The organism is Terribacillus sp. FSL K6-0262, from assembly GCF_037977385.1.
In the GTDB taxonomy this organism is placed as follows: Bacteria; Bacillota; Bacilli; order Bacillales; family Amphibacillaceae; genus Terribacillus.
The window spans coordinates 1441797-1903169 of record NZ_CP150277.1; the positions used below are offsets into that span (position 1 = coordinate 1441797).

The 461373-nt window shown below is 46.9% G+C and carries 445 protein-coding genes, 26 tRNA genes, 18 rRNA genes, 1 other RNA gene, 4 pseudogenes and 4 other annotated features (2 of these 498 running past the window's edge); of the genes and pseudogenes, 200 read left to right on the plus strand and 294 right to left on the minus strand.

Going from position 1 to position 461373, the window contains the following annotated elements; all coding sequences use genetic code 11:
• Nucleotides 1-1565 carry the 5' portion of a LamG-like jellyroll fold domain-containing protein gene (locus MHI54_RS07450; protein ID WP_340082800.1) on the minus strand. It extends 781 nt beyond the left edge of the window, so 1565 of the gene's 2346 nt are visible here — the first part of the coding sequence; its start codon is at nt 1563-1565; the stop codon falls past the left edge of the window.
• A gap of 308 nt (nt 1566-1873) precedes the next feature.
• Between MHI54_RS07450 and MHI54_RS07455 the strand changes: the two genes are divergently transcribed.
• Complete coding sequence (locus MHI54_RS07455) at nt 1874-2119, plus strand: hypothetical protein (protein ID WP_095216268.1); 246 nt, start codon at nt 1874-1876, stop codon at nt 2117-2119.
• Between the two features lie 106 nt (nt 2120-2225).
• Here MHI54_RS07455 and MHI54_RS07460 read toward each other — a convergent pair whose 3' ends face one another.
• The 7 genes and pseudogenes from MHI54_RS07460 to MHI54_RS07490 all read right to left on the minus strand — a co-directional run bounded on the left by MHI54_RS07460 (nt 2226) and on the right by MHI54_RS07490 (nt 8918).
• Nucleotides 2226-3323: an ABC transporter permease gene (locus tag MHI54_RS07460; protein ID WP_095216267.1), complete on the minus strand. Its 1098-nt coding sequence runs from the start codon at nt 3321-3323 to the stop codon at nt 2226-2228.
• Nucleotides 3320-4591, minus strand: a complete 1272-nt coding sequence (locus tag MHI54_RS07465) for an ABC transporter permease (protein ID WP_340082801.1) — start codon at nt 4589-4591, stop codon at nt 3320-3322. The genes MHI54_RS07460 and MHI54_RS07465 overlap by 4 nt, the downstream gene beginning before the upstream one ends.
• 8 nt (nt 4592-4599) lie before the next feature.
• The gene (locus MHI54_RS07470; RefSeq protein ID WP_095216265.1) at nt 4600-5532 is read right to left on the minus strand and encodes an ABC transporter ATP-binding protein; all 933 of its coding nucleotides are present in this window, start codon (nt 5530-5532) and stop codon (nt 4600-4602) included.
• Nucleotides 5533-5641: 109 nt separating this feature from the next.
• On the minus strand, nt 5642-6274 hold the full coding sequence (locus MHI54_RS07475) for a response regulator transcription factor (protein ID WP_340082802.1): 633 nt from the start codon (nt 6272-6274) through the stop codon (nt 5642-5644).
• Nucleotides 6267-7058, minus strand: coding sequence for a histidine kinase (locus MHI54_RS07480; RefSeq protein WP_340082932.1), 792 nt, complete (start codon nt 7056-7058; stop codon nt 6267-6269). Before MHI54_RS07480 ends, MHI54_RS07475 begins: the two co-directional genes overlap by 8 nt.
• Nucleotides 7059-7624: 566 nt before the next feature.
• A complete protein-coding gene (locus MHI54_RS07485; protein ID WP_095216262.1) occupies nt 7625-8041 on the minus strand; it encodes a MerR family transcriptional regulator in 417 nt (138 codons plus the stop codon).
• A 140-nt stretch (nt 8042-8181) separates the two neighbouring features.
• Nucleotides 8182-8918: pseudogene (locus MHI54_RS07490) on the minus strand (SDR family NAD(P)-dependent oxidoreductase).
• 548 nt (nt 8919-9466) lie between these two features.
• On the opposite strand from MHI54_RS07490, the gene MHI54_RS07495 reads away from it, so the two are divergent.
• Both MHI54_RS07495 and MHI54_RS07500 read left to right on the plus strand, forming a co-directional pair.
• A complete protein-coding gene (locus MHI54_RS07495; RefSeq protein WP_095216328.1) occupies nt 9467-9835 on the plus strand; it encodes a metalloregulator ArsR/SmtB family transcription factor in 369 nt (122 codons plus the stop codon).
• A gap of 31 nt (nt 9836-9866) precedes the next feature.
• The gene (locus MHI54_RS07500; protein WP_340082803.1) at nt 9867-11963 is read left to right on the plus strand and encodes a heavy metal translocating P-type ATPase; all 2097 of its coding nucleotides are present in this window, start codon (nt 9867-9869) and stop codon (nt 11961-11963) included.
• A 278-nt stretch (nt 11964-12241) separates the two neighbouring features.
• Here the strand turns inward: MHI54_RS07500 and glmS are convergent, their stop codons facing one another.
• From glmS to sigW, 6 genes are all read right to left on the minus strand, one after another.
• A complete protein-coding gene (gene glmS, locus MHI54_RS07505; protein ID WP_095216261.1) occupies nt 12242-14044 on the minus strand; it encodes a glutamine--fructose-6-phosphate transaminase (isomerizing) in 1803 nt (600 codons plus the stop codon).
• 407 nt (nt 14045-14451) lie between these two features.
• The gene (gene glmM, locus MHI54_RS07510; RefSeq protein WP_095216260.1) at nt 14452-15801 is read right to left on the minus strand and encodes a phosphoglucosamine mutase; all 1350 of its coding nucleotides are present in this window, start codon (nt 15799-15801) and stop codon (nt 14452-14454) included.
• A gap of 26 nt (nt 15802-15827) precedes the next feature.
• Nucleotides 15828-17114, minus strand: a complete 1287-nt coding sequence (locus MHI54_RS07515) for a CdaR family protein (RefSeq protein ID WP_095216259.1) — start codon at nt 17112-17114, stop codon at nt 15828-15830.
• The gene (gene cdaA, locus MHI54_RS07520) at nt 17107-17931 is read right to left on the minus strand and encodes a diadenylate cyclase CdaA (RefSeq protein ID WP_095216258.1); all 825 of its coding nucleotides are present in this window, start codon (nt 17929-17931) and stop codon (nt 17107-17109) included. The genes MHI54_RS07515 and cdaA overlap by 8 nt, the downstream gene beginning before the upstream one ends.
• A gap of 198 nt (nt 17932-18129) precedes the next feature.
• Nucleotides 18130-18747 carry an anti-sigma factor gene (locus MHI54_RS07525; protein WP_095216257.1) on the minus strand — a complete coding sequence of 206 codons (618 nt, stop codon included), beginning with the start codon at nt 18745-18747 and terminating at the stop codon, nt 18130-18132.
• A gap of 13 nt (nt 18748-18760) precedes the next feature.
• A complete protein-coding gene (gene sigW, locus MHI54_RS07530; protein ID WP_095216256.1) occupies nt 18761-19324 on the minus strand; it encodes an RNA polymerase sigma factor SigW in 564 nt (187 codons plus the stop codon).
• 205 nt (nt 19325-19529) lie between these two features.
• On the opposite strand from sigW, the gene MHI54_RS07535 reads away from it, so the two are divergent.
• Nucleotides 19530-19691, plus strand: coding sequence for an aspartyl-phosphate phosphatase Spo0E family protein (locus tag MHI54_RS07535; protein ID WP_340082806.1), 162 nt, complete (start codon nt 19530-19532; stop codon nt 19689-19691).
• Between the two features lie 77 nt (nt 19692-19768).
• Here the strand turns inward: MHI54_RS07535 and MHI54_RS07540 are convergent, their stop codons facing one another.
• The 13 genes from MHI54_RS07540 to MHI54_RS07600 all read right to left on the minus strand — a co-directional run bounded on the left by MHI54_RS07540 (nt 19769) and on the right by MHI54_RS07600 (nt 23890).
• The gene (locus MHI54_RS07540) at nt 19769-20260 is read right to left on the minus strand and encodes a hypothetical protein (protein ID WP_340082807.1); all 492 of its coding nucleotides are present in this window, start codon (nt 20258-20260) and stop codon (nt 19769-19771) included.
• A gap of 57 nt (nt 20261-20317) precedes the next feature.
• Nucleotides 20318-21541, minus strand: coding sequence for an MFS transporter (locus tag MHI54_RS07545; RefSeq protein ID WP_095216253.1), 1224 nt, complete (start codon nt 21539-21541; stop codon nt 20318-20320).
• A 120-nt stretch (nt 21542-21661) separates the two neighbouring features.
• The gene (locus MHI54_RS07550) at nt 21662-22426 is read right to left on the minus strand and encodes a cytochrome c oxidase assembly protein (RefSeq protein ID WP_095216252.1); all 765 of its coding nucleotides are present in this window, start codon (nt 22424-22426) and stop codon (nt 21662-21664) included.
• A complete protein-coding gene (locus MHI54_RS07555) occupies nt 22419-22874 on the minus strand; it encodes a DUF2243 domain-containing protein (RefSeq protein WP_095216251.1) in 456 nt (151 codons plus the stop codon). The genes MHI54_RS07550 and MHI54_RS07555 overlap by 8 nt, the downstream gene beginning before the upstream one ends.
• A 124-nt stretch (nt 22875-22998) precedes the next feature.
• Nucleotides 22999-23071 (minus strand) — tRNA-Ala (locus MHI54_RS07560).
• Between the two features lie 3 nt (nt 23072-23074).
• Nucleotides 23075-23149 (minus strand) — tRNA-Gly (locus MHI54_RS07565).
• Nucleotides 23150-23170: 21 nt separating this feature from the next.
• Nucleotides 23171-23252, minus strand: a tRNA-Leu gene (locus tag MHI54_RS07570).
• A gap of 35 nt (nt 23253-23287) precedes the next feature.
• Nucleotides 23288-23360 (minus strand) — tRNA-Lys (locus MHI54_RS07575).
• A 28-nt stretch (nt 23361-23388) separates the two neighbouring features.
• Nucleotides 23389-23462, minus strand: a tRNA-Gln gene (locus tag MHI54_RS07580).
• A 4-nt stretch (nt 23463-23466) separates the two neighbouring features.
• Nucleotides 23467-23552: transfer RNA gene (locus MHI54_RS07585), tRNA-Tyr, on the minus strand.
• Nucleotides 23553-23560: 8 nt separating this feature from the next.
• Nucleotides 23561-23636 (minus strand) — tRNA-Thr (locus MHI54_RS07590).
• A 99-nt stretch (nt 23637-23735) separates the two neighbouring features.
• Nucleotides 23736-23811, minus strand: a tRNA-Val gene (locus MHI54_RS07595).
• Between the two features lie 7 nt (nt 23812-23818).
• Nucleotides 23819-23890 (minus strand) — tRNA-Glu (locus tag MHI54_RS07600).
• 328 nt (nt 23891-24218) lie between these two features.
• Between MHI54_RS07600 and MHI54_RS07605 the strand changes: the two genes are divergently transcribed.
• Entirely contained in the window at nt 24219-25607 is a 1389-nt protein-coding gene (locus tag MHI54_RS07605; RefSeq protein WP_095217190.1) for an NAD-dependent succinate-semialdehyde dehydrogenase, read from the plus strand.
• Between the two features lie 171 nt (nt 25608-25778).
• Nucleotides 25779-26249, plus strand: a complete 471-nt coding sequence (tnpA, locus tag MHI54_RS07610) for an IS200/IS605 family transposase (protein ID WP_093727170.1) — start codon at nt 25779-25781, stop codon at nt 26247-26249.
• A 131-nt stretch (nt 26250-26380) separates the two neighbouring features.
• On the opposite strand, the gene MHI54_RS07615 is transcribed toward tnpA, so the two are convergent.
• Nucleotides 26381-27796 (minus strand): PLP-dependent aminotransferase family protein, encoded by a 1416-nt coding sequence (locus MHI54_RS07615; protein WP_340082809.1) that lies wholly within the window; start codon nt 27794-27796, stop codon nt 26381-26383.
• A gap of 100 nt (nt 27797-27896) precedes the next feature.
• Between MHI54_RS07615 and gabT the strand changes: the two genes are divergently transcribed.
• The 3 genes from gabT to MHI54_RS07630 are packed head-to-tail and all read left to right on the plus strand — an operon-like array spanning nt 27897 to nt 31986.
• Nucleotides 27897-29204: a 4-aminobutyrate--2-oxoglutarate transaminase gene (gene gabT, locus MHI54_RS07620; RefSeq protein ID WP_340082810.1), complete on the plus strand. Its 1308-nt coding sequence runs from the start codon at nt 27897-27899 to the stop codon at nt 29202-29204.
• Between the two features lie 12 nt (nt 29205-29216).
• Nucleotides 29217-30617, plus strand: a complete 1401-nt coding sequence (locus MHI54_RS07625; RefSeq protein ID WP_340082811.1) for an APC family permease — start codon at nt 29217-29219, stop codon at nt 30615-30617.
• Complete coding sequence (locus MHI54_RS07630) at nt 30601-31986, plus strand: NAD-dependent succinate-semialdehyde dehydrogenase (protein WP_340082812.1); 1386 nt, start codon at nt 30601-30603, stop codon at nt 31984-31986. Before MHI54_RS07625 ends, MHI54_RS07630 begins: the two co-directional genes overlap by 17 nt.
• A 34-nt stretch (nt 31987-32020) precedes the next feature.
• Here the strand turns inward: MHI54_RS07630 and MHI54_RS07635 are convergent, their stop codons facing one another.
• A complete protein-coding gene (locus MHI54_RS07635; RefSeq protein ID WP_095217191.1) occupies nt 32021-36340 on the minus strand; it encodes a S8 family serine peptidase in 4320 nt (1439 codons plus the stop codon).
• A 694-nt stretch (nt 36341-37034) separates the two neighbouring features.
• Here MHI54_RS07635 and MHI54_RS07640 point away from each other — a divergent pair.
• Entirely contained in the window at nt 37035-38231 is a 1197-nt protein-coding gene (locus MHI54_RS07640; protein WP_340082813.1) for a glycerate kinase, read from the plus strand.
• Nucleotides 38209-39657 (plus strand): SLC13 family permease, encoded by a 1449-nt coding sequence (locus MHI54_RS07645; RefSeq protein WP_233135177.1) that lies wholly within the window; start codon nt 38209-38211, stop codon nt 39655-39657. Before MHI54_RS07640 ends, MHI54_RS07645 begins: the two co-directional genes overlap by 23 nt.
• A gap of 34 nt (nt 39658-39691) precedes the next feature.
• Here the strand turns inward: MHI54_RS07645 and MHI54_RS07650 are convergent, their stop codons facing one another.
• The 5 genes from MHI54_RS07650 to MHI54_RS07670 form a co-directional block, all read right to left on the minus strand.
• Nucleotides 39692-40408: a YebC/PmpR family DNA-binding transcriptional regulator gene (locus MHI54_RS07650; protein WP_095217194.1), complete on the minus strand. Its 717-nt coding sequence runs from the start codon at nt 40406-40408 to the stop codon at nt 39692-39694.
• Nucleotides 40409-40539: 131 nt separating this feature from the next.
• The gene (locus tag MHI54_RS07655) at nt 40540-40752 is read right to left on the minus strand and encodes a hypothetical protein (protein WP_095217195.1); all 213 of its coding nucleotides are present in this window, start codon (nt 40750-40752) and stop codon (nt 40540-40542) included.
• Nucleotides 40739-41227, minus strand: coding sequence for a GNAT family N-acetyltransferase (locus MHI54_RS07660; protein ID WP_095217196.1), 489 nt, complete (start codon nt 41225-41227; stop codon nt 40739-40741). The genes MHI54_RS07655 and MHI54_RS07660 overlap by 14 nt, the downstream gene beginning before the upstream one ends.
• A complete protein-coding gene (locus tag MHI54_RS07665) occupies nt 41221-42477 on the minus strand; it encodes an NAD(P)-binding domain-containing protein (protein ID WP_095217197.1) in 1257 nt (418 codons plus the stop codon). The genes MHI54_RS07660 and MHI54_RS07665 overlap by 7 nt, the downstream gene beginning before the upstream one ends.
• Before the next feature lie 15 nt (nt 42478-42492).
• Nucleotides 42493-42813: a metalloregulator ArsR/SmtB family transcription factor gene (locus tag MHI54_RS07670; RefSeq protein WP_095217198.1), complete on the minus strand. Its 321-nt coding sequence runs from the start codon at nt 42811-42813 to the stop codon at nt 42493-42495.
• 129 nt (nt 42814-42942) lie between these two features.
• Between MHI54_RS07670 and MHI54_RS07675 the strand changes: the two genes are divergently transcribed.
• The 4 genes from MHI54_RS07675 (at nt 42943) to MHI54_RS07690 (ending at nt 46740) form a co-directional block, all read left to right on the plus strand.
• Entirely contained in the window at nt 42943-43287 is a 345-nt protein-coding gene (locus tag MHI54_RS07675; RefSeq protein WP_095217199.1) for a metalloregulator ArsR/SmtB family transcription factor, read from the plus strand.
• Between the two features lie 19 nt (nt 43288-43306).
• Nucleotides 43307-44605, plus strand: coding sequence for an arsenic transporter (locus MHI54_RS07680; RefSeq protein ID WP_095217200.1), 1299 nt, complete (start codon nt 43307-43309; stop codon nt 44603-44605).
• Between the two features lie 12 nt (nt 44606-44617).
• Nucleotides 44618-46255 (plus strand): FAD-dependent oxidoreductase, encoded by a 1638-nt coding sequence (locus MHI54_RS07685; RefSeq protein WP_095217201.1) that lies wholly within the window; start codon nt 44618-44620, stop codon nt 46253-46255.
• A gap of 152 nt (nt 46256-46407) precedes the next feature.
• Nucleotides 46408-46740 (plus strand): MmcQ/YjbR family DNA-binding protein, encoded by a 333-nt coding sequence (locus MHI54_RS07690; RefSeq protein WP_095217202.1) that lies wholly within the window; start codon nt 46408-46410, stop codon nt 46738-46740.
• A 529-nt stretch (nt 46741-47269) separates the two neighbouring features.
• Here MHI54_RS07690 and MHI54_RS07695 read toward each other — a convergent pair.
• Both MHI54_RS07695 and MHI54_RS07700 read right to left on the minus strand, forming a co-directional pair.
• Nucleotides 47270-48001, minus strand: a complete 732-nt coding sequence (locus MHI54_RS07695; RefSeq protein ID WP_095217203.1) for an SDR family oxidoreductase — start codon at nt 47999-48001, stop codon at nt 47270-47272.
• 42 nt (nt 48002-48043) lie between these two features.
• Entirely contained in the window at nt 48044-48292 is a 249-nt protein-coding gene (locus MHI54_RS07700) for an Atu4866 domain-containing protein (protein WP_095217204.1), read from the minus strand.
• Between the two features lie 128 nt (nt 48293-48420).
• Here MHI54_RS07700 and MHI54_RS07705 point away from each other — a divergent pair, with 128 nt between their 5' ends.
• Nucleotides 48421-49332, plus strand: coding sequence for an AraC family transcriptional regulator (locus MHI54_RS07705; protein ID WP_095217205.1), 912 nt, complete (start codon nt 48421-48423; stop codon nt 49330-49332).
• 224 nt (nt 49333-49556) lie between these two features.
• On the opposite strand, the gene MHI54_RS07710 is transcribed toward MHI54_RS07705, so the two are convergent.
• The 10 genes from MHI54_RS07710 to MHI54_RS07755 form a co-directional block, all read right to left on the minus strand.
• Nucleotides 49557-49629 (minus strand) — tRNA-Thr (locus MHI54_RS07710).
• 2 nt (nt 49630-49631) lie between these two features.
• Nucleotides 49632-49706 (minus strand) — tRNA-Asn (locus tag MHI54_RS07715).
• A 31-nt stretch (nt 49707-49737) separates the two neighbouring features.
• Nucleotides 49738-49850: ribosomal RNA gene (rrf, locus tag MHI54_RS07720) — 5S ribosomal RNA — on the minus strand.
• Between the two features lie 259 nt (nt 49851-50109).
• Nucleotides 50110-53034: ribosomal RNA gene (locus MHI54_RS07725) — 23S ribosomal RNA — on the minus strand.
• A 301-nt stretch (nt 53035-53335) separates the two neighbouring features.
• A 16S ribosomal RNA gene (locus tag MHI54_RS07730) occupies nt 53336-54897 on the minus strand.
• 291 nt (nt 54898-55188) lie between these two features.
• A 5S ribosomal RNA gene (gene rrf / locus MHI54_RS07735) occupies nt 55189-55301 on the minus strand.
• A gap of 259 nt (nt 55302-55560) precedes the next feature.
• A 23S ribosomal RNA gene (locus tag MHI54_RS07740) occupies nt 55561-58485 on the minus strand.
• 102 nt (nt 58486-58587) lie between these two features.
• Nucleotides 58588-58663, minus strand: a tRNA-Ala gene (locus tag MHI54_RS07745).
• A gap of 14 nt (nt 58664-58677) precedes the next feature.
• Nucleotides 58678-58754, minus strand: a tRNA-Ile gene (locus MHI54_RS07750).
• Nucleotides 58755-58852: 98 nt separating this feature from the next.
• Nucleotides 58853-60414: ribosomal RNA gene (locus tag MHI54_RS07755) — 16S ribosomal RNA — on the minus strand.
• The 16S, 23S and 5S rRNA genes sit together here with 4 tRNA genes alongside, the layout of an rRNA operon.
• A 1115-nt stretch (nt 60415-61529) precedes the next feature.
• On the opposite strand from MHI54_RS07755, the gene pdaB reads away from it, so the two are divergent.
• Together pdaB and gerD are read left to right on the plus strand one after the other, a co-directional pair.
• A complete protein-coding gene (gene pdaB, locus MHI54_RS07760; RefSeq protein ID WP_340082816.1) occupies nt 61530-62291 on the plus strand; it encodes a polysaccharide deacetylase family sporulation protein PdaB in 762 nt (253 codons plus the stop codon).
• Nucleotides 62292-62357: 66 nt separating this feature from the next.
• Nucleotides 62358-62930, plus strand: coding sequence for a spore germination lipoprotein GerD (gene gerD / locus MHI54_RS07765; protein ID WP_095216591.1), 573 nt, complete (start codon nt 62358-62360; stop codon nt 62928-62930).
• Nucleotides 62931-63044: 114 nt separating this feature from the next.
• Here gerD and MHI54_RS07770 read toward each other — a convergent pair whose 3' ends face one another.
• On the minus strand, nt 63045-64106 hold the full coding sequence (locus MHI54_RS07770; RefSeq protein WP_095216590.1) for an Mrp/NBP35 family ATP-binding protein: 1062 nt from the start codon (nt 64104-64106) through the stop codon (nt 63045-63047).
• A gap of 100 nt (nt 64107-64206) precedes the next feature.
• Complete coding sequence (gene cwlD, locus MHI54_RS07775) at nt 64207-64929, minus strand: N-acetylmuramoyl-L-alanine amidase CwlD (protein WP_095216589.1); 723 nt, start codon at nt 64927-64929, stop codon at nt 64207-64209.
• Between the two features lie 143 nt (nt 64930-65072).
• Here cwlD and MHI54_RS07780 point away from each other — a divergent pair, with 143 nt between their 5' ends.
• The 4 genes from MHI54_RS07780 to MHI54_RS07795 are packed head-to-tail and all read left to right on the plus strand — an operon-like array spanning nt 65073 to nt 66378.
• The gene (locus MHI54_RS07780) at nt 65073-65285 is read left to right on the plus strand and encodes a hypothetical protein (RefSeq protein ID WP_095216588.1); all 213 of its coding nucleotides are present in this window, start codon (nt 65073-65075) and stop codon (nt 65283-65285) included.
• Nucleotides 65286-65305: 20 nt separating this feature from the next.
• Complete coding sequence (locus tag MHI54_RS07785; RefSeq protein ID WP_095216596.1) at nt 65306-65737, plus strand: NUDIX hydrolase; 432 nt, start codon at nt 65306-65308, stop codon at nt 65735-65737.
• A gap of 12 nt (nt 65738-65749) precedes the next feature.
• Nucleotides 65750-65932, plus strand: coding sequence for a hypothetical protein (locus MHI54_RS07790; protein WP_095216587.1), 183 nt, complete (start codon nt 65750-65752; stop codon nt 65930-65932).
• Nucleotides 65933-65943: 11 nt separating this feature from the next.
• Nucleotides 65944-66378, plus strand: coding sequence for a VOC family protein (locus MHI54_RS07795; protein WP_340082820.1), 435 nt, complete (start codon nt 65944-65946; stop codon nt 66376-66378).
• A 34-nt stretch (nt 66379-66412) separates the two neighbouring features.
• On the opposite strand, the gene MHI54_RS07800 is transcribed toward MHI54_RS07795, so the two are convergent.
• On the minus strand, nt 66413-67282 hold the full coding sequence (locus tag MHI54_RS07800) for a cation diffusion facilitator family transporter (RefSeq protein ID WP_095216595.1): 870 nt from the start codon (nt 67280-67282) through the stop codon (nt 66413-66415).
• Between the two features lie 230 nt (nt 67283-67512).
• Here MHI54_RS07800 and MHI54_RS07805 point away from each other — a divergent pair, with 230 nt between their 5' ends.
• The 3 genes from MHI54_RS07805 (at nt 67513) to MHI54_RS07815 (ending at nt 68319) form a co-directional block, all read left to right on the plus strand.
• The gene (locus MHI54_RS07805) at nt 67513-67713 is read left to right on the plus strand and encodes a hypothetical protein (RefSeq protein ID WP_095216585.1); all 201 of its coding nucleotides are present in this window, start codon (nt 67513-67515) and stop codon (nt 67711-67713) included.
• A gap of 85 nt (nt 67714-67798) precedes the next feature.
• Nucleotides 67799-67960, plus strand: coding sequence for a hypothetical protein (locus tag MHI54_RS07810; RefSeq protein ID WP_158221563.1), 162 nt, complete (start codon nt 67799-67801; stop codon nt 67958-67960).
• Nucleotides 67961-68037: 77 nt separating this feature from the next.
• Nucleotides 68038-68319: a hypothetical protein gene (locus MHI54_RS07815; protein ID WP_095216584.1), complete on the plus strand. Its 282-nt coding sequence runs from the start codon at nt 68038-68040 to the stop codon at nt 68317-68319.
• A 30-nt stretch (nt 68320-68349) separates the two neighbouring features.
• On the opposite strand, the gene MHI54_RS07820 is transcribed toward MHI54_RS07815, so the two are convergent.
• The gene (locus MHI54_RS07820) at nt 68350-68892 is read right to left on the minus strand and encodes an ATP-binding protein (protein ID WP_095216583.1); all 543 of its coding nucleotides are present in this window, start codon (nt 68890-68892) and stop codon (nt 68350-68352) included.
• Between the two features lie 600 nt (nt 68893-69492).
• Here MHI54_RS07820 and MHI54_RS07825 point away from each other — a divergent pair.
• Nucleotides 69493-69993, plus strand: a complete 501-nt coding sequence (locus MHI54_RS07825) for an HAD family hydrolase (protein WP_340082824.1) — start codon at nt 69493-69495, stop codon at nt 69991-69993.
• A gap of 57 nt (nt 69994-70050) precedes the next feature.
• Here MHI54_RS07825 and MHI54_RS07830 read toward each other — a convergent pair whose 3' ends face one another.
• The 3 genes from MHI54_RS07830 to MHI54_RS07840 form a co-directional block, all read right to left on the minus strand.
• Nucleotides 70051-70353 carry a hypothetical protein gene (locus MHI54_RS07830; protein ID WP_095216581.1) on the minus strand — a complete coding sequence of 101 codons (303 nt, stop codon included), beginning with the start codon at nt 70351-70353 and terminating at the stop codon, nt 70051-70053.
• Between the two features lie 100 nt (nt 70354-70453).
• Nucleotides 70454-71263, minus strand: a complete 810-nt coding sequence (locus tag MHI54_RS07835; RefSeq protein WP_340082827.1) for a glycerophosphodiester phosphodiesterase family protein — start codon at nt 71261-71263, stop codon at nt 70454-70456.
• Between the two features lie 76 nt (nt 71264-71339).
• Nucleotides 71340-71870 (minus strand): hypothetical protein, encoded by a 531-nt coding sequence (locus tag MHI54_RS07840; RefSeq protein WP_340082829.1) that lies wholly within the window; start codon nt 71868-71870, stop codon nt 71340-71342.
• Nucleotides 71871-71930: 60 nt separating this feature from the next.
• Here MHI54_RS07840 and MHI54_RS07845 point away from each other — a divergent pair, with 60 nt between their 5' ends.
• Nucleotides 71931-72233, plus strand: a complete 303-nt coding sequence (locus MHI54_RS07845; protein WP_095216578.1) for a hypothetical protein — start codon at nt 71931-71933, stop codon at nt 72231-72233.
• Nucleotides 72234-72259: 26 nt separating this feature from the next.
• On the opposite strand, the pseudogene MHI54_RS07850 reads toward MHI54_RS07845, so the two are convergent.
• The 3 genes and pseudogenes from MHI54_RS07850 to MHI54_RS07860 all read right to left on the minus strand — a co-directional run bounded on the left by MHI54_RS07850 (nt 72260) and on the right by MHI54_RS07860 (nt 75046).
• A pseudogene (locus MHI54_RS07850) lies at nt 72260-72789 on the minus strand (dihydrofolate reductase family protein).
• Nucleotides 72790-73300: 511 nt separating this feature from the next.
• The gene (locus tag MHI54_RS07855; protein WP_340082830.1) at nt 73301-73705 is read right to left on the minus strand and encodes a VOC family protein; all 405 of its coding nucleotides are present in this window, start codon (nt 73703-73705) and stop codon (nt 73301-73303) included.
• 393 nt (nt 73706-74098) lie between these two features.
• On the minus strand, nt 74099-75046 hold the full coding sequence (locus MHI54_RS07860) for a YafY family protein (RefSeq protein WP_340082831.1): 948 nt from the start codon (nt 75044-75046) through the stop codon (nt 74099-74101).
• A gap of 405 nt (nt 75047-75451) precedes the next feature.
• Between MHI54_RS07860 and MHI54_RS07865 the strand changes: the two are divergent.
• Nucleotides 75452-75666, plus strand: a pseudogene (locus MHI54_RS07865) (site-specific integrase); the annotation flags it as partial.
• Nucleotides 75667-75725: 59 nt separating this feature from the next.
• Here the strand turns inward: MHI54_RS07865 and rpsI are convergent.
• The 95 genes from rpsI to spoIIE form a co-directional block, all read right to left on the minus strand.
• Complete coding sequence (gene rpsI / locus MHI54_RS07870) at nt 75726-76118, minus strand: 30S ribosomal protein S9 (protein ID WP_095216575.1); 393 nt, start codon at nt 76116-76118, stop codon at nt 75726-75728.
• A gap of 20 nt (nt 76119-76138) precedes the next feature.
• Nucleotides 76139-76576, minus strand: coding sequence for a 50S ribosomal protein L13 (gene rplM, locus MHI54_RS07875; RefSeq protein ID WP_095216574.1), 438 nt, complete (start codon nt 76574-76576; stop codon nt 76139-76141).
• A gap of 169 nt (nt 76577-76745) precedes the next feature.
• Complete coding sequence (truA, locus tag MHI54_RS07880; protein ID WP_340082836.1) at nt 76746-77489, minus strand: tRNA pseudouridine(38-40) synthase TruA; 744 nt, start codon at nt 77487-77489, stop codon at nt 76746-76748.
• An 11-nt stretch (nt 77490-77500) separates the two neighbouring features.
• Complete coding sequence (locus MHI54_RS07885) at nt 77501-78304, minus strand: energy-coupling factor transporter transmembrane protein EcfT (protein ID WP_340082837.1); 804 nt, start codon at nt 78302-78304, stop codon at nt 77501-77503.
• Nucleotides 78301-79164, minus strand: coding sequence for an energy-coupling factor ABC transporter ATP-binding protein (locus MHI54_RS07890; protein ID WP_340082838.1), 864 nt, complete (start codon nt 79162-79164; stop codon nt 78301-78303). Before MHI54_RS07890 ends, MHI54_RS07885 begins: the two co-directional genes overlap by 4 nt.
• Nucleotides 79140-79973: an energy-coupling factor ABC transporter ATP-binding protein gene (locus tag MHI54_RS07895; protein ID WP_340082839.1), complete on the minus strand. Its 834-nt coding sequence runs from the start codon at nt 79971-79973 to the stop codon at nt 79140-79142. The genes MHI54_RS07890 and MHI54_RS07895 overlap by 25 nt, the downstream gene beginning before the upstream one ends.
• A gap of 203 nt (nt 79974-80176) precedes the next feature.
• A complete protein-coding gene (rplQ, locus tag MHI54_RS07900) occupies nt 80177-80530 on the minus strand; it encodes a 50S ribosomal protein L17 (RefSeq protein WP_093728558.1) in 354 nt (117 codons plus the stop codon).
• A 46-nt stretch (nt 80531-80576) separates the two neighbouring features.
• Entirely contained in the window at nt 80577-81521 is a 945-nt protein-coding gene (locus MHI54_RS07905) for a DNA-directed RNA polymerase subunit alpha (RefSeq protein ID WP_093728559.1), read from the minus strand.
• A 186-nt stretch (nt 81522-81707) separates the two neighbouring features.
• The gene (rpsK, locus tag MHI54_RS07910; protein ID WP_095216570.1) at nt 81708-82097 is read right to left on the minus strand and encodes a 30S ribosomal protein S11; all 390 of its coding nucleotides are present in this window, start codon (nt 82095-82097) and stop codon (nt 81708-81710) included.
• Between the two features lie 21 nt (nt 82098-82118).
• Complete coding sequence (gene rpsM, locus MHI54_RS07915) at nt 82119-82484, minus strand: 30S ribosomal protein S13 (RefSeq protein ID WP_095216569.1); 366 nt, start codon at nt 82482-82484, stop codon at nt 82119-82121.
• Between the two features lie 22 nt (nt 82485-82506).
• Entirely contained in the window at nt 82507-82620 is a 114-nt protein-coding gene (gene rpmJ, locus MHI54_RS07920) for a 50S ribosomal protein L36 (protein WP_003156543.1), read from the minus strand.
• 35 nt (nt 82621-82655) lie between these two features.
• Nucleotides 82656-82874, minus strand: coding sequence for a translation initiation factor IF-1 (infA, locus tag MHI54_RS07925; RefSeq protein ID WP_038565240.1), 219 nt, complete (start codon nt 82872-82874; stop codon nt 82656-82658).
• Between the two features lie 4 nt (nt 82875-82878).
• Nucleotides 82879-83187 (minus strand): KOW domain-containing RNA-binding protein, encoded by a 309-nt coding sequence (locus MHI54_RS07930; protein ID WP_095216593.1) that lies wholly within the window; start codon nt 83185-83187, stop codon nt 82879-82881.
• A gap of 384 nt (nt 83188-83571) precedes the next feature.
• Entirely contained in the window at nt 83572-84222 is a 651-nt protein-coding gene (locus tag MHI54_RS07935; RefSeq protein ID WP_095216568.1) for an adenylate kinase, read from the minus strand.
• A 39-nt stretch (nt 84223-84261) separates the two neighbouring features.
• The gene (gene secY, locus MHI54_RS07940) at nt 84262-85551 is read right to left on the minus strand and encodes a preprotein translocase subunit SecY (protein ID WP_095216567.1); all 1290 of its coding nucleotides are present in this window, start codon (nt 85549-85551) and stop codon (nt 84262-84264) included.
• Nucleotides 85551-85991 (minus strand): 50S ribosomal protein L15, encoded by a 441-nt coding sequence (gene rplO / locus MHI54_RS07945; RefSeq protein ID WP_093728565.1) that lies wholly within the window; start codon nt 85989-85991, stop codon nt 85551-85553. The genes secY and rplO overlap by 1 nt, the downstream gene beginning before the upstream one ends.
• A 30-nt stretch (nt 85992-86021) precedes the next feature.
• Entirely contained in the window at nt 86022-86204 is a 183-nt protein-coding gene (rpmD, locus tag MHI54_RS07950; RefSeq protein ID WP_095216566.1) for a 50S ribosomal protein L30, read from the minus strand.
• A gap of 13 nt (nt 86205-86217) precedes the next feature.
• Nucleotides 86218-86721 (minus strand): 30S ribosomal protein S5, encoded by a 504-nt coding sequence (gene rpsE, locus MHI54_RS07955; RefSeq protein ID WP_038565226.1) that lies wholly within the window; start codon nt 86719-86721, stop codon nt 86218-86220.
• Nucleotides 86722-86742: 21 nt separating this feature from the next.
• Nucleotides 86743-87105, minus strand: coding sequence for a 50S ribosomal protein L18 (gene rplR / locus MHI54_RS07960; protein WP_095216565.1), 363 nt, complete (start codon nt 87103-87105; stop codon nt 86743-86745).
• Between the two features lie 32 nt (nt 87106-87137).
• Nucleotides 87138-87674 (minus strand): 50S ribosomal protein L6, encoded by a 537-nt coding sequence (gene rplF / locus MHI54_RS07965; protein ID WP_095216564.1) that lies wholly within the window; start codon nt 87672-87674, stop codon nt 87138-87140.
• A 29-nt stretch (nt 87675-87703) separates the two neighbouring features.
• Nucleotides 87704-88102 carry a 30S ribosomal protein S8 gene (gene rpsH / locus MHI54_RS07970; RefSeq protein WP_038565217.1) on the minus strand — a complete coding sequence of 133 codons (399 nt, stop codon included), beginning with the start codon at nt 88100-88102 and terminating at the stop codon, nt 87704-87706.
• 31 nt (nt 88103-88133) lie between these two features.
• Nucleotides 88134-88319, minus strand: a complete 186-nt coding sequence (rpsN, locus tag MHI54_RS07975) for a 30S ribosomal protein S14 (protein ID WP_077304134.1) — start codon at nt 88317-88319, stop codon at nt 88134-88136.
• Between the two features lie 21 nt (nt 88320-88340).
• The gene (rplE, locus tag MHI54_RS07980) at nt 88341-88880 is read right to left on the minus strand and encodes a 50S ribosomal protein L5 (protein ID WP_095216563.1); all 540 of its coding nucleotides are present in this window, start codon (nt 88878-88880) and stop codon (nt 88341-88343) included.
• 25 nt (nt 88881-88905) lie between these two features.
• Nucleotides 88906-89217 carry a 50S ribosomal protein L24 gene (gene rplX / locus MHI54_RS07985; RefSeq protein ID WP_095216562.1) on the minus strand — a complete coding sequence of 104 codons (312 nt, stop codon included), beginning with the start codon at nt 89215-89217 and terminating at the stop codon, nt 88906-88908.
• A gap of 35 nt (nt 89218-89252) precedes the next feature.
• A complete protein-coding gene (rplN, locus tag MHI54_RS07990) occupies nt 89253-89621 on the minus strand; it encodes a 50S ribosomal protein L14 (RefSeq protein WP_095216561.1) in 369 nt (122 codons plus the stop codon).
• A gap of 43 nt (nt 89622-89664) precedes the next feature.
• Nucleotides 89665-89928, minus strand: a complete 264-nt coding sequence (gene rpsQ / locus MHI54_RS07995; protein WP_093728573.1) for a 30S ribosomal protein S17 — start codon at nt 89926-89928, stop codon at nt 89665-89667.
• A 22-nt stretch (nt 89929-89950) separates the two neighbouring features.
• A complete protein-coding gene (rpmC, locus tag MHI54_RS08000; RefSeq protein WP_038565198.1) occupies nt 89951-90151 on the minus strand; it encodes a 50S ribosomal protein L29 in 201 nt (66 codons plus the stop codon).
• Nucleotides 90141-90575, minus strand: coding sequence for a 50S ribosomal protein L16 (gene rplP / locus MHI54_RS08005; RefSeq protein WP_093728574.1), 435 nt, complete (start codon nt 90573-90575; stop codon nt 90141-90143). Before rplP ends, rpmC begins: the two co-directional genes overlap by 11 nt.
• Nucleotides 90576-90593: 18 nt before the next feature.
• On the minus strand, nt 90594-91235 hold the full coding sequence (rpsC, locus tag MHI54_RS08010; protein ID WP_095216560.1) for a 30S ribosomal protein S3: 642 nt from the start codon (nt 91233-91235) through the stop codon (nt 90594-90596).
• 3 nt (nt 91236-91238) lie between these two features.
• A complete protein-coding gene (rplV, locus tag MHI54_RS08015) occupies nt 91239-91580 on the minus strand; it encodes a 50S ribosomal protein L22 (RefSeq protein ID WP_093728576.1) in 342 nt (113 codons plus the stop codon).
• A gap of 18 nt (nt 91581-91598) precedes the next feature.
• Nucleotides 91599-91877: a 30S ribosomal protein S19 gene (rpsS, locus tag MHI54_RS08020; RefSeq protein ID WP_095216559.1), complete on the minus strand. Its 279-nt coding sequence runs from the start codon at nt 91875-91877 to the stop codon at nt 91599-91601.
• Nucleotides 91878-91934: 57 nt separating this feature from the next.
• Nucleotides 91935-92765, minus strand: a complete 831-nt coding sequence (gene rplB, locus MHI54_RS08025; RefSeq protein ID WP_095216558.1) for a 50S ribosomal protein L2 — start codon at nt 92763-92765, stop codon at nt 91935-91937.
• A 28-nt stretch (nt 92766-92793) separates the two neighbouring features.
• Nucleotides 92794-93084 carry a 50S ribosomal protein L23 gene (gene rplW, locus MHI54_RS08030; RefSeq protein WP_095216557.1) on the minus strand — a complete coding sequence of 97 codons (291 nt, stop codon included), beginning with the start codon at nt 93082-93084 and terminating at the stop codon, nt 92794-92796.
• A complete protein-coding gene (rplD, locus tag MHI54_RS08035) occupies nt 93084-93707 on the minus strand; it encodes a 50S ribosomal protein L4 (RefSeq protein WP_095216556.1) in 624 nt (207 codons plus the stop codon). Before rplD ends, rplW begins: the two co-directional genes overlap by 1 nt.
• A gap of 26 nt (nt 93708-93733) precedes the next feature.
• Nucleotides 93734-94363 carry a 50S ribosomal protein L3 gene (gene rplC / locus MHI54_RS08040; protein ID WP_095216555.1) on the minus strand — a complete coding sequence of 210 codons (630 nt, stop codon included), beginning with the start codon at nt 94361-94363 and terminating at the stop codon, nt 93734-93736.
• Nucleotides 94364-94390: 27 nt separating this feature from the next.
• A complete protein-coding gene (gene rpsJ, locus MHI54_RS08045; RefSeq protein ID WP_038565171.1) occupies nt 94391-94699 on the minus strand; it encodes a 30S ribosomal protein S10 in 309 nt (102 codons plus the stop codon).
• 367 nt (nt 94700-95066) lie between these two features.
• Nucleotides 95067-96257: an elongation factor Tu gene (gene tuf / locus MHI54_RS08050; RefSeq protein ID WP_340082851.1), complete on the minus strand. Its 1191-nt coding sequence runs from the start codon at nt 96255-96257 to the stop codon at nt 95067-95069.
• Between the two features lie 128 nt (nt 96258-96385).
• The gene (fusA, locus tag MHI54_RS08055; RefSeq protein ID WP_095216553.1) at nt 96386-98464 is read right to left on the minus strand and encodes an elongation factor G; all 2079 of its coding nucleotides are present in this window, start codon (nt 98462-98464) and stop codon (nt 96386-96388) included.
• Nucleotides 98465-98503: 39 nt separating this feature from the next.
• A complete protein-coding gene (gene rpsG, locus MHI54_RS08060) occupies nt 98504-98974 on the minus strand; it encodes a 30S ribosomal protein S7 (RefSeq protein ID WP_093728583.1) in 471 nt (156 codons plus the stop codon).
• A 41-nt stretch (nt 98975-99015) separates the two neighbouring features.
• The gene (rpsL, locus tag MHI54_RS08065; protein ID WP_038565163.1) at nt 99016-99429 is read right to left on the minus strand and encodes a 30S ribosomal protein S12; all 414 of its coding nucleotides are present in this window, start codon (nt 99427-99429) and stop codon (nt 99016-99018) included.
• A 108-nt stretch (nt 99430-99537) separates the two neighbouring features.
• Nucleotides 99538-99789 (minus strand): 50S ribosomal protein L7ae-like protein, encoded by a 252-nt coding sequence (locus tag MHI54_RS08070; protein ID WP_340082854.1) that lies wholly within the window; start codon nt 99787-99789, stop codon nt 99538-99540.
• Nucleotides 99790-99931: 142 nt separating this feature from the next.
• On the minus strand, nt 99932-103543 hold the full coding sequence (gene rpoC, locus MHI54_RS08075; protein ID WP_095216551.1) for a DNA-directed RNA polymerase subunit beta': 3612 nt from the start codon (nt 103541-103543) through the stop codon (nt 99932-99934).
• Between the two features lie 57 nt (nt 103544-103600).
• Complete coding sequence (gene rpoB, locus MHI54_RS08080; RefSeq protein ID WP_095216550.1) at nt 103601-107140, minus strand: DNA-directed RNA polymerase subunit beta; 3540 nt, start codon at nt 107138-107140, stop codon at nt 103601-103603.
• Between the two features lie 627 nt (nt 107141-107767).
• Nucleotides 107768-108370 carry a class I SAM-dependent methyltransferase gene (locus MHI54_RS08085; protein ID WP_340082855.1) on the minus strand — a complete coding sequence of 201 codons (603 nt, stop codon included), beginning with the start codon at nt 108368-108370 and terminating at the stop codon, nt 107768-107770.
• Nucleotides 108371-108472: 102 nt separating this feature from the next.
• The gene (gene rplL / locus MHI54_RS08090; RefSeq protein WP_095216548.1) at nt 108473-108835 is read right to left on the minus strand and encodes a 50S ribosomal protein L7/L12; all 363 of its coding nucleotides are present in this window, start codon (nt 108833-108835) and stop codon (nt 108473-108475) included.
• Between the two features lie 52 nt (nt 108836-108887).
• Nucleotides 108888-109388, minus strand: a complete 501-nt coding sequence (rplJ, locus tag MHI54_RS08095) for a 50S ribosomal protein L10 (protein WP_093728589.1) — start codon at nt 109386-109388, stop codon at nt 108888-108890.
• Between the two features lie 40 nt (nt 109389-109428).
• Nucleotides 109429-109573 (minus strand) — a sequence feature (ribosomal protein L10 leader region).
• A gap of 49 nt (nt 109574-109622) precedes the next feature.
• Nucleotides 109623-110315 (minus strand): 50S ribosomal protein L1, encoded by a 693-nt coding sequence (gene rplA, locus MHI54_RS08100; protein WP_095216547.1) that lies wholly within the window; start codon nt 110313-110315, stop codon nt 109623-109625.
• Nucleotides 110316-110477: 162 nt separating this feature from the next.
• Nucleotides 110478-110903, minus strand: coding sequence for a 50S ribosomal protein L11 (gene rplK / locus MHI54_RS08105; RefSeq protein WP_143594503.1), 426 nt, complete (start codon nt 110901-110903; stop codon nt 110478-110480).
• A gap of 166 nt (nt 110904-111069) precedes the next feature.
• Nucleotides 111070-111603, minus strand: a complete 534-nt coding sequence (gene nusG / locus MHI54_RS08110; protein WP_095216545.1) for a transcription termination/antitermination protein NusG — start codon at nt 111601-111603, stop codon at nt 111070-111072.
• A 151-nt stretch (nt 111604-111754) separates the two neighbouring features.
• Complete coding sequence (gene secE, locus MHI54_RS08115) at nt 111755-111931, minus strand: preprotein translocase subunit SecE (RefSeq protein ID WP_038565135.1); 177 nt, start codon at nt 111929-111931, stop codon at nt 111755-111757.
• Nucleotides 111932-111969: 38 nt separating this feature from the next.
• Entirely contained in the window at nt 111970-112116 is a 147-nt protein-coding gene (gene rpmG, locus MHI54_RS08120; RefSeq protein ID WP_095216543.1) for a 50S ribosomal protein L33, read from the minus strand.
• Nucleotides 112117-112186: 70 nt separating this feature from the next.
• A complete protein-coding gene (gene sigH / locus MHI54_RS08125) occupies nt 112187-112837 on the minus strand; it encodes an RNA polymerase sporulation sigma factor SigH (RefSeq protein ID WP_340082859.1) in 651 nt (216 codons plus the stop codon).
• A gap of 86 nt (nt 112838-112923) precedes the next feature.
• Nucleotides 112924-113433, minus strand: coding sequence for an NYN domain-containing protein (locus MHI54_RS08130; protein WP_095216542.1), 510 nt, complete (start codon nt 113431-113433; stop codon nt 112924-112926).
• Between the two features lie 2 nt (nt 113434-113435).
• Entirely contained in the window at nt 113436-114179 is a 744-nt protein-coding gene (gene rlmB, locus MHI54_RS08135; protein ID WP_095216541.1) for a 23S rRNA (guanosine(2251)-2'-O)-methyltransferase RlmB, read from the minus strand.
• Entirely contained in the window at nt 114169-114573 is a 405-nt protein-coding gene (locus MHI54_RS08140) for a Mini-ribonuclease 3 (protein WP_095216540.1), read from the minus strand. Before MHI54_RS08140 ends, rlmB begins: the two co-directional genes overlap by 11 nt.
• 3 nt (nt 114574-114576) lie before the next feature.
• Nucleotides 114577-115977 carry a cysteine--tRNA ligase gene (gene cysS, locus MHI54_RS08145; RefSeq protein ID WP_340082862.1) on the minus strand — a complete coding sequence of 467 codons (1401 nt, stop codon included), beginning with the start codon at nt 115975-115977 and terminating at the stop codon, nt 114577-114579.
• Nucleotides 115958-116680, minus strand: a complete 723-nt coding sequence (gene cysE, locus MHI54_RS08150) for a serine O-acetyltransferase (protein ID WP_340082864.1) — start codon at nt 116678-116680, stop codon at nt 115958-115960. The genes cysS and cysE overlap by 20 nt, the downstream gene beginning before the upstream one ends.
• A gap of 2 nt (nt 116681-116682) precedes the next feature.
• Nucleotides 116683-116901: a binding site (T-box leader), on the minus strand.
• 43 nt (nt 116902-116944) lie between these two features.
• A complete protein-coding gene (gltX, locus tag MHI54_RS08155) occupies nt 116945-118414 on the minus strand; it encodes a glutamate--tRNA ligase (protein WP_095216537.1) in 1470 nt (489 codons plus the stop codon).
• Nucleotides 118415-118438: 24 nt separating this feature from the next.
• Nucleotides 118439-118915 carry a 2-C-methyl-D-erythritol 2,4-cyclodiphosphate synthase gene (ispF, locus tag MHI54_RS08160; RefSeq protein WP_095216536.1) on the minus strand — a complete coding sequence of 159 codons (477 nt, stop codon included), beginning with the start codon at nt 118913-118915 and terminating at the stop codon, nt 118439-118441.
• Between the two features lie 14 nt (nt 118916-118929).
• The gene (gene ispD / locus MHI54_RS08165) at nt 118930-119607 is read right to left on the minus strand and encodes a 2-C-methyl-D-erythritol 4-phosphate cytidylyltransferase (RefSeq protein WP_095216535.1); all 678 of its coding nucleotides are present in this window, start codon (nt 119605-119607) and stop codon (nt 118930-118932) included.
• 94 nt (nt 119608-119701) lie between these two features.
• Nucleotides 119702-120811, minus strand: coding sequence for a PIN/TRAM domain-containing protein (locus MHI54_RS08170; protein WP_095216534.1), 1110 nt, complete (start codon nt 120809-120811; stop codon nt 119702-119704).
• Nucleotides 120812-120984: 173 nt separating this feature from the next.
• Nucleotides 120985-122358, minus strand: a complete 1374-nt coding sequence (radA, locus tag MHI54_RS08175) for a DNA repair protein RadA (protein ID WP_095216533.1) — start codon at nt 122356-122358, stop codon at nt 120985-120987.
• Nucleotides 122359-122497: 139 nt separating this feature from the next.
• A complete protein-coding gene (gene clpC, locus MHI54_RS08180; protein WP_095216532.1) occupies nt 122498-124927 on the minus strand; it encodes an ATP-dependent protease ATP-binding subunit ClpC in 2430 nt (809 codons plus the stop codon).
• Between the two features lie 20 nt (nt 124928-124947).
• Nucleotides 124948-126015 carry a protein arginine kinase gene (locus tag MHI54_RS08185; RefSeq protein WP_095216531.1) on the minus strand — a complete coding sequence of 356 codons (1068 nt, stop codon included), beginning with the start codon at nt 126013-126015 and terminating at the stop codon, nt 124948-124950.
• The gene (locus MHI54_RS08190; protein ID WP_095216530.1) at nt 126015-126551 is read right to left on the minus strand and encodes a UvrB/UvrC motif-containing protein; all 537 of its coding nucleotides are present in this window, start codon (nt 126549-126551) and stop codon (nt 126015-126017) included. The genes MHI54_RS08185 and MHI54_RS08190 overlap by 1 nt, the downstream gene beginning before the upstream one ends.
• 20 nt (nt 126552-126571) lie before the next feature.
• On the minus strand, nt 126572-127033 hold the full coding sequence (locus tag MHI54_RS08195) for a CtsR family transcriptional regulator (RefSeq protein WP_095216529.1): 462 nt from the start codon (nt 127031-127033) through the stop codon (nt 126572-126574).
• Nucleotides 127034-127161: 128 nt separating this feature from the next.
• A complete protein-coding gene (locus MHI54_RS08200; protein ID WP_340082869.1) occupies nt 127162-127857 on the minus strand; it encodes an MgtC/SapB family protein in 696 nt (231 codons plus the stop codon).
• Nucleotides 127858-128008: 151 nt separating this feature from the next.
• Nucleotides 128009-128121, minus strand: a 5S ribosomal RNA gene (gene rrf, locus MHI54_RS08205).
• 259 nt (nt 128122-128380) lie between these two features.
• A 23S ribosomal RNA gene (locus MHI54_RS08210) occupies nt 128381-131305 on the minus strand.
• Nucleotides 131306-131606: 301 nt separating this feature from the next.
• A 16S ribosomal RNA gene (locus MHI54_RS08215) occupies nt 131607-133168 on the minus strand.
• Nucleotides 133169-133262: 94 nt separating this feature from the next.
• Nucleotides 133263-133338, minus strand: a tRNA-Ala gene (locus tag MHI54_RS08220).
• Between the two features lie 15 nt (nt 133339-133353).
• Nucleotides 133354-133430, minus strand: a tRNA-Pro gene (locus MHI54_RS08225).
• 3 nt (nt 133431-133433) lie between these two features.
• Nucleotides 133434-133510: transfer RNA gene (locus MHI54_RS08230), tRNA-Arg, on the minus strand.
• A 10-nt stretch (nt 133511-133520) separates the two neighbouring features.
• Nucleotides 133521-133605, minus strand: a tRNA-Leu gene (locus tag MHI54_RS08235).
• 27 nt (nt 133606-133632) lie between these two features.
• A tRNA-Gly gene (locus tag MHI54_RS08240) sits at nt 133633-133707 on the minus strand.
• A gap of 12 nt (nt 133708-133719) precedes the next feature.
• Nucleotides 133720-133805, minus strand: a tRNA-Leu gene (locus MHI54_RS08245).
• A 33-nt stretch (nt 133806-133838) separates the two neighbouring features.
• Nucleotides 133839-133914 (minus strand) — tRNA-Lys (locus MHI54_RS08250).
• A gap of 5 nt (nt 133915-133919) precedes the next feature.
• Nucleotides 133920-133995, minus strand: a tRNA-Thr gene (locus MHI54_RS08255).
• Nucleotides 133996-133999: 4 nt separating this feature from the next.
• Nucleotides 134000-134075: transfer RNA gene (locus tag MHI54_RS08260), tRNA-Val, on the minus strand.
• 13 nt (nt 134076-134088) lie between these two features.
• Nucleotides 134089-134201, minus strand: a 5S ribosomal RNA gene (gene rrf / locus MHI54_RS08265).
• A gap of 245 nt (nt 134202-134446) precedes the next feature.
• Nucleotides 134447-137371, minus strand: a 23S ribosomal RNA gene (locus MHI54_RS08270).
• Nucleotides 137372-137672: 301 nt separating this feature from the next.
• Nucleotides 137673-139234, minus strand: a 16S ribosomal RNA gene (locus MHI54_RS08275).
• A 374-nt stretch (nt 139235-139608) separates the two neighbouring features.
• On the minus strand, nt 139609-141108 hold the full coding sequence (gene lysS / locus MHI54_RS08280; RefSeq protein ID WP_198946070.1) for a lysine--tRNA ligase: 1500 nt from the start codon (nt 141106-141108) through the stop codon (nt 139609-139611).
• A 149-nt stretch (nt 141109-141257) separates the two neighbouring features.
• Nucleotides 141258-142247 carry a tRNA dihydrouridine synthase DusB gene (gene dusB / locus MHI54_RS08285; RefSeq protein WP_095217256.1) on the minus strand — a complete coding sequence of 330 codons (990 nt, stop codon included), beginning with the start codon at nt 142245-142247 and terminating at the stop codon, nt 141258-141260.
• Between the two features lie 26 nt (nt 142248-142273).
• Nucleotides 142274-142771 (minus strand): 2-amino-4-hydroxy-6-hydroxymethyldihydropteridine diphosphokinase, encoded by a 498-nt coding sequence (gene folK / locus MHI54_RS08290; RefSeq protein ID WP_340082872.1) that lies wholly within the window; start codon nt 142769-142771, stop codon nt 142274-142276.
• Nucleotides 142768-143130 carry a dihydroneopterin aldolase gene (gene folB, locus MHI54_RS08295; protein WP_095217254.1) on the minus strand — a complete coding sequence of 121 codons (363 nt, stop codon included), beginning with the start codon at nt 143128-143130 and terminating at the stop codon, nt 142768-142770. Before folB ends, folK begins: the two co-directional genes overlap by 4 nt.
• The gene (gene folP / locus MHI54_RS08300) at nt 143130-143948 is read right to left on the minus strand and encodes a dihydropteroate synthase (RefSeq protein WP_340082873.1); all 819 of its coding nucleotides are present in this window, start codon (nt 143946-143948) and stop codon (nt 143130-143132) included. The genes folB and folP overlap by 1 nt, the downstream gene beginning before the upstream one ends.
• 95 nt (nt 143949-144043) lie before the next feature.
• Nucleotides 144044-144970 (minus strand): cysteine synthase A, encoded by a 927-nt coding sequence (gene cysK / locus MHI54_RS08305; protein WP_095217258.1) that lies wholly within the window; start codon nt 144968-144970, stop codon nt 144044-144046.
• 82 nt (nt 144971-145052) lie between these two features.
• Nucleotides 145053-145922: an Hsp33 family molecular chaperone HslO gene (hslO, locus tag MHI54_RS08310; RefSeq protein WP_095217252.1), complete on the minus strand. Its 870-nt coding sequence runs from the start codon at nt 145920-145922 to the stop codon at nt 145053-145055.
• A 153-nt stretch (nt 145923-146075) separates the two neighbouring features.
• Nucleotides 146076-148124, minus strand: a complete 2049-nt coding sequence (gene ftsH / locus MHI54_RS08315) for an ATP-dependent zinc metalloprotease FtsH (RefSeq protein ID WP_095217251.1) — start codon at nt 148122-148124, stop codon at nt 146076-146078.
• A gap of 116 nt (nt 148125-148240) precedes the next feature.
• Nucleotides 148241-148792 carry a hypoxanthine phosphoribosyltransferase gene (gene hpt / locus MHI54_RS08320; protein WP_095217250.1) on the minus strand — a complete coding sequence of 184 codons (552 nt, stop codon included), beginning with the start codon at nt 148790-148792 and terminating at the stop codon, nt 148241-148243.
• On the minus strand, nt 148785-150203 hold the full coding sequence (gene tilS / locus MHI54_RS08325) for a tRNA lysidine(34) synthetase TilS (protein WP_095217249.1): 1419 nt from the start codon (nt 150201-150203) through the stop codon (nt 148785-148787). Before tilS ends, hpt begins: the two co-directional genes overlap by 8 nt.
• A 63-nt stretch (nt 150204-150266) precedes the next feature.
• Nucleotides 150267-151181, minus strand: coding sequence for a protein kinase (locus tag MHI54_RS08330; RefSeq protein ID WP_095217248.1), 915 nt, complete (start codon nt 151179-151181; stop codon nt 150267-150269).
• Nucleotides 151162-151902, minus strand: a complete 741-nt coding sequence (locus MHI54_RS08335; RefSeq protein WP_095217247.1) for a hypothetical protein — start codon at nt 151900-151902, stop codon at nt 151162-151164. The genes MHI54_RS08330 and MHI54_RS08335 overlap by 20 nt, the downstream gene beginning before the upstream one ends.
• A 64-nt stretch (nt 151903-151966) precedes the next feature.
• Nucleotides 151967-154426 carry a stage II sporulation protein E gene (gene spoIIE, locus MHI54_RS08340; RefSeq protein ID WP_340082878.1) on the minus strand — a complete coding sequence of 820 codons (2460 nt, stop codon included), beginning with the start codon at nt 154424-154426 and terminating at the stop codon, nt 151967-151969.
• A 390-nt stretch (nt 154427-154816) separates the two neighbouring features.
• Here spoIIE and MHI54_RS08345 point away from each other — a divergent pair, with 390 nt between their 5' ends.
• Both MHI54_RS08345 and MHI54_RS08350 read left to right on the plus strand, forming a co-directional pair.
• Nucleotides 154817-155263 (plus strand): MarR family transcriptional regulator, encoded by a 447-nt coding sequence (locus MHI54_RS08345; RefSeq protein WP_158221593.1) that lies wholly within the window; start codon nt 154817-154819, stop codon nt 155261-155263.
• A complete protein-coding gene (locus MHI54_RS08350) occupies nt 155260-156762 on the plus strand; it encodes a DHA2 family efflux MFS transporter permease subunit (protein ID WP_095217244.1) in 1503 nt (500 codons plus the stop codon). Before MHI54_RS08345 ends, MHI54_RS08350 begins: the two co-directional genes overlap by 4 nt.
• 34 nt (nt 156763-156796) lie before the next feature.
• On the opposite strand, the gene MHI54_RS08355 is transcribed toward MHI54_RS08350, so the two are convergent.
• The gene (locus MHI54_RS08355; protein WP_340082934.1) at nt 156797-157372 is read right to left on the minus strand and encodes a histidine phosphatase family protein; all 576 of its coding nucleotides are present in this window, start codon (nt 157370-157372) and stop codon (nt 156797-156799) included.
• Between the two features lie 130 nt (nt 157373-157502).
• Between MHI54_RS08355 and MHI54_RS08360 the strand changes: the two genes are divergently transcribed.
• Nucleotides 157503-157576 (plus strand) — tRNA-Met (locus MHI54_RS08360).
• A 132-nt stretch (nt 157577-157708) separates the two neighbouring features.
• On the opposite strand, the gene MHI54_RS08365 is transcribed toward MHI54_RS08360, so the two are convergent.
• From MHI54_RS08365 to metG, 24 genes are all read right to left on the minus strand, one after another.
• The gene (locus MHI54_RS08365; RefSeq protein WP_093728742.1) at nt 157709-158122 is read right to left on the minus strand and encodes a S1 domain-containing RNA-binding protein; all 414 of its coding nucleotides are present in this window, start codon (nt 158120-158122) and stop codon (nt 157709-157711) included.
• Nucleotides 158123-158196: 74 nt separating this feature from the next.
• On the minus strand, nt 158197-158577 hold the full coding sequence (locus MHI54_RS08370; protein WP_095217166.1) for a septum formation initiator family protein: 381 nt from the start codon (nt 158575-158577) through the stop codon (nt 158197-158199).
• A gap of 7 nt (nt 158578-158584) precedes the next feature.
• Nucleotides 158585-159184, minus strand: coding sequence for a spore cortex biosynthesis protein YabQ (yabQ, locus tag MHI54_RS08375; protein WP_095217165.1), 600 nt, complete (start codon nt 159182-159184; stop codon nt 158585-158587).
• Nucleotides 159181-159465 (minus strand): sporulation protein YabP, encoded by a 285-nt coding sequence (gene yabP / locus MHI54_RS08380; protein WP_093728739.1) that lies wholly within the window; start codon nt 159463-159465, stop codon nt 159181-159183. Before yabP ends, yabQ begins: the two co-directional genes overlap by 4 nt.
• 61 nt (nt 159466-159526) lie before the next feature.
• Nucleotides 159527-159784, minus strand: a complete 258-nt coding sequence (locus tag MHI54_RS08385; protein ID WP_095217164.1) for an RNA-binding S4 domain-containing protein — start codon at nt 159782-159784, stop codon at nt 159527-159529.
• A gap of 1 nt (nt 159785) precedes the next feature.
• Nucleotides 159786-161102, minus strand: coding sequence for a MazG family protein (locus tag MHI54_RS08390; protein WP_095217163.1), 1317 nt, complete (start codon nt 161100-161102; stop codon nt 159786-159788).
• A complete protein-coding gene (locus MHI54_RS08395; protein WP_340082882.1) occupies nt 161099-162679 on the minus strand; it encodes a polysaccharide biosynthesis protein in 1581 nt (526 codons plus the stop codon). Before MHI54_RS08395 ends, MHI54_RS08390 begins: the two co-directional genes overlap by 4 nt.
• A gap of 232 nt (nt 162680-162911) precedes the next feature.
• Nucleotides 162912-163448 (minus strand): stage V sporulation protein T, encoded by a 537-nt coding sequence (gene spoVT / locus MHI54_RS08400; protein WP_095217161.1) that lies wholly within the window; start codon nt 163446-163448, stop codon nt 162912-162914.
• A gap of 154 nt (nt 163449-163602) precedes the next feature.
• Nucleotides 163603-167133 carry a transcription-repair coupling factor gene (mfd, locus tag MHI54_RS08405; RefSeq protein WP_340082883.1) on the minus strand — a complete coding sequence of 1177 codons (3531 nt, stop codon included), beginning with the start codon at nt 167131-167133 and terminating at the stop codon, nt 163603-163605.
• 90 nt (nt 167134-167223) lie between these two features.
• Entirely contained in the window at nt 167224-167451 is a 228-nt protein-coding gene (locus MHI54_RS08410) for an anti-sigma-F factor Fin (RefSeq protein ID WP_158221589.1), read from the minus strand.
• Between the two features lie 87 nt (nt 167452-167538).
• Nucleotides 167539-168099, minus strand: a complete 561-nt coding sequence (pth, locus tag MHI54_RS08415; protein WP_095217158.1) for an aminoacyl-tRNA hydrolase — start codon at nt 168097-168099, stop codon at nt 167539-167541.
• 412 nt (nt 168100-168511) lie between these two features.
• Nucleotides 168512-169147, minus strand: coding sequence for a 50S ribosomal protein L25/general stress protein Ctc (locus MHI54_RS08420; protein WP_095217156.1), 636 nt, complete (start codon nt 169145-169147; stop codon nt 168512-168514).
• 72 nt (nt 169148-169219) lie between these two features.
• Nucleotides 169220-170167: a ribose-phosphate diphosphokinase gene (locus MHI54_RS08425; RefSeq protein ID WP_095217155.1), complete on the minus strand. Its 948-nt coding sequence runs from the start codon at nt 170165-170167 to the stop codon at nt 169220-169222.
• A 19-nt stretch (nt 170168-170186) separates the two neighbouring features.
• Nucleotides 170187-171548 carry a bifunctional UDP-N-acetylglucosamine diphosphorylase/glucosamine-1-phosphate N-acetyltransferase GlmU gene (gene glmU, locus MHI54_RS08430; RefSeq protein ID WP_095217154.1) on the minus strand — a complete coding sequence of 454 codons (1362 nt, stop codon included), beginning with the start codon at nt 171546-171548 and terminating at the stop codon, nt 170187-170189.
• Nucleotides 171549-171761: 213 nt separating this feature from the next.
• A complete protein-coding gene (spoVG, locus tag MHI54_RS08435) occupies nt 171762-172058 on the minus strand; it encodes a septation regulator SpoVG (RefSeq protein ID WP_038562451.1) in 297 nt (98 codons plus the stop codon).
• A 121-nt stretch (nt 172059-172179) separates the two neighbouring features.
• Nucleotides 172180-172992, minus strand: coding sequence for a pur operon repressor (gene purR / locus MHI54_RS08440; protein WP_095217153.1), 813 nt, complete (start codon nt 172990-172992; stop codon nt 172180-172182).
• A 54-nt stretch (nt 172993-173046) separates the two neighbouring features.
• On the minus strand, nt 173047-173916 hold the full coding sequence (gene ispE / locus MHI54_RS08445) for a 4-(cytidine 5'-diphospho)-2-C-methyl-D-erythritol kinase (RefSeq protein ID WP_095217152.1): 870 nt from the start codon (nt 173914-173916) through the stop codon (nt 173047-173049).
• A 115-nt stretch (nt 173917-174031) separates the two neighbouring features.
• Nucleotides 174032-174208: a small, acid-soluble spore protein, alpha/beta type gene (locus tag MHI54_RS08450; protein ID WP_038562461.1), complete on the minus strand. Its 177-nt coding sequence runs from the start codon at nt 174206-174208 to the stop codon at nt 174032-174034.
• Between the two features lie 132 nt (nt 174209-174340).
• Nucleotides 174341-174601, minus strand: a complete 261-nt coding sequence (locus tag MHI54_RS08455; RefSeq protein ID WP_038562465.1) for a Veg family protein — start codon at nt 174599-174601, stop codon at nt 174341-174343.
• 183 nt (nt 174602-174784) lie between these two features.
• Nucleotides 174785-175663: a sporulation peptidase YabG gene (gene yabG / locus MHI54_RS08460; RefSeq protein WP_095217169.1), complete on the minus strand. Its 879-nt coding sequence runs from the start codon at nt 175661-175663 to the stop codon at nt 174785-174787.
• A 60-nt stretch (nt 175664-175723) separates the two neighbouring features.
• Nucleotides 175724-176599 (minus strand): 16S rRNA (adenine(1518)-N(6)/adenine(1519)-N(6))-dimethyltransferase RsmA, encoded by an 876-nt coding sequence (gene rsmA / locus MHI54_RS08465; protein WP_095217151.1) that lies wholly within the window; start codon nt 176597-176599, stop codon nt 175724-175726.
• The gene (rnmV, locus tag MHI54_RS08470) at nt 176589-177152 is read right to left on the minus strand and encodes a ribonuclease M5 (protein WP_095217150.1); all 564 of its coding nucleotides are present in this window, start codon (nt 177150-177152) and stop codon (nt 176589-176591) included. Before rnmV ends, rsmA begins: the two co-directional genes overlap by 11 nt.
• A gap of 10 nt (nt 177153-177162) precedes the next feature.
• Nucleotides 177163-177933: a TatD family hydrolase gene (locus MHI54_RS08475; protein ID WP_095217149.1), complete on the minus strand. Its 771-nt coding sequence runs from the start codon at nt 177931-177933 to the stop codon at nt 177163-177165.
• Nucleotides 177934-178004: 71 nt separating this feature from the next.
• The gene (metG, locus tag MHI54_RS08480; RefSeq protein ID WP_095217148.1) at nt 178005-179963 is read right to left on the minus strand and encodes a methionine--tRNA ligase; all 1959 of its coding nucleotides are present in this window, start codon (nt 179961-179963) and stop codon (nt 178005-178007) included.
• 460 nt (nt 179964-180423) lie between these two features.
• On the opposite strand from metG, the gene MHI54_RS08485 reads away from it, so the two are divergent.
• Nucleotides 180424-180702: an AbrB/MazE/SpoVT family DNA-binding domain-containing protein gene (locus tag MHI54_RS08485; RefSeq protein ID WP_095217147.1), complete on the plus strand. Its 279-nt coding sequence runs from the start codon at nt 180424-180426 to the stop codon at nt 180700-180702.
• A gap of 38 nt (nt 180703-180740) precedes the next feature.
• On the opposite strand, the gene rsmI is transcribed toward MHI54_RS08485, so the two are convergent.
• The 11 genes from rsmI to MHI54_RS08540 all read right to left on the minus strand — a co-directional run bounded on the left by rsmI (nt 180741) and on the right by MHI54_RS08540 (nt 188018).
• Nucleotides 180741-181616 carry a 16S rRNA (cytidine(1402)-2'-O)-methyltransferase gene (rsmI, locus tag MHI54_RS08490; RefSeq protein ID WP_095217146.1) on the minus strand — a complete coding sequence of 292 codons (876 nt, stop codon included), beginning with the start codon at nt 181614-181616 and terminating at the stop codon, nt 180741-180743.
• Nucleotides 181594-181878 carry a GIY-YIG nuclease family protein gene (locus MHI54_RS08495; protein WP_095217145.1) on the minus strand — a complete coding sequence of 95 codons (285 nt, stop codon included), beginning with the start codon at nt 181876-181878 and terminating at the stop codon, nt 181594-181596. Before MHI54_RS08495 ends, rsmI begins: the two co-directional genes overlap by 23 nt.
• On the minus strand, nt 181865-182608 hold the full coding sequence (locus MHI54_RS08500) for a tRNA1(Val) (adenine(37)-N6)-methyltransferase (RefSeq protein WP_198946066.1): 744 nt from the start codon (nt 182606-182608) through the stop codon (nt 181865-181867). Before MHI54_RS08500 ends, MHI54_RS08495 begins: the two co-directional genes overlap by 14 nt.
• A 73-nt stretch (nt 182609-182681) precedes the next feature.
• Nucleotides 182682-183032: a DNA replication initiation control protein YabA gene (gene yabA, locus MHI54_RS08505; RefSeq protein WP_095217143.1), complete on the minus strand. Its 351-nt coding sequence runs from the start codon at nt 183030-183032 to the stop codon at nt 182682-182684.
• 15 nt (nt 183033-183047) lie between these two features.
• Nucleotides 183048-183872, minus strand: a complete 825-nt coding sequence (locus MHI54_RS08510; RefSeq protein WP_095217142.1) for a stage 0 sporulation family protein — start codon at nt 183870-183872, stop codon at nt 183048-183050.
• A gap of 8 nt (nt 183873-183880) precedes the next feature.
• A complete protein-coding gene (holB, locus tag MHI54_RS08515; protein WP_095217141.1) occupies nt 183881-184867 on the minus strand; it encodes a DNA polymerase III subunit delta' in 987 nt (328 codons plus the stop codon).
• A 24-nt stretch (nt 184868-184891) separates the two neighbouring features.
• Nucleotides 184892-185329: a YaaR family protein gene (locus tag MHI54_RS08520; protein ID WP_340082890.1), complete on the minus strand. Its 438-nt coding sequence runs from the start codon at nt 185327-185329 to the stop codon at nt 184892-184894.
• A gap of 18 nt (nt 185330-185347) precedes the next feature.
• Entirely contained in the window at nt 185348-185677 is a 330-nt protein-coding gene (locus MHI54_RS08525) for a cyclic-di-AMP receptor (RefSeq protein WP_093728709.1), read from the minus strand.
• Nucleotides 185678-185704: 27 nt separating this feature from the next.
• Nucleotides 185705-186349, minus strand: coding sequence for a dTMP kinase (gene tmk, locus MHI54_RS08530; protein WP_340082891.1), 645 nt, complete (start codon nt 186347-186349; stop codon nt 185705-185707).
• Entirely contained in the window at nt 186346-187767 is a 1422-nt protein-coding gene (locus MHI54_RS08535; protein WP_340082892.1) for an aminotransferase class I/II-fold pyridoxal phosphate-dependent enzyme, read from the minus strand. The genes tmk and MHI54_RS08535 overlap by 4 nt, the downstream gene beginning before the upstream one ends.
• 71 nt (nt 187768-187838) lie before the next feature.
• Nucleotides 187839-188018, minus strand: coding sequence for a sigma factor G inhibitor Gin (locus tag MHI54_RS08540; protein WP_095217167.1), 180 nt, complete (start codon nt 188016-188018; stop codon nt 187839-187841).
• Between the two features lie 317 nt (nt 188019-188335).
• Here MHI54_RS08540 and MHI54_RS08545 point away from each other — a divergent pair, with 317 nt between their 5' ends.
• Genes MHI54_RS08545 through MHI54_RS08555 form a run of 3 tightly spaced genes read left to right on the plus strand, consistent with a single transcriptional unit; the run spans nt 188336 to nt 189285 of the window.
• Nucleotides 188336-188896, plus strand: coding sequence for a sigma-70 family RNA polymerase sigma factor (locus tag MHI54_RS08545; protein WP_095217138.1), 561 nt, complete (start codon nt 188336-188338; stop codon nt 188894-188896).
• Nucleotides 188893-189045, plus strand: coding sequence for a YvrJ family protein (locus MHI54_RS08550; RefSeq protein ID WP_095217137.1), 153 nt, complete (start codon nt 188893-188895; stop codon nt 189043-189045). Before MHI54_RS08545 ends, MHI54_RS08550 begins: the two co-directional genes overlap by 4 nt.
• Complete coding sequence (locus tag MHI54_RS08555; RefSeq protein ID WP_095217136.1) at nt 189046-189285, plus strand: helix-turn-helix domain-containing protein; 240 nt, start codon at nt 189046-189048, stop codon at nt 189283-189285.
• Nucleotides 189286-189324: 39 nt separating this feature from the next.
• Here the strand turns inward: MHI54_RS08555 and rrf (MHI54_RS08560) are convergent.
• The 13 genes from rrf (MHI54_RS08560) to tadA form a co-directional block, all read right to left on the minus strand.
• A 5S ribosomal RNA gene (gene rrf, locus MHI54_RS08560) occupies nt 189325-189437 on the minus strand.
• A 259-nt stretch (nt 189438-189696) separates the two neighbouring features.
• A 23S ribosomal RNA gene (locus tag MHI54_RS08565) occupies nt 189697-192621 on the minus strand.
• A gap of 178 nt (nt 192622-192799) precedes the next feature.
• Nucleotides 192800-194361: ribosomal RNA gene (locus MHI54_RS08570) — 16S ribosomal RNA — on the minus strand.
• 292 nt (nt 194362-194653) lie between these two features.
• A 5S ribosomal RNA gene (gene rrf / locus MHI54_RS08575) occupies nt 194654-194766 on the minus strand.
• A gap of 259 nt (nt 194767-195025) precedes the next feature.
• Nucleotides 195026-197950, minus strand: a 23S ribosomal RNA gene (locus MHI54_RS08580).
• 178 nt (nt 197951-198128) lie between these two features.
• A 16S ribosomal RNA gene (locus MHI54_RS08585) occupies nt 198129-199690 on the minus strand.
• A 235-nt stretch (nt 199691-199925) separates the two neighbouring features.
• On the minus strand, nt 199926-200186 hold the full coding sequence (locus tag MHI54_RS08590; protein ID WP_095215682.1) for a pro-sigmaK processing inhibitor BofA family protein: 261 nt from the start codon (nt 200184-200186) through the stop codon (nt 199926-199928).
• A gap of 73 nt (nt 200187-200259) precedes the next feature.
• Nucleotides 200260-200475 (minus strand): YaaL family protein, encoded by a 216-nt coding sequence (locus tag MHI54_RS08595; RefSeq protein ID WP_095215683.1) that lies wholly within the window; start codon nt 200473-200475, stop codon nt 200260-200262.
• Nucleotides 200476-200488: 13 nt separating this feature from the next.
• On the minus strand, nt 200489-201085 hold the full coding sequence (gene recR, locus MHI54_RS08600) for a recombination mediator RecR (protein ID WP_095215684.1): 597 nt from the start codon (nt 201083-201085) through the stop codon (nt 200489-200491).
• A gap of 15 nt (nt 201086-201100) precedes the next feature.
• Nucleotides 201101-201418, minus strand: a complete 318-nt coding sequence (locus MHI54_RS08605) for a YbaB/EbfC family nucleoid-associated protein (protein ID WP_095215685.1) — start codon at nt 201416-201418, stop codon at nt 201101-201103.
• 26 nt (nt 201419-201444) lie between these two features.
• The gene (gene dnaX / locus MHI54_RS08610; RefSeq protein ID WP_095215686.1) at nt 201445-203121 is read right to left on the minus strand and encodes a DNA polymerase III subunit gamma/tau; all 1677 of its coding nucleotides are present in this window, start codon (nt 203119-203121) and stop codon (nt 201445-201447) included.
• 119 nt (nt 203122-203240) lie between these two features.
• An RNA gene (ffs, locus tag MHI54_RS08615) (signal recognition particle sRNA large type) lies at nt 203241-203506 on the minus strand.
• Between the two features lie 68 nt (nt 203507-203574).
• On the minus strand, nt 203575-204054 hold the full coding sequence (tadA, locus tag MHI54_RS08620; protein WP_095215687.1) for a tRNA adenosine(34) deaminase TadA: 480 nt from the start codon (nt 204052-204054) through the stop codon (nt 203575-203577).
• Nucleotides 204055-204153: 99 nt separating this feature from the next.
• Here tadA and MHI54_RS08625 point away from each other — a divergent pair, with 99 nt between their 5' ends.
• Both MHI54_RS08625 and MHI54_RS08630 read left to right on the plus strand, forming a co-directional pair.
• Nucleotides 204154-204678, plus strand: a complete 525-nt coding sequence (locus MHI54_RS08625; RefSeq protein WP_095215688.1) for an isochorismatase family cysteine hydrolase — start codon at nt 204154-204156, stop codon at nt 204676-204678.
• 60 nt (nt 204679-204738) lie between these two features.
• Complete coding sequence (locus MHI54_RS08630; protein WP_233134958.1) at nt 204739-206025, plus strand: glycoside hydrolase family 18 protein; 1287 nt, start codon at nt 204739-204741, stop codon at nt 206023-206025.
• A 25-nt stretch (nt 206026-206050) separates the two neighbouring features.
• Here the strand turns inward: MHI54_RS08630 and MHI54_RS08635 are convergent, their stop codons facing one another.
• From MHI54_RS08635 to aldA, 4 genes are all read right to left on the minus strand, one after another.
• The gene (locus tag MHI54_RS08635) at nt 206051-206770 is read right to left on the minus strand and encodes a DUF3891 family protein (protein ID WP_158221515.1); all 720 of its coding nucleotides are present in this window, start codon (nt 206768-206770) and stop codon (nt 206051-206053) included.
• A gap of 54 nt (nt 206771-206824) precedes the next feature.
• On the minus strand, nt 206825-207337 hold the full coding sequence (locus MHI54_RS08640) for a type 1 glutamine amidotransferase domain-containing protein (protein ID WP_340082893.1): 513 nt from the start codon (nt 207335-207337) through the stop codon (nt 206825-206827).
• Nucleotides 207338-207404: 67 nt separating this feature from the next.
• Nucleotides 207405-209108, minus strand: a complete 1704-nt coding sequence (gene acsA, locus MHI54_RS08645; protein WP_095215692.1) for an acetate--CoA ligase — start codon at nt 209106-209108, stop codon at nt 207405-207407.
• 170 nt (nt 209109-209278) lie between these two features.
• Nucleotides 209279-210721 (minus strand): aldehyde dehydrogenase, encoded by a 1443-nt coding sequence (gene aldA, locus MHI54_RS08650; RefSeq protein WP_095215699.1) that lies wholly within the window; start codon nt 210719-210721, stop codon nt 209279-209281.
• A 248-nt stretch (nt 210722-210969) separates the two neighbouring features.
• Here aldA and MHI54_RS08655 point away from each other — a divergent pair, with 248 nt between their 5' ends.
• Nucleotides 210970-211161 carry a CsbD family protein gene (locus tag MHI54_RS08655; protein WP_095215693.1) on the plus strand — a complete coding sequence of 64 codons (192 nt, stop codon included), beginning with the start codon at nt 210970-210972 and terminating at the stop codon, nt 211159-211161.
• Nucleotides 211162-211323: 162 nt separating this feature from the next.
• Here MHI54_RS08655 and MHI54_RS08660 read toward each other — a convergent pair whose 3' ends face one another.
• The gene (locus MHI54_RS08660) at nt 211324-212079 is read right to left on the minus strand and encodes an N-acetylmuramoyl-L-alanine amidase (protein ID WP_095215694.1); all 756 of its coding nucleotides are present in this window, start codon (nt 212077-212079) and stop codon (nt 211324-211326) included.
• A 274-nt stretch (nt 212080-212353) separates the two neighbouring features.
• Between MHI54_RS08660 and MHI54_RS08665 the strand changes: the two genes are divergently transcribed.
• Genes MHI54_RS08665 through MHI54_RS08680 form a run of 4 tightly spaced genes read left to right on the plus strand, consistent with a single transcriptional unit; the run spans nt 212354 to nt 216257 of the window.
• Nucleotides 212354-213751 (plus strand): spore germination protein, encoded by a 1398-nt coding sequence (locus MHI54_RS08665; protein ID WP_233134959.1) that lies wholly within the window; start codon nt 212354-212356, stop codon nt 213749-213751.
• Nucleotides 213752-213766: 15 nt separating this feature from the next.
• Entirely contained in the window at nt 213767-214855 is a 1089-nt protein-coding gene (locus MHI54_RS08670) for a GerAB/ArcD/ProY family transporter (protein WP_340082895.1), read from the plus strand.
• Complete coding sequence (locus MHI54_RS08675) at nt 214852-216096, plus strand: Ger(x)C family spore germination protein (protein WP_095215696.1); 1245 nt, start codon at nt 214852-214854, stop codon at nt 216094-216096. Before MHI54_RS08670 ends, MHI54_RS08675 begins: the two co-directional genes overlap by 4 nt.
• A complete protein-coding gene (locus MHI54_RS08680) occupies nt 216096-216257 on the plus strand; it encodes a hypothetical protein (RefSeq protein WP_158221516.1) in 162 nt (53 codons plus the stop codon). The genes MHI54_RS08675 and MHI54_RS08680 overlap by 1 nt, the downstream gene beginning before the upstream one ends.
• Nucleotides 216258-216304: 47 nt before the next feature.
• On the opposite strand, the gene MHI54_RS08685 is transcribed toward MHI54_RS08680, so the two are convergent.
• Nucleotides 216305-216377, minus strand: a tRNA-Arg gene (locus MHI54_RS08685).
• Between the two features lie 151 nt (nt 216378-216528).
• On the opposite strand from MHI54_RS08685, the gene MHI54_RS08690 reads away from it, so the two are divergent.
• Nucleotides 216529-217170, plus strand: coding sequence for a deoxynucleoside kinase (locus tag MHI54_RS08690; protein WP_340082897.1), 642 nt, complete (start codon nt 216529-216531; stop codon nt 217168-217170).
• Nucleotides 217167-217850 (plus strand): deoxynucleoside kinase, encoded by a 684-nt coding sequence (locus MHI54_RS08695; RefSeq protein WP_095215698.1) that lies wholly within the window; start codon nt 217167-217169, stop codon nt 217848-217850. The genes MHI54_RS08690 and MHI54_RS08695 overlap by 4 nt, the downstream gene beginning before the upstream one ends.
• Nucleotides 217851-217893: 43 nt before the next feature.
• Here the strand turns inward: MHI54_RS08695 and proC (MHI54_RS08700) are convergent, their stop codons facing one another.
• The 10 genes from proC (MHI54_RS08700) to guaB form a co-directional block, all read right to left on the minus strand.
• Entirely contained in the window at nt 217894-218715 is an 822-nt protein-coding gene (gene proC / locus MHI54_RS08700; protein WP_233134962.1) for a pyrroline-5-carboxylate reductase, read from the minus strand.
• Between the two features lie 137 nt (nt 218716-218852).
• Nucleotides 218853-218945 (minus strand) — tRNA-Ser (locus tag MHI54_RS08705).
• Nucleotides 218946-219003: 58 nt separating this feature from the next.
• Nucleotides 219004-219099, minus strand: a tRNA-Ser gene (locus MHI54_RS08710).
• A gap of 60 nt (nt 219100-219159) precedes the next feature.
• Nucleotides 219160-220434 (minus strand): serine--tRNA ligase, encoded by a 1275-nt coding sequence (serS, locus tag MHI54_RS08715; protein ID WP_095215701.1) that lies wholly within the window; start codon nt 220432-220434, stop codon nt 219160-219162.
• A gap of 48 nt (nt 220435-220482) precedes the next feature.
• Nucleotides 220483-220684: a binding site (T-box leader), on the minus strand.
• A 256-nt stretch (nt 220685-220940) separates the two neighbouring features.
• Nucleotides 220941-222269 (minus strand): serine hydrolase, encoded by a 1329-nt coding sequence (locus MHI54_RS08720; protein WP_233134964.1) that lies wholly within the window; start codon nt 222267-222269, stop codon nt 220941-220943.
• A 106-nt stretch (nt 222270-222375) separates the two neighbouring features.
• A complete protein-coding gene (locus MHI54_RS08725; protein ID WP_340082898.1) occupies nt 222376-223056 on the minus strand; it encodes a uracil-DNA glycosylase in 681 nt (226 codons plus the stop codon).
• Between the two features lie 86 nt (nt 223057-223142).
• Entirely contained in the window at nt 223143-225236 is a 2094-nt protein-coding gene (locus MHI54_RS08730; RefSeq protein ID WP_340082899.1) for a TRAP transporter permease, read from the minus strand.
• The gene (locus MHI54_RS08735) at nt 225233-225748 is read right to left on the minus strand and encodes a DUF1850 domain-containing protein (protein WP_340082900.1); all 516 of its coding nucleotides are present in this window, start codon (nt 225746-225748) and stop codon (nt 225233-225235) included. The genes MHI54_RS08730 and MHI54_RS08735 overlap by 4 nt, the downstream gene beginning before the upstream one ends.
• A 66-nt stretch (nt 225749-225814) precedes the next feature.
• Entirely contained in the window at nt 225815-226822 is a 1008-nt protein-coding gene (locus MHI54_RS08740) for a TAXI family TRAP transporter solute-binding subunit (protein ID WP_340082901.1), read from the minus strand.
• 164 nt (nt 226823-226986) lie between these two features.
• Complete coding sequence (gene guaB / locus MHI54_RS08745) at nt 226987-228462, minus strand: IMP dehydrogenase (protein WP_095215706.1); 1476 nt, start codon at nt 228460-228462, stop codon at nt 226987-226989.
• 135 nt (nt 228463-228597) lie between these two features.
• On the opposite strand from guaB, the gene MHI54_RS08750 reads away from it, so the two are divergent.
• On the plus strand, nt 228598-229554 hold the full coding sequence (locus MHI54_RS08750) for a YaaC family protein (protein WP_340082903.1): 957 nt from the start codon (nt 228598-228600) through the stop codon (nt 229552-229554).
• A gap of 10 nt (nt 229555-229564) precedes the next feature.
• On the opposite strand, the gene MHI54_RS08755 is transcribed toward MHI54_RS08750, so the two are convergent.
• From MHI54_RS08755 to dnaA, 8 genes are all read right to left on the minus strand, one after another.
• Nucleotides 229565-230644 carry an HD domain-containing phosphohydrolase gene (locus tag MHI54_RS08755; RefSeq protein WP_340082905.1) on the minus strand — a complete coding sequence of 360 codons (1080 nt, stop codon included), beginning with the start codon at nt 230642-230644 and terminating at the stop codon, nt 229565-229567.
• Between the two features lie 73 nt (nt 230645-230717).
• Entirely contained in the window at nt 230718-233234 is a 2517-nt protein-coding gene (gene gyrA, locus MHI54_RS08760) for a DNA gyrase subunit A (protein ID WP_340082906.1), read from the minus strand.
• A gap of 43 nt (nt 233235-233277) precedes the next feature.
• Nucleotides 233278-235188: a DNA topoisomerase (ATP-hydrolyzing) subunit B gene (gene gyrB / locus MHI54_RS08765; RefSeq protein ID WP_233134983.1), complete on the minus strand. Its 1911-nt coding sequence runs from the start codon at nt 235186-235188 to the stop codon at nt 233278-233280.
• 37 nt (nt 235189-235225) lie between these two features.
• Nucleotides 235226-235471, minus strand: a complete 246-nt coding sequence (locus tag MHI54_RS08770) for an extracellular matrix/biofilm biosynthesis regulator RemA family protein (protein ID WP_340081294.1) — start codon at nt 235469-235471, stop codon at nt 235226-235228.
• Nucleotides 235471-236595 (minus strand): DNA replication/repair protein RecF, encoded by a 1125-nt coding sequence (gene recF, locus MHI54_RS08775; RefSeq protein WP_095215711.1) that lies wholly within the window; start codon nt 236593-236595, stop codon nt 235471-235473. Before recF ends, MHI54_RS08770 begins: the two co-directional genes overlap by 1 nt.
• 31 nt (nt 236596-236626) lie before the next feature.
• The gene (gene yaaA / locus MHI54_RS08780; protein WP_095215712.1) at nt 236627-236848 is read right to left on the minus strand and encodes a S4 domain-containing protein YaaA; all 222 of its coding nucleotides are present in this window, start codon (nt 236846-236848) and stop codon (nt 236627-236629) included.
• Nucleotides 236849-237006: 158 nt separating this feature from the next.
• Nucleotides 237007-238149 (minus strand): DNA polymerase III subunit beta, encoded by a 1143-nt coding sequence (gene dnaN, locus MHI54_RS08785; protein WP_095215713.1) that lies wholly within the window; start codon nt 238147-238149, stop codon nt 237007-237009.
• A gap of 188 nt (nt 238150-238337) precedes the next feature.
• Nucleotides 238338-239687, minus strand: a complete 1350-nt coding sequence (dnaA, locus tag MHI54_RS08790) for a chromosomal replication initiator protein DnaA (protein ID WP_095215714.1) — start codon at nt 239685-239687, stop codon at nt 238338-238340.
• Nucleotides 239688-240297: 610 nt separating this feature from the next.
• Here dnaA and rpmH point away from each other — a divergent pair.
• From rpmH to MHI54_RS08840, 10 genes are all read left to right on the plus strand, one after another.
• Nucleotides 240298-240432, plus strand: coding sequence for a 50S ribosomal protein L34 (gene rpmH / locus MHI54_RS08795; RefSeq protein WP_093726343.1), 135 nt, complete (start codon nt 240298-240300; stop codon nt 240430-240432).
• Nucleotides 240433-240631: 199 nt separating this feature from the next.
• The gene (gene rnpA, locus MHI54_RS08800; RefSeq protein ID WP_095215716.1) at nt 240632-241003 is read left to right on the plus strand and encodes a ribonuclease P protein component; all 372 of its coding nucleotides are present in this window, start codon (nt 240632-240634) and stop codon (nt 241001-241003) included.
• A gap of 37 nt (nt 241004-241040) precedes the next feature.
• Nucleotides 241041-241817, plus strand: a complete 777-nt coding sequence (spoIIIJ, locus tag MHI54_RS08805; RefSeq protein ID WP_095215842.1) for a YidC family membrane integrase SpoIIIJ — start codon at nt 241041-241043, stop codon at nt 241815-241817.
• On the plus strand, nt 241817-242458 hold the full coding sequence (gene jag / locus MHI54_RS08810) for an RNA-binding cell elongation regulator Jag/EloR (protein ID WP_095215717.1): 642 nt from the start codon (nt 241817-241819) through the stop codon (nt 242456-242458). Before spoIIIJ ends, jag begins: the two co-directional genes overlap by 1 nt.
• 193 nt (nt 242459-242651) lie before the next feature.
• A complete protein-coding gene (gene mnmE, locus MHI54_RS08815) occupies nt 242652-244028 on the plus strand; it encodes a tRNA uridine-5-carboxymethylaminomethyl(34) synthesis GTPase MnmE (protein WP_095215718.1) in 1377 nt (458 codons plus the stop codon).
• 17 nt (nt 244029-244045) lie between these two features.
• Entirely contained in the window at nt 244046-245932 is a 1887-nt protein-coding gene (gene mnmG / locus MHI54_RS08820; protein ID WP_095215719.1) for a tRNA uridine-5-carboxymethylaminomethyl(34) synthesis enzyme MnmG, read from the plus strand.
• A gap of 21 nt (nt 245933-245953) precedes the next feature.
• Entirely contained in the window at nt 245954-246670 is a 717-nt protein-coding gene (gene rsmG / locus MHI54_RS08825) for a 16S rRNA (guanine(527)-N(7))-methyltransferase RsmG (protein WP_095215720.1), read from the plus strand.
• A 218-nt stretch (nt 246671-246888) separates the two neighbouring features.
• The gene (noc, locus tag MHI54_RS08830; protein ID WP_095215721.1) at nt 246889-247740 is read left to right on the plus strand and encodes a nucleoid occlusion protein; all 852 of its coding nucleotides are present in this window, start codon (nt 246889-246891) and stop codon (nt 247738-247740) included.
• Between the two features lie 146 nt (nt 247741-247886).
• On the plus strand, nt 247887-248669 hold the full coding sequence (locus MHI54_RS08835) for an AAA family ATPase (protein ID WP_340081296.1): 783 nt from the start codon (nt 247887-247889) through the stop codon (nt 248667-248669).
• On the plus strand, nt 248641-249480 hold the full coding sequence (locus tag MHI54_RS08840; protein WP_095215723.1) for a ParB/RepB/Spo0J family partition protein: 840 nt from the start codon (nt 248641-248643) through the stop codon (nt 249478-249480). The genes MHI54_RS08835 and MHI54_RS08840 overlap by 29 nt, the downstream gene beginning before the upstream one ends.
• Nucleotides 249481-249538: 58 nt before the next feature.
• Here the strand turns inward: MHI54_RS08840 and yyaC are convergent, their stop codons facing one another.
• On the minus strand, nt 249539-250132 hold the full coding sequence (gene yyaC / locus MHI54_RS08845) for a spore protease YyaC (protein WP_095215724.1): 594 nt from the start codon (nt 250130-250132) through the stop codon (nt 249539-249541).
• An 86-nt stretch (nt 250133-250218) separates the two neighbouring features.
• Between yyaC and MHI54_RS08850 the strand changes: the two genes are divergently transcribed.
• From MHI54_RS08850 to MHI54_RS08885, 8 genes are all read left to right on the plus strand, one after another.
• On the plus strand, nt 250219-251232 hold the full coding sequence (locus MHI54_RS08850) for a hypothetical protein (protein ID WP_340081297.1): 1014 nt from the start codon (nt 250219-250221) through the stop codon (nt 251230-251232).
• Nucleotides 251233-251287: 55 nt separating this feature from the next.
• Nucleotides 251288-252208, plus strand: coding sequence for a mechanosensitive ion channel family protein (locus MHI54_RS08855; RefSeq protein ID WP_095215726.1), 921 nt, complete (start codon nt 251288-251290; stop codon nt 252206-252208).
• Complete coding sequence (locus tag MHI54_RS08860) at nt 252201-252407, plus strand: DUF951 domain-containing protein (RefSeq protein ID WP_095215727.1); 207 nt, start codon at nt 252201-252203, stop codon at nt 252405-252407. The genes MHI54_RS08855 and MHI54_RS08860 overlap by 8 nt, the downstream gene beginning before the upstream one ends.
• Before the next feature lie 331 nt (nt 252408-252738).
• A complete protein-coding gene (ychF, locus tag MHI54_RS08865; protein ID WP_095215728.1) occupies nt 252739-253839 on the plus strand; it encodes a redox-regulated ATPase YchF in 1101 nt (366 codons plus the stop codon).
• Nucleotides 253840-253994: 155 nt separating this feature from the next.
• A complete protein-coding gene (rpsF, locus tag MHI54_RS08870; protein WP_095215729.1) occupies nt 253995-254285 on the plus strand; it encodes a 30S ribosomal protein S6 in 291 nt (96 codons plus the stop codon).
• Between the two features lie 12 nt (nt 254286-254297).
• On the plus strand, nt 254298-254792 hold the full coding sequence (gene ssb, locus MHI54_RS08875; RefSeq protein ID WP_095215730.1) for a single-stranded DNA-binding protein: 495 nt from the start codon (nt 254298-254300) through the stop codon (nt 254790-254792).
• A gap of 20 nt (nt 254793-254812) precedes the next feature.
• Complete coding sequence (gene rpsR, locus MHI54_RS08880) at nt 254813-255043, plus strand: 30S ribosomal protein S18 (protein WP_095215731.1); 231 nt, start codon at nt 254813-254815, stop codon at nt 255041-255043.
• Nucleotides 255044-255268: 225 nt separating this feature from the next.
• A complete protein-coding gene (locus MHI54_RS08885; RefSeq protein ID WP_095215732.1) occupies nt 255269-256699 on the plus strand; it encodes an MDR family MFS transporter in 1431 nt (476 codons plus the stop codon).
• Nucleotides 256700-256728: 29 nt separating this feature from the next.
• Here the strand turns inward: MHI54_RS08885 and MHI54_RS08890 are convergent, their stop codons facing one another.
• Nucleotides 256729-257448, minus strand: coding sequence for an NAD-dependent protein deacylase (locus tag MHI54_RS08890; RefSeq protein WP_095215733.1), 720 nt, complete (start codon nt 257446-257448; stop codon nt 256729-256731).
• 486 nt (nt 257449-257934) lie between these two features.
• Here MHI54_RS08890 and MHI54_RS08895 point away from each other — a divergent pair, with 486 nt between their 5' ends.
• Together MHI54_RS08895 and serA are read left to right on the plus strand one after the other, a co-directional pair.
• On the plus strand, nt 257935-259092 hold the full coding sequence (locus MHI54_RS08895) for an alanine--glyoxylate aminotransferase family protein (RefSeq protein WP_095215734.1): 1158 nt from the start codon (nt 257935-257937) through the stop codon (nt 259090-259092).
• A 4-nt stretch (nt 259093-259096) separates the two neighbouring features.
• Nucleotides 259097-260680 carry a phosphoglycerate dehydrogenase gene (gene serA, locus MHI54_RS08900; RefSeq protein WP_095215843.1) on the plus strand — a complete coding sequence of 528 codons (1584 nt, stop codon included), beginning with the start codon at nt 259097-259099 and terminating at the stop codon, nt 260678-260680.
• A gap of 33 nt (nt 260681-260713) precedes the next feature.
• Here the strand turns inward: serA and MHI54_RS08905 are convergent, their stop codons facing one another.
• Nucleotides 260714-262030, minus strand: a complete 1317-nt coding sequence (locus MHI54_RS08905) for an amino acid permease (protein WP_095215735.1) — start codon at nt 262028-262030, stop codon at nt 260714-260716.
• Nucleotides 262031-262242: 212 nt separating this feature from the next.
• Nucleotides 262243-263058 carry a histidinol-phosphatase gene (locus tag MHI54_RS08910; RefSeq protein ID WP_340081298.1) on the minus strand — a complete coding sequence of 272 codons (816 nt, stop codon included), beginning with the start codon at nt 263056-263058 and terminating at the stop codon, nt 262243-262245.
• Nucleotides 263059-263821: 763 nt separating this feature from the next.
• Here MHI54_RS08910 and MHI54_RS08915 point away from each other — a divergent pair.
• From MHI54_RS08915 to MHI54_RS08990, 16 genes are all read left to right on the plus strand, one after another.
• Entirely contained in the window at nt 263822-264760 is a 939-nt protein-coding gene (locus MHI54_RS08915) for a YybS family protein (protein WP_340081299.1), read from the plus strand.
• Nucleotides 264761-264796: 36 nt separating this feature from the next.
• Nucleotides 264797-266764 carry a DHH family phosphoesterase gene (locus MHI54_RS08920; RefSeq protein WP_095215738.1) on the plus strand — a complete coding sequence of 656 codons (1968 nt, stop codon included), beginning with the start codon at nt 264797-264799 and terminating at the stop codon, nt 266762-266764.
• Complete coding sequence (rplI, locus tag MHI54_RS08925) at nt 266761-267207, plus strand: 50S ribosomal protein L9 (RefSeq protein ID WP_095215739.1); 447 nt, start codon at nt 266761-266763, stop codon at nt 267205-267207. The genes MHI54_RS08920 and rplI overlap by 4 nt, the downstream gene beginning before the upstream one ends.
• 104 nt (nt 267208-267311) lie before the next feature.
• Nucleotides 267312-268676: a replicative DNA helicase gene (dnaB, locus tag MHI54_RS08930; protein WP_095215740.1), complete on the plus strand. Its 1365-nt coding sequence runs from the start codon at nt 267312-267314 to the stop codon at nt 268674-268676.
• Between the two features lie 151 nt (nt 268677-268827).
• On the plus strand, nt 268828-270117 hold the full coding sequence (locus tag MHI54_RS08935; protein WP_340081300.1) for an adenylosuccinate synthase: 1290 nt from the start codon (nt 268828-268830) through the stop codon (nt 270115-270117).
• 180 nt (nt 270118-270297) lie between these two features.
• A complete protein-coding gene (gene yycF, locus MHI54_RS08940) occupies nt 270298-271002 on the plus strand; it encodes a response regulator YycF (RefSeq protein WP_340081301.1) in 705 nt (234 codons plus the stop codon).
• A 5-nt stretch (nt 271003-271007) separates the two neighbouring features.
• Nucleotides 271008-272861 carry a cell wall metabolism sensor histidine kinase WalK gene (walK, locus tag MHI54_RS08945; RefSeq protein ID WP_095215742.1) on the plus strand — a complete coding sequence of 618 codons (1854 nt, stop codon included), beginning with the start codon at nt 271008-271010 and terminating at the stop codon, nt 272859-272861.
• Nucleotides 272858-274153 carry a two-component system activity regulator YycH gene (gene yycH, locus MHI54_RS08950; RefSeq protein ID WP_095215743.1) on the plus strand — a complete coding sequence of 432 codons (1296 nt, stop codon included), beginning with the start codon at nt 272858-272860 and terminating at the stop codon, nt 274151-274153. The genes walK and yycH overlap by 4 nt, the downstream gene beginning before the upstream one ends.
• Nucleotides 274153-275004 (plus strand): two-component system regulatory protein YycI, encoded by an 852-nt coding sequence (yycI, locus tag MHI54_RS08955; RefSeq protein WP_095215744.1) that lies wholly within the window; start codon nt 274153-274155, stop codon nt 275002-275004. Before yycH ends, yycI begins: the two co-directional genes overlap by 1 nt.
• Nucleotides 275005-275017: 13 nt before the next feature.
• Nucleotides 275018-275815, plus strand: coding sequence for an MBL fold metallo-hydrolase (locus tag MHI54_RS08960; protein ID WP_340081303.1), 798 nt, complete (start codon nt 275018-275020; stop codon nt 275813-275815).
• Nucleotides 275816-275871: 56 nt separating this feature from the next.
• Nucleotides 275872-277080, plus strand: a complete 1209-nt coding sequence (locus MHI54_RS08965) for a trypsin-like peptidase domain-containing protein (RefSeq protein WP_095215746.1) — start codon at nt 275872-275874, stop codon at nt 277078-277080.
• A gap of 368 nt (nt 277081-277448) precedes the next feature.
• Entirely contained in the window at nt 277449-279764 is a 2316-nt protein-coding gene (locus MHI54_RS08970; RefSeq protein ID WP_340081304.1) for a YhgE/Pip domain-containing protein, read from the plus strand.
• A gap of 21 nt (nt 279765-279785) precedes the next feature.
• Nucleotides 279786-280343: a TetR/AcrR family transcriptional regulator gene (locus MHI54_RS08975; RefSeq protein ID WP_095215748.1), complete on the plus strand. Its 558-nt coding sequence runs from the start codon at nt 279786-279788 to the stop codon at nt 280341-280343.
• 171 nt (nt 280344-280514) lie between these two features.
• Nucleotides 280515-281468, plus strand: a complete 954-nt coding sequence (gene manA / locus MHI54_RS08980) for a mannose-6-phosphate isomerase, class I (RefSeq protein ID WP_095215749.1) — start codon at nt 280515-280517, stop codon at nt 281466-281468.
• Nucleotides 281469-281602: 134 nt separating this feature from the next.
• On the plus strand, nt 281603-283627 hold the full coding sequence (locus tag MHI54_RS08985; RefSeq protein ID WP_095215750.1) for a penicillin-binding transpeptidase domain-containing protein: 2025 nt from the start codon (nt 281603-281605) through the stop codon (nt 283625-283627).
• Between the two features lie 89 nt (nt 283628-283716).
• Nucleotides 283717-283983, plus strand: a complete 267-nt coding sequence (locus MHI54_RS08990; protein ID WP_095215751.1) for a hypothetical protein — start codon at nt 283717-283719, stop codon at nt 283981-283983.
• A 19-nt stretch (nt 283984-284002) separates the two neighbouring features.
• Here MHI54_RS08990 and MHI54_RS08995 read toward each other — a convergent pair whose 3' ends face one another.
• Complete coding sequence (locus tag MHI54_RS08995; RefSeq protein ID WP_233134970.1) at nt 284003-285469, minus strand: amino acid permease; 1467 nt, start codon at nt 285467-285469, stop codon at nt 284003-284005.
• Between the two features lie 325 nt (nt 285470-285794).
• A complete protein-coding gene (locus tag MHI54_RS09000; RefSeq protein ID WP_095215752.1) occupies nt 285795-287216 on the minus strand; it encodes an amidase family protein in 1422 nt (473 codons plus the stop codon).
• 471 nt (nt 287217-287687) lie between these two features.
• Here MHI54_RS09000 and MHI54_RS09005 point away from each other — a divergent pair, with 471 nt between their 5' ends.
• Nucleotides 287688-289049 (plus strand): amino acid permease, encoded by a 1362-nt coding sequence (locus MHI54_RS09005; RefSeq protein ID WP_340081305.1) that lies wholly within the window; start codon nt 287688-287690, stop codon nt 289047-289049.
• Nucleotides 289050-289085: 36 nt separating this feature from the next.
• Here MHI54_RS09005 and MHI54_RS09010 read toward each other — a convergent pair whose 3' ends face one another.
• Both MHI54_RS09010 and MHI54_RS09015 read right to left on the minus strand, forming a co-directional pair.
• Nucleotides 289086-289763, minus strand: a complete 678-nt coding sequence (locus MHI54_RS09010) for an ABC transporter ATP-binding protein (RefSeq protein WP_095215754.1) — start codon at nt 289761-289763, stop codon at nt 289086-289088.
• A 15-nt stretch (nt 289764-289778) separates the two neighbouring features.
• On the minus strand, nt 289779-291257 hold the full coding sequence (locus MHI54_RS09015; protein ID WP_340081307.1) for an ABC transporter permease: 1479 nt from the start codon (nt 291255-291257) through the stop codon (nt 289779-289781).
• Nucleotides 291258-291460: 203 nt separating this feature from the next.
• On the opposite strand from MHI54_RS09015, the gene MHI54_RS09020 reads away from it, so the two are divergent.
• On the plus strand, nt 291461-292138 hold the full coding sequence (locus tag MHI54_RS09020) for a response regulator transcription factor (protein ID WP_198946037.1): 678 nt from the start codon (nt 291461-291463) through the stop codon (nt 292136-292138).
• A complete protein-coding gene (locus MHI54_RS09025) occupies nt 292135-293565 on the plus strand; it encodes an ATP-binding protein (RefSeq protein WP_340081308.1) in 1431 nt (476 codons plus the stop codon). Before MHI54_RS09020 ends, MHI54_RS09025 begins: the two co-directional genes overlap by 4 nt.
• A gap of 25 nt (nt 293566-293590) precedes the next feature.
• Here MHI54_RS09025 and MHI54_RS09030 read toward each other — a convergent pair whose 3' ends face one another.
• The 3 genes from MHI54_RS09030 to MHI54_RS09040 form a co-directional block, all read right to left on the minus strand.
• Complete coding sequence (locus tag MHI54_RS09030; RefSeq protein ID WP_340081309.1) at nt 293591-296026, minus strand: immune inhibitor A domain-containing protein; 2436 nt, start codon at nt 296024-296026, stop codon at nt 293591-293593.
• Nucleotides 296027-296512: 486 nt separating this feature from the next.
• Nucleotides 296513-296974, minus strand: a complete 462-nt coding sequence (locus MHI54_RS09035; protein WP_233134973.1) for an 8-oxo-dGTP diphosphatase — start codon at nt 296972-296974, stop codon at nt 296513-296515.
• A gap of 1 nt (nt 296975) precedes the next feature.
• On the minus strand, nt 296976-297335 hold the full coding sequence (locus MHI54_RS09040) for a Lin0512 family protein (protein ID WP_095215760.1): 360 nt from the start codon (nt 297333-297335) through the stop codon (nt 296976-296978).
• 113 nt (nt 297336-297448) lie between these two features.
• On the opposite strand from MHI54_RS09040, the gene MHI54_RS09045 reads away from it, so the two are divergent.
• A complete protein-coding gene (locus tag MHI54_RS09045; RefSeq protein WP_340081311.1) occupies nt 297449-297901 on the plus strand; it encodes an NUDIX hydrolase in 453 nt (150 codons plus the stop codon).
• 63 nt (nt 297902-297964) lie between these two features.
• Here the strand turns inward: MHI54_RS09045 and MHI54_RS09050 are convergent, their stop codons facing one another.
• Entirely contained in the window at nt 297965-298966 is a 1002-nt protein-coding gene (locus MHI54_RS09050) for a LacI family DNA-binding transcriptional regulator (RefSeq protein WP_095215761.1), read from the minus strand.
• 179 nt (nt 298967-299145) lie between these two features.
• Here MHI54_RS09050 and MHI54_RS09055 point away from each other — a divergent pair, with 179 nt between their 5' ends.
• Complete coding sequence (locus MHI54_RS09055) at nt 299146-300471, plus strand: 6-phospho-beta-glucosidase (protein ID WP_095215762.1); 1326 nt, start codon at nt 299146-299148, stop codon at nt 300469-300471.
• 48 nt (nt 300472-300519) lie between these two features.
• On the opposite strand, the gene MHI54_RS09060 is transcribed toward MHI54_RS09055, so the two are convergent.
• A complete protein-coding gene (locus MHI54_RS09060; RefSeq protein ID WP_340081312.1) occupies nt 300520-301500 on the minus strand; it encodes a LacI family DNA-binding transcriptional regulator in 981 nt (326 codons plus the stop codon).
• Between the two features lie 106 nt (nt 301501-301606).
• Between MHI54_RS09060 and MHI54_RS09065 the strand changes: the two genes are divergently transcribed.
• A complete protein-coding gene (locus MHI54_RS09065; protein ID WP_340081313.1) occupies nt 301607-302434 on the plus strand; it encodes an HAD-IIB family hydrolase in 828 nt (275 codons plus the stop codon).
• A gap of 492 nt (nt 302435-302926) precedes the next feature.
• Entirely contained in the window at nt 302927-304183 is a 1257-nt protein-coding gene (locus MHI54_RS09070; RefSeq protein WP_095215765.1) for a DNA polymerase IV, read from the plus strand.
• A 1-nt stretch (nt 304184) separates the two neighbouring features.
• Here MHI54_RS09070 and MHI54_RS09075 read toward each other — a convergent pair whose 3' ends face one another.
• The 3 genes from MHI54_RS09075 to MHI54_RS09085 form a co-directional block, all read right to left on the minus strand.
• Nucleotides 304185-305504 carry an MATE family efflux transporter gene (locus MHI54_RS09075; RefSeq protein WP_095215766.1) on the minus strand — a complete coding sequence of 440 codons (1320 nt, stop codon included), beginning with the start codon at nt 305502-305504 and terminating at the stop codon, nt 304185-304187.
• 127 nt (nt 305505-305631) lie between these two features.
• A complete protein-coding gene (locus MHI54_RS09080) occupies nt 305632-306108 on the minus strand; it encodes a FixH family protein (protein ID WP_158221522.1) in 477 nt (158 codons plus the stop codon).
• Between the two features lie 16 nt (nt 306109-306124).
• Nucleotides 306125-307501 (minus strand): PepSY domain-containing protein, encoded by a 1377-nt coding sequence (locus MHI54_RS09085; RefSeq protein WP_095215768.1) that lies wholly within the window; start codon nt 307499-307501, stop codon nt 306125-306127.
• 315 nt (nt 307502-307816) lie between these two features.
• Between MHI54_RS09085 and proC (MHI54_RS09090) the strand changes: the two genes are divergently transcribed.
• The 8 genes from proC (MHI54_RS09090) (at nt 307817) to MHI54_RS09125 (ending at nt 315743) form a co-directional block, all read left to right on the plus strand.
• The gene (gene proC, locus MHI54_RS09090) at nt 307817-308638 is read left to right on the plus strand and encodes a pyrroline-5-carboxylate reductase (protein WP_095215769.1); all 822 of its coding nucleotides are present in this window, start codon (nt 307817-307819) and stop codon (nt 308636-308638) included.
• Between the two features lie 53 nt (nt 308639-308691).
• On the plus strand, nt 308692-309786 hold the full coding sequence (gene proB / locus MHI54_RS09095; protein WP_340081315.1) for a glutamate 5-kinase: 1095 nt from the start codon (nt 308692-308694) through the stop codon (nt 309784-309786).
• 16 nt (nt 309787-309802) lie between these two features.
• Complete coding sequence (locus tag MHI54_RS09100) at nt 309803-311065, plus strand: glutamate-5-semialdehyde dehydrogenase (protein WP_095215771.1); 1263 nt, start codon at nt 309803-309805, stop codon at nt 311063-311065.
• Nucleotides 311066-311289: 224 nt separating this feature from the next.
• On the plus strand, nt 311290-312237 hold the full coding sequence (locus MHI54_RS09105; RefSeq protein ID WP_340081316.1) for an iron-hydroxamate ABC transporter substrate-binding protein: 948 nt from the start codon (nt 311290-311292) through the stop codon (nt 312235-312237).
• Nucleotides 312238-312311: 74 nt separating this feature from the next.
• Nucleotides 312312-313256, plus strand: coding sequence for an iron ABC transporter permease (locus MHI54_RS09110; protein ID WP_340082936.1), 945 nt, complete (start codon nt 312312-312314; stop codon nt 313254-313256).
• Nucleotides 313246-314283, plus strand: coding sequence for an iron ABC transporter permease (locus tag MHI54_RS09115; RefSeq protein WP_340081317.1), 1038 nt, complete (start codon nt 313246-313248; stop codon nt 314281-314283). Before MHI54_RS09110 ends, MHI54_RS09115 begins: the two co-directional genes overlap by 11 nt.
• Nucleotides 314284-315030: an alpha/beta hydrolase-fold protein gene (locus MHI54_RS09120; protein ID WP_233134975.1), complete on the plus strand. Its 747-nt coding sequence runs from the start codon at nt 314284-314286 to the stop codon at nt 315028-315030.
• A gap of 71 nt (nt 315031-315101) precedes the next feature.
• A complete protein-coding gene (locus tag MHI54_RS09125; RefSeq protein ID WP_340081318.1) occupies nt 315102-315743 on the plus strand; it encodes a FusB/FusC family EF-G-binding protein in 642 nt (213 codons plus the stop codon).
• 42 nt (nt 315744-315785) lie between these two features.
• Here the strand turns inward: MHI54_RS09125 and MHI54_RS09130 are convergent, their stop codons facing one another.
• Nucleotides 315786-316457, minus strand: coding sequence for a hypothetical protein (locus MHI54_RS09130; protein WP_340081319.1), 672 nt, complete (start codon nt 316455-316457; stop codon nt 315786-315788).
• Between the two features lie 334 nt (nt 316458-316791).
• Between MHI54_RS09130 and MHI54_RS09135 the strand changes: the two genes are divergently transcribed.
• From MHI54_RS09135 to MHI54_RS09145, 3 genes are all read left to right on the plus strand, one after another.
• Nucleotides 316792-317178 (plus strand): PH domain-containing protein, encoded by a 387-nt coding sequence (locus MHI54_RS09135; RefSeq protein WP_095215778.1) that lies wholly within the window; start codon nt 316792-316794, stop codon nt 317176-317178.
• A gap of 455 nt (nt 317179-317633) precedes the next feature.
• Nucleotides 317634-318287: a DUF3298 and DUF4163 domain-containing protein gene (locus tag MHI54_RS09140; RefSeq protein WP_095215779.1), complete on the plus strand. Its 654-nt coding sequence runs from the start codon at nt 317634-317636 to the stop codon at nt 318285-318287.
• 83 nt (nt 318288-318370) lie between these two features.
• Nucleotides 318371-319336: a Gfo/Idh/MocA family oxidoreductase gene (locus MHI54_RS09145; RefSeq protein ID WP_340081322.1), complete on the plus strand. Its 966-nt coding sequence runs from the start codon at nt 318371-318373 to the stop codon at nt 319334-319336.
• Nucleotides 319337-319372: 36 nt separating this feature from the next.
• Here the strand turns inward: MHI54_RS09145 and MHI54_RS09150 are convergent, their stop codons facing one another.
• Genes MHI54_RS09150 through MHI54_RS09170 form a run of 5 tightly spaced genes read right to left on the minus strand, consistent with a single transcriptional unit; the run spans nt 319373 to nt 323482 of the window.
• Nucleotides 319373-320029, minus strand: a complete 657-nt coding sequence (locus MHI54_RS09150; RefSeq protein ID WP_095215781.1) for an ABC transporter permease — start codon at nt 320027-320029, stop codon at nt 319373-319375.
• 15 nt (nt 320030-320044) lie between these two features.
• Nucleotides 320045-320962, minus strand: a complete 918-nt coding sequence (locus tag MHI54_RS09155) for an osmoprotectant ABC transporter substrate-binding protein (RefSeq protein ID WP_340081323.1) — start codon at nt 320960-320962, stop codon at nt 320045-320047.
• A gap of 18 nt (nt 320963-320980) precedes the next feature.
• The gene (locus MHI54_RS09160; protein WP_340081324.1) at nt 320981-321634 is read right to left on the minus strand and encodes an ABC transporter permease; all 654 of its coding nucleotides are present in this window, start codon (nt 321632-321634) and stop codon (nt 320981-320983) included.
• A gap of 18 nt (nt 321635-321652) precedes the next feature.
• Entirely contained in the window at nt 321653-322783 is a 1131-nt protein-coding gene (locus tag MHI54_RS09165; RefSeq protein WP_340081325.1) for a betaine/proline/choline family ABC transporter ATP-binding protein, read from the minus strand.
• 15 nt (nt 322784-322798) lie between these two features.
• Entirely contained in the window at nt 322799-323482 is a 684-nt protein-coding gene (locus tag MHI54_RS09170) for a TetR/AcrR family transcriptional regulator (RefSeq protein ID WP_095215785.1), read from the minus strand.
• Between the two features lie 163 nt (nt 323483-323645).
• Here MHI54_RS09170 and MHI54_RS09175 point away from each other — a divergent pair, with 163 nt between their 5' ends.
• The 8 genes from MHI54_RS09175 to pbp4b all read left to right on the plus strand — a co-directional run bounded on the left by MHI54_RS09175 (nt 323646) and on the right by pbp4b (nt 330152).
• Nucleotides 323646-325694, plus strand: coding sequence for a CocE/NonD family hydrolase (locus MHI54_RS09175; protein ID WP_198946039.1), 2049 nt, complete (start codon nt 323646-323648; stop codon nt 325692-325694).
• A gap of 435 nt (nt 325695-326129) precedes the next feature.
• Nucleotides 326130-326291, plus strand: coding sequence for a hypothetical protein (locus tag MHI54_RS09180; protein ID WP_340081327.1), 162 nt, complete (start codon nt 326130-326132; stop codon nt 326289-326291).
• A gap of 119 nt (nt 326292-326410) precedes the next feature.
• Entirely contained in the window at nt 326411-326554 is a 144-nt protein-coding gene (locus MHI54_RS09185; protein WP_158221524.1) for a hypothetical protein, read from the plus strand.
• A 308-nt stretch (nt 326555-326862) separates the two neighbouring features.
• Nucleotides 326863-327192, plus strand: a complete 330-nt coding sequence (locus MHI54_RS09190; RefSeq protein WP_095215848.1) for a PadR family transcriptional regulator — start codon at nt 326863-326865, stop codon at nt 327190-327192.
• Entirely contained in the window at nt 327189-327938 is a 750-nt protein-coding gene (locus tag MHI54_RS09195; protein WP_095215787.1) for a hypothetical protein, read from the plus strand. Before MHI54_RS09190 ends, MHI54_RS09195 begins: the two co-directional genes overlap by 4 nt.
• Nucleotides 327939-328037: 99 nt before the next feature.
• Nucleotides 328038-328232 carry a helix-turn-helix transcriptional regulator gene (locus tag MHI54_RS09200; RefSeq protein ID WP_095215788.1) on the plus strand — a complete coding sequence of 65 codons (195 nt, stop codon included), beginning with the start codon at nt 328038-328040 and terminating at the stop codon, nt 328230-328232.
• Entirely contained in the window at nt 328233-328700 is a 468-nt protein-coding gene (locus MHI54_RS09205; RefSeq protein WP_095215789.1) for a hypothetical protein, read from the plus strand.
• A gap of 159 nt (nt 328701-328859) precedes the next feature.
• A complete protein-coding gene (gene pbp4b / locus MHI54_RS09210; protein WP_340082937.1) occupies nt 328860-330152 on the plus strand; it encodes a penicillin binding protein PBP4B in 1293 nt (430 codons plus the stop codon).
• Between the two features lie 24 nt (nt 330153-330176).
• Here pbp4b and MHI54_RS09215 read toward each other — a convergent pair whose 3' ends face one another.
• The gene (locus MHI54_RS09215) at nt 330177-330770 is read right to left on the minus strand and encodes a C39 family peptidase (RefSeq protein ID WP_340081328.1); all 594 of its coding nucleotides are present in this window, start codon (nt 330768-330770) and stop codon (nt 330177-330179) included.
• Between the two features lie 180 nt (nt 330771-330950).
• Here MHI54_RS09215 and MHI54_RS09220 point away from each other — a divergent pair, with 180 nt between their 5' ends.
• Complete coding sequence (locus MHI54_RS09220) at nt 330951-331043, plus strand: putative holin-like toxin (protein ID WP_340081329.1); 93 nt, start codon at nt 330951-330953, stop codon at nt 331041-331043.
• 144 nt (nt 331044-331187) lie between these two features.
• Here the strand turns inward: MHI54_RS09220 and MHI54_RS09225 are convergent, their stop codons facing one another.
• Nucleotides 331188-331907: a winged helix-turn-helix domain-containing protein gene (locus MHI54_RS09225; RefSeq protein ID WP_340082938.1), complete on the minus strand. Its 720-nt coding sequence runs from the start codon at nt 331905-331907 to the stop codon at nt 331188-331190.
• Between the two features lie 94 nt (nt 331908-332001).
• Here MHI54_RS09225 and MHI54_RS09230 point away from each other — a divergent pair, with 94 nt between their 5' ends.
• Nucleotides 332002-332595: a flavin reductase family protein gene (locus MHI54_RS09230; protein WP_340081330.1), complete on the plus strand. Its 594-nt coding sequence runs from the start codon at nt 332002-332004 to the stop codon at nt 332593-332595.
• 36 nt (nt 332596-332631) lie between these two features.
• Here the strand turns inward: MHI54_RS09230 and MHI54_RS09235 are convergent, their stop codons facing one another.
• Together MHI54_RS09235 and MHI54_RS09240 are read right to left on the minus strand one after the other, a co-directional pair.
• Entirely contained in the window at nt 332632-333309 is a 678-nt protein-coding gene (locus tag MHI54_RS09235; protein WP_095215793.1) for an HAD family phosphatase, read from the minus strand.
• Between the two features lie 12 nt (nt 333310-333321).
• Entirely contained in the window at nt 333322-334086 is a 765-nt protein-coding gene (locus MHI54_RS09240; RefSeq protein WP_095215794.1) for a DeoR/GlpR family DNA-binding transcription regulator, read from the minus strand.
• 224 nt (nt 334087-334310) lie between these two features.
• Between MHI54_RS09240 and lacG the strand changes: the two genes are divergently transcribed.
• The 4 genes from lacG to MHI54_RS09260 all read left to right on the plus strand — a co-directional run bounded on the left by lacG (nt 334311) and on the right by MHI54_RS09260 (nt 339466).
• Nucleotides 334311-335711 carry a 6-phospho-beta-galactosidase gene (gene lacG, locus MHI54_RS09245; protein ID WP_095215795.1) on the plus strand — a complete coding sequence of 467 codons (1401 nt, stop codon included), beginning with the start codon at nt 334311-334313 and terminating at the stop codon, nt 335709-335711.
• 73 nt (nt 335712-335784) lie between these two features.
• Entirely contained in the window at nt 335785-336099 is a 315-nt protein-coding gene (locus MHI54_RS09250) for a PTS lactose/cellobiose transporter subunit IIA (protein WP_095215796.1), read from the plus strand.
• A gap of 15 nt (nt 336100-336114) precedes the next feature.
• Nucleotides 336115-337812, plus strand: a complete 1698-nt coding sequence (locus MHI54_RS09255; RefSeq protein WP_095215797.1) for a PTS lactose transporter subunit IIBC — start codon at nt 336115-336117, stop codon at nt 337810-337812.
• A 16-nt stretch (nt 337813-337828) separates the two neighbouring features.
• A complete protein-coding gene (locus tag MHI54_RS09260) occupies nt 337829-339466 on the plus strand; it encodes a glycosyl hydrolase 53 family protein (RefSeq protein WP_198946040.1) in 1638 nt (545 codons plus the stop codon).
• Nucleotides 339467-339504: 38 nt separating this feature from the next.
• On the opposite strand, the gene MHI54_RS09265 is transcribed toward MHI54_RS09260, so the two are convergent.
• A complete protein-coding gene (locus MHI54_RS09265; RefSeq protein ID WP_095215798.1) occupies nt 339505-340017 on the minus strand; it encodes a hypothetical protein in 513 nt (170 codons plus the stop codon).
• Nucleotides 340018-340153: 136 nt separating this feature from the next.
• Between MHI54_RS09265 and MHI54_RS09270 the strand changes: the two genes are divergently transcribed.
• The 11 genes from MHI54_RS09270 (at nt 340154) to MHI54_RS09320 (ending at nt 352261) form a co-directional block, all read left to right on the plus strand.
• Entirely contained in the window at nt 340154-340843 is a 690-nt protein-coding gene (locus tag MHI54_RS09270; protein WP_095215799.1) for a response regulator transcription factor, read from the plus strand.
• On the plus strand, nt 340840-341841 hold the full coding sequence (locus MHI54_RS09275) for a sensor histidine kinase (RefSeq protein WP_340081331.1): 1002 nt from the start codon (nt 340840-340842) through the stop codon (nt 341839-341841). The genes MHI54_RS09270 and MHI54_RS09275 overlap by 4 nt, the downstream gene beginning before the upstream one ends.
• A 105-nt stretch (nt 341842-341946) precedes the next feature.
• Entirely contained in the window at nt 341947-342708 is a 762-nt protein-coding gene (locus MHI54_RS09280) for an ABC transporter ATP-binding protein (protein ID WP_340081332.1), read from the plus strand.
• The gene (locus MHI54_RS09285) at nt 342698-344644 is read left to right on the plus strand and encodes an ABC transporter permease (RefSeq protein ID WP_340081333.1); all 1947 of its coding nucleotides are present in this window, start codon (nt 342698-342700) and stop codon (nt 344642-344644) included. The genes MHI54_RS09280 and MHI54_RS09285 overlap by 11 nt, the downstream gene beginning before the upstream one ends.
• 40 nt (nt 344645-344684) lie before the next feature.
• The gene (locus MHI54_RS09290; protein WP_340081334.1) at nt 344685-346610 is read left to right on the plus strand and encodes an ABC transporter permease; all 1926 of its coding nucleotides are present in this window, start codon (nt 344685-344687) and stop codon (nt 346608-346610) included.
• Between the two features lie 106 nt (nt 346611-346716).
• Nucleotides 346717-347286 carry a YdhK family protein gene (locus MHI54_RS09295; RefSeq protein WP_340081335.1) on the plus strand — a complete coding sequence of 190 codons (570 nt, stop codon included), beginning with the start codon at nt 346717-346719 and terminating at the stop codon, nt 347284-347286.
• Between the two features lie 115 nt (nt 347287-347401).
• The gene (gene nikA, locus MHI54_RS09300; RefSeq protein ID WP_095215806.1) at nt 347402-348931 is read left to right on the plus strand and encodes a nickel ABC transporter substrate-binding protein; all 1530 of its coding nucleotides are present in this window, start codon (nt 347402-347404) and stop codon (nt 348929-348931) included.
• Nucleotides 348931-349875, plus strand: a complete 945-nt coding sequence (nikB, locus tag MHI54_RS09305; RefSeq protein ID WP_095215807.1) for a nickel ABC transporter permease — start codon at nt 348931-348933, stop codon at nt 349873-349875. The genes nikA and nikB overlap by 1 nt, the downstream gene beginning before the upstream one ends.
• Nucleotides 349876-350718 carry a nickel transporter permease gene (nikC, locus tag MHI54_RS09310; RefSeq protein ID WP_095215808.1) on the plus strand — a complete coding sequence of 281 codons (843 nt, stop codon included), beginning with the start codon at nt 349876-349878 and terminating at the stop codon, nt 350716-350718.
• Entirely contained in the window at nt 350715-351500 is a 786-nt protein-coding gene (locus tag MHI54_RS09315) for an ABC transporter ATP-binding protein (RefSeq protein ID WP_095215809.1), read from the plus strand. Before nikC ends, MHI54_RS09315 begins: the two co-directional genes overlap by 4 nt.
• Complete coding sequence (locus tag MHI54_RS09320; RefSeq protein ID WP_340081337.1) at nt 351497-352261, plus strand: dipeptide/oligopeptide/nickel ABC transporter ATP-binding protein; 765 nt, start codon at nt 351497-351499, stop codon at nt 352259-352261. Before MHI54_RS09315 ends, MHI54_RS09320 begins: the two co-directional genes overlap by 4 nt.
• A 29-nt stretch (nt 352262-352290) precedes the next feature.
• On the opposite strand, the gene thrS is transcribed toward MHI54_RS09320, so the two are convergent.
• The 3 genes from thrS to MHI54_RS09335 form a co-directional block, all read right to left on the minus strand.
• A complete protein-coding gene (gene thrS / locus MHI54_RS09325) occupies nt 352291-353577 on the minus strand; it encodes a threonine--tRNA ligase (RefSeq protein WP_340081338.1) in 1287 nt (428 codons plus the stop codon).
• Between the two features lie 208 nt (nt 353578-353785).
• Nucleotides 353786-354002, minus strand: a binding site (T-box leader).
• Nucleotides 354003-354593: 591 nt separating this feature from the next.
• Complete coding sequence (locus MHI54_RS09330) at nt 354594-356090, minus strand: PH domain-containing protein (protein ID WP_158221525.1); 1497 nt, start codon at nt 356088-356090, stop codon at nt 354594-354596.
• On the minus strand, nt 356083-356610 hold the full coding sequence (locus tag MHI54_RS09335; RefSeq protein ID WP_095215813.1) for a PH domain-containing protein: 528 nt from the start codon (nt 356608-356610) through the stop codon (nt 356083-356085). Before MHI54_RS09335 ends, MHI54_RS09330 begins: the two co-directional genes overlap by 8 nt.
• 255 nt (nt 356611-356865) lie before the next feature.
• Between MHI54_RS09335 and MHI54_RS09340 the strand changes: the two genes are divergently transcribed.
• Entirely contained in the window at nt 356866-357012 is a 147-nt protein-coding gene (locus tag MHI54_RS09340; RefSeq protein WP_095215814.1) for an aureocin A53 family class IId bacteriocin, read from the plus strand.
• Nucleotides 357013-357534: 522 nt separating this feature from the next.
• Here MHI54_RS09340 and MHI54_RS09345 read toward each other — a convergent pair.
• The gene (locus MHI54_RS09345; protein ID WP_095215816.1) at nt 357535-357834 is read right to left on the minus strand and encodes a DUF2089 family protein; all 300 of its coding nucleotides are present in this window, start codon (nt 357832-357834) and stop codon (nt 357535-357537) included.
• 197 nt (nt 357835-358031) lie between these two features.
• On the opposite strand from MHI54_RS09345, the gene MHI54_RS09350 reads away from it, so the two are divergent.
• Both MHI54_RS09350 and MHI54_RS09355 read left to right on the plus strand, forming a co-directional pair.
• On the plus strand, nt 358032-358721 hold the full coding sequence (locus tag MHI54_RS09350; RefSeq protein WP_095215817.1) for a hypothetical protein: 690 nt from the start codon (nt 358032-358034) through the stop codon (nt 358719-358721).
• Nucleotides 358721-359671 (plus strand): ABC transporter ATP-binding protein, encoded by a 951-nt coding sequence (locus tag MHI54_RS09355; protein ID WP_095215818.1) that lies wholly within the window; start codon nt 358721-358723, stop codon nt 359669-359671. The genes MHI54_RS09350 and MHI54_RS09355 overlap by 1 nt, the downstream gene beginning before the upstream one ends.
• Nucleotides 359672-359946: 275 nt before the next feature.
• On the opposite strand, the gene MHI54_RS09360 is transcribed toward MHI54_RS09355, so the two are convergent.
• Nucleotides 359947-360567: a GntR family transcriptional regulator gene (locus MHI54_RS09360; protein WP_095215819.1), complete on the minus strand. Its 621-nt coding sequence runs from the start codon at nt 360565-360567 to the stop codon at nt 359947-359949.
• Between the two features lie 165 nt (nt 360568-360732).
• On the opposite strand from MHI54_RS09360, the gene garR reads away from it, so the two are divergent.
• The 7 genes from garR (at nt 360733) to MHI54_RS09395 (ending at nt 367335) form a co-directional block, all read left to right on the plus strand.
• Nucleotides 360733-361677 carry a 2-hydroxy-3-oxopropionate reductase gene (gene garR, locus MHI54_RS09365; RefSeq protein WP_255374708.1) on the plus strand — a complete coding sequence of 315 codons (945 nt, stop codon included), beginning with the start codon at nt 360733-360735 and terminating at the stop codon, nt 361675-361677.
• Between the two features lie 55 nt (nt 361678-361732).
• Nucleotides 361733-363115 (plus strand): four-carbon acid sugar kinase family protein, encoded by a 1383-nt coding sequence (locus MHI54_RS09370; protein ID WP_340082940.1) that lies wholly within the window; start codon nt 361733-361735, stop codon nt 363113-363115.
• A 60-nt stretch (nt 363116-363175) separates the two neighbouring features.
• Nucleotides 363176-364492 carry a gluconate:H+ symporter gene (locus MHI54_RS09375; protein ID WP_095215821.1) on the plus strand — a complete coding sequence of 439 codons (1317 nt, stop codon included), beginning with the start codon at nt 363176-363178 and terminating at the stop codon, nt 364490-364492.
• A gap of 23 nt (nt 364493-364515) precedes the next feature.
• Complete coding sequence (locus tag MHI54_RS09380) at nt 364516-365355, plus strand: class II fructose-bisphosphate aldolase (protein WP_095215822.1); 840 nt, start codon at nt 364516-364518, stop codon at nt 365353-365355.
• A 174-nt stretch (nt 365356-365529) separates the two neighbouring features.
• Complete coding sequence (locus MHI54_RS09385) at nt 365530-365988, plus strand: hypothetical protein (RefSeq protein ID WP_095215823.1); 459 nt, start codon at nt 365530-365532, stop codon at nt 365986-365988.
• A gap of 43 nt (nt 365989-366031) precedes the next feature.
• Nucleotides 366032-366547, plus strand: coding sequence for a GNAT family N-acetyltransferase (locus MHI54_RS09390; protein WP_340081340.1), 516 nt, complete (start codon nt 366032-366034; stop codon nt 366545-366547).
• Nucleotides 366544-367335 (plus strand): HAD family hydrolase, encoded by a 792-nt coding sequence (locus MHI54_RS09395; RefSeq protein ID WP_340081341.1) that lies wholly within the window; start codon nt 366544-366546, stop codon nt 367333-367335. The genes MHI54_RS09390 and MHI54_RS09395 overlap by 4 nt, the downstream gene beginning before the upstream one ends.
• Nucleotides 367336-367375: 40 nt before the next feature.
• Here MHI54_RS09395 and MHI54_RS09400 read toward each other — a convergent pair whose 3' ends face one another.
• Both MHI54_RS09400 and MHI54_RS09405 read right to left on the minus strand, forming a co-directional pair.
• Nucleotides 367376-368383: an iron ABC transporter permease gene (locus MHI54_RS09400; protein WP_095215826.1), complete on the minus strand. Its 1008-nt coding sequence runs from the start codon at nt 368381-368383 to the stop codon at nt 367376-367378.
• Nucleotides 368380-369381 carry an iron ABC transporter permease gene (locus MHI54_RS09405; protein WP_198946041.1) on the minus strand — a complete coding sequence of 334 codons (1002 nt, stop codon included), beginning with the start codon at nt 369379-369381 and terminating at the stop codon, nt 368380-368382. Before MHI54_RS09405 ends, MHI54_RS09400 begins: the two co-directional genes overlap by 4 nt.
• A 111-nt stretch (nt 369382-369492) precedes the next feature.
• Here MHI54_RS09405 and MHI54_RS09410 point away from each other — a divergent pair, with 111 nt between their 5' ends.
• Both MHI54_RS09410 and MHI54_RS09415 read left to right on the plus strand, forming a co-directional pair.
• Complete coding sequence (locus MHI54_RS09410) at nt 369493-370461, plus strand: ABC transporter substrate-binding protein (protein ID WP_233134981.1); 969 nt, start codon at nt 369493-369495, stop codon at nt 370459-370461.
• A 180-nt stretch (nt 370462-370641) separates the two neighbouring features.
• Complete coding sequence (locus MHI54_RS09415; protein ID WP_095215828.1) at nt 370642-371223, plus strand: YjgB family protein; 582 nt, start codon at nt 370642-370644, stop codon at nt 371221-371223.
• Nucleotides 371224-371255: 32 nt separating this feature from the next.
• Here MHI54_RS09415 and MHI54_RS09420 read toward each other — a convergent pair whose 3' ends face one another.
• Nucleotides 371256-371588: a hypothetical protein gene (locus MHI54_RS09420; protein WP_095215829.1), complete on the minus strand. Its 333-nt coding sequence runs from the start codon at nt 371586-371588 to the stop codon at nt 371256-371258.
• 81 nt (nt 371589-371669) lie between these two features.
• Between MHI54_RS09420 and MHI54_RS09425 the strand changes: the two genes are divergently transcribed.
• Nucleotides 371670-372416: an SDR family oxidoreductase gene (locus MHI54_RS09425; RefSeq protein ID WP_095215830.1), complete on the plus strand. Its 747-nt coding sequence runs from the start codon at nt 371670-371672 to the stop codon at nt 372414-372416.
• A gap of 74 nt (nt 372417-372490) precedes the next feature.
• Here MHI54_RS09425 and MHI54_RS09430 read toward each other — a convergent pair whose 3' ends face one another.
• Together MHI54_RS09430 and MHI54_RS09435 are read right to left on the minus strand one after the other, a co-directional pair.
• A complete protein-coding gene (locus tag MHI54_RS09430) occupies nt 372491-373132 on the minus strand; it encodes a DedA family protein (RefSeq protein WP_095215831.1) in 642 nt (213 codons plus the stop codon).
• A 17-nt stretch (nt 373133-373149) separates the two neighbouring features.
• Nucleotides 373150-373761: a helix-turn-helix domain-containing protein gene (locus MHI54_RS09435; protein WP_340081343.1), complete on the minus strand. Its 612-nt coding sequence runs from the start codon at nt 373759-373761 to the stop codon at nt 373150-373152.
• 116 nt (nt 373762-373877) lie between these two features.
• On the opposite strand from MHI54_RS09435, the gene MHI54_RS09440 reads away from it, so the two are divergent.
• Complete coding sequence (locus tag MHI54_RS09440) at nt 373878-374522, plus strand: YoaK family protein (protein ID WP_095215833.1); 645 nt, start codon at nt 373878-373880, stop codon at nt 374520-374522.
• 32 nt (nt 374523-374554) lie between these two features.
• On the opposite strand, the gene MHI54_RS09445 is transcribed toward MHI54_RS09440, so the two are convergent.
• Entirely contained in the window at nt 374555-375487 is a 933-nt protein-coding gene (locus MHI54_RS09445) for an LCP family protein (RefSeq protein ID WP_095215834.1), read from the minus strand.
• A 155-nt stretch (nt 375488-375642) separates the two neighbouring features.
• Between MHI54_RS09445 and MHI54_RS09450 the strand changes: the two genes are divergently transcribed.
• The 7 genes from MHI54_RS09450 to MHI54_RS09480 all read left to right on the plus strand — a co-directional run bounded on the left by MHI54_RS09450 (nt 375643) and on the right by MHI54_RS09480 (nt 382106).
• The gene (locus MHI54_RS09450; RefSeq protein ID WP_340081344.1) at nt 375643-375795 is read left to right on the plus strand and encodes a hypothetical protein; all 153 of its coding nucleotides are present in this window, start codon (nt 375643-375645) and stop codon (nt 375793-375795) included.
• A gap of 211 nt (nt 375796-376006) precedes the next feature.
• Nucleotides 376007-376801 carry a hypothetical protein gene (locus tag MHI54_RS09455; protein ID WP_095215835.1) on the plus strand — a complete coding sequence of 265 codons (795 nt, stop codon included), beginning with the start codon at nt 376007-376009 and terminating at the stop codon, nt 376799-376801.
• 1 nt (nt 376802) lies between these two features.
• Entirely contained in the window at nt 376803-377198 is a 396-nt protein-coding gene (locus MHI54_RS09460; protein ID WP_095215836.1) for a thiol-disulfide oxidoreductase DCC family protein, read from the plus strand.
• Nucleotides 377199-377311: 113 nt separating this feature from the next.
• Nucleotides 377312-378721, plus strand: a complete 1410-nt coding sequence (locus tag MHI54_RS09465; RefSeq protein ID WP_340081345.1) for a right-handed parallel beta-helix repeat-containing protein — start codon at nt 377312-377314, stop codon at nt 378719-378721.
• A 194-nt stretch (nt 378722-378915) separates the two neighbouring features.
• A complete protein-coding gene (locus MHI54_RS09470) occupies nt 378916-381189 on the plus strand; it encodes a DUF5689 domain-containing protein (RefSeq protein WP_340081346.1) in 2274 nt (757 codons plus the stop codon).
• Nucleotides 381190-381463: 274 nt separating this feature from the next.
• Entirely contained in the window at nt 381464-381841 is a 378-nt protein-coding gene (locus MHI54_RS09475) for a glucose starvation-inducible protein B (protein ID WP_340081347.1), read from the plus strand.
• 151 nt (nt 381842-381992) lie between these two features.
• Complete coding sequence (locus MHI54_RS09480) at nt 381993-382106, plus strand: YjcZ family sporulation protein (RefSeq protein ID WP_095217001.1); 114 nt, start codon at nt 381993-381995, stop codon at nt 382104-382106.
• Nucleotides 382107-382145: 39 nt separating this feature from the next.
• Here the strand turns inward: MHI54_RS09480 and MHI54_RS09485 are convergent, their stop codons facing one another.
• Both MHI54_RS09485 and MHI54_RS09490 read right to left on the minus strand, forming a co-directional pair.
• Nucleotides 382146-382589: a YrvL family regulatory protein gene (locus MHI54_RS09485; protein ID WP_233135147.1), complete on the minus strand. Its 444-nt coding sequence runs from the start codon at nt 382587-382589 to the stop codon at nt 382146-382148.
• 63 nt (nt 382590-382652) lie between these two features.
• Nucleotides 382653-383171: a GNAT family N-acetyltransferase gene (locus MHI54_RS09490; protein ID WP_095216999.1), complete on the minus strand. Its 519-nt coding sequence runs from the start codon at nt 383169-383171 to the stop codon at nt 382653-382655.
• A 136-nt stretch (nt 383172-383307) separates the two neighbouring features.
• Here MHI54_RS09490 and MHI54_RS09495 point away from each other — a divergent pair, with 136 nt between their 5' ends.
• From MHI54_RS09495 to MHI54_RS09535, 9 genes are all read left to right on the plus strand, one after another.
• A complete protein-coding gene (locus MHI54_RS09495; RefSeq protein WP_095216998.1) occupies nt 383308-383514 on the plus strand; it encodes a hypothetical protein in 207 nt (68 codons plus the stop codon).
• A 140-nt stretch (nt 383515-383654) separates the two neighbouring features.
• Nucleotides 383655-384740: a DNA alkylation repair protein gene (locus tag MHI54_RS09500; protein WP_095216997.1), complete on the plus strand. Its 1086-nt coding sequence runs from the start codon at nt 383655-383657 to the stop codon at nt 384738-384740.
• Nucleotides 384741-384757: 17 nt separating this feature from the next.
• The gene (locus MHI54_RS09505) at nt 384758-385342 is read left to right on the plus strand and encodes a TIGR00730 family Rossman fold protein (protein ID WP_095217008.1); all 585 of its coding nucleotides are present in this window, start codon (nt 384758-384760) and stop codon (nt 385340-385342) included.
• Nucleotides 385343-385453: 111 nt separating this feature from the next.
• Nucleotides 385454-386341: an AraC family transcriptional regulator gene (locus MHI54_RS09510; protein ID WP_095216996.1), complete on the plus strand. Its 888-nt coding sequence runs from the start codon at nt 385454-385456 to the stop codon at nt 386339-386341.
• A 1-nt stretch (nt 386342) separates the two neighbouring features.
• A complete protein-coding gene (locus MHI54_RS09515) occupies nt 386343-386915 on the plus strand; it encodes a hypothetical protein (protein WP_340081349.1) in 573 nt (190 codons plus the stop codon).
• 101 nt (nt 386916-387016) lie between these two features.
• Nucleotides 387017-387142, plus strand: coding sequence for a hypothetical protein (locus tag MHI54_RS09520; protein WP_340081350.1), 126 nt, complete (start codon nt 387017-387019; stop codon nt 387140-387142).
• Between the two features lie 69 nt (nt 387143-387211).
• Nucleotides 387212-387700, plus strand: coding sequence for a YbaK/EbsC family protein (locus MHI54_RS09525; RefSeq protein WP_095216994.1), 489 nt, complete (start codon nt 387212-387214; stop codon nt 387698-387700).
• Nucleotides 387701-387809: 109 nt separating this feature from the next.
• Nucleotides 387810-388337, plus strand: coding sequence for a signal peptidase I (lepB, locus tag MHI54_RS09530; protein WP_095216993.1), 528 nt, complete (start codon nt 387810-387812; stop codon nt 388335-388337).
• Nucleotide 388338: 1 nt separating this feature from the next.
• Nucleotides 388339-388650, plus strand: coding sequence for a CHY zinc finger protein (locus MHI54_RS09535; protein WP_340081352.1), 312 nt, complete (start codon nt 388339-388341; stop codon nt 388648-388650).
• A 158-nt stretch (nt 388651-388808) separates the two neighbouring features.
• Here the strand turns inward: MHI54_RS09535 and MHI54_RS09540 are convergent, their stop codons facing one another.
• On the minus strand, nt 388809-389975 hold the full coding sequence (locus MHI54_RS09540; RefSeq protein ID WP_340081354.1) for a cation:proton antiporter: 1167 nt from the start codon (nt 389973-389975) through the stop codon (nt 388809-388811).
• Between the two features lie 289 nt (nt 389976-390264).
• On the opposite strand from MHI54_RS09540, the gene MHI54_RS09545 reads away from it, so the two are divergent.
• Nucleotides 390265-390816 (plus strand): GNAT family protein, encoded by a 552-nt coding sequence (locus tag MHI54_RS09545; protein ID WP_340081355.1) that lies wholly within the window; start codon nt 390265-390267, stop codon nt 390814-390816.
• A 26-nt stretch (nt 390817-390842) separates the two neighbouring features.
• On the opposite strand, the gene MHI54_RS09550 is transcribed toward MHI54_RS09545, so the two are convergent.
• The 3 genes from MHI54_RS09550 to MHI54_RS09560 form a co-directional block, all read right to left on the minus strand.
• Nucleotides 390843-392075: an OFA family MFS transporter gene (locus MHI54_RS09550; protein WP_095216989.1), complete on the minus strand. Its 1233-nt coding sequence runs from the start codon at nt 392073-392075 to the stop codon at nt 390843-390845.
• A gap of 110 nt (nt 392076-392185) precedes the next feature.
• Nucleotides 392186-392917 (minus strand): LytTR family DNA-binding domain-containing protein, encoded by a 732-nt coding sequence (locus tag MHI54_RS09555; RefSeq protein ID WP_340081356.1) that lies wholly within the window; start codon nt 392915-392917, stop codon nt 392186-392188.
• Nucleotides 392918-392919: 2 nt separating this feature from the next.
• Complete coding sequence (locus tag MHI54_RS09560) at nt 392920-394584, minus strand: sensor histidine kinase (protein ID WP_340081357.1); 1665 nt, start codon at nt 394582-394584, stop codon at nt 392920-392922.
• Nucleotides 394585-394900: 316 nt separating this feature from the next.
• Here MHI54_RS09560 and kduI point away from each other — a divergent pair, with 316 nt between their 5' ends.
• The 4 genes from kduI (at nt 394901) to MHI54_RS09580 (ending at nt 398753) form a co-directional block, all read left to right on the plus strand.
• On the plus strand, nt 394901-395731 hold the full coding sequence (gene kduI, locus MHI54_RS09565; protein WP_340081358.1) for a 5-dehydro-4-deoxy-D-glucuronate isomerase: 831 nt from the start codon (nt 394901-394903) through the stop codon (nt 395729-395731).
• 12 nt (nt 395732-395743) lie between these two features.
• Nucleotides 395744-396520 (plus strand): 2-dehydro-3-deoxy-D-gluconate 5-dehydrogenase KduD, encoded by a 777-nt coding sequence (gene kduD, locus MHI54_RS09570; RefSeq protein ID WP_095216987.1) that lies wholly within the window; start codon nt 395744-395746, stop codon nt 396518-396520.
• Nucleotides 396521-396733: 213 nt separating this feature from the next.
• Nucleotides 396734-397744, plus strand: a complete 1011-nt coding sequence (gene kdgT, locus MHI54_RS09575) for a 2-keto-3-deoxygluconate transporter (protein WP_095216986.1) — start codon at nt 396734-396736, stop codon at nt 397742-397744.
• A gap of 58 nt (nt 397745-397802) precedes the next feature.
• Entirely contained in the window at nt 397803-398753 is a 951-nt protein-coding gene (locus tag MHI54_RS09580; RefSeq protein WP_095216985.1) for a sugar kinase, read from the plus strand.
• A gap of 32 nt (nt 398754-398785) precedes the next feature.
• Here MHI54_RS09580 and MHI54_RS09585 read toward each other — a convergent pair whose 3' ends face one another.
• Complete coding sequence (locus tag MHI54_RS09585) at nt 398786-399547, minus strand: IclR family transcriptional regulator (RefSeq protein WP_095216984.1); 762 nt, start codon at nt 399545-399547, stop codon at nt 398786-398788.
• A gap of 97 nt (nt 399548-399644) precedes the next feature.
• Between MHI54_RS09585 and MHI54_RS09590 the strand changes: the two genes are divergently transcribed.
• Entirely contained in the window at nt 399645-400304 is a 660-nt protein-coding gene (locus tag MHI54_RS09590) for a bifunctional 4-hydroxy-2-oxoglutarate aldolase/2-dehydro-3-deoxy-phosphogluconate aldolase (protein ID WP_095216983.1), read from the plus strand.
• A 56-nt stretch (nt 400305-400360) separates the two neighbouring features.
• The gene (locus MHI54_RS09595) at nt 400361-400579 is read left to right on the plus strand and encodes a hypothetical protein (protein ID WP_095216982.1); all 219 of its coding nucleotides are present in this window, start codon (nt 400361-400363) and stop codon (nt 400577-400579) included.
• Nucleotides 400580-400642: 63 nt separating this feature from the next.
• Here MHI54_RS09595 and MHI54_RS09600 read toward each other — a convergent pair whose 3' ends face one another.
• Together MHI54_RS09600 and thiW are read right to left on the minus strand one after the other, a co-directional pair.
• Nucleotides 400643-401692 carry a hypothetical protein gene (locus MHI54_RS09600; protein WP_340081360.1) on the minus strand — a complete coding sequence of 350 codons (1050 nt, stop codon included), beginning with the start codon at nt 401690-401692 and terminating at the stop codon, nt 400643-400645.
• Nucleotides 401693-402068: 376 nt separating this feature from the next.
• Nucleotides 402069-402563, minus strand: a complete 495-nt coding sequence (thiW, locus tag MHI54_RS09605; RefSeq protein WP_340081361.1) for an energy coupling factor transporter S component ThiW — start codon at nt 402561-402563, stop codon at nt 402069-402071.
• A 201-nt stretch (nt 402564-402764) separates the two neighbouring features.
• On the opposite strand from thiW, the gene MHI54_RS09610 reads away from it, so the two are divergent.
• Nucleotides 402765-403238 (plus strand): hypothetical protein, encoded by a 474-nt coding sequence (locus MHI54_RS09610; protein ID WP_340081362.1) that lies wholly within the window; start codon nt 402765-402767, stop codon nt 403236-403238.
• A 287-nt stretch (nt 403239-403525) separates the two neighbouring features.
• On the opposite strand, the gene MHI54_RS09615 is transcribed toward MHI54_RS09610, so the two are convergent.
• A complete protein-coding gene (locus MHI54_RS09615; protein WP_095217004.1) occupies nt 403526-403969 on the minus strand; it encodes a MarR family transcriptional regulator in 444 nt (147 codons plus the stop codon).
• A gap of 28 nt (nt 403970-403997) precedes the next feature.
• Nucleotides 403998-405209, minus strand: a complete 1212-nt coding sequence (locus MHI54_RS09620; RefSeq protein WP_340081363.1) for an MFS transporter — start codon at nt 405207-405209, stop codon at nt 403998-404000.
• A gap of 111 nt (nt 405210-405320) precedes the next feature.
• On the opposite strand from MHI54_RS09620, the gene MHI54_RS09625 reads away from it, so the two are divergent.
• The 3 genes from MHI54_RS09625 (at nt 405321) to MHI54_RS09635 (ending at nt 407432) form a co-directional block, all read left to right on the plus strand.
• Nucleotides 405321-405638: an NUDIX hydrolase gene (locus MHI54_RS09625; protein WP_233135145.1), complete on the plus strand. Its 318-nt coding sequence runs from the start codon at nt 405321-405323 to the stop codon at nt 405636-405638.
• 319 nt (nt 405639-405957) lie between these two features.
• On the plus strand, nt 405958-406407 hold the full coding sequence (locus MHI54_RS09630; RefSeq protein WP_095216978.1) for a flavodoxin: 450 nt from the start codon (nt 405958-405960) through the stop codon (nt 406405-406407).
• Nucleotides 406395-407432 carry a ribonucleotide-diphosphate reductase subunit beta gene (locus tag MHI54_RS09635; protein WP_095216977.1) on the plus strand — a complete coding sequence of 346 codons (1038 nt, stop codon included), beginning with the start codon at nt 406395-406397 and terminating at the stop codon, nt 407430-407432. The genes MHI54_RS09630 and MHI54_RS09635 overlap by 13 nt, the downstream gene beginning before the upstream one ends.
• 21 nt (nt 407433-407453) lie before the next feature.
• Here the strand turns inward: MHI54_RS09635 and MHI54_RS09640 are convergent, their stop codons facing one another.
• Nucleotides 407454-408311 carry a PRD domain-containing protein gene (locus MHI54_RS09640; protein ID WP_340081365.1) on the minus strand — a complete coding sequence of 286 codons (858 nt, stop codon included), beginning with the start codon at nt 408309-408311 and terminating at the stop codon, nt 407454-407456.
• A gap of 56 nt (nt 408312-408367) precedes the next feature.
• Here MHI54_RS09640 and MHI54_RS09645 point away from each other — a divergent pair, with 56 nt between their 5' ends.
• The 7 genes from MHI54_RS09645 to menC all read left to right on the plus strand — a co-directional run bounded on the left by MHI54_RS09645 (nt 408368) and on the right by menC (nt 413292).
• The gene (locus tag MHI54_RS09645) at nt 408368-408559 is read left to right on the plus strand and encodes a hypothetical protein (RefSeq protein ID WP_095216975.1); all 192 of its coding nucleotides are present in this window, start codon (nt 408368-408370) and stop codon (nt 408557-408559) included.
• A gap of 178 nt (nt 408560-408737) precedes the next feature.
• Nucleotides 408738-409274 carry a TetR/AcrR family transcriptional regulator gene (locus tag MHI54_RS09650; protein WP_158221579.1) on the plus strand — a complete coding sequence of 179 codons (537 nt, stop codon included), beginning with the start codon at nt 408738-408740 and terminating at the stop codon, nt 409272-409274.
• Complete coding sequence (locus MHI54_RS09655) at nt 409271-409591, plus strand: multidrug efflux SMR transporter (RefSeq protein WP_095216973.1); 321 nt, start codon at nt 409271-409273, stop codon at nt 409589-409591. Before MHI54_RS09650 ends, MHI54_RS09655 begins: the two co-directional genes overlap by 4 nt.
• A 13-nt stretch (nt 409592-409604) precedes the next feature.
• Nucleotides 409605-409955, plus strand: coding sequence for a multidrug efflux SMR transporter (locus MHI54_RS09660; RefSeq protein ID WP_095216972.1), 351 nt, complete (start codon nt 409605-409607; stop codon nt 409953-409955).
• Between the two features lie 217 nt (nt 409956-410172).
• Nucleotides 410173-410841: a GntR family transcriptional regulator gene (locus MHI54_RS09665; protein ID WP_255374716.1), complete on the plus strand. Its 669-nt coding sequence runs from the start codon at nt 410173-410175 to the stop codon at nt 410839-410841.
• A 54-nt stretch (nt 410842-410895) separates the two neighbouring features.
• Nucleotides 410896-412143, plus strand: a complete 1248-nt coding sequence (locus tag MHI54_RS09670) for an MFS transporter (protein ID WP_095216971.1) — start codon at nt 410896-410898, stop codon at nt 412141-412143.
• A gap of 21 nt (nt 412144-412164) precedes the next feature.
• Nucleotides 412165-413292 (plus strand): o-succinylbenzoate synthase, encoded by a 1128-nt coding sequence (gene menC / locus MHI54_RS09675; RefSeq protein WP_095216970.1) that lies wholly within the window; start codon nt 412165-412167, stop codon nt 413290-413292.
• 51 nt (nt 413293-413343) lie between these two features.
• Here menC and MHI54_RS09680 read toward each other — a convergent pair whose 3' ends face one another.
• The 3 genes from MHI54_RS09680 to MHI54_RS09690 are packed head-to-tail and all read right to left on the minus strand — an operon-like array spanning nt 413344 to nt 416306.
• The gene (locus MHI54_RS09680) at nt 413344-414348 is read right to left on the minus strand and encodes an iron ABC transporter permease (protein WP_095216969.1); all 1005 of its coding nucleotides are present in this window, start codon (nt 414346-414348) and stop codon (nt 413344-413346) included.
• Nucleotides 414345-415340: an iron ABC transporter permease gene (locus MHI54_RS09685; RefSeq protein ID WP_095216968.1), complete on the minus strand. Its 996-nt coding sequence runs from the start codon at nt 415338-415340 to the stop codon at nt 414345-414347. Before MHI54_RS09685 ends, MHI54_RS09680 begins: the two co-directional genes overlap by 4 nt.
• A 42-nt stretch (nt 415341-415382) precedes the next feature.
• Complete coding sequence (locus MHI54_RS09690) at nt 415383-416306, minus strand: iron-hydroxamate ABC transporter substrate-binding protein (protein WP_340081366.1); 924 nt, start codon at nt 416304-416306, stop codon at nt 415383-415385.
• Between the two features lie 209 nt (nt 416307-416515).
• On the opposite strand from MHI54_RS09690, the gene MHI54_RS09695 reads away from it, so the two are divergent.
• The gene (locus MHI54_RS09695) at nt 416516-417562 is read left to right on the plus strand and encodes an NAD(P)/FAD-dependent oxidoreductase (protein WP_095216966.1); all 1047 of its coding nucleotides are present in this window, start codon (nt 416516-416518) and stop codon (nt 417560-417562) included.
• Between the two features lie 112 nt (nt 417563-417674).
• Here MHI54_RS09695 and MHI54_RS09700 read toward each other — a convergent pair whose 3' ends face one another.
• Nucleotides 417675-418733 (minus strand): tartrate dehydrogenase, encoded by a 1059-nt coding sequence (locus tag MHI54_RS09700; protein ID WP_340081367.1) that lies wholly within the window; start codon nt 418731-418733, stop codon nt 417675-417677.
• A 397-nt stretch (nt 418734-419130) separates the two neighbouring features.
• Here MHI54_RS09700 and MHI54_RS09705 point away from each other — a divergent pair, with 397 nt between their 5' ends.
• Nucleotides 419131-420447 (plus strand): hemolysin family protein, encoded by a 1317-nt coding sequence (locus MHI54_RS09705; RefSeq protein WP_095216964.1) that lies wholly within the window; start codon nt 419131-419133, stop codon nt 420445-420447.
• Nucleotides 420448-420767: 320 nt separating this feature from the next.
• On the opposite strand, the gene MHI54_RS09710 is transcribed toward MHI54_RS09705, so the two are convergent.
• On the minus strand, nt 420768-422297 hold the full coding sequence (locus tag MHI54_RS09710; protein ID WP_095216963.1) for an MDR family MFS transporter: 1530 nt from the start codon (nt 422295-422297) through the stop codon (nt 420768-420770).
• Nucleotides 422294-423181: a TetR/AcrR family transcriptional regulator gene (locus tag MHI54_RS09715; RefSeq protein WP_095216962.1), complete on the minus strand. Its 888-nt coding sequence runs from the start codon at nt 423179-423181 to the stop codon at nt 422294-422296. The genes MHI54_RS09710 and MHI54_RS09715 overlap by 4 nt, the downstream gene beginning before the upstream one ends.
• Nucleotides 423182-423497: 316 nt before the next feature.
• Between MHI54_RS09715 and MHI54_RS09720 the strand changes: the two genes are divergently transcribed.
• From MHI54_RS09720 to MHI54_RS09735, 4 genes are all read left to right on the plus strand, one after another.
• Nucleotides 423498-424265 carry a DeoR/GlpR family DNA-binding transcription regulator gene (locus MHI54_RS09720; protein ID WP_340081368.1) on the plus strand — a complete coding sequence of 256 codons (768 nt, stop codon included), beginning with the start codon at nt 423498-423500 and terminating at the stop codon, nt 424263-424265.
• A complete protein-coding gene (locus MHI54_RS09725) occupies nt 424265-425551 on the plus strand; it encodes a four-carbon acid sugar kinase family protein (protein ID WP_095216960.1) in 1287 nt (428 codons plus the stop codon). Before MHI54_RS09720 ends, MHI54_RS09725 begins: the two co-directional genes overlap by 1 nt.
• Before the next feature lie 14 nt (nt 425552-425565).
• Nucleotides 425566-426576, plus strand: coding sequence for a 4-hydroxythreonine-4-phosphate dehydrogenase PdxA (gene pdxA, locus MHI54_RS09730; protein ID WP_340081369.1), 1011 nt, complete (start codon nt 425566-425568; stop codon nt 426574-426576).
• 97 nt (nt 426577-426673) lie between these two features.
• A complete protein-coding gene (locus tag MHI54_RS09735; RefSeq protein ID WP_340081370.1) occupies nt 426674-428020 on the plus strand; it encodes a gluconate:H+ symporter in 1347 nt (448 codons plus the stop codon).
• Nucleotides 428021-428063: 43 nt separating this feature from the next.
• Here MHI54_RS09735 and MHI54_RS09740 read toward each other — a convergent pair whose 3' ends face one another.
• Nucleotides 428064-428876 carry a TSUP family transporter gene (locus MHI54_RS09740; protein WP_340081371.1) on the minus strand — a complete coding sequence of 271 codons (813 nt, stop codon included), beginning with the start codon at nt 428874-428876 and terminating at the stop codon, nt 428064-428066.
• A gap of 177 nt (nt 428877-429053) precedes the next feature.
• On the opposite strand from MHI54_RS09740, the gene ftsW reads away from it, so the two are divergent.
• Both ftsW and MHI54_RS09750 read left to right on the plus strand, forming a co-directional pair.
• Complete coding sequence (gene ftsW, locus MHI54_RS09745; RefSeq protein ID WP_340081372.1) at nt 429054-430193, plus strand: putative lipid II flippase FtsW; 1140 nt, start codon at nt 429054-429056, stop codon at nt 430191-430193.
• 2 nt (nt 430194-430195) lie between these two features.
• Nucleotides 430196-431368: an FtsW/RodA/SpoVE family cell cycle protein gene (locus MHI54_RS09750; RefSeq protein WP_340081373.1), complete on the plus strand. Its 1173-nt coding sequence runs from the start codon at nt 430196-430198 to the stop codon at nt 431366-431368.
• Nucleotides 431369-431418: 50 nt separating this feature from the next.
• Here MHI54_RS09750 and MHI54_RS09755 read toward each other — a convergent pair whose 3' ends face one another.
• Together MHI54_RS09755 and MHI54_RS09760 are read right to left on the minus strand one after the other, a co-directional pair.
• A complete protein-coding gene (locus MHI54_RS09755; RefSeq protein ID WP_340081374.1) occupies nt 431419-432162 on the minus strand; it encodes an SDR family NAD(P)-dependent oxidoreductase in 744 nt (247 codons plus the stop codon).
• A 425-nt stretch (nt 432163-432587) separates the two neighbouring features.
• Nucleotides 432588-432800, minus strand: coding sequence for a hypothetical protein (locus MHI54_RS09760; RefSeq protein ID WP_095217059.1), 213 nt, complete (start codon nt 432798-432800; stop codon nt 432588-432590).
• A 223-nt stretch (nt 432801-433023) separates the two neighbouring features.
• Here MHI54_RS09760 and MHI54_RS09765 point away from each other — a divergent pair, with 223 nt between their 5' ends.
• Nucleotides 433024-433509 (plus strand): tetratricopeptide repeat protein, encoded by a 486-nt coding sequence (locus tag MHI54_RS09765; protein ID WP_340081376.1) that lies wholly within the window; start codon nt 433024-433026, stop codon nt 433507-433509.
• Between the two features lie 357 nt (nt 433510-433866).
• Here MHI54_RS09765 and MHI54_RS09770 read toward each other — a convergent pair whose 3' ends face one another.
• Complete coding sequence (locus tag MHI54_RS09770; RefSeq protein ID WP_095217061.1) at nt 433867-434604, minus strand: SDR family NAD(P)-dependent oxidoreductase; 738 nt, start codon at nt 434602-434604, stop codon at nt 433867-433869.
• Between the two features lie 146 nt (nt 434605-434750).
• Here MHI54_RS09770 and MHI54_RS09775 point away from each other — a divergent pair, with 146 nt between their 5' ends.
• Nucleotides 434751-435353, plus strand: coding sequence for a TetR/AcrR family transcriptional regulator (locus MHI54_RS09775; RefSeq protein WP_340081377.1), 603 nt, complete (start codon nt 434751-434753; stop codon nt 435351-435353).
• Between the two features lie 42 nt (nt 435354-435395).
• Here MHI54_RS09775 and MHI54_RS09780 read toward each other — a convergent pair whose 3' ends face one another.
• A complete protein-coding gene (locus tag MHI54_RS09780) occupies nt 435396-436811 on the minus strand; it encodes an MFS transporter (RefSeq protein ID WP_095217063.1) in 1416 nt (471 codons plus the stop codon).
• A 642-nt stretch (nt 436812-437453) separates the two neighbouring features.
• On the opposite strand from MHI54_RS09780, the gene MHI54_RS09785 reads away from it, so the two are divergent.
• Nucleotides 437454-437879: a MaoC family dehydratase gene (locus MHI54_RS09785; protein ID WP_340081378.1), complete on the plus strand. Its 426-nt coding sequence runs from the start codon at nt 437454-437456 to the stop codon at nt 437877-437879.
• Nucleotides 437880-437914: 35 nt separating this feature from the next.
• On the opposite strand, the gene MHI54_RS09790 is transcribed toward MHI54_RS09785, so the two are convergent.
• The 3 genes from MHI54_RS09790 to MHI54_RS09800 form a co-directional block, all read right to left on the minus strand.
• Nucleotides 437915-438073, minus strand: coding sequence for a hypothetical protein (locus tag MHI54_RS09790; protein ID WP_340081379.1), 159 nt, complete (start codon nt 438071-438073; stop codon nt 437915-437917).
• Nucleotides 438074-438163: 90 nt separating this feature from the next.
• Nucleotides 438164-438382, minus strand: a complete 219-nt coding sequence (locus tag MHI54_RS09795) for a GNAT family protein (RefSeq protein WP_158221584.1) — start codon at nt 438380-438382, stop codon at nt 438164-438166.
• 91 nt (nt 438383-438473) lie between these two features.
• Nucleotides 438474-439538, minus strand: a complete 1065-nt coding sequence (locus MHI54_RS09800; RefSeq protein WP_340081380.1) for a hypothetical protein — start codon at nt 439536-439538, stop codon at nt 438474-438476.
• Between the two features lie 317 nt (nt 439539-439855).
• Between MHI54_RS09800 and MHI54_RS09805 the strand changes: the two genes are divergently transcribed.
• Nucleotides 439856-440269, plus strand: a complete 414-nt coding sequence (locus tag MHI54_RS09805; RefSeq protein ID WP_095217068.1) for a YbaN family protein — start codon at nt 439856-439858, stop codon at nt 440267-440269.
• A 50-nt stretch (nt 440270-440319) separates the two neighbouring features.
• On the opposite strand, the gene MHI54_RS09810 is transcribed toward MHI54_RS09805, so the two are convergent.
• On the minus strand, nt 440320-440703 hold the full coding sequence (locus MHI54_RS09810) for a VOC family protein (protein ID WP_340081381.1): 384 nt from the start codon (nt 440701-440703) through the stop codon (nt 440320-440322).
• A gap of 436 nt (nt 440704-441139) precedes the next feature.
• Here MHI54_RS09810 and MHI54_RS09815 point away from each other — a divergent pair, with 436 nt between their 5' ends.
• The 6 genes and pseudogenes from MHI54_RS09815 to MHI54_RS09840 all read left to right on the plus strand — a co-directional run.
• Nucleotides 441140-441556: a MarR family transcriptional regulator gene (locus tag MHI54_RS09815; RefSeq protein WP_233135158.1), complete on the plus strand. Its 417-nt coding sequence runs from the start codon at nt 441140-441142 to the stop codon at nt 441554-441556.
• Nucleotides 441541-441879 (plus strand): DUF3147 family protein, encoded by a 339-nt coding sequence (locus tag MHI54_RS09820; protein ID WP_095217071.1) that lies wholly within the window; start codon nt 441541-441543, stop codon nt 441877-441879. The genes MHI54_RS09815 and MHI54_RS09820 overlap by 16 nt, the downstream gene beginning before the upstream one ends.
• A gap of 575 nt (nt 441880-442454) precedes the next feature.
• A complete protein-coding gene (locus MHI54_RS09825; RefSeq protein ID WP_340081383.1) occupies nt 442455-443390 on the plus strand; it encodes a ring-cleaving dioxygenase in 936 nt (311 codons plus the stop codon).
• Nucleotides 443391-443549: 159 nt separating this feature from the next.
• Nucleotides 443550-444161: an NAD(P)H:quinone oxidoreductase gene (wrbA, locus tag MHI54_RS09830; protein ID WP_095217095.1), complete on the plus strand. Its 612-nt coding sequence runs from the start codon at nt 443550-443552 to the stop codon at nt 444159-444161.
• A gap of 828 nt (nt 444162-444989) precedes the next feature.
• Nucleotides 444990-446210 (plus strand): glycosyltransferase family 2 protein, encoded by a 1221-nt coding sequence (locus MHI54_RS09835; protein WP_340081384.1) that lies wholly within the window; start codon nt 444990-444992, stop codon nt 446208-446210.
• Nucleotides 446211-446504: 294 nt separating this feature from the next.
• A pseudogene (locus MHI54_RS09840) lies at nt 446505-446999 on the plus strand (PTS transporter subunit EIIB); the annotation flags it as partial.
• A 61-nt stretch (nt 447000-447060) separates the two neighbouring features.
• On the opposite strand, the gene MHI54_RS09845 reads toward MHI54_RS09840, so the two are convergent.
• Entirely contained in the window at nt 447061-447204 is a 144-nt protein-coding gene (locus MHI54_RS09845) for a hypothetical protein (protein WP_158221585.1), read from the minus strand.
• 12 nt (nt 447205-447216) lie between these two features.
• On the minus strand, nt 447217-448269 hold the full coding sequence (locus MHI54_RS09850) for a tetratricopeptide repeat protein (protein ID WP_095217075.1): 1053 nt from the start codon (nt 448267-448269) through the stop codon (nt 447217-447219).
• Nucleotides 448270-448918: 649 nt separating this feature from the next.
• Here MHI54_RS09850 and MHI54_RS09855 point away from each other — a divergent pair.
• Together MHI54_RS09855 and MHI54_RS09860 are read left to right on the plus strand one after the other, a co-directional pair.
• Nucleotides 448919-450022 carry a hypothetical protein gene (locus tag MHI54_RS09855; RefSeq protein ID WP_340081385.1) on the plus strand — a complete coding sequence of 368 codons (1104 nt, stop codon included), beginning with the start codon at nt 448919-448921 and terminating at the stop codon, nt 450020-450022.
• A gap of 23 nt (nt 450023-450045) precedes the next feature.
• Nucleotides 450046-450678, plus strand: a complete 633-nt coding sequence (locus MHI54_RS09860; RefSeq protein ID WP_340081386.1) for a copper homeostasis protein CutC — start codon at nt 450046-450048, stop codon at nt 450676-450678.
• Nucleotides 450679-450746: 68 nt separating this feature from the next.
• Here MHI54_RS09860 and MHI54_RS09865 read toward each other — a convergent pair whose 3' ends face one another.
• The 3 genes from MHI54_RS09865 to MHI54_RS09875 form a co-directional block, all read right to left on the minus strand.
• Complete coding sequence (locus tag MHI54_RS09865; RefSeq protein ID WP_340081387.1) at nt 450747-451343, minus strand: pyroglutamyl-peptidase I; 597 nt, start codon at nt 451341-451343, stop codon at nt 450747-450749.
• A gap of 13 nt (nt 451344-451356) precedes the next feature.
• Nucleotides 451357-453345, minus strand: coding sequence for a S9 family peptidase (locus MHI54_RS09870; protein ID WP_340081388.1), 1989 nt, complete (start codon nt 453343-453345; stop codon nt 451357-451359).
• A gap of 112 nt (nt 453346-453457) precedes the next feature.
• Nucleotides 453458-454585 (minus strand): amidohydrolase, encoded by a 1128-nt coding sequence (locus tag MHI54_RS09875; protein WP_095217078.1) that lies wholly within the window; start codon nt 454583-454585, stop codon nt 453458-453460.
• A 188-nt stretch (nt 454586-454773) separates the two neighbouring features.
• On the opposite strand from MHI54_RS09875, the gene MHI54_RS09880 reads away from it, so the two are divergent.
• From MHI54_RS09880 to MHI54_RS09915, 8 genes are all read left to right on the plus strand, one after another.
• Nucleotides 454774-455220, plus strand: a complete 447-nt coding sequence (locus tag MHI54_RS09880; protein ID WP_095217079.1) for an Lrp/AsnC family transcriptional regulator — start codon at nt 454774-454776, stop codon at nt 455218-455220.
• A 15-nt stretch (nt 455221-455235) separates the two neighbouring features.
• A complete protein-coding gene (locus MHI54_RS09885) occupies nt 455236-456294 on the plus strand; it encodes a M42 family metallopeptidase (protein WP_095217080.1) in 1059 nt (352 codons plus the stop codon).
• 71 nt (nt 456295-456365) lie between these two features.
• Nucleotides 456366-457214, plus strand: coding sequence for a M55 family metallopeptidase (locus MHI54_RS09890; protein ID WP_340081390.1), 849 nt, complete (start codon nt 456366-456368; stop codon nt 457212-457214).
• Between the two features lie 37 nt (nt 457215-457251).
• Nucleotides 457252-458178, plus strand: a complete 927-nt coding sequence (locus MHI54_RS09895; RefSeq protein WP_095217082.1) for an ABC transporter permease — start codon at nt 457252-457254, stop codon at nt 458176-458178.
• Nucleotides 458179-459123: an ABC transporter permease gene (locus MHI54_RS09900; protein ID WP_095217083.1), complete on the plus strand. Its 945-nt coding sequence runs from the start codon at nt 458179-458181 to the stop codon at nt 459121-459123. It begins immediately after the preceding gene.
• Nucleotides 459124-459134: 11 nt separating this feature from the next.
• Nucleotides 459135-460145: an ABC transporter ATP-binding protein gene (locus MHI54_RS09905; protein WP_340082941.1), complete on the plus strand. Its 1011-nt coding sequence runs from the start codon at nt 459135-459137 to the stop codon at nt 460143-460145.
• A 2-nt stretch (nt 460146-460147) separates the two neighbouring features.
• Nucleotides 460148-461104, plus strand: a complete 957-nt coding sequence (locus tag MHI54_RS09910; RefSeq protein WP_095217085.1) for an ABC transporter ATP-binding protein — start codon at nt 460148-460150, stop codon at nt 461102-461104.
• Between the two features lie 19 nt (nt 461105-461123).
• Nucleotides 461124-461373 carry the 5' end (the start) of a peptide ABC transporter substrate-binding protein gene (locus tag MHI54_RS09915; RefSeq protein WP_340081392.1) on the plus strand. The gene runs 1358 nt beyond the window's last position, so the window shows 250 of its 1608 coding nt (coding positions 1-250); it begins with the start codon at nt 461124-461126; its stop codon lies beyond the right edge, outside the window.

Genomic DNA, 461373 nt, shown 5'->3' on the forward strand with positions numbered 1-461373 from the left:
GTACCTTCTGTTGGCAGCTCTATATTTTGATATAGATCATCACTTTTCGAGATAGTAAGATCCTTTTTCACTGCTGCAACAACTTCTTTATCTTTCATATCCTCCATTCGATTACCCCAGATCGCGACACCTTTGTCGGATAAAGCGGTGAACGTCGTATCATATTCTTGTGCTGCTTCATCCCACTGTTTCAAGAAGAATCCATTATACTCCTCGCCATCAATTGTCAGAGTGATTTCATTATCTTTTCCGTGCTTCCACTTTCCTTCTACAGCACCTTCGACTTTTCCGCTCTCTTTCAGGGTAATTTGTTCAGAAGTTTTCACATCAGCAGAAATATCTTTTCCGTGGTTCACATATTGATAGTCACCAGCCATGTCCTTTCGTTTGATCTTCGCTTCTTTTTCATTCGTATTACGAGATGGAGCTACGACTGGCCAGCCTTTATCGTTCATATGCATCTGATGGACCCGCACCTCATGCTCCTCACCGCGCTCAGGGAAACGAGAATGGAAGATTAGGTAATGGTTCTTTGTCTCCTCCTCATAAAAAGCGGTATTATGTCCTGGTGACACATAGCCAATACCTGGTTCCTCCCCGGGATCACCGACTTTCTTTTCAAACAAATGATTCCCAAGCAGCTTCACCCCATAAGGCTCGATCGACTTGTCATCAAACAGCGGCAGATTCGGATCCGCCTTCACGTCGATCATGTCATTTCCTTCTGCGTCATAAAACGGTCCATCCGGTGTCTTGGAACGCACAACTCGGATATTGTAGCCTCCCACAGCATCCAGCCCGCCAAAGGAGAGGAACATATAATAATAATCCGTTTCCGGACTGTACATCATCGCCGGTCCTTCAATCCGGCTGTGGTTGCCGCCCATCAGCTTCTTCCCATACCCCTGGCCTGGAAGCGGCTTGCCTGTCTTTTCATCCATCTCCATAATGAAAATACCGCCAGAGTATGAGCCATATACCATCCACAGCTTACCATCCTCATCATAGAACACATCCGGATCCACCACATTCGGATGCTTTGTCGCATCATAAATCGTGCCATCCTCACTCGGCTCATCCCACATACCCGACTTCAGGATGATCCCGGTATCCTTATAAGGTCCCTCAATATCGTCCGCCACTGCCACACCCATCGCAGACCGCGGCGAATCCCCCTTGCACGCATTGTAATACATATAAAACTTCCCATCAGCCAGCTGAATCACATCAGCTGCCCAAAGTGTATCCGTCTGGGCCCATTCCAACGTCTCCTTGAGTTCTTCCGTGACATTAGGTATGAGCTTATTGCCATCACGGACACCGGAGTCCACCAATTCCCATTTCATGAGGTCGTTTGTTTTCGCTGCAGCTAAATGGGAACCGAAGACATAGTATAGGTCATCTGCTTCGATGAAAGACGGATCGTGCACGGAGACATTTTCAAAAACAGGTGTCTTACCCTGACTCCCTTTTTCCTTTGCCGCCGTATCTGCACCTGGCCAAGCAGGTATCAGTAAGACTGCAGACAGCATGGACGTAACAAGTAATCGTTTGTTAGCTTTCATCGCTTTCCTCCTCCACAATTGATAACGCTTACATATTGCTGGTTTAAGATTAGGAGGAATATGACAAGTTGTCAATAAGTATAATATACCTGTTTCTTAAATAGATTTTTTATTATCCGCCTTTCTAAAAGGACACGTACGGTATTTTATATTATCACTATAAACATATACGTATAAATATATTTCTGCACATTGTAAGTTGAATGACCGCCGGGATAATGCAGCACCTGCTGGTGATACGATATCATTCAAGGAGAGCGGGATGTTTATGAACGGACAAAACGGATTCCTGGGAGGAATTGCGTGTCATGGCAGATGAAATGACCAATGAGGATCGAAATGTAAAATGGACAAACTTCTCCATCTATAGTGAGCGCATCAATAAAGCTGCGATCCTGCCAGATACTGTTGGTGCAATAACTCCTTTATACCCCTGGATGCGTAACGGGTTGCCAGACTGCTCGTCAGATACAAAGCTCAGCGCTGCAGATGCGATTCGCGCTGCCACTTATATAGTTTCGAATTGGCGATGGTATGATTACAAAAGCAGTTGAGATTCGTTTATTGGTTAGTATCTTACATAGCTTAATCAAATGATATGTTGAGCAACGAAAGAGCCTCGATGCGTAATCGAGGCTCTTTCGTTGCTTAAGCAATTCCCTAACTGCTCCTGCGCTCCACAAGATTAATCCCTACTCCCATCGCCACTACACCAATCAGCAGCATATATAACAGAGACATTACGACATCCTGCAGACCAGCACCATAAAAAACTACCGCCATGATGGCTTCCATTGCATGCACCAATGGGAATAAATCCGCTATGAACAATAACACTGGATTCGTGATCGTTCCCGGCATCATATAGACACCGCTGACAAGCGGAATCAGCGGGATGACGGACGGATAGATGGCATAAAATTGCTCCGGCGTCCTGACAAAACCGGTAATCAGCATGGCAATGCTTATCATACCGAATGCAAAGCACGCAGCAATGAGGAAGAGCAGCCATAGGCTATCTCCGACATCGTAACGCAAGACATATTTAAATACGATCAGCACGACAATTATTTGAAGCATCGTAATCAAAAAGCTGTATAACAAATACCCGCTGTACATACTCGTTTTCTTCATTGGTGATAAGATCATCCGATCCCAAATACCAGTAACCTTATCCTGTGTCACATTGTTGACCTTGAACCCAAGGATGAACATGGAGATCAAGAAAGTAAAGGCAAACAGCAGCTGCGTACGGATGTTGTACGTAGGAATCTGTTCGTTATCCAACCCCTGCGCTTCCATCTGAAGTGGCGGATCGGCCAAATATTCCTCCATTTCATCCCGTATATCCCTTCCTTCTTGTGACTCCATTGCACTGATCTGTGCTTCTTGCCGGAATACTTTATCAACATGCTGTTCAACAAAGGAAACACTCGGCATTCTATTGGAGATCAACAGTCTGTAATCATTCTCCATGACCTTCACTGCCACATCGATATTCCCCTTCTTGATGTCTTCACGTGCTTCTTCCGATTCCACTACTTCAAATTCGTAGGAGTCATCCGTGTTTAACAACGCTTCCCACTTTTTCTCGATCTCTGCAGCATTTGCTTCTTCACTGAAAATGGCAACCGTGGTCCGAGACTGGATTCCGCCGCCAAATAAAAGGGTGGCGACAATACTTCCTGCAATCAATAATAGAATGAGCAGCGGATTTCGTTTATCCTTTGAAAATTGCACCCATAATACGTTTTTCATTGCGCTTTCCCCCTTTTCGGAAACAAAGCCAAGCCAATGAAAGTGAATAAGACGAAAAAGCCGATCATAAACACGCTTGGCTGGATGATGGAGGACAGATCCTCAAATTGGATCCACTCTGTCAGCATGGTCAGGAATAAACCGTTCGGGGTCCATTCTCCAATATGCTGCAGCCATTCCGGCAGCAAATAGATGGGAACAAATCCTCCTCCAAGCGTACCGCAGAGCAGCGTAATCAACATAAAGACGCCATTTGCAGCATCAACACTGGCCACACGCAATAAAATCGCCGTATAAATAGCCGCTAAGCCGGATAGCACCAAAGCAAGCAAGACAATCATCACGATGATGCCGACCCAAAAGGACATCGCACGATCCGGAAATACACCAAGGATAAAGTGGGAGACAATCAATACAAATATAATCTGCAGCAAAACCAGACAAATCGTGGATACCATTTTGCCGATCAGAAACCGTATTGGATGGCTATTCGTCAGTAAAATCCGATTGAATACGCGATTCCTGATTTCCACTCCTGTTTTCATTGCTACCGTCGCTACGACGAATAAGGCAAATAGTGCTCCTATCGCTATCGTAAAGTACTGTGTCATCGTGAAGTCATACTCTGTGCCAATATCCTCGAAGCCGCCTGCAGGAAGCACAGCCTCTATTCCTGCGCCCCCTGTTATGTCCTGTATCGCCAATTGATTATTCCATTGATCGATGAATCCTTGGATAAGCTGCTGCATCGCACTGCTGGCTGTCGTCTCTTCTTCCATTTTATAAATCAGTGATTTTGTCGGGGATTCTCCTGTGAAGCTTGCATACATGCTATCTGCGGTAATCCCCTGGGGTATGATCAGCATTGCATCCAAGTCGCCCTCTTTGACCTTCTCGGCTGCTTCCTTTTCCTCCAGATGATGAACCGTCACCCATTCCTTTACATCTTCACTTTGCAGATAATCCGATAGCAGTTGAACAGGCTGTATCTCGCCTGCAGCATCCACGGCCGCATTTGCCTCCTGCTCTTCAAAGGCAGCATCACCAACCAATCTTTCCTTCAGCTGCTCCATTGCTTCCGTCTCATTATCCTGATTGACCACGCCCAGCTGTAAATCCATTGACACCTCATCATCACTATCAAATAACCCAGAAAAAGCAAAGTTCAGCACCACGACCAAAACAATAGGAAGCAGCAGGACCGTAAGCAGCTCTTTCCAGTCCCGTAAAAATATCAGCAAATCCTTCTTTATAAAACTCCGCATCATGCCACCCCTCAATCTCTCAGCGTACGTCCGGTTAAATGAAGGAATACATCTTCCAAGCTAGGCGTTTCCGTATGGAAATTAATCAATTGGATGTGATGCTGTTCCGCAAGATGGACGAGTTTGCTGATCAAGCCGCTTCCCTTTGCCGCTATGATTTTCAGCTGCAATTCAGACACCTCAATCTTTTGAACACCTTCAATTGTCTTTACTTGCCCTGCAAAGGCTTCATCCAGCTTATTTAACTCCACTTTTATCTTATCCTCGGTCGACAGGATGCTGAGCAATTCCTCTTTTGTTCCTGCCGCGATGATTTTGCCATGATCCATGATGTATAAGCGATCGCAGAGCTGCTCCACTTCCTCCATATAATGACTCGTATAGAGAATGGTCGTTCCATCTTGCTGGTTCAGGGCGCGAACGGCTTCCAGGATATGATTCCTCGATTGCGGATCGATGCCGACTGTCGGTTCATCCAGGATCAGGATCTGCGGCCGGTGCAATAACGCCGCTGCTATATTAAGCCTGCGTTTCATCCCGCCGGAGTAGGTCTTGACCAAATCTTTTTTGCGATCTTCCAAGCCGACGAACTCCAAAGCCTGCTGGATAGCCTTCGCTAATTCCTTGCCTCTCAATTTATAGATCGAGCCAAAAAACTTCAGGTTCTCATAAGCGGAGAGCTCCTGATACAGCGCCAATTCCTGTGGTACCACCCCTGATACACTTCTGATTTCACCTGGTTTATCAATCGCGTTCACACCGTTCAGCGTTATCCTGCCGCTTGTCGGTTTGACCAAAGTGGAGATCATGGAAATCGTCGTGGACTTTCCGGCTCCATTCGGACCAAGCAATCCAACTGACTCCCCATCAGCCAAATATAAGTTCAGATCCTGAACGACCTTCTTCCCCTTGAAGGACTTGCTTAAGTTGATGGTTTCAAGCATCTGTCTGCCCCCTTTATTGTTGTTACTTGCATCATAAATAAAAAAGACCAAAGCCACTACTGACTATGGTCATTCCGCGATTGGGCACTTATTACTTTCGTCACTTTTTCTATACAAGGCGATGACGAATCGCATATATGGCTAATTGCGTCCGATTCCTTAGCTCCAATTTGTCTAAAATATGACTCGTTTGATTCTTGACCGTCCCTACCGACAAGCCTAGTCGTTCGGCCACTTCCTTATTATTCAATCCCTCACCGATACACTTCAATATCGCCCTTTCCCTCGGGGTCAGCGTCGGGTCAATTTGTCTTTCTTCCTGGTTTTGCAATAAGATCGGCATCACCTTTGAAGCAACCTGATCCTCCAAGGATAGACCGCCGCTCAAGGCGCTTTTAATGGAACGAATGAGCGATGCTGTATCCCCGTTTTTCAGCATATAACCGTTCACTCCCAGCTTTAAGGCGCTCAATACATACTCATTGTCATCAAAGGTGGTAAGCATGAGAATCTTAATATATGGGAAGCGGGAGCGGAGGATTTTCGCCGCTTCAATGCCATCCATCACAGGCATCCGAATATCCAAAATGGCCACATCGAAAAGCTGCTTTTCACATAAGCTGACGGCTTCTTTTCCATTATCCGCTTCCCCGGTCACGCTGATTTCTTCATCCGTTTCAATCATCGCCTTTAAGCCCTGCCGCACCATCACTTGATCTTCTGCCAGCAAAATCTTAATCATCCGACCCGCCCCAGTCTGCTAATCTTATCGTGCCCCTCACCAAAAATCGGTGCTTATCATGATCGATCTCAAGCGTTCCGCCTACTTTTTCCAAGCGTTCCCGCATCCCCTTCAAACCATAACCTTCCTGAAAGCAGCCATCATGCGTTAAAGCATTGATCACCTCAAACCGAAAAATACTGCCCCCAGGAGATTCGAATATCACTTGCGCCTCTCTTGTAGAACTATGCTTCATAATATTCGTCAATGCCTCCTGCACAGCACGATAAATCGCAAATGACTGCTCCCCCGTCAAAGGAGCCGCAAACGCCCCATGCCTTACCGAAAAATTGATCTTCATGAAACTCTCTATCTCTAATTTCCGTATCAGCCGAATCACACCCTGCAATCCGCCCACTTCTCTCTGCTTGAACGACCGCACCGCCTGCCGCGTTTCCTCCAGGCTTTGTTCCGCCAGCTCTTTCAGCTTCCCGACCGTCTCCCTATCCTTCTCAGCCGCCGTCAAACGGAACGCCTCAAACTGAAACAGCAGCGCCGTCAATTTGTGCCCGACCGAATCATGGATCTCATGGCCGATCAGCATGCGCTCATCCTGCCTTGCCTGCTGCTCCTCTATGACAAGCTGCCTTTTCATTCTTCGGTATTCTTCAAGCAAGGCTTCATTGCTCAGTCGAGCTTCTTTTTCTCGTTTATGTATGATTTGATGATAAAGTAAAGCAGCTACTAGTAAAAGGTAATAGAGCGCGCACCACACTAATTGTGATGGAGAGAGTGAGAATTTCATCAAGATCAGCGCCGCACATACAAGCTGCACAGTAATTACTATAAAACTTTTAGTTCGGGATAAATAAAAGACGGCTTCTGCCATTATCAAAGATTGGGTGAGGAGTGCAAATGAACTGAACTCCATTTTAAAAGGGTAGAAGATGAGGACTGTCAATAAAGCTTGGACGCAGAATAATATTGTTTGTTTCGATTGTTTCTCTGTAAAAAGCGGCAGTATGAATAATATAATAAAGAAAATACTCATACTCGCCATTTGTAATGCACTTAAATCTAAGATAGATTCCGAAAAAGCCAGCGTCCAAACAACGCAGTAAATTGCCAGCCATATAAAATATGTTTTCCTCATTAAGTGCACTTCTCCCTTGTAAAAAATACCGTACGTTTGTTTCTGTATGATACCTTCTTAGCATCAGTGTATATCTACAAAGCTTGAAGTTTTTCATTTATAGGCGCCTTGGGTGGAGCGTCTGGTGCTGCGATACCCTTTTAGAATAAGCCTTCCCATAACGACCGACCAACTCACCATTCCTTAATCGTTCCTGGTTACTAATTAGAGGCTAAACATTACTCGTCAGGGTTACAATTGACATTACTAAGATCAGGATTCAATAGGGTCTCCTTATAATGCTCCATTTTATAATCAATGATTTTTTGAATTTCGTTTAATTCCTTGATTTCATTCCCGATTCTTTTCCTTTGCTCTTCCAAAATGGAAACTCTTTTTTGAATTGTACCTGGTCCTTCATTAGAAAGATCAAGATAACGTTTTATTTCCTCCAACTTCATTCCTGTCGTTTTCAGCCTTGTCAAAAATATCATACCCTCCAGCTGTTCTTTACTGTAAATCCTGTGGCCATTAGGTTTACGTTCAGCGTATGGAAGCAAACCGATTTGCTCATAGTAACGAATCGTAGGTTTTGGCAGACCGGAGAATTCAGACGCCTGATCTATAGACATATAAGCCTCGGACATCTTTTTCATTTTTACCCTCCAATTTCTTTTTGGCAAGACGATGGTTTCCCATAAGGCATGGAATATTGCCAGTGGCAGATCAGTGACCCGATCCACTCACTGGCAACTCTATCATTATCATGATATTACTTATTCCTGCTTGAGCTTCTTCATACCTTTTTAATATAAGGATAAAAAGAATCCTTTAATTTAAATTGGTTCGTCTCATCCACTATCCCTATCACTTTATCACTGTCGTATAAATCAAGCATAAATTGAGCTACTTCTTCTGGTGTACGGGAATGAGGAAAATCACTTATCCCCCTCCCCATTGCCCGATAGGAAAATTCCCGGTTACAGCGGGAGCCAATACTTTAGCCTTCATATTTTCCCCTTTGCCCTGTAACTCACTAGCCACCCCCTCCGTAAAGGCACTTACATAGAACTTTGTGGCACAATAGGTGACAAAGTTATCCACAATTGTGTACCCAGCGTCGGATGATACATTGATTAATTGTGTCCCTTCCTTGGATGAATAATCTCTTACAAACAAAGTTGATAAAATCGTCATTGCTACGTTATTTAATAGCAGCATGTTTTCCACTTTTGACAAGTCTTGTTCGGCTACTGGGGAAAAATCCCCAAATCCCGCATTGTTAATCCACGTTTCCAAGTCATATTTTTTCGTACGCTCATATAAATCATGAGCCTGCTTGGTATCGGATAAATCTGCAGGAAGGACAACAACATCAATTTTAGGATTGATTTCAGCTATGGTTGATTTCAAATCCTCTAATCGTTGTTTTCTCCTGGCGACAAGAATGAGATTCTTGCCTCTTTTGGCGAAGGCTAAAGCAGATTCATAGCCGATTCCGGAACTTGCTCCTGTAATTACTACGTACATGATATACCCCTCCTGATACTTGATTAATGTTTCAAAGTAACCGTAACACTTCAAGTAAGCTTTAACTCAATAGATCAGGAGGGATTTTTTCTAAGAAAATGATCAAGAACCTCTTCATCAGAAGTACCGCCTCGGAAAATCGTATGAAACAGAAGGCTGGTCCATAAATTACGCCATAGATTCTTATCCAGCTGTTTCCCGTACAAGAACAGACTTCAAAGCAATCAATTACTGAAGCGTAAAAGCTGGCTGCGTTTGACTATTGATGATGAAATGGGAAGATCAGCGCAGCCTTCATTGGAGAGTCTCGCTTTTTTGATAATAAAAAGTCGATGCCTTTGCAGGTATCATTAGCTTTTCCTTCCCCCAATAAACTTTCTAACCAACTAGATTCATCGATATATCAGAATAAATCCATTATATAGCAATTAGAGACTAATCAGAGCGAATAATCAGAAAATACCCCTTAACATTCAAATGCCCACTTGAATAAAATAGGAAATTGGATACAATATATTCAAGGGAATATTTGAATGAATGGAGTGATTAATCTGAGTAAGAAAGATACCTGTGAGGTTTATTGTTATGACAAACAAAAGGTCAGCCGTATTCAAGAAGACCTGAAGACAGTCGATATCCTCCATGCGGCTCAAATGTTAAAAGCTATTGCTGACGAAAACCGAGCTAAAATCACTTATATATTGGGTCAAGATGATGAACTTTGCGTTTGTGATATCGCTAATGTGTTGGGTATTACTGTTGCCAATGCTTCCCATCATTTGAGAACCCTTCATAAGCAAGGGATTGTCAAATATAGAAAAGAAGGCAAGTTGGCTTTCTATTCCTTAGACGATGATCATATCAAACAAATTATGGATATAGCTCTTGTTCATCAAAACGAGGTGAAGGTCGGTGTCTAAAGGGAATATTGGATCATCCGAGGAAGAGGCAATGAAAGCATACCGTGTACAAGGACTCTCTTGCTCCAATTGTGCAGCTAAATTTGAACGCAACGTCAAAGAGCTGCCAGGTGTTCAAGATGCAAAAATAAACTTTGGTGCGGCAAAAATCTACGTTAACGGTGATACAACAGTTGAGGATTTAGAGAAGGCCGGAGCTTTTGAGAACCTGAAGATCCGGGAAGAGAGAGAAAAGAAAATTGAACGCCCTCCTTTTTGGAAACAAAAAGAAAACATCAGCGTTTATATTTCAGCTTTGCTCGTCCTATTAAGTTGGGGCTTGCGTACGCAATACAGCGAAGAACATATTATACCGACAGTTGGTTATGCAGCAGCTATTTTAATTGGTGGATATTCCCTCTTTATAAAAGGGGTTAAGAATTTAAGCCGATTAAACTTTGATATGAACACGCTTATGACCATCGCAATTATAGGCGCTGCCATACTTGGAGAATGGGGCGAAGGTGCAACGGTCGTCATCCTATTTGCTATCAGTGAAGCCCTGGAACGATACTCTATGGATAAAGCTCGGCAATCCATCGAGTCATTAATGGACATCGCACCTGATGAAGCATTCGTACGTCGAAACGGTAAAGAGCTTGTGATTCGTGTGGAAGATATACAAATCGGCGATACGATGATCGTCAAACCAGGACAAAAGTTAGCGATGGACGGCATCGTTACAAAAGGTATCTCAACGCTTAACCAAGCCGCAATTACTGGCGAAAGTATCCCGGTGACGAAAACTGTTGAAGATGAGGTATTTGCAGGGACCCTGAACGAGGAAGGTCTGCTTGAAGTCAAAGTAACCAAAAGAGTGGAAGATACCACCCTTTCGAAAATCATACATCTTGTGGAAGAAGCCCAGGCAGAAAGGGCTCCTTCTCAAGCTTTCGTTGATAAGTTCGCAAAGCACTATACACCAGCAATCGTAATCATCGCACTTCTAATTGCCATCATCCCACCTCTTCTGTTCAGTGCAGACTGGAGTGAATGGGTCTATGAAGGCTTGGCAGTACTAGTAGTCGGATGCCCATGTGCCTTGGTTGTTTCGACGCCTATTGCTATCGTTACTGCTATCGGCAATGCAGCAAGAAAAGGTGTATTGATTAAAGGCGGCATACATTTAGAAGAGGCTGGAGCCTTAAAAGCTATAGCCTTTGATAAGACAGGAACATTAACCAAAGGTATACCAACTGTCACAAATATAGTGACCTTTGGCGGTAAAGAAGTTGAGTTATTAGCTATGACAGCAGCAATTGAAAATGGATCGAAGCATCCCCTTGCCACTTCGATTGTGAGAGAAGCTGAAAAAAAGGATATAAATTTCGGCTCCATTCAAGTCGATAATTTTCAATCCATTACTGGTAAAGGTGTAAAAGCCGTTGTTAACAACGAGATTTATTATGCAGGAAGTCCTGCTCTCTTTAAAGAATTGCATCAGACAATCGAGAAGCGTATTGATATCCAAATTAAGAAGCTGCAAACTGAAGGAAAGACAGTGATGATCTTAGGAACAGCAAATGAAATCCAGATGTTAATTGCTGTAGCAGACGAAATAAGAGAGTCGTCAAAAGAAGTTATCAGAAGCTTAAATAACCTTGGTATTAATACCGTGATGCTTACTGGCGATAATCAGGAGACCGCCAACACGATAGGAAAGCAAGTTGGCGTAACCAGCATTGAAGCAAATCTGCTACCAGAGGGTAAGCTGAATTTCATTAAGAGGCTTCGTAACGCTCACAACAGTGTGGCTATGGTAGGTGATGGCGTAAACGATGCACCCGCATTAGCTGCTTCTACAATCGGGGTGGCAATGGGCAGTGCAGGGACGGATACTGCGCTTGAGACCGCTGATATAGCTTTAATGTCCGATGATTTAAATAAGCTGCCATACACCATTAATTTAAGTCGAAAAGCATTACAGATTATTAAGCAGAACATCACGTTCTCACTAGCCATCAAGCTCTTGGCATTATTATTAGTGGTTCCTGGATGGTTGACGCTTTGGATAGCTATATTTGCTGATATGGGTGCTACATTACTTGTTACGTTAAACAGCTTAAGATTATTAAGAGTTAAAGAATAAGGGGGCAGAACCCCCTTTTCTTCCGCTTCTTATATTCATATATGCACTTATGGAAGGATACATATGCAATATGGCACTTGTTCGAATTTTAGATGTACCCCAAACTGATATTAAATATTAACTGCCTTAAAACACTTGAGAAATCATCGTATGACGAAATTACTTCTCCTACAGGAAACCCCCATACTTTAATCGTATGGGGGTTTCTTCAGTGTATGATTTGCTACACAGTTATTTAGTTACGCTTTAAGGTTACTCAACATTAAAGGTACAGTCTTTTATTCCACCGTAACACTTTTAGCCAAGTTACGCGGCTTATCAACATCTGCACCGCGCTGCACTGCTGCATAGTATGCAAGCAGCTGCAATGGCACGACACTTACAAGCGGAGTCAATAGCTCATGCACTGCCGGGATGACGAAGGCGTCATCGTCGTGCTCCAGGCCTTTCATGCTGATGAGCAATGTGTTGGCACCGCGTGCGTTCACTTCCTGGACGTTACCGCGGATGGAGTGGTTCAGGGAGCTTTGTGTCGATAGTGCGATGACTGGTGTGCCTTCTTCGATCAAGGCGATGGTACCGTGTTTCAGTTCTCCTCCAGCGAAGCCTTCTGCTTGGATGTAGGAGATTTCTTTTAGTTTCAGTGATCCTTCGACGCAGACGAAGTAATCGACGCCGCGGCCGATGAAGAATGCGTTGCGGGATACACTTAGGTAGCTTTGTGCTAGTGTTTCGAATGTTTCTTTTTGGTCTGTCAGTACTTCCATTGCGTTCGCAACGATGGCAAGCTCCTGGAGCGGGTTGAAATCGAGTGCGATTTCTTTGCCTTTTGCTGCATCGACCGCAAGCAATAGCATAACTGCCATCTGTGCAGTATATGCTTTAGTAGAGGCTACTGCAATCTCCGGGCCAGCGTATAGCGGCAATGTGAAGTCTGCTTCACGAGAAAGGGTGGATCCTGGCACGTTCGTGATTGTAAGTGCTGGGTGTCCGAGTTCTTTGATTTTCACCAATACGGCTCTGCTGTCGGCAGTTTCGCCGGATTGGGAAAGGAATATGAATAATGGCTTTTCGGATAGAAGCGGCATGTTGTAAGAGAATTCACTTGCGATATGCACTTCCACCGGGATTTTAGCCAGGTTTTCGATGAATTGTTTTCCGACTAGTCCAGCGTTGTAGCTTGTTCCTGCTGCCACGATATAGATACGGTCTGCGTTCATCATCGCATTGCGGATGGCAGGGTCCATTTTGATCTGTTCCGCTTCATCCTGGTAGTGCTGGATGATTTTGCGGATGACGAATGGCTGCTCGTCAGTTTCTTTCAGCATGAAGTGATCGTATGTGCCTTTTTCTGTATCGGCTGCATCGATTTCCGTTTTGAAGGAATCGCGTTCTACTTTTGTACCGTCAAGCAGCTGGATTTCCACGCTGTCACGGCGAACGATGACGATCTCTTTGTCACGGATCTCTTTGTACGTATCTGTTTCGCGAAGTGTTGCCATCGCATCACTTGCTACGACGTTGAAGCCTTCGCCGATACCTACAAGCAATGGGCTTTTGTTTTTCGCTACATAGATCGTTTCTTTATCGTCTGCATCAATCATTGCAAGGGCATAGGAACCAGTGAGCAAGCTGACCGCTTTGCGGAATGCCGCTGCTGTATCCTGTGTCTCTTCATACATTTTCTCTACAAGCTGTACAACGATTTCTGTATCTGTATCACTTTTCAATGTTACATCAGAAAGATACTCTCTGCGGATCTCTACATAGTTCTCGATTACACCGTTATGCACGATGGTGAATTTGCCAGAAGCACTCTGGTGCGGGTGCGCATTATCTTCGTTCGGTGCACCATGTGTCGCCCAGCGTGTGTGACCGATTCCCATTGTGGATGAAACGCTGTGATCCACTTTTTCACGCAATGCAGCAATGCGGCCTTTCACCTTGAAAAGGTTCACGCCTTGCTCGTTTTCGATTGCGATACCAGCTGAATCGTATCCGCGATACTCCAGCTTCTCGAGTCCGTTAAGCAATACTTCCTTCGTATCATTCTGTCCGATATAACCTACAATTCCACACATGTCGTTGTTGTCCTCCTCAAGACTTGGAAGGGGCAAACGAACGGCCTGCGCTATGAAGCTTGGGGCGTTGATTGCCCCTTTCTCGTTTATCTATTTTTCACATCTTGTTTTGTCCTTATCCAAAGAGTCGCCTCTTTGCTTTCGGCCATAAACATGACGACTGAGATGTGTGCAATCGGGAGGCATCCGCCGAATACTTCGATAAACCTCCACCTCGTCAACTTATCCCACCGCTCGGGCTAAGTCCTGGCGCTTTTATGTTATTGTTATCTCTACCCTCGCTTTCCTGCTTGAATGACATAACTCCTTCATTTTACATGAAGGAAATCCAGTTGGTCAATTCTTTCTTATTACGTAAATAACGTATGCGGCGGGAGCATGTTCTGTTCCCGCCGCATATGCTGGTCTTACTTCGTTCCCAATACTTGTTCGATGACTGCCACCACTTTATCTGCATACTTCTCGCAGTCCTCTTTCGTCGGCGCTTCCACCATCACCCGTACAAGCGACTCGGTGCCGGATGGACGTACAAGGACGCGGCCTTGGTCTCCTAACTCCTGCTCCACTTCTGCAATGGAATCGAGGATTTGCTGGTTGACAAGCGCCTCCTGCTTATCGGTCACCGGCACGTTTTTCAGGATCTGCGGGAAGATCTCCACTTCACCTGCAAGCTCGGAAAGCTTTTTGCCCGTTTCCTTCATGACATTGATCAGCTGCAATGCTGCAAGCATCCCGTCGCCAGTCGTCATATAATCAAGGAAGATGATATGGCCGGATTGCTCACCGCCAAGATTGAAATCGCCGCGGCGCATTTCTTCCATCACATATCTGTCGCCGACAGCCGTCTTATTGCTCTTGATATCCTGCTTATCCAAAGCGCGGTAGAAACCGATATTGCTCATGACCGTGGAAACGACTGTGTTATGACGCAGACGACCATGATCATTCAGGAATTTGGCACAGATGTACATGATTTTGTCACCATCCACGATCTGGCCTTTTTCATCGACAGCAATCAATCTGTCGCCATCACCATCGAAGGCAAGTCCGACATCAGCCTCCTTCTCCAGAAGGAAATCACGCAATGTTTCCGGGTGTGTGGAACCGACATTTTTATTGATGTTCAATCCGTCAGGAGATGAACCGATCGAAGAGATATCCGCTTCCAGATCGGCAAACAAGTGCGTCGCAATGGAAGAAGTCGCTCCATGGGCACAGTCGATCGCGATATGAAGTCCTTCGAAATCATTATCGATTGTCCCTTTCAAGTATTGGATATACTTCTGACCGCCTTCGAAATAGTCATTGATCTGACCAAGATCGGCGCCGGATGGACGCGGCAGATCATCTGTTTCGGCATCGATCAGCTGCTCGATCTCATTCTCCTGTTCATCCGAAAGCTTGAAGCCGTCCGGACCGAAGAACTTGATCCCGTTATCCTGAACAGGGTTATGGGATGCAGAAATCATGATACCCGCGGCTGCTCCCATGTTCTTCGTAAGGTAAGCGACTCCCGGTGTGGAAATGACACCGAGGCGCATGACCTCGGCACCGATGGAAAGAAGACCTGCCACAAGGGCCCCTTCAAGCATTTCGCCGGAAATACGTGTATCGCGGCCGATCATCACTTTCGGTCGGTCCTCATTATCCTTTGTCAGTACATAACCGCCATATCTGCCTAACTTGAACGCAAGCTCCGGGGTGAGCTCCTTATTCGCAATCCCCCTGACGCCATCCGTTCCAAAATATTTTCCCATTGTTACCTCTCCTTCATGGCTCACAGTCACTGTGTTTGTGTATCTGTATTCGTATCTGCCTCTTCATTCGTTTCAGCTTCTGTCGCTTGGACAGTTATCGCTGCTTCTTCCTGACTCGGAGTCAGCTCTATGTTATCAGGTCCTGTCACTTCGATAGGAACCGTCTGCTCTCCTTCTTCCAGGCCGCTGCCGTCGATCGTCGCCTTGATATCGTCAGCCGAAAGGCCTTCGATCTCCGATTGCGCTCCGCTCGCTGTCACATCGAGCTGTTCATTTTGAGGGTCGCTGAAAGTGGCTTCCAATCCATCCGGAAGATTCTCGACCGCAATCGGGACGTTCTCGATCGTCGTCTCGCTTGTTTCTTCCAGCTCGACATCGACTTTCACTTTCTCTTCACTGGCCGACCTGACATCTTCCGGAAGCTGCAAGTCAGCATCGATCTTTTGATTCTCCGTTATCTTCGACAAATCGATTTCCTCGGTGCTGATGGAATCAATGCCATCCAATGTATCCTGAGGTGCATAGATCGTGACTTCCTTCGTCTCCGGCGACAGCGATGCAACGGATACATCATCCGGAGCCTTCCCTTTCGTCTTCACTTCCACCGGGACTGTCTTGCTCGGATTGCTTACCTCCACCGAGACCTCGACTGTTTCCGGCTGTACATTCACACTAAGCTCATTGCCCTGTGCATCATACACTTTCACAGGTGCTTCTTTGCTGTTAATATCGCTATCGACGTCGGTCATATCCACATAAGCACGCACACTGGCAATCTGGTCGATGACCTCCTGTGTACTTACGATTGAAACCGTTTGAGGTTCCACTGTGGAACTATCTACTTGGAAACCTGCTGCCATTTGATCTTCATTGGTATAGCCTACGTTGACATTAAATTGCTGTGAAGCTTTTTCTTGGATTGTCACCTCGACGCTTGCCGGCTGCATATACACCTGAAGATTGTCCGAAACATTTTCATAATGCAGCTTCACTGTATGCGTTCCGGTATCAAGATCCCTCAAATCGACATAGGCTTCGTAGTTTTTCTGCTGAACGGCAGCCGTTACATCGCTTGCCGGACCGACAAGCTGCATGGATACATATTCCGGGACACCGCTGACGACATATTTGGAGTCATCGATGCGGATGCTGACAGGTGCATCGACTGTGTTCGTTTCATCCGAACTCGTGATCGGGACCTCCCCCGCACGGTTGTTCACATCCGATTCAGCACTCACATAGGCATAGAGAAGGACAGCAAATACCAGAGACAAAACGCGCAAGGTCCATGGACTCTTCAACCATTTATCCATTCTTACCCCTCCATCTTCTTACCTTGGAACCGGAAGCCGGTACGCTGACTTCCTTGACGAGGATCTCTTTCAGCGCATCAGGCGTGATATCACGGAACAATTCTCCATTCTTTGTACAGGAGATTGCACCCGTCTCCTCGGAAACGACAATCGTCAGCGCGTCCGTCACTTCGCTGATCCCCATGGCAGCCCGGTGACGTGTGCCCAGTTCCTTGGAAATGAAAGGACTTTCGGATAAAGGCAGGTAGCAGGCTGCCGCTGCGATCTGGTTGTCTTTTAAAATGACTGCCCCGTCATGCAAAGGTGTATTCGGTACGAAGATATTCGTGAGCAGTTCGAATGTCAGGTGACCATTCACCGGAATTCCCGTCTCGATATAATCTCCCATGCCAGTTTCGCGCTCCAGCGTGATCAGCGCGCCGATCCGGCGCTTCGCCATATAGTTACAGGACTTCACGATTGCTTCGATATTCTTTTTCGTCTGTTCTTCTTCCGATCCCTTATTCCGGGAGAAGAAGCTGCCTCGGCCGAGCTGCTCCAAGGCACGTCTGATTTCCGGCTGGAACAGGACGACGATGGCCACGAACCCCCAGGTGATGGCCTGCGAGCTCAAGAAAGCGAGCATCGGGAAATCGAGTATCTGCTCACTGCTCAAAAAAGCAATGATGACAACGATGAAAATCCCCTTCAGCAGCTGAATCGCTTTTGTTCCCCTTATGAGCATCAAAACTTTATAAAAGATGAACCATACCGCCGCAATGTCCACGATGATCCGCAGTATGGATAAAATGGAAAGTTCACTTAATCCCCCAAACATGGATACACGTCCTTTTATATATGAATAGCTCGAATTTCTTCGTACATTATAGCACAGTTCCCCTATTGCAGTCGCTTCCGAACAAGGGGCGTGTCTTACCCTTACTGTCCCCTGTTATCTTACCGCAATACAGGCTTGTGCCGCCAATGATCCTTGGACAAAAAAAAGAGCCCTATTACAAGCAGCTCTATAACCTTATCAAAACGAGAAAAATTCTTTGACATGATACCATGCCCAGCCGAATATCCGGTCGATTTCCTGATATTCACCTGTTATATTATCAGCGGAGGCCATATTCACTTTAGAACCGGGATCATCAACGAGATCACCATTTATGATCGTGACATTGCCATCCACTTCCCCCCTGATATCCAAATCGCCATTTTCAACGACAAGGTCCCCCTTGACCGTGACGTCTTCCGGTACGATGACGAGATCATTCTCTACAATCAAACCCTCTTGCTTCGATACACTGACACTGCCATCACTATTCCAAGCAGAAATGATGCTTGTGAACATGAAAAGGAAGAACACTGCAGCTGCCGTGATGACAGGGTGCGCACGGAACCATCTCATGTAGCCGACACGCTTCTTCTCCTTCGGCAGATTCGCCATGACACTGGCAGTGAAGCCGGCCGGTGCACTCAATTCATAAGCGGCCCCGCTAAGCAGGCTCTCCGTCTGCTTGAGCTCCCGATAATGCTGATTACAGTCAGGACAGGACTTCAAATGGTCCCTGAGCTGCTGCGCTTCTTCCTCCGAAGCATCTCCGTCCAGATACCGATGCATAAGCGCAAGGCTTTCTTCGCAATTCATGTGTTACCCCCCTTTATACGTGGCGCAGTTTTTTCCTTAGCAGCTCCCTGCCACGGTGGATTCGCGTCTTCACTGTCCCAAGCGGCAGATCAAGTATTTCGCCGATCTCCGCCAATGACAAATCATCCAGGAACCGCAGTACGATGACACTGCGGTATTTAGGCGGCAGGGACAAAATCTCCTTATGGATATAGCTTTGCAGCTCCATGCTCTCGACCTCTTGCTCAGGCAATGCTTGGTCAGCAGCGAGCTGCGAGTACATATCCAATCCATCAGTCCCCTTCACCTCGGCATCAAGATGAAAATCCGGCTTCTTTTTACGCAGACGGTCGATACTCAGATTCGTTGCAATCCGGTAAAGCCATGTGGAGAATTTCCGGTTTTCGTCAAAAGAATGGATGTTGGTGTAAGCGCGGATAAACGCCTCCTGGGCGATATCCTGCGCTTCATGACTGTCTCCGACCATTCGGTATACGATATGGTACACCTTGTTCTGGTAAAAGGAAACAATTTCTTCGAAGGCAGCATGATCACCCTTCTTGACGTTTTTTATATGATATTTTATGATGTTCTCCATGAAAATCCTCCCGCCTAACTGCGGCTTCTTAGTAACGAACGACGTTCCGAAAAGGTTTCACTTTCACAAAAATATCTTTTTTTATAAACCTTAAGTATGCCAGCAACAGTTTTTTCTTTTTTGTATTTTTCAAAATTGACGTTTTAAATAAGATTAGACAGGGTAATTATAACGACAAATAGTATATCAGATTTTGGAGGTAAAAATGATTACAATAGACAATCTTTTGGAAAAAATCGAACAGACCCGCAGCCACATGCTAAGTTTGTCCACCAACTTGCCGCTCACTTCCGATGCAGTCATCACTGCCAGTGTACAGCTCGATCATTTGCTGAATGAGTACGAAAAACAAATCAGGGACAGATAGCTATCATTAACAGCCCGCAGAGGAAGCTGTTATTTTTTTGCACAAAAAAAGCACGTACACAGTGTACGCACTTTCCTTCAATGGCGATCTTCCGCCCAGGTTCCCTGTTTGATAAAATAAGCCTTCACATCATCATGAAAGCCGACACTGACCTCCAGCGGGAATGCTTCTCCTCCGGCACGCTTGAAGCAGTCACTGAACCAGGCAATCATCACCTGCTCATCCGCCTTCTGCACTGCATCTTCCTGCAGTTCACGGAAAGCCTCGAATGAATCGGCAGCATCATCAGGCAGTTCGAAATATGGAATCTCCTCTGCCACTTCTTCACTTCCGCCTGCGTATTTATCGCCCATTTCATCATAATAACGTTCATTGCCATCAGCATCGAGCGCATAATACATGATCGTCAGCTCGAAAGCCATCGGCTCCTTGAACATACGAAAAGCGATTTTCTTCACTTCCGGCAGGAACGGCAGCTGGAAAATATGCTTCAATTCGCTTATCATGTCCTCCGAATGCTTCTCCAGGCAGACACTGACTGTCTCGGTATAATCTTGTATGGAAAACAAAGCGTTACCTCCTTCTTACTCTTGCTCTACTTTACCACACGGCACGGAAATCGCGCATCAAGCAAGTGTCTTGCCCTTCGTCTCCTCACCAAGCACCCAGACAGCGGCGACAGCAATGAGGACCGTCACACAGAATAAAAGAAAGACAGTGCTCACAGATAACCCAAAAGTTCCGCGGTACCCAATCAGCAGCGGACCTAGGATTCCGCCGATTCTGCCGGCAGTAGCCGCGATTCCGGAACCAGTCGCACGGATGGCCGTAGGATACTGTTCCGGCGTATACGCATAAAGAATCCCGTAGGCCCCCAGATTGAAGAACGAAAGCAGCATGCCTGCCGTGAGCAGCATCGCAGCCGATTCTGCATTCCCGAACAGTACAGCACTGATGGCAGTACCGATAAGATAAATGATCAGGATCGGCTTGCGTCCCACCTTCTCAATCAGCCAGGCTGCAGAGAAGTACCCCGGCAGCTGCGCCAGTGTCATGATCAGAACATACTCGAAGCTGCGGACCATATCGAATCCTTTTGCAACCATGACACTCGGGAGCCAAAGGAACATGCCATAATAGCTGAGCATGATGCAGAACCAGACGATCCAGAGCATGATGCTGCGCTTTGCAAATCCTTTTGCGAGCAGCTGCCGGATACCATCCATGACGGATGTTTTTTGCTTCAGCTTCGTATAAGATGGCGAATCCGGCAAATTCCTGCGAAGGAATACCGCGAACAGCGCCGGGATGGCTGTCAGCACAAGCGCCACCCGCCAGCCATAAGCTGGTATGACGAAATAAGAGATGATTGCTGCAAGCAGCCAGCCGACCGCCCAAAAACTCTCCAGCAATACAACCATGCGCCCGCGCCTTTGAGGGGCTACCGATTCTGAAACCAATGTCGATGCCACCGGCAGCTCACCTCCAAGACCTGCACCGATTAAAAAGCGCAGCACGACAAAGATAAGATAGGAAGTTGCCAATGCAGATAAGCCGCTGGCAATGGAGAATACCAAAATCGTCATCATGAATACCGTGCGCCGGCCGACCCTGTCCGCCATGATTCCGAATACAAATGCGCCCACGGCCATCCCAATGCTGTTAATACTCCCGATCCAGCCTGCCTGCTGCGCTGATAATCCCCAATCCAACGTCAGCGCTGTAATGATAAAAGATAAGATACCAACATCCATTGCATCAAATAACCAGCCCGTACCGACAATACCAAGCAGCTTTCGCTCGGAAATCCGTTTTGCTGCCCTTTGATGATCAGTTACTGTCCTTTCCATCCCAACACCTCTATAGACTCTTTATTTAACACCATAAGTTTACATGTGTCTTGACACTTTGTAAATCGATTATAGGGATAATTTGCTGAAAGTTCCGCCAAACAATACAAAAAAGCCGCTTCATTCAGCAGCTTCTTTTCCAGATAGGGGCCTACCAGGGGCTGTCGCACGATACCATTGCCAGCACAAAAGTATGATTAACATCAGATCGACAAAATCTCCGCCATAATACATCAGCATCGCTCCAGATTGCGCCTCAGCAGCACCCACAGCAGACGGAGGATTTGCGTAAAGGTATTTGGACAAGATGCCGTGCCCCGCAAGCGCAAAAATAAACACAACCATACGATATACATGACTCTTGCGATAGGACACAGGCTCTGTATAGAGCATCGCTAGCGTAAATAAATAACCAGCCGCAAAAACATGGAAGTGTACCAATAGCGATACCCAGCTCACCTGATGCATATGATGGTATAACGGCGTGGTGTAAAGCAGCCATAGCCCGCCTATATTCAATACTGCAGCTGTGACAGGATGAACCAGGAAGCGGGCGTATCCACTTCGAAATAGACGCATCACAGATCGTGCTCCTTTTTGAGGCAAAGCGCGTAAAAGCAGGGTAATCGGGCGGGATAAGATGACGAGCAGCGGCGCAAGCATACCAAGCAGCAAGTGCCCCGCCATATGAAAAACGAAGCTGTGATGCGCGTGCATTCCGATTGGACCGGCGAATGCCTGCACACCAGTCGCAACACCACCCGCAAACAAGAGAAGGCGGCGGATCGGCCAAGACTTGAATCTCTTAACCGCACTCCGCATTGCCGCCAGATAAATCAGGATAGCCAGGAATGCAAGGCTGATGAAAAATGCATCATTATGCATGCCTTCCCCTCCCAGAGCGACAGATAAGTATGATGCCAGCAGCCAACAGTATGATAGCTATTCCATTCCAGACCAAGTCATAATACAAAAGATTTTCTACCCCATAGCGGATTTGATGAATACGCAGCAATTTATGCTGGATGATGCCGTCATATAGCTGAAAAAAACCGCCGCCCAGGAGTACCGCACCCCACCAGCGAATTGGCACCATGCTTTTGCGCCTGCGCAAATCTGCCAATAAAAACAAACCGCCAACCGTGGCAAACCAGCTGAACGCATGAAAGAAGCCATCCGAAATCAGCCCCCATTCAGAAGTCGAAAGGTCATAAAAATGATGCCAATGCAGCAGCTGATGAAAGACAGCTTCATCAACAAAAGCAGCCAAGCCGAAGCCGAATAAGATTCCTGAAAAGATATTCCGTCCGTTAGATACAGTCCGATCCTCCATATCCACCCTCCTGTCAGTCAGCCTTTTACATTTTTCCCGACAGACGGCAGAATAAACAAAAAAGCACAGGAGAGACTCCTGTGCCGAATTAAAAAAAGCCATCCGAATGGATGGCTATCATGAGTGGAGCCTAGCGGGATCGAACCGCTGACCTCCTGCGTGCAAAGCAGGCGCTCTCCCAGCTGAGCTAAGGCCCCATATGGAGCGGAAGACGGGATTCGAACCCGCGACCCCCACCTTGGCAAGGTGGTGTTCTACCACTGAACTACTTCCGCCCAGCAGTATGGTAATGATGATGCGGGTGGAGGGACTTGAACCCCCACGCCATACGGCACTAGATCCTAAGTCTAGCGTGTCTGCCAATTCCACCACACCCGCGCAATAGAAACAGTTACTGGAACTGATCTATAAAGTGAGCCATGAAGGACTCGAACCTTCGACCCTCTGATTAAAAGTCAGATGCTCTACCAACTGAGCTAATGGCTCAAAAACATTCTATTGAAAAGAAAGTAAATGGCTGGGCTAGCTGGATTCGAACCAACGATCACGGGACCAAAACCCGTTGCCTTACCGCTTGGCTATAGCCCAATGATGGTGGAGGGAGTAGGACTCGAACCTACGAACCCGATGGGAGCGGATTTACAGTCCGCCGCGTTTGGCCAACTTCGCTATCCCTCCATCATAGGTGGTGCCGGCCAGAGGACTTGAACCCCCAACCTACTGATTACAAGTCAGTTGCTCTACCAATTGAGCTAGACCGGCAAGTTATTTAATTTTGTTGACCTCAACCGTCACGAATGATATCTTATCACCTATCGCTTGGTTTGTCAACACTTTTTTTGATGTTTTTCATCAAGCAAGTGGTGGAGGATGACGGGCTCGAACCGCCGACCCTCTGCTTGTAAGGCAGATGCTCTCCCAGCTGAGCTAATCCTCCGACTTGATGACCCGTACGGGATTCGAACCCGTGTTACCGCCGTGAAAGGGCGGTGTCTTAACCGCTTGACCAACGGGCCAGGTTGTCCTTTTCTTCGTTACGTTTTTCGTAACTCGAAACTGACAAGAGTTATTATATACAGGAACGCAACAGTTTGTAAAGCTACTTTTTCAAATTCTTTTTATTCAGATAATTAACCCGAATCAATCCTCCTTCCCTATCCTCTGAAACCCCCGTCATATCCACGTTTCCAAGCATTTTAATTATCTCTTCCATTCTTGCATATTTTCCTTTCAAAACAGGAATATAAACATGGACACTAAAAAACTTGAGCAGTTTTTTTGTCTGATTCAAAATTTCCTTGATAAGCTTTTCCTATGAAATAAATAAGAAAAGGGGCATTCGACATGACAGATACATTCGATGTAACCAACCCAGCCACAGGTGAAGTGATCGAAAAAGTAGCGATTGATTCAAAAGAAGCAATCAATGAAAAAATCGAAAAGATACATCAGGCTTTCCAAGCCTGGTCCAAAACTTCTGCAGCAGAACGCAGTAAGCTTCTTCGGGCCTGGCACGACAAGATGATTGAAAACAAAGCCGAACTTGCTGCGCTCATGACAGCCGAAAACGGCAAGCCGCTGAAGGAATCAGAAGGTGAAGTTTTATATGCCGCTGGTTATATCGAATGGTTCGCCGAAGAAGCCAAGCGTGTCTACGGCCGCACCATCCCTGCTTCCACAACGGATAAGCGCATGCTCGTCACCCGCGAAGCAGTAGGCCCGGTCGCAGCGATCACACCTTGGAACTTCCCGGCAGCGATGATCACAAGAAAAGCAGCACCAGCATTGGCTGCGGGGTGCACATTCATCATCAAACCAGCACCGGATACCCCGCTGACAGCTATCCGCCTGGTCGAACTGGCATATGAGGCCGGTATTCCGGAGGACGTCATTCAATATGTGAATGCCGATGGCGAAATGGTCGGCAAGATTTTCACCGATCATCCCCACATCCGGAAGATTTCCTTCACGGGATCTACTCCTGTCGGCAAACTGCTCATCAAACAAAGCGCCGATAGCGTGAAGCATGTCTCCATGGAGCTCGGCGGACACGCACCGCTTATCGTCGATGAATACGCAGATATCGACCGGGCTGTGACACATGCCCTGGCTTCCAAATTCCGCAACGCCGGCCAGACATGCGTCTGCGCCAACAGACTGCTCGTCCATGAATCCATCAAGGACGAATTCACAGCAGCATTCACAAAAGCAGTATCCGAAATGAAAGTCGGACAAGGCACAGAGGAAGGCGTGGCAATCGGCCCAGTCATCAACAAAAAAGGCTTTGATAAGATCGTTGCCCAAATCGATGATGCCAAATCCAAAGGTGCTAAAGTCCTCACTGGCGGCACCTATAACGCCGATGCAGAAAAAGGCTACTTCTTCGTCAACCCAACTGTCCTTGATCAAGTAACGGATGACATGGACATCATGCACGAAGAAACATTCGGACCGGTGGCTCCGATCACGACTTACACCGACATCGACGAAGCTATCCGCATCGCAAATGACACACCATATGGCTTGGCAGCCTATTTCTTCACGGAAAATTACCGCCGCGGGCTGTATATCGCCGAAAACCTGAAATATGGTATCATCGGCTGGAATGATGGCGGTCCATCCGCCGTTCAAGCTCCATTCGGCGGCATGAAGGAAAGCGGCGTCGGCCGCGAAGGCGGAATCGAAGGAATCGAGCCTTATTTGGAAACAAAATATATCTCCATCGGTATATGAAAGAAGGACCCGTCAGCGACGGGTCCTTTCTTGTTATATGTATTAGAAAACCCCTGGCTATGCCGGGGGTTCCAGAAAGCTTCAAGCGTGGTAATAAAAAAACCTCACTTCATGGTAGGATAAAGTTGGTTTCCCGACCACTTTATCTCGCCATAGAAGGAGGAGTGCCCTATGAAGGACATGAACAGTTTAGCACATACAACATGGAATTGTAAGTATCACGTAGTATTTGCGCCAAAGTACAGAAGGCAGGTTATTTACGGAAAATACAAAAAGAGTATCGGACAAATTATTAGGGATTTATGTGAACGGAAAGGTGTGATTATCCATGAAGCAAATGCTTGTCCGGATCACATTCATATGTTGATAAGTATCCCGCCGAAATTAAGTGTGTCACAATTTATGGGATACTTAAAAGGGAAAAGTAGTTTAATGATATTCGATCGTCATGCCAATTTAAAATATAGATATGGAAATCGAAAATTTTGGTGTCGAGGATTCTATGTTGATACAGTCGGGAGAAATAAGAAACAAATACAAGAATATATTAGGAATCAGCTAAAAGAGGACTATATGGGCGATCAATTGACATTATTCGAAGAGTACGATCCATTTACAGGAGAAAAAAATCGGAAGAAATAAAGAAATTCTTTAGAATTGGTGAGTAGATGTGGTGCAAGAGGGAACCCATTCAGCGGGCCTTTGAGGCCTAGGCCGGTAACAAAGGCTTTTAGCCGCAGAACAAACCACCAGTTCACACTGGTGGTTTTGATTCATTCAAAAACCGCTTCATACAGTAGTTCTACAGCTTCATCCATCTCAGTTGTACGCATGCTGGCAAAGCCGAGGATAAGCGTCGGTATCCGAGGCGGTTCTGATTGATTATAAAAACGGCTGATTCCATAAAGTAAGTATCCCCTCTCTTCTGCCCTCCTTTTTATCTCCTCCTCCGTACGTTCCACATGAAAGGAAACCAAAAAGTGCAATCCTGACTTCTCTCCTTTGACGGAAATAGTGTCACCGAATTTCGCCTTCAGCTTCTCTATCAGCATAGCTCGCCGAACTCGATATAATTTTGTCGTTTTCTTAATATGCTTCTGGTATTCCCCAGTTTCAATAAATGCCTGCAGTGTAAGCTGTGTTATGGTACTGCAGGAGGACATCAAAAAATGCAATGTTTTCTTATAAACCTCCAGGAGTGGTATAGGTAACACCATATAGCTCATTCTTAAACCCGGTAAGAGAGATTTGGAGAAAGAGCCCATATATATAACACGTGATGCACCATCCATTCCCTGCAATGATGGAATGGAGTCTGCGTCATATTTATACTCACTATCATAATCATCCTCAACAATATAACGATCCGGCGCGGAATTCGCCCAATTAAGCAGCTGGATCCGACGGGATATCGGCATGATTGCTCCCGTTGGGAATTGGTGGGAAGGCGTGGTGAGCAGAACATTGGCCCCGCTCGCTTCCAATGCATCGATCCGGATACCCTTTCGATCTATTTTCAGACTGGAGACAACCCTTCCTTCACTCTTCAACAGGTGATACATGCGCTGATAGCCAGGCTCCTCCAGCCCATATATCGTTTCCTTGGGCAAAAGTTTTGTTAATTGTCGGGTCAGCAGCTGCGTTCCAGAGCCTAGCACAATCTGTTCGGGATAACAGCGCACCCCTCGCGATTGAGAAAGGAATTGAGCTATCGTCTTCCGCACACTATATAATCCTTGAGGGTCGACATATTCCTCCAATAGCTTCTTATTCTTCCGTAACGCCTGTTGTTCGCACCATAGCCACTTATCCAACGGAAACACATTTATATCTGCACTCATATGGGAAAAAGACTTCCTCACTTCCCGCTTTTCATCCGCTTCCAGCAGATCAGAGGGAATATCAGAAATATGATTTTCTGGCTGTACGTAAAAAGAATCCAGTTCCTCCACAAAAAAACCTTGCCTTTCACGTGTGTAAAGATAGCCTTCTGCCACGAGCTGTTGATATGCAGCATTCACCGAATTCAAGCTTATCCGCAAATTGGCTGCCAGTTCCCTTTTAGAAGGGAGTTTATCATGCGGTAAATAACGCCGCTCCAATATGGCTTGTTTCATTTGCTGATAAATTTGCTGATATAGGAAAGCTTCATTCCGTTCTCTGTCCAGCTGCATGATGTATAAACTCATACGCCCCTCCTCTGATACTATAAAAAACTTCAGTTTGGTACTTTTTATTATACAGAAAAAGTTTGAAAATATTAAAAATAACAAAAAAGGAAGTGAAACAATGGCAACTTTAGCAAATGAGACTTTGTTGCTTCAGCAAAAACGAGATAAATACGTAGCCAGAGGCGTTAGTAATGGAAATAAATCCATCGCAGCCAAAGGTGAGGGAGCACTTCTTTTTGATCAGGATGGACGACGTTTCATTGACTTCGCAGGTGCAATTGGAACAATGAATGTCGGACACAGCCATCCAAAAGTAGTGGAAGCACTCAAGAAGCAAGCGGAAGCATTTGTTCATCCAGGGTTCAATGTCATTATGTATGCCTCCTATATCGAACTAGCCGAAAAACTATGTAGCCTGACTCCTGGTTCCTTTGATAAGAAAGCTATCTTCCTTAATTCAGGGGCCGAAGCTGTCGAAAATGCCGTAAAGATCGCACGGAAATATACAGGAAGACAAGCGGTCGTAACTTTTAACCGGGGTTTCCATGGACGCACGAATCTTGCCATGAGTATGACGAGCAAAGTAAAACCATATAAATTCGGGTTCGGTCCATTTGCTCCGGAAGTTTACCAAGCTCCTTACCCATACAGCTACCAACGTCCGAAAGATATGACAGAAGCTGCATATGAAGATTTCATCATCGAGCAATTCCAAGACTTCTTCATATCCCAGGTTGCTCCGGAAACCGTCGCATGTGTTGTGATGGAACCCGTACAAGGAGAAGGAGGCTTCATTATACCGTCCAAGCGCTTCGTACAGTTTGTAGCATCATTCTGTAACGAACATGGCATTGTCTTCGTAGCCGATGAAATCCAAACTGGCTTTGCCCGGACAGGCAAATATTTTGCAATTGAGCATTTTGAAGTTGTCCCTGATTTGATTACTGTCTCTAAATCGCTTGGAGCTGGCGTTCCGATCAGCGGTGTGGTCGGCAGGGCCGAGATGCTGGATGCATCAAATCCAGGTGAATTGGGCGGTACTTACGCCGGCAGTCCCCTCGGGTGTGTCGCAGCACTTGCCGTACTGGAAATCATCGAGTCTGAAAAACTAAATGAAAAGGCGGAGCATATCGGCAAGACTATTGAACAAGCCGCAAATCGCTGGCAAGAACGCTATGAATCTATCGGTGATATAAGACGCCTAGGGGCGATGGTTGCAATTGAATTTGTCAAAGACAGACAATCGAAACTCCCGGATAAAGCATTGGCGTCCAAGATTGCAGCGTATGCAAACGAACATGGTCTCCTTCTTCTTACCGCTGGTATTAACGGAAACGTCGTTCGCTTCCTTAGTCCGCTCGTCATTACGGATGAAGAGCTGAAAGAAGGGCTGGAAATCATCGAACAAGCATTGGAATCCATTTAAAGGAGGGTCTCTATGGCCAAACAGCAATTAAGGAAGACTATGTCGAAGTCGGATGTCATTTTTCTAGCCGTAGGAGCCATGCTCGGATGGGGATGGGTTGTACTATCCGGTGATTGGATTCTCGGAGCCGGATTTCTTGGCAGTATCATTGCCTTTGTAGTTGGAGGATTGCTTATTTGCCTCATCGGTTTGACATATGCGGAATTATCTTCTTCCATGCCTGAAACGGGCGGCGGTTTGGTATTCGTAAATCGTGCTTTTGGTAGGAAGATGGGGTTTGGTGCAGCTTGGGCCGTTCTTGCTGGATATGTGACAGTCATCACGTTTGAAGCTGTCGCATTGCCGACCGTCATCGATTATATCGTACCGATGAATCATGTCGGGTATCTTTGGACAATGAATGATTGGCCCGTTTATCTTACATGGGTATTGATTGGTTCAGGCGGAGCACTTATTTTGACACTCCTTAACTATATCGGGGCAAAGCCAGCAGCTATCTTTCAGTCCGTCTTCACAATCCTCATGATTGCTACAGCCGTCCTGCTTTTGTTTGGTGCCTCTTTCAACGGGAGCACAGCAAATTTACAGCCTCTTTTCACAGATGGCGCAGCAGGCGTCATCACTGTTCTGGTCATGGTGCCATTCCTGTTCGTAGGTTTTGATGTCGTGCCGCAGGTCGCGGAAGAAATCAATGCACCAGCCAAAACTATTTCACGTATACTGATGATTTCCATTGTTTGTGCCGTATTATTCTATTTATTGATTGTGTACGGTGTTTCTGCCGCACTTTCCCAGGAGCAGCTGGAGAATTCAAGTCTTGCAACCGCAGATGCGATGACAAGCCTCTTTGGCAGCCAAGCATTCGGTACTATATTGGTTGTCGGAGGTGTAGCAGGCATCATCACCAGCTGGAATGCATTTATCATTGGAGCCAGCCGGATCTTGTACGCAATGGCAGAGAGAAAAATGATTCCATCATGGTTCATGTATATCCATCCTAAATACGGAACACCAACAAATTCGATTCTATTCCTTGGTGCACTTGCATTCTTGGCACCGTTACTCGGCCGCCCCGCATTGGTCTGGATCGTGAATGCCGGCGGAGTCGGCATGATTGCCGGCTATGTCCTCGTGGCACTAGCTTTTCTTCGATTGCGCAAAATCGAGCCCGAGCTGAATAGGCCGTATAAAATCAAGTACTGGCGCACAATCGGTTGGGGGGCTGTCATCATGAGCATCGTATTCCTGACCTTCTACCTGCCAGGAATGCCGGCCGCACTCGTATGGCCTTACGAATGGGTCATGCTGATTGGCTGGATAGTAATCGGTCTCAGTCTATACAGGATAACAAACCGTAAATTAGCAGCTGTATCCACTCGGGAAAGGAGTATCGCAAATGACAAACGTGCTTAATGTATACAACCCAGGAACCGGTGACTATATAGCTTCTGTTGAAATGGATACCTTTGAAGCAATCGAGGAAAAAATCACTGCCTCGCACATAGCCTTCCTTAGCTGGTCGAAAACGAGCGCTATAGAAAGAAGCTCTTTGTTACGGAAATGGCATGCATTGATACTGACAAACAAGACTGAGCTCGCAGCCTTGATCACTGCAGAGAATGGCAAACCTCTGAAAGAAGCTCAAGGTGAAGTTTTATATGCCGCTGGCTATATCGAATGGTTCGCCGAAGAAGCCAAGCGCGTTTACGGCCGCACCATCCCTGCCTCCACCACCGACAAGCGTATGCTCGTCACCCGCGAAGCAGTAGGCCCGGTCGCAGCGATCACACCTTGGAACTTCCCGGCAGCGATGATCACAAGAAAAGCAGCACCAGCATTGGCTGCGGGGTGCACATTCATCATCAAACCAGCACCGGATACCCCGCTGACAGCTATCCGCCTGGTCGAACTGGCATATGAGGCCGGTATTCCGGAGGACGTCATTCAATATGTGAATGCCGATGGCGAAATGGTCGGCAAGATTTTCACCGATCATCCCCACATCCGGAAGATTTCCTTCACGGGATCTACTCCTGTCGGCAAACTGCTCATCAAACAAAGCGCCGATAGCGTGAAGCATGTCTCCATGGAGCTCGGCGGACACGCACCGCTTATCGTCGATGAGTACGCAGATATCAAGCGGGCAGTCGAACAAGCAGTAGCATCCAAGTTCCGCAATGCCGGACAAACATGTGTCTGCGCCAATCGACTACTTGTCCATGCTGCTATAAAAGAGGAATTCCTCCATCGCTTCACTCAAGCTGTCTCACAATTAAGAGTTGGTGTAGGAAGCAAAGATGTGAATATTGGACCAATCATCAATAAAAAAGGATTCGAAAAAATAGTCGCTCAACTTGAGGACGCCAAGAAAAAAGGAGCCTCCGTCCGTACAGGCGGTTCTTATGACCAAGATGATGAAAAAGGATACTACTTTGTACAACCTACCGTCCTTGATCAAGTGACGACGGACATGGACATCATGCATGAAGAAACATTCGGTCCGGTGGCTCCGATCACGACTTACACCGACATCGACGAAGCTATCCGCATCGCAAATGACACGCCATATGGCTTGGCAGCCTATTTCTTCACGGAAAATTACCGCCGCGGGCTGTATATCGCCGAAAACCTGAAATATGGTATCATCGGCTGGAATGATGGCGGTCCATCCGCCGTTCAAGCTCCATTCGGCGGCATGAAGGAAAGCGGTGTCGGCCGCGAAGGCGGAATCGAAGGAATCGAGCCTTATTTGGAAACAAAATATATCTCCATCGGTATATGAAAGAAGGACCCGTCAGCGACGGGTCCTTTCTTGTTCATTCTACAAATATCTTTCCAGCAGCAGTCGCATCGGTTTCATTCCCGAATGCATCTGTCGCTTTGACGACGACATCCGCTCCATCAAGCTTCACCGATGATGTCGCTGTCCAATAACCTACATACAAACCCTCTTCCGTTTCCCTCATTGGAAGCTCTGTTGCCTGGGATGCGGTGCGGAAATTCGTCAGCGGCGCCTTTAAGTAGAAGGTCGCATCCTCCAAGCCCGGTTCCGATTCAAAGGAAATGACAACTGTTTCGCCGGCCTGCAGATCTGTATCCTGTTCCGGTTTGACATTTTCCAATGCAGGAGCAGTATAGTCTGCTTCCAGCTCGATGACTTTCGTTACCTTATTTCCGGCCTCATCCGCTGCGGCTACTTTTATCTCATTGACACCTTCATCCAATAGAATGCGCTTGGAGAAAGCCCCGTCATCATCCACATCAGCATTCTCACCGTTGATCGTCAGCTTTTTCAAATAGTCATCAGATGCCGTACCCGTTACGGTCACGGTTTCCTTATTCGTTTTGCTGCCGTCCTCCGGCGCTGTAATCATCAGTTCCGGTTTTGTTTGATCCCGGATGACTGTTACAGCTTCAGATGGCGCAGTACTGCCATTTTCCAGCTTCGTCACAGCTGTCAGACTGTTTTCTCCTTCCGCCAGCTCCACTTCCGCGGCAAAGGCTCCTTCTTCGGATGCTTCCACTGAAGCGGCAGCTTCGCCGTTATTGCTGATTTCGACTGTTCCGCCAGGCGATGCAGTTCCTTCCACTGTCACCCTACTCTCTTTTGTGACTGTATCAGAGGCAGGCGACGTGATGACAGGGGACTGCGCCTCGTAATCAACAAGTGCCCGGATCATGTAGTTGCCATCCTCTTCCGGCACCAGGCTCCATTCCCCGCCTACATTCTGCCAGCTGCGGCCGGAAAATTCCCCATCTTCATCCGTTGCCAAAGCAGGTGTATTCGGATTCGGATCGGTTTGGATATAGAGAATATAGAAATCAGAATCGACTACAATGCCTTCCCCGGCCAAATCAATCTGCGTCCATTCTCCGTTTCGGAGAGCTTCCCCTGAAATCGGTCCGGCGAGCTTCTTGCCTGGTGCGCCATCTTCACCGGAATCATCATAGATTTCCACGGCAAAATTCGTGCCGCCCGGTGTCGGGAAGGTATCATCCCAGAACCGGAACAGTCCGCCTGTTACCAGGGCAGATGATTGTCCTTCCGCCAGCGTGAATTTTACGGCCCATCCATTTCCGGCATCATAAAAGGCATGTGCATTCTCGGCAGTGCCGTCATCATAACCGATTTCCCCGGCAAAGCCGATGAACGGCTCCAGCTCGACATTTTGTTCTGTTGCTTCCTCCGCAGTGACCGTCACTTCCAGTTCAGATCCCTTGAAGGAAGGGGCTGTAATTCTAAGGGTATATGTTCCTTCATAGGCAGTCAGCGTATACGTACCGTTGTCATCGGTCTGGGCCGGCTCGACGGCTGCATCTTCGACTACATATACGTTAGCGCCAGCTATCGGTTCACCTGTTTGTGCATTTGTGACCGTACCCGTCACCGTGCCCTCCGCAATCGGATCGAGCGTGAAGTTTTGGGTTACCGCCGTGCCTTCGGTCACAGTCACTGGTGCTGTATTGGAATGGAAGCCATAAGCAGCTGCTTCCAGCGTCACATCCCCTGCGGCTTGCAGTAAGCGATAGCTGCCGTCTGCCGGATCAGTTTGTACGCTTCGCCCGGTTTCCTGCACCGTCACCGTTGCATCGACCGGCAAGGCGCTTGGGCTGATTTCAGATGGGTCTGACTGTCCATCCGGCAATGATGGACCTTGGACATTCCGAATCGGGGTTGGCGCCAGCTTTTTCGCATGTACCGCCTTCTTGCTCTTTGCACTCTCCTTTGTCTGCTTATCCTCTTTCACCTTTTTTGTATCTTTCATGATGGAAGCAGAGCTGTTTGACGTATCTGAAATGGCTACATCATCGATATACCAGCCTTGTTTACCGATGCTGCCGTCCGTCTCCAAATGGAAGCCGACATAAACTGTCTGACCGGCATAATCACTTAAATCAATCTGTTCAGCAGACCAGGCGCCATTGGCCCCATTATACGAACCTACCTGCTCCCAATTTTCTTTGTCCGTCGATACGACAACATGACCATAATCGTATCGGCTTTCCAAGTCGAACCATGTCTGGAACTGCAAATATGCTTCACCGTCTTCCGGAACTGCTACAGGCGGTGCGAGCAGGGTCGCATCGGCATTGTTTGCATAAGCGCCTGTGCCATATACATTTTCACCAGATGCTGCCGCTTCAGGTCCTGCAGCCGGTGCTCCCCATTCCCATGAATTTTGATCACCGAATGATGTCCAGCCTGTCGGCTCCTCTTCAAAATCCTGGGTATAGCCAACTGACAGCGGGGCAAGCAGCTCCACCTCATACGTATCTGTCTCTGTTGTATTGCCGCCAAAATCGGTTACGACAAATTTATAGGCAAGCGTCTCACCAGCCGTTGCTTCCGCTGGCAGGACCGCCTGATACGTACCGCTGGCTGCATTTCCCTCTGCAAGCGTCGCTTCGATCGACTGCCATTCCCCTTCGTCTTGCTGATATTCAAGCGTCACTGTGTCTGCACTGATATTATCCGTCACTTCCGCTGAGAGCGGCGTGGCGACGCCCTGATACAACTCAGAAACTGCTTCATGCACAATCACAGCCGGCTCCCGATCTTCGCCATCCTGATACACATTCCCGTTGATTTCGCCGACACCAGTGGCGATGGTGGATGCAGCCAAATATGCATTGACGATGCCATGGCCGAAGCCTTCATTGATTTCATCAGGATATTCGCTGCTTGTCTGTCGATCAGCTGTATCATAGAGAATCGTTTCTATCTCGTCGACTGTCAGCGAACTATCCGCCTGCAGCAGCAGCGCAATGACGCCGCTCACATGCGGAGCGGCCATCGAAGTTCCGCTGAAGGAGGCACTGTATCCGCTGCCGCTTACCGAGGAATAAACACTCACGCCGGGAGCAGCAATATCTGGTTTTATTTCTCCCTCATAAGGAGAAGGACCGCGTGAGGAGAAGCTCGCCAAGCCATCTTCACTATCCGTTGCAGCGACAGAGATCGACTCTGGATAGTTGGAAGGTGCAGACACTGTCGCGTCTCCATCTCCATCATTACCGGCCGAGAACACTGGGACGATACCGGCATTCCGCCATGTCTGGACAACTTCGCGATACCATTCATCAAGTCCCGGACCGCCGCCCCAAGAGTTATTGACGATATCCGGTGCCTGCTCTGGATGCGGAGTGCCTTCTTCATCCTTTGGCGCAAGCATCCATTCAGCCGCATCCAGCAGGATGGCATCCGTTGTCTGCCCTTGCCCGGTATCCGGATGGAAAGCTTTTACCGCAATCCATTTGGCTCCCGGTGCAACGCCGATATCAGCGGATCCATCCGGAGCTGCACCGACAGCCGTACCGATCGTATGTGTCCCATGATCCAAGTCATCATACGGCACAGCTTCTCCGTCGACTGCATCATACCAGTTGAACTCATGCGAGACATTATCCGGGTCAGCCGCATCATAGCCGCGGTACTTTTCCAAAAGTGCCGGATGGTCATACTGCACCCCAGTATCCAACCCGCCGATGACGACACCCGATCCATCCAGTCCCATTTCCTGCCATACTGCAGGCGCTCCGACTCTTTCCACCCCCCACGCTTCGACTTCCTCAGCCAGAGCAGCTGCCTTTTTCTCCTCTGCCTTCGTTGGCTCAAGGATTTTACGCTCTCTGTCAGGCAGGATCTTCTCCACTTCCTCCGAAGCAGCCAGCTCCTCCATCACATCTTTGGAGCTCGTCACTTTCAGCGCATTGACGATATAGTAAGAATCATAGTCTTTCACGACACCTTTATCTTTCGCCTGCTTCAAGTAATCAAGCAAATTCGCTTGCGTTGCATCAGCTGTCGCACGCAAATCACTGACAACAGCCGAATTCTGGATACGCTTCGCTTCCTTGGCAGACAAACTGGCTGATTGTTTCTTCGCCTTCTCGACAGCAGTCTCTGCCGCCTTCTTCGTATCCGCCTGATCCTTCAGCTTCACCAGGTACGTCACCTGCCCATCCGCCTTGAACTGTGACGTAACATCCTTGTCCACCTTCGCTGCTACACCCTCACTCGCTTTCACAGAAGTTCGCTCAGAAGACTGTGCTCGTGAAGCTGTAGGAGAAAGCAACGACAAGAGAAAGACACCGATCGCCAAAATACTGAGCCACTTCGTCATCCTTTTGTGCATCTTCCCACACTCTCCTTTTTCTTGTTCTTGATATGGTCCTGCCCGCTAGCCTTCCATCTCCGCACGTTAAATGACAGATTATGTAATATCGCTCAGATGTTATAGCTAGATTACGAGAATCTGTCGTTTTCGGGAAGAGAGTCGCGGTAAAACAGGAGCATATATGCAGAAAGGATAGATTCCTGCGGGACAATAGTAACAATTTTCTGTAAATTATCCGCGTAAATCTATCATATCTTAGCAAGCACAACTTTCGATCGCCTTCGAAAGCCCTCGGATTATGCTGAAATGCTGAGCCTCCTCAGCAGCAAATCTCACGACATCTGGGCAGGAAATGGCCTTTTATAACCAGTAAACGGCACAACATCTTTTATCCCTATACCTAATTGGGAAATTCATCAAATGGGAAGCTATTTAGCCCTGGCACTATCCAAACTTCCATCGGCATTTCCATCATGAACCTTTCCACCTGCAAAATCCAAAAATATTTGTATGGGAACATGCCTATAGTCACAGCTATGCCACGAGGACAGGAAGTGCATGTTGGAACGCAATCCATCCAGCTGTCATTATTGCCAGCCTCCATTATCTGAAAATTCATCAATCTCTCATCTGTCCTTAATGCACCTCACAGGGAATACTCCAATTTCGCAGCTATGATAGCAGTATCAAAAAATAAACGGAGGATAAAGACATGAAAGTTATCATGATTCCATCAGGTTTTAAGGAATGCCTTGATGCGGAGGAAGTAGCAGTGGCAATGGGTGCCGGAGCAAAAAGATTCGAACCGTTCATCCAAACAGAGATGCTGCCAATGATAGATGGCGGAGAAGGCTTTGCAAAAGCAATCGTTAAGATAAAGGATGGGGAATTGATCCATAAAACCGTCACCGGTCCTGTCTGGCAGAAGATCGATAGCCATTATGGCGTCTTCCAGGAGGGAAATGAACGAATTGCCGTCATCGAAATGGCTGCTGCGGCGGGATTGAAGCTGGTTCCAAAAAACGTCAGGAATCCGCTGCATACGACTACCTATGGTGTCGGGGAGCTGATTCTCGATGCATTGGACAGACAAGTGAATAAGATTATAATCGGCTGCGGTGATTCCGGCACGTCGGACGGCGGGGCAGGCATGGCCCAGGCGCTTGGTGTTCGATTCCTGGATGCTAAGCAGCATATCATTGATGTCAAATCTGTCACCGACATTTTGAAAGCGGTAACAATCGATGTATCTCATGTAGACTCCCGGCTGAAGGACATCCCTATAGACGCTGCATGCAACTGGAAGAATATCTTGTGCGGAGAACGCGGGGTGGCGCGGATTTTCGGTCCCCAAAAAGGAGCCGCTCCCCATCAAGTCCATATCCTGTCTGCAGCCTTGGATCATTATGCTGACTTGATTCAAGCTGTCACGGGCATGAACGTCCGCTATGCGCCAGGAAGCGGAGCCTCAGGCGGTTTGGGCGCTGGATTGATGGCTTTTACAGGTGCCAGGCTTCATCCGCGCTTTGATTTGATCAAGCATTACATTCAAATGGAAGAAAAGATAGCGAATGCCGATCTCGTCATCACCGGCGAAGGAAGTTTGGATTTTCAGACACCTGACGGTAAGATTCCATGCGAAGTCGCAAGAATTGCCAAAAAGTATAATATACCTGTCATAGCCATCACCGGCACCATCGGACGCGGAGCCGAGAGCAATTATGAGGCCGGCATCGATGCGTACGTGAGTATTATCCAAAATCCTGTCACATTAGATAAAGCGATTGCTAAAGCCCCTCGATGGATTGAGGATAGCGTGGAATGTATCTTGCGGCAAATCACCATCGGGGTACGATTGGCAAATCAAGATAAGAGGACCCTGCCTTATGGAACAAATCAATCCATATAGGAGAAGTGAGAGAAAAACGTCCAAGCATCCAGTAAAATCATCTGCCAGAATACGCATCATTTGTTTCATGCATGCTTTCTTCCTCCTTCTGGTGGCTTTGACAAATCTGGATTATCCTGCGAAAGTATCGCTATTTGCCTTCTTATCCGCTATGACTCTCTGGATCGGCACAAAGATTCCAGCGGGATTTGTCGCAATTTCACTCCTATCGTTCATCATAATCATGAAGGCTGGGGATACAGAGCTGCTTTATCATGCCTTCAGTGAAGATGTGGTATGGCTGATGTTTGGAGCTTTCATCATTGGGGAGGCCATCAAGGAATCGGGACTTGCCGCACGGTTCAGCTGTGCCATTTTATCTCGTGCAAAAAGTAAACATTCCATTATAAAAGCCTATACATTAGCTTTAGGGCTGACGGCACTATTCATCCCTTCCACTTCCGGAAGGGCTGCCCTCTCCTTCCCTGTCATCAAGCAGCTGGCGCGCCACTTCTCCAGCAAGGAAAGGCAGTTTCTTGCCATCTTGACACCTGTGATCATTTTGATGAGTACATCCGCAACATTGATTGGAGCTGGCTCGCATATAATCGGAGTCGGCTTGCTGGAAAGCACGACTGGCCAGTCCATCTCCTTCCTTCAATGGCTGGTATGGGGAATTCCATTTACCGCTGTGATCACCATGGTGACGACGTTTATCGTAAGATTGCTTTTATGGCCTAAGCGGAGCCTTATAAGCGATGCCATACCGCAAGCTGGATCCGACGAAGAGGATATGGATCATCATGTATCACCAAATGAAAAAAAGACAGCGATACTGATTGCCGCCCTGATCCTCGGATGGATTTCAGAAAATATCCATGGATATGATACCGCGTTCGTTACCATCGTGGGCTCTCTATTATTCATGACTCCCCGTTATGGAATAATCAGCTGGCAGCAGGGGATAAAAGCCGTTTCATGGAATTTGCTTCTTTTTGTTGCAGCAGCCGCTGCCCTCGGCCACATCCTCATGGATACAGGGGTCATAGATTGGATGGAAAAAGAAATCATGCACAGCCTGCATTTGTTTACGGATGCCTCGGATTGGGCAAATGTCCTGATACTCTCCATCGTGACTGTTACAAGTCATTTATATATCACGTCCCACACGACACGCGCCATCGTATGTATACCGAGCCTGATCATTTTCGGGCAAGCAATTGGCGGAGACCTTGATTCCATTGTCTTCCTGAGTTTAATAGGAATGAATTATTGTGTGACATTCCCTGTCAGTTCCAAAGCTTTGCTTCTTTTTTATGAAGAAGGCGATATCGCATATGATGCACACGATTTACTGAAAATCAGCATCGTCCTGATGCCGGTATATATATTGGTGATACTTCTGTTTTATTTCACTTATTGGAATTGGACAGGATTATCGATATAAAAAAGCAGTGCCATGGCGGCACTGCTTTTCCTATTCAACCTAAATCGACATTATGATAAACCTGCTGTACATCCTCCAAGTCTTCCAGGGCATCGATCAATTTCTCGAACTGCTCCTGGCTTTCCGGATCCAAAGTGACATCATTCTGGGCCAGCATCGTAAGCTCCGCTACTGTGAACTCTTCGATACCAGCTTGCTTAAGTGCTTCCTGTACAACATGGAACTGATCCGGCTCTGCATAAACGATGACCGCATCGTCTTCTTCGATGATGTCCCGTGCATCAACATCGGCTTCCATCAGGATTTCCAATACTTCGTCAGAGGATTTGCCTTCGATACCGATGACGGCCGTTGCATCGAACATGTAGGCAACGGATCCGCTGACCCCCATGTTGCCGCCGTTCTTACCAAATGCAGCACGAACTTCCGGAGCAGTGCGGTTCACATTGTTTGTCAACGCGTCGACAATGATCATGGAGCCATTCGGTCCGAAGCCTTCATAGCGCATCTCGTCGTAGTTCTCGTCGCCGCCGCCCTTTGCCTTCTCGATTGCACGCTCGATGATAGCCTTCGGTACGTTATACGTCTTCGCGCGCTCCAAGACGAATTTCAGCGTCTGGTTGGCATCGGGATCGGGCTCACCTTGTTTGGCAGCCACATAAATCTCACGGCCGAACTTCGCATAAATCCGGCTGGTATTGGCATCCTTCGAAGCTTTCTTCTCTTTGATATTGTTCCATTTACGTCCCATTTATGAACACTCTCTTTCAATCTATTTTAAAACTGTGTGTGAAATAATGATTGCCATCATTATTATAACGCAAAAAGCTCTGGACTAAAACTGGGGCACTTTAGGTCCATTACGAAGAAAAGCGGGAACCCTCATAAGGATACCCGCTTTTGGCTGAACCGTTCATATGCAGCTTCGAATGCCTGGTAGCTAGCTGAACCAAGTTTTGTTTCATCCCTATCGAACAGCCTGTCAAAAACGATATCATACGCTTCCGTTGTGCTGCATTGCCTCACATTGGAAACAAGCTCCAAATAGGATACAAAGTATTCCGTGCTCAATTTACTGCCTTTATTCAGGATCATAAGGCACCCTCCTCTCCAACAGCATGACATCCCGCCATTTCCCATGCAGCTTTCCGATTCGCTTGCGGATACCGACCTCCCGGAAGCCAAAGCCCTTATGGAGCGCCAGGCTTGCTGCATTCTCCGGGAAAATACCTGATTGCACTGTCCATATGCCCTGTCCATCGCATATTTCCAGCAGTCCCTTCATAAGCTTTTTGCCCGCCCCGCAGCCTTGATAAGCTGGATGGATATAAATGCTGAGATCCACTACTCCGCGATATACTTCCCTGCCCGAATATGGGGACAGGGCTGCCCATCCGATGACGCCCCCATCTTTCTCCGCTACCAATCTACCATACGGCAGTTTCGATCGATCCCACTTTACCCAATCGGGAGCCTTTGTTTCAAATGTGGCATTGCCGCCATCCATACCTGTCTGATAGATTTGCTTGACAGCCGGCCAGTCTTGCGGATCCATCACCCGTATCAGCATGTGCCGCAGCCTGCCTGTACAGCTGGACGTTCCACGGAGCAGACACCCGTTTCCGGGAGCAGAAGCTTCACTTGCTCCGCTGCTTCCTTATCATCCGCCAGCCTGGCAGCAATGGAACGTACTTGTTCATATCCGGTTGCCAGCAGGAAGGTCGGTGCCCTTCCATAACTTTTCACGCCCGCGATATAAAAATTCGGCTCTGGCTGCCGCAGTTCCTTTTCCCCATGCGGTCTTACGGTTCCGCAGCTGTGCACATTGGGATCGATCAATGGTGCCAAAGCTGGCGTGCTCTCAATCGCAGGATCAATTTGATATCGGATTTCCCTCAAAAAGCTGAAATCAGGTCGAGCACCGGTATTTACATATATTTCATCGACTTCCTCGACCGCTCTCCCAGACATACAGGTTATCCTAAGCCGTCCATGCTGATTGCTTATCTTATCTGTAAGGAAGCCTGCTTCCATGTTTATAGCACCACTGTTAACCAAGCTCTCCGCTTGCATTCCCAAGGCACCTCGGGCAGCCAGCTGATCTCTTTCCTTGCCTCCATACACTGCATCAGGGCTCTTGCGCCGGATCACCCAAGTAATAGCTGTATCAGGGTGGACTTGCTTCACCTGGGCAAGTTCAGTCAATGTCTGCAAAGCAGAATGACCGCTGCCGATCACAGCTATATGCTTATTCTTTAAAGCATCCATATCCTCAGCCGCAGAAGGAATGACAGTATGTACCTGAAGCTCCTCCTGCCATACACCATCTGCTGAAGGTGGATTCGGGTTATGCCATGTCCCGCTTGCATCGATGACAGCACTTGCACGGTATGCTGCCGTTTTGTCATTCAGCTTGGCATAGATAAGGAAGGGCAGCTTTTCCCTGCCGGAAGTTTTCAGCTTATCCACTCCCTCTCTTGTCACTGCCACTACTTCCGCACCATAAATGACATGGGGAGCGATTTCTTTTAACGCAGCCAGTGGTTTCAGATAACGATCAATCACTTCTCCCCCTGTAGGCAGCTGGGTCTTATCAGGCATCAGCCAACCATCATCCTCAAGCAGCTCCTTCGCTGCTTGGTCAACGTTGAATTCCCATGGCGAGAATAAACGGACATGCTTCCATTGCTTAATAGCCGCCCCTGCTGTATCGCCTTTCTCCAGGATCAGAAAAGGTACCTCATACTTCACAAGATGTGCAGCGGCGGCCAGGCCCACCGGACCGCTTCCGATGATAACGACAGGCAAATCGTTCCCCATAAGATCTCCTCCTTCTTATTTACGGCAAGCTTTCTCCGCCGGCTGTTTCGGTCCCCTTAAGAGGCAGCATAATTCTTCGGACAGAACATGATTCAAGTTGGAATGATCCAAGCCATAGTAATTCCACGTCCCGCGCTTTTCCTTTGTTATCAGACCAGCATCCAGCAGGATTTTGATGTGATAAGACAACTTGGATTGGGCCATATCCAGAGCCTCCGTCAAATCGCAGACACAGACGGCCTTCTCTGGCGTTTGCGCCAGTACATGCAGCAGCTCCAGGCGTTTGCTATCCGCAAGGGCTTTGAACACACGCTCATAATCCTGCCATTTTTTCATCGTCGCATCTCCTTGCATCAATTTTTCTTGATATATCCATCATAGATCAAGTTTTTTTGATTTTCAAGTATATAACGATTGCCTTATATAATAAATTATTTATATACTAGCTTGGGAAGGAGGATTAAGATGACAGCTACAATTGCTTTATCGACTGAAAAGCTTACGGAAACTTTGAAAATTCTTCACGATCCGACGCGATTGCTGTTAATGAAACTGCTGATGGAAAAAACATACTGTGTCTGTGAACTGGTAGGCATGTTCGAGGTCAGCCAGCCGGCAATCAGCCAGCACCTGCGTAAGTATAAAAAAGCAGGTCTTGTATGCGAAGAAAAGCGCGGACAATGGCGGTACTATCGCTTTGATGAGACTTGTGAGCAGCGTGATCTGGTGGAGCAAATCATCGGGCAGCTGGATGAAAATGATGAGCAGCTCATAAAACTAAGAACCAAAGCAGAAGCTATCACTTGTTAAATAGGGAGTTATGTTACACATGTTGACAACCGTTCTAGCCTGTATCATCTTTCTGATCACTCTTATTTTAATTATATGGCAGCCAAAGAACCTGAATATAGGATGGTCTGCCTGTGGCGGAGCTGTACTGGCCTTACTCGTTGGCGTGGTCGATATTTCCGACGTATGGGAAGTGACCACCATCGTATGGAATGCTACCTTGGCATTTGTCGCCATTATATTGATTTCACTTATACTTGATTCCATCGGATTCTTCGAATGGGCTGCTCTCCATATGGCTGCTGCAGCCAAAGGACACGGTGTGAAAATGTTTGTATACGTCTGTTTGTTAGGCGCTGTTGTATCCGCCTTTTTCGCAAATGACGGGGCAGCCTTGATCCTGACACCGATTGTACTGGCAATGGTACGGGCTCTACGCTTTGATGAAACACTTGTATTTCCATTCATCATTGCGAGCGGGTTCATCGCCGATACAACGTCATTGCCTTTGATTGTAAGTAACTTGGTGAACATCGTTTCCGCCGATTTCTTCGGCATCACTTTCTTGGAATATGCCTCTCGCATGATCATTCCAAATTTGATCTCACTGGCGGCAAGTATACTTGTACTTTATTTATTCTTCCGCAAACGCATCCCTTCGTCCTATGAAGTGAGCGATGTAAAACAGCCGTCTTCGGCTATTAAAGACCGAAAAATGTTTAAACTATCCTGGTACGTACTTGCTTTATTGGTGATTGGCTATTTGATTTGTGAATTCTTCCATATCCCTGTTTCTTTCGTGGCCGGGGCAATTGCGATCTTCTTCCTGCTGATAGCACGCCGCAGCCCAGCCGTCGAAACAAGGAGCGTCGTAAAAGGCGCGCCGTGGAATATCGTCTTCTTCTCTATCGGCATGTACGTCGTCGTTTATGGATTGCGTAATGCCGGATTGACGGATATACTCGCCGATGTCATTCAATATGCAGCAAACCAAGGCATGTTCATCGGTACGATCGGTATGGGCTTTATCGCGGCCATCCTGTCTTCCGTTATGAATAATATGCCGACAGTCATGATCGATGCCATCGCCATATCCCATACATCCACTTCAGGGGCAATAAGGGAAGCCCTCATTTATGCCAATGTAGTCGGTTCGGATCTGGGCCCGAAAATCACACCGATCGGCTCACTGGCAACCTTATTATGGCTCCACGTCCTTTCACAGAAAGGCGTAAGGATATCATGGGGCACTTATTTCAAAACGGGCATCATACTTACGATACCAACACTGTTCCTGACACTGACCGGACTTTGCGTTTGGTTGGCCATCATCCATTAAAGGAGAGATACAATGAAAATACGCATCATTGGTTCAGTAGCCGCCGGCACATCAGTCGCTGCAAAAGCACGCCGTAACAATGAGGAAGCTGATATCCGTATCTATGACAGAGATTATGACATATCCTATAGCGTCTGCGGCATCCCTTATTTTATAGGCGATGAAGTGGAGGATCTGGAGACACTGAATCCTCGCGATCCAGCCTGGTTCAAAAAACGATACAATGTCGATATCCAGACAAGACACGAAGTCGTGGACATCGACCATGATTCGAAGACATTATCCATTAAAAACTTAGAAACAGATGAAGCTGTGACAGACACATATGATGTTCTCATTTTCGCCACGGGAGCCAGTCCAGTGACACCTAGCATAGAAGGCACAGAGCTGGAGCATGTCTTCCACGTTCGTACGATCAAGAATGCCGGCGCGATCGATCAGTTCATCGCATCCCGCCAGCCAAAAACAGCTACCATCATCGGCGCTGGCTACATCGGATTGGAAATGGCCGAACAGCTCACCCGCTTAGGAATCGAAGTGACCATCCTTCAGCGCAGCAATCAGGTGATGAAGCATATGGACAAAGATATAGCAGATCGCATAGCAGACACATTGGAAGCTCATGGGGTGAATCTGCTGCTTGGCCAAGAAGCGGTCCGCATTACTGATAAAGAGATCGTCACCTCCAGCGGAGAAACAATACCATCTGACATTGTCTTCCTGGCTGCAGGCGTCAAACCAAATACAGCTTTGGCCGAAAAAATCGGTGTCCGAATAGGAGAAACCGGGGCGATTGCAGTCAATGAAAAGATGCAGACCAATCTGCCGGACGTATACGCAGTCGGCGATGTGGCAGAGAGCTTCTCTGTCATTACGGGTAAGCCGCTCTATCGACCGCTTGGATCGACAGCGAATAAGATGGGACGCATCGCGGGTGATGTCATTACCGGAGGAGATTCCGCTCACCGCGGTATCCTCGGCACCGGGATTGTCCGTGTATTCGAACTTGCAGTCGGACAGACCGGCTTGAACGAGAAAGAGGCTCTTGCCCAAGGATACGATATAGAGACCTTGCATAATATCAAGCCGGCACGCGCAGCTTATCTCGGCGGCAAAGAGATAATCATCAAAGCAATAGCCGACCGGGCAACCGGCCGTTTACTCGGTGTCCAGGCTATAGGAGAAGAAGGCGTGGATAAGCGCATCGATGTCTTTGTTACTGCAATGACCTTCGGAGCCAAAGCAGAAGACCTATTCCACCTGGATCTTGCCTATGCACCGCCGTTCAGTACGACAAAGGATCCAGTCATGTACACCGGCATGGCACTTGATAATGCCATCAAGAAGCAGAATAAGCTGCTCACACCAAAAGAACTGCAGCAAAGGTTAGAAAAAGGAGAGTCCTTCCAGATCATCGATACACGGGCCAAAACCCAATATGAAGCCTCCCACGTGCCAGAAGCAGTCAGCATTCCTTTAGCTGAACTCCGTGAAAAAGCAAAAGAACTCGATCCAAAGAAACCTACCCTCTGCTACTGCAACAGCGGTGTGACAGGCAATGCCGCCCAAAACGTATTGCGGAATCTGGGGTTTGACGAAGTATATAATCTTTCCGGCGGAAATAAGAATTATCAGAAGTACCGGAAATAATCAAAAGCCGCATACGCTTGTATGCGGCTTTTCCCTTCCTGAATATCAAAGCTTACTTTTTAAGTTTAAAGGGCGAATTTGCTAAAATATTATATGTGGGAAATCTGCCAAGAGGGAAAAGGATAATTATATGCATGAGGAGCTGATTCTCTATGAAGAGCAGGCAAGAAGCTATTGATTATTGTAAGCAATATAAAGATGTATATGAAGATCAGCCATTCAAAGATGATAATTGGACACTGATGAGACATAAAGATAATGATAAAACATTTGCTTGGATATTCGAAAGAGAGAACAAGATTTGGATCAATGTAAAAAATGAAATTGGTGTGAACGAGCAGCTGCGTGATGAATACAAATCCATAATACCCGCTTATCATTTAAATAAAGAACATTGGAACTCCATCATATTGGACGGCACTGTCCCTGTGGAAGAGATTCATGATCTAATCAGCACCAGTTATGATATGACGAAGAATAAGTAGAATTTGCAATAAATGAGGTGGTCGCTTTTTTATATAATCTGCTGCCAATTACTTTGATCGTCATCGAAATCCGGGGTACCAAATTAATCCCATCCTTTATTCAAAGAGTCCTACATTTGTTCAAAAATTGTATGGCAGGCATTTTATTACGTTACAAGAGCTAAAAAAGTAAGGAAGACTCACTTGGTTCACCCGTATCTACTACCATCATTATTCTGTTACGGCTACCAGTCATACCTAGTGAAAAAAGAATTTCCAGTGTACCTATTTAAAACATGACACCACAGATATGTATAGTTAATATAACAGTATAATAAAGAAGTAGCCGACCTACATTCAATGAACTGTAACCTTAGAATGGACAGCGGATGTACAGAACCATATAAAAACGAACAGATATAATAATGGCTCTTAACCTGAGGAGGGCCGAGTTCACTCAGCCCTTTTTTAATCAGTTCTTGTAACTATCAATATTAGTTTCTAATGCCAATTAACATTCTTCTACTTCATGATATAAAATCCGACCTCCTTATCGTGATAGAGTAGGCCTTACAATTAATTCACTTACATCCACCTCTAACGGCTGCGATATTGCATAAAGAATTGCTTGTGCAATAGCAGAAGCAGGAAGCGCTAGTCTTCGATACTCGATCATAGCCTCACTCGCCTGTTCATCGGTAATATGATCAGCTAATTCAGATTCCGTTACACCCGGTGCAATTACAGTTGCTCGAACATTATTCGTTGCTTCCTGCCGCAAACCTTCTGTGATAGCACGGACAGCATACTTGGTTGCGCAATAAACTGCTGCAGTCGGGGTAACCTCATACGCGCCTATCGAAGCTATATTGACGATATGTCCGCCATTCTGCTCTTTCATTATCGGCAACACAGCTCCAATACCATGCAGAACTCCACGGATATTTACATCGATCATACGATTCCATTCAGCGATTTTCAGGGATTCCAATTTAGATAAGGGCATTACACCTGCATTATTTACGATGACATCGATTTTTCCGTATGCTTCGATTATTTCTTGTACGGTATGCTGCATTTGTTCAAAGTCTGTAACATCCAGTTGTTTATAATCTGCACTATATCCTTTTTGGAGAAGAGTGGATACGAGTGTTTCTAACTTATCTGTTCTCCGCGCTGCTGCTATTGCCACGGCGCCATTTTGAGCTAATAACTCAACAGTTGCTGCTCCGATGCCGCTGCTTCCTCCGGTGACAAGAACAACTTTATTCTTTATACTCATCCTTGTATCATCCTCTTTTTATTAATTTACTATGGGGAATCCTTATCCATTATCACGATGCAGGACCATTCCTGCATGATATAGTATCCCGTTTTGAAAATCTCCATCAGCTGTGAATCCTGTATCATCATGATATTCAATATGATCACCTGTTATTTGATAATTACCTGTATAAGCGCATTCGACATCACCACGAGCTTCAATATAGCGTCCTTCGGGCAGCAGCTCATGCCTGATATATCGATCTTTAGTAACCCATAGACCAACGTAAGTATCATTATTCTTTTTCATATCATCAGCTCCTTTTCTGTTCTACTATTAGTATCAGCGAAAATTAACATGGAGCGGTAGCCGGCATCTCTTTAATTCTTGCCCTATCCTCCAATAACCAAAAAGCTATATAAAAGGAGGGATTATCCATGCCGCCAAAAGAACAGTTGCAATCAAAAGGAGAGGAACTTACAGATCTAGTCTCAAAATTTGCTGCCAAGGAAGGTACGAATCTAACATCTATCCCCGGGTTGGAACTCATTCGTTCAGCCAAACCACTGGAGCCTGTACATACAATGCATGAACCTGCTTTATGCATTGTTCTGCAAGGAAGAAAAGGGATCTCTATCATTGGAGAGGACTTCTTTTACGGAAAAGGAGATTACTTAGTCGTAACTGTCGATTTGCCTGTTATCGGGGAAATTCTAGAAGCAAGTGCGATGGAGCCTTATTTATGTCTTCGATTGAATTTTAACATGATGCAGATTGCAGAGGTTTCAAAAGAGTATAAGCAACATAGTACCAATAAAGATGTTTCAGAGCGAGGAATATTTGTAGAACAGACAGATGAAGTTATTCTGGATGCGGTTAGCAGACTCGTGAAACTGCTTCATACCCCTGAGGATACAGAAATACTTGCACCTCTCATCATTAAGGAGATTCTATACCGCATTATGCAAGGAAAACATGGGGACACAGTAAAAAAACTTGTTGCCAAGGGAAGTAAATTATCTGAAGTAGCAATTGTTCTGGATTACTTAAAGGAAAATTTTTCTCGAGAAATAAGGATAGATGAACTAGCTAAAAAAGTATGCCTTAGCCCATCAGCTTTATATCATCATTTTAAACAAGTTACAACCATGACTCCGATTCAATACCAGAGAGCATTACGTCTTCATGAGGCAAGGCGGTTGATTATTGGAAAAGATATGAAGATTGCTGATGCTGCCTTCCAAGTTGGCTATGAAAGCCCATCTTATTTTAACAGGGAATACAGGAAAATGTTTGGCAAGCCACCCGGGAAAGATCGTAAAGAAAATCTAAATTTATATAATGTCTAGCCCAAATTAAAAAGTCGCATACAAATTGTATGCGACTTCTGTTGTTGTACTCTATAATATCAATGATCTAATAGAATGATGGTTTATAACTGCGAGAGTGCTACATGGAAAACAAAAATAAAAAGAAAATCGAGTTCAATGCTCTGTCACTGTATGTCCTTTTGTTATTTCTATAAACTAAGAAAAGTATTAGAGAATGTTCTCTAATACTTTTCTTCTTTCTAAGCTTCCTAGCGGACTTGAACCGCTGACCCCCACCTTACCATGGTGGTGCTCTACCGACTGAGCTAAGGAAGCAATGGCTCCACAGGCAGGATTCGAACCTGCGACCGATCGGTTAACAGCCGATAGCTCTACCACTGAGCTACTGTGGAATAATATCAATTATGTATACAAAAAAGAACTGCCTGGCAGTGTCCTACTCTCACGGGGCGAACCCAACTACCATCGGCGCTGAAGAGCTTAACTGCTGTGTTCGGCATGGGAACAGGTGTGACCTCTTCGCTATTACCACCAGACAATTCAAGAATTCATATGGAATGAACCCTCAAAACTAGATAAGAAACATTCATGCTGTACATCTCATGCGTGCCAAGCACCGGAGTGCTTGGTCTTTGGCGTTGACTTACTAAGGGATCTGGCGCTGCGGCTAGATCCAGCTCCAAGGGCCAGAAACTATGGCCTAAGCGATAAATCCCTTCGTGAAGAAGTACACTCCACTACGGGCTTTCTCGCTTATTCCTACGTTTCTAAACGGCCTTTTCCGCTTTTCGTTTTTTAGTTAAGTCCTCGATCGATTAGTATTCGTCAGCTGCACGTGTCACCACGCTTCCACCTCGAACCTATCTACCTCATCGTCTCTGAGGGATCTTACTCATTTAAAATGATGGGAAGTCTCATCTTGAGGGGGGCTTCATGCTTAGATGCTTTCAGCACTTATCCCTTCCGCACGTAGCTACCCAGCTGTGCTCCTGGCGGAACAACTGGTGCACCAGCGGTGCGTCCATCCCGGTCCTCTCGTACTAAGGACAGCTCCTCTCAAACTTCCAACGCCCACGACGGATAGGGACCGAACTGTCTCACGACGTTCTGAACCCAGCTCGCGTACCGCTTTAATGGGCGAACAGCCCAACCCTTGGGACCGACTACAGCCCCAGGATGCGATGAGCCGACATCGAGGTGCCAAACCTCCCCGTCGATGTGGACTCTTGGGGGAGATAAGCCTGTTATCCCCGGGGTAGCTTTTATCCGTTGAGCGACGGCCCTTCCATACGGCACCGCCGGATCACTAAGCCCGACTTTCGTCCCTGCTCGACTTGTAGGTCTCGCAGTCAAGCTCCCTTCTGCCTTTGCACGCTACGAATGATTTCCAACCATTCTGAGGGAACCTTTGGGCGCCTCCGTTACTCTTTGGGAGGCGACCGCCCCAGTCAAACTGCCCACCTGACACTGTCTCCGAACCGGATGACGGTTCTGGGTTAGAATGTCAATACAGCCAGGGTGGTATCCCACGGATGCCTCCGCCGAAGCTGGCGCTCCGGTTTCCAAGGCTCCCACCTATCCTGTACAAGCTGTACCAACATTCCATATCAGGCTACAGTAAAGCTCCACGGGGTCTTTCCGTCCTGTCGCGGGTAATGCGCATCTTCACGCATAGTATAATTTCACCGGGTCTCTCGTTGAGACAGTGCCCAAGTCGTTGCACCTTTCGTGCGGGTCGGAACTTACCCGACAAGGAATTTCGCTACCTTAGGACCGTTATAGTTACGGCCGCCGTTTACTGGGGCTTCGGTTCACAGCTTCGGGACGAAGTCCCTAACCATTCCCCTTAACCTTCCAGCACCGGGCAGGTGTCAGCCCCTATACTTCGCCTTACGGCTTTGCAGAGACCTGTGTTTTTGCTAAACAGTCGCTTGGGCCTTTTCACTGCGGCTTCTCCTAAAAAGAAGCACCCCTTCTCCCGAAGTTACGGGGTCATTTTGCCGAGTTCCTTAACGAGAGTTCTCCCGATCATCTTCGGTTACTCACCGTGCCTACCTGTGTCGGTTTGCGGTACGGGCACCTATTTCCTCACTAGAGGCTTTTCTTGGCAGTGTGAAATCAGGAACTTCGGTACTAAATTTCCCTCCCCATAACCGCCTGGAATCATGTTGAGTGGATTTGCCTGCTCAACTTCCTCACGGCTTGGACGCGCATGACCAGCAGCGCGCTTTCCTTATCCTCCTGCGTCCCCCCATCGTTCAAGCGGATTTAGGTGGTACAGGAATATCAACCTGTTATCCATCGCCTACGCCTTTCGGCCTCGGCTTAGGCCCCGACTAACCCTGAGCGGACGAGCCTTCCTCAGGAAACCTTGGGCTTTCGATGAAAGAGATTCTCACTCTTTTTTCGCTACTCATACCGGCATTCTCACTTCTAAGCGCTCCAGCCGTCCTCACGATCGACCTTCACAGCCCTTAGAACGCTCTCCTACCACTGACATCGTAGATGTCAATCCGCAGCTTCGGTGGTGTGTTTAGCCCCGGTATATTTTCGGCGCAGCGTCACTCGACCAGTGAGCTATTACGCACTCTTTCAATGATGGCTGCTTCTAAGCCAACATCCTGGTTGTCTAAGCAACGCCACATCCTTTTCCACTTAACACACACTTTGGGACCTTAGCTGGCGGTCTGGGCTGTTTCCCTTTCGACCATGAACCTTATCACCCATGGTCTGACTCCCAAAGTAGATTGATTGGCATTCGGAGTTTGACTGAATTCGGTAACCCGATGAGGGCCCCTAGTCCAATCAGTGCTCTACCTCCAACCATCATCCTTTGAGGCTAGCCCTAAAGCTATTTCGGAGAGAACCAGCTATCTCCGTGTTCGATTGGCATTTCACCCCTACCCACACCTCATCCCCGCACTTTTCAACGTGCGTGGGTTCGGGCCTCCAGTCAGTGTTACCTGACCTTCACCCTGGACATGGGTAGATCACACGGTTTCGGGTCTACGACCACCTACTATGTCGCCCTATTCAGACTCGCTTTCGCTGCGGCTCCGTCTTTTCAACTTAACCTTGCAGGGGATCGTAACTCGCCGGTCCATTCTACAAAAGGTACGCCGTCACCCATTAACGGGCTTCGACTACTTGTAGGCACACGGTTTCAGGTTCTATTTCACTCCCCTTCCGGGGTGCTTTTCACCTTTCCCTCACGGTACTGGTTCACTATCGGTCACTAGGGAGTATTTAGCCTTGGGAGATGGTCCTCCCGGATTCCGACGGAATTTCACGTGTTCCGCCGTACTCAGGATACACTCCGGAGGAAACCACATTTCAAGTACAGGGCTCTTACCTTCTATGGCGGGCCATTCCAAGCCGCTTCGTCTACATGGTTTCTTTGTAACTCCAAAGGAGTGTCCTACAACCCCAGAAGGCAAGCCTTCTGGTTTGGGCTGATTCCGTTTCGCTCGCCGCTACTTGGGAAATCGCATTTGCTTTCTCTTCCTCCGGGTAATGAGATGTTTCAGTTCCCCGGGTCTGCCTCGCATCACCTATGTATTCAGTAATGCGTACTATCCAATAACGGATAGCGGGTTCCCCCATTCGGAAATCTCCGGATCAAAGCTTACTTACAGCTCCCCGAAGCATATCGGTGTTAGTCCCGTCCTTCATCGGCTCCTAGTGCCAAGGCATCCACCGTGCGCCCTTCTTCACTTAACTAATAACGCATGATGCATTAAATCGCGACAATATATATTGTCTTGCTTTAAAGTTTGATGTTCTGGCATGTTGTTTCTTATCTAGTTTTCAAGGTTCACAAGAGAGATTGATCTCTCAAAACTGAACAAACAACCCAATTACGTGTCTACTACGAAGTAGTAGTTCCAATGTCCAGGTTCAGCTCCTAAAAGCTAGCGTATAGTTCATCTCGTTTCCTGACTCCAAAACCCGGAGTCTGTAACCGATCTGATCTATCCGTACGCTTTTGAACAGTCGCTTCACCTTTTCCAATTATCCTTAGAAAGGAGGTGATCCAGCCGCACCTTCCGATACGGCTACCTTGTTACGACTTCACCCCAATCATTGATCCCACCTTCGGCGGCTGGCTCCAAAAGGTTACCTCACCGACTTCGGGTGTTACCAACTCTCGTGGTGTGACGGGCGGTGTGTACAAGGCCCGGGAACGTATTCACCGCGGCATGCTGATCCGCGATTACTAGCGATTCCGGCTTCATGCAGGCGAGTTGCAGCCTGCAATCCGAACTGAGAATGGTTTTATGGGATTTGCTTAGCCTCGCGGCTTCGCTGCCCTTTGTACCATCCATTGTAGCACGTGTGTAGCCCAGGTCATAAGGGGCATGATGATTTGACGTCATCCCCACCTTCCTCCGGTTTGTCACCGGCAGTCACTCTAGAGTGCCCAACTGAATGCTGGCAACTAGAATCAAGGGTTGCGCTCGTTGCGGGACTTAACCCAACATCTCACGACACGAGCTGACGACAACCATGCACCACCTGTCACGCTGTCCCCGAAGGGAACGCCTTGTCTCCAAGGTTGTCAGCGGATGTCAAGACCTGGTAAGGTTCTTCGCGTTGCTTCGAATTAAACCACATGCTCCACCGCTTGTGCGGGCCCCCGTCAATTCTTTTGAGTTTCAGCCTTGCGGCCGTACTCCCCAGGCGGAGTGCTTAATGCGTTAACTTCAGCACTAAGGGGCGGAAACCCCCTAACACCTAGCACTCATCGTTTACGGCGTGGACTACCAGGGTATCTAATCCTGTTTGCTCCCCACGCTTTCGCGCCTCAGCGTCAGTTACAGACCAGAGAGTCGCCTTCGCCACTGGTGTTCCTCCACATATCTACGCATTTCACCGCTACACGTGGAATTCCACTCTCCTCTTCTGCACTCAAGTTCCCCAGTTTCCAATGACCCTCCACAGTTAAGCTGTGGGCTTTCACATCAGACTTAAGAAACCGCCTACGCGCCCTTTACGCCCAATAATTCCGGACAACGCTTGCCCCCTACGTATTACCGCGGCTGCTGGCACGTAGTTAGCCGGGGCTTTCTGGTCAGGTACCGTCAAGGTACAAGCAGTTACTCTTGTACTTGTTCTTCCCTGACAACAGAGCTTTACGACCCGAAGGCCTTCATCGCTCACGCGGCGTTGCTCCGTCAGACTTTCGTCCATTGCGGAAGATTCCCTACTGCTGCCTCCCGTAGGAGTCTGGGCCGTGTCTCAGTCCCAGTGTGGCCGATCACCCTCTCAGGTCGGCTATGCATCGTCGCCTTGGTGGGCCGTTACCCCACCAACTAGCTAATGCACCGCGGGCCCATCTGTAAGTGACAGCCGAAACCGTCTTTCCATTTCCGATCAGGAGAAAGGAAATACTATCCGGTATTAGCCCCGGTTTCCCGGAGTTATCCCAGTCTTACAGGCAGGTTGCCCACGTGTTACTCACCCGTCCGCCGCTCATTCCGCCAGATTCACCCCGAAGGGGTCATCTGGTTTCCTGCGCTCGACTTGCATGTATTAGGCACGCCGCCAGCGTTCGTCCTGAGCCAAGATCAAACTCTCCATGAAAGTGTTGATGCATTGCTCGTCAGAGCTGACGTTGATCTTACGATCATGTCGTTTAGTTCGTAATTGGTTGTTTTGTTCAGTTTTCAAAGATCAATTTCGTTCTGCCGCTCACTTGGCGACTAGAACATCATATCATGTTTCAACTCTCGTTGTCAACATGTTTTTTTGTTTACGCTGCTTCCTTATGAAGCAGCTTGAATAATATATCATGTTTCATAACATAATACAATACTCTATTTAAGGAAAATAAAAGACTCCTTCGCTGCAAAAGCAGTTGGAGTCCTCAACCTTGCCTGGCAGTGTCCTACTCTCACGGGGCGAACCCAACTACCATCGGCGCTGAAGAGCTTAACTGCTGTGTTCGGCATGGGAACAGGTGTGACCTCTTCGCTATTACCACCAGACAATTCAAGAATTCATATGGAATGAACCCTCAAAACTAGATAAGAAACATTCATGCTGTACATCTCATGCGTGCCAAGCACCGGAGTGCTTGGTCTTTGGCGTTGACTTACTAAGGGATCTGGCGCTGCGGCTAGATCCAGCTCCAAGGGCCAGAAACTATGGCCTAAGCGATAAATCCCTTCGTGAAGAAGTACACTCCACTACGGGCTTTCTCGCTTATTCCTACGTTTCTAAACGGCCTTTTCCGCTTTTCGTTTTTTAGTTAAGTCCTCGATCGATTAGTATTCGTCAGCTGCACGTGTCACCACGCTTCCACCTCGAACCTATCTACCTCATCGTCTCTGAGGGATCTTACTCATTTAAAATGATGGGAAGTCTCATCTTGAGGGGGGCTTCATGCTTAGATGCTTTCAGCACTTATCCCTTCCGCACGTAGCTACCCAGCTGTGCTCCTGGCGGAACAACTGGTGCACCAGCGGTGCGTCCATCCCGGTCCTCTCGTACTAAGGACAGCTCCTCTCAAACTTCCAACGCCCACGACGGATAGGGACCGAACTGTCTCACGACGTTCTGAACCCAGCTCGCGTACCGCTTTAATGGGCGAACAGCCCAACCCTTGGGACCGACTACAGCCCCAGGATGCGATGAGCCGACATCGAGGTGCCAAACCTCCCCGTCGATGTGGACTCTTGGGGGAGATAAGCCTGTTATCCCCGGGGTAGCTTTTATCCGTTGAGCGACGGCCCTTCCATACGGCACCGCCGGATCACTAAGCCCGACTTTCGTCCCTGCTCGACTTGTAGGTCTCGCAGTCAAGCTCCCTTCTGCCTTTGCACGCTACGAATGATTTCCAACCATTCTGAGGGAACCTTTGGGCGCCTCCGTTACTCTTTGGGAGGCGACCGCCCCAGTCAAACTGCCCACCTGACACTGTCTCCGAACCGGATGACGGTTCTGGGTTAGAATGTCAATACAGCCAGGGTGGTATCCCACGGATGCCTCCGCCGAAGCTGGCGCTCCGGTTTCCAAGGCTCCCACCTATCCTGTACAAGCTGTACCAACATTCCATATCAGGCTACAGTAAAGCTCCACGGGGTCTTTCCGTCCTGTCGCGGGTAATGCGCATCTTCACGCATAGTATAATTTCACCGGGTCTCTCGTTGAGACAGTGCCCAAGTCGTTGCACCTTTCGTGCGGGTCGGAACTTACCCGACAAGGAATTTCGCTACCTTAGGACCGTTATAGTTACGGCCGCCGTTTACTGGGGCTTCGGTTCACAGCTTCGGGACGAAGTCCCTAACCATTCCCCTTAACCTTCCAGCACCGGGCAGGTGTCAGCCCCTATACTTCGCCTTACGGCTTTGCAGAGACCTGTGTTTTTGCTAAACAGTCGCTTGGGCCTTTTCACTGCGGCTTCTCCTAAAAAGAAGCACCCCTTCTCCCGAAGTTACGGGGTCATTTTGCCGAGTTCCTTAACGAGAGTTCTCCCGATCATCTTCGGTTACTCACCGTGCCTACCTGTGTCGGTTTGCGGTACGGGCACCTATTTCCTCACTAGAGGCTTTTCTTGGCAGTGTGAAATCAGGAACTTCGGTACTAAATTTCCCTCCCCATAACCGCCTGGAATCATGTTGAGTGGATTTGCCTGCTCAACTTCCTCACGGCTTGGACGCGCATGACCAGCAGCGCGCTTTCCTTATCCTCCTGCGTCCCCCCATCGTTCAAGCGGATTTAGGTGGTACAGGAATATCAACCTGTTATCCATCGCCTACGCCTTTCGGCCTCGGCTTAGGCCCCGACTAACCCTGAGCGGACGAGCCTTCCTCAGGAAACCTTGGGCTTTCGATGAAAGAGATTCTCACTCTTTTTTCGCTACTCATACCGGCATTCTCACTTCTAAGCGCTCCAGCCGTCCTCACGATCGACCTTCACAGCCCTTAGAACGCTCTCCTACCACTGACATCGTAGATGTCAATCCGCAGCTTCGGTGGTGTGTTTAGCCCCGGTATATTTTCGGCGCAGCGTCACTCGACCAGTGAGCTATTACGCACTCTTTCAATGATGGCTGCTTCTAAGCCAACATCCTGGTTGTCTAAGCAACGCCACATCCTTTTCCACTTAACACACACTTTGGGACCTTAGCTGGCGGTCTGGGCTGTTTCCCTTTCGACCATGAACCTTATCACCCATGGTCTGACTCCCAAAGTAGATTGATTGGCATTCGGAGTTTGACTGAATTCGGTAACCCGATGAGGGCCCCTAGTCCAATCAGTGCTCTACCTCCAACCATCATCCTTTGAGGCTAGCCCTAAAGCTATTTCGGAGAGAACCAGCTATCTCCGTGTTCGATTGGCATTTCACCCCTACCCACACCTCATCCCCGCACTTTTCAACGTGCGTGGGTTCGGGCCTCCAGTCAGTGTTACCTGACCTTCACCCTGGACATGGGTAGATCACACGGTTTCGGGTCTACGACCACCTACTATGTCGCCCTATTCAGACTCGCTTTCGCTGCGGCTCCGTCTTTTCAACTTAACCTTGCAGGGGATCGTAACTCGCCGGTCCATTCTACAAAAGGTACGCCGTCACCCATTAACGGGCTTCGACTACTTGTAGGCACACGGTTTCAGGTTCTATTTCACTCCCCTTCCGGGGTGCTTTTCACCTTTCCCTCACGGTACTGGTTCACTATCGGTCACTAGGGAGTATTTAGCCTTGGGAGATGGTCCTCCCGGATTCCGACGGAATTTCACGTGTTCCGCCGTACTCAGGATACACTCCGGAGGAAACCACATTTCAAGTACAGGGCTCTTACCTTCTATGGCGGGCCATTCCAAGCCGCTTCGTCTACATGGTTTCTTTGTAACTCCAAAGGAGTGTCCTACAACCCCAGAAGGCAAGCCTTCTGGTTTGGGCTGATTCCGTTTCGCTCGCCGCTACTTGGGAAATCGCATTTGCTTTCTCTTCCTCCGGGTAATGAGATGTTTCAGTTCCCCGGGTCTGCCTCGCATCACCTATGTATTCAGTAATGCGTACTATCCAATAACGGATAGCGGGTTCCCCCATTCGGAAATCTCCGGATCAAAGCTTACTTACAGCTCCCCGAAGCATATCGGTGTTAGTCCCGTCCTTCATCGGCTCCTAGTGCCAAGGCATCCACCGTGCGCCCTTCTTCACTTAACTAATAACGCATGATGCATTAAATCGCGACAATATATATTGTCTTGCTTTAAAGTTTGATGTTCTGGCATGTTGTTTCTTATCTAGTTTTCAAGGTTCACATAATGGTGGAGCCTAGCGGGATCGAACCGCTGACCTCCTGCGTGCAAAGCAGGCGCTCTCCCAGCTGAGCTAAGGCCCCGAATAAAAAATAGATGGTGGGCCTAAGTGGACTCGAACCACCGACCTCACGCTTATCAGGCGTGCGCTCTAACCAGCTGAGCTATAGGCCCATCTATAAGGATATGCAGTTTACAGCTTGATCCTTCAAAACTGAACAAACAACCCAATTACGTGTCTACTACGAAGTAGTAGTTCCAATTATCCTTAGAAAGGAGGTGATCCAGCCGCACCTTCCGATACGGCTACCTTGTTACGACTTCACCCCAATCATTGATCCCACCTTCGGCGGCTGGCTCCAAAAGGTTACCTCACCGACTTCGGGTGTTACCAACTCTCGTGGTGTGACGGGCGGTGTGTACAAGGCCCGGGAACGTATTCACCGCGGCATGCTGATCCGCGATTACTAGCGATTCCGGCTTCATGCAGGCGAGTTGCAGCCTGCAATCCGAACTGAGAATGGTTTTATGGGATTTGCTTAGCCTCGCGGCTTCGCTGCCCTTTGTACCATCCATTGTAGCACGTGTGTAGCCCAGGTCATAAGGGGCATGATGATTTGACGTCATCCCCACCTTCCTCCGGTTTGTCACCGGCAGTCACTCTAGAGTGCCCAACTGAATGCTGGCAACTAGAATCAAGGGTTGCGCTCGTTGCGGGACTTAACCCAACATCTCACGACACGAGCTGACGACAACCATGCACCACCTGTCACGCTGTCCCCGAAGGGAACGCCTTGTCTCCAAGGTTGTCAGCGGATGTCAAGACCTGGTAAGGTTCTTCGCGTTGCTTCGAATTAAACCACATGCTCCACCGCTTGTGCGGGCCCCCGTCAATTCTTTTGAGTTTCAGCCTTGCGGCCGTACTCCCCAGGCGGAGTGCTTAATGCGTTAACTTCAGCACTAAGGGGCGGAAACCCCCTAACACCTAGCACTCATCGTTTACGGCGTGGACTACCAGGGTATCTAATCCTGTTTGCTCCCCACGCTTTCGCGCCTCAGCGTCAGTTACAGACCAGAGAGTCGCCTTCGCCACTGGTGTTCCTCCACATATCTACGCATTTCACCGCTACACGTGGAATTCCACTCTCCTCTTCTGCACTCAAGTTCCCCAGTTTCCAATGACCCTCCACAGTTAAGCTGTGGGCTTTCACATCAGACTTAAGAAACCGCCTACGCGCCCTTTACGCCCAATAATTCCGGACAACGCTTGCCCCCTACGTATTACCGCGGCTGCTGGCACGTAGTTAGCCGGGGCTTTCTGGTCAGGTACCGTCAAGGTACAAGCAGTTACTCTTGTACTTGTTCTTCCCTGACAACAGAGCTTTACGACCCGAAGGCCTTCATCGCTCACGCGGCGTTGCTCCGTCAGACTTTCGTCCATTGCGGAAGATTCCCTACTGCTGCCTCCCGTAGGAGTCTGGGCCGTGTCTCAGTCCCAGTGTGGCCGATCACCCTCTCAGGTCGGCTATGCATCGTCGCCTTGGTGGGCCGTTACCCCACCAACTAGCTAATGCACCGCGGGCCCATCTGTAAGTGACAGCCGAAACCGTCTTTCCATTTCCGATCAGGAGAAAGGAAATACTATCCGGTATTAGCCCCGGTTTCCCGGAGTTATCCCAGTCTTACAGGCAGGTTGCCCACGTGTTACTCACCCGTCCGCCGCTCATTCCGCCAGATTCACCCCGAAGGGGTCATCTGGTTTCCTGCGCTCGACTTGCATGTATTAGGCACGCCGCCAGCGTTCGTCCTGAGCCAAGATCAAACTCTCCATGAAAGTGTTGATGCATTGCTCGTCAGAGCTGACGTTGATCTTACGATCATGTCGTTTAGTTCGTAATTGGTTGTTTTGTTCAGTTTTCAAGAATCAAGTTGTTGTCGCTCGTTTCAGCGACTAGAACATCTTATCATGTCTCAATTGTTTTTGTCAACAACTTTTTTAAAAAACTTGATAATCTGTCCGGCACGTTTTTTTGTCTTACCTTAGCGCCGTTTAACAGTATACGACCTATTTCGATATGAGTCAACAGCTTTTTTCTATTAATTTTCAAAAGCCGCCGAGAGGCCCTTGTATGGAGCTATCTGACTATAGAAGGGAAACGCCATCCATGGGCCAGCATCAGTCCATTTTAACATAAAGGAAAGCTCCGCATCCAACGGAGCTTTCCTACTTTTCCTCTATTCCTATCACAGGTGGCTTTGATGATTTCCTTCAGATGACAGTAAATCCTGCAGTCAATGTCTGGAGAGTCTTCTTCATTGAGCATGTAAACGCCATTGTCATTCCCGCATTCCAATGGAGAAAGAAACGATTACTGCCGCACCTATCAACACCCCGCAAACGAGCACATTCTGCAGCGTACACCCAGAGGATATCCCCCTCGTTTCTGTTTCATTCATGAGGCTGTCCCTTCTCCACACCCGAGAGCGTATGCCGTGAGAAGTCATCCAATGGCTGTGCTTCCCATCAATCAAGTTGCAGGGGCTTCTTTCAAACATGACATCTTACTGATTCCGAAGTCATAACAGAGAGCGCAGCTGCTAAGATTACTCCCCCTAATGCCACCAGCAGGGTGCCGACCTCTGCACCGGGTGCTTTTCTTTGCTTTTCAGTTCATTATAGCTGCCTGCTTCCAGCCTTCACTTCTTCCTCCGTCAATCCGTCTTAAGAGGTCCAAGAGCATGTAGACTTCTTTTGCATCCATTCGATCGGCCTCCATTCGCTCCGATCCGCTTGCTCTCCTATTGGTGTCCCCCAGCTGACCGAAATAGAATCATTTTTTGTAAAAATATTGTCCTTTCTATGTAACAGTTGCAGACAAGCATCATGTTCGGGGACAGGCATGCATAGAATGGAACTACATTACGGGAGCAGCGAAGGGAATGATATGCATGCAGCACTTTTATGTATTCCGTTTCAACAAATGGAAAAGATGGGCATTCGTCGTTGCAGCAGCAATGTTCACGGCACTGATCATCTGGATGGAGACGAGCAGTTCATTATCCGTCTTTTCCTCAAAGGAAAAACCAGCAGCCCTGACTCAAGGAAGCAAGGATGAGCCTAATATTGCCCTCACCTTCAATATAAGCTGGGGAGATACGCAAGCCATCCCTATACTGGATGAATTGAAAGAACAGAATGTGAAAGCAACCTTCTTTGTCAGCGGCGAATGGGCAGAGCGACATCCGCAAATCGTCGATCGCATCGTCGAAGATAAGCATGAACTCGGAATGATGGGATACCGTTACAAGAGCTATATCGAACAAGAGCCTGCCCAAATAAGAAAGGATCTATCCTACGCTAAAGAGATATTCCGGAAACTCGGTCACGAGGATATCGAATTAGTCCGTGCGCCAACAGGAGATTTCACAACAGAGATTATTCAATTGTCCGAGACGCTCGGCTTGAAGGTGATCCAATACAGTGTGAATCCGCAGGACTGGCGCAATCCGGGCACGCAGCTCATCGTCGATGAAGTCATGGAGGAAGCAAGCAATGGCGATATCATCCAGCTGCATGCTTCCGACTCCGTCAAACAGACCGAAAAGGCCCTGGAAACCATCCTTCCGGCACTGAAGAATAAAGGCTATCATTATGTGACAGTCAGCGAATTGATTGCCGGGGGATCCCCGGAGCTGAAAGAAGTGAATTGATGCATAAACATGGCTCCTTCTGCGCAAAGTAAGTGTACTTACTAAAAGTGGAAGGAGCACGTGATTATGTTTGTACGGTTAGTGCCGATCCTGATATTATCCCTATTCGTGCTTGCTTCATGCACAGGCGGGCAAGCCGCCGAAAGCAGCCAGCCGGATTATGATACGACCAAGCAGATGGTCGCCGATATATTGAAGACGGATGAAGGCAAGAAAGCCATTTCGGAAGTGATGTCTGATGAGACGATGCAGGATTTGGTTTCGCTGGATGCCAGCAAAGTGGAAGATGCCATCAATAAATCATGGACCTCGGAAGAAGGACAGAAATTCTGGAAAGAACGCTTCGAGGATCCGGAATTTGTAGCTGCTTTCGCGAAAAATATCGGACCTGAGCAGAAGAAGCTTGTCAAAGATTTGATGAATGATTCCGATTTCCAAAAGCAGCTCCTGCAGCTCCTGCAGGATCCGAAGGTACAGGAGCAAATGCTGAATGTGATGAAAAGCCAGGAATTCCGAAAAGAACTGGAAAAGACAATCCAAGAGTCCGCTGAAACACCTATGTTTGAACAGAAGCTGATGCAAACCGTCCAAAAAGCATTGGAAGAAGCCCAGTCAAAACAGAAAGAAGAAGCAAAATGACGGAAACCACCTCTGCTATAGCAAGTGTAAATACGAGGCTACAGCACTCCTGCTTCAAGGTTGTATTACAAAAGCCAAATAAAAAGCTGAGAGCAAATACTCTCAGCTTTTTGGTCATTGCATATATTTTTCCAGGATCGCTCTTGCCAAGTCATCATACGCATCTCCAAGCGGATGATCCTCCTGGTAGACAGCCGGTGCAAAGACGCCTTCTTCTTTATAAGGCTGCGCCAGAGGCAAGCGGCCGATCACTTCCGTATCAAGTGCATCTGCAAGCTTGTCCCCGCCTCCTTGGCCGAATACATATTCTTTCTCACCTGTGGCCTGCACTTCGTAATATGCCATGTTTTCCACGACGCCGAGGATTTCATGCTCGGTTCGGATAGCCATCTGCCCGGCACGCGCCGCGACGAAGGCTGCATTAGGATGCGGTGTAGTGACGATGATCTCCTTGGAGGATGGCAGCATCGTATGAATATCCAAGGCCACATCCCCTGTCCCCGGAGGAAGATCGACAAGCAAGTAGTCCAAATCATCGCCCCATTGCACTTCCTTGAAGAAGCTTGTCAGCATTTTTCCAAGCATTGGGCCGCGCCAGATGACCGGACCATTGTCCTCGACGAAGAAGCCCATGGAAATGACTTTCACGCCAAAACGCTCCACTGGTGTGATTTTGTCATCGACTACTTCCGGGCGCTTCTCGATACCCATCATTTCCGGCACACTGAAGCCGTATATATCCGCATCGATGATACCGACCTTGAAGCCGATTCGGGCCAGTGCCACTGCCAAGTTGACCGTGACGGTTGATTTACCGACACCGCCTTTACCGCTGGCAATGTTGATGAATTTCGTTTTCGTATCTTTATCCAGCAATGACTTCTGCTTGCCGGAGGATTGGGTTTGGCTATAGCGGTCCACGATTTCCTGCGGAAGCTGATCGAAACGCAGACCCACCGTGGCTGCCCCTGCACTTTTCAGGACATTGACAACCTCCTGCTGCAGCTGCATCTGTTCAGCTGTATTCGTCTTGCCAACCAAAATCTTCACGCTGACATGACGTTTCTCTTCCTTGATCCGGATATCTGCGATGGCGCCGGTTTCACCCAGCGTCGTATGTAGAAAAGGATCTTCGATATCATTCAAAAGCTCCCGTACTTTTTCTTCTGTCACCATGTGAACGCCCCCTACCTAGCTTGTTCCGGAAAACGGTTTCCAGACTGCTTTTACCGCTAGTATAACACATCTTTAAGACTGCTAGGCAAGCGGCGCTCGGTCATTCATCCTCCGGTATCTTCTCTGTCGTGTAACGGAGAATGCCTTCATAAATACTGAAGGCCATTCTATCCTGGTACGATGTATCCTTCAAGAGCTCCAACTCCTGCGGATTCGACATGAATCCGATCTCGACAAGCGCTCCTGTAGGTTCCGCATGTTTCAGAAGATACATCGTATTCAAGGCCAGCGGTACTCGTTTCGTATTTTCCAGATTGCGCTTGATTTCATCCTGGATAAAAGTAGCCAACGCTTTACTGCCTTCCCTGTTTTCATTATAAAACGTCTGGGCTCCTGACCATCTCGTAGAAAGCAATGCATTTGTATGGATGCTGATATAAAAGTCTGCTTCCTTTTCTTCGATAAAGGCTACCCGATTCCGGATATCCTCTGATTTACGATTGGAGAGTCCTTTTGTATCTTCATCTGCCAAATCCGCATCGTCTTCCCTGGTCAGATAGACAAGCGCCCCTGCTTGCTGCAAATAATCCCGGAGCATTTTGGAGACGGCTAACGTAATTCCTGCCTCCTGTGTGCCATCTGCACCTTCCGCCCCGCCATCCACACCGCCATGACCCGGATCGATTACGATCGTCTTCCCGGCTAATGGCAAAGACCAGGAATGGGAAGATTCTTCTGTGGTGACGATTTTCGGTACATAGTACGCGAGCAGCATGATAAACAACGCTGATGCCATGGCTCCTGCAATCCATCTTCTTGTCATTCGTACTTCCTCCCATACCGCGCATTTGTACACTATATGGGACAACCATTCCGGATATACGCTCTTCTTTTGGAAATTATGCCGGCACTGGTATAATGAAGCTAGCAATAAATCAACAAGTATGACAGAAAAGGACGTACAACATGAAATTCGATAATCAGACGAAACGCTTGTATTTGAATGTCGGGATCTATATCGTGCTGGGCGGACTGAGTGCTTTACTCTATTTGCTCCATGACAACCTGGTCATTGTGGGTATCTGCTTGCTCGTCAGCTACCTGATCAGTTACGGCATCTCCAATTCGCTTTTCCCCCGCACAAAAGATACCATCTACCCGAAGGATGAAAGGAAGTAGTTAGGTTGGCAAACTATATCATGGATCTGCGTGAAGTGGTGGGCAGCCGGCCGCTGGTCATGGCTGGCGCCGGTGTGATCGTCCGGAATGAGTTCGGCGAGCTGCTCCTGCAGCTGAGATCGGATACGAAGGATTGGGGGCTTCCGGGCGGGGCTCTGGAGCTGGGAGAGTCATTGGAGGATACAGCCAGGCGCGAGCTTTTCGAGGAGACGGGTCTTCGTGCAGAACGCTTCGGTTTCCTGCGTGTATGTTCCGGGCCCGAGTTCTATGCCAAGTACCCGAATGGGGATGAAGTATACAATGTCATTTCTGTTTATGAGGCCTACGACATTTCAGGAGAATTCACCATGCTTGATGGGGAAAGCCTTGATTTGCGGTATTTCCCTCTAGATGACCTGCCAGAACTCAATCACATCACGCAAAAAATGCTTTCAGGCTTACTCATTCCATAAAGGGGCACGAACATGACAAGAAAAACCTGGATGTACTTATTCATCATGCTGAGCGGTTTTGCAATGGGCATCTATAACAACTTCACCAATACAGGAACGCTGATGCTCATGACGGTGCTCCTTGCGGCTGCAGTAATCATGATTCTCTTCAACATAAGCATATGGCTCAGGAACCGGGGACAAAAAAAACGATAGGAGTGTTCGCATTGAACCAGATCAATTTGATTTGTTTAGGTGTCAAAGATATGCAAGCTTCACTCGCATTTTACCGTGATGGCTTGGATTTTGAGACAAGCGTAAAGGAAAACTCACCGAATATCGTCTTTTTCAACAATAGGGGAACGAAGCTTGAACTCTTCCCGCTTGAAGAATTGCAGAAGGATATCAATGCAGATAATCCGCCTCAAGCTGCTCCCGGCTTCCCCGGCTTTACACTGGCCTACAATGCAAAAACTGCACAAGAAGTGGATTATGTGATTGACAAAGCTGCCCGTGCAGGTGCCACGATCGTCAAGCAGCCGCAGCGTGTCGATTGGGGCGGCTACAGCGGTTATTTCACCGATCCCGACGGCTATTATTGGGAAGTGGCATTCAGCGAGCATTGGAAGTTCGACGAACATAATATGCTGATCATCGAGTAAGCAAAAAGCCAGAAGCTTGTACGCTTCTGGCTTTTTATTGCGGTTCTACGTGGACATTGACCCAATATACCCCGTGCTCCCGTTTCAGGGTCTTCTCGACTGTCGTTGCCACATCATGGGCTTTTCGGATATCCAGTGTGGAATTGACCAAAATCTCGGTATCGACGATGGCATTATTGCCATAGCTTCTGGCCTTCATTGTCTTGATGCCTTTTACCCCTTGAATCTGCATAATGGTTTCTGTATATGCAGCCATCAGTGTTTCATCGAATCCATCGGTAAGCTGGTGGGAAGAGGATGTGAAAATATCCCAAGCAGTCTTACATATGATCAAGCCAACGATGATTGCTGCCAGCGGATCCAGCCAAGGCAAACCAAGCTGGGAGCCGACGATGCCGACCACTGTACCCACGCTCACAAGGGCATCGGACAAATTATCCTTTGCTGCCGCCTTAACAGATTGACTGTTTATTTTTGATCCGAGCCGCATATTATATCGATACACGAAGAGCATGACGATGGCCCCGAATACGCCTGTCCAAGCGGCGAGCATATCCGGCGCCTCATTGGAACCATCAAATATATTCAATACAGCTGTATACAGCACTTGCAGACCGACTGTCATCATGATGAAGGAAGCAATAAGACTTGCGACCGTCTCCGCTTTCCAGTGACCATACGGATGATCTGCATCCGGCGGTTTCCGCGCCAGCTTGAGTCCGATCAGCACAGCAACGGAAGCCACGATATCCGTAGCATTATTCAAACCATCCGCTCGCAAAGCAGCAGACCCACTAATGAATCCGATAATCAATTTTAAACAGGACAAGACGAGATAAGCACCGATACTGATATAGACTCCGCGCTCTCCCATCTTCAACTCCTTGTATTTTTCATTTTCCAACGCCTCGTCAGCCCTTTCATTCCAGTTCCATCATCATATCAGCCGACCAACGGGTGGGTCTATAGCAACGTTTTTTCAAACTGCCATATGAATAGCCGACAGCTAATAGTTTTTCCCTGAGCAAAAGAACAGATAATTCCTAAAAGCACAGCTAATCAAACGATTGATCAAAAAAAGGCACCATCCGCCCATCGATGCATAAGCTAGCGTGAGGAAGGAGCGATGATCAGTTGAATAACAATATCAGCATTGTCGAAGAGGAAAGATATGAATTCATCGCCACGGTGATATCCTATATAGGCCTGGCCTTATCCCTGATCGGCGCAACGATCGCCCTTTACATTTCATATGTATCTTATAAAAGATCTGTCAGCAACGCTGTATCTGGGAACGGCGGCATTGCAGGAATTACATCAACCGTCATTGCATAAGCATGAAGCTGCCTCTTGTTTGCTACAATGTAACGGGGGCACTTTTTATTAAGAATACGAAAGACAAGCCTAAGGAGGATGAAGTATGAAGGAAGACTTGGAACAACGCATCCGTTTGCTTGAGCTCGAGATAGAGAAAATGAAAGAGGAAAACAAACGACCCCAGCATACCTGGATATGGGCCTTCGTTCCAATTCTTGCATTGCTTATTCCGATAGCTGCCATCCTTCGCGATACATTCAATTAAAAAACGCTCATTAGGCAGCTGTCCTGCGCCTTCCGCTCTTTGCCCTCATACACTGGCACAGAAAGGAAGGTGTTTTCATGCAAGATCAAAACCATACGCTTGTTCCATATCAAGCTGACGAACAAGTTCCATATTCCTATCCGGTCTATACGGATGAATACCGCCGCCGGCCTGGTTTTGGATTTGGCTACGGCCGTCCTGGGTTCGGTTATGGCGCTCCATTCCTTGGCGGTGTCATTGGCGGGCTGATCGGCAGCAGTTTGCTTTATCCGCCTTATTATTACCGCCCCCGGCCTTACCCATACTACCCTTATCCATACCCGTATTACACATATCCTTACTACGGATATGGATATTAATCTATCAGAGAGGGAGGACACTCCCTCTTTTTAATTTTTTATTGTACTTAGAATTTTGTTGATGATATTTAAAACGTCATTTTCATCCCTTATGACAAATTGATGGTCTGCCTCATCTGCCGAGGGCTCCCCTGCTTCATCCATCTGCCTGTCCAGGATCTGCCCGAATCCGGAAACAGTCCGAAGCATGGCCGTGTCCCGATTTCCATCAGCTATCCGCCTTCTCAGCGTGGTTTCCGGCAAGTCAAAATAAACGATGATGCTGGTAAATCCCTGATTCCGGTAATAATCCAGAAGTTTTGTCCGAGAAGTGCGATTAAGATTGGCATTGCTGATTATCAAATGTGCATCTGTCTTCTTTACCGCGTAATCGATTATAGTTTGTGTGATTGCATATTTCAGATCATTTGGACCAGACTGCGGGAGCAGCTCCTGATAGTGATTCCGTAAAAAAAGTGCATGGACATCTTGATCAATAACAACAGCATTCCTCAAGTCTTTTTTTAATTCCTTTGCAAATGTTGTCTTTCCGCTATGAGTTTTTCCAACTGTCATAATGACGAATCTTTCCATACATATCCTCCAATCCATAATTTGGGTCTATATGGTATATTTAGTTTATCAGAGAGGAAAAAGACATGAAACGATTCCTTCTTTACTTCATTCCTGCTTGCTACATATCTGGGTCTATGCGGCCAAGGTCTTGCATACTGGATGCAGGAGCATGTGTATGATACATGGCTTATCTATTATGTGACGGATTTTTGTATAATAAGTATCATCTTGTATCTAATAGCTATGCTTCTCTTAATATTATTCACACGTAAACAGAAAGGCGATGCACCAACTTACGTGATTTCAATGCTGTTCATAGCTGGACCAGTGTCCCTACGGTCTTTTTTTTGCAACCATCATGTGGTGGGGATAAAAAGATGCAGCAGCTTTTTATAGATTTTGATTTTTACACCTAGCTTTCAAGATCTTGCCCATCTTTGTCCTTTGATCAGAAGCAGAGAGCGTCTTCCCCGCCTCATACTTGCATGAAGCGGTCGGCTCGGACCTGCGGTAAAGTAATATTATCAGCTAACCAAGGCATTTACACGGAAGAGGGCATATAGGGTATTGAAAGTATTTAAGCGTTATTGACTAAACACCTTAAAGGGGAATAAACAGATGACGAAACAATACAACCAAGTGAAAGAATTCCATCTGGCATTCGATCATTTGCACAATGATAAACCTACTCCCATGAGCGAAGAGACAGCACTGAAACGTGCAGTATGGTCAGGGGAAGAATTGATCGAATTGCTATACGCCACTGCAGGTGGTAACATCCCTGAGTTCGAAAAGCTCTATGAACGATTCCTGGCCGGCTTGGAGAAAGCCAAATCTAAAATGAGTGCGGAGCAAAAGCCAGTGGAAGATATTCTTGTTGCCCAAGCAGATGCACTGATCGATGAGGCATATTTTAATAATGGTTCCTTCGCCATTCTAGGGGTTGAGCCAGAGCCACTGTTTGATATTGTACATCAAGCCAATATGGGCAAGCTGCACAACGGTGTTGCTAAGTATCGGGAAAGTGACGGGAAAGTACTCAAACCGAAAAACTGGGAAAGGGATTTTGCTCCTGAAAAAAGATTGAAAGCTGAAATCGAGCGTCAAGCGAATACATAAGCTAAGATTATCATTCGGTTCCGCTAAAGGAGGCATACCACCATTGGTATGCCTCCTTCAATAACCGCTGCCCCTGCGGCTCATTTTCACAAATGCGGCGATGAGCATCAAGGCTCCAGGCAAGAGGAAGTATAATAGCACGCCATAGATACCGACTGCTGCAGCTGCAATCAGCAGGACTCCAGCGAGCACTGGTTTGCGCTCAATCAGGATGGCGCCGATAATACCCAGAATGCCAGCTGCAATTCCGAGCAGCCCGAAGTTGCCCACTGTATACGAATCGTCGATCAAAGTGAAAAACATGGCTAGGAGTGAAGCGATGATACCAAATATGCCTCCTGCCGTTGCGACTGTTTTCATAGAAAAGTCTCCCTTCATTTGCTGCATGATATTTCTATATCACCCCGGCACGAAGCTAAACATCTCCACGCAAAAAAGGGAATAAATCACTATCCATGATCTATTCCTTCAACTCATTCATCAAATATGCCGGATCATCGGAAAAGATACCATCCACTTCGTATTGGAGCATCTCCTTTGTCCACTCTCTTTCGTCACCTCGGTAATAAGCATGGATCTCCAATTCATGCTGCTGAATCAAGTCTACTGTCGCTTCGTCCAAGATCCCGGCATAAATGCCGACACCAATTGCCGTTCCGCTTAATGCTTGAAGATCCTTTTCATCGAGCCGCTCGACATCTTTCTTCTTCAGCAGCTGTACAAGCGTAAGCTGCGGATCCAGTTCATGCAAGGTGCGAATGCTGTCTTTACTGAACGACTGCAGGAGGACTTGATCCCTGGGGATAGCATACTGCCCCAGCAATTGCAGTAATTCTTCCTCCATGACAAGCTCTCCTGCTTCATCCTCCCTCGTTTCGATATAATAATGCACTTCACTGCCATACCAATCCAAAATTTCTCCCAAGGTAGGTACCGTTTGCCCTTCCCCGGCGTCGAGTGACTTTATCTCCTCCAAGGTCAGCTCCTCGACCAAGCCCTTGCCATCTGTCGTCCTATCGACCGTTTCATCATGCATGGCAACCAGTTCACCATCCGCTGTCCTGCGCAAATCGATCTCGATATAGTCTGCTCCATCCATCAGCGCCTGATCATAAGCAGAAAATGTATGCTCGGGCTGGACGGCCGAAGCTCCGCGATGTGCGATGATCAATGGATCATGATCCGTAACGCCGGAAGCTTCCGTTTGAATCGAGGAACAGCCAGTCAGAAGCAGCAGACCCGCCAATAAGAATGTAATAGATTGTCTCATACTGCTAACTTAATGGAGCACGATACGAATTACCATGCAGGCAGTGTTAAGATTGAAAACACGGGCCGACTGCAATTTACATTGTCTTTATATTAGGATGATATGTATCGATGAATGGATGGAATCTGCTGCATATTTCCCTTAACTCCCATTGATCCGTCATAACCAAATCCAACACATCGGCGCTGATATATAACACACGATCTTTTGTATGGAACATAAGCTTGGAACACTTTCTGCCTTGGGCGGTTTGTTTGCATAGGGCGTACACAGCGTCTGCGGCAATGTCTTTAACCGTCATGGCCATGTATTTAGTTCCTTCCTCGCCTGTCAGGTGAGTTTTCTTCCAATTGGAAATTCTGACAGCATCCTTCAAGTGCTGCTTCTCCCAAATTCGTGTCGAACCTATATAATAACCAATAATGCCTGTCATAGATATGTGTGAATGTACAGGAAAGATAGAATGAACAAACTCCCGAAGAATAGGCAGATACGAATTATTCTCGAAATCGGAAGTCAACAGCCGCAGCCGATGGGAAGCAGGCGTTTGGAAATAGATCGTAGTATCAATATGGAAAAAATCCAGTTGTTCGATTGAAAAGCTCATCTAGAACTCCTTGCCTTTTAAATGAATTATGTTATGTTGCCAGTAAAAGGAGGGAATTTCATGACCGCATCCGAATGGCTGCTGGCACAAGGTCTATCTTTAAGAGATATCGATTTCATTGAAACGATGATTGTAAATCAGGCTGTCTACGAACAAGGAGGATTGAATCAAGAACAGTTAGTGACACTCATGCTCCGGCAATTCCCGCACCATACATATCGCGTCTATCCAATCATGACCATGACTGATTTCAGCAAGCTGCTGGTAATGAACAACCTTTCCGTCAATGGTCGGGAAATCATCAGCCGTTTTCGTAATCAGGGCTTATGTACGGCACTCTGTATCCGTATGCTCGAAGGATGAGTGATATCTTTTCGTTGATAGGCAAATTATGATTTTTTCACCTCGTAGTGCAGTTCCACAAATTGGTTGAATGTCCTCGTCTGTTTTAAATTAAGGCTAGCCTGGTACTCTCCTTCTTTGAACAAAGGTATCCCACTGCCATGAAGTACAGGTGCTAGTGTAAGAATCAATTCATCGACTAACTGCTCTTTCATAAATGCAGAGAGAAGCTCCCCGCCGCCAACAATCCACATACTTTTTCCTCTTGCTGTTTCAGCTGATTGGTAAAGGATACAATATCCCCATGGACAAACTGTACATGTTCCGTACTTTTTTTCATCGGTTCGCGTAAAGACATAACAAGCTTTATTCTGATAGGGAACGTCTTCTGCATGGTCCATTATCCAATCATATGTCCGCTTCCCCACCAACACCGTATCCACCGTTTCATAGAATTCTGTATAGCCGTTATCCCCTTCACCTTCCACAGAATAGAGCCAATCCAGAAATCCTCCTTGGTTGCCATATAACCATCCAGACTTGTGGCAAAGAATAGTACAAGCTTACGTTCGGACATAACAGAACCCACCATATTTCTTTTTTCCAGTGTATCAAAGCACCACATAAATCGATAGACAAAAAAAGACCCCCACCCAATCAGTTGAGAGTCTTTCGTCTGTATCCCCTAACGTTTTGAGAAATATATAGATAATTTACAAGTGAATTGATTACATCATAATCCATTTATATCAATGTTTCTTGAAATTAAAATGACATATGAACCAAAGTGATTGATGTTAGTTGAATACATTATCAACTTACTTTCCAGAATTCTGGGCGCGTTGTTTATGCCACACTCGCCCCGTTGATTAAGGACTTGAGGGGATACGCCAACGATTCCTGTTTTTTCGGGCGATTTTAATCCAGTAGATAATACTTGAAAAGCTTCTTATTGGATCATTGTCATACCGGGAAAGACGATATTATCACTGGAGAAAAATTATCGGCACATTCGGGCCAAAATGGCCATATATTTTACGAATCGCTGCTACCCCCTAAATCGAGGCCTCACTAACTTTAACTGACCGTCAACGCCTACCGCTGAACCGTTTGATTGCTTCCTCGGTAACCGGCTCGAAGAGGTTAACGAGGTTGCCGTCGGGATCACGGAACAGCACAGAACGATTCCCCCACGGCATCGTGGTCGGTTCCTTTACCCAATCATCCACAAACAGCTTCAAGCGCGCGTATTCGACTTCGACATCATCAACGCGGAATTCGATGATAACAGTCTGATTGTTGGCCACCACTACGCAACCAGCACCGAATAGTTGTGCCGTCTGAGAGTGACCGATTGCCAGGGTGCATGGTGGCGTAACGAGTTCGGCAAAAACTGGCGCTGGGCGCTCTGCCGAAACACCCATGACTTTCTCATAGAACTCTACGAGACGATCCACGTCGTCGGTAATGATGCGTACAGAAGCGAAATTCACAAGATATCATCCTTCCTATAATAAATGTTACAATACGGTCCATATCATTTTGGGCCAGAACCAGCGAAACTTCCGCAAAGGAGCCATAGTAAATAGGTGACAAAAGTTCCAAGAAAGATCAGTATCGAAACAATTCACTTCATGCTGTAAGGGAAACCACTAAAATCAATGATGTTCATTTCCAACTTTCCCCTTTCCTCAAAGAGCCCATTAGAAGGCCGGAATTAGTCAGAAACTAGACCATCTGGTCCAACAACCATCCTTCCACGCCTGGTTGCGGCTCAATTAATCCAAAGTGTACCGCACTCGATGCAAGACATACTTCACATTTTTCTCCTACTCCTTTACGTTTACTTACTCCGATTATAAAAAAACGCTACTGACAACAGTATGTCAGTAGCGTTTTAATATTTTTTTGGCTTCCTCGCGAATCCGGTTTTGGAATGATTCTGGCTCCAATACAATCACATCGGCTCCCCATCCAAGCACCCATTGCAGCAATTCGTCCAGTTGACGAACGCGTAAGACCACATGCAATCCATCTTGATGCTCTTCTATATCCTCCATGTAATGATAGTTCGATTCCTTCACCTTATCTGCGATGTCATGGTTAAATCGAAGGCGAACTTGTAAGCACCGATCATCCAGAAGGGTGTACTCCCCTAAGTTAAAATTCGAAGGTAGTTCGAATCGTTCTTCCAGATCGATAAGTTCCGTCATGCGGGACAAACGGAAATGGCGAATCTCTTGGCGCAGGTAACATCGGGCCACGAGCATCCACGATCCTTGAACGAGCACCAATCCATAGGGAGCAACAGTACGAACACTATGACGATTCCCCTCGGAATCTGCAAGTCTTTTTGCATAATGAAAGCTGATCTTTCGCTCGTCTAATATTGCTTGACGAATCTTTTCTAGATATTCTTTTTCTTTTGACGGAGCGACCTGTTTATCGGAGATGAGCAAACGCACAGCCTTACGTACACGAGACGTTTCATTGCGAACGCTCTCTGTTAGAACGGCCTCGATTTTGCAGCGAGCGGCTTGAGCCCTGACACGATAATCATCATCAAATCGTTGTTCGATAAAGTCCGTTCCAATCAGCAAGCTCACGGCTTCTGGTACCGTGAAACTGATCGGCGGCACGAAATAACCTTCCATCAAGGAATATCCTGTACCAGGTGCTCCTATGATCGGTACGCCTGCTTCACTCAGCGCCTGAATGTCGCGGTAGATGGTCCGCACGCTAGTTTCAAATAAGGTCGCCAAATCTTCGGCCCGTACAACTTCTTTGCGTTGCAGTTCCAGTACGATGGCTAACAAACGGTCTGTTTTATTCATTGGTTGCCCCCTTGAATGCTTATTGCACAATAAACATACCACATCTTAAATGGAAAAGATGATTTAGGGAATCTGGAGTTGTTTGAGCATGGATGTGTATTAGCATCTATGCCGGAATCTCTACTAAATAAGGGCAAGGTTTCTGTTGGCAATTGATTGATTAAGGCAGTTCTTAATGAGGATCCATACAACCACGATAAAATCTTCATCGAAAGTCACTTTGTTTAATTTGTTAATGGAGCTGGTAACAAGGCTAGTATTATAAAAGAGGAGCATCGTATCGGGCGCAAGTTTTCCTACACAAACAGGGCAAACATAAAAGCTTTCTAAAACTTTTCCTGCAAAGAATGAAGCACAGCTCTGGGGACTTTAAGCAATCCGAACCATTAGCCGAACTATTAACGGATTATAACAATATTTCACGGTTTAAGGAATACGCACGCATCATTCTTATATGCTCAAGACATTGATATTGCATATATATCCAAACGATTAGGACATATAAACATGCAAAATAAACATGCAAACCAACACAAAATAATTATCTGGAATCAATCACACAAAAAAAGCACCAGCAAGATGCTGATGCTTTAAATCTGTTGAGTTCTCTATCCAGTTGATAATGTGAACCAACTTGAACCAAAGATCTCTTGTAAACGTTGATGCAATAAGGAATTGATTAACGTTTTGAGAACTGCGGCGCGCGACGTGCACCTTTAAGACCGTATTTCTTACGTTCTTTCATACGTGCATCACGAGTCAGGAAGCCGGCTTTTTTAAGTGTTCCGCGGTATTCTGGGTCCGCTTCAAGAAGCGCACGGGAGATACCGTGACGGATCGCACCTGCTTGTCCTGTGAATCCACCACCACTTACGTTAACAAGAACGTCGTAGTTGCCAGCAGTTTCTGTTGCAACTAGCGGTTGGTTGATGATCGTACGAAGTGTTTCGTATGGGAAGTAATCTTCCGCACTACGGTTGTTTACTGTTACTTGACCTGTGCCTGGTACTAGACGTACGCGGGCAGTAGAGCTTTTACGGCGACCGGTGCCGTAGTATTGTACTTGTGCCACTATCGTTTACCTCCTTTTTATTATCCGCGAAGTGTGTATACTTCTGGTTGTTGTGCTTGGTGTTTGTGCTCAGCGCCACGGTATACGTGAAGCTTTTTGATCATTTTACGTGCAAGTGGTCCCTTTGGAAGCATGCCTTTGATAGCAAGCTCAAGCATTTGCTCAGGGTATTTTGTACGCATTTCGTCAGCTGTGCGCTGTTTCAAACCACCTGGGTGGTTAGAGTGACGGTAGTAGATCTTGTCAGCTAGTTTGTTACCAGTAAGTTGGATTTTCTCAGCGTTGATGATGATTACGTTATCACCAGTGTCGGCATGTGGAGTGTAAGTTGGTTTGTGCTTACCGCGAAGGATAGCAGCAACTTCACTTGCAAGACGACCAAGTGTTTGGCCTTCTGCATCCACAACAAGCCATTTGCGTTCGATATTGCTTTCGTTCGCCATGAATGTTGTACGCATGTCAGTTCCTCCATTTTTCGATTGAATCGTTCATTTATTATTCTACACAATTAGTCTTCCGGGGCTAATCGTGGTATAGAAATAAAATGCCATAAACCATAGTATATCATCACAGACCCACATGTCAAGGGCATGTAACGCCCGAATGCGTTGTTTTACAAAAAAGTTCTCAGTAGTCCACTTTCCACAGGCACAATCCGCTCGCAGCAGCGGTTTTGCCTGCCTCGTGCCGATCCTTCGATGCAAGGATCCTAGCCATGTCTTCGGGCTCCTTGCGCCCGTTTCCGATGTCGATCAGTGTACCTGCCAAGATACGCACCATATTATAGAGAAAACCGCTGCCCGTAAACGTAAAGACAAGCATATCGTCTTGCTTTTCGCATACTGCTTCATAGATGGTCCTGATTTTATCCCCTTTGACGCCTGTCCTGGCGGAGCAAAAAGCACTGAAATCATGTGTTCCTTCGATTGCTTTGATTGCCTGCTGTATCCTGCCGGTCTCCAGCTGATAGGGTACATGATGCACATAATGGCGCTTGAACACATCCTGCTCAGGTGCATTATGGACAAAGTACTTGTACTGCTTCCGCTTCACGCTGTAGCGCGCATGGAATCCTTCCTCCGCTGCGGTTATATCCGTTATCCTGACATCATCCGGCAGCAGCGTATTGAGCGCCTTGCGCCAATTATAGTCTCCCATCCGGATTTCCGTATCAAAATGGATGACCTGCCCCCTGGCATGCACGCCTGCGTCCGTACGGCCCGATGCCTGGATCCTGATTGGATACCCCTTATGGATTTTCATAAGCGCCTTCTCCAGCTCACCTTGTACCGTACGGTTTTTCTCCTGGACCTGGAAGCCGGAAAAATGCGTGCCGTCATAGCTGACCGTCGCCTTCATTCGTTGCTTCATCTTCGTAACTCCTAACTATGATCTCTTGTTATCAAGGCTGCAGCAACCACCACGATGAAGATGACAAGTGCCGCAACATCCCGTTTCATCACGCGCAGTTCCCGAAGCTTCGTCCGTCCTTCCCCGCCGCGATAGCCCCTGGCCTCCATTGCCATAGCAAGCTCCTCCGCCCGCTTAAATGCACTGACGAACAAAGGCACCAATAGCGGGATGACCGCCCGTACACGCTCCCTGAATGGTCCTGTACGGAAATCCACGCCCCTGGAGGCTTGAGCATTGGAGATCTTTTCGGTTTCCTGCAGCAAAGTCGGGATGAAGCGCAAGGAAATGGACATCATCAGTGCCAGTTCATGCACCGGGAACTTGAATCGGCGCAGCGGTCCAAGCAAGGATTCGACTCCATCCGTGATTTCAATCGGCGTTGTCGTCAGCGTAAGCAGGGATGTCAAAAGGATAAGCAAAAAGAAGCGCAGTGAAATGACAGCTCCTTGCTCCAGCGCTCCGCTATAAATCGGCAGCCCGAATACATGCACTAATACAGTTCCTTCCTTCGTGACGAATAAGTGCAGGATGAACGTAAAGACAATCAAAAACCATACCGGTGTCAGCCCTTTGGCAATGAATCGCCATGGCACCTTCGTCAGAAGCGTCCCTCCAACCGCAAATACCGTGAAAAGAGCGTAACTAATGATATTATTGGCAAAGAAAATGAAAATCACATAAAAGAAGATGATCAGCATCTTGATCCGAGGATCCATACGGTGAACGATGCTATTGGTCGGGACATACTGACCGACAATCAATAGGTTATTCATGTAGGATCACCTGCCAAATCCGCCAGCTGCTTCGCGAGCCTGTCGATATCCTCCCCTTCATAAACAACCGTTTCACCGAAGCGTTCGGACGCTTTCTGAAGGAATTGAAATACCTCCGGCACATCAAGCTGCACTTGCTGAAGGGCCTGCCGCTTCCGGAATACTTCAACAGGAGGTCCTTCCATATACTTTTCCCCTTTATCGAGTACAAGCATATGATCTGCATATCTCAATGCATCCTCCATGCTGTGCGTCACCAATATCGTCGTCAGCTGCTGTTCCTTATGAAGCCGCTGGAACATGTCCATGATTTCCCGCTGTCCGCGCGGGTCCAGACCTGCTGTAGGCTCATCCAAAACGAGCACACGCGGCCGGATGGCAAGCACACCAGCAATCGCCACACGGCGCATCTGACCGCCGCTCAGCTCGAAGGGGGATCTGCTTAGCAAGGATAAATCCAGCCCTACTGCTGCTGCACTTTCTTCCACCCGCTTCTTGATCTCGTTGTCCGGTACTCCGAAGTTGCGAGGCCCAAAGGCGATATCCTTCTCGACTGTCTCCTCAAATAGCTGATGCTCCGGATATTGGAATACGACCCCCACTTGCTTACGGAGCTCCTTGGCCTGCTTGGGCTTCTTATTCGGCTCCAGCGTATGCTCCCCGATCCGCACGCTTCCGCTGGTAGGTCTGACGAGTCCGTTCAAGTGCTGCAGAAGGGTGGATTTGCCGCTGCCAGTGTGTCCGACGATGGCAGTGAAGCTTCCGGCAGGCAGATGGAAGGATAAATTTTTCAGTGCCTTATGCTCAAACGGGGAGTTGGCCTGATATGTGTAATCTACTTGTTCAAATGTAATGTCCATAATGCATCCAACAACTCCTCGTGATCAATCGGCTGCTCAGACAGGGTGATGCCCTGTCTTTCCAAAGCATGGGCAAGCTGGGTGACAAACGGCACATCCAAGCCAATCTGCTGCAATTCCGTCTGCCTTTTCACTAATTCCCTTGGTACAGTAGCCGTCCATATTTCCCCTTCGTTCATCACCAGCACACGATGCGCCTGCATCACTTCATTCAAGTCATGGGTGATCGTGATCAAGCCAAGCTGCTGTTCCGCTTGCACACGATGAACGGTATCCAGTATCTCCTTCCTCCCGAGAGGATCAAGCATCGCGGTAGCTTCGTCCAGGATGATGACGCTTGGCGAGATAGCCAATACACCAGCAATCGCCACCCGCTGCTTTTGTCCGCCCGATAAACGATAGGGTTCATGCAGCAAGTAATCCTGCATCCGCACTTGCTCCAGGGAAGAAGTGATTCGATCCATCATCTCGGAACGAGGCACGCCGCGATTCTCCAAACCAAAAGCCACATCATCCCGCACTGTCGTACCGACGAATTGATTATCCGGGTTCTGGAACACCATACCCACCTGGCGCCTTATCTCCCAAATATTCTCTTCTTTCAGCGGTATTCCGTTGATGAGGATTTCCCCCTCGGTCGGAAATAGCAGCCCATTCATCAGCTTGGCAATCGTCGATTTACCTGAACCATTATGTCCGATGATCGCCAGCCATTCCCCCGCTTCCACCTGGAAACTGATATTGCGAAGTACATAAGGCTGGTCCTCCTCATAGCGGAAAGAAACATTCTTGAATTCAATCGCGTACATGCTTTCGTGCTCCTTCGTCATTACCCGACTATTTCCGGGGAAATACTTAAACGTGTCTGTCCGTTCCTGTCATTTCTATAGCTAGTATAAAGAATCCAGACAAAAAAGAAAAGCAAGCCCATCGCTGGCGCTTGCTTTATCCGCAAAAGAAAAAGGGCCGGAATACACCTCGTGGTAGAGATTTTCCTGCCCTTGTTATTGCCTTATACTAGTTCAATGATTGCCATAGCCGCACCGTCACCACGACGCTGTCCAAGTTTCAACACGCGTGTGTAACCTCCTTGACGTTCTTCATAACGTCCGGCAATATCGCTGAATAGTTTTTGTACTGCGTCTTGGTTCTCATCCGCTTTAGTACCGTATAGGAAAGCTGCAGCTTGACGACGAGCGTGAAGATCTCCACGTTTGCCAAGAGTGATCATTTTTTCTACTACAGAACGAAGCTCTTTCGCTTTCGCCTCCGTTGTTTCCAATCTCTCGTGAACGATAAGATCAGTTGCAAGGTTGCGCAAAAGCGCCATACGAGCATCAGTAGTACGTCCTAACTTTCTAGCCATAGGTTATCCCTCCCTTTCCTGGTGTCAAATGCTCCGTCAGACGGGATCAGTCTTCTTTACGAAGACCAAGTCCTAAATCGATTAGTTTCTTTTTGACTTCTTCTAATGATTTACGTCCTAGGTTACGCACTTTCATCATATCTTCTTCAGATTTATTAGCAAGCTCTTGTACTGTGTTGATACCAGCACGTTTCAGACAGTTGTAAGAACGGACAGACAGGTCCAGTTCCTCGATTGTCATCTCAAGAACTTTCTCTTTTTGGTCTTCTTCTTTTTCCACCATGATTTCGGCATTCTGTGCTTCATCTGTAAGACCTACGAAGATGTTCAAATGCTCCGTATAGATCTTCGCACCAAGAGAAACTGCCTCTTCAGGTCGGATACTGCCGTCGGTATATACATCCAACGTCAGCTTATCGAAGTTAGCCAGCTGGCCAACGCGTGTGTTCTCCACTTGATACGTCACTTTTGAAACCGGCGTAAAGATGGAATCGATCGGAATGACACCAATCGGCTGATCTTCATGTTTATTCTGATCAGCTGGACGGTAGCCGCGGCCGCGTTCAGCCGTAAGCTTCATATGGAAATGAGCATTCTTGCCCAATGTCGCAATATGAAGATCCGGATTCAGCACTTCCACATCACTATCGAATGTGATGTCAGCAGCAGTTACTTTCCCTTCACCTTGTACATCGATCTCCAATGTTTTTTCTTCATCGGAGTAGATTTTGAGAGCCAGTTTTTTCAAGTTCAAAATGATGGTAGTCACGTCTTCTACTACGCCTTCAATCGTAGAGAATTCATGGAGCACGCCATCAATTTGAATGGATGTTACAGCAGCGCCAGGAAGTGAGGATAATAGGATACGACGCAAGGAGTTTCCTAGTGTAGTACCATATCCACGCTCAAGCGGTTCTACAACGAACTTTCCAAATGTAGCATCATCGCTGATCTCAACCGTTTCAATCTTTGGTTTTTCAATTTCGATCATTTATAAAGCCCTCCTTTAAAACGTCGAAACCCCGGTTAGAATTGCTCCTAACCGAAATTCCCCATATTGCGGTTCCCGTTTCTGCATCTTGACGATACGGTTCTTACTGTATGACCTGATCGCTTTTAAGCTATCATAACCCATTATAGACAGGGATACAAATTCTATACAGCAAGCAGGAAAAACTTATACGCGACGACGTTTTGGCGGACGGCAGCCGTTATGCGGAACTGGAGTGACGTCGCGGATCGCAGTTACTTCAAGACCTGCAGCCTGAAGGGAACGGATCGCAGCCTCACGGCCAGCACCTGGGCCTTTGACTGTTACTTCCAAAGTCTTCATACCGTTTTCGATAGAACCTTTGGCAGCTGCTTCAGCAGCCATTTGTGCAGCGAATGGAGTAGATTTACGGGAACCTTTGAAACCAAGGGAACCTGAGCTGCTCCAGCTGATTACGTTACCTTGAACATCAGTAATCGTAACAATAGTATTGTTGAAAGTAGAACGGATGTGAGCGATACCGGATTCGATATTCTTTTTCACACGACGTTTACGAGTTTGTTGTTTACGAGCCATGTTAGTTGTTTACCTCCTTACTTATTTTTTCTTGTTAGCGATTGTACGGCGTGGGCCTTTACGAGTACGGGAGTTGTTCTTCGTTTTCTGACCACGAACCGGCAAGCCGCGACGGTGGCGAAGGCCACGATAAGAACCGATCTCGATCAAGCGTTTGATGTTAAGGGATACTTCACGGCGAAGATCACCTTCAGTAGTGTAGCCGTCGATTGCCTGACGGATTCTGGATAGTTCGTCTTCTGTAAGATCACGAACGCGTGTATCTTCAGAAACACCAGCTTCTTTTAGTACGTTTTGCGCTGTAGTTTTACCAATACCATAGATGTATGTTAGGGAAATAACTACGCGTTTGTCACGTGGAATATCAATACCTGCTATACGTGCCATTAGCTACGTGCACCTCCTTGTATTATCCTTGTTTTTGCTTATGCTTAGGATTTTCACAGATTACCATTACTTTGCCTTTACGACGAATGACTTTGCATTTTTCGCAAATCGGCTTTACAGATGGTCTTACCTTCATCATCTATTCCTCCTTTAGTATCGGAGCTAGTCAAATTATTTATAACGGTACGTAATACGTCCTTTAGTCAAGTCGTAAGGGGAAAGCTCTACCGTTACTTTATCTCCAGGAAGAATTCGAATGAAGTGCATACGAATTTTACCGGAAACATGTGCTAAAACGGTGTGGCCATTCTCTAACTCCACCTTGAATTGCGCATTCGGCAATGTATCGGTGACAGTTCCTTCTACTTCAATTGCATCATCTTTCGCCATCGGTCTATCTCCCTTCTTCAAATCTCTTCACGGTATGATTGACATAAGTAGATATCGCAAATCGCAGTTTACCATTGGTTACGCGACCAGCTTCTAGAAGGCTGCGGCGAACTTCCGGGGATACATAAGGCAGCAATTCCACGTGGCGCAAAGCCTTGCGCTTAGGTGAATCGAACCTGCGCTTCTCTCCGTCAGCAAGCAACACAAAACGACTGTCAATTATTCGAATGACAATCGCAAGCTTACCTGCTTCTCGCCCATGTACGATACGAACAACCTGACCGATCCGTGGACTTGCATCCGTTTCGCTCAACATGATCACCTTCACTTTAGCTTGATGGAAGCTGTGCGTAAGTAAGTTAGCATTATATGCTGCAAACAAGGAGCATATTCTACCACTTTTCTTTCTGGAAGTCCAGATTAGAAAAGCTGCATGTCAGGGAATCTATATTAAGTCCACAAATTGAATCACAATTTGTTTCATGATTGTTCATATTCAGCCTTGTCAATTAGCGTCAGGATATCAGTAAGGCTCGGTTCCGATGATGGAAGCTTGAACGAATCGCATATCGCAGATCGTTTCAACTCTACCACGAGGTCTATTATACTCTATCAAGGGACAGAATGCATCCTTACGCTGTATGAAGCCTAAAGTGCGATTCCATCCGTACAAAAGAGTATAGTTTGCACACCTGTATCAGCGAAGATTCTGCAAGCGCTGATCGATGTCGTGGAAGACCTGATCGATTGCTTGGTCACCGTTCACTGTTACAAGATAGCCCTTATCGTTGTAGAAGTCCAATATCGGCTTTTGCTGGTCGATATTGACTTCTAAACGTTTTTTCACCGTTTCCGGCTTATCGTCGTCTCGCTGGATCAGCGCAGTACCATCCTTGTCACAAACCCCTTCTTCTTTCGGAGGATTGAAAACGGTATGATACGTAGTGCCGCATGTCGGACAAACCCATCTGCCAGATAAACGCTCCACCAATTTCTCCTGCGGAACCTCTACATGTAAGACGTAATCTACATTAGCATTCAATTCGTCCAGCAATGCGTCAAGCGCCTCGGCCTGAGCAAGCGTACGAGGAAAACCGTCAAGTAAAAATCCGTTATTGGTGTCATCCTTGCCCAAACGGTCACGGACTATACCAATCGTTACTTCATCCGGAACTAGTTTCCCCTGGTCCATGTAAGCCTTCGCTTCACGGCCAAGCTCCGTTCCTTCTTTAATTGCAGCTCGGAACATATCTCCTGTTGAGATATGAGGGATGCTGTATTTATCAACAATCTTATCTGCCTGAGTCCCTTTGCCGGCACCCGGCAGACCCATAAGAATCAAGTTCAACGAAATTCCCCTCGCTCTCGTCTGTTTGTAGACTGTTCTCTATTTCATGAAGCCTTTATAATGACGCTTCACCAACTGACTTTCTAACTGTTTCATCGTTTGCAACGCTACCCCTACCACGATCAGCAGGCTCGTTCCTCCGATTTGGACAGAAGTCGGCAAGTTGGCAATAGAGCCTAATATGATAGGCAATACAGCTACAGCAGCCAAGAAGAGAGACCCAACGAAGGTTAAACGATACATCACACTGGTGAGGTACGTTTCCGTGCTTTTCCCTGGGCGTATACCCGGGATGTAGCCACCTTGCTTGTTTAAGTTCTCTGCCATTTGTTCCGGATTGACCTGGACAAATGTGTAGAAATAACTAAATGCAAGAATCAGGACTACATAGATGACCATCCCAATTGGTTGCGTATAATCGAATACGTTCTCGATCGTAGTTGCTACGTTCCCTTCAAAGAAACTCGCGATTGTACGCGGAGCATAAATAAAGGAAACCGCGAAAATTACAGGAATTACTCCAGCAGCGTTGACTTTGATCGGCAAGTGGGTGGACTGACCGCCTACTTGAGCACGATTGGAAGTGCGCTTCGAATACTGGATTGGAATTTTACGAAGTGCTTGCGTGATATAAATCACACCAACAATTACGGCAATGATCACGATAGCGATGATTGCAACGATCACGACATTCAGGAATAGATCATCGCCCGGATTGCTGAAATACTGTTCCCAAAGCTGGTTCAAACCATTCGGGATCGCAGCAGCGATACCGGCGAAGATGATAATGGAAATACCATTGCCTACACCATGAGCTGTGATCTGTTCTCCTAACCACATCAAGAATGCTGTTCCCGCAGTCAACACAATTGCAATGACAGCGAATTTGTAGAAACTAGGATCGGATATCAGCATGCCGCCGGACATCTGGTTGAAGCCGATGGACATACCGACCGCCTGTATTAACGCCAGCACGATAGTGGCATAACGCGTCACCTGTGCCAACTTACGACGACCCATCTCCCCTTGCTTCTTCCACTCACTGAATGTCGGAACGACATCCATTTGCAGAAGCTGCATGATGATTGAGGCAGTGATGTACGGCATGATACCCATCGCAAGGATGGAGAAGTTCTGCAATGCACCGCCGCCAAAAGTATTCAGGAATCCGAATACGTTCTGCTGGTTCATGAAATCGATCGCGGAACGATCGGTGAAAGGAACCGGTATGAACGTACCGATCCTGAAGACGATCAACATAAGCAATGTGAAGATGATTTTATTTCGTATATCTTTTACACGCATAAAATTGGAGATTGTACGAAACATTAGATCACCTCTGTTTGACCGCCCGCTGCCTCGATAGCTTCTTTAGCAGAAGATGAGAACTTGTGAGCTTTAACAGTAAGTTTCTTTTCAAGTTTCCCGTTTCCAAGCACTTTGATACCGGCTCTCAATTTGCTTACAACTCCGCTTTCAAGTAGAAGCTCTGGAGTTACCTCTGTACCCTCTTCGAAACGATTAAGGGTTTCAAGGTTAACAATTGAGTACTCAGTACGGTGGATGTTTGTGAATCCACGTTTAGGAAGACGTTGGAATAGTGGCATTTGGCCACCTTCGAAACCTAGACGTACACCGCCGCCAGAACGTGCTTTTTGTCCTTTATGTCCACGGCCGGATGTTTTACCGTTACCAGAAGACATACCGCGACCTACACGATTGCGAGTTTTACGTGTTCCTTCTGCTGACTTCAATTCATGAAGTTTCATACTGGCACCTCCTCTTTTACATTAAAATCATTATACTTCTTTGACTGATACTAGATGTGAAACTCTGTTGATCATACCGCGAACAGTTGGATTGTCTTCCAAAACAACTGTCTGGCGGATTTTTCTAAGACCTAGAGCAGCAACAGTCTTGCGCTGTTTTTCAAGTCTTCCGATCGTACTGCGTGTGAGGGTGATTTCCAATTTGTTAGCCATGTGCTTTCCCTCCTTATCCTAACAGTTCTTCTACAGACTTTCCACGAAGTTTCGCAACTTCTTCTGCACGTTTCAATCTGCTAAGTCCGTTAAGTGTTGCACGAACCATGTTGATTGGTGTGTTGGAACCAAGTGATTTGGAAAGGATATCTCCGATACCACCAAGTTCAAGCACCGCACGTACAGGTCCACCGGCGATAACTCCAGTACCTTCTGCAGCTGGCTTCATCAAGATGTTGCCTGCGCCGAATTCACCGATGATTTCATGTGGAATAGTTGTGCCAACGATAGGTATAGTGATTAGATTTTTCTTCGCGTCTTCGATAGCTTTACGGATCGCTTCTGGTACTTCTTGTGCTTTACCAGTACCGAAACCTACATGGCCGTTTTTGTCACCTACTACTACAAGAGCAGCAAAGCGGAAACGACGACCACCTTTTACTACTTTAGCAACACGGTTAACCGTTACTACGCGTTCTTCAAGATCAAGTTTGTTCGGGTCAATTGTTGTACGCAAGTTATGTCCCTCCTTTTTCGATTAGAATTGAAGACCAGCTTCACGAGCTGCTTCTGCCAATGCTTTTACACGTCCGTGGTAAAGATATCCTCCACGGTCAAATACGATAGTTGTTATGCCAGCTTCTTTCGCGCGGTTAGCAACTGCTTCTCCGACCTTTTGAGCTGCTTCCACATTGCTAGTGGCTTCCAGGTTAAGGCTAGCATCCTTAGTTGAAGCACTTGCAAGTGTTTTACCTGTTGTATCATCGATCAACTGTGCGTAGATGTGCTTGTTGGAACGGTAAACGTTCAAACGAGGACGCTCAGATGTTCCTGAAATGCTTTTACGAACACGATTGTGTCTTCTCTTACGCAATTCGTTTTTTGCAGGTTTTGTAATCATTCAGGTCACTCCTTTCTGGTTTAACGAAAACCTTATTTCGCTGTTTTACCTTCTTTACGACGTACGTATTCGCCTTCGTAACGGATTCCTTTACCTTTGTAAGGCTCTGGAGGACGGATTGCACGGATGTTGGCAGCTACTGCTCCAACTGCTTCCTTATCGATACCTTTAACAACTACACGAGTGTTGGAAGGAACTTCGATTTCAATTCCATCACGGTTTTCAACTTCAACTGGATGAGAGTAACCAGCGTTGATCACGACTTTGTTGCCTTGCTTTGTAGCACGGTAACCTACACCGATGATTTCAAGAGCTTTCTCATAACCAGTGTGTACGCCTTGAACCATGTTACCGATTACGGCACGAGTAGTACCGTGAAGAGCACGGTGCTCTTTACTGTCAGATGGGCGTTCAACAGTAAGAACGTTCTCTTCGATTTTGATCACCATATCTTGGCTGAATGTACGAGTCAATTCCCCTTTGGGACCTTTGACAGTCACAGTGTTGTTATCGTTTTTGATTTCAACGCCTGCAGGGATTTCTAAAACCTTTTTACCTACGCGGGACATATGTGCACCTCCTTACTAATTGTTGGGAATTACCAAACGTATGCTAGCACTTCGCCGCCGACAGCTTGCTCACGTGCTTCTTTATCAGACAATACGCCTTTGGAAGTTGAAACTACTGCAATACCAAGTCCGTTAAGGACACGTGGGATTTCAGTGGATTTCGCGTAAACACGAAGACCAGGTTTACTGATACGTTTGATACCAGTGATAACACGCTCGTCGTTTTTACCATATTTCAAAAAGATGCGTAGTACACCTTGTTTGTCATCTTCTACGAATTCGTAATCACGAATAAAGCCTTCACGTTTAAGGATATCAGCAACATCCTTTTTCAACTTGGAAGCAGGAAGCTCCAGTTTTTCATGACGAACAGTATTTGCATTACGAATACGAGTTAGCATATCTGCGATAGGATCTGTCATAACCATTAATCATTACCTCCTTCCCTGATTTAGGGGATTACCAGCTTGCTTTTTTAACGCCAGGAATTTGACCTTTATAGGCTAGTTCGCGGAAACAAATACGGCATAGCTTGAATTTACGTAGTACAGAGTGTGGACGTCCGCAACGTTCGCAGCGTGTGTACTCTTGCACTTTGAATTTCTGTGGGCGCTGTTGTTTCGCGATCATAGATTTTTTAGCCACAATATTCCCTCCTTTTTACCTTTATTTTTGGAAAGGCATGCCTAGCTGAGTAAGTAGCTCGCGAGCTTCTTCGTCAGTGTTGGCTGTAGTTACGATAACGATGTCCATTCCACGTACTTTGCTTACTTTATCGTAATTGATTTCTGGGAAGATTAGCTGTTCTTTAACACCTAGCGTATAGTTTCCACGACCGTCAAACGCTTTGTTTGAGATCCCACGGAAGTCACGTACACGTGGAAGGGAAACTGCGATTAGCTTTTGAAGGAATTCGTACATACGCTCACCGCGCAATGTAACTTTCGCTCCGATTGGCATACCTTCACGAAGACGGAAGCCAGCGATGGATTTCTTCGCTTTCGTAATGATTGGCTGCTGACCAGCTAGCAAAGCCAATTCCTCTACTGCAGAATCTAGTGCTTTTGAGTTTTGAACGGCGTCACCGACACCCATATTAACAACGATCTTTTCGATCTTTGGTACTTGCATAACAGATTTGTAGCTGAATTTTTCCATTAGGGATGGAGAAATTTCGCTTTGATATCTTTGTTTCAATTCATTCATCGAGTAGCCCTCCTTTCAGAAGAAATTATTTATCGATAGCTTGACCGGATTTCTTAGCGATACGGACTTTTTTGCCGTCTTTCACTTCGTAGCCTACGCGAGTCGGCTCTCCAGTTTTAGGATCGATCAGCATTACGTTAGATGCGTGAATGGCTGCTTCGATTTCGAGGATTCCGCCTTGCGGGTTATCCTGGGAAGGTTTAGCGTGTTTTTTGACGATGTTTACGCCTTCGACAAGAACACGGTTCTTCTTCGGATAAGCTTCAAGGATGGTACCTTCTTTACCACGATCTTTACCAGTGATTACTTTAACTTTGTCACCTTTTTTAACATGCATGTGTACTGCACCTCCTTAACAAGGCATTAAGTGTATTACAATACTTCAGGAGCAAGGGAAACGATCTTCATGAACTTAGCGTCACGTAGTTCACGTGCAACTGGTCCGAAGATACGAGTACCTCTTGGGCTCTTGTCATCTCTTATGATAACAGCTGCATTCTCATCGAATTTGATGTAAGAACCATCTTTACGACGAACACCGCTTTTCGTACGTACGATTACCGCTTTAACAACTTCACCTTTTTTGACAACGCCACCAGGTGTTGCTTGTTTCACCGTACAAACGATCACGTCACCAATGTTAGCTGTTTTGCGGCCAGATCCACCTAGAACTTTAATGGCTAGGACTTCACGAGCACCAGAGTTATCAGCGACTTTCAAACGAGTCTCTTGTTGAATCATACGAGTGTTACCTCCCTTCGGAATCCTTCCGAGCGATCTTTGATTAGATAATTACTGCTTCTTCTACCACTTCAACCAAACGGAAACGTTTCGTTGCAGATAATGGACGAGTTTCCATGATACGAACCAAGTCACCAGTTTTTGCTGTGCCGTTCTCATCATGTGCTTTGAACTTTTTAGAGTACTTAACACGTTTGCCGTACAGCTTGTGAGTTTTGTAGGTTTCAACAAGAACAGTGATTGTTTTATCCATTTTATCGGATACAACACGTCCAACGTAGACTTTACGATTGTTACGTTCACTCATGTCGCGAACCTCCTCTCGGAATTTAGTTATTTACGCTTAATTCTCTTTCACGAACAACTGTCTTCATGCGAGCAATTGTCTTGCGGACTGTGCGAATACGTGCAGTATTCTCAAGCTGTCCAGTAGCTAATTGGAAGCGCAGGTTGAAAAGTTCTTCTTTAAGAGACTTAACTTTTTGTTCAATTTCGGCAGTGGTCAGTTCTTTGATTTCATTAGCCTTCATTGATTTCACCACCAATTTCTTCACGTTTTACGATCTTAGTTCTTACTGGCAGTTTGTGAGAAGCAAGACGCAATGCTTCGCGAGCCACCTCTTCAGATACTCCAGCAATTTCGAACATGATCTTACCAGGTTTAGTTACAGCTACCCAGCCTTCAGGAGAACCTTTACCGGAACCCATTCGGACTTCTAGAGGTTTTTTCGTGTATGGCTTATCCGGGAAGATTTTGATCCATACTTTACCGCCACGTTTCATGTAACGAGTCATAGCGATACGGGCAGATTCGATTTGACGGCTAGTGATCCAAGCAGGATCAAGAGCTTGAAGACCCCATTCACCAAATGCGACTTCTGTACCGCCTTTGGCACGGCCATTCAATTTACCACGATGTTGTCTACGATATTTTACGCGTTTAGGCATTAACATAATGCTTTTCCCCCTTCCTTATCGGTTGTTTTTGGTTGGAAGGACTTCGCCACGGTAGATCCATACTTTAACGCCAAGCTTACCATAAGTTGTATCAGCTTCAGCTGTGCCATAGTCGATGTCAGCACGTAGAGTATGAAGTGGAACTGTTCCTTCGCTGTAAGATTCTGCACGAGCGATATCTGCTCCGCCAAGACGACCGGAAACTTGTGTACGGATACCTTTGGCACCGGCACGCATTGCACGCTGCAATGTTTGTTTCTGCGCACGACGGAATGAGATACGGTTTTCAAGTTGACGAGCGATGTTGTCTGCTACCAATTTAGCATCAAGATCGACACGTTTCACTTCAACGATATTGATGTGAACACGTTTGCCAGTAAGGCTGTTAAGTGCTTTGCGAAGTGCTTCCACTTCGGAACCGCCTTTACCGATTACCATACCAGGCTTACCAGTATGAATAGAGATGTTTACACGGTTAGCAGCACGTTCGATTTCCACTTTGGAAAGCGCAGCATCTTTCAAACGTTGTTCTAGATAATCACGGATTCTAATATCTTCGTGTAGCAAATCGGCGTAATCTTTGCCACCGTACCACTTGGAATCCCAGTCACGGATGACGCCGACGCGAAGACCTGTCGGATTTACTTTTTGACCCACTGCTTAACCCTCCTTCTTTTCTGTAACAACCACTGTGATGTGGCTAGTACGTTTGTTGATTTGGCTTGCACGGCCTTGCGCACGTGGACGGAAACGTTTCAATGTAGCACCTTCGTTGACGAATGCTTCAGAGATAACAAGGTTATCCGTATCCATTTCATAATTGTGTTCTGCGTTAGCAACTGCAGAACGAAGTACTTTTTCTACTGCCAATGATGCACCACGCTGAGTGTGACGCAGGATTGCAATAGCTTCTCCGACATTTTTTCCTCGAATTAAATCAACAACTAAGCGAACCTTACGAGGAGCAATGCGAACTGATTTTGCCATAGCTTTTGCTTGCATTTAGGATTGCCTCCCCTCTTAGCGTTTTGTTTTCTTGTCGTCCGCTGCGTGTCCTCTGTACGTGCGAGTTGGCGCGAACTCACCAAGTTTATGACCTACCATATCTTCAGTAACATAAACAGGTACGTGTTTACGGCCATCGTACACAGCGATTGTGTGTCCAACGAATGTTGGGAAAATTGTAGAACGGCGAGACCAAGTTCTGATCACTTGTTTTTTGTTGTCTTCGTTCAATTTGTCGACTTTCTTTAGCAAATGGTCATCTGCGAAAGGTCCTTTTTTCAAGCTGCGACCCATACATAAACCTCCCTTTGCGATATGGAGACGGGTGAAAATCCCCGCCTTGCTACCACATTATTTTTTACGCTTACGTACGATAAATTTATCGGACTGCTTGTTACGTTTACGTGTTTTGTAACCAAGTGTCGGTTTGCCCCATGGAGACATTGGTGATTTACGTCCGATTGGAGCGCGTCCTTCACCACCACCGTGTGGGTGATCATTAGGGTTCATTACAGATCCGCGGACTGTAGGGCGTTTGCCTTTCCAGCGAGAGCGTCCTGCTTTACCAACAGTGATTAGTTCATGTTCCAAGTTACCAACCTGACCGACTGTCGCACGGCAAGTACCTAGTACTAGGCGCACTTCGCCAGAAGTCAGTCTTACAAGAACATATTTGCCTTCACGGCCAAGGATTTGAGCTTGTGCACCAGCAGAGCGAGCTAGCTGAGCGCCGCGTCCTGGTTTCAACTCGATGTTGTGGATGATCGTACCAACTGGGATTGTAGCAAGCTCCATAGCGTTACCCACTTTGAAGTCAGCACCTTCACCAGAAAGGATCTCCATTCCTACTTCCAAGCCTTTTGGAGCAAGGATGTAGCGTTTTTCACCATCTACATAGTGAATTAGAGCGATGTTCGCAGTACGGTTTGGATCGTACTCGATTGTAGCAACGCGTCCTGGTATTCCATCTTTGTCGCGTTTGAAGTCGATGATACGGTATTGACGTTTGTGTCCACCACCTTGGTGACGTACTGTCAATTTACCTTGGTTGTTACGTCCGCCACGTTTGTGAAGCGGTGCAAGCAATGATTTCTCAGGCTTGTCAGTTGTGATTTCAGCAAAATCCGATACAGACATATTACGGCGTCCGTTTGAAGTCGGTTTATACTTTTTAATCGCCATCGTTGTTTCCCTCCTTCTCTTTTAGTTCTTAAACACCTTCGAAGAAGTCGATTTCTTTACTGTCTTCTGTAAGTGTTACAACTGCTTTTTTACGATCTGGGCGGTATCCGCCATAACGACCTTGACGTTTGAATTTACCTTTAAGGTTAAGAGTGTTCACTTGTTCCACTTTAACACCAAAGATTACTTCAACCGCTTGTTTGATTTCGATTTTGTTGGCACGTTTGTCAACTTCGAAAGTGTATTTCTTATCGACCATCAGGTCGGAAGAATGTTCCGTAATTACAGGGCGCTTAATAATATCACGTGGATCTCTCATTATGCAAGCACCTCCCCTGCTTTTTCAGCTGCCTCTTTCGTTAAGATCAGCTTATCATGCGTAAGCAAGTCAAGAACGTTAACTTCGCTTTGTGTCAACACTTTAACGTTTTTAAGGTTGTTTGCAGAACGTACAACAGTTTCGTCTTTATCTGCAGTGACGATCAACACCTTGCTATCAACGTTCAGTGCGTTAAGCATAGCAACGACATCTTTCGTTTTTGGAGCATCGAATGCAAGGCTCTCCAATACTACGATGTTTTCTTCTTGTACTTTAGAAGATAGTGCTGATTTAAGCGCTAGACGACGAACTTTTTTAGGTAGTTTGTAGCTGTAGCTGCGTGGAGTCGGTCCGAAAACTGTTCCACCGCCAACCCATTGTGGTGAACGGATGGATCCTTGACGTGCGCGGCCAGTACCTTTTTGACGCCATGGCTTTCTTCCGCCGCCTCGTACTTCAGAACGTCCTTTTACTTTATGCGTACCTTGACGCATGGAAGCACGCTGCATTAGTACTGCTTCGTGTAATACATGTGTGTGTGGCTCGATACCGAATACGGAATCGTTCAATTCGATTTCACCGACTTGAGATCCGCTCTGGTTGAATAGTGCTACTTTAGGCATGATATATCCTCCCTTCGTATTGTGAATTAGTTACCTTTAACGGCACTTGATACTTTCACGTAAGATTTTTTCGCACCAGGTACGTTACCTTTTACAAGGATAAGGTTGCGCTCAGCGTCAACTTTAACGATTTCAAGGTTTTGAACAGTGATTTGCTCGCCGCCCATTTGTCCTGGTAGTGCTTTACCTTTGAAAACGCGCATAGGGTCGATTACACCCATGGAACCTGGTCTTCTGTGGTAACGGGAACCGTGTGACATTGGTCCGCGGGATTGGTTGTGGCGCTTGATTGCACCTTGGAATCCTTTACCTTTAGAAGTACCTGTTACGTCTACTACGTCTCCTGCAGCGAAAATCTCTACGCTAATCTCTTGCCCAACTTCGTGTTCGTCAAGAGCAGCGTCACGGATTTCACGAATGTAGCGCTTAGGTGTTGTGTTTGCTTTCTCAGCATGGCCTTTTGCAGGTTTATTTGCGTTGTTTGCTTTCTGATCAGCAAATCCTAGTTGCAATGCATTGTAACCGTCGGATTCGACAGTTTTCTTTTGAAGAATTACGTTTGGTTCAGCTTGGATAACTGTTACAGCTTGAAGTTCACCACTTTCAGTGAATAGCTGTGTCATGCCGATCTTGCGTCCCAAGATTCCTTTCGTCATCCGTTACACCTCCTATTTTGTGTAAAATTATAGTTTAATTTCGATGTCCACACCGGACGGTAGATCAAGTCTCATCAAAGAATCGACTGTCTGCGGTGTAGGACTAACGATATCGATAAGACGTTTGTGAGTACGCATTTCGAACTGCTCACGGGAGTCTTTGTATTTGTGCACCGCACGTAGAATTGTGTATACAGATTTCTCTGTAGGAAGCGGAATCGGACCTGATACGTTCGCACCAGAACGTTTCGCTGTATCTACGATTTTTTCTGCAGACTGATCAAGGATTCTGTGATCGTATGCTTTCAAACGGATTCTGATTTTCTCTTTTGCCATTATTTTCCCTCCTTTATCGCCCTTATTATTTAGGACATTCTCAGCGGAAATTAACTTGACCACCCTGCCATGGCAAAGGGGCCTGGTGTGCCAACAACCTCCCGCATCATCGCCTTTAAATGACCAACATTATAATTATATAGAAAAAACGCGGTCAATGCAAGTCTTATCTAAGTTTACAGCCTAATAGACTGTAATCTCCCATAAGATGACACTTTATGTATTATACAGAGCATGCAGTCGGTTTTCAAGTCATTTCAGCATTTTTTACATTCAACTGGTGCTGCCAATCTCTGGTGCATATAAGCATAAAAAAAGAAACAGACAGCACGTCTGCTGTCTGTTTCTTCTATATAGTTATTTCAGCTTACGCTTCGATAACAGATACAACGCCTGATCCAACAGTACGGCCACCCTCACGGATAGAGAAGCGAGTACCATCTTCGATAGCGATTGGAGAGATAAGCTCAACGGACATCTCTGTGTTATCGCCAGGCATTACCATTTCAGTACCTTCTGGAAGGTTAACTACGCCAGTTACGTCAGTTGTACGGAAGTAGAACTGCGGACGATAGTTAGAGAAGAATGGAGTGTGACGTCCACCCTCTTCTTTAGAAAGAACGTAAACTTCTGCTTTGAACTTTGTGTGTGGAGTGATTGTACCTGGTTTAGCAAGTACTTGTCCACGGTTTACATCCTCACGGGAGATACCGCGAAGAAGCGCACCGATGTTGTCTCCAGCTTCAGCGTAGTCAAGAAGCTTACGGAACATTTCTACACCTGTAACAGTTGTTTTCTTAGGAGCTTCGTTAAGACCGATGATATCAACTTCGTCACCGACTTTTACTTCACCGCGCTCAACACGGCCAGTTGCAACTGTACCACGACCAGTGATAGAGAATACGTCCTCTACTGGCATCATGAATGGTTTTTCTTTGTCGCGTTCAGGAGTTGGGATGTACTCATCAACCGCATCCATAAGTTCGAAGATTTTTTCTTCCCATTCCGCTTCGCCTTCAAGTGCTTTAAGAGCAGAACCTTTGATAACTGGTACATCATCACCAGGGAAGTCGTATTCGCTTAGTAGATCGCGAACTTCCATTTCAACAAGCTCAAGAAGCTCTTCATCGTCAACCATGTCACATTTGTTAAGGAATACAACAATCGCAGGTACACCTACGTTACGGGAAAGCAGGATGTGCTCACGAGTTTGTGGCATTGGACCATCAGCAGCGGATACTACTAGGATAGCTCCGTCCATCTGTGCAGCACCAGTGATCATGTTTTTAACATAGTCAGCGTGACCTGGGCAGTCAACGTGCGCATAGTGGCGAGTTTCAGTTTCGTACTCAACGTGTGCAGTAGAGATTGTGATACCACGTTCTCTTTCTTCTGGTGCACCATCGATTTGATCGTAAGCCATAGCTTCACCAGAACCGGATTTCTTGTGAAGTACAGTTGTGATAGCTGCAGTTAGTGTTGTTTTACCATGGTCAACGTGTCCGATTGTACCAACGTTAACGTGGGATTTGGAGCGGTCGAATTTTTCTTTACCCATTAGTAATTCCTCCTTAAATATGGAAATATCTCATGTAATAGATAGTATGTTTCTTGTACTTCGGAAGCATACGCGCGCGCACGCAGGCTTCCAATACAAGTTATACTTGATTACCGGTAAAAAATCAATTATTCACCAGCGTTTTTCTTGATAATTTCTTCACTGATGCTCTTAGGCACTTCTTCGTAGTGATCGAATGTCATTGTGTAAGTTCCGCGGCCTTGTGTGTTGGAACGCAACGCTGTTGCGTAACCGAACATTTCGGAAAGCGGCACGAATGCATTGACTACTTGGGAAGGTCCGCGAGTATCCATGCCTTCGACACGTCCGCGACGGGAAGTGATATCACCCATGATGTCTCCCAAATATTCTTCTGGGATTACGACTTCCACTTTTACAAGTGGTTCCAAGAGTACCGGCTGACATTTGCTCTTGGCGTTCTTAAGCGCCATGGAAGCTGCAACCTTGAAGGCCATCTCGTTGGAGTCGACATCGTGGTAGCTACCATCAAATAGGGATGCTTTTACGTCGATTAGCGGATAACCAGCCAATACACCGTTTTCCATCGCTTCTTTGATACCAGCTTCAACAGATGGGATGTATTCACGAGGAACGACACCACCAACGATGTTGTTTTCGAATTCGAAACCAGCACCTTCTTCGTTCGGCTCGAATTTGATCCAAACGTGACCGTACTGACCGCGACCACCGGACTGACGTACGAATTTACCTTCGACTTCAGCAGCTGCGCGGAATGTTTCGCGGTATGCTACCTGTGGGGCACCTACGTTTGCTTCGACTTTGAATTCACGGCGCATACGGTCTACGATGATATCCAAGTGAAGCTCACCCATACCGGAGATGATAGTCTGACCAGTTTCAGGGTTTGTTTCAGTTCTGAATGTAGGATCTTCCTCAGCTAGTTTACCAAGGGCAACGGACATCTTATCTTGGTCCGCTTTCGTTTTTGGTTCGATCGCAACAGAGATAACCGGCTCTGGGAATACCATGGACTCAAGGATAACCAGTGATTTTTCATCACATAGAGTATCACCAGTCGTAGTATCTTTCAAACCAACTGCTCCGGCGATGTCACCAGCGTAAACTTTGGAAATCTCTTCGCGGCTGTTAGCGTGCATTTGCAGGATACGGCCTACGCGCTCACGCTTGTCCTTCGTAGAGTTTTTCACGTAAGAACCTGCTTCCAATGTACCGGAGTACACGCGGAAGAAAGTAAGTTTACCAACGAATGGGTCAGTCGCCACTTTGAAGGCAAGTGCGCTGAACGGTTCGCTGTCGCTGGATTTACGTACGATTTTCTCTTCAGTACCTGGAACGATACCTTCGATGGCTGGTACGTCGGTAGGTGCTGGCAAGTAATCAACGATACCGTCGATCAAAAGCTGAACACCTTTGTTTTTGAATGCTGAACCACAGAATACAGGGTAGAATTCAACAGATAGAGTCGCTTTACGAACTGCTTGCTTAAGCTCTTCGTTAGAGATCTCTTCTCCTTCAAGGTAGCGTTCCATAAGATCTTCATCTTGTTCTGCTACAGCTTCAAGAAGATTTGTGCGGTATTCTTCCGCAAGTTCTTTCATATCATCTGGAATAGGACGAGCATCTGTACGCTGACCCAAATCATCGAGATAATAGAAAGCCTCCATTGTGATAAGGTCGATAATTCCTTCGAAATTATCTTCCGCACCGATCGGAAGTTGTACTGGGTGCGCATTAGCGCCCAGACGTTCGTGCATCGTTTTAACGGAATAAAGGAAGTCTGCACCTGTTTTATCCATTTTGTTAACGAAGACGATACGTGGTACACCGTAAGTTGTAGCCTGACGCCAAACTGTTTCAGTTTGCGGCTCAACTCCGGACTGTGCATCAAGCACAGCTACCGCTCCATCAAGTACACGCAGGGAACGTTCTACTTCAACTGTGAAGTCTACGTGTCCCGGTGTATCGATGATGTTGATACGGTGGCCTTTCCATTGAGCAGTTGTTGCAGCGGATGTGATAGTGATACCACGTTCCTGCTCCTGCTCCATCCAGTCCATCTGAGAAGCACCTTCATGAGTTTCTCCGATTTTATGGATACGTCCTGTATAGAATAGAATACGCTCTGTTGCAGTTGTTTTACCGGCATCGATGTGAGCCATGATACCGATATTACGCGTATTTTCTAAGGAGAACTCTCTAGCCATTCGGTATTTCTCCTTCCTAGAGTGAATTTAAGATAGATATTACCAGCGGTAGTGAGCAAACGCTTTGTTCGCTTCCGCCATTTTATGCATATCTTCACGTTTTTTAACAGAAGCACCTGTGTTGTTGGAAGCATCAAGAATTTCGTTGGCAAGGCGCTCTTCCATTGTTTTCTCACCGCGCAGACGGGAGTAGTTGACAATGTAACGAAGACCTAGTGCTTGACGACGCTCTGGACGTACTTCAACTGGTACTTGGTAGTTGGAACCACCCACACGGCGTGCGCGTACTTCAAGTACGGGCATGACGTTCTTCATGGACTGTTCGAAAACCTCCATTGGATCGTTTCCACTACGTTCTTTAACTAGTTCAAATGCTGCATAAAGAATCTTTTGAGCTTTACCGCGTTGTCCGTCAACCATGATTTGGTTGATCAAACGAGTTACCAATTTAGAGTTATACAACGGATCTGGCAACACATCACGTTTAGCTACAGGACCTTTTCTTGGCATATGTTCTCCTCCTTTCCTATGATGGTTAGCTTATTTTTGTCTTATTTTTTAGGGCGTTTCGTACCATATTTGGAACGACCTTGTGCGCGGCCGTCAACACCTGAAGTATCAAGAGCTCCACGTACGATATGGTAACGTACACCCGGTAAGTCTTTTACACGTCCGCCGCGGATCAAAACAACACTGTGCTCTTGCAAGTTGTGTCCGATACCAGGAATGTAGGCAGTAACCTCGATTCCGTTTGTCAAACGTACACGTGCATATTTACGCAATGCAGAGTTTGGTTTCTTCGGAGTCATTGTACCAACACGAGTACAAACACCACGTTTTTGTGGAGAAGACTGGTTAGTCAAAGACTTCTTGAAGCTGTTGTACCCTCTGTTCAATGCTGGAGAGTCAGATTTCTTTGTTTTGCTTACGCGACCTTTGCGTACTAATTGATTAATAGTAGGCATGTTTTTTCCTCCTTTCAAAGCTTTTTGTAATACCACACATCCAGGTGGTTCATTTTTTGGCAAAAAACAAAGCTTTCACGAGCTGAGCTAGCATCAGCTGCGTCAAAACTATTTCCTGATTGCCACAGTAGCTGTCCCTACATCTATGCCACAAGCTTCACCTAATCGTTTCATAGAATCGACTTGGATCGCTGGTATGCCTAATTCCTCTGCCAGCTTTCTCACCTGGCTGGTAATATGCTCGGCAGCGTCATCTGCAATGACAACTGTTTTCACTTGGCCTTGCTTCATGGCCTTGAGTGTTTGTTTGGTTCCGATAACGATTCCCGTATTAGCTTGTGCTACTTTTTCATAAGACATATGCATATCCTCCAAAGTATACAAGGAGAATCGGAAGCACCTTGAATATAGTATCACTCAAGGAAGCTGATGTCAATCACCTTCACAAGAGATTTACAGTGCTTCCGACAATTATTTTGTTTCCTTGTTTATTAGGGCACCGTTACGGTGTTACAGATTCGATCTCCTGGCCTTCTGTCACTTCTTCAGGCGCTTCCAGCTTCGCTTTGATCTTGCGGTACTGCGGCATGCCAGTACCTGCAGGAACAAGCTTACCGATGATGACATTCTCTTTCAAACCGAGAAGTTCATCGCGCTTACCTTTGATGGCTGCATCGGTCAGGACACGAGTAGTCTCCTGGAAGGACGCGGCAGACAAGAAGGAATCCGTTTCAAGAGAAGCTTTCGTGATACCCAGCAATACTGGTTTACCGCTGGCTGGCTGGAAACCTTCCCGCAAGACTTCACGGTTTGCTTCTTTGAATTGATGGATCTCAAGAAGTGATCCCGGCAATACATCTGTTTGACCAGAATCGATGACACGTACTTTGCGAAGCATTTGGCGAACCATTACTTCTACGTGTTTATCGCCGATTTCTACCCCTTGCATACGGTATACTTTCTGCACTTCTTTCAATAGATACTGCTGAACGCCGGCTACACCGCGAACGCGAAGCAATTCTTTCGGATCGACAGAACCCTCTGTAAGCTCCTGACCAGCTTCGATCGCATCTCCTTCAGCCACACGCAGGCGTGCACCATATGGAGCTGTGTAAGTCTTCGTTTCCACTGTACCTTGAATGACGATTTCTTGCTTTTCTTTCACTTCATTGATTTCAATGACTGTACCTTTGATCTCAGAGATGACAGCCTGACCTTTAGGGTTGCGCGCCTCGAACAATTCCTGGATACGAGGCAAACCTTGCGTGATATCGTCACCGGCTACACCGCCTGTGTGGAACGTACGCATTGTAAGCTGTGTTCCTGGCTCACCGATGGATTGTGCAGCAATGATACCGACTGCTTCGCCGACTTCGACGTCGCTGCCAGTAGCAAGGTTGCGGCCGTAGCATTTCTTACATGCACCATGTTTCGTGTTACATGTGAAGACTGTGCGGATGGCAACTTCTTCGATACCTGCATCAACGATTTGTCTTGCTGTATCTTCATCGATCAATTCGTTTTTCTTGATGATCACATCGCCTGTTTCAGGATGTTTGACATTCTCGAACGCTGTACGGCCGACAAGGCGATCATACAATGGTTCGATCATTTCAGTTCCTTCAGTCAGTGCGCGGACTCTCAAGCTGCGGTCGGTTCCGCAATCTTCTTCACGGATGATGACATCCTGCGCCACGTCGACAAGACGACGAGTCAAGTAACCGGAATCGGCAGTTTTCAGGGCTGTATCGGCCAGACCTTTACGCGCACCGTGTGTAGAGATGAAGTACTCTAGTACTGTCAGACCTTCACGGAAACTGGACTTGATCGGCAACTCGATGATTCTACCAGCCGGGTTGGCCATCAAACCACGCATACCAGCAAGCTGCGTGAAGTTGGATGCGTTACCGCGGGCACCGGAATCACTCATCATGAAGATCGGGTTGCGGTTGCTCAAGGACTTCATCAGGCGATCCTGGATGTCATCCTTCGCTTTGGACCAGATGGAAATGACTCGGTCATATCGCTCTTCTTCCGTGATCAAACCGCGACGGAACTGCTTCAGCACTTTATCCACGCGGGATTGTGCTTCATCAAGGATTTCCGTTTTCTCTTTCAATACGACGATATCGGAGATACCAACCGTAATACCTGCTTTAGTGGAATAGCTGAATCCAAGGTCCTTCATGCGGTCAAGCATTTTAGACGTTTCACTGATCTTGAAGCGTTTGAACACCTCGGCAATGATGTCGCCTAGGAAACCTTTTTTGAACGGGGAGATAATCTCGCGTTTCGCGATCTCCTCTTTGATATTCGCACCCTTCTCAACGAAGTAGTGTGCAGGTGTTTTTTCTTCCAGATTCTCGCGAGTCGGTTCGTTCATGTAAGGGAACGAGCTCGGCAAGATCGTGTTGAAGATAAGTTTACCCACTGTTGTAAGCAGGATTTGGTTGTTTTGCTCTTCCGTGAATGTTTCATTTTTCAAAGAGCCGGCATCTACCGCCACACGAGTGTGCAGGTGTACATAACCATTTTGGTAAGCAAGCATCGCTTCGTTGACATCTTTGAAGACTTTGCCTTCGCCGATTGCACCTTCACGCTCAAGAGTAAGGTAGTAGTTACCTAGTACCATATCCTGGGACGGTGTCACGACTGGTTTACCGTCTTTCGGGTTCAAGATATTCTGTGCAGCAAGCATAAGGATACGAGCCTCTGCCTGCGCTTCCGCAGATAGAGGTACGTGAACGGCCATCTGGTCACCATCGAAGTCAGCATTATAAGCTGTACATACAAGCGGGTGAAGACGAATCGCGCGGCCTTCTACCAACGTCGGTTCGAATGCCTGGATTCCTAGGCGGTGAAGCGTAGGTGCACGGTTAAGCAATACCGGATGCTCACGGATGACTTCTTCGAGTACATCCCATACTTCCGGATGCAAGCGTTCGATTTTGCGTTTTGCGGATTTGATGTTATGCGCAAGTCCTTTTTCAACCAATTCTTTCATGATGAATGGTTTGAATAGCTCAAGCGCCATTTCTTTCGGAAGACCACACTGATACATCTTCAGATGCGGACCTACGACGATTACGGAACGTCCGGAATAGTCTACCCGTTTACCAAGCAAGTTCTGACGGAAACGTCCTTGTTTACCTTTCAGCATATGAGAAAGAGATTTCAATGGACGGTTACCAGGACCTGTGACCGGACGGCCGCGGCGGCCGTTATCGATCAACGCATCGACTGCTTCCTGCAGCATGCGTTTCTCGTTTTGTACGATGATGCTAGGTGCACCAAGGTCCAAAAGGCGTTTCAGACGATTATTCCGGTTGATTACCCGGCGATAAAGGTCGTTCAAGTCAGATGTGGCGAATCGGCCACCATCAAGCTGAACCATCGGGCGAAGCTCCGGAGGAATGATCGGAAGTACATCCAATACCATCCAAGAAGGTTCATTGCCGGAATGACGGAATGCTTCCATCACTTCCAGGCGCTTGATCGCACGCGTTCTGCGCTGACCTTGTGCTGTTTTCAATTCTTCGCGAAGTGTTTCCACTTCTTTTTCCAAGTCGATGTCTTGAAGGAGCTTGCGGATCGCTTCTGCACCCATTTGAGCTTGGAATGTATTACCGTATTTCTCACGATACAAGCGGTATTCTTTCTCGGAAAGAAGCTGCTTCTTCTCAAGTGCTGTATCTCCGGCATCTGTTACGATGTACGCTGCAAAGTAGATGACTTCTTCCAACGCACGAGGAGACATATCCAGTACAAGACCCATACGGCTCGGAATACCTTTGAAGTACCAAATATGAGACACAGGAGCTGCCAGCTCGATGTGTCCCATGCGCTCACGGCGCACTTTGGCTTTGGTGACTTCCACGCCGCAGCGATCACATACGACGCCTTTATAACGGACGCGCTTGTATTTACCGCAATGGCATTCCCAGTCCTTTTGCGGACCGAAGATGCGCTCACAGAACAAACCGTCTTTTTCAGGCTTCAATGTACGATAGTTGATCGTTTCCGGCTTTTTGACTTCTCCGTAAGACCAAGAACGAATCTTATCAGGTGAAGCCAAACCTATTTTCATAAACTCAAAATTATTTACATCTATCAAGGGGCCTACCTCCCTTTTAGTATCCCGTTACTGCCCTGCAGTCGATGTTTGGGCGCATTAACCTTCCTGTACATCAAGATTGATGCGGTCAGGTACCTGCGTCTCGTCTTCATCTTCGAGTTCTCGCATTTCTACTTCTTCTTCATCACCATTGAGGATCTTGACATCCATACCAAGGCTCTGAAGCTCTTTGATCAATACTTTGAATGATTCTGGCACACCAGGCTCTGGTACATTATCACCTTTGACAATGGATTCATACGTCTTCACACGTCCGACTACGTCATCGGATTTGACAGTAAGGATCTCTTGCAGGGTATACGCCGCACCATATGCTTCCAGTGCCCATACCTCCATCTCACCGAAACGCTGACCGCCGAACTGTGCTTTACCACCAAGCGGCTGCTGCGTAACCAGTGAGTAAGGACCTGTGGAACGAGCATGCAGCTTGTCATCAACCATGTGGGCAAGCTTGATCATGTACGATACACCGACAGATACACGGTTATCGAATGGTTCACCGGTTCTGCCATCATAAAGGATCGTCTTCGCATCACGCGGCATACCAGCTTCTTCGAGCGTTTCCCAAACATCTTCTTCACGCGCACCATCAAATACCGGTGTTGCAACGTGGATGCCCAGCGCACGAGCTGCCATACCCAAGTGAAGCTCAAACACCTGTCCGATGTTCATACGGGATGGTACCCCTAGTGGGTTAAGCATGATATCGACTGGCGTTCCGTCCGGCATGAACGGCATATCCTCTTCTGGAAGGATTTTGGAGATTACCCCTTTGTTACCGTGACGTCCAGCCATTTTATCCCCTTCAGAAATCTTACGTTTCTGAACGATATAAACACGTACAAGCTGGTTTACACCCGGTGGCAGTTCATCTCCGTCTTCACGGTTGAAGATCTTGACATCCAATACGATACCGCCGGCACCGTGAGGTACGCGAAGGGATGTATCACGGACTTCGCGAGCCTTCTCGCCGAAGATCGCATGCAATAGACGTTCTTCTGCAGATAGCTCCGTCACACCTTTAGGCGTTACTTTACCAACCAACAGATCACCATCGGAAACCTCGGCACCTACACGGATGATTCCGCGTTCATCAAGGTTCTTCAGCGCATCTTCCCCGACGTTCGGGATGTCGCGAGTGATTTCTTCCGGTCCAAGCTTCGTATCACGCGCTTCTGATTCGTATTCCTCGATATGGATGGATGTGTATACATCATCTTTCACAAGGCGTTCGCTCATGATGATGGCATCCTCGTAGTTGTAACCTTCCCATGTCATGAAGGCAACGAGTACGTTGCGTCCAAGAGCAAGTTCTCCATCCTGCATGGAAGGTCCGTCAGCAAGGATTTCACCTTTTGTGACACGGTCGCCGACACTGACGATCGGACGTTGGTTATAGCAAGTTCCTTGGTTGGAACGATTGAATTTTTGCAGACGATAACGATCTGTATCGCCTTTCACTTCACTGCCGCCAACTTCTGTGATACGGCGTACAATGATTTCTTTCGCTTCGACGCGCTCCACGATACCTTCCGCTTTGCAGATGACTGCTGCACCGGAGTCTTTACCGGATACATATTCCATACCTGTACCTACGATCGGTGCTTCCGGCTGCATCAACGGTACTGCTTGTCGCTGCATGTTCGCACCCATCAGTGCACGGTTGGAGTCATCGTTTTCCAAGAATGGGATACACGCGGTCGCGGCAGATACAACCTGTTTCGGTGATACGTCCATGTAATCGATACGCTCACGAGCAACAATTGTATTCTCTTCACGGAAACGGGCAACGACTTCTTCATTCTCGAAGGAGCCATCTTCCGCAAGCGGAGAGTTCGCCTGTGCGATAACATAGTTATCCTGCTCATCGGCAGTAAGGTAATCAATTTGATCTGTCACACGGTTCGTCTCTGGATCGACACGGCGGTAAGGCGTTTCGATGAAACCGAATTTGTTCACTTTCGCATAAGTGGAAAGAGAGTTGATCAAACCGATGTTCGGACCCTCCGGCGTTTCGATCGGACACATTCTTCCATAGTGGGAGTAGTGTACGTCACGCACTTCAAAGCCGGCACGTTCCCGAGTCAAACCACCAGGTCCCAAAGCAGAAAGACGACGTTTGTGCGTCAACTCGCCAAGCGGGTTTGTCTGGTCCATGAACTGGGAAAGCTGGGAGCTTCCGAAGAATTCCTTGATTGACGCAATCACCGGTCGGATATTGATCAGCTGCTGCGGTGTGATGGCAGATGTATCCTGGATGGACATACGCTCACGCACCACACGTTCCATACGGGAAAGACCGATACGGAACTGGTTCTGAAGCAATTCACCGACAGAACGCAATCTTCTGTTACCAAGGTGATCGATGTCATCTGTGTCGCCAACTTCATATAATAAGTTGAAGAAGTAGCTGACAGCTGCCACGATATCGGCAGGGTCCAGGTTCTTCACGCTATCATCGACTGTTGCGTTACCAGTGACGTTCAATGTACGTTCGCCTTCCGGATCAGTCGGGTCGACGATTTTGATTGTTTGAACCAATATTTGATCTTCCACTACACCATCATGCGGTTCCAGGATGTTCTCACCGAACTTGCCATTTGTACCGTCAAGATGAGGAAGGATCTTATCAAGCAGACGACGGTCCAGTTTGTCGCCTTTTTGTGCAAGCACTTCACCAGTCTCTTCATCGACGATCGGCTCAGCCAATGTCTGATTGAACAGACGGTTTTTGATATGAAGCTTTTTATTCATTTTGTAACGGCCTACATGTGCCAGGTCGTAACGTTTTGGATCGAAGAAACGAGAAACAAGCAAGCTTTTCGCATTCTCTACAGTAGGCGGCTCTCCCGGACGAAGACGCTCATAGATTTCAAGCAATGCCTTTTCGGTAGTTTCTGTGTTATCTTTCTCCAATGTGTTGCGAAGGTACTCGTTATCACCAATAAGATCGATGATTTCCTGATCACTTCCGAATCCGAGTGCACGAAGCAGGACAGTGATCGGAAGCTTACGCGTACGGTCGATGCGGACATGGACCACATCCTTTGCATCCGTCTCGAACTCAAGCCATGCACCACGGTTAGGAATGACTGTCGCTGTGTGGCCGCGTTTCCCGTTCTTGTCGAATTTCTCACTGAAATAAACACTAGGGGAGCGAACAAGCTGTGATACGATTACGCGTTCAGCACCGTTGATGATGAACGTTCCTGTATCTGTCATCAATGGGAAGTCACCCATGAATACTTCCTGTTCTTTTACTTCGCCTGTCTCGTTGTTCAACAAGCGGACTTTCACACGAAGCGGAGCGTTATAGGTAACGTCTCTTTCTTTTGCTTCATCTACTGGATATTTCGGTTCGCCAAGGCTATAGTCGACAAATTCCAGCGATAAATTACCCGCGAAATCCTCGATCGGGGAAATATCCTGGAACATCTCTCGTAATCCTTCTTCTAAGAACCATTCATAAGAAGCGGTTTGAATCTCGATAAGATTCGGTAACTCTAGCACTTCACTAATACGTGCATAGCTTCTGCGCTGGCGGTGTCGTCCATACTGAACTACTTGACCTGTCAACAGCTTCACCCCTCAAATCAAACATTAGTAATGTATTCAAGCTGCAATCTTAAAGATTGCAGTAAATCAACATCCTGCAGCAAGTTTTCCCTGCTGTATACTCCCTGCATGACCAACCTTCTTCGGATAAAGGTCTGTCTGAATTGCCGGAATGCCGATTGACTTTCCAAGCAATAAATTATATATTGTAGCTAACATAAATGAATCGCCACAATATTTGCATTGTTCACATCTTCCGTTTACATAGAAAAGCATTCGCATAAATACGAATGTGATGTGAATGTTGTAATGAAACGGGCTCCCTTTCCTGTTTAATGAAAATCAGAAAGTGGTATAATTCCAACAGCGACACACTCCGACTGTCCCTCTGCACCGCCTTCAAGCTAAAAGCGAAAAAGGTTTTTTCATAAAAACCGTTAAAAATTCAGCTTGCTAGCTCCTCCGAATGGCGACATAACCCTGATCATACATATTTAGATAAAATCGACAAAGGCAAAAACACAATATTGATAGCAGTCTTGCCAATCAGCCGACAGTTTAAACACGATCCCCAAAGAAAATTATAATCCTCTCCGAGTATCGTTATCTATTGGCATTTTACAATACTACCACAAGCTTTTATGCGAGTCAATCTTTTTTAGCCAATAGGATGTAATAGCCTTTATCCTTCTTCACGATTTCACATGAACCGAACAGCTGGTTCAATTTTTCCTGGGCAGATGGGGCACCTTGTTTCTTTTGAATGACAACCCAGAGCTCCCCCTGAGGAAGAAGCGCCTGATGGCTCTCTTCAAATAGCTGATGTACAACCTTCTTGCCTGCCCGGATTGGAGGGTTGGTAGCAATTGCCGCGAACTTCCGGTCCGAAAAAGCGGTCAAGCGATCACTCACATAGAAATGTGTGTTGCTCGCCCCATTCGCCTCAGCATTCTGCTTGGCAAGTGATACTGCACGCTCATTGACATCACTCATCACAATGGAACGATCTGTGAAAGCTTTTGCAAATGAAATGCCGATCGGTCCATATCCACACCCAAGATCCAGTATATCCCCTTCTATTTCCGGCTCTCTGAAGACATCAATCAAAACCCTGGACCCGAAATCCACTTCCTTCTTGGAAAATACTCCGCTATCCGAAGTGAAAACAAGTTCATTGCCTTTCAATGTGAAACGCCATGTAGCAGGAGCACTTTTGGATTGCGGCTGATTGGTATAATAATGATCCGACATAATTGGTCACCTTCTTTTTCAGGATCCATTCACGATTGCCATGGAGAGATAGATAAAAGGAAAGCTCGCCCGAGGGCGAGCTTTCTTTTTATTGCTTAACTATTACTTAACTTCTACAGAAGCTCCAGCTTCTTCAAGTTTAGCTTTAAGTTCTTCAGCTTCATCTTTAGATACGCCTTCTTTGATGTTGCCAGGAGCGTTATCAACAAGATCTTTAGCGTCTTTAAGACCTAGGCCAGTTGCTTCGCGAACAGCTTTAACGACTTTGATTTTAGAAGCGCCAGCGCTTGTAAGAACAACGTCGAATTCAGTTTTCTCTTCAGCAGCTTCAGCAGCACCGCCACCAGCAACAGCTACAGGAGCTGCAGCAGTAACGCCGAATTCTTCTTCGATAGCTTTAACAAGATCGTTCAATTCTAGAACGGACATACCTTTAATCTCTTCAATGATTGTCTCTTTAGACATGATATTTCCTCCTTGGAAAATGTTTTATTTTGTTTGGAAGTCTCAGGCCGCCTTAAGCGCCTTGCTCTTCTTTTTGTTCTGCGATTGCTTTCGCAGCATAAGCGAAGTTGCGAACCGGTGCTTGTAGCACGCTAAGCAACATGGAAAGCAAGCCTTCGTAGTTCGGTAGATCTGCAAGTTCTTTGACTTGTTCCACAGAAGCTACATTGCCTTGGATGACACCAGCTTTGATTTCAAGTGCTTCGTTCTTTTTGGCGAACTCGTTCAAGATCTTAGCAGGAGCAATTACGTCTTCATTACTGAAGGCAATAGCAGTTGGGCCTGTCAAGTTCTCGTCTAGTTCAGTCAAACCAGCTACTTCAGTAGCACGGCGAGTCAACGTGTTTTTGTAGACTTTGAAATCCACACCAGCTTCACGAAGCTGTTTGCGAAGTTCAGTCACCTCAGAAACAGTAAGACCGCGGTAGTCTACTACGATTGTAGATTGGCTCGCTTGGAATTTCTCAGCGATTTCATTTACAACCTGTTTCTTTTGTTCGATGATCTTGGACATATGTTCCACCTCCTGTTAGCTTGTTCACCATTATACCTGGAGTTAACATGAAAAATGCCTCCATTCGACATGGAGGCATGATCACAAGGAACAGTCGGAACAGACTGCCTGTTTTATCTCACACACCTCGGCAGGAAATTAAGCCCTCGGGCACCTGCTGTCTTAGGTATAACGTTTATTAGGTTTTAACCACAGTTGATTATATAGTGTTTCCAATTAGATGTCAACAGACAATTAACGGAAAGGAGCTACGTCAACTTTGATTCCAGGGCCCATAGTAGAAGCGATCGCTACGTTCTTCATGTAAAGGCCTTTGGAAGCTTGCGGTTTAACTTTGATAAGCTGTTCGATCAATGCAACAAGGTTTTCTTCCAATTTCTCTTCAGAGAAGGAAGCTTTGCCGATTGGTACATGGATGTTAGCTTGTTTATCAACGCGGTATTCTACTTTACCAGCTTTGATTTCCTGGACAGCTTTTTCTACGTCGAATGTAACTGTGCCAGTTTTCGGGTTAGGCATTAGACCTTTTGGTCCAAGCACACGGCCCAATTTACCAACTTCAGCCATCATGTCCGGAGTTGCAACGATAACGTCAAACTCGAACCAGCCGCCGTTGATTTTCGCGATTAGATCCTGTTCGCCAACGAAGTCGGCTCCAGCAGCTTCCGCTTCTTTTGCTTTATCGCCTTTAGCGAATACCAATACACGTTGAGTTTTACCAGTACCATGCGGCAATACCATCGCACCGCGAATTTGCTGGTCGGCTTTCTTAGGGTCTACACCCAAACGGAAAGCAGCTTCGATTGTTTCATCGAATTTAGCAGTTGCAGTCTTTTTGACAAGTGCAACAGCTTCTTTCACTTCGTACAATTGAGTACGGTCAACAAGCTTAAGTGCTTCTTGTTTCTTTTTGCTTTTTACAGCCATTTCCTTTTCCTCCTCGGATTGTGGTTTTAACGGTAGGACCTCCCACTTGTTAAAGCGGAACGGACAGAGTCCGCAAATGCCGGAAATGCCGGCTTTTAAAAAGGCTGCGAAATGGGATCCTCCATTCACGCAACCTCGTCAGTTTCCTTGATTGAAATGGAATCAGTCTTCGATGACAATTCCCATACTGCGAGCAGTACCTTCAACCATACGCATTGCTGCTTCAACGTTTGCAGCATTCAAATCAGGCATTTTAGTTTCCGCAATCTCTCTAACTTTATCGCGTTTAAGTGTAGCGACTTTGTTACGGTTCGGTTCACCAGATGCCGATTCGATACCAGCTGCTTTCTTAAGCAAGACTGCAGCAGGCGGAGTTTTGGTGATGAATGTAAATGAACGGTCTTCGAATACCGTGATTTCAACTGGAATGATCAAGCCAGCCTGTTCTTGCGTGCGGGCGTTAAATTCCTTACAGAATCCCATGATGTTCACACCTGCTTGACCTAGTGCCGGTCCAACTGGTGGAGCTGGATTCGCTTTAGCTGCAGGAATCTGCAATTTTACAACTTTGATTACTTTTTTAGCCACGAGACACACCTCCTTAAGTCCGTGATGTGGTAATAGGGCTTGTCACCCTCCCACTCAACATGTCTGTATAGCTATAGATAGCGTACACTATAGTCAATAACATTAAGATTCTAGCATTTATCCACAAACAATGCAAGGGGCTTCCAAATAAATTCCGGATGCCGGATTATAATTTTTCGATTTGGGAGAAATCAAGTTCCACCGGTGTTTCCCGCCCGAACATATTGACGTGGACTTTGACTTTCTGTTTATCCATGTCGATATGTTCGATTGTACCTGTGAAATCGGTGAATGGCCCATCGGTGACGCGGACGCTTTCCTTCTCTTCGAAATCGAATTCTGTCAGGGTCTCCTCCATGCCCATCCGTTTAAGGATGACCTCCACTTCCTCTTCCAAAAGCGGTGTCGGCTTGGAACCTGAACCAGTCGATCCGACGAAACCAGTGACACCCGGTGTGTTCCGTACGACATACCAAGAATCATCCGTCATGATCATTTCCGTCAATACGTAACCAGGGAAGACCTTCTTCATTGCCGTTTTACGTTTACCGTTCTTGATTTCCGTCTCTTCATCCTCGGGAACGACGACGCGGAAGATCTTATCTTCCATTCCCATGGAATCGAGTCTTTTCTCCAGGTTGGCTTTTACTTTGTTTTCATATCCAGAATAAGTGTGTACGACATACCATCTTTTTTCCATGCTGTCAGGACAAGCGCTTGTCCTTCCCTCCCTTTGGTTTAGTTATTGCCGATGCTGGACAAAAAAGACCAATTTAAAAAACCCGTACGCAACGGGTTTTTCTCTACGAGCAATATTTAATACCATTATAGCATATATCAGTGGGTATTATTCAAAAGAATAAATTTAAAATCTCAGAGATCCCTAAATCGACCAAGCCGAAGAATATAGCAGCGAACACGACTGTTAAAACTGTCACGATCGTGTAGCGATACAGCTCTTTGCCAGTTGGCCAGCTGACCTTCTTCATCTCTTTGGATACATTTTTCAAAAACGTAACAGGATTCACGGTACTACCCCCAAACTCTCGCCGACAGGCATTGTTGTCTATTTCGTTTCCCGATGGACCGTATGCTTGTCGCATCGTTTGCAGAATTTCTTAGTCTCTAATCGCTGTGATTGATTTCCACTTTTTGCGGTGGAATAGTTGCGGCTCAGGCATTCCGAGCACGCCAATGTAACTGTTTTACGCAAACTTCTCCACCCTCTCGGGTATTTTGACACAATTTTACTCTAGCACGCATGAAATCGCTTGTCAACGGAGCTATAATGTCACTTCGCTGATCTCAAGATAGCGTTCAAGCTTTCGTTTTACCCGCTGCAAGGCATTATCAATCGACTTGACATGCCGCTTCAATTCCTCGGAAATCTCCTGATAAGATCTGCCGTCCAAATAAAGGGCGAGCACTTGTCTTTCGAGTTCGCTGAGGAGCTGTGCCATCTTCTCCTCCATATCGAGGAATCGCTCCTGGTTGATCAGGACATCTTGCGGATCGCCTGCTTTTGAGCTCACGATGATATCAAGCAGCGTCCTGTCTGATTCCTCATCATAGATCGGCTTGTCCAGCGATACATAAGAGTTGAGCGGAATATGCTTCTGTCTGGTCGCTGTCTTGATTGCTGTGATGATCTGCCTCGTCACACAAAGTTCAGCAAATGCCTTGAATGAAGCGAGCTTCTCACCATTAAAATCACGGATGGCCTTATAAAGGCCAATCATCCCTTCCTGGACAATGTCTTCCCGGTCGGCTCCAATCAGAAAATACGTACGAGCTTTCGCTCTGACAAAATTTCGATACTTGTTAATCAGAAAATCTAGGGCATCAACATGACCTGCTTTCACTAAATCCACAAGAACACTATCTTCCATCACTGCATAATCCTGGTCTTCCGTCCGCTGTTTGACAACTGTCACTTAAGGATTCCCCCTGACCATGTATACCGCGAATTTATACGGTCATTATACAGGCGCCCTAAATAACCGTCAATATACTACTTTGGCTATTTCTTCCTTCTGCGCCATGCTTCGAGCGTATCCCTGATTTCGGGTTTCAAGGGGATTTTTGGCTGGAATTGTCGACTATTGTAATCCCTGATTTCCTGGTCGATTTCCCGTTCGATCTGTTTGATTTCCAGATATAGTTCCCTGGAAGATTTACGAAGGGCCCCTTGCCCAAATATAGTACGCTGCTCCGCATAATCACTTGTTGCGACATAGACTTGTGTCTTGACATTTTTCAACGTTTTAATCAATTTTTCGATACGGTCATCCGCTGTCTCTTTTTCTTTTGTATAAACAACTTCAACTTTAAAGTTTTCGTATTTTTTTTCCAAGCCTCTCACATGGTAAGCATCGAAGACGACGATGACCCGGTGTCCAGTGTAAGCCTGATACTCGGCCAGCTTCTCGATCAGCAGCTGGCGGGACTGTTCAAAATCTTTGTCGCGGAGTGCATGCAGTTCCTCCCATGCTCCGATGACGTTATAGCCATCGACCACCAAGATGACCATATTTATTCCCCTAGCGGATGACGCTGACGGTTTACCTCATACATGAGGAGACTAGCCGCGACACTGGCATTGAGCGAAGTGACTTTACCTTGCATAGGCAGCGAAACTGTCCAATCGCACTTCTCCCGGACAAGTCTGCTGATACCTTTTCCTTCATTTCCGATGACAAGGGCGATCGCTCCGACTGCATCTAGACGGCGATAATCGATCGCACCCTCTGCCGCAGTACCAGCAATCCATACATTCCGTTCCTTAAGCTGATCGATCGTCTTGGCCAAATTCGTTACACGCGCCACCGGGATATATTCGATTGCACCAGCGGATGTCTTTGCTACAGTGGCTGTCAGACTGACCGAACGACGCTTCGGAATGATCACACCATGTGCTCCGACCGCATCTGCCGTCCTCAGGATCGAACCAAGATTATGCGGATCCTCCATTTCATCCAGAATAATGAAGAATGGCTCCTCTTCCCGTTCCTCCGCCACACGGAATAAATCATCCACTGTGCTGTATTCATAAGCTGCAACCGAAGCAACGATCCCTTGATGATTCCCCTCGATCAATTGATCCAATTTTCGTTTCGGCACTTTTTGCACGATAGTGCCGTTTGCTTTTGCAAGCTCCTGTATCGACTGCCATGTCTTTGGCTGCAAATGCTCCGAAACCATGATTTTATTGATCGATCTTCCTGATCGCAATGCTTCGGTGACAGGGTTCTTGCCGATTATCCATTCATCTGCCATGCTGTTGACTCCTTTCTTCCACATGTGTGATAGCTGCTTGTATAAGGGCCTCAAGGCGATCTGTATTTTCCAGCAGATAGTGATACCCAATCAGCGCTTCAAAGCCTGTACTGTATCTGTAAGTCTGTACGTCTGTATTTTTCGGCACGGTACCAGACTTGGCATTACGCCCCCTCCGTACGACAGCCTGCTCTTCCTCCGACAGCATGTCCTGCTCGAGCCAATCCCGGATCACCTTCGCTTGCGATTTGGCAGAAACGAAGGTGACAGCTGCATGATGCAGCTGATTCGGTTTGACCTCCCCTTTTTGCAGTAAATGCCGGCGGACATAGATCTCATAAACAGCGTCCCCCATATAGGCGAGCGCCAGACTCTTCATTTGTTTGACATTCATGCATTATCCTCTTTTCCAGCGCGTCCCCTGCGGTGTATCCTCCAGGATGATATTTTTCTCCTTGAGCAGATCCCGGATCCGATCCGCTTCCTGGAAGTCACGGTTCTTACGCGCCTCTACCCGCTGAGCCAGCAAGTCTTCGATCTCATCATCCAATAATTCCGTTTCTGCAGCAAAAGTGACACCAAGTACTCCGCCAAGGTCTTCGAATGCTTTTGTGAAGGCTTCGATGACTTGTTCGGATGTTTGTTCCTGCTGCAAGTAGACATTCGCTTCTTTAGCCAGATCGAATAATACAGAAACTGCGTTGGCTGTATTGAAATCGTCATCCATCTCTTCTTCAAAACGAGCCCTGAGCTCTTGGATCGTCTCCATCACACCGTCGGCATTGCCATCCTGGTTCGTGCTCGCAGCTTTTCGATGCTGCAGGTTCTCATAGGCATTCTTGATTCGTGCCAAACCTGTCTTGGCACTTTCCAGTAATTCATCCGTGAAATTGATCGGATTGCGGTAATGTACGCTCAGCATGAAGAAGCGCAATACTTGCGGATCATGTTTCTTGATCAAGTCATGCGCAAGGATGAAGTTGCCCAGGGACTTGGACATTTTCTCATTATCGATATTGATGTGACCGTTATGCATCCAATAATTCGCAAATGACTTCCCATTGAGTGCCTCTGATTGAGCTATCTCATTTTCATGGTGCGGGAAAGTAAGATCCGTTCCGCCTGCATGGATATCGATTGTGTCACCAAGGTGCTTTTTCACCATCGCCGAGCATTCGATATGCCAGCCGGGACGCCCTTTGCCCCATGGTGTATCCCAGGAAATCTCGCCTGGCTTTGCATTTTTCCATAGTGCGAAATCAAGGGGATCATCCTTCTGTTCCCCGACGCGGATACGAGCACCGGAACGTAATTCATCAATGGATTGATGGGACAATTTCCCATAACCGTCAAATGAACGTGTACGGAAATAGACATCTCCTTCGGATACATACGCGTAGCCTTTATCGATCAGCCCTTGCACGAAATCGATGATCTCTTCCATGCTCTCCGTGACACGCGGATGAAGGGCCCCTTCTTTTACTCCAAGGGCGGATGTGTCTTCTTTGTAAGCTTGGATGAATTTCTCTGCTACCGCATAGACATCTTCGCCCATTTCTTTTGCGGCGTTTATGATTTTGTCATCGACATCCGTGAAGTTCATGACATACTTGACTTCATAGCCGCGGTATTCCAGATAACGCCGGACCGTATCGAATACGATTGGCGGTCTTGCATTACCGATATGGATGTAATTGTAAACAGTAGGTCCGCAGACATACATGCTTACTTTTCCTTCTTCAATCGGAACGAATGGTTCCTTTTTCCGGCTCAATGTATTATAAATTTTTACCGACATGCTGCTTCTCTCCTTTGGCAGCGGCTAATTCCCGCTGCAGTGCTTTTATTTCCTCGTCCATTTCTCTTAGTTTCTCCGCAACCGGATCCGGCAAATCCTGATGATTCAGATCTCTCCTGATACGTTCACCATCTTTGATGACGACGCGTCCCGGAATGCCGACAACCGTGGAACAATCCGGAACATCATGCAAGACAACAGACCCCGCGCCTATCTTCGAATTGGCACCTATCGTAATGGAACCTAACACTTTGGCTCCTGTTGCAATAAGTGCATTATCTTTGACCGTCGGATGCCGTTTGCCTTTTTCCTTCCCTGTGCCCCCTAATGTCACACCCTGAAAAATCGTTACATTGTCGCCGATCTCACACGTCTCCCCAATGACGACACCCATGCCATGATCGATGAAGAAACGTCTGCCGATCTTGGCTCCTGGATGTATCTCGATGCCAGTGAAGAAACGGCTCACTTGTGAAACAACGCGGGCAAGGAAATAGAATTTATGCTTATACAATTGGTGTGCAACTCGATGTGCCCAAATGGCATGCAAGCCGGAATACGTAAGGATAACTTCCAGATATGAGCGAGCAGCTGGATCCTGGTCGAAAACAACCATGACATCCTCTTTCAGCATCTTGAAAAATCCCATTTTGCCCTTCCTTTCCGCTTCTATCGTTTCACGAAAAAAAACGTCCCTGTACATATGACAGAGACGCTTTTCGCGCGGTTCCACTCTATTTGGGCGAGCCCACAGGCTTCCCCAGCTTCACTCTGATAACGGTGAGAACCGCTTTTACCTACTGATAGTTCGGCAAAAGACTCCGAGGTGCATTTCAGCAAAAGCTCTCCAAAGCCGCTCGCAGCGTATGCGGCTCTCTCTGGATGGAAAGGCAGATGCCTACTTCTCCTCTTCTACGTTCAAATGTGTAGTATTACTATATTATATTTCAGACAAAAAGTGAATATTTTACTTTGACAGCTGCTCGATTGCTGCACGAAGGCGATTCTGTACCACAGTCTCACCAAGCAAGTGGATGGAATTCGGCAGCTCCGGACCATGCGTGACACCTGTTGTCGCTACACGGATAGGCATGAATAGCTTTTTGCCTTTTTGTCCGGTCTGTTTCTGAGTCGCTTTGATAGCACCTTTGATTGCATCCGGCTCGAATGCTTCCAATGATGCAAGCTGCTCGGAAAATGCCTTCAGGACATCCGGTACTTGCTCCTCACCAAGCACAGCCATGGCTTCTTCATCATAAGAAATATCTTCCTGGAAGAATAGTTCTGTCAGCTCGACAATCTCCGCACCATAATTCAGCTGGTCTTTGTAAAGTGCAATAAGTTCTGCTGCCCAGTCGCGGCGGGAGTCTTCCATGTTCTCAGGCAGCTTGCCAGCTTGAATCAAATGCGGCAATGTCAATTTCTCGATGCGATCTGCATCCTCCGACTTGATATACTGATTATTCATCCATTTCAGCTTCTGCGGATCAAAGATGGCAGCAGAAGTGGATAGACGGTTCGGATCAAAAATCTTGATGATTTCATCTTTGGAGAAGATCTCTTCTTCCCCGACTGGTGACCAGCCTAACAAGCTGATGAAATTGAACATTGCTTCCGGCAGATAACCTAGGTTCTTATATTGCTCGATGAATTGCAGGATATGCTCATCACGCTTGGAGAGCTTCTTGCGGTTTTCGTTCAGGATCAACGTCATGTGACCGAATTGAGGCGGCTCCCAGCCGAATGCTTCATAGATCATCAGCTGCTTCGGTGTGTTGGAAATATGTTCTTCCCCTCGAAGGATATGTGTAATCTCCATCAAATGGTCATCGATTGCCACAGCGAAGTTGTATGTCGGGATACCATTTTTCTTCACGATGACCCAATCACCGAAGTCACTGGATTCGAAGCTGATCTCATTGCGGACGATATCATTGAACTTGTATGTTTTATTCTCCGGCACGCGGAAACGGATGCTCGGCTGTCTGCCTTCCGCTTCGAACTTTGCCTGCTGTTCCGGTGTCAGATCACGGTGTGCACCAGAATACTTAGGAACTTGGCCCTTCGCCTTCTGCTCCTCACGCTCTTTCTCCAATTCCTCTTCCGTCACGTAGCATTTATAAGCAAGGCCGCGATCCAGCAATTCATCAACATATTTTTGGTATATATCAAGACGCTCCAATTGACGGTACGGTCCGTACTCACCGCCGATGTCGGCACCTTCATCCCATTTGATACCAAGCCATTTCAAATAGCTGAACTGGCTTTCCTCGCCGCCTTCCACATTACGCTTCTGGTCTGTATCCTCTGTGCGGACAATGAATTTACCGTCATGATGACGGGCGAATAAATAGTTGAATAATGCAGTTCGTGCGTTTCCAATATGCAAATGTCCAGTCGGACTTGGCGCATAGCGCACACGTACAGGTTTTGACATATGATTAACTCCCTTTCGATTATGTTAGGCTTGCTGTAAAAGGACGACTGCTTGGGCAGCGATTCCTTCCTTCCGGCCAGTGAAGCCGAGCTGTTCCGTTGTAGTTGCTTTCACATTGATCTGACCTGGATCGGCTTCAAGCATCCCTGCTATATTTTCTCGGATCTGATCGATATATGGTGCCATTTTCGGCGCTTGCGCGATGACTGTGCAATCCAAGTTCCCTAGTTTGTATCCTTGCTCTTTTACAAGCTGCCAAACATGCCGCAGCAATACTTCTGAATCCGCATCCTTGAAAGCAGGATCGGTATCCGGGAAATGCTTGCCGATATCCCCTAGTGCCAGGGCACCGAGACAGGCATCCGCAACTGTATGTAACAGTACATCCGCATCTGAATGCCCCAGCAGCCCAAGTTCATGAGGAATCGTGATTCCGCCGATGATACAAGGTCTGCCCTCCGCAAATGCATGTACATCAAATCCTTGTCCAATTCGAAACATAATGTGACCTCGCTTTATTTGCCATTTAAAAATGCTTCCGCTTTGTATAGATCCTCTGGTGTCGTGAGCTTCATATTATCGTAGCTGCCTTCCACGATGAAAACATCGTGGTCGGTCCGCTCGACCAATGACGCATCATCTGTGCCAAGCATTCCGTCCACCTTTGCCGATACATGAGCATCGTAGATAAGCTGATAATCAAAAGCCTGCGGTGTCTGGGCAGCCCACAAAAGCCCCCTGTCCATCGTTTCCAGACGATTGCCCCGGCGCAGCTTGATTGTGTCGGTGACAGGCACCGCCAGGATTGCAGCACGGTGCTGCTGACAGGCTTCAGCCAGGGCATGAAGCCTGTCGATCGTAACAAACGGCCGTGCGCCATCGTGTATGAATACCATACCGGACTTCTTAGGCAAGGCCTCCAGCCCCATCAGGACACTCTCCTGCCGCTCGCTTCCGCCTTCTGTCAGATTGATTGGTGTCGACCATTCTTGAACGGCCAGCAGCTGAAGCATCAATTCGCGATCAGCCTTGCTTACAACAAGCGTGATGGATGCACACCAAGGATCCTTGTCGAAAACTGTCAGCGTATGGACAATGAGCGGCTTCTGTCCAATTGTGAGGAATTGCTTATTGCGGCCGGCCTGCATCCGTTTCCCTTGCCCGGCAGCTAACACGATAGCTTGATAATACATCTATATTTACCGCCTTATTTTATGTCGAATCCAAACAAAAGCGATAACATCCCAATGTTATCACTTTTGTCTACTTCTATTATGTTATACTTATTCACAATGCTTTTTCAAGTAATTTAGGCTTTGCAAAGATCATTCGGCCGGCAGAAGTTTGCAAGACACTTGTAATAAGCACTTCGATCGTCTTGCCGATATAATTCTTCCCTTCCTCGACAACGATCATCGTACCGTCATCCAAGTAAGCCACGCCTTGATTATGCTCTTTCCCGTCCTTGATCACCTGGACAGTCAATTCCTCACCCGGAATGACGACCGGCTTCACCGCATTTGCCAAATCATTGATATTCAGCACCGGTACATTCTGGAATTCACAAACTTTATTCAAATTGAAATCATTCGTCACGACAATGCCATCGATGACCTTTGCCAATTTTACCAGCTTGGAATCCACTTCCGGAATATCTTCAAAATCACCTTCGTAAAATTCCACTTTCACACCTGGCATATCCTTTTGGATGCGGTTCAGGACATCCAGGCCGCGACGGCCGCGATTTCGCTTCAATGCATCAGATGAGTCAGCGATATGCTGGAGCTCGTTCAATACGAATTGCGGAATGACGATCGTGCCCTCAAGGAAATTCGTTTCGCAAATATCGGCGATTCGTCCATCGATGATGACACTTGTATCCAGCAGTTTCGATTTTGGCTGGATAGCCTGGACCTTCTCTTCTGCGGCTTCTTGTTCATCCGCTGCTTTCTTTTTGTCCTTTTTCGCCAGTGTCATCATATTCAGGAATTCATCCCGGCGCTTGAAGCCGACCTGAAAACCGATGTACCCAAGGAAAATTGTCACGAACAGCGGCAGCACTTCCGATACAAGCACAAAACCGATACCGCGGATCGGGATTGTGATCAAATACGCAACGACCAATCCGATGATGAGCCCGATGCTTCCAAAGAACAAGTCAGCAGCAGGGGTCTTGACCAGTGAGTCCTCCACCCAATGGATGAAGCCGACAATATAATCGACCACCCAGAACAGTAATAAGAATAATAGAATAGCTCCGCCAATCAACCCGACAATCGGGGAATCGAGCCAACCAATGTTGGTAAGGTTCACTAGATCCATCAATTTGGGGATGTAGAGAAACCCGATCATACCGCCTGCAACGATAATGAATAATTGCACGATTCGTTTTAACATTACTGTCACCTCCTAACAGAAAGTATTACCTGAAACAAAATATATTAGACGTAAAAATAAATAATTGCAGTTTTACCGTAGCACGTTTTATGAACCCAGTCAATTTAGGAAATATTACATAGTAGCATAGATTTAGAGAAAATGTCAAAAAATATTACTATTTTAAGGAGAGGTCAATCCTCTCCCAACACAATCCGGAGTGCTTCACTTACGGAGTTGACCCCAACGACTTTGATACTTGCTGGTACTGTCCAGCCATCCAGGTTCTTCTTCGGTACGATTGCTCGCTTGAAGCCGAGCTTGGCCGCTTCCTGGACACGCTGTTCTATACGCGATACGCGTCTCACTTCCCCAGTCAAACCCACCTCACCGATCAAGACATCATCCGGTTTGGTCGGCTTGTCCTTGAAGCTGGATGCGATGCTTGCAGCCACCGCGAGATCGATGGCAGGCTCGTCCAAGCGCATACCGCCCGCAATCTTGACATATGCATCCTGGTTCTGCAGCATAAGCCCGACCCGCTTCTCCAGCACCGCCATCAGCAGCGGTACCCGGTTATGATCTGTACCGGTAGCCATACGCCGCGGATTCCCGAAGCTAGTAGGGGAGATGAGTGCCTGAATCTCGACCAGGACCGGCCGTGTTCCTTCCATCGATGCCACGACTGTCGATCCTGCTGCGCCTTGTGACCTTTCTTCCAGGAAGATTTCGGACGGATTCGTCACTTCCCTCAATCCTTCTTCCTTCATCTCGAAGATACCCATTTCATTTGTACTTCCAAACCTGTTCTTCACACTCCGCAGTATCCGGAATGTATGATGACGTTCCCCTTCAAAATAAAGTACGGCATCCACCATATGCTCCAGCAGCCTCGGACCGGCAATTGCGCCTTCTTTCGTCACATGACCGACGAGGAAAATCGGAATGCCATTCGTTTTGGCAACCCGCATCAGCTCACTTGTACATTCCCTCACCTGCGAAACACTTCCAGGCGCGCTGGTGACTTCTTCCCGATAAACGGTCTGGATGGAGTCGACAACAACGAATGCCGGCTTCACATCCTCTATATGCCGCGTGATGTCCTGCAGATTGGTCTCCGATAAAACATAGAGCTGATCAGCTTTTACACCAAGACGATCGGCCCTCAGTTTCGTCTGCCGTGCCGATTCCTCTCCTGAGATATACAAAACAGGTAATTCCTTTTCGGCCAGCTGTGCACTGACTTGCAATAGCAAGGTGGATTTACCGATACCAGGGTCGCCGCCGATAAGCACAAGCGATCCTGCAACGATGCCGCCGCCAAGCACCCTATTGAATTCAGGGAGATTCGTCGTCACCCGCGGCTCCTTTTCGGAGTGGATGGCCGTAATCGATTGCGGCTTTGCAGCTGTCGTCGTATTTGAATGACGGAAGGCACCGCTGCCAGCCGGTGAAACCACTTCCTCCGTGAAGGTATTCCAATTATTGCAGCTCGGGCATTTGCCCATCCATTTCGCAGATTCATATCCGCATTCCTGACAAACATACTTTGTCTTTCTCTTTGCCAAACTTATCAAATCCTTCTTCATCATTTTATACGATAATTACGGCATAAAAGTTACAGAAATATATCAAATAAAATCATTATTATAGAAAATATTACACAAATAAATAGCAAAAAGGGAGGCGTAAACACCTCCCTATTCATTATTTGCCCGTAACGATATACTTACCATCTTTATCAACATCTATATTCACTTGTTGACCTTTGCGGATATTCTCGCGCAGAAGCTCTTCCGATAATAAATCTTCGATATTCTTCTGGATTGCACGGCGCAGCGGACGCGCACCATATTCCGGATCGAAGCCTTCATCGGCAATCTTCTCAATCACAGCATCTGTCAGCGTAAACTCGATATCCTGCTGTGCAAGACGCTTCTTAAGCTGATCTGCCATCAATGTAACGATATCCTTCATGTGTTTCTTCTCCAGAGGATGGAACACAATCGTTTCATCGATACGGTTCAAGAACTCAGGACGGAATGCTTTCTTCAGTTCCTCTGTCACTTTCGCCTTCATATCCTTGAAGTTCTGATCTTCGCTATCCAATGTGAAACCTAGTGATTTGCTCCGTTTCAGCTCACTTGCTCCGACGTTGGAAGTCATGATCAGGATCGTATTGCGGAAATCGACCAGACGACCTTTGGAATCGGTCAGGCGTCCGTCCTCCAACACTTGAAGCAAGATGTTGAAGACCTCTGGATGTGCTTTTTCCACCTCATCAAGCAAGACGACGGAATATGGCTTGCGACGAACTTTCTCCGTGAGCTGTCCGCCCTCTTCATATCCTACATATCCTGGAGGAGAGCCGACTAGGCGTGCTGTGGAATGGCGCTCCATGTATTCGGACATATCGATACGGATCATCGCATCTTCGTCACCGAACATGGAATCAGCCAATGCACGTGCCAGTTCCGTTTTTCCGACTCCTGTCGGTCCAAGGAAGATGAAGGAACCAATCGGACGTTTTGGATCCTTGAGACCTGCACGCGCCCGGCGAATTGCTTTGGAGATTGCGACAACCGCTTCTTCTTGACCGATGACGCGGTCATGCAATGTCTGCTCCATATTGAGCAAGCGTTCGGATTCATCCTTTGTCAGCTTGGCAACCGGCACTCCAGTCCAGATGGAAACAACGGAAGCGATGTCTTCCACAGTGACTTCACTGCTTTCCTGACCTTGTTTCTCTTTCCACTGGTCCTTCGTCTGATCCAGCTGATCACGCAGGCGCTGCTCTGTATCACGCAAGGAAGCCGCTTTTTCGAATTCCTGGCTTTGTACGGCTGCATCTTTCTCTTTGCGAACTTCCTCCAGCTTCTGCTCGAGCTCTTTCAAGTTTGGCGGAGCAGTGTAAGAGCGAAGACGTACTTTGGAAGCCGCCTCATCAATCAAGTCGATCGCTTTATCCGGAAGGAAACGATCCGTAATGTAACGATCGGAGAATTCCGCTGCTGCACGAATCGCATCGTCGGTGATGGTTACACGGTGATGGGCTTCATAGCGATCACGCAAGCCAGTGAGGATCTGAATCGATTCCTCCACGGATGGTTCATCGACTTGTATCGGCTGGAAGCGGCGTTCCAATGCTGCATCTTTCTCGATATACTTGCGGTACTCATCCAAAGTGGTAGCACCGATGCACTGCAGCTCCCCGCGTGCCAAGGATGGTTTCAGGATATTGGAAGCGTCGATTGCCCCTTCCGCTCCGCCCGCACCGATAAGTGTATGCAGTTCATCAATGAAGAGGATGATATTCCCTGCTTGGCGGATCTCCTCCATCACTTTTTTCAAACGATCCTCGAATTCCCCGCGGTATTTCGTACCCGCCACGACTGTACCCATATCAAGCGTCATGACACGTTTATCCCGCAGGATCTCCGGAATTTCATTATTGATGATCTGCTGCGCCAGACCTTCAGCAACTGCCGTTTTACCTACACCCGGCTCCCCGATCAAGACAGGATTATTTTTCGTACGGCGGCTAAGGACTTGAATGACACGCTCGATCTCTTTTTCACGGCCGATGACCGGATCGATATTGCCTTCTTTGGCAATGGCCGTAAGATCGCGCGCCAAGGAGTCAAGCGTCGGCGTATTTGCCCTGGCAGACTGACTGCCGCGCTGTTTCCCTGCAGAGGACTCATTACTGCCAAGAAGCTGAAGCACTTGCTGACGCGCTTTGTTCAAGCTGACACCGAGATTATTCAGCACACGTGCCGCAACACCTTCTCCTTCGCGAATCAATCCGAGAAGGATATGCTCAGTACCCACGTAAGAATGACCAAGCTTTCTCGCTTCGTCCAAGGAAAGCTCGATCACTTTCTTCGCGCGCGGTGTGTAATAAGGTGTACCAGTGATTTTCTGGCCGCGCCCGATCAGCTGCTCGACCTCTTCCTGAATGCGTTCTGTTTCCAATCCCAGTGTCGTCAGAGCTTTGGCAGCGATTCCTTCGCCTTCGCTCACCAGGCCCAATAGAATGTGTTCTGTTCCAATATTATTATGTCCAAGCCGCACTGCCTCTTCTTGGGCAAGTGCAAGGACCTTTTGCGCTCTTTCCGTGAAGCGTCCAAACATCATAGGAATTCCTCCTCGATCAGTCAGTTATTTTCCAAATGCATCCGCTCCCTGATAAGGGAGGCACGTAATACATCTCGTTCTCTGCCAGATAGGCTCCTTCTCGCATAATGCTGAAGGAAGCCCGGCTGTATCAATACCATTAATTCATTAAGTATAGATTGAGGCATATCTTCTATATACCCAAGATCGATGCCTAACCTAACATCGGATAAACAGGTTGCAGCTTCCTTGGATTCAATGATACGGCTGTACCGCAACGTACCATAAGAACGGAAGATCCGATCCTCCAGCTGGATGCTCAGCTCCTCTGTCAGCGTATGCCGAGCTTGCCTTTCCTGCTCGATCAACTGGCTGACTACGCTTTCCAGATCCTCGACAATATCCTGTTCGGATTTTCCCAGGGTGATCTGGTTGGATATCTGATAGATATTGCCCTGAGCCTCACTGCCTTCTCCGTAAATGCCGCGAACGACAAGTCCGAGCTGGTTGATTGCCGGTGTCAGCCGGTTCATCTGATGCGTCATGGTCAAAGCAGGCAGATGCATCATCACAGAAGCCCGGAGCCCCGTCCCTACATTCGTCGGACAGGTAGTCAGATAACCCCTTTCCTCATCGAAAGCATATGTTATCTTCTGTTCAAGCCAATCATCCACTTCAAATGCCTCCTGCAGTGCCTTTTGCAGCTGGAAGCCTGGCAAATAAAGCTGGATCCGCAGGTGATCCTCCTCATTTACCATGATAGAGACTTGTTCGCTTTCGCTTAGCAAAACTCCTGCTTCCTCTGCGTGTTCTGCCAAATGAGGGCTGATCAAATGTTTCTCGACAAATACTTTTTTCTCGATCGGTGATAAATCGGCAATCCGGATGAATTGCATCTTTCCGCGATCCTGGAATGCGGCATCCTGATAGCTGTCTTGGAAGAAATTAAGTACATCGTCCAAATCCTCTGCCTTGGCAATTAAGGGGAAAGTTCGATTCTCAAAGTTCCTGGCTAACCGAATACGGCTGCTCATGACTATATCGCAATCCGGTCCATTTTCTTTCATCCACGGGCTGATTGCATCACTCATGAAATTCTCAAGTGACATTAGCTCTCACCCTCTTCCCGGCCATCCTGCTCCAAAGAACGTATCTTATCGCGGAGCTCCGCTGCTTTTTCAAATTCCTCCGCTTGAATATATTGCTGCATGGATTCCCGATATGCAGCGATTTTTCGTTTCTTTTCGATACCGCTGCCCATCCTCTTTGGTATCTTGCCTTCGTGTTTGGTATTGCCGCTGTGTACCCGACGGAAGATAGGGTTCAGATTATCCTCGAATGTTTCATAACAGGATGCACAACCGAATTTCCCCAAGCGGGTAAACTCATGATATGTGAGTCCGCACTTCGGACAAGCAAGTGCTGCCGGTGCTTGAGAGAAGTGTTTATGTCCTTGGACAGTCGATGGATTCATATGGAATAGACCAGATAATAAGTTATGCAGGGAATACCCTTCTTGGCCGTAGGAGACATATCCGTTTTCCTTGGCGCATTGCTCGCATACATGCATTTCCGTCTTCTGCCCATTGACGACATTCGTCAAATGTAATGTAGCTGGCCTTATATGACATTCTTGACATTCCATCTTGATGCCTCCTTATCTGACTAGTACTTGATAGCAGTCAGCATTGAAACCAGGATACGTGACCTGACCTCATCGCGAAGCGGAAGAGGGAAGGCTAGTGTATCTCGGCTGGTTGCCCTAAGCATGATTTTCGCTTCCCGTTCTGTCAGGATATTCTCTTCTGCCAGGCGTTCGATCACGTTATTGGCAGTCTGCTGTGAAACTCGCGGCTGCACCATTTCGATCACGTCGTCTATCAAACTTGCTTCCGTATGATGCTTTACCCGAATTATACGAATATAACCGCCGCCGCCACGCTTGCTTTCAACCAGATATCCCTTTTCGACGGTGAATCTCGTTTTGATGACGTAGTTGATTTGGGAGGGCACGCACTGAAAACGATTGGCTACTTCGCTTCGCTTTATCTCCACTTCCTGCGTATCCGTTGACTGAAGGATCTGCTTAAGATATGCCTCGATTATGTCAGATATATTATTACTCACACAAGTTTCCTCCCTTCTTTTGACTTTGACTATCTTTGACTATATTATATACATTTTGCAGGAGGAATGCAAAGCACTTCTTCTTTAGCATAGCCCCCAAAAACAGAAAAAAACCCTTAAAAAGGGTTTTAACTTTTCACCGTACTGACCGATTTGATATTGGTTAGATCAGTCAGTTCCTCGAAGAGCTCCATTTCATTTATAGCCTGACGTGTTTCCAACTCAACATGCAGCATCCTGCTATCATGGTGATACTTTTTCATTTTCATGTTTGTCAATGCCAGATGATGGCGCTCGAGTATTTCCATGATGGGAGCCACACTATCTTCCCTGCCCAGTTCAATATCGAGAAGGTATGCTTTCTGCTTTTTACTGGACAAAAACAGTTTCTCGAAATTATTCAGGAATATGAGGATGGATAGAATGATGATGGTTGTGAATACAGCCTCCATATACATTCCTGCCCCTATCACAAGACCGAGGCCTGCTACGGTCCAGACAGATGCGGCTGTCGTGAGACCCCGGACAGTAGTTCCATTGACCAGGATCGTCCCCGCTCCCAGGAACCCGATCCCGCTGATGACATAAGAAGGTATACGTGCAGGATCGAATTGCACATAGTCATGCTCTTCGCTGAATTCCGTAAAGCCATATAAAGATAAAATCATCATAAGACAAGATCCCACGCCTACAAGGATGTGAGTCCTTAAACCAGCGTGATGATTACCCATCCCACGCTCCATCCCGATAGCACCTGAAAGGAATATCGCAATTATTATTTTAATCATTACCGTTAAAAATTGATCGTTATAGTATTGCTCCATCCATGCTTCCCTTCTTTCTCTTAGCAGTATATGAATATTCTCGTCTCAATATGAAGTGAAATATTTACATTCCCTAATCGACAGAAGTATAAAGCAAAACATAAAAAATCTCCTGATAAGTTATGATTAACTTATCAGGAGATTTCATCTTGCCTGGCAGCGTCCTACTCTCGCAGGGCGAACCCAACTACCATCGGCGCTGAAGAGCTTAACTGCTGTGTTCGGCATGGGAACAGGTGTGACCTCTTCGCTATTACCACCAGACAATGCAAGAATTCATATGGAATGAACCCTCAAAACTAGATAAGAAACATCCTTGCTGTACATCTCATGCGTGCCAAGCACCGGAGTGCTTGGTCTTTGGCGTTGACTTACTAAGGGATCTGGCGCTGCGGCTAGATCCAGCTCCAAAGGCCAGAAACTATGGCCTAAGCGATAAATCCCTTCGTGAAGAAGTACACTCCACTACGGGCTTTCTCGCTTATTCCTACGTTTCTAAACGGCCTTTTCCGCTTTTCGTTTTTTAGTTAAGTCCTCGATCGATTAGTATTCGTCAGCTGCACGTGTCACCACGCTTCCACCTCGAACCTATCTACCTCATCGTCTCTGAGGGATCTTACTCATTTAAAATGATGGGAAGTCTCATCTTGAGGGGGGCTTCATGCTTAGATGCTTTCAGCACTTATCCCTTCCGCACGTAGCTACCCAGCTGTGCTCCTGGCGGAACAACTGGTGCACCAGCGGTGCGTCCATCCCGGTCCTCTCGTACTAAGGACAGCTCCTCTCAAACTTCCAACGCCCACGACGGATAGGGACCGAACTGTCTCACGACGTTCTGAACCCAGCTCGCGTACCGCTTTAATGGGCGAACAGCCCAACCCTTGGGACCGACTACAGCCCCAGGATGCGATGAGCCGACATCGAGGTGCCAAACCTCCCCGTCGATGTGGACTCTTGGGGGAGATAAGCCTGTTATCCCCGGGGTAGCTTTTATCCGTTGAGCGACGGCCCTTCCATACGGCACCGCCGGATCACTAAGCCCGACTTTCGTCCCTGCTCGACTTGTAGGTCTCGCAGTCAAGCTCCCTTCTGCCTTTGCACGCTACGAATGATTTCCAACCATTCTGAGGGAACCTTTGGGCGCCTCCGTTACTCTTTGGGAGGCGACCGCCCCAGTCAAACTGCCCACCTGACACTGTCTCCGAACCGGATGACGGTTCTGGGTTAGAATGTCAATACAGCCAGGGTGGTATCCCACGGATGCCTCCGCCGAAGCTGGCGCTCCGGTTTCCAAGGCTCCCACCTATCCTGTACAAGCTGTACCAACATTCCATATCAGGCTACAGTAAAGCTCCACGGGGTCTTTCCGTCCTGTCGCGGGTAATGCGCATCTTCACGCATAGTATAATTTCACCGGGTCTCTCGTTGAGACAGTGCCCAAGTCGTTGCACCTTTCGTGCGGGTCGGAACTTACCCGACAAGGAATTTCGCTACCTTAGGACCGTTATAGTTACGGCCGCCGTTTACTGGGGCTTCGGTTCACAGCTTCGGGACGAAGTCCCTAACCATTCCCCTTAACCTTCCAGCACCGGGCAGGTGTCAGCCCCTATACTTCGCCTTACGGCTTTGCAGAGACCTGTGTTTTTGCTAAACAGTCGCTTGGGCCTTTTCACTGCGGCTTCTCCTAAAAAGAAGCACCCCTTCTCCCGAAGTTACGGGGTCATTTTGCCGAGTTCCTTAACGAGAGTTCTCCCGATCATCTTCGGTTACTCACCGTGCCTACCTGTGTCGGTTTGCGGTACGGGCACCTATTTCCTCACTAGAGGCTTTTCTTGGCAGTGTGAAATCAGGAACTTCGGTACTAAATTTCCCTCCCCATAACCGCCTGGAATCATGTTGAGTGGATTTGCCTGCTCAACTTCCTCACGGCTTGGACGCGCATGACCAGCAGCGCGCTTTCCCTATCCTCCTACGTCCCCCCATCGTTCAAGCGGATTTAGGTGGTACAGGAATATCAACCTGTTATCCATCGCCTACGCCTTTCGGCCTCGGCTTAGGCCCCGACTAACCCTGAGCGGACGAGCCTTCCTCAGGAAACCTTGGGCTTTCGATGAAAGAGATTCTCACTCTTTTTTCGCTACTCATACCGGCATTCTCACTTCTAAGCGCTCCAGCCGTCCTCACGATCGACCTTCACAGCCCTTAGAACGCTCTCCTACCACTGACATCGTAGATGTCAATCCGCAGCTTCGGTGGTGTGTTTAGCCCCGGTATATTTTCGGCGCAGCGTCACTCGACCAGTGAGCTATTACGCACTCTTTCAATGATGGCTGCTTCTAAGCCAACATCCTGGTTGTCTAAGCAACGCCACATCCTTTTCCACTTAACACACACTTTGGGACCTTAGCTGGCGGTCTGGGCTGTTTCCCTTTCGACCATGAACCTTATCACCCATGGTCTGACTCCCAAAGTAGATTGATTGGCATTCGGAGTTTGACTGAATTCGGTAACCCGATGAGGGCCCCTAGTCCAATCAGTGCTCTACCTCCAACCATCATCCTTTGAGGCTAGCCCTAAAGCTATTTCGGAGAGAACCAGCTATCTCCGTGTTCGATTGGCATTTCACCCCTACCCACACCTCATCCCCGCACTTTTCAACGTGCGTGGGTTCGGGCCTCCAGTCAGTGTTACCTGACCTTCACCCTGGACATGGGTAGATCACACGGTTTCGGGTCTACGACCACCTACTATGTCGCCCTATTCAGACTCGCTTTCGCTGCGGCTCCGTCTTTTCAACTTAACCTTGCAGGGGATCGTAACTCGCCGGTCCATTCTACAAAAGGTACGCCGTCACCCATTAACGGGCTTCGACTACTTGTAGGCACACGGTTTCAGGTTCTATTTCACTCCCCTTCCGGGGTGCTTTTCACCTTTCCCTCACGGTACTGGTTCACTATCGGTCACTAGGGAGTATTTAGCCTTGGGAGATGGTCCTCCCGGATTCCGACGGAATTTCACGTGTTCCGCCGTACTCAGGATACACTCCGGAGGAAACCACATTTCAAGTACAGGGCTCTTACCTTCTATGGCGGGCCATTCCAAGCCGCTTCGTCTACATGGTTTCTTTGTAACTCCAAAGGAGTGTCCTACAACCCCAGAAGGCAAGCCTTCTGGTTTGGGCTGATTCCGTTTCGCTCGCCGCTACTTGGGAAATCGCATTTGCTTTCTCTTCCTCCGGGTAATGAGATGTTTCAGTTCCCCGGGTCTGCCTCGCATCACCTATGTATTCAGTAATGCGTACTATCCAATAACGGATAGCGGGTTCCCCCATTCGGAAATCTCCGGATCAAAGCTTACTTACAGCTCCCCGAAGCATATCGGTGTTAGTCCCGTCCTTCATCGGCTCCTAGTGCCAAGGCATCCACCGTGCGCCCTTCTTCACTTAACTAATAACGCATGATGCATTAAATCGCGACAATATATATTGTCTTGCTTTAAAGTTTGATGTTCTGGCATGTTGTTTCTTATCTAGTTTTCAAGGTTCACAAGAGAGATTGATCTCTCAAAACTGAACAAACAACCCAATTACGTGTCTACTACGAAGTAGTAGTTCCAATGTCCAGGTTCAGCTCCTAAAAGCTAGCGTATAGTTCATCTCGTTTCCTGACTCCAAAACCCGGAGTCTGTAACCGATCTGATCTATCCGTACGCTTTTGAACAGTCGCTTCACCTTTTCCAATTATCCTTAGAAAGGAGGTGATCCAGCCGCACCTTCCGATACGGCTACCTTGTTACGACTTCACCCCAATCATTGATCCCACCTTCGGCGGCTGGCTCCAAAAGGTTACCTCACCGACTTCGGGTGTTACCAACTCTCGTGGTGTGACGGGCGGTGTGTACAAGGCCCGGGAACGTATTCACCGCGGCATGCTGATCCGCGATTACTAGCGATTCCGGCTTCATGCAGGCGAGTTGCAGCCTGCAATCCGAACTGAGAATGGTTTTATGGGATTTGCTTAGCCTCGCGGCTTCGCTGCCCTTTGTACCATCCATTGTAGCACGTGTGTAGCCCAGGTCATAAGGGGCATGATGATTTGACGTCATCCCCACCTTCCTCCGGTTTGTCACCGGCAGTCACTCTAGAGTGCCCAACTGAATGCTGGCAACTAGAATCAAGGGTTGCGCTCGTTGCGGGACTTAACCCAACATCTCACGACACGAGCTGACGACAACCATGCACCACCTGTCACGCTGTCCCCGAAGGGAACGCCTTGTCTCCAAGGTTGTCAGCGGATGTCAAGACCTGGTAAGGTTCTTCGCGTTGCTTCGAATTAAACCACATGCTCCACCGCTTGTGCGGGCCCCCGTCAATTCTTTTGAGTTTCAGCCTTGCGGCCGTACTCCCCAGGCGGAGTGCTTAATGCGTTAACTTCAGCACTAAGGGGCGGAAACCCCCTAACACCTAGCACTCATCGTTTACGGCGTGGACTACCAGGGTATCTAATCCTGTTTGCTCCCCACGCTTTCGCGCCTCAGCGTCAGTTACAGACCAGAGAGTCGCCTTCGCCACTGGTGTTCCTCCACATATCTACGCATTTCACCGCTACACGTGGAATTCCACTCTCCTCTTCTGCACTCAAGTTCCCCAGTTTCCAATGACCCTCCACAGTTAAGCTGTGGGCTTTCACATCAGACTTAAGAAACCGCCTACGCGCCCTTTACGCCCAATAATTCCGGACAACGCTTGCCCCCTACGTATTACCGCGGCTGCTGGCACGTAGTTAGCCGGGGCTTTCTGGTCAGGTACCGTCAAGGTACAAGCAGTTACTCTTGTACTTGTTCTTCCCTGACAACAGAGCTTTACGACCCGAAGGCCTTCATCGCTCACGCGGCGTTGCTCCGTCAGACTTTCGTCCATTGCGGAAGATTCCCTACTGCTGCCTCCCGTAGGAGTCTGGGCCGTGTCTCAGTCCCAGTGTGGCCGATCACCCTCTCAGGTCGGCTATGCATCGTCGCCTTGGTGGGCCGTTACCCCGCCAACTAGCTAATGCACCGCGGGCCCATCTGTAAGTGACAGCCGAAACCGTCTTTCCATTTCCGATCAGGAGAAAGGAAATACTATCCGGTATTAGCCCCGGTTTCCCGGAGTTATCCCAGTCTTACAGGCAGGTTGCCCACGTGTTACTCACCCGTCCGCCGCTCATTCCACCAGAATCACCCCGAAGGGGTCATCTGGTTTCCTGCGCTCGACTTGCATGTATTAGGCACGCCGCCAGCGTTCGTCCTGAGCCAAGATCAAACTCTCCATGAAAGTGTTGATGCATTGCTCGTCAGAGCTGACGTTGATCTTACGATCATGTCGTTTAGTTCGTAATTGGTTGTTTTGTTCAGTTTTCAAAGATCAATGGTGGAGCCTAGCGGGATCGAACCGCTGACCTCCTGCGTGCAAAGCAGGCGCTCTCCCAGCTGAGCTAAGGCCCCATTGTATATTGAAAGTGGTCGGGAAGACAGGATTTGAACCTGCGACCCCTTGGTCCCAAACCAAGTGCTCTACCAAGCTGAGCTACTTCCCGTAATGGCGCGCCCGAGAGGAGTCGAACCCCTAACCTTTTGATCCGTAGTCAAACGCTCTATCCAATTGAGCTACGGGCGCATATTTAAAGTGCCGAGGGCCGGACTCGAACCGGCACGGAGGTACCCTCCGCAGGATTTTAAGTCCTGTGCGTCTGCCAATTCCGCCACCCCGGCAAGCTGAATTAGTTAATTTAGTAGTTATGGAGCGGAAGACGGGATTCGAACCCGCGACCCCCACCTTGGCAAGGTGATGTTCTACCACTGAACTACTTCCGCGTTTAATCTAAATGGTGCGGGTGAAGGGACTTGAACCCCCACGTCATAAAGACACTAGATCCTAAGTCTAGCGCGTCTGCCAATTCCGCCACACCCGCATAGATTAAATACGCACAGTATTAAAATTGAAATGGTGAGCCATGAAGGACTCGAACCTTCGACCCTCTGATTAAAAGTCAGATGCTCTACCAACTGAGCTAATGGCTCTAAAATGGTGCCGGCCAGAGGACTTGAACCCCCAACCTACTGATTACAAGTCAGTTGCTCTACCAATTGAGCTAGACCGGCTAAATGGTGGAGGATGACGGGCTCGAACCGCCGACCCTCTGCTTGTAAGGCAGATGCTCTCCCAGCTGAGCTAATCCTCCGGATTATGTATCTGCCTGGCAGCGTCCTACTCTCGCAGGGCGAACCCAACTACCATCGGCGCTGAAGAGCTTAACTGCTGTGTTCGGCATGGGAACAGGTGTGACCTCTTCGCTATTACCACCAGATCAGATAATCAATGTTTGTCCTTTTCTTAAGGACAAGATATATTGTAGCATTTTCTCAAAGAAAAAGCAACACTTTTTTTGAAGTAAACCTTCAAAACTAGATAAGAAACATTCATGCTGTACATCTCATGCGTGCCAAGCACTGGAGTGCTTGGTCTTTGGCGTTGACTTACTAAGGGATCTGGCGCTGCGGCTAGATCCAGCTCTAAAGGCCAGAAACTATGGCCTTTGGAGCTTTTCGTTTTTTAGTTAAGTCCTCGATCGATTAGTATTCGTCAGCTGCACGTGTCACCACGCTTCCACCTCGAACCTATCTACCTCATCGTCTCTGAGGGATCTTACTCATTTAAAATGATGGGAAGTCTCATCTTGAGGGGGGCTTCATGCTTAGATGCTTTCAGCACTTATCCCTTCCGCACGTAGCTACCCAGCTGTGCTCCTGGCGGAACAACTGGTGCACCAGCGGTGCGTCCATCCCGGTCCTCTCGTACTAAGGACAGCTCCTCTCAAACTTCCAACGCCCACGACGGATAGGGACCGAACTGTCTCACGACGTTCTGAACCCAGCTCGCGTACCGCTTTAATGGGCGAACAGCCCAACCCTTGGGACCGACTACAGCCCCAGGATGCGATGAGCCGACATCGAGGTGCCAAACCTCCCCGTCGATGTGGACTCTTGGGGGAGATAAGCCTGTTATCCCCGGGGTAGCTTTTATCCGTTGAGCGACGGCCCTTCCATACGGCACCGCCGGATCACTAAGCCCGACTTTCGTCCCTGCTCGACTTGTAGGTCTCGCAGTCAAGCTCCCTTCTGCCTTTGCACGCTACGAATGATTTCCAACCATTCTGAGGGAACCTTTGGGCGCCTCCGTTACTCTTTGGGAGGCGACCGCCCCAGTCAAACTGCCCACCTGACACTGTCTCCGAACCGGATGACGGTTCTGGGTTAGAATGTCAATACAGCCAGGGTGGTATCCCACGGATGCCTCCGCCGAAGCTGGCGCTCCGGTTTCCAAGGCTCCCACCTATCCTGTACAAGCTGTACCAACATTCCATATCAGGCTACAGTAAAGCTCCACGGGGTCTTTCCGTCCTGTCGCGGGTAATGCGCATCTTCACGCATAGTATAATTTCACCGGGTCTCTCGTTGAGACAGTGCCCAAGTCGTTGCACCTTTCGTGCGGGTCGGAACTTACCCGACAAGGAATTTCGCTACCTTAGGACCGTTATAGTTACGGCCGCCGTTTACTGGGGCTTCGGTTCACAGCTTCGGGACGAAGTCCCTAACCATTCCCCTTAACCTTCCAGCACCGGGCAGGTGTCAGCCCCTATACTTCGCCTTACGGCTTTGCAGAGACCTGTGTTTTTGCTAAACAGTCGCTTGGGCCTTTTCACTGCGGCTTCTCCTAAAAAGAAGCACCCCTTCTCCCGAAGTTACGGGGTCATTTTGCCGAGTTCCTTAACGAGAGTTCTCCCGATCATCTTCGGTTACTCACCGTGCCTACCTGTGTCGGTTTGCGGTACGGGCACCTATTTCCTCACTAGAGGCTTTTCTTGGCAGTGTGAAATCAGGAACTTCGGTACTAAATTTCCCTCCCCATAACCGCCTGGAATCATGTTGAGTGGATTTGCCTGCTCAACTTCCTCACGGCTTGGACGCGCATGACCAGCAGCGCGCTTTCCCTATCCTCCTACGTCCCCCCATCGTTCAAGCGGATTTAGGTGGTACAGGAATATCAACCTGTTATCCATCGCCTACGCCTTTCGGCCTCGGCTTAGGCCCCGACTAACCCTGAGCGGACGAGCCTTCCTCAGGAAACCTTGGGCTTTCGATGAAAGAGATTCTCACTCTTTTTTCGCTACTCATACCGGCATTCTCACTTCTAAGCGCTCCAGCCGTCCTCACGATCGACCTTCACAGCCCTTAGAACGCTCTCCTACCACTGACATCGTAGATGTCAATCCGCAGCTTCGGTGGTGTGTTTAGCCCCGGTATATTTTCGGCGCAGCGTCACTCGACCAGTGAGCTATTACGCACTCTTTCAATGATGGCTGCTTCTAAGCCAACATCCTGGTTGTCTAAGCAACGCCACATCCTTTTCCACTTAACACACACTTTGGGACCTTAGCTGGCGGTCTGGGCTGTTTCCCTTTCGACCATGAACCTTATCACCCATGGTCTGACTCCCAAAGTAGATTGATTGGCATTCGGAGTTTGACTGAATTCGGTAACCCGATGAGGGCCCCTAGTCCAATCAGTGCTCTACCTCCAACCATCATCCTTTGAGGCTAGCCCTAAAGCTATTTCGGAGAGAACCAGCTATCTCCGTGTTCGATTGGCATTTCACCCCTACCCACACCTCATCCCCGCACTTTTCAACGTGCGTGGGTTCGGGCCTCCAGTCAGTGTTACCTGACCTTCACCCTGGACATGGGTAGATCACACGGTTTCGGGTCTACGACCACCTACTATGTCGCCCTATTCAGACTCGCTTTCGCTGCGGCTCCGTCTTTTCAACTTAACCTTGCAGGGGATCGTAACTCGCCGGTCCATTCTACAAAAGGTACGCCGTCACCCATTAACGGGCTTCGACTACTTGTAGGCACACGGTTTCAGGTTCTATTTCACTCCCCTTCCGGGGTGCTTTTCACCTTTCCCTCACGGTACTGGTTCACTATCGGTCACTAGGGAGTATTTAGCCTTGGGAGATGGTCCTCCCGGATTCCGACGGAATTTCACGTGTTCCGCCGTACTCAGGATACACTCCGGAGGAAACCACATTTCAAGTACAGGGCTCTTACCTTCTATGGCGGGCCATTCCAAGCCGCTTCGTCTACATGGTTTCTTTGTAACTCCAAAGGAGTGTCCTACAACCCCAGAAGGCAAGCCTTCTGGTTTGGGCTGATTCCGTTTCGCTCGCCGCTACTTGGGAAATCGCATTTGCTTTCTCTTCCTCCGGGTAATGAGATGTTTCAGTTCCCCGGGTCTGCCTCGCATCACCTATGTATTCAGTAATGCGTACTATCCAATAACGGATAGCGGGTTCCCCCATTCGGAAATCTCCGGATCAAAGCTTACTTACAGCTCCCCGAAGCATATCGGTGTTAGTCCCGTCCTTCATCGGCTCCTAGTGCCAAGGCATCCACCGTGCGCCCTTCTTCACTTAACTAATAACGCATGATGCATTAAATCGCGACAATATATATTGTCTTGCTTTAAAGTTTGATGTTCTGGCATGTTGTTTCTTATCTAGTTTTCAAGGTTCACAAGAGAGATTGATCTCTCAAAACTGAACAAACAACCCAATTACGTGTCTACTACGAAGTAGTAGTTCCAATGTCCAGGTTCAGCTCCTAAAAGCTAGCGTATAGTTCATCTCGTTTCCTGACTCCAAAACCCGGAGTCTGTAACCGATCTGATCTATCCGTACGCTTTTGAACAGTCGCTTCACCTTTTCCAATTATCCTTAGAAAGGAGGTGATCCAGCCGCACCTTCCGATACGGCTACCTTGTTACGACTTCACCCCAATCATTGATCCCACCTTCGGCGGCTGGCTCCAAAAGGTTACCTCACCGACTTCGGGTGTTACCAACTCTCGTGGTGTGACGGGCGGTGTGTACAAGGCCCGGGAACGTATTCACCGCGGCATGCTGATCCGCGATTACTAGCGATTCCGGCTTCATGCAGGCGAGTTGCAGCCTGCAATCCGAACTGAGAATGGTTTTATGGGATTTGCTTAGCCTCGCGGCTTCGCTGCCCTTTGTACCATCCATTGTAGCACGTGTGTAGCCCAGGTCATAAGGGGCATGATGATTTGACGTCATCCCCACCTTCCTCCGGTTTGTCACCGGCAGTCACTCTAGAGTGCCCAACTGAATGCTGGCAACTAGAATCAAGGGTTGCGCTCGTTGCGGGACTTAACCCAACATCTCACGACACGAGCTGACGACAACCATGCACCACCTGTCACGCTGTCCCCGAAGGGAACGCCTTGTCTCCAAGGTTGTCAGCGGATGTCAAGACCTGGTAAGGTTCTTCGCGTTGCTTCGAATTAAACCACATGCTCCACCGCTTGTGCGGGCCCCCGTCAATTCTTTTGAGTTTCAGCCTTGCGGCCGTACTCCCCAGGCGGAGTGCTTAATGCGTTAACTTCAGCACTAAGGGGCGGAAACCCCCTAACACCTAGCACTCATCGTTTACGGCGTGGACTACCAGGGTATCTAATCCTGTTTGCTCCCCACGCTTTCGCGCCTCAGCGTCAGTTACAGACCAGAGAGTCGCCTTCGCCACTGGTGTTCCTCCACATATCTACGCATTTCACCGCTACACGTGGAATTCCACTCTCCTCTTCTGCACTCAAGTTCCCCAGTTTCCAATGACCCTCCACAGTTAAGCTGTGGGCTTTCACATCAGACTTAAGAAACCGCCTACGCGCCCTTTACGCCCAATAATTCCGGACAACGCTTGCCCCCTACGTATTACCGCGGCTGCTGGCACGTAGTTAGCCGGGGCTTTCTGGTCAGGTACCGTCAAGGTACAAGCAGTTACTCTTGTACTTGTTCTTCCCTGACAACAGAGCTTTACGACCCGAAGGCCTTCATCGCTCACGCGGCGTTGCTCCGTCAGACTTTCGTCCATTGCGGAAGATTCCCTACTGCTGCCTCCCGTAGGAGTCTGGGCCGTGTCTCAGTCCCAGTGTGGCCGATCACCCTCTCAGGTCGGCTATGCATCGTCGCCTTGGTGGGCCGTTACCCCACCAACTAGCTAATGCACCGCGGGCCCATCTGTAAGTGACAGCCGAAACCGTCTTTCCATTTCCGATCAGGAGAAAGGAAATACTATCCGGTATTAGCCCCGGTTTCCCGGAGTTATCCCAGTCTTACAGGCAGGTTGCCCACGTGTTACTCACCCGTCCGCCGCTCATTCCACCAGAATCACCCCGAAGGGGTCATCTGGTTTCCTGCGCTCGACTTGCATGTATTAGGCACGCCGCCAGCGTTCGTCCTGAGCCAAGATCAAACTCTCCATGAAAGTGTTGATGCATTGCTCGTCAGAGCTGACGTTGATCTTACGATCATGTCGTTTAGTTCGTAATTGGTTGTTTTGTTCAGTTTTCAAAGATCAATTTCGTTCTGCCGCTCATTTGGCGACTAGAACATAATATCATGTTTCAACCTGCGTTGTCAACATGTTTTTTGTTTTCGTCTGTTGCGTTTGCTGCTTCGTTTGAAGCAACTCTAATAATTTACCATGGATGTAATAGCATTGCAATAGTTTTTTTAAAGAAATGTTATATTTTCTTACAAACTGTTATATAGCATTATCCCGCATCCTTTTGCATTCTATGCAAATGCCTATATAAAGGTGAAAAAGAAGAAGGGATACTGCTCCCTTCTTCTTTTTGATCAGGAACGATTCCGCATTTGCGGGAAGAGTAATACATCCCGGATGGATGGAGCATTCGTCAGCAGCATGATCAGGCGGTCGATACCAATGCCCAATCCTCCTGTAGGCGGCATACCATACTCAAGTGACTCCAGGAAGTCCTCATCCATTTCATGTGCTTCGTCATTGCCTTGCTCTTTCTCTTTCAGCTGGGCTTCGAAACGCTGGCGCTGATCGATTGGATCGTTCAGCTCGGAGAACGCATTACCATGCTCTCTTCCTACGATGAATACTTCAAAGCGGTCAGTAAAACGCTCATCTTCCGTATTCTTCTTCGCCAATGGAGAAATCTCTACCGGATGGCCATAGATGAAGGTAGGCTGGATAAGCTTGTCCTCTACGCGCTGTTCAAAGAATTCATTTACAATATGCCCGAATGTCATTGTATCTTTGATTTCGATCCCATTTTCCTTCGCCAGGGCTTTTGCCTCTTCATCGCTCATATGCTTCCAGAAATCAACGCCTGTATATTCTTTTACAGCATCGACCATGTGCAGGCGTTTCCACTTCGGTTCAAGATCTATTTCATACTCACCGTAAGGGATGACCGTTTTACCTAGTACATCTTTCGCCACATGGGCGATCAGGTTTTCTGTCAGTTCCATGATCGTATCCATATCACCATATGCTTCGTATAGCTCAAGCATCGTGAACTCAGGATTATGACGTGTGGATACTCCCTCATTACGGAATACACGGCCAATTTCGTATACCTTCTCCAATCCGCCCACAATGAGACGTTTCAGGTGAAGCTCGATCGCTATACGCATATAAAGCGGTATATCCAAAGCATTATGGTGGGTAATGAACGGACGAGCTGCCGCTCCACCCGGGATGCTGTGCATTAATGGTGTTTCAACTTCCAAGTATCCGATATCGTCAAGGTAACGGCGGATACTTTGGATGATCTTGCTGCGAGTGATGAACGTTTGCTTCGATTCTGGATTAACGATCAAATCAAGATAGCGCTGACGATAACGCTGCTCAATATCCGTCAAGCCATGGAATTTATCAGGAAGCGGACGAAGCGCCTTGGACAAGATATCAAAGGAAGTTGCCTTAACGGAAAGCTCCCCTACATTCGTCTTGAACATAACACCTGTAACACCGACGATGTCACCTAGATCCGCACTGCTGAATAGCTCATACGCTTCATCCCCAACCTGATCCTTACGTACATAAAGCTGAATCTGGCCGCTTAAGTCCTGCAAATGCGCAAAACCAGCCTTACCTTTTCCTCGCTTCGTCATCAGACGGCCTGCTATGGTAACTTCTGCTTTTTTCTCTTCCAGCTCTTCTTTACTGAAAGCATCAAAAGCAGCTATAAGCTCTTGTGATTGATGCGTACGCTCAAATCTGGCGCCGAAGGGGTTATAACCCTGATTCATGAGCTCTTCCATCTTATCGCGACGCACCTGCATCTGATCGTTTAATTCTTCACTCATCCTGTTCACTCCCATTTCTTCTATAATTCAGTCTCCACCATGCTAAAAAAACTGCCAGCATGACTGGCAGTATTGTTCGTCCTCGTATAATGCGAGGCTTATCGCATTGCTACCTCGTATTAGTATAGAAAAGCAGCACTGCTGTGTCAATAAAGCACGCCCGATTAGGCCATGGCCATGGAAGCTTCCGCTTGATCCGCAAAATCATACAGCACATCGAGCATATCCTCTTTTGTGCTTGTTTGATTGATCAGCTTACGCACTTTCCCATTGCCATCCATACCCTTCAAATACCAAGCAGCATGCTTCCGCATTTCCATGATTGCCACTTTCTCGCCTTTAAGACGTATCAAACGTTCCATATGCAGCACGCAGACATCGATTTTCTCGCGCGGTGTCGGTTCATCCAATATCTCGCCCGTTTCCAAATAATGGACCGTGCGATAAATCATCCATGGATCCCCAAGGGCAGCCCTACCGATCATAACAGCATCCACACCTGTCTCGTCCAATCGCTGCTTCGCAATTTGCGGAGTAGTGATATCTCCATTTCCTATAACAGGGATGGAGACAGATTCTTTCACTTGACGAATGATATCCCAGTTAGCGAGTCCTTCATAGTGCTGCTCGCGTGTACGACCATGCAAGGCTACTGCCGCAGCCCCTGCCTCTTCCAGTGCTTGCGCATTTTCCACAGCATAGATCGTACTATCATCCCAACCTGTCCGCATCTTGACAGTCACTGGCTTGTTCACTTCTTTTACAACGGCGGAAACCATCTCATAGATCTTCTCCGGCTGCAGCAGCCAGCGGGAACCCGCCATATTCTTTGTGATCTTTGGTGCTGGACAGCCCATATTGATATCAATGATATCAGCTGTCGTATTTTGGTCGACAAACTTAGCAGCCTCTACCAGCGTCTCTGGTTTAGCCCCAAATATCTGCAAGCTCATCGGCTTCTCCTGTTCATCTATATAAAGCATATTCATCGTTCTTGCATTCCGGGTCACAATGCCGTTGTCACTGATCATTTCCGCACATACAATTCCCGCACCGAATTCCTTGACGGTCAAGCGGAAAGCAGAATTACTGATACCAGCCATCGGCGCCAATACTACCCGGTTCTTAATGGTGATATCACCAATTTTGAACAACGTCATTACCTCCTGTAAGTCACTTGCTATATATTCAAAGAACCCCAGACCCGGACGCCTTGTGTGTCTTGTTCAGGCATCATGGCCAGCCAATCCCTTACCTGTCTCCCCTTCGCGACAAGATCGGGTGCTATTTCAGCTAATGGCACCAATACAAAAGCACGCTCATGCATACGCGGGTGGGGAAGGGTGAGTTCCTCAACATTCATATTTTCAGTACTATACAGCAAAATGTCAAGGTCGACAGTCCGCGGTCCCCAGCGGATGGTCCTCTCCCGACCCAGGTCCTGCTCGATTTCTTGACAGACATGAAGCAGCTCCAGAGGCTCCAGGTCCGTTTCCACTTCCACGACCAAGTTCAGGAATCGATCTTGATCTTCATAGCCGACTGGATCGGTTTCATATACCGTCGAAACTTGCTTCAGCCGTATGGCAGGATGATTTTTCAATCTCTGGGCAGCCTGCTCCAGGTATGTCTCTTTCGGGGATATATTTGATCCCAGTGCTATCCACGACTTTTTCATGGACGTTCCCGCCGTATTTCCACCGCTACCGATTCATAATGCCCTGCGATTGGGGGGTCAGGCTTGGTAACCTTGACCGTACACGCCTCCAACAAAGGGAATGCCTCGAATAATTGCTTGGCGATATCTTCTGCAACCGCTTCGATCAGGTTCTTTGCCCGTCCTTCGACAACATCTTTGATGACCTCATATGCCTGTCCGTAGTGAATCGACTGTGTCATATCATCCGATTCACCAGCTGGAGAAAGGTCCAGCTCCAGTACGGCATCCACCATGAAACGCTGCCCAAGCTTATTTTCTTCCGGAAATAGACCATGGTAACCGTAGAATCGCAATTGATTCATATATATTTTATCCATCATTCACTCCCCCTGACTAAAGCGTCCATCATCTTTACAATCCGGGCTGTCCGCTTCACCTCATGCACCCGGACCATATGCACACCCTTTGTAATGCCATATGCTGTGGTCGCAGCTGTGCCCTCATCCCGTTCATCAGCAGGCAGGTCAAGAATCGTCCCGATGAATCTTTTCCTCGATGTTCCAAGGAGTACAGGATAGCCCATTGCGGATATTTTATCCACCTGACGCAGAGCGTCCATATTTTCATCCAAGGACTTCGCAAATCCAATTCCCGGATCCAGCCAAATATCCTCCCGTTTCACTCCTGCCCGCAAGGCAATATCGATACTTTCCTCCAGATCCTTCACCATATCCGGAATTAAATCATCATAGCGAGCTTCCTCCCGATTGTGCATCAAGATGATCGGAACTCCCGTACGCGCAGCAACGCTGGCCATTTCGGAGTCATATTTGGCTCCCCAGATATCATTGATGATGGATGCACCCGCTTCAATTGCCGCTTCCGCCGTTTTTGCCTTATACGTATCTATCGAAATCGGCAGGTCCACCACTTCCCTTATGGCCTGTATTGCCGGCACTACACGCGCAATCTCTTCATCTGCCGATACCGGCTCGAATCCCGGCCGGGTCGACTCGCCGCCGATATCCAGGATATCCGCTCCTTCTGCGGCTAGCTTCTTTGCTTGTTTGACAGCTGCTTCTACAGTTGTATAACTTCCGCCATCCGAAAAAGAATCCGGTGTCACGTTAATGATTCCCATTACGAGTGTATGCTTAGAAAGATCATATTCTTTATTACCTATCCTGCGTTTCATATCACGTCAACCTCTCGTTCAATCTGTCTATTCTAGTGTACACGAATCGTCACATAAAAAAACACCCCCACCTAGCGGCAGGGGTTCCTGTTTTATCAGTCTTCAAATTGGTATAGCGGTGTAGAGAGGTAGCGTTCCCCGTTACTAGGAACGATCGCCAATACCTTCTTGCCTGGTCCAAGTTCTTTGGCAACCTTTTTAGCTGCAAAAATGGCGGCTCCTGTTGAAACGCCCCCAAGCAGTCCTTCTTTGGCAGCGGCTTCTCTCGCAGTCGCATATGCTTCATCATTTTCCACTTGAATGATTTCAGAATAAATATCCGTATCCAGGATTGCCGGAACAAAGCCCGCACCAATTCCTTGGATTTTATGAGGTCCTGGCTTACCGCCGGATAGAACCGGCGAGCTTGCCGGCTCCACGGCCACAATCCGGATATCCTTATTCAATTCCTTCAGTACATTGCCCACACCGGTGATCGTACCGCCTGTTCCGATTCCGGCTACAAATGCATCAAGGTCGCCGCCGAATTCAGCTGCAATCTCTTTGCCTGTAGTGCGGGCATGAATGGCAGGGTTGGCTTCATTATTGAACTGCTGAGGCATGAAATAGCCATTTTTCTTCTGTAATTCTTCTGCCTTCTGAATGGCTCCCTTCATTCCTTCAGCTCCAGGAGTCAATACAAGCTGTGCTCCATAAGCCCGAAGCAGGTTCCGTCTCTCCATGCTCATCGTATCAGGCATGACAAGAATCGCCTTGTACCCTTTGATTGCCGCGACTAGAGCAAGTCCGATACCGGTGTTGCCGCTTGTCGGTTCGATGATTGTGTCACCTGGGTTCAATCTGCCTTTTTCCTCTGCGTCTTCAATCATTGCAAGAGCAATCCTATCCTTAACAGATCCGCCTGGATTCTGGAATTCAAGCTTTACATAAATCTCGGCACTATCCGCGTCTGCTATACGATTGAGCTTCACGATTGGTGTGTTTCCAATCAATTCAGAAATGGATGATGCAATTGCCATGATCATTCCCCCTAATTCCCACTATTTTAATTGGATTTATTTAACTGTAAGCAAAATTTTGCTAAAAGTCAATCTATATGAGTGGTCATTGGAGCAATGCCTTTAAATCCTCTTCGGTGAATGTATATGTCTCATTGCAGAAGTGGCAGCTTGCCTCCGCTCCATGATCTTCGTCGATCATTGCTTGGATCTCTGCGTTTCCAAGACTCTTGATTGCATTCTGGATGCGATCCTTGGAGCATTGGCATGTGAAACTCACCGGCAGACTGTCAAGGAAGCGTATATTCTCTTCTCCGATCAGCTTTTCAAGTATCTGCTCAGGTGTATTCCCTTCTCTGATCAAAGTGGAAATCGGGGCAATGGAATTGATTCGCTCTTCCAATTGCGTGATGATACTGTCATCGGCTCCCGGCATCACTTGAAGAATGAATCCGCCCGCAGCAAGGATGGTATGGTCCGGGTTCACCAGCACACCCGCACCGACTGCAGAAGGCACCTGCTCGGAATTAGCGAAATAATAAGTGAAGTCATCACCGATTTCCCCGGATACAATCGGTACCTGTCCGGTGAACATCTCTTTCAGCCCCAGATCTTTTGCTACGCTCAAGGATCCGACAGTACCAACGGCCCGGGAAACATCCAATTTCCCGACGGAGTTCAGTTCAAAGTCGACATGCGGGTTCGTGATATATCCCCTCACTTCACCTTTTGCATTACTGTCCACGATGATCGGCCCCACCGGTCCGTCACCTTCAACCTTTACGGTCAGCTTGTCTTCCCCTTTCAGCATGGCCCCCATCATCGCGCTGATTGTCAATGTACGTCCCAAGGCTGCTGATGCTGTTGCCCAAGTATCATGACGACGGCGCGCCTCTTCCACTAATTCTGTTGATTGGATAGCGTATGCCCGGATAGCTCCGTTGAATCCTGTTGCTTTAATTAAATAATCACCCATAAGAGCAATGTCACTCCTTTTATATATCAACCGCTTACGGTCTTTTGTCCACAAGGTATTGTTTATCTTATCATAATCCAGCAGGTAAATCCCTTTATATGTTTACTATACCCAAACAGCGAAAAAAGGCCTCCCGATAGGAGACCTTTTCTTTTATGATCTTGGACGATCATCAGAACCGCCGTCTTGACGCGGTTCATCTTCTGGAATACCTGACTGCTCCCGCGGCGCGGAAGTATCCTCATCGATGGCATTGTCATCGGTCGGTGTTGCTTCCTTATCCTCCTGCGGTTGGATCGTGACGGTCACTTCCTCGTCTTCATCCTTTGTCAGGCTAGTTTTTTTATCGGATTTGCTGCGTTCAGCTGCAATCTCTTCCTCGGTTGGAAGGCGTCCTTTATCAAACAGTGTTTGAATCTGGAATGCATCCAATGTTTCGATCTCAAGCAATGTTTGAGCGATAAGCTCCAGCTTCTCTTTGTTTTCGGTAAGGATCTGTTTGGCACGCGCATAACATTGGTTGATGAAGTTTTGCACTTCCTGATCGATTTCATAGGCGATCGCATCACTGTATGTTTGTTCGTTCTGGATATCCCGGCCAAGGAATACATTCCCGCCATTGCTTGTGAACTGCAACGGACCGATCTTATCACTCATACCGTACTCGGTGACCATCTTGCGTGCGATATTGGTCGCACGCTGGAAGTCATTATGCGCTCCGGTACTTACTTCCCCGAAAATGACCTCCTCTGCAACACGTCCGCCAAGCAAACCGGTAATCTTATCAAGCAATTCCGGCTTGGTCATGAAGTAGCGATCTTCCCTCGGCAGCATGACTGCATAACCGCCGGCCTGGCCTCGAGGTACGATGGTTACTTTATGCACCATATCCGCATCGTCGAGCACCATACCGATGACAGTATGTCCGCTCTCATGATAAGCAACGATATTGCGTTCTTTCTTGGAGATGACACGGCTCTTCTTCGCAGGCCCGGCAATGACACGATCAATCGCTTCATCGACATCGGCCATGACGATTTTATTACGGTCGCTTCGCGCTGCCACCAGAGCAGCCTCGTTCAATAGGTTCTCCAAATCCGCTCCGGAGAAACCTGGAGTACGCATCGCGATTGTACGCAGATTGACGGACTCATCAAGCGGTTTGTTGCGGGCATGCACCTTCAATACTGCTTCACGTCCGCCCAGGTCAGGACGGTCGACCGTAATCTGACGGTCGAAACGGCCCGGACGAAGCAACGCTGGGTCAAGAATGTCTGCACGGTTTGTCGCAGCGATGATGATGATACCTTCATTGGCACCGAAACCATCCATCTCGACTAGCAATTGGTTCAATGTCTGCTCACGCTCATCGTGACCGCCGCCAAGACCAGCTCCACGCTGACGGCCAACGGCATCTATCTCATCGATAAAGATGATACAAGGTGAGTTTTTCTTGGCGTTCTCGAACAAATCACGTACACGGGATGCACCGACCCCTACAAACATCTCTACGAAGTCCGAACCACTTATAGAGAAGAACGGCACGCCGGCTTCCCCTGCTACCGCACGGGCAAGCAATGTCTTACCGGTACCTGGAGGTCCGACCAGAAGCACACCTTTCGGAATACGCGCTCCGACAGCGGAGAACTTACGAGGGTCTTTGAGGAAGTCGACAACTTCAACAAGCTCCTGCTTTTCTTCGTCTGCTCCGGCTACATCGCGGAACTTCACTTTCTTCTTCTCTTCGTTGTACATCTTCGCCTTGCTCTTGCCGAAGTTCATCACTCGGTTGCCGCCGCCTTGGGCCTGGCTCATGAAGAACAAGAAGATAAGCACAAGCAGCAAGATAGGGAAGATGGATGTCAGCAGAGTCTGCCAGAAACTAGGCTGCGGCTCTTCGTCTGCATTCAGCTTCACGCCTTGTTCATTTGCAGTATTGATGATATCACTCATCAGCTGTTCATTCTGAGGTATCTCAGTCTGGAACTGCTTGTCATCCTCCGTCTCGCCCCGTATCGTATAGATATTGTTAGTAGGCTGGACGGTCATGCTTTGTATGTCACCACTCTCAAGTGTGGTCCTGAATTTGTTAATGTCATACTGTTCGATTTCATTCGTCTGATTCCTGAATAAGTTGATCACACCGATAATGACTACAAATATAATTATAACCATTAGGGTATTACGGAACACTTTGCTCATTGCCTACCTCCTCCCAAACGAGAAAACTATAGTAAATACTACCATATGCAAAACCTGCTACACAACTAAATACCCTTTACCATATGTAAAAGGAAGCCATTCCATGCCGATACCGTTTATTCGGTCCGGGCGCCGCCATACACTTCGGGTTTCAGCACACCGATATACGGCAAATTGCGATACTTCTCCTGATAATCCAAACCATAGCCGACTACGAATTCATTTGGCACACGGAAACCGACCAAGTCCGCCTGGATCTTCGCCGTACGTCCCGAAGGCTTATCGAGCAGTGTGACAATCTTAATCGATTTTGCTTTCCGGTATTTGAATAAGTCCACCAGATAGCTCAAAGTAAGGCCGCTGTCGATGATATCCTCAATGATCAGAAGATCTCTGCCTTCCACTTTTGTATCCAGATCCTTGACGATCTTCACTTCGCCAGTCGATGACATGCCTCCGGCGTAGCTGGATACATCCATGAAATCCATCTCAAGATGTGTATCCATATGACGGAGCACATCAGACATGAAAGGAAGGGCGCCTTTCAAAACACCGATGGCAAGCGGGAAGGAATCTTTATATTCCTCTGTAAGCTGCTTTCCGATCTCAGCACATTTGGCTTCGATCTCTTCCTTCGTAATCAATATTTTCTCAATCTCATCATGCATTGCTCGGTCCTCCTGTTTGTTCCCCATTTTTCGCTTGGTAGCACAGACGCAGATAGCTGCCTGTTCCTCCTGTTGTTCTGCCTGTTTCCCCTTTTCTTAAACCGATAAGCCATAAAATAGTGCCAGTCGCATCCTCCACAATCGGCCAAACCCGCCGTTCATCAGCAGGAATTTTTTCATCAATGAAAATATCTTTTACTTTTTTGGTCCCTCTCATTCCGCGAAGCTTCATTTTGTCGCCATTTTTCCTTGTGCGCACCCGTAAAGGCAGGGTGACATCGTCAAGGGGCAATACGAAGATATGGGAACTGTTTTCAATTGGGTGAGGGGTAAAAGTAGCCTTTAATAGAGATCCATCAGGTAACGTGACGCATCCGGGAGCGTGTAATGTATAGTGGAATAAGTCTTTCTCCTCAATACGGAAAGAAACCGTCATGCGGCCATAAGACTTTGTCAGTTGTAATCCTGCCGGAAAATCTAGAGAGCTGTTTGCTTTAGAGCTAGCTATCAGTTCAAAAAATTGCGCTTCATGCCGATGATGCAAGTCCACCGGAAGCGCTTGATACAGATACATCAATATTAGATGATACACTCTTCTTTGTAAAGCAATCGGGTATGTAAGAAATCGTTCTATTTCAAAGGCTGCCGTCTGTTTCACGGCATCATATTCCACCACCTCTTTGAACATCTTCGCCGCCTGTCCCTCCAGGTATGCTTCATCCGCTTTAAGCGCTTCACTGAAGCGCTGCGCGTGTTGATGGAAGGCAGGGAACTCCTTTTTTAACGGAGTCAGGACACGATGCCGGAAAAGATTACGTGTATAATCTTCCGTGGCATTTGACGGATCGATGCGATACGGTATATCATGCTGTTCACAATATTGTTGGATTTCCGATTTGCTGCACGACAGCATCGGCCGGATGATTTCTCCGCCGGCAAATGGTCTCCGGACGTCCATTCCGCTGACAGCTGCAGGATTGGAGCCGCGCGCCAGACGCATCAGAATTGTTTCCGCCTGATCATCTCCATGGTGGGCGAGGAACAAAGCGTCTGCCTCGAAATGCGTCATACGCTCCTCGAAATAGCGATAGCGCATCTCCCTGGCTGCCACTTGGGTACTCTTTTGATGTGTTTCCTTCCAGGCTGGAACATCCACTGTTACAGATTCTGATCTAATCCCCCATTTTTCGCAAATGGATTCCACGAATTCAGCATCCAGCTTGGATTCTTCTCCGCGCAGACCATGATCTACACTCAGCGCAATGATATGCCACCCCCTCTGCTTCTCCTGTTCCTTCAGGAAATGGAGCAGTGCCATCGAATCCGGTCCGCCGGATACGCCGACCAGGATAGTGGCGCCTTCCTTCCATAAACCATGCCTGTCCATAAAAGCTGTCACAGTCTGTTTCATTTACCTTCATCCTTATTGTAGTTGCTGCTTTTATCGTACCACTGATATGGCAAGACAAAAAGCTTATTGCAGCATATACAGCAAATAGCAAACGATAGCATAGACACTTAGTGCAATGCTTTCTCCCAGACCTGTCTTGCTTCGGCCGTTTTTTCTCATTCTGGAAGGCACAGATACCGGGGCAGGCGACTTCTGTCTCATCAGGAGTTTCATTAAATCTTGCTTCATTCCGGTGCTGTCAGTGTATTTGCCCATCACTGCTTTTTCCAGAATGGGCCGCAGCTTCCCAGCTGAGCCAAGAACCTTCTTAAGCGTGATTTTTGGTGTTTCACCCTTTGCAAACCTTCCGCCATTCAAAATTTCCAGCGCTGTCATGGCAAGCGCGAACAAGTCATACGCCGGTTCTGCTTTCCTGCTCCCCATCCCCCAGAAACCGCGGTCATAAAACTCGGTATATTCCTTGATTGCGCGACCTAGCTGTGTCGTCCCCCCGACGTCCACCCATCGGAGACGTACAGGATTTTCACTGACGACCAGATTATCGAGCTTCAAATCACCGAAAATCCATCCTGTCCGATGGAGATGACTCAGATCCTCCAGCAGTCCCAGCATCAATACCGGCAGCCATTCTGGTCCCTTTGCCTTGATGTACGCATCAAGCCTGCTCCCTTGGATATATTCCATGACATAAAAGGTATAGAGCTGACCGCTCGGGCTGACATAATCATCGGTATCAAACAAACAAGGCCCGAGGAAATATCCCTGGACCTTTTTCAGCGATTGCAGCACCTTGACTTCCATCATCATGGAGGTACGCTTATCACTGATTTTCAAGGCGGCATGTTTGCCATTTCTTTCTGTCAGATACACCGAACCGATTGCCCCGCTTCCAAGTTTTCGAATCAACGGATACTCTCCATGATGCCACTTACCGGACAAACGGATGCCAGTGCGTATATCAGCTGCCGAATTCTTCATATTCGGTCATCCCATCATTTTCCGGGCGCTTATGGAGCGACTGACGGCTGAATTCATGTATCGCCTCCCTGAGCGCAGGTCCGGTCGGTGTCACGCCCCCTGTTGCAAGCTTTGGAAATACAGATGACACGTTTTCCAGCCGTTCGGTCCATTCCATCACTTTGACGGCAGCCTCCCTTTTCCCCGGGAAACCAAATATGGCGAACTTGTTATTGCCAAGTCGTGCATTCATGCTGATTGACAAATCGATCAGCGCTTCCTTCACCACCGGGAGCTTATGATGCATACTGGCGCTCGTATCGACAAGGATAAGCACTTCCAGATTAGCCGTCTCACTTATTTCCTCGACCACCTCCAGCACGTCCCCCCTTTTTTCCGGCGGCAGGTCGTCCAAGGTATTGCCTGGACCCAGGATCTGTTTCAGCTCTTTATTGACGACTCCCTCGATCGTCTGGGTCATTGCCTGTTTTGTCACCATCTGGATCGTCTCTGTCAGGGCTTGCTTATAGATCAGCTGGCTGACACCGCCTCCTGCTTTTGCGATATTCTCCACCTCTCCAAGGCTGACTGAGTGTTCGGTATTCCCCTCCTCCAAAATACCGATGACATTTACCGTAATATGTTGAGCATAAGCCAAAGCAGCGACTGCAGCCGGGTCTTCCCCGCGATTTGAGCATCCATCTGTGATCAGCAGGATTTGTTTCATCGTACTCGGTTTCATCGTTATCCCTCTTCTCCATTCGTTATCTCCATCTTCGACGGGAAAAGAGGATTATATACGTTCCTTACGCCTCCTTCACTTTGTTTTTATAAGTAGGGATGGACGCCCATTCAGGCATATTCCGATCTATGGCAGCCACCATTACTGTCATGTCATCCTCTATCTCTCCTTCTCTATGGCGGACAACCTCCTCCAGGAGCAAATCCGCCATTTCCTGAGGCACGGTTGTTTTCATTTCCTTGATTTTCCGTTTCAGCCACATATCCGTATTCTCCACATGACGCGGTGCTTCAAAGATGCCGTCACTCATCATGACCAGCAAATCCCCCGGCAGCAGCTGCTCTTTGACGACATCCACCTCCAGATCCTGCACGATGCCGATCGGCAGGTTGCCAGACTCTATTTTAATGACCTGATCACCTCGCTTAATGAAGCTCGGTGTCGATCCGATTTTAAGGAATTGGACAGCTGCGTCATGCAAATCGATGACTGCCAGATCCAATGTAGCGAATATCTCCTCATTGGAGCGGAGCGAGAGGATCGAATTGATTGATTTGATTGCGACTTCTTCCCTGATTCCCGACTGCAGGATCTGCTGCAGCAGCCGCAGCGTCTCGGTGCTCTCCTCATGGGCCCGATCTCCATTTCCCATTCCATCACTGATTGCAATCGCGTACTTGCCCGCCCCTAGTTCGATCGTGGAAAAACTATCCCCCGAAACGAACCCCCCACCTTTTGCCGCATGCGCAACTCCCGTATCCACAACGAATTTCTTGATGGAAGCAAACGCCAGGAAGCAGGATTTATCCGGAAACGGCGCTATCTCTTCCTTCGTCACGACGACAGTCTCCCCCAGAATGTCGGATAAAATAGGACCGATCAGCTTCTGCCCCTCGCCATGATATCCCTGTATGGATACATGCATTTCAATATCAATACTCCCTTTCGTCAGGGAGAACACATCCAGCTTATCCACGACTAAGCCAGCCGCTCGTAAAGCAGCCATTATCTCCACTTCCTGCTGTTCATGATTCTCCTTCTCCTTGACGATTTCTTTTGCGAAATCGCCCATCACCTCGGATACACCATTCAGCTGATCGGCGACAAAGCGGCGACTTTCCTGTACTTGCCGTCGCAGCATCTGATTCGCTTGGTAGAAACTCAGCTCATGCTTCATCGTTTCCATCACCTTCTTCGATTTGACACAGTGGGACTCCAAGTTCCGTTCCAAAAGCTTATTCGGCGGCCCGCCATCCTCCATGTCTTCCTTCAGGCTCTCCATTAACTGGTATGTGCGGTCAAACTGCTGCGCTCCCCAGCACCGGTCCTTTTTGAAGCACAGCTGACATGTCTGCTCGGTTACATTCCCAAGCAGGAAATCGGTTTCCCTATTCCGCACATCCTCTGCAGCCCGCTCTGGCGTGGCGAAGCTTTTTGCCAATGCATCGAATACATTGGAGAACTGCTGGACTCGATTAGCCGTCACATCCCGTACTTTCTGTAAATATTGCTCTTGCTCCTGGCTGTGTTCAGCAGTACCGGGAACAAACCGGGACATGCGTCTAATCCAGCTTTCCGGAGTCAAAACAAGCAGGAAGATACTCATGACGGAAGCAAGCAAGGAAGGATACACTTCCTGCACCCCTTGCTCCTGTCCGTACAGCCCGATAAGCAAAGTACCAATGATGAGACCTATGCTCACCCCGATTTTCTTCCCATCCTTCAATAAGCCGCCAAGCAACCCGGCAAATGCCAGCAAACTCATCTCATAGAGACTGGCTACATTGGCAAGACTGAGAATCAAGCCGGCGACCACGCCGACAGTAGAACCCATTGCCGCTCCGCCGATCAATGCCAGCAGCAGGACAAAATAGCGGGAGAATATTTGCTCGACCCCTGCACCTTGTACTTGCCATCCAATCGTGCCAGTCAGGACCGAGGCCAGCAGAATGATCAAGCAGACAATTTCTTCATTCTTTAATGCCGGATAATATCTTTTAACGGATAAGAGCGGAATGCTTTGCATAAAGATGATAAAGAGAACAGAACCAAGGATGCCCTCGACACCTATCATCATCCAATCGAAGCTGGACAGCGTATTTTCATAAGAGAATACCAGCATCCTCGGAAGTGAGCATGCCAGGAATACGAGCACGGCCATCACCCGGATTTGATGCGGAATCCTCTTACAAAGCATTGCCAGGAAATAAAGGACGAATGCAGCACCAGCTATATACAGGCCATGTGTCCACTGATAGGTACAAGCACCGGCAATTGTAGCAAGTGTGATCGGCATCATCCTTTTTCTTCTTGTCAGCCAAATGGATGCCAGAAATGCCGCAGCAAATGGTGAAACGGTGGTCAGTACCACTGCCCGTCCAAGTAAGAAGCCTACTAGTGCCAAAAGCCATGCCTTTTCGATCAATAGAAGTTTTGCCAGTCCGAACCCCTTCTTCTTCCAATTCTCAAAACGCTTTTGCTCCACTCCATAGAAACCCCATTTCTTTCTTGATACCGTCTCCATTTCATTGAACACTCCTGTCCTCATATTTACCGAGGCTATGTGTACATACCATGGCATACCCCGGGACAAACTCTTATTTGAATAAAGTCATTTAAACACATCAAGCCTTCACAATTTGTCAAAAGAACCGAGCGAGACCTAAAAACTTTTCGACTTAATCCCATACCTTTTCACCGGCTTCAACACAGCTTGGACAGAAAAACTCTTTTGCATCAGTTATCCTTGTCGTAATAAGCTCTTGTTCCGTACGTCTTGTCAGAAAACTTTTATTTTTCAACGGAAGCGTTTTCCGCGAGATTTCTATATTGCATTTTAAAATAAGAAGAGTAGAATAGTTCCTACTGAAACAGTTCGCATGCGAACTATTTTTTTGTTGAGGGGATGACAACTTTGACTGATGAGGAAAAAATCAGCCAAGTCGTCCAATCATTTCGCTGTTTGAACCAAGCTTTTCACAAGCAATTCTGGCACAATGCCGATCAATTAGGAGTGACGGTCGTTCAGCTGCACATCCTAAAAGTATTGGCGAACGAGCCCGGAACTGGCTTGAACGATCTTGCGCATAAAGTGAATGCGAGCAAGAGCACAGTAAGCGAAACGGTTGAAAGGCTTGTACAAGCTGAATTGGTAAAACGGGAGCGCTCGACACATGACCGGCGGGCCATCGTACTGTCACTGACTTCAAAGGGACTGGAGCAGAAAAAGACGGCATACCGAACCTATTTGCAAAGATTGGAGAGCATTTCAGACTTCAGCACGGAGGAAATCGAGACATTATTGTCTCTTCACGACCGTTTGCTAAATAAAATTACTACTCAAGGAGATGAAGCAACATGAAAGATCGTTCTGCATATGTAGATCCGCAGACGCTAAAAAGAGGGCCGATCGTCGCCATCTTGGTTCTAGGTGCATTCGTGGCCATTCTGAACCAAACGCTGATGAATATCGCACTGCCGAAAATGATGGTGGATTTGGATATACAAGAAAACTCAGCGCAATGGCTGACAACAGCATTCATGCTGGTCAATGGTATCCTGATTCCGATCACCGCCTTCTTTATGGAAAGATTCACAACTCGTAAGCTATTCATCACCGCTATGAGCTTGTTCGCAATTGGAACACTCATTTGCGGAGTCGGACCTGAATTCACAACAATCCTGATCGGTCGTATCGTACAAGCAGCAGGTGCAGGTATCATGATGCCATTATTGTTCAATACTGTATTGAGCTTGTACCCAATCGAAAAACGAGGCAGTGCAATGGGTGTCATCGGACTTGCGATGATGTTCGCGCCGGCAATCGGACCTACACTATCCGGTTTTGTCGTAGAGCATGCATCTTGGAGATGGTTATTCTTCATCATCCTGCCAATCGCTATCATTGATGTCATCTTGGCAATCTTTGTTTTGCGCAATGTAACCAAAACACAGAAATCATCAGTCGATGTTCTGTCTGTAATCCTTTCTACCGTAGGATTCGGCGGCTTGTTATACGGCTTCAGTGTCGCAGGGGATAAAGGCTGGGGTTCCGCGCCGGTAGTCTCCACACTAATTGTAGGTGGAATTGCCTTGCTGATTTTCATCATCCGTCAGCTGACAATCAAAAAACCGATGCTCGAGTTCCGTGTATTCAAATATTGGATGTTTTCCCTATCGACTACAATCAACGTCGTCATCACGATGGCAATGTTCGCAGCGATGCTATTGATTCCGATTTTCACACAGAATATGCTTGGTTACTCACCGCTTAAATCAGGTCTATTACTATTGCCTGGTGCACTGGTATCAGCCATTATGTCACCTATCACAGGTAAGCTATTCGACAAGATCGGTGCTCGTCCGCTTGCATTGATCGGTCTATTGATCACTACGATCACAACTTACTTCCTAAGTACGTTGTCCATTGATACGACTTACACATATATGATGACTGTTTATACCTTCCGTATGGTCGGTGTATCCATGGTTATGATGCCAATCATGACAGCTGGATTGAATCAGCTGCCGAAACGCTATTATGCGCACGGAACAGCGATGGCAAATACACTTCGCCAAATGGCGGGTGCGATTGGTACCGCTCTGCTTGTCACAGTGTTCTCCACTCAATCCAAAGAACATGTAACTGACATGATCACGTCCGGTACACCGCAGCAGCAAGCAACATTGCTTGGTTCCATCGAGGGTATCAATGATGCCTTCTGGATTGCAACGATCATCGCAGCAGTCGGATTCCTGCTTTCCTTCTTCTTAAGAAAGGTACGTCCTGCAGACGAAATCGAACAGGAACAATCGACAGCTACAACAACACCAATCGGAAAAACTTCCGAAACACATTAATAAAAAACCTGCATCCGTTACGGATGCAGGTTTTTTATATATTCGCTAAATGATCGGAAAGGTTGTAATTATGTACTTTCCATTTTTCTTCGATGAACTGGATATTGCTGATGCAAGCATTCACGAGACGCGTATTCTCAAGATCGTATTCTCCATCCGAGATGGTAGATAGAATCGCAGCGATAACTGCTCCATGTGCAACTAACAGCACCTTTTTATCCCCATACTTCTCATTCACTTCCTGCAACGCCTTCATTACCCGCTCAACCAGATCATCCCATGACTCCATACCTGGAAAATCAAAGCTAGGATATTTAGCTTCCCGTTCTTCCCTGGTAAGACCTTCCGCCTCGCCGAATCCCCTTTCGACAAAACCTTCCATTTCTACAAGCGGCAGCTGCAGGGCTTCATTGATAATATCAGCTGTCTTCCTTGCCCGCTTCATCGGACTTGCAATGATCATGTCAAATTCACTATCTGCCAGATAATCACGAGTAGCCTGCGCCTGTCTGATCCCTCTTTCATTCAGCGGTATATCAGTACTGCCTTGAATTCTTCCAAGCTTGTTCCAATCCGTTTCGCCATGCCTGACAAGACAAATCATCCTGATCCCCTCCCCTAAGTCTATATCCTTACTATAACGTAATCTTCCTGCCAAACGTTATAAAAAATTTATTGTTGACATATCGTACAGGCTGTTATATTATATTACTTGTGCTTTGAAAGAATTAATTTCATATGGCGGTGTAGCTCAGCTGGCTAGAGCGTACGGTTCATACCCGTGAGGTCGGGGGTTCGATCCCCTCCGCCGCTATCTTTAACAAGGAATGCAGATTGCATTCCTTGTTTTTTTATATGCAAAAAAATCGGATGCTTTTCGCATCCGATTCCATGTTTTATATCTGAAGATTTGCATTTTTATCAAATCCCAATATAGACAGCAAGTTTAACCTTTTTTAGCGCCTCTGCCACCGCGTTTTGATTCTGTGTGTTTCTTAAGGGACGCAAGACGGTCCTCTGAATCCTTCAGGAAGCGATTCATCTTGGCTTCGAATGATTCCGTGCGATCGCGATGACCACCGCCATGTCCGGATCCCCTATTGTTATTACGGCGTGCTGGTGGCGGATTATCTTTTGCTTTCTTGATGGAAAGCCCAATCTTTCCGTCCTTTTCATTAATGACCTTGACTGTGATCATATCACCGACAGACAAATGCTCATTAATGTCTTTTACGTAATTATCGGCAACTTCACTAATATGCACTAGTCCTGTAGATCCGCCTGGCAGTTCTACGAATGCACCGAAATTAGTGATTCCTGTTACCTTACCCTGATACTTGCTGCCTACTTCAATTGACATAAAAAAAATGCTCCTCCTTAAAGTTTGAAAGAAATATACTACTTATATATTATATAAAAGCTTGGAAAAGGGTGTCAATAAGAGGGCTCTTCTTCGGTGATCTTAAAAATGGTCTCACCGTCTTTTGAATAGAAGTAATTGGTTCTGGCGATTTCCAATACATAACTTTTGTCATTCAAAAGCTCGATTTCCTCTTTGAGATCCTTTTCTTTATCTTGCAAGCTTGCCAACTCTTCCTGCTTCTCTTTGTATTCCGTCTGCTTCTGGGCATAAACACCGCGCTGATGAATATGATATCCAGTCATCAAACCCAGCAGAACAACTGCAAAAGCGGCGAACAAGATCAAACGCCGAAAGAGTCTTTTTTGTTTTTTCCGCTGCCGTTCCGTATATGCATCGTATTGTCTTGTGTAGCTGGACTCCATCTTCGTTACGTTCCGTTTCTTTCTTGCCACGCCAGTTTTACCTCCTTGTCCTGCGCAGTGAATCGTAAAACTTTCTTGCTATATTCTTCATTCTACTATAGATACCTGCTAATTTGGAGTAATTTTTTCGATACCTTTCAGGTGTCAGCCTCCACACTAGCCGACCAATGAGACGTATTGGGTAAAAGAGGATGACCAGCACCAATCGGATCAATTTCCATAAGAGCGCAAGGACTCCCCCTGCCAGCAGCAGCAGTCCTTGGATTGCCAGTCGGATCGGTGTCAGGATGAGCACCTGTAAAATCCTCTTCGTTATGATCATCGTTTTTCGGATGATACGGATAAGCAATTCCAGCACACGCCGATAGCTTGTCTGAAATAAGGCCCTGTATCCTGCAAAACCACATAATAATGCCAAAAGAATATAAAAACGCATTTCCCCCTGGTTCACCTGAAACAGCAGGAAAAACAACAGCAAAGCCTGCAGCAGCCAGAAGCTGCACTCCATGACATAACGCATGACGACCCGCTTTTTCCAGTGCCGTTCAAAGCGGCGGAATGTATCCATGGCTGCACCAAGATAGACTCCGCCTGCAATCATCGACACTATAGTGAGGAACTGGACCGTCAGCGTCATTTGAAGAGCTTGCTAAAGAGTCCTTTAGCCTTCTCCCCATGATGCTCATCCAAATAGGACAGCTCCTGGATTTTGCCCTTGATCGATACCTTACCCTCCTGCAAATCGAGATTCTTCATATGCAGGTTGCTCCCGCGAATGATCATATAACCCATTTCCGTCTGGAGCAGGAATTCTTCGCTATCGAAGCTGTCCACTTCCTTTACGCCGCTGATCTCGAGCGATTTCCGACTGAACATTTTTATATCATGATCCGCTTGGACTTTCCGGGTTTGATCCATCGTTACCGCCTCCCTTTATCCCTAACAATCTATGAGGACAGGGACAAGGTTAGAACGATTTTTATTGTACAGGTTCTTCCTTTTTCACTTTATACAATGTTGCAGCATCTTCCTTCTTGACAGCTTCCTTCAGCTGCTGCACCTCGATCGTCAGCAGTTTCTGTCCGAAGCGAATCGCCATCTCATCTCCAACGGCTACATTCGTGGATGCTTTTGCCTGGATACCATTGATGGTGATTCGGCCTTGATCGGCCACTTCTTTAGCCAGTGTCCGCCGTTTGATCAATCGCGACACTTTTAGGAACTTATCTAAGCGCATGTCATTCACTTCCCTTATCCGTACTTTTATTACCCTCCATTGCCTGATGCAAAGCAATTTCTGGATTTATTTTATAATAGCCTGCATAAGAGGCAATAGCAAACAGAAGCTCTCCGATGACCTTTTCATCCAGCGCCGCTTCTGATGCCCTCCTGCTGAATTCGGACAGCAATTGTGCCAAATTGGAAGGGGATTCCGCTTGCTTGCCAAGCTCTGCCGCTTTCATCAGCTCCGGCTGCAGTGATTTGTTTTCTTGCTTCTGGGGTTGACCTGCTTTTTCTTCCTGCTTAATGGCTTCCCAGCTCGTTTGCAATTCTTGTTCTGTTTCCAAGACCGCCTCGCCGAAAACATGCGGATGGCGGCGAATCATCTTCTCTGTAACGCTTCTGATTACATCATCGATGGTGAAATAACCATCATCTTCACCGATTTGACTGTGCAGCATGACTTGAAGCAATACATCCCCCAGCTCCTCGATGAGATTCTCATCATCTTCCTTATTGATGGCATCAATAAGTTCATAAGCTTCTTCAATTACATATCTCCGCAATGATTCATGCGTTTGCTTCTGATCCCAAGGGCAGCCCCCTGGCCCGCGCAGCGTCCGGATCACCTCGCGCAATCTGTAAAACTTGTGATTCAGCTCCAGCGACACTGCCGGCGGCACATAAACACTCATCAAATTACTGAATTCCACACTTCTATCCAAGTCTTCAAGCATGACGGTCTTCATGCTCTCATTCGCGCTGCCCACAGCATCGACGATGGTAACTGGATACTCCGGCGGCAGATCCTCCAGTAATTCCAATTTCACTTCCGATGCTACCATTTGATCGTATACTTGGCAGAAGATGAGATGCTGTCTGTACTCCAGCTCATCACGCCGGAAGGATGTAGCGTCGACAAACTGAAAGCCATCGATCGGATCGATCCTTAGGGCAGAGAATAAATCATCAAGAAAACTTTGCCCCCCAATGATTTTCACATCGACTTCCTGTTGGGAAAGCAGCAGCTGAACAGTCATTTCCGCGAGCATCGGATGTCCAGGAACTGCATATATCAATGAACCTTCTTCAGCTTGACGGAACAAGCTGTTAGCAATTTCTTCATAAACCGACTGAAAATCGGGATGATTTTCGTAGATTTCGTCATAGGAATGGAATTCCACCCCTTCTTCTTGCAGCGTCTGTACAACCGGATGATCCATTGTCCTGACAAAGATGGGTTTCCCGTGACCTTTCAATTTCTTATAGATTCCTAGTGATAACTGGTTAATATCTCCGCCACCCAGTCCTACCACTTCAATGGTATGCTTCATTCCTTATTTCTCCCTTCCAATCGCAATAATCGGCTGCTGAATGGCAATGACATCAACTCCGCCCGGCTGAATGCTCCTGTCCGTATCAAAGTAAATCCATACAGTGCAGCACCGACGATGACAGCAAACAATACATATATCAATAACAAAATTCGTGTTTTCACGTGAAACAATTCGACAGCAGCTAAATATAATAACCCTACAGCGACAGACATGGACAACAATCCGACAATCAGACTCTTCCACGGAAGCTGGAACAACTTAATTTCTGGCAGATAACGCTTAAGCAAGTACAAGTTGCCTGCCAGTATGCAAGCTACCGTTATGACAGTCGCCAACGAAGCACCCATGATGCCGTAAATTGGCACCAGCCATTCATTCATCAACCATTTAAGAAGGAAGCCTGCTGCGATAATGGCTGCTGTCTGCTTCCATTTCCCTAATGTCTCCAGCATCGAGGCTGTTGTCAACGTCAAGGAACACACAAAGATTGTCAGCATGAATACTTGTAAAGAATATGTACCGATATCCGTTTTAAATAATAATTCGTTAACAAGCGGAAACAGACTGATCAATCCAGCAGTAGCTGCAATGGACAGCAGAAAACTAAGCTTCCACCCGCTCTGAAGCAGTTTGATGACAGCCTTCTTATCACCAAGCAGCTGATCCTTCGTAATGGATGGCACAAAGGACATTGCCAGGGAAGAGCCAACGACGATGCCCAACTGGACAAGCGGCTGGCCGCGGTCATATATCCCTTTCCATTCACGTGCCTCATCCAAATCCAAACCATGTTCCAGTAAGCCCGATACAAGTGTGAAAGCATCGGCAAACTGCAAAAGCAGTAATAGCATATAGTTTAGACAAATAAAGAAGCCATATACGAGAATCGTTTTTATGATATACATCCACGGAAGGCGCTGCTCCACTGTCGATATGATCGGCTGCTTCTTCATATAAAAGCAAAGGACTGCGATACCGAAGCAAGCCCCTGCCAATGATGCCAGTGCTGCTTCGGCTCCAATATCATACAAATCGCCCTCTGAACGTACAAGAAGGAAGGTGATGCCGAGAATCAAACCAACCCTGACCATCTGCTCCGCCACTTGCGAAACGGCTGTCGGGGTCATATTTTGCTTTCCTTGATAGACGCCCCGCAGGATCGAAGTAAAGGGAACAGCCAAAAAAATGAATGCCGCTGCCTTAAGCGGCTTCTCCAAAGCAGCATCACCCATCAATCCAGCTATTTGCGGAGCAGCTGCATACAGCACGACAAATGTGATCACTGCCAAACCAAGCAGGAATGTCCCTATCGGCAAATAAAAAGAACGCCATGACGGGGAAACATTCCGGTAACGTTCGGCAACCAGCCGGGACACTGCTGCAGGAATGCCGTATAATGCCAAGCTCGCTGCAATCCCAAGGAATGGATACACCTGCTGATAAATATAAAATCCCTTATCTCCTACTATATTTTGAAATGGGACCCGATAGCCCGCACTTAATATCTTACTGATCAAACCAGCGACTGCCAGCACAAAAGCACCATGAAACAGCCGCTTCATTCCTAATCCCATCCGATGATTCCTCCAACCTTTACCTATTGGGATTATACCATGAGACCCATATCATATCTTGCTTCAACTGCGTGCAAGAATCGATACGACTGGAAGCTTTCAGGGATGTATGCTGGAAATACGAGGTGAGCAGCCGTTAGCATTCTCCTCGATCATAAGCTCCCCTCCTCTTAACTTTCAGCTTAGCATAAAAAGAATCCCGCAACATGATCGTTGCGGGATTCCTTTTTCACTATTCCATTTGTCTCGCAAGGAAATTGGCAGCTGTTTCCGCCGCTTTTTCCTCGACTTTGCCAAGCTCGCCATCGTTACGGCTGACAATGACGACACAGCCGATCGGGTCTCCGCTGGCGATGATCGGGCTGACCACATATGCTTGCACTTCATCGTCCTTATCTTCCACAAGCTCTACATTACCCGCTTGATTAACCGTAGCGGTTGCTCTGTCCTGCATTGCTTTTTCCACAATAGAACCGATACCTTTATTCATGTATTCCTTCTTCGACTCACCTGCAACTGCAATGTATTCATCACGGTCACAAATCAGGACGCCATGATCAATCGACGTAAATAATGCTTCTGCATATTCTTTTGCGAAGTCGCCCAACTCACTGATCGGGGAGTATTTCTTCAAAATGACCTCACCATCACGGTCAACAAAGATCTCCAGCGGATCCCCCTCTCGAATGCGCAGTGTCCGGCGTATTTCCTTCGGGATGACAACACGTCCCAAGTCATCGATCCTACGTACGATTCCTGTAGCCTTCATCTTCCATTGCCTCTCTTTCTGTATCATAAGCTGCTCTGGGGTATTTTCTACTTATTATGAAGAAAAGAAGAATTCACCAGTTGTGCTGTTAGTATGATACACATCGGCATTCCTATACATTTTTTGCCGATTTTTTAGGGCAAAAGCGAAAGAATCAGCTGGCACGTTTCAGCTCGCGTATTGCTTGAATGAACTCTTCTGCGATTTCATATCGACGTTCATACGATTGCCGGTCCCAATTGAAGACGATTTTCAATTTCTTATCCTCGGTACCAAGCTGCACCATGCGGCCGTATTGATTAGCGAATTCAAACAATTTACTGCCATCGACATGCTGACTCATCTCGGGATCGATCAGTATCTCCATGCGCTGTTTTTTCTTTTTCTCGCTGATGGATTCGATTTTCTCCCGTTTTGCATACATCTTCAAGGAAGTCACATGGAAGAGGTTGGCCACTTCCTCAGGGTAGTCGCCGAATCGATCAATCAGCTCTTCTCGTAAATCATGGATTTCCTCTTGCGATGTGCAGCTCTGGAAGCGTTTATACATATCAATTTTCTGTTTTTCATCCTTGATATAAGATTCTGGAATATAGGCATTGATATCCAAATCCAGCTCCACTTCGAACGGTTTGATTTCCTCTGCAGGTTTCCCTGCCTTACGTGCTTCCACTGCCTCGGTGAGCATTTGGGAATACATATCGAAACCGACAGAATCGATAAAGCCATGCTGTTGGGACCCCAATAAATTACCTGCACCCCGGATGGATAAATCACGCATGGCGATTTTGAATCCGGATCCCAATTCCGTGAACTCTTTAATGGCCTGCAAACGTTTTTCTGCCACCTCTGTCAGAACCTTATCCTGCTGATAAGTGAAATACGCATATGCCACTCGATTGGAGCGTCCCACACGGCCGCGCAGCTGATACAGCTGGCTGAGCCCCATCCTGTCTGCATTGTCGACGATCAAGGTGTTCACATTGGGAATATCCACCCCTGTCTCGATGATTGTCGTACTGACAAGGACATCATACTCTCCTTCAAGAAAGGCAAGCATGACGCTTTCCAGCTCTGATTCATTCATTTGGCCATGTGCGAAGGCCACTCTCGCATCATCGACCAGCGCTGCGATTTCCTGAGCTTTCCGTTCGATATTTTCCACCTTATTATAAAGGAAGAATACCTGACCATCCCTGGCCATTTCCCTTTCGATCGCCTCCCGGATGAAGACCGGATTGTACTCCATGACATATGTCTGGATCGGGAATCTGTTTTCAGGAGGCGTCTCGATGACGGAAAGATCACGGACACCAAGCATGGACATATGCAATGTACGAGGAATAGGTGTTGCCGTCAACGTCAGCACATCCACATTTGTCTTCAGCTGTTTCAGCTTCTCTTTATGTTTTACACCGAATCGCTGTTCCTCATCGACGACCAATAAACCAAGGTCCTTATAGACGATATCCTTGGAAAGCAAGCGGTGTGTGCCAATGACTATATCGATGACACCGCTCTTCAAACCGGCGATGACTTCATTTTGCTGCTTACGTGTCCGGAAACGGCTCATCAGGCCTACATTGATCGCATAATCCTGGAAGCGCTCCAAAATCGTTTCGTAATGCTGCTGCGCCAAAATAGTCGTCGGCACCAAGATTGCTACTTGCTTTCCATCCGCAATTGCCTTGAAAGCTGCGCGGATAGCCACTTCTGTCTTGCCATAGCCGACGTCTCCGCAAAGCAGCCTATCCATTGGCCGTTCCCGTTCCATATCCTTCTTGATTTCATCAATGGTACGGAGCTGATCTTCCGTTTCCTGATAAGGAAATGCCGCCTCGAATTCCCGCTGCATTTCACCGTCTTCCGAGAAGGCGTATCCCTTGGAGGCTTCCCTTTCGGCATACAGCTTGATCAATTCATCCGCAATATCCTCCACAGATGATTGTACCCGGCTTTTGACCTTCTTCCATTCTGTCCCGCCGAGCTTGTACAGTTTCGGCTCTTTTCCTTCTGAACCGACATATTTTTGTACAAGATCAATCTGATCGATCGGTACAAATAGCTTATCATCGCCGGAATAGCGGATTAACATGAAATCCTTATGCACATCCTGCACCTGCAAGGTCTCGATGCCGACATAGCGACCAATCCCGTGGTTGGCATGAACGACATAATCCCCTACAGAAAGCTCCTGATAACTCTTGATCCGCTCTGCATTCGATATTTTCTGCTTACGCTTCGGTCTTGCAGTACGCTTCTTGAACAGTTCGTTTTCTGTCAGGACCGCCAGCTTATGGAATGGCAATTCAAAACCGCTGCTGATATTTCCGATCATGATGGTCGGGGTGCCCACTGGAAGGGAGATATGTTCTGTAATGGCCGCTTCCATATCATAATCAGCCAGAACAGCCTGGATTTTCTCTGCACGCTGCTGGTTAGGAGCCATTAAAATAGTAGAATAATTGCTTTTTTCCCAACGCTCCAGCTCATTCTTCAGCAAATGCATTTGTCCATGGAATTGCTGCATCGCCCTGCATGTCACATTTACGATATTTTGCGGATGTGTATTCGGTATATGACGCAGGAAAACACTTAAGTATAAACGCGCCTGCTTCATCCTCTGCAGTACTTCATGCCAGTCAAATGACAGTTTCAGCTGTCTGACGGTTTGATGTGCTTCCAGCAGGCTCTGATGCCATTCCGCTTCCTCTTCATCAAGCCGATTGGCGGTTTCTTGTATCCGGCTCATTTCATCCAGGATGATATAGCCATCCTGGCCAAGATAATCTAATAGACTAGCTGGTTCATCATAAAAATAGCCGGCATACTTGGCCATACCCTGAAAACGTTCCTGCTGGCGCAGTCGCTCCAGATCCTGGCTGACAGCTTCAAGCACCTGCTGCTTATGCTCATCTGCCTGCAGCTTGCCTATGGTTTCTCCCAATGCCTTCTCCAGCCGATCAGCTGCCCTGGCAATATCTTCACTATCGACGAGTAATTCTGTGGCAGGACCTATTTCAACAGCATCCCTTTTTTCCAAGGACCGCTGTGTATCAGAATCAAAATAGCGGATTGAATCTACTTCCGTATCGAATAATTCAATCCGTATCGGATTGGATTCCGTCAACGAATAGATATCCAATATCCCGCCGCGCAAGCTGTATTCCCCGGGGGATTCCACCATGTCGGCACGTTCATATCCCATATCGACCAGCGCCCGCAAATAGCGGTCCAAATCAATTTCCTCTCCAACACGAAAAGCCAGCTGATAGCTTTCCCATTTAGCTGGTTGTGGAAGTATTCGTTTTAATGCTGCAGCCGGAGCCACCAGGATGCCATTCTCGCTTTGCATCCAATTACGCAATGCATCCAAGCGCTGGCTGCGAAGCTCTGGACTGGAGATGGCAATTTCGGATGCCAGTAATTCATTCACAGGATAGAGGTACACATTCGAATGCGCACTCAGTTCCAATATATCTTCATAAAGTGTCTGCGCCTGTGTCAGCTGGTGTGTCACCAGAATGACCTTTCGACGTATTGCATCTTGCAAGACTGTCGCTAGGACTCCCCTTGCCGATCCAGACAACCCTGTCAAAAGCTGTTCGTTCATCCCTGACTTTATCCCATTGATGACAGATTGTATATCATCCTGGGTGGAGATGAATTGCTTGATCTCTTGCATAATGCCTCCTTCTGCTAGTGCATGTCATAAGCAAAAAACGCCTTGGTTGACGCACCAAAGCTTTTTATGACAACATTATTTAGCTTTACGTTATTGCATGAAATGATCCAGCTCGTGATAATGCGGATATTGCTGCAGAGCATTTTCACAATCCTCACATGCTACCTGACAGACAATATGACCAGAATCGATCTGCACCATTTCCTGATAGTCCGCTGCGGATAACCGATCCCATCCGAGCGCTTTGATATCAACCTTATACTCATCCAGTTCTGCCAGCTTGGTTTTGCAATGCCGACATCGATATATAATTGCCATGATCACGCCTCCGGGACTTGAATTTGACTCTGTCAAAGTCTGCCCGAAAGCGCTAAAATTCATACACATCTGGTTGCAGTCTATGAATCAGCGATTAAAATCATTCATGACATGCAGGAAAGGTTCCTTCAGCCAGGTTTCACAAGCATCTGCCGCCTTCTTTACACTATCGACGATATCCGGCAGCTCTTCCTGATGGAAACGCTGGAGAACATAGTCCACCACAGGCTGCTGATTGACCGGACGGCCGATCCCTAGACGAATACGCTTGAATTCCTTCGTGCCAAGATGGGCAATCAAGGACCGAATGCCATTATGCCCGCCATGACCGCCTTTTTCCCGCAGCCGAACTTTCCCTGCCGGCAAATCAAGATCGTCATAAATGACAACCAGATCCTCCAGCTCTACATTATAATAATCCATCAGCGGTCGGACTGCTTCTCCCGAAAGATTCATAAATGTCGTAGGCTTGACCAAAATCACCTTTTCCCCATTTATCAAACCAGTCGCATACACACTATTGAACTTTTTATTGGATAATGGCAAATCGTGCCGATGCACCAATTCATCAATCGCGATGAACCCTATATTATGCCGAGTCTGATCATATTTCTGACCTGGATTCCCAAGTCCGACAATCATTTTCATAGTCATTAACGCCCTTTACTCATAGTCCATTCCCAAAAATCATACCCCAACCCAAGACAAAAAATCAAGAAATCCGAAAAAAACGAAAAGCGGAAGAAACCGGTTAGAAACGGAGGAATGGGTGAGGAATCCCGGAATGAGGTGCATTTCCTCATGCAGGGATTCATTGCCTATATCGCCAAAAAGAAATTCCTGCCCCGACTCTATATCCTTCTCCGACAGAAAAGGGAATTCCTCCCTGCCTGCAAAAAAAGCACATCAAGGATGCTTACTTTCCCATCCTTGACATGCTTTGCCTGGTGTTTGTATAGGATACCCTAACACAGCAAGGGATAGTCCTTCATTCTGGATTCTTCATATAAAATTTACATAAAGAAAAAGCTGCACCTTTGTTAGGTGCAGCTCATTTAAATCATTCTTCTTTATCGTTCTTGGATCCTTCTTCGATTGCCTCCACATCATCCGCATCGCCAGTAGTGGTGTCATCTGTTTCTATTTCCGCGGTTGGTGCGGTAACAGTAGCGATTGTTGTATCGGCATCCGTCAGGATTTCATACGCACCGTCCGTTGGCAAATCGCCGACGCTGATGCTGTCACCGACTCCTAGCTTGGAAACATCGACCGTGATTTGATCTGGGATATCATTTGGCTTGGCACTGATTTCCAAATCGTATAATGGCTGCTGAAGAACGCCGCCTTCTTTGGAACCCGGTGCTTCCCCTTCAAGCTGGATCGGCACTTCCACATTACGCGCCTCTGACATGTTGACTACATAGAAGTCCGCATGCACAAGACCGCCTTTCAAAGGGTCGGTTTGATAATCATGCAGCATGACATCCACTGCGTCGCCTTTGATATCCAGTGAAATGATTGCGTTTTTCCCTTCATCACGTACAGTTTTCAGTAAGTCGATACTATCCACTGCGACACTGACAGGTTCTTTGCCATTGCCATACACGACTGCCGGGATGATACCTTCTTCGCGCAATTCTTTAATATAAGATTTCGTATGGTTAACTCGTTTGTCTGCTTTAAGTTTTACTGCCATCGTAATCACCCTCCATAGTTTTACGGATCTACAGGTAATGATTCCCTTACGACTTCAGTACTAAACATAAAATCAATCAAACAGGATACTGACGGATTGCTGTTCGTGGATACGAACGATTGCTTCACCGAATAGCGGAGCTATGGAAAGCTGTGTTATATTGTCGATTTGTTTCTCTTTTGGAAGAGGGATTGAGTTTGTAACGACAAGCTCTTTAATTTGTGAATTTTGGATTCGCTCGATTGCCGGACCGGATAATACCGGGTGGGAACACGCTGCGTATACTGCTGTTGCGCCTTTTTCTCTTAAAGCATTCGCAGCTAGCGTCAATGTTCCAGCTGTATCGATGATGTCATCGATGATGATCGCTGTTTTGCCTTTGATTTCCCCGATGATGTTCATCACTTCGGCCACATTAGGACGAGGGCGGCGTTTATCGATGATTGCGATCGGCGCTTTCAGACGATCTGCCATACGGCGTGCGCGCACTACACCGCCATGGTCAGGGGAGACAACCACGATATCTTCCAGGTTCTTTTTCTCGAAATAGTCGGATAGGATCGGAACACCTACCAAGTGGTCGATTGGAATATCGAAGAAACCTTGAATCTGCGGTGCATGCAAGTCCAATGTCAGAACGCGTGTCGCTCCGGCAGTCTGCAGGATATCAGCAATCAGTTTGCTTGTGATTGGTTCACGGGCACGTGCTTTACGATCCTGACGTGCATAACCGTAGTAAGGCATGATGATGTTGATGGTCTTGGCTGAAGCGCGTTTCAATGCATCGATCATGATGAGCAGTTCCATCATATGCTGGTTGACAGGCGCACAAGTGGACTGGACAACATAAACGTCACAGCCGCGGATGCTTTCTTCAATATTGATCTGGATTTCGCCATCGCTAAAGTGGGAGACAGTGATTTTACCTAGTTCTACGCCAATGTGGTCTGCAATTGACTTAGCTAACTCTGGATTGGAATTCAAAGAAAAAACTTTTAACGATGGATCATTATAAGGCATGTCGAGTAACCCTCCAAAATTATTTATTCTTGAAATAAGAATCTTTGTTTTCTTGTCTTGCTCTGGCAATCGATAAAGCGTCTTCCGGTACATCTTTCGTAATGGTTGAACCTGCTGCCACCAAAGCGCCTTTTCCGACTGTCACTGGCGCAATCAAATTCGTATTGCAGCCAATAAAGGCATTGTCCTCTATTTTGGTCAGATGTTTATTCTTTCCGTCATAGTTCACTGTTATTGTACCACAACCGATATTGACATCTTTTCCAACTTCGGCATCACCAATATAGCTTAGATGCGAAACTTTGCTTCCATCGGCGATGACTGATTTCTTCACTTCGACGAAGTTTCCGATTTTCACCTTGTCCCCAAGCTGTGCTTGCGGACGGATATGAGCGAACGGTCCGACATTGACATCATTCCCAATTTCGCTGTCATGCGCTACGCTCTGCTTCACGACGGTGCGGCTGCCGATTACGACATCCTTCACTTCCGAGTTCGGACCGATGACAGCATCTTCTTTGATCTCCGTCTTACCAAGGATCATCGTGTTCGGCAAGATGGTGACATCCTGCTCGATCACTGCATCAGCACTGATATAAGTCGAATCCGGATCGATGATCGTGACACCATTGCGCATATGATGTTCATTTATACGGCGTTTCATGATGCGCTCTGCTTGGGAAAGCGCCACGCGGTCATTCACACCCATCGTTTCATCGAAATCCGGTGTCTGGTAGGCAGTCACCAGCTTATTATCCTTTTTCAGCAGCTCCAGCACATCCGGAAGATAATACTCACCTTGGGCATTATCATTCGAAACATTATGCAATGCCTGGAACAATAGCTTGTTATCAAAGCAGTATGTACCCGTGTTGATTTCATCCACCAAAAGTTCTTCTGCATTGGCATCTTTATGCTCGACGATGCGGAGTACCTCCCCGGCCTCGCTGCGGATGACCCGTCCATAACCTGCAGGATCCGGAGCCTTGGCAGTCAGCACTGTGGCGCTTGCCCCCTGCTGTTCATGATGATCAAGCAATGCTTGAATGGTGTCGGCTGTGATCAGCGGTGTATCTCCGCTTAAAACGACCGTCACACCCTCTTTGTCTTTCAGGAACGCCTCGGCCTGAAGGACCGCATGTCCTGTACCAAGCTGTTCTTCCTGAAGGGCATAATCACTTGCATCTCCAAGCTGGGCTTTCACGTCCTCTGCCCCATGCCCGACGATTGTAATCAATTTATCTAATTGCAAAGAATTTAACTGGTCAGTAACATGCTGTACCATCGGTTTCCCCATCACAGGATGCAGCACTTTGTACAGCTTCGATTTCATCCTGGTGCCCTTTCCAGCAGCAAGGATGACTGCATATCGGTTTGACATGCGAACCCTCCATTCTTTTATCCTCTGTAAATATATCTTAAAATAATTGTCATTTCAACAGGATCAGAGCCTGAATTCACGTAATTCGAGATAATTCCGCATCCATCCACCCGTGCTGAATGCATAAAAATAACAGCCATTCCATATACTAGAACAGCTGTTAATCACATCTTGTATGAAAGATGACGCAACCGCCATCTGTTAAGCACCATATTAAGAAGCGCCGGCCGCTTCCTCATACTCCACTTCTATTTCTTCTCCTGCACGATGGTATTCCTGCAGTACAGCATCCTGAATCTTACTCCGTGTACCGGAATTGATCGGATGTGCTACGTCCCGGAATTCACCATCCGGTGTCCGTTTGGAAGGCATAGCGACAAATAAGCCGTTATTCCCTTCAATGACACGAATATCGTGTACGACAAACTCTTGATCCATTGTAATAGAAGCGATAGCACGCATTCTTCCCTCGGTATTAACGCGGCGTAATCTTACGTCAGTTACTTCCATTATGCTTCACCACCCTTACCTTATTTAGAACTTATTACCAGTAATTCTACATAAGACTGGAAGTTCCTGCTCCAAATAGAACTTTTTTTAAAAAAATAAGAGAAAGGATGGGAAAGCATCATCAGCTGAAATAGTTGCCTTTTTGTACCTCAATCCGCTGATTCCGTACATCGACATTCTGAATCTTGATCAACGATGTGTAATCCTCGACCACACGTTCTTCTTCTTCATCTTCCGCTTCCGCCAATACGCCGATTGCGGTAACGTTCGCATTGAATTCCTGCAGGAGACTCTTCATTCCGTTGATGGTCCCGCCTGCTTTCATAAAATCATCCACAATGCAGACATTGGCTTGATCAGGGATGCTGCGTTTGGACAATACCATCGTCTGTATCTTTCTGGAGGATCCAGATACATAGTTCACGCTGACTGTCGATCCTTCTGTCACCTTTGGATCACGTCTGACAATGACAACAGGCACATTTAAGTAAGTGGCAGCAGCATATGCAATCGGAATACCTTTTGTCGCCACCGTCACCACCACATCGATTTCTCGATCGTGGAATGCTGTTGCAAATAAGCGGCCAATCTTATCCACCGCTGCTGGTTCACCAAGTATATCACTCATGAATAGGTATCCCCCTGGCAGGAGTCTGTCGGAATCCGCCAGTTTATCGCACAGCTCCTCGATAAAAGCTGCGCTATTCTCCTGCGAGTAAACAGGGATATAGCGAACACCGCCTGCAGCGCCTGAAACAGATTGTAAATACCCGATACCTTCATGCTGGAACATATCATTTATAATGGACAAATCCTCACTGACGGAGGATTTGGCAGCAGCGTACGTCGTCGAGAAATATGGCAAAGACACCAATTGCTGCGGATGAGTCATCAAATAGTTCGTCATCGCAACCAAACGTTCACTTCTTTTCATCTCTACACCTCAAAACCGAATGTTATTGTTAGATAATAACATTCTCGTACGGTTTTAATCAAGCTCCGTTCGCCCACCGAGCATCCGCACAACATATACATGCTCGCAGAAACCCCTGAGACTGTTATAGATTCGGTAAGCACGGCTCTCCTGGGATACAAGGGAAAAGACTGTCGGTCCGCTTCCGCTCATAAGCACCGCATCTGCCCCTGCTTCACTCATCTGCTGTTTGATTTGCTTCACTTCCGGGCAAAGTTTAAGCGTGACAGGCTCCAGTACATTGGCGACTTTGTCACAGATGGATTGAAAATCGCCTTGCTCAATGGCATTTACCATTCCCTGTGTATCAGGGTGCTCGATAGTATCAATCTTTAACTGCTGATAGATGGTTTGAGTGGACACACCGATACCGGGATTCGCCAATACGACCCAGCATGCTGGCGGAGCCGGGAGTTCCTTGATTTTTTCCCCGCGTCCAGTCGATAATGCTGTCGAGCCATATACACAAAACGATACATCCGATCCGATCTTGGCTCCGAGCTCGGCCAGCGTATCCAGCGATAGCTGCAAATCCCATAATGTATTCAGACCGCGCAAGACGGCTGCTGCATCACTGCTTCCTCCAGCAAGACCCGCCGCAACCGGGATTTGCTTGTCTATGTATATCTTGACACCTTTGTCGATGTTATATGTATCTTTTATCAGTTGCGCCGCACGGTAGGCAAGATTACGTTCATCGTTCGGTACAAAGCGATTGTCCGATTCGATCTCGATCTTGTTCTCCTGTAACACGATTAACTCTATCCGGTCTGCCAGGTCGATCGTTGTCATCACCATCTCTACCTCATGATAGCCATCCGGGCGTTTATACAGTACGTCCAACGAAAGATTGATCTTAGCTGGCGCCTTTTCGAGCAAATGCATGCCATGTCACCTACTTTAGTTGAATTTCTTCAAAATTGTATCATAAAAAGAAGGTGCAGGCTATTCTGCCTAAAAAGAAGGAACCCTCCTCTTTATAAAAGAGAAGGGCCCCGCCTTATTGCTTATCGCGCATAGACTGCTCAGCCATGGCAATGGCATACTTGACCATGTTCCCGGCATCGCGGGAACGAATGCCGCCCCAGCCTTCCTTCTGTACAGTGTCGTAAAATCCAAGCTCCTTTGCAATTTCCTCTTTCAGTGCATCAGACATGATCCCTCTTCTTCTGCCCAAAGAAAACAGCTCCCTTCTGAGATTGTACGACATTCTTATTCTCTGTCCCGTCCCGTATGCTATGCCTGTCAGATCTTTGTAAATAAGGCAAAACAAAAAGCAGGAGGATATCCCCCTGCTTTCCTTCAAGCATTATTTTGCAATTTCGTTCAAATCATCCGTATCAAAATCCAATTCGACTGTTTCGGTTAAGACATCTGCATAGCTATAGGAGACACGCTCAAACGCATTCTCATCCTGATCGAGTTCTACGATGAATACAGCTGGATACGTTTCCGCAAGTACTCCGCAACGTTCGATGGTTTTCTTTCTCCCACCATTAGCTTTCAATTTTAAACGTTTACCAATTTGTCCTTCCAGACCCTGCTTAATTTCCACTAATGTTTTAGCCACTGCACTCCACCTCACTGATCTAATCATAACACATTTTAGATATGGAGTCAAATAAAACTTTTTATTATAACAGCATACCAATTTTGATGTCAATGAAAAGATTAAATGTTTCTTATTTCATTTTATTCTTTCAAATCCATACAAAATTATGCATCAGTGGCAGATTTACGATAAGTACAGCCATTAATCGTCCTCATTCACCTCATCCGGATCAACAAAAGGCAATCCTGTCCGAAGCAATCCGCGTGTCTCGATTCCGCCAAGCCCCCGTTCACCAGTCAATGTATTCCGGAGCGCGTCCCATACACCTACTTTTTCCATGAATGGGGTATATGCGACCTTTGCGACAATGTAGACCGGATCCAGGGCATGAATATTGATCCTGCTGGGAGAGCTTGCAAAATTCGCCCCTGCTCGTATCAAGGATTCAAAATGGGACTGACAAGCGCCGGCAAATATGATCAATTGATCCAAATGGGGATAGAGCCTGCGTGCCTCCCTCACCGTTTCGACAAAATACTGCGAATGACGATAGGCTCGGATATCGGATTTATCTCCCTTGTTTTTCTGGAAGGCATCATGTCCTGTAACGACGATAATATCTGGCTGGATTTTCTCCAGGAGGGAAGTGATTTGGAGCGGCATTTCTTTTTCCTGCAGATGGATGCCATGCACTTGGATGCCGAAACGCTGATAAAAATCGATGCATTTTTTCAAATATGTCTTATCCCCATCGATGTGGAGCACCTTTGCAGGAATTTGGAAGTAATTCGGGCTATGCTGATAACCTGAGGTTGATTCATAATCCCGCTTATCCTTCATCAGCAGGTAATCCTGGCGAAAGAGGCGGTAGGAGTAGTCTTCTTTGTCCTGCCATGTCTTCTTGCGCTTGGTTATTTCACGTGTCCCAGCCTTCACCAGGTCATCCCGGGGAGCATCGGCGATTAACCGCATGTCCTCTCCATGCAGGATGACTTTATTACTCGTGAAGCTGGATACACGGAACAATAAATCATGCTGATATGATTTTCTAGTGACGATATCACCGATCGCCAAATCCATTCCGTTCACCTCACCCACCAAAGCTTTCTTCTACAGCGTATGATGGATGGGCAAAAACGTTCAGAATCTGGCTGTAAAGGTGTTCGCCAAGGAAGCGAATTCCGCCATCGCAAGCGATTCTCCCCGTCTTGTACCATCGATTCCCGCTTCGCTCATGATATCCTCGAGCTCTTCTTTCGAGAAACGGGAAGCAAAATGCCTGTTCAGATTGTTACGCAGCGTTTTACGGCGCTGACCAAAGGATGCCTGAATCAAATCAAAGAAGAATTTTTCATCATCCACCTGAACCGGCGGTTGCTTGCGCAGCTCAAGATGAAGAACGGCAGAATCCACATTCGGCTGCGGCATGAATGCCGTTTTCGGCACAGTCATTACGACAGCGGCTTCCGTATAATACTGAACAGCAAGCGATAAAGAACCATAGCTTTTCGTGTTGGGCGCAGCAGCCATACGATCGGCCACCTCCTTTTGGATCATGACGGTGATACTGGAAATCGGCAGCTTTCGAGTAAGCAGATTCATCAATATCGGTGTTGTAATATAATAAGGCAGGTTTGCGACAATTTTTATTTGCTGTTCCCCGAAATAATGCTCCAGCTCCTGCTGCACATCCGCTTTCAGGATATCCTCATTCACAACTTTCACATTGTCATATGGAGACAATGTATCTTCCAGGATAGGCAATAAACGCTGATCTATCTCAAATGCCAATACCTTATCCGCCGCAATGGCGAGCTGCTCTGTCAATGCCCCCATCCCAGGTCCGATTTCGATCGCACCTGTATCTTTCGTCACTCCTGCGTGCTGGATGATATTGCGCAGGATGTTTGTATCAATCAGGAAATTCTGTCCGAGGCTCTTCTTAAAGGAAAAATTATATTTCTTAAGCAGCTCCTTCGTCCTTGTCGGGGTGGCAATATGCCGTTCATTCGTCATTGTCTTCCTCCTGTATGATTTGCTGCATCGTTTCGACGAACAGCTGCTCTGGTATCCGGAACATGGCAAGCCGCTTGAGAAGCTGTTTGCCGTTTGTATGTCCGATCGCCAGTCTCTCTCCCAGCTGCTCGCGCCGCTGTTTCGCCCTTGGTCCGCCAAGGAGGCCAAATGCTATGACAGCTTCCCTGGAGATTTCCGGTATATAGGCTTCACTCGTCTCATACACCTGCTCCAAAGCCTCACGGATTGATTCAGCCGAAGCATGCTCGATACCGATGCCTTTGTTATTGCGGGCACGCGCCTTGTCCTTTGACAGGAATGCGTGCTTGCATCCGGGTACCGCCTGGGAGACAATATGCCGGATACGCTCACCTGGATAATCAGGATCAGTAAATATGATGACACCGCGTTTTGCTTGTGCGTGTCTGATTTGTTCAATGATACCATCATGTATGGCAGACCCATTCGTCTCGATTGTGTCTGCCTGGATCGCTTGGTTTATCTTTGCCGTATCATCTTTTCCTTCCACGACAATCACTTCTTTAATTTGCACGTTATTCCCTCTATGATCTTATTTTGTATAATCTTTCGGCATTCCGGGTTGTCAGCTCTGCCAATTCCTCATACTCAATGCCGCGCAGTTCAGCAATCTGTTCAGCAACCAGCTTTACGTAAGCAGGCTCATTGCGCTTGCCCCGGTTTGGATGAGGCGCCAGATATGGGCAGTCCGTTTCTATCAGCAATCGATCCGCCGGCACCATTTTTGCCACTTCCTTCGGTGCCCTGGCATTTTTGAAGGTGACAGGACCGCCAAGGGAAATATAGAAATTCATATCGAGGAATTCCTGTACAAGATCCGCTTCATCACTGTAGCAATGCATGATACCCCCGACCTCGGCGGCTTCTTCTTCCTTCAGGATCGGAACGATATCTTGTGTTGCTTCCCGATTATGGATGATGATGGGCAGCTTGACGCGTTTGGCAAGCTGAATCTGCCGCCGCAATACATCTTTTTGGATGTCCTTCGGTGACTTGTCCCAATGATAATCCAGCCCCATCTCTCCAATCGCCACGACTTTAGGGTGTGATGCAAGCTCCTCGATACGTTCCAAGTCAGCATCGGTCATATCGATTGCATCGACAGGATGCCAGCCGATCGCCGCGTATACGAAGTCATATTTCTCTGCCAAATCGATTGCCGAAGTGATGCCCTCCGCATCACAGCCAATCACGACCAGGCGCGATACGCCTGCATCCTTGGCGCGCTGCAGCATCTCTTCCCGGTCTTCATCAAATTGCTTATCATTAATATGAGCATGTGTATCAAATAACATAGCACGATGTCCTTTCTATCTGTTAAAAAAGGAAAAACGCTTGCGTGCAAGCGTCTCCCCCTTTTTGTTCTTTATTTTACAATCGATCCGTTCGGCAAATCCTGCTCCACTGTTGCCAGTGCAAGTTTTCCATCCGCACTTTCGCCGGAAAGTATCATCCCTTCGGACATCTCTCCGCGAAGTTTGACCGGCTTGAGGTTCACCACACAAATCACTTTCTTGCCGACAAGCTCTTCCGGTGCATAATGTTCTGCAATACCAGAGATGACCTGGCGCTTCTCTGTACCTAAATCAAGCTGTATTTTCAATAGCTTATCTGCCTTTTTCACTTTATCGGCAGCGATGACTTCCGCAACCCGCAATTCCAGCTTCGCGAAGTCCTCATACTGCACTTCCGGAAGCTTTGCAGTGTCCTGCTCTTCTTTCGGCTTCGCCTTCTTCTCCGGCTCCGGAACCTTCATCATATTCTTAATCGCTTCCACTTCCACCTTTGCATCAAGTCGAGGGAAAATCGGGCCTTCCTTCTTCACTCGACGGCCTTCTTTCACTTCTGTTGCAAGAAGGGTATCCCATTCTTGGCTTGCTTCTTCTACCCCAAGCTGCGCAAAGATTTTAGCTGGCGTTTCGACAAGGAATGGACGAAGCAGAATAGCCACTTGACGCAGCACCTCCGCCAGGTGAGCCAGCACATTTCCCAGGCGATCGGCTTGCGCTTCGTCTTTTGCCAGCACCCAAGGCTTCGTTTCATCGATATATTTGTTAGCACGGCTTACTAACTGCCAAATCTTCGCAAGAACAACGGAAAACTCCATGTTCTCCATGCCTTCTTCCACTTCCTTGACAGTTTGTTTTGCCATGTCTTCCAATGCCCGTTCGAATTCCGTCTCCCCAGCAACGTAGGCTGGCACGATACCTTCTTTATATTGGCTGATCATGGCTACCGTACGGTTAAGTAAGTTGCCTAAATCGTTGGCCAGGTCAAAGTTCGTGCGATCGACGAAGCCTTCTGGCGTGAACACGCCGTCTGCTCCAAATGGCACTTCACGGAGCAGATAGTAACGAAGCGGATCAAGACCATAGCGTTCCTTCAAATCGACCGGACTTACGACGTTCCCCTTCGATTTACTCATCTTGCCGTCTTTCATCAGGATCCAGCCATGCGCGAACACTTTCTTCGGCAGCGGCAGATCCAATGCCATCAGCATGATCGGCCAGTAAATCGTATGGAAACGAACGATTTCCTTACTCATCAAATGCACATCGGCCGGCCAATATTTCTGGTAGAGGCTGTCATCATCGGAGCCATATCCCAATGCCGTGATATAATTGGTAAGCGCATCGATCCATACATAGATGACGTGCTTCGGATTCTCAAGTACTTTTGGTCCCCACTCAAATGACGTACGGGAGACAGCCAAGTCTTCCAAGCCCGGTTTGATGAAGTTGTTGATCATTTCATTTTTCCGGCTCACCGGCTGGATGAATTCAGGATTCTCCTCATAGTATTTCAGCAGGCGATCTGCATATTTGCTCGTGCGCAAGAAATAGGATTCCTCTTTCACGCGATCGACTGGACCTCCGCAATCCGGGCATCTGCCATCTTCCAGCTGTGTCTCGGTGAAGAAGGATTCACAGGAAGTACAATACCAGCCTTCATATTCATCCAAGTAGATATCATCCTGTTCCAATAGCCTGGAAAAGATCTTTTGTACAGTTTCCTTATGACGAGGTTCAGTCGTACGGATGAAATCTGTATTCGTGATCTCCAGCGTCTTCCAGAGTGATTTAATATCTTTTACGATGTTATCCACGTATTCCTGCGGCGTTACTCCTTGTTCTTCCGCTTTGCGCTGGATTTTCTGACCATGTTCATCCGTACCAGTCAAATACGCGACATCATATCCGCGCAGACGCTTATAACGAGCCATCGCATCACCTGCCACTGTCGTATAGGCATGTCCGATGTGCAGCTTGCCACTCGGATAATAGATTGGCGTAGTAATATAAAATGTTTTATTCTCTTTCTGCATCTGCTAACCCTCCATTATAAAAAAAGCTCACCAGCGCGAGCCGCTCGTATCGTTATTACACTTACTCTCTATTGTAGCGACTTTCGGTCATAAATTCCAATCCAGCAGAAAAATTTTCTTCTCTAAAGCGACAAAAAAATAAGCAGATATACGTATTTCTATGGTAATAATCCAACACATGAATCGAATGTGTCGAATAATGTCGAGCATTCGACAAATCCCCTTATCTTCTTTCTATTTATTTTTCACTATTTATCTTACTTATTTTACATATGCATCCATAATAACGGTATTAAATACCTAAAATTTTCCCTTTAATCTGTTTTTACTGCCAGCAACATGCTGGAATTCAAGATTTTTGAATTGACACTTATGTCAATCACTGGTACGATAAGCAGTAGTTAAATTGTCGAATAATGACGAATAAACATATATAAACACCCGAGAGGAGAAACAATGAATGAAATCAACAGGTATTGTACGTAAAGTAGACGAACTGGGAAGAGTTGTTATCCCGATCGAATTGCGCCGCACCCTAGGAATCAACGAGAAAGATGCTTTGGAGATCTATGTAGATGACGATCGCATCATCCTTAAAAAATACAAACCGAACATGACTTGCCATATCACTGGTGAAATCTCCGATGATAACTTGTCCTTGGCAAACGGTAAACTGGTTCTTAGCCGCGAAGGTGCAGAAGAGCTGATCAACGAAATTCAAGCACGTCTGAACAAATAATAAAAACCGCTCCGGCTTTGGAGCGGTTTTCTTTTTATTTACCCGATATGATAGGCCTGATACACATCCCGTTTGGGGAGCTGGCGATCCACAGCCACTTGCTTGATCGCTTGCTTTGAGGATGAACCCTCATTTTCCATATACCATTCGACATGTTCCCGTACACTCATTTCCTGCCAGAAGGCTTGCTCTTCTTCCAGCTGTTCCGCTTCCGAAGCTCCTTCAACGACAAGGCAGAACTCCCCTCTCACTGTTTCAGAGGCTGCCCAATCCAATGCTTCCTGCAATGTCCCTCTCAGGAATTCTTCATACCGCTTTGTCAGCTCCCTGCCTAGTGCCACCCTTCTATCACCGAAGGCAGCCAGCAAGGCAGCCAGTGTCTCTTTCAAGCGATGCGGACTTTCATAGAAAATCAGCGTCGCTGCCACTTTTCGAAGCTTCTCCAATTCACCTGTCAGTTCCTTCTTCTTCCGCGGGAGGAATCCATAAAATTGATAGGCATCTGTCGAAAGTCCGGATCCGACCAATGCGACGAGCGCTGCATTTGCCCCCGGCAATACAACGACCGGAAACCCGGCTTCGGCTGACGCCTGGACCAACTCCTGACCTGGATCGCTAATAGCCGGCATACCAGCATCGCTGACCAGACCGACATTCTTTCCTTCCCCCAGCAGATCCAGGAGCATCTGTTCCCGAGCTTTTCGATTATGCTCATGATAACTGATGAGCGGTGTCGAAATTTCAAAGTGGTTAAACAATTTTTTGGTATTCCGTGTATCCTCTGCAGCAACAGTATGTACTTGTTTTAAAGTCTCCAGCGCTCTCAGCGTAATATCCTGCAAGTTGCCGATCGGCGTGGGAATGATGAACAGCGTTCCTTTGTCCTGTTGTTCAAAACTTTTCTGTGATTGCATTCTGCTTTCCTCCTTCCTGGACGAGAGCCCACTTTCGATGTTTCGGAAGCTGTTTGATCCGGTATTCCTCCCGAAGGGCAGCCTGCCGGGAATCAAAGCCTCTTAAATAAACAAGGATAAAGGGACCCCTGCCTTTTGTATATTTTGCTCCTTTACCAGCAGCGTGCTGCTTCAAGCGTTTAGCGAGCGCATTTGTATATCCTGTATAAAGACTTCCATCCTTGCATTTCAGCATATAGACGAGATGCTCACTTGCTGCCATACAGGATTTCCTCTAGTTCTTCCGTATATCCCCCGTCTTCCTTATGGGAATACAGCGGCGGCAGGATTTTCAAACCGGGACTGCCATTACGGACACCTTCGATCAGAAGGATGTTCGCTTCTTTGCCAGGCTTCGGATAAACAAGCCGCATCCGTTTCGGTTCGATTTTCTGCTCGCGCATGGAGGTGACGATATCCAGCAATCGATCCGGGCGATGCACGAGGCTGACCTTTCCGCCTGGCTTTACGAGTTTCCGGCAGGCCAGGATGACATCCTCGAGGGTGCACATGATTTCATGACGGGCAATGGTCAAATGCTCATTCATGTTCTGCTCCCGTTTGCCTGGCGTCTTGAAATAAGGCGGATTACATGTTATCGCATCAAAAGGGCCGTTTCCCAAGACAGCCGGCATATCCTTCAAATCACCATGTATCATCTCCAGCTGATCCTCCAGTCCATTCAGGGCAACATTCCGCACAGCCATGTCATACAGACGCTCCTGAATCTCGACACCTGTCATCTGTGCTTTCGTCCTTCTGCTGAGCAATAAAGGAATCACAGCATTACCAGAGCATAAATCCAATATCCTCCCCCTTGAAAGAGGAATCGATGCAAAATCAGCCAGGAGTACTGCATCCAATGAGAAAGCAAATACAGTCGGACTCTGGATGATGCGCATCTTTTCTTCGGCAAGCAAGTAATCCAGCCGCTCATCTCCTTTTAATTCCACCATATGGTTAATTCCCTTCTCGTATTTTTACAAAAAAGGACCTTCCCTACTAAGTGTAAGAAAGGCCGTCACATCATTTATTCTTATTCAAGAACGTCAAACAGAACAAGCAATCTTCATTTCGTCTCGGACTGCCGAAGTGCACGTTGCAGATATGGAACCCTTCCTCATACAAACGTGCCAGGTTATCATACCCTTCGCCAATCGGTGCTTCCTTGGACGGTGTGGCAATGCTGCCGGCTTTCTGTTCCTGATCAGCTTGGCCATCAAGACGATTGCGCAGATGATGGTTTTCTACCGTCAGACGGTTATTCTCTTCCAATAGCTCCGCCACATGACCCTTCACATCACCCAATTGCTTGTACAGCTGTCCGATTTGCTCTTCCATCTGTGTGACATGCTCTAATATTTCCTTCTTATTCACCGTCTCTCCACCCCATTAATCCATGGCTTGCGTTGAGATAACTCCTTCTTCGATCAGTTCATCTAAGGTATACTCGATAACCCGTTCCTTTTCCGGCACTTCAATCTGAATCAACCGTTCCAAAATGTTCAAGCCAACTACCTTACCCGATCCGTAAGAAGTCCGAATCGCTTCACCTAAATCCGGAAGCTCACGTTTCGCCTCTTCATACTCATCATTTTCATACTTCAAACAGCACATCAGCCGTCCGCACAAACCAGAAATCTTCGCAGGATTCAACGATAGATTCTGATCCTTTGCCATCTTGATCGACACTGGCTCAAAATCCCCCAGGAAGGTGGAACAGCACAGCATCCTTCCGCATGGACCAATACCGCCAAGGAGCTTGGCTTCATCGCGAACCCCTATCTGTCTCAGCTCGATCCGTGTCTTGAAGACCGCAGCCAAATCCTTCACCAGATTCCTGAAATCGACACGGCCATCAGCCGTGAAGTAGAATATGACCTTGTTCCGGTCGAATGTATATTCGACGTCGACCAAATTCATTTCAAGCTTATGTTCCCGAATCTTTTTCTCACAAATCTTATGTGCTTGCGCAGCATTCTCTGTATTCTCAGCTACGCTGAATTTATCTTTGTCTGTTGCGATACGAATGACTTTTTTCAGAGGAAGGACAACATCCTCTTCATCCACTTGCTTATTTGCAAGCACAACTCGTCCAAATTCCACGCCGCGAACAGTCTCTACAATAACATAATCGTCCAAGGCAATCGAAAGTGTGCCTGGATCGAAATAATAGATCTTACCCGCCTTTTTAAAACGGACACCAATGACTTGCATCTACCAATTCACCTCTGCATCTGAAGTGTTAATTTCTCCATGACTAGTGCAGGATGGACATTCTGGTCTAATTGGCGTTTCGCTTCCATAATGGACTGCAGGGCATCCGTGGCCCGCTGCCTCGTCCAATGGCGAAGGCTGTTTTCAAGCCTGTCTTTCTCCTGTATATAGATAATGGAATCCGGCCTGTCAGCATAAAGATAGATTATATCTTTAAACCACAACAATAGCAGATGTAACGCCAGCTGCTGCAGCTCGCGATCCTTCATCACAGGCATCCATTGACTATGGATAAACAAAAGCGCTTCATTAGGCCTGGTTTCCAGCACTTCTACTAATTGTACCACTAGTTTTCGCGCTTTAGCAAACCACTCTTGACTGGAAATTTCCATTGCTTCATCATAATTCTGCGTCAGCTGGGACAAAAGCCGGGCTGATGACTGCGGCAGACCTTCCGAAATGAGCAATTTCTCGAACTGCCCTTCATGCAGCGGCTGCAGCGCGAGTATCTGGCATCTGGATTGTATGGTCTGAAGCAGCGCCTGACTGTTTTCCGTCAATAGGATCGCTGTTGTTTGGGCCCCAGGCTCCTCAAGGAACTTAAGCAAGCGATTGGATGCATTGGCTGTCATCTTATCTGCATCTTCCATTACGTATACTTTGCGATCGGACTCCATCCCTGTATAGGAGAATTCCTTTTGCAGCTGGAGTATCTGGTCATTCTTTATCGAGGCGCCATCTGGTACGATCCAATGGAGATCGGGATGGTTGCCCGAATCGATGCGGCGGCAATCCTTGCAGTCATTGCAAGGCTCGGCACCAGTGCGATGTTTACAAAAGATACTCTTGGCAAACAAGCGGCTCAATGCTGTTTTGCCGGTTCCGCGCGACCCTTGGAATATGTAGGCATGGGAAATACGGTCGCGTTTCAGGCTGTTGACGAGCATCTTACTGACAACAGGCTGTTTCGTAGACATTTCAGCCCAATTTGACATAATGTTCTTCCTTTATCAGTTACTTCATGTGTATAGATTGAAAAGAAGCCCTTTGATCTCTCCGATCAGACCAAGAACGCCGATCTGCTGCTTTTCCTGATCCATCAAGATCTCCGTCAGCTCCATCAGCTTCTCATCGATCTGCCGGACAGTCGTGAGCTTCCGGGATCCGTGCTGGCTCCAGGAATGCTCGTGATGCAGCTCCATCCCGTTATCCTTGACATCTTCCATGAATTTTTTGATCTTCCGTTTATACAAAGCAAGTTCGCGGAACGAACGTGTTCGCGCGAGCCGTTCCCCTTGCTTGGTGATGTCCGTGATCAGCTGCTGTAATTCCTGTCCTTGCAGTTTCCTGCTTTGGGACTGCACCAGCTCCTGGAATCTTTTGGGCTCGGCTGGTGCCTGCGAAGTATTCTTACGTGCAGCATCCAGCTGCGCACGTATATCGGGACCGATTTTCAACGGTATTGTCTCCTTTATTTAAAACTTGAAAAAGGAATCGACAGGCAGTACGAAAACAGTAGCTCCGCCGACCTCCACTTTGACCGGGTTCGGGATATAGGAGTCTGCATTGCCGCCCATTGGAGATATCGGCGCCACCATCTGATTGCGCTGACTGCAATTATCCTTGATGATATCCAGTACATCATCGACTTGATCATCCTCACACCCGACCATCAGCGTTGTATTACCTGCTTTCAGGAAGCCTCCAGTCGTGGACAGCTTGGTCGTTTTGAAATTCTGATCCCCAAGTGCATCTGTCAGCCTGTTGCTGTCTTTATCCTGAATGATTGCCAATACTAGTTTCATCTTATTTCCTCCTCCAAATCTTATCCATTACTTTTCTTTATCCTGCAAAAAAGCCATGATCTCCTGCACAGCATCTTCTGCCACGTCGGCAAGCGGTTTGGAAGCATCGAGTGTCACATAGCGGTGTTTGTACTGCTCCCGAAGAATCTGATATCCCTCATAGACGCTTTCATGGAAGGACAAGGCCTCCAAATCCAATCGATTCTGTTCCCTACCTTTATTCTCCGAAATTCGCGCCAATCCTGCTTCTGGGGATATATCAAAAAATAATGTCAAATCTGGCATGGTATTTTCGACAGCGAATCGATTGATGTCCAATACTTCTTCCATTCCCAGGCCTCGAGTGTAGCCTTGGTAAGCCAAACTGCTGTCGACAAAACGATCGCATAGTACAATCATTCCCTTTTTCAGCGCCGGCCACACCTTCTCCACGAGATGCTGTCTTCTTGCAGCTGCATAAAGCAGCGCCTCCGTGCGGCCATCCATGCTTGTATTGGCTGGATCCAGAATCACCGCGCGAATCGCCTCTGCTATCTCGATCCCGCCTGGTTCACGTGTAGCCAGCACCTGGTAGCCCTCTTTTTCCAATCGAGCTGCCAGTAGCGGTATAGCAGACGTTTTTCCCGCACCTTCTCCGCCTTCAAGCGTAATAAACAATCCTGTCAAAATCATTCTCCTTCTTCTAAACCTCTATAGGTGAACATCCCTTCTTCAACGCGTTCATTTTGAAAAGAGATATTGTTGTTCTTCCATAATTGTATCATTTCCACATGCTGTTTTGTAACGATTTCTCCTTTTGCCAATACCGGTATCCCTGGTGGGTAAGGAATGATTGCTTCTGCTGCGATACAGCCGACAGCCTTGGACCACTCCGTGAAAAACGGCTGCCGATCCTCCATCTCTGCATAACTTACCCGCAGCTCCTGGATAGGCTCGGAAAAAAGGTGGGCAGCTTCCTGAGGCTCATGCTTGAGCGGTTCTTCCATCTCGTCCATGGCAATTTTAATGCGATTGAAATCGTCTTCGGATATTGCTTCCAATCCATGAACGAGCAGAATATGCCGATTTGTAACCAATTCCGGAAAGATACCGGCTGTTTCCAGCATGTCTGCAACCTGCTTTGGCTGATATTCCGGCCGTACACGCAAAACAATCTTCAGCCAATCACCGGATGGTCTTTCCACCTCCCATAAATCCGATGAAGCAAGCAGCTTTCGCAATGCATCGACGGCTTGATGAAGGTGCTCCATATCCGCAGGCTTACGGGTAGCCAAGTAACTCCTGGCTGTATCGAGTGATGCCAGCAGTAAATAAGAAGGACTGCTGGACTGCAGCATCCTCAAATAACGATCAATAGAAGGAATGGAAACATAATTGCCATTCATATGCAGATAGGAAGCCATCGTGAAGGCCGGTGCCATTTTATGAGCAGACTGGACGACTACATCTGCTCCAGTCTCCAAGGCACTCATAGGCAGTGTGTCTGATGCCCTAAAATGAACTCCATGAGCCTCATCCACCAAAACCGGTATATGATGCTTGTGTGCTTCTTCCACCGCTTTCCTCAAATCAAAAGCCGTGCCAAAATAATCCGGATACGTCACGATGAGCGCCTTTGCCTCCGGATACTTGGATATTGCTTCCTTTATCGTTTCCTGCGCGGGATGGGTATACCTTTCTTTCTCCCCATCATACACTGGTGCCAGGAAGATAGGCTTTGCCCCGGCAAGCTCCAGCCCATTCAATATCGACTTATGACAGTTGCGCTGTACAAGCACTGGATCATTTCTTTTAATTACTCCCAATATCATGGCTAGATTCCCGACAGTACTTCCACCGACAAGAAAACGCGTTTGCTGTGCACCGAAATAAGACGCTGCCAATTGCTGCGCCTCGGCAATCACATCATCGGGAGCATGCAGATCATCCAAGCCTGTCAGCTCCGTCTGATCGAGCAATGCTGCATGTTGAAGGAACGTTTCTTTTCTAAAGAGCGCTCCATTTTTGTGCCCCGGCACATGGAACGAGATTGGCTTCATTTGCGCAAACCGTACCAATCTATCATATAACGGCGTATCCAGCTGATTCATTCTGTTCTTCCTTTAGCTTTTTTCATTTATTATACGCACACATACAGAAAGAAAAAAGCCTTGTACAGGCTTTAGTGGAATGTCATTTGATTCAAGTTCCGAAGTTTTTTTACAAAGTAATGATATTGTACTTCCTTCGGTTCTGTCTGGATGATTTTCTGCTCACATTCCTTGCAGATAAATAAACGATACAGATGTATTCCCTCTTGCTTCTCTTGGTCACAAATTCCGCATAAGCAGCTTTTGCTCATCATACTCCACCTCCGTTAGGTTAGTTTCTCCTAAACTAACGAACTTCATACCTGCCAATCTTGTATTCTAAGTTTATGTTCACCTCTCAGGGATGTTGTTTGTACGCTTTGTACGTATTGACGTTGTCATAGGAAGAACTTCTTCCCTTTTATAAACTATAGGGTACAGGAGGAAACTCTCCTATGCTCCCCGCAGCAGACAGCCCTGATGGACAAGCAGGTTGGGACTGTCCGAAAAAGTCTTTTCAAAAAGGCTGATTTTTTTTACACTAAAATAGAACATATGTTCGTTTTTTTAGTTGAAAGGAGGAACATACATGTGCAGCAAGGAAAAGCCTGAGCAAAATAAAATTCATCCGAATGCAGCCCTGATGCAAGGCTTCCTGAAAGAAGAACAGCACCGATCCATATACGAACAAGCAACTCGTTATCCTTCTGCGGCTAACCTGCAAAAGCTAAATGCTGCTTTTCAGCAATTCTATACAGAAATACAGCTAACGAATTACCTTACGATGACCCTTAGCTATTACGCAAGAAACTACAGCAAACAAGCATCGAAACTTTCAGGCAAGGAATTGACCATCCTTGATCAGCCAGCAAGCGAAGAACAGGAACACACAAAAAAGGAGATGCTTGTCGCAAAAGAAAACACAACTGCGTACAAATGGGAACAAGCAATTCATGACCCGGATCTCCTGATTGCCATTCAAGGGCTGCCTACAAAGCAGAGACATTATTTAGAGCTCCATTTCATTCATCAGCTCACCCATACCGAGATTGCTGAAAAATTGAATATCTCTCAGCAAGCTGTTTCAAAGTCGATCAAAGCCGCACTTGGGAAGCTCCGTTCAGCTCTTCCGAAAGGAGATGCACCATGACGACAGAAAGCATTGTTTCCATGATCGGTAATCTTGGATTCCCCATTGTAGTCTCGTTTTATCTGCTCATACGTCTCGAGCAAAACATCAAGCGCCTGGAACAAACACTCCAGGCGCTGATAGATCAGATCCAAAAAGGAGGAAATTGAATGAATACATTGCTTGATCTCACCATCAGAGCAAAAGAAGACGATACAGCTGCGCTGGAAGCTGTCCTTATCCGTTTCCAGCCCAAGATAAAAAAATTGAGCAGCAGCGCTCCCTATGCATGGAAAGAAGATATGGAACAAGAGCTGTATATCCAGCTAATCAAAGCAATTCACCGCTTTGAAATCAAAGAGGTGGAGCCTCAATGGGATTTTTCACATCAACTTATTTCTGCAATATAAAAAATCCCTGATCCACATAAGGATCAGGGATTTCATTTTGCCTGGCAGCGTCCTACTCTCGCAGGGCGAACCCAACTACCATCGGCGCTGAAGAGCTTAACTGCTGTGTTCGGCATGGGAACAGGTGTGACCTCTTCGCTATTACCACCAGACAATGCAAGAATTCATATGGAATGAACCCTCAAAACTAGATAAGAAACATCCTTGCTGTACATCTCATGCGTGCCAAGCACCGGAGTGCTTGGTCTTTGGCGTTGACTTACTAAGGGATCTGGCGCTGCGGCTAGATCCAGCTCCAAAGGCCAGAAACTATGGCCTAAGCGATAAATCCCTTCGTGAAGAAGTACACTCCACTACGGGCTTTCTCGCTTATTCCTACGTTTCTAAACGGCCTTTTCCGCTTTTCGTTTTTTAGTTAAGTCCTCGATCGATTAGTATTCGTCAGCTGCACGTGTCACCACGCTTCCACCTCGAACCTATCTACCTCATCGTCTCTGAGGGATCTTACTCATTTAAAATGATGGGAAGTCTCATCTTGAGGGGGGCTTCATGCTTAGATGCTTTCAGCACTTATCCCTTCCGCACGTAGCTACCCAGCTGTGCTCCTGGCGGAACAACTGGTGCACCAGCGGTGCGTCCATCCCGGTCCTCTCGTACTAAGGACAGCTCCTCTCAAACTTCCAACGCCCACGACGGATAGGGACCGAACTGTCTCACGACGTTCTGAACCCAGCTCGCGTACCGCTTTAATGGGCGAACAGCCCAACCCTTGGGACCGACTACAGCCCCAGGATGCGATGAGCCGACATCGAGGTGCCAAACCTCCCCGTCGATGTGGACTCTTGGGGGAGATAAGCCTGTTATCCCCGGGGTAGCTTTTATCCGTTGAGCGACGGCCCTTCCATACGGCACCGCCGGATCACTAAGCCCGACTTTCGTCCCTGCTCGACTTGTAGGTCTCGCAGTCAAGCTCCCTTCTGCCTTTGCACGCTACGAATGATTTCCAACCATTCTGAGGGAACCTTTGGGCGCCTCCGTTACTCTTTGGGAGGCGACCGCCCCAGTCAAACTGCCCACCTGACACTGTCTCCGAACCGGATGACGGTTCTGGGTTAGAATGTCAATACAGCCAGGGTGGTATCCCACGGATGCCTCCGCCGAAGCTGGCGCTCCGGTTTCCAAGGCTCCCACCTATCCTGTACAAGCTGTACCAACATTCCATATCAGGCTACAGTAAAGCTCCACGGGGTCTTTCCGTCCTGTCGCGGGTAATGCGCATCTTCACGCATAGTATAATTTCACCGGGTCTCTCGTTGAGACAGTGCCCAAGTCGTTGCACCTTTCGTGCGGGTCGGAACTTACCCGACAAGGAATTTCGCTACCTTAGGACCGTTATAGTTACGGCCGCCGTTTACTGGGGCTTCGGTTCACAGCTTCGGGACGAAGTCCCTAACCATTCCCCTTAACCTTCCAGCACCGGGCAGGTGTCAGCCCCTATACTTCGCCTTACGGCTTTGCAGAGACCTGTGTTTTTGCTAAACAGTCGCTTGGGCCTTTTCACTGCGGCTTCTCCTAAAAAGAAGCACCCCTTCTCCCGAAGTTACGGGGTCATTTTGCCGAGTTCCTTAACGAGAGTTCTCCCGATCATCTTCGGTTACTCACCGTGCCTACCTGTGTCGGTTTGCGGTACGGGCACCTATTTCCTCACTAGAGGCTTTTCTTGGCAGTGTGAAATCAGGAACTTCGGTACTAAATTTCCCTCCCCATAACCGCCTGGAATCATGTTGAGTGGATTTGCCTGCTCAACTTCCTCACGGCTTGGACGCGCATGACCAGCAGCGCGCTTTCCTTATCCTCCTGCGTCCCCCCATCGTTCAAGCGGATTTAGGTGGTACAGGAATATCAACCTGTTATCCATCGCCTACGCCTTTCGGCCTCGGCTTAGGCCCCGACTAACCCTGAGCGGACGAGCCTTCCTCAGGAAACCTTGGGCTTTCGATGAAAGAGATTCTCACTCTTTTTTCGCTACTCATACCGGCATTCTCACTTCTAAGCGCTCCAGCCGTCCTCACGATCGACCTTCACAGCCCTTAGAACGCTCTCCTACCACTGACATCGTAGATGTCAATCCGCAGCTTCGGTGGTGTGTTTAGCCCCGGTATATTTTCGGCGCAGCGTCACTCGACCAGTGAGCTATTACGCACTCTTTCAATGATGGCTGCTTCTAAGCCAACATCCTGGTTGTCTAAGCAACGCCACATCCTTTTCCACTTAACACACACTTTGGGACCTTAGCTGGCGGTCTGGGCTGTTTCCCTTTCGACCATGAACCTTATCACCCATGGTCTGACTCCCAAAGTAGATTGATTGGCATTCGGAGTTTGACTGAATTCGGTAACCCGATGAGGGCCCCTAGTCCAATCAGTGCTCTACCTCCAACCATCATCCTTTGAGGCTAGCCCTAAAGCTATTTCGGAGAGAACCAGCTATCTCCGTGTTCGATTGGCATTTCACCCCTACCCACACCTCATCCCCGCACTTTTCAACGTGCGTGGGTTCGGGCCTCCAGTCAGTGTTACCTGACCTTCACCCTGGACATGGGTAGATCACACGGTTTCGGGTCTACGACCACCTACTATGTCGCCCTATTCAGACTCGCTTTCGCTGCGGCTCCGTCTTTTCAACTTAACCTTGCAGGGGATCGTAACTCGCCGGTCCATTCTACAAAAGGTACGCCGTCACCCATTAACGGGCTTCGACTACTTGTAGGCACACGGTTTCAGGTTCTATTTCACTCCCCTTCCGGGGTGCTTTTCACCTTTCCCTCACGGTACTGGTTCACTATCGGTCACTAGGGAGTATTTAGCCTTGGGAGATGGTCCTCCCGGATTCCGACGGAATTTCACGTGTTCCGCCGTACTCAGGATACACTCCGGAGGAAACCACATTTCAAGTACAGGGCTCTTACCTTCTATGGCGGGCCATTCCAAGCCGCTTCGTCTACATGGTTTCTTTGTAACTCCAAAGGAGTGTCCTACAACCCCAGAAGGCAAGCCTTCTGGTTTGGGCTGATTCCGTTTCGCTCGCCGCTACTTGGGAAATCGCATTTGCTTTCTCTTCCTCCGGGTAATGAGATGTTTCAGTTCCCCGGGTCTGCCTCGCATCACCTATGTATTCAGTAATGCGTACTATCCAATAACGGATAGCGGGTTCCCCCATTCGGAAATCTCCGGATCAAAGCTTACTTACAGCTCCCCGAAGCATATCGGTGTTAGTCCCGTCCTTCATCGGCTCCTAGTGCCAAGGCATCCACCGTGCGCCCTTCTTCACTTAACTAATAACGCATGATGCATTAAATCGCGACAATATATATTGTCTTGCTTTAAAGTTTGATGTTCTGGCATGTTGTTTCTTATCTAGTTTTCAAGGTTCACAAGAGAGATTGATCTCTCAAAACTGAACAAACAACCCAATTACGTGTCTACTACGAAGTAGTAGTTCCAATTATCCTTAGAAAGGAGGTGATCCAGCCGCACCTTCCGATACGGCTACCTTGTTACGACTTCACCCCAATCATTGATCCCACCTTCGGCGGCTGGCTCCAAAAGGTTACCTCACCGACTTCGGGTGTTACCAACTCTCGTGGTGTGACGGGCGGTGTGTACAAGGCCCGGGAACGTATTCACCGCGGCATGCTGATCCGCGATTACTAGCGATTCCGGCTTCATGCAGGCGAGTTGCAGCCTGCAATCCGAACTGAGAATGGTTTTATGGGATTTGCTTAGCCTCGCGGCTTCGCTGCCCTTTGTACCATCCATTGTAGCACGTGTGTAGCCCAGGTCATAAGGGGCATGATGATTTGACGTCATCCCCACCTTCCTCCGGTTTGTCACCGGCAGTCACTCTAGAGTGCCCAACTGAATGCTGGCAACTAGAATCAAGGGTTGCGCTCGTTGCGGGACTTAACCCAACATCTCACGACACGAGCTGACGACAACCATGCACCACCTGTCACGCTGTCCCCGAAGGGAACGCCTTGTCTCCAAGGTTGTCAGCGGATGTCAAGACCTGGTAAGGTTCTTCGCGTTGCTTCGAATTAAACCACATGCTCCACCGCTTGTGCGGGCCCCCGTCAATTCTTTTGAGTTTCAGCCTTGCGGCCGTACTCCCCAGGCGGAGTGCTTAATGCGTTAACTTCAGCACTAAGGGGCGGAAACCCCCTAACACCTAGCACTCATCGTTTACGGCGTGGACTACCAGGGTATCTAATCCTGTTTGCTCCCCACGCTTTCGCGCCTCAGCGTCAGTTACAGACCAGAGAGTCGCCTTCGCCACTGGTGTTCCTCCACATATCTACGCATTTCACCGCTACACGTGGAATTCCACTCTCCTCTTCTGCACTCAAGTTCCCCAGTTTCCAATGACCCTCCACAGTTAAGCTGTGGGCTTTCACATCAGACTTAAGAAACCGCCTACGCGCCCTTTACGCCCAATAATTCCGGACAACGCTTGCCCCCTACGTATTACCGCGGCTGCTGGCACGTAGTTAGCCGGGGCTTTCTGGTCAGGTACCGTCAAGGTACAAGCAGTTACTCTTGTACTTGTTCTTCCCTGACAACAGAGCTTTACGACCCGAAGGCCTTCATCGCTCACGCGGCGTTGCTCCGTCAGACTTTCGTCCATTGCGGAAGATTCCCTACTGCTGCCTCCCGTAGGAGTCTGGGCCGTGTCTCAGTCCCAGTGTGGCCGATCACCCTCTCAGGTCGGCTATGCATCGTCGCCTTGGTGGGCCGTTACCCCGCCAACTAGCTAATGCACCGCGGGCCCATCTGTAAGTGACAGCCGAAACCGTCTTTCCATTTCCGATCAGGAGAAAGGAAATACTATCCGGTATTAGCCCCGGTTTCCCGGAGTTATCCCAGTCTTACAGGCAGGTTGCCCACGTGTTACTCACCCGTCCGCCGCTCATTCCGCCAGAATCACCCCGAAGGGGTCATCTGGTTTCCTGCGCTCGACTTGCATGTATTAGGCACGCCGCCAGCGTTCGTCCTGAGCCAAGATCAAACTCTCCATGAAAGTGTTGATGCATTGCTCGTCAGAGCTGACGTTGATCTTACGATCATGTCGTTTAGTTCGTAATTGGTTGTTTTGTTCAGTTTTCAAAGATCAATTTCGTTCTGCCGCTCATTTGGCGACTAGAACATCATATCATGTTTCAACTCTCGTTGTCAACATGTTTTTTTCTTGCTGTCCGCTCCGTTCCGAAGCGACTTAAATATATTATCATGTATTAGGGTATACTGCAATACTTTATTATAAAAAAGAAATAAAAATCCCTGATCCACATAAGGATCAGGGATTTCATTTTGCCTGGCAGCGTCCTACTCTCGCAGGGCGAACCCAACTACCATCGGCGCTGAAGAGCTTAACTGCTGTGTTCGGCATGGGAACAGGTGTGACCTCTTCGCTATTACCACCAGACAATGCAAGAATTCATATGGAATGAACCCTCAAAACTAGATAAGAAACATCCTTGCTGTACATCTCATGCGTGCCAAGCACCGGAGTGCTTGGTCTTTGGCGTTGACTTACTAAGGGATCTGGCGCTGCGGCTAGATCCAGCTCCAAAGGCCAGAAACTATGGCCTAAGCGATAAATCCCTTCGTGAAGAAGTACACTCCACTACGGGCTTTCTCGCTTATTCCTACGTTTCTAAACGGCCTTTTCCGCTTTTCGTTTTTTAGTTAAGTCCTCGATCGATTAGTATTCGTCAGCTGCACGTGTCACCACGCTTCCACCTCGAACCTATCTACCTCATCGTCTCTGAGGGATCTTACTCATTTAAAATGATGGGAAGTCTCATCTTGAGGGGGGCTTCATGCTTAGATGCTTTCAGCACTTATCCCTTCCGCACGTAGCTACCCAGCTGTGCTCCTGGCGGAACAACTGGTGCACCAGCGGTGCGTCCATCCCGGTCCTCTCGTACTAAGGACAGCTCCTCTCAAACTTCCAACGCCCACGACGGATAGGGACCGAACTGTCTCACGACGTTCTGAACCCAGCTCGCGTACCGCTTTAATGGGCGAACAGCCCAACCCTTGGGACCGACTACAGCCCCAGGATGCGATGAGCCGACATCGAGGTGCCAAACCTCCCCGTCGATGTGGACTCTTGGGGGAGATAAGCCTGTTATCCCCGGGGTAGCTTTTATCCGTTGAGCGACGGCCCTTCCATACGGCACCGCCGGATCACTAAGCCCGACTTTCGTCCCTGCTCGACTTGTAGGTCTCGCAGTCAAGCTCCCTTCTGCCTTTGCACGCTACGAATGATTTCCAACCATTCTGAGGGAACCTTTGGGCGCCTCCGTTACTCTTTGGGAGGCGACCGCCCCAGTCAAACTGCCCACCTGACACTGTCTCCGAACCGGATGACGGTTCTGGGTTAGAATGTCAATACAGCCAGGGTGGTATCCCACGGATGCCTCCGCCGAAGCTGGCGCTCCGGTTTCCAAGGCTCCCACCTATCCTGTACAAGCTGTACCAACATTCCATATCAGGCTACAGTAAAGCTCCACGGGGTCTTTCCGTCCTGTCGCGGGTAATGCGCATCTTCACGCATAGTATAATTTCACCGGGTCTCTCGTTGAGACAGTGCCCAAGTCGTTGCACCTTTCGTGCGGGTCGGAACTTACCCGACAAGGAATTTCGCTACCTTAGGACCGTTATAGTTACGGCCGCCGTTTACTGGGGCTTCGGTTCACAGCTTCGGGACGAAGTCCCTAACCATTCCCCTTAACCTTCCAGCACCGGGCAGGTGTCAGCCCCTATACTTCGCCTTACGGCTTTGCAGAGACCTGTGTTTTTGCTAAACAGTCGCTTGGGCCTTTTCACTGCGGCTTCTCCTAAAAAGAAGCACCCCTTCTCCCGAAGTTACGGGGTCATTTTGCCGAGTTCCTTAACGAGAGTTCTCCCGATCATCTTCGGTTACTCACCGTGCCTACCTGTGTCGGTTTGCGGTACGGGCACCTATTTCCTCACTAGAGGCTTTTCTTGGCAGTGTGAAATCAGGAACTTCGGTACTAAATTTCCCTCCCCATAACCGCCTGGAATCATGTTGAGTGGATTTGCCTGCTCAACTTCCTCACGGCTTGGACGCGCATGACCAGCAGCGCGCTTTCCCTATCCTCCTGCGTCCCCCCATCGTTCAAGCGGATTTAGGTGGTACAGGAATATCAACCTGTTATCCATCGCCTACGCCTTTCGGCCTCGGCTTAGGCCCCGACTAACCCTGAGCGGACGAGCCTTCCTCAGGAAACCTTGGGCTTTCGATGAAAGAGATTCTCACTCTTTTTTCGCTACTCATACCGGCATTCTCACTTCTAAGCGCTCCAGCCGTCCTCACGATCGACCTTCACAGCCCTTAGAACGCTCTCCTACCACTGACATCGTAGATGTCAATCCGCAGCTTCGGTGGTGTGTTTAGCCCCGGTATATTTTCGGCGCAGCGTCACTCGACCAGTGAGCTATTACGCACTCTTTCAATGATGGCTGCTTCTAAGCCAACATCCTGGTTGTCTAAGCAACGCCACATCCTTTTCCACTTAACACACACTTTGGGACCTTAGCTGGCGGTCTGGGCTGTTTCCCTTTCGACCATGAACCTTATCACCCATGGTCTGACTCCCAAAGTAGATTGATTGGCATTCGGAGTTTGACTGAATTCGGTAACCCGATGAGGGCCCCTAGTCCAATCAGTGCTCTACCTCCAACCATCATCCTTTGAGGCTAGCCCTAAAGCTATTTCGGAGAGAACCAGCTATCTCCGTGTTCGATTGGCATTTCACCCCTACCCACACCTCATCCCCGCACTTTTCAACGTGCGTGGGTTCGGGCCTCCAGTCAGTGTTACCTGACCTTCACCCTGGACATGGGTAGATCACACGGTTTCGGGTCTACGACCACCTACTATGTCGCCCTATTCAGACTCGCTTTCGCTGCGGCTCCGTCTTTTCAACTTAACCTTGCAGGGGATCGTAACTCGCCGGTCCATTCTACAAAAGGTACGCCGTCACCCATTAACGGGCTTCGACTACTTGTAGGCACACGGTTTCAGGTTCTATTTCACTCCCCTTCCGGGGTGCTTTTCACCTTTCCCTCACGGTACTGGTTCACTATCGGTCACTAGGGAGTATTTAGCCTTGGGAGATGGTCCTCCCGGATTCCGACGGAATTTCACGTGTTCCGCCGTACTCAGGATACACTCCGGAGGAAACCACATTTCAAGTACAGGGCTCTTACCTTCTATGGCGGGCCATTCCAAGCCGCTTCGTCTACATGGTTTCTTTGTAACTCCAAAGGAGTGTCCTACAACCCCAGAAGGCAAGCCTTCTGGTTTGGGCTGATTCCGTTTCGCTCGCCGCTACTTGGGAAATCGCATTTGCTTTCTCTTCCTCCGGGTAATGAGATGTTTCAGTTCCCCGGGTCTGCCTCGCATCACCTATGTATTCAGTAATGCGTACTATCCAATAACGGATAGCGGGTTCCCCCATTCGGAAATCTCCGGATCAAAGCTTACTTACAGCTCCCCGAAGCATATCGGTGTTAGTCCCGTCCTTCATCGGCTCCTAGTGCCAAGGCATCCACCGTGCGCCCTTCTTCACTTAACTAATAACGCATGATGCATTAAATCGCGACAATATATATTGTCTTGCTTTAAAGTTTGATGTTCTGGCATGTTGTTTCTTATCTAGTTTTCAAGGTTCACAAGAGAGATTGATCTCTCAAAACTGAACAAACAACCCAATTACGTGTCTACTACGAAGTAGTAGTTCCAATTATCCTTAGAAAGGAGGTGATCCAGCCGCACCTTCCGATACGGCTACCTTGTTACGACTTCACCCCAATCATTGATCCCACCTTCGGCGGCTGGCTCCAAAAGGTTACCTCACCGACTTCGGGTGTTACCAACTCTCGTGGTGTGACGGGCGGTGTGTACAAGGCCCGGGAACGTATTCACCGCGGCATGCTGATCCGCGATTACTAGCGATTCCGGCTTCATGCAGGCGAGTTGCAGCCTGCAATCCGAACTGAGAATGGTTTTATGGGATTTGCTTAGCCTCGCGGCTTCGCTGCCCTTTGTACCATCCATTGTAGCACGTGTGTAGCCCAGGTCATAAGGGGCATGATGATTTGACGTCATCCCCACCTTCCTCCGGTTTGTCACCGGCAGTCACTCTAGAGTGCCCAACTGAATGCTGGCAACTAGAATCAAGGGTTGCGCTCGTTGCGGGACTTAACCCAACATCTCACGACACGAGCTGACGACAACCATGCACCACCTGTCACGCTGTCCCCGAAGGGAACGCCTTGTCTCCAAGGTTGTCAGCGGATGTCAAGACCTGGTAAGGTTCTTCGCGTTGCTTCGAATTAAACCACATGCTCCACCGCTTGTGCGGGCCCCCGTCAATTCTTTTGAGTTTCAGCCTTGCGGCCGTACTCCCCAGGCGGAGTGCTTAATGCGTTAACTTCAGCACTAAGGGGCGGAAACCCCCTAACACCTAGCACTCATCGTTTACGGCGTGGACTACCAGGGTATCTAATCCTGTTTGCTCCCCACGCTTTCGCGCCTCAGCGTCAGTTACAGACCAGAGAGTCGCCTTCGCCACTGGTGTTCCTCCACATATCTACGCATTTCACCGCTACACGTGGAATTCCACTCTCCTCTTCTGCACTCAAGTTCCCCAGTTTCCAATGACCCTCCACAGTTAAGCTGTGGGCTTTCACATCAGACTTAAGAAACCGCCTACGCGCCCTTTACGCCCAATAATTCCGGACAACGCTTGCCCCCTACGTATTACCGCGGCTGCTGGCACGTAGTTAGCCGGGGCTTTCTGGTCAGGTACCGTCAAGGTACAAGCAGTTACTCTTGTACTTGTTCTTCCCTGACAACAGAGCTTTACGACCCGAAGGCCTTCATCGCTCACGCGGCGTTGCTCCGTCAGACTTTCGTCCATTGCGGAAGATTCCCTACTGCTGCCTCCCGTAGGAGTCTGGGCCGTGTCTCAGTCCCAGTGTGGCCGATCACCCTCTCAGGTCGGCTATGCATCGTCGCCTTGGTGGGCCGTTACCCCGCCAACTAGCTAATGCACCGCGGGCCCATCTGTAAGTGACAGCCGAAACCGTCTTTCCATTTCCGATCAGGAGAAAGGAAATACTATCCGGTATTAGCCCCGGTTTCCCGGAGTTATCCCAGTCTTACAGGCAGGTTGCCCACGTGTTACTCACCCGTCCGCCGCTCATTCCGCCAGAATCACCCCGAAGGGGTCATCTGGTTTCCTGCGCTCGACTTGCATGTATTAGGCACGCCGCCAGCGTTCGTCCTGAGCCAAGATCAAACTCTCCATGAAAGTGTTGATGCATTGCTCGTCAGAGCTGACGTTGATCTTACGATCATGTCGTTTAGTTCGTAATTGGTTGTTTTGTTCAGTTTTCAAAGATCAATTTCGTTCTGCCGCTCATTTGGCGACTAGAACATCATATCATGTTTCAACTCTCGTTGTCAACATGTTTTTTTTCTTGCTGTCTACTCCGTTCCGAAGCGACTTGAATAATTTATCACGTTTATGGATATAATGCAAGACTTTATACTAAAAAATATTGAATTGCAGCCAATGATGCAATCCCTGGAATTCCCAATAGACCTGCCAAGACCGCAGTTGCTGCATTGATCGGGATATGAAGACCAGCAAGCGCACCTACTACATTAAATAAAAATAATAGAAAGACACCCAGCACCACTCTGATCGAACCTTTGATCATTAAGCTGAACAGCTTCCCGGAAGTTCCTGAGATAAGTAAGACAACCACTGCTGCCAAAAGCACTCCGATGATAGCATACGACATAATCCATCTCTCCTTTAACTTGTCCTGCTTTCTACACTATGAATACGGACAAAAAAAAAGAACACGCATTGCGTCAAGTACGCAATGCGTTCAAATTACGGTGTCTTGCTTCACGGAGCATGAATAAATACTTGGCTTGTGCCACTTGTAAATCATACTGTCCCATTTCACTTGCATCGACACTTCTTTCTATGATGGATCGGATGCTCATCCAATCATTTTTCATCTTGAATATAGCCTCTAACAACTCTTTATCCACATCGGACTTCTTCAATTTTCTGCCAGCCATTATCTCACCTGCTTTACAGTTCTCTTCTGCCTTCCATTGCTTTGGAAAGGGTGACTTCATCTGCATATTCCAGATCCCCACCCATTGGCAGACCGTGTGCAATCCTGGTTGTCCGTATACCAGATGGTTTGACTAGCTTGGATATATACATCGCCGTCGCTTCGCCTTCTATGTTCGGATTGGTAGCCAGGATCAATTCCTTCACTTCTTCATCCTTTAGACGATTCAATAATGACGGCACATTGATGTCCTCAGGTCCGATGCCATCCATGGGAGAAATCGCACCATGCAATACATGGTACTTCCCATTGAATTCCCGCATCTTCTCCATGGCGATGACATCTTTTGGATCTTGTACGACACAAATGAGAGAGCTATCTCTTGATTCATCCTGACAAATGCTACAAGGATCCTGATCGGTTATATGACCGCAAATGCTGCAATGGGTCAATTCACGTTTAGCGTTCACTAAAGCCTTCGCGAAATCCATGACGTCATCTTCCTTCATGCTAAGCACGTGAAAGGCAAGGCGCACGGCCGTCTTCGGCCCGATTCCAGGCAATTTAGTGAAGCTGTCGATCAGTTTCGAAATCGGTTCGGGATAATACATCTATTCAGCTGCCTCCTAGAACATTCCTCCAGGTAGCCCTTTTGTGAACTGTCCCATTGTCTGGTTGGATTTTTCATCGACTTGTTTCAGCACTTCATTCGTTGCAGAGATGATCAGATCCTGAAGCATTTCCACGTCATCCGGATCCACTACTTCTTCCTGGATGACTACATCGGTTATTTCCTTCTTACCATTGGCGATCACCTTCACGGCACCGCCTCCTGCAGTCGCTTCGAAAGTCATTTCGAAAAGCTCTTCCTGAGCCTGCATCATCTTCTTCTGCATTTTCTGCATTTGTTTCATCATATTATTCATATTCCCACCACCACGCATGGAAAAATCCCTCCTTGGATTGATTGTCATTCTTTTATTTCGAGTAAGTCATCCCCGACCAGTTTCCTTGCCTCCGCAATGATCGGGTCTTCCTCCTGCTTTTTATCCTCATCCGAATCCTGCTGCTTTTGATTCTTCAGAAAATCTTCCCGCAGTTCTGTCCAATTCGCCTCCGGAATCGGGATCACTGTAACTTGATGACCGATCCGTTCTGCTAATAATGATTCTATCGTGTCTTTGTGTTCCAAGGCAAGTGAACAGTGGATCTCATATTTAAAGCCAATGATGAGTGCATTCTGGGAAGCAGCCCTTGGCTTGCTGTTGAGAATCGTAGCATGAGCGGGGGCGCTTTGCCGCTTCAAGGCATCCATAAAGCTAGCCCAGTGCTCGGCCACAAGCTTCAGCTCATCCTTTGTTGCTTCCGATAATACTTGGCGTATACGTTCAAACGGAATACGATAGCTGTTCTTGCTTCCTGTCCTTGCTGGACGTCTGGGCTGTTCGGCTGGAGCCGCAGCTGCTTGCGGCTGCTGTTTCAATTGCTTCAATTCCTGTTCCAGCTGTGAAATCTTGCGGGTCAGCTGCTGTACAGCCTCGGCTTCCACACTGGCTGCAGGAGCACTTTGATCGGCAATATGCAAAATAGCGATTTCCACGAATACTTTCGGACTGTTCGCCCATTTGATTTCCTGCTGGCAGCGATTTAATTCGACAATGGCGTCCTGGATCCAAGCGCCGTCCACTTCCTCCGCCAGCTGCTTGAAACCATCGTCCACCAATACACGTTCGAGGATGTTTTCCATGCCAGGGGCACTTTGAAACATAAGCAAATCCCGCAAGTAATAGATAAGGTCAAAAACGAACCGTCCTGGGTCTTTCCCATCCTGTATCAGCAGATCGACTTGTTCAAGGGCTGTTTGGACATCTTGTCTTGCGCAAGCCCGGATGACCTCGGTAAGTCTATCCTGTGAAACGGCTCCGGTGACAGCAAGCACATCCTCCAGTTCCACGACATCTTCACTATAGGAAATAGCTTGATCGAGCAGGCTGAGTGCATCACGCATCCCGCCTTCTGCTGCAAGAGCGACTGACTCCACGGCATCTTCGGAAACAGTGATCTGTTCCTTCTCAAGGATTTCCTTCATCCTGTTTACCATTGCTTGCTGGTTGATTCGCTTGAAATCAAAACGCTGACAGCGCGAGATGATCGTCAGCGGAATCTTATGCGGCTCTGTCGTCGCCAAAATGAAGACCACATGTTTCGGCGGCTCTTCCAACGTCTTGAGAAGTGCATTGAATGCCCCGATCGAGAGCATATGCACTTCATCGATGATATACACTTTATATTTGACCGCACTAGGAGCATATTTCACTTTGTCCCGGATATCACGTATCTGTTCGACACCGTTATTGGACGCTGCATCGATTTCGATCACATCCGCAATCGAACCATCCTGGATACCCCTGCAAGCAGAGCACTCCCCGCATGCTTCTTCCACGGGCGCATGCTCACAGTTGATGGTCTTGGCAAATATCTTCGCAGCACTTGTCTTCCCGGTACCGCGAGGACCGGAAAACAAGTAGGCATGCGAGAACTTATCCTGCATGATCGCATTCTTCAATGTACGGATAATCGGCTCCTGGCCTACTACATCAGCAAATGTCTTCGGCCTCCAGACACGGTATAACGCTTGATAACTCATCACGCCGCGCTCCTTTTTTCATTCTTTCCTCATTATAACGGAATTAAGTTATGGATACTACATGTATAAAAAGAGCCCTTACCAAATGGCAAGGACTCTGATTGTTTATTGGTTAAGCGCCGTGCACCCACCGTCGATAATACGGATCTAAGCGTTACATAAGTTCATGGCTCGACCCAGGCTTCCCCGCGGCACACAGGAGGAACTGCTTACTGCTGCTTCCTTCCGGACCTGACAGGGTTCACAGGTTCCTGTTGCGCAGGACCCGGGTGTCAGCACCAATTCCTTATGGCAGACCTTAAAGCCGTATTACCTCGGGTGGGAATTCGGCCTCGCTACAGCGGATTGCGAGTACAGGGCACCGCTACCTCCCCGCTTAGCACGGCTAAGTTGTGAATAAAGTTAGGCGCTTCGATAGCGCACTTTATAGTATAGCTTGTTTACGAAAAAAAATCAATCCCGGCTGTTTTCGGCTGATTTCCGTTTCCGCAATTCCCGGAAGAATGACGTCAGCAGCCAACCGCATTCCTCCTGCAGCACACCGCCTGTCACTTCTGTTTGATGATTAAACCGCTCGTCTTCCAGTAAATTATATAAAGTGCCCGCGCAGCCTGCTTTAGGATCATAGGCACCGAATATGACACGGCGGATCCGTGATTGGATAATGGCTCCTGCGCACATCGGACACGGCTCAAGGGTCACGTACAGATCGCAATCCTCCAGCCTCCAGCTGCCGATTTTTTCATTGGCAGCCTGGATGGCATGCATTTCTGCATGGGAATGCGCCTGCTGGGTCGTCTCCCTGAGATTGAATCCCGAAGCGATGATCTCTCCATCCTTCACGATTATTGCTCCTATCGGTACTTCTCCGAGATGCTCGGCACGTCTTGCTTCTTGTATCGCTTGCTCCATCCAATAAGCATCGGTTGTCATTTCTATCTCCCACATTTCTATCCAAAGGTTTCAAATCACGCAAAGTTGATAATGTATAAGTATAAGAAGCTTCCTACTACGAAGTAAAGGGGAATCATCATGAGTGATAAAAAAGCTGTCTTGTTTATAGATGTATTCAACAATTTCGACTTCCCCGACGGTGATAAGCTGCTGGAGAATACGAAAAAAATCCTTCCTAACTGGAAAAAGCTGCGACAAAAGGCCAAGGAGAATGACTGGCCTGTCATCTTCGTAAATGATCACTATGGGATTTGGCAGGACAACTTCAAAAAAATAGCTGATTATTGCAGGAATGAGGACAATAAAGAAATCATCGACTCGATGATGCCAACTGAAGATGATTACTTTCTGTTGAAGCCGAAGCATTCTGCCTTCTTCCAGACATCGCTGCCCTCCCTTTTGAAAGAGCTCCATTGCAATCACGTCATTCTGGCAGGCATCGCCGGGAATATCTGCGTCATCTTCTCAGCCAATGACGCCCATATGCGGGAATTCGAGCTGGATGTGCCAAAGAACTGTGTAGCATCCAATACGAAAAATCAAAATGACGACGCCCTGCGTGTCATAGAAATGACCCTCAGCGCCAATATAGATCCAATTTGACATAGGATGGCTCCTCCGAGCATAGCCTTTCTACAGAGGCTTTTTAAAGGAGGAGTCGTTTTGCAAATATATACCGTGCGGGCCGGTGATACACTGGCTGGCATCGCAAGCCGTTATGGCACTACAAGTCGGGAATTGATTACCGCAAACGAATTGGAAGCTCCGGATGATCTTGTCGTTGGTCAGACACTGGTGATTCCGATCATCGGCTCATTCTATTATGTCCAAGCAGGGGACAGTCTTTACGCCATTGCCAGCAGAAATGATTTATCGGTTGCTGAGCTCGCCCGCATCAATAATATCCCGGCCTCGGCAATCTTGCAGCCAGGTCAGCGTCTATATCTGCCAGCCAGACCAAAAAGACAGATTGAGTCGAATGCTTATATCGAGCCGTCTGGAAATACCGTCTCCCAGGCTTTGGAGAATGCAGCAAGACAACGCGCCCCATATCTCACTTACCTGATGCCATTCAGCTATCAAGTGGATCGGGAAGGAAATCTCACTGCCCCTCCCTTGAATGAATTTGCCTCGATAGCCCAAAACAATAACACTACTCTGAGCCTGGCTGTCTCAACCATCGAAAACGGAGAGTTCAGCGCCGAGCTGGGGGCTCGGATCGTCACCGTCACTTCGGTCCAGGACCGTTTGTTCACAAATATCATCAATACTGCCAGGGATGTTGGATTTCGTGAGGTGCACTTCGATATTGAATTCCTGCCTCCGGAAAATCGGGAGGACTATAATAACTTCCTCAGACGGGCCGTGGCCAGATTTCACCCGCAGGGACTGCGTGTTTCGACAGCAGTGGCGCCGAAGACGAGCGCGACCCAGCAAGGACAATGGTACGAAGCACATGATTATGCTGCACATGGGCAGATAGTCGATTTTGTCGTTTTGATGACGTATGAGTGGGGTTACAGCGGCGGGCCGCCATTAGCGGTTTCTCCACTACCGAATGTACGGGAGGTAGTGGAATATGCACTAACGGAAATGCCTGCCAGCAAGATCGTGCTGGGTCAAAATTTATACGGCTATGATTGGACACTTCCTTATGAACCGGGAGGGGACTATGCCAGGGCAGTCAGTCCGCAGCGGGCCATCGCGATTGCCCGTGAAAATAATGCTGCGATTCAATACGACACAACAGCACAAGCACCTTTTTTCAACTATACAGCTGCAGATGGTGCACAGCATGAGGTTTGGTTTGAGGATGCCCGTTCCATCCAGGCAAAATTCGACTTGATCAAGGAGCTGGACTTGCGCGGTATCAGTTATTGGAAGCTCGGTCTTTCCTTTCCCCAAAACTGGCTATTACTTACCGATAACTTCACTATCAGGAAACTTTGAAGAGCAGTTCAAGACTGCTCTTTTTTTATATCACCGTTATCCAAAGCTTTTCTTCCCTGTAGTCATCACCTGCTGCCATCAATTGCGGAATGGCCAACCGTACAGGCCCTTCAAGCGGAGACGGGGTCAGCCTGACCTCGTTTGTCGATATCCATTCCCCGACGATCTTATCCGCAAAGGAAAATCGTTCCTTGAAGCCATCCCGGAACCAGTTCACTTCATCTTGTTTCGGCACTCCCGGCTTATTCATGCACAGATAGAGGGAAACATTATCACAAAAGGATAGAAGCTTCTGGTCGATATCCAATGTAGCTAGTTCAGCCGGTGTTAGCGCCTGCCTATCTGTCTGCTGCAAACCCTCTTCTCGCTCCAGGAATGCTTTAATCCGTTCATCATCTGTATCTTCCGAAAAAAAGGAGCAATAATGCCGGCTGCATAAAATAGCTGCATAACGGGATTGTTCACGGACTTCCATGATGCCTTGCTGATATGCACGCAGTTTATCCGGCAGGGGGTAATCAATAAAGCTATAAAATCCGCTCCCATCCGGTTTTTGTTTTGGAACTTCATCCAGGGGAATCCAGGCTCTGTCATGCTGATCGATTGCCATGATCGCCTCCGGGCGCTGAATCGGTGATTCGGGATCATCCTTTCGCCAATGCCTGGCTATTTCCCCGGAAATAGCCGCATGCGCATGCTGGGGAATCAACACCGTTTTCCCTTCATCACTTTCTCGAACGATCATATTCTCCCTCCTATGAAAAACTCCCGGCATTTCGCCGGGAGTGATTATCCATACTTATTTCAATAGCTTCAAGGATTCGTCGATGAATGCTGGAATGTCATCCGGCTGTCTGCTTGTAACCAGCTGATTCTGACAAACGACAACTTCCTTGTCTTCCACAGTGGCTCCGGCATATTCCATATCCACCTGAATGGATTTATAGCCTGTCGCCTTGCGTCCTTCAAGTGTCTTGGCGGTAATCAGCAGCTGCGGACCATGACAGATTGCGAAGACCGGCTTTTTCTCGTCCATGAAGTGCTTCGCGAAATTCACGAATCGATCATCCGCACGCAAATTATCAGGTGATCCTCCGCCTGGAATGAAGAGGGCGTCGAAATCTTCCGGTTTCACGTCATCGATACCTTTATCGATTGGTACTGTCGCTTCCCCTTGCTTACCGGTTACACTTTTACCTGCTTCCATCTCGATTGTTGTCACTTCATGACCAGCTTGCTTGAACGCTTTGGCTGGATCCGTGTATTCCACATCCTCAAAGGAATCCGTTATTACAGTAGCAATCTTAGCCATTGTCCAACACTCCTTTTTAAAAGTATCACACAATGTATGATTCCACATGAGCCGGGGATTAAACCTGTCAATCCTCCAAAGTGGATGTATCCCCAAGAGGAAGACCCAGTTCTTTCGCCCGCAAGAGGCGGCGCATGATTTTGCCGCTTCTTGTTTTCGGTATGGAAGTGACGACTTCGATTTCCCTTGGAGCAGCATGTGCACTTAATCCTCTTTTAATGAATAAGCGGATTTCTTCCCGCAGCTCCACGGAATCTTTATGTCCCTTATCCAGAGTGATGAAGGCCTTGATGATTTCCCCGCGTTCTTCATCCGGCTTCCCGATTACCGCAGCCTCCGTAACTGCCGGATGCTCGATCAGCTTGCTTTCCACTTCAAAGGGTCCGACCAGTTTCCCAGAGGTGTTGATCACATCATCCAAACGTCCCTCAAACCAGAAATACCCTTCTTCATCCACTTTGGCGCTATCACCTGATACATACCAGCCCTTGATGAAATAACTATCGAATTTTTCCTGATTGCCCCAGATTGTTTTCATCATCGATGGCCAGCCAGCCTTCACTGCCAGATTTCCGCTTGTGTGCGGCGGAAGTACATTCCCCGCATCATCGATGATGGCAGCCTCGATCCCGGGTATCGGTTTGCCCATGGCTCCCGGCTTGATCGGCAGTGTCGGATGATTGACGATGAGCATGGCGCCTGTTTCGGTCATCCACCAAGTATCATGGACACGTTTGCCGTAAACTTCTTCCGCCCAATAGATGATTTCTGGGTTCAGAGGCTCCCCGACACTGAGGACATGACGAAGCGAGGACAAATCATTGGCACGGGCAGCCCCTTCACCTGCTGCCGCCAGCTTCCGCAATGCAGTCGGGGCAGTATACCAAACCGTCACCTTATGACGTTCGATGATCTTGTACCAAGCCTCTGGTGTAAAGCGTCCGCCGGCAATTACATTCGTCGCCCCATTCAGCCACGGTGCAAATATGCCATAACTTGTTCCTGTAACCCAACCCGGATCAGCCGTACACCAATATATATCATCCTCCTGCAAATCAAGAACCCATTTGCCGGTGGCATAATGCTGGATCATCGCCCTATGGGCATGATAGACACCTTTGGGCTTGCCAGTGGACCCAGAGGTATAATGCAGGAGCATGCCATCTTCTTTATCCAGCCAAACCGGCTCGAATTCAGGCGATGCTTTCTCCATCAATTCGGTGTAGTCATGCACCCCCTCAAATGACTCGCTGCCGAGTACGATGATCTCTTTCAAATCCGGGAGGTCATCTCTTTTCACACGCGGCAGCAGTTCTGCAGTGGTTATCAACACACTGGCTCTGCTATCCTTCAACCGATCTTCCACTGCCTGTTCCATGAAAGCCTCGAATAGAGGTCCGGCTACAGCACCATTTTTGAGAATACCAAAGAAGCTTGCGTAAAAATCAGGACAGCGGGGCATGAACAAGAAAACTCGATCACCCTTTGTGACGCCAAGCGACTTCAGCATATTAGCCGCCCGGCTGCTGTGTTCTTTTAGCTGCTTGAACGTCCACTTCTCTTCTATTTCCCCATTTTGATAAATCAAGGCAAGCTGATCTGCTTTAGCTGGATTTTCCGCATGACGATCCACAGCCTCGTAAGCAGCATTCAATTTGCCCGTATTAAACCAGGAGAATTCCCGCTCCATCTGACTCCACTCAAACGACTGACGTAGTGCTTCAAAATCCGTTACATTGTGCTTTCCGGCGAGAGGTGCTAACATTTTCATGATTCGACATCCTTCCCTTAAATTTGTAAGCGTTTACAATAAATACGAATAAAAAAGCCTCTGTCTGCATCAGCAAAGCAAGTAGGTTATTTCCATTGTACCTTGTTTTCCTTACCAAACAAAGCGAAAACATAAAAATGAGCACCCGCTCCTATAACGGGTGCCCTGCATTATTTCTTATATTGCATGTACACTGCTTGTGTGATGAGGAAATCCTCGATTCCATGCTTGCCGTCGGTACCGCCAAGGCCTGATTTACGGATCCCGGCATGATACCCTTGCACGGCTTCCATGTTTTCGCGATTGACATATGTTTCCCCGAACTTCAGCTCGTTGATCACTTTCAACGCTTCATGAATATCTTCCGTATATACAGAAGAGGAAAGACCGTATTCCGTATCGTTCCCCATTTCAATTGCTTCTTCCAGGTCGGTGAACGTAACGATCGGAACAACAGGTCCGAAAATTTCATTTTTGATGATTTCGGAGTCATGCTGTACGTTGGCCAGGATGGTCGGTTCATAGAAGTAGCCTTTTTCTGCATCTGCCCTCTTGCCGCCAATGATACAGACAGCGCCTTCTTCTTCAGCTGCCGCCACCATTTCTTCCACCGTTTCCAGTCGATCCTTGCTCACAAGCGGTCCCATTTCTACATCATGATCCTCAGCGGGATTACCATAGGAAACTTGCTCAAATGCTTGTTTCAGTTTATCTGTGAATGCTTCGGCTATGCTTTCCTGTACATAGACGCGCTCTGCATTCGTACATGTCTGGCCATTGTTCAGCAGACGGGATGCTTTGATTTGCTCAACAGCCAAATCCAGATCGGCATTCGCTGTGACGATGGCAGGTGCCTTACCCCCAAGTTCGAGATTGACCTTGGTGATATTCCGTGCGCCGGCTTCCATTACCTTTGTTCCTGCTTCCACGCTGCCGGTAATCGAAATCATGTCCACTTTCGGATGAGAAGCGAGCTGATTCCCCAATGCGGATCCTGTACCTGTCACATACTGATAAACGCCGTCCGGCACGATGCCCAATTCATCCACCATCTTGGTGAACTCATATGCTGTATTTGGTGTTTGCTGACTTGGTTTCAATACAAGTGCACAGCCTGCTGTCAAAGCTTGGGCCACCTTACGTGCCAGAATGAATACTGGGAAGTTCCATGGCACGATACCAGCAACCACCCCGATCGGTTTCTTGAAAATGAGGATATTTTCATTTGGCCGATCACTAGGGACGATATCGCCTTCGATCCGGCGGGCCCATTCAGAAGTATAGCGGAAGAAATCGATTGCCATATCCACTTCGCCAGTGGCAAGCTCGTAATTCTTCCCTTGTTCCTCCTGCAGCAAGGAAACAAAAGCATCCTTTCGTTTCTCCAGCTCATCACCTAGCTGGCGTACAATCCTGGCCCGCTCGATTGCCGGCGTCTGCTCCCATCCTTTCTGGGCTGCGGCAGCTCCTTCGACGGCTCGCTCCACCTCCTCTTCAGTCGCTTTTGGGATATTGGAAATGACTTCTTCCGTAGCCGGGTCAAGAATATCAATTGTCTCTTCTGACTCAGAGGTAACAAAGGTTCCGTTGATATAAAGCTGATGCGTCTGCACTTTCATCCTCCTTTAATCATTCCTGCTGGTTGTTTTCCACCATATAGGAGAATGCAAACGCAAAAGACCCGCTCTTTCATCGAGCGGGTCTTTTCTTACACTTAGCAGATTAGTGGTATGGGGGATACCTGGTAACACTATTCCCGCCCTGACAGATTCTAAACCCTGAACCAAGAAAGTTTATCTTTTTTTTTAGCGGGAACAGATTTAGACAACCTTTCATACTTTCATACAAGGAGGGATTGAAAATGGCTGAAAATAAACAAAGTCTGAGTGAAAAAGTAAAAGGTGCCGTTTCCAAGATCAAGGGCGAAGCGAAGGACCAGATTGGCAACGCGAAAAACGACAAAGGCATGCAAGCAGATGGGAAGAAAGACAAAGCAAAAGGCAACCTGCAGGATACGGCCGGAAAATTAAAAGAAAATCATGACCGTCAATAAGAAAGCGCCTCTCCTTTCAGCAGGTAAATCGGAAGAATCTATAGGAAACTTGGGAAAGTAAGATGGGTATCCAAATTCGTCAAATTTCGTGCTACAATGAATTTAAAGATTTCCCCTAAATTTCTAACGCAAGATGGCTGCCATTAGGCAGCCATCTTTGTGTTAGATGATTTCCACATATTGCGGGTTTGCTGTTATATAGTTTCCGCTCTTCAGTTTATACATCGTCGAACCATTGACGGTAAGTGTCTCCACCACTGTGAACACTTCCCCTTGGCTTACTATACCGGCACGCGCATTCCAATCCGGCGCATCATAATAGTACAAGGAAGCAACTTTCACTCGAATCAGGAAGGTTGTATCAGAGCCCGATTTTTTTCGCAGACCCAATGCTCTTTCCAAACCGTTGACATGCCCTCGCGCCACATTCTGGATCCATGAATTGGATTTCATCTTTGCTGCGTCGGCACTATTGTCGATAAAACCATTCTCCGTCAGCACAGCAGGCATTGCCGTTTCCCGAAGCACATGGAAATTCGCCTTTTTCATGCCGCGATCTGACATGCCATTCAGCTTCATCACTTCTTCGTGAATCCGGGCGCGCATCACTCCTGTTTCGGAGCTGTCTGATAGTGTCGTATAAATATAATCCTCATAGCCTGTGCCGCCCCCAGCATTGACATGGATACTCAGGAAGAAATCAGCACCCCAAGCATTCGCATCATCCGTCCGCTGGGTAAGTGAGGGGAATGTATCCCCCGTACGAGACATGCGAACCTCTGCATTTTCATACTCCAGCTGCAGGATATTACGGATCGATGTCCCGATTGCCAAAACCACATTCTTCTCCTGAATCCCGTTTGCTGTCGCTCCCGGATCGGAACCTCCGTGTCCTGGGTCTACATAAATCTTCACCATTCGACCATCTCCCTTACTTTTTTGACTGCCATATGATACCTTATGCAGCCTTGTACTAGATAAAAGCGGTTGCTGTCACAATTTCACAACCCATTCTGTTTCTATTATCGAAAGATAGGCCCGAATCGTGTCATCCGTTCATAAAATATCGGCTGATTAGACACACTAACGGAACAACAGAGAGGTGATCGGTGTGTTTCCTTGGCAGAAAAAGAAGACAGAGGCTGTGGAGAAACGAAAAACCACAGAAATATCCAGGAGCCTGAAAAAAAATGTGGACTATATCGAAAAACAATACTTATATGGCATCAATTACGATTTCGTCTCAAGGGAATTAAGGGGAGCTACTGGTAAATACCATATATTCTACTACTCCACCATAGTCGATACAAAACAGCTGAATGACCATATCGTAACGCCATTGATGGAAACCAAAAAGGACGTATCCGTCGATCGAATTGTCACATTGTCCAATCTCAGCAGTGTAAAGGACATGAATGATGTAGAGAAGGGCCTTATGACAGGCAGCGCCATCATCTTTAAAGATGGGGACAAGGAAGGGTTCGAAGCTAAAATCGATAACTTCAAACATCGCAACATCGAAAAACCAGAAAATGAGAAAACCGTCAGGGGACCAAAGGAATCCTTCACGGAGTCTCTACCGACAAATATATCCATTTTCCGGAAACAGATCCCCTCCAAAGATTTGATTGTCGAAAATATCGAGGTTGGCACAAGACCCGCCATGCCAGTATCCCTTATTTATGCCCGGGACCTCGTAAACGATGAAATACTGGAGAATATCAAAAAGCGGCTAAGGGAAATCACAGTCGATAGCGTACGAAATATCGAGGTGCTGGAGCAATTCCTGGAGGAAAGGCCTGCCTCTCTTTTTCCTACGACTCTGTATACAGAACGGCCGGACAATGCGGCTAACTTCATCGCAGACGGCTATGTGATCCTTTTGATGGAGAACTCCTCATCCTGTCTGATTGTACCGATCACCATCTGGTCTTTCTTCCATTCTCCCGAGGATCGGTATCTGCGATGGGCCTTCGGGAATTTCAGCAGATTGATCAGAGCCATCGCCTATTTCATCACCTTATTTGTCTCTGCCACCTATGTAGCCATAACAAATTACCATAGTCAGCTCATCCCGATCGATTTGCTCCTTGCCATAGCAGCCAGCAGGGAACGGGTCCCGCTGCCGATCATCTTCGAGATTTTAATGATGGAAATAGCCTTCGAATTAATCCGGGAAGCAGGTGTGCGCATTCCTTCACCACTCGGACCGACCATCGGTATCGTCGGGGCGTTGATCCTGGGACAAGCGGCAGTCGAAGCAAATATCGTCAGTCCGATCGTTGTCATCATTGTGGCACTGAGCGGGTTATCCTCGTTCGCTGCTGCCAACTACAGCATCAACCATACCTTGCGGATATCCAGATTCCTTTTCATCGTAGCTGCCAGTTTTTACGGATTGCTCAGTCTGCTGGGAGCCATAGTGATTTGGGCGGCATATGTCGTATCCATTACATCCTTTGGCGTGAACTACTTCGCACCAGCTACACCCACAAACAAATCGACACGCGATACGTTTTTCCGCAAGATACTGAAAAAGGAAAAATGGAGACCTGGATTCCTGAATCCAAAAGACTGGGATAAATATTAGAAGGAGGTTATCATCATGAGACTAAATAACAAGCCATTACGTGTTCGTGAACTATTGGCGTTAATTTTTTTGCTTATCGGTTTAAAAGGGGGCGATACAACCCCGGCCCTTTTTGCCGACCAGGCCCAAAATGCCATATGGCTGGCACCGATAATCTCCTTTCTCTTTTTATTAGGTCCCTTTTTGCTTCTCATGTCCCTGCTGAAGAAATATGAAAATTATAATCTGGTGGAACTTATCTTCCACCTGCTTGGAAAGAAAGCCGGAACCGCCCTTGCATTGCTGCTTATGATCTGCGGTTATTTATCCATGTTCACGGATATGCGCAATGTGGTGGAAGAGATCAACTATTTATATTTCCCGAATTCGCCAACGCTCGTTATTTATGTCCTCTTTCTCGGCATCTGCCTGATTGTCGCCCATAAAGGGCTGGAGACAATCGGAAGCTTGGCCTGGGCACTGCTCCCTATAATCGTGCTTACAGTCATTTCCGTATTGATAGTGGATATAAGAGCAGCTGAATTATTACGCATTTTCCCGATATTCGGTGGAGGTGTGGGTACGGTCCTTCGGGAAGGCATATCCAAATCGGCTGCCTTTATGGAAATATTCCTGATAACGATTGCTTACTCGGCTTTTCACCACACCAAATATTTCCGGCTGGGCATCTTTTGGGGCGGCGGACTATCCGCTATCCTGATCATCACCTTCTATGCGATTTATACGATGCTGTTTGATTATAATTCCATCAATAATATAGCTTTTCTTTATCAAGAATCGACTGAAATCATTCCCTTAAGACATTTTTTTACAAATATCAGCACTTTCTTCATGGTCGGCTGGATGTTCTCCAACTTCATTCGATTTACCATCTTCCTTTACTTGCTAAGCTGGATTTTCGGAGCCATCTTCGAGATAAAACGATTTGAAGGTCTCCTGCTGCCAATGGGGTTCATCGCCATGATGGTTTCACTCATTCCGCCTAGCTTTGTCGTCAATGAAATGATTTTCAGGGAAAAGAGCCTGCAATTTATGACGCCTATTTTCTTCTTATTCCCTTTTCTGCTATGGGGAGCATCTTACTGGAGGGATAGAAAAACATGAAAAAGCTTATCCTCATCCTCTTAGCAATACAGCTGACCATCATTCTCGGAGGCTGTTACGACCGTAAGGAATTGGAAGAGCAGGCCTACGTCATCAGCGTTGGGATCGATAAGACAGACAAAGACAAAATCTTTCGTTTCACATTTGAAATGTCCAACCCTGAAGTAGGCAGCTCCGTCGCAAATTCATCCACTACAGAGCCGCCTCAAGAGATAGTCAGTGTATTAGGTTCAAACTTTTTTTCTGCCATGAGCGCTGCCAATGCATCCGTGGCAAAAGCGATAACCTTGGATCAAGCCCGGGTCGTCATCGTTTCCCAGGAATTGGCTCGTTCAAAGGAATTCATCAATGTGATGCAATCCGCACCAAGTACAGTGGATTTGAGACTCAATGCACAGCTCGTCATCAGCAAGGAGAAAGCCGAGGATTTCATCAAGCAAAATAAACCGAAATTGGAGACTCGACCACATAAGTATTTCCAATTCATGCTGGATCGAGCCAAAGAAACAGGGGTTATTCCCGATGCCCCCCTGGTTCGGTACTTTCAGATCACGGAAGGCGATGCAGATCTCTTCATTGCACCCTTTGCCACCAATGACAAGGACCCCAAAGAGGAATATGGAGAAGAAGACCGATTCAAGGCTGGCGAGGTTCAATTAAAAGGAAGTAACCCTACACAATTCATGGGATCGGCCGTATTCAAGGAGGGACAGATGATCGATACCTTGACAGGGGAAGAAACACGTTTTTGCCTGATGTTTGATAAGACGCAGCCTCTGGAAGAAATCATAGCAACCTACCAAGATCCGCTAAGGCCTGACTTTGGAATAACTGCCCGTGTACAAGTCGCCAAAGCGAAAGTGAAGATAGACTATAAGCCCGATAACAAGACAAATATTGATGTATTTGTCAATGTGCATATGAATATTGCCGCTGTTCCAAGCACAGAAAACTATATGCTCAATTCTCGCCACAGGAAAATCCTGCATGATTCACTTGAAAAACAATTGCATGACAGCGCAAGCAAATTAATCAGAAAAACACAGGATGAATATAAACTGGAGCCCTTTTACTGGTCGCTGCATATCAGGAGCAAATTCCTGACAATCAAGGATTATGAAAAAGCTGATTGGTCGAAAAAAATCTATCCAAATGCAAATATCCGACTGCACATCAAAGTAAAAAGCATGGAGTTCGGTAAGATCCTGCGGGAATCCGATTTGAGAGAGGTGCGGGATTGATGTATCACTTCTATATGGCGCTTATGGTCATTTCCATCACCATCTATACGGGACTGTTCTGTTACTCTCTTTACAAGACCGATAATAAAAAAGGGGCAGCAGCTGTCCTAGTCTTGATCTTGATGGTCATCATCAGTCCCTTCCTGGTTTATTTGTTCTAAAAAAAGCCACAGCCTTGATAGGCTGTGGCTTGCTTTACATATACGGACGGCCCCGGCAAGATTCGAACTTGCGACACACGGTTTAGGAAACCGATGCTCTATCCCCTGAGCTACGGAGCCACGACAAGTTATATTATACCTGATTCATCAAATCTTGCAAAGTCTGTCGCATTTTCCACTGATTTCTTCCTTCACTATGTCGAAGCAGACACTCTTCTATGGTAAACTATATTTATTTGCCATACAACGTTTTGAGTTTGGAGGATACATCATGCACGAGCTGCCATTTATTGCAGTGGAAGGCCCCATCGGTGTCGGAAAGACATCATTGGCTAAACGAATCGCGGATCATTTTCAGTATGCACTGCTGAAGGAAATCGTGGAAGAAAATCCGTTTCTCGGTAAATTCTACGAGAACATCGAAGAATGGAGCTTCCAGCTGGAAATGTTCTTTTTGACAAATCGGTACAAGCAGCTGAATGACATTCGCAAGGACTATCTTTCCCAGGATCAGCCGGTGGTTGCAGACTATCATATTGCTAAAAATATGATTTTTGCCCAGCGCACACTAGCTGCTCCGGAGTTTAATAAATACAGCAGGATTTTCTCCATTTTGACCGAAGACATCCCGCTGCCCAATATGGTGATTTACTTGGATGCCAGCCTGGAGACGCTGCTGGAACGGATCGAAATGCGTGCCCGGGAGGCGGAACAGCATATCCAGCCGGATTACTTGGAGCAACTGGCATCCGATTATCGCACCTTCATGGATCGATTCGAACAAGAGAACCCGCATATCCCCGTGCTTCGCCTGAATGGAGATGAACTGGATTTTGTGAAGAACGAACAGGATTGGAAGTATATTTGTGACAGGATCTCCTCTCACTTGGATAAAGGAGTAACATCATCATGAACCTTAGAGAGAAATATCATATTCCTGCAGATAGTGTCATCACTATTGCAGGTACAGTCGGTGTCGGGAAATCGACTATGACGCAAGCCTTGTCCGAAGCTCTGAATTTCCGTACAAGCTTCGAGAAAGTGGATGGAAATCCATACTTGGATAAATATTACGCTGATTTTGAACGCTGGAGTTTTCATCTTCAAGTTTATTTCTTAGCAGAACGCTTCAAAGAACAAAAAAGAATCTTTGAATATGGCGGCGGCTTCATCCAAGACCGTTCCATCTATGAAGATACTGGCATCTTTGCCCGAATGGCGTATGAAGAAGGAAATATGTCAAAGGTTGACTATGAGACATATCGCTCCCTCTTTGATGCCATGGTAATGACACCATACTTCCCGCATCCCGATCTGCTGATCTACTTGGAAGGATCCTTTGATCATATCATCAGCCGCATCAAGCAGCGCGGTCGGGAAATGGAACAGCAAACGCCTATCAGCTATTGGGAAGAAATGTTCAACCGCTATGAAAAATGGATCAATGATTTCAATGCTTGTCCGGTACTGCGAGTCAATATAGCAGACTATGATCTTTTTAATCCGAATACATCCATCGAACCTATCTTAGAAAAGGTCGGCCATTTCATTCAGCATTCCCGTAAATGGACATCGCGCCAGCCTTCCAAATAAAAAATCCGCCATTGACTAGACTGCCTAATCAATGGCGGATTTTTCATTTCGTGAATGCCTGCCCCATTTCCTTGGAACGGGCTGCTGCAGCTTGTACACAAGCTTGAATTGCGGCTTTGACGTCTTTTTCCTCCAATACACCGATGCCTGCTGCTGTCGTACCGCCAGCACTGGTGATATTCGCACGCAGCTGAGCTGGCGTGAGATCAGATTGCTCAAGCATCTTTGCTGCTCCTTTAAACGTCTGGATCAACAACTGTTTACCAATCGCTTCATCCAACCCGACTTGAGTACCCGCTTCCTCCAACGCTTCCATCATGTAATACAGATAAGCTGGACCGCTGCCGGAGATGGCGGTGACAGCATCCATGTCATCTTCCTCTACCTGGACCGCTGTCCCGACGGTTTCAAACAGGCTGCTCACTAGCTGCATCTCATGACTGCCGGCGTGAACTCCTGCAGCTACAGCTGTTGCCGCCTCCAGAATGGTAGCAGATGTATTTGGCATGACCCGGACTACCGGCTGACCCTCTGGCAGATATCTTTCCAGAAACGAGGTATGAATCCCTGCAAGAACCGATACTATAATTTGTCCTGGCTTCAGATTCGCTTCTTTCAAATATATCATTGCTGCTTCTGCATCTTTCGGCTTCATCGATAAGATAATGACATCTGCATCTTCCAGGAGCTCCGTACGATTCCTTGTAACCGATACTCCATAAGCAGTATGCAATTCCTGCAATCTTGCTTCATTAGCATGATTCGTCAGCCAGATGCCTTCTGCCGGAAGGTGATCCGCTGCGATCAATCCCTTAACAAGCGCTTCTGCCATGGCACCAGCGCCTATAAATGCTATTTTCTTCATAAGTGCCTCCGTTCCACGTGAAACAAGTTTGGTGTATTATCTGACGTTTCCATATCGGAAGTCAATAAAAATATAAAAAAAATCGTTACGAGAAACGTAACGATTTCATATCTCCAATTTTATGCGTTAATAAAAAATGGCGGAGGAAGAGGGATTCGAACCCCCGCGAGCCGTTAAGCCCCTGTCGGTTTTCAAGACCGATCCCTTCAGCCAAACTTGGGTATTCCTCCGTAAGACAAAGAATAATATAACATATCGAAAAGCTAGATGTCAATAAAATATAAAAAATGGCGGAGGAGGGGGGATTCGAACCCCCGCGAGCCTTAAACAGGCCCCTGTCGGTTTTCGAGACCGATCCCTTCAGCCGGACTTGGGTACCCCTCCATGCTTTTGTCTCCAAAAGCTATCTCACCATATTTTCATCATTCCTGTCAAGGTCTGTGCTTAGCGAATTTCTGTTTTCCCACCCATATAAGGAATCAACACTTCCGGAATTTTCACCGATCCGTCTGCTTGCTGATAGTTTTCCAAGATGGCAGCGACCGTCCGTCCCAGTGCCAAGCCTGATCCATTCAATGTATGGACAAACTCCGGCTTGCTCTTGTCATCGCGTTTGAATCGAATGCCGGCACGACGCGCTTGGAAGTCCTCAAAATTGGATACGGAAGAAATTTCGCGATACGTACCGCTGCTAGGCAGCCAAACTTCCAGATCGTATTTCTTCGCTGCAGTGAATCCAAGATCACCTGTGCACATGCTCATGACACGGTATGGAAGCCCTAGCAGCTGCAATACTTTCTCGGCATGTCCTGTGATTTCCTCCAGCACCTGATAAGAATCCTCCGGTTTGACGAACTGCACAAGCTCTACTTTATTGAACTGATGCTGACGGATCAAACCACGAGTATCCCTGCCGGCGGAACCCGCTTCGGAACGGAAGGAAGCACTGAATGCAGCAAATTTCTGCGGCAGCTGATCGCCTTTCAGGATCTCTTCACGATAGTAATTAGTCACTGGAACTTCCGCAGTCGGCACAAGGAAGTAATCCCAGCCGTCCAGCTTGAATGCATCTTCTTCGAATTTTGGAAGCTGACCGGTGCCAGTCATGCTCGTTCTGTTCACCATATATGGCGGGAGCATTTCCTGATAACCATGCTCATCCGCATGAAGATCCATCATGAAATTGATCAAAGCACGCTCCAGGCGGGCTCCTAAGCCTTTGTAGAATACAAAGCGGCTTCCTGTCACCTTTGCAGCTCGTTCAAAGTCAAGGATACCCAAATCAGCTGCAAGATCCCAATGTGCTTTTTCTTCGAAGTCCTTCTGCTGCACCTCACCCCATTTGCGCGCTTCCACATTATCATCCTCGGATTCGCCCACAGGGACGCTCTCATGCGGAATATTGGGGATGGAGAGCAATAGCATATCCAACTCACTTTCGACGGCTCTCAGCTCTTCATCGTATGCTTTGATTTGATCGCCTACTTCACGCATCTCCTTGATCTGTGCATCCGCATCCTGCTTCTCCTTTTTTAGGACCGCAATCTGTTTGGATACCTCATTGCGTTTCGCTTTCAATTCTTCCGTCTCATTGATAAGCTTACGGCGGCGTTCATCCAAATCCCCGAATTTATCAAGGTCCGTCAAATCTTCCCCGCGATTCGTAAGTTTCTGTTTTACTTCGTCAAAGTTTGAACGTAGATATTTCATATCCAGCATAATGCTTCCTCCTTTTTTCTCGAACAAAAAAACATCCCATCCCCATAGAAAAGGGACGAGATGTTCCACCCGCGATACCACCCTGGTTGAAGACAAAGATATCTTCCAGCTCGGCAAGGTAACGGTTTGTACCGGGTATGTCTCCATACCATTCCAGGATGGATTCACTTACAGTCCTGCATCGATTCCCACCAGCCATCGACTCTCTAAAAGCATGCTGTAAGCTACTATTTCCTATCATCACGTTGTCGTTATTCTTCCTACAGAATAGCTAATTCCAGGTAATTATGCAAGTATGATATGCAATTCCAGCTTTAGGATTTACATACCAGCATGGAATTATACAAAAAAAGCGGAAAAGGCTATGATCTTTTCCGCTTTCGATGTTGTCCAGCTATAGAACCAGAAACTGCGGTATAGGCGATAAATCCCTGCATGAGGAAAGGCACCCCATTCCGTGATCTCACCTATCCCTCCGTTCCTAACGTTCTTTTTCGCTTTTCGTATTAGAACCAGCCTTTGACTGTATCGGCTACGCTGTTGAAGATACTGGCGAAGAAGTCACCGATTGCCCCCAGGGAGAGCATGAACCAGTTGGACTTCTCTACATCCTCGGATGCTACGACATCGACAGTATATGAGCCGCCGTTGATATTGCCTTGGTCGTCTCCGTCATAGACAAGTGTCGCAGTTCCGACTTTATCGCCTTTTTTCACTGGAGCGACCAATTCGCCGTCAGCATTCAGCTTGTCCTTGTCGACTTTGTACTCCAAGTGGTATTTATCTTCTTCCCCATTCTTCACAGAAGTGGTGACCGAATCTTTTAGCGAGATGGCTGCACTGTCTTCTTTCCCTTTTGCCACCGGGACGGAAGCATGGTCCTTGATTTCCGTTCCAGCTTTGTAAAGTTCAGTCTGTTTGAACTGGTTGAAGCCGTAATCCAGCAGCTTTGCTGTTTCCTGGAAGCGTGCTTCTTCACTATCCGACTTCATTATCACGGTGATATAGCGCTGCCCGTCGCGCTCAGCTGTACCTGTGAAGCAGTAGCCAGCCACGTCTGTATGGCCCGTTTTCAAGCCATCCATCCCTTCATATCCATAAGCTTTCAGATAGCCAGGCATGTCCGGGAGCATCCAGTTCCAGTTCGTGATTTTCTTGCCGTCAAAATCCGTTTGTGTAACACTGGATACCTCGAGTGCTTCCGGATGATCCTTGATCAAGTTGTAAGCAAGGATACCGGTGGATTTTGCAGTCATCAGGTTTTCGTCATTGACGTTTGTTCCCTTTGGACGGTTATCCCCCAAGTCCGAATTGGAAAGTCCAGAAGCATTGACGAATTTATAATCCTTCATGCCTATTTCTTCCGCTTTTTCATTCATCATTTTGACGAATTCGGTCTCACTGCCACCTACAAGCTCTGCAAGTACGATAGTTGCGGCATTATCAGAATTGATGGCCATCGCATTATATAGATCGCGAACAGTGTAGTCCTTGTTCTGTGTGAGTCCTGTACCGGAGAAATCCGTATTCGAGGAAATGCTGTAAGCATAATCACTTACTTGCGTTGTCGTATCCCAGGAGATAGTTCCTGCTGCGATTGCATCCAAGATAAGATATTCCGACATCATCTTCGTCATGCTTGCTGGAGGTAAAGTGAGATCTGGCTTCTTCGCGTATAATATCTCGCCAGAGTTGGCGTCTATTAAAATTGCGGATTCCGCTTTGATATCCAAGCCTTCCGCAGCTTGTGTGTCTAGTGGCTTTGCTAGAAAAGTGTTAAACGTAATCAGCATCGCGAGCAAACCGATCATCGATGCTTTCAAAAGATGTTTCAAGTGTTCCTACCTCCACAAAAAATAGAATCGTTACTGTGCATCCCCGCTATTTTACCATAGACGATAGGCAATGGGGAACGTTCTTTGTACCGATTCTATATTTTGTTCACAGGTCTGGAATACACCAGTCAATCGGCTCCAATCCATTGGCTTCCAATATTTCATTCGTCTTGGAAAATGGCTTGCTGCCAAAGAATCCGCGCCTTGCAGATAATGGACTTGGATGGGCCGAGGTCAGCGTATGATGCTTTTCCGTATCTATCAGCTTCTGCTTTTCCTGTGCGTGTCTTCCCCAAAGGATGAATACGACCGGATCCTGTTTCTCATTCAATGATTCAATCACACGATCCGTGAAATGCTCCCAGCCTTTGCCCCGGTGAGAGCCCGCTTGATGAGCTTCCACCGTCAAGGCGGTGTTCAATAGCAGCACCCCTTGTTCCGCCCACTTCCTCAAATAGCCATGTGATGGGATCGGACAGCCGATATCATCCGCCAGTTCCTTGTAAATATTGATGAGCGACCGCGGTATCGCCACCTCCGGCTGTACCGAAAAGCTGAGTCCATGTGCCTGATTCGGTCCATGATAAGGATCCTGTCCCAAAATGACTACCTTTGTATCCGCAAATGATGTCATTTTGAGCGCTTCATAGATATGATGCATATCCGGATAGATTGTCCTCTCTTGATATGCTTCCTTCAAAAAGCTTCGCAGTTCCTTGTAATAGCCTTTTTCAAATTCATCCTGCAGAATTTCCTGCCAGTCATTATCGATAAGTTGTTTTGCCATGCCAATCCACCTCCAAGTCATTGTATCAGACCTATACCCGTTATGAATAAAGAAAAAAGCTGTCCTGATACAGGACAGCTCTCACTTCAGCTTGCAACCGGCTGATTCATTTCAGATCGTTTGAACATGTATTGGCATGCAATCAGTGCTGCGAAAATAATCAAGCCAGCCATGCTGAGCCAGACTCCCGGATAAATCAAGGCAAGGGCGGCTGCAATGGCAACAAGGCGCTCCGGCCAATAAAGCCTTCGGAACCAGTAACCGATCATACCTGCCCCGATGACAATCATGCCCAGGAAGGCGGTAAGGAATATCCAGGCCACCTCCACATAATTAGATGTTCCGAACAGCAGCAATTCCGGGGCAAACACAAACATATAAGGAATGATGAAGGCTGCTATTGCCAGCTTGGTCGATATAACTCCCGTAGCAATCGGCCGGCCTCCTGATATACCTGCTGCCGCAAAGGCCGCCAAGGCAACTGGTGGTGTAATGTCAGCCATGATGCCAAAGTAAAATACAAACATATGGGCCGGCAAATCATTCACTCCCAATAGGATGATTGCCGGTGCCGCTATCGTCGACGTGATGATATAGTTGGCTGTCGTCGGTGCCCCCATCCCAAGAATCAAGGATGCAATCATCGTAAAGAACAATGTCCAAAACAGCTGTTCATTCGCAAGACCTACCAGGCTGTTGGCAAGGCTGAGACCAAGACCCGTTTTCGTTACGACTGCCACGATGATACCAGCCGCGGCAGTCGCTGCAATTACGCTTAAGGCAGATCGTGCACCATCCACCAGTGCCTCGATCGTCTCCAGGAAGTTACGGTCGAAGAAGTAGCTGACAATGACAGTGGCAAGTGCGGCAATGATCAACCCATTCTCGATGGACAAGCTGCCGGTTGCGCCGCCATAGATCAAATAAGCAGCCAGCACGACTCCGAATACAATCGGATACAGATGGCGGTAGACTTCCTTTCTGACCAGGGCAATAAGGACACATGTGACGATTCCATATAAAGCGGCTCGCATAATGCTGAGTCCGGAACTCAAGTAGAAAACCATCGCCAGGATAGGCAGCAGCAAATAGAGCTTGCTTAGCACTTCCTTCTTATCCGGAAGCTCTTCCTTCTTCAATCCCCGCAAACCCGTACGCTTTGCTTCAAAGTGGGTCATGATCCAAATGCCGGAAAAGTAAAGGATAGCCGGGATGATTGCCGCTTTGGCAATCGTCCAATAGCTCACACCGATGAACTCGACCATCAAAAAAGCAGCTGCCCCCATCACAGGCGGCATGATTTGTCCCCCGGTGGAAGAAGACGCTTCTACAGCTCCTGCGAAGTTTTTGGAATAGCCTAGCCTTTTCATCATCGGAATGGTAAAAGACCCTGATGTCACTACATTTGCTACCGAACTGCCGCTTACCGTCCCTTGCAATGCACTTGAGAAAATGGCAACCTTTGCCGGTCCGCCGATCCTCCTTCCGGCAACGAGCAGAGCAAGATCATTGAAATACTGCCCGACACCTGTCTTCACCAAGAATGCCCCGAATAAAAGAAAGAGAAAAATGTAGGTTGATGATACACCGATCGGCGTTCCAAGCATGCCTTCTGTCGTGAAGAAAAGCGAATTTACGAGTGTATCGACATCCACTCCGGGATGGACGATGAAATCAGGCAGCTGCCTGCCCCAATAGGCGTATGCCATAAAAAGGATGGCGATGATGACGATTGGGAGCCCGACAGTACGTCTGGTGGCTTCCAGGACGAGCAGTACCGCTATTGCACCTGTAGCGAAATCCAATGTCGTCATCTGTCCGCCTTGGGCAATGATGCTGTCATACATGACCGGCCAATAAGCACCGACATAAAACCCTAAGGCTGCCAATATATAATCGTACCAGGCAATTCGTTTAACCTTGCTCTTGCGTTTTGCCGGGAACAATAAATAAATCAGGACAAGCCCGAATCCCAAGTGGACGGATCGATGAATCTGTGTTGGTACATTTCCGTATGTAGCTGTATAAAGCTGATATATCGAGAACGCAAGCAACAGGAAAAACACGACTGCCCCCATGATGCCCGCAAGCTTCCTGAAATTGGATTCACTGTCGTATTTCTCGAGCAGCTTCTGCTGTTCTTGATCCGACAATACGTCATTCATCGCTTTATCGTTCATTCAAGCCGTTCCCCCTTCCATAGGTTCCATAAATTTGTGTATACTGCTTGGATTTTGATAGAGGCACCTGGTCCGATATTTTCCTGGAGAGAATAGCTTTGCTTTTGGTAAACCAGCTGGTGATTCGCCACCACTTCTCCGATTGTCAGATGAAGGGCCTCCCGATAGCCTTTCATATTCCGTATATAATACTTCCCATCTTTCATTTCGAATGTCTCTTGCTGCTTTGCATCTGCATCTGCCGGCATGCCAACAGCAGTATCCTCATAGACAAGCTGATATGGGTACAGCCTGTTTTGCTTGATCGTGTACTCCTCCGTCACTTCGGAAAGATGGATCGAATGGGTGTAACGGATGCTCACATGCGCCCCATCCGCGACTGGTAAGTAAGCAAGAAGCTGATCACTCTGCAGATCTTTACAGGCGACTATATGCCGGAAGGGTACAAATATGTACGAAACAATCAGTACCATGATCATTAGACTGATCAGAAGGATAATACGGACTCGCAACACGATACACCTGCCTTTTGCAAAAAAACGCCGGTAAAGAAGCTACCGGCGTTTTTCAGTATTCAATCAGGAAGAAGGCAGCTCCACTCCTGCTTCCTCCAAATAACGCTTGGCACCAGGGTGGAATGGGATGCTTACACCATCAGCAGCCGTTTCTGCCTTTATGAACTCTGCCTTTTGATGGCCGATATCTCCTGTATTTTCATACAATGCCTTTGTCATGTTATAAACAAGTTCTTCATCCATGCCTGCTGTAGTCACAAGCATCGCATTTACGGATACTGTTTCAACTGGCTCCTCCAAGCTGTATGTGCCTGCTTCGATCGTGTAAGGAGCATAATAGGGCTTCTCTTCAATCAATTGATTCACTTTATCTTCATCCAATCCGACTATCGTGACCGGAGTCGTAGCCGAAAGACTTTCCACCGCCCCTGTCGGTGTACCGGCTGTAATGAATGCCGCATCGATCGTTCCATCCTGCATGCCAGCTGTCGATTCGCCGAAATCAAGATTCTGCACCTCGATATCATCCACATTCAAGCCATGGATTCCAAGGATATCCTCTGCACTTGCATTCGTTCCCGATCCCGGAGCGCCGATTGATACGGTTTTCCCCTTCAAATCTTCAACGGTTTGGATACCGCTATCTTCCGTTGCGACAATCTGGATCGTTTCCGGATACAAGGAACCGATGGCCTGTATGTTCTCGATTGCTTTCCCATCAAACATCAGCGTCCCTTCTGATGCATAGGCAGCGATATCCGTCTGACTGAACGCGACGATATCATCATTGCCTTCACTCAGTTTATTCATATTTTCAACGGATGCCCCCGTCGATGTAGCTGTCGCTTTTACATTTTCAACATTGGAATTAAGAATTTCTGCAATGCTTCCTCCAAGCGGGTAATATGTACCCTCCGTCCCTCCAGTGAGCAGCGTGATGAATTGCTGTCCGCCGCCGTCACCGCCGTCGGAATCCCCTGATCCCCCGGCTGTACCCCCTCCGCAGGCACTGAGAATAAGTACCATTACCGTCATAAGGATTACCGCAGAAAGTGATTTTTTCATTTTCATACATTCATCTCCCCCTTAGGCTATATCAATTCTCCATAAGGGCACCAAACCCTTCTAGTTTTTAAAATATTATTTCTATTGAAAAAAATCTGTTAATTCGTTAGATTATGTACTATAAAAAAGAAACGACGCCGATTTTGGCGTCGTCTCAAGTATGAATAAGATTAGTTGATGGAATAGTTCGGTGCTTCTTTTGTAATTTGGATATCATGCGGGTGGCTTTCGCGCAGACCTGCACCAGTCATACGGATGAACTGTGCATTCTCGCGGAAGTAAGCCAAATCAGGAGCGCCGCAGTAGCCCATGCTTGCACGCAAACCGCCAAGCAGCTGATGAACCGTATCAGCCAAAGCTCCTTTGTATGCGACACGTCCTTCGATGCCTTCCGGTACCAATTTCTTCGCTTCTTCCGTTTCACCTTGGAAGTAGCGATCCTTGGAACCGGATTTCATGGCTCCGACAGAACCCATTCCACGGTATACTTTATATTGACGGCCTTGGAAGATTTCAGTTTCCCCAGGGCTTTCCGTCGTACCTGCAAACATGCTTCCGAGCATGACAGCATGTCCGCCTGCAGCAATTGCTTTCGCAATATCGCCGGAGTACTTGATTCCGCCATCGGCAATGATGGAAACACCATGCTTGTCAGCTTCGACTGCACAATCATTGACAGCGGTGATTTGCGGTACACCGACACCCGCCACAACACGCGTTGTACAAATGGAGCCAGGTCCGATCCCGACTTTGACTACATCGGCACCAGCTTCGATCAAGGCACGTGTGCCTTCAGCTGTTGCTACGTTTCCTGCAATCAAATCAACTTCAGGGAATTTCTCCTTGATTGCCTTCACTTGCTCCAAAACGCCTTTGGAATGACCATGCGCAGTATCCACGACAAGGACATCCACTCCAGCTTCCACCAGTTTGCTGATGCGTGTCATTGCGTCACCAGTTACCCCGACAGCAGCGCCGACTAATAGACGGCCATGTTTATCTTTTGCGGAATTCGGGAATTCGATCACTTTCTCGATATCTTTGATCGTGATCAAGCCCTTCAGTACACCCTTCTCATCGACAAGCGGAAGCTTTTCGATTTTATGCTTCTGAAGGATTTTCTCGGCCTCATCCAATGTAGTGCCCACAGGTGCTGTCACCAAGTCTTCCTTCGTCATGACATCGGAGATCGCGATGGAGTAATCCTGTACGAAACGAAGATCGCGATTTGTCAGGATACCGATCAGCTTCTGTTCTTCTTTATTGTTAACGATTGGCACACCTGAAATGCGGAATTTGCCCATCAGATGCTCTGCATCGAATACTTGGTTTTCCGGGCATAAGAAGAATGGGTCCGTGATAACGCCGCTTTCCGAACGTTTGACGCGATCCACCTGCTCAGCTTGCTCCTCGATGGACATGTTTTTGTGGATGATCCCAAGTCCACCCTGTCTAGCCATGGCAATGGCCATGCTTGCCTCTGTTACAGTATCCATGCCAGCACTGATCAATGGGATATTCAAAGTGATATTTTTCGTCAATTTTGTCTGGAACTTCACATCACGGGGCAGCACTTCTGATTTTGCCGGTACAAGCAAGACATCATCAAAAGTCAAACCCTCTTTTGTAAACTTGTCTTCCCGCATGTTTATCCTCCTTTTATCATGAAATGTTTATATATGGTTAAAATACTGCTATTAAAACCTATTTCTACTTACAATACGCCAAGATGCGCGGTTTTTCAACTATATGAGCACTTAAAAAATATTGGAGGATTCTGTATGCATGATGAAAACGTATCCACCTTCTTTTCTTATCTTGAAGCAGAGGATGCAGCTCTTACCTTCCTGCAAAACAGCTACCGGCATCTCGACATACCAGATGCAGAAACACGCAGCTACCAGAATATTTCCGCTTTCCTAGCTTATCTGGAACACGGCAAGTCTTATTACGCCTATGGAAAAAACGCTCCGCTATTGATGAAACCTGTTTTATTATTTTACGGAATGACCCATTTTATGAAGGCTAGTTTGCTCCTGACACGCCCTGCCTATCCGGAATCCACTGCTGATTTGGCACATGGCCTCTCCACCAGGAAGCGAAAAAAACGGGATTATCAGTTCATCCTGGATGAAGTCATGTTACAGCAGCGCGGCTTATTCCCGTATTTTTCCCGTTATGTGTGCAAGCGGGACATCCCGGCTGTCAAAAAGGTTTCCATGGGGGATATGCTGCGGCTTATACCTGAACTCCAGGATCTCCTTTCCTTGCAGCAGGAAAAAAGGAGTCTCGTCGAAGCAGGCAGGAAAAAAGATATCATCGTACTTCCGGATTGCTTACTCGACGACTTCCAATATACAAAACGCCGCTTTTTGGCATTCCTGCAATCATACTCCTACCAGGCAACCGAACAGGCGCCGCTTTCCCTGCAGCCGCCGGACTCCCTTTGGCAGGCTGCAGGGCCCCTGTTTTACAATCCATTAAGCCAGCAATACTATTTTATCCGGCAAAGCTATTGGAGCGGCTTTCATGAATGCATGGCCCATTATGCACTTTCCTACAATTTAAGCATGATATGCCGCTATGAAGCGGAATGGTGGATGGATCTATTGCATATCAACCGGCGTAATGAATATCCGCTCATCATGCGTTTTCTGGAAATCACTGCGGATAAATTCCCCTTATTGATAGGATCGTATATGCTGAAGCATTTCCAGGATATAAAAAAAGCACGCTAGTCAGCGTGCTTCATCTCGAAATGATCTCAGTGATGCATATATGCGGCATATCCTTCAAGGCTTTGACTTGCCCGGTCTGCTCCTCGCGGACCATCGGCCTGGCAGGATGGTTGTTATCCGTGAAGACGACCTCTGCGATCTCCCCGGTGGATAACCTGACCTTCGTATTTTGCTGGGCATCGACAAATGCCTGGATGAAATGCTTGATCATCACTGGATCAAAGCGCTTGAATTGTTCCTTCAGAATGATATCGACCGCTTCATATGGTGATACGGCAGCTTGATAAGGCCGATTGGATATCAAAGCGTGATAAGTATCGCAAATCGAGAGGAGACTGGCAAATGGGTGTATCTTCTCCTTCGGTAATCGCAGCGGATAACCCGTCCCATCTGCTTGCTCGTGATGCTGAAGGATGGCAAGCTTCGCTTTGGACGAAAGGATGGAGGCATCCTCAACCATCCGATAGGACAAAGTGGGATGCCGCTGGACATCAACCAGGTCCTTGTCATGAAGACGACGTTTCTGGATATGATAAGGCTGTTTTAGTTTGGACATACCGCAATCAGCCAGGAAAGCAGCCAAACCGATTTGCTTGATGTCAGCTTCAGGGAAATTGGCTCTTTGCAATACAGCCGCCACAAGAGCGGCTGTGCCTGCTGCATGCTCCGGCAGGTAATCGGATTGCTCACGATATGCGGGCAGATTGAAAACATTGCCGTCCCACTTGCGGACCTTCTCCAAAACAGGAAGAATATGATTCCGATGCAAGGGGATATCCACAGCACCGCCATGCTGCCAAGTATGGAAATGCTTTTGGTAGCCTTCAATGGCTTCTGCATATGCATCCAAAAAATGCACTTCTGTTATCGTATCTGGATTGCTTACGAAAGACTCTTCCTTAGGAATGAACGTACTGCCATCAGACAAATGACTTGCGACCGTCACTTCCTTCACGAGCAGCTTCCGTAAATAGAAAACTTCCGTATCAGTCAGTATGGTCTTACTTTTTATGAGTGGCAGGCCGCTTTTACCCATGACATCGGCTGTCACGATACAGCCAGCGACGAGTTGATTGGCTGAGACGATCATATTCCGCATCCTTTCATCCAATGGTTATGTAAAAAAAGCATTCCCACCACTATGGGAGCGGGAATGCTTTTTATCAATCTTGTTCCGGATCATCTGTCTCCGCTTCCACTGGTTCCTCCAGCATCTCACCAGAAACAGCCTCGATCTCTTCTTCTTGTTCTTTATCAATCCTGGCAACAGTGGCTACTGCTTCATTCTCCTGAATACGAATCAGGATGACACCCTGTGTATTCCGGCCGGTAACCGAGATACTGGAAACAGGCATCCGGATCAGTACACCGGAAACAGTGATGATCATGATATCTTCTTCACCAGTAACTGGTTTGGCTGATACCATCTGTCCTGTTTTTTCCGTGATTTTGGATGTCAGGATCCCTTTACCGCCTCGGTTTGTAATACGATATTCCGATTCAGGCGTCCGTTTCCCGAAGCCTTTTTCGGTAACATTCAGGATGTCCACACCTTCATCGAGGATATCCATCGATACGACGGAATCATCATCCCCGCGCAGGGTTATCCCTTTGACACCGGCAGCTGTACGGCCCATTGGTCGAATCTGTTCCTCAGGGAAACGGATCAGATAACCGTTTTTCGTCGCAATCATGATATGTTTATGGCCATCTGTCATACGGACAGAAATCAATTCATCATCCTCACGCAAGTTCAATGCGATCAGACCGCCCTTACGTATATTGGCGAATTGGGAAAGTGTCGTCCGTTTGGAGATGCCATGTTTTGTCGTAAACACCAAGAACCAATCATCGGCAAATTCCTTCACCGGGATCAAGGCATTGATCCATTCGCCCTTCTCGATTTCCAGCATATTGATGATCGGGATACCTTTTGCCGTCCGGCTGAATTCAGGTACTTCATAACCTTTGGCGCGGTATACTTTCCCTTTGTTCGTGAAGAACAGGATCGTATCATGCGTGCTGGTGGAAATCAGATGTTCAACGAAGTCATCTTCATTCGTACCCATGCCTTGGATACCACGGCCGCCGCGTCCTTGACTGCGGTAAGTGGAGGAAGGCAGGCGTTTGATGTAGCCTTGATGCGTCAATGTGATGACGACATTCTCTTCAGGGATAAGTGCCTCGTCCTCGATGAAGTCGGTTCCGCCGATAACGATTTCCGTACGGCGTTCATCACCGAAGCGCTCCTTGATTTCAGTCAGTTCCTCACGAATGATCTCAAGCACTTTCTCTTCATCGGCAAGAATGGCTTTAAGCTCAGCGATCAGCTTAACCAGCTCTTGATACTCATCTTCGATCTTATCGCGCTCCAAACCAGTCAAGCGCTGCAGCCGCATATCAAGGATCGCTTGAGCCTGTTTGTCGGAGAGCTCGAAACGCTCCATCAAAGCCTCACGGGCAATGTCCGTTGTTTGGGAACCGCGGATCAGGCTGATGATTTCATCCAGATTATCAAGTGCGATTCGCAAACCTTCCAGGATATGCGCCCTGGCTTCCGCTTTGCGCAATTCGAATTCCGTTCTGCGGCGGATGACGACTTGCTGGTGGTCCAAATAATGCTTCAGCGTCTGCTTCAGGTTGAGGATCTGTGGTTTATCATCCACAAGGGCAAGGATATTGATCCCGAAGGATGTCTGCAGAGCTGTATGCTTGTACAGATTATTCAGGATTACATTCGGATTCGCATCCCGGCGGACCTCGATCACGACCCGCATACCGTTCCGGTCTGATTCATCACGCAAATCTGTAATTCCCTCGATACGCTTATCACGAACAAGCTCGGCAATCTTCTCGACAAGCCGTGCCTTGTTCACCTGATAAGGAAGTTCCGTCACGAGGATGGTCGATTTGCCATTGTCATGCTCGATGATTTCGGTCTTTGCCCGGATTGTGATCGAACCGCGGCCCGTTTCATAAGCCTTGCGGATGCCGCTTCGTCCCAGGATCTGGGCTGCGGTAGGAAAGTCCGGTCCGAAGATATAATCATCCATCAATTCCTCGATCGTGATATCCGGATTTTTACTAAGGGCCAAAACCGCATCGATCGTTTCATTCAGGTTATGCGGCGGAATGTTTGTCGCCATGCCGACCGCAATACCCGAAGCGCCGTTCACAAGCAGGTTCGGGAACCGTGCCGGCAATACAAGCGGCTGCTTCTCCGAGCCATCATAGTTATCGCCATAATCGATCGTATCCTTGTTGATATCACGCAATAGTTCCATGGATATCTTGGACATCCTTGCTTCCGTATACCGCATTGCCGCCGCTGAGTCACCGTCCACCGAACCGAAGTTCCCGTGTCCGTCCACGAGCATATAGCGATAACTGAAATCCTGCGCCATACGGACCATCGCTTCATACACAGCCGAGTCGCCGTGCGGGTGGTATTTACCGATTACTTCCCCGACGATACGGGCCGATTTCTTGTATGCCTTATCGGCATGCATCCCCAGATCATGCAATGCATAAAGGATCCTGCGATGAACCGGCTTCAAGCCGTCCCGCGCATCTGGCAAGGCACGTGCTACGATAACGCTCATTGCATAGTCAAGGAACGATGTACGCATTTCCTGACTTATATCTCTTTCTTGCACACTTGGACGTAATTCATCCGCCATGCGAAAACCTCCTGTCAAATTGCCGGTACCAATTCATGATTGGTCAGATATCTAAATTCTGCACGTTCTGTGCATTTTCTTGTATGAAATTCCGTCTCGGCTCGACTTTGTCACCCATCAGGACATCGAAAATTTGGTCTGCATCGATCGCATCGGCCAAGCTTACTTGAAGCAATGTCCGATTCTCGGGATCCATGGTCGTTTCCCAAAGCTGCTCTGCATTCATCTCTCCCAGACCTTTATAACGCTGGACCCCAGGCTTTGGCATTTTCGGTATTTCGCTCATCACCCGGTCCAGTTCCCGGTCATTGTAGGCATAATAAGCTGTCTTACCTTGCTGGACTTTATAAAGCGGCGGCTGCGCGATGTACACATAGCCGTTCTCGATCAGTGGCCGCATGTAACGATAGAAGAACGTCAGCAGCAGTGTCCGGATATGGGCCCCATCAACGTCCGCATCTGTCATGATGACCAGCTTATGGTAGCGTGCTTTGGAAATATCGAAGTCCTCTCCGATCCCTGTTCCAAGCGCTGTGATCATGGCACGGATTTCGTTATTGGCCAAAATCTTGTCCAATCTTGCTTTTTCCACGTTGATGATTTTCCCGCGCAAAGGCAAAATGGCTTGGAAATGACGGTCACGCCCTTGCTTGGCAGAACCGCCCGCAGAGTCACCCTCTACGACATACAATTCACTGATTGATGCATCCTTGGAAGAACAGTCAGCCAGTTTACCAGGCAAGCTGCTCACTTCCAATGCACCCTTGCGGCGAGTCAGCTCACGGGCACGTTTAGCAGCAATCCGGGCACGTGATGCCATCAGCCCTTTTTCAACGACGATCCGGGCTGTATCGGGATTCTCGAATAAGAATTTGGAAAATAGCTCTGTAAATGCAGCATCCGTTACTTGACGGGCTTCGCTGTTACCGAGTTTGGTTTTGGTCTGCCCTTCGAACTGCGGATCCGGATGCTTGATGGAAATGATGGCAGTCAACCCTTCCCGTACATCATCCCCGGAAAGATTCGGATCATTTTCTTTGAACATATTGTTCTTGCGGGCATAGTCGTTGATTACACGAGTCAGACCCGATTTGAAACCAGCTTCATGCGTCCCGCCTTCATACGTGTGGATATTATTTGCAAAAGAGTAGATACTGCTTGTGTACCCGTCATTGTATTGCAAAGCAATCTCCACAGTGATTTCCGAATCGGTATTCTCTGCATAGAATGGTTCGTGCAGCACTTCTTTGGAACGATTGAGATGCTCCACATAAGAGCGGATACCGCCTTCGTAATGGAAGGTGACAGGCTCTGGATTCTCTTCGCGTTTATCTTCCAGGCTGATTGCCAATCCTTTGTTCAGGAAGGCAAGCTCCCGGATACGGACCAGCAAAGTCTCTTTGTTATATACAGTCGTTTCCGTGAAAATCTCCGGATCCGGCTTGAAATGTGTGATTGTTCCCGTTCTGTCGGATTCACCGATGACTTTGAGATCTCCTTGCGGGACGCCTCTCTCAAAGCTTTGTTCATGGATCTTGCCATCACGGTGGACGGTTACATTCAGATGCGTCGACAAGGCGTTCACGACTGATGCACCTACTCCGTGCAAACCGCCGGAAACCTTGTAGCCTCCGCCGCCGAATTTACCGCCGGCATGCAGTACAGTCATGATCACCTCTACCGCAGGACGGCCGGTCTTCTCATGGGTCCCTACCGGGATACCGCGTCCGTTATCTTCCACAGTGATACTGTTATCTTCTTCGATGGTCACCCGGATATGATCGCAATAGCCAGCAAGTGCTTCATCAATGCTATTATCGACAATTTCCCATACCAGATGGTGCAGACCGCGTTCACTCGTGGATCCGATATACATACCAGGCCGTTTCCGGACGGCTTCCAGTCCTTCCAGCACCTGTATCTGATCTGCATCATACAACTGTTCTTCAGGCATTTTATCTTCCATTGCCATTTCAATCACCTGCATTTCTTTAAGGGTTATCTTCTTCTATCATTCTCGGAACCGATGTATCCGCCCGTTTCTTCAATGTCTGCACCGATAGCGGACTAGAATAGATCCGGTCAGTGGTGACAATGATAGATTTGGCCGATGCATCTTCCGCTTCATCGTTTTCTGCCTGAGCGGGATCGACTGTTTTAGCCGCTTGTCCATATTCCAGGATAGCCACGACGTCTTCAGCCCTGACGACATTATTCCAACCGATCGAAATGAACATCAGATCCCTCCCGATTCACTCACAAGCTTCCCTGATTTTATCGTGAACAGTTCGGCCTGCTTCAATGTTTCATGCTGTATTCCCGATACATTCGTAGTCGAGACAAAGGTCTGGACTTTTCCTTGTATCGTCTCGAGCAGATGGGACTGCCTGCTGTCATCGAGTTCACTCAAGACATCATCCAGCAAAAGAATCGGATAATCCCCGACTTCCCTGTAAATCAGCTCTATCTCGGCAAGCTTCAGCGATAATGCCGTCGTGCGCTGCTGCCCCTGTGAACCGAAAGCCTGAACATCTTTCCCATTCACATAAAAAGACAGGTCATCGCGATGGGGGCCTGCTAGTGTTGTCCCTCTTTCCACTTCACGCGTCCGTAATTCAGAGAATTTCTCCTCATAGGCTATTCTAAGCGTTTCCTTATCGGATTCTTCTGATACGTGCAGATTGGAAAGATATTCTATATCCAGCGTCTCCAGTCCCGTCGTGATGCCCTGATGGATGGGCTGTGCCCATTTACGGAGCAATCCCAGGAAGAGGAAACGTTTTTCTAAAATGATGGCAGCGTGCTCTATCAGCTGCTCCGTCAGCACATCAAGCATGGTCGGGTCAGCTTGGCGCCGCTGCAGGAGCTTCAGCAGATGATTCCGCTGCTTCAATACTTTTTGATATTGTCCAAGATGGTGGATATAGACCGGCTGGATCTGGCCGATCTCCATATCAATAAAACGCCTGCGAATTTGCGGACTGCCTTTCACCAGGTTCAGATCCTCAGGAGCGAACATGACGACATTGAGCGCCCCGATATAATCACTTAGGCGTTTTTGTTCCAGATGATTCAGTTTTGCTTTCTTCCCCTTGGACGATAAGACGATCTCAAGCGGAAAACGCTGCTTCCGCTTCAGGATGTTCCCTTCTATTTTAGCATAATCTTGGTCCCATTGGATAAGTTCTTTATCTTTGGGAGTGCGATGTGATTTGGAAAAGGCAAGCACATAGATGGCCTCCATCAAATTCGTCTTGCCCTGTGCATTCTCACCGATGATCACGTTCACTTTATCGTCGAATTGCAGCTGCAGCTTATCGTAATTCCGATAATGCGTAAGCGTTAGCTCTTGGATATGCATGCTCAGGTCCTTTCTCTATCCGGCAAAGCCGCTATGCCTTTTTGACAACGAATACCTCGGATGTCGCCGGCAGCTCGACACGGTCCTCCGGATAAAGCTTTCTGCCGCGCCTGTTTTCTTGCTCGCCATTCACCAGCACCGGATGATCAGCCAGATACAGCTTGACCATTCCGCCGCTTTCGACAGCATTCACTAGCTTCAGGAATTTCCCAAGCTGGATATATTCCGTGTTGATCTGAATTTCTTCGTTCATTTCCGCTCTCCTAACTTTACGTTGCCTTCTTATCATTTTACTAAAGTATCCACAACTTTGAAAGTTATTTTCATTATGTCCAAACCGCCGGGGCTTCATGTTATGCACAGAAAAAAAGCACCGCCTCCAGGCAGTGCCTTTATCCACATGTGCATAAATCAGTAGGTCCTGACAGGTGTGATCAGCTGCAGCAGATCCTCATCATCGGTAGGACGGATGAGGAATGGGCGCATCGCACCAGTGAATTCGATTTTCACTTGTTCGCTTTCGATGACCTTAAGCGCATCCATCATGTATTTCGCACTGAAACTGATGCGCAGTTCTTCTCCCGAGATTTCCTGGACAGTCACTTCTTCGACGACACGCCCAACTTCCGGGGAATTGGAGCTGATTTCCAGCTGACCAGATTCCTGTGTCACCAGCTTCACCACATTGTTCCTGTTTTCCTTCGCCAAAAGGGATGCCCGATCGATGGAACGAAGCAATTCCTTCGTGTCGATTTGAAGGGATGTTTTGCTTTCAGTCGGGATCAAACGGGATGTATCCGGATAATTCCCTTCCAGCAAACGAGATAGGAAATATAAATGCTTCGTACGGAACAAAATCTGGTTATTCGTGATCCGGATTTCGACAGGATCCTGGTTCTCATCGAGGATTTTGTTCAATTCCGTCAAGCTTTTTCCTGGAATGACTACATTTTGGAAACCTAATGCAGCTTCATTTGTCGAAACAGGGATCCGACGGGATGCCAAACGATGGCTGTCTGTCGCAACAAAATGCAAGTCGTCATCCTGGACACGAACATTCACACCCGTGAGTAAAGGGCGTGTTTCCTGTGTGGATACTGCAAAAACAGTTTCTTTGATGACATTTTTCAGCAAATCGGCAGGCAATTCAAAGCTATCTTCGCTGTGAAGCTTCGGCAGCTGCGGATATTCATCAGCATCCTGGCCATTCAATTTGAATTCAGCACTTCCAGAACGGATGGTCACGTTCAATTGTGCATCAGATTCGATTTCCACCGCATTCATAGGTACTTTCCGAACGATTTCGGGGAAATATTTCGCTTGCAGTACGATACTTCCAGGCTCGATCTGTTCTACATAGACAATGCCGTCTTCTTCTTTTGGGATGAAAGATTCGATGGAAATGTCGGAATCACTGCCTGTCAATGTGATCCCATCTTCTTTTGCTTCGATTTTCATTCCCGTCAAGATCGGAATAGCCGTTCTGGATGAGATTGCTTTGACAACATCCTGAATACTTGCTAAGAGCCGATCACGTTGTATGACAAATTTCATGATAATTGCGTTCCTCCTATGGGGGGTTCTTCTTATTAATTATTATTTATAAAAATACAGTAGCAGTAATAGGGCCTGTGATTATGTGGATAAGTATGAAAAAGCCCTGGAATACCAACAAAAATACCCTGTGGATAAAATGTGAATAAAAAAAGCGTTTATGCACGGTTATCCACAGGGTCCAAGCATCAGAAAGATTTAAGCCTTTCTTTTATCTCATCGATTTCACGCTGCAGTTCTTCATCCTCACTCAATAGTTTGGAGATTTTCTCATGCGCGTGGATCACGGTTGTATGGTCCCGGCCGCCGAATTCTTCTCCGATTTTCGGTAACGAAAAATCAGTCAGCTCCCTTGAGAGGAACATGGCTATCTGGCGAGGGAAAGCAATTGCCTTCGTCCGTTTTTTCGCACTGAATTCTTCCAAGCGGACATTGTAGCGCTCGCCGACTTGCTCCTGGATCGCATGGATCGTGATGACCTTCGGCTTCGAGCTGGGAATGATGTTTTTGAGTGCATCTGCTGCCAGGGAAGCATCAATATCCGAGTTGATAAGGGATGAATAAGCAACAACACGTATAAGGGCACCTTCCAGCTCCCGGATATTGGTATCTATTTGATTGGCAATGTACAGCATGACCTCGTTCGGTATATCCAAGCCCTCCGCCTTCGCTTTTTTACGAAGGATGGCAATGCGTGTCTCCAGATCCGGAGGAGTGATATCGGTGATCAATCCCCATTCAAAACGGGATCGCAGCCGATCTTCCAATGTCGGGATTTCCTTTGGCGGGCGGTCACTGGATATGATGATCTGCTTATTTTCTTCATGCAGGGCATTGAATGTATGGAAGAATTCCTCCTGCGTTTGTTCTTTTCCGGCCAGGAATTGAATATCATCTATGAGCAGGACGTCGATATTGCGGTATTTCGCCCGAAATTCCGCTGTTTTGTTATCCCTGATTGCATTGATGAATTCATTAGTGAACTTTTCAGAGGATAAGTAAACGACCTTTGCGCTTGGATTATGATCCAATACATAATGTCCGATTCCGTGCATCAAGTGGGTTTTGCCAAGACCGACGCCACCATAGATGAATAACGGGTTATATGCTTTGGCAGGTGCTTCGGCAACAGCCAGGGAAGCAGCATGCGCAAATCGGTTACCCGAGCCGATCACGAAAGTATCGAATGTATATTTGCTATTCAGCATGCTTTTTGGTGATTCTGTCAGGGTGTCACTTGCCGCTGATTTCTGAGGCATCGGCTGGCGGATGATTTCCTCCTCCTGCTGAAATTCCGGAATGATGAATTTTGTCTGCAGGCGATTGCCGGTCACTTCGTAAAGTGTATCCCCGATCAGCGAGGAGTAGCTGCTTTCCAGCCAATCCCTGGCGAACTCGTTGGGAGCTTTGATCACTAATGTATCTTCTTCCAGTGCATAGGCCTGGGTATTTTTCAGCCATGTATCGAAGCTGGGCTTGCTTATCCGCTTCTCGATTGCTTGTAAGGTTTTTTTCCATAAATCTTGAATATTGTCCAACAGGCATCCCCCTTTCTGAGAAAAAATGAAAGAAGCAGTCACTTTCGATTAAGGAACTGCATCATGATAGGTAGTAAAAGGCCTTTTCAAGACATGCAAACAGAATTTTACGCATGCAAAAAGGCCGTGCACATAATTATATGGATGTGGATAAAAAATCCGCAGAATAGCGGTGTTGGAACGACTTTTTCAGTTGCTCACATATCTGTTGATAACTGCATCTACAAGCCTGTGAATAGATGTCCACAGTTTATCCACAATCTGTGGATAATGGATTTCCCCAATCGGTTTATCCAATCATTAAAACACAGATATGATAACAGAATAATCCTTGTCTTGCAATGCTTAATCGACACTTATCCACAAATGCCGGCGATTGTAGACAAAAAGTATCCACAGCATGCGATTATGTGTGTAAGCTGTCGAAAACTTGTGTGGAAAAAGTTATGCACAGGGTTACTAGATTAACATGGCTTGTGGATAAAAGGAAGACGGGATACAGCAAAAATGATAGGTTGACATGTCCGCTTACTTTTACGTATAATGTTCAAGACTGTCTATGACCTTTCGCTATATTTTTTTATATATCCTCGAGGGAGGTGTTTTATATATGAAACGTACATTCCAACCTAATAACCGTAAAAGAAAAAAAGTACACGGCTTCCGTGAGCGTATGAGCACAAAAAACGGACGTAAAGTTCTAGCTCGTCGTCGTCGTAAAGGAAGAAAAGTATTGTCTGCATAAGGCCACTTACGTATGTAGTGGTCTTTTTGACTTTATATACTGATCAGTGGAACAGACGCAGCTTGCTAGCTGTGCTTTTACAAAGAGTGGAGAAGGAGAATAAACTACAAGCTTAAATGCCGCGTTTATTCTCCTTCTTTCAAATTGAACACTATTTGATGAACATTATTTCAAATAGGCATGCTTGAGGGGACCCTCCATGAAGAAAGAATATCGAATCAAAAAGAATGAAGCATTTCAGGAAGTGTTCCAGAAGGGGAGCTCTTTTGCGAACCGCCAGCTCGTTCTATATTATAAGAGGCAGGAAACAGCGGATACGCATTTTCGCATCGGCCTGTCTGTCAGCAAGAAACTTGGAAACGCTGTTATGCGGAATAAGATAAAGCGCTATTTGAGACAAGCCTTTCATGAACTGGATGAGCAAGTTGTACAAGGATATGATTTTATCGTCATTGCCAGGCAGCCAGCGAAGGATATGACTTATCAGGAACTGAAAAAAAGTTTGATCCACGTGCTTTGGAAATCACATCTGCTGAAACAGCCAAATAGAAAACAAAAAGAGAAGCAATAGGGAAAGTCTTATGCAAGGAAGTTAAGGAGGAAACATGGTGCGTAAAAAAGGTTTATTAGTATTGGCACTCGTGCTGCTCGTCGCTGCCTTGGCAGGCTGTGCACCGAGCACCGATCCAATCACTTCTGAAAGTACCGGGTTTTGGAATCAATACTTCATCTACCCGCTATCTTGGCTGATCACTTATTTTGCTAACTTGACGGGAGAAAACTTCGGTCTTGGGATCATCATCGTTACTGTGATCATCCGTTTGATTTTGCTGCCATTGAACATCAAGCAGCTGAAAAGCTCGAAAGCGATGCAGGAAATTCAGCCAGAACTAAAAGCGTTGCAGCAAAAATACAGCTCCAAAGATGCGAACACGCAGCAAAAGCTGCAGCAGGAAACAATGCAGCTCTTCCAGCGTCACGGTGTGAACCCGCTGGCAGGATGTCTGCCGATCATCGTGCAGATGCCGATCTTGCTTGCCTTCTATCAGGCAATCAGCCGGACGGAAGCCATCAAGGAGCATAACTTCCTCTGGGTACAGCTTGGAAACCCGGATCCATATTTCATCCTGCCGCTCATTGCAGGTTTGGCAACATTCCTGCAGCAGAAATTAATGATGGCAGGTAACTCAGCAATGGGAGCAAATCCGCAAATGACGATGATGCTTTACATCATGCCAGTCATGATCACTGTATTTGCATTATTCCTCCCATCTGCTTTGGCTTTGTACTGGGTAGTAGGTAACGTCTTCATGGTGGCGCAGACATTGCTCATCAATAAGCCGATGATGGCGAAGAACAAAGCTCAGGCAGACAGCAAGAAATAATGAAGCAGCTGACTGCTCGCGGTAAAACCGTAGAAGATGCAATTCAATCGGCATTACAGCAGTTGCGCGTTTCGAAAGAGGAAGTCGAAGTGGCTGTCATCGATGAAGGAAGCAAAGGTTTCCTCAATTTGTTCGGTGCCAAACCGGCAGTTGTCAGGGTGGCAGTAAAGCAGACAGACTATGTACAAGCAGCAAAAGAATATTTGGAAAGTATCATCCGTCATTTGCATCCCGATGCAGAGGCAGAGATCACTTCCGTTAAGAAAAAGCATGTGATGTTCGCGATCAGTGGTAATGATCTCGGCATATTGATCGGAAAAAGGGGACAGACGCTGAATGCGCTGGAAGTGCTGGTCGAACAATTCCTGCATCAGCAAAAAGCATATCATTTCACCGTTACCGTCGATGCGGAAGGATATCGGACAAGAAGACGGGAAACGCTTGAAACGCTGGCTGTCCAAGCAGCCAATAAGGCTTTGGCGCTGCGAAAAGCGGTGCCTCTTGATCCAATGCCGGCCAGTGAACGGAAGATCATCCATGCAGCAATTCAGAAACAAAAAGGTGTCGAAACGGATTCGAAAGGGAAGGAACCGAATCGCTATATCGTCATCCAACCAGCAAAAGAAAAGTCTTGGCAATGATGCCAAGGCTTTTTTTGCTTCTATTCACATGTGGATAACCGACCTCCGACGGGAGAAGGTATTTTTTCGTGTGGATATCTTTCTTTTTGCTGGTCACCGTGCTATTCTTATAAGTTAGTGAGTAAAAACTTAATCATGGCGATATGCTGTGGATAAATAGATAGATAAGAAAAGACAGAAAGAGGTGAAGCAGATGCAGAATGATACAATAGCGGCGATATCGACTCCTGTCGGGGAAGGTGCAATTGCCATTGTACGGCTGAGTGGGGCAGAGGCAGTTGCGATTGCTGCCAAGCTATTCGATGGCAAGAAGCTGACCGATGTGCCGAGTCACACGATTCATTACGGAAAGCTGATTGACCCGGCAACTGGAGAAGTTGCAGAAGAAGTGATGGTATCGGTCATGAAGGCGCCGAAAACATTCACACGGGAAGATGTAGTCGAAATAAACTGTCATGGTGGGCTTGTTTCTGTCAACCGTGTACTGGAGCTCGCGCTGCAGGAAGGGGCCCGGCTGGCGGAGCCTGGTGAATTCACCAAAAGGGCATTCCTGAATGGGCGGATTGATTTATCCCAGGCAGAGGCTGTCATGGACCTTATTCGTGCAAAAACAGATCGGGCGATGAATGTTGCCCTTAAACAGATGGATGGAAGACTATCCCGCCTGATTCAAAAGCTGCGCCAGGAGTTATTGGAAACGGTAGCGCATGTTGAGGTGAATATCGATTATCCGGAGTATGATGATGTGGAAGAGATGTCACACAACATGATGATCGAAAAAACGCAATATGTTTATGAAGAGATAGAGAATCTGCTCGAAATGGCCAAGCAGGGGAAGATACTGCGGGAAGGGTTGGCAACAGCGATCATCGGCCGCCCGAATGTCGGAAAATCTTCCTTGATGAATGCCCTTGTGCATGAGAATAAGGCAATTGTCACAGAAATAGCAGGTACCACACGAGATGTCATCGAAGAATATGTCAATGTGCGCGGAGTGCCTTTGAAGCTGGTCGATACAGCTGGAATTCGTGAAACAGAGGATATCGTGGAGCGAATCGGTGTAGACCGTTCCCGTCAGGTTTTGAAGCAAAGTGATCTCATTTTGCTTGTGCTGAACTATGGAGAAGCATTATCCGATGAGGACCGGCAATTATTTGAAGCTGTTGCTGGGCTTGATGTCATCGTCATCGTCAACAAAACGGATCTGCCCCGGCAGATTGATTTGGAAGAAGTCCGTCAGCTGGCAGGCGATAGACCGGTGATCACGACAGCACTGATTGAAGAAAAAGGAATCGACGAATTGGAGCTTGCCATCAAAGATACTTTCTTTGCAGGGGAAATCGATGGAGGCGACTTAAGTTATATATCGAATGTAAGGCATATCCAGCTGTTGAAGCAGGCATTATCTTCGCTTAAGGAAGCGATGAATGGCATCGAAATGCAAATGCCGATGGATATCGTCCAAATAGATGTCACAAGAACATGGGAATTGCTCGGTGAAATCATCGGGGATACCGTGCATGATAGTTTGATCGATCAACTGTTTTCACAGTTTTGCTTAGGAAAATAAAAAAGGAGAGAATGAACATGACATACGATGCTGGGCATTATGATGTCATTGTCATAGGCGCAGGACATGCCGGCTGTGAAGCGGGTGTGGCGGCTGCGAAAATGGGTGCCAATACATTGATGCTATCCATGAACCTTGACATGACAGGATTCATGCCATGTAATCCATCCGTCGGCGGCCCTGCAAAAGGTGTAGTGGTGCGCGAAATCGATGCACTCGGCGGTGTGATGGGTAAAGTGATCGATAAAACATATATCCAAATGCGCATGCTCAACACAGGTAAGGGTCCTGCAGTTCGTGCATTGCGAGCACAAGCGGATAAGCCGCTATATATCACTGAAATGAAAAAAACCTTGGAAAGCCAGGAAAACCTGACATTGCGTCAAGGTATGGTCGAACGTCTTATCATCGAGGATGGCGTCTGCAAAGGTGTCATCACGGAAACGAAAGCGGCATACTACGCCAAGACTGTTGTCATCACAACAGGGACGTTCATGCGCGGACGCGTCATCATCGGGGATATTTCCTATGAGAGCGGTCCGAACAATCAGCGTGCATCTGTTACGTTGTCGGAGCACCTCGAAGAACTAGGTTTGGAAATGGTTCGTTTCAAAACTGGCACACCGCCGCGTGTTAACAGCCGTTCCATCGACTATTCCAAAACGGAGATTCAGCCGGGTGATGAAGAACCGCTTGCATTCTCTTATGAAACAACGGAATTCATCACGGATCAGATCCCTTGCTGGCTGACATACACGAATGAATTCACACACAATATCATCAATGAAAATCTAGGTCTGTCCGCCATGTATTCTGGTATGATCAAAGGAACAGGACCACGCTACTGCCCATCCATCGAGGATAAAGTAGTCCGTTTCAACGATAAACCGCGCCACCAGATTTTCTTGGAGCCGGAAGGTCGGAATACGGAGGAAGTGTATGTCCAAGGATTGTCCACTTCCTTGCCGGAATATGTCCAAAAAGAAATGCTGCAAACAATCCCTGGTTTGGAAAACGCGGAAATCATGCGTGCCGGCTATGCAATCGAGTATGATGCAATGGTTCCGACACAGCTCTGGCCGACTTTGGAAACGAAAAAAATCCCAGGTCTTTTCACAGCTGGCCAAATTAATGGAACCTCCGGCTATGAAGAAGCATCCGGCCAAGGAATCATGGCTGGCATCAACGCCGCAGCCAAAGCACTTGGCAAAGATCCGGTCATCCTGGACCGCTCCCAAGCTTATATCGGTGTCATGATCGATGATTTGGTGACAAAAGGAACAAACGAACCTTATCGTCTGTTGACATCACGTGCGGAATACCGCTTGCTTCTTCGTCATGATAATGCGGATATGCGTCTGACCGAGCTTGGTCATCAAATAGGGATGATAAGTGACGAACGCTACGCACGTTTCCAGGAGAAAAAACGCCTGATTGAAGAAGAACGGAAACGCTTGGAAGGAATCATCATCAAAACAGAACCGCATGTACTGAAGCTGATGGACGAAGTGGGATCCGTGATGAAAGAAGCACAGCGAGCATCCGACCTATTGAAACGTCCTGAGGTCAAATACAGCTTGATCGAAAAAATCGTTCCTGCAGATAAAGATCTGCCAGCAGATGTAAAAGAACAAGTTGAAATCCAGACGAAGTATGAAGGCTATATCACGAAATCCATGCAGCAAGTAGAGCGCATGAAACGCATGGAAGATAAGAAGATACCTGATACGATCAATTATGATGATGTCAGCGGTCTGGCAACAGAGGCCCGTGAGAAATTGAAGAAAGTTCGCCCGCTATCGGTGGGTCAGGCTTCCCGGATTTCCGGTGTGAATCCTGCTGATGTTTCCATCCTGCTCGTATATATCGAACAAGGCGGACATGTAAAAGCAGCGAACCAATAATCTGTCGAAAAGAGGTACAGAATGAACCAAGCAGATTTTCTACAACAATTGGATCAGCAAGGTATCACGTTATCCGAACAGCAGCAAAAACAACTGGAGGATTACTTTCATCTTTTGGTCGAATGGAATGAAAAGATGAATCTGACAGCTATCACAGAAAAAGAAGAAGTGTACTTAAAGCACTTCTACGACTCGATTTCCGCTGCATTCTTCTACGATTTCAAAGGAAATGAAAGTATCTGTGATGTCGGAGCGGGAGCGGGATTTCCATCCATCCCGCTAAAGATCGTCTTTCCGGAACTGAAGGTGACGATTGTCGACTCGCTCAAGAAGCGGATTACATTCCTTAATGAGCTTGCATCGAAGCTTGGCTTGTCCAATGTCGCTTTTTATCATGACCGGGCAGAGAATTTCGGGAAGAATGACACTTTCCGGGAATCATTCGATTTGGTCACGGCAAGAGCAGTTGCACGGATGTCCGTATTGTCGGAGCTTTGTCTGCCGCTTTGCCGTGTGAAGGGTCATTTTATCGCCATGAAAGGGCCAAGCCTGGAAACGGAATTGCGTGAAGCGGAACCGGCAATGGAGCTGCTGGGGGGCGAATTGGTGGAGAGTCATACATTCGATCTGCCGGAAGAAGGCGGAGAACGAAATATCGCCATCATTGCCAAACGTCGCAAGACACCTAAGAAGTATCCTCGTAAAGCAGGGGTTCCCAACCGTGAACCAATTGTTTAAATACAAGAAAATTAGTGGATGAAGTGCCACACAAGCTTACCATTCTCACCCAATCTATGATAAAATAGTAGATAAGGAACTGGCTCGGCTTATGTTAAGCGCAGCAGCTTCTACAGTAGAACTGCTGCGCCTTTTTATACATGTTTCACGTGAAACATTTACTATTCCTTATGTACCTGCTTGTTAGATTAGGATTGTAAAAAAGGTGGTGTCTGAGGATGTTACACCCTTTCAGCCGCATTTTTGGGCTAGGTGATAAATCGGATTCAGCAGAAACGGAAAACGATGCACATCAGGACGAAGTAGTAAACCTTCGGGTTCAGGATATTGTCCCGAACCAATACCAGCCAAGAACCGTTTTCCAGGAGGAAAAAATCAAAGAACTGGCTCAGACGATCCGTACGCATGGCATCATCCAGCCAATTGTTGTCCGGAAAAATGCTGAGGGCAGCTATGAATTGATTGCAGGTGAACGCCGCTGGCGAGCAGTCCAGTCTTTGGAATGGGAAACTGTGCCTGCCATCATTCGTGACATGTCGGATACAGAGACAGCTTCTGTAGCATTGATAGAAAACTTGCAGCGGGAAGAGCTGACAGTCATCGAGGAAGCACTTGCATATGAGCGTTTGCTCGAGCTGCACTCCTTGACCCAGGAAGCATTGGCGCAGCGTCTCGGCAAAAGTCAATCCACTATTGCCAATAAGATGCGATTATTAAAGCTGCCAGAATCCGTACAGCAGGCTTTACTGGAAAAGAAAATTACCGAGCGGCATGCTCGTGCGCTTATTGTGTTGAAAGACGCAGAAAAGCAAGAGTTGATTTTGCAGGAAATCATCGACAAGGAATTGAATGTAAAAGAAACAGAGGCACGCATCGCCCGTATCAGGAATGCTCAACCGAAAAAGAAACGTCCTAAGCTAAAGGGTGTCAATAAGGATATGCGCATTGCCATGAATACGATTCGCCAATCGCTTTCCATGGTCTCCGACACAGGCATCAACTTAGAAACAGAAGAAGAAGACCTGGATGATTATTATCAAATTACAATTAAAATACCGAAAAAGTCATGAATAATCTCCCATGGGATCCCCATCTTTCAATAAGATGGGTTTTTATATAGGAAAAGGGAGCTAACTTTTCAAAATCTTGAATTTATCCGTCGGTCTCTATGAAAAAATGATAGAATAAATGTATTGAGTTTGAGGTAGGTGACACCATGGGCAAAGTAATCGCAATCGCAAATCAAAAGGGCGGTGTAGGAAAAACAACCTCCAGCGTCAATTTGAGTGCTTGCCTGGCTTTTTTAGGAAATAAAGTATTGCTTGTAGACATTGACCCGCAAGGAAATGCTACAAGCGGTGTTGGTGTGAACAAAGCAGATGTCGAGAATTGTGTATACAACGTTCTAGTTGAGGATATGGAGGCTGAAAAAGTCCTAGTGTCAACTGCTGTTGATAATCTGGACGTCATCCCGGCGACCATTCAGCTTGCTGGAGCCGAGATCGAGCTGGTACCGACGATCTCAAGGGAAGTCCGGCTGAAAAAGGCGATTGATAGTGTGAAAGATGATTATGATTATGTCATCATCGATTGTCCGCCTTCTTTGGGACTGCTGACTTTGAATTCACTGACAGCAGCAGATTCTGTCCTCATCCCTGTCCAATGCGAATATTATGCATTAGAAGGGCTGAGTCAGCTATTGAATACCATTCGTCTTGTCCAGAAGCATTTGAACAAGCATTTGATGATTGAAGGCGTATTGCTGACGATGCTGGATGCTCGTACCAATCTAGGTATCCAAGTCATTGAAGAAGTGAAGAAATATTTCCAGGATAAAGTGTATCAGTCAATCATTCCGAGAAATGTGCGGCTGGGCGAAGCACCAAGTTATGGTCAGCCGATCATTATTTATGATCCGAAGTCGCGTGGAGCAGATGTTTATTTAGACTTAGCAAAGGAAGTGATGGCGCATGGCCAAAGGGTTGGGGAAAGGTCTTAATGCTTTCTTTCCGGAATTGGAAATGAAGGAAGAAGATCAGATTCAGGAAATTGCAATCAATGAATGCCGCGCGAACCCATATCAACCGCGTAAAGTCTTCTCTGCTGATGCCATTGAGGAATTGAAGCAATCCATTCAGGAATACGGCATCCTGCAGCCACTTATTGTCCGTAAAAGCATCAAAGGTTATGAAATAGTAGCAGGGGAAAGAAGATACCGTGCTGCAAAGGCTGCAGGTATGAAAAAAGTGCCCGTAATCGTCAAAACACTCGATGATGAAAAGATGATGGAACTTGCTTTGTTGGAAAACCTGCAAAGGGAAGATCTCACGCCGATCGAAGAAGCGCAAGCTTATTCCAATTTGATGAAAGAATTGGATATCACGCAAGATATCTTAGCAAGGCGATTAGGAAAAAGCCGGTCACATATAGCGAATCTCATTCGTTTATTGACACTTCCGCCTGAAATAAGTGATCTTATCAATCAAGGCAAGCTTTCGATGGGGCATGGGCGTGCCCTGTTAGGTCTGAAGGATAAAAAGAAATTGCAGCCGCTGGTTGAAAAAATACAAAATGAATCACTGAATGTCCGGCAGGTGGAACAGCTCATTATGAAGCTGAACAAAAATCTGCCTGAGCCCGAAAAGAAGAAACCCGTAAAGGATATATTTCTTGCCCAGACTGAGTCACAGCTGCGGAACCAATTAGGGACAGATGTAACAATTCATCGCGGCAAACGAAAAGGGAAGATTGAAATCCGATTCTTCTCTGATGAAGATTTAGAACGCATCTTAAATGTATTAAATAAATAAAAGCCAATAGGAGCGCACGCTTCTTTTGGCTTTTTTTGTTTGTTTCACGTGAAACATATCAATTTTCGGCGGCTGTTGTGTCGGAAGATAAAAGTGGTGCTTGTTTACGATCGATAGCAAGTAAAAGTGCACTGATTTTATATGCAAGCTGCATGACAAGATGCAAGCGTGTATTTTGCAGTACAAAATACTCCATATCCCCGCTGGCATTAACGATACCGGTTATTTGAGCATCCCCAACGGCAGGAAGGTCCTTTTTCAATGCCGCCCCCGGTCTCAGAGGTGTAGGAGAAACAATGATGGAACCTATGGAAGTCGTCCTTCCCAGGCAAGCGTCAATCGCGATCATAAAAGCATTTGGATGCTTTTCCGTAATCATTTGCATACGTTCCACCAGATTGACGGCATGGACAGGCGATTCCAGTGTTCCATATACTTGGAGCCTATTCAATGGCTTTTCTGTCAGGAATGACCCAATGATCGGTCCTAATGCATCTCCAGTCGAACGATCCGTGCCGATGCAAAGAACAACAATATCTTGGTCGTCAGGAATCCATGAGCTGATTGTTTCATAAGCTTTACTTATAAGAAGGGGGTCTTGGTAGTCACAGCGGAACTCCTTTTTTTTCGTAAATATTCTCTTCAGGCTCATAGCTTATCCTCCATACACATATTGGTAATAGTATATAGCTTTTCTACTTTTTCTATACGTGTTCATATGAAATTGGAGGGACTGTGATGTGGGCTGCTGGGATGAAATGGATGTTTTTGATATTGGCGACATTGATTGGAGCCGGATATGCGTCAGGAAGGGAGATCTGGCAATTTTTCGGCTATGAAAGTGGACTGGCTATCGTTATTTTCACCGTATTATTTTCAATATGCTGCTATGTCATCCTGCATATCAGCTTCACTGAGAAGAGCACCCATTACTTTCCAGTATTGGAGCGGCTGGTGGGCAGAAGATTGGCTGCCCTCTATGATGTACTGATCGTTTTCTATTTGTTTACAGTGACAGTCGTCATGATTGCTGCTGGAGGTGCTACAGGTACGATGTATCATATTCCGAACTGGCTTGGCATCCTCTTCATTTCGCTTATGATCATTCTGATCTTCGTATCGAATGTTGAAGGCGTTGTTTCCATGAATAGCTATATCCTGCCTATTTTAGTCGGCGGTCTCGTCATCGTGCTTTTAGTCTATACGAAACATGAACAGATCGATTTGCTTGGTGATTGGCGTGAACAAGCAAATTGGCGGGCAGCATTTCCATTTACGGCGCTGAATATCCTTCCTGTCGTTGCCGTCATAGGAGCAATCGGTAAACAAATGAAAGTGAAGGGGGAATTATGGATTGCAAGCATCGGCAGCGGGCTCATCATTGGTGCTCTTACATATTTGTACAATAATGACCTGATGCATATAAGTCATGCAATCCCAAATTATGATATACCGCTATTCTATATCTTGAAGAATTATCCCTCTTTCGTTTTGATCGGAATCAGTATCGTGTTATGGCTCGCCATCTATACATCAGCTGTTTCGGGAGTACTTGGCATCGTCTCGAGATTCCAAACAAAGTGGAGGGGACCGCTCTGGCTGCAAGCTGCTGTTCTTATCATAATGATGCTGCCACTGACTCAGCTCGGCTTTACAGACTTGATAGCTTTGATGTACCCGCTTTTTGGGTTTGCTAATCTTTATATTCTTTCGGCAATCCTCGTATATCCCTTACTAAAACGTACAAAATGAAATAGATATTTGATAATATATAAAGAAAACAAATGGACGAGGAGATACACACATCATGAATGTAGAGGAGCAATGGACCAGTATTTTCGATTATTTGACGAGTGCCGAGCTCTGGACCAGCATTGGTTTTGTAGTATTGAAGATAGTTATGATCATTATATTGTCCATGGTGGTCGTACGTGTGGCCAATAATATTGTGGAGAGGACTTTCAATAATTCTTTGAGGGAAAAGGCTAATCTCAAGTCGCCGATAGTCTCGGAACGTCGAGAGAAAACATTAAAAAAATTGATTCAAAATGTAATCACCTATGTTGTGTACTTCACTGCTGTAGTGATGGTGTTGTCACAGCTTGGCTTAAATATAGGAGCGTTGATAGCAAGTGCAGGAGTCGCCGGCTTGGCTATCGGTTTCGGTGCACAAAGCTTGGTGAAGGATGTAATCAGCGGTTTCTTCATCATTTTTGAGAATCAATTTTCCGTAGGCGATAATATTCAGACAGCCGGAATCAGGGGAGACGTTGAAGAAATTGGCTTGCGTACATGTAAGATACGAAACTGGACAGGCGAATTGCACATCATACCGAATGGTAATATTACGCAAGTCACCAATTTCTCTGTGCATAACAGTTTAGGGGTATTGGATATCAACGTTCCATATGAGGCTGATTTGCAACTGGCTGAAGAAGTCATCATGCAGGTATTATTGGAGCTGCCGGCCGAATACCCGGAAATTCAATCAACACCGCAGTTGTTAGGAGTGGAGACTTTATCTACTTCGCATATCGTCCTGCGCGCCATCATTGAGACGTTACCGATGGAACATTTTGGTGTGGCCCGGGAAGCAAGAAACCGGATCAAAACAAAATTACTGGAACGAAATATCAGTATTCCAGCTCCTAGACTGGTCATGTATAATAAACAAGAAGCAGAAGAACTCATGAAGGAAAATGCCATAAGGGGGAGTGCTCGTGAATGACAAAGTCTATCAGCTGAATGATGTGGTGCAAATGAAAAAGGCCCATCCATGCGGCGAAAATCGCTGGAAAATCATCCGATTGGGAATGGATATCCGGATTAAATGTGAAGGCTGCGGTCATAGCGTGCTCATTCCTCGGAAAAAATTCGAGACAAAGATGAAAAAAGTTTTGGAGCACGCAGAAGAACCGACAAATTAATATGACTTGTTTCACGTGAAACATAGAAGCCTGGCTGATGTTGTCATCGGACAGGCTTTTTTATTCTGTAAAATCGTTTTACTGCAATCAATAAGTATATAAATGACTAAAATCCTTACATATTTTTGCTGTTTCATACAGAATAGTGTACTCTAGAAGTACGTATGTTTACTTGGACAAAGTAAGGGAAAACTGGCATGCTAAGCGTAAGTCAGTTACCGGTGCTGCCCCATCTTCCCTGTCCCTGGGCGGAGTGTTCAGTAAGCAGATCTATATTGGTTCGCTGTGTTCGATGAAAAGCGGCCAGGACACTTAAGGAGTGGAAGATTACATGGCTTTAACAGCAGGTATTGTCGGATTACCGAACGTCGGTAAATCCACATTGTTCAATGCGATCACACAAGCGGGGGCGGAATCTGCCAACTATCCGTTCTGTACGATCGATCCAAATGTCGGCATTGTAGAAGTCCCGGATTCACGTTTAAATAAATTGACTGAACTGGTCAAACCGAAGAAAACCATCCCAACTGCATTCGAATTCACTGATATCGCTGGTATTGTGAAAGGTGCGAGCAAGGGAGAAGGACTTGGCAACCAGTTCCTATCCCACATCCGTCAAGTAGACGCAATCGTTCACGTCGTTCGCTGCTTTGATGATGAAAATATCACGCATGTATCCGGTAAAGTCGATCCAATCGATGATATCGAGACAATCAATCTGGAATTGATCTTTGCAGACCTTGATTCTGTCAATAAACGCCTGCAGCGTGTAGAGAAGCTTGCCCGTCAAAAAGACAAAGAAGCTGTTGCAGAACAAGAAGTCCTATCCAAGATCAAAGAAGCACTAGAGAATGAACAGCCTGCCCGTGCGCTGGAATTCACGGATGAACAGCAAAAGATCGTAAAAGGCTTGCATCTTTTGACAAGCAAACCGGTTTTGTACGCTGCTAACGTGAGTGAAGAAGAAGTTGCAGATCCGTCCGCTAATGAAAATCTTGCCAAGGTACAGGAGTTTGCGGCAAATGAAGGCGCACAGGTAATCGTTGTTTGTGCGAAGATCGAGTCGGAAATTGCTGAGCTTGAAGGCGAGGAAAAGGAAATGTTCCTCGAAGAGTTAGGCATTCCAGAGTCAGGTTTGGATCAGCTGATCAAGGCTTCTTACAGCCTGCTTGGCTTGGCGACTTATTTCACGGCCGGGGAACAGGAAGTGCGGGCTTGGACCTTCAAGAAAGGTATCAAAGCGCCTCAGGCTGCAGGTATCATTCATACTGATTTTGAAAAAGGGTTCATCCGGGCAGAAACCGTTTCTTATGAGGACCTGGTTGATGCTGGTTCCATGGCTGTCGCAAAAGAGCGCGGGAAGGTTCGCTTGGAAGGTAAAGAGTATTTGGTGCAAGACGGAGATGTCATGCATTTCCGTTTCAACGTGTAAGGTCGGATCCTCATCACATAAATATGTGGAATAAGCTTGCTTAACGGCAGATAATTTGCTATAATTCTTCATTGTGAGTAATTACGTTTTTTAAAGATTACTCCTTGCTCTTATGAGAGATAAGAGCCGTTAAGTCCAAAAGGAGGTGCAAACGGATGAGAGATTACGAAATCATGTACATCGTCCGCCCAGATATCGAGGAAGAAGCTAAAACTGCTCTAGTTGAGCGTTTCAACGGAATCCTGACTGATAATGGTGCGGAAATCGAGAAAGTTGACGAGAAAGGCAAAAAACGCCTTGCTTACGAAATCAACGACTATCGTGATGGCTACTACTACGTCATTAATCTTAAAGGCACTGAAGCCGCTATTAATGAATTCGACCGTCAGGCGAAATTCTCTGATGATATCATTCGTCAGATCGCGATTCGTCTAGACGAGAAATAAGGAGGGGTTCTGATGTTAAATCGTGTCGTACTTGTCGGCAGATTAACCAAGGATCCGGACCTGCGTTACACACCAAATGGAGTGGCAGTTGCCAACTTTACCTTAGCAGTAAACCGTCCTTTCTCTAATCAGTCAGGCGAACGTGAGGCAGATTTCATCAACTGTGTTGTATGGAGGCGTCCAGCTGAGAATCTGGCGAACTTCATGAGCAAAGGAAGTCTGGTTGGCGTCGATGGCCGTGTCCAAACGAGAAGCTTTGATAATCAAGAGGGCAACCGTGTATTTGTAACGGAAATCGTTGCAGACAGCGTACAATTCCTCGAGTCCAAAGGCAGTTCTCAAGGAGGCGGACAAGGTTCTTCTGGATACCAAAATCAGAACTCGAACTTCAACAATAATAACAATAACTTCAATAGCAATAACAACTTTAACCGGAATAACGACCAAGATCCTTTCCGTGATAAAGGGGAACCGATCGATATTTCCGATGATGATTTACCATTCTAATTTAAGGGAGGCAATCTGACATGGCAGCACGTCGCGGTCGCGCTAAGCGCAGAAAAGTATGCTATTTCACAGCAAATGGCATCACTTACATCGATTACAAAGACGTTGATTTGCTAAGACGTTTCATCTCCGAGCGTGGAAAAATTCTTCCTCGCCGTGTGACTGGAACTTCTGCAAAATACCAGCGTAAATTGACAATCGCAATTAAACGAGCTCGTCAAATGGCTCTATTGCCATACGTGAGCGAGTAATGCATAAAAGCATCGTCCATTTGGATGATGCTTTTTTATATATCTTAATAGTTTTTCCTCATATAGAAAGTCCCTGGAACAGGGGCTTTTTTTATTGGATAGTTTTCGGAATTTAATTAATTTGATGATATGCCAGGTTGATAAACAAGATGCTTGAATCTAGATGCATAACTTCTATAATGGAAAAAGTTGATTTTTAATCTGACCGAAGAAAGGAGCATCCATATGGCTGTTGCTACACAAACAATCGATAAACATGTGCAAGTGGAAAATCGTATTCCGCTGATTATTGTCTTGATGGTGGGGAATTTCATTGCGCTGATAAATGAGACCGTCATGAATGTCGCTTTGCCGAATATAGAAGAGACCTTGGGAATCAAAACGACAACTGCGCATTGGCTTTCTACAGGATATATGCTGACAATCGGTATACTCATTCCGATCAGTGCGTACTTGATGCAGCGTTTTACGACGAGGCAGCTGCTGCTTACTGCACTATCGTTTTTCTTTATCGGGACACTGGTTGCCGGTGTTGCTCCTGACTTTGCTGTTTTGCTGCTTGGACGTGTGATTCAGGCTTCTGGTTCAGGGATCATCATCCCGCTGGTGACGACAGTGATCATTACGATCACACCGCTGGCCAAACGTGGTTCGATGCTCGGTCTTCTGATGGTCGTCATTTTGTTTGCGCCAGCGATAGGTCCGGTATTTTCCGGTCTTGTGGTGGAGCAGGCTTCCTGGCGGTATGTGTTTATCAGTGTACTGCCCCTGACGCTTGCCTTGCTTGGTTTTGCTGCTTATTATGTGCGTAATGTATTGGAGACGAAACGTACGAAAATCGATATATTGTCTGTCGTTTTGTCGGTAATCGGTTTCGGTTCGGTCGTGGTCGGCTTCAGCGGTGCCGGAGCGCAAGGATGGACCAGTCCGCTCGTACTGGGTGCCTTATTGATTGGCTTTGCTGCCATTGCGTACTTTGCTTATCGTCAATTTAACTTGGAGATGCCGATGCTTGATTTGCGGCCATATAGAAATAAGAACTTCCTGATGGCGATCCTGGTCACGATCACTGTCATGATGTGCTTTTTCGCCGCTATGATTCTATTGCCTGTGTTCATGCAGGATGCTTTGGGGATCAGTGCTTTTGATTCCGGCATTGTCCTGTTCCCGGGCGGTATCATGATTGCTGTGATGGCACTGTTTACAGGCCGGCTTTCTGATCGATTCGGACCTAAGCCCTTTGCTGTGACCGGAACAGTCCTCTTAGTGGGGATGATTGCATTGATGGCGACTATATCGACTGATACGTCCATGCTGCAGTTTACTTTGCTATATGTCGGCTTTACCTTTGCGATCGGGTTGATTTTGACTCCGATGACGACATTAGGCCTCAATCAGCTGTCAGAGGAGCTCTATTCCCACGGCAGTGCTTCCTTGAATGCTTTCAACCAAATCTCCGGGGCGATCGGTCCGGCGCTGTTCATCACCCTGATGAGCAGCGGGAGCCAAGCTGCAGCCGCCCAGGGTGCAGCTCATGCCATGACAGCTGGTGTACAGTTTGCTTTCACTATTGCGGGTGCTTTTGCCATAGCTGCTGTCGTTTTCGTCCTGCTCGTTAAACAATCCAAACCCATCCACCACTATCGATACGAATGAGAAATAGCGAGTTCCTAAGGGGGAGCTCGCTATTTTTGCAGCTGCTTTACGATTTTGGAAAGATCATCATGAATGACGACATCGAACAGCTCATCCATGACCGTTGGTTCCCGGTTGATCAAAATGGAGGGTTTGCCAAGTGAATTGGCATACTGGGGGAGTATGTTGAATGGACTCACGAGCAGGGAAGTGCCCAGTACAAGTATCAGTTCACTTTGCCGTATCGCCCTTTCTGATCGGTCATGTTCTGTGATCGGGTCGCCAAACAGGACTACATCGGGTTTAAGTATTTGCTCACATTCTTTACATACAGGGGTATCCGTTTCCAATAGGTAAGGTAAGTCATAGGACCTGCCGCAGTTTGGACAGGTGGCAGTATTCAAGGTTCCATGGTATTCGATGACATGCTCATTGCCGGCAAGTGTATGGAGGCCATCGACATTTTGGGTGATGACAGTGATTTGCTTGCCGTCCGTTTCCAGCTTTTTCAGATAACGATGTACATGGTTCGGACCGTAATCCTTAAGCAATTTCACGCGGAAGATATCCTTGTATTTCTGCCAGAAATCCACGGGATCCTTATAAAAGTAGTGGTTGGAAATATAATATTCCCTGCTTTGATCAGCGGTCCAAAGACCATCCGTTGAACGGAAATCGGGTATACCGCTGGCAGTGGATACGCCGGCACCAGTCAGGACTGCCACTGAAGAAGCTCCTGCTATCATCCTTGCTGCTGTTTCCAATTGCATAGAATATCCCTCCAGGTCATTTTCCATTTGGTCCAGTATAGCAAAAAAGCAAGGAACAAGCAGATTCTCGTAAAATCCGAACAATCCGATTTGCTAAAATTATTAGAAAATGTATTGACAATAGCTGTATGTCTGCTATGATAAATAAAAAATTGAACCAAATGATAACTATGTCGATGAAGATCATACCTTTGTTCGTGCTTATCCAAGAGAGCTAGTGGCTGGTGTAAACTAGTATAATCCGTCAAAGGGCAGCACTTCTGAATAGGCAGGCTGAATCCAGTAGGCTTGTCCGGTTTATGTCCGTTACGCATAGCTTCAATGAAGGCTGTCATGTCAGAACAGGCAGTGAAAAAAGGGTGGCACCGCGTGAGTGGATTCAAGCTTTTCGCCCCTTACTTAATAACAGGTAAGGGAGCGGAAGGCTTTTCTTATGGGCTTTTTTACCTGTTAAGATATCTTACAATCCAAGGAGGAAAAGAATTTATGTTACCAGATCAGCTTTTACTACGGATTCCAGGACCGTCACCAATACCGCCGAGCGTACAGCGTGCGATGAGCCAGCCTATGATAGGTCATCGCGGTGCAGAGACAACTGCTTTGCTGCAGCGGATCAAGCCTAAATTGAAGCCGGTCTTCGGTACGAAGCAGGATGTGCTGCTTGTGACGGGCAGCGGAACTGCCGGATTGGAAGCAGCAGTGGCCAATACCTCCAAGCCGGGAGATGAAGTGCTGGTCGTCGTCGTGGGTGCTTTCGGCGATCGGTTTGTCAAGATAGCCCAAGCATATCAGCTTCTGGTCCATCGCCTGGATGTGACTTGGGGAGAAGCGGCGAAACCGGATGATATAAAGAGTTACTTGGAAGAACATCCGGGAATCAGCTCGGTCTTTGTCACCTATTGTGAAACATCCACAGGAGTGCTGAACCCGATCAAAGAAATTGCTGAAGCTATCCGTGAAGCTTCAGAGGCCTTGGTCATCGTGGATGGCGTATCCTGTGTGGCGGGTGTGGAGACGGAATTCGATGAGTGGGGCATCGACATTTTGGTGACAGGCACACAGAAAGCATTCATGCTTCCGGGCGGGATGTTCTTTGCTGTAGTCAGTGATCGGGCATGGCGAGTGATCGAGGAGAATCCGCAGCCGCGATTTTACTTGGATTTGACGAAATATCGGGATGGTCTGGAAAAGGACAGCACGCCTTTTACACCAGCTTTATCCATTATGTTCGGACTCGAGCAAGTGCTGACATTGCTTGAGGAGGAAGGATTGGAGCAAGTGTATGCAAGGCATCGGCTGATGCGTGATATGACAAGAGCTGCCTTTCGTGCATTGGGGATACCGCTGCTTGTGGAGGATGCATATGCTTCCCCGACGGTGACTGCGATCAAACCGGACGATTTTGATGCGGAGCAGCTGCGTAAGCAATTGAAGCAGGAATTCAATTTGGCTTTTGCAGGCGGCCAGCAGCATATGAAGGGACAAATCTTCCGGATCGGTCATATGGGATATTGCTCGCCGGCAGATGTACTGCAGGTAATCGGGGCAGTGGAAATAGGTCTTGTACAGATCGGCAAACAAGTGACAATGGGAGCAGGAACAGCAGCGGCACAGCAAATCTACTTGGAACGGGGAGTGAAGTGATATGATGATGTACCGTGTATTGATCAGTGATCCATTAAGCAAAGAAGGCATGGCACCATTAACACAGGCAGATGATTTCAGCGTAACTGTGGATACCGGAATGGATGAAGCAGAGCTCATCCAAAAAATCGGTGATTATCATGCATTGCTCGTCCGCAGCCAGACGACGGTCACACGTGCGATCATGGAAGCAGCACCGGATCTCAAGGTAATCGGGCGTGCCGGTGTGGGGGTGGACAATATCGATTTGGAAGCAGCGACAGAGCTTGGCATCGTCGTTGTCAACGCCCCGGACGGTAATACAAACTCGGCCGCTGAACATACGGTGGCGATGATGATGTCGCTTGCTCGCAACATTCCGCAGGCATTCCTGGCATTGAAGGAAGAACGCTGGGAACGCAAGCAGCATATCGGTGTCGAATTGAAAGGCAAGACACTTGGTATCGTCGGAATGGGCCGGATCGGAGCGGAAGTAGCATATCGGGCGAAGGGACAGCGTATGGATGTGATTGCATATGATCCGTTCCTGACCAAGGATCGAGCAGACAAGATGGGAATCGGCTATGGAACATTGGAGGAGGTTTTTGCTGCGAGTGACTTCTTGACCGTCCATACCCCATTGCTGAAAGAGACGCGGCATATGATTTCCACTGAGGCCTTTGCTCAGATGAAGGAAGGTGTTCAGATACTGAACTGTGCCAGAGGCGGAATCATCGATGAAGAGGCGCTGTATGATGCGATCATCAGCGGGAAGGTAGCTGGGGCAGCATTGGATGTTTTCGAAGAAGAACCGGCCGTTCATCATAAGCTGCTGGAGCTGCCGCAAGTGATTGCCACACCGCATTTGGGGGCAAGCACGGTGGAAGCGCAGGAAAACGTCGCAATCGACGTCAGCAAAGATGTGATGCAGATCCTCAGGGGCGGCCAGGCTATCCATCCGGTCAACTTCTCCTCGATTTCTCCTGAAGTCATGCGGAAAATCCAGCCTTACTTTGATCTTGCGGAAAAGCTTGGAGCCTTCCTGGCCAGGACAATGCCGGATGCCATCGAAGAAGTGACTGTCTATTATGCAGGCGACCTGGCAGATCAAGAAGTGGCGCCACTGACAAGGAACACAGTGAAGGGCTTGCTGCAGCGTTATTTAGGAAATGTGAATGAAGTGAATGCGACGCATCTTGCCAAAAAACGAGGTATCACGATCAATGAGCAGAAGACTTCCACGACACGAGGTTTCACCAGCTTGGTGACAGTGGAAGCTAAATCGGCTACCGTGACGCATCAGGTGGCAGGGACACTCGTCAATGGACTGGGGGCCCGCATCGTAAAAGTGGATGACTATTATGTCGATGTGACACCTGCTGGCCATATGCTCCTTGTACGGCATAAAGACCAGCCAGGAGCAATCGGCCGAGTCGGGACCTTGCTGGCGAAATATGAGGTGAATATTGCGACGATGCAGGTAGGGCGGTCCAATGAGGGCGGCGATGCGATCATGATGCTCACCGTCGATAAAGAGCCGCAGGCGGACGAAGTCGAAGGTTTGAAACAGCTGGATGATATTTTTGATGTGACAGCTATCACGATATAAAAGAAAGCGAGCAGATCTTGTCTGCTCGCTTTTTTAACGCCGTCTTGCTTTCAAAATATAGAATATCGGAAGACCGATGACTGCTACTCCGATTGAAAAGAGGCAGCTTAGGAAATCTGTGAACAGTGTACTGATCAAGACAAATAAGGAGCCTGCAATGGCAGCGATCGGGATGAATGGGTAAAGCGGCACACTATAGGCGCGTTTTTTCCCTTTGTTTCGTTTGCGTAAGATGAACACAGCATAGAAAGCCAGGACATAAAACATGTAAATCGTGAAAATGCTCATTTCCGACAGCTTATCAGGGTTGCTGACAAGCATGAAGATGATAGAAAGCACAAGCTGGAGCACGACTGCCGCCCAAGGTGTATGCAAGGCAGGATGCACTTTTTTCAGCAAATTGGAAAAAGGCAGCTGACCTCGCTCAGCCATTGCGAACGGGATACGCGGGAACGTCAGGATTTTCCCATTGAGACAACCGAAAATGCTGACGATGATACCCAGGCTGACAATGATTTCACCAGCATCACCGAGGACAAGCTTGGCAGCTGTGCTGGCTGCATTTGTATTCAAGCTGACGATTTCCCCCGCCGGCAGGATATAAAGCATTGCTGCGTTGATAAGCAGATAACAAGCAGTAACGATCAAAATACCGCCAATCATCGCTTTAGGCAGTGTTTTCTCTGGATTTTTCATCTCACCGCCCATGGAGGCCAGCATGATCCAGCCGTCATAAGCGAATAATGTCGCCAGCACGGCAGCTCCGAAATTCATATCGGAAATTGCTTCTGGTACGGCACTGAAAAAGTCCTCATCTCCTTTCCAGAAGCCGAATGCCACGATTAAAATGATCGGAAGCAGTTTGCCGATTGTCGTAACGAGCTGTACCGCCCCGCCGAGTTTCGTACCGAGAATATTGATGAGGCAAAGAAACGCGACACTTGCAATACCTACAGCAGCTGTCCATTTCGTATCCCAGCCGAACAGATTGACTAAAAGGGTGCCGAAGTAAAGTCCCAAAGCACCGATGATGGCAGGTCCGTATAGGATCGTTTGCACCCAGCCGCAAAGGAATCCCCACAGCTCCCCGTAGGTTTCCTCTAGATAAGCGTACAATCCGCCTGTTTTCGGAATCTGTACACCCACTTCCGCAATGGTCAGACCGCCGGCAAGTGTCAGCAATCCTCCGATCAGCCAGGCCAGCATGGCAATTTCAGAGCTTCCCGCATGACTAAGTACAGGTCCTGGTTTCATAAACACGCCAGACCCGATGATCGTTCCTACAACTATGGATAATCCTAGAAAAATTCCAATTTCCTTCTTTAGTGCTGTGTTCTCCGATTGGTTCATGATGTCACTCCTTCTTCTGACGCCGCATACTGCATTCCTTTAGTGTAGTGATGGATATATGTAGTCCATTATAGGAAATGTGCCTGCAAATAGAAATTAGAAAAAGTATTCTGACTTGTAAGGGATTACCTGCATAAAAGAAAGGAGCTTGCAGCAAATCTGCAGCTCCTTTCCATTAATGTTTCCATCTGTCGATATGATCATTCATTTGTTCAGCCGATAGGCATCGCTTTTCGCTGCCTTTTTTCGAATGTCTGGATTTCGGTATACCCGACACGTTTGGCGAGTTCGATTGCCTGATCATATGCATAGCCTACATGCTTCGGTGCATGTGCATCAGAGTTGATGACGATGCCGACACCTGCATCAAAGCATTTTTGCAGCAGGACGGGATCCGGATATATTTCACCGACTGGTTTGCGCAAACCCGCTGTACTGATCTCGATACATGTATCATTTTCAGCGAGTGCCCGTACAACCCGATCATATTCTCCTTCGACGAAGTCTTTGTCATCCGGTTTATAGCCGAATATCTTGATTAAATCGATGTGGCCGACAAAGCTGAAGAGCCTGGATTCGGCAAGTGTGATGATTTGATCATAATAATCGCGATAGGCCTGCTTCAAGTCCCGTTTTTCATATTCTTCTTTGAAGATATCAAGGTCGATTCCCCAATCCCGAATCCAATGAACGGATCCGATGACATAATCGAAAGGATGCTGTTCGAGGAATTCTTTCATCTCCGCTTCTTTGCCTGGTGTATAGTCCATCTCGATGCCCATTTTGACGGGAAGTCCTGCTTGCTTGATTTCTTCGAAGAATTCAAGATAATCCTTGAAGTGGAGCGTCCGGCGGTTTTCGACCCACGGGTTTGACAGGATTTTATTTGTTTCCTGGAAAAAGTAAGCATGCTCGGATATGCCGAATTCCTCTATACCTTTTTCTTTAGCCGCTTTAAGGTATTCGCGGATGTACTCCAAAGTGAACGAGCCTGTTTCTGCCATATGTACATGATAATCTGTCAACAAAACGTCCCACTCCCAATAGTTAGTTAAAAATATTTTGACATATTCTGCAGGATGTTCCAAGAGGGGATTTTTCAGCATGCGCCTGGGTAAGCGTCCATTTACCATATAGAGCAAATAAAAAAGCTCCGCCTTTTTACAGGAAGAGCTTGCATGGAGTATGGAATCAGAAGATAGAGTGCAAGTAGCCGCCGATACTGCTGATCAATAGAGTCGCTGCAAGGATGGCATTGAAATGACTATTTTTCATGAGGTTTCTTTCCTTTCTTTAGATTGGATTAGTTTTGTTTACCCGATTCTTTTATATATAATCTGTTCTGATCTTGTATTCATCATAGCATTTTGAAATCTTGTACTTCTTCTGGTTTCAGTAGAAAAAATGTGTAAAAAGTGTGGAATGGAAAAAATCGGCGGCATGCTTGACGCGATGCCGCCGATCTTGACGTTCGTCCCATTAGTGGCTAATGAGGTGTAAGTATGTAGTGCTGACCTATTGTAAGGCTGTCTTATCATTATAAAGGGTCATTCCGAAAAAATAAACAACAAATTAAGAACTTCACAAGCTGAGTGATAAGTCTGTTTACTCTTTATGGCGAAACATTTGTTTGAATACTTGCTTTCAGGTATAATCGTGGGGTAGCAATTTTTCGGATGAAATGGCTTTTGATACGATTTCGTCCATACAAACGAACGATAAGCACAGCCTATGCAGCTGTGCTTTTTCTACAATTGCATGATTACATATTCAAATGGGGTGTCACGTTTCATGAACAATGCTCGAAAACTGACGGAAGGAGCCATGCTGGGAGGGATTTATCTCGTTCTGCTGCTTATGGCAATCTTTGTGCCAGTGCTCAACTTACTGGCGATGCTTGTCATGCCAGTGCCGATCATCCTCTATTGGATCCGGCATGGTTTTAAGTCAGGGATCTACTTTTCTGCAGCCATCCTGCTTTTATCCTTCATCGGAACAGTTGCTGGGTTCTTAATGACGATCGCAATCGCGATCGGGGCAGCTGCAACAGGCTACATCCTTCATCAAAAGCATTCCACATATGAAGCTTTATTGAAGGGGGCAGTGGGATATGCGCTCGGGTTCACGATATTCCTTGCAGGTTCACAATTCATATCGGGAATCAACATCATCGAGATGATCCAGGACAGCTATCAGGATACGATCCAGACAGTCAAATCCGAAGTGGATACCGTCGGGGTGACAGTACCGGAGGCCCAATGGGAGCAAATGGATGCTGCCTTCGATTATGTGCTGGTGCTGATCCCTACAATGATCGCTGTGTCCTCCTTGCTGTTTGCTTTCGTCTCTCAATGGCTGGCTCACCAAGTTCACAATCGTCAGAGTAAACAGCGGATCCTCTATCCGCCATTCCGCCGGTTCAACTTGCCGGTCATCGTATTGTTCATCTACTTTATCGGTTCCATCGCCCGCTGGTTCGAAATGGATCAGAATGGCTGGATTTATCCGATTGTCACAAATGTCACGGAGCTTGCCGGCATCCTGCTTGTCCTGCAGGGATTTTCTTTCTTTTTCCATTTCGCCTATCATCGGAAACTGCCGAAGGTGCTGCCGATTCTTGCAGTGGTGATCTCGATTCTTTTCGCGCCGGTACTGCTGTATCTTGTACGCATTTTGGGTATAATTGATGTAGGATTCAGGCTGCGGGAACGGATGGGCAGCAAGAAGTAGGATGGTCGCGGAATATAGGTTTAGGAGCTGACATATATGCCAGAGATATTTAAAAAACCAGCATTGAGTAAGCATTTGATCGTGATATATGTAATTGCTGTCATCTTGCTTATTTGTGTGTGGTTTTATGAATGGAAGCTTGGGCTGCCGCTTACAGTGCTCCTGGCGCTGTCTTTCTTCTACAGCATACTGACGGAACAGCGGATGCAGGATCAGACGGAGGAGTACATATCCACGATGTCCCACCGTGTGAAGAAAGTCGGCGAGGAAGCGCTCTTGGAGATGCCGATCGGTATCGTGCTGTACAGCGAGAATTATCAGATTGAATGGACGACACCGTACATGAACCGGTTTACAGAGGATACGCTTGTGGGCGTTTCGCTTGATGACCTGTCAAATGCGCTGATACCGGCAATCAAGGATGAAAAGAATGAGGTTTGGATCACACTTGATGACTATGATTTCCTGACGGTGATCAAGCGGGAAGAGCGGCTGCTGTATTTATTCGACCGGACGAAGCAGCTGGAAATCCAGAACTTATATAATGAAGAACAGACAGTCCTAGCTATCATTTTCCTCGATAACTATGAAGAAATGACGCAGAATCTTGATGATACAGCGAAAAGTCAGATCAATTCCCGGGTTACCGCGCAGTTGAATGAATGGTCGCGTCAGAAAGGGATTTATTTGAAGCGTACCTCACAGGAACGATTTCTTGCTGTGCTCAATCAGCGTATCTTGAAGGAGCTGGAGCGGACGAAATTCGAAATCCTTGATGAAATACGCGGATTGATAACGGATCAGAATATCCCGATCACGCTGAGCATCGGTGTCGGAGCCGGCGGTCAGACATTGCCGGAACTCGGCGAACTGGCGCAATCAAGCTTGGATTTGGCCCTTGGCCGGGGCGGGGACCAGGTTGCCATCAAAGGAGAGGCCGGAAAGGTACGCTTCTATGGCGGAAAGACGAATCCGATGGAGAAAAGGACCAGGGTGCGGGCGCGTGTCATTTCCCACGCGCTGAAGGAATTGGTCAAGCAAAGTGAACAAGTGCTCATCATGGGGCATAAGGCACCGGATATGGATTCGATCGGAGCTGCTATCGGCATCCTGAAAATCGCGGAAGCGAATGATATCGTCGGGCATATCGTCCTTGATAAGGCGGATACCCATAGTGTTTCCAAGCTGATGGCATCTCTTCAGCAGGATGAAGAGCTGTGGGAGCAATTCATCAGTCCGGAAGAAGCACTTGACAGGGTGACGAAGAATACGCTTGTGGTCGTCGTCGATACCCATAAGCCGATGCTGGTGGCTGAGGAAAGGCTGCTTAGCAAAACGGAGCATGTCGTTGTCATCGATCACCACCGCCGGGCAGAGGAATTCATTGAGAAACCGACGCTTGTCTACATGGAGCCTTATGCTTCCTCGACAGCTGAGCTTGTGACCGAGCTCCTGGATTACCAGCCCAAAAAGCTGCGATTATCCACCCTGGAGGCAAGTGCGTTGCTTGCAGGGATCATTGTCGACACGAAAAGCTTTACGCTCCGTACCGGTTCCCGTACGTTCGATGCGGCATCATATTTGCGCTCCAAAGGCGCGGACACGGTGCTTGTGCAGCGATTTATGAAAGAGGATCTGGAAACCTATGTGAAACGGGCGCATTTGATTGAACACACGGATATCTACCGGGAGGGTATTGCGATCTCTGCGGCAAAAGACGGGCAGGTATTCGGGCCGGTCGTCATTGCCCAGGCTGCAGATACACTGCTGACGATGGATGGTGTGAGTGCAAGTTTTGTCATCTCCGAGAGGGAAGACGGCCGCATCGGAATCAGTGCCAGATCCCTCGGGCAAGTCAATGTCCAGGTGATCATGGAAAAAATGAACGGCGGCGGACATTTGACCAATGCTGCCACGCAGATCGCCGATACAACCGTACAGGAAGCCAAGAAGGACCTGCAGCGGATCATCGATGAGTATGTTGAAGGGAGAAATGAAGAATGAAAGTCATTTTTACAAAGGACGTCAAAGGTAAAGGGAAAAAAGGACAAGTAAAAGAAGTGCCGGATGGTTATGCACGTAATTACTTGCTTAAGAATGATTTGGCTGTGCCTGCAACCAAAGGCAATATGAAAGTGCAGGAAGCGAAAGAGAATAAACAGCATCAGTTGGAGCTTCAGGAAGTGGAAGAAGCGAAAAAACTGCGTGATACACTTGCCAATCTGACTGTGGAGGTCAAAGCGAAATCCGGTGAAGGCGGTCGTCTATTCGGATCCATCACAAGCAAACAGATTGCCGATGAATTGAAGAAGGCACATAATATCAAGATCGATAAACGGAAAATCGAGTTGAATGAACCGATCCGCGCCTTGGGTTATCGCGACTTGGAAGTGAAGCTGCATCCGGAAGTGACCGGCAAAGTGAAAGTTCATATCAGCGAGCAATAATATTTTTTCCAACAAAATACTAGCATTTTTCCATCCCCCTTTTGACACAAAAGGGGGATATTTCGGTACAATGATAGCAGTATGCCAGAAATGGGGGAATCATGATGGAAGAAGTCTGGAATGACCGGACGCCTCCTCATAATATAGAAGCAGAGCAAGCCGTGATTGGTGCCATCTTTCTGGAACCTGAAGCACTATCGAGAGCGTCGGAGCAAGTAGTAGCGGAAGATTTTTACCGTGCAAGCCATCAGCGGATTTTCGATGCGATGATGCGCTTATCCGATAGGGGCGAACCAGTGGACCTTGTCACGGTCACGACTGCGCTTGCCAATGCAAAACTGTTGGAGGAGGTCGGCGGGGTTTCGTATTTGAGCGATCTTGCCAATGCCGTTCCGACAGCAGCAAATATTGAGTACTATAGCAAGATCGTGGCTGAAAAGGCGCTGCTGCGCAGGCTGATACGTTCTGCCACCGATATTGTCACCTCAAGCTTCGCTAAGGAAGATGCTGTCGAGGACGTGCTCAACGAAGCAGAGAAATCGATTATGGAGGTTTCCGGACGAAAGAATTCCGGTGCTTTTCAGAACATCAAGGATGTTTTGATCGATGTTTACGATAATATCGAGAAATTGCACCATCAGAATGCCACGGTCACAGGTGTCCCTACGGGGTACCGGGATCTGGATAAGATGACATCCGGTTTCCAGCGGAATGACTTGATCATCATTGCCGCGCGTCCATCGGTGGGGAAGACGGCCTTTGCATTGAACATCGCACAGAACGTCAGTATCCATGCGGGCGAAAATGTCGCCATCTTCAGTTTGGAGATGGGAGCGGAGCAGCTCGTTTCGCGTATGCTTTGTGCAGAAGGCAATATCGATGCACAGCGATTGCGTACAGGGAGCCTCCAGGCAGAGGACTGGGGCAAGCTCACGATGGCAATGGGAAGCTTGTCCAATGCCGGTATTTATATTGATGATACACCTGGTATCCGTGTCAGCGATATCCGGTCCAAGTGCCGCCGCCTGAAGCAGGAAAGCGGATTGGGAATGATCTTGATCGATTATCTGCAGCTCATCATGGGCTCAAGCTCCGGAAAAGGAGAAAACCGTCAGCAGGAAGTTTCCGAGATTTCCCGTTCCCTGAAGGCTTTGGCGCGTGAGCTGGAAGTTCCGGTCATCGCACTGTCGCAGCTTTCCCGCGGAGTTGAGCAGCGGCAGGATAAACGCCCGATGATGTCCGACTTGCGTGAATCCGGTAGTATCGAGCAGGATGCCGATATCGTCGGATTCCTGTACCGTGACGATTATTATGACAAAGAGTCGGAGAAGCAGAATATCATCGAGATCATCCTGGCCAAGCAGCGTAATGGTCCGGTCGGGACAGTGGAGCTGGCCTTTGTGAAGGAATATAATAAATTCGTAGATTTGGATCATAGATATTCGGAAAGTGATGTCCCGCCAGCATGATAAAAACACCCTATCCATGGATAGGGTGTTTTTTAACGAACGAATCTAAGATATGTATAATAAATGTTCGGTTGTATCATTGACATGTGTTTTGGGGATTGATAAACTTTAGAGGTCTTAAAAATAGTTATTTGGCGGAGGTGCCACACAGATGTCCTCAGTAGTTGTAGTAGGAACCCAATGGGGAGATGAAGGGAAAGGGAAGATCACTGACTTCCTTTCACAGAATGCCGAAGTTGTTGCGCGTTACCAAGGCGGAAACAATGCTGGCCACACAATTAAATTCGATAATGTCACATATAAGCTTCACTTGATTCCATCCGGTATCTTTTTCCCGGAAAAGAAATGTGTCCTGGGTAACGGTATGGTGATCGATCCCAAAGCATTGATTAAAGAATTGGAATATTTGCACGAACGCAATGTCAGCACAGATAATTTAGTCATTTCAAACCGTGCGCATGTCATTCTTCCGTATCATCTGAAACTGGATGAACTGCAGGAAGAATCCAAAGGAGCCAATAAAATCGGTACGACTAAAAAAGGCATCGGACCTGCTTACATGGATAAAGCAGCAAGAATGGGTATCCGTATTGCAGATTTATTGGACAAGGATGCTTTCAGGGAAAAGCTGGAGCAGAACCTGGAAGAAAAGAACCGTCTGTTCGAAAAAGTTTATGAAAGCAATGTCTTCACGGTGGAAGAGATCCTCGATGAATATTATGAATATGGTCAGCAAATCGCCAAGTATGTAGCGGATACTTCCGTTGAGCTGAACAATGCATTGGATCAAGGCCGCCGCGTATTGTTTGAAGGCGCCCAAGGTGTCATGCTTGATATCGACCAAGGTACGTATCCATTCGTCACAAGCTCCAACCCGATTGCCGGCGGTGTCACAATCGGTTCCGGTGTCGGCCCGACGAAGATCAACCACGTCGTTGGCGTTTCCAAGGCATACACGACACGTGTCGGCGATGGTCCGTTCCCGACAGAATTGCATGATGAAATCGGCGATCAGATTCGCGAAGTCGGCCGTGAGTACGGTACGACGACTGGCCGTCCGCGTCGTGTCGGCTGGTTCGACAGCGTTGTTGTGCGTCATGCGCAGCGTGTGAGCGGCATCACAGATCTCTCTTTGAACTCGATTGACGTATTGACAGGCATCGAAACGCTGAAAATCTGTGTAGCATACCGCTATAAAGGCGAAGTCATGGAGCACTTCCCGGCAAGCCTGAAAGAGCTCGCGCAATGTGAGCCAGTTTATGAGGAACTGCCAGGCTGGACAGAAGATATCACAGGTGTCCGTAATTTGAATGAACTGCCTGCTAATGCGCGCCACTATATCGAGCGTATTTCCCAGCTGACGGGCATCCCGCTCAGTATCTTCTCTGTCGGTCCGGATCGCACCCAAACGAATGAAGTAAGAAGTGTATATAGCCAATAAGCAGAAAAAATCGTCCTGGCGGGCGATTTTTTCTTTTTTCTTCCAAAAATCATCGGTTTACCCCCTTCCAAAGACATTTGGGCGGAATTGCTGTAAAATAGGAAGGGTATGCAAACACTGAACTAGTAATATAATGTTAGACCATTTCAGATAAAAAACACTAGAAAGCGTGGGAATACGATGAACCATAAAATTTTAGTGGTTGATGACGAAAAACCAATCGCTGATATATTGAAATTCAATTTGGAAAAGGAAGGGTATGAGGTGATCTGTGCTTATGACGGTGATGAAGCCGTGGAACTTGTGCAGCAGGAAAATCCTGATCTGATCCTTTTGGATATCATGCTTCCGAATAAAGATGGCAATGAAGTATGCCGGGAAGTGAGGAAGACGCATAATATGCCGATCATCATGCTGACTGCGAAGGATGCCGAAATCGATAAGGTCCTTGGCCTGGAGCTCGGTGCCGATGACTATGTGACAAAGCCTTTCAGCAATCGGGAAGTCATTGCGCGTGTCAAAGCGAATTTGCGCAGACAGGCGCAGATCCCCGGGGAGGATAACAAGGAGAATAAAGATATTGAAATCGGCAAGCTCGTCATCCATCCGGAAGCATATACCGTCACAAATGATGGTGTACAGGTGGAACTGACGCATCGTGAATTCGAATTGCTTCATTACCTTGCCCGTCATAGCGGACAAGTCATGACGCGTGAACATTTGCTGGAGACGGTATGGGGATATGACTATTTCGGTGACGTACGTACAGTGGACGTAACGGTGCGCCGTCTCCGCGAGAAGATCGAGGACAATCCGAGCAGCCCGCTCTGGATCATCACACGAAGGGGTGTAGGATATTATCTTCGCAGCCCTGAACAGGAGTAATATCTATGAATAAGATAGGCTTTTTCCGTTCCGTGAGCCTAAAACTGGTCGTCGTTTACATTTTGCTGCTGATCATCGCTCTTTTGCTGATCGGCGTCTTTTTTACCAACAGCTTGGAGAATCAGCTGATTCAAAATAAACGGGATTCGCTTGATTCCAATATGTTGTGGCTTAAACAATCCTTGGCTCAGGAATTCGAGGAGGAACGTTCCCCCACTGACCCTACATTGGAAGAAGACATTGCTGATTTGCTAAAAACCTACTCGAATGGTGAACGAACAAAGATTCAGGTGATCGATATTCAAAGACAGCTTGTGGGAACAAGCGAGCTTGGTGAGCAGGATTCGATCGGTGCCAGGGTGACAGACAATAATATCATTCAGGCGATTACCAATAACGGATTCGCAGTTCCATCTGAAACAAAGCCCAATATCGTCATAGATGAGGATACAGGAGATCGGACGCTGAGATCTTATTACAATATCGAGGGTACGGACAGTAATGGGGAGAGTGAATTACTCGGCTTGATTTATGTTCGGACATCGATCGAGGATGTATATGAACAGCTGAAAAGCACGAATCTCATATTCTTGCGTGCTACATTCATCGCCCTTATTTTTGCTGCCATCCTGGGAATTCTCATTGCCCGGGCAATAACGAAGCCTATCAAGGAAATGCAAAGGCAGGCCCGTGTCATGGCAACCGGAGATTTCTCCAAGCGAGTGAATGTCTATGGGGAGGACGAAATAGGTCAGCTTGCCCGCACTTTCAATCATATGAATGACGAACTCCGGCAAGCGCATATGCGGACAGAAGGAGAGCGTCGTAAACTCAGTTCCGTACTTTCCCACATGTCAGATGGTGTCATCGCCACCGACAGGAATGGTGCCATCACATTGATGAATGCGCCGGCAGAGAGTCTGATCGGGAGAAGTGCTGACGAAGTGCGCGGTCAATTCCTGATTGAAGTACTGAACTTGAATGAAAAGATAGTCGATATAACGGAAATACAGGAAACGGGATCGATCATCATTGATATGAGTGATGATGATCAATATTTGCTGCTTCGCTGCAATTTCTCCATCGTACAGGATGAATATGAGCAAATCAGCGGATTCATCACCGTAATCAGTGATGTTACCGAACAAGAGCAGATCGAACAGGAGCGGCGGGAATTCGTTTCCAATGTATCGCATGAGCTCCGGACCCCGCTGACAACGATGCGGAGCTACTTGGAGGCACTGACGGATGGAGCATGGAAGGATGAATCGATTGCACCGCATTTCCTTGATGTCACACAGCAGGAAACGGATCGCATGATTCGACTGGTCAATGACCTGCTTCAGCTCTCCCGTATGGATAGCAGCAATTATACAATGGAATGGGAACGAGTCAATTTCGTCGATTTCTTCCATCATGTGATTGACCGCTTTGAAATGAATAAGCGAGAGGATATCCACTTTGAGCGCTATTTGCCGAAAGAGGAAGCGTTCATCTCGATTGATAAAGATAAAATCATGCAAGTTCTGGATAATATCATCAGTAATGCCATCAAGTATTCACCGGATGGCGGAACGATCCGTTTCCGTCTCCGAAAGGATAGTCAAAAGCTATTGGTCAGCATCTCGGATGAGGGGATGGGTATTGCTTACGAAAAACTGGACAAGATATTCGAACGATTCTATCGGACGGATAAAGCCCGTACCAGGAAGCTGGGCGGTACAGGTCTGGGTCTGGCAATAGCTAAAGATCTTGTCGAAGCGCATCACGGCGTAATCTGGGCCGAAAGCAAAGAGGGCAGAGGCACAACCGTGCTCTTCACTATTCCGCTTAACCGGAAAAGGGGTGAGGTGCGTTGAAGTTAGAGACATTCAATACGATTTTGTTAGTCATTCTGGTTGCGGTGAGTCTGATTTTGACAGCCTATGTATGGACTTTCCAGCCAAACAGCCTGAAATCGGAAGGAATCGGAACCGAGGAAGCAAAGACGCTGAACGGCGTGGAGAAGCAGCTGGCGGATGTAGTCCGGCCGACACATGTCTATGTTCATAATGGTGATAATCACTTTGTTTTTAATTCCAAGGAAGAAGAACAAAGTTTCATTGATGAATTGTCGGATTTGACGCTCACGAATACCAAAAACGATAGCTTGGACGAATTGCCGAAGACAAGTGTCGAGCTCGTTTATCCAGTGACGATAGCTTATTCCCAGCTGAATGCTTTATTCACAGTGGAAGGGGCCGAGAACGTCACAAGCAGGCTTGGAAATGGCGGTTTTACAAATTTGTATTTGGAACCAAATGAGGATGATACGACGGATTTGATCTTTGTGAATGAACGGCAGGAGAACCCCTTGCAAAATGTCGTAAGAGCAACAGTGACGGACAATATCCAAAATACGATCCTTGATGAGGACAGCCTTACTGCCGCTGTCTCTCTATCAGGGACGGATACGGATGACTTGAATCAGATCTACCTGCCACAGGAGATTGTCGTGAAAGACAGCAATGTCCGCGGAGAGACTATTTCCAGGAATGTATTTGCTGATATTTATATGGATAATAATTACACCATTCAAGGAACAGACCAATACACCGATAGCAATCTATTGGAAATGATCAAGTTCAGTAATAATGGGCAATTTGCTTCCTATCAATATAATTCGACATCTCCTGGAGCAGGGACGACGAGCAGGGCGGAACAGCTGCAGGCTGCAATCCATACAATCAATAACCATAAAGGCTGGACGGATGATTATAATTTGTTTGCAGTGAGCGGTGAAAGCAACTTCACCTTCCAATTCAGGATGATGAACGATGGTTATCCGGTATTCCAGACAAAAGGTTTATCTTTGATGACCATCCGGATGCAGAGCACGCTGTCCGAACCAGTAAGCTATGAGCGGACCCTGCTCAACTTGGGTGTTTCCGGGGGATCACGAGGGAACTATTCGCTGAAAGCCCAGCAAGTGAAGGACTGGATAAATGAGAAGGAATACAATCCGCGTGATATACAGGATGTAGTCATTGGCTATCAGTTGGAAGACAGCGATTCGGATATTTACAAATATCATCTGAAACCTAGTTGGTATGTGAAATATGATGGGGAATGGAACGAGGTCGGAGACAGTGAGACAGGAGGGGAGAGCTGATGCAATGGAATAAAATAAAGCTCATGTTCATCCTCGCCTTCCTTGTCTTGGACATCTATCTCATCTTCCAGCTGATTCCGCAGGAAGAAACGGAACAGCTGGTATTGGAGACAGAAAGCCAGGATAAGGTTCTGTCCAGTGTCACGGGATATAACAAGCTCTCAGATGAAGAAACAGAAACCAATCAGCAATATGAAGCAAAGAAACATCATTTTACCAATGGGGATTTGGAAGATATTCCGTCGAGGGATGAAATGGACTTCGATATCAGTTCGGGTGATCAGCTGGTGGCGACATTCAAGGAACCGAAGAAGCTGCCAGTCGAGATTTCGGTCGATGATGATGAAGAGCAGATGAAGGAAGAGTTAAGTGATTTTGCCGAGGATTATGTCTTCGACGGAAAGGATTATACTTACTGGGGCAGACAAGGCAATAAACTACTATTCTTCCAAAAGACAAGCGAGGGGCAAACCTATTTCAGTTCAGATTGTCTGCTGCTAGTCACCCTGAATAGTGAATACGAGGTAACGGAGTATACACAAACGCATATCGAGGACTTTAAAAAGAGTGAAAATCAGGAGAATCTGAAACATTATTCGGAGAAGGAAGCAGTTAAAGCATTACAGAGTAAACAGCTGATTGAATTCAACGATAAGATTGAAGTGGAAAAGGGCTTTTACCCAACCATCGAGCTTTCTTCAAAGCTTAATTTCGCCCCTGCCTACAAAATCACCGTCAATGGGACGAAGCATTATTTTTATATGTTGCTTCCGGACTACCCATATACGAATGCTCCGACTGAGTCGGTATTTCTAAGCAGCTTAGAGTCAGAGACAGAAGAAACACAATAAGAGGTGAAACAGCATGACGTTAAGCTTTAGCGTACTTGCTTCCGGCAGTTCCGGGAATGCGTTCTTTATCGGGACAGAAAAAGAGCGCATCCTGGTCGATGCGGGATTGACAGGCAAGGAGCTGCAGCGTTTATTGGAGGAGGCAGGAATCGATCCGGCGTCACTGACGAAAATCCTGGTCACACATGAGCATAGCGACCATATAAAAGGATTAGGTGTGGCAGCAAGAAAATTCGATTTGCCGATTTATGCAAATGAAAAGACATGGAAGGCAATGGAGAACAGCATCGGAAAGATTCCCCTGGATCATAAATTCATCTTCGGGATGGAAGAAACGAAAACATTCGGTGATTTGGATGTGCAATCTTTTGGTGTTTCCCATGATGCGGCAGAGCCGATGTTCTATACATTCCACCATGAAGGAAAGAAAGTCGCACTGGTGACGGATACTGGTTACGTCTCCGATCGAGTGAAAAAGATAGTTGAAAAAGCCGATGCTTACATTTTTGAAGCAAATCACGATGTAGGTATGCTGCAGATGGGCAGCTATCCATGGAATGTCAAACGGAGGATCCTGGGTGATCTGGGCCACGTATCCAATGAAGACAGTGCACTGGCGCTTACAGACTTGATTGATAACAATACGAAGCGTATTTATCTAGCGCATTTGAGCCGCGATAACAACATGAAGGACCTCGCACGGCTAGCTGTCGGGAACATCTTGCAGGAGCGGGGCTTCAACTTGAATAAGCATATCGAATTGCATGATACAGATCCAAAAACACCGACACCGATTTTCCAGGTAGTTTAATTTTCCGATATCGTGGAAAGATAGCTATATCGAAAAGAATTGGAACGGAGGCTAACATGGACCATTTTGATGATCAACACAAGGAACCGGAAAAGCCGAAGCGTGCAAGCTGGCTGCTGCCGGCTATATTAGGCGGTATCATCGGTGCCGGTATCGTATTGCTTGTCGCTTATGGGCTTGATCGGGACAGTCTGATGCCGAACGACCAATCACAGTCACAGCAAGGAGAGACTACGAAGCTCGCAGCGGATTCGGATCGACCTCAAAATCTGCAGGATGTAAGTGTCGATGTCCAATCAGGCATTACGGAGATTGTGGATGAAACCGCACCGGCTGTGGTGGGAGTAGTGAATTTGCAGCAAGGTGATGCCCTTTTCTCACAGGAAGAGAGCGCGGCTGGAAGCGGATCTGGCGTCATATATAAAAAAGAAGGCGATAAGGCCTATGTAGTGACGAATCATCATGTCGTCGAAGGAGCAACGGATGTCGATGTCATCCTGCATAATGGCGCAGAGGTTTCCGCGAAACTGCTCGGAAGTGATGTCTTTACCGATTTAGCAGTTTTAGAGATGGATGCTTCGCGAGTGGAACAGGTGATTGACATCGGTACGTCCTCCACTGTTAAAACGGGGGAGCCCGTCATTGCAATCGGTGATCCGTTGGGATTTTCGGGATCAGTCACGCAAGGTATCATCAGCGGTGTAAACCGTACGGTGCCGCAGGATTTTAATGGAGACGGCCGAGCTGATTGGCAGGCAGATGTCATGCAGACGGATGCCGCAATCAATCCTGGTAATAGCGGCGGTGCCCTCATCAATATGGCCGGACAGCTGATTGGAATCAACTCGATGAAGATAGCCGAATCATCTGTCGAAGGAATCGGTTTTGCCATTCCGGTTGACAGCGCAGTCCCTGTAATGGAACAGCTGGAGCAGAATGGGCAAGTGGAGCGTCCGTACCTGGGAGTGGAAGCATACTCATTAAATGAGATTCCAGCCTCTGAACGGGCGGAACATCTGGGCTTGCCGGGCGATATGGAAAATGGAGTCTATATTTGGAGTATCGAGCCACTATCTCCGGCAGAAAATGCCGGATTACAGGAGCTCGATGTCATTACAGAACTGGATGGTCAATCGATAGCAGATATGACATCCTTACGGAAGCATCTTTATGAAGAGAAACAAATCGGCGATAAGATGAAGGTAACTTATTATAGGGATGGAGAAAAGCATGAAACCACTGTAACATTAAGTGCACAGCAATAAGGCAGCCTTATATAGGCTGCTTTTTTAGTTATGCACAACCTGTGGATGTGTATGAGGATAACATACTCTATTTTGTAGGGAACAAATATTCTTATCACTAAATAAAGAATCGGCTTTGTGAATATGTGGATAAGTATGTGGGTAAAGTGTTCATAGTCTGTGGAGCACTGTGTATAAAGATGTTATGCACAAGTTATGCACAGCAACAGTGGATAAATCATGTAAGCGAAAACATGGGAAAAAATGAGCCTAACCGTTGTCGGAGCAGGCTTTTTCTGCTATTATTAGCTAGTAAATTGACCATAATCCCATTTTGGTCATTCGGTCTATGTGGACAACTCGGTGAAGAATATGTAGGAGGAAAAGTTATGAACATGTTGAAGAAGGAATGGCTTCGCATATGGAAAGACCGGAAAATGCTTCTGGCCATATGCGGTATACTGGTTGTTCCTCTGCTTTATAGTGCTATTTTTCTGGCGGCCAACTGGAATCCATATAATAATACTGACAATTTACCGGTCGCTGTCGTAAATCTTGATAAGGGATCCACCTTCGAAGGCAAGGAACTTCATGTCGGCAGCGATTTTGTGGATAACCTGAAAGACAATGACAAATTTGACTGGAAGTTCGTCGATGAGTCAAAAGCTATGGATGGTCTGAAATCAGAGGATTACTATATGGTAGTAAAAATTCCGGAGGATTTTTCTGCAAATGCAGCTACCTTGCTTGATGAAAATCCGAAACAGATGGATATCGATTACTATTCCAATCCGGGGAAGAACTATCCAGCTTCCAAGATTACGGATAGTGCGATGCAGCAATTGGATAAAGAGGTGGCAGAGCAGGTCACGAAGGAATATGCCCATTCCGTATTTGCCAGTCTATCGGATGTTGCAGACGGTCTGAAGCAAGCAAGCGACGGTTCCAAGGATCTTGCCGATGGCTCGAATGAAATCAATGAAGGGGCCAAGAACTTGAGCAAGAATCTTGCCAGTTTATCGGCTAATACAGCCACTTATACAGAGAAAGTGGGTGAAGCAGATGCTGGTATGCAGGATTTGGATCAAGGTATACAAGACCTTGCCTCTCAGTATCCTGAGCTTGATCAAGGAATCACGAAGGTCAATGATGGCCTGCAGGCTTTAAATGGCAAAAGCGGGGAACTGGTCGATGGATCGGATACATTGGTATCTGCCATGGATGATTTGACGAGCGGTCTTGATCAGCTGGAGCAAGCAACAGACCAATTAGCTGGTAAGTTTCCTGAGCTGAATAATGGAATCGCTTCTGCTAATGAGAAAGCACAAGCAGTAAAAGGGGAACTGGAAGATGCTCAATCCAGGCTGTCGGATTTGATGACATTGGCAGAGCAGCTGCAAGACTCGCAGCGGCAAATGGAGGATCAGCAAGCTGAACAGCTGCAAAAAATAAAAGATGCAGTAGCAGGCAGCCAGCTGTCTGATGAGCAGAAAAAAGAGCTCCAAGCCCAGATAGAGCAAATTGGGGGAGCTTCTCCGGATATCCAGCTCCCGGATATCGATCCCGAAGCAATTAAGCAGCAGCTGACAGAGGTCACAGCACAGCTGGATCAAATCAATAAGCTGGCAGAAGGTGCGCAGCAGACACAGACAGCATTGAACAGCATTAATGATGCGGCGGGCAGACTATTGGCTGGCGCGACGGATATCCAATCGGGTCAAAAGGACTTGAATAGCGGTATAGATGCATATACAGATGGTGTGAATCAATTAGCAGATGGTGCACCTGCATTGGTATCCGGTTCCCAATCCGTGACGGATGGATTGAACCAGCTGCAGACAGGCAGCAGCAAGCTTACTGCCGGATTGGATCAATTGAATGCCAATGGTCCGCAATTGGCTGACGGTGCGCAGCAGCTGACAGATGGTTCAAAAACGTTATCCGACGGTACACAAAGTGTGACGGATGGAAGTAATGAACTGCATGATGAGCTGGCTAAAGGTGCTGAAGATGCAAATATCAGCACGAGCGATAAGACGGATACGATGTTTGCGAGTCCGACGGATGTGAAGGATGAAAAGCTGAGCACTGTGCATACCTATGGGGAAGGGCTTGCGCCATACATTCTTTCCATCGGCTTGTTTGTCGGGGCACTCGTATTCACGAACATCTTCCCGCTTCGCGATCCGGCCGGTGAACCGACATCCGGCTTCGCCTGGTTCCTGAGCAAATTCAGTATCATCCTGTTTGTCAGTGTGCTCCAATCTTTATTTGCAGTCATCATGCTTGTCCATATTGTCCATTTGGAAGTGCATAGTGAATGGCGATTGCTTGTATTTGCCATCCTGTTCAGCCTGACAAGCTTCCTGTTGATTCAGCTATTGACAGTTGCATTGGATAATGTGGGACGCTTCTTGGGTATCATCGCGTTGCTGATTCAAATCGGTGCAGGAGCAGGAACTTATCCGGTTGCGCTGCTCCCTGAATTCTTCCAAGTCATCCATAAGTTCGTACCGATGACATATGCCATCAGCGGCTTCCGGGAGATCATTTCGATTGGTGATGACTGGGGCTTCCTCTGGCAGCAGGCAGGTTACTTAAGTATCTTTTCTGTGATATTCTTGGCATTGACAATTCTGGTCTATATATTGCAGGCTCGTAAATTAAAAAAAGACAACAAGGATGAGGCTGCTGTTTCCATGTAAAAGAAAAAGGGGTAGAGAACAATGATAACAGACAAAAAAGAACGAATTATCGAAGCAGCGGCTATGTCCTTCAGTCAATTTGGTTTCAAAGCGACAACAATGGCTTCCGTCGCAAAGATAGCCAAAGTGGCAAAGGGCACGATATATACATTCTTTGAAAGCAAAGAATCATTGTTCTCGACCATCCTTGAACGGACAATGAAACAGCTGCGGCAAGCGGCGGATGCAGCGATACAAGAGGAGGCAGCTTTTCATGAGAATATCCAAGCCATGCTCGATGCGATCCTTGGGTTCCGTGAAAGCCACCAGCTGCTGATCAAATTGAGCCAGGAAGCAAAGGAACTGGGTACAGTGGAAGTATTGGAGATCCTTAATCAGGTAGAGAGATTGATCCTTGATTACATCAAGACGGTCATCGTGAAAGAAACGACAAAAGGCTTTGTCACCAAGCACGATCCCGAGCTTCTGGCCTTTCTCGTGTATAAAACATACATTGCCCTGATCTATGATTGGGAACGCCAGCACAAGCCGCTTCCGAAAGATGCGATAACGGAGATCATCAAATCACAGATCCACTGAGAAAACCGCTGCGTGAATCGCAGCGGTTTTCTTTTCATGCTTCACACGGATGGATCCGGCACACATCATCTAAAAACTTGCAGGAATAAGACAATAATTATATGGTCAGATTCAGGGAACTATTGGTAAAATGAAATTGGAAGAAAGTGCTTAAAAGTGAGGAGATCTTTTATGTATAAACAAGAGCCCATTTTTCTGGATCCCGCTTTGCAAGAACGAATCTGGGGAGGAACCAAACTGGCGGATGTATTCGGTTATCAATTGCCATCCGATCATACGGGCGAGGCTTGGGTGATCTCTGCGCATCCGAACGGTCCGAGCAAAATCCGCAATGGTGAACTAGCCGGGAAAACATTACTGGATGCATGGCAGGATCATCGGGAGTTATTCGGAGAGCATGAAAATGAGGACTATCCGCTGCTTGTGAAGCTCCTTGATGCTAAAACCGATTTGTCTGTACAGGTGCATCCCGCTGATGACTATGCCCGAAAAGTGGAGGATGAGCCTTATGGGAAAACGGAGTGCTGGTATGTGGTGGATGCAGAGCCTGGAGCTGAGATTGTTTTTGGACATCATGCACAAACAAAAGAACAGCTTGAACGGATGATAGATAATGGAGAATGGAATCAGCTCCTGCGCCGGATTCCGGCGAAAAAGGGTGATTTCATCTATGTTCCGAGCGGGGCCATCCACGCTATCGGGGCAGGTATCGTCATCTTGGAAACCCAGCAAAGCTCCGATATAACTTATCGTGTGTATGATTATGACCGCAAGGACGATCAAGGGAATAAACGGGAGCTGCATTTGGATGCTGCCAAGGCGGTTTCGACTGTTCCACATGAAACAATCGAAACAAGGGAATCTCCTGTAAAGGTTGGGACAAGAACAGAGCAGAAACTAGTAGAAAGTGAATATTTCACCGTTTATCATTGGCAAATAGCAGGAGAAACTGAATTAGAAATGCCAGGCTCGTTCCTGCAAGTAAGTATCATTGAAGGTGGCGGTGAGATCGTGATTGAGGATCGATCCTATGAATTGAATAAAGGCGATCATTTCGTGCTTCCGGTTCATATCAAGACATGCAAGTTGAAAGGGCAGCTGGAAGCGATTGTTTCCCATGTATGAGAGCAAGTGACAACTTGCTCTTTTTTTGATGGGTTTTGTCTATTTCCTGGGAAATACACGAAGAAATTCTGCAAAGTTTTTCCTCCCCTATGCTATAATTGGGGAACAGTTTACAGAGACAGGAAAGGTGAGCTATGAAACGATTAGCAGCAATATTATTTGTGGTTTGTATGGTGTTCCTGCTTTCCGCTTGTTCGGATGATCAGTCAGCGAAGGAAGGACTCGATCAGTTTGTCGACAACTGGAATGCCCAGGACTTCGATAAAATGTATGATCAGTTGTCCGAAGAATCGCAAAAAGATATTTCCAAGGAAGATTTCATTAAACGGTATACAGATATTTATGATCAGGCTGGAGTATCCGATTTGAAGGTCACGGCAGGTGATGTGTCTGAAGAGGATGAAAAATCAGATGCGGATACCCAACAGCTTCCTTTATCTGTCAGCATGCAGACGGTTGCCGGAAAAGTGGAGTTTGACAAAAAAGCGGAGCTTGTGAAAGTAGATGGGGAAGACGGTGCGACTTGGAAGGTGAATTGGGACCCTTCCTATATCTTTGCCCAGCTTAATGACAACGAAAGCGTCCGTATAACTTCAGTGGAACCGGAACGCGGCCGGATTTTGGATACGAATGGGGAAGAGCTGGCATTCAATGCAACGGTTCCATCCGTCGGAATCATTCCGGGTCAGCTGGAGGCGGACGGAATGAGCCGGGATGAGGCCCTGGATCAAGTGGCTGAGGTCCTTGATATGGACAGGGAAGAAATTGACGCTCTGCTGGATCAGAGCTGGGTGACAGATGAAGTGGATGTACCGATTAAAATATTGCGCCCTGATCAGCGTGACCTGGCTAAGGAGGTCGATTCACTTCCTGGTGTCCAAATAACCGACACAACTTCAAGATTCTATCCATATGGGGAAGCTGCAGCACATTTGACCGGATATGTGAAAAAAGTGGATGCAGAGTTCCTCGAGAAAGATGACAATGCTTCCAATTATGATGCGGATTCCTATGTTGGCTCGACAGGATTGGAATCCGTCTATGAGGATAAGCTTCGAGGCACTATCGGATGGAAGATCTATACGGTTTCAAAGACGAGCGATGAACAAGAAGTGATTGCCGAGACGGAGGTGCAGAACGGGGAAGATGTCGAGACGACAATCGATATCGGTACCCAAGAAAAGATTTACGATCAGCTGAAGGACGACAGCGGGGCATCAGTTGCCCTGGATCCCAAATCTGGAGCTACCTTGGCACTGGTGAGCACACCATCCTATGATCCGAATAACTTCATTTTCGGCTGGGATGATGAGGAATATGAAAAACTATCCAATGATGAACATAGTCCATTCTCAGCTAAATTCAATAAAGCCTATGCTCCTGGTTCGACCATCAAGCCGCTTACAGCTGCTATCGGATTGGAAAATGGCGTCATTACACCAGACGAGAAGAAGCATATCGAAGGGCTGAAATGGGACAATGATGGCAAATTCGGAAATTACAGTGTGACACGTGTTTCGGATAGCTTATCGGATGTTGACCTGGAGAATGCATTGATCACATCGGATAACATATACTTTGCGCAGACGGCCGTGGATACAGGAGCGGAAAACTTTGAGAAAGGCTTGAAATCTTTCGGTTTTGGTGAAGAGCTGGATTATGAGTTCCCGACCGCAGCCTCATCGATTTCCAATGATGGCTTGGACAATGAGACACTTCTTGCTGATTCCGGCTATGGGCAAGGACAGGTGCTTATGTCTCCGCTTCATTTGGCAGCGGCTTACACTCCTTTCGTCAACGATGGCAACTTGATTAAGCCGACGCTGCTCAAGTCGAAAGCTGAAAAGCCTGTCGTATGGCATGAAGGTGTCCTGCCTAAAGAAGGTGCAGATGCAATCACGGAAGGACTTCGGGGTGTTGTGGAAGATGAACGCGGCTCGGCGCATAATCCTGTAGTGGATGGACTGACATTGGCAGGTAAAACTGGTACTGCGGAATTGAAGCAAAGCCAGGATGATAAGAATGGCACAGAAAATGGCTGGTTTGTTGCGTATGATTATGATAATCAGGATATGCTGATCAGCATGATGGTAGAAGGTGTTCAGGATAAGGGCGGCAGCCATTATACTGTTGAAAAAGTGAAAAATGTATTCAAATGAGGCAAAGCGTGCGGATGATCCGTGCGCTTTTTCTATATTTGGAAAAATAAGCTATAATGAAAATGAATGGGAGGAAGGAGATAAGGATAATGGAAGAAAAACGATATTCGCCATCTGGCACGTTAGCACTTGGCATTGTGACGATTCTCATCCCGGTGATCGGGATTATAACAGGTATTCTGGCAATCATATTTGCAAATAAGAGTCTCAAAATAACAGATGACGCAGAAGCGATAAAGGCATTATATCTCGGCGGAAGGGTATGTGCGATAATTGGGCTGTGCTACCAAGGCTTGATTTTCATTTATTTGATTTTTGTAATCGTGATAGCGTTAGCAGCTCCAGGATTTTATTGACGAAAAAACAGCCTCGGACTCAGTCCGGGGCTGTTTCATGTTCGGGAGTCGTCAAATCGACATCCTCGAGCTTATGCACTTTTGTTTTATATTTCACCTTGTAGATAATCCAGCAGAGCAAAAAGATCGGGATGCCGATATAGGAAGCAATAAAACTGCCGATATCAAAACCATCTTCCGTAAAGGATGATAGACTCTGTCCGACTACTACAATGATGCTTAAGGTGAGCGCGAATAATGGGGCAAAGGGATAGAATTTCGCCCTGTATGGCAAATCCTTTAGATCGTAGCCCTGTGCTACATACGCTTTGCGGAAACGATAATGGCTGATTGCAATACCGATCCAGATGATGAATCCAGTCATACCGGCCACATTCAACAGCCATGTGTAGACGATACCGTTTCCGAAGAAGGATGTCAGGAAGGCCGCACAGCCAACTGCTGCAGTACCGATCAAGGCATTGACGGGTACACCATTCTTATTCAATTTGCCAAGGAAGCGAGGGGCTTTCCCTTCTTTCGCCAAATTCCACAGCATCCTGGTGCTTGCGTACATACCAGAGTTCCCGGCAGATAAGACTGCTGTCAGGATGACCGCATTCATCACAGATGCCGCAAAGGCGATACCAGCTTTTTCGAAGACGAGTGTGAATGGGCTCAGCTGGACATCTTCACTTGCCAAGCTGTCTGTCGTATATGGAATCAGCATTCCGATCACGAAGATAGCCAGGATATAGAATAGCAAAATACGCCAGAAAACAGATCGAATCGCTTTTGGTATCGATACCTTTGGATTATCTGCTTCCCCTGCTGCTGCACCGAGCAATTCCGTCCCCTGGAAGGAGAATCCTGCTGCCATGAACACACCGATCAAAGCAAGGAAACCGCCATTGAATGGGGCATCGCCTACGGTAAAGTTCGAGAAGCCTGGCGATTCCCCGCCTAGGATTCCGACTATCATCAAAAGACCGACGATGATGAATACAATGACCGTGATGACCTTTATCAAGGCAAACCAATATTCAGATTCCCCGAAGCCTTTGACAGAAATATAATTCAATAGGAACATGATGATCAGACTGGCGGCACTCCAGATCCAGGATGGCGTATTGGGGAACCAGAAATCCATGATCAATGTCACGGCAACCAGCTCGGCTGCTATCGTCGCGGCCCAGCTGAACCAATAGTTCCATCCCAGGGCAAAACCAAGAGATTCATCCACGAATTTTGTCGCATAGGTGCTGAAGCTTCCCGAGACAGGCATGAAGGCCGCCATCTCAGCCAGACTGTTCATCAGGAAGAAGACCATGCAGCCAATGAGGGCATATGCCAGCAGCGCTCCGCCAGGGCCAGCTTGACTGATTGCACCTCCGCTGGCAAGGAACAGGCCTGTCCCGATGGTTCCTCCAAGGGAGATCATCCCCAAATGACGGGCTTTGAGCTTTCTTTGTAAGCCTGGCTCTGTGTTGTTTTGTTTGTTGCCCAATTCTTTCACCTCGTCTATAGTATGGCATGCTGCCGTGAACTTAACGAAAAAAGCCGTATCGGATATTCTTGCTAATCCGAACGGCTTATTTTATACAACAGCATCATTCCAGAATAAATAAGATATCGCAGCATATGAATATATATCATGTGCTCGTTCTGTCCCCATTCGGTCCAGATGCAGCTTTTCACTTTGTTTGGAAAAGCCGCATATCACACTCATTGATTGATGATTGCCTATGCAATCCAATGAGTTCTTATGCAATTAAAAACATCCCTAACTTTACTATACAACACGAGATATTTCAACTGTATTCCGGAATGGATTATTTTGGAGCTTTACGGTGCTTTGTGGCGCACTCGTAGCCATAGCCGATTTCTATTAAGGTAGTTTCCTCAAATGCGCCGGCTGTAAACGTAATTCCGAATGGTTCGCCAGTCTCTGTGTAACCAGCAGGCACGGTGATCGACGGGTATCCTGCCTTGGCTGCGATGTCGCATCCATGATAGCTGGGGAAAATGACTGCATCAAGTCCTGCATCCGACATGACAGGATCCAGGCCTTCCGTGCGGGATTCTCTTATGTCGGCCAGCCGATCCCGTAAATATTCTGCCTGTTTAAGCGTCCCATCCGTCTTCTCGGCAGCTTCAAGGATATCTTGACCATGTATGAGGGCAGACTCGGTGTTGATGCGATTCCATTCGATCACTTCTTTCAATGTATGGGCCGGAAGATGCGGGGATACTGTTCGCAGGTATCGGTTCACGCCGTGCTTGAATTCATGATACAGCACGCTTGATTCCCTGGTGATTTCCGGAACTTGCACATGGATAAGCTCAGCACCTTGAGTCCGCAGTACCATAAAGGCTTTTTCCATAAGCTCGCGTTTTTCGGGGGACAGGCTATTCAATGTGTGCCCATCTATACCAAGACGCTTACCCTGCAATCCCTCTTTTTGGAGTGATGCTGTATAATCTGGGAGAACCGGAGCCGATAGCGTGGCTGGATCCGATTCATCCTTGCCGGCGATCACTTGAAGCAGGATGGCCGCATCTTCGACGGATCTCGTCATCGGCCCTGCAGTATCCTGACTGTGAGCAATGGGAATGATGCCATTGCGCGATACAAGTCCCACGGTCGGCTTGATGCCGACCAATGAATTGCTGCTGGATGGGCTGAGGATGGAGCCGCTTGTTTCCGTTCCGATACCTGCAGCGGCCAAATTATCAGCAATAGCTGCACCTGTCCCAGAGCTGGAGCCGCCGACATCGAAACTTCCGTAAGGGTTTCGTACTTGACCGCCGCGGGCGCTGTAGCCATTCGGCATAGGCTCTGACATGAAGTTTGCCCACTCCGTCATATTGACCTTTCCTAAAATGATGGCACCAGCTTCACGCAGCTTTCGGACGATGAAGGCATCCTGCTTGGCATAGTTATCAGCAAGTACAAGGGTCCCGGCACTTGTGTGCATGCCATCCGCCGTATCTATGTTGTCTTTGATCAAGACAGGAATACCATGAAGCGGTCCGCGCAGCTGTTCTTCTTTTCTCTCCTTATCCATTTGTCCTGCAAGGAATAATGCATCTGGATTGACCTCCAGCACACTATTTGTCCCGCCCTGGACGGAATCTTTCTTTGCTATCCGTTCCAGATAGGCTTCGACCAAGGCAGTCGATGTCAGTTTACCTGCTGTCAGGTCGTTCTGTAAGGATGATATAGTTGCTTCTTCGAATGGAAAAGTATTCATGGACTGGATTCTCCCCTGTAATATGTGTATGATAAAAAAACTTCTATAATTTGGCCAAAACAGCTATACTCATTATACTAAATTTTCTTACAATAAAACATGAGAGACTTTGATTCATCCGGGAACACATAAATATACAGAGGCAGATCGATCTTGTGTTGGTCAGACCAATAGCATCACAGCCACCTGGCTAGGCTTGCAGAATCGGCAGGGATGAAATTTGTAAATACTATTTTCTGGTTATCTTGCGTCATATGATCCATAACGTATCAATTTTTTGTACAACTGACTATTGATTTTCGATTTTATGGTTTATCTTTGTGTCCATTTGAGATAGCATATGGAATAACCCGTACGCTTGCGGGCGTTTCGGTATCAATTATTTTTACTATTATCTTTCCATCGACCTGCTTCTGTGCTGCTGCGCACCAATATGCAAGAGGAAAATGATAGTAGGCAAGGGGCATAGACATGGCAAGAAATGATCGATCATCAAATGATTTACACAAAGGTTTAAAAAACCGCCATGTGCAGATGATTGCGCTTGGCGGAGCAATAGGAACAGGCTTGTTCTATGGTTCTGCATCCTCGATCGGATTGGCTGGACCGGCAATTGCACTTGCATATCTTATCGGCGGCATCATGATTTTCTTCATTATGCGAGCACTGGGCGAACTATCGGTGGATACACCGAATTCGGGTTCCATCAGTTATTACGCCTATCAGAATCTAGGTGATTTCTTTGGATTCGTCTCAGGCTGGAATTATTGGTTCAATTATGTGGCAGTAAGCATGGCGGAACTGACGGTTGTCGGTATCTACGTCCAGTATTGGTTCCCGAGTGTCCCGACTTGGGTGACGGCATTTGGCTTCCTGATTTTGATTACATGCATCAATCTATTAAGTGTCAAACTGTATGGGGAGTTCGAATTCTATTTTGCCATCATCAAAGTTGTCGCAATTATCGGGATGATCATCCTCGGCTTGGTACTCATTTTAACTGGTATTGGGAATGATGGCGTTCCTACGGGCTTCTCCAATTTGTTTGATGAGGGAGGCTTCATGCCGAATGGCCTGACAGGTGTGATCTTGTCACTTGTGCTTGTCATGTTCAGTTTCGGCGGGGTCGAATTGGTTGGTATCACAGCCGGAGAAGTGGATACACCGAAGAAGACGATACCAAAGGCAATCAATCAAGTGGTCTACCGGATATTGATTTTCTACGTTGGTGCGCTGCTTGTCATCATGTCCGTCTTCCCATGGAATCAAATCGACGGCCAAAGCAGTCCATTCGTGCAAATATTCGATGGCGTCGGCATTCCGGCGGCTGCAGGGATATTGAATGTCGTCGTCCTTACTGCCGCAGTGTCTGCACATAACAGCAGCCTTTACAGTAATGGACGGATGCTGCATTCCTTAGCCAAGCAAGGGAATGCACCGAGGTTCTTGGGCAGGGTCGGCAAACGTACCGGTGCCCCGGTGGCAGCGATTCTGGTGTCATCTGGGGTAGCAGCGATAGCTGTAATCATAAACTTCCTGTTCCCTGAAAAAGTATTCAGCTATCTGATGGCAATTGCGACCATAGCCGTTGTCATCAACTGGATCATGATTGTCATCATCCATCTAGCTTTCCGGAAACGAATCGGAAAGGAAGCAGCAAGTAAACTCTCTTTCAAACTGCCGCTTCACCCGATATCCAATTATCTTGTCTTGTTATTCCTGATTGCCGTAATCGTCATCATGGGATTCATCCCGGATTACCGTCTGGCACTGTTCATCTTGCCGATATGGGTGATCATTCTATCCGTCGGTTATAAGCTGAAACGAAAATGAAAAATGCGTATCCTGGAGGGGATACGCATTTTTATTTTAGATATGCTGCAGCAGACGGAAGCTGCCGTTGGATAGCTGTATGTTTACATCTGACTGAGCCGCGATTTGTGGATCATGGGTGACCATGATCACGCATTTGTTCTCTTGGTGGGCAAGGTCGATGAAGAGCTTCACGATTTCCTTGGATGTCTTGTCATCCAGGTTGCCTGTCGGTTCATCCGCTACGATCAAGTCCGTGTCACAGCAGAAAGCCCTGGTGATGGCCACGCGCTGCTGCTGTCCGCCGCTGAGTGTGAGCACACGCTGCTTTGCATGCTCCTCGGAGATACCGACCTTCGCCAGCATTTTTAGGATATAATCTTCTTGGTCACCCACTTTTTTCCCTGTAATAGCCATTGCGGATGCTATGTTTTGATAAGCTGTCATGTAAGGAATCAGATTATAAGACTGGAAGATGATCGAGACATAATCATGGCGGAATTTCCCGAGCCCCATTTTACGGATCGATTTCCCGTCATATTCGATGTCCCCTTCCCTAGGCTTGTCCAGCCCTCCTGCCAAAGACAGGAAGGTGGTCTTGCCCGATCCGGAGGTGCCGGTGATCGTATAGAATGTATTTTTATGAAAATCGATACTCACATTTTGGAATAAAGCATTTTCTTTGTCGGTGTACCAGTAGCCAACGTCTTTGAATGCCAATAATGGTGCTGTCATAAATACCCCTGCTTTCTATTCTTGTTTTGTCAAAATGCTTTTCGGCTGCATTCTTAGGATCGAAATGGATGGGATAAGTGCTGCAATGACAGCCACTGCCAATCCGATACCGCCTAGTATCAAGATATTTTCCCATGTTATGTTGATATTCAGGCTGCTGATTGCTTCACTCGGCTGGCTGAATGCATCAGAGACAGCTTGTCCCGGACCGCCGCCCATCGGACCGCCGCCACCGCCAGGTCCTTGCTGCATGGAGGAGGACGAAGTATCGGCGGCTGCAGTCGTTTGCTGAACCAATAGCTGATTACCTAGTACGTTAGCAATCGGATTTCCAAAAAGGGAAGATAATCCAACTGCAACGATGGCGATGACCACGATTTCGGCAATGAACTGTCCTGCAAGCTTCCATTTCTTTTCTCCTATCGCCATCAGGACACCCATTTCATATTTACGTTCCCGAATGGAAAGCATGACGATCAACGCAAGAATGATAGCACCGGCAATCGTCACTAGATAGACGATGTTCTTTGCGAAGGAAGCAACATTTTCGATTGGTCCGACCATTTGCTGATAAAGGTCATCATTTGCATCCAGTTCATAAACATCGAAATCGACATCTGTTTTCTTGGCAGCGGCCAGGAATGCATCGATATTTTCTGCATCATCCATTTGGTAAGTCACGGATTCGACCGTATCCGTGTAGTCTTCGCCTTTGAGCGTGTTGGCTGCTGTATATGGCACATAGATCGTGTTGTACGGATTCAGGAAGGAGAAGTTCATTGCCTGGTCGCTTCCTGCAGAACTTGTTTCGTAAATACCGACGATTTCCAATTCCTGCGTGATATCTTCATCATTTGAGGAGCTGATGGTGATGGTGTCTCCGACAGCCAAATCATTTTCCTCAGCAAGTGTCTGCTCGATGACGGCAACGTCGCTGCCGGCATCTGCTTCTTCGATACCGCGGCCATCGACGATTTCTACTTCCCCATCGCTGAAGCTATCTGCTTCATCACTGGTCAGCGTACCGTTTACAGTAAGGTCAGCTTGCACCATGCCGCCCCGGCCTTGATCACCTCCAGGAGCCTGCGTATCTTCAGCTTCGCTGCTGTCGTCAGCAGACATGCTGCTTTCGATGATGTCGAAGTCTTCTGCATTGGCAGAAGCAGAAACGGTATAGTTGTAGCTTTTCACATGATCTAAAGCTGCGACGGACTCTGCATCATCCAGACTGATCGGCGTGCTGGTGAACTGCGGCGGACCGTCTGATTCACTTTGCTCGCTTTTTTGATTCTCCATGGCTGCTTCCCGGTCTACTTGAAGTGTGACGGATCCCCCCAGTTCCTGCCTTGCCAATTCACTGGATGCTTTGGCTGCCGATTGAATCGTAAGTCCCGATAGGACGAATACACATATGACGGTGAAGATCACCAGTTGCAATAAGGTCTTTCCTTTTTTTGCTTTCATACTCCAGAAAGCACGTTTCAAGAAATTCATCTTGCCATCTCCTTTACTTTTTCGGGGCATGCTATAATGCTTCTGAGCTTGTCCCCTTTGCCTAATTGACAGTATGGAGCCAGGTGCTGAAGTGCACTTGAAAGCTAGCTGAAGATTTGCTGAAAGTGAGGAAATTCGGGAATCTTCAGCTGGTTTTCAGCTAGTTGTTCCATAATAAAGAAAAAAGAAGAATGGATGACAGAATGGATAACATAAAAGTATTGGTCGTCGATGATGAACAGACAATCACACAGTTCCTGATGCTTGGATTGCAAAATGAAGGTTATATCGTAGAGAGTGCGGCTGATGGTATGCAAGCTATTGCCAAGGCAGAGCAGTTCGAGCCTCATATCGTCATATTGGATGTCATGATGCCGGGAATGGATGGGTTCGAAGTGTGCCGGATGCTGAAAAAGAAAGGCAGGAAGCTTTCTATCATTATGTTGACAGCACGAGATCAAGTGGATGATCGTGTCAAAGGATTGAATGGCGGAGCAGATGATTACTTGGTCAAACCATTCAGTTTTGAGGAATTGCTCGCCAGGATGCAGGCACGGCTCCGCAATCAATTTCCGGAACTGGGCGATTCCCTTGTGGCAGGCCCTTTACGAATCGATGATCGCCGTAAAGAAGTTTACTTGGAGGAAGAGCTGCTGCAGCTCTCTCCGACAGAGTATGAGCTATTGAAATATCTTGCGATGAATCAAGGAATTGTACTGAGCAAGGCACTTATCCTCGATAAGGTATGGGGATATGCATTTGGTGGAGAAGAAAACATTGTGGAAGTGTATATCCGTTCTCTGCGGGAAAAACTCCACGATAAAGATCGGCAGCTGATTCGCACAATCAGGGGAGCGGGCTATCGCCTGGATGTCAGATGAAGCGAATACGCAACTTAAAACCAAGAACATTGAACAAGCAGATCGTTGCTTTATCCTGTCTTATTCTTGCTATTATCCTGACAGTCGTCGGTATCCTGCAGTACTTCTTGATGAAAGATTTCCTGTATCAGAATGAAGCAGATGCCATGCAGTCACAGCTGCATTCGCTTCCGCCGGCACTGCTCGAACAAAATGATGCTATGCATCAGCCGTTTCTTTTCGATCGTTCTTTAGCCAGAATCGATACGTCCGGTACCTACACAGACATATCAGAGGAGAACGGACTCTCCAGTCCGCGCTTGAGCCAGGAAGAGCTTCGTAAGCATATGAATAGCAGGGATGATAAGTCCGCCCGGTACATCGTGATGGAGGACGAAGACGGGAAAGAGCAGCTCATTGTCATTGTAGCTGATCGACGGTTTGGTGATATAACAGGTTATTTGCAGGCTGGGACAGAGACGGCATCAATCAACGATGTCATCAAAGGGCAGCTGCAGGTATTTTTCCTGTTGGCCATTGTGGCATTGGGAGCGGGCATCCTGCTTTACACAAGCGTGATCAAAAAAGCACTCGATCCGCTGCACCGGATCATCCGGAGAGTAGAACGGACGAGTGCCGAGAATCTATCCGAGCGGATGGAAGAGGATTCCGACCAAATCGAAATCAAACGGCTTACGATTGCTTTCAATCAAATGGTAGAAAGGATCGATAACTCTTTCCAGTCAGAACGGGAAGCAAAAGAACAAATGCAGCAGTTCATTGCGGATGCGTCCCATGAACTGCGGACTCCGCTCACTTCCATTCATGGATTTTTGGAAGTGCTATTAAGAGGAGCTGCTAAGAATCCGAATCAGCTCTATCCGGCACTTGAAAGCATGCTCAAGGAATCGAAGCGGATCAAGAAACTGGTCGAGGATCTGCTTCTACTCACCAAGCTGGATCAGTCTGAGGATCTGCAGCTGCAGGATTTGGAGGTGAGTGTTGTACTGGAGGAAATGATGCCGCATTTTGATATGCTTGCCGGCAGCAGGAAAGTACAGCTTTCAGTAGATGAGCAACTGATGGTAGCTGCCGATAAGGACAAATTGAAACAAGTGTTATTGAATCTATTTTATAATGCAGTCCAGCATACAGATTCAGAGCATGGAGAAATCCATATAACGCTTGGGGCAACAGAACATGATGCTGGGATCCTCGTAAAAGATAATGGAGCCGGTATACCAAAAGCGCATCTTCCGCATGTGTTCGACCGATTCTATCGAAGTGATAGTTCACGCGCACGCCAGCAAGGCGGCGCGGGTCTTGGTCTTTCCATCAGCCAGTCTATCGTCAAGGCGCATCATGGTACGATAGAAGTGGAGAGTGAAGAAGGCAAGGGTACTATCTTCCGAGTATTACTGCCAAAAAAAGAAGGAACCCGTAAATGAACGGGTTCCTTCTGTGCTGTTAATCTTAGCGGGAGATTTCAATCTTCCCTACTGTACCATCCAGACTGTCTTCTTTGACCTCAAACTCAAGTCCATACTCTGGGACGTTACGTCCAGCGTCAGGAAGGGCTTTATTCAAATAAGTTTTATCATCCTTGAACTTATCATAGCTCTTCGTGTGATTATCTTTCAGCGTCAAGCCATTCGTAGCACGATAATCGAGGAACATCTTCTCAGATTTATCTTTGCTGAAGGCTGCATCGTGAATTTGATAACGAGTGGAAGCTACTGATTCATCGCTCCAGTAAAGTCCCTTTTGATCGGCATCCACTACACCTAGGAAGCCTTCACCCGGATGTGTGCCAGTCCAGTTGTCATCATAAGAATTATCGACGTACCAGACTAGCAGACCAGTGTTGTAGCTCATCAAGCTGTCACCACGGCGGATATGGTCAAGGCCGATATCAACGCCATTATGCGTACGCCATTCCAGCAAGTAGTAGTGCTCGGAAAGGGAAACGCCTTTATCTTGCGCAAATCCAGCTAGCTCAAAACTACTGTCAGCTTCTGCATCGTCTGTCAGGACAGAGCTGCCATCAGCTGTCACTTGAATGTCATCCACGTAGAATCCAGCGTTGTTTACAGCGACATCCGTCCAATAATTCAAGGAAAGCTCGATTTCCTGGCCTGCGTAGGCACTCAAATCGAAAGTGGCATCCACCCAGCCCTCAGACGTCCCGGTAATACCATCCCCCGGATTCTGGTCGTTCGGGTTTTCTGTAGTCGTAATGCTGCCAGGAACAGTTTCCCCGTTCACTTTGACAGAAGCATAATCCCAATCTTGTTCGATATCATACCAAGTTTTGAATGTCAGTTCAGCAGAAGAAGCATTGGTCAAATCAACAGTCGCTGTCATGCTGTTATCAACATTATTGCCTTTACCGCCGAAGTAAGCATACGTGCCGCTAGCAGGCTTCGTTACTTCTGTTTCTTTATCGGGCAGGTTTACGCGAATTACATCGTTGTTTGTACCTTTTGTTACAGCTTCATCCAGCAGCAGTTCTACTTTATCTCCATCCAAATCCTCTGCATCGATCGTCGTACCGCTCAGCCAGTTGCCGCCATGTGCGTTTTGCAAGTATTCCTTCGCATAGGCACTGAATCCAGATGGCTCGGTCCCTGGCACATCACCAGCCCAGCTTCCGCTGGCCATGATGGACCAATAAGCAACAGCTTCCCCTTGGCCAGTATAGTTCGTATCATACTCATCCGGTAAGCCTAGGTCATGGCCGTATTCATGCGCGAATACTCCCATAGCTCCGTCTTCCGGTTCGATTGTATAGTCGTAAGCTGCAAGCTGTCCGTCAAAGCGGTCACTAGTGGAGCTTCCACCAGGGACTGCCACAAGTCCGCCAAGATTCCAGCGGTGAGACCAGATGGCATCGCCGCCAAGGCTTCCGCCGCCAGCTTCTTCACCGACACCTGCGTGAATGACCATCAAGTGGTCGATGATACCGTCTGGCTCATGGTAAACGCCATCGCCATCATAGTCATCGCGATCCCATTGATCGTATTCGCTCAAGTCGACATTAGGATCTTGTCCAGCTTTCGTTAGGGCTTCATACACCAATTCCCTTGCAGCTGTATCACTGCCGTCTGGAGCAGGATCGTTGGCACCATAGTAAGCTGCAGGATGGTCTGCTGTGTACCATCCGGCGATCTCCCCGTCAACAGTATAGCTGCCGCCGGATTGCGCTTCATAGTATTGCTTCATGGAAGTGAAGTCCTGGCCATCCGGACCAGTATAGCCATCTTCACCGAAGATCATGTTCTGGAAGTGATCATGTGTATAATCCTCATACCACATATCCGTTTCTTCCGGTGTGATGGAGCTGTTTTTGTAATCAGGGAAGTCGATTGCCAAGACGAGCACTTTGTCTTCGCGTACTTCTCCTTCATACTTCTCTTCCTTCACATTATCGACTTTCTTGTCTTTTTTCTTATCCTTTCCTTTATCCTTGCCTTTCTTCAATGCTTCTTGCTTCTGGGAAGCACTTGCGGCATTGTCGGCGTTGCCATTTGGTTTGTCGGTGTCACTTACTACATTTTCATCAATTGCGGCTTCCTCCAGCTCTTTTGGCAAAGGCTGTTTAGCTGCTTCGGCACTTTGTTCTTCCCGTTGCTTGAGATAGGCATTCAATGCTTCCTGAGCTTCCGCTTCGGTAGCATCCTGACTGATTTTGCCTTCTTCCTTGAGCATTTCAATCAATTTGTCCTCATTGGCGATGGCACTGTCGAAGGGTGCACCGCCCTGTGAAGCTTTCGGTGAGTACGTCACGGCTGGTGCTTTCTCGGTGGAAGCTTCGGCTTGTGCTTCCTGCGCTGGCGCGAATGATAATGTAAAAGTGCTGAATCCGATAACGGCAGCCATCGCAGAAGCCATCCATTTATTCTTCTTCAAGCAAGTCACTCTCCTTGTGCTAATAGTTTAAATAGTCGGAAAACAAAAGACGTATGTAGGTAAAGTTTTCCTTAGAAGGTAGTATAGCTACTAGTCTGCTAGATTTACAATGGTACTTTGGACGGGTGCGATGCTTGTATGCCTTAAGTTGATGCGATTTTTGGAAGATATCATTACATTATCCGACATGTTTTCCAATGAAGTTGGGAAATATCGTAGAGGAAATTCGCATAAAAATATAGAAACTTGGAGAATGGCAGGGGAAGTTGGGAAAGTGAAGCCGATTTGAAAATATGAAAAATGAGTGGATAGACCTATCCATTGAACTAGATTCAGAGAATCAATTACATAGATAAAGGGAGGGGATGATGTAATTCGGCCTTGGCATCGCCGCATTTAAGTTTTGGATCAATTCATCTTCCATATCTTTATCCTGCTTCGCAGTGACCATGATACAAGGAAAGGAAGCTGGAGGCTTCCCCTTGTCTAAGTATGCAGTATCTCTTCTTCATAATCCGCGGTGCCCGATTTCGCGTGCAGATACAATTCGAATGTACCTTCTTGGAAGAATAATGGAAAGGCAGTGCGGACGACATCCTGCATTGGCAGATTCATGGCTTCCGGCTTCTTGAACCAAGAGGGGTTGCCTTCTCTTGAGTCCGTCAGCAGTGTGCCGGAAAAGGAGTCCGTGACATAATAGAATATTAAATATCGGACATTCCGCTCCTCATTCACATAATGCTGGACACCTTTATACTCGAGATTCCAGACATCCAGCCCGGTCTCTTCCTTCACTTCCCGGATGGCGCTTGCAGTGAGGCTTTCCGGGAAATCGACTTTCCCGCCTGGCGGGATGAAGCCGTTGAAGTCGTCGTGCTGCCGGTCCAGCAGAAGTACTTGATCTCCCTTATGCACCATCACCATATTATAGATTTTGTGTTCGATCATTTCAGTAGCCTGTCTCGACAGAGGCATTCACGATATACATCATATCGTTCTTGTCATTTTTTTCCTCCAAATAGATGGCGCTGGATGTCAGCATGCCCCCATCGATCACTTCCACTGTCACAGTACCGTATGGAATGCGGGCCTTCACTTGCTCGATATCCAATTTGTCCTTGTCTGCAGGGACGGCCAAGCGGACATTCACCTTCATATTATGTAAGTCATTTTCAGGAAGGACACTTGTGATTCCTGGCATGGAATTCGTATGAATGGCGTTGACCACTGCCCGAACCGCTGCTTTCGTGACATCCTGACCGTGTACATCGACACCGAATCCGGTTTGGATGAACATGATTTTTTCCATATGATCACTCCTAGTTCGTTCTGATATAGTTACTGTATCATAGGAGGAACAAAGAATTCTATCAGCTATATCGGTCATTTTGGTAAACTGGACAAAAGGAAGGTGATATGCCCGTGAGTTATGTGGAAAATCTTCGTAAATACGTTGGCCATCAGCCTGTCATCCTGGTGGGGGCATTATGCCTGATTCTGGATGAAAAACAGCATATCCTGTTACAAAAGCGGGTGCATCCGCCTGAAACATGGGGTTTGCCCGGCGGACTGATGGAGCTGGGGGAATCAGCTGAACAAACCGCTGCCAGGGAAGTCCTCGAGGAAACAGGTCTGACGGTGGAGGATCTGCAGCTGGTCAATGTGTATTCCGGAAAAGATAATTTTGCCGTTGCAGCCAATGGTGATGAGTTTTACAATGTGACGATCGTGTATCGGACGGATCGGTTTAGTGGGGAGCTGATGCATGATGAAAAAGAATCCATGGAGCTGGCCTTTTTCCCTCTCGATGGACTTCCGGAAAAGATGATCGGGAGTCACCGCCGTTTTATCATGGATTTCAGTGAAAAGGAGTAGCTTGGCAGCTATTCCTTTTCTGTCCCGCTAACTAGAGCGAGGGGACGATTATACAGGAAACCTTCATATCTGCATTCGTTCCATGCTTCTGGCAGTAGACTGGCGTTCCGTCAAGGAGAAGGAAAGGTCAGCTGCTGTATACGGTGTTTGCGTCAGCTCCGCATGCATGCGGCGGAATGCCTCTGCCCCCATCTGCTTAAGGGGATTGCGTACATGCGTCAGCTCCATCAGGCCGGCTATATCGCTTTGATCGGATTCAAAGCCGACTAACCCCAGCTGATCAGGGACATGGATTCCCTTTGCTCGTGCTTGGGCTGCCATTCCGGCCGCAACATAATCGCTGGCATGGATAACCGCATCGGGCATCTCTTTGCCGGCTAATAGCTTCTGCAAAGCTTTGCGACCGTCATCGACTGTGAATGTCTCATCCAGGATCCATTCGGGATGGACGGGAAGGCTGTGCTTTTGCAAAATATCCTCGAATGCCTTCTTTCGTTCCAGGCTGTTTCTGCTTTCGGCTCTTCCTATTGTGCAGGCAATGCGGGTATAGCCTTTTTCTATCAAATGCTCCAGTCCGAGCTGGAACCCTTCATAATGATTCATATAGATGGATTGGATTTTTGGATGCTGCAGCGGTTCACAGGTCATGATGGGACCGTATTTCGTATAGGCGGCGACTTTTTCCCAGCCTATCCCGCAGCGCAGGATGATCAGTCCGTCAAGCTTCTTTTGACGCAGCATTTCCAATGCCTGTAATTCCTGATCCGGTTTCTCATTTGTTTGATACAGCAGGGTTTGATACTGGCAGGAGGTGCCGGCTTCGGCAATGCCTTGGACGATTTGCATGAAATAGTGACTGATGGATGGCGAAACGACGCCGATTGTATTCGTCCTGCCTTTCTTCAGCTGCACGGCATTGCTGTTCTGGATGTAATCCAGCTCATCGATGATTTGCTGGACCTTGCGCCGAGTATCTTCATGGACATGGGGATGGTGATTGAGGACGCGCGAAACAGTGCTGCGGGAAACGCCGGCCATCTGTGCGATCTGCTTGATATTACTCATGTGCATCACCTCTTTGGAAATCGCTTTCTTACCCTTATTTTAGCGGAAAACGAACGTTTTGTAAGCTCTGGACAGCCTCTTTGCAAATTACTTACGAATTTGTGCTTGACCTGGGATGCATTCCAGCATTTAAGCTGAGGTTGTAGATCTAAAACGTAACCATATAGGAGGCTTTAATCATGGGAAAATTGAAGATCGTGACAATCGGCGGCGGATCAAGCTACACACCGGAAATCGTGGAAGGGTTCATCAAACGCTATGACGAATTGCCAATCACGGAGCTTTGGCTCGTGGACGTAGAGGCAGGGAAAGAAAAGCTTGAGATTGTAGGGAATATGGCTAAGCGCATGGTGAAAAAAGCAGGTCTGCCGATCGATGTGCATTTGACATTGGATCGCCGGGAAGCTTTGAAGGATGCAGATTTCGTTACGACACAATTCCGTGTCGGCCTTTTGGATGCGCGGGCGAAGGACGAACGGATTCCATTGAAATATAATGTCATCGGCCAGGAAACAAACGGACCAGGCGGATTGTTCAAAGGACTGCGGACAATTCCGGTCATCCTGGACATCTGTAAGGACATGGAGGAGCTTTGCCCGAATGCATGGCTCGTCAACTTCACGAACCCAGCGGGTATGGTGACGGAAGCTGTCCTTCGTTATTCCAATATCAAAAATGTCGTCGGCTTGTGTAATGTGCCGATCAAGATGAAGATGGAAATCGCAGAGCTGCTCGGTGCGGATGCGGATCGTGTGCATGTTGACTTTGCGGGGCTGAATCATATGGTATTTGGCTTGAACGTCTACTTGGACGGGGACAATGTGACAGAGACAGTCTTGGATAAAATGACAAGTGATGATAATGAAATGACTATGGAAAATATCAAGTTCTTCAGCTGGGAGCCTGGCTTCATCAAAGGATTGAAAGCCATCCCTTGCCCGTATCACCGTTATTACTACCAAACATCCAAGATGCTTGAAGCAGAGCTCGAAGCAGCAGATGCGGAGGGTACACGTGCCGAGGTCGTTCAAGGCGTAGAGCGCGATTTGTTCGAGCTTTACAAGGATCCGAATCTGGCACATAAACCGGAGCAGCTTTCCAAGCGCGGCGGTGCCTACTACAGCGATGCTGCCTGCAGCTTGATCAACTCCATTTACAATGACAAGCGTGATATCCAGACTGTGAATACGATCAATAATGGTGCCATCCAAAGTATCCCGAATGATTCTGCCATCGAGATCAACTGTGTCATTACAAAAGATGGTCCGAAACCGATCGGCATCGGTGACCTGCCAGTACCAGTACGCGGACTTGTACAGCAGATCAAATCCTTTGAACGTGTCGGTGCCGAAGCGGCTGTCACAGGTGATTACAACACTGCCTTGCTTGCGATGACGATCAACCCGCTTGTACCATCCGATGAGATTGCGAAGAAATTGGTCGATGACCTGTTGGAAGCACATAAGGAGCATCTGCCGCAGTTCTTCAATAAGATAGAAGCATAAGACTTGACCCGTTCCGTGCAAAAGTGAGCGCGAAACGGGTCTGTCTTTTTATGCGGAATTCCTCGGTACAAGATATCCTTTCCATAGTAAACGTTTGGGTGCATATGTATTGCCAGTCAGCTGCAAGTCTAATTGCTCAACAGTCTCTTGTGCCATAGCAGCAATGTCATTATCATAAGTGGTCAGCGGTGGATCGGTTATCTGGGAAATGGGGTGGTTATCGAACCCAGTAACGGCGCACTTTTCTGGTACGGAAATTCCGTGCTGCTTGGCAGCATGCAGGATACCAGCTGCAATGAAGTCACTCCCGGCAAATATGCCGTCTATCAGCGATTGATCATCGCGGAATAACTCGTTCCCCAAACGAATGCCATCCTCAATCGTCACCATTTCTTCTATTCGTTGCGCACCTTCTTGTACATTTTTCTCAGCCAAGGCTTTTAGAAAACCTTTATATCTAGCTTCTTGGGATGGAGAGATTTGGTCGAGGCAGAATAAAAGACGTTTCTTGCCTGTTTGCAGCATATGCATCGTCAATTTGTAGGCTGCATGCTCTTCGTCCAGACTGCATACGGTTGTATCGATTTCATATTTTTCATTGCAAATAAGTATAGGACCATTTTCTAGGCAATGGGTTAAAAGGGGAGCGTCCAGTGCTGATGATGTAGCGATTATGCCATCTAATTCACGGTGTTTGAGTTTGGCAAATACATCCAGTTCCCGCTTTTTATCACCGAATGTCTGAAAGATGACGGGTTTCCATCCTTTTGCTGCACAGGCATTCGATAAAGATTGGACGAGCGATGCGAAATAAGGATGATCGACTTGGGGTGTGATTATGCCTATGGCAGAGGTCTTGCGCTTACGAAATTGAACAGCCAGATTGTTCGGGGTGAACCCGGATTCCTCGATGGCAGAAAGGACCTTCTGCCGCTTTTGTTCAGACACATAAGGATGCCCATTCAATACGCGGGAGACAGTGCTCTTGGAAACACCGCATTGTCTTGCGATATCGTTGATGGTACGCATTCAACCAGCTCCTTGGACTTTAGATGTAGCTATATCATAGCATATCTATTTTTTTGTTGACTTGGGAACGTTCCCATCTTTTATGGTAGGCAAGGAGGTGTTTGCAGTGGATGCTAAAAGATGCTTTGCCAGTACCGATAGCACAAAATCGCTTATTTGTTTTGATTTTGATGAAACTTATTTTCCTCATGCATGCGAGGACGGACAGTTGGAGGATTTGCATGGAATGGAACTGTATCTCGATCGGATTGCCAGGCAGTATCATGTGAAGATAGCGTGGGTTACTGGCAGTGATTGTGCATCCCTGGCTGATAAAATGAAACGTGCGCACCTGACGTACATGCCCCATTTCATTGCAGCCAATCTGGGGACGGAACTGTACCAGATAACAGCTAGGGGGGAACGCAAGGAGATATATGCTTGGAAACGGTTTTTACCTGTCCAAGAAGAATTCAATGAACGCGTGGATGGTCTGATTGATAAGCTTTCCCTGGACGGGATAGCGTTGCAGCCGCAGACAATGCATGGACAGAGCATGTACAAAAAGAACTTCTATTACTTTCCTGATGGGGGTGATTTGACCGATGTGCTGCATAGAGTAAGACAGGCAGCTGCTGCAGCTGAGGTAGGACTGAATGTGAACGCGTGCAATCCACGGGCGGGGGATCCGGACGGCGCATATGATATTGATTTCATTCCACTAAATACCGGAAAACGGGCAGCTGTCCGGTTCTTGGCAAGTCACTGCATGGTGGAGCCTGCCCGGATCTATGCTTTTGGAGACAGTGGGAATGATCTCGAAATGCTGCAATATGCGGGAAATGGTTACCTTGTTGCTAATGCTACGGAGGAAGCAAAACAGAAGCATGGTCAGATGTGCGAGTCCCCTTATGCAGCCGGTATTCAATCAACACTGCAGCATTTCTTTTTGTAATGAGGGCTGCTGATATAGGGGATACTATCATGCAAAGCTTTGCCTTGAATGCAATGGGGAGTATGGAGTCATCAGCTATTCTGCGTCCTAAAGTGGAGTGTCACTTTAGGACGCATTTCCATATCAAGGGATTTTTTAAGTCAAGATGATGGATGCTCGTGTTGTTCCCGTTTCGCAGCATATATAGCGCATAACCGACTAATCGGTATCGCTAGGTAAAACCATTTCATGTGCCCATCCAGAACGAGTTCATAAATAATTTCAACTCCTGTTAAGATTCCTATTACTTAATGAAAAATCAACCATTTTCTCATCCTTGAACACATCTGGCTGAAACATATCCTTTTAAGCACTATATCACCAAATAATACAAGATTGCCAAAGCGATCTTTTTTCGATTTTCCTCTCCATCCAAAAATTACAGCTACTATAACAGCTGCAAATCGGGTAATCTAAAATAAGAACATTTGTTCCCTTTTGGAGGTGGAGAAGATGGATTACAGCGGATTTCAGCAGCATGAGGTACTTTGTGTGGATATGCGCAGTTTTTATGCCAGTGTGGAATGTGTCAAACGCGGTCTCGATCCGATGACGGCGTTGCTTGCAGTGGTCGGGGATACGAAGCGGCCGGGAAGCATTGTGCTGGCTGCCAGTCCGGCATTGAAGAAGAAGCATGGCGTCAGCAATGTCAGCCGATATTTCGAATTGCCGGAGGATCCGGAAATCGTGATTGCGCAAGCACATATGAAGGATTATCTGGAGGTTTCGGTGGCGATTACCGAGCTCGTGCATGAGTATGTCCCGATGGAAGCAATCCATGTCTATTCGATCGATGAATTTTGGGTGACGCTTGATGGTACGGAAAAGCTGCATGGAACCGCGCGAGAGACAGCGGCCAAGCTGCAGGCAGATATCCTGGAGCAATTCGGGGTCACGGCGGCAATTGGAATCGGGGACAATAAGTTTCTCGCCAAGGTCGTGATGGATATCCATGCAAAGAAACAGACTTCTGGCATCGCTATTTGCCGCTATCAGGATGTCCCGCGTTTATTATGGCCCGTTCCCATACAGGATATTTGGGGAATCGGACGCCGGATGCAGCGGAACTTGAATCGGATGGGGATTGTCACGCTCGGACATCTGGCGCATGCTTCACTCGATCATCTCAAAAAACGATACGGTGTGATGGGGGAGCAGTTATATTGGCATGCATGGGGAATCGATGAGAGCGAGGTACTGGGGGATTTCGTCAAACAGGAGCAGAAAAGCTACGGACATGGCATTACCCTGCTGCGTAATTATCGGGGGGAAGAAATCCCGACCATCATCCTGGAGCTGTGTGAGGAAGCCTGCAGACGGGCGAGGCGGGATAGGAAGGAAGGCAATACGGTTCATTTGTCCATTGGATATGCGAGTCAGCATGGCGGAGGATTCAGCCGCTCCCGTTCCTTCACGAGTCCCTCCAATCTGACGACGGATATGTATAAGCTGTGCCTGGAATTATTTCATGAGCATTACCAAAAAGGCTATGAAGTCAGGAGGGTGTCTGTCTCCCTGACCAATTTATACGATGAAGAAGCGACACAGCTCAGCTTATTCGAGGACAAAAGCAAGCAAAAGGATCTGAGCCGGGCGATGGATGAAATCCGTGCACGTTTCGGGACTGCTGCGATACTGCGTGCCAGCAGCTATACAGCAGCTGGCATGACGATAGAGCGCAGTACGAAAATCGGAGGCCACCAGGCCTGATTCATGCTGCTGCCGTCTGCTGGAACAGCCGGCGCAGCTTTGGTACATACATGATAAGAAAGACGGAACGTCCAAGGCTGAACAGGAGGAAAGCAATCCACAGGCCATGGTTGCCGAGCGGCTGCAGCGCATAAAGTGCCGCCAAATACAGCAGGGCAGCAAGAATCATGGAGTTGCGGACAAAGCGCACTTCCGTCACACCCGTAAACACACCATAATAGACAAGTCCGAGACTAGCCACAATTGGGAACAGGGCAAGCCAGTTGGCATAGGATGCGGTCAGCGCAATGATATGCTGCTGATCGGAGAATAGCGGATAAATCCACCTTTGACCAGCAAGGAAGAGAAGTGCCAATGCCACCGCGATACCGAGCCCCCATTGCAGGGATAGACGCAGTGACTGGGAGAAAAGTTTTTCATTGCGCTCCCCGAGTGCGCGGCCGGCGACAATGCTTGAAGCATTAGCGAACCCGTCAAAGAAATATGCCATCATATAGTGGATCTGGATCAAGATTGCATTGGCTGCCAGCACATCTTCTCCCAATTCAGCCCCTTTTGCAGTAAATAAATTAAAGACAACGAGCAGGCATATTGTCCGAATGAACAAATCACGATTGACCTTCATCATGTGCCACATAGGCTTGGGATCCACAGCCCGGCGCAAAGCTTGGACAAATGGATGCTTCCAGATGCTGCGGGCGTATCTGCGCAGCAGCAAAAAGCCAAACAGGCAGGAGAAAATCTCGGCAATCAGCGTGGAAGCTCCCACGCCTGCCACTCCCCAATCCCACACATGGACAGACAGAATGCAAAGGATGATATTGAGCACATTCGTGCAGATTTGCAGGATAAGCGTTGCTTTGATATACGACATCCCAATCAGCCAGCCGAGGATGACATAGTTGGCAAGCGCGAATGGTGCACCCCAAATCCGGATGGAAAAATAAGCCGAAGCACTGCTATTGACTGCATCGCTCGCTCCGAGGAAGGAGAGGGAGTAGTGCAGAATCGGCTGCTGGATGAGAACAAACAGCAAACCTACAGCAAACGCAACCACAGAAGGCCGCAGTAATGCCATGACATGCTCTTCTGTATCCAGACTGGCGGATGCCTGGGCAGCGAAGCCGGAGGTGCTGACCCGGAGGAATCCGAACAGCCAGTACATGGTATTGAAGATGATAGTGCCGATAGCGACCCCGCCAATATAGGAAGCATCGGAAAGCTGGCCGACGACCGCTGTATCGACAACGCCGAGCAAAGGTGTCGTGATTGTCGATAATGTCAGCGGAAGGGCAAGTGCTAAATAGTTTTTATGCTGCATACGCTCACCTTAAATAGTAGTAATTACGAATAATATACCGCACCTATCAAAAGAAGTAAATGCTTATCAATCCGGGAATTCACCATAGAAAAAAGCCGTATTCCGATTCGGAATACGGCTTTTTTTATTAATGATGGTGGTGACCGCCGCTATCATGCTGTTTTTTCTGTTCTTGCTCTTGTTTTATCTTCTCGATTTCTTCTTCCGTCAATTCGCCGACTCTGATTTGCTTCGTCGGCATCAGATGGATATTACCGACCCTTACGTCTGCTTTTATAAAGTAGACTCCATCTGACGGGAAGTTATATTCGAGATGGTATGTTCCGTCGGCGTCCAGTGATGCCGGAATTTCGTCGGCATCTGCTTTGTTATCGTCTTTCCAGATAAGGAAATGGACTTCCGCTTCCTGTTCGAGTGCTTGTCCATCTTGTGTGAGCTTTACATCGATTTGCGGAGCAGAATCAGCTTCGATGGATGAAGGAGCCTCAATGTTCACATTCACTTCTTCCCGTTTGGCATAGTGATCAGCCGCTTCGGGATCGGCAGAGCATGCAGCAAGCAGGAAGAGCGTCAGTAACCATGGTATATATGCAAGTCGTCGCATCTGCTTTTCCCCTTTCTTATGCATTGAAGAACCTCTTCAGTGCCGGTACACGCGGGATGACAAATCGGTCGAACAGCCACACGAATATGAGCGAGATACCGACGAGCGGGAAGATGATGCCAAGGATGATGATCAGCACGATGACACCTTTCATGACTTTGTCAGGTGGTGCTTTCGGAGAGCCCAGCTTCCCTTCTGGTTTCCGGGAGAGCCATAATAGGAATCCGCTCACAGCGATACCGATGATCCCGATACAGACAAGGACACCGATGATCTGGTTCCAGATGCCGAATTCCGTTCCTTTGTGGATGGTGATCCCGTAAGCAATGATTTTCCCGAGCGTATGATAATTATCGTAGCGGTAATCTGCCAGGACAGCGCCTGTATACTGATCGATATGCATCGTCACTTCATCACGAGCATGCGGTGGAAAAGCAGATAAAGTGAATACACCATCCTGTGTTTGCGGAATCATGATGGTATATCCGGGCTTCACGCCTTCCTCTTCGGCTATCGACACGACATCGTCGACGGACAGCTGCGTGTATTGCTGATTGGTGGAAACAGGGACAGGCAAATTCTCTGCCGACCAAGGTACGTCTGCGATTTCTTTTGTTTTGACATCGGATGCAGGAGCATCCCCTACCCAAACAGAAGGCGGATAACCGATGCCGGCATTTGTAGTGAGCGCTTGGAAATTGTTACCCCACAATCCTGACCAAGGCAATCCCGTCATGATCAAAAAGAGCAGACCTAAAGAAATCCAGAATGCAGGGACGACGTGTAAATCGCGTGCCCGCAGCTTTTTCCCTTTGTTCAGGCGAGGAACCAAGACCCCGCGGATTTTAGATTTTCCTTTCATCTTCGGCCAGCCCAGATAGACGCCGGTAATGATCAAAATCAGTGCCCAGCAAGCGGCCCACTCGACGATGCGATCCCCGACAGTGCCCATGAGGAGCTCACCATGGATCTTCTCGATTACATTGACAAGTTTGTATGAATCCTCCAATTTACCGAGTATGACATTCGTATATGGATCGACATAAACGGTATATGCTTTGCCATCTTCTGAGATTCCTACCTCTGCTGAACGATCAGGACTGTCACTTGGGCGGTAAGAAGTCACTGCTGCATCAGGATAGATCGTTTCCACCGTATGGATTTGCTCGGATGGGTCCGTGGCATTTGCTTGCGGTGTGACTTCATAATAGTCCTGATAAAGAGCTGCTTCGATTTGGGGCTTGAAGAGATAAATGCCTCCTGTGCCAGCCAGGATGATGAGGAATGGCATGATGATAAGACCAGCATAGAAATGCCAGCGCCAAACCGACTGGTAAAGGGACCGGCGTTTTTGTTTCTTCTTCGAAACCGATGGGTCCTTTTTTGCCTCCATATGGATAACTCCTTTTCTTCTATAGTAAAAGTATGATTATTTTCAAGTAAGACAAGGTTAAGCTTATGGGATTTCACGCTTTTATACAAGTAGGGGGAAAGAGGATTTTATGACCATTCTTTGAACTAGATCGATAATAATATATGAAGCGCTTACAATGGGTTGGCCATAGGAATGAAACGCAGGCGGGACGGGCTTTGGGGCCGTCACATTCCTTGACATGGGGTCCTATAGTGTTAGGATAGATAACTGTTAACAAAGAACGAAATATTCAAATAAAAGGAGCGATTAGGTATCTTAATTAACAAACGGATTATGTATGTAGGAGCAGGATCGATGGCAGAGGGAATGATTGCCGGTATGCAGGCTTCGGATCGTTTGCAAAACGAGCAGATTCATGTGACGAACCGATCGAATGCAAAGCGTTTGCTGGAGCTGGAGGATCGTTATGGCATTACCGCAATTCCTCGGGAAAAGGTGGATTGGCATAGTATGGATGTGATAATACTTGCGATGAAACCAAAGGATATGACCGCTGCATTGATCGATTTGCAAGAGAAGGTTCAAAAAGGACAGCTGATATTATCGGTAGCTGCAGGTATCCAGAATGAACAGATCGAGCATTATCTGCCAGACAATCAACCCGTTGTTCGTATTATGCCTAACACATCCAGCACCATTGGTGAGTCTGCCACTGCCATTGCACCAGGGAAGCATATTTCCGCAGACCAGCTCGCATTGGTCAAGGAGCTGGTTCGGACATTCGGCGAAGCGTTTGTGATCGATGAAGAGCAAATGGATGTTTTCACTGGTATGGCTGGCAGCGGACCTGCCTATTTTTATAAGCTGTTGGAGCACTTTGAGGAAACCGGCGTTGCCGCAGGATTCGATCGGGAAACAGCAAGGAAAATCGGAACCCGGACCATGCTTGGTGCGGCCAGGATGCTTTTGGAAACGACAGAAGGGCCAAGCGTTCTGAGGAAGAAAGTGACTTCCCCGAATGGAACGACTGCAGCTGGCCTGAAAGCACTGAATGAGGCGGGAGCCGGGGAAGCGATGGCCGAAGCCATTCTATCAGCAGCCGCTCGATCGAATGAAATCAGCGAGGAGCTCAAAAAACAACTGCTGGCACGCTGACATGCAAAAGGGAAAAATAAAAACTGGAGGATGTTATCATTTCTAAACAAGCAATGGAACCGAAGCGGATAGTCGTCAAAATCGGAAGCAGTTCATTGACCAGCCTGCACGGGGAAATCAGCAGGAAGAAGCTGGAGAAACTAGTGGAGCAGCTTGTGAAACTGAAGGACAATGGCTATGAGGTGCTGCTTGTTTCATCTGGAGCAGTTGCAGCTGGCTATCGTAAGCTGGGTTTTCTGGAAAGACCGCAATCATTGCCGGAAAAACAAGCAGCTGCATCGATCGGTCAAGGCTTGCTGATGGAAGCTTATTCGGATTTATTTTTGTCCCATGGCTATGTGGCTTCACAGATTTTGATTACGCGAGGCGACTTCTTGGATGAAACCCGGTATAATAATGTCAGAAATACGATAAATGTTTTAGTTGATCGCGGTATCATCCCGATCATAAATGAAAATGATACCGTTACAATCGACAGGCTGCGCTTTGGGGACAATGACACACTTTCGGCCAAGGTTGCCGGTTTGGTCGGCGCGGATTTTTTGGCGGTTTTGTCCGATGTTGATGGACTGTATACCGATAATCCAGTCAAGAATCCGGAAGCAGCGCGCCTCGATCGCGTGAAAGCCATCACACCCGAGATCGAGGCGGCTGCAGGCGATGCAGGAAGTGCAGTCGGAACCGGCGGCATGAAGTCGAAGCTGGATGCATTCAAGATAGCGATGGCATCGGGTATCAAAGGTTTCCTTGGCGATGCAACAGAAGAGGATATCATTTACCGTTCGGTATTGGGTCAGGCTGGAGGCACGTATTTTGAAGCTGATCAAGATACGGATTACTTGAATCGCAAGAAACAGTGGATTGCCTTCAATTCTGGTCCCGAGGGCGAAATTATCATAAAGCATACTGACGAAGTGCCGGATTCGATAGAATTTGCCGATATCACTTCGATCAAGGGCAATTTCAAAAAGGGCGATGTCGTACGGATTCAGGACGAAACAGGAGCGAGAATCGGACTTGGCATCGTAAATCAAGCTGCGTCTGAGCTTTGGCAAGCGTTGACTAGTCCGGTACGAAATAGGAAAGAAGTAATCGTCGACCAGGAAGCATTTGTTTGTGAGCTGGAGCACACTGTACCAATTCGATGACAGGAGGAGGAAAAACGTGGAGCATATAAGAGAGGCAGTAACAGTCGAGGAGCAAGCCATTGCAGCAAAAGCAGGAGCTAAAAAGCTCGCACTTTTGACAACGGCAGAAAAAAATGAAGCACTGCTTGCAGTGGCAGAGTATTTGGAGAAAGAATATGAAGCGATACTTGCGGCGAATGAGGAGGATATGAAGGCTGGGGAAGAAAAAGGCTTCGATGCAGCATTCCTGGACCGTTTAAAGTTGACTCGCGGACGCATCGAGGACTTTGCGAATGGCCTGAAGGAAGTTGTTGAGCTGAAGGATCCGACAGGACAGGTAGTCAGTGAATGGACATTGGAAAACGGATTGCATGTCAGCCGTATCACCGTTCCGCTTGGAGTCATCGGCATGATCTATGAAGCTCGTCCAAATGTAACGGCAGATGCCACGGGTCTTGCCCTTAAGTCGGGTAATGCAATCGTCTTGAAGGGCGGATCATCAGCCATTCATACGAATACAGCAATCGTGGAGGTCATCAAGAAAGCACTGCAGGATACGAAAGTACCTGCCGAGGCGGTCCAGCTCATCCAATCGACTGATCGGAAAGAGACGGCGAAGCTCTTTACGATGAAGGAGCATATCGATGTACTGATCCCTCGCGGCGGGGCCTCACTCATCCAAGCCGTTGTTGATTCTGCGACAGTACCAGTGCTTGAAACAGGTGTGGGCAATTGCCATATGTATATCGATAAAACTGCTAAGGTTGATATGGCAATCCGGACATTCTTGAATGCCAAGACCGATCGTCCGGCTGTTTGCAATGCGTTGGAGACATTGATCATCCATCGCGAATGGCTGGATGCAAATAAAGATGCATTAGTGCAGGCATTGCGCGACCATGGCATACAGGCACATGGGGATGAGACAGCTGTGCAGCAGCTGCCTGGCTGCACCCCTGCAGCAGAAGAGGATTGGGCGAATGAATACCTTAGTCTGGATGTAGCAGTACGCGTCGTCGATTCAGTGGAAGAAGCCATCGACCATATCGACCGCTATGGGACAAAGCACTCGGAGGCAATCATTTCCGAAGATGATGAAGCAGTCGGCAAATTCATGAAGGCAGTCGATGCAGCAGCACTTTATCATAATGCATCAACGCGGTTCACAGATGGTCATGCTCTTGGATTCGGAGCGGAAATCGGTATCTCCACCCAGAAACTTCATGCACGCGGACCGATGGGGCTGCCGGCACTGACCACTTATAAATACATGATGAAAGGCCAAGGCCAAACGAGATAAGAAAAGCTCATCCATCCGGATGAGCTTTTCACTTTAAATGTACTTCTGCTTTATTTGAGGCAAAGCTGCGGGATTCCCGCAGCTTATTTATTTTTTCTATGGAATCGATGGTCATTTCTTATTGCATCTATTTCCAATTTTGTTATAGTTGATTATGATAATCATTATCAATTATAAGCGATCTTTGGTTCTGATCAGACTGAAGGAAAAAGGAGAAGAGCAAAATGAAGTGGAAAACGATATCCGGTATTGGACTTGCGGCAGCCATGAGCTTTTCCTTGGCGGCTTGCGGGAATGGGGAAGATACTGCCTCTGGTGAGGCATCCGAGAGTAAAGAACAGCAGATTACATATTTGGATAAGGAATATACGCTGCCTGCCGAGACGGATACAATCGTGGCAGCAAGTCTTGAATCAATGGAGGATGCAGCCGTCTTAGGAGTGAAACCCGCCGGAGCCCTATCTGTAGGCGGTGAAACACCAGCATATCTGGAGGAAGATTTGTCAGGTGTAGAACTGATTGGCGAGAAGATGCAGCCGAATTATGAAACGATCCTCTCCCTTGGACCAGACGTGATCCTGGGCTCCTCGAAATTTCCGGAAGATGTGAGCAAATCCTTGAATGATATTGCTGCAACGATTCCATATTCCCATATTTCTGAAAATTGGGAAGCGAACCTGGAGCTGATGGGCTCTCTGACAGGAAAAGAGGAAGAGGCAGACCAAATCATAGCAGATTATAAGGAAGACGCAGAATCGGCTAAGGCCGAATTAGGAGAGAAGCTACAAGATAAGCAAGTTCTTGTTGTACGTATCCGGGCAGGCAGCCTCTATGTTTATCCTCGGAACGTTTATCTGAATCCGGTATTATACGATGATTTAGGTTTGTCAGTACCTGAAGTGGTCAAAGAAGCAAAGGCACAGGCTGAAATATCCCTTGAAAAATTGGCCGAAGTGAATCCCGACTATCTGTTCCTCCAATTCGAAGCGACTGAAAATCCGGAGAATGCCAGTGCTTTGGATGATTTGCAAGCCAATGAAATATTTAAATCGATCAATGCAGCCAAGGAAGATCATGTATTCGTAAACTCGATTGATCCGCTTGCCCAAGGAGGAACAGCATGGAGTAAAACGGAATTCCTGAAAGCAGCAACCGAGAAGCTGGCTGAGTAAGCATGTATCCAGGTACGAAAAATAGAATTGCTTTGTTAGTATTGCTGACGGCGCCGTTGACGGGCACTCTGGTTATGTTGATTTCTGTATTGTATGGAGTTAAGGATATGCCAGTCACTACGATTTGGGACGCAATTTTCCATTATGATGCGCAAAATGTGGACCATGCCATCCTTTTGACTGCCAGATTGCCAAGGGCGCTGGCAGCGTTGCTGGTCGGTGCATTCCTGGCCATAGCCGGGGCAATTATGCAGGGAATCACGAGGAATTATCTTGCCTCTCCATCCATTATGGGTGTCAATGATGGATCGGCATTGGTGATTACTATGTGCATGGTATTGGTTCCCGGTTTATCCGATCATATGATGATTCTATATTCCATGGCAGGATCGGCACTCGGCGCCGGCATCGTATTTGGTTTTGCATCGCTGCTGAAAAACGGAATGGCACCCGTCCAGCTGGCGATAATCGGGACAGTTATCGGCACCTTCTTGAGCGGCTTGGCTGCAGCATTTGCATCCTACTACCAGGTGTCACAGCATGTCAGCATTTGGTATAACGCAAGAATGGATGGTGTGGATGTCCATATGCTCAAGTTGGCTGTACCGATTGGTCTGGTTGGTTTGGTTTTGGGCATGTCCGTTTCCAAGTCGGTCACAGTCATGGCATTGGGAGAAGAGGTTGCAGCCGGATTGGGCCAGAAGACAGTTTATATCAGACTGATCAGTATGCTCAGTGTTGTCTGCCTGACTGGTACGGCTGTCGCCCTTGTTGGAAAAATCGCCTTTGTCGGGCTGGTTGTACCCCATATCACGCGCTTTTTGATCGGCGTCGATTATCGGCTGCTCATTCCATGCTCTGCGGTCATCGGCGGGATATTTCTTTGCTTGTCGGATGTGGTCAGCCGCTTTATCAATGCGCCGTTCGAGACGCCGATTGGTGTCGTGACTGCCTTTATCGGCGTTCCGTTCTTCCTCTGTCTCATCTGGAGAAAGGGAGGGAAACAATATGCAGCTTAGAATCGGATCGAAGCTGATGCTCAGCGGACTCACCCTTACCGTGCTGCTCCTGTTCTTCATCTACCTGCATCTCACAAGCGGAAGCTATGCGATGAGTCTCGGGGAAATTTTACGGACCCTTTTTGGATGGAATGATGATCGCAAGCTTGAACTGGTCATTTTTCAGTTCCGTCTGCCTCGGATCATCATCGGAGCGCTTGTGGGTGCAGGTCTTGGCATCACCGGGTCTGTCATGCAAGGCATCACACGCAATGGTCTGGCGGATCCGGGAATACTTGGCATCAATGCCGGAGCCGGGACTGCTATCGTCATATATATCTTCTTCTTCCAAGGGGTGATCCAATCAGAGTCGATCGGCGGCTGGCTGGCTGTGCTGATGATGCCGATATTCGGCTTTGCCGGCGGTCTGCTGGTGGCGCTGCTCATATTCGCTTTCTCTTGGCGGCAAGGTACGCTGGATATGCAGCGCCTCATCCTGACCGGTATTGCTTTGGGAACAGGGTTTGGTGCGCTTTCTTTGTACATATCATTGAAGATGAACGCCAATGATTTTGAAATGGCCGCCGTTTGGTCCACAGGAAGCATCTATAATGCGAACTGGATTTATATTTATGCCATGCTGCCATGGATCATCATCCTTGGCGCCGTGCTCTATCGGAAATCATATCTGCTCAATTATTTTCAGCTGAGTGAAGACTCGGTCCGGAGTCTCGGTATCCGCAACGAGCGTGAAAAGGCGATCATGCTGCTGGCCAGCATCGGTTTGGTGAGTGCCTGTGTATCCGTCTCCGGCGGGATTGCCTTTGTCGGATTGATTGCACCGCATATCAGCAGGCGTCTTGTGGGGAATGATTATCGCAGCAATATGCCAATCAGTGCGCTGACTGGCATGGTACTGCTCGTTTTTTCGGATTATATCGCGAAAACGGTCTTCGCCCCTGCTGAATTGGCAGTAGGAATTGTCGTTTCGATCATTGGTGTACCTTATTTCTTATATTTACTGATGAAAGCGAACAAAGGAGGATGAATGATGATAGAAGAATGGATACTTCCTGGTAAGGAATCGGAAGTGCGGTATCGCGTCCAAATATACATTCCGGAACAATCCCCGCCGCCAGAGGGATTTCCTGTCATTTATGTATTGGATGGGCATATGTATTTCGGATATGGTGCCGATGTGATACGCAATCAATCTTTTAATGCATCAAAAACAGGAATCGAGCCTGCAATCATTGTAGGAATAGCATTAGAGGCGGAAGATGCCATCATCAGGGAGCGGCGGTTTTATGATTTCACACCACCAGCTGCAGTCTATAAGTACCCAGACAGGTTTAAAGGTGTGACGATTGATAAGCATGGGGGAGCGGATATTTTCCTTGATTGGATCATCGGGGAGCTGCAGCCCAAAGTCGTGGAAAGCTATCCTGTACAGTCCGACAAGCAGTGCTTATATGGACATTCCCTGGGCGGATTGTTTACTCTGTACAGCATGTTCAAACGTCCGGAAGCCTTCCAGTGCTATTTGGCAATCAGCCCATCCATCTGGTGGAATGAGAAGCATATTTATTCGTTTGTAAATGACGTCAAAGAGTCGAAATTATTCATGGGTGTAGGAAAAGAAGAAGGTTTTATGGTCGAAGATGCCACAGCGTTCTATCATTCGTTGCCAAGCGGCTTGGAAGAGAGGGCGTCCTGCTATGTAGCAGAAGGTGAAAACCATGCATCAGTCGTTCCGACGACGATGAGTCGTGCATTTCGTTATTTCTTCCAGTAATCCGGTTTTTTTGTTTCCTGCTCGATATCTGCTAAAATGAGAGGAAGCGATCAAAACGGAGGGATGTCCACATGCAAGCCTTTATCCGGAATGACCAATATAACAATATTAAAGAACAGGTGCAGCAGCTTGTGAATAGCTCTGCTGCTGTCAAAGATATAGACGTGATTTACGGACTCCGCTCACTGGCAGAAGAGAAGATCAAAAACAGATTCGAGGAGCTTTCGGAAGAAGAAGCAGAAATGCTCGGAAGAATAAGGGATGTGCAGGATGAAATCGATGCAGAGCTTTTTCTGGCGCAGCTGCGTCCATCCATCAAAGCCTTCCCTGCTTTGACAGAGGAGCAGCTTAGGAAGCTGTTTCCGAAAGTGAAGCATCTCCATCTGCCAAAGCTGAATGATGTAGATTGGGAGAAGACATCTTATCTTGGCTGGAATGATAACGGCCAGCAGGCGAAATATATGGTTGCCCCGCATCAAGAAGGAATGATAGCTGCTCGCGGTACATTTACGCCATCCTCCAAGCCCGGTATCTGCACGATTTGCAACAAGCTGGAAAGCGTGGGGTTATTCATGGCAGGACCAATCGGCCGCGGTCAAGGAACCTATGTGAAGCGAGGAAATTATATTTGCAGGGACAGTGCCAAGTGCAACAGGAACTTAACTGACATCAACCGGTTCTATGACTTCATATCCCATCTGCATGCCTCATGAAGAAACAAGGAGCACTCGCCATTCAGACGTGTGCTCCTTGTTTTAGTTTGCAGGCAGATCAAATGTGATATCTGCTGCCAGCAAGTCTTCTTCTTCTGTATCCGTGATACTGGATATACGAAGGGAGAAATCATCTTCCTCTTTGTAATCCGCTTGATCCATCAGGAAGACGACATATTTGGTGGAAGTCTGGCCAGGTTCGATTTCCCCGGAATCCGCTTCCAGTACATTATGGTTCAGAATCCGGTAAGTCGAGGTTTCAAGGAAGGCACCCATATCTTTCAAAGGCACTGTTTCCTCCCCATCATTCTTCACTTCCAGCATTGCTGTCGCAGCAACGATCTTTTCCGGGTCCTTGAAGCCGGTAAAGGATTCCTCATAGGAATCTGCCGGTTTCAGCTTTGTATATTGAATCCCTTTGAGGGTCACTTCCAGGTTATCATCAGTTTCGGACTGATCAAAGTTCTGTTCAGACAGCATTTCCTTTTCCGCAACCGAATCTTTTGTCAGGCGGTCCGGGAAAAAGGGATTGTCGGCTGATACAGTGTCCGTCAATTCGGCAGACAATGCATCTGTATCCTCGTTTCCTTCTGCGGCTGCGTCCGCTGCAGGCGTTTTTGGCTCATCAGCTGCTTTATCATCATTACTGCAGGCAGATAAAGCCAATGCGATGGCACACAGCAAGAGTGCAACTGGAATACGGAACAGTTTCATATACTTCTTTCATCCTCTCTTTTAACAAGGTCGTCTTGTGAAAAAATAAACAGATTAAGACATAAATATCATACCGTAACCCTATATGGAATGAAATGAAAAGTGTCTAAATTCCTAGAAGAAAGTCTAGGCAAGGCTGGAAAAATTGGAGATGGGAGGTATCATTCTCTTTATATAGCTGGTAATATGTAGGAGAGTGAGTGAGATTTCTTAACAGCAGGAAAGAGATGAATTTGCAGTATTTTTTTATTGCATATTTTCAGAAGTGCGATATATATTTAGAAAGTATGAATCAGGATTGGAAGCAAGTATATTAAGTGAGGAGAAGCGGAGAATGGGGCAGAAAAGGGATCTGAAGGAATTGTCCACGTACCTAGATGAAGATGAACGGATTTTTCTCTATGTACAAAGTAAGCTTAATGAGAGGACTGGTATCCTTGGCGTCACACAAAATCGAATCCTGTTTACGCACAAACCGCTGATCAAGCCAAGCTATCTGGATACAACCAGCTATGACAGTATCGATTATGTCCTTTATACTGAGGGAACAGGAGAGGGCGAATTATCCATTCATTTAAATAATGGAGATATTAAGTATATAACAAGCCATCGTCTGATTCATCTGAAGGGTGTAAGTGATATAGTCAGAATGTTCGTTAATAATCATCAGCGGGATCTCTTGTACCGGAATACGTTCAACCGCAAGCAATTATTGGAGTAGATAGACGCAATTATTTGCACGAGTGGATTGCAAGTATAGAGCCGACAGGAAGCCTGGATATCAAAAATAGGGACGCCATCTTTCAGTTTTTACAGGATATGAACAAATTGGGAAGACAATTATCGTAATTACACATGATTGGGAATTAGTAAGGGCATCATCAGCTCAGCTTGAAATCTGACATCAAATGCATCCTATCAAGATTTATTATATTTCCATCTATAAAATTGTTTTTATACAGAGTCCATTGTCCAATCAGCAGACAATGGACTTATTTTTTTGAACAATGCCCGATATTGCGGAGGGAAATAGGAACCATTTGTAGAATGTTTGCAGAAGGATAAGTTTTGTTCGGAATCCAGGCTGAGATAAGCCTATAAGAGAATCTGTATTCCTCATAAATAATCGGTGACCTGCACACACTGTAGACGAGATGAAATAGTGGAGGGAAACTGATGAAGAAAGCGATGATCGGGTTTGTGTTTGTACTTGCTTTTTCTGTCTTTACACAATCGATACAAGCACAGCCCACAAAGAATGTAATTGTGGAAACGGAATACTACGATGATATCGAGGAGCTGAAATACCCGCAAGTGAAGCAGGCGGGCACTCCGAAGGTTACACGGATGATCAATAAGGATTTCAGGTCATATATCGAGAAGGCTGCCGAGGCACGCAAGGAGAATATCGAGGCGGGCAATAAGTATGATTATGACCCCGATTTTCAAACTGATTTCGAAGTGAAATATAATTCGGATCACTTGCTCAGCATCTTGATGAGCAGCTATATATTTACCGGGGGAGCACATGGATCTACTGCCGTGGAATCGTTTAATTACGACTTACAGGCTAAAAAACGCATTTTTTTGACGGATATCCTGCAGACGCCGAATCAGTTAAAGAAGGTTCAGCACTATGTATTCACTTATGCAAAGGCTAGGCCGGAGATATTCTATCCCGACCTCAAGGCGGAGGATGTGCAACTGAATGAGAAAACAGCCTTCTTCTTTACTGATGATGGAATCGCGCTTGTTTTCCAACAGTATGATATTGCGCCATATGTATCAGGTAATCAGGTAATTAAAATACCCAGGAAAATATACAGCTGAGAGAGAAGCCATGGAAGTATGCTGCATCCATGGCTTTTTCGGGTATATCTACAATAATACAAAAGAGAAGAGGGGAGAAACGGATGATCAATTGGGCTATTTTGGGACCAGGTTCCATTGCACATCATTTTGCAGCTGCCTTGAAGGAAGAAGGGGCATCGCTATTGGCGGTCGGGGCAAGGAATGAAGCGAAGGGGCAAGCTTTCGCGGAAAAATTCGGGATACCTAAAGTGTATGAAGGGTTCCAGGGCGTGCTGGAGGATCCGGAAGTGGACGTTGTATACATATCCACGCCCCATGCCTATCATTATGAGACAATCAAGGAAGCATTGCAGCGCGGGAAGCATGTGCTTGCAGAAAAAGCGATTACAGTGAATGCAACCCAGCTTGAGGAAATCATGGATTTAGCTGCAAAGAAACAATTGATTGTGGCCGAAGCAATGACTATTTATCATATGCCGATTTATAAGGAACTGCGGCAATTGATAGATGCGGGAAAAATCGGTGAGGTTCAGACTTTGAGCGTGAATTTCAACAGCATCAAGGAAAATGATCCCCAGAATCGCTTTTTCAATCCTGAATTGGCAGGTGGAGCGCTATTGGATATAGGAGTCTATGCTCTGTCATTTGTTCGTTTGTTCATTAAAGAGGAGCCAAATGAAATCATCAGCACCGTTACAAAGCATGAAACAGGCGTTGATCAGCAGGCAGGAATCATCCTGAAGAACAAGCAGGGGCAGCTCGCAGCCATCACCTTATCCTTTATGGTGGAATCGCCTGAACGTGCTACGATCATGGGTACGAAAGGATTCATCGATATCGAGCGGTTTTCACGCGCAGAGAAAGCGACGGTTTGTTATATAGAGGAGGGCAAGACGGAAATCATTGAATCCGGAGAGACGGAGAAAGCTTTGCAGTATGAAGTCAGGGCGATGAAGGAACTCATTGAAAAGGATGTTCCACATGTAACATTGCCATATACGAAGGATGTCATGAAGATCATGGATAAGCTTCGGAAGCAATGGGAAATCAGCTTTAGCTTCGAATAAAAAATGCTCCGGAAATATCCGGAGCATTTTGCTATTTCAGCTTAATTTCCTGCTGTTGGCAGGAGAAAGCAATCGTTCGAACCAACCCATGACAAAGTCGGCCAGTACTGCCATGAGTGCAGTCGGAATGGCGCCTGCCAGGATGATGGCTCCTCCTTCTGCTGCATTCGTGCCTCGGACAATAATGGATCCTAGTCCGCCTGCGCCGATGAAGGTCCCGATTGTCGCAATACCGATTGCGATGACAAGGGCGGTGCGCAAGCCTGCCATGATAACGGAAAGGGAAAGTGGCAGTTCCACCATCCGCAGGATTTGAAATCTAGTCATCCCCATCGCACTGCCTGCTTCTTTCAATGTCTTATCCACACCAAGGATACCGGTATACGTATTCTTTACAATCGGTAGCAGGGAGTAAAGGAACAATGCCAGGATGACGGTATTCGTACCCAATCCCATCACCAGCATAAGCACAGCGAGCAAGGCAAGGGCAGGAATTGTCTGGATGACATTCACAAATGAAATAACCCAGGGGCTGAGTTTGCTGTAACGGGCTATCAGGATGCCGATCGGAATGCCGACAATGGCAGCGAATAATACACCATAGGCCGACATCAGGAAGTGCCGATAGAATTCAGTCCAAACATAGGCTCCATTATCACTGTAATAGGTCACTAATTCTTTCAGTAAGTCCAATTTTCCGCACCTCCTTTATTCCTCTTCAAAGTAGTTATGGACTTCCAGATATTCCTTGGCAATGGTACTTGGTTCTTTTTTCTCGATATCGGCTTGGTAATTGAGTTCAATGATCGTATCATTATCGAATTTCCCTACAAGCTTCTGGAGGATATCATCAATTTCCGGGTGTTCTTGAAGCAATTCATTGGAAGCAACCGGAGAGGCATCATAAGGAGGGAAGAAATGTTTATCGTCTTCCAAGGTGGCCAAGTTAAATTGCTTTAATCTGGCATCGGTGGAGTAGGCCAGGACAGCATCCATTTTCTTGCTGTTCAAGGCGGAATATACAAGTCCTATCTGCATCGGGAAAACCTTGTTGAACTCAAAACCGTATGTTTTCACGAATTCGTCATATCCGATTCCTTCACGGTTGATCCAGCTGTTATCCACACCGAATTGGTACTTATCAGCAACCGATGAAAGGTCAGAAACTTTCTCCAGTCCTTCCTTTTCAGCTACATCCTGCCGTACAGAGAGGACATAGGTGTTATCGAATCCGTATGTGTCGTACCATTTTTGATCGAATTGTTCCTGGAATTCCCGCTGGACGATTTCCATTGCTTCATCAGGGTCATTTACAAGATCCATATGCAGTGCCCCGCTCAAATCGGTACCGGTATATCTTGCAGCGGATATATCTACATCGCCATTTACCATAGCCTGGTGCATCACGATGGAGGACCCCAAGTTGCCGACGATTTCGGCATTTAAATCTGTATAATGCTCGATCATGTATTTCTGTATATAGCCGAGCGTCTGTGTCTCGGAGGTAGTGACTGTACCGATTTTGATCGTTTCCCCAGATCCGCCGCCCAGACCTGGAAGCGAACAGCCAGATAGAAGAAGGGCTGTCAACATACCAATCATGATCAGTTTGCTTAGCTTTTTCATTTTTGCTGTCGCTCCTTCCTATGCCGTTTCCTGCTGTGCGCTTTTTGTTGTCGGTGTCAGTTTCGTCTCGATTCTTCCCAGGATAAAATCAGCTAGCAAAGCCAGGATGGTAGATGGAATGGCACCTGCTAAAATCAGCTCCGGCTGATATAGATTCAATCCGTCGAAAATGAAGTCACCAAGTCCGCCGGCTCCGACGAATGATGCGAGTGTGGCCCAACCGATTAGATAGACCGTGGAAACTCGTATACCAGCCATGATGACCGGGATGGCGAGCGGCAGTTCAACGCTGAAGATGAGCTGAGCATTGGTCATGCCCATGCCGCGGCCTGCTTCCAGCAGATTTTTATCTGTATTTTTTATGCCGATATAGGTATTGCGGAGAATCGGCAGCATGGAGTAGAAAAATAAGGCGACAATGGCCGGCAGCTTGCCTACACCTAATATCGGAATGAAGAATGCCAGGATGGCAAGGCTTGGAAAGGTTTGGATGATGCTGATGATACGGATGACTGTATCAGCTGCCCGCTCGAATCTTGTGAGCAGGATGCCGACTGGTACAGCGACAAGGATACCGAGCAGAACGGCAATCAAGGAAATATATAAATGCTCCCATGTCTTCAGTGCAAGTGTGCTGCCTTGTTCCTGGAGGAATTGGATCAATGCATCCATCGGGTCTGCACCTCCTTCTTAGTTTTCATCCTCGTCACCCCAGATAGATTCATAGACTAGGTCGGCAAGCGTTGCCCGTGTGACGATACCTTTAAGCCGATTGTGCTCATCCACGACAGGTACATATTTGGTCTGCCTGCGGAGCATTTTTTGGATGGTATCCCGTATGAGGCTGTCTTCTTTGACTCGGTAAAGCTCTGTTTCGACAATTTCACCGACAAGCGTAGATCTTTTTCGGTTTTCCTCGATATCTTCCACGTCGATATAGCCCTCAAGTGTCTGATCTTCACCAATGACCAGCAAGGAATCCACGCGTTTTTCCTTCATTCGCTGGATAGCGGTGGATAATGTCTCTTCTTTATGGACGGTTGCCGGTATCTTATTCATGATCTGACCGACTGTTTTTACATCAGGCTTTGTTTGGATAAGGCGCTCTTTCCCGATGAAGGATTCCACGAATTCATTTGCCGGATTGCGCAGGATTTCATCAGGCATGTCAACCTGCACGATCTCCCCGTCCCGCATAATGACGATGCGATCCGCCAATTTGATAGCTTCATCCATGTCGTGGGTGACGAAGACGATGGTCTTGCCCAGCTTTCTTTGCAAGTTCTTGAATTCTTCCTGTAATCCATCACGTGTAATCGGATCCAGTGCACCAAAAGGTTCATCCATCAGAATGAGAGGCGGATTGGAGGCCAGTGCACGCAAAACACCGATGCGCTGCTGCTGCCCGCCGCTCAGTTCCTGTGGGTAGCGATCAAGGTATTCTTCCGGCAGATTGACCAATTTGATCAATTCTTCCGCCCGCTCACGCCGCTTCTCTTTGGACCATTGGAGCAGCTTCGGGACAAGCGTGATATTATCGCTGATCGTCATATGCGGGAACAGTCCTATCTGTTGGATGACATAGCCTATTTCTCTCCGCATCTGCACACGGTTTTGCTTCATGATATCTTTGCCGTCAATCAGGATCCTTCCTTCAGTCGGCTCGATCAGGCGGTTGACCATTTTCATGCTGGTCGTTTTACCGCAGCCGCTCGGTCCGATGAAGCAAATGAATTCGCCTTTTTCTATTTCCAGGTTCAAATTATTCACGGCTTTTTTATTGCCGCTGTAGATCTTCGTTACATTCTCGAATGTCAGCACATGATAACCTCCTGTTTACGGTGCAAATTTATTTTCCGAAAAATCGAAAGCTGCCTCATTCCGGACTACTTCTGTAATGTATTGCATCGTTTTCTGCATCGCCCGCTGCGGATCGTATGACCGGCGATGATTCAGCACATTGTTGAACATTCCTTGCCAGATGAGGATCGTCAATTCATTGATGGCATCTACATTCTTTTCGCTGATTTCGCCAGCTTCGAGTGCCAGCTCCAAGGCAGAACGCCCGCGTTTGGACATATTGCGTTCCAGCAATGTCGAGTGCAGTTCCTCTGGAATGTTTATCAGATCCTTGGGGAACTTTGTGTAATAACGCTCCAGCATATTTTCTGGGCTGTCGCCAAGATCCATGATGAAAATGGCATGGAATAGCTTTGGATAACGGAAGGAATATGTGCAAAAGCATTCCCAGGCCAATAGATACTTTTCCAGAGGCTTATCGGATCGATTCATATAAGCGACGACTTCTTCGGTATAGTCCTTCAGGAATGTCATGGACGCAAAGAAGATGAGATGGGATAGATCGGAGAAGTAATTGTAAATCGTGGCGCTATTGTAGCCAGCGCGATCCGCCACTTTCCGGATCGTCACTTTTTCTAATCCTTCCTCGCGGATAATATCTGCTGTCGCTTCCACAAAGTATTTCCACATCCGGCTCTTTTGGATTTCTTTCTTGTTCATCGTGCTTTTCTGTCTCCTTTACATACGCGTTCGTGCTCGCCTCCCCGTGGTTGTTAAGTCGTAATCGCGTATGATAAAATAATCAAAGTTAAAAAGTAATCATGATTATAAATTATAGCATAGTCATTCATCAATGCAAATCGGCCTAGGAAGGAAGAGGAAGATGGTATTCAATGTGCGAGATAACCAGCTGCAAATAAAAACGTCCTATCCGCATTCCGTGAAAGAGATACGTCATATTTGGATCCCGATGCGGGACGGGGTGAGATTATCAGCAAGAATCTGGCTTCCTGAGGATGCCAACGAAACACCGGTACCGGCGATTTTGGAATATATCCCTTATCGGAAAGATGATTTCACCGCATTGCGTGATTCCATCCGTCATCCATACTTTGCGGGTCACGGATATGCAAGTGTGCGAGTGGACATCCGCGGCAGCGGTGACTCAGAAGGCATTCTTTACGATGAGTATCTGCCGCAGGAACAGGATGATGCAGAAGACGTATTGAAATGGATAGCTGATCAAGCCTGGTCGACAGGCGAGGTAGGCATGATCGGGAAATCCTGGGGCGGATTCAATGGTTTGCAGGTTGCTGCCAGACGGCCGCCAGAATTGAAAGCTGTCATTACCATCTGTTCGACGGATGATCGGTATGCAGATGATGTGCATTATAAAGGCGGGGCATTGCTTGCTTCCGATATGCTTTGGTGGGCTTCGACGATGTTTGCTTACAATGCAAGACCAGCCGATCCGGAAATTGTCGGAGAGAAATGGCGGGAAGATTGGATACGGCGGATGGATGAGACACCTCCCTTTGCGGAGGAGTGGGTTCGTCATCAGCGCCGGGATGCTTATTGGAAGCACGGCTCAGTCAATGAGGATTATGCAGATATAGAGATACCTGTATTTGCTGTCGGCGGCTGGGCGGATGGTTATACGAATGCCATCCCTCGTTTGCTGGAAGGCTTGAAAGTACCGAAAAAAGGATTGATCGGGCCCTGGGCGCATGAATATCCCGAAGTTGCCATCCCGGGCCCTTCCATCGGATTCCTGCAAGAATGTCTGCGCTGGTGGGATCATTGGCTGAAAGGTCATGAAACAGGCATCATGGAAGAGCCGATGCTGCGTGCCTGGATGCAGGAAAGTGTTCCGCCTGAGGTGGAATACGAAGAAAGACCAGGACGATGGGTTGCCGAGATGGAATGGCCATCCACGGCAATTGGACAGTATGCTTTGTATCTAAATGGCCAGGAGCTGAGGAACCGAGCAGGTGCTGGTCTGCCAGTCACCGTTTCAAGCATGCAGCAGCATGGTCTTTACGCGGGTGTATTTTGTCCATTTGGGCAGCCTGGTGATATGCCATCCGATCAGCGCTTGGAAAATGGTTTTGCCACTCTATTCACCAGTGCTCCTCTGGAAGAAAGGATGGAAATACTCGGAGCCCCTAAATTGCAGCTGGAGCTTTCGAGCGATCAGGAACAAGCATTGGTGGCGGTCCGATTGAACGATGTGGCTCCGGACGGAAGTGTTACACGTGTAACATGGGGGATGCTCAACCTGACTCACCGGGATAGTCATGAATTTCCTGAGGCTTTGACGCCGGGAGAGAAGATTTCAGTGACTGTTCAGTTGAATGATATTGCCCATGCTCTTCCTGCAGGACATCGCTGGCAAGTGGCAGTTGCGCCGACTTATTGGCCGCATGCTTGGCCATCTCCAAAAGAAGCAACGCTTACCATTTATCCTGGAGAAAAAACAAAACTGCTGCTCCCAATCAGGAAAAGTCAGGCTATCGATGATCAGCTGCCGGCTTTCCAGCAGCCAGAAACTGCACCCGTCCTGGAGAAGGAAATATTGCGTCCGGAAAGCCGCCGGCGCCAAATACGGTATGATACAGTGGAGAAAACCTGGATTCTGGATGATTATTCGGATGAGGGTGCACGTAAGCTGGCTGATAACGATCTGGAGTATGGCAGCACAAATCGCAATGTGTATACAATCAAAGAAGGCGATCCGCTTTCAGCCAGCGTCCAATGTGATTGGACAATGGATGTCGGGCGAGGAGATTGGCAGACACATATGGATCTGTCCTGTCACATGTGGTGTGATGAAACGCATTTTTATCTTAAGCATAAGCTGCGTGCCTTTGAGAACGAAAAAGAGATATTCGCAAAGGAATGGAACGAACAAGTTCCCAGGGATTTTATTTGAAAAAAGAGGCTTGGACATAACTAGTCAAAAGTATTGAAAAGATCTGCATCACCGTTTTTGGGTAATGCAGATCTTTTTTGATTGGTCATATTGATAATTCGAGAGGAGGCTTACCTTCCTGGCGATGTATTACCTTATGTGCACCGCCATAAAGACAAACCCTAATTCGTTTTCTATCTTCTCTTCTCCATCTTACGGTTTGAACTATGCAGATGTAATGGACTATGAGAATGCTGAAGAATATCTTCATCGAGCAAAGTCTTCTTTCAAAAATACAGGGAATGGAGATTTTGTTTCTTATGCAAACCTTAATCTTGGAGACCTCTATGTCAAAAAGGAATTGCCAGGTACAGCAATTTGCTATCTGGAAGAAGCGCTACAAGCTAATCCGGAACGTGGACGTCTGAAAATCTTGTATTTGTTGGCTGATTGTTATTGGAAGACAAATCAAAATTCTATACGGAAGGATTCCAGGATAGCGTGGATAAAGGGGATTTAACGAAGAAGTGGGAATTCGCCATGCTTCATAAAAAATATGAAGACAGAAACAATTTCAAAGCGTATGGCAAGAAGGAATCGAATACTTCCGAAGAGTAAATGATATTTACAACGTCAGGCTCTTTTCAAGGGAACTTGCACAGTATTATGCTGGAAATAAGCAATATGAGCTTGCGACGAAATATTATCTATTAGCTCTAATATAGGGTGGGTTTATAATGAAAAAAATTATCTTTTCGGTAATTCTTATTGGAACGATTGTGGTAAGTGGTCTTGTAGGATACACGAGCCAAGAGAACCAGGCAGGAAAGCAAACAGAGCTTGGAAGTGTAGTATTTTCCTTGAATTTGTTTGAAAAGTAAGCAATAGCCTCCGGGCGTTTACTAACGATTGCTGTTGCAATACGTTAGGCTTTTATATCCTCTGGCTGACTGAACATCGAAATAATTAACAAGCAGGCATCATGGCGATGCCTGCTTGTTTTTTTTACCGTAAGTACACTTGTTACGAGCTGATATGGATAAATCACCCAAATTCAATGGAAAAGTATGGTTGTTTTTGGAAGGGAATCATGGTAGAGTATAACTATCTTGTAAAGCAAAGTAGTTGATGGGCTTCTTTTTTTGATCAACTATCTTGCTAAACAATATAGTTGGGGGGGGAAGTGGATTTGTCATCCAGCCAATTATTAAAAGGCATTCTCGAAGGATGCCTGCTTTCCATCATTGCTGAACGCGAAACGTATGGCTATGAGATGGTGGAGAAGCTTGCTTCCTATGGGTTTACCATGGTAAGCGAGGGCAGTATCTATCCATTGCTGCTGCGCATGAAAAAAGAAGGTCTCGTTACGACAACAAGCAAGGCATTGCCATCAGGCGGACCAAAGCGGAAATATTATCAATTGACTGCAGAAGGACAGGCAGAATTAGAAGAATTCAAGATAAGGTGGGCAGCAATTTCGTCCAGCGTAGAAAATATACTAAGGAGGAATCAATCATGACATTATCCAAGGAAAGTCAGGCATTTCTCGATGACATGCGGATTTATCTCTTTGCCAGCAGCAAAAAAGAAGAAGAAGTGATGGAATTAATGGAAGAGCTGGAGGATCACTTGTATGAAGCGGAGCGGAATGGAAAAAGCGTCGAGCATATCGTCGGGAAGTCCCCGAAAGCTTACATGAAGGAAATAGAAGCAGAAGTGGAAACGGATGGGCGGTTCTGGTTTGTCTTTGTCCCGCTTATCCTGCTGAATGCCTTTGCCTATCTGATCATGAATAAAGCGATAGCGGATGAAAGGGATTACTCCCTCCTGGCACTCATTGGAAATCCGATTGTATTTATTATCACTATATTTTTATTGTTTGGTCTGTATCGCTTTACTGCTGCAAATAAAGTATCCAAGAAAGTGACTGTAATGCTGTATCTGCTGATGGGAATGGCACCGACTGCAATGTTCGTAGGAATACTGGTAGCGGATCTTTTTATAGAGACACCAGTGGTGACAATAAGTCCAGCCGTGAATATAGCGGTGATTATAGCAGCTTGCTTCATTTTCATTGCGGCAGCACTATATTGGAAAGCGTGGATTTCTGTCATCGTCCCGGCAGTTCTATACACTCCGCAGGTGATTTTGCGGTACATCGATATCGATGAGCAAAGCAAGCTTATCATCATACTCTCGATCATTATCGTTTTCTCCCTATCGCTGATAACCTGGCAATTCATCCAAAATAAGAAAGATAAATAACGCATGCGCTGGCATGCGTTTTGTCTTGACCGAAGGAAACCCCGGATGTAATATATATCTAATAAATGCAAATTATATATTGCATAGGGGAATTTAAAAGTGAAAAATAAAGTGAAATTCACGCGAATGGAGCAGAAAATGACGCAGGAGCAGCTGGCCAGGCGAGTGCATGTCACCAGACAGACGATCGGATTGATCGAAAAAGGAGAATACAATCCGACGCTGCAGCTTTGTGTAGCGATTGCAAAGACACTGGGAAAGACATTGGATGATTTATTCTGGGAGGTAGACTGAATGGAGAAAACATGGCTTCGTTTTTTGCTGCCGGATGATGAATATAAGCGAAGGAATATACTTGTTTACTTTGCGGAGGCTGCCATTTTACAGCTGATGGCTATCTTGGCTCTGATTGTCATTTCTCGATTTGATTTTATTCTTATGGATGGTGTCATTGTTCTGATTGGGATTTTGTTCGGGACAATGGCTTACGTCTGGATTCGTTATATTCTGTCTGGTATGGAGTTTGCCGAGGTCATGACGGAAAAAGCCTATCGACGGGAGCGGAAAGTGATTGTAATGAAATCGATGTCATTTCTTGTCCTTATGTGTGCGAGTATTTCGGTGCTCTACTTATTTGACAGGATGACGGTTCCTCTGATAGAAGGTCTGATCGTCAGCTTCATTGGAGCATTACTGCTTTTCCTAACCAATTATGTATCACTGAAAAGGTCCTATCGGAAAAACAGGGAGCTGATCGACTGACCAGATCATTTACCTGTCAAAGCACTGCATAGCGCAGTGCTTTTTTCGTATTTTTCCACTTCGGAAAGGAATTTGATTTTGCTTAAGGGAAACAGTAGACAAGACAAAGGAGGAGTGCGGGTGAAACGTTTAGGGCAGCGGGTCAGCATCTTATCACTTATGTTCTTGTTTTTGATTGTTCCTTCTGCAGCATGGGCTGACACAATCGATTATCCAACATTGAAAATGGTGAAAGATCCTGAGGAGGCAGGCTTTGCCGAGGAAGGATTAAAGAAAGTCGACGAACTGATTGAGAATGATATCGAGAATGGGTTTCCAGGGGCGTCATTGATGATCATAAAAGACGGAAAAATCGTGAAAGATTCCCGTTATGGTTTTCGGCAGGTTTATGACGGGCTGGAGGAGCTTGAACATCCGAAGAAAGTCAAGAAAGGGACTTTATACGATCTTGCCTCCAATACAAAGATGTATGCCACCAACTTTGCATTGCAGCATCTGGTCAGTGAAGGCGAAATCAGTTTGATGGATAAAGTCAGTGATTATATCCCTGAATTCAAGGATGAAGCAGATGCGGAGATAAAAGGGAAAGATAGGATCCTGATTCAAGACTTGCTGCAGCATCAAGCGGGTTTTCCTGCGAGCATCGAGTTCCATAATTCCGATATCGCAGGTGCATTCTACTCACAGGACCGCGAGCGTACAATCGGACTCCTGCCTAAAGTGCCGCTCCAATACGAGCCGGGAAAGGATCATCTGTACAGCGATATCGATTACATGCTCCTGGGTCTGATAGTGGAACGTGTGACAGGGGAACGCCTGGATACGTATGTGGAAGAGACCTTCTATGAGCCGCTCCATTTGAAGAATACGATGTTCAATCCATTGGAGAACGGTGTGAAGGCGAAAGATATAGCGGCGACAGAACGTCTGGGAAATACAAGGGATGGATATGTCACTTTCCCGAATATCAGGACGGAGACGATCATTGGTGAAGTGCATGATGAGAAGAGCTATTATTCGATGGATGGAATTTCGGGTCATGCCGGGCTTTTCTCGACGACGCATGATATGGCGGTATTGCTGCAGGTCATGCTGAATGGAGGCGGATATGGTTCCGAAGAATTTTTTGAGGAGGCTGTCATCGATCGGTTTACAGCGGCATCACCAACCAATGGGACGTATGGTCTTGGCTGGCGCAGGAATGGAGACGAAGGATCGATGGATTGGATGTTCGGTTCCTTGGCAAGCGACAGGGCATATGGACATACAGGCTGGACAGGAACTGTCACGATCATCGATCCGGAATATGATCTGGGGATTGTACTGCTGACGAACAAGAAGCATACACCTGTACTTGATCCGGAACAAAACAGCAATCTGTTTGCAGGGGATGAATATGCCACAGGTGGTTACGGACCCGTTATCCAAGCAATATATGAAGCGATGGAATGAAACACGGTCATGGACCGTGTTTTTCTATGTGATGACAAGGGCGCGTCTACCCATCGCATCATAGATCCGGATGAAGCGGTCTTTTTCGACCTTCACGTGTTTGCCGCTTTTTTCAGTCGATTCGCAGTCGTGGAAATAAACGTACTCGTCATCGATACCAGTGACGACAATACAATGCAGCGGCCGGGGTGCTTGTACGGCCTTGCCGGCTGGCGTATGCCAAATGCGGGATGTCGGCATGTCATGGTGAATGGTGAACCAGACTAATACAGGATGGCCGTTTGCTGTATGTGTTTCTATGATGCTGAATTCCTGTTGATACAGTGCCAGGCTGCCGGATCGGTACTTGTCCGCCACGCGCTTTAACGGATTGGGATTGATCGTGATGCCATTATCGAACGGGTCACCGACAAAACCGTCTTCCGGATCGCCCCATATGCGTATCGTCCCGTCCTCATTGCGTTCTGCAGGGACATCATTCCTTGGCATCTCACGGGCTAATGTAAGTTTATCGACGGCTTCTCCATGATAGGATAATGCCATTGCCAAGGCAGTTGCTTCACACCCGGAAGGAAGCTCGGGGCGCTGCTTGATATACGGTACATCCAGTAAGTGCATATTCCGTCCCACCCACCTTACATTTGTTTTTTTAATTATAGCAATATACCGGCTTATAATGGCAGATAAATTCCATCGAAAGTAAGATGTCGCCCAAAGGCCACCCTGATATAATGGACAGACAATAGCATAGATGACTCAAGGGTGGTCGGCTCACTTATCCCTCCAGGGAGGGAGGTGATGCCTCTGACAGTATTCGAGACGCTGACACTGATGATTTCTTTCGGTACGCTCATCGTTGCGGTCATGTCTGATAAAAACCAAAAAAAATAACCACCCTTGAGTGACGGCTCATGATGGGTAGGTTATTTTTCGCATTTGTGGGCTGATTCCTTTGAGGAATCCTTGCTATTGCTTGACCGTTTGGTGTTACCAGCACCGAGCGGTCTTTTTTATCGTTGTTATCTTATGCACATTTTATCGTAAATAAACCTTGTTGTCATGTGTTTTATGCTGATTGGAAGTGTCCAAATCGAAAACCTCGGCGAATCCGCTTCTCCCGGTCTCCGTGAGAAGGAGTGCGCGTGATCCGGATTTTCTTTTCAGCCAATTCAATTCAAAAAAGCGTTCCAGCAATGCATTCCCCAAGGAACCAGCCAGATGATGCTTACGCTCGCTCCAGTCCAAGCAGCAATGGCAGAATGAACGTCTTTTTTTTCGGAGTGTTTGCAAGTCGATGCCAAAGCTTGAGAAGAAGGCTTCTCCCATGGGGGTTAAGGTGAATTGTTCTTGTTCTTTCCTGACATATTCATTCGAGGCAAGCGTTTCTGCAACGAGTATGCCAAGGGAACCAGCCAGATGATCATAGCAGGTCCGGGCAAAGCGGATGGCCTGATCCTCTGCTGCCTGATTGAAGGAGGAGACTTGAACCGGCGGGGTGATTGTCAGCAGTGATTCCATGACCTGCGCAATGGCGGGATCCTTTAATCCGTAATAGCGATGGCGCCCCTGCTTCGCTCGTGACAGGAATCCAGCCTCCTCCAGCTTCTTTAGATGGAAGCTTGCTGTTTGAGGCGTGATGCCGGCAGCCCGGGCAAGCTCACCTGAGGTATGGAATCGGCCATCCATCATCATGGTAAGCATGATACTTCGTGATTCTTCACTGAGCAGACTGGCAGCTGCGGCAACGTGCTGCATATGCAAATCGATTCTCCTTTCCAGGCATCCATATTTCGATGACGTTCGCAGTATCTATATTTTAAGCTAGAAATGGAAAGGGGAGTAGCAAATTATGGTACATAAAACAATCAATCCGAAAATCTTATATTACGGCAACCCAGTCATCCTGCTTACGACAATGAATGAAGATGGGTCCACGAATATCAGTCCGATTTCCTCCTCGTGGGCATTGGATCATTTTCTTGTCATTGGCCTTGGTGCAGAGGGGAAAGCATATGAAAACTTGAAGCAGCGCGGTGAATGTGTGCTGAATATTCCGGGTCCGGATTTATGGGAGCAGGTGGAAAGCCTTGCTGTCTGCACCGGTAAAGAAATAGTTCCTCCAGGAAAAGCGGCATATGGCTGTGTCTATGTAAAAGATAAATTCCAGGCTGCTGGTCTGACTGGAAAAAAATCTTCAGCGGTGAGTGCGGATGCCATTGCAGAATGCCCTACACAGATAGAAGGGAAAGTAAGGCATATCCGGGAGCCTGACTATATGGAGGGCATTGCTATTGCGGAAGTGGAAGCTGCAGCCATTCATGCACAAGAAGACATTATAAAGGAAGGGCATCATATCGATCCTGGTAAATGGAGTCCGCTCATTTATAACTTCCGGCATTACTTTGGACTTGGCAAGGAATTAGGGAAGACAGCGCGGGCATGACGGAAGAACCCCTCATCGATGGGATGAGGGGTTCTGTTATTTAACGAGCAGAAGTTCACGGAATGTGGTGAAATCTTGAATGATACCGCCGCATCCGAGCTGATTTTGTTTAAAGGCTTCATGATTCTTTCCGAAAGGATCGATTGCGATGACCGTACCGATGCCGGCTTCCTTGGCTGCTGTCAAACCAGAAAAGGCATCTTCGACCACAAGGCACTCGCTTGGCTGCAGCCCCAGTTTCTTGGCTGCAATCAGGAAGATATCAGGAGCAGGCTTTCCAGGGAAGCTGCCATCATCGAAGGTGACGGCATTGAAATCGAACCACCTGTCCAGCTTAAAAACATCAAAATAGAAGGAAACATTTTCTTTGACTGTGGCTGTTGCAATTGTTCGAGGTATATCCTGTGCTTTCAAATGATCCAAAGTATCCGTTAAGCCCTTCGTAAGCACAAGATCCTTCTTGTTTTGCAGGCAGAGCTCCCGGTAAAAACCTTCCTTTTCATCGGACAGCTCCCTGATATCATCGTCAGACAGCTCCTTACTGACAAAATGCCGCAGGATTTCACTATTCGTACGACCATGTATATTCTTGAAAATCTCTTCATCCGAAATGGATCCAGCAGCATATTTCCGGACCATATGGAACCAAGCCTGTTCATGTAAGTGGGAATCCAAAAACATAGTGCCATTGAAATCGAATATGACGCCCTTCATTCCTTCTCCTCCTTAAGCCTTCTTCGGCAGCTGAACCTCGACATATTGTTCGTAATGGGACTGAACATCTTCGCGAAGCTGATCGTCCGTTATCAAATAATCCATATCGTGCAGGTTATAAAATACATAGAAGTCTTCCCGGTTGAATTTTGTATGATCGACAAGCAAGTATTTACTGCGGGAGTTGTTCAGTGCGATTTGATGTGCTTCTCCTTCCTCGATACTATATGTGGAAATCTCTTCGTTATGGACCCCGTTTGCACTGATGAAAGCTTTGGTGAAATTGAGTTTTTGCAAACTGCTATTGACCAGCGGTCCGACGAAGGTTCCGGTATTTTTGCGAAAATCCCCGCCGATCAGGAGGATTTCAGCTGTATCACTTTGTGTCAGGATTTCAAATACCGGATAGCTGTTCGTAATGATCCTGATTTTCTTTTGGAGCAAATGACGGGCAAGCAGTTCGATTGTCGTCCCCGGCCCGAGGAAAACGGTATCGCGATCGCTGACGAGAGAGGCGGCCAAGGCTGCAATCTGTGTCTTTTCCTCTACTTGGACGCCAAGCTTTTCCACATGGGATAGTTCCTGATCCATTGCATGGGTGATACTTTGTGCTCCGCCATGTATCCTTACTAACTTACCGGCCTTATCCAATTCATCTAAGTCCCTGCGGATTGTCATATCCGAAACATTCAAATCGTGGATGATATCGTTGACTGTTATGATTCCTTTTTTGTTGACGATGTCCACTATTTTTAATAAGCGCTCTCTTTTCAACATTATTTTCACCTCGAAACTTTAAACATAACTTATCATATGCAACTTTATGCAGTCAATATAAATAAACAAAATCGAACATCTTTAGTTGGATATGATTGGATTAATTCCTGGTATTTAGAAATATATCATTGACACTATTGTTGTATCCGTTTACAATAAACGAAAGACAACAAAAACAAACATTATATTTCTGTTCGAACAAACAATTTGAGGAGGAATCCATCATGTATAAGTTGCCGGAGGATTTCATATTCGGTGGAGCGACAGCAGCCTATCAAGCAGAAGGCGCGACAAAGGAAGGCGGCAAGGGGGCAGTGGCCTGGGATGAATTCCTGGAAAAGCAAGGACGCTTCAGCCCGGACCCTGCCAGTGATTTCTATCACCAGTATCCAGAGGATATCCGGCTTTGTGAAAAATTCGGAGTCAATGGTATCCGTATTTCCATTGCTTGGACCAGGATTTTCCCTGATGGAACGGGAGCTGTGAATCAGGAAGGTGTCGATTTTTACCACAATCTTTTCGCGGAATGTAAGAAGCGGAATATAATACCTTTCGTTACCCTGCATCACTTCGATACACCGAAGACTTTGTTCGATAAAGGTGATTTCCTGAATCGGGATAACTTGGATGCCTTCGTCGATTATGCAGCATTCTGTTTCAAGGAGTTCCATGAAGTTCGTCATTGGAGCACATTCAATGAAATTTATCCGGTGGCGACCAACCAATACTTACTGGGGACTTTCCCTCCATCCATAAAAAGTGATTTCTCAAAAATCATCCAATGTCTGCATAATATGATGGTCGCCCATGCTCGGGCAGTCAACTTGTTCAAAGATAATAATCACCCTGGTGAAATCGGGGTTGTGCATTCATTGGAAACAAAGTATCCGGCAACTGATTCTCCCGAGGATCGGCATGCAGCTTTTCTGGATGATGCGCTATCCGTCCGTTTTCTCCTGGATGCTACCTATCTGGGATACTATTCGGAGAAGACGATGCAGGCGCTAGAGGAAATCGCCGAAGCTAATGGCGCGAGTTATGAATTCCTTGATGAGGATTTCAAAATCATGAAGAGGGCATCCCGGAGAAATGATTATCTTGGAATCAACCATTATCAATGCCATTTCGTCAAAGCGTATGATGGCGAGACGCAGATCCACCACAATGGAACAGGGGATAAAGGGACTTCTGTCTATAAAGTGAAAGGGATCGGGGAACGAATCTACAAAGAAGGACTGAAACGCACCGATTGGGACTGGCTCATTTATCCAGAAGGGATGTACGACATTCTCGTACGGATCAAAGAGGATTATCCGCATTATAACAAGATATATATCACCGAAAACGGGATGGGCTACAAGGATGAGTTTGAAGATGGGGTCATCATGGATGAAGCGAGGATCGACTATCTCAAAGTCTATCTCGAAGCGATCGGCAAGGCGATAGAAGATGGTGTGAATGCGAAAGGCTACTTCCTCTGGTCCTTGATGGATCTCTTCTCTTGGACAAACGGCTACAATAAACGCTATGGTCTGTTTTACGTGGATTTCGAGACGCAGAAGCGTTACCCTAAGGCCTCCGCTTATTGGTATAAGCGCCTGAGCGAGACAAAGATGATCAATTGAGTGCCGGCACGGCGGACGCTGTTTGCCGTGCCATTCCAAGCAGTAGGATGAAAGCGTTTTTAGGAGGGTTAACATGACAAAGGAATCGTTGCAGATGTTAGGTTTTGAGATTGTCGCATATGCCGGGGATGCCCGCAGCTCTTTGATGAAGCTGCTGCGTGAGGTGCGTGCCGGTAACTTTGAAAATGTGGAAGCAGAGCTGAAAAGTGCCGATGAAAATCTTAAATTGGCTCATAATGCACAAACACAGATATTGGCAGAAGAGGCTGCAGGCAAGGACATGGATATCGGGTTCATCTTCATCCATGGTCAGGATCATTTGATGACGACTTTGCTTCTTCGGGAGCTCGTTCAGGACTTCGTCGAGCTCTACCGCAAAACGAGCTGATAAGGGGGAAGTGGGATGAAAGGAATAATCGGTCAAATTGAAAAAGGGAAGCCATTTTTCGAAAAGGTTTCCCGCAATATCTATCTGGGAGCAGTGCGTGACGGCTTCCTGACAGCGATGCCGGCTATTTTATTTGCGAGTATTTTCATCCTTTTGGCAGCTTTGCCGGAGGTGCTGGGCTTTGCCTGGCCGGAAAATGTCTCGACATGGCTATGGAAGGTATATAACTACTCCATGGGTGTGGTGGGCCTGCTTGTTTCTGCTACCACTGCCAGAAGCTTAAGTGAGTCCATGAATCGGAAGATGCCGAAGAACAAAGTGATCAACTCGACATCCGCAATGCTGGCTTCAATCGTTGGCTTCATGCTTTTGAGTGTCTCGCAGATAGATGGAGGATTCTCTTCCGAATACATGGGAACGAAAGGTTTATTGGCATCATTTGTATCCGCTTTCATAACAGTTAATGTCTATCGTTTCTGTGTGCTGAAGAATATTACGATCAAAATGCCGAAAGAAGTGCCGGGAACCATCTCGCAGACATTCAAGGATATGTTTCCCTTCGCCTTCTCTGTCCTTGGCATGGTGTTGATCGACTTGATCGTTCGGTCAGCGTTGAATGTGCCATTTGCCGAGGCTCTTGTCAAACTGCTTTCTCCTTTATTCACAGCAGCAGATGGTTATCTTGGGATTATGATCATCTGGGGCATGATGGCGTTCTTCTGGTTTGTCGGTGTACATGGTCCATCCATTGTGGAGCCTGCCATTGCAGCCATCATTTATGTCAATGTCGAGGCGAACCTTCAGCTTTATAATGCGGGGGAACACGCATCCAATGTACTGACAGTAGGACTTGGGAACTTTGTCGGGACAATGGGGGGGACAGGAGCTACACTTGTCGTCCCATTCATTTTCATGCTCCTGGCGAAATCCAAGCAGCTGAAGGCAGTAGGTAAGGCCTCCTTCATACCCGTCAGCTTTGCGGTGAATGAGCCCTTGCTTTTTGCAGCGCCGATCATCCTGAACCCGTATTTCTTCATACCATTCTTGCTCACACCGATGATAAACGTATGTATATTCAAGTTCTTCGTCGATGTCATCGGCATGAACAGCTTCATGTACGTCCTGCCTTGGGCCACGCCGGCACCGATAGGGCTTGTGCTCGGAACCGGCATGGGATTATGGTCATTTGTGCTGGTTTTGACTTTGATCGTCGTCGATTTCCTGATATACCTGCCATTCTGTAAGGTATATGATAAAGAACTTGTCATGCAGGAGGCGCGTAACGCGCAGCTGGAAGCAGCTGCAGCAAGTACACAGCCAGCTGCGTCTGCAGCAGTGAGCGGCATTGCAGCGACGCAAGCAGCAGAATCGGAAGTGACAGCCGTATCCGATGAAGTGAAACCGACCAACGTCCTTGTCCTCTGTGCTGGCGCAGGCACGAGTGCCATGCTGGCTAAAGCATTGACAGAAGGAGCTGAACGATTCAGTGTGCCGATTTCTGCATCTGCCGGCGCATATGGCTCCCATTATGAAATCATGCAAGACTACGATATGGTCATCCTGGCACCTCAGGTCGGATCGTATTTTGAAGATATCAAAGAAGACACCGATCGTCTCGGTATCAAGCTGGCAGCAACAAAAGGCGCGGAATACATCAGCTTGACCCGCGATCCGAAAAAAGCGGTGGATTACGTCATCGATCAGCTCAAATAAATAGGAGGGGAATCTTTTGAAAAGGAAGCTGGCATTTCTGTTTGTCTTGCTGTTAAGTTTTTCGAGTGCTTTCGCGGCTGTCCAGCCTGCTTCTGCTGCTGGTTATGACAGCTCCTTCATACGCGGTGCAGACATATCGACACTTGCCGACATGGAGAAAGCAGGGGCCAAGTACTATGAGAATGGCGTCCAGAATGATCCTTTGCAGATTTTGAAGGATAATGGAGCCAATTATGTCAGACTGCGCATCTGGAATGATCCGAAAGATGCAGCCGGCAATACGTATGGCGCGGGTACAAATGATTTGAAAACGACAATCGAGTTATCCAAACGTGCCAAAGCAAAAGGTTTGAAAGTCCTGCTCGATTTCCATTACAGCGATTTTTGGGTGGATCCAGGAAAACAGAATCTGCCTAAAAGCTGGCTGGGTCTGTCCTTTGATGAGCTGAATGCGAAGGGATATGATTACACGTACAGTGTTCTTGCGGAGATGAAAAAACAGAATGTCTATCCGGATATGGTCCAGATAGGCAATGAATTGAATAGCGGCATGCTATGGCCTTATGGAAAGAGCTGGGGTGAAGGCGGCGGAGAATTCGATAGACTGGCAGCTTTCCTTAAGTCGGGCATCAAAGCGGTGAAGGATACAGAGCCAAAGGACACAACATTAATGCTGCATTTGGCAGAGGGCGGAAATTATGAGACCTTCAAATGGTGGTTTGATGAAATAACAGCGCGCAATGTCGAATACGATACAATCGGTATTTCCTATTATCCATATTGGCACGGCACCTTGGATGACTTGGAAATGAATATGAATAACATCTCCAAGCGTTATGGAAAAGACGTCATCGTTGTCGAAACAGCATATGGAAATACAGCAGGCAATGCAGATGCTAAAGAAAATGCTTTTGGTCAGGAAGAAGCTGAAATTGCCGGGTATGCGGCGACGCCGAAAGGGCAGCATGATTTTATGAAGGATTTGGTGACATCCATTCAGCAAGTCCCCAATGATAAAGGGACTGGATTCTTCTACTGGGAACCGCTCTGGTACGATGGAAAGGTATCATGGGCGACGGCTGCAGGGATGAATTATCTCGGTGTGAAGGATCAGCCGGGAAATGAGTGGGATAATCAGGCTGTCTTCGATTTTAAAGGCAATGCCTTGGAAGCTTTGAAGATCTTTGGTACACCGAATACAGCTGCGCAGACGAACTATGCCAAAAATGCCAGTTTTGAGGCTGGCGGATCTGCAGGCAGTCCATCCGATTGGGTGAAGTGGATTGCTTCGGGTACAAGCGATACAGCAGTCAAATCGGAAGGCGATGCACTGGATGGAAGCTACAAAATATCCTTCTGGGATACGAAGTCCCATGAAGCGTCCATCTATCAGCAATTGAACGGGCTATCCAGCGGCACGTATAAACTGACAGCCTGGGTGAAGGCAGGCGGTACGCATACAGACTCTGAGCTTTATGTGAAGAACGGCGGTACACAGCTGAAACAGAGCATACCTGGTGCATTGTCCGATTGGACGAAGGTGACGATTGACAATATCAAAGTCACGGATGGCAAACTGGAGATCGGTATCTATGATAAAGCCGAAGCAAATGCTTGGTTGAATGTCGATCATGTAAAGCTTCGGAAAAAATAAACGAACCCCTGCAGTATATGCACTGCAGGGGTTTTCTATTATGTGGTGAGAGCCTCCAAGGAGTCGAGGATATGATCAATCAGATTGGGGAGATCACCCATCTGATTTTCGTTTATTTTTCTATCGAAGCGCACTTCCACTGCGTTTTGATAATGCTTTTGCTGTTTATCATATATATACTGCAGCGTTTGTTCCGGACGTCTCGGCGGTGTCCATATTTGGTTCAGGATCGATTCGATGACAGGACACTCCGTCTCGGGATTTTCCACTGTTAAATAGAAGAAAAGGCGTAATGTACATCCGGGGTTTTTATCAGGTACTTCCAATATCTCATCCGCTAAATCAAGGAGGGATGCTTCCAGGCAGATTTCAGCGGTCACTTCCGCATTTTCCCGCAATGTGAAACCGAGCCGGAATTCACGTGACATGGAAGCCATCTCCATCCGGTCATGACGGGAAACGACAGTGATCTCCTTGTCCAGATTATCCAAATCATAGAGCTGATTCTCAAAAGCCACTTTCAAATTATCAAATACAGTAGGATCGAACATCGTGCAGGACCTCGCTTTTTCTATATGAGAAAACTCTAGCACAAGCCAGATATAGAAACAATCTTTACCAAAGGGTGCTAGTAAAAACATTGGGTATTCGTTACAATTTCATGGAAGACGAATGAGGTGACATACGTTGTTTAAGATATTACTGATCGAGGATGACAAAAGTCTATTTGAAGAAATTCGGACCCGTTTGACGCAATGGTCCTATGAGGTGTATGGAATAGATGATTTCGGACAGGTGATGGAAACATTCTCATCCGTTCAGCCGGAGCTTGTACTCATCGATATCCAGCTGCCGAGCTACGACGGTTTTCACTGGTGCCGGATGATCAGGGCGCATTCCAATGTGCCGATCATCTTCCTGTCCTCCAGGGATCATCCGATGGATATGGTCATGGCGATGCAGCTTGGCGGGGATGACTTTGTCCAGAAGCCATTTCATTTTGAGGTGCTGATCGCAAAAATCCAAGCTATTTTGCGCCGCGTCTACAATTACAGTACGGACAAAGTTACATTGAAGACATGGAATGGCGCAACGGTTGATTATGAAAAGAATGAAGTGGAAAATGATGCTGGAAAAGTGGAACTTACCAAAAATGAGATGTTCATCCTGAAGCTCCTGGTAGAGCAGAAAAACAAGATTGTCTCCCGTGAGAAGCTGATTACAAGCCTGTGGGATGACGAACGCTTCATCAGTGATAATACATTGACGGTAAATGTGAACAGATTGAGGAAGAAACTGGATGGGATCGGCCTGGGACAGCAAATCGAAACAAAAGTGGGACAGGGTTATTGCGCGCTGGAGGCAGATAGGCCATGATCCGGGAGTTTCTTCGGGATAAGGCAAGCTGGCTTGGTATGTTTGTCTTGCTTTCAGGCTTGCTTGTACTGATTGCGTATGTGGATACAACGATTCCTTTCGATTCCATACTCTATATATTATTGCTGTTCTGGCTGCTGCTGATCGTCTTTCTATTTTTTCGATATCATCGTGAAACGCGTTATTATCGCGGGTTGAGGGATTGGGAGAAAAGTCTGGACGCCTCGACGCTGCCAGAACCGGATCGACCATATGAATACATTGTTCATGAAAGCCTGCATGAACAGGTCAACTTCTTGAATCGTACTGCTGCCGATCGCCAGGAGTCATTGGAAAGGGAGAAGGATGAACTGCTTTCCTGGATCCATGAAGTGAAAACCCCGTTGACTGCCATGCAGCTGATCCTTGAGCGGGTGGAAGATGCGGCGTTGAAGCAGCAGCTGACGTATGAATGGCTGCGTGTACATATGCTGTTGGACACACAGATCCATCAAAAGCGCATTACATTTATCGAGAATGACTTATTCATCGAGAAGATTGATCTACATGCTGTCATCAGCCAGGAGATCCGGACCTTGCGCTCGTGGTGTATGCAGAAGGGAATCGGTTTCGACTTGGACCTGGAGGAGGAAGTGGTGCTGAGTGATACGAAATGGCTCACGTTCATTATGCGGCAGTTATTATCCAATGCAGTGAAGTATAGTGAAAACAGTGATATTTCCATTTCAAGCGAGAAAGTCGATGGACATGTACGCATCCACATCGAAGATCGGGGCATCGGGATTGATGCAAAGGACTTGCCGCGTATATTCGATCGGGGTTTTACATCTACCATCCAACACGATAAAGCTGCCACCGGCATGGGGCTTTATTTGACCAAAAAGGCAGCAAAACCGCTAAGGATCGAAATAGACGCAGTATCTGATTTAGGAAAAGGCACATGCTTTACGCTCACTTTCCCAAAACGAAATGAAATGGTCGGCATGATGGGCGTGTGACAGGATTGTCACACGCCTTTGTACATTTGTTAGCTGAAAAGCAGGAGCATATCCCGGGGCATCCGTATACTTGAGGTAACAAATCAGATAAAGAGGTGCGAATGGATGGGAATTCTAGAAGCGACAAGAGTCCAGAAGAATTACGGGAATAAATTCAATAAACAGGAGGTGCTGCGAGGAGTCGACCTTAGTATCGAGGAGGGGGAATTCGTCGGTATCATGGGGTCATCCGGATCTGGTAAGACAACGCTATTGAATGTGCTTTCGTCCATTGATCGTGCCAGCAGCGGAACGATCCTGATTCAGAATAATGAAATCACGAATATGAAAGAGAAGAAGCTGGCCGAGTTCCGGAAAAACCATCTTGGGTTTGTCTTCCAGGACTATAACTTGCTTGATACGCTGACAGTGAAGGAGAATATACTGCTTCCGCTTTCCATCAAGAAAGTGCCGAAAAAAGAAGCAGATCGCATGTTTGCAGAAGTAGCCGACCAGCTTGGCATCACGGAGATACAAAACAAATACCCAAGTGAAATTTCCGGCGGTCAGAAGCAGCGGACATCTGCTGCCCGTGCGTTCATCCATGAGCCGAGCATCATTTTCGCTGATGAACCGACGGGAGCTTTGGATTCGAAATCGGCTTCCGACTTGCTTAATAAGCTTAGCTCGCTGAATGTCAACCGGAAAGCGACCATCGTCATGGTCACCCATGATCCGGCGGCAGCCAGCTATTGCAGCCGCGTCATTTTCATCAAGGACGGTCAGATCTATACGCAGCTGAACAAAGGCCAGCAGGAGCGCCAAGCCTTCTTCAGGGATATCATGTCCACGCAAGGTGTCCTCAGCGGGGTGCAAAATGAGCATTAATAGCCTGATATTTCGCAATCTGAAGAAGAATCTCCGTAATTATTATTTGTATGTGTTTGCCCTGATTTTCAGTTCCGGTTTGTACTTTGCCTTTGTTACCCTGCAATATGATAAGTCGATGGATCCGGTGGAAGGATCGGTGAAAGGCGGAGCGGGTATCGCCACTGCTTCTGTACTCCTTGTATTTATCGTCGCTATCTTCCTGCTGTATGCCAATACGATCTTTATCAAACAGCGCAGTAAGGAGATCGGTCTGTTTCAGCTGATCGGGATGACGAAGAATAAAATCTTCACTATATTGAGTGCGGAAAATGCCATTCTTTATTTCGGCAGCCTCGTTTTCGGAATAATATTAGGGTTTATCGGCTCGAAGCTCTTGATCATGGTGATGTTTAAGGCTACCGGGGTGGAAGGGATAGCTTCCTTGTCCTTTTCAACAACAGCTTTTCTTCAAACCTTGATCGTATTTATTTGTATCTATGCACTCATTGCGCTGATGAATTTGTTTTTCATTAAACGTCAGACGATCCTGTCATTGTTCCACGTGAAATCAAAGACAGAACTGACAGCAAGAAAGCTGTCTGTTTTCCAGATCATCATCGGGATTTGCGGCATTGCCCTGATTGCGGTAGGTTATGTTGTTTCCGGAAAGCTATTCGATGGAGATTTCACCTCTATGAAGGAATTATTCGGAGTCATGTTCTTTATCTTGTTTTCTGTCATCCTTGGAACCTATTTATTCTACAAAGGGTCTGTCGCCTTCCTGGTAAGCCTTGTCAGAAAGCAAAAGGGCGGTTACCTGAACATCAAGCAGGTATTGTCCCTTTCATCCATCATGTTCCGGATGAAGTCCAATGCAACGCTTCTAACCATCATCACGACAGTATCCGCATTGGCCATCGGACTGCTTTCCTTGAGTTATATCACGTTCTATTCCGCTGAAAAAATGGCTTATAACTATACGGGTGGAGCAGATTTCTCCTTATTGACAGAAAAAGATGCCGAAGCCTTCCGTCAGGCAATGGATGATAATGATATCGCTTATACAGAAGACAAAGCGGAAGTGTATACCGTACAGCTCAATTTCGAGAAAATCCTGCAGACGGAGCTGGAGCTGAACTTTAATGCTTCCATGATGGATACGGCTGTCATCAGCGAGAAGGCAGCAGGGTTGGATGTGGCGCCGGATGAGCTGAAATTGACCGGCTATAATGAGCTGCTGCAGCGTTTCATGTCTCTGAAGGACAAGGGAGATGTAGTTATCCATGGGAAAGAGAAGGAAACAGCACTGCATTATACAGGCATGGAGGACGAATACCCGATTTCTAATTATTACACCATGGGCGGATTGCCGACAATGATAGTCGATGACGCACTGTTCCAGGAGCTGAAGCAGGATATCAATCCAGATTTGAATCAAGGCTATCACTGGTATTTCGGTTATACGATTGAAGATGATGATCAATTGACAAAGGCGAATGCTATATTCAATGATTTGGATTTTGAGGCAAAGGATAATAGTGAATCCAGAATCGACGCCGCTAAGGAGCAGAAATCGACGATGGGCTTGGCTTTATTCATTGTAGGATTCCTCGGCCTGACATTCCTGATCACGTCTGGCTGTATCCTGTACTTCAAGCAGATGGATGAAGCAGAAAGCGAGAAACCAAATTATACGATCCTCCGCAAGCTTGGCTTCACGACTGCGGATCTTCGCCGGGGCATCCAGCGCAAGCAACTGTTCAACTTCGGTATTCCGCTTGTCCTCGGGCTCATGCACAGCTATTTTGCTGTCCAGTCCGGCTGGTTCCTGTTCGGTTCGGTGATGATGACACCGATGATCATCGTAATGATCATTTATACAATTCTGTATTCGATCTTTGGCATCCTTTCTGTTGTCCATTACAACAAAGTCATTAAACAATCACTTTCATAAGGGGCTGCATGCAGCCCTTTTCTTTTTTGGGAGGTGTCATATGTTTATTCATCAACTGATCTTCCGAAATATAAAAAGAAATCTGCGACACTATTATTTATACTTTTTTGCACTTGTCTGCAGTACGGCATTATATTTTGCCTTTGTCACCCTGCAATACGAGGCCGCGGCCGGAGAATTGGACGATTCATTCAAAGTGCAGGCGGGTATTGAAGTAGCCTCTTATTTGCTTGTATTCATTGTAACGGTGTTCCTTCTGTATGCGAACGGATTGTTTTTGAAGCGGAGAACAAAGGAGATCGGATTGTATCAGCTGGCCGGGATGACGAAAGGGCAAGTCAGTTTTTTGTTCATGATGGAAAATGCCATACTTTATGCTGGGAGTCTTTTGGCAGGCATATTAACCGGGTTTATAGGATCCAAACTATTGATGATGATGATTTTGTATAAGATGATTGGAATGAGTCAGGTTGTTGTTCTGAAGTTCACTTGGCAAGCAGTCGGCCAAACAGTGATAGTGATCATGATCTTATATGTACTGCTCATGGTGATGACTACCCTGCAAATCGGGAGACAAGCGCTGCTGGCTTTATTCCAGCAGCAAAATAAAACAGAATCTCCTGATCAGCGTGTCACTTGGTACCAAGTTGCCATCGGGATTGCAGGAATCCTGTTGATTACTTCTGGTTATTATACTTCTGCGATTCTCTTCGATGGTGATTTTGGGGACTTTGCAGCTTTGACAAGAATGATGGGATACACACTGGCCAGTACCATGATCGGAACGTATTTTATCTATAAAGGCTCTGTCACGCTGCTGCTCCTTATTATTCGAAAAAGCAAGCAAGGGTATTTGACAATCCAACAGGTGCTGTCGATTGGTTCGATTATGTTCCGGATGCGCACGAATGCTTTCTTACTCACGGTCATCACGACAGTCATGGCACTGGCAATCGGTTTTCTATCCCTTGGCTCCATATCCTATTATTCTGTTGGAAAAGATGCTGATTCTGCAACTGGAGGGGCAGATTTCTCTTTCGAATCCAATGATGATCAGCAGCAATTCCGCCAGAAGCTGGACAAAGCAGCAATCGGATTTAAAGGGGAAGAAAAAGACATTGTTCAGTTGGATGCCGACATATCAGCAATCCTCGAAGAAGACAGTAACATGTCATCCCTGCAGAATATGACATTCATTCCGGCAGAGCAAGCTGGGTTTGATGTAGAAACTGGTCATGTCATCTTAGCAGGGGATGATGACCGATCGAATGCAGCTGCAACGTTCCATGCAGGAGAAATAGTTGTCCATCCAGCTGGTGGAGATGTACATTTGCATTTGGAAGACATTGTAAACCGTTCTCCGCTGCCAACTATCGTGACGTACGGCGGTCCTGCAGCAGTAGTCGCTGCAGCTGATTTTCAAAAACTCCGACATGATGATGCAGCTGAGCAGCAGACACTTTACTTCATCACTCTCCAGGATGAGGAAGATGAAAAAGAAGCCGTAAAGTTATTTTCTAAGCTGAACATAGAGGGATGGGCTATGTCCAAGCAGCTAGCTTTGGAATCCAGCAAGCTGGCAATGGGTCTGTACATGTTCATCGTCGGATTTTTGGGACTTGCTTTCTTGCTTACCTCCGGCTGTATTCTATACATCAAGCAAATGGACGAAGGTGATAGGGAGCGGCCTACGTACATGATATTGCGCAAGATCGGATTTACGAAAACAGATTTGCGTAAGGGAATTGTCCGCAAGCAGCTCTTTCATTTCGGGATTCCTCTTGCCATAGGGTTGTCTCATGGTTATTTTGCAGTGAAGTCCGGATGGTTTTGGTTTGGCACCTCTTTATGGCTGCCGATGGTGACAGTCATGATTGTATTTGCTTTGCTTTTTTCCGCTTTTGGTATGTTATCTGTGCTTTATTATAAAAGCGTCATTACAAGATCCCTTCAGGACAGTCGATAGACTGTCCTTCTTTGTATATGATAGCCTGTAGTTAACCAAAGAGGCGGAAGGGTATAGGGAAGTGAGAGTGTGATACATACTAGTAGCAGCAAAGGAGGAGAATCGCATGAGAATACAGATGATTCTTTTTGCAGCCGTTTTGATGCTTACGGCTTGCGGAAATGATGAGCCGCAAACGCAAGGTCATGTACATTCAAATGACACAGATCATATGCAGCATGATGAATCGGGTGAATTACCGGAGGGTCTTGAAGAAGCGGAGGATCTTGAAGAAGCGGAGGATCCCAAATTCCCGCCTGGCAGCAAGGCAATCATCCAAGCCGATCATATGGAAGGAATGAAGGGTGCAGAAGCGACCATTGTCGGTGCCTTTGATACATATGCATATGAAGTGACATATACATCCACGGACGGTGAGCATGTGGATAATCATCGCTGGGTCATCCAGGAAGAGCTGAAGGAAGCGGATGAACATCCGCTAGAGCCAGGAATCGAGGCGACGCTTACGGCGGACCATATGGAAGGGATGAAAGGTGCCACTGCGATTGTGGAGGATGTCGAGGATACAACGGTGTATATGGTGAATTATAAGTCGATGGCAACAGGGGAAGAAGTGAAAAACCATAAGTGGCTCACCGAGGAAGAGTTGGCGCCTATGAAGGATAGCTCCGATTGAAGGGGCTATTTTTTATGTAAAAATTCACTTTACAAAACGTAATCGTTACGATAATATACAAAACGTAATGATTACGAATTTATTGGCATACATATATATTTGAGGGGGAAAACGGATGCGGAAATTTCTGATAAAGACATTGGGAATGGCGATACTTATCTTGCTGCTGGCAGCATGTACGGATAATGCCGATTCAGAAGGAGACAAGAAGCACCTCGCCTTCGTATATAATTTTGCGACCAATTCCTTGGATCCGAATGTGGATTCCAGTTATGTACCACTGCGTGCCGGAATGACAGAAACGCTGGTCAGATTGAATGAGGAAACGTTGACAATCGAACCGTGGCTTGCTGAGAGCTGGGAAGGCACAAACGAGGGGAGGGAGTGGACGATCAAGCTTCGTGAAGGCATCGATTTCCAAAATGGAAAACCGATGGATGCGGCTGCGGTGAAAGCATCATTGGAAAGATCCTTGAAGGATAATGTAGCGATCCAGAATGCACTGAAAATCGATGCCATCGAAGTAATGGATGATAGGACCCTGCATATCACGAATACACAGGCGTTTCCTGAGTTCGTATCGGAGCTTGTAAACCCAAATGTATCCATCATTGATGTGGAAGCAGGCGACTTTGTCAATAATCCGATTGGGACAGGCCCTTTCAAGCTTGAATCATTCACGCCTGGCAGTAAATTGGAGCTAGTTCGGAATGAGGGCTATTGGGATGAAAAAGCTAAACTTGATTCTGTGACCTTCTCCTTCAATGAAGATGCGAATGCTCGTTCTTTAGCTTTGGAGTCAGGTGATGCGGATGTCGTCTTCCGACCGGAAGTGGAAAGCATCGGGAGCTTGGAGGAGAAGGAAGGCGTGAAGGTGGAATCGACCGAAACCTTCCGCGTGCACCAGCTGACGATGAATATGGAGCGGGAAGCCCTGAAGGATGTGAATGTTCGCAAGGCTTTGGATGCCTTGATTGATCGGGAGGAAATTGCACAGTCTGTATTGCTAGGATATGCAGAGCCGGCAAAAGGGCCGTTCCCTGGCTCCCTGCCATTTGCGCCAAGCTATAGTGAACATGAAACGGGAGAAGATGTTGCAAAGGAATATCTTGAAAAAGCTGGCTATACCCTCGTGGATGGCAAAATGCAGAAAGACGGGGAGCCTCTTGAGCTTACCATGCTGACCTACTCTTCCAGGGCTGACCTTCCATTGATCGCACAGATATTCCAATCGGATGCGAAAAAGCTTGGTATTGACGTGGAACTGCGTCAAATAGAGATCCCGGAAGAATACATGGCATCAAATCGGGATTGGGATTTAGCCACATACAGTAACCTGACAGCCCCTCGTGGTGATGCTGGATATTACTTGAATGCCACATATCACCCAGACGGAGCTTTGAATTTCAGTGGTGCAGATGAACCAGAGCTGACGAGGATCATCGATGAATTAAATGTAACAGTCGATGCCGATAAGCGTGCAGAGCTATCTGAAGCAGCTGCCGATTACGTAGATGAAAATCAAATCAATTCATTTGTGATTTATCCAGACACGCTCGTTGCCTATGATGAAACGAAAGTGAAGAACTGGGTCACGACAAGAAGTGAATATTATATGATAACAAATCAATTGGATGTGAAGTGATGTTTCGTATCATTGGGAGAAGATTGCTGGAGGTTGTACTGTTCGTCTTATTCGTCACCTTCTTCAGTTTCCTTTTCCTTCGCCTTGCACCAGGTGATCCAGCGCTTACGATCCTGAATGTGGATGAACTGAATGTAAGCCAAGAGCAGGTGGAGGCGCTGAGGGAGGATATGGGCTTCAACGATCCATTACTTGTCCAATATGGAAAGTGGCTGCTGGATTTCCTTCGTCTGGATTTCGGCAATTCCTATATCACCAGTCAGCCGGTATCGGAGATGCTGCTGACTGGTCTTCCGGCTACATTGGAGCTGACCATCGGTTCCTTGATCGTCATGCTGCTGGTCGCGATTCCATTGGGATCCCTTTCCGCTTTATACAAGGATAGCTGGATCGACCATGTCAGCCGCTATTTCTCCATCATTGGTGCTGCCGTCCCCAGTTTCTGGCTCGGACTGATCATGATTGATATGTTTGCTGTCAGATTAAGCTGGTTCCCGACAATGGGACGTGACAGCTTGCTATCCCTTGTGCTGCCGGCAGTGACATTGGGACTTGCTATTGCGGGTGTTTATGTACGGCTGCTCCGTTCCAGTCTGTTGGACTCCTTGGGACAGGAGTTTGTCCGCGCGGCAAGGGCGCGGGGTATTTCGGAAGGACGCATCTTCTTCTCGCATGCTTTCCGACACAGCTTGCCGCCAGTCATCACGGTATTCGGTGTCAGCCTGGGCAGCTTGATCGGCGGTGTTGTCGTGGTGGAAGTATTATTTGCTTACCCCGGTGTAGGAAAGCTCGTCGTTGATTCTATCCGTCAGCGTGATTATCCGCTGATTCAAGGCTATATCGTCCTGATGGCGGCTATTGTCTTCATCGTGAATACATTAGTGGATCTATCTTATCGATATGTAAATCCTGAACTTCGATTAAAAGAAAGGAAGCTCAGCTAGATGAGTGTCATGGCTCTTTCCCCTGAAAAAATAAAGAAAACCAAGGCCTGGCTGATCAGTGCGCTTTTGGTCCTGTCATTGGCAGTGGCGGCATATACGTTCCTTTACTTGAAGCATGATGCCAACATGACAGATGTCGGGAACCGGCTGGCATCCCCATCGTGGGAGCATCCCATGGGGACGGATCATTTAGGCCGTGATGTGCTCACGAGGCTCTTACTCGGATTCCGTTTGACTGTCGGCTACAGTTTGATTGCTTTGGCTGCAGCAGTTATGATCGGTGTTCCTTTCGGCCTGCTTGCAGGAATACGGGGAGGCTGGGTCGATCGGCTATTCATGCGGATCGCCGATGGTTTCCTTGCTTTCCCCGATACAGTGATTGCCATTGTGCTAAGCGGTCTGCTGGGGCCGGGTATTGGTAACTTGCTGTTTGCCATCGTTCTTGTAAAATGGGTCAACTATGCCCGGATGGTACGCAGCACAGTGCTGACAGAAGTGCAAAAAGACTATATCACCATTGCCAGGATCAATGGTCTGTCCACGTTTACGATCATGCGCAGACATCTTATGCCGCATATCATCGGGAATGTCCTCGTCCTGTCCAGTTTGGATTTCGGTAAAATCATTTTGCTCATTTCTTCGCTTTCATATATCGGTCTTGGTGCACAGCCGCCGACCCCGGAGTGGGGCGCCATGCTGAATGAATCCAGGCCTTACTTCCAGGCGAACCCCGAAATGATGGTCTATCCTGGACTGGCCATCGTTGCAGTGGTGTTAGTGGCGAATGTTCTCGGTGACTATTTACGAGATGAATTTGATGTGAAAAAGGAGGTGCAGCCATGATTTTATCAATCAAGGATTTAACGGTATCACATGGAGAAAAAACGCTTGTGGATCACGTCAGTCTTACCATCGATAAAGGAGAATGGTTCGCCCTCGTTGGTCAAAGCGGCAGCGGGAAAACGATGCTGTCACAAGCGATCGGTCAACTGCTTGGACCTAATCTAAGTGCATCCGGAAGCGTCATTTATCAAGGGGATAATATTCTTGAACGGACGAAACAAGAAATGAAAGAGTTGAGAGGAAAAGCAATCAGTTATATTTTCCAGGACTATCACGGCTCCTTCACACCTTTCCTGACGATCCTGCAGCATATGGAAGAGTATTTGCAAACACATGGAGTGAAAGAAAAGCAAAAGCGTAATGAAATGACGAAAGAGGCGCTGGAATCTGTCGGTCTGGATGCCAGCTTTGGTAAGCGATACCCATTCCAGCTGAGCGGCGGCCAGCTGCAGCGTGCTTCTATCGCACTTGCACTTCTTTTGGAGCCGGACATCCTGATTGCTGATGAAGCAACGACTGCGCTTGATAGCGTATCTGCGCATAGGATCCTTTCCTTGCTGCAAGAGCTGCAGCAAAAAACAGGCTGTGCGATTCTTTTCATTACACATGATTGGCGCCATGTTGTTCGCTATTCCCATAAAATCGCTGTCATGAAGGATGGTAAGATCATGGAAGTCGGAACAAAACAAAAGCTCATCCATCAGCCGGAACATGCATATACGAAGCAGCTGATTCAAGCTGCCCCGACATTGCCCATGCGCGTCAGGGAGATAAGCAAATGAGGCGCGTTGTCGAAATGCATGATCTCAAAAAAAGCTATACTCCCGGTAAGCTGGCTGTCAATGATGTCTCTCTCTCCATTCACGAAGGTGAAAGCTTAGGCTTGGTAGGGGAAAGCGGATGTGGAAAAAGTACATTGGCGCGCTGCCTGTTGGGAGTAGAGACAATTGATGGCGGATCGATTATATTTAATGGAGACCCCCTTGCGAATGCCAGCCGGAAAGACTTTCGAAACTATCGCCGCAACGTACAGACCGTCTTCCAAAATCCAACCGCCTCTTTGAATCCGAAGATGAGAATCAAAGATTCACTGCTGGATCCATATTTGCAGTTCCAGCATGAACTTCAGCTAGGGCACTTTCATTTCTCCTCCAAGCAAGCATTTGTACAGCAGCTGCTGGAAACGGTGGAACTGCCAAAAGAGCTGGGGGATCGTTTTCCGCATGAGCTGAGCGGCGGACAAAAACAACGGGTGACCATTGCCCGTGCCATCAGCATCGAGCCCAAGCTCATCGTCCTGGATGAACCAACGGCAAGCCTGGACGTCCTTTCCCAGGGAGCGATATTGAAGCTTCTTGCTTCTCTCCAGGAAACACTAGGTATGTCATACTTGTTTATTTCCCATGACCTTGCTGCTGTTTATCAGCTTTGCCAGCGCATCGCAGTCATGAAAGATGGCGAGCTGCTCGATTTGTTTGATAAAGAAGATATTTATGATAATCAGCGTCACAATTATACAAAGGAATTGATCGGCATATTTTAAGCGGATACTCTCTGGGAGCATCCGCTTTTTTATGCTTCGAATTGCTTCAGGAGATCACCTAAAGACATCTCCCCGATGTTTCCCTCTGGCCGCTTCCGGACAGCAACTGTTTTATCCTGCATCTCCTTATCCCCGACAATAAGCAGATAAGGCACTTTCTGCTGGGAGCCTTCCCGTATTTTCAGCCCGATTTTCTCCGAACGATCGTCAACGGACACGCGATAGCCTGCTTTTTGAAGATACTCGCCAACGGCCTTGGCATATTCTGCGTGCGCATCGCTGATCGAGAGTATGCTTGCCTGAACCGGTGCCAGCCAGAAGGGGAAGTCGCCTGCATAATGCTCGATGAGAATGGCCATGAAGCGCTCGATCGATCCATAGATGGCACGATGGATCATGATTGGCTGTTTGCGGCTGTTTTGCTGATCGATATAGCTGCAGCCGAATTTCTCCGGCATTTGGAAATCCAGCTGGACAGTGCCGCATTGCCAGCTTCTTCCGAGACTGTCGAGAATGTGGAAATCGATTTTCGGACCGTAAAATGCACCGTCACCGGCATTCACCTTATAAGCGATCCCTTGTCTTTCAAGGACATTCTCCAAGGCAGCCTCCGCTTGATCCCAAATTGCGGGGGAACCCATGAAATCTTCTGGACGAGTGGATAGCTCTACCTCATAAGAGAAACCGAACAGGCTGTAAAAATCATCGATCAAATGAAGGACTTTTTCCACTTCTTGTTCGATTTGATCCTCACGGACGAATAGATGCGCGTCATCCTGTGTAAATGATCGGACGCGCAGAAGCCCGTTCAGTGAACCGGATAGTTCGTGACGGTGCACCAAGCCCAATTCGGCATAGCGCAGGGGGAGATCCCGATAACTGCGGAGCTTGCTGTTATAAATCAGCACTGCACCAGGACAGCTCATCGGTTTGATGGCGTAGCGCTGATCATCGACTTCGGAGAAATACATATTTTCGTGATAATGATCCCAGTGACCGGACCGTTCCCAGAGCTGCTGCTTCATCATGATCGGCGTCTTGATTTCATCGTAGCCAGCTTGGGCATGCTTTTCTTTCCATAATTCCTCCAGTTTATTGCGCAGTGCCATTCCCTTTGGCAAGAAGAAGGGCATGCCTGGTGCTTCCTCCATGCTCAGGAATAGCTCGAGCTGCTGTCCTAGTTTACGATGGTTCCGTTTTTCTGCTTCAGCTTGTTTGTTCATGATAATTTCCTCCTTTGAAATAAAAAAGACCACAATCCTCCCGTGATCGGGACGATTGTGGTCGTGGTTCCACCCAGATTTCCGCCAATGCATTGGCGCTTGTATGAGATAACGGTTCCTCCGATAGCGGATACTGTGACTTCCCCGCCATAGCTTGAAGGTGGTAATCCAAATCGTTCTCCTGCAGGGCTCTCAGCCGTTGACCCTGCTTTCTGTTTAGGAGAGGGATGACTTGCATCATGTCCTTCGCATTGCTTTTCCGATATGAAATTGTAAATAAAAAAGACCGCAGTCATCTCCCTGAAGGGACGATTGCGGTCGTGGTTCCACCCTAATTCCACCAGCAAACAGCTGATGCTCTTAAAAAAGCGATAACGGTCTTCCCGATTACGGATACTTGAGTTCCCCGTAATAGCTCCAAGGCGGTAATGCATGTGCTTATCTGCGAAGGTTCCAGCATTTCCTTCGCTCTCTGGAAGAAAGAGGCGCGTGCATGTTGTCCTTATCAACGCTTCTGTTGTGTTGTATGCTCATTATACAGATACTGGATATAGACGTCAAATGGAAATGAGGGATTTTTATGCAGGATTGGATCGGAACGGAAAAAACTATATAATGATTTGATTACACAGCGCATCAAAAGATAGGCAGATCGGATATATCAGCTATTATCAATTGATTTAGTTTTAGTGTAGTAAAGCGGATACATCTTATAAGGTATTACATAACCAAAGGGCAACATATAAATATTGTTGCCCTTCATTAATATGCACTTCTTTTAACCTTGTTTTCTTAAATGACCTCCATTTCTGTTTGTATTGATTTAGTATTAGAACCAGTCTGCTCATCGCTTTAAAGAAATCTTCGTATTTTCTCACTATGATTAGAGATATTCTCTCTTTACTCCTAGTTCTTCTTATTTAAGTGGAGCAATAGCCGTTTATGCAGTATTTTATTTATATTATATTATATGGATCCATTGGGAATAAGATATTTTGTGGTTTTGACCTGGATGGATACTTCTGCTAATAATCTTCTTATTATTATCTCCTGTTATTTCTTCATTATCTCTATCATTCCCTGACAATTTGGAATCCTCGGCTATATTGTCATGCAGTCAGTTTGCCTTTTCTGATAGCATCTGCTTTATACATAGTGTATAACTCTATGGATACTTTAAAAGGAACATCCAACATTCTGGTAGTCTTTGCAGGATTGGAGCGTGATACTACAGCAAAAGAAGATAGATTGAATATCCTTTGCATTAAGGTCTGTGAAAATCTTAATTCCTCCAATCTAGATCTGGAGGTGATAATAACAGTGCTCGACAATCTGCATTTCTTTAACTGAATACTATCTCCTTCAAAAGAATAGCCACTAAATAACCCACTTCGTATTTGACTAATCAGGATATAGGATACTAATACAAAAGCTACGTACCAAAAAGAAGGCAAGTAGAAGTATACTATTGCTATTGCTGCCAACCATAAGTAACTTGTTCGTATCAGCTTTGGGATTATAGACTTTTTAGGAACTGTAGTCATAACTTCATGTAGACGAAATTCGGGTAACATTTCTTCAATAAGGGATCTTGCTTTCTTCTCGTTAATAAAGGGAAACAGAACATTGGAGGTCTGGACTTCTTGATTATCACTGTCATTAGTGCTAATTATTCGTACTTTAACTAGACCGGTAAGTTTATTTAGTAATGAATATTTGATACTTACAGCTTGTATTTTGTGTTTTGGAATTGAAAAGTCTGTTTTATTTACTCTTCCCTTGCTGATAAAGATTCTATTTTGATCAGTAGCTACGGAAAAGTCACCATACTTAAGGTAAGTCTTAAGTACACCATACCCAGTGGATATGATAAGCAATGATAATATTCCCAAAGACATGAGCCACCAGCTACTTGTAAAGAAACTTACTACTTGTTCCACATTCAGTTGGACGGAAAATAACCTCTCTACATTTCCATAAAATGAATAAAGTAACGTAAAGAACAAAACAAGCTTTAAAGATGTAACTGATCCAATAATAATCTCCTTATTAGAGATTTGATAGATAGTTTTCCTTAAAGGATGCTTAAGAGTACTCATTTCTTGTTCTTCCGCATCTGGATTGTCTTTCAGTATAGAACCGTACTTAATTAAATTATGTTTAATCTCTTTTGAACTTTCATGAGTTAACATGTCTAATTTTACTGAGCTTTTATTATCATTTGCTCCTACGTCTAATAAAAGTATGGTTAATCCTAATAATCGATGGAAAAAAGGTGTATATTCATTTATACCTTGTATTCGTTGGAATGGAATGTGCCGGTCTATCTTTATAAAGCGACCACTCTTTATATGCAGCCCTTCATTATCAAAGAAGTATCCAAAATGCTTCCATTCTAGGACAATTGAGATAGCTTTATAAATACTATAAGCTGCAATAATCCATTTGACATTATCAAAAGGGAAAGGCGAAAACCTAGTTGTAGAGATAACCGATAAAAATATCGAGAAGAAGATTATCTCTCTCAGCGACCGGAGAGCTTTTAAACCCATCCATAATGGAGGGAGTCTTTTATAGACTGTTTCTGGATTGCTTATACTACCCATCGATATGCCTCGCTTCCCCATTGGAATTGGTTATATTCATTCCGGACAAGTCGGATATCAGTTGGCGAATGTGCTGGGCTTCTTGTTCAGGTAGCGCTGGGATTTCGTGTACATAAGCTATAGTACCAATTTTTAGAGTGGATAGATTATATCGTTTCAGCAGAGGGTGCTGATACGTGTTTACATAGTAGACCTTATTCATAGGGATGATTTTATAAGACTTCTTCAGGAAACGACCATATTTGAGTTGAATGCTGTTCTCGTTAACTTCATATCTCCAAGTCCTTTGCTTGAATTTTGGTATATAAAAGAACTCAATTATGAAGGAAAGTACTAAAAGGATAGTACCTAAAAGGAAAACAGTATCCCACCAATTAGGCCAATTATAAGTAGTCTTTAGAAGGTATAGTACTCCTAATATACAAAATACGACTGAATAGACGATAATATCGACTAATCTCCAATACTTGATTGCATACGGAGAAATTTTCTTGGAAGGTTCTTTAAGTGTTAAATGCATAGAAATCTCCCTTATAAATGTTTATACAGTGAAATTATAGCACCATATTTCTCCTAATAATGATAAAGAAAATATGAAGTTAAACAACCCACTTTTTACATTTAGTTAATAATATTCCAAAAAGAGGGAAAAGGGACTATTATGAAAGTACGAATTTAGATTATTTTGGAAAATGTTATTGTATTAAAGATTTTGCTGTTTTATATTGATTGTGCAAGCTTGCAAAATATTTGAAAAAAAGGAGAATGAAAAATTATGGGAGCAGCATGGGCGCTAATTTCAAGACTATCAGGGGCAGCATACAACTGGGCAGCAAAAAATATCGGCACAGTTTGGAACTGGATCAAAAACGGTGCTACTTTCGAGTGGATCAGCGATAAGATTGATTCCATCATTAACTAATACTTATTAAAAAAAGGGATAGAGTCGCAACCTCTATCCCTTTTCTATCTAATAAACAGTGGGCGCTGTTTATTAGCTTCCATACATATTCTTATTTAGGCCCCCACGACCAGAATAAGATTCGTCTCATACAGCTTACGCTTCAGAGAAGATATTGTATAGAAGAATGAAAACATGGGTGCACATATTATACTATAACTGTATTTCCATGTATATTCTTTTAAACAGGGAATATGACGTTCAAAGGTCTTTTGTTTTCATAATATCCATTTCCTTATGACGTCGTTTTTGAAGGGATTTTCTTCCTCTGACCCACTCTTCTATCAATAGGATTAATCCAATGATCAGTAGTACAACGAACATAGTGACACTTTCAAGTCTGTTTGTAATAAACATCCAAGACATTGCAGCAATAAATATTACAGGTATGAAAAAACCGAATATGAAGCCATTTCTAGTAGCCATAAAATATTGGATTGCTGACAAAACAAAGATTATGAGGAATACGGATAACTCAGGCATTTAAATCCCTTCCTTTTCGCTATTGTATTTTTGGATGATTAGTCGAGCATCTTCAAGTGTTATACGTTCTTCTATTGCTAATTTCTTTATAAAGCTAACCAACTCTTCAGATTCACTTTCTTCCACTAATTCAATTTTTTGTATCAGTCGATTCAATCTTAGCCGCACTGTTGGATAAGATACTTCATACGCTTTGGCTAAGTCCTTTAATGAACCAGAATTAAGGATGAACTTACGTATAAATTCAAGGTCTTCAGAATCCAACGATAAGATCCACGAAGGAACGTCCTTCTTGTTCATCTCTTTCCCCCCTTGGTTATAATAATAACACGATTTTAATAAAATTAAACATATTTTTATTATTTTGTTTAAAGTAATTAAGGTTTATCTTAACTTTATTCAAAAAACTCTGGATGTCATGTGAAGTATTTGATACCATATCCTTGAAAGTTCCCTTGGTGTTCCCATAAAAAAGTGTTTGAAGGAGGAAACTAATAATGTTAGCCGTTTGTTTCAGAGAATTTAAAAGTTTGTTCAAAAGCATACGTTCTTTAATCATAATAGGTGTTATCTTCGGTGTAACACTTGGCGCAGCCAAACTTGTCAGTTCATTTCAACGTCAACTTCAAGAATTGGGATTAGGTGATAGCGCATATGCAACAGGTCTATTGATCTTGATTCTCATAGCAAGCCCCCTCTTTGTATCCACTCTCACACACAGTACGATAAATGAAGAATTTAAATCCAGGACCATCAGGTTCATTGCGACAAAAACCTCAAGAGAAAACATTGTGATTGGTAAGTTTCTTGGGAATTTATTTTTTTGGATCGTTTGCTTATTCGTTGCCTTATTGTTAATTATCCCCTTCTCCAAGGCCTTTCACGTCCCGGAACTTATGCAATCCATCGTTTTTGTATCTTATTTTGTAGGATTGTCCTTATTGTTATCGACTCTTATTCCAAAACCCGGAGTGACTGGCTTTCTAGGAATGGCCATTGCGGTTGTCGTACCAATATTAGGTCTTTGGAGTATAGCATCTGAAAATATATTCCTTAAGATATATAGCTACATTACACCATACTATTTCTTCAGTCAGGATAATGACTTATATATCTATATAGTATTGATCTTCCCTATTATCTTTTTAGCTATAAGCCTATTCACAATTAGAAAGAGGGATTTATAATGTACGCAATAGAGACAAATAATCTCACAAAAAAGTATGGTGAAAAAACAGTCGTTAACCAAGTTAATCTAAAAGTCAAAAAGGGATCGGTATTTGGTTTTTTAGGTAAAAACGGTGCCGGTAAGTCTACATTGATTAACATGTTAACTGGTTTAGCAATCCCTACTTCAGGAACTTTCAAATTAAATTTGAATGATTCAGGTTCGAAAAAGAAAGTGCAGGCTAAGGTGGGAGTAATGCCGGATTATTCATCTTTCTACGATGATTTATCCGCATTAGAACATCTAAGGTATTTCAGCAAGATCCTGGGAGTGAAAATGAAGAAAGAGGAATATATTAGACTGCTTGAAATGGTTGGTTTAGAAAGCGACACCAAGCTAAAGGTCAAAAAGTTTTCTTTTGGTATGAAGAAAAAGCTGGGGATTGCACAGACCTTATTAAATAATCCCGATATCATCTTCTTGGATGAACCAACATCCGGAGTTGATGCTAATTCTGTTTTGACTATACATTCTCTTATAAAAGATATATCAAGTGATGGTACTACGGTGTTCCTAACATCACATAACTTAGACGAGGTCGAGAAATTATGTGATGAGATATCTATAATGGACAAAGGTGCTATAAAGCTACAAGGGAGTATCGATTCCTTAAAAAAGGAATTCCAAAAAAACCTAACTGTTACCGTTAAGCACGGCCATATACCTGCGCAGCATAAAGATAACTTAAAGCATAAACTAGATTCCCTTGCATCAAACGTAGAGTGGGAGGAAGAATACGTAAGGTTTGTAGTAGCGGAAGAGAAAAAGATTTCTTCCATAAATCGTTTATTTACTGGATTGGATGTAGACGTATATCGAATTCAGGTATATGAACCGTCATTAGAAGAGATATTCCTGAATACGGGAAAAGAAGAAACTGTTCCTTTAAGATCTCATCATGCTGTTTAATCCAAAAATTTATCATCGCTGTAAACAACAGCTATGTTAACCAGGGTTAAAAGAACAATAGGCCTGCCCGCTGGTTGCTCCCTACATTGGCACTTAGAGTTGTTTAAGTGCTTGGAGCCGTTCGGCGGTCGTTTGTTTGAAGGATATTATCTGGAGTGAGCAGCAGGGCTTTGCATCACTATCTGCCACGGTAAGACGAAAACGAAGAAATTCCTGCAATGGGCTGCTCTATCATTGTAATGCAAATAGAACCGCAAATTCGCGGTTCTATTTTTTTAATTTTGACTATCGATGAGATGCAGGCAGAAGTCGAGATCTTTTTCCAAATGCTGTTTCATTAATTCCTCTGCACGTTCTGGCTGCCGGTCCTTTATCGCTTGGAAAATATCTTCATGCTCCTCAATCAGAAAAGGGCGGTTGTAAAATACCACGGTCTTACGGAATAAGTAAATGATGCTTTGCATGCGGTTGATTGTATCGATCAGTCTGTCGTTGCCGCTGGTTTGGACAATGATCTGATGGAATCTTTCGTTGGCATCCATGATTTCATCATAGGATCCGGTTTTTCCTGTTTCCACACAATCCGCCAATGTCTCCAATTGATCTGCGGAAGAATAGGTCGCCGCACAGCGTGCGCTGTATCCTTCCAAAAGCATGCGAACCTGAAAAATATTCCGCAGATCTTTATCAGTCGGCTTTACTACTTTTTTATTGATGATCAGCCCTTCATATTCCAATCTTTTGATCGCATCACGGATTGGCGTTCGGCTGAAACCGAGATCAGCTGCCAGCTTTTCTTCCGTGATTTTTTCACCGCTTTGCAGCTGACCGTTCAATATCTTGTCCCGTACCATTTCATAAGACTGCTGCACGGCTTTTTTCTTATCCATATTCATCTATCTCCACCTTAAGTTTTCCCATTCGGATAAAATCTGCAGGGTTTACCCTCATCATAACAAATCCTGATAAAAAGACAAATGCACCAGAATGCAAAACGAAAATAACAAAATTGTATACAATTTCTTGATTAAATGTATACAAAATAATATAATTATGTTTAAATTGAGAATGCAAACGTATTCAATACTTTTTTTGGAGGCGAACAGATCATCATGGAATCAAACATAGGCTTTATTGGACTTGGGATTATGGGGAAACCGATGGCATTGAATTTAATAAAAGCAGGTCAAAATGTAACCGCTTTTGATATTAATAAGGCTGCTGTCGAACAGCTGGCAGAAGCAGGAGCAAAACCAGCTCTGTCCATCCAGGAAGCAGTAGAAAACAATGATGTCGTGATTACGATGCTGCCTAGCGCAAAGCATGTAAAGGATGTCGTTTTGGGAGAAAACGGTGTAGCTTCATTTGCCAAAGCGGGCTCGATTGTGATCGATATGAGCTCACTATCCCCGGTTGACAGCGTGGAAATCGCAGCTGCATTAAAGGAAAGGGACATACATATGATGGACGCGCCAGTCAGCGGAGGAGAGCCAAAAGCGATAGATGGAACCCTCTCCATCATGGTAGGGGGAAAAGAGGCGGATTTCACAGCAACCAAGCACATCTTTGACATCATCGGAGCTGAGACCGTCCTGGTAGGAGATAACGGCAGCGGCGCAACCGCAAAGCTTGCAAATCAAATAATTGTGAACTTGAATATCGCAGCCATGTCCGAGGCGCTTGTACTGGCAGCAAAAGCAAATATCGATATAGAGAAAATGTATCAGGCAATCAGAGGAGGCCTTGCTGGCAGTGCGGTACTTGATGCGAAGGTACCATTGATTCTCGATCGCAACTTCAAACCAGGCGGCCGGATCGATATCAATCTGAAGGACATCACCAATGTCATGGATACTGCGCACAGTATCGGTGTTCCGCTTCCGCTTACAAGTCAGCTGCTGGAGATTTTCCATGCACTGAAAGCAGACGGAAAAGCAACGGATGACCATGGCGGCATTGTGCAATATTACGAGAAGCTTGCCCATGTAGAAGTAGGGAGGAAGTAACATGATGGCCGAGCAAACCGAGCGTCACGTCGATGAGCTGAAGCGACTTAAGGAAATGGATGATACAAAGGCGAAGCAGCTGCTGGATGAGGCACTGCAATCATTTAACAAGAAAATCATCGTATTGGATGATGACCCGACAGGGGTACAGACCATCCATGATATTTCCGTGTACACCGATTGGACGGCAGAAAGTATTCGTGCCGGGTTTAAAGAAGCAAACAGCATGTTCTTTATCCTTACGAATTCCAGAGCCTTCACTGCGAAAGAAACAGAGCAAGTGCATCAGGATATCGCTGCTGCCATCGCGCAGGTTGCCAAAGAGGAAGGTAAAGACTATATCATTATAAGCCGCGGGGATTCCACCCTGAGAGGCCACTATCCGCTGGAAACGGAAGTCCTGAAGCAGACGGTGGAAAAAGTAAGCGGTGACAAGTTCGATGGAGAAGTCATCTTTCCTTTCTTCAAGGAGGGAGGCCGCTACACGCTTGATGATATCCATTATGTCCAAAATGAGAACAGCTTGATTCCGGCTGGTATGACCGAATTCGCCAAAGACCGGACATTCGGCTTCACACATTCCCATCTCGGTAAGTGGGTGGAGGAAAAGACAGAAGGAAGATATCAGGCGGATAAGGCTACCTATCTATCACTGGATGAAATCCGGGCCATGGATATTGACGCACTTTTGGAGAAGTTATTGCAGGTGGAAGACTTCAATAAAGTCATTATAAATGCAGTCGATTACGCAGATGTGCAGATAGCTGTGACTGCCCTGATCCGCGCCATGAATGCGGGCAAGAAATTTATGTTCCGCACAGCAGCATCGCTGACAAAAGTAATCGGCGGGGTTTCTGACCGGGCGCTTTTATCAAAGCAGGATCTGATTGAAGAAAATGAGAAAAATGGCGGGCTTATTTTGGTAGGCTCCCATGTGAAGAAAACCACCCAGCAGCTCGAACAGCTAAGGAAATTGGATGGACTTCACTTCATCGAATTCAATACGCATTTAGTATTGGAGGAAGAGGCTTTCGGCAAGGAATTCAATCGCGTGCTGAAAGAGGCGGAATCGCTTATCAAACAGGGAAGAACAGTTGCTGTTTATACCCGGAGGGAACGTTTGGATCTTGGTCCGGATAAAAAAGAGGAAGAATTGCAGCTCTCAGTGAAAATCTCCAAAGCTGTCACTAGTATCGTGACTTCCTTGAGCGTACGTCCTAAATTCATTGTTGCCAAAGGCGGCATTACTTCCAGTGATATCGGTGTGAATGGCCTGGCGGTTAAACGGGCAACAGTGGCAGGGCAGATCAAGCCTGGTATTCCGGTATGGGTAACTGGAAGGGAAAGCAGATTCCCAGGCATCGCTTATGTGATCTTCCCGGGCAATGTGGGCGAAGTCACTACCTTAAGAGAAGTAATAGAGGAACTGGCGTACTAATATCAAGGGCAGTGCATTTCCGTAATGGGATGCACTGCCTAACAACCAAGGAGGTACATCATGCCAATTGTATACATATGCATCGGAGTGGCACTTCTGCTGCTGCTTATCACAGTCTTTAGGTTAAACGCTTTCATATCACTTGTGATTGTGGCGCTATTGGTAGGCATCATGGAAGGGATGCATCCTATTGAAGCCCTGGAGTCAGTAAAAAATGGGATTGGTTCTACGCTTGGGGACCTAGCCCTTGTATTGGGATTTGGAACCATGCTTGGAAAGCTGATGGCTGATTCTGGCGGAGCCCAGCGGATTGCGGATACATTGATTGCGCGTTTTGGACAAAATAAAGTCCAGATTGCGTTAGTCATTACAGCATTCATCGTAGGAATTGCTATGTTCTATGAAACCGGATTCATCGTCATCATCCCGCTCGTATTCACAGTGGCGATTGGCGCCAATCTACCGGTTTTATACATTGGAATGCCTGTTGCAGCGGCATTGATCACGGTGCATGGATTCGTTCCTCCTCATCCCGGACCGACTGCCATTGCTGTTATCTTTGATGCAAACATCGGCATCATGCTCTTGATTGGTCTGATCATAGCCATCCCATCTATTTTTATAGGCGGTGTGCTTTATACACGTATGTTTAAAATGGAAAATCTGCAAAGCGATATTCCTAAGAAACTATTCAACTCAAAACGGCTGGCAGATGATGAAATGCCAGGATTCGGAATCAGTATCTTCACCGCGCTGATCCCGGTCATTCTAATGTTCATCTATGCATTCATGGAGATTTTCTATCCTGATTCCAGTTTATTGGAGTATGTCGGATTCATAGGAGACCCGTCTATTGCATTGTTGATTGCTGTCATCCTGGGAGTGTTCACCTTTGGCTTGAATAATGGACGCTCGATGGAAGATGTCATGAACACGATAGCGGAATCGATTGCTTCCATTGCGATGATTCTATTGATCATCGGGGGCGGCGGTGCGTTTAAGCAAATTTTGATTGATAGTGAAGTAGATAAGTATATTGCAGGCTTCATGGAAGGATCGGGATTTTCACCGATCATCTTGACATGGCTGATTGCGGCGGTTCTCCGGGTTTCGCTGGGATCGGCAACTGTTGCCGGGCTCACAGCGGCCGGAATTGCGGCCCCATTGGCAGGTGCCGGTGCAAGCCCTGAATTAATGGCATTGGCAGCCGGTGCCGGAAGCATCACCTTCTCCCATGTCAACGACGCTGGTTTTTGGATTTACAAAGAGTACTTTAATTTGTCAATCGGCAAGACCATCAAAACCTGGTCTGTCAGCGTTACAATCATCTCGGTTGTCGGCCTGCTATGCATTTTATTATTGGATTTGTTTATGTAATAGCCTAAGGAAGGAAGATCAATATGTTATTGGATACAAAAGCAATGCTGCAGGATGCACAGAAAAACGGTTATGCTGTCGCAGCCTTTAATGTATATAGTCTGGAAACGGTTCAGGCTGCCATAGCGGCAGCCGAAGCAGCTGGCAGTCCAGTGATTATCGCATTGGGGGAGCGGTATGTGCCAGCGGTCGATATAGATGGATTTGCCGAAATGGTAAAAGGCCTGGCGCGCAAAAGCTCCATTCCGGTAAGTTTGCATCTGGATCATGCCTATGAAAAAGAAACGATCATCCGGGCAATACGCGCTGGGTTTGATTCTGTCATGTATGACGGATCGAAACATGACTTGGAAAATAATATAAAATATACAAAAGAGATAGTGGAGATAGCCCATTTAGCAGGAGTATCGGTGGAAGCGGAAATCGGCTCGATGGCAAGAGGGGCATTTTCTGATGAGGAAGAAGGAACGGGGGCACTGACTGATCCGAAGTTAGCAGAGGAGTTTGTCGAAGCTACTGGTGTCGACTTCCTGGCTGCAGCCATTGGGACGGTTCACGGGATGTATCAAGGAGAGCCGAATATTGATCTGGATTTACTCGAAGATATCAAAAAACGTGTTGATATTCCGTTGGTGCTGCACGGTGGATCTGGCACTCCTCAGGAAACGATTCGAAAGACGATCAACTCAGGGATTTGCAAGATAAACGTCAATACGGAAGTTTCCATAGCTGCTGTTAAACGCTTGAAAAGCCTGTTAGCGAAGGAAGATACCATGCATCTATCGGTTGTGATGGAAGCTATACAATCCGAAATCCAGCCTGTCATGGAGAGATTTATCAAGCTATTTGCGAATGATAAATAAGCGTGCGTAAAAAGGAATGACTCTGATATGAATTTTTCGGGGTCATTTCTTTTTTTATGCTATGCTTTTCCTGACAGTTGACAGTATGAAAAAAGATTTATTCTGTATTGTAAGAAAAAACAGAAACTAAATGATGGAAGATTTCGTTTAAACTAAAAGAATGGAGGATTGGTGATGAAGATTGGAAGAAAAGGCTTCACTTATGTGAGCGGTGTCCTGTTTATCGGTCTTGTGTCGTTTCTTGTCTTTCAATGGAAAGATGGTCGATCCGAACCCGCACCGCCTGTTTTGCAGGTGCAAGCTGGTGAAGAAATGATCACAGCCAAGCAAGGTGGTTACTGCTGGAATGAAAGAGGCAAAGCTGTTTGTGCAGATGCGCGGGACCCTTCAGAAGATCTTGATGAAGAACAAGTCTTAAGTATTGGATCCGGAGGGAATGCCGAGCTGAAATTTGACAGTCCGCCAGAAGCCATGGAAATGGAGATGAAAAGAGAAGGTGGAGAATGGGAAAAACAAGCAGTGACGGATTTGCAGCTGAAACTTCCAGAACGTAAAGGCAACTATGTATACCGGATAGCCGGGCAGTGGAATCAGGGAGACGTCAGCTATGCTTTTCAGGTGAAAACAGAGTAGGTGAGGATCATGAATATCGATCATCCGAGGGGAGAAAGGGCCTATGAAAACAAGAAAATTGACTGCCGCAGATGCAGAAGCGTATTGGGAACTAAGATTACTAGCATTGCAAGATCATCCTGATGCATTCAGTACCTCCTATGAGGATGCGATAAAACAGGAAGATCCAATCGGGAGGGTGAAAGGTAATTTGGAAAGCCCGGATGCAGAAACCTATGGAATCTTCAAGGAGGGCAAAATTGCCGGCAATGCAACGCTGAGATATGAGACACCTGTGAAACTGCGGCATCGTGCGGATTTGGTGGGGGTTTATCTAGCACCGGAAATACGGGGGAAAGGCTATGGCAAAATGCTTATCACAAAAATGTTCCAGGCTGCCCGTGGACGAGATGGCATCGAGAAGATAAATCTGGCAGTGGCAGACACGAACCCAGCAGCCAGGCATGTATATGAGCAGGCGGGCTTCAAACCATTTGGTGTTGAAGAAAAAGCTTTGAAAATGGGAGATACATATATATCGGAAATTCACATGACTTTGGTTTTGGAGGATGACAAATGAATTTTATCTTCGATTTGGATGGCACTATCTGCTTTAAAGGAAGACCTGTCACACAGCACATAATGGATACGCTGAAAGACCTTGAACAGAATGGACATCAAGTGATTTTTGCATCGGCAAGACCGATCCGGGATCTGCTCCCTGTCATTGATCATCACTTTCACTCCATTACGCTGATAGGAGGCAATGGCTCCTTGATCTCTAAAGGCGGGAAGATAATTTTCTCCCATGCATTTTCGCCCGTTCAATTGCATGCGATGGAGAGAGTGATAGAAGCCTACAAAGCCAGTTACTTGATAGATGGAGAGTGGAACTATGCCTATACAGGCGATCCAGCGCATCCCCTGAAATCGAGGGTCGATCCGGATGGTCTGGCTGAAGAAGTAAAATTGGAGGATCTCGAACAGGTAGTTAAAATTCTCGTTCTGGATTCTGCCGATCAAGAACAGGTGGCTTCAAAGGCAGAAAAGCTGGGACTTCGCGTCCATCGTCATCAGGGTGAAGGCATCGTGGACATCAGCCCTCCCGGCATTGATAAGTGGAGTGCCATCCAAGAAGCGGGGATCAAGGAAAAAGAATATATTGCTTTTGGCAATGATGCAAATGATGTCGAAATGTTCCGGCATGCCAAGTATGCCGTCATGATCGGGAAGCATGAAGAACTGGCGCATTATGCAGATGCAGCTATTCCGCTTGATGAAGCTTGTGAAGAGGGAATTGTGGCGATGCTGAAGGATTTGGCTGCCAACACCGGCAGGAAAGGTCAAAGAGAAGACGTACAAGCCTAAAGGAAACAATCAAAGAATGAAACTCTGGATTTGCAGAGGTTCATTCTTTGATCAACAAATAAATGAAATAGGGGGCACCTATCGCCGAAACAACCAGTCCGATCGGAATCTCCGAAGGCGCCAGGATCGTCCGCGATAATGTATCGGCTACGAGCATGATGAGCGCGCCGATGAGTGCACAGATCGGGAGCTGATGCTTGTGATTCGGTCCGACGATCCGTCTGGCCAGATGAGGTGCAACGAGCCCGAGGAATGTGATGGCACCTCCTGCTGCCACGCAAGCTCCTGCCAGTGCGACGGCAAGGAGCAGCAGGAGAGTCCGTTCCCTTTGAACCGGAGCCCCGACGCCGACGGCGAGTTGGTCACCGAGCGTCAGCACGTTCAATGCTTTTGCTTTGAAAATGGCAAATGGAACAAGTATGACGATCCATGGCAAGAGCGCCAGCACATAATTCCAGCTCGTCTGCCAGATGCTGCCGTTGAGCCAGATGGTCGCCTGGGTGAAATCCTTCGGGTCCATCATGAGCTGAAAGACGATGATCAGCCCGCCGAATGCTGCGTTTACACCGATACCGACAAGGATGAGCCGGACGGGAGAGACACCTTTTTTCCAAGCTAATGCGTAGATGAGGCTTGCTGCCAGGAAGGCACCTGCAAACGCAAATAGAGGCATGATGAATACCTGCAGGCTGCCTGTACCAGCCAACTTTTCTTGAAAGAAGAAAATATAGAGGACGACAGCGAAGCCCGCGCCGGCATTGATTCCAAGTATACCAGGGTCAGCCAGACCATTTTGGGAAACGCCCTGCAGGATGGCACCTGCAATACCCATTCCGATACCGATCAATAGGGCAATCACCATGCGCGGCAGACGGAAATCGAATAATATCACGTCATATGATCCATCCCCTGTTCCGAGCAGGGTCTTTACGACATCTGCTGGTCCGATGGGGATCGTCCCAGTATTCAAGCTGATAAAAAATATAATAAGGATGGCAGCGATGATTCCGGCTGCTACCAGACTTGTCTTCTTCACAGAATGTATCATATATTCCTACCCTCCCGGCGAGCTAGATAAATGAAGAATGGTACGCCGATCAGTGCTGTGAGGGCACCGACTGGTGTCTCGAAGGGTGGATTGATCATTCGGGATGCAATATCGGCAAAGTTCAGCAAAAGGCCGCCTAAAACAGCCGAGCATGGAATGATCCAGCGATAATCCGGGCCGACAAGGAAGCGTGTGATATGCGGAATGACCAACCCGATGAAGCCAATCGTGCCGCCGACAGAGACAGCAGCACCAGTCAAAATGAGCACGACCAGGACACCAGCTGCTTTTACCAGACCTGTCTTCAGGCCAAGACCTGTCGCAACCTCTTCCCCCAGACTGAGTGTCGTGACGGATCCGCTGATGAAAAATGCCAGAATCAGGCCGATTGCTGCAGCTGGAAACAGCAGTTTCACTGTCTCCCACTGCACATTCGCTACACCGCCTGCATACCAGAAGCTCAAATCCCGTGCAACATCGAAGTGTAATGCCAGTGAATTGGAGAACGCCCCGAGCAGGGCAGTGACAGCAGTCCCTGCCAATGCCAGTTTCACAGGCGTCAATCCAGTCCTTGCCAGCAAACCGATACCGAAAACAAGCCCCAGGCCCAGGCCGGAACCGGCAAAAGCGAATAGAAGCAGATTCACGTTGGAAATGCCGGGGAAAAAGACAAGCGCAATCGCAATCATGAACGTTGCACCCGAAGTCACCCCCATGATTTGCGGGGAAGCCAGCGGGTTGCGAGTCATGCCTTGCATGATGGCGCCGGATGCTGCGAGCATGGCGCCGATAAGAATCGCCGCCACTGTACGGGGCAGACGGACCCGGTGAATGATTTGATGGGATGTATCGGAAGCATCATAATGGAAAAAACTATTCCATACCGTGCCGAGTGAAATATCCGATACACCGGATATGATGGATAAGCCTATGGAAAATAAAAGCAGGGCAGTGCCTGCGATTAGTATGATCATGCCAATGAGTCTGCGTGCTTGCATCGTCAACCCGCTTTCTAGCTCTATCAAAACAGTGTCATGGTGCTTGTAAATGAAAATGAGAATTGTTATCATCTATTAGAAGATCATAACATAAACCAAGAGGTGAGTCCCTTGTTCAAAAGAAAGAGCATGCTTTTACTGCTGGCGGTCTTCGCCAGTGTTGTATTCATTATAACAGGTTGCGGCAATAACGATTCAAGTGATAATGCCGAAAATGACGCTTCCGATAAAGGAAGTGACGAAACACGTACGGTGACGGATGCAATGGGGCATGAAGTGGAGATTCCTGCCGATCCTAAAAATGTACTGGCGTCCTATTTGGAGGATAATCTGGTGGCCCTTGGTATCACTCCAGTGGCGCAGTGGTCTGTCAATAATGGCGAACCTCAAGGATATTTGCAAGACAGTCTGAAAGATGTACCGACGATCGACTCCACGCTTCCGTTCGAAGCAGTAGCAAGTTTCAAGCCTGATTTGATCATCATGGATTCCGCTTCCATGGTGGAAGGCGATAAATACGAGCAGTACAATAAAATTGCGCCGACTTATGTAATGGGTACGGAAGAAAACGGCGACTGGCGCAAAGAACTGCAGACAATGGGTGAAATCTTCGATAAAAAAGATGAAGCACAAAAAGTTCTGGATGACTACGACGCTAAAGCGGCAGATGCCAAAGAAAAAATCCAAGGTGCGATCGGCGATGAGTCAGCTGCAGCTATCTGGCTTTCGGGCGGTCAGCTTTATATCGTAAACGATAACCTATCCAGCGGCGCGGTGCTTTATGGCGATCTGGGCATCACTGTTCCAGAAGGTGTCAAAGAAATCTCCGAAAGCGCAACAGCGAACTGGAACCCCGTTTCCCTGGAGCAATTGGCTGAAATGGATGTCGACCATCTGTTCTTGATCAATAGCGATGAAGGCGATGGCTCTGAAATCCTTGACGATCCGCTACTAGCAAACGTACCGGCAATCAAGAATGGCAATGTGTATAAATATGACAAAGACACAAGCTGGCTGTATACTGGACCGATCGCAAACGAACAAATCATCGACGATGCGGTTGAAAGCCTCGTGAAGTAAGGAAAAGCTTCTCCCCTTTTAGGGGAGAAGCTTTTTTAATGTCTGGTTTGTTGTCGAATCAACAATCTACATGCTGAATTTTGCCACTATAAATGTCGAATCACATATCAAGGACTGCCGGTATGTTTCATAGCACGCCTATCGCGGAAAACATAACTACACAAAAAGGAGGCATGCTGTATGGCAAGAAGGAATCCAGCACGAAAGGCAGCGGTGAGTGTTATTTGCGCAGGAGCTGTGCTGGGAGCTGGGAGCTTCATGATTCCAGGTGCGGTAGCTGTAAATGCAAAAGCGAAGGAAGCAGTTCATTCTTCCCGAACGAATGAAGCAGCCGTTGAAACGCTACAGGCCATTTATACACAGGCATATGAAGGCTCTTCCATCGGAGTGGCAGGCAATTTTGCAATAGGTGAATCGACAAGGACAGATGTTGTGGATAGGCTTGGTGAACCTTTCTTATCCGATACCTTTGATACGTATCATGCAGAGATGGGGAATCCCGGGTTCAGTTTTGCATACAATGAGGATGGCATATTGAATGAAATCCGCTATCTCGGAACTAATGTGGAGCGGCAAACGAATCTAGGCAGCATTACACCTGCCGTACTGGAAGAGCAGCTTGGCAAGGCAGATGCTATCACTTCTATTTCAAAGACGGATCAGCATAAGTATCTATATGAAGCTGGTGGCTTTGAGCTGGAATTCATTGTGAATGATGAGACACTACAAGTTGACCACGTAAATCTAGTACCAAATAGTTAAGCAAAGCAGGTAGTTAAGCAAAGCAGGAGGATTCACTCCTGCTTTTTTGCTGTTCGGATCAGGTATTGCGATGGCAGGATGAGCGTTCCGATCATTGTTGCCGTGAGAAGTAAAATACTCGGATGTGCATTCAGGAAAATATCCAGCGCGGTGCAAATGGCCGCTCCCAAGAGGAAGAAATCATATGCAGAGAATCCCTGTGATTCGCTGCTGGTCCAGCCGATGACATAAAGGGGAACGATGAGAGAAGCCCACATATCACTATGCGTGAATTCGAATCCATACATAGCTTTATAAAGAAGCCAGCTATAAATAGGGGTTGCCAGGGCGAGACTGCCGAGTGTAAACAAGAGTTGTTTTTTCAATGAAAGTCTCCTTCCATACAGGATTTCCTTTCATTTTACCCGAAATATGTAAAGGGATGGTAAAAAAGGAGGGGATATTGTATGGCTAAGATAGCTATTGTTACGGGTGTTTCCTATCCGCGCTCCATCGGTACGGCGGTGTGCCGCAGATTGGCTGAACAAGGTTCGGATATTTTCTTTACATATTGGCAGGCAGGCGAGACTTGGCCTGATCAGTTCAGGAATGAAATCAGGGAAGCCGGTGTCAGATGTGTTGGAATGGAAGTGGATTTGGAGCGAGCAGATGCTGCCGAAGCTATTTTGCAGGACGTACAGCTGCAGTTAGGCGTGCCGGCTATTTTGATAAACTGCGCTGCTTTTTCGGAGACAGGTGATTATGAGGAATTCGATGCTTTTCAATTAGATCGCCACTATGCTGTCAATATGAGGAGTGTTTTTTTGCTTTGTACGGGATTCGCTAAATTGTTCAAGCAGCTAAAACCTGCTGGCAGGGGAAGCATTGTCAACCTGACATCAGGTCAAAGCCGGGGACCGATGCCAAATGAGCTGGCATACATCGCAACAAAGGGCGCGATTACTGCATTCACTCAATCACTATCAGCTGACTTGGCATCGGTGGGAGTCAATGTGAATGCGGTGAATCCCGGGCCGACAGACAGTACGTGGATGACGGACGATATACGGGAGCATCTGCTTTCTCGTTTTCCGATGGGGAGAATCGGTGAACCGGATGATGCAGCAAGGCTGATTGGCTTTTTGGTCGGGGAAGACGGATATTGGGTGACAGGACAGGAGCTCCACTCGGAAGGCGGATTTATGCGAAGCTGAAAAAAGAGGAAGAATTGGATGCTCTCCGGGATTTCGGAGAGACATCCATCCGAAGCTTCTCCGCTTAATGGAACTTATATATGCTGATCTCCATTTAATTCTTCTGATTCTTTCTTCCTGCGCTGGATTAACTTCCAAATTACAAATCCACTGCCGGCCACAGCAATAAATGCTAACATGCCATATTTATAATAATCGAGGTAAATTTCCAATCGAGTCCATGATGCTCCGACCCATACCCCTAACAAGACGACGATGGAATTCCAGATTAATGTTCCGGCAGCAGAGAAGAGAAGGAATATCCCAAAATGCATTTTGGCCATACCAGCGGGAATGGAAATCAAACTCCTGACCAGCGGGATAAAGCGGCAGAGAAAGACAGCCCATATATCATACTTCTCGAACCAAGCTGCTGCTTTATGCAAATGAGCAGGATCAAGCCGCAGCCATTTGCGATTTTTTTCTATCCAATTCGAAAGTTTGTCTATATCAAAGAGCGTTCCGATCCAATACAAGATCGAGGTGCCAATCAACGCTCCGAATGTAGCCGATAGTATCACGAAAATTGGATTCAGACTGGAGGAAGCCGCCAAAAATCCCCCAAACAGCAGGGTGACTTCAGATGGAAGCGGCGGAATCACAATCTCTATCATCATCAAAAGGGTAATGGCAGGATAACCATAGGCTGCCATCAATTCATTCATCCATGATTCCAAGCAGGCAACTCCCTTTGCTATTTATTTGCATTCATCATAGCGGTTTGGACAACAAGTGTATCGTCTAGATAACCAAACGGAAAGATATAATCAGGCAGCACATCTATTGGATTGATAAAATATAGTAAAGCTGCACCGAAAAGTACTAATTCCTTTTTGGTTCCAATGCCGGAACTGAATTTATAAAACATTTGCTTTAGGTCATTTACCAGTTTACCGGCGCTTCCGACGGATTTAATCTTTTCATTGAATTTATCTTCGATGATTTGTTTTCCGCCGTCGGTAAGGGCGATTTCCTTATATTCAGCCAGTTGATTCTGTAATCTCTCTGTCGTAAAGGATGGATCGGCTTGTTTACACAGAGCCTCCAGATGCTGTTCTGTCTGGATTGTTTTATTCTCGTCGAGAAAACCGGCAGCACGCATCAGATCCTCAAGGGAAACATCCAGTACTTCACTGAACTTTTTCAAATGATTGACAGTCACTTTCCGTTTGCCATTCAGTATCTTGGATATGATTGCTGCATCAATTGCAGTCCGCCTGCTCAATTCGCGGATGGATATTTTTTTTTCCTTAAGTAACATACGCAGAAGATTCTCTATACCAGAAATATCTTTATTCATGTCCATGAAGGTATCTCCTCTTTCCGGGATCTTATTTTATTACCCTACAAGGATGTTGACAATTTGTCAATAGATGCGGTAGAACGGTATAGGGCAGAAAGAAAAGGAAAGAAGGAATCAAGATGGATATTAAACGGGATCATATCACCATCATGCTCTTATGTGCTTTATCGGGTGTAATAGATGTACTAGGTTATATTGGTCTATCACACGTGTTTACTGCCAACATGACAGGAAACATTGTATTGTTGGGTATTGGAATCGGTGATGCAAGGCAGGCGGTTTTGAGCAATGCTGCCATTGCATTGGCGGGGTTCGTCATAGGGATTGCCGCTACTGTTCTCGTCCAAAAAAAGAACGGTACTTCAAGAAATATTTTATTCTGGGAGTTCATTTTGCTTTTATTGGTTGCGGCGATGATACTGTCGATCCCGATCAGCGGAGGTCTCTCATCAGTCATTCTTCTGCTGTTAAGCACAGCCATGGGAATGCAGACGATAGCGGGAAGGAACCTCAAGATAGCCGGGCTTTCTTCTACTGTATTGACGAGTACACTTGCAGCTTTTGTAGAGGGACTTATAGGTATAGGAAAAACCAAAAAACTTTCGTTGGACACATATCTTAGAGGAGGCGCCATTCTCCTTTACTTAGTCGGTGCAGCGGCAGGCAGCTTCAGCGAAAGAATCATCGGCTTGAATACGATATGGCTGGGTGTGGTGCTGCTGGCGATTATACTGTTGATTCAAAGGAAACATACGCATCAATAAGAAAGAAGAAGATCCAAAAGGATCTTCTTCTTTTATTTGCTGATGCTGTCCTGTATGGCAGTTATCTCATCTTCGGGCACTATCAAGTAATAGATTCCATCGATTTTTGTACCGTCGCCTCTCATTTCATGCTCATGGACAGACTTGCGAACGTTGCGATAATCCGCAAACAAATGACGCATGGACGCCAGGTTTATATTGGTCTGCACGTTTTTGCCGAGGACATCCAGCAGGTCATCGATTTTACTGACGGATTTGATATTGGCGCCTTTGTCGATGACGGCTTCAATCACCTGACGCTGTCTGGCATTCCGTCCAAAATCTCCATCAGGGTCTAAATGGCGCATCCTTGTGTATCCCAATGCTTGCTGGCCGTCCAAGTCAATCTGCCCCTTTTTGTAATGGTAGCCTTTCTTATAGAAACCTTCATCGTACCAATCCAGGTTGTTTTCCACTGTTACACCGCCTACTGCATCGACCAGATCTGCCAGACCTTGCATATTGATCTCTACGAAATAATCGATATCAATGTCCAGCAAGTTTTCGACGGTTTCCACGGACATGTCGACCCCGCCAAAAGCATAGGCGTGATTGATCTTGTCAACTGTACCGTGCCCGATGATCTCTGTCCGTGTATCACGCGGGATACTTACCAGGTCCATGGACTCGGAATCCGGATCCAGTGACATAAGCAGTAAGGCATCAGACCGCCCAGAGTCGAATTCCCTTTCATCGATGCCAAGTAAAAGGATATTGATTCTTTCTTTGTTCTTGATCTTCTCTGATGTGACGCCCTCATCGATCGCTGCCGAGTCTTTCTGGATGCCATCCACTGTCTGTTTCACATCCCTTGCAGTTAAAAAGAGGAAGGTACCAGCTCCAATTACTATGACCAGGAGGATGAGTATGATATACCTGCCTATCCGTCGCCTCTGCTTCCGTTCCTTATGTCGTTTCTTTTCCATTTTCGTACCTCCTGACCATTACAAGGTACGCTGTTGTTGACGATTTGTCAACAACATGTATAGATATGACCGAAAGGGAGATACTAAACCTATCCCACTAAATAACCGCTGATTACTTCCCAGCAACTGACCTGCCCGAGAAATCGAAGGGGGGAATGTCTGCTATGAAGGAATGCCCGACAAATCCGAAACAGCCTAAGGACGATTTGCCTCTTATCCTTGCCATCCTCACTGTCATACCTGCCGCTTGCAATCAGCTACTAGATGCTGCCCATAAATTCTTCAAGTTATTCCAGCTGTTTTCCTAAAGGCAAAACCGCAGAGCTCCGCGTTCTGCGGTTTCTATTTATTCATACAGAATTTAACACTATATCCACGGTTCCTGCTACAATTAGGGAAAAGGAAAGATTTTATGCATTAGTTCGGACCGCAGGCTGTCGGGAAGATGACAGTCGGACAGGAACTGGAGAAACAGCAAGGATCATTTGCTAGTATCCTTTTTGGTTTAGGGGGAGGAAAATGAGGATCAGGCATAAGTTTGGAGCGGGGGTTCTGCTTGTCGGTTTGTTTTCTTTATATATGGGCTTTCATTTGAGAGACTTCTTTGGAGTTGCGGCTGACAATCCATTAAACGTTTGGGTATCTGGTGCGTTTATTTATGCTGTTTATATGAGTCCGTTCATTTTTATATATGGAATATCCATCTCTTGGTTGATCGGGAAAAAGGTACAGCCCATCGATGCGAAGCAAACAGGACTTTATCTCATTTTGCATGGGCTGGGCGGACTGCCTTTTGCAGCCTTGAGCCTTTCTTCAAAAAGTACAGCTGTGTTTTTGCTTGCTGCAGCTTTGGGTGCATTTTTGGCAGTGGTGTTTGCTTTGTTTGAGCTTGGTCTTGGGTATATCACAAAGAAAGGGCGCATTGGCTGGTTAGTGGTGTATGTTCCTTTTCTGGCGTTTTCGACGATCCTGATCATTGGTCAGGTGCTGTCGGTGCCGCCGGAGGTCAAGGAGGAAGGGACTGAACCGGGGTATTCTGCCAGTGAGGCTGTTAAATACGTTACACAGCAGCATGGACAGGGAGAAAACGGGGGATTCCCGGCAGAAGCCGGCCATGTGGAACAATGGGAGCTTTTCGGGGAGCGTTTTACGAGAGAAACGGTTATCGAAAGCTTACAAGGGGAAAAAGATACATACTATGTAACATTGGTGGAAAAAAATCTGGATCGGCAGGAAGTCTATAAGACAACCTACATGACGAAGGAAAATGAGTTGCTGCTGCATGACAGAGTGACTGAAAAAGAGGAGGGATAATATGTGCAAGGAGGCGATCATCCTCTTTGATGGTGTATGCAATCTCTGCAACAACAGTGTCCAATTCATCATCAAGCATGACAAGGGAGCCTATTTTAAATTTGCTTCCCTCCAAAGCGATTTCGGAAGTCGGCTGAGAGAAGCAAAGCAAATTCCAGATGGGATCGACAGCATCCTATTTGCAGAGGGTGACAAGGTATATACGCAATCCAGCGCAGTTTTGCGTATTGCCCGCCGTCTGGATGGAGCTTGGAAATTAGCTGGGGCTGCTTTGTTCATCCCGCGTCCCATCCGTGATTCGATCTATCGGTATATAGCTAGGAATCGCTATCGCTGGTTCGGAAGGCAGAATCAATGCATGCTGCCATCTCCAGAATTAAAAAAGCGATTTTTATGATAATAAAGATTTTATTAAGATTTCGCTCTAGCTCCTATACAAATCGACCGATGACGGGTATCATACTAGCAGTAGCCAAGAACGGCAAATATTGCATAGAAAAGAGTCGGCAAATGAGATTATCGATACTGGTCGCAATCGTACTGTGCCTGATCGGTGCGGGCATCTATTCGATTGCAGCAAACAACAAGAAGGAAGTGGAAGCGGTGACCGCTCCGGAACAGCTATTCGTCGCCACTGATGGGGATGATGAGAATGAGGGAACCAAGGAGAAACCTCTTCGCACGATTCAGGCAGCCGTGGATCAGGCCGCAGCTGGTACGACTGTCTACATTCGCAAGGGAATCTATAAGGGTGGATTTGATGTTACCAATAGCGGAACGAAGGAAGAGCCATTGGTCATCCGCAACTATGAAAATGAAGAAGTGGTCATCAGCGGCGAAGGACAGACGACGGATGAAGATGCGGCGTTGATCAATGTCGATAGCAAACGCTACATTACGATTCAGGGACTGACCCTTCAGGATTTGACGGCGGATTCACCTGACTATGCCGTGATGGGTATTTATGTATCGGGTAATAGCTCTTATATCAATATCATTCAAAATCACATCCATCATATAGGGAATACGGCAGATGAAGGCAATGCCCATGGTATAGCGGTATATGGAACTGGCAAGATGGAACAAATCCGCGTCATGGACAATATTGTGGAGGAGCTGACACTGGGAGCCAGTGAAGCGGTTGTCCTGAATGGCAATATCGATGGTTTTGCTGTTACGGGCAATACGGTCCGCCATAATAACAACATCGGAATCGATCTGATAGGCTATGAAGGGGTAGCGGAAGATCCAGAGGCTGATTATGTCCGAAATGGAACGGTCCAGGGGAATGTGGTCCATGATAACTCTTCCTATGGTAATCCGGCATATGGGGAGGATTATTCCGCAGGGGGAATTTATGTGGATGGTGCTAAAAATATCAAAATCAAGGCCAATACCGTTTTCCGCAATGACTTGGGTATCGAAGCGACTTCCGAGCACCAAGGACGTTACGCAGAAAACATCCTGATCACGGAAAACGAAGTGTATGAGAACAACTATACAGGTATTTCGATAGGCGGCTATGACGAAGAGCGCGGAGGAACCAAAGACTCATCCATCACCTATAATGTCCTTTATAAAAATGATACAAAGGATCTTTATGGCGGTCAGCTGCTTTTGCAGCATGATATCAGGGATAACGACATTTCACATAATGTATTCACAGCCAGCAAAACAGGCTTGTTCATTTCCAATGACTTCCAAACGAACCACAACACAACCATGAACCGGAATGTCTACGATAAGGACAAGGAAAACAGCTGGGTATGGAAACAGCAGGAATACAATGATTTTGGCAGTTATCAGCAGGCGACGGGCCAGGAAGAGGATTCTGCCTATATAGAAGTGCATTACATGGATGCCTCCAGTAAAGATTTCAGCTTGAAGGAAGGAACGACTGCACATGCAGTCATAGATTGAATGGAACCTGCATGCTTCGGCATGCAGGTTTTTTTCGTGCAAGGGTTGTGGAATGATGATGGTCGTGCCTTTTTAATGATAGGATGACGGCTGCGTAAATATTCTTCTGTTTTTGTAGTGATTTTGTAAACGTGTACAAATGATGAGGAGTATTTGCTATGCTTTACCTATTAATCTAAGGGAGGAACCTGCTTGTGAATAAAGTGATGGATTGGAGAGCTGTGGTAATCGCTGTTTTACTTGTCCCTTTCACGGTTTTCGGCTATGCAGTGCATAGCGAAGCCGAGACGGCAGCTGACCCTGCTCCGGAATTACAGCCAAAGGGAGAGGCGAATGGGAAAAAGGTATTATTTGATAATACGCACGGACAAACCGCCGGTGCCGCTGACTGGGTCATCGATGGTGCATTTTCCGATTTTGGGGAGGCCTTGGCCGAAGAGGGCTATTATGTAAAGGAATTAAGGAAAACATCGGCCATTACTTATGAAGACTTGAGCGGCTATGATGTTTTTGTCATACCAGAACCAAACATTGCATTCAAGAAATCCGAGCAGGATGCGATGCTTCGTTATACCCAGGAGGGCGGCAGCATCTTTTTCATCGGAGATCATTATAATGCTGACCGTAACTATGATCGCTGGGATTCTGGCGAGATCTTCAATGGCTACCGCCGAGGTGCATTTGACGATCCGACCAAAGGAATGTCGGAGGAAGAGGCAAATTCCGATCGGATGCAGGGAGTCGAAAGCTCCGACTGGCTTGGGGAAAATTTTGGCATCCGCTTCCGTTTCAATGCCCTGGGTGATATAGAGTCTGGTCAAACTGTAGTGGATCCATCAGATTCTTTTGGCATCACGGAAGGTATTGAAGTAGTGGAATCCCATGCTGGATCTACATTGACAATCCTCGATCCGACAAAGGCAAAAGGATTGATATATTTCCCGGAAAATATTCCGGCATGGCCGAATGCTGTCGACCAGGGGGTATACGCTGGCGGCGGGATCGATGAAGGAGCTTTTGCGGCAATTTCCAAAGTGGAGCAAGGCAAAGCCGCGTTCATTGGTGACTCTTCGCCGGTGGAAGACGCTACACCGAAGTATCTCCGCGAAGACAACGGACGTACGAAGCGTACGTATGATGGTTTCACAGGAGAAGGAAATAACGGACAGTACATGCTGAATGTCATGGAATGGCTAAGTGAAAAGGAAAGCTATACAAGCTTCGAGGAAACATCCATCACACTCAGTGAGGAGACACCTCTGCTCGAAACGGATACAATCAATGAAAATCCTGAGCTGACTACAGAAACACAAGCAGAGCCCTGGACCAATCCTCCAGCTGGCTATCGCTGGTATGATCCGAGCACTTTTGCAGCTGGTTCCTATGGTTCGGATGAAGTCGCTTCCAATCCAGTTTATGAAGTGGTGACACCTGCAACATTGCCGACACAGCAGGAATTCACCGTGCGAGTTGCCGTAGAGGACTTGGAGCCGGGTGAAACGCTGACAGGTCTGCAGCTGGGTGCCTATCTTCCGGGAGGACAGCAGATTGGTAAATTCAATACGACAGGAACCTGGCCTGGCGGCTATGGCTACAGCAGCAGCTTCTCTGTCACAGCGGATGCAACGGGAAGAGCGATAGTGGACATTCCTGCTCAATTGAATCCTGCCACTGCGGACGGAACAGCCAATTTGCGACTTCGCAAGGATGGCAGCAATCTTTTGACGAAGTCCGTTCAGGTGGGCAATGTGGATGCGGAGCCTTTGCCGGATGATGAGGCAGAGCTGCCGCGGCAGGTAGCTATCCAGGAAGCGCGTAAAGCAGCGGACGGGGAGGTAGTAACGGTTGAAGGTATCGTAACATCCACCCCGGGCAGCTTTGGCGGAAAAGGTTTTTATCTGCAGGATGAGACTGGCGGAATTTATGTTTTTCAGGATAGTGACAGCTTCAAGGCTGGTGATCTAGTCCAAATCAGTGCAGTGAAGACTACGTATAATGGAGAAGTGGAAGTTACGGATATCATCAAGTCCGAAGTTATTGGACAAGCAGATATTCCAGCACCGAAGACTGTTTCTGTAATTGATGACACGAATCAAGGACAGCTCGTCAAACTTACAGAAGTCACAATCAAAAACATCGAGACGTTCGGAACGTATGGTACTTTCGAGTTTGATGCACAAGCAGCTGATGGGACCGAGACACGTGTACGTGTCGATAATCGAATCGGCTTGAATCATGATACCTTTACATCACAGTTCCAGGAAGGCGACAAAGTTGATATTACAGGTGTGTCCTCCATCTTTAATGGCACATATCAGCTGAAGCCAGTTTCAACAGATAATATCGTCAAATCGGCACAAGCAGAACAGCCTGCCCCATGCAAAGCCGATAACGGCAAGCATAAGGGTGCCGATAAAGGACAAGGCAAAGGAAAGGGACATGATAAAAGCTGGAAATGTGCTGCGTAAATAAAAAAAGAAGCAGGAATGCATCATTTCCTGCTTCTTTTTTTATGCGTCTTTTATCATCGTAACTTGCTTTCTTACTCTTCATTCATCACAAAAGGACCGCCGAAACTGTGAATAATTTCTCGTTTAAAAAAATGATATCCTCGTCATTTGGGCTTTCCTCCCAATTTCCCCTTATCCAGTTTATGTAGGTGTGATGCGGGAATACATTCACCAAGCGTGGCCGCGCAACGTTAAACTACTGCGAAAGAGACATCTTGAGGAGGAGATTAACATGGCACAGAACAATAACAGCAAAATGAGTTATGAAGAAGCGGGTAAGAAAGGCGGACAAGCAACGTCCAATAATCATGACAAAGGATTTTACGAAGACATCGGCTCAAAAGGCGGACAAGCAAATGCAGAGAAGTACGACAAAGAGCACTTCCAGGGTATCGGCTCAAAAGGCGGACAAGCAAATGCAGAGAATCATGACAAAGAGCATTTCCAGAATATAGGTTCCCAAGGCGGCAATGCGACAGCGGACAGCCACGGACAGGACTTCTATGAAGATATTGGGTCCAAGGGCGGCAAGGCAAACGCAGATGCCCATGATAAAAAACACTTTCAGGAAATTGGCTCAAAAGGCGGCCGTTCCAATAATAACAATTAAGAAAGCGGCTTGAATGATGGAGAAGGCAAAAAGATCGCTTCCGAATTTACAGGTTCGGAAGCGATTTTTGCTGTTTATGGAATATTTCATACTTGGTAACCCTTATGCAGCCACATACATAAAATGACTTGAATCAAAAAGGAGGGATATCATGTCTGAAGGTTATGGCAAAGGTTACGGCAGTGGTTTCGCGCTTCTAGTAGTACTTTTCATTTTGTTGATCATCATCGGTGCTTCCTACGTTGGCGGTTACGGCGGTTATTAATTGAATGAAGAGGGGAAGCCGCATTATGCAGTGCGGCTTCTATTTTTTCTTTTTCATTTCATGATCCAAGGTCGCCTCTATTAACGCAATGAAGGCAGCCAGGACAATCTCTGTATACCAAGCTAATCGTACTGGTTCATAAAAGCCATTCACGATCGAGATGATGAGCCAATTCATGATGAAATTCAAAGAAAAGGCAACCATGTATTCATGAAATGTCTGTGTCTTTTGCTTGTTAGTCAGGATATGGTAGCAAGCTTTTGCGAAAAACTCGCCGGCAAGGCTCAGTAATAAGTATATACCGACAAAAATGGCTAAATGTTTGGGTGATTCATACGCAATCTCAAGAATGCTGAAGACGCCCAAGAATCCGAAATAGTAGAGTGCAGCAACAAAAGCAATGGAACACCCTGCGAGTATGAATGGAAGGATTGTCATCAATATCTTTGAATCTTTGTTTTGTTTTATCTTAGGCTGTCTCATTGCCACTGCTATCACCCCATACGTTCTCTCTGGCTGTTCATACGTATTACGCGGCTGAATGTTTCATATAGATGTATAGTCAGAGCGAAGCAGGCTATAAATGGTCATATCAAGAAAGATACCATTCAATTTTTCGTATTCGCGCAACATACCCTCTTCATGAAAACCTGATTTCTCCAATAGTCTGCGAGAAGGTATATTTTCGGGCTCCACTTTTGCTTCTATCCTGTTAAGTCCTAATGTATGAAAGCCTTCCTCAAGCAAAGATTGCAGTGCCTGACTCATATATCCCTTTCGCCAGAATTCCTTTCCTATCTCATAGCCTATTTCGCCTCGTTGGTTTCCGGTATCGATGTAATTGAACCCGCAAGTCCCGACAATCGTGTCATCATCCAATAGAATCGTGTAGCGGGCAGCGTTATCAAGCTGTGTAATATATAGAATCATCTCTTCTGCTTGCTCCGCAGATTGCATGGGAGTGATATTCATAAAGGCAGTCACATCAGGATCGGACCAGAAGCGGAATAAAGCTGGTGCATCAGAAACAGAAATCGGGCGTAATCGGATTTGTTGTTTGGACAAGCTGCATGCTCCTCTCTTTGTATAAGAAAATCAATTCCTGAATATGTAATGCGAAAGGTGATGAACAACGATGTCATCTTTGTTTCAATAGGGCTTTCAATCGTTCTGCCGATGGCACTTGAAGAACGTTCCTGACATGGATGTTGGGGCGGCCCCTTTTCAGTCAGGCTCCGATTTTGGCAGCGCCAACGCTCCAAACATACTGTGGCTGCTCGGTGCGGAGCTTTTAATTGCATACGACCGCATTGAAAATACGGACAAGCGGATTGCGATCAACGGTCTAAAAACGACAAAAAAGGAGCTGCCATTCATCGTCGCCGGCACGAGAAAGGCCGTCAAATGAGTTTTCATGGGCTCTCAGCTATTTTGCCATCCTTTTCTTTGTTCTTTTTTTGAAAGGGAGCATATCCCCTCAAAGCGTCATTGTAGCTTACCGCTTTTTTCCTGTAGAATATAGACAAAGATAACCTGGGGGCGGTAAAGGTGGCAGAACCACTGAAAGCTATATATACGAGCGATTTCCTGGAAGGTTTCGCATTTAAAGTAAAACAAGCTTATCCGGTCTTTGATGACAGAAAGTTCATGGAAGAGGTGATGGATGAGCGCTGGGAAGATCTCGAGCTGAAAGGCCGGATCCGGAAAATCAGCCAGACACTCGGGGATTTCCTTCCCGGAAATTATCCGGAGGCTTTAGGTATCCTGCTGGCGATCCAGGAACAGTGTGAAGGGTTTCCTTACTTATTTTTCCCGGACTTTGTGGAAGTTTTCGGTCAGCAGCCAGAGTATGAAGAGCTGTCACTTCAAGCGTTAGAACAATTCACGAAGCGGTCGACTGCGGAGTTTGCCATCAGGCCATTCCTGATCAGGTCCCCTGATAGGATTATGAAAAGAATGGCGGAATGGGCCCGGTCGGATGATCATCATGTGCGCCGTCTGGCAAGCGAAGGCTGTCGGCCAAGGCTCCCATGGGGCCAGGCGCTTCGGCAGTTCAAGAAAGACCCAAGTCCCATTTTTCAGGTGCTGGAATTATTGAAAGCTGATGATTCCCTGTATGTACGAAAGAGTGTCGCCAATAATCTGAATGATATTGCCAAGGATCATCCTGAGCAGGTCATCAGCACTGCCAAACGATGGAGCGGATTTTCCCCGGAGACGGACTGGATCATCCGGCATGGATGCCGTACATTGCTGCGGAGCGGAGAGCCGGAAGTAATGGCTTTATTCGGTTACGAGGAGGCAGCCGGGATTTTGACAGAAGCCAGCATAGCTGCAGGGCATCAACGGGTATACATCGGAGACACAGTAAGCCTGACATATTCGTTTAAAGTAAAGAAGCAGGCGAAGCTGCGTGTGGAATATGCCATCGATTTTATTAAAAAGCGCGGGATATCGAGGAAAAAATTCCTTCTCTCGGATCGGATATTTACAGCGGGGGAAACGGTGACGAAAGGACGAGTCCATAACTGGAAAGATCTTACGACCAGGATTCATTATCCGGGTATGCACCGGGTGGTGCTGTTGGCCAATGGTTCTGAAATTGCTCATACAGAAGTGGAACTACTTAAGTGAAGGAGAGGAATGGAATGATGGAACGAATTGCTGTTTTCTGCGGGTCAAGTGAAGGGGCATCACCAGCTTACGTCGCTGCGGCTAAGGAAGTGGGAAAAACATTGGCGGAGCAAGGTTTGACACTGGTATATGGAGGAGCGAGTGTAGGATTGATGGGAGCTGTGGCGAATGGTGCGATGCAAGCAGGAGGGCATGTCATCGGCGTGATGCCTGATTTCCTGGAGAAGCGGGAAATCGCCCACTCACATGTATCTGAACTGATCGTCGTTTCTTCCATGCATGAACGAAAAGCGAAAATGGCAGAGCTGGCAGATGGCTTCGTGGCACTTCCTGGCGGTCCGGGGACACTGGAGGAATTTTTTGAAATCTTCACATGGGCCCAGCTCGGGCTTCACAAGAAGCCGCTGGGCATCCTGAATGTAGAGGGATATTATGATTTGCTGGTGAACTTATTCGATCATATAGCACGGGAACGTTTCATGCATGAGAAATATCGGACAATGGCATTGGTGGATGACAATCCAGCAAGTCTTCTTGAAAAGTTCCGTCAATATGAGGCCCCTGAAGTTAAAACATATATCAGACGAACAGAGCAGACGTGATGGCGTCTGCTTTTTAATTCATGCCTTTATGGTCATGTTTTATAATTGAGCAAAAATTATCAAAAAAAGTCCAGGCTCTTGCGATAAGCTGTAATCATAGGAGGTGCACGAATGCTAGTTCATGAATCGGCCGTTCAAACAGCCATTTCTTTTATAGAAAATAATTTGCATGAGCCGCTTACAGCGGATCAAGTCGCCAGTCAAGCCGGCTTCTCCAAATACCATTTTCATCGATTATTCCAGTCTTCTGTCGGGTTGTCATTCACGGATTATATTCGCCGGAGAAGGCTGGCTGGAGCATCGGCTGCGCTTTTGCATACTGAGCTGGGGATACTTGATATCGCATTCATGTATCAGTTTGAATCTCAAGAGGCGTTTACCAGGGCCTTTAAAAGGCATTACAATCTTCCGCCAGGAAAATATAGACGCATGATGCGGGGAGCACTGCATCAGAAGGAGGAAAAGATGGAAGCAAACCAAGTAAAGGGATGGATATTAAGCGGTTCAGATCCCCACAGCTATGAAATGGGTATTGATTATAAGCAGGTGCATCAAGGGAAGGCGTCTGGCTATTTGAAGTCGAAGACAGTCATGGGAGGTGATGAATTTGCAACGATGATGCAGCAGTTCAAGGCAGCGAAATATTTAGGCAAAAGGCTGCAGCTGACTTGCTTCATCAAAACCCAAGATGTACAAGGCTTTTCCAGCATGTGGATGAGGGTGGATAATGCATTGGATGATGTAATCCAATTTGACAATATGAGCAATCGTCCGATAAAAGGGACGACCAATTGGACACGGTATCGTATCGTGCTCGATGTCCCGGATAATAGTGCGGTCATTTCCTTCGGTGTGATTTTATCCGGAAAGGGAAAGGTCTGGGCGGATGGATTCCGGTTTGATGAAGTAGATGAATCGGTTCCGACAACGAATTTGGATATGACCTATGATTTACAAGACGAGCCGATCAATCTAGCCTTCGAGGAAGAGTTGGGCTGATATGCTCGAAATGCTGTTCGATGTCATCCAGCTCCTCCTATTGTATTGGAAACAAGGCGTTCCGGTTGAGGTGTTATTCGTGTGGATACCGATGCCATTCTTACTTATGGTATCTGAATTGATCACCCGCCGTATCATCAATCAGCCCTTGGGTAACGCTTCTGCTTACGTAAAACTAATAGGCACTTGTATTGTATTAAGTGGAGCATGGATTGCACTGCTCCCCAGCTTGCTTCATATTGCAGGGGAATTCAACATGATCTCCATCATTTTTCCTCTCGATGAAGCTGTGCTGCTGGCAGGTATATCCCTGGCGATTGCTGCGTGTCTGCTGCCGCTGGCTGTCATATGGATCAAGCTGGAAAGAAAAATCACGAAATGCATCTATGTGGTTGCATGCGGCACAATCGATGCAATGGCAGTGCATGCCGCAGCCGAGGCATTGGGAATGGAATTGCCCCTGATGGTAAGCCTGCTTTTCGGGCTGGCGTTCTGCATGCTGACAGCTGCTGTGCCGAACATGGACTATGCAGATGAACAAATGACGCATCACTTCAAAGGACAGCATACATAAAATGCTGATCCTTCTTTTTTTTGGTTCCCATTCTAACCTATTACCTATATAGCCAGCATCTTCATTATGGTAAAATATTCAAAAAGAGGAGGCTTTGCAATATGTCGGATTTCCAAATCGGCAGTCTGTTTGTGCATGTGAAGGATGCGAATGAAGCAGCAAATTGGTATGCCAATCTTTTAGGCAGATATCATCCTGTGTACAAGGTCACGGCGAGATGGAGATGAAAGCAGTCTTCCAATCCAATGAACTACATATCCAAGGTGCATTTTACGGAGGAATAGGAGGTCTATGAAATGAGTATCGAGAACGTAAAGAACTATTTGGCAAATTTCAATCGAAGCAGTGATATCATAGAGCTCGATCTGTCCAGTGCCACTGTAGAGCTAGCTGCAACTGCCCTCGGAGTGAAACCTGCACGGATTGCCAAGACATTGGCATTCAGGGGAAAAGAAGCGGCAGAATCCGTTTTGATCGTTGCAGCAGGTGATGCAAAAATCGATAATAAAAAATTCAGGCAGTTTTTTGGTGTGAAAGCACGGATGCTTTCAGCTGATGAAACACTGGAACGGACAGGTCACGCTGTCGGAGGGGTTTGTCCGTTTGGATTGAAAAATGATTTGGCTGTCTATATGGATATATCCTTGCAGCGTTTTTCGACTGTATTTCCTGCATGCGGCAGCAGTAATTCAGCAATAGAACTGACGTGTGAAGAACTTGCCGAATTTGGCAAAGGGAAAGAATGGATAGATGTATGCAAGGGCTGGAGTGGCGACACGGCATGAAAGCAATGGCAGCTGTGTGTAAGGGATACTGCTTTGCTTCTGTCTCTGACACTGCTAAACTAAGCATGTACCCTATACTTCACAAAAAGATAGGTTAGGAGAAAGAATCATGTCAGAAAATAATACAAAAAAAGAAGTATTCTCCTGGTTGCGAGCAATCATCATTGCCGTTGTCATTGCTTTCGGCTGCCGATATTTCTTGTTTACACCATCAACGGTCCACGGAGAATCGATGCTGCCGACATATCATGACAGTGATCACGTCATTGTCAGCAAGGTTTCGAAAATAGAGCGGAATGATATCATTGTATTCAACGCCCCTGATGCGGATGCGCATTATATCAAGCGGGTGATCGGTCTTCCGGGGGACACAATCGAAGTGGTGGATAATGTGCTGTATGTGAATGGCGAAGCCCAGGACCAATCCTATCTGCGGGAGGATATGGTAACTGGTGATTTCAAGCTCAAGGAATTGACGGGCGAGGAGAAGGTGCCGGAAGGTGAAGTGTTCGTCATGGGAGATAACCGCACGAACAGTAAAGACAGCCGCATGTTCGGATTCATTTCAGAGAAAGAGGTAATCGGGGAAGTGAAGATGACCTACTATCCATTCTCTGATTTCCATATCGGCGACTGATATGTGTCAGGTACACGGAAAGACAGTCGATGGGGAAACGAGATGTGAACATTATCATTCTCCATTGGATGTCGTAGCAATCAAGTTCGCCTGCTGCAAGGACTTCTATCCTTGTCATCAATGCCATGAAGAGACAGCCGGTCATCAGGCAGAAGTCTGGCCGAAAGACCAATTCGATGAACATGCCATCCTTTGCGGTGTGTGTAAAACGACACTTAGCATCAATGAGTATATGCATACAGACCATTGTCCAAGCTGTAAAGCAGCATTCAACCCAGGTTGTCAGCTGCATCACCACTTATATTTCGAATGAATGAAAAGAGGCTGCCGTTAATTTGGCAGCCTCTTTTCATTCATTTTGCTCTCCTGCTCCAGGCTTGAAGGAAAAGGGTGATATGGATATCCCGATGACAGCCAAGCCTGGATGCAGCGCTTTTGGGGCAGGAGGAGATGATCCGCCCCCTTAGATGATCAGGATGCGGAACGCTGTGTACCAGCATCCCCCGTCCGGGAAAATATGAACTTCAGCATGGATGGTGTGACAAGTGTCGTCACGATGACCATGATGATGATGCTCGTATAATATTCCGGATCGAGCAGCCCAGAGCTTAACCCAGTACCTGCAATGATCAAGGCTACTTCTCCGCGGGAGACCATACCTGTACCAATGGCCATGGAAGATCTTCCATTGAATCCGGTCAGCCTTGCGCCAAGTGCGCCGCCGAACAGCTTCGTCACAATAGCCATGACGCTGATGAGCACGATGAATAACAGCTGTGACCCGACTCCTTCAAAACTGATATTCAAACCGATGCTGACGAAGAAAACAGGAACAAAGACACCGTAAGCAATCGGCTCCAGCTTATGCTCGACCACTTCCTTATGCTTGGTCTGGGAAATGGCAATACCAGCTGCAAATGCGCCGATGATGCCAGCAACGCCCATATACTCAGCGAAGTAGCTGAACACAAGCGCCAGGATGATCCCGGCAGAAACAACCGTCTCACTTACCTGGAAGCGCGCAAACAGCTTCATCACCATTGGAATCAGCCAAATGCAAGCGATGATGATGATACCGAAGAAGAGCACTTTCTTCCCGATCAGCGCGCCAAGACTGACTGATTCTCCTGTACCAAGCACACTCATCAATACTGCAAGCAGCACGACAACGAGAATATCGTCCACGACAGCAGCACCTAATATTGTCGTCCCTTCCCTGGAATTAAGCTTGTTCATTTCCTTCAATGCCTGAACGGAAATGCTGACACTCGTCGCGCAGAATAGCAGGGCCAAGAACAGTGCATGCCCTTGACTCATACCGAATGCGAGTGCAAGGCTGTAACCGCCGATGAATGGGAAAAGCACACCGAGGACGGCAACGGAAAAAGCGGATTTCCAGTTTGCTTTCAGCTGTTCCAGGTCTGTCTCCAAGCCGGCGATGAACATGAGGACAAGTACACCAATTTCGGAGAATTCATGAATGAAGGATGTCTGCTGTATCCATCCGAGCACTGCAGGTCCGAGGATGACACCGGCAAGAAGCTCCCCCAGGACGGATGGCTGCCCGATTTTCAATGCCAGCTGGCCAGCAATCTTTGTAAACAAAAGAATTAAAGCTAAGTGTAATATGAATTCCATATCTGACTCCTTTGTAGTTTATATTTATGCAATTTCCAGACACAAAAAAGGCATATCCGCCAGTTTTCACTGTGGATATGCCTAAAATGGACACAGAGGGGCCTGGGGTGGCAGGCTCCTCCGGAAATTGCATATGTATTTGATTATAGTTATTCATTATAGAGCAGGATCAGAACGAACACAACCATTTTTCATCAGTTTGCCACGGGCAGCGTATCTAAGGAATCCCAAGCATACGGCGCAGATCCCATCTTCTTATTGCTATAATGAAGAAGAAGGGGGTAAGTGTATGTATGAAAGTGGGAGGCTGCAAATCAGGCCTTTAGAGAAAAGGCATGCGAGGGAGCTTTTGGAGCTGAACTTGCGGAACAGGGAACTTTTCGAATCCATCTCACCAGTGGAACGCAGTGATTCGGATTATGACCTGGAGAAATATCGAAAAAATATCGAAGCTGCCAAGGAGGATTGGAAGGAAGATGCAAGATACGAATTCGGAATATTCCTTAAACAGGATGATTCCCTGATCGGAACCGTTTCTTTGTTTTTCATCGAGCGGAAGACAGCGGAAAAATGCATGATTGGTTACTCGCTGGATGAAGCGCATAATGGAAAGGGCTATATGACGGAAGCTGTACAGTTAGTCCTGGATTTTGCTTTTGGAGAGGCAAAGTTTCATAGGGTCGAAGCAGGTGTGATGCCGCGAAACCTAGGTTCGATAGCGGTCCTTGAGAAATGCGGTTTCCAGCGGGAGGGCTTGGAACGAGACGTGCTGTGGATCGGTGGCCGGTTCGAAGATCATTATAAGTATTCCATATTGGCGACAGATCCACGTACAAAGTAAAACCAGGAGCAGGGACTGCTCCTGGTTTAATGCTGCTGGGATGGAATAGGGCGTGAATGCCGTCTCCGATCGCGGTCTCCTTTAGCAGCAGCAGGCTGCTGCGGGCTCCGAACCGTGACTGCAAGTAAGAAAGAAATGAGACAAAGGACACCGATGGCTATGAATGTCGGCTGGAAACCGCCAAGCAATGATGCAATGAAGGAGCCGCCGAGCGCACCGATACCGAAGCCCTGATAAATCACGCCGTAGTTTTTGCTCTGATTCTTCAAGCCGAAGTAATCGGCAACGATTGTCGGGAAGACTGTGATATTTCCGCCGAAGAAGAAAGCAACGGCTGCCACACAGACAAAGAACAGTGTTGTGGATAGTTCGACCATGCTTAGTACTGCGACAGCTCCGGCAGTGACAAGCAAGCCCGCTGCAACCAAGTACAGCCGTTCCACCTTATCGGACAATGCCCCCAGCACGACTCTGCCGGTTGTATTGCAGATGGCCACGACTGCGACAGCGTTAGCTGCTGTTGCGGCAGAAAGGCCGGCGAGTTCCATGCCGGCATCTTTGACGATACCGATCAAATACAAGCCGCTCATACACGCTGTCAGGAAGATGACAAATAGGATGTATGCCTGCTTTGTATGCAGCATTTCCCTGATGCTGTAATTCTTATTTGCCGCTTTAGCGGTTGTTTCCTGCGGCAGGATGGCGTCTTTAAGGAAGAATGCCCCGCCGCTGATCAGGATGAGGGCTGCAATTCCCCAAATGACGAAGGTGCCTTGCACGCCTGCAGAGGAGAGCAGTGCTTGATTGATATATTTGAAGACAAAGCTGCCTGTCCCAAATGCACCAACCGAAATCCCGGATATGAGACCTTTCTTTTCCGGGAACCATTTGATGACGTTTGATAATGTCGTGATGTAAGCAATGCCGTTGGCAAAACCGACAACCACGCCTGCCAATAGATAGATAAGCCAAAGTGACGCAGCCAGTGAGCTCAGTATCAGACCGGCTCCGAGCAGGATACCGGCAAAGATGACCAGCTTCCTGATACCGAATTTATCCTGCAGCTTTCCACCGAAAAGAGTCGATACTGCCAATGCGAAGCTCGTGATGGAGAAGGTGATTGCCACAGAGGAGACGCTCCACCCATATGCATCAGCCAATGGCTGGTTGAATAGACTCCATGTATATATAGTACCTAGGCCGATTTGTGTGATGATCGTACCGAGAACAATCAGCCAGCGATTTGTTTCCGTTTTCATGGGAAATCCCTCATTTCATCTGCGTTGTGTTGATGGTTTTATCATATCCGCTGCAGACTTATTTGAAAGCGTTTTCCCATGAGTTGCATCAATGGAGGAATGAATGGTCCTTAAAGGCGCATGATCTGTCTGAATGCTTTTGCCTTGCTTCGGCTGACCGGGATTTGCTCGTTCAATCCCTTCATTTTGACAAGATATGTATTATGGAACCAAGGCAGGATTTCGTGTATTTTCTCCGTGTTTACAATATATGAACGATGACAGCGGAAAAATCTATCTGTTGGAAGCTGCTGCTCGAAGGTACTGATGGAGCCGGGATAGGTATATACCTCATCCTTTGTATGGACATTCGTCTGTTTTTCATCTGCCTCGGCATAAGCGATATCGTGTATGTCGATTACATAGATCTTTTCATCTTTCCAAACATTGAGCCGTGCCGGCGGCTCTGCCGTTTCCTTCCTGTCTGCTTCGGCGGGGGCGTGCTGCGATTCCAGCTTTTTAAGCATTGCTGCAACCCGTTCCTCGCTGTATGGCTTTAATATATAGTCGAATGCTTCCAACTCGAATGCTTTGGCTGCATGCTCCTTGTAGGCGGTGGTGAATACGATGATCGGTTTATGCTTGAATTTGGCCAGACTTCCGGCCAGCATCATGCCATCAAGCGATGGCAGATTGATATCGAGGAACAGGACATCGGTTGTGTGTTCCTGGAAATATTTCAGCACATCCAATCCATCATCGAAGCAGTCTGTCACTTTGATGGAGCTGTAAGTATCAATCAAATACCGCAGCTCTTCCTGTGCCGGGAATTCATCCTCTGCAATGATTGCGCGTAACGTCATGTTCATTTCCCTTCCTTTACTGGTATATCAAAGTAGATCTCGGTACCGGGATCCAGCAGATTGATAGTCAGGCCTTTGCCGTAGATCAGACGGACACGCTGATGTACATTTGCCAGCCCGATATTCTTCACACTCGCTTCATCCCGATATAATTTGTCAACGATTTCCGGATCGATGCCGGCACCTGTATCCCTGATGATGATACGGATAAAATCACCCTTGTCCTTGACGGAGAGATAGACAGCGCCTTGCCACTTACGTTTCCGTACGCCATGATGGATGGCATTCTCCACCAGCGGCTGCAGAAGAAGGCTTGGTACTTTTATCTGCACGGGATCGATATCATACACGATTTGCAGTTTATCACCGAAACGGGATTTTTCGATTTCCACGTAATCCCTCACCTGTTTCAGTTCCTCTTCGATAGCGATCATTTCATCATGGAGCTCTAAGTTATAGCGCAGATAGCCGGATAGGTTGTGGATCAGCTCCCGTGCCCGGTTCGGATCCCGCCGCGTTGTAGAGGCTATCGCATTCAGAGAGTTAAAAAGGAAGTGCGGGTTGATTTTCGACTGGAGGGCCTTCAGTTCGGCTTTATTGGCAGTCTCTTTGATTTGCTCGATCCGGGAGATTTCCATCAGATTCGAAATGATTTGTGCCAGCCCTATCCCAAGTGTCTGCAGGGAATCGGTGATACGGTTTTTCTTCTCATAATAAATTTTCAATGCACCTGTGACTTCATCGCCTTCCTTAAAAGGAACGATCAGCAAGCAGTGCATCTGCGGCAGGTGATGATCATCCACTTCATTCCGGATGACAATTTGCCCGCTGGACAAGGCTTGCTTTGTCATATCGCTGACGATGGATGTAGTATCCCGATAGCGCTCCTCCCCCAGACCATAGTAAGCCACAACGGTTTTGGTATCTGTTATGGCCACTGCATCCGCCCCGATTTCTTCCTTGATGATCTGGCAGATACGCTGTAAGGAAGCAGGCGTGATGGAGCGGAAATAAGGAAGCGTCTTATTGGCAATATCCAAAGCAAGTTTCGCTTGGGCAGCAGCAATCTGCTTCTTTTCTCCTTCGATATTATGTACCAGCAGGATGAGCAAGCCAATGCTGATTTCACCGACCATCATGGGAACGGCAATCTGTTCGACGATGGAAATCCCCTGTGACCTTGGCTCCCCGAGTGCGATGATCAAAAGCATGGTCAATGCCTGACTCGATACGCCTGCAGTGATACCTACGTACCACCAACGATGCTTTTTGACCCTTTGGTTGATGAAACCAGAGGCGAAACCGGCGGTTACGCTGGTAATCAAGCAAGGCAAGGAAGTGATGCCGTCGATGTCGATCAAATAACGGTGGAGGCCGGAGATAATCCCCGTGATGATGCCTACCCATGGTCCGAATAATATCCCGCCTGACAGGATGGCCACGGTCCTGATATTGACAAGGGAGCCTTCCACTTCAATACCGGAATATGTCCCGAAAATGGCAAAGCTGCAAAAGACGACCGTCAGTACAGTGAGTTCACGGACTGAATGGTTTTCCTTCTGAAGAATTTCCTTGAAGCCTTTGATTTTGGTCAAGAAGAACAGGATGATCAATAGCAAGGCAGCACGCTCAAATATCGATATGATCATTTCCAATGTTGAATGCATAGGTGTAATCCCTTTCATATGTATTGCTATTAGTTTATCAGAAATTTCGACTGGAAGGGAGTGGATGTGGTAATGATTGGAGAGAAGAATAATAGATTCATTTGGTTGAAAATCCGGTATGGAAATAATATGTCATAATGTATAAATAGGCTGGATTTATCTGTATGAAAGCGCTATAATTAGTATAATGAAACACTGTTCCATAATACGGAACATTAATCTGGCATCACGTTTGATGCCGTTATTTCTGAGTGTCAATGTAAGGGGTTACACCGGACTTTGGAAGGTCAGTGAAAAAAGTAAGGAGATGATGGAAGTGGAACTGCGATACGCAACTCATCCAGCTCATGCGAAGACATTCACTACGGAGGAATTGCGCAATCACTATTTGATTGAGGAGCTTTTTGTATCCGGGGAAGTAAAGCTGGTGTACAGCATGGAAGACAGGACAATTATTGGCGGTATCCAGCCAGGCGGCAGTGCCGTTGCTTTGGAAGGTTATGATGAAATCAAGGCAGATTACTTCCTGGAAAGGCGGGAAGTCGGCATTTTCAATATCGGCGGCGAGGGTACGATCACAGTCGATGGTGAAGTATATGAGATGGCAAACAAGGATTGCCTGTATATCGGCAAAGGAAAACAAGAATTGCTTTTCGCAAGCAATGAGGAAGCAAATCCAGCTAAGTTTTATCTATTTTCTGCCCCTGCACATACCTCTTATCCAACCAAGCATGCATCCTTCCGAGATATTCCGGGAGATGCCATGGGTGCAAAAGAAAGTGCGAATGAGCGTGTCATCCGCCGTATCATTCATCTTGAAGGCATCCAGAGCTGTCAAATTGCCATGGGTATCACGATTCTCGAAAGCGGCAGTGTCTGGAACAGCATGCCGACCCATACCCACAATCGCAGGATGGAGGCATATCTGTATATCGATTTGGATGAGGACGCAAGTATGTTCCATTTGATGGGCGAACCGAATGAAACGCGTCATCTTGTCATGAAGAATGAGCAAGCTGTCATATCACCGCCTTGGTCCATCCATTGCGGCAGTGCTACAAGCAATTATGCATTCATTTGGGCAATGGCTGGTGAAAACAAAACATACACCGACATGGATCAGGTGTCGATGGATGAGCTTCGCTAGAGGGGGATGAATATGAGTTTGACGGACTTTTCGATGGATTACTTTAGTTTGACTGGCAAAGTGGCGATCGTGACAGGGGGCAGCAAGGGGCTTGGTCAAGGTTATGCAGTTGCTTTGGCAAAGGCAGGTGCGGATGTTTTCGTCGTCACCCACAGAGATGATTGGGGGGAAACGAAGGCGCTGATGGAAGCAGCAGGGGGCAAGGTGCATTTTCATCAGGCTGATCTGACTGATAGAGAGCAAGTGAAACAAGTTGTGCCGAGCTGTGTGGATGTGTTCGGAAAGGTCGATATTCTCGTCAATAATGCCGGAACGATCATCCGGACGCCGCTGCTGGAGTACAGGGAAGAAGATTGGGATAAGGTGATGGACGTCAACCTGCATGCTGTTTATCTGCTGGGACAGGAAGCAGCGAAAGCGATGGCAGAACAAGGCGGCGGGAAGATCATCAATGTCGCATCCATGCTGTCGTTCCAAGGGGGTAAATTCGTACCGTCTTACACTGCCAGCAAGCATGCGGTAGCAGGATTGACCAAAGCCTTCGCCAATGAACTGGGAGCATATAATATCCAGACAAATGCGATTGCGCCGGGATACGTGGCGACTGCGAATACTGCGCCGATACGTGCTGATGAAAAAAGGAATGCGGAAATTCTGTCCCGTATACCAAGCGGGCGCTGGGCAGATCCGTCCGATTTGATGGGAGTGGTCGTATTCCTGGCAAGCCGTGCGTCCGATTATATGAATGGCCATGTCCTGGCAGTGGATGGGGGCTGGCTCGCGAGATAAGCAGGGTGGAAGTTTGCGTCGGGGCAGTTTGACGGGAAAGAGAGATTGAGAGGACTGGGAAGGTGACCAAAGATCTGGAGAATCTTTGTGTATGCCACCCTCTCATTCCAATGATCTGGCCGATCATTATAAAAATAGCATATCACCCTATGTGATTCAAATATCTCAATTTCTTTTGCTCGATTACCTATAAGGAAAGGTAAGGGATGCAAAATGAAAATAATGAAAACGATGGAGAGAATTCCTGGCGGGCTCATGCTCGTACCGTTATTTTTAGGGGCAATCATCAATACCTTCGCACCGAATTCGGCGGAATATTTCGGGTCATTCACAGGCGGACTCATGACTGGTACCATTCCGATCCTTGCTGTGTGGTTCTTCTGTATGGGAGCAGGCATCCAGCTGAAATCGACGGGTACGATCCTGCGAAAGTCCGGAACGCTCGTCATCACTAAAATTGCCGTTGCATGGATCGTAGCTATCATTGCAGCTCAGTTTCTGCCTGAAGGTGGTATTCAGACAGGTTTGTTTGCCGGTTTTTCCGTCCTGACTCTTGTTGCGGCCATGGATATGACGAATGGCGGGCTTTATGCATCGATCATGCAGCAGTATGGATCAAAAGAGGAAGCCGGGGCATTCGTACTCATGTCCTTGGAATCCGGTCCGCTTATGACGATGATCATCCTTGGTTCCACAGGCCTTGCTGCGTTTGAACCGCAAGTTTTCGTCGGTGCGGTACTGCCATTCCTGGTCGGCTTCCTGCTTGGGAACCTGGATGGTGATCTGCGTGCTTTCTTCAGCAGGGCAACACAGACAATGATTCCTTTCTTCGGTTTTGCACTGGGTAACTCGATTGATTTGGGGGTCATTCTGGACACTGGGCTTGCTGGTATCATCCTTGGTGTACTCGTTATCGTCGTGACTGGTATTCCGCTTATGCTTGCAGATAAGTATATCGGCGGCGGAAATGGAACCGCCGGTATCGCAGCTTCCAGTACGGCAGGAGCGGCAGTTGCCAATCCGATGATCATCGCGACCATGATTCCGGAATTCATGCCGGTAGCAGAAGCGGCTACTGCGCTGGTTGCGGCATCCGTGGTTGTCACTTCGATCCTCGTTCCGATCATAACGGCTTATTGGGCGCAATATATGAAAAAGAAGGAAAAACGGAACTCGGATGATACGGCTATCGATCCGAACAATATCAACTCAAATACTGTATAAAAACAAATGGAGAGGCATATACAGTATGTCTCTCTTTGCATAAAGGAGACGTTGACAGATGAGCAGGATTCTAACGATTGGGGAGCCGATGGCGCTATTCGTGGCGGAACAGGAAGGCTTACTGGATGATGCGGAACGCTTTTCGCGTTTCATTGCCGGGGCGGAAGTTAATTTTTCCATCGGGATGGCGCGTCTTGGACATCAGGTGACGTATATCACGAAGCTGGGCTTGGATCCTTTCGGCAGGAACATTCATAAATTTTTACGGAAAAATAAGATCGATACCTCCTTTATCGCCTATGAGCCCGAATTTGTGACGGGGATGCAATGGAAGCAGAAAGTGAAAAGCGGCGATCCGGAGGTATTCTCGGCAAGGAAGAATTCCGCGGCTTCACATATGGATAAAAAGCTGATCAAAAAAATAAAATGGGCTGATTATGACCTTCTCCATCTTACAGGTATCCCGCCTGCTTTGTCGGATGGCTGCCGGGAGCTTGTTTTTCAGATGATGAAGGAGGCGAAGGAAAATGGGCTGCAAGTATCATTCGATCCGAATCTTCGGCCGGGATTGTGGCCGGATAAGCAGGAAATGGCACGGGTCATCAATGATCTTGCCGGCCAAGCTGATATCATCTTCCCGGGCGCAGCAGAAGGAAGACAATTGACTGGCAAGAACGATGTGCTCGATATTGCCGCGTATTACCATGAAGCTGGAGTGCCGACCGTTGTATTGAAGCTTGGGGAGGAAGGTGCCTTCACAAGCTGTATGGATGGTATGCAATTCTATACAGAAGGCTTCCCGGTCGAAGAAGTCGTCGATACGGTCGGTGCAGGAGATGGCTTTGCGGTCGGTGTTGTGAGCGGATTGCTGGAAGGATTGAAGCTTTCGGACAGCATTGCAAGGGGAGCTGCCATTGGTGCACTGGCAGTCATGTCACCTGGGGATAATGACGGTCTGCCAAATCGGGATGAGCTGCTGCGATTCATGAAACGGGAGCCGATCGGATAAAAAAGGGCCTTCCATCTGGAAGGCCTTCTCCTCTAACCGGTATAGCCCAATGCGCGGGATATTTCCTCGCTGCAGGCTCTTACCTTCTGTATCAATTCGGCATTCACCCGGTCTGTTGTCACTCGGTTGCTTGGTCCTGAGATGCTGAAGCTAGCCACGATCCGGTGCTCATGGCTGTAAATCGGAGCGGCTATACAGCGGATGCCTTCTTCATTTTCAATATCATCGAGTGCATACCCTTGTTGACGGACTCTGTCCACTTCGGTGTACAGCTCTTCCTTCGAAGCAATCGTGCGTGGTGTACGCGGTATGAAGGCAATTGAATCAGCTATTTCCGCCAGCCTGCTTTCCGGCATGCCTGATAAGAGTATTTTTCCGACAGCTGTACAGTACATGGGAGCTCTGTTCCCGATCCGGGAATACATGCGGATCGTCTGGTTGCTTTCGAGCTTATCGATGTAGACGATTTCACCTTTATCCTCGATGCATAAATGCACCGTCTCATTCACATCTGCACAAAGCTGTTTCAGATATGGCTTGGCTATATTGACGATATTGTTATTATTCAAGACGCTGCGCGCAACGTAAAGAGTTTGCAACCCAACTTTATAATTGTCCGATTCCGGATCTTTGGCAACGTAATTCATGTCCACAAGCGTTGCCAGCAGCCGGTGAGTCGTACTTTTTGACAGATCTACCAGCTTGGTCAGCTTCGCAATCGGCAAACCATCTGGGTGATCGGAAAGCGTATTCAAAATAGTTAGCGCTCGTTCAAGTGATTGCACATTAGACATAGATTTTACTCCGTTTCCATTGCGTTCATTGCTTACTTCTATGATACGGGAACGGCTGGTATTTGTAAATTTCAGTATACAAATGGAGGGGAAACAAATGAGAAAAGCTGAGGTTCTGGCTAAGCTGACTGATCAAGGTATCGTAGCTGTCGTTCGTGCCGATTCGGCAGAAGAGGCAATCCGGATTTCAGATGCTTGTATAGAAGGCGGTATTACAGGGATTGAGGTGACGTTTACCGTCAAGGACGCAGACCAGGTTATCAAGCGGCTTGCCGATTTATATAAAGAGAACACAGATGTAGTGGTCGGAGCCGGAACAGTGCTTGATAGTACGACAGCTCGTCTGGCCATACTTGCCGGTGCCAGTTTCATCGTCAGTCCGACGTTCGATGCCGACACTGCCAAACTGTGTAATCTTTATCAAGTCCCTTATTTGCCGGGGTGTATGACGATCGGGGAGATAAAACAGGCCATGGAAGCAGGGGCAGACATCATCAAGCTCTTCCCGGGAAGTGTGTTTGGACCGGATTTCATCAAAGCGGTCAAAGCTCCGCTTCCGCAGGCGAATATCATGCCGACCGGCGGGGTGGACTTGGAGAATATCGGAAATTGGCTGAAAAATGGTGCAGCTGCTGTCGGGGTCGGCGGCAATCTTGTGGCACCTGCCGCTACAGGTGACTATGCTAAGATCACGTCCATCGCTCAGCAATATGTAGAAAAAGTAATGGAAGCAAGAGTGCAGCGTGTGAACATTTGAACATGAGTCAAGCCCCCTGGGACATAAACTGAACACGGAGGAAGGGGGCCTGCTTCATGTCAGCGACTAAGCGGGGAATTGTGATTGTAGTCGTGAAGGCGACAGCCATTTACTCGTTCGTCATGATAGATATTGCCGCTGGGACAGGTTTGTATGTGACTGCGAAGCTTTTGGGGGCGGGAATGATTGTTGCTTCCCTCTGCAGCATGGCCGGTGTCGAAGGTCTGAAGAGAGGACCTGCATTCGTCCGTGATCTGACAGGAAGGGGACGCTAGGAAATGGTATGGTGATCAGGGATTTTGACATAATACAAAGGAATGCAGGAGCTGCATTCCTTATTATTTTGCGGCAGCATCTTCATTAAGCCGCATATTTCCGACGGTAAAATAAAAAGGTGCAGGAAACGGCGGCTTTTTCCCTCTCTTGATTCGGGCGCCAGCTTCATTAAGCCAGTAGATGGATTTATTGATAGCCGAGAAGAATACAACCAGCTCTCCGTTATCATCAACACAAAGACAGGAGCCGAATATGCCGTTCTGGTACCAGGCTTCGCCATTGTCTGCTTTAAGGACCAGCTTCGGCTCTTCCGACCAATCGGCTCTTGTAAAGCTGGCTGTTTTGCTTTTGAACAACCAGAGATCTTGCGGTTTATATGTCTCTTCACCGAAGGCGTTGCCGCAGCGGCTGACGAGTAAGTAGTACATATCATGAATCCGTTTCGGCCTTGCGTGCGTGAAAGCATCCTCCCGGGTGAAAAACAAGCGGGGCTTCGACCAGTTGTCCAAGCCGTTTTCGCTTTCGGACGCATACACCTCATGCATCGGAATATCTCCTTTGGCCGGTTCGTGTGGCGTAGCTGCAAACCACATCTTCCATTTCCCTTCATCATAGATCACTTTAGGGGCAAGTACACTGTCATTTCGGACGGTCCCTACCATCACGGGCTTTGGATGACGGAACCATCTGCCATGCCTCATTTCCAGACAGCCGATGGAATAAGGAGATTCATTTCCTGCGACATTGCTGGCACTCCGACCCGTGTAGTAAATACGGCGCACATAATCTCCATTTACCTTCCCTTCCGCATAACAAGGTTCACGCAGTCCATACCGATCCCAGGCGGCTTCCTTTGGCTGGGGAAGCAAAGGCTTCGCTTTGTGCGGTTTTCCCGGGTAAGTCGTAATCCGCCAGGCATTGGCTGTCAGCGGAGCTCCTTTTGGTAGGCTGGCGCTGAATAGATTATTTTTGAGATTGCGCTGGAAGCCCCCAAAGAACATCCACCATTGGTCATCTATTTTCTGTACACTCGGGTCGCCCAATCCTAGCAAATTACGGATCGGTTTGTACCCGTCCAGCATGGAATATAATAGATTCGGTTTTGCATCCATCCTTACCACCTCACTAGTCAGCAGTATGGACGGATGAAGCATCAAACATACCAGGCAGCAAAGTCTTGTAAAACAGAAACGCCGTCATCACGCTTTTTGCTCCAGCCATGATCCTTCCGATGATTTTTGATCGATAAAGTCTAAAACAATTTGCAATTGAGTCAGTTGATTTCTTTGTGCTGAAGCATGTCTGCATTAACTCAGGATGCTCATATATGGCTTGTTTCGGCAATACATAGGTAGAGTTTCGATTAATCTGAGCTGCATCCAGCTTTTTTCATACAAAGATCGTTTGCATCCCTTCCATGTCCGTCGGCAAAAAAGAGCGATGCCATGGACAATTGATTTCGGGAAGTGATCTTTGAAAAAGGGCCACTTAGGATCCTGATTTATGCTTGTTCTGTTTAGGCGTTTTAACCCGTCGGATAATGAGCCAGCCAAGTAAGGCACCCGTAATGGAACTGGCGAGGAAACCCGGAACAAATGCAAATGCGCCGGTTTTTTGTCCCATAAGTAAATTAGCAATCGGAACGGATAGCAGGGAACCCAGCACGCCGGTGCCGATCATCTCGCCAATCGCCGCTGCACCCTTCCGGCGGAAGAGGCGATAAAACAACCCGGCAAACAAAGCACCTATCATCCCTCCCGGAAAAGCCAGCAAACTCCCAAGCCCCAGCATATTGCGAACAAGCCCGATAAGGAAGGCGACAACTACAGCAGGCCCAGGACCAAGCAGAACAGCAGCAATGACATTCACTGCGTGCTGTACAGGAAAAGCACGGGCAGCCCCTGTTGGGAACCAGATGAATTGTGCACCGAGCACGCCGATTGCAGCGAGGATGGCCATGAGGGTCAGTTTTTTGGTTTTCAATTCTATCCACCTCGTTATTTCTAAAAAGTACTGCTGTCATTATAAATTTAATTACAGGTTTCTGGAAGAGATGTATATATACGAGGGGGATTTGTGCAGGGAGGGATGTATGGCATATTTACCAATTGCCATTCCAAGAGTTCCTCTTACAGTGGCAATAACATATGCTGACAGCAGCGAATATATCTGGAGGTGCAAAAATTGACTCCTTTGAATAATGGAGACGGATGCAGCGGCAGAGGAACATACTATCCAAATATGTTCAATGCCAATGCAACAGGAGCAACAGGCGTTACCGGCCCAACCGGTCCGACAGGGGAACAGGGTGTAGGGCTGCAAGGGGTCGTACCATTCAATGCTGCAGCTGCCCCTTCCTATCCAGTTTGGCAGATTGTCACATATAACGGCAGTCTTTATATATCGAATGTGGCATCCCCCAGCGGGATTCCAGACAGCTCCCCTGACTATACAATGTTAGCAGCTGCAGGAGCTACAGGCATACCAGGTCCGATTGGGCCTACCGGTGCAACGGGTGCGACGGGAATTGGATTAGGCGGTGTACTGCCATTCGATCCAGCAGCAGCGCCATTTTATACAGCGGATCAAGTGGTCGGTTATGGCGGCGGTTTGTACATCAGTGAAGTGGCATCTCCTGTTGGAATACCAGGAACTTAGCCAGACTATAGCACGCTTTTGGCTGGGATAACTGGAGCCATGGGGGTAACAGGGAATACTGGTGCAATAGGAGTCGGATTGACTGGAGTGGTAGCGTTTGATGCTCAGCCACACCTTTTTATGAAGGTAATGTGATCGTAAACTTAACTGCCGGGAATACAGATGCTTTGCAGCTATTTGGTTTAGCGGGCACTGCCATACTGAACGGCGGGCGGTTCCATCGGAGCATCCCTTACCGTCACCCGCTTAAGCTAAAAAAAAAGAGGTGCCCCAACTCGGCGGCACCTCTATTTCTTTTGTTTTCGTATGACATCATTAATCCGCATCATGGTCTCTGTCATTTGATGCAATTCTTCAAGGTCGATTTTGGAATAATATTTATCGATGAGTATCTCGTCCAATTGTTTGAGGCTTTCCATATACTCTCGTCCTTTGGTTCCGAGAGCCAGAAAGTATTCCCGCTTATTCGTGGGATTGGCTTGCTTCGTAATCATTTCTCTTTTCTCCAATTTGGATAGCACTTGGCTTACAGCACTTTTGGAGATGCCGAAATCTGCTGCGATATCATTGGCGGTGGTTTGGTCGTTCTTCTGGATATAAGACAGCATGTATTCCTGTTGGACGGTCAAATCCAGCTCATCTAGTTTCTTGGTTTCTTGAGAGATCAGGATGCCGAACTCCTCATATGCTTCATTCATTCTTCGGATGACTTCCTTATATGAATGGTCCATGTTCATCGTTCCTTCCAAAACTGCTTCTTTATTGCATATTACGCCATTTCTTAGCTTTTGCAAATACCAAGACTGCCATAAGCAATCCGGTTCCGGCGAATGCGGCAAGCAGAATCCTTGCCGAGAGGCCGATGGACATCAAAGAACTGAACAAAGTTTGGGAGATTGGATCGAATGCCGTGGAAGCCAAAAATACAATACTCATGACCCGTCCCATCATTGCGGGGTCCGTTTTTTCCTGAATGATGACATCGGTCGGGATGTACGTAATGAAGCCGAAGAATCCGATCATTGCTGCAACAGGAATCAGCCAATGCAAACTTGGAATCTGACTGAAGATCCCAAGAGATAAAACGCTGACAATCAGGAACAAGAGCACTAGTCTTCCGCGATTCTTTTTTAGTGTGAAGAAAAGCAGGAAGATAGTGGCTGCTAGGGAGCCGACAGAGAAACCAGCCTCTAAAAAGCTAAGATCCAGAGCGCTGCCGCCCAGCTCTTCCGCAAGTATTGGCAAGCTCAGGAACATCGGGCCGAATACAAAGAAATTCACAATGATGATGATGCTGATGGCAGATATATAGATGGAAGAAGAACGCAAGTAACGATAGCCTTCTTTGAACTCCGTCATAAAAGACGTAGTTTCTTTGTATTTATCTGGCTTGGCATCCTTGATAAATGCAGGGAATACGAAGCATGCGCCTATGACCGTAGCAGCAATGCTGACCGCAAAAGTAGCACTGAAATCATAATAGTGCAGGATGGCGCCTGCAGCAATCGGGCCGATCAAATATAACAGTTCCTGGGAACTGTGAATGAGTGTATTGGCAGGTTGCAGCTCTTTTTGGGTCACAATGCTGGGAATCAAGGACGAAAGAGCAGGAAAGAAAAATCCATCCAAGCAGCCGATGAAAAATGAAACAACCAGCAATAACGCAATCGTCAGGGAATCGTGAGCAAGCCCCCAAAGCAGGACACCGATCAACAGACCCTGCAGCAATTGGGTGCTGAACAGGATCTTTGATTTCTGGATGCGATCAGCGAGTACACCGCCAATTATCATCGTGATCATACGCGGTATGGAAGCAGCCGCCATGACCAATCCGAGGTATTGGGGATGATGTAAAACATCGACGACGTACCAGGATACGGTGATCATATACATGGAAAAACTCAAAACCGAGAAAAGTTCTGAGAAAAGCAGACAGCTGAATTGTTTATTTGTGAATAATGCCTTCATCATAAACACCTCATAAATTAAGTTAACTAAACTAAACTATATATACTTCTTTACTTATTGTCAACAGAGTACTATTTGTTTGGTATATACTGGATGAAAATGAAGGGAGTACAAGTGGCCTACGCATTGATCCATCATGAAGAAACAAAGGAAGTACTTATGGTTCATAACAAAAAGAACGGCAGCTGGACATTGCCGGGAGGCTTAGTCGAGCAAGGTGAGTCGCTTGCCGAAGCTGCGGTGCGGGAGGCGAAGGAAGAAACTGGGCTGGTCGTAGAAGTAACCACCATCCTTGCAGTGAAAGAGGCAAAGCTGCAAGCCAGGGATGAGCATGCTATCTTTGTGACATTCAATGCCAGGCCGATCAGTGAAGAAATTCGGATACAGGATACGGAAAAAATAGCTGAGGATGTATGGATATCTTGTGCATGAAGATGAAATGAGTTTTGGTTTCCTCCTCATCATGGGCGGATTTAATCATTGACATCCCATAAAGCAGTGATCGCAGCAAATGAGCGAAACGGAAAGCCGGCATCTTTTGGCCGTCTTATTTGTTTATATCCAGATTCGGACACATAAAGTTAACAGAATAATACTACATATACATTTTTGTGTTTGAGTTATATCCATATATAGTTTTCTTTGTTAAGATAGAGGGAAGAGAACATCTATCGAATCGACACGCTTTATGATAAAATGATGAACAGACTGGACTGATACGATGGTACTTTCTGATAAAGGAACAGCAACGATGCAAAAATCCCTCCAAACAAAAACCTTACTCATTGCATATGCTTCAGTCAGTGGCAACACGGAGGAAGTTGCCGAGCTGATTGCGGGAGAATTGAACCAAAAGCAGCAAGACGTGACGCTCTATTGCATCAATGGCAATGAGCCGTTTCCGCATGTTCCGGATTATGATGCGATGCTGATCGGCACGTATACATGGGGCTCAGGCGATACCCCATTCGATGTAAAGGATTTTGTGGCGGATGTAGGATATAAGCCAGAGAATGTATTTGTCTTTGGCACAGGAGATACGCAATTCGGCGGAGACGATATGTTTTGCATGGCGGCGGACAAGCTGGCAAAATTTTATCATTCACCGATTGCACCGCTCAAGATCGAGCAGTCACCAAGGGGATCTCAGGAAGAAGAAGTATTGGAATGGACGAGAGGAGTATTGGAATGGCTAAATTGATGAAGGCTGCGGTGCTTGAGCCGAAGCATCCAAATAAATCTACTGCATTATTCAACGGGGAAGCAAGCGGAATCCTGCATTGGGATAATGTTGCATACCCGCATTTCTATGAATTGCGCAAAACGATCCGCGGTCTGTTCTGGACTGCAAATGAAGTGAATATGGTGGCAGATACAAAGCAATTCGCTCATCTATCGGAGCAGGAGCGTACAGCATTCCTGAAAATCATCGGTTTGCTTGCGACATTGGACGGTCCGCAAACGGATATCGCCTCCAAAATCGCTGCTTATTCGACAGATCCTAGTGTCAAATCTATCCTGGCAACGATTGCCGACCAGGAAAGCGAGCATAATCACAGCTATACGTATGTACTGGCTTCTGTTACAAATTATGATAACCAGATTGCATCTTTCAATGAAGGGCGCACGGATAAAGTATTGCTTGAACGCAATGAAAGAATTGCGGCTGTATATAACGAATTTGCACAAAATCCGACAATCGAAACAGTCCTTAAAGCAATGGTTTACTCAGCTCTATTGGAAGGCTTATTCTTCTACAGCGGGTTTGCGTTCTTTTATAATTTGGCACGCAACCAGAAAATGGTCGGCACTTCCACGATGATTTCTTATATCAATCGGGATGAACTGCATCATGGCCGTTTCATCAGTGAATTATTCCGAGCAACGCTGGCGGAAAATCCGGAGTATAACAACGAGGAATTCATTGAGTGGGTATATGATCAATTCCGTCATTCTGTCGAGCAGGAAACAAGATGGAGCCGTTATGTACTTGATGGTATCGATGGCATCAACTTGGATGATATGGAAGGCTACGTAAAATATCGTGCAAATAAAATGCTGCGCATGCTCGGACTAAGCGAGATTTACGAAGGCTATGAAAAGAATCCGATGAAGTGGATCCGTGCTTACACAGATAACTTCAACGGTACAAAATCCGATTTCTTCGAACAGAAGTCCCGCCAGTACACAAAAACCAGTGACCTGAACGGGTTTGACGATCTATAAGAACAGCAAAGAGCCAGCCGGTCACGGCTGGCTCTGGTTATATACTTCTTTCTTTTGTACAACCCGGTGTATGTGAATGGTCAGGTAAAGCAAATCCTCATTGGTAAGCTGCTCCTGATACATCTTTTGGATATAGGATTGGATTTTCTGCGCACAGGAGAAGGCTTTGCTGTAATTGACCTTCACCATCTCGAATAAACTATTATCTTCCTCTTTCTGGCTGCGATGGTTCAGGATTCGCTGAGCAAAAAATTTCAAATGGGTAACAAATCGATAATAGGCAAGCGACTCTTCGTCATATTCAATGCCAAAATGAAATTTTACAATGTGAAGGACGTCCTGGATGAACTTTGTGATATTGATCATGACTGGCATATCTTCGTTCATTTGTGCATTGACTATATGCAAGGCAATGAAGCCTGCCTCATCTTCAGGCAGAATGATACCGACTTTCTCGGCTATGATCGATAGGGCGTGCTGTCCGATTCGATATTCATCTGGATAAAAACGTTTTGTTTCCCAAAGCAACGCGTTCTTTATATCAATTCCCTGCTGAAAACGTTCTACAGCATAATAGATGTGATCAGTCAAACTTACATAGATATTATCGTGTATCTTCTTGTTGGTGTGCTGTTTGGCGTATCGGATGATCTCTTCGGATACCTCGACGAAAGAAAGCGGTATTTCAGCCAATAATTCCATCAGCCGTTTATTCATTTCCTTATCATCGAGCTTGAATATCTTCTCGATACGGGACTCATCCACTTTATCACCGGCTTTGCGGCCAAAAGCAATACCCCGTCCCATGATGACAAGCTCATGTTCCTGCTCGTCCAAGACGGTGATGACATTATTATTCAACACTTGCTTGATCTGCATCAGGATCACCTATTCCTTAAAAGAGGATAATCTATCTAGGTCTATAGTATAGGAAAATGAGAACGATTACAATCGCCATTGCCTACAAAAAAGTGAGCGGCTCGATCATCTCCGATATTCAGGCCATTTCATCCCCATCTTCCTATCGTTGGATTGATGAACCGGGATCCAGAGAGCTTAAAGGAGAGATGTATCAACTTCCCTTGGTGCGCTCTATCTTCTGGATTGCCGGAATTATCGATCCTTAGTTTTGTCTTTGAGGATGGATCGCTATCAGAGGATAAAGGGATGTGATGCTGCTGATGCAGCCCTTTTATTCGCTGAGGGCTCATGAGAAGCAGGGTGATGTTTTTTGAGATGGATTGCCAAAATCAGATGCAGATGTTATTTTGTTGCTATACCGTCTGGACGGTTAGGGGTGAAAGAATGAAAACACAAGATAGAATCTTGGACGCAGCTGCTAAGCTCATCCTTGAAGAGGGCGTCAGTAATGTCACGCTTGAAAAAATAGCCAAGCGGGCAGAGATCAGTAAAGGCGGCTTGCTATATCATTATCGTACAAAGGAATCTCTATATCAGGAGATGAATTTGACTGCTATAAGAGAATTTGAAGAAACGATTGATCGTTATCTTAAAGAAAAGCCAAATGGGAGAGGAGCTTATACAAGGGCTTATGCATTAGCCACGCTGGAGGATATCCAAAAAGGGGCAATACATCGAAGCAGCGCGCTTATTTCCATCTTTAGCGACCATCCAGAAATCTTGGAGCTCTGGAAAGAAGGTTATTCGAGATGGCAGCAGCAGCTCGAGCAGGACGGTTTGGAATGGGAAGAGATGGCTACGATTCGCTTTGTCTGTGATGGGCTATGGTTCAATGAGATGTCTGGAATGACCAGCACATCGGCCTTTGCGGCAGAATTAATGCACAGGCTGCTGGACCGGATGGATAAAGGAGGAAAATGAAAATGGGTTATTTATTCTTGGCGGCTTCCATACTGTTTGAAGTTTTCAGCTCGACAATGCTGAAATTATCGGATGGATTTAAGCGGCTGCTGCCTATCATCGGCATTGTAGTGGGCTATGGCATAAGCTTTTATGCATTGTCGATTACATTGCAATCGTTGCCGCTAGGGGTGGTTTATGCTACCTGGAGCGGGGTCGGGACGATTTTGACGGTTGTGATCGGTATATTGCTTTTCAAGGAGAAAATCAATAAAAAAGGAGCACTGGGCATTGCTATATTGCTTGTCGGGCTTATATTGATGAATTTATCAAAGTAAAGGAAGATGTGGTATGAAAGCAGGTTTATTTCTTGCAGCGGCAATCATATTGGAGACGATTGCTTCTTCCATGCTGAAAGTATCCGACGGATTTTCTGTATTGCTTCCATCTGTCATTGTGGTGATCGGATATCTTGGAGCATTCCTATTTTTATCTTTTACGCTGAAATCCATGTCTTTGTCCACAGCTTACGCAACCTGGTCGGGAGCAGGGACAGCACTCACGGCGATGATCGGAATAGGGTTTTTCGGAGAATCGGTATCACTGATGAAATTCAGTGGATTGATATTGGTCATTGTCGGCTTGGTGCTTCTCAATACACAGCATAAGGAAGCAAAAGAAAAAGAAGCTTCGGCTCAATGAAATAAGAGGTACTGCGCAGACGGTACCTCTTATTTTTTCAGCACATATATTAGCAGGATACGCATTTCTTGAAATCAGGGCATGGCCCTTTTGTATTCAGCGAGAAGATTTCCGTAAGAAAATTTAACAGAAAACTTTGAAAATTATAGCGAGGCAGATAAGATTAGTAGTAACCAATTGAGTCGACAATCGACGGAGGATACGTTTCATAAGGCAGGTGTCTCGTATAAAACAACTTGATTTAAGTAAGCAGGGACTTTCTTATATCATCTCAGAATATATCATGGAACAAATCATAACAGGCGAATTGAAAGCGGGAGATAAATTAATCGAAAGCCAATATGCTGAACAATTTGGGACAAGCAGAGCCCCTATCCGGGAAGCTTTCATCCTTTTGACAAACCAAGGGTTATTAGAGAAAATCCCTCGTAAAGGTACAGTCGTGCGTGGTTATACAAAAGCTGATATATCGGATATTTTGGAACTTCGCATTGTCCTGGAAGAGATGGCGATGAGCCGCATCATTGAAAGAGGGATCATATCTGATTGTGTTTTGAAAATGGAAGGGATACTCATTCAAATGCATGTCAATCAAAACAAAAGTGATTATACCAAGCTTAATTATCTCTTCCATCAATGCATTATCGATATGGCGGGTAGCAGCATCATCAAGAAAATGTATGAAGGATTGGGAATATCCCTTTTGGGACTGCAGAGCTTAACATTTTCAGACAAGCAAAATGTAGCTAAATCGATCAAAGATCATCGTGTCATTGTTTCTTTGCTGAAAGAAAATCAAGCAAGCGAAGTGGCTGCCTTACTTCAGCAGCACAACAAGGATTTACTGCACCATGTCAAGCGGCGTATCCATGCGGGAATGAGCTGATCGAAATGATCAGCTTCCATATAAAGTCGACAATCGACTTAAAGGAGGAACAAGATGAAAGCATTCTTTTCCAGGCATTCTGCAGGCAAGTATTCCGTGTTGGTTTTATTGTTCATCGGATGGTGCATTTCGTATATTGATCGAGCAGCAATCAGTATTGCATTGGCATCCATCGGCGCTGACTTCAATTTGGATTCTTCTGTTCTTGGAATTGTATTAAGTGTTTTCTTCATTGGTTATGCCGCCATGCAAATACCCGGAGGATGGCTTGCTGATCGATTTGGTTCAAAGAATGTCATTCTTTCAGCAATCTTGCTCTGGTCTGTTTTTACAGCAATCACTGGACTTGCATGGTCATTGGCTTCCCTTATTGCCATTCGTCTGCTTTTTGGCCTGGGGGAAGGAGCTTATCCTTCTGCCAGTATCAAGGGTCTCGCTGAAAACTTCCCGAAAGAGCAGAGGCCTAAAATGTCCTCTGTCATGCTTTCTTCCAACTACATTGGAAGTGCCATCGCTCCTTTGCTGGTAGCCCCGCTTCTGTTGGCTTTTGGGTGGCGGAACTTGTTCTTTATCATCGGAATTGCTGGAGTGGTGTTTGCACTAATATATTGGTTTTGGGTTAAACCTGTAAAACCGAAAAACATGGATCAGATACAAACCGGCCAAGCAATAAAGAAAACCGAAAAGGTACCACTCAAACAGCTTTTGGCAACCCCGATCCTTTGGCAGCTTGCGCTGATTTGGTTCGGCATGAGTCTCATCAATAAGGGGCTGGATTCTTGGATGCCGACCTATTTGCTGACGGAAAGAGGACTGGATTTAAAAGCTATCGGACTGCTTACCCCGCTTCCTTTCATCGCTGCTGGAATTTCAACAGCAATTGGCGGATGGGTGATGGTGAAATTTTTTGACGGCAGGGAAAAAATCCTTTTGATAACAAGTGCTTCCATCACTGCTATCTTCCTTTATTTCATGTATACCGCTCAAACTGTAGGATCCGTCATTGCCTTTCAAGGCATCGTCTATTTCTTCAAATCATTTGTATTGGCAACCACAATGGCATTGCCATTGAAAATTTTATCAGGAAAAGTTGCCGGTTCTGCTGCAGGTGTCATCAACCTGTTTGGTCAATCAGCTGGCTTTGTTTCCCCTGTCATCATTGGAATCATTGTCGAGGTATCCGGTTCTTTTGGCTCTGCATTTTGGTTTTTGATTGTGGCGGCATGTTTGTCCGTTGCAATCAGCTTCATGCTTAACACACGGAAGCATCGTCATTCCAATGCCAATGTACAAGCAATTTAATATGGAGGAGGAAAATGAAAGATGAAAATCAAAAAAATAGTGCTGCGTAAACTGAAAATGGATTTGAAGAAGCCATTTCTCGTAAGCTTTGGTGAATTGAAACATAAGGATTTTATTGTTGCCGAAGTACATTCCGGGAATCACATTGGTTATGGGGATTGCTCTGCTATGCCGTTTCCTTACTACAGTGAAGAGACAAATAAGACTGCTTGGCATATTCTCGAAGATTATCTGATTCCCTTGATTTATTCGCAGGAAGAGATCACACATCCGGAGGAAGTATATCATCTTTTCAAGCATATACGAAGAAATAATATGGCGAAATCGGCGCTGGACTGCGCAATCTGGGATTTATACGCCAAAGAACAAGGCATTCCGCTTGCGCAGGCATTGGGTGGTGTACGCAAGCAGGTGGAGACCGGTGTAAGCATCGGTATTCAGGAAAGTCCGGAGGCATTGGTGGAAGTCGTCAGACAGCATCGTGCGGAGGGTTATAAACGGGTAAAGGTAAAAATCAAGCCCGGCAGTGATCTTGCATTCCTGAAAGCTGTACGCGAAGAATTCCCTGAGGTCATGCTGATGGCCGATGCAAATTCTGCCTATACATTAAAGGATATCGGATTATTTAAGGAACTCGACAAGCTTAATATGATCATGATCGAACAGCCGCTTTCCCATGACGATATTGTAGACCACGCCAAGCTTCAAGCGGAGGTAAACACGAGAATTTGCCTGGATGAAAGTATACATTCAGTCGAAGATGCCAGAAAGGCGATAGAGCTCGGGAGTACGGGGACAATCAACATCAAAGTGGCACGTGTCGGAGGCTTGACTGCAGCTAAAAAAATTCAAGCGCTTTGTGCAGGATACGATATTCCGGTTTGGTGCGGAGGCATGGTGGATTCGGGTATAGGACGAGCCCATAATATAGCGGCAGCCACCCTTCCAAATTATCAATTCCCAAACGATATCCCAGCTTCAGACAGATACTATATACAAGATTTCGTTACACCGGATGCAGTATTGGACAGTGAAAGCAGGATTCACGTGTTGGATAAACCAGGAATCGGATTTGAACCAATCCCTGATATCTATGAACGATATACGTATGAAAGGAAGGAATTCCTTCGTCCGAATGTGCTTGTTTAATAAGCAGAAAAGACTCCTCATGTACATGGAGGAGTCTTTTCAGTATAGTGACTATTTTTTCAGCAATAGATAAAGGAAGTACGGAGCACCAATAAAGGCCACGACGATACCGGCAGGCAGGCCGTCAGCAGTCGCGATATTCCGTCCGATCGTATCTGCCAACAGCAGGAGCCAGCCTCCGATCAAGGCAGCGACGGGAAGGACATATTGATGTCTCGCGCCGACAAGTGCACGTGCAATATGGGGTGCCATCAGCCCGACGAAGCTGATGCCGCCAGCAACGGAAACGGCTGCTGCCGCAATGGCGACCGCTGCCACCAGCAATATGATCCGATCCCGGGTCAGCTGGACGCCGATGCCGACTCCGACTTCTTCGCTTAGGGCCAATACGTTCAGCCGATTCGCCATATAAAGGGTCAACGGAAAGATGACAATGATCCACGGCAGCAGTGCAAGGACGAATGGCCAGTCCGTCCCCCAAATATTCCCCGCCAGCCATTTGGCTATGAAATCGACTTTTTCCCTATCGGCCGAGGATATCAAGACGATCATCATACCTGAGAGAGCCATGGAAAAACCGACTCCGACTAATACAAGTCGAACTGGCTGCAGTCCATGTCTTTTACGATAAGAAAACAGGTAAATCAGCATAGCAGTCACCAGCGCGCTGGCAAAGCCGACAAGAGGCAGGACATAAGCAAAGTTTCCGGCATCGATCGGCATGAACAAAAAGAACACGGCGATACCTAGCCCAGCTCCTGAGTTGATCCCGATGATACCAGGGTCGGTCAGGTCATTCCGGGTGATGCCTTGCAGGATTGTACCGGCCAGTGCCAATGCCATCCCGGCAAGCAGCGTGACCGCAATGCGGGGGAGCCGCACATCAAATAGGACAAATGATTCGGGAAAGGTCCCATTACCGAGTAATGTCGGCAGTAAACGATCATAGGAAAGTGAAGCAGGACCAAGTCCCATCCCAATGATGATGGTGACCAGAATGAGGGCAGCCAATGCGATCATCAGGATGGCCTGTCTGCTTTTTTTAGCTGTTTTCATGAGTAAGCCCGACCTCCCCGATGAACGATGAATAAGAAGAATGGCAGACCGAGCGCAGCTACGATAGCTACAAGCGGCGTTTCATATGGTGCATTTACCGTCCGGGCAGCTGTATCAGCCAAAAGCATGAAGGTTCCGCCGGCAAAGAAGGACAACGGCAATATATAACGATAATCCGTCCCAGCAAAAAAGCGGACGATGTGAGGAATCATCAAACCAATGAAGGTCATGTTTCCGACCAATGCGACAGATGCCCCTGCCAGCAGGATGGTCACAAGGAATAACAGCGCTTTGATTGCGAATGTCTTCTGACCAAGTCCGACAGCAACCTCATCACTCAAACTGAGCAGTGTCAGCTGATGGGATAGGAATAGCGATAATAGGATGCCTGCCAGTATGATCGGTATGATGAGCTGCAGCTGTGTCCAATTGACGCCGACCAATCCTCCGGCTGTCCAGGCAGAGACTTGCTTGGACAGTTTAAAGCTCAAGCCGATAGCTTCTGAAACTGCATATAACAGGGCGGACACAGCAGCGCCTGCCAGCACGACCTTGACCGGGGAAAGGCCGCCCAGGCGGAGGGAACCGATCCCGAACACAAGACCGGCACCGATGGCAGCGCCGATGAAGCAGGCGATGATGATGACGATATAATTCGCATCGGGAATGAAGGCCATGGCAGCAGCGAGTGCTGCATTGGCTCCAGCTGTCAAACCGAGCAGTCCTGGGTCTGCCAGCGGGTTTCGGGTCAATCCTTGCATGATGGCACCTGCCACAGCCAGGGCAGCTCCGACGAAGAAGGCCCCGATTTCACGCGGCAGCCTGTTTTCGCGGATGACCAGGATATCATCGTTGGTATGGCTGCTGAATAACGCATTCCATACATCACGTAAGGAAATATCAGCCGCTCCAAGGGATAAAGCCAAGACAAATGCCGCAATGGATAAAATAAGTCCAATGAAAAGTTTCAAAGCAAATGGTATGTTCTTCATCAGCCACGCATCTTTCTATGTAAGGATAAGGGAAAGAGCTTCCTATTTTCCTAGGAAGCTCTCCTTGATGAACTCTAACTGGTAATCCAATGTATTGGAGTCGTTAAAGTAAAAGGCATTTCCGTCCACTTCATATACCCGATCATTTTTTGCAGCAGCAGTGTTTTGGAAGGATTCGGAGTCTTCAACGGATGTGTCTGCATCATCGAATTTACTGAAGATCACATAGTCGCCCATGTACTCTGGCAAAACTTCTGTCGATAATGCGAAGTAGCCAGCCTCCAGTGCATCCTCTTTCACCTTCTCGGGCATATTCAAGCCCATCGCCTGATAAAGCACTTCGGTTCCGCGGCCCCAGTTATCGCCATATACATAGAGCTGTTTATCGAAGTTCTCCACCACGGACACGGTTGCATCGGGTCCGATATTCTCCTTGATCTGTTCACCGGCCTCTGCAGCACGCTTTGTGAAATCATCGACCCAAGCCTGTGCTTCGTCCTCTTTGTTGACCAGCTTGCCGATTTCCACATGCTGATCGAGATAGTTCAGCTTACCGTAAGTGAAGGTCACTGTAGGGGCAATTTCTTTCAGTTTATCGAGATTTTTCAAGCTTGAGAGTCCGATGATCAAGTCAGGTTTGAGCTCGATGATTTTTTCTAAGTCATCCTCGGTGACTTCCTCTGCGTCCTTCAAGGCATCTTTAAAACGAGGATTCTGCATGGACCACGCATCGGCACCGACAATCGGTACATCCAGATCGATCAAATCACCGACATATGAAGAAAGAACGACAACACGCTTCGGATCAGCGGGCACTTCGACCGGTCCATCCTCGGAATCATATGTAATCATTTCGCCTTCATTGTCAGCTGAATCCGCTTTCTTGTTGGAATCAGCGGAATCGTTGCTGCCGCATGCAGCCAATATAAGCAAAAGAATAAATAAAGCCGGAATTAATTTTTTCATTATGTATGTCACTCCTCATACTAATAGGGGGGTGCCCTGTTAGGGGGACAGGGCACCAGGGTTATACGATGAGAATGAGAATGATTATCAATCTCGCTTGATTCCATAATAAAGGCAGAAAATTCGGATGTCAACATTGATTTTGAGATTTATTTTCGGTATATTTAAATGAGAATGATTATCACTATCGTTTTGAAGGAGGAATCAGTGTGCAGGAAGATTGGCTATATGATGTGACGATCATCGGTGGAGGTCCCGCTGGATTATATTCCGCTTTCTATAGCGGGCTGCGGCAAATGAAGACAAAGATCATCGAGTTCCAGCCTTATCTGGGCGGTAAGCTCCATGTTTATCCGGAAAAGATGGTCTGGGATGTGGGCGGAGTGCCACCGCTTCCAGCTGGCAAACTGATAGATCAGCTCACCGAGCAGGCAATGACCTTTGATCCCGATGTGGTATTGAACGAAAAGGTAACGAGTATCAAACGCAATGAAGAGGATATATTCGAACTCCACACAGCGGGCGGTGTAACGCATTATTCGAAAACAATCATCGTGGCTGCAGGCGGCGGTATCCTTAATCCGCAGAAGCTTTCCATCGAAGGCTGCGAAAAGTTCGAGGTTGCGAATCTTAATTATACGGTGAAAGACATGCAGCGCTTCCGGGATAAGACGGTCATCATCTCAGGCGGCGGTAATTCAGCGGTCGATTGGGCCAATGAATTGGAGCCGATTGCGAAACAAGTATATGTCACCTATCGGAACGAAGCTTTAAAAGGACATGAAGCGTCTGTAGAGCGTCTTATGTGCAGCGGGGCACGCTGCTTCCTGTGCACTTCGATTACGAAGCTTGTTGCATGCCCGAATCAGCAGCATATCGAGCGGGTCGAGCTGACGAATCATGAAACCAATGAAATTACGTATTTACCGATTGATGAGGTCATTGTCAATCACGGCTATGACAGGGACATGGATCTGATTCAGAACAGTGAAGTGGATATCGAGCTAGTGGATAATTACTACATTGCAGGAACACCAAGCGGCGAATCTTCCGTACCAGGACTGTTTGCTGCAGGGGACATCCTGAAACATGAGGGTAAAGTCCACCTCATAGCCGGCTGTTTCCAGGATGCAGCCAATGCAGTCAATAAGGCCAAACAATTTATCGAGCCTTCCGCAGACGAATGGGGGATGGTTTCTTCCCATAATGTATTATTCAAGCAGCGGAATCGGGAGCTGGCGAAGAAATTAGTCTAGAGCGCAGATGCGCTCTTTTTTATAGCGGGTTATGAACATAATCCAATTTACAGCAACAATAATATTTCAAGAAAAGGAAGCTGGCAGAAAGCAGCTTCCTTTCTTGATGGAATTATAATTTATGGACCCTTTCCACGATCGCTCCAGTTACATCCTCCGTTCCATACGCACCGCCAAGGTCAGGTGTCAGGATTCCGGCTGCTGTCACGTCTTCTATGATAGCCAGCAGTTCATCGCCGAGTTCTTCCTCGCCGAAATGATCAAGCATCAGCTTTGCCGTCCAAATCTGACCGATTGGATTGGCGATTCCTTTGCCCACGATATCCGGTGCGGAGCCATGCACTGGTTCGAACATCGAAGGGTATTTACCGTTCACATTGATATTGGCTGCTGGTGCAATCCCGATACTTCCCATGATGGCGGCGCCTATATCGGTCAATACATCGCCGAATAAATTGCTGGCGACAATGACATCGAAGCGCTGCGGCTGTGTGACGAAGAAGGCGGCCAGGGCATCGATATGCTGGCTGTCTGTCTCTATATCCGGATAATCTTTTTTAACGGATTGAAAGACTTCGTCCCAAAACGGCATGGAATGAACGATTCCGTTGGATTTCGTTGCGCTTGTGACATGCTTCCTGCGTTTTGCGGCCAGCTCAAATGCATAGCGCATCGCTCTTTCCGAACCGCGTCTTGAGAATACTGCGTTTTGGATAGCCATCTCTTCCTCGCCGCGGAAAATCCGTCCGCCAATTTCACTATATTCACCTTCACTGTTTTCCCGCACCACCAGCAAATCGAAATCCTTCGGGTTGGCAAGCGGGGAAGTAATACCCTTCAGCAGCTTGGCGGGACGGATATTGATCACTTGCTCGAATTCACGGCGTATTTTGATCAGCATGCCCCATAGGGAGACATGATCCGGTACAAGCTTTTGGTTCCCGACAGCACCGAGGAAGATAGCGTCTGCATCCTGCAGTCTGTCCAATGCATCATCCGGCATCATCCGGTCATGCTCCAGGTAATATTCACAGCTCCATGGATATTCGGTGAAATCGAACTTCAATCCGCCATGCACCTCGGAAATCGCTTTCAAAACAGTCTGAGCTGCCGGAACCACCTCTTTACCGACTCCATCCCCTGGCAAACTGGCTATTTTTAAATTCTTCATAAGTCTCCTCCTAATTTTCATCTGTGTTTCCTGCTCTTTTCACGGAATTTGTCCTGTGAGACAGTGGCGATATGTTAAACAATGGAAAGAGCATTTTGGCTCCATGGTTGATAGCGGTTACTTTTATTCTACATGAATGAAATAAAGTTCGAAAATAATTCACGCTGATTTGATTGAAAATACTGTATATATATTTTATAATCTCGCTAAGCTAGCATAAATGAACGGAGAAACAGGCCTCCATCCCGGTAACGAGATGGGGGTCTTTTTTCAAACTGGAAAGGAGGCGATTCCCTTGGGAAGGTGAAGGTTTTGAATATATTGCCGCTGCGGAAGAAGACCCCAATATAGACAGTAAGCATAATACGGAGGTGAACCCCTGTAAAAGGGGGAAAATTTGGACCCATTATTAATACTCAATCTAGCTTTAGTCGCCTTGTTCATCATTCTGACGGCATTCTTCGTCGGTGCCGAATTCTCGGTCGTGAAGGTACGTATGTCACGCATCGAACAGCTCATCGAGGAAGGGAACAAGAACGCCTTAGTCGTACAGAAGCTTGTCCGTGATCTCGATTACTACTTATCTGCCTGTCAGCTTGGAATCACTGTCACTGCATTGGTACTTGGTGCATTGGGTGAGCCGACTGTCGAGAAGATATTGCACCCGGTATTCGATTACTTCGGTTTATCAGAATCTCTTTCTACCATTCTTTCATTCGCCATCGCCTTTGCGGTCGTGACTTTCCTGCATGTCGTCATCGGTGAGCTGGCTCCGAAAACCTTGGCTATCCAATATACAGAGAAGATGACGCTCATCCTGGCGCGTCCGCTATACTGGTTCGGAAAGCTGATGGCACCTTTCATCTACACACTGAATGGATCTGCACGCGTATTCCTGCGCATGTTCGGCGTGAAGCAGGTTGCGCATGAACAGGCCCACTCCGAAGAGGAACTGAAGATCATCATGGCACAAAGCTTCCAGAGCGGTGAAATCAACAAGACTGAGCTGGATTATATGGAAAACATTTTTACATTCAACGATCGCGTCGTAAAGGATATCCTTGTACCGCGGACACAGGTCATTGCAATCTCCGATGCTATGACTCGCAAGGAAATCCAGGAAGTGATGGTCGAGCACCAATATACACGTTATCCCGTTTCACAAGACGGTGATAAGGACAGGATTTATGGCTTTGTGAACGTCAAAGAAATGCTCACTGATTTCACGTCCAGGGAGGATAAGGAACTGGAAGATTTCATTCACCCCATACCGACGGTGCATGAAGGAACGAGTCTCAATGATACACTGCTGACTATGCAGAAAAAGCGTGTCCATATCGCGTTAGTCGTCGATGAGTACGGCGGAACTGCTGGCATCGTGACGATGGAGGATATGCTGGAGGAAATCGTCGGTGAAATCCGTGACGAATTCGATGCCAATGAAAAGCCGGATATCCAAAAGGTTGCTGAGGATAAATACCGTTTGAATGGCCGGGTGTTGCTTGAAGAAGTGGAGGAGCAGTTTGACATTCGTTTTGTAAATGAAGCGGAAGTCGATACAATCGGCGGCTGGATGCTCACCAATCTTCGCAATATCGAGGAGCATCGACTCATGGAAGCCCATGGCTTTGAGTGGGAAATAACCGAAATGCAAAATCACCAAATCGTGGAAGTGGAGATGCGCAAGCAAAACCAACCCAGTACCATAGGTTAATGTGGAAATGAACACCTTTCCTGCTGAAATCGGTTAATGAGCCGAATGATGCGGGAGGGTGTTTTTGCTAGTGGCATCATGCGATATTTTTAATTGCATCCTAATGGATTGCTTCCAAGGTGCAAGATTTATTACTGCGCTTGTAGTCTATCAAAGTAGATATTCTACCTCGTAATCCTAAAAGAAGCGCATCTTCAATAAAATAAACGCCGTCCTTATAAAGGAGCGGCGTTTATTTATTGGATGTATCTACTTTCTGCATTTAGTATCATATTCAAAGCAACATCTATGTTTTCCAGCGGGTGGATTACATGTGCAGGTCAAGCCTCGCGCTTTTCTTTCTCTTTATCGCTTTCGAGCTTCCCGTTGCCAATGAACAGGGCTGCAATGACTGCTGCGGCAATCAGTGCCGCAGAGACTAAGAACATGCTATGCAGGCCGCCGATAAAGATATTTACCAGTTCGTTGTAAATATCTGCAGGTACGCCTATTGGGTTGCGCAGTATATCTTGAATGTTACCGGAAAGTACACTTACCATTTCAGGGCTTTCACGGACGCTTGCTTCGATATCCGAAGACATTTGACTATTCAATACGCCGCCTAAAACACTGATGCCGATGGTGGCACCCAGGGATCGGAACAAATTGATGGAGGCCGTGGCGGCTCCGATATCTTCCTTTGGAACCAATTCCTGTGTCAAAGTGGTCAACGCAGGCATCAGTACACCCATTCCCAAGCCGATCAACCCAGCACAGCAGCCAAAGAACCAAAGCGATGTATCGGCTGACAGCGTGTACAGCATCAGGAATCCGCCCACCATGATCAGCAGACTCGTGACAAGCAGGTTCCTATACTTGAATTTTGTCAGGACAAAACCTCCGAATATCCCGGCGACCATGGCAGCAATCATCATGGGAAGCAGCATGTAACCGGATGCGGTAGCGGACAGCTGCTTTACATTTTGCAGATAAAGCGGAAGGAACGATATTGCGCCAAACATGCCAAGCCCCATAAAGAAGCTGACAATGGATAAGATAGAGGTGACACGGTTCTTAAACAAGTAGATTGGTAAAATGGGATCTTTTGTTTTCGTCTCGATCCATACAAAGACCGCGAGCAAGGATAACCCGCCGGTCAGCAGCGTGATGACAAGCGGGGAGCCCCAAGTATGACTCGCTGAAGCTCCGCCTTCACCGCCGGTCAAGACCGTCGTCAGCAATGTTGCTACGATACCAATGGAGAGTGTGATGGCTCCCCACCAATCAATGGATGGATTTTGCTTGTCGGTACTTTGCTGATACCCGAACCAGATGAAAATGGCAGCAATCAAAGCAATTGGAATATTAATGAAGAATATCCAATGCCAACTCAAGTTCTCTGTCAAAAATCCTCCGATTGCAGGTCCGATGATACTGGAAATCATGAACATGGATCCAAGGACACCTTGTATCTTGGCACGCTGTTCCACGGAATAGATATCTGCAATCATCGTAAAGGCAAGAGGCATCAAGGCTCCAGCCCCGATCCCTTGAATTCCCCTGGCAATGACCAATAGGACAATATCGTGAGCTAATCCGCATAGGATGGATCCTGCCAGGAAAAAGCCGAGTCCGATCAAATAGATTTTCTTGCGGTCGAACAAATCGGATAATTTTCCGAATATGGGAATACCGATCGATTCGGCGAGCATGTAAATGGCAACGACCCAGCTGTAAAACGCCAGGCCGCCCAGGTCGCTTGTAATCGTAGGGAGTGCTGTGGATACGATGGTCTGATCCAAGGAAGCGAACAGCAGCCCCAGCATAACGCCAATTGTAACCAGCGTCTTGTTGGTCCCTCTTTTTTTCATGAATTCCTCTCCGTTTCTTTATATGTAAATTGTATAGACTTCACTATCGGCTCGACTTCCTCTGATTGGGACAAGTAGTATAGCACAGAGTCTACAAGATATTCTCTCGGTCTGGACATTGAAAACTCTTGTTGCAGAAATGCTATGTTCGAAAGGTAATTATCCCTTTCTGATTCATCGATAGGGGCATTCAGAAGGATTTCCTCCATACGATGCAGCTTTTCTGACAAGGTATTTTCCTTTTTATGAAACATCTTATTTTCTTCCAGAATGAGTCTGTCTATTAAGGATGGCAGTAGGTGCAGGGATTGATGATGATCCTTGATGATTATTTTCATGGCCGCTGCAATGTATCGTGCTATTTGAACAAAATCAATATCATCTGTTCCAAAAATGTGGATAATCTCAAGCCATTCCTTTACCAATCCTTCATACGTGACAGCCATACTCCATAGAGAGCGATCATCCAAATCAGCTCCAAAAGCATGACGGAAATTCTTTTTATGCATGCGATATATTTCGAGCTTGTAAGGCTTTGCGTATTGTTTCATTTCGTCCAGTTCTTCTTCTGAGAATGCCTCGGGCACAGAAGCAAAAAGCTCATGATTGAAATGGAAATGGGAAAGAAACATTGCTATCTTTCTAATGAGTTTTTCATCGGCAGTCAAATTGCCGAGGTCTAACTCATCGTTTTTCCTATGCAGTTCTTCATGCTGTAAGTTGAGTGCATGAAGCAAAATTTCTTTTTTTGAATCAAAAACTTTATAAAGAGAAGCCTTTGAGATACGGCACTTTCGAACAATGTCTTCAACGGAGGTTCGGCTGTACCCCTTTTCTTTGAACAAGAGAACAGACGATTCGATAATCCTTTGTTTTATATCCATGATCTGCTCCTTTCTGCTTGGATTTTACAGTACCGACTAGTACTGAGTCAAATAAATTCCTTTAACTTAAATCAAAATACGGTACTGAATGGTTTCCTTCGGGGTGATACAAAACTGGGAAAACCATTCATTTGTAGTGCGGACAAGCGGAGGGAAGAAAATCTGGTTTTTCTAAGGTCTCCTGCAATTCGATGTTCAACTTTAACAATAATCGAATTAAATTTGATAATAAATAACAATAATATGTTGACTTTTAACAAAAATACGCCTATCATGAACACATAAGATGTTCATGATTAACAAAAGGTGATATAAAATGCAGCCAAACGAACGCAGGAATGTGATTTTAGAACAATTGAATAAAAACGAAAAGATAGATATCGACGCACTTGCCAAAGAGCTGGATGTATCTGCCATGACGATCCGCCGTGATTTGAATTACTTGGAGGAGCAAGAGCAGATCATCCGCACCCTGGGCGGTGCAATCCTGAACAAACCATTGGTAATGGAGTCTTCCTTTCAAACCAAGGAAGGAAAGAATGCACAGGAGAAGCGCTTGATTGCCAAACGTGCTGCTGAACTGGTGCAGGAACACTTTACCATCCTGCTTGATTCGGGGACGACGACACTCGAGATCGCCAAGCTGTTGAAGCACAAGCGCAATTTGACGGTCGTAACGAATGATATCAAGATTGCGGCCGAACTGATGGATAGTGAGGTCAAGGTGATTTTGACTGGCGGCGAGATGCAGAACAATATCGGAGCACTGTTCGGTCCGCTTACCGAACAGACGCTGCGCAACCTGCATGTGGATTTGTTTTTCCTGGGCGCCCATGCAGTGCATCTCCAAGTCGGTGTGACGGCGCCTACCTTTGAGAAGGCTTCCATCAAGAAGTTGATGATCGAGTCGGCGCAGGCTACTTGGCTGGTGGCTGATTCGAGCAAGCTGGATCAAAAGGCGTTGGCTAAGGTTTGTGATTTGGAAGCATTATCCGGTGTCATTTCGGATAGCGGAATAAGGTCTTATCACCCGGAAGAATTGACGGAGCTTTTGGAGGTCGTAGCAGCAGAGGGGGAAGCCTGATGAAGATTGGTGTGATTGCAGATGATCTGACTGGTGGTAATGGCACGGGTGTCAAACTGACGAAGCTGGGATATAACGTTGCGACGATGGTCTTTTACGACCATCTGCCCTCCTCGGATCAAATCAATGGCGTGATTGTCGATACGGATAGCCGCTATGTGAAAGGGGAGGTCGCGCATCGCCGGGTGAAAACGGTGGCGCAGAACTTGAAGAAGTGGGAAACGGATATTGTCTGCAAGAGGATCGATAGTACAATCCGCGGAAATATCGGTGTTGAACTGGATACCCTGCTTGATGAGTTGGGACCGCAAGCGATTGCGGTTGTCGTACCAGCTTATCCGGATTCGGGACGAATCGTCTCCGGCGGGTATTTGCTCGTTCATGGTGTACCGGTACAGCTTTCGGATGTCGGGAAGGACCCGGTCAAGCCGGTGACAGAATCGCATGTCCCGAAGCTGGTGGAAAAACAGAGCGAATACCCAGTAGCAAGCATTGGCTTGGAAACAATACTGGCCGGAAAGGAAGCCATCGAGCAAAAGATGGAGGAGGCAATCGATGCCGGTGCAAGAATCCTTGTCCCGGATATCATTACGAATGAGGACATCGATGCAGTGGCAGGGGCCATGGCGGAGCTTGAGGCTTACCAAATGGTGCCGGCCGATCCTGGTCCGCTGACAGCGGCATTCGCAAGAGCTTTCAGCCGCAAGCGGATGAAGGATAAGAAAATCATCGTCACAGTCGGCAGCGTAACATCCAACAGCTCCAGCCAGCTGCAATACTTGATCGATAAGACGAATTTGCGACCGATTTATGTTGATTCCAAGAAGCTGGCGACAGTGGACGGTATGTGGGATGAAGAGGTGGATCGAGTAATTGACCTGGCAAAGCAGGAGATGAGGAAGCAGGATATACTCTTGATCACCACGGATGCACCAGGAGCTGAAATCCTTGATTTGAAAACGCTTGCGGCAAATCAGGGTGTGAGTCAGGACGCATTGGCGAAGCGGATTGCTGATGGTTTGGGGAAAATCACGAGAGTGGTTGTACAGGAAAGCGAGTTTGAAATCGGCGGCTGTTTTTCCAGTGGCGGAGATGTAACCGCTTCACTTTGCTCGATCAGCAGAGCGGAAGGCATTCAGCTGATGGATGAGATCCTGCCGCTGATCGCTTATGGCAAATTCATCGGCGGTTATCTGGATGGCATCCCGATCGTGACCAAAGGCGGCACCGCCGGCGGGACGAAGGCGATTTATACAAGCGTGAAATATTTGGAAGCCAAATTCTAAGGAGGAAAAACACTATGTCTGAAAGAGCTATCATCGCAATTCCAATGGGAGATCCGGCTGGTATCGGACCGGAGATTACAATGAAGTCCTTAACGAAGCAAGAGATTTACGATGTGTGTAAACCACTCGTGATCGGTGATACAGCAGTGATCAAAAAAGCGATTGAAATCGTGGAAGCGAATTTGGAAGTGAATGAAGTATCTTCCCCGGCGGATGGACAATATGAATTGGGCACTGTCGACGTAATCAATCTGGACAACATTGATATGGAAAAGCTGGAGTACGGTCAAGTTTCCGCTCAAGGCGGTCAGGGAGCTTTCGAATATATCAAGAAATCCGTCCAGCTTGCGATGGATGGCCAGGTTCAGGCACTGGCAACTACACCGATTAACAAGGAGTCCTTGAAAGCAGCCAAGGTTCCTTATATCGGACATACAGAGATGCTGGAGGATCTTGCTGGATCGGATGATCCGCTGACAATGTTCCAGGTGAATGGCATGCGTATCTTTTTCCTCACTCGTCACCTTTCCTTGAAAGATGCCATCGCGCAGATGACGAAAGAAAGAGTGCACGATTACTTGGTTCGCTGTGATAAAGCACTGCAGCGCCTAGGTGTGGAATCCCGCCGATTTGCAGTGGCAGGCTTGAACCCGCATAGCGGTGAAGGCGGCTTGTTCGGCTGGGAAGAAGTAGAGGAAATCAAACCTGGTATCGAGCTTGCCATGAAGGAAGGCATCGACGCGGTCGGCCCGGTCCCTGCTGACTCGGTATTCTTCCAGGCCCTGAATGGCAAATACGATGCAGTACTTTCCTTGTATCATGATCAAGGACATATCGCTGCAAAAATGACAGACTTCCATCGTACTGTTTCCATCACGAACGGTCTGCCGTTCCTGCGCACATCCGTTGACCACGGTACGGCGTTCGATATTGCAGGTAAGAACATTGCGGAGAGCATCAGCATGGAAGAATGCATCAAGGTTGCGGCTGAATACGCGCCAAACTTCACACGTACAACGCTGTAAGAAGGCAATATACCGTCAGAAAGGAAGGATGCGTCAATCCTTCCTTTCTGACGGGCAATAATGAAAACACTTACAAATGGATTTGGGGGAAATCATCATGCCATTACTGATCATAGCTTTAGGTGTACTATTACTGCTCATCATGATTATGGGACTCAAGCTCAATACATTTGTTTCCTTGATCATCGTTTCCTTTATTGTTGCGCTGCTGTTAGGCATGCCGATGTCAGATGTCGTCAGCTCGATTGAAAGCGGTTTAGGCGGGACGCTCGGACATATTGCGCTGATCTTTGGTATGGGCGCCATGCTCGGCCGTCTGATTGCGGATGCCGGCGGTGCCAATCGGATTGCTACGACACTTATCGATAAATTTGGTGAAAAACGTATTCAATGGGCTGTCCTGTTTGCTTCTTTCATCGTTGGTATAGCCTTGTTCCTCGAAGTGACAATCGTCTTGCTCATACCGATCATTTTCTCGATTGCAAAAGAATTGAAAGTATCCATCGTCCATCTTGGATTGCCGATGGTCACAGCTGCACTTGCAACACACGCTTTTCTCCCGCCGCATCCAGGTCCGACTGCAGTAGCTGCGGAGTATGGGGCAAATATTGGACTTATGCTTATTTATGGAATCATCATAGCGATACCTACCGTGATTCTTGCTGGTATTCTATATCCCAAGCTGGCAAAACGGATCGTTCCGACTGCTTGGACACGTGAGGGCAGTGAATCCTTTGGCGTCGCAAAATCCTTTAAGGAAGAAGAGATGCCAGGTTTCGGTATCAGTGTTTTCACTGCACTATTCCCAGTCATCCTCATGGCAATCGGTGCAGCTGTGGATATCGCCCAAGCTGAAACTGGATTTGCTGACAATCTGTTGATAGAAATCATCCGTTTTGTGGGTAACTCCTCCACGGCAATGGTGATTTCCCTGCTGGTTGCGATATACACAATGGGGATAAGAAGAAATATCCCGATCAAGAGGCTGATGGATTCCTGTGGATCAGCCATCAATGCACTTGGAATGCTGTTATTGATCATTGGTGGAGGCGGAGCCTTGAAACAGGTGCTTATCGATGGCGGCGTTGGTGATTATGTTGCATCCATCTTTGCAGGCTCATCCATGTCACCGGTATTCTTTGCTTGGATGGTAGCAGCAATTTTGCGTATCTGCCTTGGTTCAGGTACCGTTGCCACGCTGACGACGGCTGGTCTGGTCATTCCATCCCTTGGAACCATGCCGGATGTGAATTTGGAGCTTGTAGCGCTGGCAACGGGTGCAGGAAGTGCCATTGCCTCCCACGTCAATGACGCCGGATTCTGGATGGTCAAAGAATCCCTTGGCATGACATTGAAAGAAGCTTTTGGTACGTATACAGTGCTTTCGACAGTCGTGGCTGTCTCGGGTCTTGTATTCACAATGATTCTTGATATCTTCATTTAAAACAATACAAAACGACACCCCGTCCTTGGACGGGGTGTCGTTTTTATAAGATGAACAGTGTGATGATCGCTAAGAATAGGCAATAGATGGAGAAATAAATCAACTTGCCCTTCTTCATGATATCAATGAACCATTTCAGCGCGAAATAGGAGCATACAAGTGAGGCAGCAAATGCCGCGCCATAAGCGATCAAGTTCTCAGAAGTGAAATTTTGGCTGAATAAGTCGGGAATCTCCAGGATGCTGGCTCCTAAACTTACGGGAATATAAAGCAAAAAGGAGAACATCAGAGCGGTATCCCGATTCAATCCTGTCAGCATGGCAGTCACGACGGTTGCTCCAGAGCGGCTGATACCGGGGATGAGCGCAATGGATTGCCCGATTCCTATCAATAAAGCTTCTTTCCACCCCATTTTGTGCATATTCTTCGTTCCTTTCATATTCCTGATGAAGAACAAAGATATGGCAGTCAGCAGAAGTGCAACGCCCACGGTGAAGGTGCTTTTTAGATTTTCCCCGATAAAGTCATTAAGAAGGAATCCCAGAACAGCAGCTGGTATCGTTCCGATAATGAGATAGAGGACGAGTTTGAAGTCATCCTTCTGTGAATCTTCCCGTTTCCAAAGGTATTCATAGGAGGAAACAGCCAACCTGGTGATTTCTGATTTATATACAAGTATCACAGCTATAAGAGAAGCAGTGTTGACCACCACTTCGAAGCTTAAGTCTTCGACACCCAAACCAAGCAGACGCTGCGCGATGATTAAATGTCCGCTTGAACTGATGGGAATCGGTTCAGATATTCCTTGTATGATGCCTAACACGATATATTTCCCTAGCATGATCCAAAAATCCATTTTTAAAATTCCTCTCCATTATTTATCCGGCTTTGTTTTCTACTTGCCTACGATATAGAAATGTTGAAGTTTTGTCAATATAATGGCCAGTGCATACAGATTGTGTTGACAAAGTGTCAACGCAATCTGTATGATTACGGAAGCCGGTGATCTTCTGGCCAATGTTTTAAATTGGAGATGCTTTATGTGTTATCTAAGATCAAAGAGGTAGATAAAACATTACTGTTTTTCATCATATGTATCTGTTTATTCGGCTTGATCATGGTATATAGTGCCAGTTATCCGTTGAGTTCTGTTAAATATGACGTATCAACCTATTTTTTCCATCGGCAGTGGATATCTTTTTTGATTGGCCTGTTTGCTATGTCTGTCGGTTTTTTCTTACCTTACAAGCTATACCGTCAATGGAATCCGCTTCTGGTCATAGGATCCATACTGGTTTTGATCCTCGTCCTCACACCTTGGTTTGGAGAATCGAGGAATAATTCCCAGCGTTGGCTGGAGTTAGGTCCTGTCACCCTGCAGCCAGCTGAATTCGTTAAGTTTACGATGGTCGTTTATTTTGCATCTGTGTACGGAAAAAAACAAAAATTGCTTACTAGTTTTAAAGAGGAAGTTCTCCCCCCGCTCTTGCTGCTAGGTACGGTATTCGTGCTCATACTCATGCAGCCGGACTTGGGGACTGCTACTTCCATCGCGATTCCCTGTTTCTTTATCCTGCTTTGTGCCGGCATCAAACTGCGTCATCTGCTCGCAATAGCTATGGTCGGTATTGGCGCTGTCATTTATTTAGCGGTATCTGCACCTTACCGGTTGGCACGTGTCTTATCCTTCCGGGACCCATTCAGTGATGCTGATGGAAAAGGCTATCAGCTGATCAATGGATATGAAGCCATTGCCTCAGGAGGAGTGTTTGGGAAAGGAATAGGGGGAGGCGTGCAAAAGCTAGGATTTCTTCCTGAAGCCCATACAGACTTCATCATGGCGGTGATTCTGGAAGAGCTGGGGACATTTGGATTGGCAGCGGTGTTCTTCCTATATTTCAGTCTTTTAATAAAAGGGGTATACATAGCTTTGCGGGCGGAGGATTCTTTTGGGACCCTGCTTACTATCGGATTTTTATTTCAGATAATGGTACAGGTAGTTTTCAACTTGGGTGCGGTTTCCGGTCTTTTGCCCATAACAGGGATCCCATTACCCTTTATAAGCTATGGTGGTTCCTCTTTGATAGTGAATCTGTTTACGATGGGCATTATTTTACAGATATCAAGGCATTCAAAGCAATATAGCATTTCCCTGGCGGAAAGAAGGCGTTAAATATGTTTTTAAAGAGATTGCGCTTAGGCGAAATCGATAAGGTAATCCTTACCATCGTATGTTTGCTGTGCGGAATCAGTATTTTATTCATTTACAGCACGCAATCCGGAGGTCAATTTGGCAGTCAGAACTTTGCGCTGAGGCAATCCATCAACTATTTGATAGGCTTTGCCCTATTATTATTGTTCAGGCTATTGGATTTGAATCAGCTTCGATTACTGGCTTGGCCATTCTATATTGTTTCGGTGCTGTCTCTACTTTTCCTGACTATCGCTCCAGAGTCGATAGCCCCTGATATATTAGGTGCCAAAAGGTGGTTCAGCATTCCGCTTGTGGGCTCTGTCCAGCCATCGGAATTTTTCCGGATCGCATTGATTTTGTTGACAGCTAAATTGATATATGATCATAAGGAAAAACATCCCAACCACGAAATGAAGGAAGATTTACTGCTTTTGGGCAAGATATTACTAATTGCCATTCCGCCTAGCTTGCTGGTTTACCAGCAGCCTGATACTGGTATGGTGATGCTTTATATATTTGCCATAGCAGCGATGCTCGGGATGATAAAACTGAATAAGGTTGTAGTGGGTATAGGCATCTTGGTACCAATGCTGCTCGTCGGTATGATCGTTTGTTTATTTCTCTTTAAACCAGAGATAATTTACGAGGATGTCATACCGAAGCTGAAGCCCCATCAGCAGGAACGGATCATTGGCTGGCTGGATCCGAGTGATAACCGCAACCAAGCTTTTCAAAGCTCAAGATCTGTCTTGGCAGTCGGAACAGGTGGTTTGACGGGGAAAGGGATAGAAGGAGGAAACGTGTATGTACCGGAGAAGCATACTGATTTCATCTTTGCATCCATTGCGGAGGAAGGTGGGTTTCTTACCGGATCGGCAGTCATTCTGCTCTTCTTCCTTTTGATAGGGAGGATCATGGAGATAGGGTCGAAGACGAAGGATACCTTCGGAACCTTTATATGTGCAGGTTTGGCATTAAGCCTGACAATCCAGATCGTACAGAATATCGGGATGGTGGAAGGAATGCTGCCGGTAAAAGGCATATCCCTCCCTTTCTTGACATATGGAGGCAGCTCTCTATTCTCTAATATGATTCTATTGGGGATGGTCATGTCCGTGCGGAATACATATGCCCACCAGTTCTTCAGCAAGTAAAATATTTCAAATTAAAAAGCCTGCAAACGCATTGCAGGCTTTTTTCCGATTTATTGAGCCAAGTATCCGCCATCCACTACAAGCGTTTCGCCAGTTACGAAGTCGTTTTCAGTCAAGAATACGATAGCGTGTGCAATTTCGCTCGCTTTACCAAGACGGCCGATTGGGTGTTTTGCAACGAGTCCATCGTAGAAGTCGCCAAGAGCTTCTTTGTTCACCATGCCGGATTCGACAAAGCCTGGATTGATAGCATTTACACGGATTCCTTTATCGCCATATTCGACTGCAAGGGATTTAGTCAATGTATTGACTGCACCTTTGCTGGCATTGTAAGAGAATGCGCCAGGCTGTGCCACGAATCCAAGTACAGAAGAGGTATTGATGATTACACCGCCGCCTGATTTCAGCATTTCCTGAATGGCGAATTTGGAAGCCAGGAAGATACCATCCTGATTGACTGCAATCACTTTGCGGTATTCCTCGTAGGATAGTTCATGAGTCGCACCCATGCCTCCGATACCAGCATTATTTACAAGAATATCGACTTGGCCGTAGTGTGCCACTGTTTGATCGATCAAGCTTTTGATCGAATCTTCGTCGGCAGCATTGAATGGAATGAATAAAACATCGCCGCCAGCGGCTTTCAATCTTTCTGTTTCCCTTTGGCCTGCTTCAGCATTATAGTCTGCAAGGACTACTTTGCCGCCTTTATTCACATATGCTTCAGCAGTGGCAAGACCAATACCGGATGCTGCCCCAGTTACGATTGCTACTTTCCCCTCGATTGTTGCCATTGTTCTCTACCCCCATTTTATTAGGTAATTTAACCTGCTACTTTATGATGAACTTCTTGCTTTAACAAGTCAAGGAATTGACACAATCTTAAAAATAGAAGTAAAAAAGGGATTGGTTGATAGGCGGCACTCCCCCTTGATCCACACACTTATACACAACGGTCTCGTATGATGGTCATTATCCACATGTGGATAATGGTGAATGTCTAAGGAAGCTAAATCCCATTATCCACGATTTGCTGGGGATATCTTATAAAATCTTGTTTATTGTCATATCTGATCGATGCTCCTCCGGGATAAAGAAAACCGTCAAGCTGGAAAGCAAGACGGTCTTGGATCAGTCAGTGAATACTGTCAAACAAGCTGCTGAGACGCACATATTTAATGGCTTTTATCCCTTAGTGTCACCACTTCACTTAGAGCTGCTATGATTGTTCTTTGGATTCAGCTTTAACTGCTGCTGCGCGTTTTTTCGCTTTTCGGTATAGCAGTGTCCCTGCCAAGCCATAAACAAGGCCGAGCACCAATGATGCAACGCCGATATAGAATTTATCGCCAGCCCAAATCATGATACCTATTCCTGCGAGGATACAAAGCAGCCCGAGAAAGAGGAGGTAAAGGGCGTTCTTCATTAACATAAATAAACAGCCTCCCAATAAGCGGTTAAACTTGTACTATTATAACAGAAAGCCGCTCCGATTTTATGTGTTATCTGTTAAACTGCGGACTTTCCGATATAATGGCGGTAATGCAGACAGCGAGGCGCGACAGCGTTGGAGCCAAGATCCATTCTTGTCATGCGGGAGGGATCCAAGGGGCCGGTGAGCAGGATTTACATAAAAGAAGTGAAGGAGCGGTTGGATGATGAAAGAGCTGTCTGAGGCAATTCGTTTAAGAGAAGCAGGGAATCTGACGGAAGCTAATGAAAGATTGGTCAAGTTGGCTGCAGCTTATCCAAATGACGCGGATGTGAACTACCAGTGTGCATGGAGCTTTGATGTACTTGGGCAGGAAGCTGCTGCTGTGCCTTATTATGAACGAGGGATTGCCCTGGGATTACCAAAGAAGCACGAGGAAGGAGCTTATTTAGGGTTAGGAAGTACATATCGGACATTGGGAAACTATAAAAAAGCTGAGCAAATTTTGGGCAGGGCAATGAAGCTGTTCCCGGAAAATAATGTTTTTCCTGTTTTCTACGCTATGGTGCAATATAATCAAAAAGAGCATGGTAAAGCGATGCGTATTCTTCTTCGGCTGCTGGCAGAAACAACCTCGGATCGAGATATCATGGAGTATCGAAAGGCAATTGCTTTTTATGCGGATAAGCTGGATGATGTCTGGAGTTGAATCAGGACAGGATGACTCTTCTTCAGTCAGCCACTTATGTTTCCGGTTTTCTTCTTCCTGCCGATTGGTGAATGGATCAGGTCAAAATCCCAATAGAAGCATTCCATGAAGAAGGGAATAACTAAATCACTGGTGCTTAAAACGACCAATACCCCCTGAGCACCGCTCCCTCGGTCCTCAGCCTGCTTGTGGAACTGCACTCCTGCACGGTCTGTTCCGGTTGGACAAGGAAGGTTCCGTGTTCTGCCTTAGCTAATATAGATTAACGTCAAAAACCCGAACGTACGCGTATCTTTATTTCAAGATTCGCGTCATGGTTCGGGTTTTCATTTAGCTGAAACACTTTTGTCCCAGATATTATTGTGCTGTATAACCGCCATCGACAATCAAGCTGTTACCAGTCATGTAAGAAGAATCATCAGAAGCTAGGAACAGAACAGCTTTCGCCATTTCTTCCGCTTTACCGAGACGTTTCATCGGTGTCATCGTGGAAAGTGCAGCTTTATCATCTTCCGGGATGATCGGTGTGTCGATGAAGCCAGGGCATAGTGCATTTACACGGATGTTTTTGTCTGCATACTCGAGTGCAAGAGAACGTGTAAGGTTCACGACGCCGCCTTTGGCAGCATTATATGCCGCAGAACCAGGTGATCCGACCCAGCCATACATGGAAGCTGTGTTGACGATATTGCCGCTTCCATTCAAAAGCATGACACGAAGCGCTTCGCGGGCAACCAAGAACACGCCGTCCAAGTCCACGTTTACAGTGTTGCGCCATTCTGTATAATCCAACTCGTGTGAAGGATGTACACGGCCGATGCCGGCGTTGTTGAATACGATATCCACTTTGCTGTAAGCATCAACTGCTTGCTTGAAAAGATCTAATACTTCTTGTTCATTTGTAATATTCGTTTTGATGAAGATTGCTTCTGCACCTTGTGCTTTCAGCTCTTCCTCCATCGCTTTTCCCTTTTCCTCGTTCAAGTCGACTAACACGAGCTTAGCGCCTTCTGCTGCGAAAAGACGAGCTGTAGCAGCGCCGATACCTGATGCTCCCCCTGTGATCAGCGCGACTTTATTTTCTAATTTCCCCATTTTTGTTTCCCCCAGTATAATGGAATTAAATCGGTTACAATTCAATTGTAATACTTTGGACACATATCTCAATCATTAGCTTCAAAGCAAATGTCTACTTATTGGACAGATAATCCAATAGTGTCTGACAAAGGGGGGATTTTTTAATGGAACATGAACAAGATTCGACATCCAGACGGCGCAATCGGACAAAAGAGCATTTTCGCGAGGCATTGATCAGGTTGATCAAGAAGAAAGGATATCACGCGGTCACTGTAAAAGATATTGTCGAAGAGGCAGCTTATAATCGCAGTACTTTTTATTTCCATTATCAAGATAAAATCGAATTGGCAGAAGATCTGCTCGACAGAATGTTTACGGGACTGGAGAACGCCGCCGGCATGAATTACAAACCAGGAAGGATAACCTCTACCAAAGAGATAGATGTTCCATCCTTTTCGCTCATCGCTTATATCTATGAGAATAAAAACTTTTTTGAGCTAATTGAATATGAGGATACGCTGCCCGGCATGCATACTCGTTTTCCCAATGCGATTCTCCATATTTATAAAAAACAATTTGAATTCAAAACGATAAATGATATGCATGTTAACATGGATTACTTCAAGGTCTATACAGCCTTCGGGTTTTATGGACTCGTGCGCGAGTTGATAGCAAAGGATTTTAATATTCCAGAAGAACAGTTCACCAAGGAAGTCATCGAGTTATCACAAACGCATATTCATTCCTTTAAATATATAGGACGTTAAAAAAACTCAACCTCGTTTTAACGAGGTTGAGTTTTTTTGTTATCACACAGGTTTATTTTCTTCTTCTTGTTCAGCTTTCCACCATAATGCGTCTTCTGGGTTCTCGACAGCTTCTTTGTAATCGGACTTCGTAGCAACTGTTGGATAAGATCCTTTTAGGGATTTTCCTGAAGTGCTCTTGAATAAGAACAAAATCACCAGGAATCCGATCACACTCACGATCGTCAGGTACCAGCCAGGTGCCAGGTTATTCCCGGTTTGATGGACGAGCCATGTCGAGACCAGTGGAGTGGTCCCGCCAAATATGGAGACCGAGACATTGAAGGTTACAGACAATGTCCGGTACCTGATATCGGTATAGAACATCGTTGGCAGTGATCCAGGCATTGTGCCCTCATAAGTGGCAAGCAGCACACCCAAAATGAGAATACCTAATGAAACAAATAGCAAACCATTCATGTTCACTAAATAAAACGCAAGTGCAGATAAGAGGGATAAGCCTCCCAGACCAATCAAGAACACCGTTTTGTTTCCGATCATATCGCTGAGCTTACCGAACATCAGAGCCAGCGGGACCATGATAATCATGACAACCGTGATCAGTACAGTTCCGACAGTGCTGGATAATCCGACAACCTCATCCAAGTAGGAAGGCATGTAGGATAACAGCATATAGTTTGTCACATTAAAGAACGCCACTGCTACGAAACAAACAAGAATATCTTTTTTGTGGTTCTTTAATATGGAAAGGAAGCTTTCTTCCTCCTGGCCGTCATCACCCGAAAGTTCATTTTCAAAAATCGGTGACTCCTCCAGGCTCCTTCTTAAATACAGTCCGACAAGACCCAGCGGCAAACCGAGTAGAAACGGTATTCTCCAGCCCCATGAAGCCATTTGTTCATCGGACAATGTAATGAAGAGCAAGCTGGCGACCAGTGAAGCTAATATATAGCCCGTAAGCGTACCGATTTCCAGTCCGCTTCCCAGGATGTTACGTTTATTATCCGGGGAGGATTCAGCAATGTAGACCATTGCACCGGCGTATTCGCCTCCAGTTGAAAACCCTTGAATGATTCTGGCAACCAGCAGAAGGATAGGCGCCCATATTCCGATTTGATCATACGTAGGCAGTAAACCGATAAGCAACGTAGAACAAGCCATTAAAATGATGGTGGTCGTCAAAACGACCTTTCTCCCTAATTTGTCACCTATCCTGCCGAATATGACGCCGCCTAACGGACGCATGAGGAAGGCGATCGCAAATGTTGCAAAGGTAAACACCAATTTTAATTCATCATTCTGAACTGCACTAAAGAAATTTTGGCTTATGATTACAGCTAAATAGGAATATAATCCAAAATCAAACCATTCCATCGCGTTTCCCACACCTGTGGCAAACACACTTTTCTTCGCCTTGTTAATGTCAACGACGTTGATCTTTTTCTTATTGAATTTCATTTTTGTCAACTCCATGGTATGCGGTTATACAAGGACAACAAATATCATCAAAAAGGTAAGGTGGATTTTGAAGTTTTCTACAGTACTGCTTTTGCCTCAGCAGCTGTCGAAGAACCAGCAAAGCCGTCATATCAAGAAGATGTATTTGATAAATTAGTCATGGTTTAAAATGATGCACTTTTGTTTTATGTGATGTTATTGTGCACCAAAAACCTTTTAACCATACTGATAAAGTTTTGTGAAAACCAAGGGGAAAGAAAACGGAGCAAATATGTGGCATGTCAAAAATTTAATACAAAAAAGCTTTTCAAATTTAATTTGAAGAGCATCTTATTTAGTGTGAAATTATATCATCCTAAATAAATCAGCAAGCAAAGGAGATATATTCCCTCCTTTCCACCACAAAGGATATATACATCTTTCCATTCAAATGAATACAAGTCATGGTTAATACCACGACAAGGATCATCCTTGTATTACCGCTCTTTTTTGACCTATAGTTAAATACCCTAATATAAAATGGTTTAAACATCAACTATTTCAACTTATAATGCTTGTGTGATAAGCTGTCATATACTGCAGCATATTTTTTCTATCAATACAGGCAGATCATCAGAGATTATATAAGAAAGAGGTGCCGGAATGAAATTCAGTGAATACAAAATCGGTCAGCGCTATGAGACAAAATCGATCAAATTATCCAAACAAGATATCATCGACTTCGCCAAAGTATATGATCCACAATATATGCACATTGATGAAGAAAAGGCGAAAGAAGGCCGATTCGGCAATCTGATTGCGTCTGGTATGCAGACGATGAGCACATCCTTCAAGCTGTGGGTCGAGGAAGACATCTACGGAGAGGAAGTCGTGGCTGGCACCGGGATGAACAATGTCAAATTCATCAAGCCGGTATTCCCCGATGATGAACTGCGGGTCATCGCGGAAGTGATCGAAACTGTGCCGAAACGCCGCGGCAATGGTATCGTAACCATACAGCTGAACACCTATAATCAAGATGAGGTAAAAGTATTCCAAGCAGAATTAAGTGCACTTATAAATGATTAAAAAGAGAAAGGGGACATCCAATATGATGTCCCCTTTTAGCTTCTCGTTATTTCATTCAATTTCTCGAAGCAAATATTCACGGTTCGCTGATCGGAACGAGTGCGATGCATGACACCGGCGGGAATGGTGAATGGATCGCCAGGCAGCAAGCTTACTGTACGATCTTCCAGATCTTTGTACAGCTCGCCTTCCAAGATGAAGAAAGCCTCATCACAATCGTCATGCTTATGCCAATGATATTCCCCGTCAATGACAGCCGCAGCAGCTCAAGCTGTCCGATCGGTTCAGCTGCGGGGAGAAGAGCGGCATTCACTTTGAAGCAAGCTGAAAAGGAGTACATCCTGAAACTGCCCTTCCCATTTCCGTCTTTGGCGGATGATACCCTCCTGATGGAAGCCGGCATGTTTGACCAATCGCTGGGATGCAACGTTATCGGCGTTGACCTTGACCTCCAGCCGATTCAGCTGCAGACTGTCAAAGCCAATGTGCAGCAGTCCGTGCAAGGCAGCTCCTGGGAAATGGGCTTCAGTGAAACGGATTGGCGGGACATTTGCTCCTCCTTATCGCAATACTTCTGGCCTGCTCATCAAAATGTTAGGATTGCAGGGAAAGTTTATAATAATAGATGGCCAGATCATCCTGTCCGATTTCGGTGAAGTAAGCTGCCAATTCATTGGCGTAGGTACGGACATTGTAATGGTCGCCCTTCTTCCGGAATAACTCGATGCCTTCGATCCATACTGTTTCGAAGTTGGCTCGGTCGACATACTTTTTGTGCAGCATGGCAAATTCCCATTTGAATATGTCATCCTTCTCATCGATACTGAGCTGGAATCCTTCCTGATAGGCATCCATTGCCAAATCCTGCTGTCCTGTTTTCCAATAGGAATCAGCCAGGAGGAATAAAGTCTGCAAATAGGCATTATATGTCCGGTACTTCCGTGCAGCTGTCAGATATGGAATAGCTGCCAGAGGCATTTGCTGTACCGTATATAGATATCCGATATTATGTTGGATCAGCGCGGCTAGGTGGCCTTCATGCTCAAAATCGGTATGTGACAGCGCATCATTCAACGTATGCTCCGCTTGAGTGAATTCCTTTTGCTCGATGAAATTCAGCCCGCGCATCAATTCACTCCGGGCAAGCAGATAGCGGTATGCAGGATATTTTTCAAAGATTTTCACTGCATATTCTGTGTGGAAAACAGCGAGGGATGTAATATCCAAATGATGATAGGTCATTGCTTTGCGGAAGTGGAAATCTCCATGCTCCACTTCGTCATCAATGGAAGAGAGATACTCCTCTGCCTTTTCAAAAGCCGCCAGTGCGCATATATATTCTTTCTCGGCACTTAGCTGCATCCCTTCTGCAAGATGATGATAATAATATAATGCTGGAACAAATGCATGCATATACCCGCTTGCTTCCGAATGATATGCCTTGCTTTTTTCCAAATCGGATACAAGCACATGAAACCTGCAGGAGAGCAGCAAATATACAATGTAGAGTGTATCCTCCTGTTTCAGTTCCTCGATTCGTCCCGTTAACTCATGATACATATCCGATGCTTCCTGGCGCTTCCCCAGCCGGATAGACCGGTACCAATCCTCCATAGACGCCGTCAAATCCCTATCTAAAACGAACAAACTCCTGTCCATACGCGTCCCCTTTATTGTAGTCTTTCGTTATATTTTACCATTTTCGTCGAATTTTGTAGATAAAGCTGCATGTAACTGGTGAAAGAGTTTAGTTAAAGGCTGCAGGGGGAAGGCCATTCTATATCCTGCCGAAAGGGAGCATTTGATAGAGCTGGAATTTGCGGGGTAAGGACGCTTCTTTTCTAGCCTTTTCCATTATATTGACAGATTCCTGAAAGTTATCGGGATTCTGCTGTAATCGCCATCTAACTGCTTACTCTCGATCTTGATTTTTTGTTATAATTCGAGATGATCCAAGTTATATAAAAAGTAAGGTGATGATCATAAAAAAGCTTAAAAATGCACTGTTCTTCCTGCTTGGGACTATTTTCTTGGGCTTTGGCATAGCGGGGATTGTTTTGCCTGTATTGCCTGGCGGTCCATTTTTAATGGCAGCTGCTTTTTGTTATGCGAAAAGCTCCAAACGGATTGACAATTGGTTTAAAAGCACTACTTTCTATACAAAATACGTTCTCGCAATCAAAGAAAAGAAAGGCATGACCCTTAAAGAAAAAATCCGCATCAACATAATTGCGGATGCATTCATTTTGTTTTCGGTATTTTATATTGATATATGGATTGTGAAGATAATTTTGATTGTACTTGGTCTCATTAAGCATTATTACTTCATAAAGAAGATAAAAACGATAAAGCCGGAGCAAGCAAGCGACGGTATCAAAACTCGCGCATGATTATATATAAATCAGAGGAAAGACCGTTTCCTGAAGTGAAACGGTCTTTTTTATGTCATTTTATTTCCAACCGCAATCCATCGGCCATCGATATCTTCAAAAACAAACTCCTTGTTTCCATAGTCGGTCACCATCAAGGGACGCACGATGGGTATACCCATATCCACCAATTCCTGCAGCATTGCGGCCTGCTTTTCCGTGATGAAATAAGCATCATAGCCATAGCCATACTGCAAGCGGTTCGGGAAAATTCTGTGAAGTGCGGATTGCGTCAGAATCAGCTCGATATTATCCCGATAGAGACATATATGCGGCTCTGTACTATCGAGGTAAGGCGTCGCCCGGAACCCAAGCTTCCCGTAAAAATCAGCCGTCACATGCAGATCGGGGCAGGGGAATATCTGAAGTGAATGGGAAAAGGATGGTTTTGTCATGGAGACACACCATTGTCTTTAAATCCGATATGTAAGCTGTCCATATTCTTTCCTCCTTGAATCTATATACGCTCTCATCCGTGTTTTTTCCTTCCGTGGATCATCTTTCAGGATTATAAAAAAGAAAACAAAGCCGGGATAGTCAATCTATCCCGGCTTTGTTTGATGATTTGCCATAGCCTGTAATAATAGCTGCAGAAAAAAGCAGAAATGTGATGATAAAGCCGATCAATGGGTAATTCATCAAAATCCCAAGTGTCAGCATACTTAATCCAGCGAGAGCGAACATTAGCTTGCTTATTAAGTTTCTCATATTCCTAGGGTAACATTTCCAAGGGAATGGAAGTCAAGTTGAATAATGTTGCTCATTTCATATTCGTATAGATTTTTTATCTTAAATTACGATATAATCGTTATATAAGAAGGGATGATGATTTTGTCTGTCCAACAATTAAATGCAATGTATATGAATATTTACCGGCAGCTTCGTTTTACCTACCAGGATAAATTGACACACCAAGCCGTAAGGATTCTTCAGACAATCAGATTGGAAAAAGAAGTGCATGTATCCCGGATTGCGGAGACCTTGGGGGTTTCTCATAATACAGCATCGGAGCATGTGAAACGCCTTATCCAGAAGGGGTACATCAAAAAACAGCGGAGGGAAGCCGATGAACGAAAGGTCTATCTTCAGCTAACCAAGCAGGGGGAGACTAGTGTGAAGCAGCATACAGAATTGGATGAAGAGAAACTGGCTGTCGTGATGCAGTCACTTTCCAAAGAGGAGCAGGAGGTAATACTAGCTGGATTTCAACTGTTAGAGGAGCGAGCAAGAAAATGTTTTTCGTCGTGAAGATTCTCATTAGTGCTGTTATTATTGGGGTTGTTACCGAAGTTGCAAAAAGATTTCCGACCTATGGAGGAATCATTGCAGCCCTTCCTCTAGTGAGCTTGCTTAGTGTATTCTGGCTTTTCATCCAGGGGCAAACTGCACCCCAATTATCCCGCTTTGTCTGGGGAGTCGTGACAGGTCTGCCGGCAACCATCGTAATGCTTGTTTGTCTGTATGCGGCTTTACGGATAACGGGCCATTTAGGTTTTGCATTGCTGGTTGGGGTGGCTAGCTGGCTGTTGTTTTTGTTTGTACAACAGAAAATGGCTGCGCTCCTTTCTTAAGGATGGAAATAGTCGCTTCTCATCAAAAGGAGGAAAGGCTGGTGCAAGGGTACCGGTCTTTTTGTGTGAAAAAAATATTAGGAGAACCAGTTGACAGGTTCATTTTACATGATATATAATTATCTCGAATTCGAGATAAAAACTTCTTCTTGCACCGCTTATTTTTTTAACCCAATATCTCGATTTCGAATTAAATGATATTTTTTTAATGATATATCTCGAATTCGAGGTAAATGAGGGGATGAGGAAAAGATGGTGCAATTTACCGAGTTAATCAACCAGAGGAGACCGGCAAGCAGCTTTCTTCCAAATCATTTAATTTTGAAGAAGGAGCTTGATGAGATCTTTGAGTAGTAAAGCTGGGACCATCAGCATTCAATCTGCAGCATACGAATTTCGTCGTTGTATTGGATCCTGATAAGGAGCAGGAATTGAAATATGCAGCAAATAGGCAGTACATGGTCGAAAGTCCTTGTATTAGCGAAAAAACAAGCTTTCCATAGGCTAAAGGATTGACCCTTTAAGGCAAGCCTGTCAGTGAATTTGTAAGCTATAAATAAAGGAGTGAATATGAAATGACAAAACAAACGCAAGGCATTCATCATATTACCGCAATTGTTGGCCATCCGCAGGAAAATACCGATTTCTATGCCGGTGTCCTTGGACTCCGCCTCGTAAAAAAAACAGTGAACTTCGATGATCCAGGAACATATCATCTTTACTTTGGCGATGAAAAAGGAAAACCAGGTACGATCATCACCTTCTTCCCATGGCCGAATGCATACCAAGGCCGAATCGGCGACGGACAAGTCGGGGTCACTTCTTATGTTGTCCCAAAAGGAGCACTGGCTTTCTGGGAAAGCAGACTCTCAAAATTTGATATTGCTTATACGAAAACGGAACGCTTCGGCGAAACGTATTTACAGTTTGATGACGTTCATGGGCTGCATTTGGAAATCGTGGAAAGGGAAGCAGGAGAAAAAAATACCTGGACATTTGGCGGTGTGACGCCAGATGTTGCGATCAAAGGGTTCGGCGGTGCCATCCTTTATTCCAGAAGACCTGGTGAAACAGCACAGCTTTTAGAGCATATGGGTCTGGAGAAGGTCGGGGAGGAAGGCGACTATATCCGCTATCAGGCAGCTGGTGATATCGGGAATATCATTGATATCAAACAGACAACGAGCGGAAGGAGCCAAATGGGTGTCGGAACGGTCCACCACATCGCATGGCGTGCAAGCGATGATCAGGATCAGCTTGATTGGAGCGACTATGTGACCAGCCTAGGGTATGGTGTGACACCTGTCCAGGACCGCAACTATTTCAATGCCATCTACTTCCGGGAGCATGGTCAGATCCTGTTCGAGATTGCAACGGACCCGCCAGGATTCGCAATCGATGAATCAGGGGATACATTGGGTGAAGGCTTGAAGCTGCCGCCGCAATATGAACAGCATAGAGAAAAAATCGAGAATCATGTCCTTCCGTTTGAAGTGAGGGAGCTGGATTAAGCAGAGAAAGCGGCATAAGAATTACATGCAGAACTATTGACGCAATCAATGGGGGTGATTCTTATAAAATGACAAGTTAAAGCAAACTATATAAGAGGAGTGTAAATCGAAATGGGATTTTTGGATAAATTATTCGGAAAAACAAAGGAGAATGAAAAAATGGAAAACGTAAAATTGGCAGTGATATATTACAGCATGGGCGGCACAAACTATCAAATGGCTAAATGGGCTCAAGAAGCAGCAAAAGAATCAGGAGCAGAAGTAAGATTACTGCAAGTACAAGAGCTTGCGCCACAGTCCGTCATCGATGCAAACCCAGCATGGAAGGCGCAGGTCGAAGCAACAAAAGATGTACCAGTGGCAGCTTCTGATGATCTGGAGTGGGCAGATGCCATCATCTTCAGCGTACCGACGCGCTTCGGTAACATGCCATCCCAAATGAAGCAATTCCTTGATCTTCAAGGCGGTCTATGGGCAAACGGTAAAACAGTGAATAAAGTAGTCAGTGCCATGACATCCGCACAAAACCCCCACGGCGGACAGGAAGCGACACTACTGTCCCTTTACACATCCATGATGCATTGGGGCGCAATCATCGCAACACCAGGCTACACAGATCCGGTTCTATTCGCAGCTGGAGGCAACCCTTACGGCACAAGCGTTACTGTCGGACAAGACGGCAAAATGATCGAAGATGTGGAAGCAGCAGTGAAGCATCAGGCGAAACGTACAGTTTCTGTGGCAGAGTGGGTTAAAAAAGGAAATCAATGATAGGTTATAGAAAGAATTCAAAAACCTGTGTCTTTTAGGGACACAGGTTTTTTGATGGTTTCATCTAGCTGAAACGCTTTTATTCGTATCTTCTCTCAGTATGAATTGAAGAATGATCAAAAGACGCCGACCATCCCTAATGGGCAATTGAATCCATATTGATAAAAGGATGACCTGCTCACAAGTGAAAAATGAATGTTGCAAAAGCCGAGAAGACAATTTCTCGGCTTTTTTTGATATCTATTTAAGGCTATGGATGGATTTCTGCCGGAATTTTGTCGGATTGTCCCGGTGTGCCCGGCAAAGATCCATGCCCTGGCCAAATGTATTAACGGATGTTGAAGACAGTGTTAAAACAATTAATAAAATCTTAATAGTAATAGCCTTTAATAAGACAAGCTAAGTTTGTTACATTCTGTATGTGGGTAAAGAGAAAAGGATTTTACAAGACACTTATCATGCTTGATCTCAGCGTATATCAAAAAGATTAATGATGAACTGGTGAATTCCGGAAAAGTCAGTCCATCAGGTATCTGAAAGAAACCAGGAAAATTTCAAACTGAAAATGTGGGAGTATCTAGTTTAGAAGAACAGAATATGTCACTCGCAGCATCGTAAATAGTCATCATTTAAAGGATGAGTGCTGCCGCTCATACGTTTTTTACAGGATCTTAATTAATTATTTAAGAGTTGAATTGTTTATGCAGAAACAGTAAAAACAAAAAACTATATTACCAGGCTAGATTCTGAGATGTGGGGTGCGTGATGGTCAGAGACGTGTTAGATATTTTGAGTCAGTTTACTTTTTACATAGGTTTAATATTTACGTTGATATTCGTTTATAAATTGGTGTATATCATCGTTGCATTCAAAGCGAGAAGGGAAAGACATCCAGAGAAGGAAGTCCCTCTTCGTAAATATGCTTTTTTAATTCCGGCCCGCAATGAGGAGCTTGTCATTGGACAGCTGATAGAAAGTATAAAAAACCAGAAATACCCGAAGGAATTGTACGATATCTATGTGATAGCTGACAATTGTACGGATAATACGGCCCGCCTGGCCGAGGAAGCGGGAGCGATCGTTTCGGAGCGGTTCAATCAGAACCAGGTCGGGAAGGGCTATGCGCTGAATCATTTACTGCATATCATCGAAACGGAGCATGCATCGGAACAATACGATGGGTACTTTGTGTTCGATGCGGATAATCTCCTGGACGAAAATTATATAGCGGAAATGAATAAAACCTTCAATCAAGGCTATAAGGTCATTACCAGCTACCGTAATTCCAAAAACTACGACCAGAATTGGATCACGGCTGGGTATGCACTCTGGTTTTTGTATGAAGCGGAGTTCCTTAACCGTCCAAGAATGTATTTAAACACGAGCTGCGCCATTTCAGGAACCGGATTCTTGATACATGCGGATGTCATAAAAGAAAATGGCGGGTGGGTGCATCATCTTCTTACCGAAGATATCGAATTCACTGCTGCTCAGATCATCAAGGGCGAAAAGATCGGATACTGCGGCCGAGCCATTTTCTATGACGAACAGCCAGCTGCCTTCAGTCAATCCTGGAAGCAGCGATTGCGCTGGGCAAAGGGATTTTATCAGGTATTCATGAATTATGGGAAGGATTTGTTCCATGGCATGATCCGCGGAAAGGGATATCGATTCTCTTGCTTTGATATGTTGATGACGGTCCTGCCGGTAGTCATTGTTTCCATGCTCTGCCTCATCGGGAACGTAGTGATACTTTTGCTTGTCCCATTTGAAGGAAAAGCCTTGCTGCAGTCATATCTGGTAGTAGGAGCAATCGGTGTTTTGTGGATCTACAGCCTTCTTTTTGGAATCGGTCTTATTACAACAATCATGGAGTGGAAAAATATCCGCTGTCCAAACTGGAAAAAGATTTTTTACCTGTTCACTTTCCCGCTATTCCTCTTTACTTATTTGCCGATATCCGTCGTGGCGCTGTTCAAGAAGATTGAATGGAAACCGATTCCTCATACAGTGGTGAAATCTCTTGATGACCTGCGATCCAGGTCATGAAGCATACCTTGCATGCACGCTTAACCAGGCCTATACCAGGTCTGGTTTTTTGAAAATGAGTGGTCAGGAATTGTGGGAGAAAAGCAAACCTTTTTCGGATGGATAAAATGAATCGAAGAAAAATGTTGACGCTTACATTTTCATCGCATATACTGAAGTCAGTTAAATAAAACCATTAGACATGTGACTGGTAATGCAGGCAGGATCTAATTCGGCAAGCTATTTTCATTTGCCGTATTAGGTCCTTTTTTGTTTTCTTTCTACCCGTCGCATTCGAGAAAGAGAGGGTTAGGAATGGATTACAAACAGGTCGCGAAGGATATTTTGCAGCATATCGGCGGCAAGGAAAATATCGCCCATCTCGGTCATTGCTCCACGCGTCTTCGTTTCTCGTTAGTCGATGACAAGAAGGCGGATATCAAGGCATTGGAAAGTACGCCAGGCGTCATCGCTGTCCGGATGACGGCTCAATGCCAGGTTGTCATCGGTAATGACGTGGTGGAGGTGTACGAGGAGCTGCAGAAGCTTGTCGGGGATGCCGGCGGGGAAGAAGCGGCGGCTCAGCCGAAAGAGAAGAAAAAAATCGGCGCTGCGATTCTTGATTTCATCGTCGGTGTATTCCAGCCGCTCGTACCAGCAATTGCCGGCGGTGGTATCCTGAAGTCACTATTACTCTTGCTGGCACTGATCGGGGTCTTGGAATCCGAAAGCCACACCTATCAGATCCTGAATATGGTCGGAGATGCGCCGTTGTACTTCCTGCCATTGCTGGTAGCCGTTACGACTGCATTAGCTTCCTATAACATATATAGATTCCCTTAAAGCCTCCTTTTAAGGGAGGCTTGTCTTATTATTTATCAAATAAATTCAAGGAAAATATAGCGCTGCCGAAATCACCTTGTTTTTCTGCCAAGCCTTCTTGATTTGCTAAACCAGCTATTCCACTGATAATGATTGTACCGATTAGAATTGCAGAGAATATAATCTTTTTCATATAATTTCCTCCTTATATTAGAGCCAAGAGATAGTATTTTGTCGCGAGCTCATAGTCCTTAGTTACAGTATAGTATTCAGCGAGCTCTCTTGAGAAGAGCCTCACGTTATAAACATCATTAATTCTCCGGAAATATTCTATACCCTCTTGCCATACGCTCTCAAAGTTGTTCTGATCTTCATATTTTTTGTGCAGCATTGCAAATTCCCATTTTTTCGTAATATCATCCCTGTCGATGCTCTTCTGAAACCCTTCAGTATAGACTTCCATAGCTTTTGATGATTGGTTTGTTTTCCAATAGGAATCTGCCAACAAATAGAGGATTTTCAATTCTATTCGCTCTTGTTTTCCTTCCAATGCTGCTTCCAGATATCGAATTGCAGTACCAGGTAACTCACGCTTTACATATAATAGTCCAAGGTTGAGATTGGTAGAAGCCTGGAGACTTTTATTTTCTATTTTTTTGCACGTTGCTAATGCTCTGTGAAGGTATTCTTCAGACATTTCATAATTAAGTAAGTCCATATAGTTCATGCCCTGGACTAGCTCTGTACGAGCAAGCAAGAAATTCATTGCCTTAATTGACTTGAACGCATCAACGGCTCTTTCTGCATGTACAGCAGACAATGTTGTAATATCGAGGAAATAGTAAACCATCGCTTTTATTAGATGGAATTCTCCTATTTCAGCCTTTTCACTTAGATGAACTAAATATTTTTCAGCCTGTTCTAAGCACCGTAAGGCGTCCTGATGTTGTTTTTCATAATAATAAGTAATCCCTTCAGCAAAGTAATAATGGTACTTATTAAGCTCCGTAAAGTGCTCTTCATACTGCTTGGCTTTTGCTAAGGATCTCTTACTCTCCAGTAGGTTGTTATGCATTGCATGGTATCGGCTTTCAGACAAAAAATATCTGATAAGAGAATCAGTATCGTACTCGTCAGTATGCTTTTTCAAATCTTCATAAATATTAGTTGCAGCTTCCTTCTTATCTAGTCGAATGCTGACCGACCAATTTTCCAGATAACCTGCAATATCAAGGTGTTCTGAAGCATTCCGTCCCATAGTTCAAAGCTCCCTTATATTTAGTTATATAAGTATATTCTACCGTTATTTGTCGATTGTCACATTGGGAAACCCGATAATAATAGACCTACTATACTACAAATCTACTGGGTCACTTTCCTCGCCGAAGAAAGTGACCCAAAAACTTGTCTCAACCACTTTCTCCATAAGTATACGAGCCTAGAGGTAAGGTAACAGTGAAAGTGACGACTATTTTGGTTATGGCAATGTTCACTTCAATCGTCCTCCATATAGAAAGTGAGATACAAAAAGGCAGCATACCCTTTGGTGTGCTGCCTATATCTGCTTGCAAGCTCATACTTCCCATTATCAGTATAGTAGTGGGCCAGTTTCTTTGAATAGCTTCTTAGAAAGTCGCAGGAAAAATATAACACTATTTATTTTGAGAAATAAAGTGGAACACGATATACTACAGCAGCTCCTTTGTCTTTTTAGAAAACTCTATTGCATTTGATTTTAGAAAAGCGATAGCTTTTCATCCATTATTTGAATTATGCTGTTAGTAGATAGATTACATAGAAATGTACAATAAGCAGCTTTTAAAATATGTTAGATTTATACTATTCATTTGTTTGATGCAGGACCACTTTCAACATATGAAATACTCTTAAACAACAGGTGGGATAAAGTGAAAAAATTAATCATGGCAGGTGCCAGCCTTGCAGTCATTCCGGCTTTATTGTTAGCGGGCTGTTCGCAGGATGCAGCTACACAAGACCAAGAGCCGAAGACAAAAGAAAATGCAGAAGTGAGCTCGGATGAGCAGGCAGCAAGTTCTCCGGAACCCGCGCCTCAGCCAAACTATCAAGCTATCGAACCTTCTGAGGCAGCCCGACCGCTGGAAAGTCATTATACGGAAACACAGCTGGCGGAAATGCCAACAACAGAGGCGCATGGGGATGACACGGAGAGAAGCGTTCCTTTAGGCCAAACCTTGGAGAAAGGAACGGAAGATGAAACAGATGGACCGCTTCAGAAAAATAGAATCGTTTCTTTTTATGGTCATCCTGATTCTACGACCATGGGAATCCTGGGAGAATACAGCCCGGAGGAGCTAATGGAAAAATTGAAGGATCAAACCAAGGCTTATTCCGAACTGGATCCGGAAAGACCGGCTATCCCGGCTATTGAATTGATCGCAACGGTTGCCCAGCGAAATCCTGGAGAGGATGGGCTTTATATGCATGCGACAGCTGACGAGGATATGGAAAGATATGCGAAGTTAGCCGAAGAGAATGATGCGCTGCTGATCCTCGATGTCCAATTAGGCCGTGACAATATCATGAATCAAGTAAAATCATTGGAGAAATATTTGAAATTGCCTTATGTCCACCTAGCAATTGATACGGAATTTCATGTGAAAGAGGGACAAGTTCCCGGAGAAGATTTGGGACATGTCGATGGCGAGAATGTGCAAGAAGCGATTGAATATGTATCGAATCTAGCGTCTGAGAATGGACTTCCTGACAAGGCTGTCATCGTCCACCAATTTGCAGACATCATCATCAGCAATAAAGAAGCTATCCAGCCCACAGAGAATGTGGAAGTGGTACTGAATAATGACGGCCATGGCATTGCAGCTCTGAAACGATCGGGTTATCATCAGCTTGTACATAATCAGCCTATCCAATATGGCGGATTCAAGGTATTTTATCAGAAAGACGAACCTGTCATGACACCGGAAGAGGTTCTGGAACTAGATCCTGCACCTGCGTTTGTTAATTACCAATAATACATAACAGGGTGGATTTACATATGCTTAAAGAAGTCTGTGTAGAGAATTTTAAGAATGTCCCCGAAGTCATCGCTAAAGGTGCAGATCGAATTGAACTGTGTGACAACCTTGCAGCAGGAGGTACCACAGTAAGTCATGGTGTAGCAAATGTGACGATTACGTATTGTCACGGTAAAAACATCAAAGTCATGAGCATGGTAAGGCCAAGAGGCGGCAATTTTGTTTTTAATAAAGAAGAAGTGGACATGATGAAGCAGGATTTAATCCATTTAAAGAATCTAGGAACAGATGGCGTAGTGCTGGGTTGCTTGACTGACACAGGCTGGATTGATGAAGACGCTATGCTCACCTTGCTGGATGCAGCAAAAGGGCTGGAGGTAACCTTTCATATGGCATTTGACCATATAAGCCCGGAAAGTCAGCTTAAAGCGATTGATTGGCTGGCGGGACACGGGGTACATCGAATCCTTACCCATGGAGGTCCGCTAGATACGAAGATGGAAGATAACCTAGTCAGGTTGAAGGAATATATAGACTACGCAAATGATAGAATCATTATCCTGCCTGGTGGGGGCATTTCTAGTAAAAACCTTCCCTTCATCATTTCTGCATTGAATTGCAGAGAAGTGCATGGGACAAGAATAGTTGATTGAAAAAACAGCCCTCCCAGGTGAAAACAGGAGGGGCTGTTTCTTTCGTTTTATAGCATCCGGGAAGAATTCTAGATCTCCCCGATAATAACCCGTACCGCTTCTTCCAAATCCTTCACCGACCAAGAAGGCAGCTTTGGATTGTCTAATGCCAATTCATGATGTGCTGGTATGTGCACGAATCCTGAGATCATATCCAGCTTATTCGTTTCGATATGATGTCTGACGGTGTACATCGTTTGGTTGCACAAATAAGTGCCGGCGGTATTCGAAATCTTTGCTGGCAGGTTATGTTCCAGCAGCTTTGCTGTCATGCTTTTGATTGGCAAGGTCGAGAAGTAAGCATCTGGTGCATCTTCTAGTATCTTTTGCCCGTCATACTGATTTCCGCCATTGTCGGGTTCTCCATCCATGCAGTTTATCGCGACCCTTTCCGGGGTGATTCTATTTCTGCCGGCTGCCAGACCTAGAGAGATAACGGCAGTAGGCTGGTGTTCGTCGATATGTTCCAGGATGATGCTGGACGTTTTTTTGAAATCGACAGGGAGTACCTTGCCGATTATCTTATTCCCATTTATCGTTTCGCCGTCCAGGCTGCGGACAATCAGTTCTGTAGGATTGGATGCCATCCCTAGAAAAGCTTCAAATCCAGTAAGCAATATGCTCAATTCTACAACTCCTTTATTTCAAATACGTCTCGAACCAATCCGTTATTTCATTCAGGCGAATAATACGCAAACCTGGATCTCCGCTTCGGGACAGCTCATGGTTCGATTCTGGGAACCGAACGAAACGAGTTGGTTTCTTTTGCTGTTTCAATGCAACATACAGCTGCTCGGCCTGCTCGATCGGGCAGCGATAATCGTTTTCGCTATGCAGGATCAGCAATGGTGTCTGGATATTTTTCGCATAACGGAGCGGAGAGATTCGCCATAGCTCCTCAGGGTCTTCCATAACGGTCGTTTTGTGCTCCCATTCGGTAAAGAAGTAGCCGATATCACTCACACCATAGAAGCTGAGCCAGTTACTGATCGAGCGCTGTGTAACTGCCGCCTTAAACCTGTTCGTATGGCCGACGATCCAGTTCGTCATGAAGCCGCCATAGCTTCCGCCAGTAACACCTAAGCGGGAGGCGTCTATCCAATCATGATTTTCCAAGGCATAATCCACGGCTACCATCACATCGGCATAGTCGATGCCTCCATAATCGCCGCGCACAGCATCAACAAACTGCTGCCCATAGCCATGGCTTCCTCTTGGGTTCATGTACAGGACACCATAGCCTTTGCCAGCAAGCACCTGAAACTCGTGCATGAAAGCATGACTGTACATCGCGTGCGGGCCGCCATGAATCTCCAAGACAAGCGGATACGTTTCGCCTTCCTGGAAGCCGGCTGGTTTCATGATCCAGCCTTGCAGTTCGGTTCCATCATTCGCTTTAAAATGAAAATCCTCTGGAGCAGATAATATTTTCGTTTGCAGCAAGTGCTCGTTAACGGCTGTCAGACGCTGCTCATCACTGCCTGACAAGGCCGACACAAACAAGTCGCCGGGAATAGCGGCTGATTGACTGACGGCGTAAACAAACCGCTCCTGATTCTTATCTGTACTAAAAGCGTAAACTTGGCGTTTCCCGCCAACAACTTTGGTGATGTTTTTATCTAACGTCACTTGATATAAGCCAGTGGATCCTCGTTCGCTTGCTAAGAAGAACAGGGCGTCATTTGTCTTGCTCCAGACAGCGCCGGCACTTGCAGCTCCCGTGCCCATATCATTGATCGCAACATCATGGCACTCCACATCCCAATCACTCGTCAAACAGGAGAGTTCCTTCGTTGCAAGGTCCAAGGTCCATACTCTCGTGAGGGTGGCTCCTGTGTATTCCAAATCATCACCCAGCAGGGATAGCTTTTTTCCATCCGGGGAGTAGTTTGGCGTATAGAATACTTTGTCGCTGCTCGTAAGTTTTTCTGTACGCTTCGTAGTTAAATCCAACTGATAGATATCCGAGAAGAATGTCTGCTCTGGATCCTCTGAACGATTGGCGCTATATGCAACATGCATGCCATTTGGAGAAAATGCCGGTGAATGGTGGTTATATTCCCCATCTGTTAGTAAGGTGGGTGTACCAGTCTCCAAATCTATCAATACGAGATGATCGAAGGTTTCGTCTGAAAAGCCCTTCGCATCTGACTTGTAAACCAGGTTCGTGGTGATATATGGCTTTCGTTTTTCCTCTGTTTTTTTCTCTTTAGCCTCCTTGTCTTCCAAATTGTCTGAAGCGGTTAACGGTACGGTAACCATGAGCTTCTTCCCGTCTGGTGACAAAACCGGCTGAGAAGCACCTCTTTTGAAAGTGGTAACCTGACTCGCTTCACCGCCATTAAAAGCAATTTTCCATATTTGCTGCTTCCCGGAGCGGTTAGAAGTAAAGAAGATATGCTGTCCATCGGAAGACCATCTCGGCTGCACATCGGAGTGATCACCTTGGGTGAATTGGGTGATTTCCTTTGAATCCACATCCATCAGGAATAGATTCGATTGATATTTTTCCTTCTTGTTGATAACTTTCTGAACAAAAACAACCGACTTGCCATCAGGTGATAGCTGCGGATCCGATAAGAATGAAAAATTGAGTAAATCTTGTGCGGAAAGACCGTTTGCTGTCATGATTTGCTGCCTCCTGTCCAGGGACATCTATTTATTTGTCGTGATATGGGACAAGTTTTCGTATCCGGCATTAAATTCAGCAAGGATAACAAAGAAACTTGTCCGCGCTTTCTTATACCAATTCGCCGTTAATATAGGTTTGTACTGCTTTGTTTCTCAAATCGAACGGATTGCCGCTCCAGAGGACAAAGTCAGCATCCTTGCCTGCTTCAACGGAACCGACTCGATCGTCTACGCCTAGATGCTTCGCCGCATTTAAGGTGATGGCTTTAAGGGCTTCTTCTTCCGGCAGGCCGTATTTAACGGCTAAAATGGCACTTGTCATCAAATGCTCAATCGCAATGACAGGGTGATCGGTCGTGATGGAGAAAGGTACAGATTCCTCTGCCAGGGCCAGCAGTGTGTGCCAGCCTTTATCGGCAAGCTCGATTTTGGATCGGGGCGTCATAGTCGGACCTACCGAAACACGGATAGCTTGTTTGGCGATGAACGGCGCTATTTGATGTCCCTCGGTACAATGCTCGATCGTCAAATCAATATCGAATTCCTTTTTTAGGCGTAAGACAGTGACGATATCGTCGGCGCGGTGGGCATGGACACGAAGCGGGATTTCTTTGTTTACCACTTTCGCGATATGTTCCAAGCCCAGGTTCCTGGCTGCTTTACCGGCTTGGCGCTCTTCCAGGTAGGTTTGTGCTTCGATTAATTTTTCCCGAAGAATGGCTGCGATGCCCATCCTGGTCGCCGGCATCCTTCCCTTATCCCCGTGGAACCGTTTCGGATTTTCACCTGTTGCTGCTTTTAAGCCGGAGGGATTGCGAATGACCATATCATCCACGATTGTGCCTGTCGTTTTTAACACACACATTTCCCCGCCAATGACATTGGCACTTCCAGGCATTACTTGTACAGTGGTGACACCCGCACGCCTGGCATCCTCAAAGCCTTGATCTTTCGGGTTTATCCCATCAATCGCGCGTACTTGCGGAGTGGCTGCGGCACTTGTTTCATTGAAGTCATGCCCCTCTTTGCCGATCCCTTCCTCGTGCACCCCCAAATGGGTATGCACATCAATCAGTCCAGGTGTAAAGTATTTGCCGGCAGCATCGATTATTTCATAGCCTTCGGGAATGCGGTCTGCTCCTATTGATGTGAATTTGCCCTCTTTTATTAAAATCGTTGTATTGCTTAAAAGCTTTCCTGTCCCATCTGCCCCGGATACATTCGTTATGGCCTTCATTCACTAACCCCCATAAAAATCCAAATTATCATTGATTTCTGAAAATTTAGCTTGTATAATACCCTCTATACCTGATTCCTAATAATGATATTAAATCACGAATTAATTATTGTAAATGTTATTTTATCTAACAATAAGTATCTAAAAGGGGATTTTTAAAGTAAATAAGTACGAAAGTAGGAAGTTTTGTGGAGTATCAAATTGATGAGCTGGATCGCGGTATCATCCGCATGTTATCGAAGGATGGCCGCTTGCCCTTTTCGGAAATGGCAAGTGAATTGAACGTAACCGAGAAAACAATCAGGCTTCGATACAAGAATTTAGTACAGCACAATATCATCGAAGTGGTAGGAGTGGTGAATCCGATCGCGCTTGGGTTAAAAGCGGGGGCGATCATTCAAATAAAGACACAACAAGGAACGATTGCCCAGGTGAGGGAAGCGCTGAGCACGATAAAGGAAGTTCGCTACATTACGATGACATCCGGGGATTACCAGCTGCTTATTCAAATCAATGTCCAAAGCCAGGAAGATATAAAGGACTGTATGCTGAAGCTTGACGGTATCGAAGGAATTGCCGGCATCAATACCATCATTCAACTGGAAAATTACAAGAATACGTTCGAATATTTGTAGGAAGGAGCTGCTCCCATGATTGAATTATTGAAGCAGTTGACAAGTCTGCAGGGTCCAAGCGGCTATGAACAAGAGGTCAGTTATTTTCTGAAAGACTATCTGAAGGATAAAGTGGATGAAGTGAAAATAGATCCCATCGGTAACGTGATTGCCAAGAAAAGAGGCAGCCAGGCCGGACCGGTTGTGCTGCTGACAGCCCATATGGATGAAGTCGGTTTTATCGTGAAAAAGATAGAAGCCAACGGATTTCTGCGATTTGAGAAGCTTGGCGGCAATGATGACCGGAATCTGAACGCCCAGCCAGTGAAGGTGCTGGGTGAAAAAGGACATATAAATGGTGTGATTGGAACACTTTCTGCCCACTATGCCAAATTCGATGACGCGCAAAAGGTGAGAAGGCATAGTCAGTTATACATAGACGTTGGAGCAAGCTCTTCCCAAGAAGTGTTGGATATGGGTATCGAAGTTGGAACCCCCGTTACTTGGGGCTCTGAACTGCAAACGATCGGGGCAGCTGAAAAATTGAAGGTACGCGCCAAGTCACTGGATGATCGTGCGGGATGCGCTGTCATCCTTCAGGTGCTGGAGGAGGCAGCAGAGGATTTCGCCGGAGAGCTCGTTTGTTTATTCACCGTCCAGGAAGAGGTCGGTCTGCGTGGAGCCAAGACAGCGTCGGAGCATATCGATGCGGATGTCGCGATCGCGATTGATACCACCGCTGTAAGTGACACGCCGGAGCAGACTATGGATCAAACGCTGCGCTTAGGGAGCGGCACAGGCATCAAGGTGATGGATGCCAGCCTGATCGTTCCGAAGACAATGAAGCAGCAGCTCATGCAATTAGCGAAACAAAACAACATCCCTTATCAGCTGGAGGTATTCACAGGGATAGGAACCGATGGCGGTGCGGTTACGTATGCCAACAAGGGTATTCCGACAGGCGTGTTATCCATCCCTTCCCGTTATACCCACTCAGCTGCAGAGCTTGTGGATGTAGGCGACCTTCTTGCAACGAAGGATTTAGTAAAAGCATTTGTACAGAGTGTGGATGAGCAATCACGTTTTCCTTTTTAAAAGGGAGGATATATCTCTAAGTTCAGAAGTTTGAAAATTTATAATATTGAAATCGAGGGAGGCTGGCTGCGATGAAGATTTTTATTTCGGCAGATATGGAAGGCATATCAGGTGTCGCGACCAATCAGCAGTTAAAGACAAATTCGGAATATCAGCGGTTCCGGAAGCTGATGACAGCAGATGTGAATGCAGCTATCGAAGGAGCTTTCAATGGCGGGGCAACAGAGGTTGTCGTAGCCGATGGGCATGGCAATATGTCCAACATACTGGTGGAGGAGCTGGATTCGCGTGCAAGGCTTGTATCCGGGAATAATCGCGTCATGTGCCAGCTGGAAGGGCTGGATGAGACATTTGACGGCATCATGTTCGTTGGACATCACGGGCGTGAAGCGGGCTCCGAACGCTCTGTCATCAGCCATACATTAGCGGGTATCTGTATCAACGAAATGAAAATCAATGGCAGGGTCGTTGGCGAAACGGAAATGAATACACTTGTTGCCGGCAGCTTTGATGTCCCAGCCATTTTCATAAGCGGTGACGATGCCTATGTAAAAGAAGTGCAAGAAACAATACCTGATGTGAAAGCTGCCGTTACCAAACGGGCCGTTGATCGCTTTGCGGCGGAGCTGATCCATCCGGAGGCCGCTCGTCAGGAAATCCGAATCAAGGCAGAGGAAGCAGTCAATAATGTCCACTCCTTCAAACCGCAGACAGTAAATGGCCCTGTTACCTTCGATATCGAGCTGAAAGGGCCGCAGCAGGCAATGATGACGACCACCTTGCCGACTGTTGCATTGACTGGTCCCAGGAGCATTCGCTTTACTTGCGATGATGTGGTAACAGCGTACAAGCATATGTGGGGCTGTGTCATCATTGCAATGACTGCGACGAACGGTGTGCTCGGCAGTGTCAATGCATAGAGGGAGCAATAGCTAGAAAACCGCTGGAGGTGAATCCATGTACATTGTAAAACGATTACTTACCATGCTGCTGACAATATGGGTGATTGCGAGTTTGACATTTTTGATCATGAAGTTTATCCCGGGTGATCCATTTGCATCCGATGCCGATGTGCTGCCGGAAGAGGTTTTGCAAAACATCCGGGCTAAATATAACTTGGATGAGCCAGTGGCCGTGCAATACGTTTTGTATATGAAGGATTTGGTCACCTTTGATTTAGGATTCTCGATTCAATCCGAAACAAGATCAGTCAATTCGATCATTGCCGAGGGTGCGCCAGCTTCTGCTTTACTCGGACTGCAAGCCATGGTCGTCGCCTTGGTTCTGGGGCTCTTGTTGGGCATCGTAGCGGCATTGAACCATAATAGGGCACTTGATTATGTATCCATGTTTATTGCCATCGTCGGGATATCGGTCCCGAGCTTCATCCTGGCTCCATTACTGATCAAATACCTTGCGGTGGATTGGGGATTGTTCCCTGTTGCATCATGGGGTACATGGCTGCATTCGGTGCTGCCGACACTGGCATTGGCTGCGACGCCGCTCGCTGTCATCGCCAGGTTCATGCGATCCAGCATGCTTGAGGTGACGAATCAGAATTATATCAAGACAGCTGATGCCAAGGGGCTGTCAAAGTCGAAGCTAGTCATCAGGCACGGCATCCGGAATGCGATCCTGCCGGTTATCTCTTTCATCGGTCCTCTGTTTGTGTCTTTAATTACCGGAACATTCGTTATTGAAAAAATATTCGCAATTCCTGGTATCGGCCGCTATTTCGTAGACAGTATCTTCAACCGGGATTATCCGGTGATCATGGGTACCACCATTTTCTTCAGTACATTGCTGGTATTGACATTATTCATCATCGATATATCCTATCGCTTCATTGACCCAAGAATCAAACTGACGAGTGGAGGGGAGTAAATGGAAGCCAAACGCGTGGATGATTCCCTTTTCCGCCCCCTATCACCAGAAAAGAGGGGGCAAGACCCGGTCCAGCGCCCGAGTATGAGCGTCTGGAAGGAAACGATTGTAAACGTTGTAAAAAATAAAATGGCAGTCCTCGGATTTTCCCTGCTGCTCATCATTATCGTCTTTGCGATAGCAGGCCCGCATATGGTGCCGTTCGATCCGGCCAAACAAAGCTTGGAGAATACAAATGTGGCGCCAAACAGTGAGCATTGGTTCGGCACCGATGACTTAGGCCGGGATGTGTGGTCGAGAACCTGGTATGGAGCCAGGGTATCGCTGACGATCGGACTTGTGGCCGCGGTGATTGATATCTTCCTTGGCGTGACGATCGGCGGCATCTCTGGTTATATGGCCGGGCGCAGCAAGGCCGGTGACCGGGTCGATGGCATTTTAATGCGCATCGTGGAGATTCTGTACGGTATTCCTTACTTATTGATCGTCATCTTGCTGATGGTGATCATGGAGCCCGGTGTCACATCCATCATCATTGCTTTATCTGTCACGGGCTGGGTGGGGATGGCCAGGATCATACGCGGCCAAATCCTGCAGCTGAAGTCACAGGAATATGTGCTGGCTGCCCAAAAGCTGGGCACCTCCCATGCCAAGATCATTTGGCGGCATTTGATTCCCAATACAGCAGGCATCATCATCGTCAATCTGACCTTTACCATTCCTTCGGCTATCTTCGCCGAGTCATTCCTCAGCTTTCTGGGACTGGGCGTGCAAGCGCCATTTGCCAGCTGGGGGACGATGGCAAACGATTCCTTGGGTGTCATTTTAAGCGGCCAGTGGTGGCGTCTCTTTTTTCCGGGCTTTATGATTGCCCTCACCATGTTTGCTTTTAATGCCTTCGGGGACGGCCTGCAAGATGCACTGGATCCCAAAGCAAATAAATAGGAGGTGGGATGATGGAACATTTACTGGAAGTGAACAATCTGGAAGTGAGCTTCAAGACATATGGAGGGGAAGTACAAGCAGTGCGGGACGTTTCCTTCCACGTCGATAAGGGGGAAATACTGGCGATAGTCGGGGAAAGCGGCAGCGGAAAAAGTGTCACCGTACAAACCATAATGGGTCTGATCCCGACTCCGCCTGGCAAGATAAGGAACGGGGAAGTGCTGCTGGAAGGGCAGGATCTTCTCCGATTATCCAAACGTGAGATGCAAAAGGTAAAAGGCTCGAGAATCAGCATGGTCTTCCAGGATCCGATGACGTCTTTGAACCCGACGATGAAGGTAGGCAAGCAAATCGCAGAAAGTATCACAGCCCACCAAAAGATAAAGGGGCAGGAAGCGAAAGAGCGCGCCATCGAAATGATCCGCCTGGTCGGTATATCGAACCCTGCCGATCGCTACGACCAGTACCCGCATGAATTCAGCGGCGGGATGCGGCAGCGGATCATGATCGCCATTGCGCTTGCCTGCCATCCGCAGGTGCTCGTGGCAGATGAACCGACGACGGCATTGGACGTAACCATCCAAGCACAAGTATTGGATTTGATGAAGAATCTAAGGGATGAACTGGATACTTCCATTATCTTGATCACCCATGATCTTGGCGTGGTAGCCGAGACAGCCGAACGGGTCGCCGTCATGTATGGCGGTATGATTGTCGAATCGGCACCCGTCACCGAAATTTTCAAGAATCCCAAACACCCTTACACATGGGGGCTGCTGGAGTCGATCCCCGATATCGACGCAACGGATAAAAAGCGCTTGATACCAATCGAAGGAGCACCGCCAGATTTATTCTCACCGCCGAAGGGCTGTCCATTTGCACCGCGATGTAAATATGCCATGGATGTTTGTGTCGAAGCAATGCCGCCTGCTTTTTCCATCGACAAGGCGCATGAGGCAAAATGCTGGCTGAACGATCCCCGGACACCAGCCCTCAAAGAACTGGCGGCAGGGAGGGAATGATCATGACAGAAACCATCGTCCAAATCGAACAAATGAAAAAATATTTTCCCATCGGCAAGGATTTGACTGTCAAATCCGTCGATGACATCTCCATCGGCATCAGGCGCGGGGAAACATTCGGTCTTGTCGGGGAAAGCGGGAGCGGAAAATCGACGCTCGGGAAAACAATCGTCGGACTGGAGGATCCCACATCAGGCAGGATTGTCTACAATGGCCTGGATCTGAGTCAATTGAACAAAAAGCAAAAGAAACAGATAAACCGGGAGATCCAAGTGATTTTCCAGGATCCGCATGCGTCATTGAATCCGCGGATGCGTGTTGGCGATATTATCGCTGAAGGGATCGATGCCCACAAGCTGGCAAAAGGCAAAAGCAGGCAGGACCGCGTCTATGAGCTGCTGGAAAGAGTCGGGCTGCAGCCCCAGCATGCCCAGCGCTACCCGCATGAGTTCAGCGGCGGCCAGCGGCAGCGTATTGGGATTGCCCGGGCGCTGGCGGTCGAGCCGAAGTTCATCGTGGCGGATGAACCTATTTCAGCGCTGGATGTATCGATTCAAGCACAGGTTATCAATCTATTGGAGGATCTAAAAGAACAAGAGGATTTAACGTACTTATTCATTGCGCATGATTTAGGCATGGTCAAGCATATCAGTGACCGAATCGGTGTCATGTATTTAGGGAAAATGATGGAGCTCGCAGATAGCGATGAGCTGTTTCACGACCCACTTCATCCCTATACAAAAGCATTATTATCCGCTATCCCGGTTGCCAACCCGGAAGCGAGGAAGCGGGAAAGGATCGTGCTGGATGGTGATCCGCCAAGTCCGGTAGATCCGCCAAGCGGCTGTCGATTCCGCACCAGATGTCCATTTGCGATGGATGTTTGTGCCCAGGCCGTACCAGAGTGGAGGGAAGTGAAGGACAACCACTGGACAGCGTGTCATCTTTATGATGAATAAAATCAAAGGGGGATTTACGATGAAAAAATGGCTGAAAAGCCTGGCATTGCTCGTATCCGTCGCCGTCTTCGCGGCAGGCTGCAGCGAAGGATCAGGAGGCGGCAGTGCAGACATAGCGCAGGAAATAACAGTGAATGCGATGAGTGAGCCGCCGGATTTGGATCCGGCTCTGGCAACGGATACGACATCCGGCTGGGTGTTGGATCATGTATTTGAAGGGCTTTATACAAAAGATGAGAACGGAAACCCGGTCTTGGGAGCGGCAAGCA

Coding starts and splice junctions, on each gene's coding strand:
- MHI54_RS08935 (WP_340081300.1), top strand. CDS start 268,828: ATGTCCTCAGTAGTTGTAGTAGGAACCCAATGGGGAGATGAAGGGAAA.
- rplR (WP_095216565.1), bottom strand. CDS start 87,105: ATGATTACAAAACCTGCAAAAAACGAATTGCGTAAGAGAAGACACAAT.
- MHI54_RS07485 (WP_095216262.1), bottom strand. CDS start 8,041: ATGAAAAAGATGTCCGAGGCTTATATGTCTATAGATCAGGCGTCTGAA.
- MHI54_RS08740 (WP_340082901.1), bottom strand. CDS start 226,822: ATGAAAATGAAAAAATCACTTTCTGCGGTAATCCTTATGACGGTAATG.
- MHI54_RS08920 (WP_095215738.1), top strand. CDS start 264,797: ATGCCAGAGATATTTAAAAAACCAGCATTGAGTAAGCATTTGATCGTG.
- MHI54_RS08185 (WP_095216531.1), bottom strand. CDS start 126,015: ATGTCACTTGAGAATTTCATGAGTGATGCAATCAGCCCGTGGATGAAA.
- MHI54_RS09670 (WP_095216971.1), top strand. CDS start 410,896: ATGAAAGCATTCTTTTCCAGGCATTCTGCAGGCAAGTATTCCGTGTTG.
- MHI54_RS08335 (WP_095217247.1), bottom strand. CDS start 151,902: ATGAAACCGAGTACGATGAAACAAATCCTGCTGATCACAGATGGATGC.
- MHI54_RS07695 (WP_095217203.1), bottom strand. CDS start 48,001: ATGAGTATAAAGAATAAAGTTGTTCTTGTCACCGGAGGAAGCAGCGGC.
- fusA (WP_095216553.1), bottom strand. CDS start 98,464: ATGGCTAGAGAGTTCTCCTTAGAAAATACGCGTAATATCGGTATCATG.
- hpt (WP_095217250.1), bottom strand. CDS start 148,792: ATGCATGATGAGATTGAGAAAATATTGATTACGAAGGAAGAGATCGAA.
- MHI54_RS09585 (WP_095216984.1), bottom strand. CDS start 399,547: ATGTCTAATGTGCAATCACTTGAACGAGCGCTAACTATTTTGAATACG.
- rpmD (WP_095216566.1), bottom strand. CDS start 86,204: ATGGCTAACAAATTGGAAATCACCCTCACACGCAGTACGATCGGAAGA.
- kdgT (WP_095216986.1), top strand. CDS start 396,734: ATGAAAATAATGAAAACGATGGAGAGAATTCCTGGCGGGCTCATGCTC.
- MHI54_RS09035 (WP_233134973.1), bottom strand. CDS start 296,974: ATGATCGAACACAAAATCTATAATATGGTGATGGTGCATAAGGGAGAT.
- tadA (WP_095215687.1), bottom strand. CDS start 204,054: ATGACAACCGATGCTTATTGGATGGAGCAAGCGATACAAGAAGCAAGA.
- MHI54_RS09050 (WP_095215761.1), bottom strand. CDS start 298,966: ATGAGTAATATCAAGCAGATCGCACAGATGGCCGGCGTTTCCCGCAGC.
- MHI54_RS08395 (WP_340082882.1), bottom strand. CDS start 162,679: ATGGGATTAGGAATGAAGCGGCTGTTTCATGGTGCTTTTGTGCTGGCA.
- MHI54_RS09735 (WP_340081370.1), top strand. CDS start 426,674: ATGCCATTACTGATCATAGCTTTAGGTGTACTATTACTGCTCATCATG.
- rsmG (WP_095215720.1), top strand. CDS start 245,954: ATGAACCAAGCAGATTTTCTACAACAATTGGATCAGCAAGGTATCACG.
- MHI54_RS09315 (WP_095215809.1), top strand. CDS start 350,715: ATGATTTTATCAATCAAGGATTTAACGGTATCACATGGAGAAAAAACG.
- MHI54_RS09535 (WP_340081352.1), top strand. CDS start 388,339: ATGTGTCAGGTACACGGAAAGACAGTCGATGGGGAAACGAGATGTGAA.
- MHI54_RS07460 (WP_095216267.1), bottom strand. CDS start 3,323: ATGAAAAACGTATTATGGGTGCAATTTTCAAAGGATAAACGAAATCCG.
- rpsF (WP_095215729.1), top strand. CDS start 253,995: ATGAGAGATTACGAAATCATGTACATCGTCCGCCCAGATATCGAGGAA.
- MHI54_RS09125 (WP_340081318.1), top strand. CDS start 315,102: ATGCAAGCCTTTATCCGGAATGACCAATATAACAATATTAAAGAACAG.
- MHI54_RS08835 (WP_340081296.1), top strand. CDS start 247,887: ATGGGCAAAGTAATCGCAATCGCAAATCAAAAGGGCGGTGTAGGAAAA.
- noc (WP_095215721.1), top strand. CDS start 246,889: ATGTTACACCCTTTCAGCCGCATTTTTGGGCTAGGTGATAAATCGGAT.
- MHI54_RS07830 (WP_095216581.1), bottom strand. CDS start 70,353: ATGAAAACAGTCGCAACGGCAGGAGGCATATTTGGTATCATCGCTTCA.
- sigW (WP_095216256.1), bottom strand. CDS start 19,324: ATGGAGAACATCATAAAATATCATATAAAAAACGTCAAGAAGGGTGAT.
- dnaN (WP_095215713.1), bottom strand. CDS start 238,149: ATGAAATTTGTCATACAACGTGATCGGCTCTTAGCAAGTATTCAGGAT.
- rplP (WP_093728574.1), bottom strand. CDS start 90,575: ATGTTAATGCCTAAACGCGTAAAATATCGTAGACAACATCGTGGTAAA.
- rplV (WP_093728576.1), bottom strand. CDS start 91,580: ATGCAAGCAAAAGCTATGGCAAAATCAGTTCGCATTGCTCCTCGTAAG.
- dnaX (WP_095215686.1), bottom strand. CDS start 203,121: ATGAGTTATCAAGCGTTATACCGTGTCTGGAGGCCGAAGACATTTGCT.
- rpsL (WP_038565163.1), bottom strand. CDS start 99,429: ATGCCTACTATTAATCAATTAGTACGCAAAGGTCGCGTAAGCAAAACA.
- rplJ (WP_093728589.1), bottom strand. CDS start 109,388: ATGTCCAAGATCATCGAACAAAAGAAACAGGTTGTAAATGAAATCGCT.
- MHI54_RS09700 (WP_340081367.1), bottom strand. CDS start 418,733: ATGAAGAATTTAAAAATAGCCAGTTTGCCAGGGGATGGAGTCGGTAAA.
- MHI54_RS09465 (WP_340081345.1), top strand. CDS start 377,312: ATGAGATTATCGATACTGGTCGCAATCGTACTGTGCCTGATCGGTGCG.
- menC (WP_095216970.1), top strand. CDS start 412,165: ATGAAAATCAAAAAAATAGTGCTGCGTAAACTGAAAATGGATTTGAAG.
- MHI54_RS08675 (WP_095215696.1), top strand. CDS start 214,852: ATGAAAAAGCTTATCCTCATCCTCTTAGCAATACAGCTGACCATCATT.
- wrbA (WP_095217095.1), top strand. CDS start 443,550: ATGGAAAACGTAAAATTGGCAGTGATATATTACAGCATGGGCGGCACA.
- mnmG (WP_095215719.1), top strand. CDS start 244,046: ATGACATACGATGCTGGGCATTATGATGTCATTGTCATAGGCGCAGGA.
- MHI54_RS09275 (WP_340081331.1), top strand. CDS start 340,840: ATGATCCGGGAGTTTCTTCGGGATAAGGCAAGCTGGCTTGGTATGTTT.
- MHI54_RS09235 (WP_095215793.1), bottom strand. CDS start 333,309: ATGAAGGGCGTCATATTCGATTTCAATGGCACTATGTTTTTGGATTCC.
- lepB (WP_095216993.1), top strand. CDS start 387,810: ATGTCAGAAAATAATACAAAAAAAGAAGTATTCTCCTGGTTGCGAGCA.
- glmU (WP_095217154.1), bottom strand. CDS start 171,548: ATGTCAAACCGATATGCAGTCATCCTTGCTGCTGGAAAGGGCACCAGG.
- rpsQ (WP_093728573.1), bottom strand. CDS start 89,928: ATGAGTGAACGTAACAATCGTAAAGTCTACGTTGGACGTGTTGTATCC.
- cwlD (WP_095216589.1), bottom strand. CDS start 64,929: ATGACAAGAAGATGGATTGCAGGAGCCATGGCATCAGCGTTGTTTATC.
- MHI54_RS09415 (WP_095215828.1), top strand. CDS start 370,642: ATGGCAAGAAGGAATCCAGCACGAAAGGCAGCGGTGAGTGTTATTTGC.
- MHI54_RS09615 (WP_095217004.1), bottom strand. CDS start 403,969: ATGGACCATTCATATAAGGAAGTCATCCGAAGAATGAATGAAGCATAT.
- proB (WP_340081315.1), top strand. CDS start 308,692: ATGGAACCGAAGCGGATAGTCGTCAAAATCGGAAGCAGTTCATTGACC.
- MHI54_RS09255 (WP_095215797.1), top strand. CDS start 336,115: ATGAAAGGAATAATCGGTCAAATTGAAAAAGGGAAGCCATTTTTCGAA.
- dnaB (WP_095215740.1), top strand. CDS start 267,312: ATGGAAGAAGTCTGGAATGACCGGACGCCTCCTCATAATATAGAAGCA.
- gyrA (WP_340082906.1), bottom strand. CDS start 233,234: ATGGCGGATGAATTACGTCCAAGTGTGCAAGAAAGAGATATAAGTCAG.
- cysS (WP_340082862.1), bottom strand. CDS start 115,977: ATGTCGGTAAAAATTTATAATACATTGAGCCGGAAAAAGGAACCATTC.
- MHI54_RS09010 (WP_095215754.1), bottom strand. CDS start 289,763: ATGACAGCACCATTATTGGCATTCAAAGACGTTGGCTACTGGTACACC.
- pbp4b (WP_340082937.1), top strand. CDS start 328,860: ATGTTCTTGTTTTTGATTGTTCCTTCTGCAGCATGGGCTGACACAATC.
- MHI54_RS08655 (WP_095215693.1), top strand. CDS start 210,970: ATGGCTGAAAATAAACAAAGTCTGAGTGAAAAAGTAAAAGGTGCCGTT.
- MHI54_RS07625 (WP_340082811.1), top strand. CDS start 29,217: ATGGCCAAACAGCAATTAAGGAAGACTATGTCGAAGTCGGATGTCATT.
- MHI54_RS09845 (WP_158221585.1), bottom strand. CDS start 447,204: ATGAAAAAGATTATATTCTCTGCAATTCTAATCGGTACAATCATTATC.
- MHI54_RS07810 (WP_158221563.1), top strand. CDS start 67,799: ATGAAGGAAGACTTGGAACAACGCATCCGTTTGCTTGAGCTCGAGATA.
- MHI54_RS08200 (WP_340082869.1), bottom strand. CDS start 127,857: ATGGAGCAATACTATAACGATCAATTTTTAACGGTAATGATTAAAATA.
- MHI54_RS09525 (WP_095216994.1), top strand. CDS start 387,212: ATGAGTATCGAGAACGTAAAGAACTATTTGGCAAATTTCAATCGAAGC.
- MHI54_RS09240 (WP_095215794.1), bottom strand. CDS start 334,086: ATGTTGAAAAGAGAGCGCTTATTAAAAATAGTGGACATCGTCAACAAA.
- MHI54_RS08350 (WP_095217244.1), top strand. CDS start 155,260: ATGAAAGATCGTTCTGCATATGTAGATCCGCAGACGCTAAAAAGAGGG.
- MHI54_RS09085 (WP_095215768.1), bottom strand. CDS start 307,501: ATGGAGGCAAAAAAGGACCCATCGGTTTCGAAGAAGAAACAAAAACGC.
- MHI54_RS07655 (WP_095217195.1), bottom strand. CDS start 40,752: ATGATCCTGAATAAAGGCAGTAAATTGAGCACGGAATACTTTGTATCC.
- rplO (WP_093728565.1), bottom strand. CDS start 85,991: ATGAAACTTCATGAATTGAAGTCAGCAGAAGGAACACGTAAAACTCGC.
- MHI54_RS07555 (WP_095216251.1), bottom strand. CDS start 22,874: ATGGAGGATCGGACTGTATCTAACGGACGGAATATCTTTTCAGGAATC.
- nikC (WP_095215808.1), top strand. CDS start 349,876: ATGAGTGTCATGGCTCTTTCCCCTGAAAAAATAAAGAAAACCAAGGCC.
- MHI54_RS08595 (WP_095215683.1), bottom strand. CDS start 200,475: ATGGCTGGCAGAAAATTGAAGAAGTCCGATGTGGATAAAGAGTTGTTA.
- MHI54_RS08885 (WP_095215732.1), top strand. CDS start 255,269: ATGGCTGTTGCTACACAAACAATCGATAAACATGTGCAAGTGGAAAAT.
- MHI54_RS08365 (WP_093728742.1), bottom strand. CDS start 158,122: ATGTCAATTGAAGTAGGCAGCAAGTATCAGGGTAAGGTAACAGGAATC.
- MHI54_RS09120 (WP_233134975.1), top strand. CDS start 314,284: ATGATGATAGAAGAATGGATACTTCCTGGTAAGGAATCGGAAGTGCGG.
- MHI54_RS08170 (WP_095216534.1), bottom strand. CDS start 120,811: ATGTTAAAACGAATCGTGCAATTATTCATTATCGTTGCAGGCGGTATG.
- MHI54_RS07785 (WP_095216596.1), top strand. CDS start 65,306: ATGGATCTGCGTGAAGTGGTGGGCAGCCGGCCGCTGGTCATGGCTGGC.
- rpsK (WP_095216570.1), bottom strand. CDS start 82,097: ATGGCTCGTAAACAACAAACTCGTAAACGTCGTGTGAAAAAGAATATC.
- MHI54_RS09660 (WP_095216972.1), top strand. CDS start 409,605: ATGAAAGCAGGTTTATTTCTTGCAGCGGCAATCATATTGGAGACGATT.
- MHI54_RS07675 (WP_095217199.1), top strand. CDS start 42,943: ATGACAGCTACAATTGCTTTATCGACTGAAAAGCTTACGGAAACTTTG.
- MHI54_RS08130 (WP_095216542.1), bottom strand. CDS start 113,433: ATGGTCATCTTGGTGGTCGATGGCTATAACGTCATCGGAGCATGGGAG.
- MHI54_RS09870 (WP_340081388.1), bottom strand. CDS start 453,345: ATGACAGCAAACGGTCTTTCCGCACAAGATTTACTCAATTTTTCATTC.
- MHI54_RS09440 (WP_095215833.1), top strand. CDS start 373,878: ATGGATATTAAACGGGATCATATCACCATCATGCTCTTATGTGCTTTA.
- clpC (WP_095216532.1), bottom strand. CDS start 124,927: ATGATGTTTGGACGCTTCACGGAAAGAGCGCAAAAGGTCCTTGCACTT.
- MHI54_RS09485 (WP_233135147.1), bottom strand. CDS start 382,589: ATGAGACAGCCTAAGATAAAACAAAACAAAGATTCAAAGATATTGATG.
- MHI54_RS07820 (WP_095216583.1), bottom strand. CDS start 68,892: ATGGAAAGATTCGTCATTATGACAGTTGGAAAAACTCATAGCGGAAAG.
- MHI54_RS09850 (WP_095217075.1), bottom strand. CDS start 448,269: ATGGGACGGAATGCTTCAGAACACCTTGATATTGCAGGTTATCTGGAA.
- MHI54_RS09825 (WP_340081383.1), top strand. CDS start 442,455: ATGACAAAACAAACGCAAGGCATTCATCATATTACCGCAATTGTTGGC.
- MHI54_RS07905 (WP_093728559.1), bottom strand. CDS start 81,521: ATGATCGAAATTGAAAAACCAAAGATTGAAACGGTTGAGATCAGCGAT.
- purR (WP_095217153.1), bottom strand. CDS start 172,992: ATGAAAAGAAGTGAACGTTTGGTTGCGATGACGAACTATTTGATGACT.
- MHI54_RS07685 (WP_095217201.1), top strand. CDS start 44,618: ATGAAAATACGCATCATTGGTTCAGTAGCCGCCGGCACATCAGTCGCT.
- MHI54_RS09160 (WP_340081324.1), bottom strand. CDS start 321,634: ATGGATGCATTGATCCAATTCCTCCAGGAACAAGGCAGCACACTTGCA.
- MHI54_RS09020 (WP_198946037.1), top strand. CDS start 291,461: ATGGATAACATAAAAGTATTGGTCGTCGATGATGAACAGACAATCACA.
- truA (WP_340082836.1), bottom strand. CDS start 77,489: ATGAAGCAACGAATGAAGGCGACGGTCAGCTATGACGGCACGCATTTT.
- MHI54_RS09740 (WP_340081371.1), bottom strand. CDS start 428,876: ATGGATTTTTGGATCATGCTAGGGAAATATATCGTGTTAGGCATCATA.
- MHI54_RS08475 (WP_095217149.1), bottom strand. CDS start 177,933: ATGTTATTTGATACACATGCTCATATTAATGATAAGCAATTTGATGAA.
- MHI54_RS07670 (WP_095217198.1), bottom strand. CDS start 42,813: ATGAAAAAATGGCAGGATTATGAGCGTGTGTTCAAAGCCCTTGCGGAT.
- yyaC (WP_095215724.1), bottom strand. CDS start 250,132: ATGAGCCTGAAGAGAATATTTACGAAAAAAAAGGAGTTCCGCTGTGAC.
- MHI54_RS09360 (WP_095215819.1), bottom strand. CDS start 360,567: ATGAATATGGATAAGAAAAAAGCCGTGCAGCAGTCTTATGAAATGGTA.
- mnmE (WP_095215718.1), top strand. CDS start 242,652: ATGCAGAATGATACAATAGCGGCGATATCGACTCCTGTCGGGGAAGGT.
- hslO (WP_095217252.1), bottom strand. CDS start 145,922: ATGGGTGATTATTTAATTAAAGCAACAGGATTCAACGGAGCTATCCGG.
- cdaA (WP_095216258.1), bottom strand. CDS start 17,931: ATGTTTGGGGGATTAAGTGAACTTTCCATTTTATCCATACTGCGGATC.
- MHI54_RS09505 (WP_095217008.1), top strand. CDS start 384,758: ATGGAACGAATTGCTGTTTTCTGCGGGTCAAGTGAAGGGGCATCACCA.
- MHI54_RS09355 (WP_095215818.1), top strand. CDS start 358,721: ATGTACGCAATAGAGACAAATAATCTCACAAAAAAGTATGGTGAAAAA.
- MHI54_RS07895 (WP_340082839.1), bottom strand. CDS start 79,973: ATGTACGCGATTGAATTCAAGAATGTTTCTTTCCGCTATGAGGAGGAC.
- MHI54_RS07480 (WP_340082932.1), bottom strand. CDS start 7,058: ATGAAATTCTCACTCTCTCCATCACAATTAGTGTGGTGCGCGCTCTAT.
- MHI54_RS08855 (WP_095215726.1), top strand. CDS start 251,288: ATGAATGTAGAGGAGCAATGGACCAGTATTTTCGATTATTTGACGAGT.
- MHI54_RS08535 (WP_340082892.1), bottom strand. CDS start 187,767: ATGAATCAGCTGGATACGCCGTTATATGATAGATTGGTACGGTTTGCG.
- rplW (WP_095216557.1), bottom strand. CDS start 93,084: ATGAGAGATCCACGTGATATTATTAAGCGCCCTGTAATTACGGAACAT.
- MHI54_RS08525 (WP_093728709.1), bottom strand. CDS start 185,677: ATGAAACTAGTATTGGCAATCATTCAGGATAAAGACAGCAACAGGCTG.
- MHI54_RS08770 (WP_340081294.1), bottom strand. CDS start 235,471: ATGTTCATTTCGATCGGTTGGAATAATGTCGTCAGGGCTGAAGACGTC.
- MHI54_RS09905 (WP_340082941.1), top strand. CDS start 459,135: ATGGAACATTTACTGGAAGTGAACAATCTGGAAGTGAGCTTCAAGACA.
- MHI54_RS07885 (WP_340082837.1), bottom strand. CDS start 78,304: ATGAATAACCTATTGATTGTCGGTCAGTATGTCCCGACCAATAGCATC.
- nikB (WP_095215807.1), top strand. CDS start 348,931: ATGTTTCGTATCATTGGGAGAAGATTGCTGGAGGTTGTACTGTTCGTC.
- MHI54_RS08590 (WP_095215682.1), bottom strand. CDS start 200,186: ATGTCGTATGCTATCATCGGAGTGCTTTTGGCAGCAGTGGTTGTCTTA.
- rsmA (WP_095217151.1), bottom strand. CDS start 176,599: ATGACGAATGAACGGCATATTGCCACCCCGACAAGGACGAAGGAGCTG.
- MHI54_RS09635 (WP_095216977.1), top strand. CDS start 406,395: ATGGCTAAATTGATGAAGGCTGCGGTGCTTGAGCCGAAGCATCCAAAT.
- MHI54_RS09145 (WP_340081322.1), top strand. CDS start 318,371: ATGATCAATTGGGCTATTTTGGGACCAGGTTCCATTGCACATCATTTT.
- MHI54_RS09755 (WP_340081374.1), bottom strand. CDS start 432,162: ATGGCAACAATCGAGGGGAAAGTAGCAATCGTAACTGGGGCAGCATCC.
- gerD (WP_095216591.1), top strand. CDS start 62,358: ATGTTTGTACGGTTAGTGCCGATCCTGATATTATCCCTATTCGTGCTT.
- MHI54_RS08510 (WP_095217142.1), bottom strand. CDS start 183,872: ATGCAAGTCATTGGTGTCCGTTTTAAAAAGGCGGGTAAGATCTATTAT.
- MHI54_RS09680 (WP_095216969.1), bottom strand. CDS start 414,348: ATGAAAACAGCTAAAAAAAGCAGACAGGCCATCCTGATGATCGCATTG.
- MHI54_RS09195 (WP_095215787.1), top strand. CDS start 327,189: ATGACATTATCCAAGGAAAGTCAGGCATTTCTCGATGACATGCGGATT.
- MHI54_RS08140 (WP_095216540.1), bottom strand. CDS start 114,573: ATGAATGTCAAACAAATGAAGAGTCTGGCGCTCGCCTATATGGGGGAC.
- MHI54_RS08670 (WP_340082895.1), top strand. CDS start 213,767: ATGAGACTAAATAACAAGCCATTACGTGTTCGTGAACTATTGGCGTTA.
- MHI54_RS07545 (WP_095216253.1), bottom strand. CDS start 21,541: ATGGAAAGGACAGTAACTGATCATCAAAGGGCAGCAAAACGGATTTCC.
- MHI54_RS08905 (WP_095215735.1), bottom strand. CDS start 262,030: ATGAACCAATCGGAGAACACAGCACTAAAGAAGGAAATTGGAATTTTT.
- MHI54_RS09015 (WP_340081307.1), bottom strand. CDS start 291,257: ATGAATTTCTTGAAACGTGCTTTCTGGAGTATGAAAGCAAAAAAAGGA.
- MHI54_RS09770 (WP_095217061.1), bottom strand. CDS start 434,604: ATGGGGAAATTAGAAAATAAAGTCGCGCTGATCACAGGGGGAGCATCA.
- MHI54_RS08485 (WP_095217147.1), top strand. CDS start 180,424: ATGAAATCAACAGGTATTGTACGTAAAGTAGACGAACTGGGAAGAGTT.
- MHI54_RS09110 (WP_340082936.1), top strand. CDS start 312,312: ATGTTGATTTCTGTATTGTATGGAGTTAAGGATATGCCAGTCACTACG.
- MHI54_RS08190 (WP_095216530.1), bottom strand. CDS start 126,551: ATGGAATGTCAAGAATGTCATATAAGGCCAGCTACATTACATTTGACG.
- MHI54_RS09070 (WP_095215765.1), top strand. CDS start 302,927: ATGGATTACAGCGGATTTCAGCAGCATGAGGTACTTTGTGTGGATATG.
- MHI54_RS07500 (WP_340082803.1), top strand. CDS start 9,867: ATGAAAGCATACCGTGTACAAGGACTCTCTTGCTCCAATTGTGCAGCT.
- MHI54_RS09900 (WP_095217083.1), top strand. CDS start 458,179: ATGGAAGCCAAACGCGTGGATGATTCCCTTTTCCGCCCCCTATCACCA.
- rplF (WP_095216564.1), bottom strand. CDS start 87,674: ATGTCCCGCGTAGGTAAAAAGGTTTTAGAAATCCCTGCAGGCGTTGAA.
- tilS (WP_095217249.1), bottom strand. CDS start 150,203: ATGAAACAGACTGTGACAGCTTTTATGGACAGGCATGGTTTATGGAAG.
- MHI54_RS08840 (WP_095215723.1), top strand. CDS start 248,641: ATGGCCAAAGGGTTGGGGAAAGGTCTTAATGCTTTCTTTCCGGAATTG.
- MHI54_RS09515 (WP_340081349.1), top strand. CDS start 386,343: ATGCTCGAAATGCTGTTCGATGTCATCCAGCTCCTCCTATTGTATTGG.
- rplC (WP_095216555.1), bottom strand. CDS start 94,363: ATGACGAAAGGAATCTTGGGACGCAAGATCGGCATGACACAGCTATTC.
- MHI54_RS07860 (WP_340082831.1), bottom strand. CDS start 75,046: ATGAATAAAACAGACCGTTTGTTAGCCATCGTACTGGAACTGCAACGC.
- MHI54_RS09710 (WP_095216963.1), bottom strand. CDS start 422,297: ATGAAAAAAAGAGGGACCAACAAGACGCTGGTTACAATTGGCGTTATG.
- MHI54_RS09140 (WP_095215779.1), top strand. CDS start 317,634: ATGAAGAAAGCGATGATCGGGTTTGTGTTTGTACTTGCTTTTTCTGTC.
- MHI54_RS08555 (WP_095217136.1), top strand. CDS start 189,046: ATGAATACATTGCTTGATCTCACCATCAGAGCAAAAGAAGACGATACA.
- MHI54_RS08985 (WP_095215750.1), top strand. CDS start 281,603: ATGAAACGATTAGCAGCAATATTATTTGTGGTTTGTATGGTGTTCCTG.
- MHI54_RS09760 (WP_095217059.1), bottom strand. CDS start 432,800: ATGTTAATGAAGAACGCCCTTTACCTCCTCTTTCTCGGGCTGCTTTGT.
- MHI54_RS08680 (WP_158221516.1), top strand. CDS start 216,096: ATGTATCACTTCTATATGGCGCTTATGGTCATTTCCATCACCATCTAT.
- MHI54_RS08425 (WP_095217155.1), bottom strand. CDS start 170,167: ATGCCTTATAATGATCCATCGTTAAAAGTTTTTTCTTTGAATTCCAAT.
- recR (WP_095215684.1), bottom strand. CDS start 201,085: ATGTATTATCCCGAACCGATTTCGAAACTGATCGACAGCTTCACTAAA.
- MHI54_RS07630 (WP_340082812.1), top strand. CDS start 30,601: ATGACAAACGTGCTTAATGTATACAACCCAGGAACCGGTGACTATATA.
- MHI54_RS09250 (WP_095215796.1), top strand. CDS start 335,785: ATGACAAAGGAATCGTTGCAGATGTTAGGTTTTGAGATTGTCGCATAT.
- MHI54_RS09390 (WP_340081340.1), top strand. CDS start 366,032: ATGAAAACAAGAAAATTGACTGCCGCAGATGCAGAAGCGTATTGGGAA.
- spoVT (WP_095217161.1), bottom strand. CDS start 163,448: ATGAAGGCTACAGGAATCGTACGTAGGATCGATGACTTGGGACGTGTT.
- yabQ (WP_095217165.1), bottom strand. CDS start 159,184: ATGACGCTGACGGTCCAGTTCCTCACTATAGTGTCGATGATTGCAGGC.
- tmk (WP_340082891.1), bottom strand. CDS start 186,349: ATGATTTTGACAGGATTGTTTATTACGCTTGAAGGCGGAGAAGGTGCG.
- MHI54_RS09335 (WP_095215813.1), bottom strand. CDS start 356,610: ATGCATTTAACACTTAAAGAACCTTCCAAGAAAATTTCTCCGTATGCA.
- MHI54_RS09450 (WP_340081344.1), top strand. CDS start 375,643: ATGTCTGCTATGAAGGAATGCCCGACAAATCCGAAACAGCCTAAGGAC.
- MHI54_RS09080 (WP_158221522.1), bottom strand. CDS start 306,108: ATGCGACGACTTGCATATATACCATGGTTACTGACGCTCTTCCTGCTT.
- MHI54_RS09775 (WP_340081377.1), top strand. CDS start 434,751: ATGGAACATGAACAAGATTCGACATCCAGACGGCGCAATCGGACAAAA.
- rplL (WP_095216548.1), bottom strand. CDS start 108,835: ATGTCTAAAGAGACAATCATTGAAGAGATTAAAGGTATGTCCGTTCTA.
- gltX (WP_095216537.1), bottom strand. CDS start 118,414: ATGTCAAAACCTGTACGTGTGCGCTATGCGCCAAGTCCGACTGGACAT.
- MHI54_RS07705 (WP_095217205.1), top strand. CDS start 48,421: ATGCCGCCAAAAGAACAGTTGCAATCAAAAGGAGAGGAACTTACAGAT.
- rpsS (WP_095216559.1), bottom strand. CDS start 91,877: ATGGGTCGCAGCTTGAAAAAAGGACCTTTCGCAGATGACCATTTGCTA.
- MHI54_RS09215 (WP_340081328.1), bottom strand. CDS start 330,770: ATGCACTTACTGGATGTACCGTATATCAAGCAGCGCCCCGAGCTTCCT.
- serA (WP_095215843.1), top strand. CDS start 259,097: ATGATGTACCGTGTATTGATCAGTGATCCATTAAGCAAAGAAGGCATG.
- spoVG (WP_038562451.1), bottom strand. CDS start 172,058: ATGGAAGTAACTGACGTAAGATTACGCCGCGTTAATACCGAGGGAAGA.
- serS (WP_095215701.1), bottom strand. CDS start 220,434: ATGCTGGATATGAAATATCTACGTTCAAACTTTGACGAAGTAAAACAG.
- nikA (WP_095215806.1), top strand. CDS start 347,402: ATGCGGAAATTTCTGATAAAGACATTGGGAATGGCGATACTTATCTTG.
- MHI54_RS09205 (WP_095215789.1), top strand. CDS start 328,233: ATGGAGAAAACATGGCTTCGTTTTTTGCTGCCGGATGATGAATATAAG.
- MHI54_RS09025 (WP_340081308.1), top strand. CDS start 292,135: ATGAAGCGAATACGCAACTTAAAACCAAGAACATTGAACAAGCAGATC.
- rplN (WP_095216561.1), bottom strand. CDS start 89,621: ATGATTCAACAAGAGACTCGTTTGAAAGTCGCTGATAACTCTGGTGCT.
- MHI54_RS07635 (WP_095217191.1), bottom strand. CDS start 36,340: ATGCACAAAAGGATGACGAAGTGGCTCAGTATTTTGGCGATCGGTGTC.
- MHI54_RS09320 (WP_340081337.1), top strand. CDS start 351,497: ATGAGGCGCGTTGTCGAAATGCATGATCTCAAAAAAAGCTATACTCCC.
- mfd (WP_340082883.1), bottom strand. CDS start 167,133: ATGCAAGAGATCAAGCAATTCATCTCCACCCAGGATGATATACAATCT.
- MHI54_RS07525 (WP_095216257.1), bottom strand. CDS start 18,747: ATGAATTGCGAAGAAAGCCTTGCGCTTATGCATCGGTATCTGGACGGA.
- rplE (WP_095216563.1), bottom strand. CDS start 88,880: ATGAATGAATTGAAACAAAGATATCAAAGCGAAATTTCTCCATCCCTA.
- MHI54_RS08660 (WP_095215694.1), bottom strand. CDS start 212,079: ATGGTGAAGATTTATGTAGACCCAGGACACGGAGGTTCCGATCCGGGA.
- MHI54_RS09475 (WP_340081347.1), top strand. CDS start 381,464: ATGGCACAGAACAATAACAGCAAAATGAGTTATGAAGAAGCGGGTAAG.
- rnpA (WP_095215716.1), top strand. CDS start 240,632: ATGAAGAAAGAATATCGAATCAAAAAGAATGAAGCATTTCAGGAAGTG.
- MHI54_RS09000 (WP_095215752.1), bottom strand. CDS start 287,216: ATGAATACTTTTCCATTCGAAGAAGCAACTATATCATCCTTACAGAAC.
- MHI54_RS09650 (WP_158221579.1), top strand. CDS start 408,738: ATGAAAACACAAGATAGAATCTTGGACGCAGCTGCTAAGCTCATCCTT.
- MHI54_RS09805 (WP_095217068.1), top strand. CDS start 439,856: ATGATCATAAAAAAGCTTAAAAATGCACTGTTCTTCCTGCTTGGGACT.
- MHI54_RS08545 (WP_095217138.1), top strand. CDS start 188,336: ATGTGCAGCAAGGAAAAGCCTGAGCAAAATAAAATTCATCCGAATGCA.
- MHI54_RS07845 (WP_095216578.1), top strand. CDS start 71,931: ATGACCGCATCCGAATGGCTGCTGGCACAAGGTCTATCTTTAAGAGAT.
- MHI54_RS08625 (WP_095215688.1), top strand. CDS start 204,154: ATGAGTGATAAAAAAGCTGTCTTGTTTATAGATGTATTCAACAATTTC.
- ispD (WP_095216535.1), bottom strand. CDS start 119,607: ATGTATTATCAAGCTATCGTGTTAGCTGCCGGGCAAGGGAAACGGATG.
- MHI54_RS07815 (WP_095216584.1), top strand. CDS start 68,038: ATGCAAGATCAAAACCATACGCTTGTTCCATATCAAGCTGACGAACAA.
- MHI54_RS08385 (WP_095217164.1), bottom strand. CDS start 159,784: ATGCGCTTAGATAAGTTCCTAAAAGTGTCGCGATTGATCAAACGGCGG.
- MHI54_RS08605 (WP_095215685.1), bottom strand. CDS start 201,418: ATGCGTGGTGGTGGGAATATGAATAATATGATGAAACAAATGCAGAAA.
- guaB (WP_095215706.1), bottom strand. CDS start 228,462: ATGCGGGAAGACAAGTTTACAAAAGAGGGTTTGACTTTTGATGATGTC.
- MHI54_RS07535 (WP_340082806.1), top strand. CDS start 19,530: ATGATTACAATAGACAATCTTTTGGAAAAAATCGAACAGACCCGCAGC.
- MHI54_RS09780 (WP_095217063.1), bottom strand. CDS start 436,811: ATGAAATTCAATAAGAAAAAGATCAACGTCGTTGACATTAACAAGGCG.
- lacG (WP_095215795.1), top strand. CDS start 334,311: ATGTATAAGTTGCCGGAGGATTTCATATTCGGTGGAGCGACAGCAGCC.
- MHI54_RS09380 (WP_095215822.1), top strand. CDS start 364,516: ATGTTATTGGATACAAAAGCAATGCTGCAGGATGCACAGAAAAACGGT.
- MHI54_RS09480 (WP_095217001.1), top strand. CDS start 381,993: ATGTCTGAAGGTTATGGCAAAGGTTACGGCAGTGGTTTCGCGCTTCTA.
- MHI54_RS09130 (WP_340081319.1), bottom strand. CDS start 316,457: ATGAAACTGTTCCGTATTCCAGTTGCACTCTTGCTGTGTGCCATCGCA.
- yycI (WP_095215744.1), top strand. CDS start 274,153: ATGCAATGGAATAAAATAAAGCTCATGTTCATCCTCGCCTTCCTTGTC.
- MHI54_RS09375 (WP_095215821.1), top strand. CDS start 363,176: ATGCCAATTGTATACATATGCATCGGAGTGGCACTTCTGCTGCTGCTT.
- MHI54_RS08410 (WP_158221589.1), bottom strand. CDS start 167,451: ATGGCAATTATATATCGATGTCGGCATTGCAAAACCAAGCTGGCAGAA.
- MHI54_RS09540 (WP_340081354.1), bottom strand. CDS start 389,975: ATGGAATTCATATTACACTTAGCTTTAATTCTTTTGTTTACAAAGATT.
- yabG (WP_095217169.1), bottom strand. CDS start 175,663: ATGGATTTGGCGATCGGTGATATCGTCACTAGAAAATCATATCAGCAT.
- manA (WP_095215749.1), top strand. CDS start 280,515: ATGTATAAACAAGAGCCCATTTTTCTGGATCCCGCTTTGCAAGAACGA.
- MHI54_RS07605 (WP_095217190.1), top strand. CDS start 24,219: ATGACAGATACATTCGATGTAACCAACCCAGCCACAGGTGAAGTGATC.
- folB (WP_095217254.1), bottom strand. CDS start 143,130: ATGGATAAAATATATATGAATCAATTGCGATTCTACGGTTACCATGGT.
- MHI54_RS09460 (WP_095215836.1), top strand. CDS start 376,803: ATGTGCAAGGAGGCGATCATCCTCTTTGATGGTGTATGCAATCTCTGC.
- MHI54_RS07890 (WP_340082838.1), bottom strand. CDS start 79,164: ATGGACATTACATTTGAACAAGTAGATTACACATATCAGGCCAACTCC.
- MHI54_RS07790 (WP_095216587.1), top strand. CDS start 65,750: ATGACAAGAAAAACCTGGATGTACTTATTCATCATGCTGAGCGGTTTT.
- folK (WP_340082872.1), bottom strand. CDS start 142,771: ATGAAAAAGTCGTGGATAGCACTGGGATCAAATATATCCCCGAAAGAG.
- rplI (WP_095215739.1), top strand. CDS start 266,761: ATGAAAGTCATTTTTACAAAGGACGTCAAAGGTAAAGGGAAAAAAGGA.
- MHI54_RS09560 (WP_340081357.1), bottom strand. CDS start 394,584: ATGCATTCAACATTGGAAATGATCATATCGATATTTGAGCGTGCTGCC.
- MHI54_RS08495 (WP_095217145.1), bottom strand. CDS start 181,878: ATGGCAGCAAGTGAGCATCTCGTCTATATGCTGAAATGCAAGGATGGA.
- MHI54_RS09875 (WP_095217078.1), bottom strand. CDS start 454,585: ATGAAGGCCATAACGAATGTATCCGGGGCAGATGGGACAGGAAAGCTT.
- MHI54_RS09280 (WP_340081332.1), top strand. CDS start 341,947: ATGGGAATTCTAGAAGCGACAAGAGTCCAGAAGAATTACGGGAATAAA.
- MHI54_RS08755 (WP_340082905.1), bottom strand. CDS start 230,644: ATGATCGTCTCAGCCAATCAACTCGTCGCTGGCTGTATCGTGACAGCC.
- rsmI (WP_095217146.1), bottom strand. CDS start 181,616: ATGCAATCACAGAAAAGTTTTGAACAACAGGACAAAGGAACGCTGTTC.
- infA (WP_038565240.1), bottom strand. CDS start 82,874: ATGGCGAAAGATGATGCAATTGAAGTAGAAGGAACTGTCACCGATACA.
- MHI54_RS09425 (WP_095215830.1), top strand. CDS start 371,670: ATGGCTAAGATAGCTATTGTTACGGGTGTTTCCTATCCGCGCTCCATC.
- MHI54_RS09225 (WP_340082938.1), bottom strand. CDS start 331,907: ATGCAGCACGTTGCCGCAGCTGCCAGTCTGCTCAGTGAAGAATCACGA.
- MHI54_RS07550 (WP_095216252.1), bottom strand. CDS start 22,426: ATGCATAATGATGCATTTTTCATCAGCCTTGCATTCCTGGCTATCCTG.
- MHI54_RS09385 (WP_095215823.1), top strand. CDS start 365,530: ATGAAGATTGGAAGAAAAGGCTTCACTTATGTGAGCGGTGTCCTGTTT.
- MHI54_RS09720 (WP_340081368.1), top strand. CDS start 423,498: ATGCAGCCAAACGAACGCAGGAATGTGATTTTAGAACAATTGAATAAA.
- MHI54_RS07665 (WP_095217197.1), bottom strand. CDS start 42,477: ATGGGGAACGATTTGCCTGTCGTTATCATCGGAAGCGGTCCGGTGGGC.
- jag (WP_095215717.1), top strand. CDS start 241,817: ATGAAGCAGCTGACTGCTCGCGGTAAAACCGTAGAAGATGCAATTCAA.
- MHI54_RS09285 (WP_340081333.1), top strand. CDS start 342,698: ATGAGCATTAATAGCCTGATATTTCGCAATCTGAAGAAGAATCTCCGT.
- MHI54_RS08960 (WP_340081303.1), top strand. CDS start 275,018: ATGACGTTAAGCTTTAGCGTACTTGCTTCCGGCAGTTCCGGGAATGCG.
- MHI54_RS09890 (WP_340081390.1), top strand. CDS start 456,366: ATGAAGATTTTTATTTCGGCAGATATGGAAGGCATATCAGGTGTCGCG.
- MHI54_RS07465 (WP_340082801.1), bottom strand. CDS start 4,591: ATGATGCGGAGTTTTATAAAGAAGGATTTGCTGATATTTTTACGGGAC.
- secY (WP_095216567.1), bottom strand. CDS start 85,551: ATGTTTCGTACAATCTCCAATTTTATGCGTGTAAAAGATATACGAAAT.
- MHI54_RS09600 (WP_340081360.1), bottom strand. CDS start 401,692: ATGGATGCAAAACCGAATCTATTATATTCCATGCTGGACGGGTACAAA.
- MHI54_RS08990 (WP_095215751.1), top strand. CDS start 283,717: ATGGAAGAAAAACGATATTCGCCATCTGGCACGTTAGCACTTGGCATT.
- ftsH (WP_095217251.1), bottom strand. CDS start 148,124: ATGAGCAAAGTGTTCCGTAATACCCTAATGGTTATAATTATATTTGTA.
- MHI54_RS09655 (WP_095216973.1), top strand. CDS start 409,271: ATGAAAATGGGTTATTTATTCTTGGCGGCTTCCATACTGTTTGAAGTT.
- MHI54_RS07780 (WP_095216588.1), top strand. CDS start 65,073: ATGAAATTCGATAATCAGACGAAACGCTTGTATTTGAATGTCGGGATC.
- MHI54_RS09400 (WP_095215826.1), bottom strand. CDS start 368,383: ATGATACATTCTGTGAAGAAGACAAGTCTGGTAGCAGCCGGAATCATC.
- MHI54_RS08895 (WP_095215734.1), top strand. CDS start 257,935: ATGTTACCAGATCAGCTTTTACTACGGATTCCAGGACCGTCACCAATA.
- MHI54_RS07475 (WP_340082802.1), bottom strand. CDS start 6,274: ATGATTAAGATTTTGCTGGCAGAAGATCAAGTGATGGTGCGGCAGGGC.
- MHI54_RS07700 (WP_095217204.1), bottom strand. CDS start 48,292: ATGAAAAAGAATAATGATACTTACGTTGGTCTATGGGTTACTAAAGAT.
- MHI54_RS08915 (WP_340081299.1), top strand. CDS start 263,822: ATGAACAATGCTCGAAAACTGACGGAAGGAGCCATGCTGGGAGGGATT.
- MHI54_RS09520 (WP_340081350.1), top strand. CDS start 387,017: ATGTCGGATTTCCAAATCGGCAGTCTGTTTGTGCATGTGAAGGATGCG.
- MHI54_RS09170 (WP_095215785.1), bottom strand. CDS start 323,482: ATGAACAAGAAAGAAATCCAAAAGAGCCGGATGTGGAAATACTTTGTG.
- tuf (WP_340082851.1), bottom strand. CDS start 96,257: ATGGGTAAAGAAAAATTCGACCGCTCCAAATCCCACGTTAACGTTGGT.
- MHI54_RS08390 (WP_095217163.1), bottom strand. CDS start 161,102: ATGAAGCATACCATTGAAGTGGTAGGACTGGGTGGCGGAGATATTAAC.
- MHI54_RS07455 (WP_095216268.1), top strand. CDS start 1,874: ATGGCAGATGAAATGACCAATGAGGATCGAAATGTAAAATGGACAAAC.
- rplQ (WP_093728558.1), bottom strand. CDS start 80,530: ATGGCTAGAAAGTTAGGACGTACTACTGATGCTCGTATGGCGCTTTTG.
- MHI54_RS08725 (WP_340082898.1), bottom strand. CDS start 223,056: ATGGCAAAACAACTTATCGATAATGACTGGCAGGAAATTCTGCAGGAT.
- MHI54_RS09220 (WP_340081329.1), top strand. CDS start 330,951: ATGCCTCTGACAGTATTCGAGACGCTGACACTGATGATTTCTTTCGGT.
- MHI54_RS08640 (WP_340082893.1), bottom strand. CDS start 207,337: ATGGCTAAGATTGCTACTGTAATAACGGATTCCTTTGAGGATGTGGAA.
- MHI54_RS09555 (WP_340081356.1), bottom strand. CDS start 392,917: ATGACGTTACGCGCAATCATTGCAGAGGATGAATTCCCGGCACAGGAA.
- MHI54_RS07640 (WP_340082813.1), top strand. CDS start 37,035: ATGAAAGTTATCATGATTCCATCAGGTTTTAAGGAATGCCTTGATGCG.
- MHI54_RS09885 (WP_095217080.1), top strand. CDS start 455,236: ATGATTGAATTATTGAAGCAGTTGACAAGTCTGCAGGGTCCAAGCGGC.
- thrS (WP_340081338.1), bottom strand. CDS start 353,577: ATGCATTGGCGGAAATCTGGGTGGAACCACGACCACAATCGTCCCGAT.
- rplA (WP_095216547.1), bottom strand. CDS start 110,315: ATGGCTGTAAAAAGCAAAAAGAAACAAGAAGCACTTAAGCTTGTTGAC.
- ftsW (WP_340081372.1), top strand. CDS start 429,054: ATGCTTTATGTGTTATCTAAGATCAAAGAGGTAGATAAAACATTACTG.
- MHI54_RS08890 (WP_095215733.1), bottom strand. CDS start 257,448: ATGCAATTGGAAACAGCAGCAAGGATGATAGCAGGAGCTTCTTCAGTG.
- MHI54_RS07660 (WP_095217196.1), bottom strand. CDS start 41,227: ATGCTGATACGGGTGATGGATCCGCAAGACTGGCCGGCTGTCAAGCAA.
- glmM (WP_095216260.1), bottom strand. CDS start 15,801: ATGGGAAAATATTTTGGAACGGATGGCGTCAGGGGGATTGCGAATAAG.
- MHI54_RS07470 (WP_095216265.1), bottom strand. CDS start 5,532: ATGCTTGAAACCATCAACTTAAGCAAGTCCTTCAAGGGGAAGAAGGTC.
- MHI54_RS07615 (WP_340082809.1), bottom strand. CDS start 27,796: ATGAGTTTATACATCATGCAGCTGGACAGAGAACGGAATGAAGCTTTC.
- rplD (WP_095216556.1), bottom strand. CDS start 93,707: ATGCCTAAAGTAGCACTATTCAACCAGAGCGGATCTCAAGTCGGTGAA.
- MHI54_RS09435 (WP_340081343.1), bottom strand. CDS start 373,761: ATGGACATGAATAAAGATATTTCTGGTATAGAGAATCTTCTGCGTATG.
- MHI54_RS09910 (WP_095217085.1), top strand. CDS start 460,148: ATGACAGAAACCATCGTCCAAATCGAACAAATGAAAAAATATTTTCCC.
- MHI54_RS09685 (WP_095216968.1), bottom strand. CDS start 415,340: ATGAAGAACATACCATTTGCTTTGAAACTTTTCATTGGACTTATTTTA.
- MHI54_RS09725 (WP_095216960.1), top strand. CDS start 424,265: ATGAAGATTGGTGTGATTGCAGATGATCTGACTGGTGGTAATGGCACG.
- pdaB (WP_340082816.1), top strand. CDS start 61,530: ATGCAGCACTTTTATGTATTCCGTTTCAACAAATGGAAAAGATGGGCA.
- MHI54_RS09820 (WP_095217071.1), top strand. CDS start 441,541: ATGTTTTTCGTCGTGAAGATTCTCATTAGTGCTGTTATTATTGGGGTT.
- MHI54_RS08085 (WP_340082855.1), bottom strand. CDS start 108,370: ATGTCGGATCATTATTATACCAATCAGCCGCAATCCAAAAGTGCTCCT.
- MHI54_RS07680 (WP_095217200.1), top strand. CDS start 43,307: ATGTTGACAACCGTTCTAGCCTGTATCATCTTTCTGATCACTCTTATT.
- MHI54_RS09345 (WP_095215816.1), bottom strand. CDS start 357,834: ATGAACAAGAAGGACGTTCCTTCGTGGATCTTATCGTTGGATTCTGAA.
- MHI54_RS09055 (WP_095215762.1), top strand. CDS start 299,146: ATGGGAAAATTGAAGATCGTGACAATCGGCGGCGGATCAAGCTACACA.
- MHI54_RS09810 (WP_340081381.1), bottom strand. CDS start 440,703: ATGACAAAACCATCCTTTTCCCATTCACTTCAGATATTCCCCTGCCCC.
- nusG (WP_095216545.1), bottom strand. CDS start 111,603: ATGGAAAAAAGATGGTATGTCGTACACACTTATTCTGGATATGAAAAC.
- rplX (WP_095216562.1), bottom strand. CDS start 89,217: ATGCATGTTAAAAAAGGTGACAAAGTTAAAGTAATCACTGGTAAAGAT.
- proC (WP_095215769.1), top strand. CDS start 307,817: ATGTATGTAGGAGCAGGATCGATGGCAGAGGGAATGATTGCCGGTATG.
- MHI54_RS07690 (WP_095217202.1), top strand. CDS start 46,408: ATGAAGAGCAGGCAAGAAGCTATTGATTATTGTAAGCAATATAAAGAT.
- MHI54_RS07650 (WP_095217194.1), bottom strand. CDS start 40,408: ATGGGACGTAAATGGAACAATATCAAAGAGAAGAAAGCTTCGAAGGAT.
- MHI54_RS09645 (WP_095216975.1), top strand. CDS start 408,368: ATGAGAACGATTACAATCGCCATTGCCTACAAAAAAGTGAGCGGCTCG.
- MHI54_RS09765 (WP_340081376.1), top strand. CDS start 433,024: ATGATGAAAGAGCTGTCTGAGGCAATTCGTTTAAGAGAAGCAGGGAAT.
- rlmB (WP_095216541.1), bottom strand. CDS start 114,179: ATGGCAGATGAATGGATAATCGGCAAGAACCCTGTCACCGAAGCATTG.
- MHI54_RS09175 (WP_198946039.1), top strand. CDS start 323,646: ATGGTATTCAATGTGCGAGATAACCAGCTGCAAATAAAAACGTCCTAT.
- MHI54_RS09405 (WP_198946041.1), bottom strand. CDS start 369,381: ATGCAAGCACGCAGACTCATTGGCATGATCATACTAATCGCAGGCACT.
- MHI54_RS08695 (WP_095215698.1), top strand. CDS start 217,167: ATGAACCTTAGAGAGAAATATCATATTCCTGCAGATAGTGTCATCACT.
- rpsJ (WP_038565171.1), bottom strand. CDS start 94,699: ATGGCAAAAGAGAAAATCAGAATCCGTTTGAAAGCATACGATCACAGA.
- MHI54_RS08070 (WP_340082854.1), bottom strand. CDS start 99,789: ATGTCTTATGAAAAAGTAGCACAAGCTAATACGGGAATCGTTATCGGA.
- gyrB (WP_233134983.1), bottom strand. CDS start 235,188: ATGCCTGAAGAACAGTTGTATGATGCAGATCAGATACAGGTGCTGGAA.
- MHI54_RS09370 (WP_340082940.1), top strand. CDS start 361,733: ATGGATGATACAAAGGCGAAGCAGCTGCTGGATGAGGCACTGCAATCA.
- MHI54_RS09295 (WP_340081335.1), top strand. CDS start 346,717: ATGAGAATACAGATGATTCTTTTTGCAGCCGTTTTGATGCTTACGGCT.
- MHI54_RS09040 (WP_095215760.1), bottom strand. CDS start 297,335: ATGGAAAAAATCATGTTCATCCAAACCGGATTCGGTGTCGATGTACAC.
- tnpA (WP_093727170.1), top strand. CDS start 25,779: ATGAAGGACATGAACAGTTTAGCACATACAACATGGAATTGTAAGTAT.
- rpmH (WP_093726343.1), top strand. CDS start 240,298: ATGAAACGTACATTCCAACCTAATAACCGTAAAAGAAAAAAAGTACAC.
- ispF (WP_095216536.1), bottom strand. CDS start 118,915: ATGTTTCGAATTGGACAAGGATTTGATGTACATGCATTTGCGGAGGGC.
- MHI54_RS09750 (WP_340081373.1), top strand. CDS start 430,196: ATGTTTTTAAAGAGATTGCGCTTAGGCGAAATCGATAAGGTAATCCTT.
- MHI54_RS09115 (WP_340081317.1), top strand. CDS start 313,246: ATGCAGCTTAGAATCGGATCGAAGCTGATGCTCAGCGGACTCACCCTT.
- MHI54_RS08750 (WP_340082903.1), top strand. CDS start 228,598: ATGCATGATGAAAACGTATCCACCTTCTTTTCTTATCTTGAAGCAGAG.
- MHI54_RS09590 (WP_095216983.1), top strand. CDS start 399,645: ATGAGAAAAGCTGAGGTTCTGGCTAAGCTGACTGATCAAGGTATCGTA.
- folP (WP_340082873.1), bottom strand. CDS start 143,948: ATGAAACGCAGGATAGGTAATAAAGAATATGATCTTTCTAAGCATACA.
- cysE (WP_340082864.1), bottom strand. CDS start 116,680: ATGTACAGGGACGTTTTTTTTCGTGAAACGATAGAAGCGGAAAGGAAG.
- MHI54_RS09340 (WP_095215814.1), top strand. CDS start 356,866: ATGGGAGCAGCATGGGCGCTAATTTCAAGACTATCAGGGGCAGCATAC.
- MHI54_RS07645 (WP_233135177.1), top strand. CDS start 38,209: ATGGAACAAATCAATCCATATAGGAGAAGTGAGAGAAAAACGTCCAAG.
- MHI54_RS08850 (WP_340081297.1), top strand. CDS start 250,219: ATGTGGGCTGCTGGGATGAAATGGATGTTTTTGATATTGGCGACATTG.
- yycF (WP_340081301.1), top strand. CDS start 270,298: ATGAACCATAAAATTTTAGTGGTTGATGACGAAAAACCAATCGCTGAT.
- rplM (WP_095216574.1), bottom strand. CDS start 76,576: ATGCGTACAACATTCATGGCGAACGAAAGCAATATCGAACGCAAATGG.
- pdxA (WP_340081369.1), top strand. CDS start 425,566: ATGTCTGAAAGAGCTATCATCGCAATTCCAATGGGAGATCCGGCTGGT.
- MHI54_RS09800 (WP_340081380.1), bottom strand. CDS start 439,538: ATGGACAGGAGTTTGTTCGTTTTAGATAGGGATTTGACGGCGTCTATG.
- rplB (WP_095216558.1), bottom strand. CDS start 92,765: ATGGCGATTAAAAAGTATAAACCGACTTCAAACGGACGCCGTAATATG.
- MHI54_RS08975 (WP_095215748.1), top strand. CDS start 279,786: ATGATAACAGACAAAAAAGAACGAATTATCGAAGCAGCGGCTATGTCC.
- MHI54_RS08550 (WP_095217137.1), top strand. CDS start 188,893: ATGACGACAGAAAGCATTGTTTCCATGATCGGTAATCTTGGATTCCCC.
- MHI54_RS09455 (WP_095215835.1), top strand. CDS start 376,007: ATGAGGATCAGGCATAAGTTTGGAGCGGGGGTTCTGCTTGTCGGTTTG.
- MHI54_RS09715 (WP_095216962.1), bottom strand. CDS start 423,181: ATGGATATAAAACAAAGGATTATCGAATCGTCTGTTCTCTTGTTCAAA.
- MHI54_RS09155 (WP_340081323.1), bottom strand. CDS start 320,962: ATGAAAAAGCTAAGCAAACTGATCATGATTGGTATGTTGACAGCCCTT.
- lysS (WP_198946070.1), bottom strand. CDS start 141,108: ATGGGAGTGAACAGGATGAGTGAAGAATTAAACGATCAGATGCAGGTG.
- glmS (WP_095216261.1), bottom strand. CDS start 14,044: ATGTGTGGAATTGTAGGTTATATCGGACAGAATGATACGAAGGAAGTA.
- MHI54_RS09395 (WP_340081341.1), top strand. CDS start 366,544: ATGAATTTTATCTTCGATTTGGATGGCACTATCTGCTTTAAAGGAAGA.
- MHI54_RS09545 (WP_340081355.1), top strand. CDS start 390,265: ATGTATGAAAGTGGGAGGCTGCAAATCAGGCCTTTAGAGAAAAGGCAT.
- ychF (WP_095215728.1), top strand. CDS start 252,739: ATGGCTTTAACAGCAGGTATTGTCGGATTACCGAACGTCGGTAAATCC.
- MHI54_RS08690 (WP_340082897.1), top strand. CDS start 216,529: ATGCACGAGCTGCCATTTATTGCAGTGGAAGGCCCCATCGGTGTCGGA.
- yabP (WP_093728739.1), bottom strand. CDS start 159,465: ATGGATCAAACCCGGAAAGTCCAAGCGGATCATGATATAAAAATGTTC.
- MHI54_RS09620 (WP_340081363.1), bottom strand. CDS start 405,209: ATGATGAAGGCATTATTCACAAATAAACAATTCAGCTGTCTGCTTTTC.
- rpsG (WP_093728583.1), bottom strand. CDS start 98,974: ATGCCAAGAAAAGGTCCTGTAGCTAAACGTGATGTGTTGCCAGATCCG.
- spoIIE (WP_340082878.1), bottom strand. CDS start 154,426: ATGGAGACGGTATCAAGAAAGAAATGGGGTTTCTATGGAGTGGAGCAA.
- pth (WP_095217158.1), bottom strand. CDS start 168,099: ATGAAAATGATTGTCGGACTTGGGAATCCAGGTCAGAAATATGATCAG.
- MHI54_RS08970 (WP_340081304.1), top strand. CDS start 277,449: ATGAACATGTTGAAGAAGGAATGGCTTCGCATATGGAAAGACCGGAAA.
- walK (WP_095215742.1), top strand. CDS start 271,008: ATGAATAAGATAGGCTTTTTCCGTTCCGTGAGCCTAAAACTGGTCGTC.
- gabT (WP_340082810.1), top strand. CDS start 27,897: ATGGCAACTTTAGCAAATGAGACTTTGTTGCTTCAGCAAAAACGAGAT.
- MHI54_RS09595 (WP_095216982.1), top strand. CDS start 400,361: ATGTCAGCGACTAAGCGGGGAATTGTGATTGTAGTCGTGAAGGCGACA.
- MHI54_RS09005 (WP_340081305.1), top strand. CDS start 287,688: ATGGCAAGAAATGATCGATCATCAAATGATTTACACAAAGGTTTAAAA.
- MHI54_RS09290 (WP_340081334.1), top strand. CDS start 344,685: ATGTTTATTCATCAACTGATCTTCCGAAATATAAAAAGAAATCTGCGA.
- MHI54_RS07840 (WP_340082829.1), bottom strand. CDS start 71,870: ATGAGCTTTTCAATCGAACAACTGGATTTTTTCCATATTGATACTACG.
- yaaA (WP_095215712.1), bottom strand. CDS start 236,848: ATGAACGAAGAAATTCAGATCAACACGGAATATATCCAGCTTGGGAAA.
- MHI54_RS08635 (WP_158221515.1), bottom strand. CDS start 206,770: ATGATCGTTCGAGAAAGTGATGAAGGGAAAACGGTGTTGATTCCCCAG.
- rpsR (WP_095215731.1), top strand. CDS start 254,813: ATGGCAGCACGTCGCGGTCGCGCTAAGCGCAGAAAAGTATGCTATTTC.
- MHI54_RS09265 (WP_095215798.1), bottom strand. CDS start 340,017: ATGTTCGATCCTACTGTATTTGATAATTTGAAAGTGGCTTTTGAGAAT.
- MHI54_RS09510 (WP_095216996.1), top strand. CDS start 385,454: ATGCTAGTTCATGAATCGGCCGTTCAAACAGCCATTTCTTTTATAGAA.
- MHI54_RS08420 (WP_095217156.1), bottom strand. CDS start 169,147: ATGGCAGTAAAACTTAAAGCAGACAAACGAGTTAACCATACGAAATCT.
- MHI54_RS08540 (WP_095217167.1), bottom strand. CDS start 188,018: ATGAGCAAAAGCTGCTTATGCGGAATTTGTGACCAAGAGAAGCAAGAG.
- acsA (WP_095215692.1), bottom strand. CDS start 209,108: ATGAAAATGTTAGCACCTCTCGCCGGAAAGCACAATGTAACGGATTTT.
- MHI54_RS09135 (WP_095215778.1), top strand. CDS start 316,792: ATGGGGCAGAAAAGGGATCTGAAGGAATTGTCCACGTACCTAGATGAA.
- MHI54_RS08730 (WP_340082899.1), bottom strand. CDS start 225,236: ATGAACGATAAAGCGATGAATGACGTATTGTCGGATCAAGAACAGCAG.
- MHI54_RS09105 (WP_340081316.1), top strand. CDS start 311,290: ATGAAGTGGAAAACGATATCCGGTATTGGACTTGCGGCAGCCATGAGC.
- MHI54_RS09690 (WP_340081366.1), bottom strand. CDS start 416,306: ATGAAAAAATTAATTCCGGCTTTATTTATTCTTTTGCTTATATTGGCT.
- MHI54_RS09895 (WP_095217082.1), top strand. CDS start 457,252: ATGTACATTGTAAAACGATTACTTACCATGCTGCTGACAATATGGGTG.
- ispE (WP_095217152.1), bottom strand. CDS start 173,916: ATGCATTTGCTCGAAAAGGCGCCAGCTAAGATCAATCTTTCGTTGGAC.
- MHI54_RS07770 (WP_095216590.1), bottom strand. CDS start 64,106: ATGGTGACAGAAGAAAAAGTACGGGAGCTTTTGAATGATATCGAAGAT.
- holB (WP_095217141.1), bottom strand. CDS start 184,867: ATGTCAAATTGGGCTGAAATGTCTACGAAACAGCCTGTTGTCAGTAAG.
- MHI54_RS09060 (WP_340081312.1), bottom strand. CDS start 301,500: ATGCGTACCATCAACGATATCGCAAGACAATGCGGTGTTTCCAAGAGC.
- MHI54_RS09860 (WP_340081386.1), top strand. CDS start 450,046: ATGCTTAAAGAAGTCTGTGTAGAGAATTTTAAGAATGTCCCCGAAGTC.
- MHI54_RS09185 (WP_158221524.1), top strand. CDS start 326,411: ATGAAAAAAATTATCTTTTCGGTAATTCTTATTGGAACGATTGTGGTA.
- proC (WP_233134962.1), bottom strand. CDS start 218,715: ATGAAGAAAATAGCATTTATAGGCGCTGGTGCCATGGCAGAAGCGCTT.
- rpsM (WP_095216569.1), bottom strand. CDS start 82,484: ATGGCACGTATAGCAGGTATTGATATTCCACGTGACAAACGCGTAGTT.
- MHI54_RS09630 (WP_095216978.1), top strand. CDS start 405,958: ATGCAAAAATCCCTCCAAACAAAAACCTTACTCATTGCATATGCTTCA.
- MHI54_RS09445 (WP_095215834.1), bottom strand. CDS start 375,487: ATGGAAAAGAAACGACATAAGGAACGGAAGCAGAGGCGACGGATAGGC.
- MHI54_RS07515 (WP_095216259.1), bottom strand. CDS start 17,114: ATGGATAAATGGTTGAAGAGTCCATGGACCTTGCGCGTTTTGTCTCTG.
- MHI54_RS09350 (WP_095215817.1), top strand. CDS start 358,032: ATGTTAGCCGTTTGTTTCAGAGAATTTAAAAGTTTGTTCAAAAGCATA.
- MHI54_RS09640 (WP_340081365.1), bottom strand. CDS start 408,311: ATGCAGATCAAGCAAGTGTTGAATAATAATGTCATCACCGTCTTGGAC.
- kduD (WP_095216987.1), top strand. CDS start 395,744: ATGAGTTTGACGGACTTTTCGATGGATTACTTTAGTTTGACTGGCAAA.
- rpmC (WP_038565198.1), bottom strand. CDS start 90,151: ATGAAGGCTAATGAAATCAAAGAACTGACCACTGCCGAAATTGAACAA.
- rpmJ (WP_003156543.1), bottom strand. CDS start 82,620: ATGAAGGTAAGACCATCTGTAAAGCCGATTTGCGAAAAATGCAAAGTC.
- metG (WP_095217148.1), bottom strand. CDS start 179,963: ATGCAGAAAGAGAATAAAACATTTTATATTACTACGCCAATCTATTAT.
- rpsH (WP_038565217.1), bottom strand. CDS start 88,102: ATGGTTATGACAGATCCTATCGCAGATATGCTAACTCGTATTCGTAAT.
- MHI54_RS07825 (WP_340082824.1), top strand. CDS start 69,493: ATGACGAAACAATACAACCAAGTGAAAGAATTCCATCTGGCATTCGAT.
- MHI54_RS07835 (WP_340082827.1), bottom strand. CDS start 71,263: ATGAGACAATCTATTACATTCTTATTGGCGGGTCTGCTGCTTCTGACT.
- MHI54_RS09580 (WP_095216985.1), top strand. CDS start 397,803: ATGAGCAGGATTCTAACGATTGGGGAGCCGATGGCGCTATTCGTGGCG.
- MHI54_RS09495 (WP_095216998.1), top strand. CDS start 383,308: ATGGATGTTGGGGCGGCCCCTTTTCAGTCAGGCTCCGATTTTGGCAGC.
- MHI54_RS09330 (WP_158221525.1), bottom strand. CDS start 356,090: ATGGGTAGTATAAGCAATCCAGAAACAGTCTATAAAAGACTCCCTCCA.
- MHI54_RS08330 (WP_095217248.1), bottom strand. CDS start 151,181: ATGAAGAATTCGGCAGCTGATATACGCACTGGCATCCGTTTGTCCGGT.
- MHI54_RS09785 (WP_340081378.1), top strand. CDS start 437,454: ATGAAATTCAGTGAATACAAAATCGGTCAGCGCTATGAGACAAAATCG.
- recF (WP_095215711.1), bottom strand. CDS start 236,595: ATGCATATCCAAGAGCTAACGCTTACGCATTATCGGAATTACGATAAG.
- MHI54_RS09550 (WP_095216989.1), bottom strand. CDS start 392,075: ATGAAAACGGAAACAAATCGCTGGCTGATTGTTCTCGGTACGATCATC.
- MHI54_RS09075 (WP_095215766.1), bottom strand. CDS start 305,504: ATGCAGCATAAAAACTATTTAGCACTTGCCCTTCCGCTGACATTATCG.
- MHI54_RS08965 (WP_095215746.1), top strand. CDS start 275,872: ATGGACCATTTTGATGATCAACACAAGGAACCGGAAAAGCCGAAGCGT.
- ssb (WP_095215730.1), top strand. CDS start 254,298: ATGTTAAATCGTGTCGTACTTGTCGGCAGATTAACCAAGGATCCGGAC.
- MHI54_RS09230 (WP_340081330.1), top strand. CDS start 332,002: ATGGTACATAAAACAATCAATCCGAAAATCTTATATTACGGCAACCCA.